Annotated in this window: 333 protein-coding genes, 3 tRNA genes, 4 pseudogenes and 1 riboswitch (1 of these 341 cut by a window edge); of the genes and pseudogenes, 140 read left to right on the plus strand and 200 right to left on the minus strand. The window is 72.6% G+C overall.

Going from position 1 to position 384,132, the window contains the following annotated elements; all coding sequences use genetic code 11:
* The 5 genes from ACZ3YO_RS08325 to ACZ3YO_RS08345 form a co-directional block, all read left to right on the plus strand.
* Nucleotides 1-641, plus strand: partial view of a DUF2127 domain-containing protein gene (locus ACZ3YO_RS08325; RefSeq protein ID WP_465566485.1) — the 3' portion only. 148 nt of this gene lie to the left of the window's left edge; 641 of the gene's 789 nt are visible here — the last part of the coding sequence; its start codon lies off the left edge, out of view; it ends in the stop codon at nucleotides 639-641.
* Nucleotides 642-721: 80 nt separating this feature from the next.
* Nucleotides 722-1,360, plus strand: coding sequence for an AIM24 family protein (locus ACZ3YO_RS08330; RefSeq protein ID WP_465566488.1), 639 nt, complete (start codon nucleotides 722-724; stop codon nucleotides 1,358-1,360).
* Entirely contained in the window at nucleotides 1,360-2,010 is a 651-nt protein-coding gene (locus ACZ3YO_RS08335; protein WP_396320870.1) for an AIM24 family protein, read from the plus strand. Before ACZ3YO_RS08330 ends, ACZ3YO_RS08335 begins: the two co-directional genes overlap by 1 nt.
* Nucleotides 2,011-2,267: 257 nt before the next feature.
* Nucleotides 2,268-3,080: an AIM24 family protein gene (locus ACZ3YO_RS08340; protein ID WP_396320961.1), complete on the plus strand. Its 813-nt coding sequence runs from the start codon at nucleotides 2,268-2,270 to the stop codon at nucleotides 3,078-3,080.
* Between the two features lie 39 nt (nucleotides 3,081-3,119).
* Nucleotides 3,120-3,635 (plus strand): MarR family winged helix-turn-helix transcriptional regulator, encoded by a 516-nt coding sequence (locus ACZ3YO_RS08345; RefSeq protein ID WP_465566492.1) that lies wholly within the window; start codon nucleotides 3,120-3,122, stop codon nucleotides 3,633-3,635.
* Nucleotides 3,636-3,718: 83 nt separating this feature from the next.
* Here ACZ3YO_RS08345 and meaB read toward each other — a convergent pair whose 3' ends face one another.
* Both meaB and ACZ3YO_RS08355 read right to left on the minus strand, forming a co-directional pair.
* A complete protein-coding gene (meaB, locus tag ACZ3YO_RS08350; RefSeq protein WP_396320867.1) occupies nucleotides 3,719-4,675 on the minus strand; it encodes a methylmalonyl Co-A mutase-associated GTPase MeaB in 957 nt (318 codons plus the stop codon).
* A gap of 71 nt (nucleotides 4,676-4,746) precedes the next feature.
* Nucleotides 4,747-5,940 (minus strand): acetyl-CoA C-acetyltransferase, encoded by a 1,194-nt coding sequence (locus ACZ3YO_RS08355; protein WP_396320866.1) that lies wholly within the window; start codon nucleotides 5,938-5,940, stop codon nucleotides 4,747-4,749.
* Nucleotides 5,941-6,207: 267 nt separating this feature from the next.
* Here ACZ3YO_RS08355 and mce point away from each other — a divergent pair, with 267 nt between their 5' ends.
* The 3 genes from mce (at nucleotide 6,208) to ACZ3YO_RS08370 (ending at nucleotide 12,657) form a co-directional block, all read left to right on the plus strand.
* Complete coding sequence (gene mce / locus ACZ3YO_RS08360) at nucleotides 6,208-6,651, plus strand: methylmalonyl-CoA epimerase (RefSeq protein WP_396320865.1); 444 nt, start codon at nucleotides 6,208-6,210, stop codon at nucleotides 6,649-6,651.
* Nucleotides 6,652-7,135: 484 nt separating this feature from the next.
* Nucleotides 7,136-11,620, plus strand: a complete 4,485-nt coding sequence (locus tag ACZ3YO_RS08365) for a hypothetical protein (RefSeq protein ID WP_465566497.1) — start codon at nucleotides 7,136-7,138, stop codon at nucleotides 11,618-11,620.
* Between the two features lie 107 nt (nucleotides 11,621-11,727).
* Nucleotides 11,728-12,657 carry a coiled-coil domain-containing protein gene (locus tag ACZ3YO_RS08370; RefSeq protein ID WP_218201876.1) on the plus strand — a complete coding sequence of 310 codons (930 nt, stop codon included), beginning with the start codon at nucleotides 11,728-11,730 and terminating at the stop codon, nucleotides 12,655-12,657.
* A 124-nt stretch (nucleotides 12,658-12,781) separates the two neighbouring features.
* On the opposite strand, the gene ACZ3YO_RS08375 is transcribed toward ACZ3YO_RS08370, so the two are convergent.
* Nucleotides 12,782-13,102, minus strand: coding sequence for a hypothetical protein (locus ACZ3YO_RS08375; protein WP_396320862.1), 321 nt, complete (start codon nucleotides 13,100-13,102; stop codon nucleotides 12,782-12,784).
* Entirely contained in the window at nucleotides 13,099-13,893 is a 795-nt protein-coding gene (locus ACZ3YO_RS08380) for an alpha/beta fold hydrolase (RefSeq protein WP_405361377.1), read from the minus strand. The genes ACZ3YO_RS08375 and ACZ3YO_RS08380 overlap by 4 nt, the downstream gene beginning before the upstream one ends.
* Nucleotides 13,894-13,986: 93 nt before the next feature.
* Between ACZ3YO_RS08380 and ACZ3YO_RS08385 the strand changes: the two genes are divergently transcribed.
* Together ACZ3YO_RS08385 and ACZ3YO_RS08390 are read left to right on the plus strand one after the other, a co-directional pair.
* On the plus strand, nucleotides 13,987-14,991 hold the full coding sequence (locus tag ACZ3YO_RS08385) for an ABC transporter ATP-binding protein (RefSeq protein ID WP_465566501.1): 1,005 nt from the start codon (nucleotides 13,987-13,989) through the stop codon (nucleotides 14,989-14,991).
* A 1-nt stretch (nucleotide 14,992) separates the two neighbouring features.
* On the plus strand, nucleotides 14,993-15,760 hold the full coding sequence (locus tag ACZ3YO_RS08390; protein WP_465566504.1) for an ABC transporter permease subunit: 768 nt from the start codon (nucleotides 14,993-14,995) through the stop codon (nucleotides 15,758-15,760).
* A gap of 27 nt (nucleotides 15,761-15,787) precedes the next feature.
* On the opposite strand, the gene ACZ3YO_RS08395 is transcribed toward ACZ3YO_RS08390, so the two are convergent.
* Nucleotides 15,788-16,111: an ATP/GTP-binding protein gene (locus ACZ3YO_RS08395; RefSeq protein ID WP_396320856.1), complete on the minus strand. Its 324-nt coding sequence runs from the start codon at nucleotides 16,109-16,111 to the stop codon at nucleotides 15,788-15,790.
* A gap of 228 nt (nucleotides 16,112-16,339) precedes the next feature.
* On the opposite strand from ACZ3YO_RS08395, the gene ACZ3YO_RS08400 reads away from it, so the two are divergent.
* Nucleotides 16,340-17,650, plus strand: a complete 1,311-nt coding sequence (locus ACZ3YO_RS08400; protein ID WP_465566507.1) for an LLM class flavin-dependent oxidoreductase — start codon at nucleotides 16,340-16,342, stop codon at nucleotides 17,648-17,650.
* Nucleotides 17,651-17,754: 104 nt separating this feature from the next.
* On the opposite strand, the gene ACZ3YO_RS08405 is transcribed toward ACZ3YO_RS08400, so the two are convergent.
* Nucleotides 17,755-18,147, minus strand: coding sequence for an SCO5389 family protein (locus ACZ3YO_RS08405; RefSeq protein WP_329489629.1), 393 nt, complete (start codon nucleotides 18,145-18,147; stop codon nucleotides 17,755-17,757).
* A gap of 486 nt (nucleotides 18,148-18,633) precedes the next feature.
* Here ACZ3YO_RS08405 and nucS point away from each other — a divergent pair, with 486 nt between their 5' ends.
* Entirely contained in the window at nucleotides 18,634-19,293 is a 660-nt protein-coding gene (gene nucS, locus ACZ3YO_RS08410; RefSeq protein WP_465566510.1) for an endonuclease NucS, read from the plus strand.
* A 21-nt stretch (nucleotides 19,294-19,314) separates the two neighbouring features.
* On the opposite strand, the gene ACZ3YO_RS08415 is transcribed toward nucS, so the two are convergent.
* The 5 genes from ACZ3YO_RS08415 to ACZ3YO_RS08435 form a co-directional block, all read right to left on the minus strand.
* Nucleotides 19,315-21,711 carry an ATP-binding protein gene (locus tag ACZ3YO_RS08415; protein ID WP_465566513.1) on the minus strand — a complete coding sequence of 799 codons (2,397 nt, stop codon included), beginning with the start codon at nucleotides 21,709-21,711 and terminating at the stop codon, nucleotides 19,315-19,317.
* 182 nt (nucleotides 21,712-21,893) lie between these two features.
* Nucleotides 21,894-22,238 (minus strand): STAS domain-containing protein, encoded by a 345-nt coding sequence (locus ACZ3YO_RS08420; RefSeq protein ID WP_396320852.1) that lies wholly within the window; start codon nucleotides 22,236-22,238, stop codon nucleotides 21,894-21,896.
* A gap of 368 nt (nucleotides 22,239-22,606) precedes the next feature.
* Nucleotides 22,607-23,476, minus strand: coding sequence for a 3-hydroxyacyl-CoA dehydrogenase family protein (locus ACZ3YO_RS08425; RefSeq protein WP_396320851.1), 870 nt, complete (start codon nucleotides 23,474-23,476; stop codon nucleotides 22,607-22,609).
* A gap of 284 nt (nucleotides 23,477-23,760) precedes the next feature.
* Nucleotides 23,761-24,411 (minus strand): response regulator, encoded by a 651-nt coding sequence (locus tag ACZ3YO_RS08430; RefSeq protein WP_465546452.1) that lies wholly within the window; start codon nucleotides 24,409-24,411, stop codon nucleotides 23,761-23,763.
* The gene (locus ACZ3YO_RS08435) at nucleotides 24,408-25,619 is read right to left on the minus strand and encodes a sensor histidine kinase (RefSeq protein ID WP_465566518.1); all 1,212 of its coding nucleotides are present in this window, start codon (nucleotides 25,617-25,619) and stop codon (nucleotides 24,408-24,410) included. Before ACZ3YO_RS08435 ends, ACZ3YO_RS08430 begins: the two co-directional genes overlap by 4 nt.
* 157 nt (nucleotides 25,620-25,776) lie before the next feature.
* Here ACZ3YO_RS08435 and ACZ3YO_RS08440 point away from each other — a divergent pair, with 157 nt between their 5' ends.
* The gene (locus ACZ3YO_RS08440) at nucleotides 25,777-26,367 is read left to right on the plus strand and encodes a hypothetical protein (protein ID WP_465566521.1); all 591 of its coding nucleotides are present in this window, start codon (nucleotides 25,777-25,779) and stop codon (nucleotides 26,365-26,367) included.
* Between the two features lie 31 nt (nucleotides 26,368-26,398).
* On the opposite strand, the gene ACZ3YO_RS08445 is transcribed toward ACZ3YO_RS08440, so the two are convergent.
* The 26 genes from ACZ3YO_RS08445 to ACZ3YO_RS08570 form a co-directional block, all read right to left on the minus strand.
* Nucleotides 26,399-26,971: a cob(I)yrinic acid a,c-diamide adenosyltransferase gene (locus ACZ3YO_RS08445; RefSeq protein WP_465546447.1), complete on the minus strand. Its 573-nt coding sequence runs from the start codon at nucleotides 26,969-26,971 to the stop codon at nucleotides 26,399-26,401.
* Between the two features lie 116 nt (nucleotides 26,972-27,087).
* On the minus strand, nucleotides 27,088-27,588 hold the full coding sequence (locus tag ACZ3YO_RS08450) for a DUF2550 domain-containing protein (protein WP_396320845.1): 501 nt from the start codon (nucleotides 27,586-27,588) through the stop codon (nucleotides 27,088-27,090).
* 145 nt (nucleotides 27,589-27,733) lie between these two features.
* Complete coding sequence (locus ACZ3YO_RS08455; RefSeq protein ID WP_148642910.1) at nucleotides 27,734-28,117, minus strand: F0F1 ATP synthase subunit epsilon; 384 nt, start codon at nucleotides 28,115-28,117, stop codon at nucleotides 27,734-27,736.
* A gap of 184 nt (nucleotides 28,118-28,301) precedes the next feature.
* A complete protein-coding gene (gene atpD / locus ACZ3YO_RS08460; RefSeq protein WP_396320844.1) occupies nucleotides 28,302-29,747 on the minus strand; it encodes a F0F1 ATP synthase subunit beta in 1,446 nt (481 codons plus the stop codon).
* Nucleotides 29,748-29,749: 2 nt separating this feature from the next.
* The gene (locus tag ACZ3YO_RS08465; protein WP_396320843.1) at nucleotides 29,750-30,664 is read right to left on the minus strand and encodes a F0F1 ATP synthase subunit gamma; all 915 of its coding nucleotides are present in this window, start codon (nucleotides 30,662-30,664) and stop codon (nucleotides 29,750-29,752) included.
* Between the two features lie 32 nt (nucleotides 30,665-30,696).
* The gene (gene atpA / locus ACZ3YO_RS08470) at nucleotides 30,697-32,271 is read right to left on the minus strand and encodes a F0F1 ATP synthase subunit alpha (RefSeq protein ID WP_465546442.1); all 1,575 of its coding nucleotides are present in this window, start codon (nucleotides 32,269-32,271) and stop codon (nucleotides 30,697-30,699) included.
* A gap of 151 nt (nucleotides 32,272-32,422) precedes the next feature.
* Nucleotides 32,423-33,238 carry a F0F1 ATP synthase subunit delta gene (locus tag ACZ3YO_RS08475; protein ID WP_465546440.1) on the minus strand — a complete coding sequence of 272 codons (816 nt, stop codon included), beginning with the start codon at nucleotides 33,236-33,238 and terminating at the stop codon, nucleotides 32,423-32,425.
* Nucleotides 33,235-33,795, minus strand: a complete 561-nt coding sequence (locus ACZ3YO_RS08480; protein ID WP_465566528.1) for a F0F1 ATP synthase subunit B — start codon at nucleotides 33,793-33,795, stop codon at nucleotides 33,235-33,237. Before ACZ3YO_RS08480 ends, ACZ3YO_RS08475 begins: the two co-directional genes overlap by 4 nt.
* 34 nt (nucleotides 33,796-33,829) lie before the next feature.
* On the minus strand, nucleotides 33,830-34,072 hold the full coding sequence (gene atpE / locus ACZ3YO_RS08485) for an ATP synthase F0 subunit C (RefSeq protein WP_030302757.1): 243 nt from the start codon (nucleotides 34,070-34,072) through the stop codon (nucleotides 33,830-33,832).
* 89 nt (nucleotides 34,073-34,161) lie between these two features.
* A complete protein-coding gene (gene atpB, locus ACZ3YO_RS08490) occupies nucleotides 34,162-34,977 on the minus strand; it encodes a F0F1 ATP synthase subunit A (protein ID WP_396320837.1) in 816 nt (271 codons plus the stop codon).
* A 285-nt stretch (nucleotides 34,978-35,262) separates the two neighbouring features.
* On the minus strand, nucleotides 35,263-35,706 hold the full coding sequence (locus ACZ3YO_RS08495; RefSeq protein WP_465566532.1) for a hypothetical protein: 444 nt from the start codon (nucleotides 35,704-35,706) through the stop codon (nucleotides 35,263-35,265).
* A 286-nt stretch (nucleotides 35,707-35,992) separates the two neighbouring features.
* Nucleotides 35,993-37,357: an MraY family glycosyltransferase gene (locus tag ACZ3YO_RS08500; RefSeq protein ID WP_465566535.1), complete on the minus strand. Its 1,365-nt coding sequence runs from the start codon at nucleotides 37,355-37,357 to the stop codon at nucleotides 35,993-35,995.
* A gap of 160 nt (nucleotides 37,358-37,517) precedes the next feature.
* A complete protein-coding gene (locus tag ACZ3YO_RS08505) occupies nucleotides 37,518-38,798 on the minus strand; it encodes a serine hydroxymethyltransferase (protein ID WP_465566538.1) in 1,281 nt (426 codons plus the stop codon).
* 290 nt (nucleotides 38,799-39,088) lie between these two features.
* Entirely contained in the window at nucleotides 39,089-39,736 is a 648-nt protein-coding gene (locus tag ACZ3YO_RS08510) for an arsenate reductase/protein-tyrosine-phosphatase family protein (protein WP_396320960.1), read from the minus strand.
* Between the two features lie 29 nt (nucleotides 39,737-39,765).
* A complete protein-coding gene (locus ACZ3YO_RS08515) occupies nucleotides 39,766-40,413 on the minus strand; it encodes an L-threonylcarbamoyladenylate synthase (RefSeq protein WP_396320833.1) in 648 nt (215 codons plus the stop codon).
* 129 nt (nucleotides 40,414-40,542) lie between these two features.
* On the minus strand, nucleotides 40,543-41,409 hold the full coding sequence (gene prmC / locus ACZ3YO_RS08520) for a peptide chain release factor N(5)-glutamine methyltransferase (RefSeq protein WP_465566542.1): 867 nt from the start codon (nucleotides 41,407-41,409) through the stop codon (nucleotides 40,543-40,545).
* Between the two features lie 61 nt (nucleotides 41,410-41,470).
* Nucleotides 41,471-42,562: a peptide chain release factor 1 gene (gene prfA / locus ACZ3YO_RS08525; protein WP_465566545.1), complete on the minus strand. Its 1,092-nt coding sequence runs from the start codon at nucleotides 42,560-42,562 to the stop codon at nucleotides 41,471-41,473.
* 133 nt (nucleotides 42,563-42,695) lie between these two features.
* The gene (gene rpmE, locus ACZ3YO_RS08530) at nucleotides 42,696-42,917 is read right to left on the minus strand and encodes a 50S ribosomal protein L31 (RefSeq protein ID WP_238865266.1); all 222 of its coding nucleotides are present in this window, start codon (nucleotides 42,915-42,917) and stop codon (nucleotides 42,696-42,698) included.
* A 138-nt stretch (nucleotides 42,918-43,055) separates the two neighbouring features.
* The gene (locus ACZ3YO_RS08535; protein WP_465566548.1) at nucleotides 43,056-44,201 is read right to left on the minus strand and encodes an LCP family protein; all 1,146 of its coding nucleotides are present in this window, start codon (nucleotides 44,199-44,201) and stop codon (nucleotides 43,056-43,058) included.
* Between the two features lie 127 nt (nucleotides 44,202-44,328).
* Nucleotides 44,329-46,434 (minus strand): transcription termination factor Rho, encoded by a 2,106-nt coding sequence (rho, locus tag ACZ3YO_RS08540; RefSeq protein WP_465566551.1) that lies wholly within the window; start codon nucleotides 46,432-46,434, stop codon nucleotides 44,329-44,331.
* 707 nt (nucleotides 46,435-47,141) lie between these two features.
* Nucleotides 47,142-48,077 carry a homoserine kinase gene (gene thrB, locus ACZ3YO_RS08545; protein ID WP_465566554.1) on the minus strand — a complete coding sequence of 312 codons (936 nt, stop codon included), beginning with the start codon at nucleotides 48,075-48,077 and terminating at the stop codon, nucleotides 47,142-47,144.
* Nucleotides 48,078-48,425: 348 nt separating this feature from the next.
* Nucleotides 48,426-49,514: a threonine synthase gene (thrC, locus tag ACZ3YO_RS08550; RefSeq protein WP_465566557.1), complete on the minus strand. Its 1,089-nt coding sequence runs from the start codon at nucleotides 49,512-49,514 to the stop codon at nucleotides 48,426-48,428.
* Between the two features lie 8 nt (nucleotides 49,515-49,522).
* Complete coding sequence (locus ACZ3YO_RS08555; RefSeq protein WP_465546423.1) at nucleotides 49,523-50,815, minus strand: homoserine dehydrogenase; 1,293 nt, start codon at nucleotides 50,813-50,815, stop codon at nucleotides 49,523-49,525.
* 137 nt (nucleotides 50,816-50,952) lie between these two features.
* Complete coding sequence (gene lysA / locus ACZ3YO_RS08560; RefSeq protein ID WP_465566560.1) at nucleotides 50,953-52,401, minus strand: diaminopimelate decarboxylase; 1,449 nt, start codon at nucleotides 52,399-52,401, stop codon at nucleotides 50,953-50,955.
* 85 nt (nucleotides 52,402-52,486) lie between these two features.
* On the minus strand, nucleotides 52,487-54,142 hold the full coding sequence (gene argS / locus ACZ3YO_RS08565; protein WP_465566563.1) for an arginine--tRNA ligase: 1,656 nt from the start codon (nucleotides 54,140-54,142) through the stop codon (nucleotides 52,487-52,489).
* Nucleotides 54,143-54,215: 73 nt separating this feature from the next.
* A complete protein-coding gene (locus ACZ3YO_RS08570) occupies nucleotides 54,216-54,635 on the minus strand; it encodes a response regulator (RefSeq protein ID WP_465567190.1) in 420 nt (139 codons plus the stop codon).
* A 167-nt stretch (nucleotides 54,636-54,802) separates the two neighbouring features.
* Here ACZ3YO_RS08570 and ACZ3YO_RS08575 point away from each other — a divergent pair.
* Nucleotides 54,803-54,874, plus strand: a tRNA-Arg gene (locus ACZ3YO_RS08575).
* Between the two features lie 112 nt (nucleotides 54,875-54,986).
* Here the strand turns inward: ACZ3YO_RS08575 and ACZ3YO_RS08580 are convergent.
* From ACZ3YO_RS08580 to ACZ3YO_RS08600, 5 genes are all read right to left on the minus strand, one after another.
* Nucleotides 54,987-55,973: a trypsin-like serine peptidase gene (locus ACZ3YO_RS08580; protein ID WP_465566565.1), complete on the minus strand. Its 987-nt coding sequence runs from the start codon at nucleotides 55,971-55,973 to the stop codon at nucleotides 54,987-54,989.
* Nucleotides 55,974-56,100: 127 nt separating this feature from the next.
* On the minus strand, nucleotides 56,101-57,027 hold the full coding sequence (locus ACZ3YO_RS08585) for a carbohydrate kinase family protein (RefSeq protein WP_465566568.1): 927 nt from the start codon (nucleotides 57,025-57,027) through the stop codon (nucleotides 56,101-56,103).
* A gap of 80 nt (nucleotides 57,028-57,107) precedes the next feature.
* Nucleotides 57,108-58,688: an MFS transporter gene (locus ACZ3YO_RS08590; RefSeq protein WP_465566571.1), complete on the minus strand. Its 1,581-nt coding sequence runs from the start codon at nucleotides 58,686-58,688 to the stop codon at nucleotides 57,108-57,110.
* Nucleotides 58,689-59,003: 315 nt separating this feature from the next.
* Nucleotides 59,004-60,761 carry a DUF885 domain-containing protein gene (locus ACZ3YO_RS08595; protein WP_465566575.1) on the minus strand — a complete coding sequence of 586 codons (1,758 nt, stop codon included), beginning with the start codon at nucleotides 60,759-60,761 and terminating at the stop codon, nucleotides 59,004-59,006.
* 64 nt (nucleotides 60,762-60,825) lie between these two features.
* Nucleotides 60,826-61,275 carry a rhomboid-like protein gene (locus ACZ3YO_RS08600; protein WP_465566578.1) on the minus strand — a complete coding sequence of 150 codons (450 nt, stop codon included), beginning with the start codon at nucleotides 61,273-61,275 and terminating at the stop codon, nucleotides 60,826-60,828.
* 45 nt (nucleotides 61,276-61,320) lie between these two features.
* Here ACZ3YO_RS08600 and ACZ3YO_RS08605 point away from each other — a divergent pair, with 45 nt between their 5' ends.
* Nucleotides 61,321-62,061, plus strand: a complete 741-nt coding sequence (locus ACZ3YO_RS08605) for a TetR/AcrR family transcriptional regulator (RefSeq protein ID WP_465546414.1) — start codon at nucleotides 61,321-61,323, stop codon at nucleotides 62,059-62,061.
* Nucleotides 62,062-62,131: 70 nt separating this feature from the next.
* Here ACZ3YO_RS08605 and ACZ3YO_RS08610 read toward each other — a convergent pair whose 3' ends face one another.
* Nucleotides 62,132-62,983 (minus strand): fumarylacetoacetate hydrolase family protein, encoded by an 852-nt coding sequence (locus ACZ3YO_RS08610; protein ID WP_465566581.1) that lies wholly within the window; start codon nucleotides 62,981-62,983, stop codon nucleotides 62,132-62,134.
* Between the two features lie 377 nt (nucleotides 62,984-63,360).
* Here ACZ3YO_RS08610 and ACZ3YO_RS08615 point away from each other — a divergent pair, with 377 nt between their 5' ends.
* Nucleotides 63,361-64,089, plus strand: a complete 729-nt coding sequence (locus ACZ3YO_RS08615) for an MBL fold metallo-hydrolase (RefSeq protein ID WP_465566583.1) — start codon at nucleotides 63,361-63,363, stop codon at nucleotides 64,087-64,089.
* On the opposite strand, the gene ACZ3YO_RS08620 is transcribed toward ACZ3YO_RS08615, so the two are convergent.
* The 3 genes from ACZ3YO_RS08620 to ACZ3YO_RS08630 all read right to left on the minus strand — a co-directional run bounded on the left by ACZ3YO_RS08620 (nucleotide 64,060) and on the right by ACZ3YO_RS08630 (nucleotide 67,223).
* Nucleotides 64,060-65,244: a serine/threonine-protein kinase gene (locus ACZ3YO_RS08620; protein ID WP_465566586.1), complete on the minus strand. Its 1,185-nt coding sequence runs from the start codon at nucleotides 65,242-65,244 to the stop codon at nucleotides 64,060-64,062. The genes ACZ3YO_RS08615 and ACZ3YO_RS08620 overlap by 30 nt on opposite strands.
* A 127-nt stretch (nucleotides 65,245-65,371) precedes the next feature.
* Nucleotides 65,372-66,124 carry an amino acid ABC transporter ATP-binding protein gene (locus ACZ3YO_RS08625; RefSeq protein WP_465567193.1) on the minus strand — a complete coding sequence of 251 codons (753 nt, stop codon included), beginning with the start codon at nucleotides 66,122-66,124 and terminating at the stop codon, nucleotides 65,372-65,374.
* 154 nt (nucleotides 66,125-66,278) lie between these two features.
* Entirely contained in the window at nucleotides 66,279-67,223 is a 945-nt protein-coding gene (locus ACZ3YO_RS08630) for an ABC transporter substrate-binding protein (RefSeq protein WP_465566589.1), read from the minus strand.
* An 828-nt stretch (nucleotides 67,224-68,051) separates the two neighbouring features.
* Between ACZ3YO_RS08630 and ACZ3YO_RS08635 the strand changes: the two genes are divergently transcribed.
* Together ACZ3YO_RS08635 and ACZ3YO_RS08640 are read left to right on the plus strand one after the other, a co-directional pair.
* Complete coding sequence (locus ACZ3YO_RS08635; RefSeq protein WP_465566592.1) at nucleotides 68,052-69,053, plus strand: amino acid ABC transporter permease; 1,002 nt, start codon at nucleotides 68,052-68,054, stop codon at nucleotides 69,051-69,053.
* Nucleotides 69,050-70,972, plus strand: coding sequence for an FAD/NAD(P)-binding protein (locus tag ACZ3YO_RS08640; protein ID WP_465566595.1), 1,923 nt, complete (start codon nucleotides 69,050-69,052; stop codon nucleotides 70,970-70,972). Before ACZ3YO_RS08635 ends, ACZ3YO_RS08640 begins: the two co-directional genes overlap by 4 nt.
* A gap of 12 nt (nucleotides 70,973-70,984) precedes the next feature.
* Here ACZ3YO_RS08640 and ACZ3YO_RS08645 read toward each other — a convergent pair whose 3' ends face one another.
* The gene (locus tag ACZ3YO_RS08645) at nucleotides 70,985-72,889 is read right to left on the minus strand and encodes a serine/threonine-protein kinase (protein ID WP_465566598.1); all 1,905 of its coding nucleotides are present in this window, start codon (nucleotides 72,887-72,889) and stop codon (nucleotides 70,985-70,987) included.
* A 154-nt stretch (nucleotides 72,890-73,043) separates the two neighbouring features.
* Between ACZ3YO_RS08645 and ACZ3YO_RS08650 the strand changes: the two genes are divergently transcribed.
* Complete coding sequence (locus ACZ3YO_RS08650; protein ID WP_465566601.1) at nucleotides 73,044-75,329, plus strand: FdhF/YdeP family oxidoreductase; 2,286 nt, start codon at nucleotides 73,044-73,046, stop codon at nucleotides 75,327-75,329.
* A gap of 63 nt (nucleotides 75,330-75,392) precedes the next feature.
* Here the strand turns inward: ACZ3YO_RS08650 and ACZ3YO_RS08655 are convergent, their stop codons facing one another.
* Entirely contained in the window at nucleotides 75,393-76,988 is a 1,596-nt protein-coding gene (locus tag ACZ3YO_RS08655; RefSeq protein ID WP_465566604.1) for a C40 family peptidase, read from the minus strand.
* A 335-nt stretch (nucleotides 76,989-77,323) separates the two neighbouring features.
* Here ACZ3YO_RS08655 and ACZ3YO_RS08660 point away from each other — a divergent pair, with 335 nt between their 5' ends.
* On the plus strand, nucleotides 77,324-78,514 hold the full coding sequence (locus ACZ3YO_RS08660; protein WP_465566607.1) for an inorganic phosphate transporter: 1,191 nt from the start codon (nucleotides 77,324-77,326) through the stop codon (nucleotides 78,512-78,514).
* A gap of 26 nt (nucleotides 78,515-78,540) precedes the next feature.
* Complete coding sequence (locus tag ACZ3YO_RS08665; protein WP_405361348.1) at nucleotides 78,541-78,792, plus strand: hypothetical protein; 252 nt, start codon at nucleotides 78,541-78,543, stop codon at nucleotides 78,790-78,792.
* Nucleotides 78,793-79,334: 542 nt separating this feature from the next.
* On the opposite strand, the gene ACZ3YO_RS08670 is transcribed toward ACZ3YO_RS08665, so the two are convergent.
* Both ACZ3YO_RS08670 and ACZ3YO_RS08675 read right to left on the minus strand, forming a co-directional pair.
* Nucleotides 79,335-80,831: an MDR family MFS transporter gene (locus ACZ3YO_RS08670; protein ID WP_465567196.1), complete on the minus strand. Its 1,497-nt coding sequence runs from the start codon at nucleotides 80,829-80,831 to the stop codon at nucleotides 79,335-79,337.
* A gap of 211 nt (nucleotides 80,832-81,042) precedes the next feature.
* The gene (locus ACZ3YO_RS08675) at nucleotides 81,043-81,501 is read right to left on the minus strand and encodes a MarR family winged helix-turn-helix transcriptional regulator (RefSeq protein WP_396320808.1); all 459 of its coding nucleotides are present in this window, start codon (nucleotides 81,499-81,501) and stop codon (nucleotides 81,043-81,045) included.
* Between the two features lie 120 nt (nucleotides 81,502-81,621).
* Here ACZ3YO_RS08675 and ACZ3YO_RS08680 point away from each other — a divergent pair, with 120 nt between their 5' ends.
* The gene (locus tag ACZ3YO_RS08680) at nucleotides 81,622-82,665 is read left to right on the plus strand and encodes an ABC-2 transporter permease (RefSeq protein WP_465566611.1); all 1,044 of its coding nucleotides are present in this window, start codon (nucleotides 81,622-81,624) and stop codon (nucleotides 82,663-82,665) included.
* A 1-nt stretch (nucleotide 82,666) separates the two neighbouring features.
* Here the strand turns inward: ACZ3YO_RS08680 and ACZ3YO_RS08685 are convergent, their stop codons facing one another.
* From ACZ3YO_RS08685 to ACZ3YO_RS08705, 5 genes are all read right to left on the minus strand, one after another.
* The gene (locus ACZ3YO_RS08685; protein WP_465566614.1) at nucleotides 82,667-83,881 is read right to left on the minus strand and encodes an ROK family protein; all 1,215 of its coding nucleotides are present in this window, start codon (nucleotides 83,879-83,881) and stop codon (nucleotides 82,667-82,669) included.
* 123 nt (nucleotides 83,882-84,004) lie between these two features.
* A complete protein-coding gene (locus tag ACZ3YO_RS08690) occupies nucleotides 84,005-84,526 on the minus strand; it encodes a GtrA family protein (RefSeq protein WP_465566616.1) in 522 nt (173 codons plus the stop codon).
* Between the two features lie 32 nt (nucleotides 84,527-84,558).
* The gene (locus ACZ3YO_RS08695) at nucleotides 84,559-84,762 is read right to left on the minus strand and encodes a hypothetical protein (protein ID WP_465566619.1); all 204 of its coding nucleotides are present in this window, start codon (nucleotides 84,760-84,762) and stop codon (nucleotides 84,559-84,561) included.
* Between the two features lie 71 nt (nucleotides 84,763-84,833).
* Nucleotides 84,834-87,242, minus strand: coding sequence for an endopeptidase La (gene lon / locus ACZ3YO_RS08700; RefSeq protein WP_465546379.1), 2,409 nt, complete (start codon nucleotides 87,240-87,242; stop codon nucleotides 84,834-84,836).
* A gap of 154 nt (nucleotides 87,243-87,396) precedes the next feature.
* Nucleotides 87,397-88,167: a rhomboid-like protein gene (locus tag ACZ3YO_RS08705; protein ID WP_465566623.1), complete on the minus strand. Its 771-nt coding sequence runs from the start codon at nucleotides 88,165-88,167 to the stop codon at nucleotides 87,397-87,399.
* Between the two features lie 559 nt (nucleotides 88,168-88,726).
* Here ACZ3YO_RS08705 and ACZ3YO_RS08710 point away from each other — a divergent pair.
* From ACZ3YO_RS08710 to ACZ3YO_RS08740, 7 genes are all read left to right on the plus strand, one after another.
* Nucleotides 88,727-89,464: a response regulator transcription factor gene (locus ACZ3YO_RS08710; protein WP_209411241.1), complete on the plus strand. Its 738-nt coding sequence runs from the start codon at nucleotides 88,727-88,729 to the stop codon at nucleotides 89,462-89,464.
* 96 nt (nucleotides 89,465-89,560) lie between these two features.
* The gene (locus ACZ3YO_RS08715) at nucleotides 89,561-90,691 is read left to right on the plus strand and encodes a sensor histidine kinase (protein WP_396320801.1); all 1,131 of its coding nucleotides are present in this window, start codon (nucleotides 89,561-89,563) and stop codon (nucleotides 90,689-90,691) included.
* A 279-nt stretch (nucleotides 90,692-90,970) separates the two neighbouring features.
* The gene (locus ACZ3YO_RS08720; protein WP_465546374.1) at nucleotides 90,971-94,717 is read left to right on the plus strand and encodes a multifunctional oxoglutarate decarboxylase/oxoglutarate dehydrogenase thiamine pyrophosphate-binding subunit/dihydrolipoyllysine-residue succinyltransferase subunit; all 3,747 of its coding nucleotides are present in this window, start codon (nucleotides 90,971-90,973) and stop codon (nucleotides 94,715-94,717) included.
* Between the two features lie 250 nt (nucleotides 94,718-94,967).
* The gene (locus ACZ3YO_RS08725; protein WP_465566628.1) at nucleotides 94,968-96,956 is read left to right on the plus strand and encodes a serine/threonine-protein kinase; all 1,989 of its coding nucleotides are present in this window, start codon (nucleotides 94,968-94,970) and stop codon (nucleotides 96,954-96,956) included.
* A gap of 59 nt (nucleotides 96,957-97,015) precedes the next feature.
* Complete coding sequence (locus ACZ3YO_RS08730; RefSeq protein ID WP_396320798.1) at nucleotides 97,016-97,195, plus strand: DUF6104 family protein; 180 nt, start codon at nucleotides 97,016-97,018, stop codon at nucleotides 97,193-97,195.
* Nucleotides 97,196-97,388: 193 nt separating this feature from the next.
* On the plus strand, nucleotides 97,389-98,336 hold the full coding sequence (locus tag ACZ3YO_RS08735; protein ID WP_465566666.1) for a DUF4097 family beta strand repeat-containing protein: 948 nt from the start codon (nucleotides 97,389-97,391) through the stop codon (nucleotides 98,334-98,336).
* Between the two features lies 1 nt (nucleotide 98,337).
* A complete protein-coding gene (locus tag ACZ3YO_RS08740; RefSeq protein WP_465566669.1) occupies nucleotides 98,338-99,375 on the plus strand; it encodes a PadR family transcriptional regulator in 1,038 nt (345 codons plus the stop codon).
* 91 nt (nucleotides 99,376-99,466) lie between these two features.
* On the opposite strand, the gene ACZ3YO_RS08745 is transcribed toward ACZ3YO_RS08740, so the two are convergent.
* Together ACZ3YO_RS08745 and ACZ3YO_RS08750 are read right to left on the minus strand one after the other, a co-directional pair.
* Nucleotides 99,467-100,429, minus strand: coding sequence for a zinc-binding dehydrogenase (locus tag ACZ3YO_RS08745; protein WP_465546366.1), 963 nt, complete (start codon nucleotides 100,427-100,429; stop codon nucleotides 99,467-99,469).
* 113 nt (nucleotides 100,430-100,542) lie between these two features.
* Entirely contained in the window at nucleotides 100,543-101,739 is a 1,197-nt protein-coding gene (locus tag ACZ3YO_RS08750; RefSeq protein WP_465546365.1) for an NAD(P)-dependent malic enzyme, read from the minus strand.
* A 586-nt stretch (nucleotides 101,740-102,325) separates the two neighbouring features.
* On the opposite strand from ACZ3YO_RS08750, the gene ACZ3YO_RS08755 reads away from it, so the two are divergent.
* The 5 genes from ACZ3YO_RS08755 to ACZ3YO_RS08775 all read left to right on the plus strand — a co-directional run bounded on the left by ACZ3YO_RS08755 (nucleotide 102,326) and on the right by ACZ3YO_RS08775 (nucleotide 107,171).
* Nucleotides 102,326-103,252 (plus strand): ABC transporter substrate-binding protein, encoded by a 927-nt coding sequence (locus ACZ3YO_RS08755; protein WP_465566673.1) that lies wholly within the window; start codon nucleotides 102,326-102,328, stop codon nucleotides 103,250-103,252.
* A 483-nt stretch (nucleotides 103,253-103,735) separates the two neighbouring features.
* Nucleotides 103,736-104,668, plus strand: a complete 933-nt coding sequence (locus ACZ3YO_RS08760; RefSeq protein ID WP_465566676.1) for an ABC transporter substrate-binding protein — start codon at nucleotides 103,736-103,738, stop codon at nucleotides 104,666-104,668.
* Between the two features lie 34 nt (nucleotides 104,669-104,702).
* Nucleotides 104,703-105,677 carry an amino acid ABC transporter permease gene (locus ACZ3YO_RS08765; RefSeq protein ID WP_465566679.1) on the plus strand — a complete coding sequence of 325 codons (975 nt, stop codon included), beginning with the start codon at nucleotides 104,703-104,705 and terminating at the stop codon, nucleotides 105,675-105,677.
* The gene (locus ACZ3YO_RS08770) at nucleotides 105,674-106,465 is read left to right on the plus strand and encodes an amino acid ABC transporter ATP-binding protein (protein WP_465566682.1); all 792 of its coding nucleotides are present in this window, start codon (nucleotides 105,674-105,676) and stop codon (nucleotides 106,463-106,465) included. The genes ACZ3YO_RS08765 and ACZ3YO_RS08770 overlap by 4 nt, the downstream gene beginning before the upstream one ends.
* Nucleotides 106,466-106,577: 112 nt before the next feature.
* A complete protein-coding gene (locus ACZ3YO_RS08775) occupies nucleotides 106,578-107,171 on the plus strand; it encodes a CGNR zinc finger domain-containing protein (protein WP_465566685.1) in 594 nt (197 codons plus the stop codon).
* Nucleotides 107,172-107,183: 12 nt separating this feature from the next.
* On the opposite strand, the gene sodX is transcribed toward ACZ3YO_RS08775, so the two are convergent.
* On the minus strand, nucleotides 107,184-107,621 hold the full coding sequence (gene sodX / locus ACZ3YO_RS08780; RefSeq protein WP_465566688.1) for a nickel-type superoxide dismutase maturation protease: 438 nt from the start codon (nucleotides 107,619-107,621) through the stop codon (nucleotides 107,184-107,186).
* A 185-nt stretch (nucleotides 107,622-107,806) separates the two neighbouring features.
* Between sodX and sodN the strand changes: the two genes are divergently transcribed.
* From sodN to ACZ3YO_RS08820, 8 genes are all read left to right on the plus strand, one after another.
* On the plus strand, nucleotides 107,807-108,202 hold the full coding sequence (gene sodN, locus ACZ3YO_RS08785) for a superoxide dismutase, Ni (protein WP_063347853.1): 396 nt from the start codon (nucleotides 107,807-107,809) through the stop codon (nucleotides 108,200-108,202).
* 393 nt (nucleotides 108,203-108,595) lie between these two features.
* A complete protein-coding gene (locus ACZ3YO_RS08790; protein ID WP_465566691.1) occupies nucleotides 108,596-109,660 on the plus strand; it encodes a FecCD family ABC transporter permease in 1,065 nt (354 codons plus the stop codon).
* A complete protein-coding gene (locus tag ACZ3YO_RS08795) occupies nucleotides 109,660-110,433 on the plus strand; it encodes an ABC transporter ATP-binding protein (protein WP_465566693.1) in 774 nt (257 codons plus the stop codon). The genes ACZ3YO_RS08790 and ACZ3YO_RS08795 overlap by 1 nt, the downstream gene beginning before the upstream one ends.
* Before the next feature lie 2 nt (nucleotides 110,434-110,435).
* Nucleotides 110,436-111,437, plus strand: a complete 1,002-nt coding sequence (locus ACZ3YO_RS08800) for an ABC transporter substrate-binding protein (protein ID WP_465567198.1) — start codon at nucleotides 110,436-110,438, stop codon at nucleotides 111,435-111,437.
* Nucleotides 111,438-111,537: 100 nt separating this feature from the next.
* Entirely contained in the window at nucleotides 111,538-111,921 is a 384-nt protein-coding gene (locus ACZ3YO_RS08805) for a nuclear transport factor 2 family protein (protein ID WP_465546347.1), read from the plus strand.
* A 9-nt stretch (nucleotides 111,922-111,930) separates the two neighbouring features.
* Nucleotides 111,931-112,407, plus strand: a complete 477-nt coding sequence (locus ACZ3YO_RS08810; protein ID WP_465546345.1) for a GNAT family N-acetyltransferase — start codon at nucleotides 111,931-111,933, stop codon at nucleotides 112,405-112,407.
* Nucleotides 112,408-112,701: 294 nt separating this feature from the next.
* Entirely contained in the window at nucleotides 112,702-113,112 is a 411-nt protein-coding gene (locus ACZ3YO_RS08815; protein ID WP_465546343.1) for an ATP-binding protein, read from the plus strand.
* Nucleotides 113,113-113,271: 159 nt separating this feature from the next.
* Nucleotides 113,272-114,273: an RNA polymerase sigma factor SigF gene (locus ACZ3YO_RS08820; RefSeq protein ID WP_465546341.1), complete on the plus strand. Its 1,002-nt coding sequence runs from the start codon at nucleotides 113,272-113,274 to the stop codon at nucleotides 114,271-114,273.
* Nucleotides 114,274-114,321: 48 nt separating this feature from the next.
* On the opposite strand, the gene ACZ3YO_RS08825 is transcribed toward ACZ3YO_RS08820, so the two are convergent.
* On the minus strand, nucleotides 114,322-114,750 hold the full coding sequence (locus ACZ3YO_RS08825) for a hypothetical protein (RefSeq protein WP_465566699.1): 429 nt from the start codon (nucleotides 114,748-114,750) through the stop codon (nucleotides 114,322-114,324).
* Nucleotides 114,751-114,800: 50 nt separating this feature from the next.
* Here ACZ3YO_RS08825 and ACZ3YO_RS08830 point away from each other — a divergent pair, with 50 nt between their 5' ends.
* Both ACZ3YO_RS08830 and ACZ3YO_RS08835 read left to right on the plus strand, forming a co-directional pair.
* Nucleotides 114,801-115,772, plus strand: coding sequence for a diacylglycerol/lipid kinase family protein (locus tag ACZ3YO_RS08830; protein WP_465566702.1), 972 nt, complete (start codon nucleotides 114,801-114,803; stop codon nucleotides 115,770-115,772).
* A 368-nt stretch (nucleotides 115,773-116,140) separates the two neighbouring features.
* Complete coding sequence (locus ACZ3YO_RS08835) at nucleotides 116,141-116,392, plus strand: WhiB family transcriptional regulator (protein WP_014138019.1); 252 nt, start codon at nucleotides 116,141-116,143, stop codon at nucleotides 116,390-116,392.
* A 415-nt stretch (nucleotides 116,393-116,807) separates the two neighbouring features.
* On the opposite strand, the gene ACZ3YO_RS08840 is transcribed toward ACZ3YO_RS08835, so the two are convergent.
* The 7 genes from ACZ3YO_RS08840 to ACZ3YO_RS08870 all read right to left on the minus strand — a co-directional run bounded on the left by ACZ3YO_RS08840 (nucleotide 116,808) and on the right by ACZ3YO_RS08870 (nucleotide 126,609).
* Nucleotides 116,808-118,319: a sensor histidine kinase gene (locus ACZ3YO_RS08840; RefSeq protein WP_465567201.1), complete on the minus strand. Its 1,512-nt coding sequence runs from the start codon at nucleotides 118,317-118,319 to the stop codon at nucleotides 116,808-116,810.
* Nucleotides 118,320-118,827: 508 nt separating this feature from the next.
* Nucleotides 118,828-119,886: an SIS domain-containing protein gene (locus ACZ3YO_RS08845; protein ID WP_465566705.1), complete on the minus strand. Its 1,059-nt coding sequence runs from the start codon at nucleotides 119,884-119,886 to the stop codon at nucleotides 118,828-118,830.
* A gap of 201 nt (nucleotides 119,887-120,087) precedes the next feature.
* The gene (locus tag ACZ3YO_RS08850; RefSeq protein ID WP_465567204.1) at nucleotides 120,088-121,386 is read right to left on the minus strand and encodes an extracellular solute-binding protein; all 1,299 of its coding nucleotides are present in this window, start codon (nucleotides 121,384-121,386) and stop codon (nucleotides 120,088-120,090) included.
* Nucleotides 121,387-121,821: 435 nt separating this feature from the next.
* The gene (locus ACZ3YO_RS08855) at nucleotides 121,822-123,375 is read right to left on the minus strand and encodes a glycoside hydrolase family 3 protein (RefSeq protein ID WP_465566708.1); all 1,554 of its coding nucleotides are present in this window, start codon (nucleotides 123,373-123,375) and stop codon (nucleotides 121,822-121,824) included.
* Nucleotides 123,376-123,381: 6 nt separating this feature from the next.
* Nucleotides 123,382-124,212 (minus strand): carbohydrate ABC transporter permease, encoded by an 831-nt coding sequence (locus tag ACZ3YO_RS08860; protein ID WP_465566711.1) that lies wholly within the window; start codon nucleotides 124,210-124,212, stop codon nucleotides 123,382-123,384.
* Entirely contained in the window at nucleotides 124,209-125,231 is a 1,023-nt protein-coding gene (locus tag ACZ3YO_RS08865; protein WP_465566714.1) for a carbohydrate ABC transporter permease, read from the minus strand. The genes ACZ3YO_RS08860 and ACZ3YO_RS08865 overlap by 4 nt, the downstream gene beginning before the upstream one ends.
* A gap of 91 nt (nucleotides 125,232-125,322) precedes the next feature.
* Complete coding sequence (locus ACZ3YO_RS08870) at nucleotides 125,323-126,609, minus strand: extracellular solute-binding protein (RefSeq protein WP_465566716.1); 1,287 nt, start codon at nucleotides 126,607-126,609, stop codon at nucleotides 125,323-125,325.
* A 335-nt stretch (nucleotides 126,610-126,944) separates the two neighbouring features.
* Between ACZ3YO_RS08870 and ACZ3YO_RS08875 the strand changes: the two genes are divergently transcribed.
* The 4 genes from ACZ3YO_RS08875 to ACZ3YO_RS08890 all read left to right on the plus strand — a co-directional run bounded on the left by ACZ3YO_RS08875 (nucleotide 126,945) and on the right by ACZ3YO_RS08890 (nucleotide 130,972).
* On the plus strand, nucleotides 126,945-127,736 hold the full coding sequence (locus ACZ3YO_RS08875) for a GntR family transcriptional regulator (protein ID WP_396320774.1): 792 nt from the start codon (nucleotides 126,945-126,947) through the stop codon (nucleotides 127,734-127,736).
* 348 nt (nucleotides 127,737-128,084) lie between these two features.
* Nucleotides 128,085-128,387, plus strand: coding sequence for a DUF3311 domain-containing protein (locus ACZ3YO_RS08880; RefSeq protein ID WP_396320773.1), 303 nt, complete (start codon nucleotides 128,085-128,087; stop codon nucleotides 128,385-128,387).
* Nucleotides 128,384-129,997 (plus strand): monocarboxylate uptake permease MctP, encoded by a 1,614-nt coding sequence (gene mctP, locus ACZ3YO_RS08885; protein ID WP_396320772.1) that lies wholly within the window; start codon nucleotides 128,384-128,386, stop codon nucleotides 129,995-129,997. The genes ACZ3YO_RS08880 and mctP overlap by 4 nt, the downstream gene beginning before the upstream one ends.
* Before the next feature lie 165 nt (nucleotides 129,998-130,162).
* Nucleotides 130,163-130,972, plus strand: coding sequence for a histidine phosphatase family protein (locus ACZ3YO_RS08890; protein WP_465566722.1), 810 nt, complete (start codon nucleotides 130,163-130,165; stop codon nucleotides 130,970-130,972).
* Nucleotides 130,973-130,993: 21 nt separating this feature from the next.
* Here the strand turns inward: ACZ3YO_RS08890 and ACZ3YO_RS08895 are convergent, their stop codons facing one another.
* Nucleotides 130,994-131,950: a helix-turn-helix domain-containing protein gene (locus ACZ3YO_RS08895; RefSeq protein ID WP_465566724.1), complete on the minus strand. Its 957-nt coding sequence runs from the start codon at nucleotides 131,948-131,950 to the stop codon at nucleotides 130,994-130,996.
* Between the two features lie 398 nt (nucleotides 131,951-132,348).
* Here ACZ3YO_RS08895 and ACZ3YO_RS08900 point away from each other — a divergent pair, with 398 nt between their 5' ends.
* Nucleotides 132,349-132,843: a GNAT family N-acetyltransferase gene (locus ACZ3YO_RS08900; protein WP_465566728.1), complete on the plus strand. Its 495-nt coding sequence runs from the start codon at nucleotides 132,349-132,351 to the stop codon at nucleotides 132,841-132,843.
* 37 nt (nucleotides 132,844-132,880) lie between these two features.
* Here ACZ3YO_RS08900 and ACZ3YO_RS08905 read toward each other — a convergent pair whose 3' ends face one another.
* From ACZ3YO_RS08905 to ACZ3YO_RS08915, 3 genes are all read right to left on the minus strand, one after another.
* Nucleotides 132,881-134,569, minus strand: coding sequence for a hypothetical protein (locus ACZ3YO_RS08905; protein WP_465566731.1), 1,689 nt, complete (start codon nucleotides 134,567-134,569; stop codon nucleotides 132,881-132,883).
* A gap of 140 nt (nucleotides 134,570-134,709) precedes the next feature.
* Nucleotides 134,710-135,771: a LamG domain-containing protein gene (locus ACZ3YO_RS08910; RefSeq protein ID WP_465566734.1), complete on the minus strand. Its 1,062-nt coding sequence runs from the start codon at nucleotides 135,769-135,771 to the stop codon at nucleotides 134,710-134,712.
* Nucleotides 135,772-136,162: 391 nt separating this feature from the next.
* On the minus strand, nucleotides 136,163-137,389 hold the full coding sequence (locus ACZ3YO_RS08915) for a ricin-type beta-trefoil lectin domain protein (RefSeq protein ID WP_465566736.1): 1,227 nt from the start codon (nucleotides 137,387-137,389) through the stop codon (nucleotides 136,163-136,165).
* 461 nt (nucleotides 137,390-137,850) lie between these two features.
* Between ACZ3YO_RS08915 and ACZ3YO_RS08920 the strand changes: the two genes are divergently transcribed.
* The 7 genes from ACZ3YO_RS08920 to ACZ3YO_RS08950 all read left to right on the plus strand — a co-directional run bounded on the left by ACZ3YO_RS08920 (nucleotide 137,851) and on the right by ACZ3YO_RS08950 (nucleotide 148,266).
* Nucleotides 137,851-139,269 (plus strand): glycosyltransferase family 2 protein, encoded by a 1,419-nt coding sequence (locus ACZ3YO_RS08920; protein WP_465567207.1) that lies wholly within the window; start codon nucleotides 137,851-137,853, stop codon nucleotides 139,267-139,269.
* Nucleotides 139,266-140,366 carry a glycoside hydrolase family 26 protein gene (locus tag ACZ3YO_RS08925; RefSeq protein ID WP_465566739.1) on the plus strand — a complete coding sequence of 367 codons (1,101 nt, stop codon included), beginning with the start codon at nucleotides 139,266-139,268 and terminating at the stop codon, nucleotides 140,364-140,366. The genes ACZ3YO_RS08920 and ACZ3YO_RS08925 overlap by 4 nt, the downstream gene beginning before the upstream one ends.
* Nucleotides 140,363-142,306, plus strand: a complete 1,944-nt coding sequence (locus ACZ3YO_RS08930) for an ArnT family glycosyltransferase (protein ID WP_465566742.1) — start codon at nucleotides 140,363-140,365, stop codon at nucleotides 142,304-142,306. The genes ACZ3YO_RS08925 and ACZ3YO_RS08930 overlap by 4 nt, the downstream gene beginning before the upstream one ends.
* 76 nt (nucleotides 142,307-142,382) lie before the next feature.
* Nucleotides 142,383-142,510: riboswitch (cobalamin riboswitch) on the plus strand.
* Between the two features lie 189 nt (nucleotides 142,511-142,699).
* Nucleotides 142,700-145,129 carry a ribonucleoside-diphosphate reductase subunit alpha gene (locus ACZ3YO_RS08935; protein WP_465567209.1) on the plus strand — a complete coding sequence of 810 codons (2,430 nt, stop codon included), beginning with the start codon at nucleotides 142,700-142,702 and terminating at the stop codon, nucleotides 145,127-145,129.
* Nucleotides 145,130-145,149: 20 nt separating this feature from the next.
* The gene (locus ACZ3YO_RS08940; RefSeq protein WP_465567212.1) at nucleotides 145,150-146,145 is read left to right on the plus strand and encodes a ribonucleotide-diphosphate reductase subunit beta; all 996 of its coding nucleotides are present in this window, start codon (nucleotides 145,150-145,152) and stop codon (nucleotides 146,143-146,145) included.
* A 96-nt stretch (nucleotides 146,146-146,241) separates the two neighbouring features.
* Nucleotides 146,242-146,763, plus strand: coding sequence for a hypothetical protein (locus ACZ3YO_RS08945; RefSeq protein ID WP_465566745.1), 522 nt, complete (start codon nucleotides 146,242-146,244; stop codon nucleotides 146,761-146,763).
* A gap of 444 nt (nucleotides 146,764-147,207) precedes the next feature.
* Entirely contained in the window at nucleotides 147,208-148,266 is a 1,059-nt protein-coding gene (locus tag ACZ3YO_RS08950) for a ferritin-like domain-containing protein (RefSeq protein ID WP_465566747.1), read from the plus strand.
* A gap of 50 nt (nucleotides 148,267-148,316) precedes the next feature.
* Here the strand turns inward: ACZ3YO_RS08950 and def are convergent, their stop codons facing one another.
* From def to ACZ3YO_RS08990, 8 genes are all read right to left on the minus strand, one after another.
* Complete coding sequence (def, locus tag ACZ3YO_RS08955) at nucleotides 148,317-148,952, minus strand: peptide deformylase (RefSeq protein WP_465566750.1); 636 nt, start codon at nucleotides 148,950-148,952, stop codon at nucleotides 148,317-148,319.
* Nucleotides 148,953-149,015: 63 nt separating this feature from the next.
* On the minus strand, nucleotides 149,016-150,005 hold the full coding sequence (locus tag ACZ3YO_RS08960) for a tetratricopeptide repeat protein (RefSeq protein ID WP_465566753.1): 990 nt from the start codon (nucleotides 150,003-150,005) through the stop codon (nucleotides 149,016-149,018).
* A gap of 260 nt (nucleotides 150,006-150,265) precedes the next feature.
* Complete coding sequence (locus tag ACZ3YO_RS08965; protein WP_465566755.1) at nucleotides 150,266-151,564, minus strand: HD-GYP domain-containing protein; 1,299 nt, start codon at nucleotides 151,562-151,564, stop codon at nucleotides 150,266-150,268.
* A 107-nt stretch (nucleotides 151,565-151,671) separates the two neighbouring features.
* Nucleotides 151,672-153,102, minus strand: coding sequence for an HD-GYP domain-containing protein (locus ACZ3YO_RS08970; RefSeq protein WP_465566758.1), 1,431 nt, complete (start codon nucleotides 153,100-153,102; stop codon nucleotides 151,672-151,674).
* Nucleotides 153,103-153,410: 308 nt separating this feature from the next.
* Nucleotides 153,411-153,815: a mycothiol system anti-sigma-R factor gene (rsrA, locus tag ACZ3YO_RS08975; RefSeq protein WP_405361299.1), complete on the minus strand. Its 405-nt coding sequence runs from the start codon at nucleotides 153,813-153,815 to the stop codon at nucleotides 153,411-153,413.
* A complete protein-coding gene (locus ACZ3YO_RS08980; RefSeq protein ID WP_374105976.1) occupies nucleotides 153,812-154,555 on the minus strand; it encodes a sigma-70 family RNA polymerase sigma factor in 744 nt (247 codons plus the stop codon). The genes rsrA and ACZ3YO_RS08980 overlap by 4 nt, the downstream gene beginning before the upstream one ends.
* Before the next feature lie 302 nt (nucleotides 154,556-154,857).
* Nucleotides 154,858-155,493, minus strand: a complete 636-nt coding sequence (locus tag ACZ3YO_RS08985) for an alpha/beta hydrolase family protein (protein WP_465566761.1) — start codon at nucleotides 155,491-155,493, stop codon at nucleotides 154,858-154,860.
* Between the two features lie 22 nt (nucleotides 155,494-155,515).
* The gene (locus ACZ3YO_RS08990; protein ID WP_465566764.1) at nucleotides 155,516-156,268 is read right to left on the minus strand and encodes an SOS response-associated peptidase; all 753 of its coding nucleotides are present in this window, start codon (nucleotides 156,266-156,268) and stop codon (nucleotides 155,516-155,518) included.
* 154 nt (nucleotides 156,269-156,422) lie between these two features.
* Between ACZ3YO_RS08990 and ACZ3YO_RS08995 the strand changes: the two genes are divergently transcribed.
* The 5 genes from ACZ3YO_RS08995 to hisN all read left to right on the plus strand — a co-directional run bounded on the left by ACZ3YO_RS08995 (nucleotide 156,423) and on the right by hisN (nucleotide 161,170).
* A complete protein-coding gene (locus ACZ3YO_RS08995) occupies nucleotides 156,423-157,139 on the plus strand; it encodes a M50 family metallopeptidase (RefSeq protein WP_465566767.1) in 717 nt (238 codons plus the stop codon).
* A 210-nt stretch (nucleotides 157,140-157,349) separates the two neighbouring features.
* The gene (gene aroA / locus ACZ3YO_RS09000) at nucleotides 157,350-158,681 is read left to right on the plus strand and encodes a 3-phosphoshikimate 1-carboxyvinyltransferase (protein WP_465546273.1); all 1,332 of its coding nucleotides are present in this window, start codon (nucleotides 157,350-157,352) and stop codon (nucleotides 158,679-158,681) included.
* Nucleotides 158,682-158,697: 16 nt separating this feature from the next.
* The gene (gene rsgA, locus ACZ3YO_RS09005) at nucleotides 158,698-159,750 is read left to right on the plus strand and encodes a ribosome small subunit-dependent GTPase A (RefSeq protein ID WP_465546271.1); all 1,053 of its coding nucleotides are present in this window, start codon (nucleotides 158,698-158,700) and stop codon (nucleotides 159,748-159,750) included.
* 119 nt (nucleotides 159,751-159,869) lie between these two features.
* Nucleotides 159,870-160,193 carry a DMT family transporter gene (locus ACZ3YO_RS09010; protein WP_465566771.1) on the plus strand — a complete coding sequence of 108 codons (324 nt, stop codon included), beginning with the start codon at nucleotides 159,870-159,872 and terminating at the stop codon, nucleotides 160,191-160,193.
* Nucleotides 160,194-160,372: 179 nt separating this feature from the next.
* Nucleotides 160,373-161,170 (plus strand): histidinol-phosphatase, encoded by a 798-nt coding sequence (hisN, locus tag ACZ3YO_RS09015; RefSeq protein ID WP_465546268.1) that lies wholly within the window; start codon nucleotides 160,373-160,375, stop codon nucleotides 161,168-161,170.
* Nucleotides 161,171-161,290: 120 nt separating this feature from the next.
* Here hisN and ACZ3YO_RS09020 read toward each other — a convergent pair whose 3' ends face one another.
* Nucleotides 161,291-162,769 (minus strand): catalase, encoded by a 1,479-nt coding sequence (locus ACZ3YO_RS09020; protein WP_465566774.1) that lies wholly within the window; start codon nucleotides 162,767-162,769, stop codon nucleotides 161,291-161,293.
* A gap of 107 nt (nucleotides 162,770-162,876) precedes the next feature.
* Between ACZ3YO_RS09020 and ACZ3YO_RS09025 the strand changes: the two genes are divergently transcribed.
* Nucleotides 162,877-163,296, plus strand: coding sequence for a Fur family transcriptional regulator (locus ACZ3YO_RS09025; protein ID WP_465566777.1), 420 nt, complete (start codon nucleotides 162,877-162,879; stop codon nucleotides 163,294-163,296).
* Between the two features lie 70 nt (nucleotides 163,297-163,366).
* On the opposite strand, the gene ACZ3YO_RS09030 is transcribed toward ACZ3YO_RS09025, so the two are convergent.
* From ACZ3YO_RS09030 to ACZ3YO_RS09040, 3 genes are all read right to left on the minus strand, one after another.
* The gene (locus tag ACZ3YO_RS09030) at nucleotides 163,367-165,355 is read right to left on the minus strand and encodes a tetratricopeptide repeat protein (RefSeq protein ID WP_465566780.1); all 1,989 of its coding nucleotides are present in this window, start codon (nucleotides 165,353-165,355) and stop codon (nucleotides 163,367-163,369) included.
* Between the two features lie 356 nt (nucleotides 165,356-165,711).
* A tRNA-Met gene (locus ACZ3YO_RS09035) sits at nucleotides 165,712-165,785 on the minus strand.
* 73 nt (nucleotides 165,786-165,858) lie between these two features.
* A complete protein-coding gene (locus ACZ3YO_RS09040; protein WP_465566783.1) occupies nucleotides 165,859-168,837 on the minus strand; it encodes a UPF0182 family membrane protein in 2,979 nt (992 codons plus the stop codon).
* Between the two features lie 211 nt (nucleotides 168,838-169,048).
* On the opposite strand from ACZ3YO_RS09040, the gene ACZ3YO_RS09045 reads away from it, so the two are divergent.
* Nucleotides 169,049-169,612 (plus strand): PPA1309 family protein, encoded by a 564-nt coding sequence (locus tag ACZ3YO_RS09045; RefSeq protein ID WP_465566786.1) that lies wholly within the window; start codon nucleotides 169,049-169,051, stop codon nucleotides 169,610-169,612.
* Nucleotides 169,613-169,652: 40 nt separating this feature from the next.
* Here the strand turns inward: ACZ3YO_RS09045 and ACZ3YO_RS09050 are convergent, their stop codons facing one another.
* From ACZ3YO_RS09050 to ACZ3YO_RS09065, 4 genes are all read right to left on the minus strand, one after another.
* Nucleotides 169,653-170,735, minus strand: a complete 1,083-nt coding sequence (locus ACZ3YO_RS09050) for a YlbL family protein (protein WP_465546259.1) — start codon at nucleotides 170,733-170,735, stop codon at nucleotides 169,653-169,655.
* A gap of 42 nt (nucleotides 170,736-170,777) precedes the next feature.
* A complete protein-coding gene (locus ACZ3YO_RS09055) occupies nucleotides 170,778-170,966 on the minus strand; it encodes a hypothetical protein (RefSeq protein ID WP_465566789.1) in 189 nt (62 codons plus the stop codon).
* Between the two features lie 183 nt (nucleotides 170,967-171,149).
* Complete coding sequence (locus ACZ3YO_RS09060) at nucleotides 171,150-171,590, minus strand: molybdenum cofactor biosynthesis protein MoaE (protein WP_241002573.1); 441 nt, start codon at nucleotides 171,588-171,590, stop codon at nucleotides 171,150-171,152.
* Between the two features lie 171 nt (nucleotides 171,591-171,761).
* Nucleotides 171,762-172,910 (minus strand): NAD-dependent epimerase/dehydratase family protein, encoded by a 1,149-nt coding sequence (locus ACZ3YO_RS09065; RefSeq protein ID WP_465566792.1) that lies wholly within the window; start codon nucleotides 172,908-172,910, stop codon nucleotides 171,762-171,764.
* Nucleotides 172,911-173,119: 209 nt separating this feature from the next.
* On the opposite strand from ACZ3YO_RS09065, the gene ACZ3YO_RS09070 reads away from it, so the two are divergent.
* Together ACZ3YO_RS09070 and ACZ3YO_RS09075 are read left to right on the plus strand one after the other, a co-directional pair.
* Nucleotides 173,120-174,709, plus strand: a complete 1,590-nt coding sequence (locus tag ACZ3YO_RS09070; RefSeq protein ID WP_465566795.1) for a zinc-dependent metalloprotease — start codon at nucleotides 173,120-173,122, stop codon at nucleotides 174,707-174,709.
* The gene (locus tag ACZ3YO_RS09075) at nucleotides 174,706-175,293 is read left to right on the plus strand and encodes an NUDIX hydrolase (RefSeq protein ID WP_465566798.1); all 588 of its coding nucleotides are present in this window, start codon (nucleotides 174,706-174,708) and stop codon (nucleotides 175,291-175,293) included. Before ACZ3YO_RS09070 ends, ACZ3YO_RS09075 begins: the two co-directional genes overlap by 4 nt.
* Nucleotides 175,294-175,364: 71 nt before the next feature.
* On the opposite strand, the gene ACZ3YO_RS09080 is transcribed toward ACZ3YO_RS09075, so the two are convergent.
* Nucleotides 175,365-175,970 (minus strand): M48 metallopeptidase family protein, encoded by a 606-nt coding sequence (locus tag ACZ3YO_RS09080; protein ID WP_465566801.1) that lies wholly within the window; start codon nucleotides 175,968-175,970, stop codon nucleotides 175,365-175,367.
* A gap of 399 nt (nucleotides 175,971-176,369) precedes the next feature.
* Here ACZ3YO_RS09080 and ACZ3YO_RS09085 point away from each other — a divergent pair, with 399 nt between their 5' ends.
* Nucleotides 176,370-177,458, plus strand: coding sequence for a ThiF family adenylyltransferase (locus tag ACZ3YO_RS09085; RefSeq protein WP_465566804.1), 1,089 nt, complete (start codon nucleotides 176,370-176,372; stop codon nucleotides 177,456-177,458).
* Between the two features lie 47 nt (nucleotides 177,459-177,505).
* Here the strand turns inward: ACZ3YO_RS09085 and ACZ3YO_RS09090 are convergent, their stop codons facing one another.
* Nucleotides 177,506-178,246 (minus strand): SDR family NAD(P)-dependent oxidoreductase, encoded by a 741-nt coding sequence (locus ACZ3YO_RS09090; protein ID WP_465567216.1) that lies wholly within the window; start codon nucleotides 178,244-178,246, stop codon nucleotides 177,506-177,508.
* A gap of 92 nt (nucleotides 178,247-178,338) precedes the next feature.
* Here ACZ3YO_RS09090 and ACZ3YO_RS09095 point away from each other — a divergent pair, with 92 nt between their 5' ends.
* On the plus strand, nucleotides 178,339-178,737 hold the full coding sequence (locus ACZ3YO_RS09095; RefSeq protein WP_465566807.1) for a MerR family transcriptional regulator: 399 nt from the start codon (nucleotides 178,339-178,341) through the stop codon (nucleotides 178,735-178,737).
* Nucleotides 178,738-178,870: 133 nt separating this feature from the next.
* Here the strand turns inward: ACZ3YO_RS09095 and ACZ3YO_RS09100 are convergent, their stop codons facing one another.
* Complete coding sequence (locus tag ACZ3YO_RS09100) at nucleotides 178,871-179,467, minus strand: dihydrofolate reductase family protein (RefSeq protein ID WP_465566810.1); 597 nt, start codon at nucleotides 179,465-179,467, stop codon at nucleotides 178,871-178,873.
* A gap of 90 nt (nucleotides 179,468-179,557) precedes the next feature.
* Between ACZ3YO_RS09100 and ACZ3YO_RS09105 the strand changes: the two genes are divergently transcribed.
* Both ACZ3YO_RS09105 and ACZ3YO_RS09110 read left to right on the plus strand, forming a co-directional pair.
* The gene (locus ACZ3YO_RS09105; RefSeq protein WP_465566813.1) at nucleotides 179,558-179,758 is read left to right on the plus strand and encodes a hypothetical protein; all 201 of its coding nucleotides are present in this window, start codon (nucleotides 179,558-179,560) and stop codon (nucleotides 179,756-179,758) included.
* 151 nt (nucleotides 179,759-179,909) lie between these two features.
* Nucleotides 179,910-181,316: an ABC1 kinase family protein gene (locus tag ACZ3YO_RS09110; protein ID WP_465566815.1), complete on the plus strand. Its 1,407-nt coding sequence runs from the start codon at nucleotides 179,910-179,912 to the stop codon at nucleotides 181,314-181,316.
* A gap of 84 nt (nucleotides 181,317-181,400) precedes the next feature.
* Here ACZ3YO_RS09110 and ACZ3YO_RS09115 read toward each other — a convergent pair whose 3' ends face one another.
* From ACZ3YO_RS09115 to ACZ3YO_RS09130, 4 genes are all read right to left on the minus strand, one after another.
* Nucleotides 181,401-181,799, minus strand: coding sequence for a hypothetical protein (locus tag ACZ3YO_RS09115; protein ID WP_396320733.1), 399 nt, complete (start codon nucleotides 181,797-181,799; stop codon nucleotides 181,401-181,403).
* Nucleotides 181,796-182,164 carry a WhiB family transcriptional regulator gene (locus ACZ3YO_RS09120; protein WP_465546237.1) on the minus strand — a complete coding sequence of 123 codons (369 nt, stop codon included), beginning with the start codon at nucleotides 182,162-182,164 and terminating at the stop codon, nucleotides 181,796-181,798. The genes ACZ3YO_RS09115 and ACZ3YO_RS09120 overlap by 4 nt, the downstream gene beginning before the upstream one ends.
* Before the next feature lie 168 nt (nucleotides 182,165-182,332).
* A complete protein-coding gene (locus ACZ3YO_RS09125) occupies nucleotides 182,333-182,812 on the minus strand; it encodes a hypothetical protein (protein WP_465566818.1) in 480 nt (159 codons plus the stop codon).
* A gap of 294 nt (nucleotides 182,813-183,106) precedes the next feature.
* Nucleotides 183,107-185,275, minus strand: a complete 2,169-nt coding sequence (locus ACZ3YO_RS09130; protein ID WP_465567219.1) for an ATP-dependent DNA helicase UvrD2 — start codon at nucleotides 185,273-185,275, stop codon at nucleotides 183,107-183,109.
* 321 nt (nucleotides 185,276-185,596) lie between these two features.
* Here ACZ3YO_RS09130 and ACZ3YO_RS09135 point away from each other — a divergent pair, with 321 nt between their 5' ends.
* Nucleotides 185,597-185,854: a mycoredoxin gene (locus tag ACZ3YO_RS09135; protein WP_396320730.1), complete on the plus strand. Its 258-nt coding sequence runs from the start codon at nucleotides 185,597-185,599 to the stop codon at nucleotides 185,852-185,854.
* 62 nt (nucleotides 185,855-185,916) lie between these two features.
* Here ACZ3YO_RS09135 and ACZ3YO_RS09140 read toward each other — a convergent pair whose 3' ends face one another.
* The 6 genes from ACZ3YO_RS09140 to ACZ3YO_RS09165 all read right to left on the minus strand — a co-directional run bounded on the left by ACZ3YO_RS09140 (nucleotide 185,917) and on the right by ACZ3YO_RS09165 (nucleotide 194,067).
* On the minus strand, nucleotides 185,917-186,777 hold the full coding sequence (locus tag ACZ3YO_RS09140; protein WP_465566820.1) for a GntR family transcriptional regulator: 861 nt from the start codon (nucleotides 186,775-186,777) through the stop codon (nucleotides 185,917-185,919).
* Between the two features lie 289 nt (nucleotides 186,778-187,066).
* Nucleotides 187,067-188,008 carry an NAD(+) diphosphatase gene (nudC, locus tag ACZ3YO_RS09145; protein WP_465546231.1) on the minus strand — a complete coding sequence of 314 codons (942 nt, stop codon included), beginning with the start codon at nucleotides 188,006-188,008 and terminating at the stop codon, nucleotides 187,067-187,069.
* Nucleotides 188,009-188,076: 68 nt separating this feature from the next.
* Complete coding sequence (locus tag ACZ3YO_RS09150; RefSeq protein ID WP_465566822.1) at nucleotides 188,077-189,501, minus strand: dipeptidase; 1,425 nt, start codon at nucleotides 189,499-189,501, stop codon at nucleotides 188,077-188,079.
* A gap of 186 nt (nucleotides 189,502-189,687) precedes the next feature.
* On the minus strand, nucleotides 189,688-192,570 hold the full coding sequence (locus ACZ3YO_RS09155) for an ABC transporter permease (RefSeq protein ID WP_465566824.1): 2,883 nt from the start codon (nucleotides 192,568-192,570) through the stop codon (nucleotides 189,688-189,690).
* Entirely contained in the window at nucleotides 192,567-193,340 is a 774-nt protein-coding gene (locus ACZ3YO_RS09160) for an ABC transporter ATP-binding protein (protein ID WP_396320725.1), read from the minus strand. Before ACZ3YO_RS09160 ends, ACZ3YO_RS09155 begins: the two co-directional genes overlap by 4 nt.
* 73 nt (nucleotides 193,341-193,413) lie before the next feature.
* Complete coding sequence (locus tag ACZ3YO_RS09165; RefSeq protein ID WP_465546225.1) at nucleotides 193,414-194,067, minus strand: PadR family transcriptional regulator; 654 nt, start codon at nucleotides 194,065-194,067, stop codon at nucleotides 193,414-193,416.
* A gap of 78 nt (nucleotides 194,068-194,145) precedes the next feature.
* Between ACZ3YO_RS09165 and ACZ3YO_RS09170 the strand changes: the two genes are divergently transcribed.
* Complete coding sequence (locus ACZ3YO_RS09170) at nucleotides 194,146-195,168, plus strand: endonuclease/exonuclease/phosphatase family protein (protein WP_465566827.1); 1,023 nt, start codon at nucleotides 194,146-194,148, stop codon at nucleotides 195,166-195,168.
* A 21-nt stretch (nucleotides 195,169-195,189) separates the two neighbouring features.
* On the opposite strand, the gene ACZ3YO_RS09175 is transcribed toward ACZ3YO_RS09170, so the two are convergent.
* The 4 genes from ACZ3YO_RS09175 to ACZ3YO_RS09190 all read right to left on the minus strand — a co-directional run bounded on the left by ACZ3YO_RS09175 (nucleotide 195,190) and on the right by ACZ3YO_RS09190 (nucleotide 203,809).
* Nucleotides 195,190-196,401, minus strand: a complete 1,212-nt coding sequence (locus tag ACZ3YO_RS09175) for a PP2C family protein-serine/threonine phosphatase (RefSeq protein ID WP_465566829.1) — start codon at nucleotides 196,399-196,401, stop codon at nucleotides 195,190-195,192.
* Nucleotides 196,402-196,591: 190 nt separating this feature from the next.
* The gene (locus tag ACZ3YO_RS09180; RefSeq protein WP_465566831.1) at nucleotides 196,592-199,837 is read right to left on the minus strand and encodes a UvrD-helicase domain-containing protein; all 3,246 of its coding nucleotides are present in this window, start codon (nucleotides 199,835-199,837) and stop codon (nucleotides 196,592-196,594) included.
* Nucleotides 199,838-199,991: 154 nt separating this feature from the next.
* Nucleotides 199,992-203,339, minus strand: coding sequence for an ATP-dependent helicase (locus ACZ3YO_RS09185; protein ID WP_465566834.1), 3,348 nt, complete (start codon nucleotides 203,337-203,339; stop codon nucleotides 199,992-199,994).
* Between the two features lie 113 nt (nucleotides 203,340-203,452).
* Nucleotides 203,453-203,809, minus strand: coding sequence for an MGMT family protein (locus ACZ3YO_RS09190; RefSeq protein WP_465566837.1), 357 nt, complete (start codon nucleotides 203,807-203,809; stop codon nucleotides 203,453-203,455).
* 134 nt (nucleotides 203,810-203,943) lie between these two features.
* Here ACZ3YO_RS09190 and ACZ3YO_RS09195 point away from each other — a divergent pair, with 134 nt between their 5' ends.
* On the plus strand, nucleotides 203,944-206,703 hold the full coding sequence (locus ACZ3YO_RS09195) for a flippase-like domain-containing protein (RefSeq protein WP_465566840.1): 2,760 nt from the start codon (nucleotides 203,944-203,946) through the stop codon (nucleotides 206,701-206,703).
* Between the two features lie 86 nt (nucleotides 206,704-206,789).
* Here ACZ3YO_RS09195 and moeZ read toward each other — a convergent pair whose 3' ends face one another.
* The 5 genes from moeZ to ACZ3YO_RS09220 all read right to left on the minus strand — a co-directional run bounded on the left by moeZ (nucleotide 206,790) and on the right by ACZ3YO_RS09220 (nucleotide 213,428).
* On the minus strand, nucleotides 206,790-207,968 hold the full coding sequence (gene moeZ, locus ACZ3YO_RS09200; RefSeq protein WP_465546214.1) for an adenylyltransferase/sulfurtransferase MoeZ: 1,179 nt from the start codon (nucleotides 207,966-207,968) through the stop codon (nucleotides 206,790-206,792).
* Nucleotides 207,969-208,221: 253 nt separating this feature from the next.
* Complete coding sequence (locus ACZ3YO_RS09205; protein ID WP_465566843.1) at nucleotides 208,222-209,223, minus strand: NAD-dependent epimerase/dehydratase family protein; 1,002 nt, start codon at nucleotides 209,221-209,223, stop codon at nucleotides 208,222-208,224.
* A gap of 82 nt (nucleotides 209,224-209,305) precedes the next feature.
* Nucleotides 209,306-210,409, minus strand: a complete 1,104-nt coding sequence (locus ACZ3YO_RS09210) for a hypothetical protein (RefSeq protein ID WP_465566846.1) — start codon at nucleotides 210,407-210,409, stop codon at nucleotides 209,306-209,308.
* Nucleotides 210,410-210,507: 98 nt separating this feature from the next.
* Complete coding sequence (locus ACZ3YO_RS09215; protein WP_465566849.1) at nucleotides 210,508-212,079, minus strand: glycosyltransferase; 1,572 nt, start codon at nucleotides 212,077-212,079, stop codon at nucleotides 210,508-210,510.
* A gap of 419 nt (nucleotides 212,080-212,498) precedes the next feature.
* Nucleotides 212,499-213,428: an alpha/beta fold hydrolase gene (locus ACZ3YO_RS09220; RefSeq protein ID WP_465566852.1), complete on the minus strand. Its 930-nt coding sequence runs from the start codon at nucleotides 213,426-213,428 to the stop codon at nucleotides 212,499-212,501.
* Between the two features lie 222 nt (nucleotides 213,429-213,650).
* Between ACZ3YO_RS09220 and ACZ3YO_RS09225 the strand changes: the two genes are divergently transcribed.
* The 3 genes from ACZ3YO_RS09225 to ACZ3YO_RS09235 all read left to right on the plus strand — a co-directional run bounded on the left by ACZ3YO_RS09225 (nucleotide 213,651) and on the right by ACZ3YO_RS09235 (nucleotide 215,082).
* On the plus strand, nucleotides 213,651-214,310 hold the full coding sequence (locus ACZ3YO_RS09225; protein ID WP_465546204.1) for a TetR/AcrR family transcriptional regulator: 660 nt from the start codon (nucleotides 213,651-213,653) through the stop codon (nucleotides 214,308-214,310).
* Nucleotides 214,311-214,441: 131 nt separating this feature from the next.
* Nucleotides 214,442-214,669, plus strand: a complete 228-nt coding sequence (locus ACZ3YO_RS09230) for a DUF3107 domain-containing protein (RefSeq protein WP_396320712.1) — start codon at nucleotides 214,442-214,444, stop codon at nucleotides 214,667-214,669.
* A gap of 95 nt (nucleotides 214,670-214,764) precedes the next feature.
* Nucleotides 214,765-215,082: a hypothetical protein gene (locus ACZ3YO_RS09235; RefSeq protein WP_396320711.1), complete on the plus strand. Its 318-nt coding sequence runs from the start codon at nucleotides 214,765-214,767 to the stop codon at nucleotides 215,080-215,082.
* 42 nt (nucleotides 215,083-215,124) lie between these two features.
* Here the strand turns inward: ACZ3YO_RS09235 and ACZ3YO_RS09240 are convergent, their stop codons facing one another.
* Complete coding sequence (locus ACZ3YO_RS09240) at nucleotides 215,125-215,853, minus strand: ferritin-like fold-containing protein (protein WP_396320710.1); 729 nt, start codon at nucleotides 215,851-215,853, stop codon at nucleotides 215,125-215,127.
* Nucleotides 215,854-216,582: 729 nt separating this feature from the next.
* Between ACZ3YO_RS09240 and ACZ3YO_RS09245 the strand changes: the two genes are divergently transcribed.
* The 5 genes from ACZ3YO_RS09245 to ACZ3YO_RS09265 all read left to right on the plus strand — a co-directional run bounded on the left by ACZ3YO_RS09245 (nucleotide 216,583) and on the right by ACZ3YO_RS09265 (nucleotide 221,737).
* Nucleotides 216,583-218,331, plus strand: coding sequence for a DEAD/DEAH box helicase (locus ACZ3YO_RS09245; protein ID WP_465566857.1), 1,749 nt, complete (start codon nucleotides 216,583-216,585; stop codon nucleotides 218,329-218,331).
* Nucleotides 218,332-218,506: 175 nt separating this feature from the next.
* A complete protein-coding gene (locus tag ACZ3YO_RS09250) occupies nucleotides 218,507-219,388 on the plus strand; it encodes an alpha/beta fold hydrolase (protein ID WP_465566860.1) in 882 nt (293 codons plus the stop codon).
* A 326-nt stretch (nucleotides 219,389-219,714) separates the two neighbouring features.
* The gene (locus ACZ3YO_RS09255) at nucleotides 219,715-219,861 is read left to right on the plus strand and encodes a hypothetical protein (protein ID WP_153882781.1); all 147 of its coding nucleotides are present in this window, start codon (nucleotides 219,715-219,717) and stop codon (nucleotides 219,859-219,861) included.
* A 315-nt stretch (nucleotides 219,862-220,176) separates the two neighbouring features.
* Nucleotides 220,177-220,815, plus strand: a complete 639-nt coding sequence (locus ACZ3YO_RS09260) for a DUF6758 family protein (protein ID WP_396320707.1) — start codon at nucleotides 220,177-220,179, stop codon at nucleotides 220,813-220,815.
* A gap of 61 nt (nucleotides 220,816-220,876) precedes the next feature.
* Nucleotides 220,877-221,737 (plus strand): PHP domain-containing protein, encoded by an 861-nt coding sequence (locus ACZ3YO_RS09265; protein WP_465566865.1) that lies wholly within the window; start codon nucleotides 220,877-220,879, stop codon nucleotides 221,735-221,737.
* Between the two features lie 69 nt (nucleotides 221,738-221,806).
* On the opposite strand, the gene ACZ3YO_RS09270 is transcribed toward ACZ3YO_RS09265, so the two are convergent.
* The gene (locus tag ACZ3YO_RS09270) at nucleotides 221,807-222,466 is read right to left on the minus strand and encodes a suppressor of fused domain protein (RefSeq protein ID WP_465566868.1); all 660 of its coding nucleotides are present in this window, start codon (nucleotides 222,464-222,466) and stop codon (nucleotides 221,807-221,809) included.
* Nucleotides 222,467-222,925: 459 nt separating this feature from the next.
* Between ACZ3YO_RS09270 and corA the strand changes: the two genes are divergently transcribed.
* Nucleotides 222,926-224,050: a magnesium/cobalt transporter CorA gene (corA, locus tag ACZ3YO_RS09275; protein ID WP_396320704.1), complete on the plus strand. Its 1,125-nt coding sequence runs from the start codon at nucleotides 222,926-222,928 to the stop codon at nucleotides 224,048-224,050.
* A gap of 25 nt (nucleotides 224,051-224,075) precedes the next feature.
* On the opposite strand, the gene ACZ3YO_RS09280 is transcribed toward corA, so the two are convergent.
* Nucleotides 224,076-225,020: a DMT family transporter gene (locus tag ACZ3YO_RS09280; protein ID WP_465566872.1), complete on the minus strand. Its 945-nt coding sequence runs from the start codon at nucleotides 225,018-225,020 to the stop codon at nucleotides 224,076-224,078.
* 187 nt (nucleotides 225,021-225,207) lie between these two features.
* On the opposite strand from ACZ3YO_RS09280, the gene ACZ3YO_RS09285 reads away from it, so the two are divergent.
* The 5 genes from ACZ3YO_RS09285 to ACZ3YO_RS09305 all read left to right on the plus strand — a co-directional run bounded on the left by ACZ3YO_RS09285 (nucleotide 225,208) and on the right by ACZ3YO_RS09305 (nucleotide 229,577).
* Nucleotides 225,208-225,756: a hypothetical protein gene (locus ACZ3YO_RS09285; RefSeq protein WP_465566875.1), complete on the plus strand. Its 549-nt coding sequence runs from the start codon at nucleotides 225,208-225,210 to the stop codon at nucleotides 225,754-225,756.
* Between the two features lie 248 nt (nucleotides 225,757-226,004).
* Nucleotides 226,005-227,288, plus strand: coding sequence for a magnesium transporter MgtE N-terminal domain-containing protein (locus ACZ3YO_RS09290; protein WP_465566878.1), 1,284 nt, complete (start codon nucleotides 226,005-226,007; stop codon nucleotides 227,286-227,288).
* Nucleotides 227,289-227,337: 49 nt separating this feature from the next.
* Entirely contained in the window at nucleotides 227,338-227,928 is a 591-nt protein-coding gene (locus tag ACZ3YO_RS09295; RefSeq protein ID WP_465546580.1) for a DUF1003 domain-containing protein, read from the plus strand.
* A 56-nt stretch (nucleotides 227,929-227,984) separates the two neighbouring features.
* Complete coding sequence (locus ACZ3YO_RS09300; protein WP_148643045.1) at nucleotides 227,985-229,145, plus strand: Mrp/NBP35 family ATP-binding protein; 1,161 nt, start codon at nucleotides 227,985-227,987, stop codon at nucleotides 229,143-229,145.
* A 306-nt stretch (nucleotides 229,146-229,451) separates the two neighbouring features.
* The gene (locus tag ACZ3YO_RS09305; RefSeq protein WP_465566881.1) at nucleotides 229,452-229,577 is read left to right on the plus strand and encodes a hypothetical protein; all 126 of its coding nucleotides are present in this window, start codon (nucleotides 229,452-229,454) and stop codon (nucleotides 229,575-229,577) included.
* Between the two features lie 891 nt (nucleotides 229,578-230,468).
* On the opposite strand, the gene ACZ3YO_RS09310 is transcribed toward ACZ3YO_RS09305, so the two are convergent.
* Both ACZ3YO_RS09310 and ACZ3YO_RS09315 read right to left on the minus strand, forming a co-directional pair.
* Nucleotides 230,469-231,299, minus strand: a complete 831-nt coding sequence (locus tag ACZ3YO_RS09310) for a hypothetical protein (RefSeq protein WP_465566884.1) — start codon at nucleotides 231,297-231,299, stop codon at nucleotides 230,469-230,471.
* A 1-nt stretch (nucleotide 231,300) separates the two neighbouring features.
* Nucleotides 231,301-232,137, minus strand: coding sequence for a sigma-70 family RNA polymerase sigma factor (locus ACZ3YO_RS09315; protein WP_465566887.1), 837 nt, complete (start codon nucleotides 232,135-232,137; stop codon nucleotides 231,301-231,303).
* A gap of 305 nt (nucleotides 232,138-232,442) precedes the next feature.
* Between ACZ3YO_RS09315 and ACZ3YO_RS09320 the strand changes: the two genes are divergently transcribed.
* The 4 genes from ACZ3YO_RS09320 to ACZ3YO_RS09335 are packed head-to-tail and all read left to right on the plus strand — an operon-like array spanning nucleotide 232,443 to nucleotide 235,721.
* Nucleotides 232,443-232,871, plus strand: a complete 429-nt coding sequence (locus ACZ3YO_RS09320) for a hypothetical protein (protein WP_465566889.1) — start codon at nucleotides 232,443-232,445, stop codon at nucleotides 232,869-232,871.
* The gene (repSA, locus tag ACZ3YO_RS09325; RefSeq protein ID WP_465566892.1) at nucleotides 232,868-234,292 is read left to right on the plus strand and encodes a replication initiator protein RepSA; all 1,425 of its coding nucleotides are present in this window, start codon (nucleotides 232,868-232,870) and stop codon (nucleotides 234,290-234,292) included. The genes ACZ3YO_RS09320 and repSA overlap by 4 nt, the downstream gene beginning before the upstream one ends.
* Nucleotides 234,283-234,483 (plus strand): helix-turn-helix transcriptional regulator, encoded by a 201-nt coding sequence (locus tag ACZ3YO_RS09330; RefSeq protein WP_465566895.1) that lies wholly within the window; start codon nucleotides 234,283-234,285, stop codon nucleotides 234,481-234,483. The genes repSA and ACZ3YO_RS09330 overlap by 10 nt, the downstream gene beginning before the upstream one ends.
* Entirely contained in the window at nucleotides 234,483-235,721 is a 1,239-nt protein-coding gene (locus tag ACZ3YO_RS09335) for a tyrosine-type recombinase/integrase (RefSeq protein WP_465566898.1), read from the plus strand. The genes ACZ3YO_RS09330 and ACZ3YO_RS09335 overlap by 1 nt, the downstream gene beginning before the upstream one ends.
* Nucleotides 235,722-235,844: 123 nt before the next feature.
* Here the strand turns inward: ACZ3YO_RS09335 and ACZ3YO_RS09340 are convergent, their stop codons facing one another.
* The 4 genes from ACZ3YO_RS09340 to sigE all read right to left on the minus strand — a co-directional run bounded on the left by ACZ3YO_RS09340 (nucleotide 235,845) and on the right by sigE (nucleotide 239,089).
* Nucleotides 235,845-236,525, minus strand: a complete 681-nt coding sequence (locus ACZ3YO_RS09340) for a hypothetical protein (protein WP_465566900.1) — start codon at nucleotides 236,523-236,525, stop codon at nucleotides 235,845-235,847.
* Nucleotides 236,526-236,736: 211 nt separating this feature from the next.
* Entirely contained in the window at nucleotides 236,737-237,186 is a 450-nt protein-coding gene (locus ACZ3YO_RS09345; protein WP_465566902.1) for a sec-independent translocase, read from the minus strand.
* A gap of 143 nt (nucleotides 237,187-237,329) precedes the next feature.
* A complete protein-coding gene (locus ACZ3YO_RS09350; protein ID WP_465566905.1) occupies nucleotides 237,330-238,358 on the minus strand; it encodes an anti-sigma factor family protein in 1,029 nt (342 codons plus the stop codon).
* On the minus strand, nucleotides 238,355-239,089 hold the full coding sequence (gene sigE, locus ACZ3YO_RS09355; protein WP_396320950.1) for an RNA polymerase sigma factor SigE: 735 nt from the start codon (nucleotides 239,087-239,089) through the stop codon (nucleotides 238,355-238,357). The genes ACZ3YO_RS09350 and sigE overlap by 4 nt, the downstream gene beginning before the upstream one ends.
* Before the next feature lie 356 nt (nucleotides 239,090-239,445).
* Here sigE and ACZ3YO_RS09360 point away from each other — a divergent pair, with 356 nt between their 5' ends.
* Entirely contained in the window at nucleotides 239,446-240,054 is a 609-nt protein-coding gene (locus ACZ3YO_RS09360) for an O-methyltransferase (protein ID WP_241002579.1), read from the plus strand.
* Between the two features lie 244 nt (nucleotides 240,055-240,298).
* Here the strand turns inward: ACZ3YO_RS09360 and ACZ3YO_RS09365 are convergent, their stop codons facing one another.
* A complete protein-coding gene (locus ACZ3YO_RS09365) occupies nucleotides 240,299-240,466 on the minus strand; it encodes a DUF3117 domain-containing protein (protein ID WP_014137929.1) in 168 nt (55 codons plus the stop codon).
* 297 nt (nucleotides 240,467-240,763) lie between these two features.
* Between ACZ3YO_RS09365 and ACZ3YO_RS09370 the strand changes: the two genes are divergently transcribed.
* Nucleotides 240,764-241,564, plus strand: a complete 801-nt coding sequence (locus ACZ3YO_RS09370; protein WP_396320696.1) for an enoyl-CoA hydratase-related protein — start codon at nucleotides 240,764-240,766, stop codon at nucleotides 241,562-241,564.
* A 50-nt stretch (nucleotides 241,565-241,614) separates the two neighbouring features.
* Here ACZ3YO_RS09370 and ACZ3YO_RS09375 read toward each other — a convergent pair whose 3' ends face one another.
* Together ACZ3YO_RS09375 and ACZ3YO_RS09380 are read right to left on the minus strand one after the other, a co-directional pair.
* A complete protein-coding gene (locus ACZ3YO_RS09375; protein WP_465566910.1) occupies nucleotides 241,615-242,205 on the minus strand; it encodes a DNA-3-methyladenine glycosylase I in 591 nt (196 codons plus the stop codon).
* Nucleotides 242,202-242,621, minus strand: coding sequence for a DivIVA domain-containing protein (locus ACZ3YO_RS09380; RefSeq protein WP_465566916.1), 420 nt, complete (start codon nucleotides 242,619-242,621; stop codon nucleotides 242,202-242,204). Before ACZ3YO_RS09380 ends, ACZ3YO_RS09375 begins: the two co-directional genes overlap by 4 nt.
* Before the next feature lie 157 nt (nucleotides 242,622-242,778).
* On the opposite strand from ACZ3YO_RS09380, the gene folP reads away from it, so the two are divergent.
* Entirely contained in the window at nucleotides 242,779-243,591 is an 813-nt protein-coding gene (gene folP / locus ACZ3YO_RS09385) for a dihydropteroate synthase (protein WP_465567222.1), read from the plus strand.
* 19 nt (nucleotides 243,592-243,610) lie between these two features.
* Here the strand turns inward: folP and ACZ3YO_RS09390 are convergent, their stop codons facing one another.
* Complete coding sequence (locus tag ACZ3YO_RS09390; RefSeq protein ID WP_465546162.1) at nucleotides 243,611-244,420, minus strand: LOG family protein; 810 nt, start codon at nucleotides 244,418-244,420, stop codon at nucleotides 243,611-243,613.
* Between the two features lie 111 nt (nucleotides 244,421-244,531).
* Nucleotides 244,532-245,605: a succinyl-diaminopimelate desuccinylase gene (gene dapE / locus ACZ3YO_RS09395; RefSeq protein WP_465566919.1), complete on the minus strand. Its 1,074-nt coding sequence runs from the start codon at nucleotides 245,603-245,605 to the stop codon at nucleotides 244,532-244,534.
* A 140-nt stretch (nucleotides 245,606-245,745) separates the two neighbouring features.
* On the opposite strand from dapE, the gene ACZ3YO_RS09400 reads away from it, so the two are divergent.
* Together ACZ3YO_RS09400 and ACZ3YO_RS09405 are read left to right on the plus strand one after the other, a co-directional pair.
* Nucleotides 245,746-246,777, plus strand: coding sequence for a VldE C-terminal domain-containing protein (locus ACZ3YO_RS09400; protein ID WP_465566922.1), 1,032 nt, complete (start codon nucleotides 245,746-245,748; stop codon nucleotides 246,775-246,777).
* Nucleotides 246,778-247,209: 432 nt separating this feature from the next.
* Nucleotides 247,210-247,986 carry a hypothetical protein gene (locus tag ACZ3YO_RS09405; protein WP_465566925.1) on the plus strand — a complete coding sequence of 259 codons (777 nt, stop codon included), beginning with the start codon at nucleotides 247,210-247,212 and terminating at the stop codon, nucleotides 247,984-247,986.
* Between the two features lie 70 nt (nucleotides 247,987-248,056).
* On the opposite strand, the gene dapC is transcribed toward ACZ3YO_RS09405, so the two are convergent.
* Together dapC and fdxA are read right to left on the minus strand one after the other, a co-directional pair.
* On the minus strand, nucleotides 248,057-249,217 hold the full coding sequence (gene dapC, locus ACZ3YO_RS09410) for a succinyldiaminopimelate transaminase (RefSeq protein WP_465566928.1): 1,161 nt from the start codon (nucleotides 249,215-249,217) through the stop codon (nucleotides 248,057-248,059).
* Between the two features lie 20 nt (nucleotides 249,218-249,237).
* Nucleotides 249,238-249,564: a ferredoxin gene (gene fdxA / locus ACZ3YO_RS09415; protein WP_030061559.1), complete on the minus strand. Its 327-nt coding sequence runs from the start codon at nucleotides 249,562-249,564 to the stop codon at nucleotides 249,238-249,240.
* 132 nt (nucleotides 249,565-249,696) lie between these two features.
* Between fdxA and ACZ3YO_RS09420 the strand changes: the two genes are divergently transcribed.
* A complete protein-coding gene (locus ACZ3YO_RS09420) occupies nucleotides 249,697-250,716 on the plus strand; it encodes a GNAT family N-acetyltransferase (protein WP_465566931.1) in 1,020 nt (339 codons plus the stop codon).
* 109 nt (nucleotides 250,717-250,825) lie between these two features.
* A complete protein-coding gene (locus tag ACZ3YO_RS09425) occupies nucleotides 250,826-251,698 on the plus strand; it encodes a transglutaminase family protein (protein WP_465566934.1) in 873 nt (290 codons plus the stop codon).
* 25 nt (nucleotides 251,699-251,723) lie between these two features.
* Here the strand turns inward: ACZ3YO_RS09425 and ACZ3YO_RS09430 are convergent, their stop codons facing one another.
* Nucleotides 251,724-252,359: a response regulator transcription factor gene (locus ACZ3YO_RS09430; RefSeq protein ID WP_465566937.1), complete on the minus strand. Its 636-nt coding sequence runs from the start codon at nucleotides 252,357-252,359 to the stop codon at nucleotides 251,724-251,726.
* 91 nt (nucleotides 252,360-252,450) lie between these two features.
* A complete protein-coding gene (locus ACZ3YO_RS09435; protein ID WP_465566940.1) occupies nucleotides 252,451-252,963 on the minus strand; it encodes a hypothetical protein in 513 nt (170 codons plus the stop codon).
* 282 nt (nucleotides 252,964-253,245) lie between these two features.
* Between ACZ3YO_RS09435 and ACZ3YO_RS09440 the strand changes: the two genes are divergently transcribed.
* Complete coding sequence (locus tag ACZ3YO_RS09440) at nucleotides 253,246-253,905, plus strand: HAD family hydrolase (protein ID WP_465566943.1); 660 nt, start codon at nucleotides 253,246-253,248, stop codon at nucleotides 253,903-253,905.
* Between the two features lie 38 nt (nucleotides 253,906-253,943).
* On the opposite strand, the gene ACZ3YO_RS09445 is transcribed toward ACZ3YO_RS09440, so the two are convergent.
* The 3 genes from ACZ3YO_RS09445 to ACZ3YO_RS09455 form a co-directional block, all read right to left on the minus strand.
* Nucleotides 253,944-254,294, minus strand: coding sequence for a hypothetical protein (locus tag ACZ3YO_RS09445; RefSeq protein ID WP_465566946.1), 351 nt, complete (start codon nucleotides 254,292-254,294; stop codon nucleotides 253,944-253,946).
* A 292-nt stretch (nucleotides 254,295-254,586) separates the two neighbouring features.
* Nucleotides 254,587-256,173 carry a murein biosynthesis integral membrane protein MurJ gene (gene murJ / locus ACZ3YO_RS09450; RefSeq protein WP_465566949.1) on the minus strand — a complete coding sequence of 529 codons (1,587 nt, stop codon included), beginning with the start codon at nucleotides 256,171-256,173 and terminating at the stop codon, nucleotides 254,587-254,589.
* A 62-nt stretch (nucleotides 256,174-256,235) separates the two neighbouring features.
* Nucleotides 256,236-257,393 carry a lipid II:glycine glycyltransferase FemX gene (locus tag ACZ3YO_RS09455; RefSeq protein WP_465566952.1) on the minus strand — a complete coding sequence of 386 codons (1,158 nt, stop codon included), beginning with the start codon at nucleotides 257,391-257,393 and terminating at the stop codon, nucleotides 256,236-256,238.
* Between the two features lie 140 nt (nucleotides 257,394-257,533).
* Between ACZ3YO_RS09455 and ACZ3YO_RS09460 the strand changes: the two genes are divergently transcribed.
* Together ACZ3YO_RS09460 and ACZ3YO_RS09465 are read left to right on the plus strand one after the other, a co-directional pair.
* Nucleotides 257,534-258,199: a response regulator transcription factor gene (locus ACZ3YO_RS09460; protein ID WP_465546134.1), complete on the plus strand. Its 666-nt coding sequence runs from the start codon at nucleotides 257,534-257,536 to the stop codon at nucleotides 258,197-258,199.
* A gap of 2 nt (nucleotides 258,200-258,201) precedes the next feature.
* Nucleotides 258,202-259,620 (plus strand): sensor histidine kinase, encoded by a 1,419-nt coding sequence (locus tag ACZ3YO_RS09465; RefSeq protein WP_465566955.1) that lies wholly within the window; start codon nucleotides 258,202-258,204, stop codon nucleotides 259,618-259,620.
* Here the strand turns inward: ACZ3YO_RS09465 and ACZ3YO_RS09470 are convergent.
* From ACZ3YO_RS09470 to ACZ3YO_RS09485, 4 genes are all read right to left on the minus strand, one after another.
* Complete coding sequence (locus ACZ3YO_RS09470; protein ID WP_465566958.1) at nucleotides 259,617-260,879, minus strand: sensor histidine kinase; 1,263 nt, start codon at nucleotides 260,877-260,879, stop codon at nucleotides 259,617-259,619. The genes ACZ3YO_RS09465 and ACZ3YO_RS09470 overlap by 4 nt on opposite strands.
* Nucleotides 260,880-260,887: 8 nt before the next feature.
* Nucleotides 260,888-261,610, minus strand: coding sequence for an ABC transporter permease (locus ACZ3YO_RS09475; RefSeq protein ID WP_465566961.1), 723 nt, complete (start codon nucleotides 261,608-261,610; stop codon nucleotides 260,888-260,890).
* Nucleotides 261,607-262,563: an ABC transporter ATP-binding protein gene (locus ACZ3YO_RS09480; protein ID WP_465566964.1), complete on the minus strand. Its 957-nt coding sequence runs from the start codon at nucleotides 262,561-262,563 to the stop codon at nucleotides 261,607-261,609. The genes ACZ3YO_RS09475 and ACZ3YO_RS09480 overlap by 4 nt, the downstream gene beginning before the upstream one ends.
* Before the next feature lie 190 nt (nucleotides 262,564-262,753).
* Nucleotides 262,754-264,907, minus strand: a complete 2,154-nt coding sequence (locus tag ACZ3YO_RS09485) for a S9 family peptidase (protein ID WP_465566967.1) — start codon at nucleotides 264,905-264,907, stop codon at nucleotides 262,754-262,756.
* A gap of 315 nt (nucleotides 264,908-265,222) precedes the next feature.
* On the opposite strand from ACZ3YO_RS09485, the gene ACZ3YO_RS09490 reads away from it, so the two are divergent.
* The 5 genes from ACZ3YO_RS09490 to ACZ3YO_RS09510 all read left to right on the plus strand — a co-directional run bounded on the left by ACZ3YO_RS09490 (nucleotide 265,223) and on the right by ACZ3YO_RS09510 (nucleotide 271,310).
* Nucleotides 265,223-265,417, plus strand: a complete 195-nt coding sequence (locus tag ACZ3YO_RS09490; RefSeq protein WP_465546123.1) for a DUF2304 domain-containing protein — start codon at nucleotides 265,223-265,225, stop codon at nucleotides 265,415-265,417.
* A 31-nt stretch (nucleotides 265,418-265,448) separates the two neighbouring features.
* Nucleotides 265,449-266,435 (plus strand): N-acetyl-1-D-myo-inositol-2-amino-2-deoxy-alpha-D-glucopyranoside deacetylase, encoded by a 987-nt coding sequence (gene mshB, locus ACZ3YO_RS09495; protein ID WP_465566971.1) that lies wholly within the window; start codon nucleotides 265,449-265,451, stop codon nucleotides 266,433-266,435.
* Nucleotides 266,432-266,893 (plus strand): DUF6113 family protein, encoded by a 462-nt coding sequence (locus ACZ3YO_RS09500; RefSeq protein ID WP_396320672.1) that lies wholly within the window; start codon nucleotides 266,432-266,434, stop codon nucleotides 266,891-266,893. Before mshB ends, ACZ3YO_RS09500 begins: the two co-directional genes overlap by 4 nt.
* A gap of 239 nt (nucleotides 266,894-267,132) precedes the next feature.
* Complete coding sequence (locus ACZ3YO_RS09505; protein WP_465566975.1) at nucleotides 267,133-269,433, plus strand: peptidoglycan binding domain-containing protein; 2,301 nt, start codon at nucleotides 267,133-267,135, stop codon at nucleotides 269,431-269,433.
* A 161-nt stretch (nucleotides 269,434-269,594) separates the two neighbouring features.
* A complete protein-coding gene (locus ACZ3YO_RS09510; protein WP_465566978.1) occupies nucleotides 269,595-271,310 on the plus strand; it encodes an ABC transporter family substrate-binding protein in 1,716 nt (571 codons plus the stop codon).
* A gap of 58 nt (nucleotides 271,311-271,368) precedes the next feature.
* Here the strand turns inward: ACZ3YO_RS09510 and ACZ3YO_RS09515 are convergent, their stop codons facing one another.
* From ACZ3YO_RS09515 to ACZ3YO_RS09625, 23 genes are all read right to left on the minus strand, one after another.
* On the minus strand, nucleotides 271,369-272,388 hold the full coding sequence (locus ACZ3YO_RS09515; protein ID WP_465566981.1) for an ABC transporter ATP-binding protein: 1,020 nt from the start codon (nucleotides 272,386-272,388) through the stop codon (nucleotides 271,369-271,371).
* Nucleotides 272,381-273,472 (minus strand): ABC transporter ATP-binding protein, encoded by a 1,092-nt coding sequence (locus ACZ3YO_RS09520; protein WP_465546112.1) that lies wholly within the window; start codon nucleotides 273,470-273,472, stop codon nucleotides 272,381-272,383. Before ACZ3YO_RS09520 ends, ACZ3YO_RS09515 begins: the two co-directional genes overlap by 8 nt.
* 14 nt (nucleotides 273,473-273,486) lie before the next feature.
* Nucleotides 273,487-274,476: an ABC transporter permease gene (locus tag ACZ3YO_RS09525; protein WP_465566984.1), complete on the minus strand. Its 990-nt coding sequence runs from the start codon at nucleotides 274,474-274,476 to the stop codon at nucleotides 273,487-273,489.
* Nucleotides 274,469-275,413, minus strand: coding sequence for an ABC transporter permease (locus tag ACZ3YO_RS09530; RefSeq protein ID WP_396320666.1), 945 nt, complete (start codon nucleotides 275,411-275,413; stop codon nucleotides 274,469-274,471). The genes ACZ3YO_RS09525 and ACZ3YO_RS09530 overlap by 8 nt, the downstream gene beginning before the upstream one ends.
* A 93-nt stretch (nucleotides 275,414-275,506) precedes the next feature.
* The gene (locus tag ACZ3YO_RS09535; protein ID WP_465566987.1) at nucleotides 275,507-277,150 is read right to left on the minus strand and encodes a peptide ABC transporter substrate-binding protein; all 1,644 of its coding nucleotides are present in this window, start codon (nucleotides 277,148-277,150) and stop codon (nucleotides 275,507-275,509) included.
* A gap of 413 nt (nucleotides 277,151-277,563) precedes the next feature.
* A complete protein-coding gene (locus ACZ3YO_RS09540; RefSeq protein ID WP_465566990.1) occupies nucleotides 277,564-278,886 on the minus strand; it encodes an ABC transporter ATP-binding protein in 1,323 nt (440 codons plus the stop codon).
* A complete protein-coding gene (locus tag ACZ3YO_RS09545; protein ID WP_465566993.1) occupies nucleotides 278,876-279,928 on the minus strand; it encodes an ABC transporter ATP-binding protein in 1,053 nt (350 codons plus the stop codon). Before ACZ3YO_RS09545 ends, ACZ3YO_RS09540 begins: the two co-directional genes overlap by 11 nt.
* Before the next feature lie 15 nt (nucleotides 279,929-279,943).
* Nucleotides 279,944-280,858, minus strand: coding sequence for an ABC transporter permease (locus tag ACZ3YO_RS09550; RefSeq protein ID WP_465567225.1), 915 nt, complete (start codon nucleotides 280,856-280,858; stop codon nucleotides 279,944-279,946).
* Between the two features lie 76 nt (nucleotides 280,859-280,934).
* Entirely contained in the window at nucleotides 280,935-281,861 is a 927-nt protein-coding gene (locus ACZ3YO_RS09555; RefSeq protein WP_396320661.1) for an ABC transporter permease, read from the minus strand.
* Between the two features lie 177 nt (nucleotides 281,862-282,038).
* The gene (locus ACZ3YO_RS09560; RefSeq protein ID WP_465566997.1) at nucleotides 282,039-283,661 is read right to left on the minus strand and encodes a peptide ABC transporter substrate-binding protein; all 1,623 of its coding nucleotides are present in this window, start codon (nucleotides 283,659-283,661) and stop codon (nucleotides 282,039-282,041) included.
* A gap of 173 nt (nucleotides 283,662-283,834) precedes the next feature.
* Entirely contained in the window at nucleotides 283,835-284,854 is a 1,020-nt protein-coding gene (locus ACZ3YO_RS09565; protein ID WP_465567000.1) for an ABC transporter ATP-binding protein, read from the minus strand.
* Entirely contained in the window at nucleotides 284,847-285,896 is a 1,050-nt protein-coding gene (locus tag ACZ3YO_RS09570) for an ABC transporter ATP-binding protein (RefSeq protein WP_396320658.1), read from the minus strand. Before ACZ3YO_RS09570 ends, ACZ3YO_RS09565 begins: the two co-directional genes overlap by 8 nt.
* A gap of 19 nt (nucleotides 285,897-285,915) precedes the next feature.
* The gene (locus tag ACZ3YO_RS09575) at nucleotides 285,916-286,857 is read right to left on the minus strand and encodes an ABC transporter permease (RefSeq protein ID WP_396320657.1); all 942 of its coding nucleotides are present in this window, start codon (nucleotides 286,855-286,857) and stop codon (nucleotides 285,916-285,918) included.
* Nucleotides 286,850-287,794 carry an ABC transporter permease gene (locus ACZ3YO_RS09580; protein WP_396320656.1) on the minus strand — a complete coding sequence of 315 codons (945 nt, stop codon included), beginning with the start codon at nucleotides 287,792-287,794 and terminating at the stop codon, nucleotides 286,850-286,852. Before ACZ3YO_RS09580 ends, ACZ3YO_RS09575 begins: the two co-directional genes overlap by 8 nt.
* A gap of 89 nt (nucleotides 287,795-287,883) precedes the next feature.
* Nucleotides 287,884-289,518 (minus strand): peptide ABC transporter substrate-binding protein, encoded by a 1,635-nt coding sequence (locus ACZ3YO_RS09585; protein ID WP_465567004.1) that lies wholly within the window; start codon nucleotides 289,516-289,518, stop codon nucleotides 287,884-287,886.
* A gap of 429 nt (nucleotides 289,519-289,947) precedes the next feature.
* Nucleotides 289,948-291,816 (minus strand): translational GTPase TypA, encoded by a 1,869-nt coding sequence (gene typA / locus ACZ3YO_RS09590; protein ID WP_148643081.1) that lies wholly within the window; start codon nucleotides 291,814-291,816, stop codon nucleotides 289,948-289,950.
* A gap of 263 nt (nucleotides 291,817-292,079) precedes the next feature.
* Nucleotides 292,080-293,861 carry an ABC transporter family substrate-binding protein gene (locus ACZ3YO_RS09595; protein ID WP_465567007.1) on the minus strand — a complete coding sequence of 594 codons (1,782 nt, stop codon included), beginning with the start codon at nucleotides 293,859-293,861 and terminating at the stop codon, nucleotides 292,080-292,082.
* A gap of 121 nt (nucleotides 293,862-293,982) precedes the next feature.
* Nucleotides 293,983-296,595 (minus strand): SpoIIE family protein phosphatase, encoded by a 2,613-nt coding sequence (locus ACZ3YO_RS09600; RefSeq protein ID WP_465567010.1) that lies wholly within the window; start codon nucleotides 296,593-296,595, stop codon nucleotides 293,983-293,985.
* 221 nt (nucleotides 296,596-296,816) lie between these two features.
* Nucleotides 296,817-299,486: a SpoIIE family protein phosphatase gene (locus tag ACZ3YO_RS09605; RefSeq protein WP_465567013.1), complete on the minus strand. Its 2,670-nt coding sequence runs from the start codon at nucleotides 299,484-299,486 to the stop codon at nucleotides 296,817-296,819.
* Nucleotides 299,487-299,884: 398 nt separating this feature from the next.
* On the minus strand, nucleotides 299,885-300,469 hold the full coding sequence (locus ACZ3YO_RS09610; protein WP_465567016.1) for an NUDIX domain-containing protein: 585 nt from the start codon (nucleotides 300,467-300,469) through the stop codon (nucleotides 299,885-299,887).
* A gap of 270 nt (nucleotides 300,470-300,739) precedes the next feature.
* Entirely contained in the window at nucleotides 300,740-302,116 is a 1,377-nt protein-coding gene (locus tag ACZ3YO_RS09615) for a DUF4190 domain-containing protein (protein ID WP_465567019.1), read from the minus strand.
* A gap of 374 nt (nucleotides 302,117-302,490) precedes the next feature.
* Nucleotides 302,491-303,306: a methyltransferase domain-containing protein gene (locus ACZ3YO_RS09620; protein ID WP_465567021.1), complete on the minus strand. Its 816-nt coding sequence runs from the start codon at nucleotides 303,304-303,306 to the stop codon at nucleotides 302,491-302,493.
* A gap of 154 nt (nucleotides 303,307-303,460) precedes the next feature.
* A complete protein-coding gene (locus ACZ3YO_RS09625) occupies nucleotides 303,461-304,843 on the minus strand; it encodes a hypothetical protein (RefSeq protein ID WP_465567024.1) in 1,383 nt (460 codons plus the stop codon).
* Nucleotides 304,844-305,014: 171 nt separating this feature from the next.
* Between ACZ3YO_RS09625 and ACZ3YO_RS09630 the strand changes: the two are divergent.
* Nucleotides 305,015-306,150: pseudogene (locus tag ACZ3YO_RS09630) on the plus strand (dihydrofolate reductase family protein).
* Between the two features lie 65 nt (nucleotides 306,151-306,215).
* On the plus strand, nucleotides 306,216-306,890 hold the full coding sequence (locus tag ACZ3YO_RS09635; protein WP_465567027.1) for an HAD-IA family hydrolase: 675 nt from the start codon (nucleotides 306,216-306,218) through the stop codon (nucleotides 306,888-306,890).
* 46 nt (nucleotides 306,891-306,936) lie between these two features.
* Here ACZ3YO_RS09635 and ACZ3YO_RS09640 read toward each other — a convergent pair whose 3' ends face one another.
* From ACZ3YO_RS09640 to ACZ3YO_RS09655, 4 genes are all read right to left on the minus strand, one after another.
* A complete protein-coding gene (locus ACZ3YO_RS09640) occupies nucleotides 306,937-308,253 on the minus strand; it encodes a M20 metallopeptidase family protein (protein ID WP_465567030.1) in 1,317 nt (438 codons plus the stop codon).
* 236 nt (nucleotides 308,254-308,489) lie between these two features.
* A complete protein-coding gene (locus ACZ3YO_RS09645; RefSeq protein WP_465567228.1) occupies nucleotides 308,490-308,963 on the minus strand; it encodes an SCO7613 C-terminal domain-containing membrane protein in 474 nt (157 codons plus the stop codon).
* Nucleotides 308,964-309,152: 189 nt separating this feature from the next.
* Nucleotides 309,153-310,226 (minus strand): redox-regulated ATPase YchF, encoded by a 1,074-nt coding sequence (ychF, locus tag ACZ3YO_RS09650; protein WP_396320643.1) that lies wholly within the window; start codon nucleotides 310,224-310,226, stop codon nucleotides 309,153-309,155.
* Nucleotides 310,227-310,301: 75 nt separating this feature from the next.
* Nucleotides 310,302-310,694, minus strand: a complete 393-nt coding sequence (locus tag ACZ3YO_RS09655) for a VOC family protein (RefSeq protein ID WP_465567033.1) — start codon at nucleotides 310,692-310,694, stop codon at nucleotides 310,302-310,304.
* A 115-nt stretch (nucleotides 310,695-310,809) separates the two neighbouring features.
* On the opposite strand from ACZ3YO_RS09655, the gene ACZ3YO_RS09660 reads away from it, so the two are divergent.
* Nucleotides 310,810-311,517: a DUF6542 domain-containing protein gene (locus ACZ3YO_RS09660; RefSeq protein WP_465567035.1), complete on the plus strand. Its 708-nt coding sequence runs from the start codon at nucleotides 310,810-310,812 to the stop codon at nucleotides 311,515-311,517.
* A 165-nt stretch (nucleotides 311,518-311,682) separates the two neighbouring features.
* On the opposite strand, the gene ppgK is transcribed toward ACZ3YO_RS09660, so the two are convergent.
* Nucleotides 311,683-312,429 (minus strand): polyphosphate--glucose phosphotransferase, encoded by a 747-nt coding sequence (gene ppgK / locus ACZ3YO_RS09665; RefSeq protein ID WP_465567038.1) that lies wholly within the window; start codon nucleotides 312,427-312,429, stop codon nucleotides 311,683-311,685.
* A gap of 176 nt (nucleotides 312,430-312,605) precedes the next feature.
* Nucleotides 312,606-313,580, minus strand: a complete 975-nt coding sequence (locus ACZ3YO_RS09670; protein WP_465567040.1) for a 4-hydroxy-3-methylbut-2-enyl diphosphate reductase — start codon at nucleotides 313,578-313,580, stop codon at nucleotides 312,606-312,608.
* A gap of 87 nt (nucleotides 313,581-313,667) precedes the next feature.
* Here ACZ3YO_RS09670 and ACZ3YO_RS09675 point away from each other — a divergent pair, with 87 nt between their 5' ends.
* The 4 genes from ACZ3YO_RS09675 (at nucleotide 313,668) to ACZ3YO_RS09690 (ending at nucleotide 317,293) form a co-directional block, all read left to right on the plus strand.
* Nucleotides 313,668-315,011 carry an APC family permease gene (locus ACZ3YO_RS09675; protein ID WP_465567043.1) on the plus strand — a complete coding sequence of 448 codons (1,344 nt, stop codon included), beginning with the start codon at nucleotides 313,668-313,670 and terminating at the stop codon, nucleotides 315,009-315,011.
* Nucleotides 315,012-315,051: 40 nt separating this feature from the next.
* Entirely contained in the window at nucleotides 315,052-316,266 is a 1,215-nt protein-coding gene (xseA, locus tag ACZ3YO_RS09680) for an exodeoxyribonuclease VII large subunit (protein ID WP_465546068.1), read from the plus strand.
* 37 nt (nucleotides 316,267-316,303) lie between these two features.
* Nucleotides 316,304-316,555, plus strand: coding sequence for an exodeoxyribonuclease VII small subunit (locus ACZ3YO_RS09685; protein WP_396320637.1), 252 nt, complete (start codon nucleotides 316,304-316,306; stop codon nucleotides 316,553-316,555).
* A 135-nt stretch (nucleotides 316,556-316,690) separates the two neighbouring features.
* Nucleotides 316,691-317,293: a malonic semialdehyde reductase gene (locus tag ACZ3YO_RS09690; RefSeq protein ID WP_396320636.1), complete on the plus strand. Its 603-nt coding sequence runs from the start codon at nucleotides 316,691-316,693 to the stop codon at nucleotides 317,291-317,293.
* A gap of 135 nt (nucleotides 317,294-317,428) precedes the next feature.
* Here the strand turns inward: ACZ3YO_RS09690 and ACZ3YO_RS09695 are convergent, their stop codons facing one another.
* The gene (locus tag ACZ3YO_RS09695) at nucleotides 317,429-317,944 is read right to left on the minus strand and encodes a DUF4245 domain-containing protein (RefSeq protein ID WP_465567048.1); all 516 of its coding nucleotides are present in this window, start codon (nucleotides 317,942-317,944) and stop codon (nucleotides 317,429-317,431) included.
* Between the two features lie 236 nt (nucleotides 317,945-318,180).
* On the opposite strand from ACZ3YO_RS09695, the gene glpX reads away from it, so the two are divergent.
* Nucleotides 318,181-319,221: a class II fructose-bisphosphatase gene (gene glpX / locus ACZ3YO_RS09700; protein WP_148643103.1), complete on the plus strand. Its 1,041-nt coding sequence runs from the start codon at nucleotides 318,181-318,183 to the stop codon at nucleotides 319,219-319,221.
* Between the two features lie 114 nt (nucleotides 319,222-319,335).
* Here the strand turns inward: glpX and ACZ3YO_RS09705 are convergent, their stop codons facing one another.
* Nucleotides 319,336-319,716, minus strand: coding sequence for a WhiB family transcriptional regulator (locus ACZ3YO_RS09705; RefSeq protein WP_465546064.1), 381 nt, complete (start codon nucleotides 319,714-319,716; stop codon nucleotides 319,336-319,338).
* Nucleotides 319,717-319,984: 268 nt separating this feature from the next.
* Nucleotides 319,985-320,674 carry a DUF1707 SHOCT-like domain-containing protein gene (locus tag ACZ3YO_RS09710; RefSeq protein ID WP_465567230.1) on the minus strand — a complete coding sequence of 230 codons (690 nt, stop codon included), beginning with the start codon at nucleotides 320,672-320,674 and terminating at the stop codon, nucleotides 319,985-319,987.
* 214 nt (nucleotides 320,675-320,888) lie between these two features.
* Here ACZ3YO_RS09710 and ACZ3YO_RS09715 point away from each other — a divergent pair, with 214 nt between their 5' ends.
* Nucleotides 320,889-322,580: a fumarate hydratase gene (locus ACZ3YO_RS09715; protein WP_465546062.1), complete on the plus strand. Its 1,692-nt coding sequence runs from the start codon at nucleotides 320,889-320,891 to the stop codon at nucleotides 322,578-322,580.
* 122 nt (nucleotides 322,581-322,702) lie between these two features.
* On the opposite strand, the gene ACZ3YO_RS09720 is transcribed toward ACZ3YO_RS09715, so the two are convergent.
* Nucleotides 322,703-323,461: a GntR family transcriptional regulator gene (locus tag ACZ3YO_RS09720; protein ID WP_465567052.1), complete on the minus strand. Its 759-nt coding sequence runs from the start codon at nucleotides 323,459-323,461 to the stop codon at nucleotides 322,703-322,705.
* A 210-nt stretch (nucleotides 323,462-323,671) separates the two neighbouring features.
* Here ACZ3YO_RS09720 and ACZ3YO_RS09725 point away from each other — a divergent pair, with 210 nt between their 5' ends.
* Entirely contained in the window at nucleotides 323,672-323,989 is a 318-nt protein-coding gene (locus ACZ3YO_RS09725) for a hypothetical protein (protein ID WP_465567054.1), read from the plus strand.
* A 21-nt stretch (nucleotides 323,990-324,010) separates the two neighbouring features.
* Entirely contained in the window at nucleotides 324,011-324,286 is a 276-nt protein-coding gene (locus ACZ3YO_RS09730) for a hypothetical protein (RefSeq protein ID WP_465567057.1), read from the plus strand.
* Nucleotides 324,287-324,455: 169 nt separating this feature from the next.
* Here ACZ3YO_RS09730 and ACZ3YO_RS09735 read toward each other — a convergent pair whose 3' ends face one another.
* Nucleotides 324,456-324,710 carry a hypothetical protein gene (locus tag ACZ3YO_RS09735; RefSeq protein ID WP_465567059.1) on the minus strand — a complete coding sequence of 85 codons (255 nt, stop codon included), beginning with the start codon at nucleotides 324,708-324,710 and terminating at the stop codon, nucleotides 324,456-324,458.
* A 220-nt stretch (nucleotides 324,711-324,930) separates the two neighbouring features.
* Between ACZ3YO_RS09735 and ACZ3YO_RS09740 the strand changes: the two genes are divergently transcribed.
* The 3 genes from ACZ3YO_RS09740 (at nucleotide 324,931) to ACZ3YO_RS09750 (ending at nucleotide 331,164) form a co-directional block, all read left to right on the plus strand.
* Complete coding sequence (locus tag ACZ3YO_RS09740) at nucleotides 324,931-327,909, plus strand: AfsR/SARP family transcriptional regulator (protein WP_465567062.1); 2,979 nt, start codon at nucleotides 324,931-324,933, stop codon at nucleotides 327,907-327,909.
* A gap of 583 nt (nucleotides 327,910-328,492) precedes the next feature.
* Nucleotides 328,493-329,269 (plus strand): class I SAM-dependent methyltransferase, encoded by a 777-nt coding sequence (locus tag ACZ3YO_RS09745; RefSeq protein ID WP_465567065.1) that lies wholly within the window; start codon nucleotides 328,493-328,495, stop codon nucleotides 329,267-329,269.
* 56 nt (nucleotides 329,270-329,325) lie between these two features.
* Entirely contained in the window at nucleotides 329,326-331,164 is a 1,839-nt protein-coding gene (locus tag ACZ3YO_RS09750) for a SpoIIE family protein phosphatase (RefSeq protein WP_465567068.1), read from the plus strand.
* A 189-nt stretch (nucleotides 331,165-331,353) separates the two neighbouring features.
* Here the strand turns inward: ACZ3YO_RS09750 and ACZ3YO_RS09755 are convergent, their stop codons facing one another.
* Nucleotides 331,354-333,540, minus strand: a complete 2,187-nt coding sequence (locus ACZ3YO_RS09755; RefSeq protein WP_465567070.1) for an MMPL family transporter — start codon at nucleotides 333,538-333,540, stop codon at nucleotides 331,354-331,356.
* 156 nt (nucleotides 333,541-333,696) lie between these two features.
* Between ACZ3YO_RS09755 and ACZ3YO_RS09760 the strand changes: the two genes are divergently transcribed.
* On the plus strand, nucleotides 333,697-334,323 hold the full coding sequence (locus tag ACZ3YO_RS09760) for a TetR/AcrR family transcriptional regulator (RefSeq protein WP_465567073.1): 627 nt from the start codon (nucleotides 333,697-333,699) through the stop codon (nucleotides 334,321-334,323).
* 9 nt (nucleotides 334,324-334,332) lie between these two features.
* Here ACZ3YO_RS09760 and ACZ3YO_RS09765 read toward each other — a convergent pair whose 3' ends face one another.
* Nucleotides 334,333-335,283 carry a LysR substrate-binding domain-containing protein gene (locus ACZ3YO_RS09765; protein WP_465567076.1) on the minus strand — a complete coding sequence of 317 codons (951 nt, stop codon included), beginning with the start codon at nucleotides 335,281-335,283 and terminating at the stop codon, nucleotides 334,333-334,335.
* A gap of 191 nt (nucleotides 335,284-335,474) precedes the next feature.
* On the opposite strand from ACZ3YO_RS09765, the gene ACZ3YO_RS09770 reads away from it, so the two are divergent.
* Together ACZ3YO_RS09770 and ACZ3YO_RS09775 are read left to right on the plus strand one after the other, a co-directional pair.
* Nucleotides 335,475-336,026 (plus strand): peroxiredoxin, encoded by a 552-nt coding sequence (locus ACZ3YO_RS09770; protein WP_148643114.1) that lies wholly within the window; start codon nucleotides 335,475-335,477, stop codon nucleotides 336,024-336,026.
* A gap of 5 nt (nucleotides 336,027-336,031) precedes the next feature.
* The gene (locus ACZ3YO_RS09775; RefSeq protein ID WP_396320620.1) at nucleotides 336,032-336,574 is read left to right on the plus strand and encodes an alkyl hydroperoxide reductase; all 543 of its coding nucleotides are present in this window, start codon (nucleotides 336,032-336,034) and stop codon (nucleotides 336,572-336,574) included.
* A 219-nt stretch (nucleotides 336,575-336,793) separates the two neighbouring features.
* On the opposite strand, the gene ACZ3YO_RS09780 is transcribed toward ACZ3YO_RS09775, so the two are convergent.
* The 4 genes from ACZ3YO_RS09780 to ACZ3YO_RS09795 form a co-directional block, all read right to left on the minus strand.
* On the minus strand, nucleotides 336,794-338,239 hold the full coding sequence (locus ACZ3YO_RS09780; protein WP_465567080.1) for an AI-2E family transporter: 1,446 nt from the start codon (nucleotides 338,237-338,239) through the stop codon (nucleotides 336,794-336,796).
* Between the two features lie 476 nt (nucleotides 338,240-338,715).
* Nucleotides 338,716-339,456, minus strand: coding sequence for an aggregation-promoting factor C-terminal-like domain-containing protein (locus ACZ3YO_RS09785; protein ID WP_465546039.1), 741 nt, complete (start codon nucleotides 339,454-339,456; stop codon nucleotides 338,716-338,718).
* Nucleotides 339,457-339,903: 447 nt separating this feature from the next.
* Entirely contained in the window at nucleotides 339,904-341,238 is a 1,335-nt protein-coding gene (locus tag ACZ3YO_RS09790; protein ID WP_465567084.1) for a PhoH family protein, read from the minus strand.
* A 289-nt stretch (nucleotides 341,239-341,527) separates the two neighbouring features.
* Complete coding sequence (locus ACZ3YO_RS09795) at nucleotides 341,528-342,322, minus strand: isoprenyl transferase (protein WP_209417189.1); 795 nt, start codon at nucleotides 342,320-342,322, stop codon at nucleotides 341,528-341,530.
* A gap of 405 nt (nucleotides 342,323-342,727) precedes the next feature.
* On the opposite strand from ACZ3YO_RS09795, the gene ACZ3YO_RS09800 reads away from it, so the two are divergent.
* Nucleotides 342,728-344,314 carry a chitinase gene (locus ACZ3YO_RS09800; protein ID WP_465567088.1) on the plus strand — a complete coding sequence of 529 codons (1,587 nt, stop codon included), beginning with the start codon at nucleotides 342,728-342,730 and terminating at the stop codon, nucleotides 344,312-344,314.
* 142 nt (nucleotides 344,315-344,456) lie between these two features.
* Here the strand turns inward: ACZ3YO_RS09800 and ACZ3YO_RS09805 are convergent, their stop codons facing one another.
* On the minus strand, nucleotides 344,457-345,170 hold the full coding sequence (locus ACZ3YO_RS09805; protein WP_465567091.1) for an A24 family peptidase: 714 nt from the start codon (nucleotides 345,168-345,170) through the stop codon (nucleotides 344,457-344,459).
* A 128-nt stretch (nucleotides 345,171-345,298) separates the two neighbouring features.
* Between ACZ3YO_RS09805 and ACZ3YO_RS09810 the strand changes: the two genes are divergently transcribed.
* A complete protein-coding gene (locus ACZ3YO_RS09810; RefSeq protein ID WP_465567094.1) occupies nucleotides 345,299-346,054 on the plus strand; it encodes a hypothetical protein in 756 nt (251 codons plus the stop codon).
* Between the two features lie 100 nt (nucleotides 346,055-346,154).
* Nucleotides 346,155-347,369 carry a pyridoxal phosphate-dependent aminotransferase gene (locus ACZ3YO_RS09815; protein WP_465567096.1) on the plus strand — a complete coding sequence of 405 codons (1,215 nt, stop codon included), beginning with the start codon at nucleotides 346,155-346,157 and terminating at the stop codon, nucleotides 347,367-347,369.
* A 168-nt stretch (nucleotides 347,370-347,537) separates the two neighbouring features.
* Here ACZ3YO_RS09815 and ACZ3YO_RS09820 read toward each other — a convergent pair whose 3' ends face one another.
* Entirely contained in the window at nucleotides 347,538-349,379 is a 1,842-nt protein-coding gene (locus tag ACZ3YO_RS09820) for a phosphoenolpyruvate carboxykinase (GTP) (protein WP_465567099.1), read from the minus strand.
* A gap of 276 nt (nucleotides 349,380-349,655) precedes the next feature.
* Between ACZ3YO_RS09820 and trhA the strand changes: the two genes are divergently transcribed.
* On the plus strand, nucleotides 349,656-350,339 hold the full coding sequence (gene trhA / locus ACZ3YO_RS09825) for a PAQR family membrane homeostasis protein TrhA (RefSeq protein WP_465567102.1): 684 nt from the start codon (nucleotides 349,656-349,658) through the stop codon (nucleotides 350,337-350,339).
* Here trhA and ACZ3YO_RS09830 read toward each other — a convergent pair.
* On the minus strand, nucleotides 350,310-350,798 hold the full coding sequence (locus ACZ3YO_RS09830) for a hypothetical protein (RefSeq protein ID WP_465567104.1): 489 nt from the start codon (nucleotides 350,796-350,798) through the stop codon (nucleotides 350,310-350,312). The genes trhA and ACZ3YO_RS09830 overlap by 30 nt on opposite strands.
* A 328-nt stretch (nucleotides 350,799-351,126) precedes the next feature.
* Here ACZ3YO_RS09830 and ACZ3YO_RS09835 point away from each other — a divergent pair, with 328 nt between their 5' ends.
* Nucleotides 351,127-352,770 (plus strand): MFS transporter, encoded by a 1,644-nt coding sequence (locus ACZ3YO_RS09835; protein ID WP_465567107.1) that lies wholly within the window; start codon nucleotides 351,127-351,129, stop codon nucleotides 352,768-352,770.
* An 8-nt stretch (nucleotides 352,771-352,778) separates the two neighbouring features.
* Nucleotides 352,779-353,438, plus strand: a complete 660-nt coding sequence (locus tag ACZ3YO_RS09840; RefSeq protein ID WP_396320608.1) for a TetR family transcriptional regulator — start codon at nucleotides 352,779-352,781, stop codon at nucleotides 353,436-353,438.
* 93 nt (nucleotides 353,439-353,531) lie between these two features.
* Here the strand turns inward: ACZ3YO_RS09840 and ACZ3YO_RS09845 are convergent, their stop codons facing one another.
* Complete coding sequence (locus ACZ3YO_RS09845) at nucleotides 353,532-354,377, minus strand: hypothetical protein (RefSeq protein WP_465567110.1); 846 nt, start codon at nucleotides 354,375-354,377, stop codon at nucleotides 353,532-353,534.
* A gap of 9 nt (nucleotides 354,378-354,386) precedes the next feature.
* Entirely contained in the window at nucleotides 354,387-355,058 is a 672-nt protein-coding gene (locus ACZ3YO_RS09850; protein WP_465567113.1) for a papain-like cysteine protease family protein, read from the minus strand.
* A 264-nt stretch (nucleotides 355,059-355,322) separates the two neighbouring features.
* Between ACZ3YO_RS09850 and ACZ3YO_RS09855 the strand changes: the two genes are divergently transcribed.
* Nucleotides 355,323-356,255: a hypothetical protein gene (locus ACZ3YO_RS09855; protein WP_465546015.1), complete on the plus strand. Its 933-nt coding sequence runs from the start codon at nucleotides 355,323-355,325 to the stop codon at nucleotides 356,253-356,255.
* An 8-nt stretch (nucleotides 356,256-356,263) separates the two neighbouring features.
* On the opposite strand, the gene ACZ3YO_RS09860 is transcribed toward ACZ3YO_RS09855, so the two are convergent.
* The 3 genes and pseudogenes from ACZ3YO_RS09860 to ACZ3YO_RS09870 all read right to left on the minus strand — a co-directional run.
* Nucleotides 356,264-356,887, minus strand: coding sequence for a hypothetical protein (locus ACZ3YO_RS09860; protein ID WP_465567116.1), 624 nt, complete (start codon nucleotides 356,885-356,887; stop codon nucleotides 356,264-356,266).
* Nucleotides 356,884-357,108 (minus strand): hypothetical protein, encoded by a 225-nt coding sequence (locus ACZ3YO_RS09865; protein WP_465567233.1) that lies wholly within the window; start codon nucleotides 357,106-357,108, stop codon nucleotides 356,884-356,886. Before ACZ3YO_RS09865 ends, ACZ3YO_RS09860 begins: the two co-directional genes overlap by 4 nt.
* A 114-nt stretch (nucleotides 357,109-357,222) precedes the next feature.
* Nucleotides 357,223-357,408, minus strand: a pseudogene (locus tag ACZ3YO_RS09870) (alpha/beta hydrolase); the annotation flags it as partial.
* Nucleotides 357,409-357,623: 215 nt separating this feature from the next.
* On the opposite strand from ACZ3YO_RS09870, the gene ACZ3YO_RS09875 reads away from it, so the two are divergent.
* Nucleotides 357,624-358,532, plus strand: a complete 909-nt coding sequence (locus tag ACZ3YO_RS09875) for a hypothetical protein (protein ID WP_465567119.1) — start codon at nucleotides 357,624-357,626, stop codon at nucleotides 358,530-358,532.
* A gap of 142 nt (nucleotides 358,533-358,674) precedes the next feature.
* Nucleotides 358,675-358,971: a hypothetical protein gene (locus tag ACZ3YO_RS09880; RefSeq protein ID WP_465567235.1), complete on the plus strand. Its 297-nt coding sequence runs from the start codon at nucleotides 358,675-358,677 to the stop codon at nucleotides 358,969-358,971.
* Here the strand turns inward: ACZ3YO_RS09880 and ACZ3YO_RS09885 are convergent.
* The 6 genes and pseudogenes from ACZ3YO_RS09885 to mca all read right to left on the minus strand — a co-directional run bounded on the left by ACZ3YO_RS09885 (nucleotide 358,941) and on the right by mca (nucleotide 363,996).
* Nucleotides 358,941-359,108 (minus strand): hypothetical protein, encoded by a 168-nt coding sequence (locus ACZ3YO_RS09885; protein WP_465567237.1) that lies wholly within the window; start codon nucleotides 359,106-359,108, stop codon nucleotides 358,941-358,943. The genes ACZ3YO_RS09880 and ACZ3YO_RS09885 overlap by 31 nt on opposite strands.
* 58 nt (nucleotides 359,109-359,166) lie before the next feature.
* Nucleotides 359,167-359,745: pseudogene (locus tag ACZ3YO_RS09890) on the minus strand (sterol desaturase family protein); the annotation flags it as partial.
* 35 nt (nucleotides 359,746-359,780) lie between these two features.
* Nucleotides 359,781-360,704, minus strand: a complete 924-nt coding sequence (locus ACZ3YO_RS09895) for a GNAT family N-acetyltransferase (protein WP_465567122.1) — start codon at nucleotides 360,702-360,704, stop codon at nucleotides 359,781-359,783.
* A 40-nt stretch (nucleotides 360,705-360,744) separates the two neighbouring features.
* The gene (locus ACZ3YO_RS09900) at nucleotides 360,745-362,808 is read right to left on the minus strand and encodes a thioredoxin domain-containing protein (protein ID WP_465567125.1); all 2,064 of its coding nucleotides are present in this window, start codon (nucleotides 362,806-362,808) and stop codon (nucleotides 360,745-360,747) included.
* Between the two features lie 42 nt (nucleotides 362,809-362,850).
* Entirely contained in the window at nucleotides 362,851-363,042 is a 192-nt protein-coding gene (locus tag ACZ3YO_RS09905) for a hypothetical protein (RefSeq protein ID WP_396320599.1), read from the minus strand.
* Nucleotides 363,043-363,090: 48 nt separating this feature from the next.
* Nucleotides 363,091-363,996, minus strand: coding sequence for a mycothiol conjugate amidase Mca (mca, locus tag ACZ3YO_RS09910; protein ID WP_465546003.1), 906 nt, complete (start codon nucleotides 363,994-363,996; stop codon nucleotides 363,091-363,093).
* A gap of 258 nt (nucleotides 363,997-364,254) precedes the next feature.
* Here mca and ACZ3YO_RS09915 point away from each other — a divergent pair, with 258 nt between their 5' ends.
* Both ACZ3YO_RS09915 and greA read left to right on the plus strand, forming a co-directional pair.
* On the plus strand, nucleotides 364,255-364,671 hold the full coding sequence (locus tag ACZ3YO_RS09915; RefSeq protein ID WP_396320597.1) for a DUF4307 domain-containing protein: 417 nt from the start codon (nucleotides 364,255-364,257) through the stop codon (nucleotides 364,669-364,671).
* A 289-nt stretch (nucleotides 364,672-364,960) separates the two neighbouring features.
* The gene (gene greA, locus ACZ3YO_RS09920) at nucleotides 364,961-365,461 is read left to right on the plus strand and encodes a transcription elongation factor GreA (RefSeq protein ID WP_465545999.1); all 501 of its coding nucleotides are present in this window, start codon (nucleotides 364,961-364,963) and stop codon (nucleotides 365,459-365,461) included.
* A gap of 67 nt (nucleotides 365,462-365,528) precedes the next feature.
* Here the strand turns inward: greA and ACZ3YO_RS09925 are convergent, their stop codons facing one another.
* The 3 genes from ACZ3YO_RS09925 to ilvA all read right to left on the minus strand — a co-directional run bounded on the left by ACZ3YO_RS09925 (nucleotide 365,529) and on the right by ilvA (nucleotide 368,912).
* A complete protein-coding gene (locus ACZ3YO_RS09925) occupies nucleotides 365,529-366,386 on the minus strand; it encodes an ABC transporter permease (RefSeq protein WP_465567130.1) in 858 nt (285 codons plus the stop codon).
* A 1-nt stretch (nucleotide 366,387) separates the two neighbouring features.
* Nucleotides 366,388-367,491 (minus strand): ATP-binding cassette domain-containing protein, encoded by a 1,104-nt coding sequence (locus tag ACZ3YO_RS09930; protein WP_465567133.1) that lies wholly within the window; start codon nucleotides 367,489-367,491, stop codon nucleotides 366,388-366,390.
* Nucleotides 367,492-367,700: 209 nt separating this feature from the next.
* Entirely contained in the window at nucleotides 367,701-368,912 is a 1,212-nt protein-coding gene (gene ilvA / locus ACZ3YO_RS09935; protein WP_465567136.1) for a threonine ammonia-lyase, read from the minus strand.
* 122 nt (nucleotides 368,913-369,034) lie between these two features.
* On the opposite strand from ilvA, the gene ACZ3YO_RS09940 reads away from it, so the two are divergent.
* A complete protein-coding gene (locus ACZ3YO_RS09940) occupies nucleotides 369,035-369,514 on the plus strand; it encodes a MarR family winged helix-turn-helix transcriptional regulator (RefSeq protein ID WP_465567139.1) in 480 nt (159 codons plus the stop codon).
* 56 nt (nucleotides 369,515-369,570) lie between these two features.
* On the opposite strand, the gene ACZ3YO_RS09945 is transcribed toward ACZ3YO_RS09940, so the two are convergent.
* Nucleotides 369,571-370,728, minus strand: a complete 1,158-nt coding sequence (locus ACZ3YO_RS09945) for a cystathionine gamma-synthase (RefSeq protein WP_396320591.1) — start codon at nucleotides 370,726-370,728, stop codon at nucleotides 369,571-369,573.
* Between the two features lie 132 nt (nucleotides 370,729-370,860).
* On the opposite strand from ACZ3YO_RS09945, the gene msrA reads away from it, so the two are divergent.
* On the plus strand, nucleotides 370,861-371,529 hold the full coding sequence (gene msrA / locus ACZ3YO_RS09950; RefSeq protein WP_465545987.1) for a peptide-methionine (S)-S-oxide reductase MsrA: 669 nt from the start codon (nucleotides 370,861-370,863) through the stop codon (nucleotides 371,527-371,529).
* 106 nt (nucleotides 371,530-371,635) lie between these two features.
* Nucleotides 371,636-372,001 (plus strand): cupin domain-containing protein, encoded by a 366-nt coding sequence (locus ACZ3YO_RS09955; protein WP_396320589.1) that lies wholly within the window; start codon nucleotides 371,636-371,638, stop codon nucleotides 371,999-372,001.
* A gap of 19 nt (nucleotides 372,002-372,020) precedes the next feature.
* Here the strand turns inward: ACZ3YO_RS09955 and ACZ3YO_RS09960 are convergent, their stop codons facing one another.
* From ACZ3YO_RS09960 to ACZ3YO_RS09985, 6 genes are all read right to left on the minus strand, one after another.
* Nucleotides 372,021-372,515: a DUF1203 domain-containing protein gene (locus tag ACZ3YO_RS09960; protein WP_465567145.1), complete on the minus strand. Its 495-nt coding sequence runs from the start codon at nucleotides 372,513-372,515 to the stop codon at nucleotides 372,021-372,023.
* A gap of 170 nt (nucleotides 372,516-372,685) precedes the next feature.
* A complete protein-coding gene (locus ACZ3YO_RS09965; protein WP_465567147.1) occupies nucleotides 372,686-373,474 on the minus strand; it encodes a hypothetical protein in 789 nt (262 codons plus the stop codon).
* The gene (locus ACZ3YO_RS09970) at nucleotides 373,471-374,025 is read right to left on the minus strand and encodes a SigE family RNA polymerase sigma factor (protein WP_396320586.1); all 555 of its coding nucleotides are present in this window, start codon (nucleotides 374,023-374,025) and stop codon (nucleotides 373,471-373,473) included. Before ACZ3YO_RS09970 ends, ACZ3YO_RS09965 begins: the two co-directional genes overlap by 4 nt.
* A gap of 207 nt (nucleotides 374,026-374,232) precedes the next feature.
* Complete coding sequence (locus tag ACZ3YO_RS09975) at nucleotides 374,233-375,540, minus strand: L,D-transpeptidase (RefSeq protein ID WP_465567150.1); 1,308 nt, start codon at nucleotides 375,538-375,540, stop codon at nucleotides 374,233-374,235.
* 196 nt (nucleotides 375,541-375,736) lie between these two features.
* Nucleotides 375,737-376,075, minus strand: a complete 339-nt coding sequence (locus ACZ3YO_RS09980) for a hypothetical protein (RefSeq protein WP_465567152.1) — start codon at nucleotides 376,073-376,075, stop codon at nucleotides 375,737-375,739.
* A 451-nt stretch (nucleotides 376,076-376,526) separates the two neighbouring features.
* The gene (locus ACZ3YO_RS09985) at nucleotides 376,527-377,927 is read right to left on the minus strand and encodes a cystathionine beta-synthase (protein ID WP_465567154.1); all 1,401 of its coding nucleotides are present in this window, start codon (nucleotides 377,925-377,927) and stop codon (nucleotides 376,527-376,529) included.
* A 224-nt stretch (nucleotides 377,928-378,151) separates the two neighbouring features.
* Between ACZ3YO_RS09985 and ACZ3YO_RS09990 the strand changes: the two genes are divergently transcribed.
* The 3 genes from ACZ3YO_RS09990 to ACZ3YO_RS10000 all read left to right on the plus strand — a co-directional run bounded on the left by ACZ3YO_RS09990 (nucleotide 378,152) and on the right by ACZ3YO_RS10000 (nucleotide 381,906).
* Nucleotides 378,152-379,291: an SGNH/GDSL hydrolase family protein gene (locus ACZ3YO_RS09990; protein WP_465567157.1), complete on the plus strand. Its 1,140-nt coding sequence runs from the start codon at nucleotides 378,152-378,154 to the stop codon at nucleotides 379,289-379,291.
* A 120-nt stretch (nucleotides 379,292-379,411) separates the two neighbouring features.
* Entirely contained in the window at nucleotides 379,412-380,632 is a 1,221-nt protein-coding gene (locus tag ACZ3YO_RS09995; protein ID WP_396320581.1) for an acetyl-CoA C-acetyltransferase, read from the plus strand.
* A 320-nt stretch (nucleotides 380,633-380,952) separates the two neighbouring features.
* Nucleotides 380,953-381,906, plus strand: coding sequence for a hypothetical protein (locus ACZ3YO_RS10000; RefSeq protein ID WP_465567161.1), 954 nt, complete (start codon nucleotides 380,953-380,955; stop codon nucleotides 381,904-381,906).
* Between the two features lie 102 nt (nucleotides 381,907-382,008).
* Here ACZ3YO_RS10000 and ACZ3YO_RS10005 read toward each other — a convergent pair whose 3' ends face one another.
* The 3 genes from ACZ3YO_RS10005 to ACZ3YO_RS10015 all read right to left on the minus strand — a co-directional run bounded on the left by ACZ3YO_RS10005 (nucleotide 382,009) and on the right by ACZ3YO_RS10015 (nucleotide 383,617).
* Complete coding sequence (locus tag ACZ3YO_RS10005; protein WP_465567164.1) at nucleotides 382,009-382,386, minus strand: hypothetical protein; 378 nt, start codon at nucleotides 382,384-382,386, stop codon at nucleotides 382,009-382,011.
* Between the two features lie 81 nt (nucleotides 382,387-382,467).
* Nucleotides 382,468-383,391 carry a Bax inhibitor-1/YccA family protein gene (locus tag ACZ3YO_RS10010; protein WP_465567167.1) on the minus strand — a complete coding sequence of 308 codons (924 nt, stop codon included), beginning with the start codon at nucleotides 383,389-383,391 and terminating at the stop codon, nucleotides 382,468-382,470.
* A 141-nt stretch (nucleotides 383,392-383,532) separates the two neighbouring features.
* Nucleotides 383,533-383,617 (minus strand) — tRNA-Leu (locus tag ACZ3YO_RS10015).
* A 404-nt stretch (nucleotides 383,618-384,021) separates the two neighbouring features.
* Between ACZ3YO_RS10015 and ACZ3YO_RS10020 the strand changes: the two are divergent.
* Nucleotides 384,022-384,132, plus strand: a pseudogene (locus ACZ3YO_RS10020) (ABC transporter ATP-binding protein); the annotation flags it as partial.

Genomic DNA, 384,132 nt, shown 5'->3' on the forward strand with positions numbered 1-384,132 from the left:
TCGGTGCCCCGCACGGCTCCGGACCGGCCGACGAGGCACCGCTGGTGCCGCGCGGCAAGGCCCTGCGGGACGTCTTCATCCTCCGCTTCCTGGCCGTCGAGCGGCTGCTGCGCGGGCTGCTGATCGTCGTGGTGGCCTGGGGCGTCTGGAAGTTCTCCAACAGCCAGGACGCCGTGCGCCGGGTCTTCGACGAGAACCTGACGGTGTTCCGGCCCGTGACCGAGCACTTCCACTGGGACCTCGAACACTCCCCGATCGCCGACACCATCCGCAAGACCTTCGACTACAAGCACAGCACCCTGCTGATCGTCGCGGGCGCACTCCTGGTCTACGCGCTGATCGAGATCGTCGAGGCGTACGGACTCTGGCTGGGCCGGCGCTGGGCCGAGTACCTGACGGTGGTGGCCACCGCGGCCTTCCTCCCGCTGGAGGTGTACGAGCTGACCGAGCACGTCAGCGCCCTGAAGATCTGCACGCTGGCGCTGAACATCGTCGCGGTGCTCTGGATCCTGCTCTCCAAGCGCCTCTTCGGGCTGCGCGGCGGCGTGGTGGCCTTCGAGGCCGAGCGCCACTCGGCCTCGCTGCTGGAGGTGGAGCAGGCCGCGGGCGCCGTCCCGCAGGGCGCGCAGACCCGGGTCTGATCCGGGCATTTGTCGCAGACCCGTACCAGAACGCCGACGCCCCCTCCCCCTCGCGCGCCCGATACGGCTACATTGCGCCCGTGGCACAGTTTCGACTCCAGGGGTCCAAGACGCTCGCCGTCGACATGACGGGCGACGCCGTGAAAGCCAGAAACGGCTCGATGGTCGCGTACAGCGGCCAGATGAGCTTCAAGAAACTCAGCGGCGGCGGTGACGGCCTGCGTGGCATGGTCACCCGCCGGCTGACCGGCGAGCAGATGACGGTCATGGAGGTGAAGGGGCAGGGCACCTGCTACTTCGCCGACAAGGCCACCGAGATCAACCTCGTCCGGTTGAACGGTGAGACGCTCTACGTCGAGTCCGACAACCTGCTCTGCACCGAGGGCACGCTGCGGACCGGCACCACCTTCACCGGTCTGAACGGCATCTCCTCCGGCAACGGCCTGTTCACCACCAAGGTCGAGGGCAGCGGCTGGGCCGCCGTCACCTCCAAGGGGCCGGCGATCATCCTGCGGGTCACCCAGGGCATGCCGCTGCGGGTGGACCCGGGGGCGTACGTGGCGCACACCGGCAACCTGAACCGCAGCCTGAAGTCCGGCGCCGGCTGGAGCACGTTCATCGGCGAGGGCGGTGGCGAGGCCGTCCAGGTGGAGTTCACCGGCGAGGGCCTGGTGTACGTGCAGCCGTCCGAGAAGCTGACCGTCGGGGGCGACGTCTGATGCCGTTCACCAGGATCAACAACAAGATGATCGAGGCCCGGGTCGTCCCCGGCCAGCGGCTGTTCAGCCAGCGCGGCGCGATGCTCGCGTACACCGGCGAGGTCCGGTTCACGCCGAACATCACCGGCGGGCAGGGCGGCGTCATGTCGATGATCGGCCGGCGGGTGGCCAACGAGGACACCCCGCTGATGACCGTCGAGGGCCAGGGCACCGTGATGTTCGGCCACGGCGGCCACCACGTGCACGTGATCGAGCTGGCCGGCGACACCCTGTACGTCGAGGCGGACCGGCTGCTCGCCTTCGAGGGCTCGCTGCAGCAGTCCACCATGTTCATGGGCTCGCAGGGCGGCGTGATGGGCATGGTCCGCGGCCAGGTGACCGGCCAGGGCCTGTTCACCACCAAGCTGGACGGCCACGGCGCGGTGGCGGTGATGGCGCACGGCGGTGTCTTCGAGCTGCCGATCACCCCGCACCAGCCGGTGCACGTCGACCCCCAGGCCTATGTCGCGCACCGCGGCCAGGTCCAGAACAAGCTGTCCACCGCGCTGGGTTGGCGCGACATGATCGGACGCGGCTCCGGCGAGGCCTTCCAGCTGGAGCTGTCCGGCAACGGCACCGTGTTCGTGCAGGCGAGCGAGGAGAAGCTCTGATGTCCTACCCGCCGCAGCCCCCCTACGGGCAGCCGAACGACCCGTACGGCCAGCAGCAGCCGTACGGCCAGCCGTCGCCGTACAACCAGCCCACCCAGCCCGGCTTCCCGGCCGCCCCGCCGCCGCCCGGCTACGGCCAGCAGCCCGGCCAGGGCTACCCGCCCCCGCCGCCGCAGGGCTACCCCCAGCAGGGCTACCCCGCGCAGCAGCCGCCGCAGCAGTACGCCCAGGAGCAGTTCGGCGGCGCCCAGGCCCCGCTGCCCAAGGCGCAGGACGGCTCCGGCCCGGTGGTGCACGACGCCCACAGCCTGCCGGTCAACGACAACGTCAACCCGTACGCCTTCTCGGTGGACCTGAACGGGTCGTACTTCCTGCAGAAGGGCAAGATGATCGCCTACTACGGCGACATCTCCTTCAAGGGCGTCGGCGCCGGCGCGATCGACCGGATGCTCGGCCAGCACTTCAACTCGCCGATGCACGCGGCGGACTGGGTGGTCGCCGAGGGCCGGGGCAAGCTGCTGCTGGCCGACCGGGCCTTCGACCTCAACTCCTACGACCTGGAGGAGGGGAACCTGACGGTCCGCTCGGGCAACCTGCTGGCGTACGAGCCGACGCTGCGGCTCAAGCAGTCGATCATCCCCGGGTTCCTCACCCTGATCGGCAGCGGCAAGTTCGTGGCGGCCTCCAACGGCCCGGTGCACTTCGTCGAGCCGCCGATCCGGGTGGACCCGCAGGCGCTGGTCGGCTGGGCGGACTGCCCCGCGCCGTGCCACCACTACGACCACGACTACATGCACGGGGTGATCGGCGGCATCCGCCGGCTGACCGGGCTGGGCGGGGCGTCCGGCGAGGAGCACCAGTTCGAGTTCATCGGCGCCGGCCAGGTGCTGCTGCAGTCGACCGAGGTGCTGATGGCCGAGCGCGCGGTGGGCCAGGTGCACGCCGAGGCGGGCGTGCCGATGGGCGGGGTGCCGTCGCAGCACGCGTCCGGCCACGGCAGCCAGCTGCCCAACGTCAACGTGCCGGGGCTCGGTAACCTGGGCGACCTCGGACGGCGCTTCGGACTCTGAACTTGTACAAGATTTAACTAAATACGGTATGCTGTCCGCATGGATACGCACACAGTCGACGCCGCGGACGTCTCCCCCTCGGGCCCGGAGGAGGGGACTCCCTGGCTGACCGCCCGGGAGCAGCGGCTGTGGCGTGCCCACCTGGAGGTCGCCAAGCTGCTGGACTACCAGCTCGGCCGTGAGCTCCAGCCGCACAACCTCGCGATCAACGACTACGAGATCCTGGTCGTCCTCTCGGAGGCTCCCGAGCGGCGGATGCGGATGACCGACCTGGCCACCGCCACCCTCCAGTCCAAGAGCCGGCTCTCGCACCAGATCACGCGGATGGAGACGGCCGGGCTGGTCCTGCGGCAGGAGTGTCCGGGCGACCGGCGCGGGCTCTACGCCCACCTCACCGAGCAGGGCTGGGCGACCATGCAGAAGGTCGCCCCGGACCACGTGCGCAGCGTCCGGGCACACTTCATCGACCGCTTCACGCCCGAGCAGCTCGACGCGATGTACGAGGCGCTGGCCCCCGTCGCCGAACACCTGCGCGGGCTGCGCGGCCGCTCCTGAGCGGGCCGTGACCGCAGACCTGCCCTGAACGCGCGGAGAGGGCCGGCCCCCGTCGGGTACGGGGACCGGCCCTCTCGTCGCGTTCAGCCCCGGGTGAGCCCGGCGACCAGCTCGTCGGCGGCACCGTACGGGTCCAGCTCGCCGGCCACCACCCGCTCGGCCAGCGTCGCCAGGTGACGGTCACCGTGCAGGTCGCCGATCCGGGACCGCAGCGCGGCCAGCGCGATCGCCTCGACCTCGTCCGCGGCACGGCGGCGACGGCGCGCGGCCAGCTCGCCGTGCTCCTCCAGCCAGGCGCGGTGCTTCTCCAGCGCCTCGACCACCTCGTCCACGCCCTCGCCGCGGGCCGCGACGGTCTTCACGATCGGCGGGCGCCAGTCCCCCGCCTCGCGGGCCTCGCCGAGGCCGAGCATGTGGTTCAGCTCCCGGGCGGTGGCGTCGGCACCGTCCCGGTCGGCCTTGTTGACCACGAAGACGTCGCCGATCTCCAGGATCCCGGCCTTGGCGGCCTGGATGCCGTCGCCCATCCCGGGGGCGAGCAGCACCACCGTGGTGTCCGCCTGGGCGGCGACCTCCACCTCGGACTGGCCGACGCCGACGGTCTCGACCAGGATCACGTCACAGCCGGCCGCGTCGAGCACCCGCAGCGCCTGCGGGGCCGCCCAGGAGAGGCCGCCGAGGTGGCCGCGGGTGGCCATCGAGCGGATGAAGACCTCCGGGTCGGTGGCGTGGTCCTGCATCCGGACCCGGTCGCCGAGCAGCGCACCACCGGAGAACGGCGAGGACGGGTCGACGGCCAGCACACCGACCCGCTTGCCGAGCCGGCGGTAGGCCGAGACCAGCGCGGAGGTGGAGGTCGACTTGCCCACGCCCGGGGACCCGGTCAGCCCGACGGTGTAGGCCCGGCCGGTGTACGGCGCGAGCGCCGCCATCGCCTCGCGCAGCTGCGGGGCGGCGTTCTCGACCAGTGAGATCAGCCGGGCGACGGCACGCGGACGGCCCTGCCGGGCCTGCTCGACCAGCGTCGCGACATCGATCATCGGGATCTCCTTGTGGATCGGGGCTGCGGACCGCCTGTGGCGGTCCGCAGCCCCGAAGATATGTCGGACGATCAGGCCTTCGGAACCCTGACGATCAGCGCGTCGCCCTGGCCGCCGCCGCCGCAGAGCGCGGCCGCACCGACGCCGCCGCCGCGCCGCTGGAGCTCCAGCGCCAGGTGCAGCACCACGCGGGCGCCGGACATCCCGATCGGGTGGCCGAGCGCGATCGCGCCGCCGTTCACGTTGACGATGTCGGAGGAGACGCCCAGGTCCTTGCCGGACTGGTAGGCGACGGCCGCGAACGCCTCGTTGATCTCGATCAGGTCGAGGTCGGCGACCTCCAGGCCCTCCTTGGCCAGCGCGTGCTTGATCGCGTTGGACGGCTGCGACTGCAGCGAGTTGTCCGGGCCCGCGACGTTGCCGTGCGCGCCGATCTCGGCGATCCAGGTCAGGCCCAGCTCCTCGGCCTTGGCCTTGCTCATCACGACCACCGCGGCGGCGCCGTCGGAGATCTGCGAGGAGGTGCCGGCGGTGATCGTGCCGTCCTTGGTGAAGGCCGGGCGCAGCTTGGCCAGGCCCTCGACGGTGGTGTCCGCGCGGATGCCCTCGTCCTGGCTGAAGACGACCGGCTCGCCCCTGCGCTGCGGGATCTCGACCGGGACGATCTCGGCCTCGAAGACGCCGTTCTGCTGCGCCTTGGCGGCGCGCTGGTGGGAGGCGGCGGCGATCTCGTCCTGGGCCTCGCGCGGGATGCCCAGGCGGGCGTTGTGCTTCTCGGTGGACTCGCCCATCGGGATGTTCTCGTAGGCGTCGGTCAGACCGTCGTACGCCATCGCGTCCAGCAGCTCGACCGCGCCGTACTTGTAGCCCTCGCGGGACTTCGGCAGCAGGTGCGGGGCGTTGGTCATGGACTCCTGACCGCCGGCCACCACGATGTCGAACTCGCCGGCGCGGATCAGCTGGTCGGCCAGCGCGATGGCGTCCAGGCCGGAGAGGCACACCTTGTTGATGGTGAGCGCCGGGACGTTCATCGGGATGCCGGCCTTGACGGCGGCCTGGCGGGCCGGGATCTGGCCGGCGCCGGCCTGCAGCACCTGGCCCATGATCACGTACTGGACCTGGTCACCCGTGATGCCGGCCCGCTCCACGGCGGCCTTGATCGCGAAGCCGCCGAGGTCGGCGCCGGAGAATCCCTTGAGCGAACCGAGCAGGCGACCCATCGGGGTCCGCGCACCGGCAACGATCACAGAGGTGGTGTTGGTCATGGGACGAGCCCCTTCGCACGTCGTGGCCAGGTGAGGATGCCGCTCAATGTACTGACCTGTAACCCGCCCGTCACCGGAGCGACGGTGTGATCGAGCGCACTGGCACTGTCCAGTCAACACCGTGTCAACCCGGTCCGGGTGAACCGCGCCGGGACCGTCCGGGCGCGGCGGCCGTGTGAGCAGGCTCGCACCGCCATCGCTGGCGCGCTCCGGCCGCATGCGCTGCACTGTTGCCGTCCCGTTGCCCGCCCAGACCCGGAGGCCACTGTGCTGACCCGCATCGACCACATCGGCATCGCCTGCCGCGACCTCGACAAGACGGTCGAGTTCTACCGCGCCACCTACGGCTTCGAGGTGTTCCACAGCGAGGTCAACGAGGAGCAGGGGGTGCGCGAGGCCATGCTCAAGATCAACGACACCGGCGACGGCGGCGCCTCCTACCTCCAGCTGCTGGAGCCCACCCGGCCCGACTCCACCGTCGCCAAGTGGCTGGAGAAGAACGGCGAGGGCGTCCACCACATCGCCTTCGGCACCGCCGACGTGGACGGCGACGCCGAGGAGATCCGCGCCAAGGGCGTCCGCGTCCTCTACGAGCAGCCGCGGATCGGCTCCATGGGATCGCGGATCACCTTCCTCCACCCGAAGGACTGCGGCGGCGTGCTGACCGAGCTCGTCACCTCCGCCGAGCCGGCCGATCACGAGGCCCACTGAGTCGCCGGCGGGTGCCGCCGACGGGCGGCACCCACTGGTGACCCGTCAGTAATGTCGCCCTCTGCCCGGAAAACCCCCACGCGGCCATTCCCCCGCAGGGCGCTCCCACTACAATGCCCAGGTGCGCGAAGACTCCGGGGGACGGGGACGACGGGCACGGCCGATGACAGGCCCGTCCGCCCTCCGGTGGTCGGCCCGTCGCAGGGGAGTCCATTACGCGGGCACGGCTGAACAGTCGCAGTTCGGATCTGTCACCATTCTCCACAGGCAAGAGTTCGCCCAGAAGTCCACCCGGACGGGGGAACGCGGAACGACCGCGCTCCCATCGGCCAGGGCTTCGACGACCGTGGCGGACGCCCCCAGCTGAACAAGGGGTCGTCCACCGGCTGCGGATGCAAGGACCAGTCGGACCAGGGCCCCGGACATCGGGTGCCCCGGAACGGCCGGGTCGAGGACGCGACCAGGAGATGGATGGGACCGCGGAGTGCGGGGCTACGACCGCTACGAGGCTGACGATCACCTCTCCCAGTTCGAGGCCGAGATGGATCGGACTCGGAAGGAGCGGGACAAGACGGCCGAGCATGCCGAAGACCTCGCCTACCAGGTGGAGGTGCTTCGGGCCAAGCTGCACGAGTCCCGTCGCATGCTCGCCCAGCCGCGCGCCTTCGACGCCGTCTCGGGCCAGGCCGAGCAGATGCTCCGCACCGCGGAGATGCAGGCCCAGCAGCTGCGCGCCGACGCCGAGCGGCACCTGCGCGACTCCCAGGCGGCCACCCAGCGCCTGATGGCCGAGGCCGCCGAGCGCACCGCCCGCCTGGAGGCCGAGCTCGCCGCGCGCCGCCGCCAGCTGGAGGACGAGCTCGCCGAGCTGCGGCGCAGCGCCGAGCAGCACGTCAACGAGAACGTCAACTGGGCCGAACAGACCCGGGCCGGCACCGAGCAGGAGGCCCAGCGCCTCCTCCAGGAGGCCCGCGCCGAGGCCGACCGGCTGATGGCCGGCGCCCGCGCCGAGGCCGCCGCGCTGTCCGACCAGGCCCGCGCGCAGACCGCCGCCGACGTCGACGCCGCCCGCGGCGAGGCCCAGGCCGCCGCCGAGGCCGCCCTCCAGCGCGCCCAGACCGACGCCGAGCGCCTGCTGCGCGCCGCCTCCGAGCAGGCCCAGCAGGCCGGCGCCCAGGCCGCCGCCGACGTCGACGCCGCCCGCGGCGAGGCCCAGCAGCAGCTGGCCGCCGCGCACGTCGCCGCCGAACAGCAGCTCGCCGCCGCGCAGGCCGAGATCGGCCGGCTCAAGGAGCACGCCGCCGCCGAGCAGCAGCGCGCCCAGGAGGCGCTCGCCCACGCCCAGGCCGAGATAGAGCGGCTGCGTGCCGAGGCGATCGCCGAGGCCGAGCGCACCCGGCGGGAGTCCGCCGAACTGCGCGCCCAGGCCGAGGCCGCCGCCGAGCAGCTCCAGGCCGACGCCGAGGCCGCCGCCGAGCGCAAGGTCGCCGACGGCGAGGCCGCCAGCGAGCAGCGCTCGCAGACCGCCCGGGCCGAGGTGGCCCGGATGGTCGCCCAGGCCACCAAGGAGGCCGAGGCCGTCAAGGCCGAGGCCGCCACCAAGCAGGCAGAGGCGGATGCCGCCAAGGCCGCCGCCGCCGAGGAGAGCGAGCGGCTGCGCGCCACCGCCGAGTCGGTGGCCGGCCAGCTGCGCGCCGAGGCCGAGGCCGCCATCGCCGAGATGCGGGCGCAGGCCGAGCGCGACGTCGCCGAACTGCGGGCGCAGGCCGAGGCCACCGCCGCACAGCTGCGCAGCGAGGCCGAGGAGGCCGGCCGCGCGGCCGGTGCCAAGGACGCCACCGTCCACCTCGCCAAGGCCGCCAAGACGGCCGAGGAGGTGCTCGCCCGGGCCAACCGGGACGCCGAGGCCGCCCGGACCGGCGCGTCCACGGAGGCCGAGCGGATCCGCACCGAGGCCGCCGCCGAGGCGCAGCGGCTGCGCGAGCAGGCCCAGGCCGCCGTCGAGCAGGCCCAGAACGCCGCCATGGACGACGCCGCCGCCGTCCGCGAGCGGATCCGGGAGATGCAGGACGAGGCCGCCCGGCTGCGGGCCGAGGCGGAGGAGCTGCGGGCCCAGGCCGCCGCCGAGGCCGACCGGGTCCGCGGCGAGGCCCGCCGCCAGGCCGTCGTCCAGATCGAGGAGTCGGCGAAGAACGCCGAGGAGCTGCTCACCAAGGCCAAGGCCGACGCCGACGAGCTGCGCCGGGGCGCGGCCGCCGAGATCGAGCGGCTGCGCGAGCACGCCAAGGAGCAGGCCGCCGAGACCCAGGGCCGCGCCGAGCAGACTCTGGGCCGGGCCCGCGCCGAGGCCGAGAAGACCATCGCCGCCGCCGAGCAGCAGGGCCAGGACGCGCTCGCCGCCGCCAAGGCCGCGGCCGCCGAGAACCGGGCCGCCGCCGAGCGGGAGACGGCCGAACTGCGCCGCGAGGCAAGCGAGTTCGACCAGCAGGTGCGCGCCGGGGCGACCTCCGCCGCGGAGGCGCTGCGGGCCGACGCGCAGGCCGAGGCCGACGCCGTCCGGGACGCCGCGGTCGCCGACGCCGAGCGGCTGCGGACCGAGACCGACACCGAGGTGGCCCGCTCCCGGGCCGAGGCCGAGGCCGCCGCCGACGCGCTGCGGGAGGAGAGCCGGCGCGAGCGCGAGGAGGCATCCGCCGCGCTGCGCCGCGAGCGCGAGGAGACCGCCGAGCAGCTGTCCGCCGCCCGGGCCGCCCGCGAACAGGCCGAGCAGACCGCCGCCGAGCTCACCGAGCGGACCGCCGCCGACACGGCCGCCCTCCGGCAGGCCGCCGAGGCGCACGCCGACCGCGTCCGGGCCGAGGCCGAGCAGACCGCCGCCGAGCTCACCGAGCACACCACCGCCGAGACCTCCCGCCTGCGCGCCGAGGCCGAGGAGGCGCTGGAGAGCGCCCGGACCGCCGCCGAGCAGCGGCTGGCCGAGGCCGAGGCGGCCGCCGAGGAGCTGCGCGAGCGGGCCGAGGCCGACCTCACGCTGGCCTCCGAGCAGGCCGAGACCGTCCGGGCCGAGGCCGGCCGGGAGCTGTCCGAGGCCCGCGCCACGGCCGACGCCGTCCGCGCCGAGGCGCAGGAGGTGCTGGAGCAGGCCCGCGTCCACGGCGAGGAGCTGGTCGCCGCCGCCAAGGCCGAGGGCGCCACGCTGGTCTCCGTCGCCGAGGACGAGGCCGCCGAGGTCCGCCAGTCGGTGGCCGGGATGCACGAGGCCGCCTCGCAGCAGATCGCCGAACTGCGGGCCACCGCCGAGGCCGAGGCCGCCGAGCTCCGCCGGGACGCCGGGCAGGCCGCCGCCGAGCTGCGCGACACCGCCGCCCGCGAGAGCGCCGAACTGCGGGCGCTGGCCGAGCGGGAGACGACCGAGCTGCGCGAGCGGACCGACCGCGCCGTCGCCGAGCTGCACGAGAGCGCCGACCGCGAGACCGCCGAGCAGCGGGCCCTCGCGGACCGGGAGACCGCCGACCTGCGGGCCCGGACCGCCGCCGAGACCGCCGCCCTGCGCGAGCAGACCGAGCTGGAGCTGGCCGCCGAACGCGAGGCCGCCGAGGCCGAGCTGGGCCGCCGGCGCGCCGAGGCGCAGGCCTACGACGAGCAGCTGCGGGCCGACGCCGAGGCCGAGCTGCGGACCGCCCAGGAGGTCGCCGAGCAGCAGCGCGCCGACGCCGAGGCCCAGGCCGCCCGGACGGTGGCCGCCGCCGACGCGCGGGCCGCCGCCACGGTCGCCGAGGCCGAGGAGTTCGCCGCCTCGCTGCGGGCCGAGGCCGAGGAGTACGCGCTGGCCACCCGCAGTCTCGCGGACGAGTACGACGCGGCGACCCACGCCCGCGCCGACGCCTTCGACGCCGACACCCGCGAGGCCGCCGAGCAGTTCGACAAGGCCACCCGCGAGCACGCCAAGTCGGTGCTGGAGAAGGCCTTCGCGGACGCCGAGGCGCTCGGCGAGGACGCCCAGACCACCGCGCTGGCCACCACCGCCGCCGCCGAGGAGCAGGCGGACGCGATGGTCGCGGCCGCCCGCAAGGAGGCCGACCGGCTGGTCGCCGCCGGCGAGGCCGCCGGTCAGGCCGAGGTCGAGAAGGGCCGGGCCGACGCCGACGCGCTGCTCTCCGAGGCCCGCCGGGACGCCACCGCGATCCGCGAGCGCGCCGAGGAGCTGCGCGAGCGCACCGACGCCGAGGTGGAGGCCCTGCACGAGCGCGCCCGCAAGGAGAACGCGCAGGCCATGAAGTCGGCCGGCGAGCGGGTGGACGCGCTGGTGACGGCCGCCCAGGAGCAGCTGACCGAGGCCGAGGAGCAGGCGGTGGCCGCCGTCACCGAGGCCGAGGAGCGGGCGGCGGCGCTGGTCGCGGCCGCCGAGGACCGCGCCAACGAGCTGACCTCGGAGGCGTCCGCCGAGGCCAGCAAGGTCCGGATCTCGGCCGTCCGCAAGGCGGAGGGCCTGCTGAAGGAGGCCGAGACCAAGCTCGCCGACTCGACCGACCGCGCCGAGGCCCTGATCGTCAAGGCCGAGGCCAAGCTGAAGTCCGCCCAGGACGAGGCCGAGCAGCGGCTCGAATCGGCGTCGGCCGAGGCGGAGAAGCGGGTGCGGACCGCCGACGAGTCCGCGGACGAGCAGATCGAGCTGGCCAAGGCGGAGTCCGAGCGGCTGCTCAGCGAGGCGCGGGCCGAGGCGAAGCGGATCACCGACGAGGGCCGGCGCGAGCTGGACGAACTGGTGCGCCGCCGCAAGGACATCAACACCGAGATCTCCAGGGTCCAGGACGTGCTGTCCGCGCTGGAGGCGTTCGAGGCACCGTCACCGGTCGCCCAGACCAACGGGGGAAGCACCACCAAGAAGGACGGGGGTGCCAAGGCCGGTGCCGGAGTTGGCGCCCCCCGGTCGGGTGGCAATCGCTCCAAGAGCGCACCACCCGATTGAGCGGACATTGTCCGCGAGACAACGGCGTTTCGCCGTAGACACTCCGGTACCGTGTCAGGATTCCCTCAACCACCTCAGCGGTTTGACGACAGGAAGCCCAGAACCCCATGAGCGACAGTCACTCCCCTCACGGCTTCGACCTGGTGCGCCGTGGGTACGAGCGCGCCCAGGTCGACGAGCGGATCACCAAGCTGGTGGCCGACCGTGACAGTGCCTTGACCCGGATCAGCGCGCTGGAGAAGCGCATCGAGGAGCTCCACCTCGAGACCCAGACCGCCCAGGCGGCGGTCACCGAGGCGGAGCCCTCCTACGCCGGTCTCGGCGCCCGCGTCGAGAAGATCCTGCGGCTGGCCGAGGAGGAGGCCAAGGACCTGCGCGACGAGGCGCACCGCGCCGCCGAGCAGCACCGCGAGCTCGCCGAGGCCGCCGCCCAGCAGGTCCGCACCGAGGCCGAGAACTACGCCAAGGACCGCAAGGCCAAGGCCGAGGACGAGGGTCTGCGGATCGTCGACAAGGCCAAGAGCGACAGCGCCCAGCTGCGCGCCGAGGCCAACAAGGACGCCCAGAACAAGCGCGAGGAGGCGGACGCCCTCTTCGAGGAGACCCGCACCAAGGCCGCCCAGGCCGCGCTGGAGTTCGAGACCAACCTCGCCAAGCGCCGTGAGCAGTCCGAGCGCGACCTGGCCGCCCGTCAGGCCAAGGCCGAGAAGCGCCTGGCCGAGATCGAGCACCGGGCCGAGCAGCTGCGCCTGGAGGCCGAGAAGCTGCGGACCGACGCCGAGCGCCGCGCCCGCCAGACCGTCGAGACGGCCCAGCGCCAGTCCGAGGACATCGTGGCGGACGCCAACGCCAAGGCCGACCGGATCCGCAGCGAATCCGAGCGCGAGCTGGCGGCGCTCACCAACCGCCGCGACAGCATCAACGCCCAGCTGACCAACGTCCGCGAGATGCTGGCGACGCTGACCGGCGCGGCCGTGGCCGCCGCGTCGCTGCCGAACGACGACACCATGGGCGTGCCCGCCCAGCAGTCGCGCTGACGCCGCAGCACGACGGGCCCTCACCCTCCGGGGTGGGGGCCCGTCGTGCTGTCCGGCCGGGCCGCGGGGCCGCCGCGGCGGCGGACCGGGAGGCCGGAACGCCGGCCTCCCGGTCCACGCGCCCTCACCGCGGGTAGGCCCCGTCCGGCCGCTGGTGGCCGCAGCTCAGCTGGTTGCCGTCGTCGTCCGAGACGGTGCCGAACCACGAGGTGCACCAGACCGACACCGAGTCCGGCCAGTACTGCACCTCGAAGGGGTGGCCGGGGCCGTAGTCCCCGTACGAGGTGACGATGAAGGTCTCCCCCGGCCGCAGCCAGTAGTCCTCGCCGAGCGGCTCCAGCGTCAGCTCGACCAGGCCCTCGCCCCGGTTGGTGACGGGCATCCGGCCGGTGACCTCCAGCGCCGAGAAGTCCCAGCTGCCCGGCTCCGCACTCCGCTCGCTCATCCGGCCACCCGCTCCAGCAGCCGGCGGACGACGGCGTCGAACTGCTCCGGCGCCTCCAGGGCGCTCAGATGGCCCACCCGCGGGAGCACGGTCAGCTCCGCGTCCGGACGTGCCCGCGCCATCAGCTCGGCCTCGGAGAGCGGCATCAGGCCGTCCTCCGCCCCCGCCACCACGGCGACCGGTACCCGCACCCCGGCGAGCACGTCCAGGGTCTCCGGCCGGGCCGCCATCGCCCGCTGCGCCCAGGCGACCGCCGCCGGCGGCGCCGCGGCGATCATCCCCTGCACCCGGTCGACCAGGTGCCCGGAGTCCGGCCCGAGCTGGCCGGCCGCCACGTTCTCGTCCAGCAGCAGCTGGACGCTGTCGCGGGCCAGCACCGCGGCGGCGATCCGCTCCCGGTTGGCCCGGGCGGCGTCGGTGTCGGCGGTGGCCTTGGTGTTGGCCAGCAGCAGCCCGGCCAGCCGGTGCGGGTGGCGGCGGGCGAAGGCCAGCGCGACGTATCCGCCCATCGAGAGGCCGCCGAGCACCACCCGCTCGATCCCGGCCGCGTCCAGCAGCAGGGCGACGTCGTCGGCGACCGCGTCCAGCGAGGGCTCGTCCGTGCCCAGCTCGGTGCCTCCGAAGCCGCGCTGGTCGGGGGCGAGCACCCGGGCCTCGTGGCCGGTGGTTCCGGGCAGGGCATCCAGTTGGGCGGACCACATCGAGGCGTTGAGCGGGAAGGCGTGCAACAGCACGAGGGGTGTTCCGGTACCGCTCTCGCGGACGGACACTGCGGAGGGGAGCTGGGTCATGCGCCCACCGTATTCCGGTGCGCCCGGCGGGCCCACTTCAGCGGGCCGCCCCGTCCGCTTTGTCATAGCCTGACGGAGAGTAAGGGAGCGCGAATGATCGAGTTGCACGACCTGACGAAACGCTACGGCAAGACACTCGCCGTGGACCGGCTGAGCTTCCAGGTGCCGCAGGGCGTGGTCACCGGCTTCCTCGGCCCCAACGGTGCCGGCAAGTCCACCACGATGCGCATGATCCTCGATCTGGACCGGCCCACCACCGGCCGCGTCACCATCGACGGCAAGAGATACGGACAGCTCAGCGAGCCGCTCAAGTACATCGGCGCGCTGCTGGAGGCCAAGGCCGTCCACCCCGGCCGCAGCGCCCGCGACCACCTGCTCTGGCTCGCCCAGAGCAACCGCATCCCCACCTCCCGGGTGGACGAGGTGCTCGGCCTGGTCGGCCTCACCCCGGTCGCCCGCAAGCGCGCGCGCGGCTTCTCGCTCGGCATGGGCCAGCGGCTCGGCATCGCCTCCGCCCTGCTCGGCGACCCCGAGATCGTGATGTTCGACGAGCCGGTCAACGGGCTCGACCCGGAGGGCATCCTCTGGATCCGCAATCTGATGAAGCGCCTCGCCGGCGAGGGCCGGACCGTCTTCGTCTCCTCCCACCTGATGAGCGAGATGGCCGTCACCGCCGACCACCTGGTCGTCATCGGCAAGGGCCGGCTGCTCGCCGACCTGCCGATGGCCGAGTTCATCCGGCGCAACTCGCGCTCCGCCGTCCGGCTGCGCACCCCGCACCCCGAGCGCCTGCTGGACGCGCTGGCCGGCGCCGGGCTCCGGCACGAACCCGGCCCGGACGGCTCGTACGAGGTGGTCGACGGCGACCTCGCCCGGCTCGGCGAACTGGCCGCCGGCCACGGGGTGGTGCTGCACGAGCTGAGCCCCCAACAGGCCTCGCTGGAAGAGGCGTTCATGCAGATGACGGCCGACTCGGTGGAGTACCACGCCGGGGACGGCGAGGGCCGCGACGCGGCCGGCGCACCCGGCACCTGGGGCGCCACCTGGCAGGGCGGCGCGGCGAAGCAGCCGGCGGCCAGCGGCACGGAGGAGAACTGAGATGGCGTCCTTCCCGGCGGTCCTGCGATCCGAGTGGACGAAGATCCGCAGCGTCCGGTCGACGGTCTGGACGCTCGCACTGGCCTTCGTCGTCACGCTCGGTGTCGGCGCTCTGCTCTCCCTACTCACCAACAACAACTTCGCCGAGTTCCGCGGCAACGACGACACCCCGTTCGACGCCACCGGGACGGCTTTCTCCGGCATCATGCTGGGCGAACTGGCCATCATCGTCTTCGGAGTGCTCGCGGTCGGCAACGAGTACAGCAGCGGGATGATCAGGGTCACCCTGGCCGCCGTCCCGCAGCGGGGCACCCTGCTGACCGGCAAGGCGGTGGTGCTCGGCGCCCTCGCCTTCGCAGTCTCCCTGGTCACCGCGTTCATCACGTTCTTCGTCGGCCAGGCACTGCTCGGCGACCACTCCACCAGCATCTCCGAACCGCACGTGCTGCGGGCGGTGTTCGGCGCGGCGCTCTACCTGACGATGCTCTGCCTGTTCTCGGCCGGCGTCACCGCGATGCTCCACAACCAGACGCTGGCGCTCGGCGTGCTGGTGCCGTTCTTCTTCCTGCTCTCGCCGATCCTCTCGGCGGTGCCGAAGGTCAAGACGCTGGCCCACTACTTCCCCGACTACGCGGGCTCGCGGATGCTCCTGGTGTACGAGCAGCACGACCAGCCGTACGGCCCCTGGGCCGGGTTCGCGATCTGCCTGGCCTGGACGCTGGCCGCGCTGGTCGGCGGCGCGCTGGTGCTGAAGAAGCGCGACGCCTGACCCGGGCCGGGTGGCACGCGGCGTCCCTCAGTACCGGGGGGCGCCGCGGCCGCGCTGGATGTTGGAGGCCCGGCGCTCGCGGGCGCCCCAGCAGGCGCGGTGCCAGTGCCGCCGGTCGTCCACCCCGGCGCCGTGCATCGGCCAGGCCACCACATGGCCGACACCCGGGGGGATCTCCTGGTCGCAGCCCGGGCAGCGGTAGAACCGGCCGGGCGTGCCCGCCACCGTCTGGACGACCCAGTCGTCGCCCTGGTAGCTGTCGGTGCGGCGCAGCGAGCCGCCGAGCGGGGCGGCCGGCTCCGCCGTCTCGCGATCGGCGGCGCTCTTGATCCGGTTGCGGCGGGGCGACACGTCGGGGCTACCTCTCTGCGGGGGCTCGGAACCATTCCAGCCTAGGGCGTGCGACTCGTCCCCAGGGCCCCTATCACGCCACCGTCCGGCACTTCGGCGTTTCCCGCGATATCCACCCGATCTTCCGCGAAATTCGTGGTTCGGCGTGCCATTGGCACATGACATCGGTTACTCACAAGGGGACAGGCGGGGCCCGCAGACCCTGCGCGCACCCGAGGAGGCCCAAGGATGACCAAGACCAGCGCCCGTGCCGAGACCCGCCGGCCCGTCGGAGTCCGGTCCCCGGCACCCGGCCAGGTGCTGGCGGCCGCCGCCCCGGTGACCGCCGCCCCCGGCACCCCGCTGCCCGCGCCGCAGCGCTCCGGCGCACTCCCGCCGGAGACCGCGCCGGTCCGGGTCGGCGCCTTCCTGCTCTCGGCGCAGTTCCCCGGGCAGACCCATGGCGAGGCCCTGGACCGGACCGTCCGGGCCGCCGTCGAGGCCGAACGGGCGGGCCTGGACAGCGTCTGGCTGGCCGAGCACCACTTCGTCCCGTACGGGGTCTGCCCGAACGCCGCCACCCTCGCCGCGATGCTGCTCGGCCGCACCCGCCGGATCGGCGTCGGCACGGCGGTCAGCGTGCTCTCCACCGCCCACCCGGTGGCCCTCGGCGAGCAGGCCGCGATGCTGCACCTCGTCTCGGGCGGGCGGTTCACGCTCGGGGTCGGCCGCGGCGGTCCCTGGATCGACCTGGACGTGTTCGGCAGCGGCGTGGACGCGTTCGAACAGGGCTTCCCCGAGCGGCTCGACCTGCTGCTGCGCTGGCTGCGCGGCTCCCGGGTCGGCGCGGACGGGCCGCAGTTCACCTTCCCTGAGGTGGCCGTGGTGCCGCGCGCGAGCGAGCCGCCGCGCACACCCGACCTCGGTACCTGGCTCGGCCTCGGCGACCAGTCCGGGCTGCTGCGCTTCCCCCGTCAGCGCAAGGACGCCGACGGCACCGGCGAGGAACTCACCACCACGGGGCGCCCGGCGGCCGGACCGCCGGTGGTGGTCGCCTGCACCTCGCCCGGCGGGGTACGGCTGGCCGCCGAACGCGGGCTGCCGATGCTGCTCGGGATGCACTCCGGCGACGAGGACAAGCTGCATATGCTGGAGCTGTACCGGACGGCCTGGCTGGCCGCCGGGCGCGGCGAGGAGCAGCTGCGCCGGGTGACCCGCCAGCACGTCGCGGCCGGCGTGGCCCAGGTCGACGACCGCACCTCGGCCGCCCGGGCCACCCTGCTGCGGGCGATGCCCGGCTGGTTCGAGTACGGGCTCGGCGCGCACCGCACGGTGGACGGCCGGGAGCGCAAGATGCGCGACCCGCACCAGTACACCGAACTCCTCTGCGACCTTCACGCGGTGGGCACGCCGAAGCAGTGCGCCGACCGGCTGCTGGCCACCGCCGAGCGCACCGGCATCCGCCGCTTCGCGCTGCTCGCCGAGGGCAGCGGCGACCGCGAGGCCACCCTGCACAACATCGCCCGGCTCGGCTCCGAGGTGCTGCCACAGCTGGGCTGAGGAGCCCGACGGGCCGGCGGACGGCCCGGGCCGCCCCTCCCCCTCGGCGGGGGCGGGGCGGCCCGGTGGCATGCCGGCGCCGGGGCCGTGCGTCCGACGACCGGTCAGCAGTCCCGGAGTTCCTCGGACTGGTTGAGCAGCTGCTCCCGGACGGACGTGAAACGATCGAACCGCGCCTCGTTGGAGTCCGACGGCAGGAACACCGCCACCCGGTGACAGTTCTGAAAGGCCAGCCGGACACCGAAGTGGCGCTGCAGCGCACCCCGGATAGCGTCGCTGGCGAGGGCCCGGAGGAGCTGGCCGCGGGCCTGCTCGCTGGGCGGCGGTACGTGGTTGTCGGCGAAGTCGGTGCCGTCGACCTTCGCCTGGGCGACCAGCGAACTGATCAGCTCCCAGGCGTACGGCAGGGAGACGCGGACGCAGTCGACGAATTCCCGCTCGTCGACCTCGCCCCGCTCGGCCTTCTCGAGCAGGGCCGGTGAGACGTCGAGCGACATGGATTCTCCTCTCGCGGTCCACCCGCGCGGCGCCCGGGTGGTGATGCGTAGTCCAAGCTGAGGGTGAGGGTGGGCGAATCGCGCGTGATGTCCGGAACGCCGTCGGACGGCTGTTTCCGGCACCGTGCGGAGGCGTCGGCGCCGAGGACGTGTCGAGGGACTTGTCGGGGGCGCCGGCCGCCCAGAACAGCGTGGCAGTCAACGGAGGGCCAGGCCGGTGATTCCTTCGGATTGCTCCGGAAATACGCCTTGGTGCACCAGATTGGCCGGATCACGTCGGATCGTTCATCTGAAGTCTCCATCCCCGTTGACAGCGCTCCTGCGAGCACCCCGTCACACACCGTAGCGGCCCGAGGGAATGGGCGCCAGGGTGCCGCCAGGCGTTCGCCGGATCGCCGAACCTCCATGTTCGCGGGGTTCGCGGATTCTTCACCCGGTCGTCGCGGAATCGCATCAACTGGCCCCAGTGGGCTAGCGTGGTCGACCGTGCGTCTCGTAATTGCCCGCTGCTCAGTCGACTATGCCGGTCGGCTCTCCGCCCATCTGCCCTCCGCCACCAGGCTCATCCTGGTCAAGGCCGACGGCAGCGTCAGCATCCACGCCGACGACCGCGCCTACAAGCCGCTCAACTGGATGTCCCCGCCGTGCGTCCTCAGGGAGGCCGACGGGGCCTGGACGGTGGAGAACAAGGCCGGCGAGAAGCTCATCATCACACTGGAGGAGGTTCTGCACGACTCGTCCCACGAGCTCGGGGTCGACCCGGGCCTGATCAAGGACGGCGTCGAGGCACACCTCCAGGAGCTGCTGGCGGACCGGATGGAGGTGCTCGGCGCCGGCTGGTCCCTGATCCGCCGCGAGTACCCGACCGCGATCGGCCCGGTCGACATCCTCTGCCGCGACTCCGACGGCGCGACGGTCGCCGTCGAGATCAAGCGCCGCGGCGAGATCGACGGCGTCGAACAGCTCACCCGTTACCTGGAGCTGCTCAACCGGGACCCGCTGCTCGCCCCGGTCAAGGGCATCTTCGCCGCGCAGGAGATCAAGCCCCAGGCCCGCGTCCTGGCCACCGACCGCGGTATCGGCTGCGTGGTGCTGGACTACGACGCGCTGCGCGGCATCGACGACGACAAGCTGAAGCTGTTCTGACCCGGACCGTTCCCTGACCCGTCAGGGAACGGACGGAGGCGCCGTCGGGCTCACCGAGCCCGACGGCGTCGTGCTAGGTGAGGCGCTGGTGGTCGGCGGAGTCGAGCTGGGCGTGGCGGTGGGCGGCGGCGAGCTGGTGCCCCCACCGGACTGGCCGCCCGCCGCGCCCCCGTTCGCGCCGCCCGAGCCCGAGCCGGAGCCCGCGCCGCCGGCCGAACCACCGGGCGGCGGCGGGTTCCCGCCCGCACCGCCGGCGCCAGCGCCACCGCCCGCTCCGCCCGCGCCGCCCGCGCCGCCCGCCGGGGGCTGCGACTGGCCCGGGGCCGGGGACTGCGAGGCGGACTCGCCGGCGCTCGGCGACCTGCTCGGCTTCTTCGACGCGGACGGCGAGCGCGACGCCCCACTGCTGCTCGCCGACGGCTCCGGGCCGCTCTCCTCCACCGCCGGGGAGCCGCCCGGGCTCTCCGAGCCGCCGGAGGCCGTCGCGCCGGGGCTGAGGCTCGGCCGGGGCGTGGTCCCGCCCGCGGGCAGGCCGGTGCCGTCGTCGGTGCTGCTGTGCGGGTCGGTGCCCCGGTGCTCCTCCGGGCCGGTGACGCTCATCGCGACCGCCGTGCCGAGCACGCCGAGCGCGAGCACCGCCGCCGAGGCCGCGATCGCCGTGCGGCGGGTACGGCCGGCCGTACCGGGGGTCGTCTTGAACCGCCACGGCACCTGCGCGATCGCCCGGATGACGGGCCGTCGCGCGGGCACCGGGCCGGCCTGGGCGGCGCCGGGCAGCTCCCGACCGTCGGCGCGCAGCAGGTCGAGCATCCGGCGGGCGCCGGCGGCCCCGCGCGGCTCGCCGAGCGCGGCCCGCAGCGTGAGCGCGGACTCCAGTTCGGCGGCCGCCCGGCCGGGCTCCCGGACGCAGATCGCGTAGACGCCCAACTCGTGGTGGAACCAGGCCTCGTCGGCCCGGGAGCCGGTCTGCCGGGCGGCCTCCAGGCCGAGCATCAGGGCACGCTCCCAGGCCCCCCAGCGCAGTGCCAGCGCCAGCGCCGGGGCGGCCGCCCGGGCCAGCCGGACGACGGCGGCGTGCCGGCCGGCCGTGCGGTCGGCCAGCAGGACCCCGATCACCACCTCGGCCTCGGCCGCGATCTGCTCGGTGGAGACCGAGCTGTGGCCGACCCACCAGGCGAAGTGCTGGGCGGCGCCGTCGATGCTGCCGCGGGCCGGCCAGTGCGGCGCGAGGAGTTCGAGCGCGCCCGCGGTGAGCCGGTGGTGGCCGCCGATGGACACCGCGAGCCCGGCGTCGGCGAGTTCGTGCAGGGCGCTCTCACCCTGGCCGACGTCGATCAGCGCCGGCAGGTGCGGGGCGGTCGGGCATTCGCCGCCGAGCGCCACGGAGAGCCGCAGCACGGCCTGGGCGGGCTCGGAGAGGCCCTCGGCGAGCCGGACGGCGGGCGAGGCGCTCTCGGCGACGGACGGCAGCGGGACGGTCCTGCGCAGCGCGCCCTCACGGACCGCCGGATCGGGGTCGTGGACGGGCTCCTGGACCGCGCCGAAGACGTCGAGGCGGTCCTCCTCGGCGGCCACCAGCGCGTCCACCGCGACGTCCCGCTGCCGCAGCAGCGCGGCGGCCTGGACGAAGCGCAGCGGCAGCCCCTCGGACTCGAACCAGAGGTCGACGGCCCACGCCTTCTCGGCCACGTCGAGCGGGCGGCCGGCCAGCCGGGCGGCGAGCGCGAGGCAGGCGGGGCGGGAGAGACCGGCGACGAGGTGGTCCCGGAGCCGGGAGTCGGCGGGCAGCGGCGGGCTGTCGGGGGCGACGGAGACCAGGAAGGCGCAGTCGGGGGCGGCGGCGAGCAGCTGTTCCAGCTCGGGGCCGGCCTGCTCGACCTCGTCGATCACGACGATCGCGCCGACCCGGCCGAGGTGTTCGGCGAGCTGTCCGGGGTCGGGGCGGAAGCCGGGGGCCTGGTGGGTGGCGGCGAAGAGGTCCTGGAGGAGGTCGGCGGCGGTGCGGCGGTGGCCGCAGAGCTGGACGACACCGCCGGGTGCGAGGTCGCCGGCCGCTTCGGCGACGGCCGACAGCAGGGCGCTGCGGCCGGAGCCGGCCTGGCCGACCAGGCGTATCGAACGGCCCTCGGCGAGCAGGCCCAGCAGCTGGGCGATGTCGGCCTCGCGGTCGAGGAGTGGGAGGTCGGCGGGCCCGGCGCCGAGGGCGAGCGGTCCGACCGCACGGCCGGGGCCGCCGACCGGGCCGCGGGCGGGTTCGGTGCGCTCGATCCGGCGGGGGCGGGGGCGCCACTCCTCGGGGCAGGGGCGTACCTCGGAGCCGTCCGGGGTGCCGACGGTCACCAGCAGGCCACCGGAGACCAGTTCACCGCCCCGGGTGCGTACGGCCTCCTGCCGGAACTCACCGGATGGCTGTCCCACGATCTGCTCCGCCCCTGTCGACCGACGACTTCGCACGGCCGTTTCCGGGCTGAGGGGTACCACCCGGCCGGAGGCTGGGAGGAGCCGGACCTCGGCCCGGCGGCCGTGTTCTGACGGCAGACTCTTGCACATCCGCCGCCGCGCGCGAAGCGCGGACCCACCCTGAACCGGGGAGCGGCGGCCTACAGCACCGGGCCGAGCACGGGCAGGGTGGCGCCACGGGGCTCGGCGACCACGCCCTCGACGGCGAGGATGCGGTGCAGCCGGGTGGCCACCAGCAGCCGCTGGAGCTGGGCCGGGACGGAGCGCAGCACCAGCCGGCGGCCGATCCGGCCGGCCCGCCGGTGGGTGCCCATGATCACGCCGAGGCCGGTGGCGTCCCAGAACTCCAGCCGGGCGAGGTCGAGGACGAGGTCGCCCAGCCCGCCGTCGACGGCCTGGTGCAGCCGGACCCGCGCGTCGGCGGCGGTGCGCACGTCGAGGCGGCCTTCGATGGCCAGCGCGGCGTGGTCGCCCTGGATGCGCATGGTCTCCTCCTCCGCCTGGCGGGTCACTGGTACGGGTCGTCCCACCCCGGCCGCGCCGGGCCCGGGAGCAGGTGTCCATCCGGGCGGGCCTGAGGCCCCGCGCCCGGACCCGACCGCGGCCATCGGCGCGGGCCGGGCTCCCCCTCATCTGACGGTGAACCAGGTCCGCAGGTTGCTGGTTCCGGCCAGATCTGAAGCAACTTCACTCGTCCGAGGGAATATACGCAGGAACTCTCCACACCTACGCTCGATTACCGCCCAAATCACCCGTCTGCGGCACCCGGCGTGAGGAAACTCACCCGCCCCCGGGCAGACGGGCCGTACGAAGCTCCGACCGTACGGCCCGCCTGGTCACGCGCCTTGGTGGGTCACTTGCCCGGGTACGGGTAGAAGCCCCGGCCACTCTTGCGGCCCAGGTCGCCGGCGGTGACCATGCGCGCCATGATCTCCGGCGCGGCGAACTTCTCGTCCTGGGTCTCGGCGTAGATGTTCCGGGCGGCGTGCAGCAGGATGTCGACGCCGGTCAGGTCGGCGGTCTCCAGCGGGCCCATCGGGTGGCCGAAACCGAGCCGGCAGGCGGTGTCGATGTCCTCGGCGGTGGCGACGCCCGACTCGTAGAGCTTGGCGGCCTCGACGACCAGCGCGGTGATCAGGCGGGTCGTGACGAAACCGGCCACGTCGCGGTTGACGACGACGACGTCCTTGCCGACGCCCTCGGCGAAGGCGCGGGCGGTGGCCAGCGTCTCGTCGCTGGTCTTGTAGCCGCGGACCAGCTCGACCAGCTTCATCAGCGGCACAGGCGAGAAGAAGTGCACGCCGACGACCGACTCGGGGCGCCCGGTGGCGGCCGCGATCCGGGTGATCGGGATCGCGGAGGTGTTGGAGGCCAGCACCGCGCCGTCCTTGGCGATCTTGTCGAGCTCCCGGAAGACGCCTTCCTTGACGTCCAGCTGCTCGAAGACCGCCTCGACCACGATGTCGGCCTCGGCGACCGCACCCAGGTCGGTGGTGGTGGTGATCCGGCCGAGCGCCGCCTCGGCGTCCTCGGCGGTCAGCCGGCCCTTGGAGACGAACTTGTCGTACGAGGCGCGGATGCCCGCGAGCCCGCGCTGCAGCGCCTCCTCGGTGACGTCCCGCAGCACCACCGGGTGGCCGGCCTGGGCGGAGACCTGGGCGATGCCGGCCCCCATGAGGCCGGCGCCGATCACGGCGATCTGCTGGCTGGACGCATTGCTCATGGCTTGGTCTCCCGGATGCCGTCGCCGCCCTGCGGGCGGGCCCTGAAGGCGGCTCAGGGCAGGGATCACCCGCAAGAGCCGCATCGCTCTGTTGTCCCGCCTCGCTGTCGCTCGGCGGTCGCCCGAGCGAAGCGCGCACCTCTTTCGGCTCACTTGCTTCGCTCACTACGCGCGGGACTCTAATACCCTTCACGCGCCCGTGGTGGCATCCGAGAGTGTGATCTGCGACAGACCCGGCCGGACGGGCCGGCCGGACCGATCCGCTGGACCGATCCGCCGGGCGCTCAGATGCCCAGGCCGAGGTCCTGGGCCAGGATCGCCGCCTGCACCCGGCTGCGCAGCCGCAGCTTGGCCAGGATCCGGCTGACGTGCGTCTTGGTGGTCGCCTCCGCCATCTCCAGCCGCCCGGCGATCTCCCCGTTGGAGAGCCCGGCACCGAGGCAGGCCAGCACCTCCCGCTCGCGCGGCGTGAGCCCGGCCACCGCCTCCCGGACGTCCGGCCCGACGGCCCGGTCCGGGCGGGCGAAGGAGCCGATCAGCCGCCTGGTCACCGAGGGCGCCAGCATGCCGTCCCCGCGCGCCACCGTGCGGATGCCCTCCACCAGGGTGTCCGCCTCCAGGTCCTTCAGCAGGAACCCGGCCGCGCCGGCCCGCAGCGCGCCGTAGACGTACTCGTCCAGGTCGAACGTGGTCAGCACCAGTACCTGGGCGGCCCCGGCGGCCACCACCTGGCGGGTCGCCGAGACGCCGTCCAGCCGGGGCATCTGCACGTCCATCAGGACGACGTCGGGCCGCAGCTCCAGCGCGAGCCGGACGGCCTCCTCGCCGTCCGCGGCCTGCCCGACCACCTCGATGTCCGGCTCGGCCCGCAGGATCATCACCAGCGCGGCGCGGACCGCCGCCTGGTCCTCCGCCACCAGCACCCGGATCGTCATGCCCGCCCCTCTCCGCCCTCGGTCACCAGCGCCCGCGGCAGCACCGCGCGTACGCTCCAGAAATCCCCCTCGGGCCCGGCCGTGAACCTGCCGCCGAGCAGTCCGGCCCGCTCCCGCATGCCCACCATGCCCGCCCGGGCACCGGGCAGCTCCCGGCCGGCGCCGCGGCGGAACGGGCTGTCCACCGCGATCCGCAGCTCCTCCGGCCGGTACTCCAGCAGCACCCGGACGTGCCCCGGCCCGGCGTGCTTGAGCGCGTTGGTCAGCGACTCCTGGACGATCCGGTACGCCGCCAGGTTGACCGGCACCGGCAGCTCCCCGCGGTCGCCGTGCTCGGTGAGCTCGAAGTCCAGACCGACGTCCTGCCCGGCCGCCCGGGCCTTGGCCAGCAGCGCGTCGACGGCCTCCAGGTCGGGCGCGGCGTACGACGCGTCGGCTTCTCCCCCGCCACTGTCCCGCAACAGGCCGATCATGCGGCGCATTTCGGCCAGTCCCTGGACGCTGTTCTCCCGGATCACCGCCAGCACCTCCACCAACGGGTCGTCCTCGGGCCGCCGCTGGCGGCGGGCCACCGACTGGGCCCCGGTGGCGTGGATCGCGATGGCCGACAGGTGGTTGGCCACCACATCGTGCAACTCCCTTGCCATCCGCGCCCGTTCTGCGACGACGGCCTCGCGCCGGTCCAGCTCGGAGAGCAGCGCGGTCTGTTCGGCCCGCAGCCGCTGGGTCTCCGCCTCCTGCCGGTGCTTGCGCACGATGTCACCGGTCCAGACCGGCGCCAGGTAGACCAGCGTGGTCAGCACCACGACGGCCACCGCGGTCGGGGCGTCGCTGTAGATCAGCACCAGCGTCGAGAGCCCCAGCACCGAGGCCGCACCGGTCAGGTGCAGCACCCGCGACATCTTCGGGTTGCCGTAGAGCACCGCGGCGTACAGCAGGTCGGTGTACATCAGGGTGGTCGCCAGGAGCGCCCCGTTGAAGATGCTCACCGCGAAGACGATCCCGCCGGCCGTCGCGATGAGGACCGGCCGGGTGCGCCGGAACGACTCCAGCGAGGCCATCAGCAGCAGCGGCGGGACGACCATCCAGCGGGGGATGTGCTCGGAGCCGTCGTAGACCCCGATGGCGATCAGGAACAGGCCCCCGAGCAGCCCGAAGAGCGCGATCGCCCGGTCTTGCTGCCGCGGGGTGAGGTTGGGTCTGCGCACGGCCCCATCAGATCATCTCCGGCCGGGTGGGCGGCTCCGGTCCGGGGAGGAGCCGCCGTACATCGAAAGGTGCAGACCGGGCTCGGCTCCGGCGACGACGACACGCGCACCCGCGTCGGAAAGGCTGGCAGCGTCACCGAGAGCCGCGGAGCCCACCATGATCGTCACCCTCATCCTCGCCGCCGAGGTCGCCTTCTGGATCCTCCTCGGGCTCGGCCTGGCCACCCGCTACCTCCTGCGGTGGCGCAGGACGAGCACCGTGCTGCTGGTCGGCCTGCCGGTGGTGGACCTCACGCTGTTCGTCCTCACCGTCCTCGACCTGCGCGGCGGCGCCGCCGCGAGCTGGACGCACGCGCTGGCCGCGGGCTACGCGGGCTTCTCCATCGGGTACGGGCCCTCGCTGGTCCGCTGGGCCGACCGGCACTTCCAGCACCGCTTCGCCGGCGGCCCCAAGCCGAAGCCCTCCCCCAAGTACGGCCCCGAGCGGACCCGCCACGAGTGGCAGATCTGCGGCCGCACCGTGGTCTCGGCCGCCATCACGCTGGGCCTGATCACCGCCCTGGTGCCGCTCTCGGCCGGTGCCGCGCACTTCTCCGCCTTCATCGGCTGGTACATCCGGCTGGGCCTGGCCGCCGTGATCAACGTGATCGTGGCCGCCTGCTACTCGCGGTGGCCCAAGGAGGCCCCGGCCGACGCGATCGTCGAGGACGGCCACGTGGTCGGCTGGAAGATCCCGCAGCAGCAGTAGGCCCCGGCGGCAGTAGCCCCCGCAGGGGAGATCAGCGGTTCTCGCCCGGTACCCAGAGCACGTCGCCCTGCTCCTTGTTGGCCGTCCGGGCCAGGATGAACAGCAGGTCGGAGAGCCGGTTGAGGTACTTGGCGGTCAGCGGGTTGACGCTCTCCCCGTGCTCCTCGATGGCGGCCCAGGTGGCCCGCTCGGCCCGGCGCACCACCGTGCAGGCCAGGTGCAGGTAGGCGGCGCCCGCGGTGCCCCCGGGGAGGATGAAGCTGCGCAGCTTCTCCAGCGACTCCAGGTAGTGGTCGCAGTCCTCCTCCAGCTTGTCGATGTAGGACTGCAGCACCCGCAGCGGCGGGTACTTCGGGTCCTCCACCACCGGGGTGGCCAGGTCGGCGCCCACGTCGAAGAGGTCGTTCTGCACCCGGGTGAGGACGGCGGCGACGTCCTCCGTCAGCCCGCCGGCGGCGATCGCCACACCGATCGCGGCGTTCGCCTCGTTGGTGTCGGCGTACGCGACCAGGCGCGGATCGGTCTTGGTGGTACGGCTCATGTCACCGAGCGCGGTGGTGCCGTCGTCGCCGGTACGGGTGTAGATGCGCGTCAGATTGACCATGGGGCCAAGAGTAGCCAAGCGGTTAGGCGGCGTTAACCCTCCCCCAGCCTCCGGCCGGGAGGTGCCCCCACCCCAGCCTCCGGCCGGGAGGTACCCCCGCCCCGAGGGTCTCGTCGCTACGCGACGTTGACCCTCTGCCCGGGGGGTGCGGCCTCGAGCCAGGCGAGGAAGCCGGTGAGCGCGTCCTCGCTCATCGCCAGCTCCAGCGGGGCGCCGTTGTGCAGGCACCGCAGGACGACCGAGCCGGAGAGCAGCGCCAGCTCCTCCTGGCCCTCGGGGTAGCGCCGGCCGAGCACCTCGATCTCCCGGCGGGGCAGCACCTTGCGCGGGCGCGGGGCGTACGAGAAAACCCGGAACCACTCGATCGAGTCACCGCTGTAGCGGCCGATACCAAAAACCCACCCCTTGCCGTCGGTCTGGGGGACCGGGGCCGAGGTGGGTTTGCCGTTCTCGTCGAGGTCGGGCTGCGTCGAGGCGTCGGCGGGCATTTTGAGCCGGTAGCTGCAGTCGAACGTGCCGCCGACCCGCTGGATCACCCGGCGTCGTACCGCGAACGCGACCAGGCCGATCACACCCGAGGCCACGACCGCCGCGCACACCACAAGGGCGAGGACCATGCTCACCTACCTCCTCGCTACCCGCGTTCCCCGTGTCGGTCGTATCAGGCGACCGCGTTGACCTACCAACTGAGACGACAGTCCCGGGGTCACGCTCACGCGTCCCCGGGACCGTCGGTCGACCCCGCTAGAGGGTCTGGCGCACTCAGGCGTGGGCCTTGAGACCGCGCGCCGCGAACAGACGCACCTCGGCGCGTCGCTCGGCGTGCTCGTCCAGGTCCGACTGCGCCTTCTCCAGTGCACGCTCGGCACGTGCGACGTCGATCTCGTCCGCCAGCTCGGCGATCTCCGCGAGCAGAGACAGCTTGTTGTCGGCGAAGGAGATGAAACCTCCGTGCACAGCGGCGATCACGGTGCCGCCGTCCACCGTGCGGATGGTGACCGGACCGGTCTCCAGCACGCTCAGCACCGGGGTGTGGCCCGGCATGATGCCGGTGTCACCGGAGGCCGTACGGGCGACGACGATGGTGGCCGCACCGGACCACACCTTGCGGTCGGCTGCGACCAGCTCGACGTGCAGCTCAGCCAACGTGGGCTCCTAGGCTCATGCAACCCCCGATTACTCGGGAGTTTCGGTAAGAATAACGGGCCCGCGCCCCCGGCATGAAACCGGCGGCACGGATTTGACCGGAATCACAGCCGATGCGACGCGAGGGGTGGGTCCCAGGGCTGGGGCCCACCCCTCACGGTCACTCAGCTGCTACCGGCCGCGATTACTTCTTCGCCAGCTCGGCGGCGTTCTTCTCGAGGTCCTCGATGCCACCGCACATGAAGAAGGCCTGCTCCGGAACGGCGTCGTACTTGCCGTCCGCGATCGAGTTGAAGGCCTCGATCGTCTCGGACAGCGGCACGGTCGAACCCTCGACACCGGTGAACTGCTTCGCCACGTAGGTGTTCTGCGAGAGGAAGCGCTCGATGCGACGGGCACGGTGGACCGTGACCTTGTCCTCCTCGGACAGCTCGTCGATACCGAGGATCGCGATGATGTCCTGGAGGTCCTTGTACTTCTGCAGGATCCCCTTGATACGGATGGCCGTGTCGTAGTGGGTCTGCGCGATGTACCGCGGGTCGAGGATGCGGGACGTGGAGTCCAGCGGGTCGACGGCCGGGTAGATGCCCTTCTCCGAGATCGGGCGCGACAGAACGGTCGTCGCGTCCAGGTGGGCGAAGGTGGTGGCCGGGGCCGGGTCGGTCAGGTCGTCCGCGGGGACGTAGATCGCCTGCATCGAGGTGATCGAGTGACCGCGGGTCGAGGTGATGCGCTCCTGCAGGAGGCCCATCTCGTCGGCCAGGTTCGGCTGGTAACCCACCGCGGAGGGCATACGGCCGAGCAGGGTCGACACCTCGGAACCGGCCTGGGTGAACCGGAAGATGTTGTCGATGAAGAGGAGCACGTCCTGCTTCTCGACGTCACGGAAGTACTCCGCCATGGTCAGCGCGGAGAGCGCGACGCGCAGACGGGTGCCCGGCGGCTCGTCCATCTGGCCGAAGACCAGCGCGGTCTTGTCCAGAACGCCCGAGTCGACCATCTCGTCGATGAGGTCGTTGCCCTCACGGGTGCGCTCGCCGACGCCGGCGAACACCGACACACCACCGAAGTTCTCGGCGACGCGGTAGATCATCTCCTGGATCAGAACGGTCTTGCCGACACCGGCACCACCGAACAGACCGATCTTGCCACCCGTGACGTACGGGGTGAGCAGGTCGATGACCTTGATGCCGGTCTCGAACATCTCGGTCTTGGACTCGAGGTCCTTGAACTCCGGGGCCTTGCGGTGGATCGGCCACCGGACCTTGACCTGCGACTCGAACTCGTCCTTGTCGACGTTCAGCACGTCACCGAGGGCGTTGAAGACCTTGCCCTTGGTGATCTGGCCGACCGGGACGGAGATGGCCGCGCCGGTGTCGCTGACCTGCGTGCCACGGACCAGGCCGTCGGTCGGCTGCATCGAGATGCCGCGGACCATGCCGTCGCCGAGGTGCTGGGCGACCTCGAGGGTCAGGGTCTTCTTGCCCGAGCCGTCGGGGTTGTCCACCTCGACGTGCAGGGCGTTGTACATGTCCGGAATCGCGTCGACGGGGAACTCCACGTCGACGACCGGGCCGATGACCCGCGCGACGCGGCCCGTCGCCGTGGTCGGCTCAACAGTGGTGGTCATTCTCATTCGCTCCCGCGGCTAGCGTCGGCGAGGGCGTTGGCACCGCCGACGATCTCGCTGATTTCCTGGGTGATCTCGGCCTGACGGGCCGAGTTGGCAAGCCGCGTGAGCGACTTGATGAGCTCGCCGGCATTGTCCGTCGCGCTCTTCATCGCACGCCGACGAGCGGCGTGCTCGGAGGCGGCCGACTGCAGCATCGCGTTGTAGATCCGGCTCTCGACGTACCGCGGCAGCAGCGCGTCGAGGACGCCCTCCGCCGACGGCTCGAAGTCGTACAGCGGGAAGATCTCCGCCTTGGCCGGCGTCTGGTCGCTGAGCTGGACCTCGTCCAGCTTCAGCGGCAGCAGCCGGGCGTCCACCGCGTTCTGCGTCAGCATCGACACGAACTCGGTCGAGACGAGGTGGAGCTCGTCCACGCCGCCCGTCTCGGCCGTGAAGGCCTCGATCAGGTCGGCCGCCACGGCCTTGGCGTCGCCGTAGGTCGGCTTGTCCGAGAATCCCGTCCACGAGCCCGCGACCGAGAAGTCGCGGAAGCCGTAGTACGAGACGCCCTTGCGGCCGACGATGTACGTCACCACGTCCTTGCCCTCGCCGCGGAGCCGCTCGGAGAGCGTGAGCGCCGCCTTGATGGCGTTGGTCGAGTAACCGCCCGCCAGACCACGGTCCGCCGTGATCAGCAGGACGGCGGCCCGGGTGGCGTCCGGGTTCTCGGTGGTGAGCGGGTGCTTGGCGTTGGACCGGGTGGCCACCGCCGTCACCGCCCGGGTGAGCTCATCGGCGTACGGAGTGGAGGCGGCCACCGCGCGCTGCGCCTTGACGATGCGCGACGCGGAGATCATCTCCATCGCCTTGGTGATCTTCTTCGTCGCGGTGACAGAGCGGATCCGGCGCTTGTAGACCCGAAGCTGTGCTCCCATGGGTCGTTACGTCCTTTCCCTCGCTACCGGACTCAGGCCTGCTCGCCGAGCAGCTTGCCGTCGGCGGTGGTGAAGCCCTGCTTGAAGGCGTCGATCGCGGTGGTCAGCGCGTCGACGGTGCCGTCGGCGAGCAGACCGGTCTCGACGATGCCGGCCAGCAGGTCCTTGTGCTGCAGGCGCACGTGGTCCAGGAACTCACGCTCGAAGCGGCGGATGTCCGCCACCGGGACGTCGTCCAGCTTGCCGGTGGTGCCGGCCCAGATGGAGACGACCTGCTCCTCGACCGGGAACGGCTGGTACTGGCCCTGCTTCAGCAGCTCGACCATGCGCGCACCGCGCTCCAGCTGGGCCTTGGAGGCCGCGTCCAGGTCGGAACCGAAGGCGGCGAACGCCTCCAGCTCACGGTACTGGGCGAGGTCCAGGCGCAGACGGCCGGCGACCGAGCGCATGGCCTTGATCTGGGCGGAGCCACCGACGCGGGAGACCGAGATACCGACGTTCACGGCCGGGCGGATGCCGGCGTTGAACAGGTCGGACTCCAGGAAGCACTGGCCGTCGGTGATGGAGATGACGTTGGTCGGGATGTACGCCGAGACGTCGTTGGCCTTGGTCTCGATGATCGGCAGGCCGGTCATCGAGCCGCCGCCCAGGGCGTCGTTCAGCTTGGCGCAGCGCTCCAGCAGACGGGAGTGCAGGTAGAACACGTCACCCGGGTAGGCCTCGCGGCCCGGCGGGCGGCGCAGCAGCAGGGAGACGGAGCGGTAGGCCTCGGCCTGCTTCGACAGGTCGTCGAAGATGATCAGGACGTGCTTGCCTTCGTACATCCACTCCTGGCCGATGGCCGAGCCGGTGTACGGGGCGAGGTACTTGAAGCCGGCCGGGTCGGAGGCGGGAGCAGCCACGATGGTGGTGTACTCCAGCGCGCCGGCCTCCTCCAGGGCGCCACGGACGGACGCGATGGTGGAGCCCTTCTGGCCCACGGCGACGTAGATGCAGCGGACCTGCTTCTCCGGGTCGCCCGAGCGCCAGTTGTCACGCTGGTTGATGATCGTGTCGACGGCCACCGCGGTCTTGCCGGTCTGGCGGTCACCGATGATCAGCTGGCGCTGGCCGCGGCCGATCGGGGTCATCGCGTCGATGGCCTTGATGCCGGTCTGCAGCGGCTGCTTGACCGACTTGCGGGCCATGACGCCGGGGGCCTGCAGCTCCAGGGCGCGGCGGCCGGTGGAGGCGATGTCGCCCAGACCGTCGATCGGGTTGCCCAGCGGGTCCACGACGCGGCCGAGGTAGCCGTCGCCGACCGGCACGGAGAGGACCTCGCCGGTGCGGCGCACCGTCTGGCCCTCCTCGATGCCGCTGAACTCACCGAGGATGACGACACCGATCTCGCGGGTGTCGAGGTTCAGCGCGAGGCCGAGCGTGCCGTCCTCGAACTTCAGCAGCTCGTTCGCCATGACCGAGGGCAGGCCCTCGACATGCGCGATACCGTCCGCCGCGTCAGTGACCGTGCCGACCTCTTCACGCGAGGCGGCGTCCGGCTGGTACGACTGGACAAAGTCGGCCAGCGCGTCCCGGATTTCCTCCGGACGGATCGTAAGCTCCGCCATCAGGCTTCCCTGCTCTCCTAGTTTGCGATCCTCGGCCCGCCATTGAGGGCCGCAAGTATTCGACTCTCGGCCGGGTCTCTCGAACCGGCCGTACGATTTGCCGGCTCCGGTGGAGCCGGTTCCCGACCGAGGGTCGGATGTGCTTCGGTACTCAGCCTTCGAGCGACTGGCGAGCGCCTTCGAGGCGGCTCGACACGGTGCCGTCGATGATCTCGTCGCCGATCTGGACCCGGACACCGCCGACGACCTCGGGGTCGACGTCGATGTTCAGGTGCACCTGGCGGCCGTAGAGCCGGCCCAGGGCGCCCGACAGGCGCTCCTTCTGGCCGTCCGACAGCGGCACCGCGGTGGTGACCAGGGCCACCACGCGCCCGCGCCGGGCGGCGGCGAGCTTCGAGTAGGACTCGAGGCCCTGCTCAAGGCTACGGCCACGCGGAGCGTTCACCAGGGCGGTGACCAGCCGGACGGTGCCGGCGTTGGCGCGGCCGCCGAGCAGCTTCTTGATCAGCGCCGCCTTGGGGGCGGCACCGGCCTTCGGCTCGGTCAGCGCGGAGCGCAGCTCGTTCGAGCCGCTCACCACCCGGCCGAACCGGAACAGCTCGTCCTCGACGTCGTCCAGGACACCGGCCTTCTCGGCCGCGATGACCTCGGCGTACGCGGCCAGCTCCTCGACGGCGTCGACCAGGTCACGCGCACCCGACCAGCGGGAGCGGACCAGGCCGGAGACCAGGTCGAGGGTCTCGCCGGAGACCTGACCGGTCAGCAGCGAGGAGACCAGCTGGGCCTTGTCCTGGCCCGACCGGGACGGGTCGGTCAGGACGCGGCGCAGCGACACCTCACGGTCCAGCAGGACCGTGACGGCGGTGAGCTCCTCGGCGAGCTTGGCCGCATCCACCGAGGTGGAGTCGGTCAGGCCTTCGAGGTTCTGCCGCCCGGCGGCGAGGGCCTCGCGGCTTGCGCCGATCACTTGGCCGCACCCTGAGCAACGGCGGCCTTGGCCTCCAGCTCGTCCAGGAAGCGGTCGATGACGCCGCTCTGCCGCGCGTGGTCCTCGAGGGACTCACCCACGATGCGGGAGGCCAGCTGCGAAGCGAGCGAACCCACGTCCTGGCGCAGGACGGCGGTCGCCTGCTTCTTGTCGGCCTCGATCTGCGCGTGGCCGGCGGCGACGATGGCCTCGCGCTGACGCTGGCCCTCCTCGCGCATCTCGGTGAGCTGGGCAGCGCCCTGCTCGCGAGCCTGCTCGACGATGCGGGCAGCCTCGTGACGCGCCTCGGCGAGCTCGGCGCGGTACTGCTCAAGCAGGGCCTGAGCCTCGGCCTGAGCGGCCTCGGCCCGCTCCATTCCGCCCTCGATGGCGTCCCGGCGCTCCGACAGCACCTTCTCGATGCTGGGGAGGAGCTTCTTGCCGAGCAGGCCGAAGACGATGAAGAAGCAGAGCAGGCCGATGATGATCTCGGGCCACGCGGGCAGGAGAGGATTCATGATCTCCTCCGTCTCCGCAAGCTGAGCCACGACGCTCATATCTGGACCTTCCTCGAAGGGTCTACGGCGGGGATTACTTGGGGCCCTGGCCGAAGACGAACGGCATGACGATGCCGATGAGGGCGAGCGCCTCGGTCAGCGCGAAGCCGATGAACATGTTGGAGCGGATGAGACCGGCGGCCTCGGGCTGGCGGGCCATGGCCTGCACGCCGTTACCGAAGATGAGACCGACACCGATGCCGGGGCCGATCGCGGCGAGGCCGTAACCGATCGAAGCGACGGAACCGTAGACGCCGACCTCAGCGAGCATGCTCATTGCAGTGTGTCCTTTGCGGGGATGGTGTACCGGTGGTGATTGGCCACCGGGCGTTCCGGGAGTGGTTCAGGAGGGCCGTGGCCCCTGGCTCAGTGCGCCTCTTCGAGGGCACCGGCGATGTAGCTGCTGGCCAGCATCACGAAGATGTAGGCCTGCAGGAACTGGACCAGCAGCTCGAAGGCGGTCAGGCCGACGGCGACGATGAACGAGGCCGAGCCGTAGAGCGCGCCCAGGGTCGGGCTGAGCAGGTACCAGGAGGCGATGGAGAACATCACGATCAGCAGGTGGCCGGCGAACATGTTCGCGAAGGCTCGGACCGCGAGCGTGAACGGGCGCACGAAGATGTTCGAGAAGAACTCGATCGGCACCAGGATGAACATGACCCAGCCGGGAATGCCCGAAGGCCAGCAGAGGTTCTTCAGACCGCCGACGAAGCCGTGCTTCTTGAAGGTCAGCGTCATGTAGGTGACCCAGACGACGGCCGCGAGGCCGGCCGGGAACGCGATCGCTGCCGTCACCGGGAACTGGGCGAACGGGATGACCGACATGATGTTCATCAACCAGACGAAGAAGAACATCGAGACGAGCATCGGGACGTACTTCTCGCCCTTCTTGCCGATCGTCTCCAGCACGATGGAGCGCTTGACGAAGTCGTAGCCGATCTCACCGACCAGCTGCAGCTTGCCCGGGACGAGGCGCGGCTTGGCGAACGAGGCCCAGAAGAAGACGACCACCAGGAAGGCGACGATCATCGACAGCAGCATCGGCTTGTTGAAGTCGACGCTGCCGATCGAGAAGATCGGCTCGAACTGGAACTCGTTCAGGCCCGGGGCCGGGAAGCCGCAGCCAGCGTCCCCGAAGTGGCAACTGCCTGAGGCGAGGAACGTGAGCTGATCAGCACTCACCACGGACTCCTTCGTCGTGACGCATGGTTACGGCAACCTCGGTGTGTCGGCGTGGCCTGCGGCCACGGTGCGGCACTGGAACTTGATGGGTTTCTCGCGGAGCCCGCTCGGCAGGTAGCTGCGCCACAGCGGGACCATCGAAGACTGCACGGGTCCGGGGGGCGATCCGTCCATCGATCGGACAGACCTGGCCGCTTCCCGTACTCCGTTGTTGCGACGGACGATAGCAGCCCGTCAGGACCGCATAAACACCGCCCCCCTCGTTGGGGGGACAGTCAGGCCTCGTCACTGTTGACGCCCCGAGTCGGAAGGCTTGTCGGCCTTGTTTTCGGAGGCGTCGGTGTCGACGTAGAAGGTCTTGGCCTTGAGTGCGCCGCGCACCTGGAAGCCCGTCCAGATCAGGGCGCAGCCCAGCAGCGTGAAGGCGAACGCCTGCCGGTTGAAGAGCTCGGTGTTCTTGAAGACCGCGAGGACGATACCGACCAGCAGGATCTGAGTGGTGTAGACCAGGAGTCCGGCAGCCATCATGATGTGCGGGTTCGACCTGGTCAGCCGGTCGAGTGCGACCTGGCCGAAGCTGAAGAAGGCCATCACCAGCAGCGTTCCGAACAGGGCGCCGAGCGCTCCCTTGCCGCCCGCGACGGCATAGGAGATCACCATGGCGATGACTCCGGCGACCGCAGTGGGGATCGCGGCGCCGCGGAGGATCCGCGCGTCGTTGGACGGCATGTCGGCAGCTCCGGCGGCATGTCGATGTGGCGGGGGGACGGGCACAGAACGTGGTGGGTGACACCGACCGAGGAAGCGCCGCAGGCCTCGCCGCTCCGCGGCGGGCCCGTCGAGGGAGACCGACCAGGGACGGAAGTCCTCCACCTGTCAGGTCTTTCGGCGTGTTCTCGGTACTCGTGAACGGTATCACAAACTATTTGATGAGAGCTTTACCATGAATGTGTGGTACCTGTCACACCGATGGCCCAACAGTGCCGCCGTGCGGGTGAACCATCTTGACGATACGTCAGTTCACCTGACGGCCACGGTTCGTACCGTTGCCGTTGCCGTTCCCGTTCCCGTTGCCGCCGACGGCGGACGAGCCCTTGGGCAGTTCGCCGAGCAGTTCCTTGTCCTTCGCGGACAGCTCGGCCATCGGCGCCGAGGTCGGGGCGGGCGGCACGGCGTCGCTCCCGACGGCCGCCGCGGCACTCGGGGCCGGGCTGCGGCGCCGGTAGCGCGGCGGGACGAAGCCCTGCACCGCGCGCGGGGCCCGCGGGCGGAACCGCGGGGTGAGCAGCACGACCAGGCCGACCAGGCAGAGCCCGGCCAGCGTCAGCACGACCGTGCGGCCGGTGTTGGTGACCGAGAAGGCGACGGTGCCGAAGGCGATCAGCGCGGCCCAGAAGTACATGATCAGGACGGCCCGGCTGTGCGAGTGGCCGACCTGGAGCAGCCGGTGGTGCAGGTGCCGCTTGTCGGCGGCGAACGGCGACTGCCCGGCCCAGGTGCGGCGGACCACGGCGAGCAGCAGGTCGGCGAGCGGCAGCGCGATGACGGTCAGCGGCAGCAGCAGCGGGATGTAGATCGGCACCAAGGCGTGCACGGTGGCGGTCTGCGAACCGGTCTCGCTGGTGATGAGGTCGGGGTCGACGCGGCCGGTGATGGAGATCGCGGCGACGGCCAGCATCAGGCCGAGCATCATCGAGCCGGAGTCGCCCATGAAGATCCGGGCCGGGTGCAGGTTGTGCACCAGGAAGCCCAGGCACATGCCGATCAGCAGCACGCTGAACAGCACGGCGGGGGCGGCGTCCGAGATCGTGTAGCCGTACCAGAGCCGGTACGAGTACAGGAAGAAGGCCATCGCGGCGATGCAGACCATGCCGCCGGCCAGGCCGTCCAGGCCGTCGATGAAGTTCACCGCGTTGACCATGACGACGACCAGGGTGACCGAGATGACCATGCCCTGGGTGGGACTGACCGCGACCGCGCCGACGCCTGGCACCGGCAGGGTGATCACGGTGACCCCCTGCCAGACCATCACGCCGGCGGCGATCATCTGGCCGCCCAGCTTGACCAGGGCGTCCACGCCCCACTTGTCGTCGAGCACGCCGAGCAGCCACATGATCCCGGCGCCGGAGAGCAGCGCGCGGATGTCGGTGCCCTGGGAGAAGACCTTGGAGAGGTTGTCCAGCTGCGAGGCGACCAGGATGCCCGCGCAGAGTCCGCCGAACATGGCGATGCCGCCCAGCCTCGGCGTGGGCTCGCGGTGCACGTCACGGGCGCGGACCGGCGGCATCGCGCCGGCCGCGATCGCGAACTTCCGGACCGGGCCGGTCAGCAGGTAGGTGACGGCCGCGGTGCAGAACAGCACCAGCAGATACTCACGCACCACTGGCCTCCTGCGTCACTGTCCGACGGGTGGGTACCGAAGGTACTCCCGTGCCTGCCCGGGTATCGAGGTGCGTCGCCACGGCACACACCTTATTGAGTCGGACGCCCGGGACGTGCATCGCGGTTCGCCCTACCGGGTAGGTGACCGCGATACCCGCTCACCGGCGGTCGGCGAAGGCCCCCGCGAGCTCCCGGACCCGGGCACCGATCCGTACGTCCGTGCCCTCGGAGAGCAGCCGTCCGATCAGGCCGGCGATCTCGGCCAGCTCCGCCTCGCCCATGCCCTGCGAGGTGACGGTCCCGGTACCGAGCCGGATCCCGGACGCCTCGGCGGGCGGCGCCGGGTCGTACGGCAGGGCGCACTTGCCGAGCATCAGTCCGGCGACGGCGCAGCGGCGCTCGGCCTCGGCGCCGCTGACCCCGAGCGGGCCGACGTCGGCGGTGACCAGGTGGGTGTCGGTGCCGCCGGTCAGTGGGCGCATGCCGGCCGCCGCGAGCCCTGCGGCCAGGACGCGCGCCCCCGCGACGGTGCGGTGGGCGTACGCGCGGTACCCGGGGGTGGCCGCCTCGGCGAACGCGACGGCCTTGCCGGCCACTTCGTTCATCGCCGCGCCACCCTGGCTGAACGGGAAGACCGCCCGGTCGATCCGCTCGGCCAGAGCGGCGGTGGAGAGCAGCAGGCCGCCGCGCGGACCGCGGAGCAGCTTGTGGGTGGCGGCCACGGTGACGTCGGCGTACGGCACCGGGGAGGGCGCCACACCCGCCGCGACCAGGCCGGTGGTCTGCGCGGCGGAGGCGATCAGATAGGCGTCCACCTCGTCGGCGATCTCCCGGAAGGCGGCCCAGTCCGGGTGCCGCGGGTAGGAGATGGAGCCGGCCACGATGGCCTTCGGGCGGTGCTTGCGCGCGAGCTCACGGACCTCGTCGAGGTCGATCAGACCGTCCTCCCGGCGCACCCCGTAACCGACGAAGTCGAACCAGCGGCCGGAGAAGTTGGCGCGCGAGCCGCAGCTGAGGTGGCCGCCGTGCTCCAGCGACATCGCCAGCACCACGTCACCCGGCCGCAGCAGTGCCGCGTACGTCGCCAGCATCGCCGAAGTGGCCGACCGGGGCTGGACGTTGGCGTGCGGGGCGGCGAAGAGTCCGCGGGCCCGGTCGATCGCCAGCAGCTCGGCGGCGTCCGCCAGCGTGCAGCCGGTGTGGTGGCGCCGGCCGGGGTAGCCCTCGGCGTACTTGTCGATCAGCGGGCCGGTGAGGGCGGCCAGCACGGCGGGGCTGGTGAGGTTCTCCCCCGCCAGTAGCTGGACGCTCTCGGCCCGCCGCTCGGCCTCGGCGGCCAGCAGGTCGGCCAGCTGCGGGTCGGCACGGCGCAGCGCCTCGGACGCCCACCGCCGCCCCGTCGTCTCGGAGGTTCCGGTCGCGGCATCGGTGACGGTCATGGCGGAGCTCCCGGGGCGCATCGGGTGGATTTCTCCAGCGTAGGTCCGGGGATCGCGGCCGTCCTGCCGACGCGGGGCCGGTGCACCCGGCCGGGCGGCAGGTCGGCACCGGGACCAGCGCCCGGAGCCGCCCATCAGGCACAGCGGCAGGAGGGCGCGCCGGTGCCGAAAGAGAGGAACGAGGAGACCCGAGGCACGAGGGGCATCCGAGCGACGACCGTCGGCACCGGGACCAGCGCCCGGAGCCGCCCATCAGGCACAGCGGCAGGAGGGCGCGCCGGTGCCGTCGATCAGACCGGGCGGCGGGCGGGGACGCCGGTGAGCGCGGTGACCACCGGGTCCACCGCGTGGAATATCTCCTCGCCGCAGTTGCGGAACATGCCGATCGGCGCGCCGTACGGGTCGTGCACCTCGTCCGACTCCGGGCTGGCGGCGAGCAGCCAGCCGCGCAGCGCCGCGGCGGCCCGGACCAGGGCGCGGGCACGCTCGGTGACGTCGGCGCCGCGGCGCGGGTCGGGCAGGGTGCCCGGGTCTATCGTCCGGACGAGGCGGGTGAACTCCTTCAGGGTGAAGGTCCGCAGCCCGGCCTCGTGGCCCATCGAGATCACCTGGGCGCGGTGGTCCAGGGTGGCGGTGAGCACCAGGTCGGCCTCGACCACGTGCTCGTCCAGCAGCTCGCGCCCGGCGAAGCCGCCGCTGTCGGCGCCGTACTCGTCCAGCACCGTGGCGGCGTGCTCCTCCATGGGCGCACCCACATGGCCCCAGGTGCCGGCGCTCTCCACGAGGATGCGCCCGGCGACCCGGGGGCTGAGCCGGGTGTCCAGCTCACGCCGGGTGAGCCGCTCGGCGATCGGCGAGCGGCAGATGTTCCCGGTGCAGACGAAGAGGATCCGGAAGTGGTCCAACGGCCTGGGGCCCACACTCAGGTACGGCGATATGCCGGGCCCGGCATGGAGGGAGGCGGCCGTCAACTGCCGGCCTCCAGGTCGGGGACGACCTCCCTCAGCTGCTCGGCGCTGATCGCGCCGGCCCGCAGCAGGACCGGGACCTTGCCCGTGACGTCGACGATGGAGGACGCGGTGGCGTGGTCGGCCGTGCCGCCGTCCAGGTAGACCGAGATGGCGTCGCCGAGCTGCTGCTCGGCCTCGTCGCAGGTGGACGGCGACGGGCCGCCGGTCTTGTTGGCGCTGGAGACGGCGAGCGGGCCGGTGGCGTTCAGCAGCTCGATCGCGACCGGGTGCAGCGGCATCCGGACGGCGACGGTGCCCCGGGTCTCGCCGAGGTCCCAGCGCAGCGAGGGCTGGTGCCGGGCGACCAGGGTGAGGCCTCCGGGCCAGAAGGCGTCGACGAGCTCCCAGGCCTGCTCGGAGAAGTCGGTGACCAGGCCGTGCAGGGTGGTCGGCGAGCCGACCAGGACCGGCGAGGGCATGTTGCGGCCGCGGCCCTTGGCGGCCAGCAGGGCGGCGACGGCCTCCGGCGAGAAGGCGTCCGCACCGACCCCGTACAGGGTGTCGGTGGGGAGCACGACGAGTTCGCCCCGGCGGATGGCCGAGGCGGCCTCGCGCAGACCGGTGGCGCGGTCCCCGGCGTCGGCACAGTCGTAGCGGCGGCTCATCGGTGCGGTCCCCTTCCGAGATGGCTCATCACGTGGGCGGGCGCGTTCACAGCGACGCCCCGCGGGCGGTGGTGCTGCGCTGAATGGTCACAACGAGACCCTTCCGGGCCGTCGTGCTGTGTTCAGTGGTCACAACGAGACCCTTCGGGCTGTTGTGAAACGCGGCCGGTTGTTCAGGTCGCGGTGGTCGGCGGTGTCCGTCCAGCCGCCTTCCTCGTTGAAGATCCACGGCACCTGGCCGCCCTGGGTGTCGGCGTGCTCGATCACCACGGCGCCGCCCGGGCGCAGCAGGCGGGCGGCGACGCGCTCGATGCCGCGGATGGTGTCCAGCCCGTCCTCGCCGGAGAACAGCGACATCTGCGGGTCGTGGTCGCGGGCCTCCGGAGCGACGTACTCCCACTCGGTGAGCGGGATGTACGGCGGGTTGGAGATGACCAGGTCGAAGCGGCCGTCCCAGGAGCGGTCGTCGGCGAAGGCCTTGGTGGCGTCGCCGGCGTGCAGGGTGACCCGGGCCCGGTCGGAGCTGGCCTCGATGTTGCGCCGGGTGTACCGCAGCGCGCCCTCGTCCAGCTCGAAGGCGTGCACGGTGGAGCGCGGCAGCTCCTGGGCGAGGGCCAGCGCGATGGCGCCGGAGCCGGAGCAGAGGTCGACCACCAGCGGCTCGGCGACGTCCATCTCGCGGACGGCGTCTATGGCCCATTCGACGACCGTCTCGGTCTCCGGGCGGGGCACGAACACCCCGGGGCCGACCTCCAGCTCCAGGTAGCGGAAGAACGCCCGGCCGGTGATGTGCTGGAGCGGCTCGCGCGCCTCGCGGCGGGAGACGGCCTCCCAGTAGCGGGCGTCGAAGTCGGCGTCCTTGACCGTGTGCAGCTGGCTGCGCTTGACGTTGTGGACGTGTGCGGCGAGCTCCTCCGCGTCGAAGCGCGGCGACGGCACACCGGCCGCGGCCAACCGCTGGGTGGCCTGGGCCACCTCGGCGAGCAGCAGGTTCACGTACGACCTCTTGTTTCTGCGCTGCGGCTTCTCTGGTGCGTCCGGGGCCCGGACGCCGGTCTCAGTTCTGCTGTGCCGCCGCGAGCTTTGCGGCCGCGTCCGCGTCCACGCAGGACTGGATCACCGCGTTCAGGTCGCCGTCCAGGACCTGGTCCAGGTTGTACGACTTGAAGCCCGTGCGGTGGTCCGAGATGCGGTTCTCGGGGTAGTTGTACGTGCGGATCCGCTCGGAGCGGTCCACGGTGCGGACCTGGCTGCGGCGCGCGTCCGAGGCCTCCCGCTCGGCCTCCTCCTGCGCGGCGGCCAGCAGCCGCGAACGCAGGATGCGCATCGCCTGCTCCTTGTTCTGCAGCTGGCTCTTCTCGTTCTGGCAGGACGCCACGATACCGGTCGGAAGGTGGGTGATCCGGACCGCCGAGTCGGTGGTGTTGACCGACTGGCCGCCGGGGCCGGACGAGCGGTAGACGTCGATCCGCAGGTCGTTGGCGACGATCTCGACCTCGACCTCCTCCGCCTCGGGGGTGACCAGCACGCCGGCCGCGGAGGTGTGGATGCGGCCCTGCGACTCGGTGGCGGGGACGCGCTGCACGCGGTGCACGCCGCCCTCGTACTTCAGCCGGGCCCAGACGCCCTGGGCGGGCGAGCCATCGGGGTTCGTCCGGGCGCCCTTGGTCTTGACGGCCACCGAGACGTCCTTGTAGCCGCCGAGGTCGGACTCGTTGGAGTCGATGATCTCGGTCTTCCAGCCGATCCGCTCGGCGAAGCGCAGGTACATCCGGAGCAGGTCGCCGGCGAACAGCGCGGACTCCTCGCCGCCCTCACCCGCCTTGATCTCCAGGATGACGTCCTTCTCGTCGCTCGGGTCGCGCGGGACGAGCAGCAGCCGCAGCTCCTCCGTCAGCTCCTCGCGGCGGGCCTCGGAGTCCTTCACCTCGGAGAGGAACTCCGGCTCCTCGGCGGCGAGTTCGCGCGCGGCCTCGATGTCCTCGCCGGCCTGCTTCCACGCCCGGTAGACCCGGGTGATCGGGGTCAGCTCGGCGTACCGCTTGGCCAGCTTCCGGGCGTTGGCCTGGTCGGCGTGGACGGACGGGTCGGCCAGCCTCGTTTCGAGGTCGGCGTGCTCGACGAGGAGCTCTTCGACTGCCTCGAACATGGGTGGCCTTCTTCCCGTGGGTTGCGGTGATGGGGGTCGCGGGGCGCTCGGGCGCCGGGGGACGCGAACGGCGCCGGTCCCCAGCGCCCCCGGAACGAGTACGGGGGCACCGAAAACCGGCGCCGAGGGAGCGCTAGGCCTTCGCGCTGTGCTGCTTGCCGAAGCGGGCCTCGAAGCGGGCGACGCGGCCACCGGTGTCGAGGATCTTCTGCTTGCCGGTGTAGAACGGGTGGCACTGCGAGCAGACCTCGGCGCGGATCTCGCCGCTGGTCTCGGTCGAGCGGGTGGTGAACTCGTTGCCGCAGGTGCAGGTCACACGGGTGACCACGTACTCGGGGTGAACGTTGGACTTCAAGGGGTTCTCCTAGTGTTCGGGAGGGCACCGGGTCGGCGGCTGGGACGCCGCACGTGAACCGGGACCGACGGACCAGTCTGCCAGGACCGGCCGCTTCTTCCCAAACCGGGTGGCGATCCGGGATATTCCGGGCCGGGCTCAGCGGGCCGCGGTCGCCCTCGGTGAGGGCTTCGCGTTCGCCGGGCCGCCCGCCGCCGGGGCCTTCGAGGGGGCCTTCGAGGGGGCCGTGGGGGTGGCCTGGGCGGGGTTCGAGGGCTGGGCCGCCACGACGCCCTGCGGGAGCGCCTGGTCGGCCTTCAGGGCCGCCCAGAGCTCGTCCGCCTGCGGCTGCTGCGCGACCACCCGGTTGGGGTCGCCGGGGGCCGTCACGACCGGCAGGGTCACCATCAACAGCTGGTCCGGGCCGATCCCCTTGAGCTCCTCGGCCAGGCCCACCAGGGAGTTCACCGAGGCCAGCGCCGAGTCGGTGGTGATGGAGCTGGTCAGGGTGTCGCCGACCGACCAGAGCTTGACCGGGTTGGAGAAGAGCCCCATCCCGCCGGCCTGCTGGAGCAGCGACCTCACCATCTGCTTCTGCAGCTCGATCCGGCCGAGGTCGCTGCCGTCGCCGACGCCGTGCCGGGTACGGACGAAGGCCAGGGCCTGCCTGCCGTCGAGGTGGTGCTCGCCGGCCGCCAGGTCCAGCCCGCTGTCCTGGTCGTGGATGGGCACCGTGGTGGTCACCGTGACCCCGCCCATCGCGTCCACGAGCCGGGCGAAGCCGGCGAAGTCGATCTCCACGTAGTGGTCCATCCGCAGCCCGGTGAGCGCCTCGGTGGCCTTGACCGCACACGCGGCGCCACCGGTCTCGTACGCGCTGTTGTACATCGCGCGCTTGGCCCCGGGGACGCTCCTGCCGCTCCTGTCGGTGCAGTCGGGCCGGGTGACCAGGGTGTCGCGGGGTATCGAGACCACCTCGGCCCGCGAGTGGTCCTGGTCGACGTGCACCACCATCGCGGTGTCCGAACGGGCGGTGTCGCCGGTGTCGCCGCCGGCCAGCGCGCCGTTCCCGCCGGCCCGCGAATCCGAGCCCAGCACCAGGATGTTGAACGAGCCGTCGGTGGCGGACGGCGGGCGGGCGGTGCCCAGCCGCGCGTTGATGTCGACGCTCTTGATGTTGCCGTTGAGCTTGAGGTACGCGTAGCCGGCCGCCCCGGACCCGAGGACGACGAGCGCGGCGAACGCGCAGGCGGCCACGCGCAGGACCTTGCGGCGGCGGCTCGGAACCCTCTTGTGCTCGGCCATACGTTCCAGAGTAAATCGGACAACATGATCGAAAGAGCTCAATCTGTCCCAACTCTGGAACAACGCACAGAACCCCGGTCCGCTCGCGCGAACCGGGGTTCTGTGCTGGTGAGTTACCCGTCTACGGTCAGTCGCCGGACCCGGGGGTCGTCTTGGCGATCTGCATCAGGAACTCGGCGTTGGACTTGGTCTGCTTCATCTTGTCCAGCAGCAGCTCGATCGCCTGCTGCGAGTCGAGCGCGTGCAGCACCCGGCGGAGCTTCCAGACGATGGCCAACTCCTCGCTGCCCAGCAGGATCTCCTCCTTGCGGGTGCTGGAGGCGTCGACGTCGACGGCCGGGAAGATGCGCTTGTCCGAGAGCTTCCGGTCGAGCTTGAGCTCCATGTTGCCGGTGCCCTTGAACTCCTCGAAGATCACCTCGTCCATGCGCGAGCCGGTCTCGACCAGCGCGGTGGCCAGGATGGTCAGCGAGCCGCCGTTCTCGATGTTGCGCGCGGCACCGAAGAACTTCTTCGGCGGGTACAGCGCGGTCGAGTCGACACCACCGGACAGGATGCGGCCGGAGGCCGGCGCCGCCAGGTTGTAGGCGCGGCCGAGGCGGGTGATCGAGTCCAGCAGGATCACCACGTCGTGGCCCAGCTCCACCAGGCGCTTGGCCCGCTCGATGGCCAGCTCCGCGACGGTGGTGTGGTCCTCCGCCGGGCGGTCGAAGGTCGAGGAGATGACCTCGCCCTTCACCGACCGCTGCATGTCGGTGACCTCCTCCGGACGCTCGTCGACCAGGACGACCATCAGGTGGCACTCGGGGTTGTTGTGGGTGATCGCGTTGGCGACCGCCTGCAGCACCATCGTCTTACCGGTCTTCGGCGGCGCGACGATCAGACCGCGCTGGCCCTTGCCGATCGGCGACACCAGGTCGATGATCCGGGTGGTCAGCACGCCCGGGTCGGTCTCCAGGCGGAGCCGCTCCTGCGGGTAGAGCGGGGTCAGCTTGTTGAACTCGGGACGGCCGCGGCCGCTCTCCGGGTCCATGCCGTTGACCGAGTCCAGCCGCACCATGGCGTTGAACTTCTCGCGGCGCTCGCCGTCACGCGGCTGGCGGACCGCACCGGTGATGGCGTCACCCTTGCGCAGGCCGTTCTTGCGGACCTGGGCGAGCGAGACGTAGACGTCGTTCTGGCCCGGCAGGTAGCCGGAGGTGCGCACGAACGCGTAGTTGTCGAGGATGTCGAGGATGCCCGCGACCGGGATCAGCACGTCGTCCTCGCCGACCTGCGGCTCGGCGACGCCCGCCTCGAAGCCCTCGCGGCGCCCACGGCCCCGGCGGTCGCGGTAACGGCCACGGCGGCCGCGGCGGCCGTCGCCGAACTCGTCGTCGTCGTAACCGCCCTGCTGCTGCGCCTGCGGCTGGGCCTGCTGGCCGCCCTGGCGGTTCTGCTGGCCCTCGCCCTGGCCGCCCTGCTGCTGGCCGCCCTGGCGGTCGGCACGCTCGGGGCGGTCGGTGCGGTCCCGGCGGTTGCGGCGGTCGCGGCGCGACTCGCGGCTCTCGCCGTCCTGGCCGGCCTGGGCCTCGCCGGCCTCCTGGCGGCCCTCGCGCTCGCCGCCCTCGCGGCGGTCGCGACGGTCCCGGCGGTCGCGGCGGGTCTCGGTACGACCCTCCTCGCGCCCCTCGAAGGCGCGGGTCTCGGCCGGGCGGGCCTCGGCCTGCTTGGCCTCGGTGGCGACCGCGGCGGGCGCCTCGGCGGCGGCCTCGGCGGTCGGGGCGCCGGCGGCCGAGGTGGCCCGGCGGCGGGTGCGCTCCGTACGGGCGGGCGCGGCGGTCTCGGCGGCGGCCTGGACCGGGATGTCGATCTGGGCCTGCGCCTCTGCGGCGGCCGGGGCCTCGGCCTGCGCGGCCTTGGTGCGGCGGGCGGGCTTCTCGGCCGGCTCCGCGGCGTCCGCCTTGGCGGCGGCACGCTTGGTGGCCGGGGCGGCCGTGGTGGCGCCGCCGGCGGCGAGCAGCGGGTCCCCGCCGCTCTTCTCCTTGATGGCCTCGATCAGCTGGCTCTTGCGCAGGCGTCCCGTGCCGCTGATCCCCAGCGTCGAGGCGAGCTTCTGCAGCTCGGCCAGGACGAGGCCGTCCAGGCCCGCGGCAGCGGTACGACGGCGCCGGGCCGGGGCCGCGGGGGCGGCGGCTGCGTCCGACGCCTCGGCGTCCGGGCGCGCGCCCATCAGATCGGTGGTGTCGCTCACTAAGGGTCCTTCCCTGGAGCGGACGTCGGCCTGTCTGGCTCGGCGACCGGTTGTGCTGTCCTGACCAACGCTCGACTGCGTCGGTCCGAGGCGGTGATCCCCCGAATGGCGGTCGCCAGTCGGGAGAGGGCTGCGAGGTGCGGTGCGTGAAGCACGGTGGTGCTGAGTGGCGCGATGGGACGGTCGCGTGCCGACCCTTCCCCCCAGCCTTCGGCCGGGAGGTACCCCCACCCCAGCTTCGGTAGGGGGTGTACCCCCACGCTGCCTGCGAATCCCGGGCCCCGTCGCGTGACGGTGGCCCGTGCTCCGCCCGTGCCGGCCTCAGGTGGAGGCTGCGGGTGGGAGTCAGGTGCCGTCACGGCTTCGGGATGCGGCCGCAAGTCGCGCAGGCAGGCTGCGTACGCGCTGCGGTGGGCTCCCGGAGAATCGTCGCCCCGTGCATCGCCGGGGCTCCGCGCGAGCGGAGCGCTGGGATCGGGACGCGGCGCACCGAGCCCCGGAGGGCACCTGGTGCAGCAATGAGGTTAACACTACCGACCCCCTCAGACATTCCCCAGCCTTGCGCTTGCCAATCGTGTCCGGACAACCCGGCTCCGGCCTGCGCCGGTCCGGGCTGCCGGACGTCCCGCTCGATGTCCTGCCGACGTGCTCGATGCCCTGCTCGACGGGCCCGTCGTACTGCTCCGCGTACCGCTCCGACCTGGTGCTCAGACGTCGAGCGGGAGCACCGAGGCCCCGGCCCGGTCGAGCTCCAGCCGGTGCGCGGCGAACACCGGACCGCCGTGACCGTGGTCGTCGGCGAAGGCCAGCACCTTCTCGGCACCCGCCTCGTCGGTGAGCGCCAGCACGGTCGGACCGGCCCCGGAGATCACCGCGGGGATGCCCTCCGCGCGCAACGCCCCCACCAGCGCGGCACTGTCCGGCATCGCCGAGGCACGGTAGTCCTGGTGCAGCCGGTCCTCGGTGGCGGCGAGCAGCAGCTCGGGCCGCCGGGTCAGGGCCTCCACCATCAGCGCGGCGCGGCCCGCGTTGACGGCGGCGTCGGCCAGCGGGACGGTCCTGGGCAGCAGGCCCCGGGCGGTCTCGGTGAGCACCTCGGTGGCCGGGATGAACACCACCGGGACGACCTGCGTGGACGGCTCCAGGGTGACGGCCTTGGCCGACTCCTCGTCGGTCCAGGCCACCGTGAAGTTGCCGCGCAGGCAGGCCGCGACGTTGTCCGGGTGCCCCTCCAGCTCCGAGGCGAGGGCCAGCAGCGCGTCGTCGTCCAGCGCGGACGGGCCGCCGATGGTGACGGCGCGGGCGGCCACGATGCCGGCGCAGATCGCGGCGGACGAGGAGCCCAGGCCGCGGCCGTGCGGTATCCGGTTGGCACAGACGACCTCGAGGCCGCGCGGCTGGCCGCCGAGACGGTCGAAGGCGGCCCGCATCGAGCGGACCACCAGGTGGCGCTCGTCGCGGGCCAGCGTGTCGGCACCCTCACCGGCGATGTCGACGGAGAGCCCGGAGTCGGCGACCCGGACGACCACGTCGTCGTACAGACCCAGGGCGAGTCCGAAGGCGTCGAAGCCGGGGCCGAGGTTGGCGCTGGTCGCGGGAACCCGGACCCGGACGGCGGCGGCACGGAACGCAGGACCGGCCATGCGGTGGACTCTCCTGGGGAAATCGGGCGGCGCGAAGCGCGTCGGTGCGAGGGTGGGGAGGGGCCGCGGGCCCCGGCCGGGGCGGGCGGTCACAGTCGTCGGCGCGGCCCGCAGACGGGCCGGACCCGGGGCATGTGCCACACGGCCGAACCCAGAGTATCGAAGAGAGGTTCCACAGTGGTACACCCCGTGGGCCTTCGATCTGGTGTGTTGCCGTTTCTGGCCGGAATGCATGCCGGAATGGCATCGGAATGCGCGGCTGAATTGACACAAAAGTGTCAGCCGAGAACGGCGTCGGGCCGACCCCCGAAAGGGTCGGCCCGGACACCGGTCACGGGGTGACGGGGCTCAGTCCAGCAGGCCGAGGCGCCGGGCGGCGGCCTCCGCGTCGATCGGGACCACCTGGGGCTGCGGCGCGCCGGCCACCGCCCAGTCCGGGTCCTTGAGGCCGTTGCCGGTCACGGTGCAGACGATCCGCTGGCCCGGGTCGACCAGGCCGGCCTCCGCCTTGGCCAGCAGACCGGCCACCGAGGCGGCCGAGGCGGGCTCCACGAAGACGCCCTCCTGCGCGGCCAACAGCCGGTAGGCGGACAGGATCTGACGGTCGGTCACCTTGTCGATGAGGCCGCCTGACTCGTCCCGCGCGGCCAGCGCGAAGTCCCAGGAGGCGGGGTTGCCGATCCGGATCGCGGTGGCGATGGTCTGCGGCTTGAGCACCGGGGCGCCGTCCACGATCGGAGCCGAACCGGACGCCTGGAAGCCCCACATCCGCGGGGTGCGGGCGGCCAGCCCGTCGGCGGCGTATTCGCGGTAACCCTTCCAGTACGCGGTGATGTTGCCCGCGTTGCCGACCGGGAGGACGTGGATGTCCGGCGCGTCGCCGAGCATGTCCACGATCTCGAAGGCGGCGGTCTTCTGGCCCTCGATGCGGACCGGGTTCACCGAGTTGACCAGCGCCACCGGGTACTTCTCGGACAGTTCACGCGCAAGAGTGAGGCAATCGTCGAAGTTCCCGTCCACCTGCAGGATCTTGGCGCCGTGGACCAGCGCCTGGCCCATCTTGCCGAGCGCGATCTTGCCCTGCGGCACCAGCACCGCCGACACCATCCCGGCGCGCACCGCGTAGGCGGCTGCGGAGGCCGAAGTGTTGCCGGTGGAGGCGCAGATGACGGCCTGGGCGCCGTCCTCCTTCGCCTTGGAGATGGCCATCGTCATGCCGCGGTCCTTGAAGGACCCGGTCGGGTTGGCGCCCTCGACCTTGAGGTAGACCTCGCAGCCGGTGCGCTCGGAGAGCACCTGGGCGGGGACGAGCGGCGTGCCGCCCTCCAGCAGGGTGACCACGGGAGTGGAGTCGCTGACCGGCAGGCGGTCGCGGTACTCCTCGATCAGGCCGCGCCACTGGTGGGTGTGCGCGCCTCTGGCGATCACGGCGTTCATGGCTGTTCCTACTCCCCTTCAACCCGCATGATGCTGGCCACGTCCCGCACGCTGTCCAGCGCACGGAGCTTGTCCACCGTCGCCGACAGGGCGGCGTCGGTGGCACGGTGGGTGACCACGACGAGCGAGGCGTCGCCGTCGCGGCCCTGCTGGCGCACGGTGTCGATGGAGACGCCGTGCTCGGCGAAGACGGACGCCACCTGGGCGAGCACGCCCGCGCGGTCGTCCACGTCCAGGCTGACGTGGTACCGGGTGACGACCTCGTCCATCGGCTTGGCCGGCAGCCGGGTGTAGAGCGAGTCGCCGGGGCCGGTGGCGCCGGCGAGCTTGTTGCGGCAGACCGCGACCAGGTCGCCGAGGACCGCGGAGGCGGTCGGCGAACCGCCCGCGCCCGGGCCGTAGAACATCAGCCGGCCGGCCGCCTCGGCCTCGACGAACACCGCGTTGTACGCCTCGCGGACGGACGCCAGCGGGTGCGACAGCGGGATCATCGCCGGGTGGACCCGCGCGGTGACCGACTCGCCGTCCGCCGCGCGCTCGCAGATCGCGAGCAGCTTGACCACGCAGCCCATCTCCTTGGCGGAGGCGATGTCGGCGGCGGTCACCTCGGTGATGCCCTCGCGGTAGACGTCCGCGGCGGTCACCTTGGTGTGGAAGGCGATCCCGGCCAGGATCGCGGCCTTGGCGGCGGCGTCGAAGCCCTCGACGTCGGCCGTCGGGTCGGCCTCGGCGTAACCGAGCGCGGTGGCCTCCTCCAGCGCCTCCGAGTAGCCGGCGCCGGTGCTGTCCATCTTGTCGAGGATGAAGTTGGTGGTGCCGTTGACGATGCCCAGCACCCGGTTCACCTTGTCCCCGGCGAGGGACTCGCGCAGCGGGCGCAGCAGCGGGATCGCGCCGGCCACCGCGGCCTCGTAGTAGAGGTCGACCCCGGCCTCGGCGGCCGCGGCGTGCAGCTCGGTGCCGTCCTGGGCGAGCAGCGCCTTGTTGGCGCTGACCACCGAGGCGCCCTGCTCGAACGCCGACAGGAGGAGGTGTTTGGACGGCTCGATGCCGCCCACCACCTCGATCACCACGTCGATGTCGCCCCGGTTGACCAGGGCCTCGGCGTCGGTGGTGACCAGGTGCTCGGGCACGCCCGGACGGGTCCGGCCCGCCCGGCGGACCGCGATACCGGCGAGCTCGACCGGCGCGCCGATGCGCGCGGCGAGGTCGGCGGCGTCCGTCGTCATGATGCGCGCCACCTCGGAGCCCACCACACCACAGCCCAGCAACGCCACCTTCAGCGGCCGCGTACGCATCATCCGACTCCGCTCTGCATTCATCGTGCTTCGGTATTCCGGCGGGATTTCGGGGGTCCGCCGGAACTTCGGTCTGTACCAGTCTCCGGGACTTTCCGTACGGATCTACGGTCGTTCCATGATCTGAGACGAGAATTTCGTCATCCGATATCGAGACGCAGGAGATCCTCCTCCGTCTCGCGCCGGACGATCACCCGGGCCGAACCGTCCCGGACGGCCAGCACCGGGGGCTTGAGGGCGTGGTTGTAGTTGCTCGCCATCGAGCGGCAGTAGGCGCCGGTGGCGGGCACCGCGAGCAGGTCGCCCGGGGCCAGGTCGGCCGGCAGGAAGGCGTCCCGGACGACGATGTCGCCGGACTCGCAGTGCTTGCCCACCACACGGACCAGCATCGGCTCGGCGTCGCTGCGGCGCGACACCAGGGCCACCGAGTACTCGGCGTCGTAGAGCGCGGTACGGATGTTGTCGGACATGCCGCCGTCCACGCTGACGTAGGTGCGCAGCCCCTCCAGCGGCTTCACCGTGCCCACCTCGTACAGCGTGAAGGTGGTCGGGCCGACGATTGCGCGGCCGGGCTCGACGCTCAGCCGGGGGGCGCTCAGGTTGGCTGCGGCGCACTCGCGGCGCACGATTTCGGCCAGCGCGGAGGCGATCTCGGCGGGCTCGCGCGGGTCGTCCTCGCTGGTGTAGGCGATGCCGAGGCCGCCGCCGAGGTCGATCTCGGGCAGCTCGACGCCGTGCTCGTCGCGGATCTCGGCCAGCAGGCCGACCACCCGGCGGGCGGCCACCTCGAAGCCCGCCGTGTCGAAGATCTGCGAGCCGATGTGCGAGTGGATGCCGCGCAGCTCCAGGCTCTCGCCGTGCGCGAGCACCCGGCGTACGGCCTCGGCCGCCGCGCCGCCGCCCTCCCGTCGCCCACCGTCGCCCTCGGCCTTGCCGCTTCGCGGCGCGGCCAGGTTGAGCGAGAGGCCGAACTTCTGGTCCTCGTGCGCGGTGGCGATGAACTCGTGGGTGTGCGCCTCGACGCCGACGGTGATCCGGATCAGCACCGGCTGCCGGACGCCCTGCCGGCCGGCGATCGCGGCCAGGCGCTCGATCTCCTCGTAGGAGTCGACCACGATGTGGCCGACTCCCGCCTTCACGGCCTGCTCCAGCTCGTGGACGGACTTGTTGTTGCCGTGCAGCGCGATCCGCTCGGCGGGCATCCCCGCGGCCAGCGCGACCTGGAGCTCGCCGCCGCTGCACACGTCGACGTTCAGGCCCTCCTCGTGCAGCCAGCGCACGACCGCCTTGGAGAGGAACGCCTTGCCCGCGTAGTACACGTCCGCGTCGGTGCCGAAGGCGTCCCGCCAGGCGCGGGCCCGGGAGCGGAAGTCGGCCTCGTCCATGACGTAGGCCGGGGTGCCGAACTCGGCGGCGAGCCGGTTGACGTCGAGACCGCCGACGGTGACGACGCCGTCGGCGCCGCGGGTGACCGTCCGGGACCAGACCTTGGGGTCGAGCGCGTTCAGGTCGGCCGGCGGGGCCTGGTAGTGGCCCTCGGGCAGCACGTCGCCGTGACGGGGGCCTGCGGGGTGTGCGGAGCGACTCATGAGCTCTTCCTAGACCTATGGCGAGGGGCGGCGACGGTCCCCGTTGACCGTCCGCCGCCCCCGCTCTGCGCTGTGGGGGGTGGTGCTACATCCGCTCGGGCGCCGTCACGCCCAGGAGCGTGAGGCCGTTGGCGATCACCGTGCGCGTCGCGTCGGCGAGCCAGAGCCGGGCGTGCGTGAGGTCGGTGACCTCCTCGTCGCCCTTGGGCAGGATCTGGCAGTTGTCGTAGAACCGGTGGTAGTCGCGCGCGACCTCCTCCAGGTACCGCGCGACGTGGTGCGGCTCCCGCAGCTCGCCGGCCTTGGCCAGCACCCGCGGGAACTCGCCGAGCTGGCCGAGCAGGTCGGACTCCCACTCGGTGGCGAGCAGCTCCGGTTTGAAGTCCTGGGCCTTGGTGATGCCGAGCCCGGCCGCCTTGCGCTGGACGGAGCTCATCCGGGCGTGCGCGTACTGGACGTAGAAGACCGGGTTCTCGTTGGTCTGGCTGGTCAGCACGTTGATGTCGAGCGTGATGGTGGAGTCCGTCGAGGACCGCGCCAGCGTGTAGCGGGCGGCGTCCACGCCGATCCACTCGACCACGTCGTCGATCGTGATGATGTTGCCGGCCCGCTTGGACATGCGGACCTCTTCGCCGTCGCGAAGCATCTTCACGAACTGGCCGATCTTGACCTCGATGTTGCGGTCCATGTCGTCGCCCGCGCAGGCCGCGATGGCCTTGAGCCGGTTGACGTAGCCGTGGTGGTCCGCGCCCAGCATGTAGACCGAGACCTCGGAGCCGCGGTCCCGCTTGGACAGGTAGTACGCGGCGTCGGCGGCGAAGTACGTCGTCTCGCCGTCGGCCTTGATCAGGACGCGGTCCTTGTCGTCACCGAAGTCGGTGGTGCGCAGCCAGATGGCGCCGTCCTGGTCGAAGACGTGGCCCTGCTCGCGCAGCCGGTCGATGGCCTTCTCGACGGCGCCGGAGTCGTGCAGCGACTTCTCCGAGAACCAGACGTCGAAGTGGGTGCCGAACTCCTCCATCGAGCGCTGGATCTCGGCCACCATGAGCTTGAGGCCCTCGGCGCGGAAGACCTGCAGCTGCTCGTCCTCGGGCAGGTCGAGCACGCCGGGGACGCCGTCGGTGATCGCCTTGGCGATGTCGGCGATGTACTCGCCGACGTAGCCGTCGGCGGGGACGGGCTGCCCGTTGGCGGCGGCCTTCAGCGAGCCGGCGAACTTGGAGATCTGCACGCCGGCGTCGTTGAGGTAGTACTCGGTGGTGACGTCGGCGCCGGAGGCCCGCAGCACGCGCGCCAGGGAGTCGCCGACGGCGGCCCAGCGGACGCCGCCGATGTGGATCGGGCCGGTCGGGTTGGCGGAGACGAACTCCAGGTTGATCTTCAGGCCCTCGAGCGCGTCGTTCCGGCCGTACTCGGCGCCCGCCTCGACGATGGTGCGCGCCAGTGCGCCCTGGGTGGCCGTGTCGAGGGTGATGTTCAGGAAGCCCGGACCGGCGATGTCGACCTTGGCGACCCCGGGCAGCTCGCGCAGACGGGCGGCCACCAGGTCGGCCACGGCTCGCGGCGGCTTACCGGCCGGCTTCGCGAGCTGGAGGGCCACGTTGGTCGCGTAGTCGCCGTGGTCCCTGTTCTTGGGCCGCTCGATCGTCACGTGCTCGGGCACGGCGACGGCCAGCTCGCCCGCCTCGACGGCGGCGCTCACTGCGGCCTGGACTGCCTGGGAAAGCTCTGCGGGGGTCACGACGCCAAGCGTAGGCGAGACGGGGCACCCGCCCGCCACTCGGTTTACCGGTTGAGACGCCCGGCCGCCGTGCTCAGCCCCGATCGATCCCGTCTGTTCGCTGAGGGCGAAATCCTTCCGCGTCGCCGCCCACTGTCATCAGACGCCACACCAGCGCGACCAGATCTGCCGGGTCGAAGGGCTTCCCGAGGTACCCGTCCACGCCGACCGCCTCGCCGAGATCCAGATCGGCCGGCGTGCAGGCACTCACGATCGCGATCGGCAGCCCGCTCGTCCCCGGCGCCGCCCGCAACCGGGCCGCCGTCCGCAGCCCGTCCAGCCGCGGCATCACCACATCCAGCGTCACGACGTCCGGCTTCACCCGGCGGACCACCTCCAGGCACTCGGCGCCGTCGGCGGCGGTCACCACCTCGAAGCCCTCCAGCTCGAGGTTGACCCTGATCAGCTGGCGGATCACCTCGCTGTCGTCCACCACGAGGACCCGCCCGGACACTCCCGACACCTCACCGAGGGTATCGGCGGCCCCGCCGCCCCGTCCGGCCTTTCCGGACTTCCGCTCCCCCGCCCCGGACCCCCGCTCCGGAAACCCGTGCACGGACCACGCCCCGGGCCTGGTAATGTTCTCCACGTCGGAGCGAACGCGACGACAACACCAAGCAGGCCCCCGTAGCTCAGGGGATAGAGCACCGCCCTCCGGAGGCGGGTGCGCAGGTTCGAATCCTGCCGGGGGCACTTCGCAAGAAGTGCAACACAGGCCCAGATCAGTGGAGTTCATCCACGGATCTGGGCCTTTGTCATTCCTGCGGGCGAGTTGAGGGAGCGTCCGCCCACCGGGCGGGGCGGCTCAGCCGGCCTCGGCGACCGCCTCGCCGTAGAGGGCCGCGATGGTGTGGTCGAAGTAGGCGCTGTAGGAGGTGTCGGAGGTGTCGCCGCCCTGCTGGTAGCCGCCGATCACGCCGATGACGTGGCCGGTGGAGGTGCTGATCCAGGGGCCGCCGCTGGTGCCGCCGGGGTAGTCGGGGCAGTCGATGACGCGCTGGTAGCTGCTCCGGCGGCCGGTGGTGTTGGTGCAGAGCAGGGGCGTCTCGGAGCCGCCGGCGTAGCCGTAGAGGCGGACGGTGGCGTCGAAGGGTTCGTCGGCGCCGAGTGGGTTGGCGCCGACCACGTCCTCGATCCGGCGGCCGCCGGCGGCGGCGGTCTCCAGGATGGCGAAGTCCTCGTCCTGGTCGCCGTTGCGGGACCAGCCGGTGGTGGTGTGGATGGCGGTGACCCGCCAGGTGCCGTACGGGGCGGTGCCGTTGCGGTAGCCGGGGGCGAAGGTGACACCGGCGGTGCTGTTCAGGCAGTGGGCGGCGGTGAGCAGCAGGTTGCCGGTGGGGCTGTGCAGGACGCTGGCGGTGCAGAAGTGGTCGCCGGCCGCGACCTCGCCGCTGAACAGGGCGCCCACGGTGGCCGATTCGGAGGTGGCCGGTGCGCGGGCGGCCGGGGCCTCGGCGGTGGTTCCGAGGGAGACCGTGGGGGCGTCGGTCGTCGTCGGGGTGTCGGTCGCCGTCGGGGCGGGGGCGGCCTGGACCTCCCGGGGGTCCGGCGACGCGGTGTCCGCCGGCGTGGCCGACGGTGCGGCCGGCGCGGTGATGTCCTGGGTGGCCGACGGGGTCGGGCCCGCCGGGGAGACCACCATCGCCGACGGGCCGCCCGCCGCCGTCGCCTCCGAGGTCAGGTCGTGCGTGCCCGCGACCACCGCGGCGAGGGTGAGCGCGGCGAGCACGCTCAGGAGGGTGGGGGTCAGGAGGCGGCGGCGTCGGGGCGCGCGGCGGCGGTGCTGGCCCATACCTGGTCTGCTCCTGCCCTGGGTGTCGGTGCGAAGACGGTCCGACTATGGCGGAAGGAGCTGGGAGGGTCGTTATGCCCGGCTGGGAGACCGATGAGAAAACCGCGCCGGGGGCGACGGGGCCCGGTCAGCCGGCCAGGGCGCGCGCCAGGCCGTCGGCGAGACCGTCCGCGGTGATGAACGCGGTGTGCGTCCCGGCGGTGGTGCAGGCGAACGCGCCGGCCACCGAGCCGGCGCGGGCGCACTCCGGCAGCGGGCGGCCGCGGAGCCAGCCGTGCAGGAAGCCGGTCACGAACGCGTCACCTGCGCCGTTGGTGTCGACGACCGGGCGGCCCGGGTCGACGGCGGGCAGGTGCAGCGGCGGGGTGTCGCGGGTGAGCAGGTGGCAGCCCTCGGCGCCGGCGGTGGCGATCACCGCGGTGGCCCGGCCCTCGGCGAGGATCGTCCGCATCAGCTCCTCGTGGCGGCCCCGGCAGCCGGCCACCGAGAGGAAGACCAGGTCGGAGTTGAGGGCGTAGTCGCGGTGGTGCGGGTTGACGCCGTCCCAGTCGTGCAGGTCGGTGGAGGTGGTGCGGCCGAGCCGGTGGAGGTCCGGGTACATGTCGCGGTTGGGGCCGGTGATGGAGAGGTGCACGTGCCGGCTGCGCTCGACGTACGGCAGGTAGACCTCGCGCGGGAGGCGGAGGTCGGCGGGGTGGCGGCCGTCGTAGAAGGAGAAGCGGCGGCCGGCCGCGTCGACCAGGTTGACCGCGCGCGGGGTGCCGTGCGGCGAGACCAGGTGGGCGAACGGGAGACCCTGGCGGGCGTACTCGGCGAGGATCAACCCGGCCTGCGGGTCGTCGCCGAGGTGGTCGAGGAAGGCGGTGCGCAGGCCGAGGTGGTGGGCGCCGAGGGCGACGCCGTTGCCGGTGTGGGCGACGTAGTCGCGGACCGGCGGCACGTACTGCGAGTCGCCGTCGGGCACTTCGAGCCGGTCGACCCGGACGATGGTGTCGACTCCGGCACCGCCGACCACCAGCAGGTCATGGGCGAACGAGGACTCGGACTCCGACACGACGGCGCCTCCTTGATCCCTGGGGTCGACCAGGAGTCAAGCAGGCGCCGGAGGTTGACTGCAAGACCTTGCGGCAAGTTTCAGGATGCCCGTTGTCTGTCGCTCGGCGTCACCGCCCCCGCCTTGGCACTCACGTCCGCGGCGCCCCCGGCGCCGGCCTCGGCGACGGCCACGGCCTCCCCGGGTTCGAGTCCGGCCGCCTCACCGGGCGCCGGACGGTGGGTGATCATCAGGAAGGCGACCAGCGCGGAGACGATCAGGATCCCCATCGCCACCCAGGTCGCGGTCACGTAGCCGTGCACCGCACCTTGCGCCTGCACCGCCGGGTCGGCCGCGACCCGGGTGGCGAGGTACGACGCGGTGGCGCTGGCCGCGATGGTGTTCAGCAGCGCCGTGCCGAAGGAGCCGCCCACCTGCTGGGCCGAGTTGATGGTGGCCGAGGCCGCGCCGGCCTCGTTCGGGGCGACGCCGAGGGTGGCCAGGCTCATCGACGGCATGAAGACCAGGCCCATGCCGAAGCCGAGCAGCAGCTCCGCGGGCAGCACCATGGCGGCCCACGGGCTGTCCACCTTCATCTGGGTCAGCCAGGCCATGCCCGCCGCGGCGAGCAGCAGACCGGGGGCGATCAGGTTGCGGGACGGCACCCTGGTCATCAGCCGGGCCGCGATGCCGGTCGAGCTGATGACGATGGCGGCGGTCATCGGCAGGAAGGAGACACCGGAGACCACCGGCGAGAAGTGCTTGATCACCTGGAGGTAGTAGGTGAGGAACAGGAACAGGCCGAACATGCCGACCATGGCCAGGCCCACCGAGAGCGCGCCACCGCCGCGGTTGCGTTCGCCGACGATGTGAAGCGGGAGCAGCGGGTGCCGGGTGTTCTTCTCGACCAGCACGAAGAGCGCGAGCAGCAGGACGCCGAGCCCCAGCGAGCCCAGCACCAGCCAGTCGCCCCAGCCCCGGGTCACGGCCTCGGAGGTGCCGAAGACGATGGCGAGCAGGCCGCCGCAGCCGAGCAGCGCACCGGGCAGGTCGAGTCTGACCCGGCGCCCCTTGGCGATGTGGTCACGGGTGAGCACGTAGTAGGCCGCGACGGCCGTGGCGATGGCGATCGGGGTGTTGACGAACAGGCACCAGCGCCAGTTCAGGTACTCGGTCAGCAGACCGCCCGCGATGAACCCGATCGCGGCACCGCCGCCGGCGATCGCGCCGAAGATGCCGAAGGCCGTGCTGCGTTCCTTGGGGTTGGTGAAGGTCGTGGACAGCAGCCCCAGCGCCGAGGGCGCGAGGATCGCGCCGAAGGCGCCCTGCAGGGCGCGGGCCCCGAAGAGCATGGCTGGTCCGACCGCCGCGCCGCCGATCGCCGAGGCGAGGGCGAAGCCGAGCAGGCCGATGGTGAAGACGCGCTTGCGGCCGAAGAGGTCGCCCAGCCGGCCGCCGAGGAGCAGCAGGCCGCCGAAGGCCAGCGTGTAGGCGGTGATCACCCACTGCCGGTTGGCGTCGGAGATGCCGAGGTCCTTCTGGGCCGACGGCAACGCGATGTTCACGATCGTGATGTCGAGGACGATCATCAGCTGGGCGATGGCGATGACCGCCAGGGCCCACCAGCGGCGGCTGTCCGCCGCCCCATGAGCTTCATGACCGGTGGCAGTTTGAGCAGACACTGGTTGAGCCTTCCGGAGGGGATCGGAGAGGTCACGCAGTCGCCTTCAAGCCAAACTCGCGGGGCGCCGAATCGCAAGGAAAAACCTCACCAAATACGGCGATTCAGGACCAAAGAACCAGGGTCCCGGGACCAGGGGACGAGGCCCCGGAGCACCGGACTGGCCCGGGTGCGGCGCGCCGGACGGGGACGCACGCGGGCGCCGGGGCAGCGCCGGACGGGGACGAACGCGGGCCCCGGGCAGCGCCGGACGAGGACGCACGCGGGCCCCGGGCGTCCATGACACCCGGGGCCCGGCGAAGTACCGCGACGGGGCTCAGAGCGCGGCCAGCTCCGCGACCAGGTCGTCCAGGCCGAGCGAACCCTGCGACAGCGCCGCCATGTGCCAGGCCTTGAGGTCGAACTCCTCGCCCCGCGCCTCGTGCGCCGCCCGCGCGGCCGCCCGGCCGCGCAGCCAGGCGCGCTCGCCCAGCTTGTAGCCGATCGCCTGCCCAGGCATGCCCAGGTAGCGGACCAGCTCGCTGTCCAGGAAGTCCGCCGAGAGCCCGCAGTACAGGCCGAAGAACTCCCGGGCGGCGTCCGGCAGCACCGGCTCTCCGGGCTTGTACGGGGAGTCCGCGGGGAAGTCCAGGCCGACGTGCATGCCGATGTCGACGATCACCCGCAGCGCCCGCATCATCTGGGCGTTGAGGTAGCCGAGCCGGTGGCCGGGGTCGGTGAGGTAGCCCAGCTCGTCCATCAGGCGCTCGGCGTACAGCGCCCAGCCCTCCAGGTTGGCGCTGACCCCGCCGAGGCTGACCTGGTAGGTGGAGAGCCGGTCGGCGACGTAGTTCCACTGCGCGAGCTGGAGGTGGTGGCCCGGGACGCCCTCGTGGTACCAGGTGGAGACGAGGTCCCAGACCGGGAAGCTGTCCCGGCCGATGGTCGGCAGCCAGGTCCGCCCGGGCCGGGTGAAGTCCAGCGAGGGCGCGGTGTAGTACGGCGCGGCGGCGCCGCCGGCCGGAGCGATCATCGACTCGACCCGGGTGACCGGCTCCGCCAGGTCGAAGTGGGTGCCCTGGAGGTCGTTGATCGCCTGGTCCATCAGGCCCTGGAGGTACTCGCGGGCGGACTCCGCGCCCTGGATGGCGGGGCCGTCGCTCTCCAGCCACTTCATCGCCGCCATCGGGCTGGCGCCGGGGAGCACCTTCTCGGCCTCGGCCTTCATCTGGGCGTGGAGGTCGTGGAACTCCTCCCAGGCCCAGGCGTACGCCTCGTCGAGGTCGAGGTCGGCGCCGGTCCAGTAGCGGACCCAGCGGCCGTAGCGCTCGCGCCCGGTGGTGTCGGGGGCGTCGGCGGCGGCCGGGCCGTAGACGTCGCGCATCCAGTCGCGCAGCTCGGCCAGCGCTTCGGCGGCGGCGACGGCGTGCTCGGCGAGGCCCGCACGCAGTCCCTCGGGGGCGTCCTTGACGAACTCGCCGAACCACCCCGCGCGTCGCCCGCCGTCACCGTTGTCCGGGCCGCTGCGCGGTGCGCCCGCCTCCTGGCTCCCCGCGTCCAGCCACTCCCCCAGCTGCTCGACCACGGTGGTCACCTGGCGGGGGCCGGAGAGCAGGCCGCGCCGAATGCCCTCGGCGAGGGTCTCGCGGTACTGCAGCAGTGCGGCGGGCACCCGGGCCATCCGGCGGCCGACGACCTCCCACTGCTGCTCGGTCCCGGTGGGCATCAGGGTGAAGACGTCACGGACGTTGTGCACCGGCGAGCCCAGGTTGCGGACCGCGCGGAAGCTCTCGCCCGCGGTGTGGACGGCGAGTTCGGCGGTGAGCCGCTCGCGGAGCAGCCGGGCGCACCGGCGCTCGGCCTCGTCCTCGGCGGCCCCGGCCTCCTCCGCCTCGGTGAGCCGCGCGAGGGTCTGCCGGGCCAGCTCGGCGACCGCCTCGACGCCGGCCGGGGAGAGGTCGGGGAGGCGGTCGTCCTCGGGGTTGAGCCCCAGATACACCGCGGTCAGCGGGTCCAGCAGAGCGAGCGCCTGGACGTAGGCGTCGGCGACACGGCGCGGGGTGGTGCCGTCGGAGCTGATCAGTTCTTCAACCATTCGGACATCATTTCGTGGCAGGGGCCGTTTGCAAGCCCCTATCCCATGGCATGGGCCTGCCAGTTCAGGCGCCGGCCCGCCGCTCCCGCCACCCCCGGAGCACCACGCCCGGGTCCCAGGTGGGCCGTCCGCGCGCGAAGCGGGAGAAGCAGAGGCCGATCAGGACGGCGCAGAAGTGTCCGAGGTCCGCGAAGGTGTGCGAGGTGACCAGCGGCACCAGGTAGAAGACCAGCACCCCGCCGCCGTACAGCCACCGCCAGCGCCCGGCGAAGCGGTAGGCGAGCACGGCGACGACGCCCGCCAGCGCGTACGAGACGCCGACGTCCACGGTGCCCGCGAGGTCCTCGTGCAGCCGGCCCTTCGCGATGCCCCGGGCGACCACGCCCTCGCTGACGAAGGTGGCCAGCACATGGGCGGTGGCGGCGACGCCTCCATCCTGGGCGAGGCGCCCTCGTTCCGCCCGCCCGCGGGAACGGGCAGGCAGCGGCGCGGACACCCGTTCGAGAAGTACCACGCAGGCCAGGAGCCGAACGCCCTGACGCCCATTACGCTGACCGCCATGGACGCCAGCTCAGCCCCCGCCCCCGCCACCCCCGAGGCACGCCCGCGACGCACCGGGTACCGGCGGCTGCCGGTGCAGCAGCGGCGGGAGCAGCTGATCGCGGTGGCGCTGGAGCTGTTCGCCGCCAGGGCGCCCGAGGACGTGGGCCTGGACGACGTGGCGGAGGCCGCGGGGGCGTCACGGCCGCTGGTGTACCGGTACTTCGCGGGTGGCAAGCAGCAGCTCTACGAGGCCGCGCTGCGCACCGCGGCCGAGGAGCTGACCAGCCGGTTCACGGTGCCGCTGACCGGCACCCCGACCGCGCAGCTGGCGGCCGTGCTGGACAGCTACTTCGCCTTCGTGGCCGAGCACGACGCGGGGTACGCCGCATTGCTGCGCGGCGGTTCGGTGGTGGAGACGGCGGGCACGTCGGCGATCGTCGACGAGGTCCGGCGGGCGGCGCTCAAGCGGACGCTGCGCCACCTGGGCGTCCGGGAGGCGGGGCCGCGGCTGACGCTGCTGGTCCGCTCGTGGATCGCGGTGGTCGAGGGTGCCTCGCTGACCTGGCTGGACGAGGGCCGGGCGGTGCCGGTGGCCGAGGTGCGGGACTGGCTGGTGGACCAGTTCGTGGCGATGGCGGCGGCGACGGCGCTGGGTGACCGGCAGACGGCGGACGTGCTGGCGGGGCTGCTGGCGCTGGAGGGCCCGGACGACACCCGGGTGGAGCGGCTGCGCGAACTGCTCGCGCGGCGGCCGTAGCGGCGCACCGCACCCGGCTCGCGGCAACCCCGACCCCCGTGCCCGGGGCAAGGGTCGCCAGTGGCGGGCGTTACGCCTTGCCGAACACCTGCCGCTGCCGGCCGAGCCCGTCGATCTCGATCTCGACGATGTCCCCGGGGATCAGGAACGGGGTGCCCGGGTGGCCCAGGGTGACGCCGGCCGGGGTGCCGGTGACGATCACGTCGCCCGGCTCCAGCACCATGAACTGGCTTGCGTACCGGACGATCTCCAGGACCGGGAAGACCATCTGCGAGGTGGAGCCGTCCTGCCGCAGGCCGCCGTTGACCCAGAGGCGCAGCGGCAGCCGCTGCGGGTCCGCCACCTCGTCGGCGGTGACCAGCCAGGGCCCGAGCGGGGTGAAGGTCTCCGCCGACTTGCCCTTGTCCCACTGGCCGCCGCGCTCGAACTGGAAGGCGCGCTCGGTGACGTCGTTGGCGATGGTGTACCCGGCGATGACCTGCGCGGCCTCCGCGTGGTCCGCCAGGTACCGGCCGGTCCGGCCGATCACGATGGCCAGCTCGGCCTCGTAGTCGGTCTTGTCGCCGCCGCGCGGCACCAGCACCTCGTCGTACGGGCCGACCACGGTGGAGCTGGGCTTGAGGAAGATCACCGGCTCGTCCGGGATCGGCGCCCCGGCCTCGGCCGCGTGGTCGCGGTAGTTGAGCCCGATCCCGACCACCTTGCCCGGCCGGGCGACCGGCGCGCCCACCCGCTGCCCGGCGAGGTCGGTCTCCGGCAGCAGGCCGGCGGCCACGTCGCGGGCCAGCGCGTCCGGGTCGAGCCCGGCGAGGAACGCGCCGTCGATGTCCGGGGCGCGCCCGGAGAGGTCGTACGCGGTGCCGTCCTGGCCCAGCACGACCGGACGCTCGGCGCCCGGAGGTCCGACACGGAGGAGCTTCATATGAGCGTCACCACCAGTTTCTTCGCAGCTGGCCGGGGCGGCCGCACACCGCTCCCGGACTCTTGCATGCGAGGTATATCAATGCCTCCCACCTGCGAACCAGACCGTCTCGATGGGCGAGTTCCTATCAATTCGCACAAGCCGTGCCGGTGCCGAATCAGGTGCCCGTACGGTTGACAGCCTTCCGGGCCGGCCGGCCGGCCGGCCGTGGCGGGCCGGGCGAGGGCCCCGGGAGTGCCCGGGAGGGCTGCAGGCGGGCTGCGGGAGGGCAGCGGGCCTGCGAGAGCGCTGCGGGAGAGCTCCGCCATGGGCGAACGGCGCCATGCCCAGGGCGAACAGGCGCACGGACGGCCGGGCGGGCGCACAGGATCGCGGGCATGGAGCTGATACGGGTACGCCCCGAGTTGTACATGATCACACTGGACTTCGGCACCGCCTACCTCTGGCGGGACGAGAACGGGGGCGGGGACGAGAACGGGGGCGGGGAGGCCCTCACCCTGGTCGACACCGGGATCGCCGGGTCGGCCGACGCCGTCGAGGCGGCGATCCTCCGGGCCGGGTCGGACCCGGCGGCGCTGCGCAGGATCGTGCTGACCCACCACCACGAGGACCACACCGGCTCGGCCGCCGAGCTGGCGGAGCGCTGGGGCGCCGAGGTGGTGGCGCACCGGCTGGAGGCCCCGGTGATCCGCGGCGAGCGGGAGCCGGTGCCGCCGGTGCTGAGCCCGTTCGAGCAGGAGCTGTGGGCCGGCCTGCCGCCGCTGCCCCCGGCCCCGCCATGCCCGGTCGACCGCGAGGTCGAGGACGGCGAGGTGCTCGGCTTCGGCGGGGGCGCGGTGGTGGTGCACGTGCCGGGGCACACCGACGGCAGCATCGCCCTGCACCTGCCCGGGCCCGGCGTGCTGTTCACGGGGGACGCGGTGGCCAACGTCGGCGGGCGGACCATGCTCGGCGTCTTCAACTCCGATCCGGTGCGGGCCGCCGACGCCCTGCGCCGGCTGGCCGCGCTGCCGGTGGGGACGGCGGTCTTCGGGCACGGCGACCCGGTCACCGACGGAGCCTCGGCGGCGCTGCGGTCAGCCGTCGAGCAGCTGCCGCAGGGATAGCGGCCGGTCCGGGCCCGGACCGCCGCGCTCGCACGCGCGCCGCCAGCGGTCCAGGTCGCGCAGCACGTCGGCGCGGGCGTCCGGCTCCCCGAGGGCCCCGGACAGCTCGGTCAGCAGCGCGACGGCGGCCCCCGGGCTGCCGTCGCGGGCCAGCCAGAGGGCCAGGTCGTGGCAGGTGCGCAGGGTGCGGACGTCGTCGTGGCCGCAGACCCGGGCGAGCTGCGGGATCAGCGGGGCGAGGATCCGGACGGCCTCCCCCGGCCGGCCCTCCGCCCCGTGCTGCCAGGCCTGGTCGGCCCGCCTGCGCAGCACCTCGGCGCTGGGCTCCTCCGGGCCGAGCCGGATCTCGCGCAGCCGGCGGCGGACCTCGGCGGCGTCGGCGGGCCGGTCGGCCGGGTCCTTGGCGAGCAGTTGGCGGACCAGCACGGCAAGCGCCGGATCGGGGGTGTGGACGGGCAGCGGCGGGTCGTTCAGGTGCTGGTACATCATGGTGACCGGCGAACCGGCGTTGAACGGCCTTTGCCCGGTGCAGAGTTGGAAGAGCACCACGCCGAGCGCATAGAGGTCGGCCCGGCCGTCGATGGGCGCGCCGGACCAGCACTCGGGCGCCAGGTAGGGCGGGGTGCCGATGACCACGCCGGTGGAGGTGAGCCCGCCGCCGGACTGGGTCAGCAGCCGGGCGATCCCGAAGTCCAGCACCTTGGCCTCGCCGCTGTCGGCGATCATGATGTTCTCGGGCTTGATGTCCCGGTGCACCACGCCCGAGCGGTGGGCGGCGTCCAGCCCCTTGCAGACCTGCCGGACCCACTTCAGCGACAGCGCGAGGTCGGGGGCGCCCTCCCTGAGGACCGCGGAGAGCGGCCGGCCGTTCACCAGCTCCATGACCAGGTAGTGGGTGGAGAGGGCGCCCCGCTGCACCCGGCCGTAGTCGTACAGGGTGACGATGTGCGGATTGGAGAGGCTGCCCGCGGTCCTGGCCTCCCGGATGAAGCGCTCGACGGCCTCCTCGTCGCTCGCCTTCTCTTCGGAGAGGACCTTGACCGCGACCGGCCGTCCGATGTTGCTGTCGTACGCCGTCCAGACCACCCCGAAGCCGCCCGCGCCGAGCTTGCGGTCCAACCGGTAGCGGCCGTCCAGCACCTCCCCAGCCCTCATGTCTCCCCCAACCCCCCAAGTCCACCGGATTCGAACGGTGTTCACCGTGACCGGGGCCACGATAGCGGTGGGGGAGAACAGGAGGGTGAACGGACTGCGGCCCGGCCCGGGCGGCCCCCGGGAACGGTCAGAGGACCTTGGCCAGGAAGGCCCGGGTGCGCTCGTGCCGTGGGTCGTCCAGGACGGCCTTCGGCGGGCCCTGCTCGACCACCACGCCGCCGTCCATGAAGACGACGGCGTCGGCGACCTCGCGGGCGAAGCCGATCTCGTGGGTGACCACGATCATGGTGGTGCCAGCCCGGGCGAGGTCCTTGATGACGTCCAGCACCTCGCCGACCAGCTCGGGATCGAGCGCCGAGGTGGGCTCGTCGAAGAGCAGCACCTTCGGCTCCAGCGCCAGCGCCCGGGCGATCCCCACCCGCTGCTGCTGGCCGCCGGACAACCGGCGGGGGTAGGCGTCCGCCTTGTCGGCCAGGCCGACCCGCTCCAGCAGCTCCAGCGCCGCCGCCCGGGCCTCGGCCCGGGGCCGGCGCAGCGCACCGACCGGCGCCTCGATGACGTTCTCCACCACGGTGAGGTGCGGGAACAGGTTGAAGTTCTGGAAGACGAAGCCGATGTCGGTGCGCTGGCGCAGGACTTCGCGCTCCTTGAGCTCGTGCAGCCGGCCGCCGGAGCGCCGGTAGCCGATCAGCTCGCCGTCGATCGCGACGAAGCCCCGGTCCGGCTTCTCCAGGTGGTTGACCGAGCGCAGCAGGGTGGACTTGCCGGAGCCGGACGGGCCGAGCACCACCGTCACCGAGCCGGCCGCCGCGTCGAGGTCGACCCCGCGCAGCACGGCGAGCCGCCCGAAGCTCTTGTACAGGCCCCTGACCTGCACCATGGGTGCTGCGGCGGCGGCGGTGGTGGCGGTCACGGGGTGTCCTCCGGTGGCGGGGGCGGCGGGGGGTGATGGTCGCGGCGATGGGTCGCGGTGAAGGTCATGGTGGTGGTCATGGTGGTGGGACGCCTCCAGGGCCCGGGCCCGGACAGAGGGGTCACGCGTGCTCGGGCGGGCTGATCAGGGACTCCTTGATCGCCGAGTCGGCGACTCCCCACTTCTGGAGGATCCTGTCGTACGTCCCGTCCTTGATCAGCTGGTTGACCGCCGCCTGGAACGCGGGGGTGAGCGGCGAGCCCTTCCTGAACGCGAACCCGACGTCCAGCCGGTGGAACTCACCGAGGAACCTCGTCCCGGACGCCTCCTGGGAGGCCTGGTAGCGCAGGCCGTTGATGGTGGACATGGTGATGTCCACCCGGCCCTGCTGGAGGCCGGTGAGGACGGCGCCGCTGTCACTGAACGCCTTCACCTCGTACGGCTTGCGCCCGGCGTCGGTGCAGACGTTCTTCCTGGCGTTGAGGGTGGTCTCGAACGTGGTGCCGGCGCCGGTGCCGATGGTCAGCCCGCAGAGCTGCGACAGATCGGTCACCGGCTGGATCGTGGTGTTGTCCTTCTTCACCGCGAAGCCCTGGCCGTCGTCGATGTAGGTGACGAAGTCGATGGTCTTCAGCCGGGCCGTGGTGACGCCGAAGTTGCCGGTGCCGACGTCGTACTTGCCGCTGCCGAGCGCGGGCAGGATGGTCTCGAAGGCGGCCTCCTCGCGCTGCACGGTCAGGCCCAGCACCTTGGCCACCGCGTCGGTGAAGTCGATGTCCACTCCGGCCGGCTTCCTGGTGGCCTGGTCGGCGTAGAAGGCGCTCGGCGGGTAGCCGAACGACGAGCCGAACCTCACCGTGCCGGACGTGCGGACGTCCTCGGGCAGCAGCGCGGCGGCGGCGTCCGACTTGGCGATGCCGGAGACGAGGTCCTGCCCGGCGGCGGTTGCCAACGGGCCCGCGGCGCCCGGCCGGGCGGTCTTCGGGTCCGAGCCGCAGGCGGCCACCGCGAGGAGCGGCAGCAGGGCGGTGACCGCGAGCAGGCGGCGGACGGTGGTGGCTCTCACGGGTCGGTGCCTTTCGGGGGTGGGTGTCAGGAGCCTTTGGCCGGACGGCGGTCGGCGGCCTGCGGGCGCTTGGCGGGCTTCGGATACCCGGCGGCCCGCGGGTGGGCCGGGGCCCGCCCCCGGTTTCGGGCGGAGGCCCCCGCCCGGCCGGAGTCCGGGCACGCCGGAGGAGGCCGTGACGGGACCGGGGCCGTGACGGGCCCGGGACCGCGGCGGGCGACGGGCGACGGGCGACGGGCGACGGGCGACGGGCGACGGGCGACGGGCGACGGGCGACGGGCGACGGTACGTGACGGTGGACGGGGAGACTGCCGGAGCGCAGTGGTGGGGAGGAGGGGAGGCGGCGGCAGCGTGCGCCTGATGAGCCGTCAGTCGGCGACGGCTCTCCCGGCCCGCGACGGGGCACCGAGGGAGGGCTCTCCGGGGGAGCGGCCCCGGTGCGGGGAGGCTCCTAGGAGGACAGGGCCGGCTGGACGGCCCGCTGCCGGGTCAGCCGCGACACGCCGCGGACCACACCCGACCGAAGTCGATGTGGTCGCGGGTGACCAGGGGCTGCTCGGCGTACATGGCCACCAGTTGAGCAGCCGAGCATGCATGGCGTCAACCACCCTCCATTACCGCTCTGTTGCGATCGTCTGTCGCCGTACGACCACACCGGACGGGCGACCGCCCCACCCTTGACAGGCCTCGATCGCGCATGCGTACGATCACAGCGGAGTGCAGTGCAGGGCCGGCCGCGTTGAGGGACGCGGACCGGCGAGAGGGCCGTACGTGACCGCATCCGTACCTCCCCGCCCCCGCCCGCACTCGCGCCGCCTGGAGCCCCTCATGGCCACCCCGCAGGACGTCCTCCCCGTGCCCGCCGCCCTCACGACGGCCGGCCGCAACCCCGCCCCACCGGACGCCGCCCCCGCCGACGCCGACGCCCGGCTCGTCGCCCGCCGCCGGCCCGGCCAGTGGATCTCCGCCGCCGTCGCCCTGCTGCTCTTCGCGATGGCGCTCAACTCGGTGATCCGCAACAAGGCCTTCCAGTGGGACGTGGTGGCCGACTGGTTCACCGCCGCCTCCGTCCTGAACGGCCTCACCCTCACCCTCTGGCTGACCGCCGTCACCCTCACCCTCGGCTTCGTCCTCGGCACCGTCCTCGCCACCATGCGGCTCTCCACCAACCCGGTGCTGCGCACGCTCAGCTGGATCTACGTCTGGATCTTCCGCTCCACCCCGGCGCTGGTGCAGCTGCTGCTCTTCTTCAACATCGGCGCGCTCTACCCGACCCTCGGCCTGGGCATCCCGTTCGGCCCGGAGTTCGTCACCGTCAGGACCGTCAACCTCGTCGGCCCCACCCTGACCGCCGTCATCGGCCTCACCCTGCTGGAGGCCGCGTACGCCGCCGAGGTGGTGCGCGGCGGCATCCTCTCCGTCGACCGCGGCCAGCTGGAGGCCGCCTCCGCGCTCGGGCTGGGCCGCTGGCGGGTGCTGCGCCGGATCGTCGTCCCGCAGGCGATGCGCTCGATCGTGCCGACCGCGGCCAACATGCTGATCAGCGCGCTCAAGGGCACCAGCATCGTCAGCGTGCTGGCCGTCTCCGACCTGCTCTACTCGGTCCAGCTGGTCTACCTGCAGTCGTACCAGGTCATCCCGATGCTGATGGTCGCCACCATCTGGTACATCGTGATCACCACGATCCTGTCGATCGGGCAGTACTACGTCGAACGGCACTACGCCAAGGGCGCCACCCGCGAGGGCCTGCCGCCCACCCCGCTGCAGAAGGCCCGGGCGGCCTACCGCCGGCTGCGCGCCGCCGCCGACGCCCCCGCGGTGAAGGCGTGACCAGCCTGGTGATCGTCGGCGCCGGACCGCGCGGCACCGGGCTGCTGGAGCGGATCGCCGCCAACGCGCCCGAACTCCTGCCCGGCGACCGGCCGTTGGCGATCCACCTGGTCGACCCGTACCCGCCTGGCGCGGGCCGGATCTGGCGCCACGAGCAGTCCCCCCTGCTGCGGATGAACTCGATGGCCGAGGACGTCACGATGTTCACCGACGAGCGGTCCACCATCGAGGGGCCGGTCCGCCCCGGCCCCTCGCTGGCCGAATGGGCCGCCCACAGCGAGGAGTTCGCCCCCTACCGGGAGCCGCCCGACCCGGCCGTCCGGGCGGAGCTGCGCGCCCTCGCGCCCACCGACTTCCCCACCCGCCGGGCCCAGAGCGCCTACCTGGACTGGGTGTTCCGCCGCGCCGTCGCCGACCTGCCGCCGCACGTCACCGTCACCGTGCACCGGGACACCGCCCGCCGGATCGAGGGCCCGGCCGACGGCCCGCAGCGCGTCCACCTCGGCGGCGGCGTCCTCACCGCCGACCACGTCGCCCTCACCCTCGGCCACCTCGACTCCGACCCCCACCCCCGGTACGCCGCCGACGCCGGGTTCGCCGCCCGGCACGGCCTCTTCCACCTGCCGCCCGCCTTCTCCGCCGACGCCGACCTCTCCGGCATCGCCCCCGGCGAGCAGCTCGTCCTGCGCGGATTCGGCCTCGCCTTCGTCGACCTGCTGGCGCTGCTCACCGAGGGCCGCGGCGGCCGCTTCGAGGAGACGCCCGCCGGCCTGGCCTACCGGCCGTCCGGCCGCGAGCCGGTGATCCACGTCGGATCCCGGCGCGGCGTGCCGTACCACTCCAAGACCGGCTACCGGCTCCAGGGGCCGCCCGCCCCGCTCCCCCGCTACTTCGACGCGGCCGCCGTCGACGCCGTCCTCGGACGACCCGGACCGCTCGAACTGCGCCGGGACTTCTGGCCGTTGATGGCCAAGGACATCGGCTTCGGGCACTACCACGAGCTGTTCCACGCCCACCCCGGGCGCACCACGCTGCCCTGGGAGGAGTTCCTGGCCGGCTACGACGCGTACGACTGGCACTCCCCGGGACTCGCCCGGCTGGTCGCCCTGGCCGTCCCCGACCCGGCCGACCGGCTGGACCTCGAACGGCTCGACGTCCCGCTGGCCGGCGTCGAACTCGGCTCCGAGGACGAACTCCAGCGCCACCTGCGCGACTACATCGCCGAGGACGCCGACCGCCGCGCCGACCCCGCCCACAGCGCCGACCTCGGCGCCTTCCTCGCCCTGCTCTCGCTCTTCGCCCAACTGCCCCGTGTCCTCGCCTCCGGCCGGCTCTCCGCCCGCTCGGTCGGCGAGGACCTCGACGAGTGGTTCTTCGGCTACTTCAGCCACCTCGCCTCCGGCCCGCCCGACTTCCGGCTGCGCCAACTGGTCGCGCTCTCCGAGGCCGGCGTGGTCCGCTTCCTCGGCGCCGGCATCCGGGTCGATCGGGACGAGGCCGGCGGCACCTGGCGGGCGTCCGGCACCACCGTGCCCGGGCACAGCGTCACCGCCACCGCACTGGTCGAGGCGTACCTGCCCAAGCACGCGCCGGCCCGCACCCGCGACCCGCTGCTGCGCGAACTGCACCGCGCCGGGCGGATCGTGGAGGAGGTGGTCACCGACGCCGAGCACACCCACCGGACCGGGCTGGTCACCGTCCGCCCCACCGACAGCCGCGTGCTGGATCCGGCCCTGGGTGGCGGGGCGCACCCGCGCCGCACCGCTCTCGGCCCGCACACCAGCCTCCGCGCGGCGGCGGCCTTCGCCCGGCCGCGTACCGACTCCCCCGGGTTCCGGCAGAACGACGCCGCCGCCCGCGCATTGCTGCGCGCGCTGGCCGGCGTGCCGGCGGAACCGGCGGTGAGCGGCTGCCGCTGACCGCGCGGGGCGCTACGGACCGAAGAGCTCCTCCACCAGGTCCTCGGCCGTGACGTGATCCGGAGCGGACAGGATCCAGTCCCCCACCCCCTTGATGCCCGTCCCGCGCTCCAGCGCGTTCAGGCAGGCGTTGGCCTCCTGGTCCGAGGCGAAGTCCCAGGCCAGGAGGCGTCGGACCAGCACCACGGCCTCGAGCGGACTGATCTTCATCCGCCGCGAGGCGCGGGGGCGGCGGGCCGGCTGCGCCAGCCGCTGCTGGTAGCCCGCGAGGTCGTGCCAGGCCTGGACGGTGGTCGGGTGCTGCTCGCCGAGTCCCCGGGCGAGGTCCGGCAGCAGCGTGCGCAGCTGGAGCACGGCGCCTTCCAGATCGCCCCGGTTGGCCGCGTACACCGCCAGGTCGTGCCGGGCCTTCAGGACGCGGGTGTCGTGGCCGCCCCAGATGGCGTGCATGTCCGGCAGCAGCTCGGAGAGCCGGCGGATCGCGGTGACCGTCTCACCGCTCTCGCCGATGCACCAGCTCAGGTGGTAGCGGGCGGCCAGGGTGTCCGGATCGGTCTGGCCCAGCGCGAGCCGCATGTCCTCGACCACGGTGGAGAGCAGCCGGATCGCCCCGTCGAGGTCGCCGGCCCGGCTCAGGTACCAGGTGAAGTCCCGCCAGGCGCAGAGCGTGTCCCGGTCGGTGGCGCCGAGCGCGACGACGGACTCCCGGGCCACCGCCTGGAGCTGGATGGCGGACTCCCCGGCGGTGGCCGCCCGGAAGGCCGCACTCCGGCGCTCGCGCAGCGCGGCCCGGACGGTGTCGTTCGCCGCGGCGGGCGGGGCGGTGACCGGTGGCGTGGTGAGCGGCGGCAGCACGGGCGGCACCTCGGCGCGCGGCTGCGCGACGGGCGGGGTGGGAGGCGGCGCGACGGGCGGAGCGAAAGGCAGCGCCACGGGCGGAACGGAGGCCGGCGCCACGGGCGGGACGGGAGGCGACGCTACCGGCGGAGCGGGAGGCGTCGACGGCGTCGACGGCGGGGGCGGCGCCGGACGGTCCAGCACCGTCGCGGTAGGGGCCGGGGACGCGGCCGCCCCCTCCGCCGTGCGCCGCTGTGCCAGGGCCGCGAGCCGCCGCTCCACCGACCGGGCATCGGCCGGGCGGTCCGCCGGGTCCTTGGCCAGCAGTTCGGTGACCAGCGCGGCCACCTCGCCCGGCAGCCCGAACTGCGCCGGATCCAGCGCCGGCGGCGGCTCGTTGAGGTGCTGGTACATCAGCACCGGCGTCGAGTCTCCACTGAACGGCCTTACCCCGGTGCAGAGTTCGACCAGCACGCAGCCGAACGCGTAGAGGTCCGCCCGTCCGTCCACCCGGCCGCCGGTCCAGCGCTCCGGCGCCATGTACGCCGGGCTGCCGATGACCGTCCCGGTGGTGGTCAGCCCGACCGCACCGACGTCCAGTTGGGCGATCCCGAAGTCCAGCACCTTCAGCGTGCCGGCCTCGGTGACCATGATGTTGTCGGGCTTGATGTCCCGGTGTACCATGCCGGCGTCGTGGGCGGCGGCCAGCGCGGAGCAGATCTGCCGCCCCCAGCGCAGGCTCTGCACCGGATCGGGCAGGCCGGCCCGGAGCACGGCGGTCAGGGTGCGGCCGGTGAGCAGCTCCATCACGAGGTAGGTCACCTGCCGGCCGCCGAGCTCGCCCTCCCCGAGGTCGTGGACGGTGACGATGTGCGGGTGCGAGAGGTTCCCGGCCGCGCAGGCCTCCCGGACGAACCGCAGCGCGGCCTTCTGCTGGTCCTCTCCGTGGTGGCCGATGACCTTGACCGCCACCTGCCGCCGCATCCGGGTGTCGAAGGCCCGCCACACCACGCCGAAGCCGCCCTGGCCGAGCCGTTCCAGCAGCTCGTACCGGCCGTCGAGGACATCCCCGACCGTCACCCGCCCCACCCCCACCTCTCGAAGCCGTCACACTCTACCGACGCCGCCGGGCCCGCCCGGGGGCCCTGCCCCCGCCCCGCTCCAGGTGGAAGGATGGGGGCAGGCGGCCGCAACGACGCGGCGGCCGGACGAGCAAGAGCCGAGGAGCGCAGTCATGGCCAAGCAGGCCCCGCAGAGCGACCCGGCGCAGGACGCCCCCCGGGTGTCGGCGCCCCAGCACGCGGCCGCCGGGCTGCCCGCGGTCGGCCACAGCCTCCGGATGGCCACCGAGCAGATGGGCGCCCGCCGCACCCTGGCCACCCTGCGCAAGGTGAACCAGCCCGACGGCTTCGACTGCCCCGGCTGCGCCTGGCCCGAGCCGGGCAGGACGCACACCGCCGAGTTCTGCGAGAACGGCGCCAAGGCCGTCGCCGAGGAGGCCACCGAGCGCCGGATCCTCGCCGAGTTCTTCGCCGCCCACCCGGTGGCCGAGCTCGCCGAACGGTCCGGCTACTGGCTCGGCCAGCAGGGCCGCCTCACCCAGCCGATGCTGCTGGACGAGGGCGCCACCCACTACACGCCGATCGGCTGGGACGAGGCCTTCGCGCTGATCGCCGAGGAGCTCCGGGCGCTGGACACCCCGGACGGCGCCGCGTTCTACACCTCCGGCCGGACCAGCAACGAGGCCGCCTTCGCCTACCAGCTGTTCGCCCGCCGGCTGGGCACCAACAACCTGCCGGACTGCTCCAACATGTGCCACGAGTCGTCCGGTTCGGCACTCACCGAGACGCTGGGCGTCGGCAAGGGCAGCGTCAGCCTGAAGGACCTCTACCAGGCGGACCTGATCATCGTGGCCGGCCAGAACCCGGGCACCAACCACCCGCGGATGCTCTCCGCCCTGGAGCGGGCCAAGCGCGCCGGCGCCACCATCGTCAGCGTGAACCCGCTGCCGGAGGCCGGCCTGGAGCGGTTCAAGAACCCGCAGAACGCGCGCGGCCTGGTCGGCCACGGCACCAAACTGACCGACCTCTTCCTGCAGATCCGGCTCGGCGGCGACCTCGCCCTGTTCCGCGCGCTCAACCAGATCGTCCTGGACGCCGACGGCGGCGTCGACGAGGCCTTCGTCGCGGAGCACTGCCACGGATTCGAGGAGTTCGCCGCCGAGGCCCGGCAGACCCGCCGCGAGGAGGTGCTGGCCGCCACCGGTCTGCCCTGGGAGCAGATCGAGGAGCTGGCCCGGCTGGTGCTCGGCTCGCGCAAGGTGATCGTCTGCTGGGCGATGGGCCTCACCCAGCACAAGCACGCCGTGCCGACCATCCGCGAGGTGGTCAACTTCCTGCTGCTGCGCGGCAACGTGGGGCGCCCGGGCGCCGGCGTCTGCCCGGTGCGCGGGCACAGCAACGTGCAGGGCGACCGGACGATGGGCATCTTCGAGCGCCCGTCCGACGCCTTCCTGGACGCGCTGGGCGGCGAGTTCGGCTTCGAGCCGCCGCGTGCGCACGGCTACGACTCGGTGGACACCATCCGCGCGATGCGCGACGGCAAGGTCAGGGTGTTCTTCGCGATGGGCGGCAACTTCGTCGCGGCCACCCCGGACACCGACGTCACCGAGGCGGCCGTGCGCCGCTGCCGGCTGACCGTGCACGTCTCCACCAAGCTCAACCGCTCGCACGTGGTGACCGGCGCCCGCGCGCTGATCCTGCCCACCCTGGGCCGCACCGACCGGGACGTCACCACCAAGGGTGCCCAGTTCGTCTCCGTCGAGGACTCGATGGGGCAGGTGCACTCCTCGCGCGGCGGCCTGCGCCCGCCCGCACCGGGGCTGCTCTCCGAGGTGGCGATCGTCTGCCGGCTGGCCCGCGCCGCGCTCGGCCCGCAGGACAACGTGCCGTGGGAGGAGTTCGCCGCCGACTACGACACCCTGCGGGAGCGGATCGCCCGGGTGGTGCCGGGCTTCGAGGACTTCAACGAGAAGGTCCGCCGGCCCGGCGGCTTCACCCTGCCGCACGGCCCGCGCGACTCCCGGACCTTCCCCACGGCGACCGGCAAGGCCAACTTCACGGTCAACCCGCTCACCGCGCCCGAGGTGCCGGCCGGCCGCCTGCTGCTGCAGACGCTCCGCTCGCACGACCAGTACAACACCACGATCTACGGCCTGGACGACCGCTACCGCGGCATCACCGGCGGCCGCCGGGTCGTCCTGGTCAACCCGGCCGACGCCGCCGAACTGGGCCTGGCCGACGGGGCGTACGTCGACCTGGTGAGCGAGTGGAAGGACGGCGTGAAGCGCCGCGCCCCGCACTTCCGGGTGGTGCACTACCCGGTGGCGCGCGGCGGCGCGGCCGCGTACTACCCGGAGACCAACGTGCTGGTGCCGCTGGACTCCACCGCCGACGTCAGCAACACCCCGACCTCCAAGGCCGTGGTGGTCCGTTTCGAGCCGGACAGCGGCGCGAGCTGAGCCCCGGAACGGCCGGGGGGCCTGCGGACCGCTGCGGTCCGCAGGCCCCCTCGGGCGTTCGCGTCAGTTCGGTCGGGCCGGCAGCGGCGTCGCGGAGGTCGTACCCGGGGCGGAGGCACTGGCCGAGCCGGTCCCGGTGGCCGAGGCGGACGAGGTCGGCGTGCCCGTCGGCGTCCCGGTGGGAGTTCCCGTGGGAGTCCCGGCGGGGGTGCCGGTGGGCGTACCGGTCGGCGTCCCCGTGGGAGTGCCGGTGGGCGTACCCGTCGGCGTCCCCGTGGGAGTCCCGGCGGGCGTACCCGTCGGCGTACCGGTCGGTGTCCCGGTCGGAGTGCCCGTGGGAGTCCCCGTCGGCGTGGTGGACGGTGTCTCCGGTGCGGGCGTGCCCGGGGCCGGCGTCCCCGGCGCAGGCGTGCCCGGCGCGGGCGTCTCCGGCACCTGGTTGGCCGGGCTCGGCGCGATCGGGGTGACGGTGTCCCAGCCGGCCGGGAGGTCCGGCACCTTCCAGGCGCCGCCCGCCTCGTCCGAGGCGGTCTCCGGGTCGGGCCGGACGGCGCCGAGGATCGGCATCGAGCCGATCGGCGACACCTTGATCACGGCGCCCGGCCGGGGCGCCTGGACGACCAGCCCGCCGCCGATGTAGAGCGCGACGTGCGTGGCGCCCTCGAAGTAGATGACGAGATCACCGGGGCGCAGCTGGTTCAGCGCGACGTGCTGGAGCTGGGCCCACTGCTCCTGGCTGGTGCGCGGGATCGGCTTGCCGGCGTGCAGCCAGGCCTGTGAGGTGAGGCCGGAGCAGTCGAAGGAGTCCGGACCGGCGCCGCCCCACAGGTACGGCTTGCCGAGCTGCGCCAGCGCGTACGCGACGGCGGCGCGGCCGGCCAGCGAGGGGGTGCGCTCACCCTTGCCGAGCGCGCCGGAGGCGAGGAAGGCGAGCTGGGCCTCGTCGGCCTTGACCTTCTCCAGCTTCTCCAGCTCGGTGCGCTGGGCGCCGGTGAGCGAGGAGACCGTCTGCTCGACGGAGGCCAGGTCGGTGGCGACCTTGGCCTTGGCGGCGTCCTGCTGGGCAACCAGCGCCTGCGAGCCCTTCAGCGCCTCCTCGTTCTGCTTCTGCAGCCCGCCGAGCGCCTCGCGGTCGGTCTTCAGCCGGTCCAGGAACTCGGACTGCGAGCGGCTGGCGGCGGCGAGCAGCTCGGCGACGGTGACCGCCTCGTACGGGTCCTTGGAGAGCAGCAGTTCGGCGTAGGCGGAGGCGGCGCCGTTGCGGTACTGGGCGGCGGCGAGCTGGGCGGCGATGTCGGTGCCGGCGTCGACCAGCTTCTGCTGGCGCTCCAGCCGGTCCTTGAGGTCGGCGAGCGTGGCCTGCTGCTCCGTCACCTTGGCGACGGCGGCGTTGTACTGCTCGGTTGCGGCCTCGGCACCCTTGTACAGCTCGTGCAGTTGGTCGAGCAGCGGGCCGAGGGTGGCCTTGGCGTCGGCGAGCGGGTCGGCACCGGGGGCGGCGGTCGGGGCGGTGACGCCGGGGCCGGGCGCGGCGTACGCGGCCTGGGTGGCCAGTGGCAGTGCGAGCGCGGCGGCCGCGAGCACGGCTCCGCAGCGCAGGGCGGCCCGCACCCACGGTCGCAGTCCGGCCGTTTCCGTCCGCTGTGCAGCCCCGCCCATGGGTGTGTCCTCCCCGACCCGACGGCTCCGGGGTCTCCGGGAGCCACGCCGATCCTGCCATGGGTTACTCGCCAGAAACAGACCGCACCCGCACGGGTCGGTGAATTCTCCGCTCCGGCTGTGAGGCGGGTCTCAGCAAACCGGACCGAACCGGGATGATCTGCGCCAATGCCCAGCTCAGCACGGCCGTGGACACCTTGGGGAAAGGTGCCGGACACCCGTCCGCCACCAGCGGAACCACGAATCCCGGCTCAGTTCACCTTCCGTTCACCGAACATCCCTACCGTCGCGAGCGACACCAACGTCAGTGCGACAACTACGACGATTGTTTGGGTATGGAACACATCTCGTTCCTGGTGGCCGTTGTGATCATCACGGCGCTCGCCTTCGACTTCACCAACGGGTTCCACGACACCGCCAACGCGATGGCCACCTCCATCGCCACGGGAGCCCTTCGGCCCAAGGTCGCGGTCACCATCGCGGCCGTCCTCAACTTCGCGGGCGCGTTCCTGTCCGTGAAGGTCGCCACCACCATCTCCGGCGGCATCGTCAACGAGAAGACCGGCATCCACCCGGAGATCATCTTCGCCGCACTGGTCGGCGCGATCCTGTGGAACCTGCTCACCTGGCTGAGAGGCCTGCCGTCGAGTTCCTCGCACGCGCTCTACGGCGGCCTGATCGGCGCCACCGTGGTCGGCGTCGGCGTCAACGGTGTCAACTTCGACACCGTCGTCACCAAGATCCTGATCCCCGCGATCGCCTCCCCGCTGGTCGCCGGCCTCGCCTCGTGGGGCGCCACCAAGCTGGCGTACGCGATCACCCGCAAGGGCAACGGCGAGACCGTCACCAAGGGCTTCAAGACCGGCCAGGTGTTCTCCTCCTCGCTGATCTCGCTGGCCCACGGCACCAACGACGCCCAGAAGACGATGGGCATCATCACCCTGACCCTGGTCTCGGTCGGCGCCCTGCCGAAGGGCGCGCTGCCCCCCACCTGGGTGATCGTCTCGGCCGGTGCGGCGATCGCGCTCGGCACCTACATGGGCGGCTGGCGGATCATCCGCTCGATGGGCAAGGGCCTCGCGGACATCCAGGCGCCGCAGGGCTTCGCCTCCGAGTCGGCCGCCGCCACCGTCATCCTGACCTCCTCGCACATGGGCTTCGGCCTCTCCACCACCCAGGTCTGCTCCGGCGGCATCATGGGCGCCGGCCTCGGCGGCCCGAAGGGCGAGCTGCGCTGGAGCCTGGTCCGCCGCATGGTCTACACCTGGGGCCTGACCCTGCCCGCCGCCGCCGTGGTCTCCGGCGCCGCGGCCTTCCTGGCCGAGCAGGGCGGCTGGGGCGTGGCCCTGGTCGGCGCCGCCCTGGTGGCCGGCTCCGGCGCGATGTGGATCCTCTCCCGCCGCCAGCCGGTCGGGGCGGACAACGTCAACGACGTCGCCCCGGTCGAGACCGTCACCCCGGTGGAGGTGGGCCCGGCCGGTACCCCGGTGACCCCCACCCCCGCCTCGACCACGGTCGCGGCCTGAGCGCCGCCGGCTGAGGAGCACACACCATGCACATCAAGTGGACCGCCCTGGCCCAGACCGCCGGCTTCAGCTTCGGCATCACCGTCGCCGTGGTCGCCGTCTTCGCGCTCGGCATCCTGGCCCTCTCCCGCCGCGAGGCCGCACTGACCGCGCAGCGCTCGGCGGCCGGCACCGGCGCCGCGACCGCCGGCCGGCTGGCCCTGGCCGGCGCGTACGCCTGCTTCGCGGTCTGCGGCGCGGCCGTCCTCTACGGCCTGTCGCTGATCGCCGGGCACTAGTTCAGCGGGCCGCGCTGATCCTGCGAGGATCCTGATCGCCCCGGCCGTCATGGCCGGGGCGATCATTGCCACACGGTGGAACGTCAGTTCTCGATCAGGACGACAACGAAGCCGGACAGTGCGGTGTCGACCTCTGCCAGGTCGAAGGCCGCAGGGTCGAACCGGCCGGCGGTGTCCAGGCCCGGGCCACTCGAAGCGTTCGTGTTCCTCGTGGCCGGGGTCGACGAGGATCCCGATGCGGTCCTCGTATCGCCGCAGCCCGCCGTGGCCACCGCGCCGAACCGGGGGTAGGCCGAGCCCGTGCGAACCCTGCCGGCCGGCACCCCCCGACCATGCGCGAGGCAGTGCCGGAGCAGGCGGATGCCCCGGGCGAGCCGGGCCGGGACCTCCTGGCGTGCCGCCCCGAGCCCCGCTGGATCGGGCACCGGGCACTGTCGCACACCTCGAAGGCCGGGGAGCATCGATGCTCCCCGGCCTTCGGCGTTCCCAAGCGAGGCGTTCCTGCGGGGTGTTCCCGCGAGGCGTTCCCGCGAGGTGCTCCGTCAGCCCTGCTGGGTGGTGCGCAGCGCGGTCTCGCGGATGAACAGCACCGTGATGAAGGCCAGCAGCGCGAACGGCGCCGCCATCAGGAAGACCACGCCCACGCCGTGCCCGAAGGCGTCCGTCACCAGCGGGACGACCGGGGCGGGCAGCTTGTGCAGGTCCGGGATGCCGCCGCCGGCCGCGGCGCCGGTGGCCGGGATGTGTGCGGCGGCCAGGTTCTCCGCCAGGTAGTGGCCGACCTTGTTGCTCATGAGGGCGCCGAGCGCGGAGACGCCCATCGCGCCGCCCATGGTGCGGAAGAAGGTGACGACCGAGCTGGCCGCGCCGAGCTCGCTCCGCGGCACCGTGTTCTGCACCGCGAGGACGAGGTTCTGCATGGTCAGGCCGAGGCCGATGCCGGTGATCGCCATGTAGACGCAGAGCAGCCCGTAGTCGGTGTCGGCCCGGGCGGTGCCGAGCAGGCCGAAGCCGATCGCCAGCATCAGGGTGCCGGAGACCAGGTACACCTTCCACTTGCCGTACTTGGTGATCAGCTTGCCGGCCACGGTGGAGGAGACGGCCAGACCGAGGATCATCGGGAGGGTCATCAGGCCGGCGATGGTCGGGGACTTCTCCCGGGCCAGCTGGAAGTACTGGCTGAGGAAGGTGGTCGCGCCGTACATCCCGATGCCGACCAGGACGCTGGCGAGCGCGGCGAGGGTGACGGTGCGGTGGCGGAAGAGCGCCGGCGGGATGATCGGCTCGGCGGCGCGCTTCTCGACCACGACGGCGAGGGCGCCGAGCAGCAGCCCGCCGCCGACCATGGCCACGGTCTGCCAGGAGAGCCAGGCGTAGTTCTTGCCGGCCAGGGTGATCCAGATCATCAGCAGGCTGACGGCGCCGGTGATGACCAGCGCGCCCAGGTAGTCGATCTTCACCTTGCGCTTGACCACCGGCAGCTTGAGCGTGCGCTGCAGCACCGCGATCGCGGCCAGCGCGAACGGGATGCCGACGTAGAAGCACCAGCGCCAGCCGAGCCAGGAGGTGTCGACGATGACGCCGCCGATCAGCGGACCGCCGATGGTGGCCAGGGCGAAGACGGCGCCGAAGTACCCGCTGTACCGGCCTCGCTCACGCGGCGGGACCATCGCGGCCAGGCAGATCTGGGCGAGCGCGGTGACACCGCCCGCGCCGATGCCCTGGAGGGCGCGGCAGGCGATCAGCTGGCCGGTGTTCTGGGAGAGGCCGGCCAGCGCCGAGGAGGCGATGTAGATGACCAGGGCTATCTGCAGCAGCAGCTTCTTGCTGGCGAGGTCGGAGAGCTTGCCCCAGATCGGGGTGGAGGCGGTGAGGGTGAGCAGGGTCGCGGTGATCACCCAGGTGTAGGCGGACTGGCCGCCGTGCAGGTCGGTGAGGATACGGGGCAGCGCATTGGAGACGACCGTCGACGAGAGCACGGCCACGAAGAGGCCGAGCAGCAGTCCGGACAGCGCCTCCATCACCTGCCGGTGCGTCATGGGTTGGTCGTCGGCGGTGGCGGCTCCGGTCGCGGCTGGGGTGGTGACGGTCATCTGGGTCCTTCGGCGGGGTGCGGAGGCGGAAGCGGGAGACGGCAGACGAAGGGCAGGAGATCGTTGCCTTAAGCAACCATAGGACGATTGGTTGACTAGGGCAACTTTCTTCAAGCCGAAGTAAAATCCGCTCCCGGCCCGCTCCGGACCTTGCGCCTCAGACCCCCATGCCCTCCCCGACCACGTCGTTGAAGCGGTGCAGCAGCTCGGCGAAGCGGACCACGTCCTCCTCGGGCCAGTCGGCCATCAGCGCGCGCACCCGCTCCATCCGGGCGTCCCGCGCCCCCAGGAAGCGCCGGCGGCCGTCCTCGGTCAGCGAGACCAGGGCCGCCCGGCGGTCCAGCGGGTCCGCCTCCCGGTCCACCAGGCCCAGCTCCTCCAGGGCCCGGATCTGCCGGCTCACCGTGGCCTTGCCCACCGCGAAGTGCACGCCGACGTCGGTCACCCGCACCCGCCCGGCCTGCTCGATGTAGGCGAGCATGCTGTACGCCATGCCCTCCAGCTGGGGATGCACCCGGCGGGACATCTCCGCCACCCGGGCCCGGCCGCGCCGGAAGAGCAGCGAGACCTCGCGCTCCACCGCCATCACGGACTCGTCGTCACTCGCCGCACTCACGGCGCCAGTATCCCGCAGCCCGCCGGGCCGGAACGCGGCGCGGGAGGGACACCGGGCCGACTAGTTGATGGTATGAAGTATCCGTTTGTCCTCTATCGGCCGATACCCAAGGAGATGTGCATGACCGCCCCAGGGAAGGTCCCGAGCCAAGGACTCGTCGCCGAACTGAAGGAAGCGGTCACCCCGCGCACGGCGCTGATGGTGATCGCCGTCCTCCTCCTCCAGCTCGGCTTCATCACCTCCTACGTCGGCGCCCTCCACCACCCGACCCCGCACGAGCTGTCGATCGCGGTGGTCGCCCCGCCGCAGGTCTCCCCCAAGCTGGTCGGGGCGCTGGAGTCGGTGCCGGACGACGCCGTGAAGGCCGTCACCGCGCCGGACGCGGCGACCGCCGCCGCCCGGATCAAGGACCAGAAGATCTACGCCGCGCTGGTCTACGACCCGGCCGGCACCGAGGACACCCTGCTGGTCGGCGGTGCCCGCGGCCCGTCCGCCGCCAGGGCCGCCGAGACCATCGTCACCGGGCTGGAGAAGTCCCAGGGCCGGACGGTGAGGACCGAGGACGTCGTGCCGCTGGCCAAGGGCGACCCCAACGGCCTCACCTCGTTCTACCTGGTGATCGGCTGGTGCGTCGGCGGCTACCTGGTCGCCTCGATCCTCGGCGTCAGCGCCGGCGCCAGGCCCGCCAACACCAACCGGGCGGTGATCCGGCTCGGCGCGCTGGCGCTGTACTCGGTCGCGGCCGGAATCGGCGGCGCGGTGATCGCCGGCCCGGCCCTGGACGCGCTGCCCGGCTCGTTCTGGGGTCTTTCGGGCGTCGGCGCCCTGGTGGTCTTCGCGGTCGGCGCCTTCACCATGGCCCTGCAAAGCTTGTTCGACATCGTCGGCATCGGCCTGGCGGTGCTGATCTTCGTGGTGCTCGGCAACCCGAGCGCGGGCGGGGTCTTCCCGCCACCGCTGATGCCGCCGTTCTGGCGGGCGATCGGCGCCTGGATCCCCAACGGCGCCGGGACGGACGCGACCCGCTCGATCGCCTACTTCGGCGCCACCAACCTCGGCATGCCGCTGCTGGTGCTGATGGTCTGGGCGCTGGTCGGGGTCGCGGTCACCTTCGCCGCCGTCATGCGCGGGCCGCGCGGCGGCCGCGAACTGGTCCGCCCGTAGGTCAGCCCTCCAGCCGGCCCGGGTCGGCGATGATCGCCCGGACCACGCCGACCGCGGCTCCGAGCAGCGGGCCGCGGCGGCCCAGCCGGGAGACCGTCAGCCGCTCGTCCGACCAGGGGCGGACGGTGACCCGGGCCGCCAGCTCGGCCCGCATCGCCGGCATCAGCCAGGGCGCCAGCTGGGCGTAGCCGCCGCCCAGCACCACCTCGGCCGGGTCGAGCAGGTTGACCGCCCCGGCCGAGGCGATGCCCAGCGCCGAGCCGGCCCCGGCCAGCGCGGTACGGACCTCCTCGTCGCCGGCCTGGGCCCGCTCGGCGAGCAGCGCCACCCAGTCGCCGCCGATCCCCTCCAGGCCGGCCGCCCGCAGCACCGCCGTCTCCCCCGCGTACTGCTCCAGGCAGCCGTGCGACCCGCACGCGCAGAGCGGCCCGTCCGGGCGGACCGGCACGTGGCCCAGCTCGCCGGCGTAGCCGCGGGCCCCGCGCAGCAGCCGGCCGCCGACCACGATCGCCCCGCCCACCCCGGCCTCGGCGGAGACGTGCAGGAAGTGGTCGGGCGCACCGCCCAGCCAGAGTTCGGCGAGCCCGCCCAGGTTGGCCTCGTTGTCGGCGTCGATCGGCAGCTCGGCCAGCTGCTCGGCGCCGGCCGCGCGCAGTGCGTGCCGCAGTTCGGCGGCGACCGGCACGTCCTGCCAGCCCAGGTTGGCGGCCCGCTGGAGCACCCCGCCGCCGTCGGCGACCAGCCCCGGCACGGCCAGCGCCAGCCCGGCCGGGCGCAGCCCCGCCTCCACGGTGGCCGCGCGCAGCAGCTCGGCCAGGTCGGCCAGGACGGCGGCGGGCCGCCGGCCCCGGTTGCGGATCTCCTGGCGGCGCCAGGCGCGGACCTCGCCGCGCAGGTCGACCACGCAGGCGCCGAGGTGTTCCACCCCGATCTCGGCGCCGAGGCCGCCCGGCCCCCGGGGGTTGAGGCCCAGCGCGGTGCCGGGCCGGCCGACCTTGCCGCTGGGTGCGGCCGGGCCCTCCTCGACCACCAGCCCCGCGGTGATCAGCTCCTCGGCGAGCGAGGAGACGGCCGCCCTGGTCAGCCCGGTGTCGGCGGCCACCTCGGCCCGGGAGCGCGGGGCGCGCGCGATCACGCCGAGCACCAGCGCCAGGTTGGCCCGGCGCATGCCCTGCTGGCTGGCGGGTCCGGCCCGGAGGCCGTCCGTCTCGCGCATCGCCCTCACCCCGCTCGGCTGCCGGACACCCGCTTCGGGGCCGGACGTTTGCAGCGTAACCGCGTTCGGCCGCCCGCTCCCGGCGGGCCGGAGGCGGGCGGCCGGACACGTGGGCGCGACCGGCTACGAGATGCGCTGCGGCTGCTCCACCGGGGTGGCGGCCGGTTCGGCGAGGCGGGTGAAGACCCAGCGCTGCATGGCCCAGTAGCGGAACAGCATCGCGACGAAGGTGCCCACGACCATCCCGCTGACGAAGTCGGCCACCCCCTCGGCGAAGGCCGTCACCCGGGGCTCGCGCAGGTCCAGCAGGTAGCGCGAGACGATCAGCGGGAGGACGTTGACGCCGATCGCCACCGCGCTGACCAGCAGGAACAACAGCACCTCGCGACGGCGGCCGACGGCCCGGAAGGACCACTGGCGATTGAGCACGTACGAGACCGCGGTGCCGACCACGGTCGCGACGGTGAGCGCCACCACCGGCTTGTGCTCCAGCACGGTGAACTTCAGCGCGAGGTTGAGCACCGTGGTCAGGCCGAAGCAGGCACTGCCGACCAGCAGGAACTTCACCAGCCGGCGGTGCCTGATCAGGAACGGGCGCAGCCCGGCCGGCACTCTGGCCAGGGCGCGCTGCGTGGGGGACGGCATCTTCGCAGTCTGACCACGGCAGCCGTCGGCCGCTACTCGTCCGCGGTGATCCGCAGCACCCCGGTGCTGGTGTCCTGGTGGGCCACGCCGCCCGGAGGCGGTCGAGCCGGCCGTCCGGAGCGAGCCGACGAGGAAGCCTCGGCGCCGGCGTACCGGGTGCGCACCACGGCGCCGGTGTGCGGACCGGTCTCCGCGCAGTGGATCTCCGCTCGGTAGGAGGGGTAAAGGTCCGGCACCGACGTGGCCGCACAGACCCTGACGGGGTGTGGGGCCCGCAGGCTCCCACACCCCGTCAGCCGGCCGCCCGTCAGGCGGCGACCAGCACCCCGGCCGGCTCCAGGGCCAGCTTCAGCACCTCCCGGACGTCCGCGACCGGGTGGACGGTGAGCCGCTCCAGCACCTCGGCCGGGACGTCGTCCAGGTCGGCCTCGTTCCGCTTGGGGATGATCACCGTGGTGACGCCGGCCCGGTCGGCGGCGAGCAGCTTCTGCTTCACCCCGCCGATCGGCAGCACCCGCCCGGTCAGCGACACCTCACCCGTCATCGCCACGTCGGTGCGCACCTTGCGGCCGGAGAGCAGCGAGGCCAGCGCGGTCGTCATGGTGATGCCGGCGCTCGGCCCGTCCTTGGGGACGGCCCCGGCGGGGACGTGCAGGTGCACGCCGCGGTCCCGCAGCGAGGTGACCGGCAGCTCCAGCTCGGCGCCGCGCGAGCGGAGGAAGGAGAGCGCGATGTGCGCGGACTCCTTCATCACGTCGCCCAGCTGCCCCGTCAGGGTGAGCCCGGTGCCGCCGGTCTCGGCGTCGGCGAGCGAGGCCTCGATGTAGAGGACGTCGCCGCCGGCGCCCGTCACCGCGAGGCCCGTCGCCACACCGGGGACGGCGGTGCGCCGCTCGGCCGGCTCCTGGGCCGCCTCGGGGACGTGGTGCGGCCGGCCGATCAGGGCGCGCAGGTCGTCGGCGCCGATCGCGGCGGGCAGCTCGCGCTCGCCCAGCTCGCTCTGCGCGGCGACCTTGCGCAGCACCCGCGCGATCGAGCGCTCCAGGTTCCGGACGCCCGCCTCACGGGTGTACTCGCCGGCCAGCCGGCGCAGCGCCTCCTCGTCGACCGCGACCTCCTCGCCCTTCAGGCCGGCCTTCTCCAGCTGGCGCGGGAGCAGGTGGTCGCGGGCGATGACGACCTTCTCGTCCTCGGTGTAGCCGTCCAGGCGGACCAGCTCCATCCGGTCGAGCAGCGGCTCGGGGATGGCCTCCAGCACGTTGGCGGTGGCGAGGAAGACCACGTCGGAGAGGTCCAGCTCGACCTCCAGGTAGTGGTCGCGGAAGGTGTGGTTCTGGGCCGGGTCCAGCACCTCCAGCAGGGCGGCCGCCGGGTCGCCCCGGTAGTCGGAGCCGACCTTGTCGATCTCGTCCAGCAGGACGACCGGGTTCATCGAGCCGGCCTCCTTGACGGCCCGGACCAGCCGGCCGGGGAGCGCGCCGACGTAGGTGCGCCGGTGGCCGCGGATCTCCGCTTCGTCCCGGACACCGCCGAGCGCCACCCGGACGAACTTGCGGCCCATGGCGCGGGCCACCGACTCTCCGAGCGAGGTCTTGCCGACGCCGGGCGGGCCGACCAGCGCCAGCACCGCACCTCCGCGCCGGCCTCCCACCAGGCCGAGCCCCTGCTCGGCCCGGCGCTTGCGCACGGCGAGGTACTCGACGATGCGGTCCTTGACGTCGGCCAGGCCGGAGTGGTCGGCGTCCAGGACGGCACGGGCGCCGGCGATGTCGTAGGCGTCCTCGGTCCGCTCGTTCCAGGGCAGCTCCAGGACGGTGTCCAGCCACGTCCGGATCCAGGAGCCCTCGGGCGACTGGTCGGACGCCCGCTCCAGCTTGTCGACCTCCTTGAGGGCCGCCTCGCGGACCTTCTCGGGGAGGTCGGCCGCCTCGACCCGGGCGCGGTAGTCGCCCTCCTCGTCGGCCGGGTCGCCGTTCAGCTCGGCCAGCTCCTTGCGGACGGCCTCCAGCTGCCGCCTGAGCAGGAACTCCTTCTGCTGCTTGGCCACGCCCTCCTCGACGTCCTTGCGGATGGTGTCGTTGACCTCCTCCTCGGCGAGGTGGTCGCGCAGCAGCGTCAGCGCGTACTCCAGGCGGGCCACCTGGTCGGCCTCCAGCAGCACCTTGAGCTTCTGCTCGGCGGTGGCGAAGGACGCGTAGCCGATGTTGTCGGCCAGCTCGCCGACGCCCTCGGTCTGGGCCACCCGGTCGACGATCTGCCAGGCGCCGCGCCTGCGCAGCCACTGGGTGGAGAGCGACTTGTACTCCTTGACCAGCTCGGCGGCGCGCCCGGCCACCGGGGTGCCGACCGAGGACTCCCGGAAGGGCGTGGTCTCCACCCAGAGGGCGGCGCCGGGCCCGGTGGTGCCGACGCCGATCCGGACCCGGCGCACGGCGCGCACCAGCGCCGCCGGCCCCCCGACGGAGTCGGGGCCGTCGGCCAGCCGGCCGACCTGCTCGACGGTGGCGAGGGTGCCGACCGCCGCGTACGAGCCGTCCACCCGCGGGACCAGGAGGACCTGGGGCTTACCGGTGCCGGTGGCCGCGGCCCGCGCGGCCTCGACCGCGGCCCGCACCTCGGTGTCCTTGAGGTCCAACGGGACGACCATGCCCGGGAGCACGACCTCGTCGTCGAGAGGCAGCACGGGCAGGGTGAGCGGTGTGGACGTCGATGCCATGATCTCTCCCCAGTCAGCGAAGTTGAGTTGACCTGACTAAGGTTTGGCGAGCGCCGGATGTTCCCGGCCCGTCGTTCGCCATGAGCGAACAAAGGCGCCGATCCGGAGCGGCGGGAAGGCATCGGGCGGGCCTGTCAAAAACGCCCGGGAGACGTCACATCCGGTCGAGCAGCGCGGCCCCGCGGGAGGGCGGGGCGGACGCCGGGACCGGCCCGGCCGTCTCGGGGCGGCGCGAGCGGCGGTCAGGAGTGCGTCGCAGCAGACGCCAGAGCGCCACCCCGGCCAGCAGCGCCGCCGGGTGACCGACCCCGGTCACCAGGTCCCGGTCACCGGCGATCTGCTCGACGATCAGCACACCCGCCACCCCGAGCGCCAGCAACCGCCCGCGCGGCGACAGCAGCCCGGCCAGCGCGCCGAGGCTGGCCAGCACGCCGTAGCTGACGCCGATGTCCAGGTTGTCCAGCGCCCCGGACTCCAGCCGCCCGGCGGCCACGGCGGCGATCACCACCGACTGGGAGAGCAGTGTGGCGGCGACGTGCCCGACGGCGAAGACGGCCGCCGCCCGGCCCGGCCCGACCCGCCGCTCCAGCGGCGCGACGGTGAAGGCGAAGGCCCAGAGGTACGGCATCCAGATCGTCCCGGCCACCCAGAAACCGCTGAAGAGCAGCGCGCGCAGCGGGTGGTGCATCAGGTTGTGCCCGTCCGAGCTGGACGCCTCCTGCAGCCGCAGCACGAGGTCCGGGTCGGCGAGCTTGGCGAAGGTGGTGGTGGCTCCGACCACCGCGAGGTAGCCGAGCGCGAAGGGGTTGCGCCGGGGCGTCGGCACCCGGGCCAGCAGCCAGCCGGCAACTCCGGCCCGCAGCCCGTACCGCAGCATCCCGTAGGGCGGTCCGGCCCGTCCGGCACCTTCCCGCAGCCCCGCCATGCCGCCTCCGCTCCGACCCGCAGCAACCGGCCCCGTCGATGCCCAACGTACCGGCGCGCGCCGGAAATCCCACCCCCGTGAATCTTGTCGTGACCACGGTACGTCGCGGTTCTGGGAGTCCGCTGGGAAAACCCCGTGAAGACCGGTGAACGGCCGGATGGCCGGAACCCGGGACTTTGGTCCAGACCTTCCCTCCGCTTACGCACGAGTAGCGGCTCTGACCGGCGGCTTGGCATCAACAAGTGTGCATACGTACCGTCACAGAGTGAAAAATCGCCGGGTAAGGTATCGGCCCGTGCCCACTCCCGAGTGGGTCCGAGGGCGGCCCGACAGCCGCTCCACGGGCCGGAAATGTCCGGTCCACCTGCCGGAAACCACCCGCGGTCCGTACGCTGCGAAGTGTGCGGAAACGGTGGGCAGTCCACACCTGCCCTCCGGTCCCCGCACGCACGAACGGGACGGCGGACCCGGCACAGTCCACGACGGAACAAGACTACGAGCGGAGCCCCGCCATCCCCACAGGTGGCCGGCCCGCAGCCCTGGGGGCGGTGGCGTGACCGTGACAGAAATTCAGCAGGACAACCAGAACAGCGGCGGCACGGTGAGCAGCCAGCGCAGAGTGCTGGTGGTGGAGGACGAGCCCACGATCGCCGAGTCGATCGCGGCCCGGCTGGGCGCGGAGGGCTTCAAGGTCGCCGTGGCCCACGACGGCCCCGGTGCCGTCGACGGGTTCCACACCTGGCAGCCCGACCTGGTCGTGCTCGACATCATGCTGCCCGGATTCGACGGCCTCGAGGTGTGCCGCCGGATCCAGGCCCAACGCCCGGTACCGGTCCTGATGCTGACCGCGCGCGACGACGAGACGGACCTCCTGGTCGGCCTCGGCGTCGGTGCCGACGACTACATGACCAAGCCCTTCTCCATGCGCGAGCTGGCGGCCCGGGTCAACGTGCTGCTGCGCCGCGTCGAGCGCGCCCAGCAGGCGGCCCGCACACCGGCGCTCGGCTCGCTGCGCTTCGGCGAGCTGGAGATCGACCACGTGCAGCGCCGGGTCCGGCTGGCCTCGGGCGACGTCCACCTGACGCCGACCGAGTTCGACCTGCTCGCCTGCCTGGCCGCCCAGCCGCGCGCGGTCCTCACCCGCGAGCAGCTGCTGGCCGAGGTGTGGGACTGGACGGACGCGTCCGGCACCCGCACCGTCGACAGCCACGTCAAGGCGCTGCGCCGGAAGATCGGCGCCAGCTGGATCCGCACCGTCCACGGCGTCGGATACGCGCTGGAAGCTCCGCTCTCGTAGCGGCGCCTCGGGCGACGGGCCTCCGGGGGGCCCGTGTCCCGAACCGCCCTGCGGCCACCTGAGGGATCACAGCACGCGGGGGATCACAGGGGACCAATGACCTTTCCACAGCAACGCAACGGGGACACCGACGGCACCCGGCGGCCCACACTGGCCGCCCGCGCCGCCCACCGTGTCTGGGCCGACATCCGGCCGCTCGACCCGGTCCGCTCGATCAAGGGCAAACTCGCCCTCCTGGTGATCGTCTCGGTCTTCCTGGCCACCGGCATGGTGGTCGTGGCGATCCGCTCCGAGACGCAGATCCGGATCATCATGATCTTCTCGATGATCGCGTCACTGCTCTTCATGCAGTTCCTCGCGCACGGGTTGACCGCCCCGCTGCGCGACATGACCGCCGCCGCCCGCGCGATGGCCTCCGGCGACTACAGCCGCCGGGTCGAGGTGAACTCGCGCGACGAGATCGGCGAGCTGGCGGCCACCTTCAACCACATGGCGGCCGATCTGGAGGCCGCCGACCGGCACCGCCGCGAGCTGGTCGCCAACGTCTCCCACGAGCTGCGCACGCCCATCGCCGCGCTGCGCGCCGTCCTGGAGAACGTGGTCGACGGCGTGGTCCAGCCGAACCCGGCGACCCTGGGTGCCGCACTGGAGCAGACCGAACGGCTCGGCCGGCTGGTCACCCACCTGCTCGACCTCTCCAAGATCGACGACGGCGTGGTCGACCTGGACGCCCGGCCCTTCGAGGTGCGCGAGTTCCTGGACGGCGTGCTGCGCGGGGTCACCGTGGACGGCGCGACGGCCGGCGGGGCGTTCTCCCGGCGCGGGGACGTCCGCCTCGCACTGGAGGTCAGCCCGGCCGGCCTGACCGGCGTGGCGGACCCCGAACGGCTCCACCAGGTCGTCGCCAACCTGGTCGACAACGCCTGCAAGCACTCCCCGCCCGGCGGCACCGTCACGGTCCGCGCCCGGCCCGGGGAAGGGCCCGGCGGGCTCCTGCTGGAGGTCGAGGACGAAGGTCCCGGCATCCCGCCGGCCGACCGCAACCGGGTCTTCGAGCGGTTCAGCCGCAGCGGCACCGCCACCGCCCAGGGGCCCGGCTCCGACGGCGGCACCGGCCTGGGGCTGGCCATCGCCCGCTGGGCGGTGGATCTGCACGGCGGGCGGATCGAGGTGGCCGAGGCCGCCCGGGGCTGCCGGATCGAGGTACGGCTGCCCGGCCCGCGCTGAGCGTGCTCCGGACCGTCATGTCACAGAAGCGACACAGACGTATACGGATCTTGGGAAGCGATTATGTCCGCTTTTGCCCCGAAATGGTGGGCGATCGGGCGTGATCGCTTCCCATCCCAACCGGCTTTCTAACGCACATTTTCAGCCAAACTGCAGGTCAGGACTGTGATCTGGGCGACGCCTGAGCCCTGGGGACTGCGCGATCACTGGTCAGGGGCGTAGCCTTAATCCCCGCTGTCCAAACATCCCAAAAGGAAGCGGAAGAGGGCGGTTGCCGCCGTGTCGCCACAGTCCCAAGAAACCCCCAACAGCTCGGCAAGCTCCACAGGCTTCGGCCCCAATGAGTGGCTCGTCGACGAGATCTACCAGCAGTACCTCCAGGACCCGAACTCGGTCGACCGAGCCTGGTGGGACTTTTTCGCCGACTACAAGCCCGGTACCGAGGTGACCCCAGTGACCCAGGCCGCGACCCAGGTCGGCCCCACGCCGACCACCGTTGCCGCCCCCGCGCCCGCCGCTGCCGCTCCGGCCGCGCCCGCCCCCGCCGCACCGGCCGCGCCAGCGGCCCCCGCGGCCCCGGCAGCCGCGCCGCTCGCCGCAGCCCCCGCCGCGCCCCCGGCGCCCAAGGCCGCCGCGGCGCCTGCCGCGCCCGCCGACGGGACCGGCCCCGAGCTGATCCAGCTCCGCGGCCCGGCCAAGGCCGTCGCCACCAACATGGACGCCTCGCTGGAGGTGCCGACCGCGACGTCCGTCCGCGCGGTGCCCGCCAAGCTGCTGATCGACAACCGCATTGTCATCAACAACCACCTGCAGCGCGCCCGCGGTGGCAAGGTCTCCTTCACGCACCTGATCGGGTACGCCCTGGTCCAGGCCATCAAGGCCGCGCCGGGCATGAACCACAGCTACCAGGTGAAGGACGGCAAGTCCTACCTGGTCAAGCCCGAGCACGTGAACCTGGGCCTGGCCATCGACCTGGTGAAGCCCAACGGCGACCGCCAGCTCGTCGTCGCGGCCATCAAGAAGGCCGAGACGCTCGACTTCTTCGGCTTCTGGCAGGCCTACGAGGACATCGTCCGCCGGGCCCGCGCCAACAAGCTGACCATGGACGACTTCACCGGCGTCACGGTCTCGCTGACCAACCCCGGCGGCATCGGCACCGTGCACTCCGTGCCGCGCCTGATGCAGAACCAGGGCACCATCGTCGGCGTCGGCGCCATGGAGTACCCGGCCGAGTTCCAGGGCTCCGCCCCGGAGACCCTCTCCCGCCTGGGCGTCTCCAAGATCATGACGCTGACCTCGACCTACGACCACCGCGTCATCCAGGGTGCGGCGTCCGGCGAGTTCCTGCGCGAGATCCACCGTCTGCTGCTCGGCGAGAACGGCTTCTACGACGAGATCTTCGAGTCCCTGCGGATCCCGTACGAGCCGGTCCGCTGGGCCACCGACGTCGCCACCACCCACGACGACGAGGTCAACAAGACCGCGCGCGTCATGGAGCTGATCCACTCCTACCGGGTCCGCGGCCACCTCATGGCCGACACCGACCCGCTGGAGTACAAGCAGCGCAAGCACCCCGACCTGGACGTCACCACGCACGGCCTCACCCTGTGGGACCTGGAGCGCGAGTTCGCGGTCGGCGGCTTCGGCGGCCAGAAGATGATGAAGCTCCGCGACATCCTCGGCCTGCTGCGCAACACGTACTGCCGCACCGTCGGCATCGAGTACATGCACATCCAGGACCCGACGCAGCGCAAGTGGCTGCAGGAGCGCCTGGAGAAGCCGTACACCAAGCCGGAGCGCGAGGAGCAGCTGCGCATCCTGCGCCGGCTGAACTCGGCCGAGGCCTTCGAGACCTTCCTGCAGACCAAGTACGTCGGGCAGAAGCGCTTCTCGCTGGAGGGCGGCGAGTCCCTCATCCCGCTGCTGGACGCCACCATCGACTCGGCGGCCGAGCACCGTCTGGACGAGGCCGTCATCGGCATGGCCCACCGCGGCCGCCTCAACGTGCTGGCCAACATCGTCGGCAAGCCGTACGGCAAGATCTTCGGCGAGTTCGAGGGCAACCTCGACCCGAAGTCGATGCACGGCTCCGGCGACGTGAAGTACCACCTCGGCTCCGAGGGCACCTTCACCGGCCTGGACGGCGAGACCATCAAGGTCTCGCTCGCCGCGAACCCCTCCCACCTGGAGGCCGTGGACCCGGTCGTCGAGGGCATCGCCCGCGCCAAGCAGGACATCCTGGACCAGGGCGGCACGACCTTCCCGGTGCTGCCGATCCAGATCCACGGTGACGCGGCCTTCGCCGGCCAGGGCGTCGTCGCGGAGACCCTGAACATGTCGCAGCTGCGCGGCTACCGCACCGGCGGCACCGTGCACGTCGTGGTGAACAACCAGGTCGGCTTCACCGCCGCCCCGGCCTCCTCGCGCTCCTCGATGTACTGCACCGACGTCGCCCGGATGATCGAGGCCCCGATCTTCCACGTGAACGGCGACGACCCGGAGGCCGTGGTCCGCGTCGCGCGGCTCGCCTTCGAGTTCCGCCAGGCGTTCCACAAGGACGTCGTGATCGACCTCATCTGCTACCGCCGCCGCGGTCACAACGAGGCCGACAACCCGTCGTTCACCCAGCCGCTGATGTACGACCTGATCGACAAGAAGCGCTCGGTGCGCAAGCTGTACACCGAGGGCCTGATCGGTCGCGGCGACATCACCATGGAAGAGGCGGAGCAGGCGCTCCAGGACTTCCAGGGCCAGCTGGAGAAGGTCTTCGCCGAGGTCCGCGACGCCGCCCAGACGCCGGCCCCGGCCGCCAACGGCAAGCCTCAGGCGGACTTCCCGGTCAACATCCAGACCGGCATCTCCCAGGAGATGGTCAAGCGGATCGCCGCCTCGCAGGTCAACCTGCCGGACTGGCTGACCGTCCACCCGCGACTGCTGCCGCAGCTGCAGCGCCGCGCGGCCTCGGTCGAGGACAACACCATCGACTGGGCCATGGGCGAGACCCTCGCCATCGGCTCGCTGCTGATGGAGGGCCACCCCGTCCGCCTGGCCGGCCAGGACAGCCGCCGCGGCACCTTCGGCCAGCGGCACGCGGTGCTGATCGACCGCAACAGCGGCGAGGACTACACCCCGCTGCTGTACCTGACCGAGGACCAGGCCCGCTACACCGTGTACGACAGCCTGCTGTCCGAGTACGCGGCGATGGGCTTCGAGTACGGCTACTCGCTGACCCGCCCGAACGCGCTGGTCATGTGGGAGGCGCAGTTCGGCGACTTCGTCAACGGCGCGCAGACCATGGTGGACGAGTACATCGCCTCCGCCGAGCAGAAGTGGGGCCAGCACTCCGGCGTCACCCTGCTGCTGCCGCACGGCTACGAGGGCCAGGGCCCGGACCACTCGTCCGCCCGCCCGGAGCGCTTCCTGCAGATGTGCGCGCAGGACAACATGACGGTCGCGATGCCGACCCTGCCGTCGAACTACTTCCACCTGCTGCGCTGGCAGGCGCACAACCCGCACCACAAGCCGCTGATCGTCTTCACCCCGAAGTCGATGCTGCGTCTGAAGGCCGCGGCGAGTGCGACCGAGGAGTTCCTCTCCGGCTCGTTCCGCCCGGTCATCGGTGACACCACCGTCGACCCGGCGAACGTCCGCAAGGTCGTCATCACCGCCGGCAAGTTCTACTACGACGTGGAGGCGGCCCGCACCGAGCGCGGCGTCACCGACACCGCGATCGTCCGGGTCGAGCGGCTCTACCCGCTGCCGGTGGCCGAGCTCCAGGAGGAGCTGGCCAAGTACGGCGACAACGTCCAGTTCGTCTGGGCGCAGGAGGAGCCGGCCAACCAGGGTGCCTGGCCGTTCATCGCGATGAACCTGGTCGACCACCTGCAGGTCGTCATCGGCCGCAGTGCCAACGGCTCGCGGCTGCGCCGCGTCGCCCGCACGGCCTCCTCGGCCCCGGCCGTCGGCTCGGCCAAGCGGCACGCCGCCGAGCAGCAGGCGCTGCTGGAGGAGATCTTCACGATCTGACGCCCCGGCGTCCTGCTCCCGGCCCCGGCCCCCGCGCACACCGCGCGGGGGCCGGGGCCGTTCCGCTGTCGTCACGAGCTCCACGATGCCGCCATGCCAAGGTCGCAGCTCTGCAACCAAACCGGCACGGAAATGCGCGTCCGGCTGACGGCTCGATAGGTTATGCCTCGCCAGACCGCCGCCCGGGCGCCCCTCATCGCACTCGCGGCCGGCCGATGACCTCACCGCTCTCCCAGGGGGATCACACCACATGACCGCCGACGCACCACGGGACGCCACCGCTGCACCGCTCCCGCCGGTCTTCCAGCCGCTCCACCCGGACGACCCTCGGGAGGTCGGCGGCTACCGGCTGTTCGCCCGGCTCGGCGCCGGCGGCATGGGCCGGGTCTACCTCTCGTACACGCCGGGCGGCCGCCCGGTGGCGCTCAAGGTCGTCCGCCCGGAGTTCGCCGAGGACGGCGAGTTCCGCCGCCGGTTCGCCCAGGAGGTCAGCAACGCCCAGCGGATCCACGGGCTCTACACCGCGCAGGTGATCGACTCCGGCGGCCTGGACTCGGACGCCCCCTGGCTGGTCACCGCGTACGTGCCGGGCCCGTCCCTCCAGCAGGTGGTGCGGGAGAACGGCGCGCTGCCGGTCCGCACCGTGCTGCTGCTGATGGGCGGCATCGCCGAGGCACTCCAGGCGATCCACAGCGTCGAGGTGGTGCACCGCGACCTCAAGCCGGCCAACGTGCTGGTGGCCGGCGACGGCCCGCGCGTGATCGACTTCGGCATCGCCCGGGCCGCCGACGCCACCGCGCTGACCGGCACCGGCTACCGGATCGGCTCGCCCGCCTTCATGTCCCCCGAGCAGGCGCAGGGCCGCCCGGTCACCCCGGCCACCGACGTCTTCGCGCTCGGCGCGCTGGCGGCGTACGTGGCCGGCGGCACGGCTCCGTTCGGCGACGGCCCGGACACCGCCGTCCTGTACCGGGTGGTGCACGAGCAGCCCGAGCTGGACGCCGTCCCCGCCGACCTGCGCGAGCTGGTGCTGCGCTGCCTGGCGAAGTCCCCCGAGGACCGGCCCAAGCCCGCCGAGATCATCGAGATCGCCCGCAACCACCCGTCGGTCGGCGGACAGCTGCGGTTCACCGAGGACTGGCTGCCCAAGCAGGTCAACACCGAGATCACCCGCCGCTCGGACCTGCCGAAGACCCCGCCCACCCCGCTGCCGGCGGCCCCGCCCACCGTGCCCACCGCTCCCCCGGTCCCGGCCGGCCCGCCCACCGCGCCCACCGCTCCCCCGCAGCCGACCCACCCGGCGACCGCCCTCTCGTACAACACCCCGCCGCCGGCCGGCCCGCCGGCCGGGTTCACCCCGCCGCCGCTCGGCGCGTACGGCGCCCCGCAGCCCGCCACCGAGGCCCCCACCGGGCCGCTGCTGCCCTCGCCGCCGACCGTGCAGCTGCGCCAGGAGCCGCCGTCCTACGACACCCCGCCGCCCGGCCCGGTGGTGACGGACACCCCGGCGCCCGCGCCGGAGCCGAAGCGCAAGGGCGTCTCCTGGAAGGTGCTGCTGACCGTCGCCCTGGTGATGGCGGTCGGCGGCACCGCCGGCGGCGTGGTGCTGATGAAGCAGATGGACAAGAACGACAAGAAGGGCAGCTCCGGCAACACCGCCCAGCAGACCCCGGGCAACCAGCCCCAGCCCGCGCCCTCCCAGAGCACGGACCCGGGGACCGGTGACACGCCCAGCCCGTCGCCGAGCAAGTCCACCGGGAAGGTGACGGCCGCACCGTCGGCCTCGGCCAGCAACGGCGTGACCGCGCCGGCCCGCCCGGTCGGGTACTCCCCGCTGCTCGACAAGAAGCCGCTGGCCATCCCCGGCACCGAGGCCTACTACGACTCCTACCGGATCGACCTGGACGGCGGGACGGTCGTGCCGCGCGGCAACGACCTCAAGTGGGGTCTGGGGCTGAACGCCACCGGCAGCAGCAGCAAGGCCAACTCGTTCGTCACCGCGGGGGACGACAAGTCGGACTTCGCGGTGATCACCGAGTCGAGCGTGACTCCGGACCAGTGCGCCGTCGCCATCGACTCCCGGCCCGACACCGACCTGTCCTTCAACCGGGTCTCGCCCGGCCGCCTGCTCTGCATCCGCGACCGGATCACCCGCAACATCGCCATCGCGGTGGTCGAGGTCGCCGACGGCACCACCGGTGCGGTCAAGCTGACCGTGAGCACCTGGCGCGCCAGCTGACCGGGCCCCGCCCCGGACTATCCTGACCAGGTCGAATCCCCACCGGACCGGAGCGAACCGTGTACTTCACCGACCGCGGCATCGAGGAGCTGCAGAACCGGCGCGGCGAAGAGGAGGTCACCTTCGAGTGGCTGGCCGAGCGCCTGCGCGAGTTCGTCGACCTCAACCCCGACTTCGAGGTCCCCGTCGAGCGGCTGGCCACCTGGCTGGCCCGGCTCGACGACGAGGACGACGAGTGACGCGGTAGAGCACCACCGAAGGGCCCGGGAGGCAGCCGCCTCCCGGGCCCTTCGCGTGCTCCCCGTAGGGGGCGGGTCAGGGGCGGCTCCGGGTCCGCCTCCGGGTAGGACTCCCTTGACTTCGCCGTCACGCGATATATCGTCTTCACGAGAGAACGCGATACATCGCGAGTCACTACGGGAGGCGGCAGAGATGAGCCAGTGGACGGTCGAGGGGCCCGACAGGATCACCATCGACGAGGAGGTCCGGACGCTCCAGGTGCGGATCATCGACGGCACGGTGAACGTCGTCGCCGCCGAGGGCCCGGCCCGCCTGGAGGTCACCGAGCTGAAGGGCGAGCCGCTCCACGTCACCCTGGTCGACGGCGTGCTGACGGTCACCTACCAGGACCTCAGCAGCTGGAACGACTTCGGCGACGTGCTCAAGTCGGTCGACTCGGTGAAGGGCTTCTTCTCCTCGTTCAAGCGCAAGCGGGTCGCCGCGGTCACCCTGACCGTGCCGGCCGCCACCGAGGTCAAGGTCGGCACCGTCTCGGCCGACACCACCATCTCCGGCTTCGCCGAGCACGTCTCGGCGCAGACGGCCAACGGCGACGTCACCCTGGTCGGCCTCGCCGGCCGGACGTCCGCCAACACCGTCACCGGCGACGTGGACGCCCAGTCGGTGGCCGGGCAGCTCAAGCTGAACACCGTCTCCGGCCGGCTCACCGTGGTCGCCGGCACCGCCGACAGGGTGCAGGCCAACGCCGTCACCGGCGCGGTCACCCTGGACCTCGACGTGGCCACCCCGACCGACATCAAGGTCACCACGGTCAGCGGCGCGGTCGGCGTCCGGATCCCCTCGCTGGCCGACACCAAGGTCCAGGCCGGCACCAACAGCGGCGACATCTCCAGCACCTTCGAGCAGCTCAAGGTCGGCGGCACCTGGGGCGCCAAGCGGCTCTCCGGCCAGCTCGGCGAGGGCAAGGGCAGCCTCGCGGTGACCACCGTCTCCGGCGCCGTCACCGTGCTGCGCCGCCCCGACGCCGAGGAAGACGGCCCGGTCGTCGTCAAGGGGCTCCCGGCCGGCCTGGACCTCGGCAAGGGCCCGGAGCAGGGGCCGGACCAGGGCAACGGCCCCGACCTCACCAAGGAGGCCTGACATGACCCCCGTCTTCGGCCACGGCCGGCTCCGTCTCTACCTGCTGAAGCTGCTCGACGAGGCCCCGCGGCACGGCTACGAGGTCATCCGCCTCCTGGAGGAGCGGTTCCAGGGCCTGTACGCGCCCTCGGCCGGCACCGTCTACCCGCGCCTCGCCAAGCTGGAGCAGGAGGGCCTCGTCACGCACAGCACCGAGGGCGGCCGCAAGGTCTACCGGCTCACCGACGCCGGCCGCGCCGAGCTGGAGGCCCGCCGGGGCGAGCTGGACGAGCTGGAGCTGGAGATCCACGACTCGGTGGCCCAGCTCGCCGGGGCGATCCGCGAGGACGTCCGGGACAGCGCCAAGGACCTCCGCGAGGAGCTCTGGGGCGCGGCGAAGCAGGCTCCCCGGCCCGGGACCGCCGAGAGCGGGGACCCCTGGGCCGGCCCGTGGGGGGACAAGGAGGCCTGGCAGCGCGCCAAGGAGGAGTTCACCCAGTTCAAGAAGCACGCCAAGGAGCAGGCCAAGCGCGCCAAGGAACAGGAGAAGGCGGCCAAGGCCAAGGCGAAGGCCGCCGAGGAGGAGGCCCGCCGGCTGCGCGAACAGTCCCGGGCGGCGCGGACGGCGGCCCAGCAGGAGGCGCTGCGGATCAAGCGCCGGGTCGAGCAGCAGGTGCGCGAGCACGCCGCCCGCGGGGACTGGCCCACCGGGCTGGCCGAGGGGCTCTCCGAGCTGACCAGGGGCCTGTCCGGGCTGGCCGACTCGGCCCGGTGGGGCCACTCGGCGGAGGACGCCCCGCCGCCCGCCGAGAAGGTCACCGTCACCCGGATCGACCTGGACAAGGACGAGCCGGCCGGCGCAGCCCCGGCCGACCTGCCGTCGTGGACGGCCACCGACCCGGCCGGCGACCCGGCGCGGGAGCTGGAGCGGCTGCTCGACCGCTTCCGCGACCAGGTCCGCGACGCGGCCCGGGACGGCGGGGTGACGGCCGGCCGGCTGGCCGAGGCCCGCTCGGTGCTGGGCACGGCCGGCGAGCGGCTGAAGCGCCTGCTGGGCTGAGCCCGCCGCGCGGCCACGGGCCCGGCACTCCTCCGGGGGAGGGAGTGCCGGGCCCCGCGCGTGCACGGCGCGGAACCAGCGGACCGCGGTCTCAGGGCGTGAGGACGATCTTCCCGAAGACGTCGCCCTTGGCGAGCCGGGCGAAGCCCTCCCGGGCCTCGGCCAGCGGCAGCACCGAGTCGATCACCGGACGGACCCCGGTGGTGGCGCAGAGCGAGAGCAGCCCTGCCAGCTCCTCCTTGCTGCCCATGGTCGAGCCGACCACCTTGAGCTCGAGGAAGAAGATCCGGTTCAGCTCGGCGGCCTTCGGGCTGGGGCCCGAGGTGGCCCCGGAGATGACGATGGTGCCGCCGGGGCGCAGCGACTTCACCGAGTGCGACCAGGTGGCGGCGCCGACCGTCTCCATGACCGAGTCCACCCGCTCGGGCAGCCGGGCACCGCTCTCGAAGGCGGCGTCGGCGCCGAGTTCGAGGGCCCGGGCACGCTTGGCCTCGTCCCGGCCCGTGACCCAGACCCGCAGGCCGGCGGCCTTGCCGAGGACGATCAGCGCCGTCGCCACACCACCGCCGGCGCCCTGCACCAGGACGGTGTCACCCGGCTTCACCCCGGCGTTGGTGAACAGCATCCGGTACGCCGTCAGCCAGGCGGTGGGCAGGCAGGCGGCCTGCTCGAAGGAGAGCCCGGCCGGCTTGGGCAGCAGGTTCCAGGTGGGGACGGCCACCCGCTGGGCGAAGGTGCCCTGGTAACGCTCGGTCAGGATCGAGCGCGGCTCGGCCGGCCCGACGCCGTGTCCGGTCTGGCCGATCACCGAGTGGACGACCACCTCGTTGCCGTCCTCGTCGATGCCCGCGGCGTCACAGCCGAGGATCATCGGCAGCCTCTCGGCGGGCAGGCCGACCCCGCGCAGCGACCAGAGGTCGTGGTGGTTGAGGCTGGCGGCCTTGACCGTGACCACGCTCCACCCGGGGCGCGCCTGCGGTTCGGGGAGTTCGCCCAACTCCAGCCCGCTCAGCGGGTCGTCGGCGTCGATTCGTGCGGCGTAGGCAGCAAACATGGTCCGGACGATAGCCGCGACAGCCGGAGCCCGGAACCACACGTCGGTGTGACGCGCGTCCCGGGCTCCGGCTCGGCTGTGCGATCTGCGGTCCGAACTGCTGCCGCTGGGTCCTAGCGGCGCGCCACGCCCTCGGCGCGGGCGGCCTCGGCGACGGCCTTGGTGACCGCCGGGGCGACCCGCTCGTCGAACGGCGAGGGGATCACCTTCTGCGGCGTCAGCTCGTCGGCGACCACGCCGGCCAGCGCCTTGGCGGCGGCCAGCTTCATGCCCTCGGTGATCCGGGTGGCCCGGACCTGCAGGGCGCCGGCGAAGATGCCGGGGAAGGCCAGCACGTTGTTGATCTGGTTCGGGAAGTCGCTGCGCCCGGTGGCGACGACCGCCGCGTACTTGTGCGCGACCTCCGGGTGGATCTCCGGGTTCGGGTTCGCCATCGCGAAGATGAACGCGCCCTCGGCCATGGTCGCCACGACCTCCTCCGGCACGGTGCCGCCGGAGACGCCGATGAAGACGTCGGCGCCGGCCAGCGCGTCGGCCAGCGAGCCCTTGATGCCGGTCCGGTTGGTCTGCGCGGCGATCTCGGCCTTGACGTCGGTGAGGTCGCCGCGGCCCTCGTGGACCACGCCGCGACGGTCACAGACCGAGACGTCGCCGATGCCGGCGGCCACCAGCATCTTGGCGATGGCGATGCCGGCCGCGCCGGCGCCGGAGATGACGGCACGCAGCGTGCCGATCTCGCGGCCGGTCACCCGGGCGGCGTTCCAGAGCGCCGCGGTGGTGACGATCGCGGTGCCGTGCTGGTCGTCGTGGAAGATCGGGATGTCCAGGGCGTCCTGGAGCCGGCGCTCGATCTCGAAGCAGCGCGGGGCGGAGATGTCCTCCAGGTTGACGCCGCCGAAGGAGGGCGCCAGCCGGACGACGGTCTCGACGATCTCGTCCACCTCGGTGCAGGCGAGCGCGATCGGGACGGCGTCGACCCCGCCGAACTGCTTGAACAGGATGGCCTTGCCCTCCATCACGGGCAGCGAGGCCTCCGGGCCGATGTCCCCGAGGCCCAGCACGGCGGTGCCGTCGGTGACGACGGCCACCGTGTTGGACTTCCAGGTGTAGTCGTTCACCAGCTCGGGCTGCTCGGCGATGGCCGTGCAGACCCGGGCGACACCGGGGGTGTAGGCGAGGGACAGGTCGTCCGCGTCGCGCACCGGCACGGTCGCCCGGATCTCCATCTTGCCGCCGCGGTGGAGCGCGAAAACGGCGTCGACCGGATCGTCGGTGTCCTGAGTGCTGCTGTGGATGATCTCCGCTGCCACGATGACCTCTTCGTCATTGATCAGCGAGGACGAGGCCGACGGGCGGACGACCCGGCGGAAACTCGAAACCGGGTACGCCGAAGCGAACCCGGGGAGAGCGGGGTCGGGGCGCTGCCGTCGGGGCCGCGCCCTCGGGATGAGGGATTTTTCTTTCCAGTTGTCTGCGTCGTGCTTCCAGGCTGAGCGTAGGTCGGACGACGACATCGCACCTATGCCGTTTCGTCCAACGTCATGTGCTTTTTTTCATTCGCTGTGTCGCCCCTTGACGGCACCCGGCGTCGGAAGCACCCGGTCCCGGTGGCGGCAGTCGCGTACGCACACACACCCGCAGGAGTGAACGCAGACACGGAGGGGAGCCGGTGCTTCGGATACGGAGTCCGCGTCGTGGACTTCCGTTCCTGCACACCCCGAGCCTGTCTCGACTCGGCGGTCTGGGTTCGATCGTCGGGGGTCACCCGGTAGCAGATTCTGACACACCCGCCGCCGGGCCCGGCAGGGAGGGATGGGAGGATCCCCTGGCCCGCCGTCTCGCGTACACCTCCGCGACACTGCGGCGCCACCTCGTCCCTCCCACAGGAGCACGCCCATGCACCACCGTCTCCACCCCCGACGACCGGCGATCGCCGCCCTCACCCTGGCCACAGCCGGAGCCCTGCTGCTGACCGGCTGCGGCGGCGACAACGAGCAGGCCACGAAGGACCCGGTGCAGGTGGTCCGCGGCATGGTCCCGAAGGCCCAGCGATCCGCCGGTGTGCTCCGGGTCGGCTCGGACCTCAACTACGCGCCGGTGGACTTCCGGGGCGCCGACGGCAAGCCGGACGGCCTCGACCCGGACATCGCCAACGCCCTCGGCAAGATCCTCGACCTGCGGATCGAGATCGTCGACACCCCGTTCGACAAGCTGATACCGAACCTGCACGCCAAGCAGTTCGACGTGGCGATGTCCGCGCTCAGCGACATCCGCCAGCGCCGCGAGGGCATCGACGACGGGGGTACCCAGACCAACCCGGGCGTCGACTTCGTGGACTACTTCATCGCCGGCTCCTCGATCACCGTCCCGAAGGGCAACCCCAAGGGCATCCACACCCTGGACGACCTCTGCGGCCGTACCGTCTCGGTGCAGCAGGGCACCACCCAGGACGAGATCGTGGCCCGTCAGGTGACGGCCTGCGCCCGGGCCGGCAAGCCGCTCACCGTGCACAAGTTCGAAAGCGACGCCAAGGCGCTGGCCGAGGTGGCCTCCGGCGCGGCCGCGGCCGGCCTGAACGACTTCCCGGTGGCGGCCTACGCGGCGAAGACCACCGACGGCGGCAACCGCTTCGAGGTCACCGGCGCGCAGTCCAAGTCCAACCCGTACGGCATCGCGCTGCGCAAGACCGACACCGAGCTGCGCGACGCCATCTCCAAGGCGGTGGACCAGCTGATCCGCAGCGGCGACTACGACAAGATCCTCGCCAAGTGGAACGTGAGCGCGGGCGCGGCCCAGAACGCGGTGGTGAACGGCGGGATCTGAGCCCCACACAACCGGGCGGGCCGGTCGGATCCGGGCGGGATCCGGCCGGCCCGCGCGGGCGGCCCAAATCGCCCCGACCCTCGGGCGGGCCTCCGGGCAGAGTGCAGGGAGATCTGCATACTTATACGCAGGGTGACAGGGGCACGGTATTCGTCCGGATAGCGGACAGCGTGACCCCTCGTTATCCGATTTTGATCTGAATGAGGGCCACCCGACCGTCATCAGATGGCAGGATTCCCCCCATCTCGGATCGAGCCGGCCACTGGTCGAGGCGGTTCGATCGGCGTCCACCTCGGCGGAGGGTGGCGGAAGCAGTACACGCACCACCCTGCGCGCCCCCTGCCCAGGCCATGCACGACCGGCTCTGCCCGTACGACGTACAGCGAAACTCCACCCGTACAGCGCCGTACGGCCCGCTGTCCCGGTGTGCCGCTCCCCCGCGGCGCGCTCCGCCCGACCTCTCCCTCAGGAGGAGATCCCCTCATGACCGCCCGTACCCAGCGCACCCGCCTCCTCGCGGCCGGCGCGGTAGTCGCGTCCGTCTCCCTCGTCCTGACCGGCTGCGGCAGCAGCAAGTCCTCGTCCGGCTCCTCCGGCAGCGGCGCCGCGTCCGTCTCCGTGCCCCCGGCCACCGCCGACCCGTCGCTCGCCGCGCTGGTGCCGGCCGACGCCAAGTCCGCCGGCAAGCTGGTCGTCGCCGCCGACGCCTCGTACGCGCCCAACGAGTTCCAGGACGCCTCGGGCAAGATCATCGGCATGGACGTGGACCTGGCCAACGCCATCGGCCAGAAGCTGGGTCTGGCCGTCGACGTCCAGAACTCGCCGTTCACCGCGATCATCCCCGGCATCGCGGCCAACAAGTTCCAGCTGGGCATGAGCTCCTTCACCGACACCAAGGAGCGCGAGGCCACCGTCGACATGGTGACCTACTTCCTCGCGGGCACCAGCGCGGCGGTCAAGAAGGGCAACCCGGACAAGATCGACATCAATAACCTGTGCGGCAAGAAGATCGCCGTCCAGACCGGCACCACCCAGGCCGACTCCATCAAGGACACCATCAACCCGGCCTGCGTCGCGGCCGGCAAGCCCCCGGTGCCGAACGACGGCGACAAGTTCGACCTGCAGACCGACGTGACCCAGGCCGTGGTCTCCGGCCGCGACCAGGTCATGCTGGCCGACTCCCCGGTCATCGACTACGCGATCAAGCAGACCAACGGCCAGCTGGAGCAGCTCGGCTCGGTCGAGGGCAAGGCCCCCTACGGCATCGTGCTGGCCAAGGGTGCCGCGCTCACCCCGGCCGTCCAGGGCGCCGTCCAGTCGCTGATGGACGACGGCACCTACAAGAAGATCCTGGAGAAGTGGGGCGTCCAGGCCGGCGCGATCGACAAGTCCGCCGTCAACGGCGCCACCAGCTGACCCCTCGCCAGTTCCCCACCCCCCTGAGGCCACTGTGAACCATTCCGATCAGGGGAAGGCGGGTCCGGGACGGCCCGAGTCCTTCAAGGCCGTCCCGGTCCGCCACCCCGGCCGGTGGGCGGGAGCCGTCGTCGTCGCGGTCGTCGCGGCGATGCTGCTCCACGCTCTGATCTTCAATCCCGCCTTCCAGTGGGATGTCGTCAACACCTACCTCTTCGATTCCAGCATCCTGCACGGCCTCGGCGTCACCCTGGAGCTCACCGCGCTCTCGATGGTGATGGGTGTGGTCGGCGGCATCATCCTCGCGGTGATGCGGCTGTCGCCGAACCCGCTGCTGTCCGGCACCGCGTGGTTCTACATCTGGGTCTTCCGCGGCACTCCCGTGCTGGTCCAGCTGGTGTTCTGGAACTTCCTGGGCGCGCTCTGGCCGAAGTTGTCGATCGGCATCCCGTTCGGGCCCGAGTTCTGGTCCGAGTCGACCAACAAGCTGATCCCCGTCTTCACCGCGGCCCTGCTCGGCCTCGGCCTCAACGAGGCCGCCTACATGGCGGAGATCGTCCGCGGCGGCATCCAGTCGGTGGACGAGGGGCAGTCCGAGGCGGCCCACGCGCTCGGCATGAGCCGTTTCGCGACCATGCGCCGGATCGTCCTGCCGCAGGCCATGCGGGTGATCATCCCGCCCACCGGCAACGAGACCATCTCGATGCTGAAGACCACCTCCCTGGTCAGCGTCATCGCCCTGGAGGAGCTCTTCCGGGCCGGGCAGAACATCTACTCCCGGACCTTCCAGACCATCCCGCTGCTGATCACCGTCAGCCTCTGGTACCTCTTCCTGACCTCCGTACTGACCATCGGCCAGTACTACGTCGAGCGGCACTACGCTCGTGGTACCACCCGGACGCTGCCGCCGACTCCGATCGAGCGACTGCGCCGGCTGTTCGCGGGCAAGCCCGTCCCCAAGGCCAAGAACGACGTGGTCCCGGGGATCGAGGGAGGCAGCCACCAATGACCGACCTGAGCAAGCCCCCGGTCTCCGGGCACCCGATGGTGCACGCCGAGGGCGTTCGCAAGTCGTACGGCCTCGTCGAGGTGCTCAAGGGCATCGACCTGGAGGTCAAGCAGAACGAGGTGTTCGTCCTCGTCGGGCCCTCCGGCTCCGGCAAGTCGACCTTCCTGCGGTGCATCAACCACCTGGAGAAGATCAACGGCGGACTGCTGTCCGTCGACGGCGAGCTGGTCGGCTACCGGCGCAAGGGCGACAAGCTCTACGAGCTCAAGGACAGCGAGGTCGCCCTCAAGCGCCGCGACATCGGCATGGTCTTCCAGCGCTTCAACCTGTTCCCGCACATGACCGCCATAGAGAACATCATCGAGGCGCCGGTGCAGGTCAAGGGCGAGAGCCGGTCGGCCGCCCGGGAGCGGGGCATGGCCCTGCTGGAGCGGGTGGGGCTCGCCGAGAAGGCGAAGAACTACCCGTCCCAGCTCTCCGGCGGCCAGCAGCAGCGCGTGGCGATCGCCCGCGCGCTGGCCATGAAGCCCAAGCTGATGCTCTTCGACGAGCCCACCTCGGCGCTCGACCCGGAGCTCGTCGGCGAGGTGCTGGACGTCATGCGCGGCCTCGCCGAGGACGGTATGACGATGATCGTGGTCACCCACGAGATGGGCTTCGCCCGCGAGGTCGGCGACGCGCTGGTGTTCATGGACGGCGGTGTGGTGGTCGAGTCCGGCAACCCGCGCGAGGTCCTCACCAACCCGCAGCACGAGCGCACCCGCGCTTTCCTCTCCAAGGTGCTCTGAGCGCACCTTCCCGCGGCGCCCGGCAGGCCGGTCCTGCCGGGCGCCGACGTTTTCCCCGCCCGGGTAATAGGCTGGAAGCTGTCAGCCCGTTACCGACTTTGGAAGGACCACCGTGGAGCTCGCCTCGTACGCCGATCTGGCCGTCCGGCTGGTGAACACCGAGGAGCCCGAGCGCGGCACCGACTCGCTGACCTCGGTGGACGCGGTACGCGCACTGTTCTCGGAGTCGTCGCGGGCCGCCGCGCTCGCCGACGAGTCGGACCTGCCGCGACTGCGGGCCGTCCGCACCCGGCTGCGCGGGGTGTTCGAGGCCGCCGCCGAGGGGGACGAGATCCGCGGCGTCGACCTGTTGAACAGCCTGCTGATGGAGTACCCCGTCAGCCCGTTGGTCTCCGGGCACGACTACCTCGACGACGCCGGGCGGCCGCGCTGGCACCTGCACCTCGCCGACAACTCACCGACCGCCACCGCGCACTTCAGCGCCGTCGCCTGCATGGGGCTGGCGGTCCACCTGACCGAGCTGGGCGCCGACCGGCTCGGCATCTGCCAGGCCGTGCCCTGCCGCAACGCCTACCTGGACACCTCCACCAACCGCTCCCGGCGGTACTGCTCCGACCGGTGCGCCACCCGCGCCAACGTCGCCGCGTACCGGGCCCGCAAGCGGCAGGAGGCCCAGGAGGCGGCGAGCCCCGCCGGCCAGGGCTAGCGGGGCCGGGGGCTAGAGGGTCGGGTCGGCCCAGACGCCGAGCCGGCGGGCCAGCCCCGGCACCCGGGCCAGCGGACTGGTGAGCAGCAGGCGCTCCAGCCGGCGGCCCGGGGCCAGCCAGGCCGGGCGGGGGCGCAGCCGCAGCAGCACCCGGCCGAGCACCAGCTCGTCCGGGACGGCACCGTAGCTGCGGCTGTCGCTGTCGACCGGCCGGTTGTCGGAGAGCAGCCACCAGCCCTTCGGGCGCCGCTCGGCAGCCCGCTTCACCACCAGCAGGTCCTGCTGGAAGGGGTGGCGGAAGACCACCACCGCCCCCGGCCGGATCCGCGCGCCGTAGCGGACCAGCAGCTGGTCGCCCTCGCGCAGGGTCGGCACCATCGAGGGCCCGGCCACGTCGATCAGCCCGAACGGGGCGCCACCCCCCGGGGTGCCGCCCTCCCGTTCCGCCATCCGCGCCACGACTCCTCCTCCCGGCCCGCCGAGTCCCAGTCTGCCGTACGGGCCGTCACCCGCCGATGTCCGTATTGGCCCGGTTCCGGCTCCACCTTTTGCCCTAGGCCCACCGCCCGATCGCGAAACCCGGTGGCCGGAAGGGTAATCTCAGCCGCGGGAAGACGATCTAAGGAAGGACTCCCATGTTCTCTCGTCTGTTTGCACCGCGCGCCACCGCCCACGCCCACTGCGACCTGCCCTGCGGCGTGTACGACCCCGCGCAGGCCCGGATCGAGGCCGAGTCGGTGAAGGGCACCCAGGAGAAGTACCAGGCCAACGAGGACCCGGCATTCCGCACCCGCGCCCTGATCATCAAGGAGCAGCGTGCCGAGGCCGTCAAGCACCACATCTCGGTGCTGTGGAGCGACTACTTCAAGGCCCCGCACTTCGAGAAGTACCCGCAGCTGCACCAGCTGATCAACGACACCCTGAAGGCCGCCTCGGCCGCCAAGGCGTCGACGGACCCGGCCACCGGCCAGGCCCTGCTCGACCTGATCGCCGAGGTCGACAAGATCTTCTGGGAGACCAAGCAGGCCTGACCCGGGGTCAGCCGCCGCCGAACCGCCCCCGTCCGGATCACCGGACGGGGGCGGTCGCGTCTCCCGGCCCGCCATCACCCTGTAAGGGTTGCCTGGCCTTACTGCCTGTTATGCTGCCAGGGCGTCCCGCGGGGGAAGCCGGTGCGACTCCGGCGCTGACCCGCAACGGTGGGCGGAGCCCTGTGCCCGCGAGCCCGATCGCCCCGGGGCGCTGACCTCCCGACAACTCGCCGCGGACTGCGAGGGGATGGCGCCCCCGGCACTCCCCGCGGCCCGGGCGCGCCGCCCCTGTGCCCGCCCGCGGCCCGAGGCGAAGGCGCACTCCGTGAGCCAGCGAACCATCGAGCGGTGCTCGTGGGCGAAGGCCCCCGACGTGCGACGTGAGGCGGGCGCATGAGCACCGCACCGGCTGCCGCGCCGGCCCGTCGAACACCCGCCGCCCCGCTGGCCGCAGGCCTGGCCGCGACACTGCTGCTCTCGCTGGTATGCGGGGTCGCCCTGGGCTCCTCCGGCCTCGGCTGGTCGCAGGTACTGCGGCTGCTCGGCGCCGGACTGACGGGCGGTCGGCTGGAGGCCGGCGAGGCCGCCGCCTACGCGATCGTCTGGGAGATCCGGCTGCCGCGCACCGTGCTGGCCGCCGTGGTCGGCGCCGGGCTCGCGGCCACCGGGGTCGCGGTGCAGGCGATGGTCCGCAACGCCCTGGCCGACCCGTTCGTCCTCGGCATCTCCTCCGGCGCGGCCGTCGGCGCCAACGCGGTGCTGCTGCTCGGCGCCCTCGCCTCGCTCGGGGTCTGGGCGATCTCGGTCTCCGCGTTCGGCGCGGCACTGCTGGCCATGGTGCTGGTGTACGCCACCGCCCGCACGGCCTTCGGGCTCACCCCGCTGCGGCTGGTGCTCACCGGCACCGCGATGTCCTACGGCTTCTCGGCGGTGACGGCGCTGATGGTGTTCGGCGCCGCCCGCGGCGAGGCGGCCCGCAGCGCCATGATGTGGCTGCTCGGCAGCCTCGGCGGGGCCACCTGGGGCTCGGTGCCGATCGCCGCCGCCACCGTGCTGGCCGGCCTGGCGTACCTGGCCTGCGCCGCCGGGCGGCTGGACGCGCTCGCCATGGGCGACGAGACGGCGGCCTCGCTCGGGGTGGACGGCGACCGGCTGCGCCGCGAGCTGTTCGTGGTGACGGCGGCCGTCACCGGCACCGTGGTCGCGGTCAGCGGCGCGATCGGCTTCGTCGGGCTGATGGTGCCGCACCTGACCCGGATGCTGGTCGGCGCCGGGCACCGCCGGGTGCTGCTGGTCGCCCCGCTCACCGGCGCGCTGCTGCTGGTCTGGGTGGACATCGTCTCGCGCACCCTGCTGGCCCCGGCCGAACTGCCGGTCGGGGTCGTCACCGCGGTGCTCGGGGTGCCCTGCTTCCTGCTGCTGATGCGCCGTCGCGGCTACACCTTCGGAGGCCGCTGATGGACCTCGCCCTCGACGGCGTCTCGGTCGACCTGGCCGGCACCCGGCTGGTCCACGACATCACGCTGCGCGCCGCCGCGGGGCAGGTGGTGGGCCTGGTCGGACCGAACGGCAGCGGCAAGTCCACCCTGCTGCGCTGCGTCTACCGGGCGCTGCGGCCGGCCGCCGGCGCCGTCCGGCTGGACGGCGCGGACCTGCACGCGCTGACCCCGAGGGAGGCCGCCCGGCGGGTGGCGGCGCTGCCGCAGGAGCACTCCGCCGAGTTCGACTTCACGGTGGCCGAGGTGGTCGGGATGGGCCGGCTGCCGCACCGCGGCGGCTTCGCCCGCCCCGCCGACGGCGACGGGGAGCGGTGCCGTGACGCGCTGCACCGGGTGGGCGCCGGGCACCTGGCCGGGCGCGGCTTCCTGAGCCTGTCCGGCGGCGAGAAGCAGCGGGTGCTGATCGCCCGCGCGCTGGTCCAGGAGCCCCGCGTGCTGGTGCTGGACGAGCCCACCAACCACCTCGACATCGCGCACCAGCTGGAGGTGCTGGCGCTGGTCCGGGAGGCCGGGCCGACGGTGCTCACGGCCCTGCACGACCTCAACCTGGCGGCCGGCCACTGCGACCTGCTCTACGTCATCGCGGCCGGCCGGATCGTCACCTCCGGACCGCCCGCCGCGGTGCTGCGGCCGGCCCTGCTGGCCGAGGTGTTCGGCGTCCGCGCGACCCCGGTGGCGCACCCGGACACCGGCGCCGTCCAGCTGCTCTTCGACCGACTCCCCCGATCCTAGGAATCCCCGTGCGTACCAAGGCCGTTGCCTCCGCCGCCCTGCTCACCCTCGGGCTGACCGCCTGCGGCGCCGAGATCGCCCCCGCCGGTGACGCCGCCATCGGCTCCGCCCACTACCCGGTGACCGTCGACAACTGCGGCGCCGAGGTCACCTACCGGACGAAGCCCGCCCGGACGGTGAGCAACGACGTCGGCATCACCGAGCTGCTGCTGGCCCTCGGCCTCGCCGACCGGATGGCCGGCTACGTGATGCCCGACGACAAGGGCCAGGTCGACAAGGTGGCCTGGAAGGACGGCTACCAGCGGACCACGTGGCTCTCCAAGCAGCAGATCACCAAGGAGATCGTGCTGGAGGCCAAGGCCGACCTGGTCTTCGCCGGCTGGCACTACGGCTTCAGCGAGGCCGACGGCTTCACCCCGCAGGCGCTGGCCGGCCTCGGCATCGGCTCCTACGTGCTCACCGAGTCCTGCCGCAGCGGAAAGGGCCAGGAACGCGGCGTGATGTCCCCGCTGGACGCGCTCTACACCGACCTGGCCAACCTGGGGGAGATCTTCGACGTCCGCGACCGGGCCGACGAGCTGATCGCCGAGTTCAAGGCGCAGGTCGCCGCCGTGCCGCAGCCCGAGCGCCGGCTGCGGGTCTTCCTCTACGACAGCGGCGAGGACAAGCCCTACACCTCGGGGAAGTTCGCGGCGCCGGAGGAGATCATCACCAAGGCCGGCGGCCGGAACGTGATGGGCGACGTCGCCGACTCCTGGACCACCGTCGGCTGGGAGAGCGTGGTCCGGCGCGACCCCGAGGTGATCGTCATCAACAACTACGGCTCCCCCGACGCCGAGGCCAAGCGGAAGTTCCTGAAGACCTTCCCGCCGCTCGCGGGCGTCTCCGCCGTCCGCAACGACCGGATCTTCGTCCTGGACTACGTCGACCTGGTGGAGAGCCCGCGCAACCCGGCCGCGATCACCGCCCTGGCGGCGTACCTGCGCAGCGTGACGACCGGCTGAGCCGGACCGCGGGGGCGGCCGGAGGGTGCGGCCGGGCGGCGGCACGGCGGGCGTACGCTCGGAGGTACGAGCCGACGGAACCGACCGGAGGAGCGAGAACATGACCACCTTGGCCGCGTCGTCCGCCTTCGACACCGCGGCGCTGCGCGAGGGCATCGAGCGCGCCGACGCCGACGCCCTGCTGGCGCTGTACGCGGACGACGCCGAACTGCGCATGGTCGACCGCAAGACGCAGCCCAGCCACCCCCTGGTGATGCACGGCCGGGACGAGATCGGCGCGATGCTGGACGACGTCTACGGCCGGGAGATGACCCACCGGCTGGAGCAGGTGGTGCTCCAGGACGACCGCGTGGCCTTCCTGGAGTCCTGCCAGTACCCCGACGGTGTCCGGGTGCTGGTCAGCTCGGTGGCCGGCCTGCGGGACGGCCGGATCGTCGACCAGACCTCGATCCAGGCCTGGGACGAGAACGAGCGGTCCCAGTAGGCTCGTCGCATGATCCGCACAGCCGTAGTCACCGATGTCCCGGTCATTCATTCCATGATCCGCGAACTCGCGGAGTACGAGAAGGCTCCGCACGAGGCGGTGGCCACCGAGGAGCAGCTGCGCGACGCGCTGTTCGGCGCCAACCCGGCGCTGTTCGGCCTGATCGCCGAGGACGACACCACCGGCGAGCCGGTCGGCTTCGCGGTCTGGTTCCTCAACTTCTCGACCTGGCGCGGGACTCACGGCGTCTACCTGGAGGACCTCTACGTCCGCCCGCAGGCCCGCGGCGGCGGCCACGGCAAGGCGCTGCTGCTGGAGCTGGCGCGGATCGCCGTCGAGCGCGGCTACTCGCGGATGGAGTGGTCGGTGCTGGACTGGAACGAGCCCTCGATCAACTTCTACAAGTCGCTCGGCGCGGTGCCGATGGACGGCTGGAGCGTCTACCGCCTCACCGGCGAGGCGCTCACCGCCGTCGGCACCCGCTGACCGTCCGGGAGCACGTCCTGGGGTCCGCCCGGGAGTTCCTCGGCGAATTCCGAGCGGCGTCGTCCGACCCCTGACACCCTGTGTCGCGAGGGCTTACCATGAGTGACTCCCGTACCGGGGACAAAAGCGGTAACGTCTCGTGCGGATGCGCGGCGTCCGGCCACCCTCGGAGGGGTATGACCGGTACGTACCGCACCACCCCTCTGGACAGTTGGGGCGAAGCAGTTGAGCCAAGCAACAGACAGTGCCGCGGCCACCGGCCCGGAAGCACAGCGCGTCACCCAGGAGGTGAGGGTGTCCCAGATCGACGGCGAGCCCGGAGTGCAGGACTTCGTGGAGGTCCGGCTGCCCGCGGCGGGGGCCTACCTCTCGGTCCTGCGAACAGCGACGGCGGGGCTGGCGGCCCGGCTGGACTTCACGCTGGACGAGATCGAGGACCTCCGGATCGCGGTGGACGAGGCCTGCGCCATCCTGCTCCAGCAGGCGGTGCCCGGCTCGGTCCTCTCCTGCGAGTTCCGGCTGGTGGGCGACTCGCTGAAGGTCATCGTCTCCGCCCCGACCACGGACGGCCGGGCCCCGGAGCGGGACACCTTCGCCTGGACGGTGCTCTCCGCACTGGCCGGCGAGGTGGAGTCCTCCGTCGGCGAGGACAACACCGTGTCGATCAGCCTGCACAAGAAGCGCGGCGGGTCCGCCGCCCATTAGAGCCGCCACAGCAGCAACCGAACAAGGGCCGTCCGCCCGGCACCCCACCCGGGCCGGCGGGCGGCTCCCGGTACCGCCCTACACGCGGTACGACCGACATGACGGATCCGGGACCGCCCCACGGTCCCGGTGCTCCCGGAACGGAACGGGGGAATGGCCGTGAGTGATCTGGACCGTACCGGCCTCGCAACGGCGGGCCCTGCCGTACCGACCCAGGCGAGCGTTCCCGGCCTCGCCTCCAACGACGAAGCGCACCCGAAGGACGCCCACCGGATGAGCCAGCCGACCGAGCCGACGTCCGACCCGTCGCAGACGCCCTCGCCCCCGCCGTCCGCCGAGGACCCGGCGGCAGCCGAGGCGCTGCGCGGTGCGGTGCCGGCCCAGCAGGCCCCGCACCGCTCGGGTGCGCCGGACCGGGAGGCGGCCCGGGCACTGTTCGTCCGGCTGTCCGCGCTGCCCGAGGGCTCCCCGGAGCGCGTCGAGCTGCGCAACCAGCTGGTGCGCATGCACATCCCGCTGGTCGAGCACCTCGCCCGGCGGTTCCGCAACCGCGGCGAGCCGCTCGACGACCTGACCCAGGTCGCCACCATCGGGCTGATCAAGTCGGTGGACCGGTTCGACCACGAGCGTGGTGTCGAGTTCTCCACCTACGCGACGCCGACCATCGTCGGCGAGATCAAGCGGCACTTCCGCGACAAGGGCTGGGCGGTCCGGGTGCCGCGCCGGCTCCAGGAGCTGCGGCTGTCGCTGACCACGGCGACCAGCGAGCTCTCCCAGCGGCACGGCCGCTCCCCCACGGTGCACGAGCTGGCGGAGCACCTGGGGATCTCCGAGGAGGACGTGCTGGAGGGCCTGGAGTCCGCCAACGCGTACTCCACGCTGTCGCTGGACGTGCCGGACAGCGACGACGAGTCGCCGGCCGTCGCGGACACCCTGGGCGCCACCGACGAGGCGCTGGAGGGCGTCGAGTACCGCGAGTCCCTCAAGCCGCTGCTGGCCCAACTGCCGCCCCGGGAGCAGAAGATCCTGGTGCTGCGGTTCTTCCGGAACATGACGCAGTCACAGATCGCCGCCGAGGTGGGCATCTCGCAGATGCACGTCTCCCGGCTGCTCGCCCGCACGCTGGCCCAGCTGCGGGAGAAGCTCCTGGTGGAGGAGTAGAACCGACGGCCGCCCGGCGCGGCCGGTGCGACCCGCGGCCCTCTGTGCTCAGCCCTCGTGCGGAGCGTAGAGGGCCGCGGTCGACTTCGGGCTCAGCAGCGCGCCGATGCCGGCCAGGCCGAACAGACCGACGGCGACCCCCACGGGGGCCATCGCGCCGCCGCTCTGCCACATGTAGTACGCCACCGGCAGGCAGATCGAGTTGGTCAGCACCGCCGGGCTGCGGCCCCAGCGCCGGCCCCGGAGCAGCGCCCGGGCGGCCAGCAGCGGCAGCACGCCGAGCAGCACGATCACCAGACCGCCGAACTCGTTCAGGGCGAGCTGCTTGGACTGGCCGGACAGCGCGGCCACCATGTCCCAGACGCCGACGACGGCCAGCGCGGCGCCCGCCAGGGCGGTGATGACGGCGCCCACGGTCAGGGACGCCGGCCGGTCGGAGCCGGGCGCGGGTACGGGTGCGGAGGATTCTGCGGTCACTCCAGCAGGGTAGCCGCCGGTTGGTCCGTACCGACCCGTAGGCTGAGCACATGCGCGCTCTCCTGGTCGTCAACCCGAAAGCGACCACCACCAGTGGCCGCACCAGGGATGTGCTGATCCACGCCCTGCGCAGCGACCTCAAGCTGGAGGTGGCGCAGACGGAGTACCGGGGCCATGCGCGTGACCTGGCCCGCGAGGCGGCGGAGGACGGCACGGTCGACCTGGTGGTGGCCCTGGGCGGCGACGGCACGGTCAACGAGGTCGTGAACGGACTGCTGGCGCACGGCCCGGCCGAGAAGCTCCCCCGGCTCGCCGTGGTGCCCGGCGGCTCGACCAATGTGTTCGCCCGCGCGCTGGGCCTGCCGAACGACCCCGTGGAGGCCACCGGGGCCCTGCTGGATGCCATGGAGCACCGCCGGGATCGGCCGATCGGCCTGGGCAAGGCGATGACCGAGGGACTGCCGGACCGTTGGTTCACCTTCACGGCAGGCCTGGGCTTCGACGCCGGCGTGGTCGGCCGGGTGGAGGAGCAGCGCAGAGCGGGGCGCAGGTCCACCCACGCGCTCTACGTCGGGCAGGCGCTCCGGCACTACATCACCCAGCGTGAGCAGCGCCGATCGGGCCCGGTCACCCTGCAACTGCCGGGCCGCGAGCCCGTGCCGGGCCTGGTGATGGCCATAGTCAGCAACACGTCCCCGTGGACGTTCCTGGGCAACCGCCCGGTCTACCCCTCGCCGCTCGCCTCCTTCGACACGGACCTCGATGTCTTCGGCATCACCCGGATGACGGCGTTCGGTACGGCTCGAACGGTCCGTCAGATCCTGCGGTCGCACAGCCCTTCGAGCGATGGCGCGACGCCTGTCGGCCCGTCCGGAAAGCACGTCGTCTCCTACCACGACGCCCGGCACTTCACCTTGGTTTCACAGGAACCGACCCCATTCCAGGTGGACGGGGACCACCTTGGAGACAGGAGTCGCGTCAGTTTCACAGGCGTACGGCGGGCACTGCGTGTGATTGTGTGACCGGAAGTGGGGTTCGCCCTTCTTCTCGAACGCACAAGCCCCCTTCACTCCATAGAAGTACTGGCTGTGAGCTAGGCGACACCGAAGAATCAAAAATTCCTCCCTGAAGGGGGTTGTATCCGGGCCCGAGGTTTGCGAACCTCTACATGGCGATCGGGACACATCGCAGCGACGGCAACCTCAGACCCTGACGGGTGCCGACCGCGGAGTGTCCCTCGAATCGCCGAATCCCTCCCCAGCACAGACCACCCGGGCCCGTCGGGCCTTTGGTCTCTTTTGCTGTTGCGGGATTCGTGAAAGCGTTCACATTCACAAGCCATCGATTGTGCCGACCGGGCAACCCCCGCGGCAGGAGGAGTTGGACGACCATGGACTGGCGCCACCGCGCTGTCTGCCGCGAAGAGGACCCGGAGCTGTTCTTCCCGATCGGGAACACCGGTCCTGCTCTGCTGCAGATCGAGGAAGCCAAGGCCGTGTGCCGCCGCTGTCCGGTCATGGAGCAGTGCCTGCAGTGGGCGCTCGAGACCGGCCAGGACGCCGGCGTCTGGGGCGGTATGAGCGAGGACGAGCGTCGCGCGATGAAGCGCCGTGCTGCCCGCAACCGCGCCCGCACCGCCTGATCACACGCCGTAGTACCAGCAGTGACCGTCACACCAGCAGTGACTGCAGTACCGATCAACACATGATCAAGGGCTTCCCTGCACTTCCTGGTGAAGCCTTCCGTACAAAGGACCTTGCTCGACACGGTCCCGCGACACCGAGCCGCCCAGGCACTTGATACTGTTCACTGAGAGCAATATTGTGGAGCTGAGGCGCTCACCGTGTGCAACGCACCGATGAGGTGTCGCACCACCCAGAGCCCCCGTTCCGGCCGACTCCCCCCGACGGCCGGAACGGGTTGAGAGGCCCTGTCGACCCACCCCCCCCGGTCGACAGGGCCTCGTTTCTGTTTCCCGGCCCGTTCATGACGGTCGTGCGAGGGTGCGGGACCGGCGCTTCCACCGGACGCACGCCCCCCGCGCACCTCGACGCACCTCAGCGGACCGGGATCTCCAGGACCACCTTGGTCCCGCCGTCCGGTCCCGCCACCATGTCGAAGGTGCCGCCCAGCTCGCCGGTGGCGAGCGTCCGGACGATCTGCAGCCCGAGGTTGCCCGCCTGCTGCGGGTCGAAGCCCTCCGGCATGCCCTTCCCGTCGTCCTGCACGGTGATCAGCAGGTACTCCTCGGGCTTTGCCCCGCCGTTCCAGCTGTCCGACCAGCCCATGCCGGTGGCCGGCGCCCGGCCGCGCAGCGCGGAGACCTCCAGGTTCCCGGAGGCGGACGGGCCGAAGGCGTGCTCCAGGGCGTTCTGCAGCAGCTCGGTCAGCACCATCGCCAGCGGGGTGGCCACCTCGGCGGAGAGGATGCCGAAGCTTCCGGTGCGGCGGGTCGCCACCCGGCCGTCCTGGGACAGCTCCATCACCATCGCCAGCACCCGGTCGGCGATCTCGTCGAAGGTGACCTTCTCGTCGAGCGCCTGCGAGAGCGTCTCGTGCACGATCGCGATCGAACCGACCCGGCGGACCGCCTCGTCCAGCGCGGCGCGGCCGGCGTCCGAGTCCATCCGGCGGGACTGCAGTCGCAGCAGCGCGGCCACCGTCTGCAGGTTGTTCTTCACCCGGTGGTGGATCTCCCGGATGGTGGCGTCCTTGGTCATCAGCTCGCGGTCGCGCCGGCGCAGCTCGGTGACGTCCCGGCAGAGCACCAGGGAGCCGGTCAGCGTGCCCTTGGGCTTGAGCGGGATGGCCCGCAGGGTCACCACCCCGCCCTGCACCTCGACCTCGGTCTGCCGGGGTGCCCAGCCGCTCGCCAGCTTCACCAGCGCCTCGTGCACGGCCGCGCGCGAGGGCGGGACGAGCTCGGCGGTGGCGCGGCCGAGGTGGCTGCCGACCAGGTCGGTGGTGAGGCCGAGGCGGTGGTAGGCGGAGAGCGCGTTGGGGCTGGCGTAGGTGACGATGCCGTCGGCGTCCACCCGGATCAGGCCGTCGCCGACCCGGGGGGCGGCGTCCATGTCGGTCTGCTCGACGCCGGGGTACGGGAAGGTGCCGGCGGCGATCATCTGGGCCAGGTCGGAGGCGCTCTGCAGGTAGGTGAGTTCGAGCCGGCTGGGAGTGCGGACGGTCAGCAGGTTGGTGTTGCGGGCGATCACGCCGAGCACCTTGCCCTCGCGGCGCACCGGGATCGACTCGACCCTGACCGGCACCTCCTCGCGCCACTCCGGGTCGCCCTCGCGCACGATCCGGCCCTCGTCGAAGGCGGCGTCCAGCAGGGGGCGGCGCCCGCGCGGGACGAGGTGGCCGACCATGTCGTCCTGGTAGGAGGTGGGGCCGGTGTTGGGCCGCATCTGGGCCACCGAGACGTACCGGATGCCGTCCCAGGTGGGGATCCAGAGGACCAGGTCGGCGAAGGAGAGGTCGGAGAGCAGCTGCCACTCCGAGACCAGCATGTGGAGCCACTCCACATCGGCACCGGTCAGGGTGGTGTGGCGGCGGACGAGTTCGTTCAGCGAGGGCACATGGCGAGGGTAGCTCCAGGCCCGGTGTCCGGGCCTGCCGCACCCGCCGGGCCGCCCGCCGGCACCGGCCGCCCGAGCCGCCCCCGCGTGCCGGCCGCGCCTCCCCAACCAAGTTGTCCAGACCAATTTTCGGAGCCCTCTGGACAACCCAGATTGGTCTAGTCCACAATGAAAGGGCACCAAGGAGAGGCCCCCCGCGCAACTGCCCTGACCCGCGCGAGGCCGCTCCTCGGTCGGACGCCGCCGAGCGAGGACCCCGCACAGTTCTCGCTCGTCCACGGCGCCCGACGACAGCTCCGGGCTGCGGTGCCGCATGGGTTGAGGGTCCCGTGTCGGCGCCGTGGCCCGTAGTGCTTTCCGGCCCCGGACGCAGGACGCCGCCGGATGCCGGTGCACCGGGACCCTTCTCCGCCGCTCACAACGCCGAACCCCCCGTCCACAGGCTGTGGACGGGGGGTTCGGCGTCGTACGGGCGGCGTCGGCGGGCCGACCGCGGCCGTCAGTGGGTCTCGGTGACCTTCGCCAGGGCGCGCGGGGCGTCGGGGTCCTGACCGCGGGCGATGGTGACCTCGTAGGCCAGCTGCTGCAGCGGCAGGATCTCCAGAATGGTCTGGACCTCCTCGGGCACGCCGGCCGGCAGCGCGAAGCCCGCCGAGGCGGCGTCCACCTGCGCCTGCTGGCCGATGACCACCAGGTCCGCACCGCGGCCGCGCAGGCGGTCCAGCACCGGCTGCAGGGCCTCGCCGCCCTTGCCCTCCGGGACGATCGCGATGACCGGGGAGACGTTGTCCACCATGGCCAGCGGGCCGTGCAGGAGGTCGGCGCCGGAGAACGGGGAGGCCGGGATGTAGGTGGTCTCCATGAGCTTCAGCGCCGCCTCGCGGGCGGTCGGGTAGCCGTAGCCGCGCGAGGTGATGACCAGGCGCTGGGCGAAGCGGTAACGCTCGGCCAGGGCCTTCACCTCGGCCTGGCGGGCCAGGATGCCGGCGGCCAGCGACGGCAGCTCCTTGGCGGCCGCTCCGTCGCCCCCGCGCAGGCCCTCCACCAGCAGGTAGAGCGCCAGCAGCTCGGCGGTGTAGGTCTTGGTGGCGGGCAGCGCCTTCTCCGGGCCGGCCAGCACGTCGATGTGGAACTCGGAGACCTCGGCCAGTGGCGAGGCGGCGTTGTTGGTGACCGCCAGGGTGATGGCACCGGCCTCGCGGGCGGCCTTGGTGGAGGCCACGAGGTCCGGCGAGCCGCCGGACTGGCTGACGGTGATCACCAGCACGTCGGTGAGGTCCGGCTTGGCGCCGTACGCGGTGGTGGTCGACATCGAGGTCAGGCCGGCCGGCTTGCCGAGCAGGATCTCGATCAGGTACTTGGCGTAGAGCGCCGCGTTGTCGGACGTACCGCGCGCGGTGAGCAGGACGAAGCGCGGGTTGCGGGCGGCGATCCCGGCCGCGATGTCGAAGATCTTCGGGGCACCCTCGTCGAGGATGCGCTGGAGGACGGCCGGCTGCTCGGCCATCTCCGCCGCCATGATCCGGCCGGGGACGGGGACAGTCTGCGTGTCGGACATCTGGATGTGCCTCCGATGAGATGGTTCGACCCCACGCGAGCGGGGATGCCCGGCGGGGACCTCTACGGCGGCGAGTCCGCACACTCGCTGCGGTGATTCCTGCGGCAATCCTACGGGGCCATCCCCGTGGAGCACATTCGAGAGCCCCTCCGCCGCTGCGGGCAGGGGCCCTCGCCGGCCGGCGGACCGGCCGGCCCCGGATCAGCCCTGCTTGTTGATCAGCTGGTCGATCGCGGCGTCCGCCTCCTTGGCGGCCTGGTCCACGGGCTTGTTGTTCTTGAGGATCGCGGTGAGCATGTCCGGCAGGATCTTCTGCTTCTCGATCGCGCCCCAGCCCGGTGCCAGCGGGGTGAACCAGGCATCCGGCACCGCGTTGGCCGCGGCGGCCGTGGCCGGCTTGCCCTTCAGCGGGTTCAGCTGGGTCAGGTTGTTCGGCAGGATGTCCTTGTCGGCCAGCGCCTGCTCGGACTTGTTGCTGGTGAACATCCGGATCCAGTCGGCGGCCAGCGGGGCCACCTGTGACTTGGCGGTGACGGCGAGGTCCGAGCCGCCGATGAAGGTCGGCAGCGGCTTGCCGCCCGGGCCGGGCATGGTGGCGACCCTGACGGCGTCCTTGAGGTTCGGGTCGCCGGTGACCGGTGCGGTCACGCTGGCCGCCTCGTAGCCGTTGCCGTAGAAGGCGCCCGCGTGCCCGCGGGCCATCGCCTCGTACTGGTTCAGCTCGTTCACCGCGAGGTCGCCCTTGTTGTACTTGCGCACCAGGTCGACGAAGTGGGTGAGCCCCTGCACGGACTTGGGGTCGCTGAGCGTGCCGTGCCAGTTGCCGCTGCTGTCGAATCGGGCGATGGCGCCGCCGTACGCGGAGACGTAGCTCATCGCGGCGTACCAGAACGGGCCGGGCAGGTAGAGCGCCGAGTACGTCCGGTCGGACTTGTTCCTGTCGGCCAGCTTGTCCAGCGCCGCCCGCAGCTCGTCCTCGGTCCTGGGGAAGTCCGCGCTGCCGGTGGCCGTCTGGAACGCCGCCGAGTTGTAGACGGCGACCCGGGCGCCCGCGTAGTACGGCACGCACCAGAGCTTGTCCTGGTAGGTGCAGGTGTTGGCGAGCGCCTTGATCCAGGCGTCGGAGTTCTCGAAGCTGCTCCGCTCCACCGGGGCGAGCGCGCCGGACAGCACGTACTTCATGGTCTCGGTGTTGCCGAGCTCCACCACGTCCGGGGCGGTGCCCTCGGCGATCGCCTTGTCCAGCTTGGTGACCTTGTCGGCCCAGCCCTGGTAGGCGAGCCTCAGGGTGACGTTCGGGTACTTGGCGGCGAACTCGTCGTTGACCCGCTGGACGAGGTCCGGCCAGTTCTTCTGGGCGTCCTCCATCAGCCAGACCGTGACTGTCCCGGTCGCCGACTTCGGGTCCGCCGTGCCGCTCCTGGCGTCCCCCGACGGCGAGCCGCCCGAAGAACAGGCCGTCAATCCGACGGCCAACGCCATGATCCCGAACGTCGCCATGAACTGACGCTGCTTCACGCCATCCTCCGAGGGTGTTAGAGCCTGAGTGCCCGCCGGCAGCGCTGGCACCCGTCGGAGAGCGGTCTCCGGGGAGGGGCGGCGATGTGCTTCGGAAAGGGCCGATACCACATCCGGCGAGGTTGAAGTTCGAACCGGATGGGTGGAGCCTGGCCTAGACCACTGGCGGTGTCAACGCCAAATGGCCCGGCCGCAAAGGACGTTGCAGACCCGTTGTACCGCGTGGCGATCAGTCGCAGCCCCATCACCCTCAGTGGAACTTAAGGCTGGCTTAAGACCGATTTGAGGGAACACCGACACCCGACGAATCCGCAGGTCAACGCGGGAAAAACGGAGCGGGCCCGTCATGCGACATGCGCATGACGGGCCCGCTCGGGGATGCCTTCCCGGCACCCTGGGTCACGGTCCGGCAGAACGTCAGCCGATCGCCCCCGACTGCCCGGTGAGCACCTCCACGGCCGCCAGACCGCAGACGCGGGCGGCACCGTGGGTGGCGATGTGCAGCGCACCGACCGGCTCGGACTGCGGCAGGCCCATCTCGACCACCGCGGCGTCCGGCCGGGCCGCCAGCAGGCGGGACAGCGCGGCGGCCATCCACGCGTGCCGGTGCGCGTCCCGGACCACCAGCACCAGCCGGCGGCCCTCGGCGTCGGCCAGCACCCCGGCGACCATCGCGTCCAGCTGCTCCGGGCCGGCGTCCTGCGGGCCCACCTCGCGGGTGCGGGTGCCGGGGAAGCGGTCGGCCAGCATGCCGGCCACGCCCCACGGGGTCACGTCGCCGACGGCGATGTTGGGCTCGTCGGAGAACGAGGCCACGTACGGGCGCTCGGTCACCGGCAGCACCTCGCGGCCCGGCGCCCGGACCACCCGCAGCGCGCGGCGGGCGGCCCGCAGGCCGACCGCGAGGTCCGGCTCCAGCCGCTCGCCCTGGGCCGCGATCCTGCCCCAGCTGCCCAGCGCGCGAACCCGGCCGGCGGCGTCGGCCAGCCGCTCCTCGGGCAGCTTGCCGGACCGCACGCCCGCCACGATGGCGTCGCGCAGCATCAGCACGGTCTCCTCGTCGGCCAGGCCGCCACCGACGCAGATCGCGTCCGCGCCGGCCGCCAGGGCCAGCACGGTGCCCTCGCCCATGCCGAAGGTGTCGGCGATGGCGCCCATCTCGATCGCGTCGCTGACGATCAGGCCCTGGTAGCCGAGGCCGCCGTCGGCCGGAGCGGCCCGCAGCAGGTCCCGCAGCACCCGGGGGCTGAGCGTGGCCGGCAGCTTGGGGTCGAGTGCCGGGATCATGATGTGGGCCGTCATCACGGCCTTGGTCCCGGCGGCGATCGCGGCCTCGAACGGGATGAGGTCACGGGCGCGCAGCACGTCCAGGTCGACGTCGATCACCGGCAGGCCGTGGTGCGAGTCGACGGCCGTGTCGCCGTGCCCGGGGAAGTGCTTGGAGCAGGCGGCCACGCCCGCCGACTGCAGGCCCTCCACCCAGGCGGCGGTGTGCCGGGCGCAGAGCTCCGGGTCGGCGCCGAACGAGCGGACGCCGATCACCGGGTTGCGGGGGTTGGAGTTGACGTCCGCGGTGGGCGCCCAGTTGTAGTTGACGCCGGCCGCGGCCAGCGCCCGGCCCAGCTCACGGGCGACGTCGCGGGTCAGCTCCGGGTCGTCGATCGCGCCGAGCGCGAAGTTGCCCGGCCAGGACGAGCCCGAGCCGGCCTCCAGGCGGGTGACGTCGCCGCTCTCCTCGTCGATCGCGATCAGGAGGTCCGGGTTCTCCTCGCGCAGCGCCTTGGTGAGCGCGGAGAGCTGGTCCAGGTCGGTGACGTTGCGGTCGAACAGCGCGACCGAGCCGAGCCCGGCCGCCAGGTGGCGGCGGACCCACTCCGGCGGCTCGGTGCCGACGAAGCCGGGCTGGAGGACGGTCAGCGCGTCGCGGTGCAGCTGGTCACTGGCGGGCAGAGTGGGGATGAGGATGCTCACGTGGGATCAGCCCTTCACTGCACCGTCGGTCAAGCCGCCGACGGCCTTGCGCTGGAGGAAGACGAACAGGACCAGGATCGGGACCGCGAAGAGGGTGGACGCGGCCATGGTGGCGCCCCAGTCGGTGCCGAAGTTGGTCTGGAAGGAGGAGAGCCAGAGCGGGAGGGTCTGGAACTCCTCCTTCTTGTTCAGGATGTTCACCAGCGGGAACTCGTTCCACGCGGTGATGAAGCCGAACAGCGAGGTCGACATCAGGCCGGGCGCGAGCAGCGGGAAGATCACCTTCAGGAAGGCCTGGGTACGGGTGCAGCCGTCCACCATCGCGGACTCCTCCAGCTCCTTCGGCACGGCGGCGATGAAGCCGCGCAGCGTCCAGATCGTGAAGGGCAGCACCATCATCATGTAGAGCGCGGTCAGCGGCACGAGGCTGTTCAGCATGTCGTTGTCGCGGACGAGGAGGTAGGCCGAGATGATCATGACCTCCCACGGCGCCATCTGCGCGGCCATGACGACCAGCACGAAGCTCTTGCGGCCGCGGAAGCGCATGCGCGCGATCGCGAAGGAGGCCAGGGTGGCGATCACCAGCGAGGCGAGCACCGCGCCGACCGTCACGATCAGGCTGTTCCCGACGTACGTCCAGAAGTTGGGGGCGTGGACGGCCTTGTCGAAGTGTTCGAGGGTCGCGTCCAGCGGCAGGAAGACCGGCGTCCGGCTGATGATGTCGTTGTTCTGCTTGAAGGCGGTGACGATCATCCAGTAGACGGGGAAGATGAAGAAGACGAAGAGGACGACCGCGATCACGTTCGGCCAGGTGCGTCCGATGAGCGAGCGCCTCACAGCTCGTCCTCCTGCTTCAGAATGATGCGGAAGTAGTACGCCATCAGCGCACCCAGCATCAGGATGGTGAGTACCGCGATGGCGGAGCCGACGCCGAATCGCTGGGATCCGAAGCCTTCGAGGAAGGCGTGGACCGGGAGGGTCTGGGTGAGTCCGTCCGGGCCGCCCTTGTTGATCAGGTAGACCTGGGTGAAGGCCTTGAAGACCCAGATGACCTCGAGGAAGGTCGTGGCCAGGAAGAACGGCTTCATGATCGGGAAGGTCACGGAGCCGAAGATCTTGAAGGCCGCGGCACCGTCCATCCGGGCGGCCTCGTAGAGCTCCTTGGGAATCGTGGTCAGGCCCGCGTACATGTTGAAGGCCACGAACGGGACCGACTGCCAGACGATCAGCAGGATGATCACGAAGAAGGTCGAGTACTGGCCGCTGGTCCAGTTGAAGTGGGCCATCGAGTGCCAGCCCAGCTTGTCCAGGAACCAGTTGACGACACCGAAGTTCTGGTCGAACAGCCACTGGTAGACCGTGGTCGCGGCGACCACCGGCATCGCCCAGGCCAGGATGAGCGCGATCGACAGCGCCAGCCGCATCTTCTTGCCGAGGCGGTCGAGCAGCAGGCCGACCAGGGTGCCGCACACCATGATCAGGACCACGTTGACGACGGTGAAGATCACCGTGCGGCCGGTGATCGACCAGAACTCCGAGTTGGTGAGCTGGTCGGTGTAGTTCTCGAAGCCGTTCCACTCGGTCAGGTGCTGGATCAGCTGACGCCTGTTGAGGTTCTGGAACGACACCACCACCGTCTTGAGCAACGGCCAGCCCAGCAGGACCAGAGTCGCCGCGATGGCCGGCAGCAGCAGCAGGTACGGCGTGAGAGCGGCCTTGTCCAGCGCCTTCGCCGGTCTGCCGCTCTTCTTCGGGGCGCTCCCGGCACCGCGGCCGGTGATCTCCTCGGTAATGGCCACGGCGGCCTTCCCTGACTCCGGGGACTGTGTCTGCACCCGCTCCGAATGCACAGCCATCGTTCTCTCTTCCTGACAACCTGACCGACGACGGATAGGCGCCGCCCACCGGCTCCCCGCCGGGAGTCGGTGGGCGACGCCGCTCGACTGCCTACTGCTTCTGGTTGAGACGCTTCGCGATCTCGTCGTCGGCCTTCTTGGCAGCGGCCGCGTAGTCACCCGTCAGGGCTCCGGTCAGGAACTCCTTGATCGGGTTCGGCTCGTTCTCCACGTTGGCCCAGGTCGGCGTGTTCGGGGTGATCGCGCCGACGGCGGCGGCCGGCTGGGCGGCCTTGGCGAAGTCGCCGGCGACCTGGCCGTTCAGCGAGGCCTTGTTCGGGATGTTGCCCGCGGCGGCGACCAGGCCCTCGTTCTTGTCGTTGAGGGCGATCTTCAGGAAGTCCTTGGCCATGTCGGAGTTCTTGCTGGCCTGGGCGATGGCCAGGTTGGAACCGCCGAGGAAGACGCCGGACGGCTTGTCGGCGGTCTTGCCCGGGAGCGGGAAGAAGCCGATCTTGTCCTTGGCCATGGTCTTCTCGTCCGGCAGCTCCCAGCCGAGGCCGATCATGGTGCCGACGTCACCCTTGCCGAAGACGTCCTTCTGCTGCGGGGTGGCCTCGTCCTTGTCCTTCGGACCGGTGGCGGAGTAGCCCTGCAGCTTCTTGTAGGTGTCGAAGGCCTTCTGCGCCTCGGGGGAGGACAGGCCGCCGGCCCACTTGTCGCCGTCCTTCTTGGCGATCTTGCCGCCCTCGCTGGTCAGCAGACCGAAGTAGACGTACCACTCCTGGCCGGGCATGTAGATCGGGTCGGTGACGCCCGCGGTCGCCTTCAGCTTGTCCAGGTCGGCGTAGAACTCGTCCAGGGTCTTCGGCGCGGCGCTCAGGCCGGCCTTCGCCCAGAGGTCCTTGTTGTAGGCGACGACGCGGTTGCTGACCCACCACGGGGCGGCGTACTGCTTGCCGTCCAGGATCGCGGCCTCGTTCTGGTTGGCGGCCCAGTCGGCACCGCCCAGGGCGGCCTTGTCCTTGGTGATGTCGAGCAGACCACCGGTGGCCGCGTAGCCCGCGGTCTGGGTGTTGCCGACCTCGAGGACATCGACCGAGCCCTCGGACAGCGCGGTGGTGACCTTCGCGCCGATGCCGTTCCACTTCTGGATCTGGAAGTCGACCTTGGAGCCCGGGTAGGCGGTCTCGAAGTCGGCCTTGACCGAGTCCGTCCAGCCCTTCGGGGCGGAGCCGTCCATCAGCCACACGGTCAGGGTCTTGCCGCTGTAGTTCTTGGCGGCGGACGAGGACGAACCGCCCTTGCCCTCGTCGCTCGACTTGGCGTCCGAACCACAAGCCGCCACACCGACGACCATTGCTGCGACGCCGACCGCCGCGATGAGCTGACGCTTCACGCCATCCTCCTGAGGGATGCCTGGGTTACCCCCGTCGGGTGGCAGCGGCAGACCCACGTAAAGCGGGAGGAATGGTGCCGCGGACCCCATCGGACGGGTGGGGGATTCATAGTGACCGGCCTAGTGGTGTAGACCAGATGCCTGGAGCTTGGCCTAGACCAATGGGCCTGTCAACGGCTGTTCAGGCGATCGGGACCACCCGTTATCAAGCCGACACCGCACATCGTTCATCGCGTGATGAGGTATTCGTTCCGTAGCCATACATGCAACGATGTGAGCTGTTAACGATGTGGCGCGACCCTCAAGGGCCGCGCGAGAAGCGGGAGACAGGTCCGATGAGCAGCGACGGGGGCAGCACGGCCCAGGTCAACGACCCCCAGGTGAAGAACCTCCCGACGCAGGCCGGCGCAGACCCGACCGCGCGGGTGCCCAAGTACTACGGCCTCAAGCGCCACCTGCTGCAGCTCACCGAGACCCAGCCCGCCGGGACGCCCGTCCCGCCCGAGAGGGCACTCGCCGCCCAGTTCGACACCTCGCGCACCACCGTCCGCCAGGCGCTCCAGGAGCTGGTGGTCGAGGGGCGGCTGGAGCGCATCCAGGGCAAGGGCACCTTCGTCGCCAAGCCCAAGGTCGCCCAGGCGCTCCAGCTGACCTCCTACACCGAGGACATGCGCGCCCAGGGCCTGGAGCCCACCTCCCGGCTGATCGAGATCGGCTACATCACCGCCGACGACCGGCTCGCCCCGCTGCTGGACATCAAGCCCGGCGGCCGGGTGCTGCGGATCGAGCGCCTCCGGCTGGCCAACGGCGACCCGATGGCCATCGAGGTCGCCCACCTCTCCGCCAAGCGCTTCCCCGCGCTGCGCCGCAACCTGGCCAAGCACAACTCCCTGTACACGGCCCTGCGCGAGGTCTACGGCGTCACGGTGGCCGAGGCCGAGGAGACCATCGAGACCACCCTCGCCACCCCGCGCGAGGCCGGCCTGCTGGGCTCCGACCTCGGGCTGCCGATGCTCCAGCTCGCCCGGCACTCCTTCGACGCCGACGGCAACCCGGTCGAGTGGGTCCGGTCCATCTACCGCGGCGACCGCTACAAGTTCATCACCCGGCTCAAGCGCCCCGAGTAGGGCGCCCACTCCCCTGCCGGCACCCGGGCACCGGCGTACGCACAGGCGTACGCCGGTGCCCGTTGCGTGGGGCGGCCGCGGGCGGTGCAGCGTGCACCGGCGCGTGGACTATCAAGGCGGCGCGCAGGCCGTGTACGGCGCTCCGGCGTACGCGCGGGCGCGCAAAGCGTCCGGATAGCGGGAAGTTCGGTCGTTCCTGGTGACACAGATCACGCCATGCTCTAGATTTCGCAGCCGTATTGACTGCCGATCACCAGTGGTGCTGCTCGGCGGGCCTCGGGGGGATCGTGCGGCCTCGTGGGGCTGCGGCGCCGACCGGGTGACCCTCCTCCGGAGCGGAGCCGAACCATGTCGTCAGACCTCGACGCCACCGAACCTGTCATGCCCGAGCCACCGGATCCCGGGGCCGTTCCGGCCGTGACGCCGGAGCGGGTGCTGGCCGGGCTCGCCCTGCTCGTGCCGATCGTCGCGATGCTCTGGGTGTCCTCCTACGACAAGACCGGCCCCGAGGCCGGCGGGGTGCCGTTCTTCTACTGGTACCAGCTGCTCTGGGTGCCGGTCTCGGCCGTCTTCACGGTGGCCGCGTACCTGCTGATCAACCGGGACGAGAAGGCCCGCAAGGCCGTCCGGAAGGCGGGTGGCGCGCGATGAACGGCGTCAACGTGCCGGCCCTGGCGGTGTTCGTGCTCTTCTTCGTCCTGGTCACCGTGATGGGCTTCCTCGCCTCGCGGTGGCGCCGGGCCGACGACGCCCAGCACCTGGACGAGTGGGGCCTCGGCGGCCGCAGCTTCGGGACCTGGATCACCTGGTTCCTGCTCGGCGGCGACCTCTACACGGCGTACACCTTCGTGGCCGTCCCGGCCGCCGTGTACGCGACCGGCGCGGCCGGGTTCTTCGCGGTGCCGTACACGATCATCGCGTACCCGCTGGTCTTCCTCTTCCTGCCCCGGCTCTGGTCGGTCTCCCGGGTGCACGGGTACGTCACCCCGGCCGACTTCGTGCGCGGGCGGTACGGCTCCAAGCCGCTCGCGCTGGTGGTCGCGCTGACCGGCATCCTGGCCACCATGCCGTACATCGCGCTGCAGCTGGTCGGCATCCAGGCGGTGCTGGACGTGCTGGGCGTCGGCGGCGGCGAGAACGCCAACTGGTTCGTCAAGGACCTGCCGCTGTTCATCGCCTTCGGCGTGCTGGCCGCGTACACGTACTCGTCCGGCCTGCGGGCCCCGGCGCTGATCGCGTTCGTCAAGGACACCCTGATCTACATCGTGATCATCGTCGCGGTGATCTACATCCCGATGCGGCTCGGCGGCTACGGGCACATCTTCGACGCGGTCGGCGAGAAGTTCAGCGCGCCCAAGGCGGCCGGCTCGCTGACCGTGCCGGAGAACAAGCAGTGGACGTACGCCACGCTGGCGCTCGGCTCGGCGATGGCGCTGTTCATGTACCCGCACTCGGTGACCGGCGTGCTGGCCTCGAAGTCCCGCAACACGGTGCGCCGCAACATGGCGATCATGCCCGCGTACTCGCTGATGCTGGGCCTGCTGGCGCTGCTCGGCTTCATGGCGATCGCGGCCGGCATCGGCAAGGGCGACAAGAAGTTCAACGCCCAGCTCTCGGTGCCGCAGCTGTTCGAGAACATGTTCCCGGACTGGTTCACCGGCGTGGCCTTCGCGGCGATCGGGATCGGCGCGCTGGTGCCCGCCGCCATCATGTCGATCGCGGCGGCCAACCTGTTCACCCGGAACGTCTACAAGGAGTTCCTGAAGCCGTCCGCCACCCCGGCGGACGAGACCAGGGTCGCCAAGATCGCCTCGCTGCTGGTGAAGGTCGGCGCACTGGTCTTCGTGCTCACCATGGACAAGCAGGCGGCGATCAACCTCCAGCTGCTCGGCGGCCTCTGGATCCTGCAGACCTTCGTCTCCATCGTCGGCGGCCTGTTCACCCGCTGGTTCCACCACTGGGCGCTGTTCGCCGGCTGGGCGGTCGGCATGATCTACGGCACCTGGGAGGCGTACGACATCGCCAGCCCCGCCACCAAGCACTTCGGCGGCAACTCGGCCGAGATCCCCGGCATCGGCGAGCTGGGCTACATCGGCCTGACCGCCTTCGTGCTCAACCTGGTGGTCTCGGTGGTGCTCACGCTCGCACTGAAGGCGATCAAGGCGCCGGAGAGCCCGGACGAGACCCGGCCCGGCGACTACAGCGCCGAAACCGGCGACGAAGAGCTGAAGAACGCGCCGGAGCCCGTGGCAGCGCACTGATTGCCCCGTCGCGCGCCCTGTGATCGCGCCGTCTCCTCCGTGAACACTGGAGGAGGCGGCGCGATCATATGTATGAACGGCCGCACGTGCAGGGAACCACCGGACCGGACCGGCAGCCGGCCGGCACCGACCGACCCACGGATCGACCCACGGGGAGCAGTCGCGATGGCAGAACTCGGCACCACACTCAACGGCCAGCACCAGTCCGTCCACGCGCCCGGCGCGGCGCTCGGCGCACCGCCCACGACCGCGGCGCCGGCCACCGCGGCGCCGGCCACCCGGCTGCCGTCCGTACTGATCGCCACCCGGCACGGCGAGTCCACCGCCAACGTGGAGTTCCAGCTGGCCGAGGCGGCCGGCGCGCTGAGCGTTCCGATCAGCTGCCGGGACGCCGACATCCCGCTCTCGATGCACGGCCAGCAGCAGGCCCAGGCCCTCGGCCGCTGGTGGGCCGGCCTGCCCAGCGCCGACCGGCCGCGCAGCGTCTGGTGCTCGCCGTACGTGCGCACCGCCGAGACCGCCCGGATCGCGCTCGCCCAGGCCGCCGGACTCGGCGCCGTACCGGTCTCGCTGGCCGTCCGCTACGACGAACGGCTGCGCGACCGCGAACTGGGCGTCCTGGAGATGCTGCCCCGGGCCGCGATCGAGGCCAAACACCCGGAGGAGGCCGCCAGACGGCGCAAGATGGGCGAGCTGTACTACCGCCCGCCCGGCGGCGAGTCCTGGGCGGACGTGGCGCTGCGGGTGCGCAGCCTGCTCCGCGACCTCTGCGCCGACGAGGCCGGCCGGCCCGTCCTGGTGGTCGCGCACGACTGCACGGTGCTGATGCTCCGCTACGCGCTGGACCGGCTCACCGAGGCGCAGCTGACCGCGCTGGAGCCGGTGCGCAACTGCTCCACCAGCCTCTGGCGCGCCGAGGGCGGGCGGCTGCGCCCGGCGCACTGGAACGAGACCGGGCACCTGACCACCGGCTGACGACCGGGCGCCCGCCGCCCGTCAGCTCGCGAGCGGCTCAGCGAAGCAGCGGCGGTAGGCCATCGGGGTCGTCCCCAGCCGGCGGCCGAAGTGGTGCCGCAGCGTCGCCGCGTTGCCGAAGCCGCAACGGGCGGCGATCGCGTCCACCGGCTCGGTGGTGGACTCCAGCAGCCGCTGGGCGAGCAGCAGCCGCTGCCCGACCAGCCAGCGGTGCGGCGTCGTGCCGGTCTCCTGCTGGAACCGGCGGGCGAAGGTGCGCGGCGACATGTGGGCCCGGGCCGCCAACTGCTCGACGGTGGACTCCTGGTCCAGGTGGTGGCGCATCCAGTCCAGCAGCGGGGCGAGCGACTCACCGTCCCCCTCCGGCAGCGGGCGGGCGACGAACTGCGCCTGCCCGCCCTCCCGGTGCGGGGCCACCACCATCCGGCGGGCGATCCCCCGGGCCGTCTCCACGCCCTGCACCTTGCGCACCAGGTGCAGGCAGGCGTCGATGCCGGCCGCCGTACCGGCCGAGGTGATCACCGGGTCGTCGTCCACGTAGAGCACGTCCGGCTCGACGGTGGTCCGCGGGAAGCGCGCGGCCAGCTCGTCGGTGTAGCGCCAGTGCGTGGTGGAGCGGCGGCCGTCCAGCAGCCCGGCGGCGCCGAGCACGAAGGCGCCGCTGCAGATGGAGAGCGCCCGGGCGCCGCCGTCCACGGCCGCCCGCACCGCGTCCAGCAGCGGCGCCGGGTAGTCCTGGTGCACCCCGACGGCCGTGACCAGCACCAGGTCGGCCTCGGCGAGGCGCTCCGGACCGTACGGGACGTCGACGGTGAAGCCGGCGTGCGTGCGGTGCGGGCCGGGGCGGGCACCGGCGAGGGCGAAGTCGTAGCCCGGCAGGCCGTCGGCGGTCCGGTCCAGGCCGAACACCTCACATGCCACCCCGAGTTCGAAGGGATGGACCTCCTCCAGCACCACCGCGACCACGTTCTTGAGCATGCCGACCAGGATGCCCCCGCGAGCGGCCCGGCGGGAAGGCCCGCGGTGGCAGTATTTCGATGCAATCGGTCATTGCTGCCACTCGTGGCCGCCCGGCGGCGCGGCGAGAGTGGAGCCATGGACTCCGACACTCTCGCAAGCGCACTCGCCCTGGCCGGAGCCGTCGGCGGCTTCGGACTGCTCGGCACCCTGATCGGGCGCGACGTGGCCCGGGGTGCCGCCAACGGCCGCGACAACTGGCACCGGCCCGGCGGCTACCCCGTCGACCCCGCCCTGCCAGACCGGCTCCACGGCACCATGCCGGCCGCCTCGCTCCGGCCGTCCGCCGACCCGGCCACGGCCGCACCGGCCCCGGCCCCCGCCCCGGCCGCCGACACCGCCTGCGGCACACTGACCGCATGGACATCGTCATCCGCCGGGCCGTCGAGGCCGACCTCGCCGCAGTCGGAGCCGTCACCCACGAGGCCTTCGTCGGCGACGGCCACAGCCCCGCCGACGGCCCCTACGCGGCCCAACTCCTCGACGCCCGTCCCCGTTTCGAGCAGGCCGAACTCCTCGTCGCGGCCGACCCGGCCGGTGGAGAGCTGCTCGGCTGCGTGACCTTCGCGGTCGGCGGCACGGCCTTCGCCGACATAGCGCGGCCGCACGAGGGCGAGATCCGGATGCTCGCGGTCGGCGGCGCGGCCCGGGGCCGGGGCGTGGGCGAGGCGCTGGTCCGGGCCTCGATCGCGCGCAGCCGGGAGCTGGGCCTGGACGGGATGGCGTTCTCCACCCGGCCGTCGATGACCTCCGCCCACCGGCTCTACGAACGGCTGGGCTTCCGGCGGACGCCGGAGCGCGACTGGGAGGTGCGCCCCGGTGTCCCGCTGCTGGTCTACGCGATGACGTTCTGATGGCGGGCCCCCGGCGGCGGATCACCGCCGGGGCCGGTCACTTCTTGTCGTAGCCCGGCGCCACGTAGATGGTGTACCGGCCGTGCTCGCCGCTCTTGACCACGGTGGCCACGCGGTACCCGGCGCTCTTCAGCGTCGGCTGGATCGCCTTGTCGGTGGCACCGGTCTGGGTGAAGTCCAGCACCACCACCTTCCACTCGTGCGCCTCGATGCCGGCCTGGATGGCGGGCACCCCGACCTGCTGCTTGCCGGTGTCCGGGTCCCGGCGGTAGACCGCCACCAGGTCGTGCCACTGCTGCCAGTTGCTCGACTCGCGCAGGTAGTACGCGGGCACGTTGTAGTTCTCGACCAGGTACCGGTCGTCGCCCTTGACGACGTACGGCCTCAGCGCGGCCACGAAGTCCTCGGTATCGGACCACTCGCCGAACATCTCCCGGCCCTGGGCCGCCCCCACCCAGCCGAGCGGGCCGACCACCAGGGCGGCGACCACCACCCCGGCCGTGACGTGCACCCGGTCCTTCAGCGCGACGACGACCCGGGCCAGCAGGGCGCCCACCACGATGCAGGCGAACCAGGCACCGAAGTCGACGTGCTTCTGCAGGGAGAGCCAGGTGTGGATGCGGATCTGGTTCGCCGGCGCGAGCATCCCGGCGACCAGCAGCACGGCGGCGAGGCAGGCCTCGGACCACGCGCTCCCGCCGCGCCTGCGCGCCGCCACCAGCTGCACCACCACGCCCACCAGGGCCAGCAGCAGCAGGGCGCCCACCCACTTGGCGGCCTCCTCGGCCACGTAGGAGTAGGCGTCGTGCCCGGGGGCGCGCTTGAGGGTGGTGTGGTTGAAGCCGTCGATGTAGCGCTTCCCCGCCACCAGGGCCGCCACGGCCACCGCCGCCACGAAGGCGAGGAGGAGCTGCAGCCCGCGCTTCCACCGCACCCACGCGCCGGGGGCGCCGCCGGAGCCGGCGAAGACCGCGACGCCGCAGACGACCGGGACCCAGAGCAGCGCGGCGTACTTGGTGCAGCCGGCCAGCGCCAGCAGCAGGGCGGCCAGGAGCATGCTCGGGTAGCCGCCGCCGGTGGTCAGCCGCACCGCGAGGTAGCCGGCCCAGGCGAGCAACGCCAACGCCATCGAGTCGTAGGTGGCCAGCCCGCCCAGGAACTGGGTCGGCCCGAGCGCGGCGAAGGCCGCAGCCGCACAGAACGCCGCGAGCGAGCCGTGCAGCCGCCGGGTGGCCAGGTGGACGGCCACGGTGGCGGAGAGCATGAAGACCATGCTCAGCAGCCGCGCGGTGGTCAGGCCGCCGAGCATGTCGGCCACCGCCACGACCACCGGGTAGATCAGCGGGGAGCCGGAGAAGAAGGTCTCGTACGTCGCGACCGGGGTGCCGTGCGCCAGGTTGGCGATCTCCTGGTAGCCCGCGTAGATGTAGGTGCCCTCGTCCACGAAGGCCGTGTTGCTCAGGAGGAGGTGGAACGAGAGCGCGCCCTGGACCAGCAGGACGGCGAACAGCGGCAGCAGGTCCGTCCGGAGCCCGGGCCGGGGCATCCGGGCCACCGGCTCCGCCGTCCGTCTCCGGCGCCCGCGCGACGACGGCCCGTCCTGGGAGCCCGCCGGGGGTTCACCGGGACCGGCCGTGCCGACGCCACCGGGCGGGACGGCACCGGCGGGCTTGAGTACGGGCCGCCGGGTGGATTCGGGCCGGATCCAACGGCCGTCCGCGCTCATCAGGTACTGCTCCTCAGCTTCGGGACATCGCGCCCGGTACGGCAGGTACCGGGGCTCGGTGCGCCAGAGGGCGCCGGGGCGGTGCTGCGCCCCGGCGCCGTGGGTGTCTTACGACGGGCGGCCTGCCCGTACGGACCGGCTCAGCCGGTGAGCCAGGCGGCCGTGGGCGGGATCGCCGGCGGCGAGCTGGGGCCGGCGACGATCTTCACGATGTCGGCCTCCGGCAGCACCTGGTCCCAGGCCTGGATGTCGGCGACGGCCCCGTGCCAGGGGTCGCTCCACTGCGAGTTCGAGCTCAGCCGGCCCAGCTGGAACGCGTTGGTGCCGCTGCTCTGCACGCCGGCCGCCTGGGCCGACGCCTGCGCCGCGCCGTTGACGTAGAGCGTGATCTGCTTGCTCGCCGCGTCGTAGACACCGGTCAGCAGGGCCCACTGGTTGACCGTCGCGTCGCCCTTGGAGTAGACCACCACGGAACCACCGCCGGGGAGCTGCACCTTGAAGTACCAGAGGTTGTGGCCGTTGTTGGTCGCCCGTCCGAGCGCGTAGGAGTAGTAGGCGCCGTCACCCTGGCTGACCGCGGCCCGGACACCCGCCGGCGCGTCGACGAACACCCGGACGGACACGGTGAAGCTCTTGTTCGTGTCGACGATCGGCTCGGCGCTCTGGGCGAAGGAGTTCTGCCCGCTGGGCAGCTTGAGGACCTGTCCGGCGAAGCCGGCCACCGAGCCCGTCTTCGCGTCGGAGCCCAGGCCCAGCGCGGCCGTTCCCTTGCTCGCCGGCAGCGAGCCGACGGTCGGCGGGCCCGCGATGGCCTTCGGCGGACCGCTCGGCGTCCCACTGGCCGTCCCGGCCGGCGACCCGCTCGACGACGCGCCCGGGGTCTTGGGCGCCTCGGCCGTCGGGCTGCCGTCGGCGACCGGCGTCTTGTCGGACTGACGCATCACCACGACGCCCGCGGCGGCGGCGCCGACGACCACGACGGCCACGGCGGCACCGATCAGCCGCAGACGGCGCTTCTTCTTGGCCTGCTCCTCGTTCCTGGCCGCCAGCGCCTCCCAGTCGGGCGTGCCGGAGCCCTGCGCCGGGAAGCCGCCGCCCTGCTGCCACTGCTGGGCGGGCGTCATGGGGACGGTGGACGCCAGGGGCGCGGCGGGTGCCATGGGGACGGTGGTCGCGGTGGACGAGGTTGGCGCAGTCGGCATGGCGGGCACGGTGGGTGGAACCGGTGCGGCGGGCGGCGGGCCGAACGCGCCGACCGGCGGCTGCTGCTGCTGTGGCGGCACACCGGCCACCGGAGGCACCGGGCCGGGCGGGGGCACCTGCCCCGGAGGCACCGGGCCGGGCGGAGGCACCTGCCCCGGAGGTATGGGGCCGGCGGGGGGCTGCGCGGAGACCGGCGGCTGCGCGGGGCCCGGGGCCGCGGGCGGCGGGCCGAACGCGCCGATCGGCGGCTGCTGCGGGGACCACCCCGGGTTCTGGTCCGGCTCGCCAGTCGGTACCGGTCGATCGCTCATGTGTCGGAATGGTAAGGCATGGTCCGCCCAACGCCCATGGAGGGTGCTTCGGCTGACGGATCCACCCCCGGGCCCGCTCCTACGGCAGTCCGTTGTACGGGAGCTTCCACCGCTGTGAGACCCCGCCCGAGCAGGGCTTCAGGTTCACCGCCGTCCCGTCCGCGAGGGAGCCCCCGGCGGTGCTCAGGCAGAGGCCGGACTCCAGGTGCACCAGGCTCTGGCCGGCTCCGGCGGCCCAGCGCTGCGGAGCCCCTCCGGTACAGCGGGCCAGCGCCACGGTGGTGCCGTCCCCGGAGAGCGCCAGGCACGCGGCGCCGCCCCGCAGCGAGCCGTCGTTGCCCACCGTCCAGCTCGTCGACACGGCCTGGTCGCCGCAGGAGCCGACCGTCACCGGCGTGCCGGCGAGGCCTCCGCCGCCGTGCCGCAGGCAGATCCCGGGGGCGCCGGCCGGCACCTCGCCGGCCGGCAGGCCGACCCGGTTGTGGAAGGCGAACGACCAGCTCTGCAGGCCCGTCCCGCCGCTCCAGATCTCGAAGCCCGCCTGCACCCGGCACAGGTACGACCCCGGCGGGACGTAACCGCGCATCAGGGCGTCGGCGGTGAACAGCCGCAGGTTCAGGCCGTGGGCGCTGTGGGTCGACGCCTTCCGCACGTAGCTGATCACGCTGTGCGGGCCGGTGATGGGCGCCTGGAAGACGTCGTACGTGGTGTCGCCCATGGTCTGGGCGTCCGTCACCTTCTTCCCGGCCGGCCGGACGCTGTCGGTGGCGTCCAGCCAGATCATCACCTCCGCGCTCTCCCCCGGGGCGCAGTTGTCGGGGCTGGGCCCGTACCAGAGGTCGTAGGAGAGGTTGTAGGAGCCGGTCGCCCGGGCCGAGGCGTCCCAGTCGCTGGTCGCGTCGCCCAGGGCGCTGACCGGGACGGGCAGTCCGCTCGCACCGGGGGCCGTGGAGATGTTGGGGTAGGCGCCCGGGGCGAGCGGGGTCTTGGCGACGAAGTCGCGCAGCTCCGTCACCGTGAAGCCGGTGTCCCCCGGGGCGTCCAGGCAGACCGTGCCGGCGGTGTTCCACGGGTTCGGCTCGATGATCTTGGTTCCGCCGTCGACCGGCTTCTTGGGGAAGGGGACCTCCGCCGTCGAGCAGAGCCCGCCGGAGGCGCCGGCCGCCGGACCGGCGGACGACGTCCCGTCCGGCCGCGCGGGGGCCGCGCCGGGCTCGCTCGTGCAGCCGATGAGCAGCACGGCCACGGTGCCGTGGGCGACCAGCGCCCGCACCCCCCGCGCCAACCGTGCGGCAGTGCCCTTCACGACGACCCTCCCTCTCCCATGAACCGGCCCGACGGCCGCCGGCAGCCCTGCCGGCCCGGCCTGCGGATGCGGCGAGCGCCCACCGTATACGCCTGCCTCCACATCACGATCGGAACTCAATCCCGGTTCCGGGCAGCCCGGCAGACGGGGGGGCAGGATTTCCCCGGAGCCCTTCCCGTACGATCCTGACGTCCCTGCGGCCGGGCTCAGCGCGGCCGCAGTCGTCTTTGGTCCACTTCGATACGGTTTCTGGGGGAGAGAGCCACGTGACTGTCACCGAGAGTACGCAGCTCACGGGCGGCAGGAGAGCAGCCACCTCACGCCGGAAAACCCGACAGGACGCCAGCTCCCGCGTACAGCGCGGCCTTCTCCCGCAGCCGCCCGACAACGTCGAGAAGTACTCCTACACGCGCAGTCACCTCTGGGTGCTGACCTGCTTCTCGCTCGCCAGCTTCGGCTGCATGGTGGCCAGCGAGGTGGGCCTGCTCAGCGCGACGCCGTGGTTCTGGCTCTTCGTCCCGTTCCTGGCGTTCACCGTGGTCTACTACCTGATCTCGCGTTGGGTGCACGGGTTCAACGAGACCTTCGACCTCAAGGGGCACCGCGCGCTGGTGCGCGCCTGGCGCCCCGAGCGGTACCCGACCGTCGACGTCTTCCTGCCCGTCGCGGGCGAGCCGATCGAGGTGCTGCACAACACCTGGACGCACGTCGCCAGGCTGCGCGACCAGTACCCGGGTGAAGTGACCCCCTACGTGCTGGACGACAGCGACAGCCCCGAACTCGCGCAGATGGCCGTGGACTTCGAGTTCGTCTACGGCACCCGCAACAACCGCGGCTGGTTCAAGAAGGCCGGCAACCTCCAGTTCGGGTTCCGCAACTCCGACAGCGACTACATCCTCATCCTCGACGCCGACTTCGCCCCGCGTTCCGATCTGCTCGACGAGCTCCTTCCCTACATGGAGAACGACCCGAAGCTCGGGATCGTTCAATCCCCGCAGTTCTTCCGCATCCTCGACTCCCAGAACTGGATCGAGCGCGGCGCCGGCGCCGTCCAGGAGCTCTTCTACCGGACGGTCCAGGTCTCCCGGCAGCGCAACGACGGCGCGATCTGCGTCGGCAGCTGCGCCGTCTACCGGCGGGCCGCGCTGGAGCAGAACGGCGGCACCACGCTGATCGAGCACTCCGAGGACGTGCACACCGGCTTCGACCTGCGCAGGCTGGGCTGGGACCTCCACTACGTGCCGATAGCCCTGGCGGCCGGGGTCTGCCCCGACAACGTGGGCGGGTTCTTCAACCAGCAGTACCGGTGGTGCACCGGCTCGATGAGCCTGCTGGGCAGCCGGAAGTTCTGGGGCACCAAGCTCCGTCTGATAACCCGGATGTGCTACATGTCCGGCTTCTTCTACTACATCCACACCGCGCTGTTCACCATCGTCTCCCCGCTCGTGCCCATCGTGCTGCTGCTCGTGCGGCCGGACCTCATCCGGTGGGAGAACACGATGCTGGTGATACCGGGCCTGGTGTACGCCACCCTCATCTTCCCGCTGTGGCACCGCAACCCGTACCGGCTGGAGGCCTGGGCCGCCCGCATGATGTACGGCTGGGCCCACGTCTTCGCCATCTGGGACATCCTGCGGAAGAACCGGATGGCCTGGCAGCCGACCGGATCCAGCGGCGCCAAGAAGAACAAGACCCGCCGGTTCTGGACGGGCATGATCCTCTGGGGTGGCGGGACCGCCGCCCTCTGGGTGGGCGCCGGCATCTGGCGCATGCTCACGATGGGCCCGCTGAACTTCGCGCTGGTCCTCGCGTCCGGCCTCTTCTACGCCGTGATCGTGGGCCGAGTCCTCGTCCAGCCGCGTCCCACGGAAGCTGTGTGATCCCCGTGCCCGCCGTGTCCGCCGTGCCCGCCCACCGCCGCCGGGCAGGTCTGCGCCGTCCGCTCGCCGTGCTCGCGCTCGTGACCACCGGTCTGCTGCTCGCCAGTGCCTGCGGCCCGGCGGACCCGGGCTTCGCGGTGCCCGAGGCCGCCGTCGCGCAGCCGGCCGGCACCGCCACCGGGGCCGCCGCCGCCGGCACCGCGGCCCCGGCCCGCAAGCCCGCGGCCCCGGCCGCCGACCTCCCCTACGACGTCACGCCGCTGCTCAAGCCGGGGCACAAGTACCTGGGGGCGGCACTGCCCGACGTCCCCACGAAGATGGACGCGCTGAGCGGCTACACCACCGCGATCGGCAAGCAGCCGAACGTCCTGGAGTACTACGCCGGCTGGGGCGACGGCTTCGACACCGCCGGGGTCCGCCGGATCTACGACGCCGGGGCGCTGCCCTACATGGCGTGGGAGCCGCACTCCCCCTCGATGGCGGCGATCGCGGCCGGCGAGACCGACGACTACGTGAAGGGCGTGGCCAAGGCCGCCGCCAAGCTCAACCTGCCCATCGCCATCAGCATCGCGCACGAGATGAACGGCGACTGGTACCCGTGGGGCCGGCAGGCCAGCAGCCCCGCCGACTTCGTCGCGGCCTGGCGCCGCGTCCACGACATCTTCGACCGGGCCGGCGCGACCAACGTGATCTGGGTCTGGAGCCCCAACATCACCGACCCCGCGCCCAACACCCGGCTCGCGCCGTACTACCCCGGCGACACCTACGTGGACTGGGCCGGCATGACCGGCTACTTCACCCTCACCGGCCCGAAGACCTTCGACTCGCTCTACGGGCCGACGATGGCCGAGATCCGCACCTTCAGCCAGAAGCCGTTCTTCATCAGCGAGACGGCCTCCCAGCAGGGCAAGCGCCAGCGCGCGGACATCGACCAGCTCTTCACCGGGCTCGAGACGCACGACGACGTCGTCGGCTTCGTCTGGTTCAACATCGTCAAGCGGGCGGACTGGCGCATCGAGGCCAGCCCGCCGTCGCTCGCGGACTACAAGCAGCGCGCGTCCGACCCTCGCTACGGCTTCGACATCCGGAACCCATGATGCCTTCAGAGACCGACTCCTGGTTCACCCCTCAGACCCCGGCCCGGACCCCGGACGGCGAAGGGTCCCGGGCCCGCCTCCCCCACCCCCGGGAGGACGGGCACGGCTGGACCGGGCACGGCGGGAACGCCCGGGCCGGGGAGACCGGGAAGGCCGACGGGCCCGAGCGGACCGGACACCCCCGGGGCACCGACGGCGACGGCGAGGCCCCGCGGCACGGCGGGTACGGCCCGGACGGCGTCCTTCCCCCGAACGACGAGTACGCCCCCGACGAGGCGTACGCGCCGGACGACGAGTACGCCCCCGACGACGTGCACGACCCGGACGACGGCTCCGACGCCCCCGAGGCCGACGCTCGCGACCGCGCCCGCCCCTCCGACGACAAGGAGGAGGACAGCCAGGCCGTCCAGCTCGCGCCGTACCGGATCCCGGCCGTCCCCGCGACCGGCTGGGACCCCGCACCCAGCCCCCGGCGCCGCTGGATCGGCCGCGGCCTGCTCTTCGGCGTGCTGGCCGTCCAGGCGGCGCTCTCCCTGCGCCTGCTGGGCGCCGCCCACCCCGACGAGGCCGTCGCCATGATCGTCGGCCGCCAGCAGCTGGACAACCTGCTCCACGGCACGGCGGTGACGACCGACCTGATCGGCCAGATCCCCGGCTCCCCCTGGCTCTACCCCCCGCTGGCCGGCGCCGCCGCCAACGCGAGCGGGGTGTTCGGGGCCCGGGTGGTCAGCCTGGTCCTCGCGCTGGCCACCACCGCGCTGCTCTACTCGCTGACCCGCCGGCTCTTCAACGAGCGCGTGGCCATCTGCAGTGCCGCCGCGTACGCCGTCCTGCAGTCCACCGTGGTCGTCGGCTTCTACGCCGCCCCGGACGCCCTCGCGGTGGCCCTGGTGGCGGCCGCCACCTGGATCGTCGTGCGGACCGCCCGCGCCCCGGTGGCCACCGTGCTGCTGGCCGTACCGGTGGCGGCGCTGGCGGCCGCCGTGGAGTACGCCGCGGTGGTCGCGCTGCCCGTGCTGGCCGCCCTCGCACTGATCACCGCCTGGCCCTACCGCGGCCGCGGCCCCGCCGCCGGGCGCGCGCTCCTCCTGGCGGCGGGCGCCCTCGGGGCGCTCCTGGCCTTCGGCCTGCTGGACGACGTCTGGGCCTGGTCGCCCGGGCACGGCCACCAGGCCCGCGGGGCCGGCTCGGTCCTCTCCTCCGCGCTCCAGTGGAGCGGCCTGTTCACCCTGCTCGCCTGCGCGGGCGGGATCGCCTACTCGCTCCGCGAGCGGCTGAACGAGTCGCCCGAGGACAGCGCCATCACGGCCTCCCGGCTGCGCCGCACGGCGCTGAGCCTGACCCTGTGCGCGTCGGCGCTGCTGATCCCGGCCGGGTACGCGTACCTGGGCACCTCCGGCGTGATGTTCCGCCACCTCGGCTTCGGCATGCTGTTCGCCGCGCCGCTGGCCGGCGTGGGCATCACCAGGCTGGTCGGCGCGCACTTCCGCAACCCGCAGCTCGGCATCCTGGTCTGGGTGGTGCTGCTCGCCCTCGGGCTGGAGCAGTCGGCGCTGCGGTACCAGGACGGGCCCGACTCCGGCCGGCTGCTCGGCGTGCTGCGCCTGCACGCCACCCCGCAGGGCCGCTACCTCACCGAGGTCGACGGGCTGCCGGAGTACTACCTGGGCAGCGTCAGCAAGCCCGAGCAGTGGGTCTCGGCCCGCAAGGGGACGGACTACCGGGACCCGGCCGGCGTGGTGCACCACGGGGACGACGGCACGGTCACCGCCGTCCGCAACGGCTGGTTCACCGTGGTCGTCCTCGACAGCACCGCGCCCACCGCCACGGACCGGGCCATCACCGAGGCCGTCAGGGCCGCCGGACGCTACCGACTGATCGCACAGTTCAGCTCCCCGACCGGTGATTCCGGCACGTACAGAGTGTTCCTCCTGCACTGAGAGCCCGGGGCGCCGGGCCACGCCCCGCGACACACCGGCTACTACATATGGTGCCGCGATACTCGACCGCCACTAGATGTATGCTCATCCCTGCTGTCGACGCAGGGGAACCCGGTGCGAATCCGGGACTGCCCCGCAGCGGTGTGCGGGCGGCTCCGACCAGAGCCCGCGAGTCCGAGTACCTGCCGACGGCGTGCCGCCCGGCCTCCCCGCAGAGGCCTCCAGCACACGAAGTACTTCCGGGCCTCGCGGGCGGGCCGGGGATGACACCGTCGCGCGACGCCGTCCGGCCGTCGCGCCGTGCTCCCCTGCCCCAACGGCCCGGTGCCCCCGATCAACAGCCGCCGATCGCCGCCAGGAGAGAGCGCCTTGACCACCGCTGCCTCAGTCACCCTGCCCGCCCAGGGGTCCAGCTCAGCCCCCGTCGACCCGACGGTCTCCGACCCCGGCGGTGCGCTGCTCCGGCTGCTGACCGACCGCAGCGTCGACCTTCCCCAGGTGGACCCCGGCCATGTCGCCGCCGCCGCGCTGCGCGGCCGCCACGCCGGCTCGGACTTCGCCGAGCTGCGCGGGCTGGCCGTGGACGCCGCAGCGTCGATGATCGCCGAGGACCCCCAGTACTCGAAGCTGGCGGCCCGCCTGCTCGCGCTGGAGATCGTCGACGAGGCGGTCTCCCAGGGCTCGGTCTCCTTCTCCGCCTCGATCGCCGTCGGCCACGCCGAGGGCCTGATCGGCGACGTCACCGCCGGCTTCGTCGCCAAGCACGCCAGCGCCCTCGACGCACTGATCGACGCCCGGGGCGACGACCGCTTCGAGTACTTCGGCCTGCGCACCGTGCAGTCCCGCTACCTGCTGCGCCACCCGATCACCCGCAAGGTCGTCGAGACCCCGCAGCACTTCCTGCTCCGCGTCGCCTGCGGCCTGGCGGTCGGCGACAACGAGCAGTCGGTGCGCGAGGTCGCGGAGCTGTACGGCCTGATGAGCCGGCTGGAGTACCTGACCTCCTCGCCGACCCTCTTCAACTCCGGCACCCGGCACCCGCAGATGTCGAGCTGCTACCTGCTCGACTCGCCGCTGGACAACCTGGACTCGATCTACTCCCGGTACGCGCAGATCGCCCGTCTCTCCAAGCACGCCGGCGGCATCGGCCTCTCCTACTCGCGGATCCGTTCGCGCGGCAGCCTGATCCGGGGCACCAACGGCAAGTCCAACGGCATCGTCCCGTTCCTGCGCACCCTCGACTCCTCGGTCGCCGCCGTCAACCAGGGCGGCCGCCGCAAGGGCGCGGCCTGCGTCTACCTGGAGACCTGGCACGCGGACATCGAGGAGTTCCTGGAGCTTCGCGACAACACTGGCGAGGAGGCGCGGCGCACCCACAACCTCAACCTGGCGCACTGGATCCCGGACGAGTTCATGCGCCGGGTCAACGCCAACGAGGACTGGTCGCTGTTCTCCCCGGCCGACGTGCCCGAGCTGGTCGACCTCTGGGGCGCCGACTTCGACGAGGCGTACCGCAAGGCCGAGCTGGCCGGCAAGGCCGTCCGCACCATCCCCGCGCAGACCCTCTACGCCCGGATGATGCGCACCCTGGCGCAGACCGGCAACGGCTGGATGACCTTCAAGGACGCCTCCAACCGCGCCGCCAACCAGACCGCGCTGCCCGGCCGCACCGTGCACTCCTCCAACCTCTGCACCGAGATCCTGGAGGTCACGGACGACTCCGAGACCGCCGTCTGCAACCTCGGCTCGGTCAACCTCGGCGCCCACGTCGCCCCCGGCGCCACCGCCGCCGACCTGCTGAACGCGATGGACTGGGACCGGCTGGACGCGACCGTCCGCACCGCCGTCACCTTCCTCGACCGCGTGGTGGACATCAACTTCTACCCGACCCCCGAGGCCGGTGCCTCCAACTCCCGCTGGCGCCCGGTCGGCCTCGGCGTGATGGGCCTGCAGGACGTCTTCTTCCAGCTCCGCCTGGACTTCGACTCGGCCGAGGCCAAGCAGCTCTCCACGCTGATCGCCGAGCGCATCATGCTCACCGCGTACGAGCGCTCCGCCGACCTGGCCGAGCAGCTGGGCCGCCACGAGGCGTACGGCGAGACCCGTGCCGCCCGCGGCGAGCTGCACATCGACCACTTCCCGTCGGCCGCGCCGCAGTGGGCCGGCCGCTGGGAGGCGCTGCGCACCCGCATCGCCACCACCGGCCTGCGCAACTCCCTGCTGCTCGCCATCGCGCCGACCGCCACGATCGCCTCGATCGCCGGCGTCTACGAGTGCATCGAGCCGCAGGTCTCCAACCTGTTCAAGCGCGAGACCCTCTCCGGTGAGTTCCTCCAGGTCAACCCGTACCTGGTGCGCGAGCTCAAGGAGCTCGGCGTCTGGGACCAGCAGACCCGGGACGCGCTGCGCGACGCCAACGGCTCGGTCCAGGAGCTCAACTGGCTGCCCGCCGAGGTCCGTTCGCTCTACCGCACGGCCTGGGAGCTCCCCCAGCGTGCGCTGATCGACCTGGCCGCGGCCCGCATGCCGTACCTCGACCAGAGCCAGTCGCTGAACCTCTTCATGGCCGCGCCCACCATCGGCAAGCTCAGCTCGATGTACGCGTACGCGTGGAAGGTCGGTCTGAAGACCACCTACTACCTGCGCTCGCGCCCGGCGACCCGGATCGCCCAGGCCGCCTCCGGCGCCGCCCGCGCCGCGGCCCCCGCATCGCCGATCAGCGGCCCTGCCGCGGGGGCGGCGTCCCCGACCCTCACCCCGGAGGAGGAGGCCGCGCTGGCCTGCTCCCTGGAGAACCCCGAGTCCTGCGAGGCCTGCCAGTGAGCACCACCGACCGCGAGAAGATGCTGCTCGACCCCGGGTTCGAGCTGACCCTGCGTCCGATGCGCTACCCGTCGTTCTACGACCGCTACCGCGACGCGATCAAGAACACCTGGACCGTCGAGGAGGTGGACCTGCACTCCGACGTCGCCGACCTCGCCAAGCTGAGCGAGGGCGAGCGGCACATGATCGGCCGGCTGGTCGCCTTCTTCGCCACCGGCGACTCGATCGTCGCGAACAACGTGGTGCTGAGCCTCTACAAGCACATCAACTCCCCGGAGGCGCGGCTGTACCTGTCGCGCCAGCTGTTCGAGGAGGCCGTGCACGTCCAGTTCTACCTGACGCTGCTCGACACCTACCTGCCCGACCCCGAGGACCGCAACGCGGCCTTCGCCGCGGTGGAGAACATCCCCTCCATCCACCAGAAGGCCCAGTTCTGCTTCAAGTACATGAACGCGGTCGACCACATCGACTCGCTGCAGACCAAGGAGGACCGCCGCGCGTTCCTCCTGAACCTGATCTGCTTCGCGGCCTGCGTCGAGGGCCTGTTCTTCTACGGCGCCTTCGCGTACGTGTACTGGTTCCGCTCGCGCGGCCTGCTGCACGGCCTGGCCACCGGCACCAACTGGGTGTTCCGTGACGAGTCCATGCACATGGACTTCGCCTTCTCGGTGGTGGACACCGTCCGCGAGGAGGAGCCCGACCTCTTCGACGACGAGATGGCCAAGCAGGTCACCGAGATGCTGGAGGAGGCCGTCGAGGCCGAGCTCCAGTTCGCCCGCGACCTCTGCGGCGAGGGCCTGCCCGGGATGAACACCGAGTCGATGCGCGAGTACCTCCAGGCCGTGGCCGACCAGCGCCTCGCCCGCCTCGGCCTGCCGATCCGCTACGGCTCGACGAACCCGTTCGGTTTCATGGAGCTCCAGAACGTCCAGGAGCTGACCAACTTCTTCGAGCGCCGCGTGTCGGCGTACCAGGTCGCCGTCGAGGGCTCGGTCGCCTTCGACGACGACTTCTAGAGCAACATCGTTCAGTGAGCAGCGGAGCTGCCGTGGGAGGAGTCCTCCCACGGCAGCTCCGCTGTCGGATCCCCGGTGTCCAGGAGTAGCCCAGGCATGGCCCGCAAGGTTTCACTGTCGCAACAGCGTGTGTCCGACGGCCCCTTCGGGCCGATACAGATCAACTACGACCGCTGGCCGTCCGTCATCGCGCGCGTGCACGGGGCGGGGATTCCGGCCGTCACCGTGGTGCCCGACCGCGACCACGGCAGCATGAACGTCAACGGGCACCACGTGCCGACGAGCCGGAACGGCGGCGGTGGCTGGGATCCCCGGCGCAAGTCACGCACCCGCACCGCTCTGGTGGGGGACCGCAGCTACGAGTTGAGGCCGACCGCACTGCGCCGGGCCGAGTTGCGGCGCAACGGGGTGCTCATCGCCCACGCACGCGGCACCCTGCGCTCGTACTCCCCCGGCCGTTCGATTCCCGGCCTGGACGCCCGGGTCACCTGGTCCCAGGGCGTCGATCCCACCGATGTCGCGATCGGCCAGGCCATGGTGGTCGGCTTCGGCGCCGGCGCCCCGGGCGCGCTGCTGGGGATCCTCCTCTTCTGGGTCGACAACTCCGGCCCCAACTGACGATCCGCCCGCCCCGCTTTCGCGGACGGGCCCGCGACTGAGCGGTGTTGCCTGGAGAGGTGCCCCGCGCTCACGTGGTCGAGGCCGACGGCACCGCCGCCTCGATCGCCAACTCGCTCACCGACAAGATCCTGCTGAGCCGGTGCATCGACGCCTTCTCAAGGCCGCCGCCGAGAAGAACCCGCCTACGCCGGCCCCGGTGGCGCCAACGGCACGCCGGTCGTCGTGGACGGCACCAAGCGCTGAGGCCGGACGGCGAACGTCGTGGCAGCGCTCGCACCGCCTGGAAACCCCGCCCCGCCCGGCGCTCACGCCGGGCGGGGCGGGCACACCTCCGCACGCCGCCCGTCCGGATGAACTCCCGGGCCACACCGGCGACATGCGTCCGCACACGATCCGTCCCCAAGTACGGTCCGGCCCACAGCCGAACGAAAGGGGCCCACCGTGACGACCGGAATCCTCGACTACCAGAGCGACGCCATCGTCCAGCTCATGAACATGGCGGAGGACGACTGGACCGAGCAGGAGCTCAAGGACGCCCTCCAGCGGGCCATCATGCTGGAGCTGTCCACGATCCCGCCGTACGCCACCGCGCTCTGGTCGATCACCGACCCGGACAACAGCAAGCCGGTCCGCCACACCATCCGCGAGATCGTCTTCGACGAGATGTCGCACTTCGGCCTGGTCTGCAACATGCTCACCAGCATCGGCGGCACCGTCGTCCTCACCGACCCGGCCACCGTCCCGAAGTACCCCGGCCAGCTGCCCGGCGGCGTCAACCCCGGCCTGGAGGTCTTCCTCAGCGGGCTGACCCGCGAGTCGGCCGGCCTCTTCTCCGACATCGAGAAGCCCGAGCACCCGCTCGCCTTCGCCGTCGACGGCAACACGATCGGCGCCTTCTACCAGCGGATCGCCAACGTCTTCCCCACGTTCGCCCACCTGCTGACCGGTCAGCGGCAGGTGACCTTCCCGCTCGGGTCGGGCCACGGCGCCGGCAACGACATCGTCGCGATGAACACCATCGACGACGTGCTGAGCGCCATCCACATCATCCAGACCCAGGGCGAGGGGACCGACGTCTCCCCGGACAACCCGTTCCCCGGCGCCTCGGGCGAACTCGCCCACTACTACGCCTTCAAGGAGATCGCCGTCGGCAAGAAGCTCGTCCTCGACGAGCAGACGCAGAAGTTCGACTTCACCGGCGCCGACGTCCCGCTGCCGGACACATCCCCGGTCGCCCGGGTCCCCGCGGGCGGGTGGGCCAACTCCCCCGGCAACGAGCCCGACGCGACCACCGCCGAGCTCCTCCGGACCTTCAACCAGCAGTACAGCGACATGCTGCGCGCCCTCGAAGACGCCTGGGGCCCCAGCGGGGCGGACATCTTCCCGGCCATCGGGCTGATGGGCTCCATGCGCCACACCGCCCAGCAGATCAACGCCGTCAAGCTGCCCCTCGACCCCCGCTTCACCTACGGCCCGGAGTGGCTGTTCATCCAGCAGTAGGCACCCACGCGAAAGGGCCGGTGCGCGCGCACCGGCCCTTTCGTCACACGTCAGGCGTTCGGCACCGTCGCGTAGCGCGGAGTGCCCTCGGCCATCTGCCGCAGCGCGTCCTTGCGGTCCCGCTTCGACAGCTTGTCGATGTAGAGGAACCCGTACAGGTGGTCCGTCTCGTGCTGGAGGCAGCGGGCGAAGAAGCCGGTGCCCTCGACCCGGATCGGGTTGCCGTCCTTGTCCTGGCCGGTCACCGCGGCGTAGTCCGGCCGGGGCAGCTCGGCGTACGCCGTCGGCACCGAGAGGCAGCCCTCGTTTCCGTCGTCCAGCACGCGCTTGCTGCCGGCCGGCAGCTCCTCCAGTACCGGGTTGATGACGTGGCCGATGTGGCGCACGCCATCGTCGTCCGGGCAGTCGTAGACGAACACCTTGAGGTCCACGCCGATCTGGTTCGCGGCCAGGCCCACGCCCTCGGCCGCGTACATCGACTGGAACATGTCGTCGATCAGCGCCGAGAGCTCACCGTCGAACGCGGTGACGTCCTTGACCTCCCGGTGCAGCACCGGGTTGCCGTACACGGTGATCGGACGCGCCGTGCCCTTCGAGAGGTCCGGCTGCTCACCGACCACCTTCACCGGCTGGGCCGCCTCCGCCTCGTGGTCGTGCTCGTGCTCGTGGTCGTGCTGCTCCGCCATCGCTGCTTATCTTCCGCTTCCGTGGACTGTCTGGCCGTACCGACCAAGGGTAAGCGGCCAGGCTCAGCAGACCTCTTCGAGATCCCGGTACGCCCGCGTTCCCGGCGCGGCCGCCACCCAGCGGTCCAGCAGCGTCCGCACCAGACCGGCCGGGGCCGCGATCCCGCACTCCCGCTCCACCAGCCAGGACATGCCGCCCGCGCCCTGGCTCAGATGGCTCAGGTGCCCCGGATGGGCCGCATCCCCGTCGTCGTGCGGATCGTGGTGGGCGGTGTGCCCGTCGTCCGAGGCCATCCGGCTCTCCGAACAGGCCCGGCAGAGCAGCCGCACCGAGGACGTCCAGTCCTCCGCCGCGTACCCCGCCTCCGCGACCAGCCGCTCCAGCGCGTCCCGGTCCGCCGCCGTGGCGGCCTGCAACAGCACCACGTACGTCGGCACCGGGGACGGCGCCCACAGCTCGATCTCGTCGAACACCGGGTACGCCACGCCGTCGGTCACCCGCTCACCGTGCGGGGCGCCGTCGTGCAGCACCACCTCGCCCCAGCGGCGTCCGGACGACGGCAGCGGGATCGACAGCACCTCGATCCGGGCCGGGTCCAGCCGGCGGCCCCAGACCACCTCGGACTCGCCGTCCGGCGACAGCCGCACCGGGGTCGTCCCCAGGTCCAGGCTCACCGGACCGTCCGGCTGCGCCCCGGGCCCGCCCGGCAGCCGCAGCCCGTACGCCTGCCAGGCCCGCCGGGCCAGCGGCCAGTCCTGCAGCGCCGTCGCGGTGATCCCCAGGTTCCACCAGTCGGGGGCGCCGTGCTCACGGTCCAGCAGCGCCACCGCGCGCAGCCCGGCAGCCCGCGCCTGCTCCCAGTCCCGCCGGAACTTGTGCAGCAGCGCCAGGTTGAACCACGAGTCGGACAGCCAGGGCTCCAGATCGGCCGCCATCACCAGCAGGGCACCCGCGTCCTCGTACCGGCCGTCGCCGATCAGCGTGAAAGCCCGGTCGGTCGTCTGCCGCCAGGTGGCGGACGGCCGGTGCCGTGCCCGGTGGAAGATCCTCACGTTCGTCCCTGCCGTCGTCGTCCGCTCAAGTCCCGCATCCGCTCCCGCGTCACGGGCCCGGTGTCCCGGGTCGGTGTTCCACGCTACGACCGCATCCAACCACGCCCGCCACCGCCCGCGCTCCCCACCGCCCGCGGTTGCCCCCGCCACCGGCCCGCCCCTACCCAGCCTGCCCGCCCCACCGCCCCGCCTCAACCCCAGCGGGCCGCACTCTCCCGCGCATTCCCCGCACACTGCTCCGCGCGGGCGCCCCCGGGGCCCTACCCCCGGACCCGGACCAACGCGTCGACCACCCGGGCGTCGTAGACCCGCCCCCGCCCCAGCCGCAGCACCTCCAGCACCTCCAGCCGCCCCACCGCCTCCCCCAGCCCGCGCCCCCGCGCCGCCGTCAGCAGGTCGTCGTGCGCGTTGGCCACCCGGATGATCCGCGCCGCCAGCGGCACCTCCTGCGCACCTCCGTCCGACCCGCCCTCCGGCCGCCCGCACCACGGATCCGCCAGCCGGGCGACCTGCTCGGCCACCTGCCGCGGCACCCCCGTCCGCCGGATCACCTCGCTCCCCAGCCGGGCGATCCGCTGCTGCTCCTCCTCCGGCAGCAGCGCCGTCGCCCCGTCCGGCACCGGCTCGACCAGCGACAGCTGGCCGACGTCGTGCATCAGCGCCGCGTACTCCAGCAGGGCGAGCTCACGGGTGCCCAGCCCCAGCTCGCGCCCGACGGCGCACGCCGTGTCGGCGACCCGCCGGGCGTGGCCGGGCGGGGTGTAGCCGGCCACCTCGGTGGCCCGGGCCAGGCTGGCGATGGTCTGCCCCGTGGTGGCCCGGACGGCGGCGGCCCGCCGGAACGAGACCTGGGCCAGCAGCAGCGGCGTGCAGAACAGCGGCAGCGCCCAGAGCCCGACCTCGCCCGCGGCCAGGCTGACCAGCAACCCGGTGGCGGTGATCGCGGTGCCGATCCCGAACAGCGACCGCAGCTCGTCCTCCAGCGCCGCCGGGAACCGCAGCCCGCTCCGGTCCCGCCGCAGCACCGCCGCCAGGGTGGCGTCCCAGAGCGCGGCCAGCGCGGCCACCAGGGTCAGGAACACCCCGTACGCGGGGCCGTCCGCCGAGATCCGGTCCACCAGTCCGCTGTTGTAGAGGGGCTGGAAGATCGCGGCCGCGAAGCCCGCGCCGAGCAGCCGCCGGGCGGCGCCGTCGCGCCGCGCCCGGTCCCGCCAGGGCGCGTGCCGGTGCCGCCGGGCTCCGTGCGGCAGGACGACGGCCGGCAGCAGCGCGAGCAGCAGTCCGACCCCGGTCACCGCGACCACCTGGAGCACACCGTGCGCGGTCGGCAGCCCGCGCAGCGGCCCGAGCAGCGCGTACGCGAGCGCGCCGGCCGCCCCGATCGGCGCCTGCTCGCGGTCGCCCGGAAGGGTGATCCGGACGCACTCGCCGAGCGCGATCAGCACCGTGAAGGCCACGGCCACCCCGGGCTCGGCGATCCCGCGCATCGCCACCGCCGCGAACGCCAGGGCCAGCAGCGCGAGCGCCCCGCCGTGCACCGCCAGCGTGCCCCCGTGCACCGCCCCCGCCCCCGGGCGGGGCCCGCCGGGCCGCAGCAGCCGGGGCCCGCCCGGCGCTCCTCTCCGGTGAGCCCGCCGGTGCGGCCGCGCGCCGCCGGTCGCCGCGATCACGACGGACCGGCCGTCGGCACGGTGCCGCCCTGGACGGGCACCCGCCGCGGGGCCGCCCGGGCCGGCTCGGGGACGCCGAGCGGGATGTCCGGCACCGCCCGGATGCAGTCGCCGGGCGGCGGCAGCACCGGCTGCCAGTCGTGCACCGAGAGCGCGTCGACCAGCGCCCGGACCATCACCGGGTCGAACTGGCTGCCCGAACAGCGCTCCAGCTCGGCCATCGCCTCGGCGACCGGCCGGCCGCGGCGGTAGGAGCGGGTGGAGGTCATCGAGTCGAAGGCGTCGGCGACGGAGATGATCCGGGCGAACTCGGGGATCTGCTCGCCCACCAGCCCGCTCGGGTAGCCCCGGCCGTCCATCCGCTCGTGGTGGTGCAGGATCCCCGCGTGCGCCTCCCCGAGGAAGGCGATCCCGCGGACCAGCTCGTACCCGTGCACCGGGTGCACCTCGACGGCCCGCCGCTCGACCTCGGTGAGGGGACCGTTTCTGCGCAGCAGTTCGGTGGCGACCCCGAGCTTGCCGACGTCGTGCAGGATGCCCGCGAACCGCAGGGTGCGCAGCCGCTCGGACTCCATGCCGAGCTGATCGGCGATCAGCACCGCGGCCCTGCCGACCCGTTCGCTGTGCCCGCGGGTGTAGGCGTCCTTGATCTCGACGGCCTGGACCAGCGCCTGGACGGTGGCCTGGTGGGCGTCCCGCTCGCGGTGGCCCTGGGCGAACACCCAGGCCGAGATGGAGAGCGGCAGCAGTGCCAGCAGCGCCGCGAAGGCCCCGTAGGGGCCCTGCCAGAGCACCGCGACCATCAGCCCGCCGGCCGCGTGCACCAGCACCGGCAGTCCGATCGCGGCGGCAGGGCCGCGCAGCAGCACGACCGGCTGCCGGCCCTCGGCCAGGACCAGCATGCCGCCCACCAGGACGCCGTTGACCAGGCAGAACACGGCGAGCGCGGCGAATCCGGGCAGCAGCGCGGCCGGGAACCGGGAGCCGAGCAGCAGTTGCGGCCCGGCGAGCAGGTGGAAGACCACCGAGGAGGCGAAGGCGGAGAGTGCGAGCTGGGAACCGTTCCAGAACTGCCGCCGCCGGCCGTCCGGTTCGACGGGGCCGAGCAGTGAGGGCGCCACCGCGACCAGCGCGGCGGCGGCCGGCGGCAGCATCAGCACCCCGGCGAACAGCACCGGGAAGAAGGCGTTGGCGCACGGCCGGGCCGGGGCCCGGTCGGGCAGCGGCCGGCGCAGCAGGGTGCGGACCAGCCTCAGGCAGGGCGTGGGCAGCCCCTGGGCGAGCGACTCCCAGCACCCGTGCAGGAAGGCCAGCAGCCCGACCTTGGGCCAGTCGACGGGTGCGCCGAGCCAGCGCGGAACCCCCAGCGGGAGCGGTGCGGCCAGCAGCGGCAACAGGCAGCAGAGCGCCGCCACGGGGACGGCCACCAGGTAGCGCGCCGCGCCCGGGGGCAGGTCCGCGTCTCCACTGTCGGTAGCGATCTCGACCTCCCCGCGTCCTGGCCCGCTCTGCGCTCAGCGCGCCGGGGCAACCGACGGTGAGTGTCCGTCAGGAGGATAGGCCGCCGTTCCGGCGCAGCGACGCATGATCGCGGAATGCCGCAGTTGGCGCACCGCCAACTCACTCGAACGAGTGACGGCGCACGCAAGCAGAAAGGGGGCGGCCCCCGGAGCACGTGCTCCGGGGGCCGTCTGGTCCTCAGGTGAACCGTCCGCCGTACGACGGGCGGGCCCGCTCACTCCGCCGGAGCGCCCGCCTCGACCGGGGTACCCGGCCGGGCCGCCGGCTCGGCGGTCTCCTCGGCCGGGGCCTTCCGGCCCTGACCGGCCTCGCCGTGCGCCTCGACCGTGGGGTCGACGGCGACGACCGCCTCTCCGGACCGCTGCCCGGCCCGGATCGAGTCGATCCTGGCCAGCACCTTGCCGCGAAGGTCGGCCGGGGTGTCGTCGCACCCGCAGCAGCGCTTGATCAGCGCCTTGATGGCCTGCTCGAGCCCGTACTTCTCCAGGCACGGCGAGCACTCCTCGAAGTGCACGCGCAACTTGGCGTAGTCACCCTCGGCCATCTCGTTGTCGAGGAATTCATAGAGGTGGTCGAGGACCTCGCCACACTCGGTGTCGTGCGGATCGCCGCAACTCATGAACCCGAGCCCTTCGCTTCCTGCCCTGCCCCGCTGCCGGCCGGAACCAGCCCGCGCTCACGGGCGTAGTCCTCCAACATGCCGCGCAGCTGCCGGCGGCCGCGGTGCAGTCGGGACATCACCGTACCGATGGGAGTACCCATGATGTCCGCGATCTCCTTGTACGCAAAGCCCTCTACGTCCGCGAGATAGACGGCGATACGGAATTCCTCCGGGATGGCCTGGAGGGCGTCCTTCACGTCGCTGTCCGGGAGGTGGTCGAGCGCCTGGGTCTCCGCCGAGCGCAGACCGGTCGACATGTGCGACTCGGCCCGGGCCAGCTGCCAGTCCTCGATCTCCTCGGCGGCGGTGCGCTGGGGCTCCCGCTGCTTCTTGCGGTACGAGTTGATGAACGTGTTGGTGAGGATGCGGTACAGCCAGGCCTTGAGGTTGGTGCCCTCGCGGAACTGGTGGAAGGACGCGTACGCCTTCGCGAACGCCTCCTGGAGGAGGTCCTCCGCATCGGCCGGGTTGCGGGTCATCCGCAGCGCCGCCGAGTACATCGGATCCAGGTAGCCCAGGGCGTCGCGCTCGAAGCGCTCCCGCCGGGCCTCCTCGCTCTCCTCCGCCGACACCCGGAAGGTGTCCTCACCGATCGCCTCGGCCAGCTCCTCACCGGTGAGCGCCTCCCCCGCGGGCAGGCTCTCCTCCGGGCCCCGGCCCGGCTCGGCCTCGTGCTCGGTCCCGACGACCGGACCCACCTCCTCGCCATGGCGGGCGCGACCCACCGCGGGCCGCCCCGAAATGGAGGATATCGGGCTGACGGGCTTCTCGCCCGCGACAATCCAGTCGGACCACGTAGGGGCGAAGGCCGCGGCGGCCTCGCGCTCCTCCGGCCGCTCGGGGCACGCGATCGAACCCATCTGTGCTGCCTTCCACCCGGACTCAAGCTGACAGGGGTGTCAACCACGGCGACGGCGCCCGCATTCCCGCCCTCCGGCGGCTTTTCACCCGCACGGGTGAGGGTGCGGCACCGGCCCGTCCGCGCTGCCCGGCGGTGCGGCTAGACCAGCCCGAGCACCCAGTCGCCGACCGCCCCGGTGATCAGATCCAGCACCTCGTCCTGCCCCACCGGCGCCCGCTTCGGCACCTCGAAGCCGTGGTTCCCGTACGGCAGCCGCACCAGCGTGTGCCCCGCCGGCAGCTCCGGGAACTCGTCCGGGCCGCCGAACGGATCCGCCGCGCCCTGCACCACCAGCGTCGGCAGCCCGGACTCCAGCAGCTCCTCCGCCCGGCTCTTCTCCGGCCTGCCCGGCGGATGCAGCGGGAAGGCCAGCGCCACCACCCCGGCCGCGCCGGTCGCCGCACCCGTCCGGCAGGCCACCCGGGCCCCGGCGCTGCGCCCGCCGACCACCAGCGGCACCCCCTGGCCGGCCAGCAGTCCGGCGACCGGGGTCCAGGCCGCGTCCAGCGTCTTCGGCGCGGGCCCGAGGCGCTTCCCGGCCACCCGCCAGGGCTGCTCGACCAGCGCCACGGTGATCCCCCGGGCCGGCAGCGCGGCGGCCAGCGCCACCAGGTCGCGCGCCCCGATCCCCCCGCCGGCGCCGTGCCCGAGCGCCACCACCGCCCTCGGGGCGGCCGCGCGGTGCCAGGTGATCCGGGCGTCCCCGGCGGGCGTCGGGACGAGTTCGGTGGTCATCGCGCAGGTGCTCCAGGGGAGTTCAGAACAGCGTGGTCTCGTACTCGGGCTCGTCCCACGGCCGGGTCAGCTCGGGGCCGTTGTTGCGGATGCTGCCGACCGCCGGTGAGACCGGAGTGGCCAGCAGGGCGCCGGGCCGCGGGGGTATCAGCAGCCGGCGCAGCTCGTCCGGGTCACTGAGCCCCGGGTCCAGCCAGTCGTCGAAGGACTCCCGGTCCAGGAAGAGCGGCATCCGCTCGTGGATCGGGGCGAGCAGTTCCTCGGCCTCGGTGGTGACGATCGTGAAGGTCACCAGCCAGGCCTCCGGGTGGCCGGCGGGCACCGTCCGGTTGCGCCAGAACTCGTACAGCCCGGCCAGCGCCAGCGGGGCGCCGTCCGCCCGGGAGACGAAGAACGGCTTCTTCTTCGGCTTGCCGCGCTCGCCGGGCAGCGTCTGCCACTCGTAGTAGCCGTCGACCGGCAGGATGCACCGCCGGGACGCGAAGGCCTGCCGGTACGAGGGCTTCTCGTGCACCGTGTCCGAGCGGGCGTTGATCATCTTCACCGCCGTCTCCGGCGACTTCGCCCAGGCCGGCACCAGGCCCCAGCGCAGCACCCGCAGCTGCCGCACCGGCGCCGCCTCCCCCTTGGGCGCCCGGTCCAGCACCACGAAGGCGCTCTCGGTGGGGGCGACGTTCCAGCTGGGGGCCAGCGTCTCGGCCGGGTCCCACTGCCGGACGCCGAAGAGCTCCAGAAGGTCCTCGGGCTTGCTGCTGGAGGCGAAGCGACCGCACATGCCGTCAGCTTGCCATGCCCCCGTTCTCACCACTTCCTCATCCCACGGAGCGAACCGCGGCCTCCCGCCCGGCCGTCCCCGCATGGGAGGCTGCCACCCCCGGAGACCGCGACGCGGCCGGCCCGGGCACGGCCGGACGGAGGCGGAGAGAGACATGGACGTACAGAACATCGGCGAGGTGTGGGACCGCGTCACCGGCACCCAGCCGGGCCCGCCCGGCTGGCTCGCCCTGGCCGCCGGCGCCGCAGCCCTGCTCCTGGTCGCCGTCCGCCCGCTCTGGCGGATCGCCCGCAACGCCGTGACCATCGCCCACGAGGGCGGACACGGCCTGGCCGCGCGCGCCACCCGCCGCAAGCTGGCCGGCATCCGGCTGCACTCCGACACCTCCGGCCTCACACTCTCGTACGGCCGCCCCACCGGCCCGGGCATGGTGCTCACCGCCGCCGCCGGCTACACCACCCCGGCCCTGCTCGGCCTCGGCTTCGCCGCACTGCTCGCCACCGGCCGGATCACCCTGCTGCTCTGGCTGGCCATCGCACTGCTGCTGGCCCTGCTGGTCCGGATCCGCAACGCCTTCGGCTTCCTCAGCGTCCTGCTGGCCGGCGCCGCGTTCTTCCTGGTCTCGTGGTTCGGCACCGCCGGGGTGCAGGCCGGCTTCGCCTACCTCGGCACCTGGTTCCTGCTGCTCGGCGCCGTCCGGCCGGTCCTGGAGCTGCAGTACCAGCGCCGGCGCGGCCAGGCCCGCGACTCCGACGCCGACCAGCTGGCCCGGCTCACCGGCGTCCCCGGCCTCGCCTGGATCACCCTCTTCCTGGTCACCGCCCTGGCCTGCCTGGCCCTCGGCGCGAGCTGGCTGCTGCCCACGGGCTAGCGCCCGGAGGCGGACGGGCGAGTCACCGTCCCGAGCCGAAGGGCGCGCCGGTGCCGAAAGTGATGAGCGACAAGCGACCGACGCAGGAGAGAGCGCCGGCGGGAAGAGCGTCGGCGCCGAGTCCGAGCGCCCGGAGGCGGGCGGGCGAGTCACCGTCCCGCCATCCGGCCGCCGCGCGGACAGTTCCCTTACGGCCCCTAAACTTGCCCCATGACCGAGACCCTGTGGCCCGCCCCCGTCGCGACCACCCCTGTTGACGCCACCGTCACCATCCCCGGCTCCAAGTCGGTCACCAACCGGGCCCTGGTGCTGGCGGCGCTCGCCGACGAGCCCGGCTGGGTGCGGCGCCCGCTGCGCAGCCGCGACTCCCAGCTGATGGCCGACGGCCTGCGGGCCCTCGGTGTCGGCATCGAGGAGCAGGTCAACAACGACGCCGGCGGCACCGGCGGCGGCGAGGCCTGGCGGGTCATCCCCGCGCCCGCGCTGCGCGGCCCGGCCTCGGTGGACGTCGGCAACGCCGGAACGGTCATGCGCTTCCTGCCTCCGCTGGCCGTCCTCGCCGACGGCCCGGTCCACTTCGACGGCGACCCGCGCAGCTACGAGCGCCCGCAGCACGGCGTGATCAACGCCCTGCGCGCGCTCGGCGCCCGGATCGACGACGGCGGCCGCGGCGCCTTCCCGCTCACCGTGCACGGCACCGGAGCGCTGGACGGCGGCCCGGTGGAGCTGGACGCCTCGTCCTCCTCCCAGTTCGTCTCCGCCCTGCTGCTCTCCGGGGCCCGCTACAACCAGGGTGTGGAGGTCCGCCACGTCGGCGGCCCGGTGCCCTCGCTGCCGCACATCCGGATGACGGTCGAGATGCTGCGGCTGGCCGGCGCCCAGGTCGACGCCCCCGAGGACGGCGGCGAGAAGGACGTCTGGCGGGTCACCCCCGGCGCCCTGATCGGCCGCGACATGGTGGTCGAGCCGGACCTCTCCAACGCTGCGCCGTTCTTCGCCGCCGCGCTGGTCACCGGCGGCCGGGTCACCGTCCGCGACTGGCCGAAGCACACCACCCAGCCCGGCGACCAGCTGCGCGACATCTACACGCAGATGGGCGGCGTCTGCGAGTTCACCGACGAGGGCCTGCAGTTCACCGGCACCGGCCGGATCCACGGCATCGAGGCCGACCTGCACGACGTCGGCGAGCTGACCCCGGTGATCGCGGCCGTCGCGGCCCTCGCCGACACCGAGTCCCACCTCTACGGCATCGCCCACCTGCGGCTGCACGAGACCGACCGGCTGGCCGCGCTCGCCAAGGAGATCAACGACCTCGGCGGCGACGTCACCGAGACCGAGGACGGCCTGCGGATCCGCCCCCGCAAGCTGCACGGCGGCATCTTCCACACCTACGAGGACCACCGCCTGGCCACCGCCGCCGCGGTGATCGGCCTCGCCGTCGAGGGCGTCCAGGTGGAGAACGTGGCCACCACGGCCAAGACCCTGCCGGACTTCCCGAAGATGTGGGACGAGCTGCTCACCGGGACAGTGGCGGGCGGCTGAGCGGGAGACTGGGCACATGCGCCGCTACGGCAAGGACGCCGACGAGGACGACATCCGCAACCGCCCCGCGCGCCGGGGATCCCGGCCGCGGACCCGGATCCGCCCCAAGCACGAGGACGCGGCCGAGGCGATGGTGCTCACCGTCGACCGCGGCCGGCTGACCTGCCTGCTGGACGCCGGGACGAAGCAGGAGCGCGAGATCGTCGCCATGAAGGCCCGTGAGCTGGGCCGCAAGGGCGTCGTCGTGGGTGACATCGTCAACATCGTCGGCGACCTCTCCGGGGACGCCGACACCCTGGCCCGGATCGTCCGGGTCGAGGAGCGCAGCTCCGTCCTGCGGCGCACCGCGGACGACGACGACCCGTACGAGCGGATCGTCGTCGCCAACGCCGAGCAGCTGGCCATCGTCACCGCGCTGGCCGACCCGGAGCCCCGGCCCCGGCTGATCGACCGCTGTCTGGTGGCCGCGTACGACGCCGGCATGGAGCCGCTGCTGGTGCTCACCAAGTCCGACCTCGCCCCGGCCGGGCCGCTGCTGGAGTCCTACGCCCCGCTCGGCATCAACTACGTCGTGACCCGGCGGGACGAGCTGGCCACCGAGGGCGCCGAGGCGGTCCGCACGCACCTGCGCGGACGCTCGACGGTCTTCATCGGGCACTCCGGGGTGGGCAAGACCACGCTGGTCAACGCGCTGGTGCCGCTGCACCAGCGGAGCACCGGGCACGTCAACGCGGTGACCGGCCGCGGCCGGCACACCACCGTCTCGGCGCTGGCGCTGCGGCTGCCGCCGCCCCCGGGCGCCAAGCCGGGCTCGAAGAAGGCGCTCGACCCGGGCTGGGTGATCGACACCCCGGGGTTCCGCTCCTTCGGCCTCTCGCACATCGACCCGGCCCGGGTCATCCACGCCTTCCCCGACCTGGAACCGGGCACCACCGAGTGCCCCCGCGCGTGCAGCCACGACGAGCAGGACTGCGCGCTGGACGCCTGGGTCGCGGACGGCCACGCCGATCCCGCCCGGCTCTACTCGCTGCGCCGCCTGCTCGCGAGCAAGGAGGGCGAGGGCGACTGACGGCGGGCGGCCCCGGCCGATTTCGCGCGTTCGAGGTGTCGGAGCGGGCCAGCCTGGTGATCATAGGAAAGTCGGGCCGGATCACCGCCCGACCCGTCGATCGACAGGGAGAGCAAGCGATGGCATGGGCCCTGGTGATCCTGGCCGGCCTCCTGGAGACCGGCTTCGCGATCAACCTCAAGCTCAGTGACGGTTTCACCAAGCTCTGGCCCACCATCAGCTTCTGCGTCTTCGCCCTCAGCAGCTTCGGTCTGCTCACCCTCTCCCTCAGGAGCCTGCCGGTCGGCCCCGCGTACGCGGTCTGGACCGGCATCGGTGCGGCCGGCACCGCGATCTACGGCATGGTCTTCCTGGACGAGACCACGTCGGTGCTCAAGCTGGTGTCGATCTCGCTGGTGATCGCCGGCGTGATCGGACTGCAGCTCAGCGGCTCGGCGCACTGAGTCCCGCCCGCCCGCCGGCGGACCGGGCTCGGGGGGCTCCGGGTGGCTCCGGGCGGGGCTTCGGCTCGGGGAGCGGGCGGGGCGGCTTCGGGGCGGCCCTCCGACTCGCGGCGGAACGTTTCCGTCCGCTCCGCGAGCCCGACTGGGCCGATCCGGGCGGGCTCGCTAGGGTCTTGGCCATGGCCGACTACCACGACGATCTCCGACTCGCCCATGTCCTCGCCGACTCGGCCGACTCGGTCACCCTGGAGCGCTTCCGCGCCCTCGACCTGAAGATCGAGACCAAGCCCGACCTCACCCCCGTCAGCGACGCCGACAAGGCCGCCGAGGAGCTGGTGCGCGGGGTGCTCCAGCGCGCCCGGCCGCGCGACGCGGTGCTCGGCGAGGAGTTCGGCCTGCAGGGTTCCGGCCCGCGCCGCTGGGTGATCGACCCGATCGACGGCACCAAGAACTACATCCGCGGCGTGCCGGTCTGGGCCACCCTGATCGCGCTGCTGGAGGACGGCCCGGACGGCGTCGAGCGCCCGGTGGTCGGCATCGTCTCCGCCCCCGCGCTGAACCGCCGCTGGTGGGCGGCCAAGGACCTCGGCGCCTTCGCCGGCCGCAGCCTGGCCAAGGCGAGCCGGATCCACGTCTCCGGGGTCTCCCGGATCGAGGACGCCTCGTTCTCCTACTCCTCGCTCTCCGGCTGGGAGGACCGCGGCCGGCTCGACCCGTTCCTGGACCTCACCCGGGCCTGCTGGCGCACCCGCGCCTACGGCGACTTCTGGTCGTACATGATGGTCGCCGAGGGCGCGGTGGACATCGCCGCCGAGCCCGAGCTCTCCCTGTGGGACATGGCCGCCAACTGCGTCATCGTCGAGGAGGCCGGCGGCCGTTTCACCGGCCTGGACGGCGTCCCGGGCCCGGGCGGCGCCGACGCGGTGGCCTCCAACGGCCTGCTGCACGACGAGGCGCTGCGCCGCCTCAGCGTCTGACGCTGCGCCTCGCCCTCCCGGCCCCGGCCGGAACGGGCGGCCCGGCGCCCCGGACATGGGTGCGGGCCCGTTCCGACCGGTCATCCGGCCGGGACGGGCCCGCTGCTCATCGGGGTGCCGCTACTGCTGCTTGCGCAGCTCCCGCACCGCGGCCTCCAGCCGCAGGCCGTAGTCGGCGTCGGCCTTGCGGAAGTTCTCGACCGCCCGCTCGACGATGTCGTCGCGGTCGGCCGAGACCTTGGCGATGAAGCCGGCCAGGTTGGTGATCAGGCGCTGCTTCTCGTCCTCGGAGAACAGCCGGTACAGGTTGCCGGCCTGCACGAAGTCGTTGTCCTCGCTGTGCGAGGGCGCCTCGTGGGTGCCGGTGGCGCCGGTGACGGCGGTCGGGGCCCAGAGCGGACGGCCGGTCTGGACCGGGCCGCCGAAGGTGTTGGGCTCGTAGTTCTTCTGACGGCCGTGACGGCCGTCGTACAGGTGGCCGTCGCGGCTGTTGGTGCGCGCCTCGGTGGCGTGCGGGCGGTTCACCGGCAGGTGGTCGGCGTTGATGCCGACGCGGTAGCGGTGGGCGTCCGCGTAGGCGAACAGGCGGCCCTGCAGCATCTTGTCCGGGGACGGGCCGATGCCGGGCACGAAGTGCGCCGGGGAGAAGATCGACTGCTCGACCTCGGCGAAGATGTTGTCGGGGTTGCGGTTCAGCTCCAGCTTGCCGATCTCGATCGGCGGGTAGTCCGCGTGCGGCCAGACCTTGGTCAGGTCGAACGGGTTGAAGCGGTACTGGGCCGCGTCCGCCGCCGGCATGATCTGGACCTGCACCGTCCAGCTCGGGAACTCGCCGCGCTCGATGGCCTCGCGCAGGTCGCGCTGGTGGCTGTCCGGGTCCTCGCCCGCGAGCTTCGCCGCCTCCTCGGCCGTCAGGTTCCTGATGCCCTGGTCGGTCTTGAAGTGGTACTTGACCCAGAAGTGCTCGCCGGCCTCGTTCTGCCACTGGTAGGTGTGCGAGCCGTAGCCGTTGAGGTGGCGGTAGGTGGCCGGAATGCCGCGGTCACCGAAGAGCCAGGTCACCTGGTGGGTCGACTCGGGCGAGAGGCCCCAGAAGTCCCAGACGTTGTCCGCCTCCTGCGAGCCGGTGTACGGGTCCCGCTTCTGGGTGTGGATGAAGTCGGGGAACTTGACGGCGTCCTTGATGAAGAACACCGGGGTGTTGTTGCCGACGAGGTCGTAGTTGCCCTCCTCGGTGTAGAACTTCAGCGCGAAACCGCGCGGGTCGCGGACGGCGTCGGCGGAGCCGAGGTTGCCGGCCACGGTGGAGAACCGCAGGAAGGTCTCGGTCTGCTTGCCGACCTCGGAGAGGAAGCCCGCCCGGGTGTAGGCGGTGACGTCGGCGGTCACCGTGAAGGTGCCGTACGCCGCCGCGCCGCGGGCGTGCACCACGCGCTCCGGGATGCGCTCGCGGTTGAAGTGCGCGAGCTTCTCGAACAGCTGCTGGTCCTGGATCAGCGCCGGACCGCCGAGGCCGGCGGTCTCGGTGTTCTGGTTGTCGGCGACGGGGGCACCCGCCTCCGTGGTGAGGGTGGGGCGCAGCTCGTCCTGGGTCGTCATAAGAGGGTGCCTCCGCGTGGTCCGGTCCGTGACGGACTCGATCCTAACTTGGACTTTGTCTAAGTCAACACTGGAACCAGACTCGGAGTGTCACTTACCCTGTCCCCATGAGTGACCTGCTGGAACGACTTCGCGGCCGCGGATGGCGGCTGACCTCGCAGCGCCGGGTCGTGGCCGAGGTCCTCGACGGGGAGCACGTCCACCTCACGGCGGACGAGGTGCACGCCCGCGCCGTGACGCGCCTGCCCGAGATCAGCCGCGCGACGGTCTACAACACGCTCGGCGAGCTGGTCGGCCTCGGCGAGATCCTGGAGGTCGCCACCGACGGCCGGGCCAAGCGCTACGACCCCAACGCGCACCACGCCCACCAGCACCTGGTCTGCTCCGGCTGCGGCGCGATCCGTGACGTCCACCCGCTGGGCGACCCGCTGGCCGCCCTGCCCGCCTCCGAGCGGTTCGGCTTCACGCTCTCCGGCGCCGAGATCACCTACCGGGGCCTCTGCCCGGACTGTACGAACAGGGGCTGACGCACCGCCCGGCCCCGCACGTCGCGCACCGTCCGTCGCGACACCCGGCCCCGCACGTCGCGCGCGTCCGTTACGCGCTCAACTCCGCGTGCAGCGCGCCCAGCAGCCGCCCGGCGCGCTCCGCGACCTCGGCCGGGCCGTAGTCCGCGGCCCGCCGGCACCAGTTCTCCGCCTGCACCGGCTCGCCCCGGCGCAGCGCCAACAGGGCCAGCCGCAGCGCCGCCCGGCCGTGGCCCGCGTCCGCGGCCCGCGTGTACCAGAGCATCGCCTCGGCCTCGCTGTCCTGCCGGGCCAGCAGCAGCCCCAGGTTGAACGCCGCACTGCGGCTGCCCGCCTCGGCCGCCCGCCGGTACCAGCTCTCCGCGATCTCCAGCGCACCGCGCTCCGCCGCCCGCACGCCCATCCGCACCTGCGCCCGCCGGTGGCCGGCGTCGGCCGCGACCGCGTACCAGTGCTCGGCCTCCTCGTCGGCGTCGCCGCGCCGGTCCAGCACCGAGGCCAGCCGGAACGCGCCCTCCGCCGAACCGCCCGCCGCCGCCTGCCGGTAGCGCTCCAGCGCTCCCGCCAGGTTGCCACGCTGCTCCTGGACCACGGCCAGCTGGAGCGCCGCCTCGCCGTGCCCCTCGGCGGCGGCGCGCGCGTACCACTCCTGCGCCTGCCGGTGCTCGCCGCGCCCGGCGTGCAGGACGCCCAGGTTGAAGGCGCCGTCCACGCTGCCGGCCTCGGCGGCCTTGGAGAACCACGGCTCGGCGCCGGACTCGTCGCCGCGCTGGAGCAGCACCACGGCCAGCGCGTTGCAGGCCTCCCGGTGCCCGGCGTACGCGGCGCGGCGGTACCACTGCTCGGCCTGCTGGTCGCGGCCGGCACCGGCGCAGAGCAGGCCGAGGTTGAAGGCGCCGTTCTGGTCGCCGGCGTCCAGCGCGCTGCGGTACCAGCGCTCGGCCTCGGCGGCCTCGCCGCGGGAGGCGTGCAACGCACCGAGGGCGTTGGCGGCGTTGCCGTCACCGGCCTCGGCTGCCTCCTGCCACCACTCGGCGGCGGCGGTGACGTCCCCGGAGTCGCGCAGCAGGAAGCCCAGCGCGCAGGCGGCACGCGGCTCGCCGTTCTGCGCCGACTGCCGGTACCAGCGGGCGGCCTCGTCGAGCAGCGACTGGTCGGTGCGGGCACGCTCCTCCAGCAGCACACCGAGCCGCAGCGCGGCACGGGCGTGGCTGCGGGCGGCGGCGGTGCGGTACCAGGTCTCGGCGGTCTCCTTGTCCCCGGCGGCCTCGCGCATCCGGGCCAGCCGGTAGGCGGCCTCCCGGTGCCCGGCGTCGGCGGAGACCTTGAACCAGCGCTCGGCGCGCACGTCGCGCCGGTGCTCCATCAGGTCGCCCAGCGCGTAGGCCCCGAGCGGGTGGCCGTGGTCGGCGGCGAAGTGCAGCCAGTATTCGGCGGCCTCCTCCTCGCCCTGGTCGCGCAGCTGGAGGCCGAGGGCGTGCGCGGCGGGCGCGCTGCCGGCGACCGCGGCCTGCCGCCACCACTGGGCGGCCTCCGCCCGGTGGCCCTGCTGGTGCAACAGCACGCCGAGGTTGTTGGCGGCGGCGCGCAGCCCGGCGGCGGCGGCGCTGCGCAGGTACGGTTCGGCGTCCTCCAGGTCGCCGCGGCGCAGCAGCAGGGTGCCGAGGCGGCCGGCGGCGTCCGGGTCGCCGTCGTCGGCGGCCTGACGGTGCCGGGACTCCAGGGCGGCCTGCTCGCGGGCGGCCAGCGCGGTCTCGAAGCTGGCGGAGTCGAATCCGGCCGCGTCGGGGGCGGCCGGGTCGCGGCCGTCCTCCCCGTCGGCGGCTTCGGTCATGGCACCGTACGGGCCGATGGCGGCGGCGAACTGACGGGCGGAGACGTGCACCAGACTGTCGGGGCCGTAGCCGCTTCCGGAGGGCCGACGCTCGGTCAGGCCGCTGGTGCGCTGGGCGGGCAGTGCGCCGGGGTGGTTCTCGGGGCTCTCCGCCCAGGCGTCGGTGTCCGCCTCGGTGGCCGCAGCGGGCTTGGCTCCTGGTCCGTTCCTGCCGATCAGCCTCATGCCGACTCCCGCTCCCCCAGAGTGCCGCGGCATTTGCCCCCGGCCTTCGGCCAGGGGGACCCCCAGGGGACGCGCCGGATCCGACGGCCGATCAGCAGCCGTGCACCGTCCCCCATGTGTCCCATCGTCGCATCACCCGCAACCCGCGTACACCTGCCCCGGCCGATTTCGGCGAGGCGGAACCGAAGCCGACGAAATTGCTTCGACGCTTTGTCGATTTCCCGACACTTCGGCCCCACAAACCCCGATGCCGGCGTCGTTGGCGACGGTCGATACTACCGGAGCGGACCCACACACCCCCGGGGAAAACGCCAGAGGCCCGGAGGGTGATCCTCCGGGCCTCTGCTGCTACTGAGTAGCGGGGACAGGATTTGAACCTGCGACCTCTGGGTTATGAGCCCAGCGAGCTACCGAGCTGCTCCACCCCGCGTCGGTAGTTGAACTGTAGCACGGTCGCGGGGTGGGGCAGAAATCGGCCATCGCAGCTCACAGGCCCGGGCGGCTCAGGGGCCGGCGGTCGGCGTGGCACTCGGCGAGCCGGTCGCCGCCGCCGACGGCGTGGCCGCCGGGGAGAGTCCGGCCTTCTGCTGGGCCACGGCCAGCGCCTTGGCCGCGTCGCTCGCCGCCTTCTGCGCCTGACCGAGGGCCACCAGGTCACCGGCCTTGAGGGCGTTGTCGACGTCGTTCTGCGCCTTCACCACGTCCGCGATCGCCTTCTGCAACTCGGGCGTGACGGTGGCCCCCGGCGCCGGGGTGGTCGGCGTCGTCGGATTGGTCGGCGTGGTCGGCGTGGTGGGCGTCGTCGGATTGGTCGGCGTGGTGCCGGGGGCGGTGGGCGTGACCGGCGCACCCGTCACCGCGCCGCCGAGGACCTTGGCCAGCGCCTTCTCCAGGTTGTCCTCCACGGCCACGACGGCGTTCTCGTTCCCGTACGTCGCCAGCACCTTCTTCAGCACCGGCACCTTGGCGCTGCGGCCGATCAGGTACACGGGCTCGACGTTGAGCAGGCCGCCGCCGACCGGCAGGGTCAGCAGGTTGCCGTACTCGACGTCGGAGTCGGTGCCGGTCTTCAGCAGCGTGAGCTGGTTGGCGACGGTCGGATCCGAGTTGAACTTCGCCTGGACCTGCTTCGGCCCGAGCGCGCCGGAGCCGGTCGGCATCTTGGCGATCCGGATCTTCCCGTAGTCCGGGCCGGGGTCGGCGCTGACGGACATGAAGGCGGCCAGGTTGTCCCGCCCGCTCGGCGCGAAGCTGGTGGTGAGCGAGAAGGTCGCCGCCTGCGCCGCGGGCATCCGGACCGTCAGGTAGTACGGCGGCTGGACCTCGTTGGTGTTGGTGGTCGGGTCCGCCGGCACCTGCCAGATGTCGGTGCCGTTGAAGAAGCCGCCGGCGTCGGTCATGTGGTACTCGGCGAGCAGGTCGCGCTGCACCTTGAACATGTCCTGCGGGTACCGCAGGTGCGGCATCAGCGTGGCCGGGATGTCGGCCTTCGCCTTGACGGTGTCCGGGAACGCCTTCATCCAGGTCTTCAGCACCGGGTCGCCCTCGTCCCACTGGTAGAGCGTCACCTCGCCGGTGTACGCGTCCACGGTGGCCTTGACCGAGTTGCGGATGTAGTTGACCTTGTTGGAGGCGGTCAGCAGCTCACCGCGCTGGTTGGTCAGCGAGTCCTTGGTGGCGTCGCCCAGGGTCGTCTTGGACGAGAAGGGGTAGCCGTCCGAGGTGGTGTAGCCGTCCAGCACCCAGACCAGCTTGTTGTCCTGCACCACCGGGTAGGGGTCGGCGTCGATCGACAGCCAGGGGGCGACCTTCTCCACCCGCTCCTTGGGGGTGCGGTCGTAGATGACCTTGGCGCCGCCCTTGATCGCGTCCGAGTAGAGGATCTGCGGCTCGGCGAACTTCACCGCGTACGCGGCCCGGGTGAGCGGGTTGGCCAGCGAGACACCGCTGCCACCGTCGTAGGAGAAGTGCACCGGGGTGCCGTCCTCCGCGGTGTAGTCGATGTCCTGGTACCCGCCGCCGACGATCGAGTACGTCGACGTCTTCTCGCCGTAGTAGACGCGCTGCTCGTACGGGCCGAACGCGCCCTTGGTCGGCAGCGCGGACTCGGTGTAGACCGGGTTGCCGTTGGCGTCGACCTGGTTGCCCTTGGCGGCGATGAGGCCGTAGCCGTGGGTGTAGTTGAAGTGGTCGTTGATCCAGTTCCGCTGGATGCCGTTGAGGTCCAGCTCACGCACGCCGAGCACGGTGTCCTGGGCGCCGTACCGGTCGACGTCCAGCGACTTGGGGAAGGCGTAGTACTTCCGCAGCGCCTGGTTCTGCTGGAAGGTCGGGCCGACCACGTTCGGGTCCAGCAGCCGGATGTCCGCGATGGTCTGGGCGTCCGGCTTCAACGCGTCCGCGTTGGTCGCGTTCCCCGGCTCGTACGTGGTGACCTCGCTGTCCGCGATCCCGTACGCCTTCCGCGTCGCGTCGATGTTCTTCTGGATGTACGGCGTCTCCTTGGCCTGCTCGTTCGGCTTGACCTGGAACTGCTGCACGATCGCCGGGTACACGCCGCCGATCAGCACCGCCGAGAGCACCATCAGCCCGAGGCCGATCAGGGCCGGGGCCCAGGTGCGGCGGACCGGGGTCAGGAAGAACAGCACCGCGCAGATGATCGCGACGAAGAACAGGATGGTCTTGGCCGGCAGGAACGCGTTGGCGTCCACGTAGCGCAGCCCGGTCCAGCCGGTGACGCCCTTGTACGAGCCGGTCTTCACCGCCAGCGCGTACCGGTCCAGCCAGTACGCGACCGCCTTCAGCAGCACGAACACGCCGAGCAGCACCGCCAGGTGGCCCTGCGCGCCGGCACTGGCCCGGCGGCCCGGTCCCTGCAGCCGCAGGCCCCCGTACAGGTAGTGCACCAGCACCGAGGCCAGCAGCGAGACGATCACCGCACTGAACGCGAAGCCCAGCAGGAACTCGTAGAACGGCAGCTCGAAGGCGTAGAACGAGACGTCCATGCCGAACTGGGCGTCCTTGACGCCGAAGGACGTCTCGTTGGTCCAGAGCAGCCACGTGCGCCACTGGCCGGACGCCGCGGCGCCCGCCACCAGGCCGATCACCAGCGAAACCCCGATGAGCGCCCAGCGCTTGAACGGCGCCAGCCCGGACCGGTAGCGGTCCAGGCTCTGCTGCTCCACCGACATCGCCGACAGCGGCGGCCGCAGCCGGTGCGCCAGCCAGACGTTGAAGCCGACGATCACCGCCATCAGCAGGCCGAAGACGGCGAACAGGCCGATCTTCGTCCACAGCTGGGTGGTGAACACCGAGGAGTAGTGGACCGACCTGAACCAGAGCCAGTCCGTCCAGAATCCGGCGAACATGACGAACAGCAGGAAGAGCACCGCGAGTACGCCCAGGGTCAGCAGGAGCACCCGCGCGCGCCGGGAGGGCGGGCCTACCCTGCGCCGGAATCCCGGCCCTGAGCGTTCCGGCATCTGGAATACCACGGGGCACCTCAGCTGTGTCGTCTGGAATCGGTCGGTCGTCAGTGCAACTTAACCAGGCTTTAGCCGAGTTCCCGCCGTTAGCAGACGGTTACGACAGCGTTAGGCGGGCGTCCCCGGCGGCGGCCGCCGCGACGGCGTCACCACCACCCCGAGCCGCCGGTGGCACCGCCCGGGGGGCCCGGCATGTGAGGATTGGGACATGTCCGATGCCACCAATTCCCCCGACGACGTCTCCAAGCTCCCGGCCGCGACCCCGCTGACCCGGGCCGCCCTGGAGATCGACGAGTACGCCGCCACCCTCGGCTGGGACCTCCCGGCCCGGCTGTTCGCCCTGGTGGACAGCACCGCGCTGCGCAAGGCCGACCCGCGGATCGCCGAACAGCTCGGCCTCGGCGACAGCGAGGAGCCCGGTCTCACCCCGGTCGAGCAGGACGAACTGCCGGCCGGCATGGAGCTGGACAAGTTCCTCGGCACCATCGCCTGGCCCGACGCCGTGGCCGGCTGCGCCCTGGTGGTCGAGCGGCTGATGCTGCCGCCGGGCTCCGAGCAGTCCCGCCCGCGCAACGCCTCCGACGCCCAGCTCGCCGAGTGGGTGGCCAACCACCCGAAGCGCGAGGAGGTGCGGATCACCGCCGCCGTGCTGCGCAACGGCAAGAGGGAGATCGCGCTGCGGCTGCGGTCCAAGGACGTCGCCCGCGAGGTGCTGACCGGCCCCGACCTGGTCCCGGGCCTGACCGAGGCCCTGCTGGCGACCTTCTCCTAGTCGCTCCTGCGCGCCGCCCCCGCTCGGTGCGGGGCGGCCGCTACTTGGCGCAGGACGGCAGCGCGGAGGTCTGCCCGGAGCGGATCTGCTCCAGCGACTTCATCGCGCCGTCCAGCGTCTCGGCCTTGACCAGGGTCAGCCCGGACGGGGTGTTCTTGCCCGCCTCCGCACAGTTGGCGGCCGGGGTGAAGAAGTACTCGGCGCCGGCGTCGCGGGCGGCGATCAGCTTCATCGATATCCCCCCGATCGGGCCGACCTTGCCGCTGTCGTCGATGGTGCCGGTGCCCGCGACGAACTTGCCGCCGGTGAGGTCCTCGGGCGTCAGCTTGTCGATGATGCCGAGCGAGAACATCAGCCCGGCGCTCGGCCCGCCGACGTCCTGCAGGCCGATGTCGATCTGGAACGGGTAGGTGTGCCGGATCCCGGGGCGGATGCCGACCATCGCGCCGCCGGTGTCCGGGGACTTCACGGTCGGCACGGTGATGTCGGTCCGGGCCGCCGCCGGGTCGGCCTTGCCGCCGTCCTTGACCATCGGCACCACGGTGAAGACCACCGACTCGCCCGGCTGGTGCTTGGTGACCGCCTTGGCGACGCCGTCCGCGTCGCTGACCGGGGTGCCGTCGACCGCGATGATCCGGTCGCCGGCGTGCAGCCTGCCCTCCGCCGGGGCGCCGGCGGTGACCGACTGGACGATCAGCTCGCTGCCGATCGGGATGCCGAGCTGGGTGAGCGCCGCCGTCCGCGCGTGGTCCTCGGAGAGCGCGAACTCCTCGGCGTTCTGCTTCTTGGCCTCCGCGTCGCTCTGCCCCTGGGGGTAGACGTTGTCGTGCGGCACCACCAGGACGTCGTCCCGGAGCCAGCCGACCACCGCGTTGACCAGGCTCGGCTCGTACCGCGCCCCGGTGACCTGGACGGTCGTCATGTTGAGGTGCCCGCTGACCGGGTACGACTCGTGGCCGGTGATGGTGATCACCGGCGTGCCCGTCTTCTCCTGCACGCCGAGCGTGTTGTACGTCGGGCCCGGGCTCATCTCCGTGTACGGCACCTTCATCAGCACCGAGGCGCAGAGCAGCGCTATGAGCAGCAGGGTGGCGGCGAGCATCGTCGCAGAGCGGCGTGGCATGCATCGACAGTACGGGACGCCGCTGACGCGGCGCCCGCCGGGCTACCGGCCGGAGCCCTCGCCCTGGCCGGCACCGGCGGTGCTGCGTTCCATCGCGGCCATGAAGCGCCGGTGCTCGGCGAGTGAGGCGGGGTCCCCGGTGGCCCTCGGGGCCCGCTGGGCCCAGCCCGCCCACACCGCGGCGAGCAGGGCGGCGACAACCGGAATGATCAACCAGGCGAGCGCAGCCATGTCAGTACTCCCAGCTCGTCGTGCCTATGAGCAGATTAACCACCCCGGCGGACAACGCGGGCGGCGCCATCCGGGTTACGGGACAGCCGATCGGCTCACTGCCAGGGAGTATTCGGCGTACCGGACCACACCCGTTCGAGTGAGGGCACGGCGCGCCTGCGTGTCAGCAGTGTTTGTAGCAGGTCAGCAGTTGCCCGCGCCGACCCACTCCTCCTCGCCGTCGGCGAAGACCTGGTGCTTCCAGATCGGCACCTCGTGCTTGAGGTCGTCGATCAGCCGGCGGGCGGCGGTGAACGCCTCACCGCGGTGGGCACAGGAGACGGCCACGATGACGGCCTTGTCGGTGATCTCCAGCCGGCCGATCCGGTGGACCGCGGCGAGCGCCCGGACCGGGAAGTCCGCGACGATCTTCTCGGCGATCCGGCGCATCTCCGCCTCGGCCGTGGGGTGGCAGCTGTACTCCAGCGCGGCGACCGACTTGCCGCCGTCGTGGTCACGGACCGTCCCGACGAAGACGGTCGTACCGCCGGCCGCGTCGTCGCCGACCGCCTCGTACACCTCGTCGAGCGAGAGCGGGGTGTCGCGGATGGCAAGCAGGCGGATGGGGTCGTGGTTCTCGGACATGACCCCATGATTCCCCATCCCGAGTGGTTTCGGGCAAGGGGCTTCCGTATCACGATTGCGAAATTTCGCATCGTGAGAAAGCGGCGTTGGTCAGCCCATGGCTCCAGTGGCCAGAGGCGTGCGGGCAGGCCCGGACGCCAGGCTCCCGGGATTCCCGCCGCCCCGGCGCTCTCAGAAGCGGCGCCGCTTGCGCGCCCGGCGGACCAGCGCCGCCGTACCGACCAGCGCCACGGTCGCCCCGGCCGCGCCCAGGCTGGTGGCGGCCTCCTTGCCGCCCAGCCGCCGCCCGGCCACCGCGTGCTTGCCGGAGACCTGCGCCAGCAGCTCGGCCAGCACCTGCTCGTTGGTGTAGGCCGGCCGCCAGCCCGCCTCGTGCAGCCGGCTGCCGGAGACCACCCACGGGTACATGGTGTACGCGAGGTCCCCCGCCGGGGCCGGGGTCAGGCCGAGGCGGTGAAGCCGGGCCGCGGTGCCCAGCGCAAGCGAGGCCGGCAGCTCCATCCGCCGGATTCCCGACAGCCGCTCCACGTCCTCCTGCTCCAGCCAGCCGTCGCAGCCGACCGTCACCTCGCCCTCGACCAGGCCCAGCGTCGCGTACTCCAGCGCCGCCGCCAGGTCGTCCACGTGGCAGAACTGCCAGCACGGCCGGGAGCCGGCCACCACCAGCAGCCGCGGCGCCTCGAAGTGCCGGGTCAGTACGGTGTCGACGCCCGGCCCGACCACCACGGCAGGACGCAGAACCGTCACCTGGAGTCCCGGGTGGGCGCGCGGGGCCCGCCGGGCCAGGCGCTCGATCTCCAGCAGGTCCCCGACCAGCGAGGCCTCCTCGGTGGCCCGCAGCTCCGAGTCCTCGGCCAGCGGCACCTCGTTGTCGGCCAGCGCGCCGTAGACCATCGCCGAGGTGCAGAGCACCACCCGGTGCACGCCGGCCGCCGCGGCCGCGGTCAGCACGGTCTGCGCGCCGCGCACGTTGTAGGCGCTGCGGGCGCGCGGGTCGGACTCCATGCCGAGGTCCATCGCCAGGTGGACGACCACGTCCACCCCGGCGAGCCGCTCGGCCACCGCCGGGTCGCGGACATCCAGGACGCGCCACTGCACGCCCGGAACCTCGCCCCGGCGGTCGTCGAGCGCGAGGACCTTCTTCACCCCCGGCGAGGCCACCAGGCGGGCCGCGACCCGCTCACCCAGGACGCCGGCGGCGCCCGTCACTGCCACGGTCAGCGGCTTGCCGCCGTAGGCTGGAGGCGGCGACGCCGTGATGTCCGGGGCGTCCTCTCCTCCGGTCAGCCCAGAGCGAACGTCCGAAGGCGGGGAACTCACCGGCCATCCTCCACGGTTAGCTTATGTGCGTACGTACGTGTGTCACGTACGTCCATCCTGCCCGAGGCGAAGGCCCGGCGGTGCACCCGGCGCGGACCAGCCTCGCGGGAGCCGCCCACCGGCCGGGAGTCCCGCACTCCGCCGACCGCCCCGGGCGTGCAGACTTTCCCGCCACCACCCGCATGACGGCCGACCGGATCGAGGACCCCGTGAGCGACCTTCCCTTCGGATTCGGCGTTCCGCCAGAGGAGCCCGAGGACGGCAAGGCCAAGCCCGAGGACGCCAAGGGCAAGCCCGGCGAGGAGCCGGCGAAGAAGGACCAGGGCGGGGAGCAGGGCGGCCCGCAGTCCTTCGGCTTCGCCGGAAACCCGTTCGGCGCGCTGTTCGGCATGGGAATGCCCGGTGTCCCCGGTGTCCCCGGCGCGCCCGGTGGTGCCGACAACCCGTTCGCCGCGATGTTCGGCGGGCTCAACCCCAACGACCTCGGCGCCGCCTTCCAGCAGCTCGGGCAGATGCTCTCCTTCGAGGGCGGCCCGGTGAACTGGGACCTCGCCAAGGACATCGCCCGCCAGACCGTCGTCGCCGAACCCGCCGAGGGCAAGTCCAAGGACCGGTCGGTCGGCGCCGCCGAGCGCTCGGCCGTCGCCGAGGCCGTCCGGCTCGCCGACCTCTGGCTGGACGGCGCCACCGAGTTCCCCTCCGGCGCCGGCACCGCCGTCGCCTGGAGCCGGGCCGAGTGGATCGAGGCCACCCTCCCGGTCTGGAAGGACCTGGTCGACCCGGTCGCCGAGCGGGTCGGCAACGCCATGGGCGGCGTGCTGCCCGAGGAGATGCAGTCCATGGCCGGCCCGCTGATGGGCATGATGCGCTCGATGGGCGGCGCCATGTTCGGCACCCAGATCGGCCAGGCGCTCGGCGCGCTCGCCGCCGAGGTGGTCGGCTCCACCGACATCGGCCTGCCGCTCGCCCCGGCCGGCAAGGCCGCGCTGCTGCCCCAGAACATCGCCGAGTTCGGCGAGGGCCTGAACGTGCCCGCCGACGAGGTCCGGCTCTACCTGGCCCTGCGCGAGGCCGCCCACCAGCGCCTCTTCGCCCACGTGCCGTGGCTGCGCGCCCACCTGTTCGGCGCCGTCGAGGCCTATGCGCGCGGCATCAAGGTCGACACCTCCCGGATGGAGGAGCTGGCCGGCCAGCTCGACCCGAGCAACCCCGAGGCGCTCCAGGAGGCGCTGGCCGGCGGCCTGCTCCAGCCCGAGGACACCCCCGAGCAGAAGGCCGCGCTCGCCCGCCTGGAGACGGCGCTCGCGCTGGTCGAGGGCTGGGTCGACGCCGTCGTGCACACCGCCGCCGAGCCGCACCTGCCGCAGGCCGGCGCGCTGCGCGAGACCGTCCGCCGCCGCCGCGCGGCCGGCGGGCCCGCCGAGCAGACCTTCGCCACCCTGGTCGGCCTGGAGCTGCGCCCGCGCCGGCTGCGCGACGCGGCCCGGCTCTGGGCGCTGCTCGCCGACGCCCGCGGCGTCGAGGGCCGCGACGACCTCTGGCAGCACCCCGACATGCTCCCCACCGCCGCCGACCTGGACGACCCGGACGCCTTCGTGCACCGGGACACGGCCGGCGGCCTGGAGGGCGGCATCGACTTCGACGCGATCGACAAGCTGCTCGGCGAGGCGGCCGCGGGCGGGGCCGCAGGTGGCGCCGGCGGCTCGAAGCCGGACCTCGCGAAGCCCGGCCCGGAGCAGAAGCCCGGCCCGGAGCAGAAGAACGACGACGAGAACGGGAAGGGCGAGCCCACCGCATGACGCTCACCGAGACGGGCGCGTCCGCCCTGCACGCGGACGCCGTCCGCACCCTGAGCCACTGGCACCCCGGCGACGCGGACCAGGAGCAGTTGCGCCGCGACTACCTGAACCACCTGGCCGAACAGCCCGAAGGCCTGTTCCGGTCCTGCCTGCCCGCCCACATCACCGCCAGCGCGGCCGTGGTCGACCCGGCCGCCGGGCGGGTGCTGCTGACCCTGCACCCCAAGGTCGGCATGTGGCTGCAGATGGGCGGCCACTGCGAGCCCGGCGACCGGGACCTCGCCGCCGCCGCGCTGCGCGAGGCCACCGAGGAGTCCGGCATCCCGGACCTCGCCCTGCTGACCGTCGACGGTCTGCCGGCGCCGGCCAAGCTCGACCGGCACCAGGTCCGCTGCACCGGCAAGGACCGCCCGGAGAACACCCACCTGGACGTCCAGTACATCGCGGTGGCCCCGCCGGGAGCACAGGAGCTGATCAGCGAGGAGTCGCTGGACCTGCGCTGGTTCGACTACGACCGCCTGCCCGAGCTGACCGATCACTCGGTGCGCGACCTGGTCGCGCGGGCGCGGAAGCTGACCGCCTGAGCTTGGTGTGAAGGCATGACGAGGGGGCGCGGACCGTCAGGTCCGCGCCCCCTTCTCGTTGCTGTGGGCGTTCAGCCGCAGGAGCCGGCCGGGTCGGGCTCCGGCGGGCCGCCCGCGTGCCGGGCCCCGGGGATGTGCGGCAGCCGGGCCGCCGAGACCACGCCCTCCAGGTAGCCGCGGGCCCGCTCCGTCCGCGGATAGGCCTCCAGCAGCGCCCAGAACGACGGGCCGTGGTCCGGCACCAGCAGATGGGCCAGCTCGTGCAGCAGCACGTAGTCGACGACGTACTCGGGCATGCCCTGGAGGCGGTGCGAGAGCCGGATGGTCCGCTCGCTGGGGGTGCAGGAGCCCCAGCGCGAGTTCTGGTTGGTGACCCAGCGGACCTGGACGGGCTTGGCCCGGCTGCCGAGATAGGCGGCGGACAGCTCGCGCGCCCGCGCCGCCAGCGCGTCGTCGCCCAGCACCCGCCGGCTCTCCTGGGCGGCCAGCTTCTCCAGCATCTGGGCCACCCAGCGCTGCTCCTCCGCATGCGACATCCGGGCCGGGATCAGCACGATGGTGCGGTCGCCCTCGCGGTACGCGGAGACCGTCCGGCTGCGGCGGGCGCTGCGGCGGACCTCGACCCGCGAGCGGTCGAGGTGCGGCTTCTCGCCACGGCTCTCCGCAGCCCCCTCCACCCGCGGAGGGGGCTGCGGTGGTTCCGAGGACGTCGGCCGCTGGTCCGGGCGCCCGCGCGTGCTCGGCGCCGCCACCTGCGACCCGGACGCTGCACGGGCACGCCGACGCGACGCCGGGGGATGGGAGTCCCGTTCGGCTGCCATGGCACACGACGTTACCCGGTAGCACTGACAGAAGTCCGCTGCCATGGCCGAAATCTTTCGTGGAGTGATCGGGAACGAAAGGCCGACAGAAGGTGTCCGGAATCCGACCCCGGCCCGGACGGAAAGTTATCCACAGGGGGTGCGAACAGATCATCCGATCATGGGGCTGCGCCTGTGGACAACGCACCGCACGATGTCCGGCCGATCGGGCATGCTGCCGTCGGCCGTCCGGAAACGATCGGAAGGGAAACTGCCGTGCGCCTTCTGCTGAAGCCCGCCCTCTCCCGCAGCTGGCGGGACTCCGAGACCTTGCAGTTCGGTACCGTCCAGCGCTTCGCCGGGGTGCTCGAACACGCCGACAAGACCCTCTGCGACTTCCTCGGGCTGCTCGACGGGACGCACGACCGGCCCTCGCTGCTGGAGGCCGGCGAACGGGTCGGCCTCGGGCGCGAGCCCGCCGAGACGCTGCTCGACACGCTGGAGCGGACCGGGCTGCTCGACGACGCCGACGCCACCGGCGCCGCACTGGCCCGCTTCCCCCAGCCACTGCGCGAGTTGCTCGGGCCCGACCTCGCCTCGCTCTCCCTGGTCCACTCCGGGCCCGGCGCCGGGCCCGCCGTCCTCGCCCGGCGGGCCGACCGGCGGATCGAGGTCCGCGGCGCCGGCCGGGTCGGGGCCGCGATCGCCGCCGTCCTCGCGGCGGGCGGCACGGGCACGGTCAGGGTCACGGACAGCGGCCGGGTCAGCCCCGGCGACTGCTCCCCCGCCGGGCTCCCGCCCTCCGACGTAGGGCGGCTGCGAACCACCGCCGCCGGTGAGGCCGTCCACCGGGCCTCCGGCCGTCGGCTCGTGCCGAACGCGCGCCGCTGCCGGGAGCAGCGGCCGCCCGACCTCGTGGTGCTGGCACCCCGGGACGGCAGCGGCGCCTTCGCCGGCGGCACGTACGCGGCCAAGGAGCTGCTGCGCTCCGGGATCCCGCACCTGTACGTCGGGGTGGTGGAGGAGATCGGTGTGGTCGGCCCGCTGGTGCTCCCCGGCGCCTCGGCCTGCGGCCACTGCCTGGTGCTGGCGCGGGAGGACGAGGACGCCGCCTGGCCCCGGGTGCTCGCCCAGCTCGCGGACGACGGCCCCGGCCGGGCCCGCACCCCGGCCGGCGACACCGCCCTCGCCACCACCGTCGCCGGCCTCGCCGCCCTCCACGTCCAGCTCCACCTCGACGGCATCCGGCCCCCGAGTGTGGACGGCTGGTGCGAGGTCTCGGCCGCGGACGGGATGAGCCGCCGTCTGCGGCTGAAGGGGCACCCCGACTGCGGCTGCCTCTGGCAGCCGCTGCCACCCGGGTGAGGCGGAGCCAGCCGGCCGACCGCGTGGATCGGTTGGGGGCCTTGCCGTCAGGTGGTGTACCCGCCGTCCACCGCGAGGGCGGTGCCGGTGACGTAGCGGCCGCCGCGCCCCGCCAGGTAGGCCACCGCGGCGGCGACGTCCTCGGCCTCGCCGTACCGCCCCAGGGCGGTGAGGGAGCGCTGGAAGCCGGCGCTCTCGCCGTCGGCCGGGTTCATGTCGGTGTCGATCGGGCCCGGGTCCACGATGGTGGCGGTGATCCCGAGCGGCCCCAACTCCCGGGCAAGTCCCCTGGTCAGCCCGACGAGCGCGGATTTGGCCATCGCCTGCAGGACGAAGTTCGAGCCGGGGACACGCCCGTTGAAGCACGAGCCGATGCTGATGATCCGCCCGCCGTCGCCCATGTGCCGGGCGGCGGCCTGGGCCGCCAGGAACACGGACCGGACGTCCACGGCGAGCACCCGGTCCAGTTCCGCGGCGGACACCTCGGCGAGCGGGCCGTAGGTGAGGAAGCCCGCGTTGTTCACCAGGATGTCGATGCGGCCCAGCTCCCGTACCGTCTGCTCCACCGCCTGCGCCGCGGCGTCAGGATGGGCCAGGTCGGCCTGGACGACCGCGGCCCTCCCCCCGCCGGCCTCGATCCGCCCGGCGACCTCGCGCGCCTGGTCCGCCGCCCGGACGTAGGTCAGCGCGACCGCCGCCCCCTCCTCGGCCAGCCGCTTTGCTATCGCCGCACCGATCCCGCGGCTGCCCCCGGTCACCAATGCCACCTTGCCGGTCAGGTCGCTCATCGCCTTCTCCTTCATAGCCGGTGTGCTCGTCATGCCGGCATGGTAGAAGTTGACATCAGCGTCAGATTCAAGTCGTCATACGGGGGCGAGGAATGCGGATCGGTGAGCTGGCTCGGCGCAGCGGGGTGAGCGAGCGTTCCCTGCGCTACTACGAGACGCAGGGACTGCTGCGTGCGGAGCGCACCCCCGGTGGCCACCGGGACTACGGCGACTGGGCGGTCGACCGCGTCGTACGCATCCAGACGCTCTACGCCGCAGGCCTGAACAGCAGGAAGATCGCCCAACTGCTGCCCTGCATGAGGGATGCGGACGGCCGGCCGAACGAGATCGCCACTCCGGAGCTGGTCGACGAGCTCACCGCGGAGCGCGACCGCATCAACCGCATGATCACCGATCTGGTGCGCTCCCGCGACGTCCTGGACGAAGTGATCGACACGGCGTCGGAGATCACGACCACCGGCCGCCCGGCCCCGCTCGCCCGTCAGGGCTGAGGGCCCCGACGGGGAGGAGCGGCCCGACCGCTCAACCGGCGGGCGGGCGCCCCTTGGTGTTGCCCGGTCAACCGTGCGGGCGACACCGGCACGCCGGGGGCACGGCCCCCGGCCCCCGGCCCCCGGCCAGAACCTAGGAGTTCGCCACCGGCCGGTAGGTGCAGATGTTGACGCCGGTCTTGCTGGTGATGGTGGAGACCAGTTCGAGGGTGCGGAGCGTGCCGTCGGCCGGGAAGATCGTCTTTCCGCCGCCGAGGACGACCGGCATGATCATGAGGCGCAGCTCGTCGAACAGGCCCTCGCTCAGCAGGGTGCGCACGAGGGTGGGGCTGCCCATGACCGACAGGTCACCGCCGGCGGTCGCACGCAGCTCGCGGATCCGCTCGACGGCCTCGTCGCCGGCGATGCGGGTGGTGTTGCTCCAGCTCAGCTCGGAGTCGGCGAGCGTTCCGGTCACCACGTACTTGCGGATGGCGTTCATCTGGTCGGCGAACGGGTCGCCGGCCCGCTCGGGCCAGGCGCCGGCCATGGTCTGCCAGGTGCGGCGGCCGAACAGCAGGGCCTCGGTGCCGGCCATCGCCTCGCCGATGGCACCGCCCATCACCTCCGGGTCGAAGAACTGGTGGGTCCAACCGCCGTGGGCGAAGCCGCCGTCGGTGTCCTCCTGCGGGCCGCCGGGCGCCTGCACGACGCCGTCGAGGCTGATGAACTCGCTGATCACGATGCGCATGGGGGGCTCGCTTCTCTCTCGCTTCGGACTTACGGCAATGAAGACCGCCGCGCCGCCCGGAAATCATCGCTCCCGCAGGACTTCTTTCTGGTGACCTGGATCACATGGCGGCGCATTGGGCGGACCGCCCGCGGCAACGGCCTGGTCGGGGCTGCGCCGGCCACCCGGGACGGGGTGAACCGGGCTGCCACCGGGGCCGTCGGCGACGCCTTCGACGGCGGGGCGCTCACGGCGGTGTGGGACGCGGCCCCGACCGGGCTCGGCCGGGAGGAGGCCGGCCCCGGCCGATGACGGGCACCGACGCCGGGCCGCCCGGGCCGGCGGGCCGCGCCGAACGGGTCAGGAAATGCGGCCGGGACCGGCGTGACGAACGGGCACAATGGCGTAGTGACGGTCGGCCCCCGACGGCGGGGTGCCGACGGCGTGTGAATTGGAGACCCGGGTGAGCGATCTTCCGCGCAAGGCAGTGACCCGCACGGCACGACTCGCCGCCCTGCCGCTGGGGATCGCCGGCCGGGCCACGCTCGGGCTGGGCAGGCGGATCGGGGGGCGCTCGGCGGACGTGGTGACGGCCGAGCTCCAGCAGGCCACCGCGGACCAGCTGTTCAAGGTCCTGGGCGAGCTCAAGGGCGGGGCGATGAAGTTCGGGCAGGTGCTGTCCGTCTTCGAGGCCGCGCTGCCGGAGGAGGTCGCCGGGCCGTACCGGGCCGCGCTGACCAAGCTGCAGGACGCCGCTCCCCCGATGCCCGCGGCCAAGGTGCACACGGCGCTCACCCAGCGGCTGGGCGAGAACTGGCGCGAGCTGTTCAGGGAGTTCGACGACCGGCCGGCCGCCGCCGCGTCGATCGGCCAGGTGCACCGGGCGATCTGGCACGACGGCCGCGAGGTGGCGGTCAAGGTCCAGTACCCGGGCGCGGGCGACGCGCTGCTGGCGGACCTCTCCCAGCTGAGCCGGGTGGCCTGGCTGCTCGGCCCGCTCATCCCGGGTCTGGACATCAAGCCGCTGATCATCGAGCTGCGCGAGCGCGTCTCGGAGGAGCTGGACTACGAGCTGGAGGCGCAGGCCCAGCGCCGGCACGCCGAGGAGTTCGCGGGCGATCCGGACATCGCGGTGCCCGGAGTGGTGGCGCAGGCCGACCAGGTGCTGGTCACGGAGTGGATGGACGGCACCCCGCTGGCCGAGGTGATCGCGGACGGCACCCAGGAGGAGCGCGACCGGGCCGGGCAGCTGCTGGCCCGCTTCCTCTTCGCGGGCCCGTCGCGGACCGGCCTGCTCCACGCCGACCCGCACCCGGGCAACTTCCGCCTGCTGAAGGACGACGGACCGGCGTCCGGCTGGCGGCTCGGCGTGCTGGACTTCGGCACCGTCGACCGGCTGCCGGGCGGGCTGCCCGCGCCGATCGGGGCCTCACTGCGGATGGCGCTGGCCGGTGACGCGGCGGGCGTGCTGGAGATGCTGCGCGAGGAGGGCTTCGTCAAGCCCTCGATCGAGCTGGACCCGGACGCGGTGCTGGACTACCTGGTGCCGATCATCGAGCCGGCCGCGGTGGACACCTTCCACTTCACCCGGACGTGGATGCGGGCCCAGGCGGCCCGGATCGCCGATCCGCGCTCGCCCGCCTACAACCTGGGCAAGCAGCTCAACCTGCCCCCGGCGTACCTGCTGATCCACCGGGTCACCCTGAGCACCATCGGGGTGCTCTGCCAGCTCGGCGCCAACGCACCCTTCCGGGCGGAGATGCTGCGCTGGCTCCCTGAGTTCGCGGAGCAGCCCGCCGGGCAGGCGCAGCCCGCGTCGCCGAGGAAGCGCGGCACGACCAGGAAGAGCGAGCCGGCGAAGAAGGGCTGAGCCGGGCCCCAACGGCCGCAGGCCGCTCCCCGGATGGGGGGCGGCCTGCGGCACGACGGGGGTGAAGCGGTACTGCGCCGGCGCCTACATCAGCGCGACGGCGATGGCCTTGCGGGCCCGCAGCGAGGCCCGCTCGGCCTTCTGCCTGAGCCGCTGGGCCTTGGCGACCCGGGAGACGAGCCGTTCGTGCTCGGCCTCCTGGAGGCGCTCTTGCATATGCGCCCGGGCCAGGGATTCGTGGAGAAGTTGCATTTCGAGGGTCCTGTTCTGGATCTGAAGTTCGTTGGTCTGCTCGGCGCGGACGGTCGGGTCGATGGCGGCGGCGGTCATGTGGTGGTCCTGCTCGTGGTGCGACGTGGGGAAGTGGACGGTGCGGGCTGCGTCAGCCTTGGCGGCGGCGGTTCGCACGGAGCGGCGAAGGACGCTGTCCAGCGGGGGCTGCTCTCCCCGGCGGACGGCCTTGGCTCCGAGCGCGGGGTTCACGCCGCGACCTCGGTCTTGCGCGGACGGCCCCGCGGCCGCTTGCGGGCCACGACGACGCCCTGGACGAAGAGCTCGCCACCCCAGACGCCCCACGGCTCGCGCCGCTCCAGCGCGCCGGCCAGGCAGGCCTCCTTGACCGGGCAGGTGCCGCAGAGGGACTTCGCGTACTCGACGTCGGCGGGCGTCTCGGCGAAGAAGACCTCCGGGTCGAAGGCGCGGCACGGGATGGGAAGACCGAGCGCCTCGGCCTGGTCGATCGAGGTGAGCTGCATCAGGGATACCTCCGGGGGGTCGGCCTGGTCGGCCTTGGTGGTCTGGTCTGTCGGCGGTACGGACGGGATGGGCGGCGTGATGACCGTGGACACTGTGGGCGTCTTCCTCGTCTTCTCAGTGGGTCCGGCTCAGCTGACTGGTGGGGCTGGGCCGGAGGCCCCGGGGGGCCTGGGTGGTCTTGCGTACCGGACAAAACAGAAGGGCCGCGGATCCCGGTGTGACGGGTTCCGCGGCCCTGGAGGTGCCGACCTGAGGCTGACTCAGGTTCGTTCTCTCCAGGGTTCAGGCCCGCGGAAGGCCCGCATCCGGATGGCCGTGGCGCCGGTAAAGGCGGCCATGGCCTGCTTGTTGATCTGCTGCTCGTTCTGCTTCTGGGCGTTTCCGGCACCGATGACCTGCGCATAGCCGCCATGAATGGCGGCGGCTACGGCCGCCTTCGGTGCCTGGGTCGGTCGCTCATCACGCAGGGAGCGCGACGTGCCGACCGACGCCCAGTCACGGGACAGACCGGTCTCGACAGAGGTGCCGTCGATACCGCCCCTGAGGCCCGTGCTGCAGAGATCAGTGTGTCCAAGACCACTGACAGCGGAGCCGAGGGAAGCGGGGACGACGGAGACACCGGTGGCGTCGAGACCCAGACCGGTTCCGCCCAGTTCGGCGAGAGCCCGCAGGCGGGCGGCACGCAGGGAGGCAGCGACGACGGTCTGGCCAGTCAGTTTGGTGATCATGATGGTTTCCACTGTCTTCGCCTCCTCTCGGCGTCTCGCGGAGCCTGGTCTCCCGGGCTCCGAACTGTTCGGATGTCTGTCTCGGTGGTGCAGGTGAAGCGTGGTGCAGATGAAGCTGAATGGTGCGGTGCACGCTGTTGGGCGCAGGAGAACACGGCACAGGCGTCACCCCGTGCGATCGCGTCCCCTTGACCGCTCCGGCAGGCTATTGCGCTCCCGGTACAGCGCGCAAACTATTTTTCCGGCGAGTTCCCCGACGAGTTCCGAAGCGCCTCGAAGCGCCTGCTCCCAACGCCCCGGACCGGCTCAGGCCGGTTCGCCCGGATCGCCGTCCTCGACGTCGACCGGATCCTCCTCGGGCTCCTCCCCCGCACACAACGACAGCACGGCGGCCCCGTACTTGTCCAGCTTCATGGCGCCGACCCCCGAGATCACCGCCAGCTCCTGCCGGGTCGAGGGGACGTCCTCGGCGATCGCCATGAGCGTCGCGTCGGTGAAGACGACGTAGGCCGGCGCGCCCTGCTTCTTCGCCTGCCCGGCCCGCCACTCGCGCAGCCGCTCGTACAGCGCCTCGTCCATCGAGGAAGGGCAGCTCTCGCAGCGCCGCAGCTTGCGCTCGACCGCCTCGGTGAGCACCCGCTCGCAGACGCGGCACTTGACCGGCCCGCGGGCCCGTCGCCCGGCGGAGCGCTCGCCCGGCTCGACGCCGCCGCGCCCGCCCCGGCTCCCGCCGCGTGCCCCCGGCGCGCCGGAGCCCGGCCGCAGGCCGTCCAGGAAGCGGGTGGGCTTGCGGCTGGCCCGGCCGCCCGGGGAGCGGGAGAGCGCCCAGGAGAGCGAGAGGTGCTTGCGGGCGCGGGTGACGCCGACGTACAGCAGCCGGCGCTCCTCCTCGACCTGCTCGTCGGTCTTGGCGTAGATGATCGGCATGGTGCCCTCGGTGAGGCCGACCAGGAAGACGGCGTCCCACTCCAGGCCCTTGGCGGCGTGCAGCGAGGCCAGCGTGACGCCCTCGACGGCGGGGGCGTGCTGGGCGGCGGCGCGGGCGTCCAGCTCGGCGACGTACGCGGCGAGGTCGGCGCTCTCCCCGGCCGCGGTCCGGGTGCGCTCGAACTCCTCGGCGAGCCGGACCAGCGCGGCCAGCGACTCCCAGCGCTCGCGCACCGCGCCGGAGCCGGCCGGCGGCTCGGGGGTGAAGCCCCGGGTGGCGAGCACCGCGCGGACCTGCGCGGCGAGGCCGGGCGCGCCGTCGGTGAGCGGGTCGGAGCCGGCCCGGGCGGCGCCCCGCAGCAGCACCCCGGCATCGCGCACCTCGGGCCGCTCGAAGAACCGCTCGGCGCCCTTGAGCTGGTAGGAGACGCCGACGTCGGCGAGCGCCTGCTCGTAGACCTCGGACTGGCCATTGGTGCGGAACAGCACGGCGACCTCGCTGGCCCGCACGCCGGCCGCGAGCAGCTCCTGGATCCGGCGGGCGGTGGTCTCGGCCTCGGTCGGCTCGTCCTCGTACTCGGCGTAGACCGGCTCGGGACCGGCCTCGCGCTGGGAGATCAGCTCGAGCCGGTGCCGGGCGGCCTCGCCGCGGGCCTGGGCGAGCAGCCCGTTGGCGAGGTGGACGACCTGCGGGGTGGAGCGGTAGTCGCGGACCAGCTTGACGACCGTCGCCTCGGGGTGGCGGCTGCGGAAGTTCAGCAGGTAGTCGGGGGTGGCGCCGGTGAACGAGTAGATCGTCTGGCTGGCGTCGCCGACCACGCAGAGGCTGGCGCCGCCGCCGGGGCCGGTCCACCGGTCGAGCAGCCGCTGCTGGAGCGGCGAGACGTCCTGGTACTCGTCGACGGTGAAGTGCCGGTACTGGGCGCGGACCTGGTCGGCGATGTCCGGCCGGTCCTCCAGGATGGCGGCGGTCAGCAGCAGGACGTCCTCGAAGTCGATGACGCCGCGGCGGCTCTTGGTCTCCTCGTAGACGCGGTAGACCTGGGCGGTCTCGGCAGGGTCCCGCGGGGCCTCGCGGCCGGACTTCTGGACCGCGGCGGGGTAGTCGTCGGGGCCGATCTGGGTGACCTTGGCCCACTCGATCTCGGCGGTGAGGTCGCGCAGCTCGGTGCGCTGGACCCGCAGGCCGCAGCGGCCGGCGGACTCGGCGACCAGCTGGACCTTGCGCTCCACCAGCTGCGGCACCGGCCCGCCGACGGCGCGCGGCCAGAAGTACTGGAGCTGGCGCAGGGCGGCGGAGTGGAAGGTGCGGGCCTGGACGCCCTCGGCACCGAGTTCGCGCAGCCGGCCGCGCATCTCGCCGGCGGCACGGGCGGTGAAGGTGACGGCGAGGACCTGGGCGGGCTGGTAGACGCCGCTGCGCACGCCGTAGGCGATCCGGTGGGTGATGGCGCGCGTCTTGCCCGTGCCGGCGCCGGCGAGGACGCAGACGGGCCCCTGCAGGGCGGTGGCGACGGCCCGCTGCTCGGGGTCGAGCCCGGCGAGCACCGCGTCGGGGCCCGACGCGGCCGGGTGGCCCGCCTGGTAGCTGTCGAACGGGCTGCCGCTCAAGAGGTCTTCCTGCATGCGTTCCATCTTCTCAGCCCGGTGCGACAACCCGGGCAAAGTTGTCCACAGGTGCGGTGTGATCGCAGGATGATCGCTGCGCGGCCGGGCGTACGACGTCGCTCCTCACGCCGGGCGTACGACGTCGCTCCTCACGCCGGGCGTACGACGTCGCTCCTCACGCCGGGCGGCCGCGGAATGACCGATGCACGGCGGGCGTTCTCCCCGGAGACCGCACGCCCCCTTCCCTAAGGAGCCCCCTCGATGTCCGGCAGCGTCACGATGTACAGCACGACCTGGTGCGGCTACTGCAACCGACTCAAGAGCCAGCTGGACCGTGAGGGCATCGGCTACACCGAGATCAACATCGAGGAGGACCCGTCGTCGGCGTCCTTCGTCGAGTCGGTCAACAACGGCAACCAGACGGTGCCGACGGTGCTGGTGAAGCCGGAGGGCGGCGGCGAGCAGGTCGTGATGACCAACCCGAGCCTGATGCAGGTCAAGAAGGCCCTGGCGGCCTGACCCACGGCTGCCGCCGGGCCCCGGCGCACGCCCGGGCCCGCACGCGGGCCCGGGCCGGCGCGTCACGGCGCGTCGGCCCGGGCCGGGTCGACGGGTGCCGCGGGGGCGGGCAGCAGCGCACGGGCGGCGAGGTCGCCGACCCCGTAGACCAGCCGGCTGCGGTCGGCGGAGTAGCGGGTCTCGATCACCCGGACCGGCCCGCGCCGGTCGTACGTCACCCGGGTCTGGACCATCAGCGGCACCCCGGGGCCGCCCTGGAACCACTGCGCCTCCTCGGGGCCGGGCATCCGGGCCACCAGGTGGTCGACGGCGCCGACCTCGGTGCGGCCGAGCGCGGCGAGCACCGCCTCGTCGCCGCCGTCGATCTGGTCCGGCTCCATCAGCGGGGTGCCGGCGGCGAGGCCGGCCCGGTAGTGACTCTCCTCGATCGAGTAGGGCTCGCGGTCGAGCAGCCGCAGCTGGCGGCGGACCACGATGGCCTCACCGGGCCGCAGTCCGAGCCGCTCGGCGATGTCGACCCGGGCCCGGACGATCATCATCTCGAAGTCGACGGTGAGCTCCCGGCCGGCCTCGGCGGCCTCGCCGAGGTAGACGGTGGTGGGTGCGGCCAGGCAGTCCCGCGGCCCGCCGTGCGGGTCGCGCGGCACCGGCCGCAGGGTGGGGCCGTAGGCGCGGTGGTCCAGGACGGGGTGCTCCCGCAGGTAGGTGCCCTTGCCCTGGAGCCGGACCAGCCGGCCCTCGTTGACCAGGACGTCGACGGCCAGCCGGACGGTGTTGCGGGCCACTCCGTACTGGCGCTCCAGTTCGCTCTCGACGGGCAGCGCGGCCTGCGCGGTGAACTCGCCCTCGGCGATCCGGCGGCGCAGGTCGGCGGCGAGGCGCTGGTATTTGGGGGATTGGGCGGTGCCCCGTGGGATTGTCACCCGAGTGAATGTAGCGAGCACGGTGACACCGTTTCAGCCGATTCGGTCAATGTCGGCGCGCATAGGCCGCGGCCGCCCCCGGGTCGCCGACGGCGGACCGGGCCCGGGCGGGGGAGAAGCGCCGGGACAGGGCCCCTCCGGATACGAACATCAGAGCGCCCGGCCTGCGGGAAATCGGGAGTGGCCACCCGTTCAGCCGAGGAGGACCCTCCTGAAGTCGAAGTGAAAGAGGGCATGAAAGAGAAATGGGGGCGCACGGCAATATGCCGCACGCCCCCATTGGACGGAATTACCAGCGCGCCGCCGACGGCAGCGGACCGCCGTACCAGAGTTCGACCAGATGACGGGCGATCGAAATCCCCGACGGCGGCAGGATCTCGCCCGCCGCCATCCCGGCCTTCAGCTCCTCCCGGGAGAACCAGCGGGCCTCCGCCAGCTCCTCGCCGTCCACCGTGATCGCCGTGCCGTCCGGGTGGGCCTTGCCCATGAAGCCGAGCATCAGGCTGGACGGGAAGGGCCACGGCTGGCTGGCCACGTAGGACACCTCGGCGACCCGCACGCCGGCCTCCTCGAACACCTCGCGGACCACCGCCTGCTCGATCGACTCACCCGGCTCGACGAAGCCGGCCAGGGTCGACCAGCGCCCCTCGGGCCAGAGCGCCTGGCGCCCGAGCAGGCAGCGGTCCTGCTCGTCGGTGATCATCATGATCACCGCCGGGTCGGTGCGCGGGTAGTGCTCGGCCGCGCAGGAGGTGCAGCGCCGCACGTGGCCGGCCCCGGCCTTCTCGGTCGGGTGCCCGCAGCGCGAGCAGAAGCTGTGCAGCCGGTGCCAGTGCTCCAGCGCGACGGCGTGCACCAGCAGCCCGGCGTCCCGGTCGGAGAGCAGTGCTCCGACCTCGCGCAGCCCGGCCGGACGGGCGTCGCCGTCCAGCCGCCCGGGCAGGCTCTCGCCGGCCAGCGCGAAGTACGAGACGCCGTCCTCGTCGGTGCCCAGGAAGTAGCGGTCCCCGGTCTGCGGCGCCTCGAAGGAGGGCAGCAGGACCAGCTCGGTGCCGCTCCCGGTGTCCACCACGAACGCCTCGCCGCCGGCGATCGGCAGCACCTGGGTGCTCGGGTGGCTCCAGGCGGCCGCCAGCCACGGCTCGTCGAACCGGTGCTGGGCCGCCCGGTCGACCCCGGCCCGGGCCAGTGCCAGGTTGCTCGGGCGTTCGGTCTCAGGCACGGTGCTCACTTCGTTCCATCCCCACGTGATGAGTCGTCTGGATCGGTGGTCTGCCCGCCGGGACGGGCGGGGCGCCCTCAGGCACCTTCGCCGGCATCCTCGCCGCCCGGCCGCCAGTTCTCTGCCAGGTCGGCCCAGAGGTAGGCGGCCGTCTCCACGCCCTTGGCCAGGAGGTCCAGCTCCACCTTCTCGTTGACCGAGTGCCAGCCGTCCGAGGGCACCGAGATGCCGAGGAAGAGCACCGGAGCGCCGAGGACGTCCTGCAGGTCGGCGGCCGGGCCGGAACCGCCCTCACGGGTGAACAGGATCTTCTGCTCGAACGCCCGCCCCATCGCCCGGACGGTGGACTGCAGCGCCGGGTGGTCCAGCGGGGTCAGGCAGGGCCGGGTCGCGCCCGGGAACACCAGCTCGTACCGGATGCCCTCGGGCACCCGCGCGGCCACCCACTCCCGGACGGCCTCCCGGACCTTCTCCACCTCCTGGCCGGCGACCAGCCGGAAGGAGAGCTTGAGGTGCGCGGAGGACGGCACGATGGTCTTGCCGCCGGGGCCGGTGTAACCGCCCCAGATGCCGTTGACCTCGGCGGTCGGCCGGGCCCAGATCCGCTCCAGGGTGGAGTAGCCGGCCTCGCCCAGGGTGCCGTACGACTTGGCGACCTTCAGCCACTGCGCCTCGTCGAAGGGCAGCTCGGCGAAGAGTTCGCGCTCGCGCTCGGTCAGCTCGATCACACCGTCGTAGAAGCCCGGGACCGCCACCCGGCGGTCGGCGTCGTGCAGCCCGGCCGCCAGGTCGGCCGCGACCGCCGCCGGGTTGGGGACGGCGCCGCCGAAGGAGCCGGAGTGGATGTCGGTGTCCGGACCGTAGAGGTCGATCTGGGCGTCGGCCAGGCCGCGCATGCCGGTGCAGACGGTCGGCGTGGTCTCGGACCACATGCCGGTGTCCGAGATGATCACCACGTCGGCGGCCAGCCGCCCGGCCTCCCGGCGGACCAGGTCGGCGAAGTGCGGCGAGCCGGACTCCTCCTCGCCCTCGATCAGCAGCTTGAGGTTGACGGCCGGCGCCGTCCGCCCGGTGGCGGCCAGGTGGGCGCGGACCCCGAGGGTGTGGAAGAACACCTGGCCCTTGTCGTCGGCGGCGCCGCGAGCGAACAGCTGCTTGCCGACCACCGTCGGCTCGAACGGCTCGGTCGCCCAGCCGTCCTCCTTCGCGGCGGGCTGCACGTCGTGGTGCCCGTACACCAGCACGGTCGGCGCGGACGAGTCCCCGGACGGCCACTCGGCGAACACCGCCGGCAGGCCGTCCGTCTCCCAGACCTCCGCCACCGGGAAGCCGGTCTCGCGCAGCTTCGCGGCCAGCCACTCGGCGGAGCGGCGGACGTCGCCGGCCCGGCCGGGGTCGGCGGAGACCGAGGGGATGCCGAGCCAGTCGGAGAGGTCGGCCAGGAACGTGGCCTGGTGCTGGTCGATGAAGGAGCGGACGACGCTGTCCGGGGTTCTCGTCATACGGACGACTTTAGTTCGCCCATGCGGGTGCCCGCCCCGGTGGTCCGTCCACCGGTCACCGACAGGCCTGTAACGTCCGTCACCATTCGGTCAGCCGATCAGGAGTGGGTCCCGTCCCCTGTGCTGACAGGCGTCACCCCCGGCCGCACCAGGGGGCGGCCGGGGGTGACGGGACGGAGCGGTGCGTCAGCCGGAGCGGCGCAGCAGCGAGATCCGCGAGCGGGTGAGCACGGTCGCCAACGCCACCGCGAGCAGCGGCAGGACGACGACGGTGACCCCGACGTTCAGCCACGGGAAGACGATGACGCTCCGGTCGGCCAACTGCTCGGGGGACATCCCCGGGTAGGAGACCGCCACGCCCTCCACCTTGCGCAGGGCCACCGCCGGCACGACCCCGGCGACGACGCCGAGCACGGCGCCCATCGCCGCGATCACCCCGCACTGGAAGCCGGAGAGGGTTCGGCGGATCCGCGGCGCCGCCCCGACCGCCGCGAGGGTGGTCAGGTCGCGCTGCGAGTCGGCGGCGGCGAGGCCGGTGGCGATGCCGGCCGCGCCGAGCGCGACCAGGGCGGCGAAGCCGGTCAGGCCGAGGCTGACCAGGTCGTTGTTGGAGTGGTAGCCGCGCTCGACGTTGAACCGGGTGCCGTCGGCGAGCTTGTCGATCGCACCCGCCGCCTTCTGCTCGGCGCTGTCGGACGGCGCCCCGGCGGGCAGCCAGACCGAGCCGGCGTCCCTGGTACCCAGCCCGAGCCGGCGGGCGGTGTCCGGACTCATCACCGCCTGGCCGCCGGCCGGGGCCGCCGCGGTGGCCAGCACGGCGTCGACGCCGATCTCGTGGCTGGGCGCCTCGTGGTTCTCCCCCGGCTTCATGGCGGCCGGGTCGGTCGGCTCGGTCACGCGCACGATGAGCTTGCCGTCCTTGATGTACCGGGGGTCGAACACGACCGCCTTGCCCGCGGCCAGCGCCTGGCCGACGGCCGGGTCGGTCACCCCGTACAGGTTGCGCAGCAGGGTGGCGTCCCCCGCGATCGCGGCGCTGAACGGGTTGACCCAGTAGGAGAGGTCCTCCTTGCAGCGCGCGTCCTCCTTGCGGAGCCGGACGGCCTCCTCGAAGGGGATGGAGTCGCTGCCCTTCTCGTACAGCGGGCAGCGCAGCTCCTTCGGCATCGCGGTGCTGACGTAGCCGCAGCTGGCGCTCGTGCTGTCGCAGTCGCCCGGGAGGTCGACCCGCTGCACGTCGGCGCGGGGGCCGAGGTCGGGGATGCTGGTCTCGACGGCGCCGCGCAGCTGGGGCAACAGCTTGCCGTCGGAGGCCGAGCCCCAGCCGCTGCTGAGCGTGACCGCGTTGGCCGGGCCGGCGGCGACGTACTCCCGCCGGTTCTGCTCGTCGTCGCTCGCCGTGTAGATGCCGACGGCGACGGAGCCGGCGACGGCGGCCATCACGGCGGCCACGGCGGGGGCGGTGCGCCCGCGGTGACGGACCGAGTCGCGCAGGGCGAGGCGCGGGCCGAGCGGCAGCCAGCGGCCGATCCGGCCGAACAGGCCGACCAGGTAGGGCGTCAGGGCGACCATGCCGAGTTCGGCGATCACCGAGCCGCCGAGCACGGCCATGCTGCGGTTGCCGAAGCCGCTGGTCGCGCCGAGCAGCGCGAGCGCGGCGCCGCCGGCCAGCATCACCAGGCCGAGCAGGGCGAGCTTGCGGCTCGGCGGCTTGAGCGAGTCGCGGCCGGTGAGCGCGGCGACGACGTCCTGGCGGGAGGCCTGGACGGCGGGGACGACGGCCGCGAGCAGGCCGGTGACCAGGCCGATCGCCAGGACACCGAGCAGGTCGAGCGGCTGCAGGTCGAAGTGGCCGAACCGCTGTCCGGAGTAGTTCTCGGCCCGGGTGCGCAGCAGCGCGACCAGGCCGACGCCGACGGCCAGGCCGACGGCGGCGCCGGTCACCCCGAGGACGATGCCGCCGCCGAGCACGACGGCGCGGACGTTGGCGCGGTCACCGCCGCCGGCGGCCAGCAGGCCGAGCTGCCGCCGGGAGCGCCGGGCCCCGACGGCGAAGGCGGGGCCCGCGAGGAGCACGATCTCCAGCAGCGCCATGCCGACGACGGTGGCGAGGATGACGACGGAGGTCTTGTCGAGGTAGCGGGTTCCGCCGGTCTCCTGGTCCTCGTGGGCGTAGAGCGGCACCTCGGAGCGGGCCGGCGGGTCGAGCAGGACGCTGCGGGAGGCGACGGTGAAGCCGTACTTGTTGAGCTCGGTCACCTTGGGCCAGTCGATCGCGGCCCCGGACGGGAGCTTGACCATCCAGCGGCTGTCCTCACCCAGGTTGGACCGGCCCATGCCCTTGCCCGCGCCGGGCAGCTTCATCAGCTGGTCGACCAGCGTGCCGGGGCGGGCTATCAGCCCGGTGGCCTTCAGCTCGCCGGGGTACTCGGCGACGGCGGTGATGGTGAAGGGGGTGGCCTCCAGGCCGCGCGGGGAGGTGCGGTCGCCGAGCTTGAGACCGGAGCGTTCGAGGAAGTCCCGGGTGACGGCGGCCTCGTGGCCGGCGCTCGGGGCGCGGCCCTCGACGACGTTGATCCGGCCCTTCCAGACCGGGTCGTTGAGGTCGGCCTCGACGGTCTGCACGCTGAGCAGGCCCTCGGCGGTGCTGGTGGCGCTGTACGGGCCCTGGCGCACCGGGACGAGCGTGGAGCCGGCCGGGAGCAGCTGCTTGACGAGCTCGACGGGCTCGGTGTCGAGGCTGCGGCGCTGCTCGGGCGTGTACGTGGGCCGGCCGTTCCCCTTCTGGGCGTCGTCGGCGCTGGTGTGCTTGAAGGAGTCGTCCGGGTCCGGTGCCTGCAGGATGACCGAGCCGCGTTCGATCATCCGGATCTCGGCGTCGGACCGGCCCATGGTGCGGACGATCCGCTCGCCGGGGTCGAGTTCGGCGCTGCGGAAGACCACGTCGGCGCCGGTGACACCGAGGACGGGCAGCGCGACCATGGCGACGACGAGGGCGCTGCGGCCCTTGGCGCGCAGGGCGTCACGGCGGGCGATACGCAGGGCGACCCGCCAGGCGCTGAGCCTCACTCCGCCACCGGGCCCATCGCGTTGGTGGCCGCGGAGACGAGCAGGCTGCCCGCGTCCTGGCTGACGCTCTCGTCGACCATGCGGCCGTCGCGCAGGAAGACGACGCGGTCGGCCCAGGCGGCGTGGCGGGGTTCGTGGGTGACCATCATGGCGGCGGCGCCGGCGTCGCATCGGGCGCGCAGGACGGCGAGGACGGCCTCGCCGGTGGTGGAGTCGAGGGCGCCGGTGGGCTCGTCGGCGAGGACGAGGCGGCGATCGCCGATCAGGGCGCGGGCGATGGCGACGCGCTGCTGCTGGCCGCCGGACATGTCGTCCGGGAAGCGGTCCGCGAGCTCGGGGATGCCGAGCTCCTCCAGGGCGGTGAGGGCCTCGCGGCGGGCGGCGCGGCCGGAGAGGCCGTCGAGCTCACGGGGCAGCGAGATGTTCTCGGCGGCGGTGAGCGCCGGGATGAGGTTGTAGTCCTGGAAGACGTAGCCGACCGAGCGGCGGCGGACCTCGGCGAGCTTCTTGCGGTTGAGGCCGCCGAGGGCGACGCCCTCGACCAGGACCTGGCCCTCGGTCGGGCTGTCCAGGCCGCCCGCGAGGGTCAGCAGGGTGGACTTGCCGGAGCCGGAGGGGCCCATCACGGCGACGAACTCACCGGGGTGGACCTTGAGGTCGACCCCGCGCAGCGCCTGCACCTCGGCCGCTCCCTGGCCGTGGACCCGGGTGACGTGGTCCAGGTGCAGCACCGGTTGGGTGGCGCTCCTGGTCGGATCGGTGTGGGACACGCTTCCCCCTGCTGTTCTGGGCCCGGGGCGGGTTGACCGCCGGGGCCGGTGGTTCGTGAGGTCGGGACGGGGTTCAGGCCTTGGAGCGGCGGCGCCCGATCCGGGCGGTGGGCCCGGACCGGGGCTCGGGCTCCGCCTTGCGGGCCTCGGCGGCCCTGGCCTGCTCGATCTCGGCCTGCTGGGCGAGCCTGGTCTCGCAGTGGTCGAGCCAGCGGATCTCGGCCTCGGTCTGGAAGATGAGCTGTTCGAGGACGAGCAGCCAGGCGAGGTCGGCGCCGGGGCCGGCCGGCTGGCCGGGGCCGCCGGGGCGGGTCTCGCCGGCCAGCGCCCGGCCCTTGAGCCGGGTGTAGTCCTGGAGCGCCTTGACGCTGTGGCGGCGCTGGCCCTGGACGACGGCGGGGACGTCCACTCCGGGGACGGTCACCGCCATGGCCAGCTTGATCGCCAGCTCGTCACGCGGCGGGCTGGTCCGGGGCACCGGGGTGTCGAACCAGGCCCGCAACTCGGCGCGGCCGGCGTCGGTGACGGCGTAGAACTGGTGGCCCTCGTCGTCCTCCCCGGCGGGCTCGACCAGGCCGTCGCGCTCCAGCCGGGACAGCGTCGTGTAGACCTGGCCGACGTTGAGCGGCCAGGTGGCGCCCGTGCGCGCCTCGAACTCGGTTCTCAGCTGGTAGCCGTAGCGGGGGCCCTGGTCGAGCAGGGCGAGCAGACCGTGGCGGATCGACATACCGAGTATGTATACCCGGTATGCCCGTCGGGCTCAAGCGGCGCCCCGTCCCCCGGCGAGCGGGTACCGTCGTGCGGTGTGAGCCAGTTGCGCATCGCCACCTTCAATCTGTTGCACGGTCAGCCGCTCGCCCCGGACGGCGCCCCACGGCCCTACCCGGCCGACGCCGGCGGGCCGCTGGCCGAGGCGGTGGCCGCGCTGGACGCCGACGTCCTGGCACTCCAGGAGGTGGACCGGTACCAGCCGCGCTCCGGCACCACCGACCAGACGGCCGTCGCCGCCAAGGCGATGGGCGCCGCGGACTGGCGGTTCGCGGCCGCCCTGCACGGCCGGCCGGCGCCGGTGGCCGGCTGGGTGCGGGAGCCGTCGGAGCCCGCCGGGATCCAGGTGTACGGGCCGGGCGAGCTCGGCGACGACGCCTTGCCCGCGTACGGGACCGCGCTGCTGACCCGGCTGCCGGTGCGGCACTGGCGGGCCCGCCGGTTCGCCCCGGCGCCGTTCGGGCTGCCGCTGCGGGTGGCCGGGCGGCGCGGGCTGACGCCCGTCCCGGACGAGCCCCGGGCCGCCCTGGCAGCGGTACTGGAGGGCGAGCGCGGACCGTTCACGGTGGTGGCGGCACACCTGTCGTTCGTGCCGGGCTGGAACATGGCGCAGCTGGCCGGGATCCGGCGGTGGATCGCCGACCTGCCGCAGCCGTACCTGGTCCTGGGGGACTTCAACCTGATCGGCGCGGTGCCCCGGACGGTGCTCGGCGGGGCGACCGCGCTGGACCGGACGGCGCCGCGGGCACGGGTCCGCGAGCTGCGGGCCGCACGGCGCGCCCGGCCGGTCCTGGTGGAGCCGCGCCGGCGGCGGGTGCGGGAGCCGCGCGCCCGGCCGGTCCTGGTGGAGCCGCGCCGGCGGCGGGTGCGGGAGCCGCGCGCCCGGCTCCAGGGCTGGTACGACCTGGCGCGCACCCCCACCTACCCCTCGCACCGGCCGGCCGTGCAGTTCGACCACGTGCTGGCGGTGGGCGTGCCGCGGACCGCCGTCGGCCCGGCGGCCGCCCCGCGGACGGCGGTCTCGGACCACCGCCCGCTGGTGGTGCGGGTGTCGCTGTAGGGCGGCCTCGGGAGCGAGCCGTCAGTGCCGGGTCAGCAGGCTGTTCTGGTGCGGCAGCTGGGCCCCGGCCGCCTGCGGGTCCCCCCGGCCGAAGGCAGGGGGAGGGTCGTACTGGAGCAGCAGCATGGCCGCGTCGTCGCCGAGCTGGCGGCCGACGTGGCGGACCACGTCCTCGTGCAGGCGCTGGAGGACGTCCGCCGGGCGGCCCTCCGCGCAGTGCGGCAGCCGTTCGGCGAGCGGGTAGAAGGCGCCGGCCCGGTTGCGGGCCTCGATGACGCCGTCGGTGAAGAGCAGCACGCGGTCCCCGTTCCGCAGCGGGATCCGGTACACCGGCGGCCGGACGTCGGCCGGGTCGAGGACGCCGAGCGGCGGCACCGTCTCGGCGAGCTCCAACGGCCGGACCGGCTCGTCGCCGCGCAGCAGCAGCGGCGAGGGGTGCCCGCAGTTGACGATCTCGGCGGTGCCGTCGGGCCGGACCCCGATCAGCACCAGGGTGACGAACTCCTCCTCCACTCCGGGGTGGTCGTTCTCGTGCAGGGCCCGGTCGAGGCTGACGGCGAGCCAGCCGGCCACCCGCTCCAGCGCGGGCTCCTGGTGGGCGGCCTCGCGGAAGGCGCCGAGCACGGCGGCGGCCGTCTCCACCGCGCCCAGCCCCTTGCCGCGGACGTCGCCGACCACGGCCCGGACCCCGTGCCGGGTGTTCACCACCTCGTAGAGGTCGCCCCCGATCCGGGCGTGCGCGGCGGCGGCCTCGTAGTGGACGGCGGCCCGCACGGTGCCGACCCGGTCGGGGACCGGCCGCAGCAGCACCCGGCGGGCGATCGAGGCGACCAGCTGGGCGTCGGCGAGCGCCTTCTCCTGGCGCAGCCGCAGGGTGGCGCTGACCCAGCCGATCGCGGCGACCAGCACGATCGCGAAGACGGTGGCGCTGTGCACGGACTCGCCGAGCACGTCGTTGTGGAAGGCCATCAGGAAGGCGGCGGCCTCGGTGCAGAGGCCGATCGCGAGGGGGTACCAGGTTCGGCGGCTGACCACGGCGGCCAGCGCGGGGACGGCGGTGAGGGCCGGTTCGACCGTCACCGCGGCGTCAGTGAAGTAGTCGAGGACGACGACCAGCGCCATGCCGATGAACGGCAGCGACAGCGCCGTCCTCGGCCAGGTGCCGGTCGCGCCCGGAGCGGCCCCCGGGGTCGGCCCGGCGAACCGCTCTCTGATCCATCCGGTCGCGCTCAACTTCGGTCTCTCCAGCAGAAGACGCCGATGCCCGTGGGCACCTGCGGTGATGACTGAGGGTTAGGGAATGCGGGCCTCGCTGGCGGCCGGAGTACGGGGTTGACCGGTTACCGACCCCACAATAGGCACGAAACGTGCACTACGCACAGGTTTCGCCCGTTGCCGTGATGACTTGAATGCTCTCCGTGACTCATTCTTCACTGTTCCCGATCAGGAGCCGTTCCAACTCTTTTCGGCCGGGAAGTCCTGCGGGTTGTTCGATCCGACCACTGCGGACGTACAGGAACGACGCCGTGACCTGCTCCACCGGGACGCCCAACTGTTCGGCCCAGGCCACCCGGTAGACCGCGAGCTGGAGCGGATCGGCGGTCTCCTCGCGGTGCGTCTTCCAGTCCACCACTTCATAGCGTGACGCGCCGCCCGATTCTGACCGGCCGTCACCCTCGCGGTAGACCGCGTCGATCCGGCCGCGCACCACCCGGCCCGCCAGCACCAGCTGGAACGGCGCCTCGACCTTGTACGGTTCCCGGTTCGCATACGGAGTGCGCAGGAACGCCTCCTTGAGCCGCTCCAGGTCCTGCTCGTCCTCGATGCCGTCGTCGTCCGCGCCGGGCAGGGCGCCCGGCTCGATCAGCAGCAGAGGTTCGATCCGGGACTGCACCCAGGCGTGGAACCGGGTGCCCCGGCGGGCGGCGGGCTGCGGCGGGCGCGGCATCGGGCGGGCCAGGTCGTGCGCGAAGCCGTCCGGGTCGGCGGCGAGCCGCAGCAGCTGGGTCGCGGAGAGCGCGGCTGGCAGCGGCACCTCCCGCACACTGCGCCGGGACCGCTCCAACTCGCCCACCAGCGCGGTGAGATCACGGTCCCAGGACTCCACCTGGCGGCGGTCCTCGGCGGCCATCGGCTCCGGCTCGGGGGCGGGCTGGCCAGCCAGCCGCCGGTACACCACCTCGGCGACCCGGCGGCGGGCGTGCTGCGCGGCCGGGTCCAGCGGCAGCGGCCAGGGGCGCTCGACCGGTGCGGCCAGCGCCGGGTTCTCAGCCCCCTTGGGCGGCTGCTCGGCCCAGTGCTCGATCTCGCCGGCGCCGGGCTGCTCGCAGTGCTCGCGCAGCTGCTCCAGGAAGGCGGACGGGCCGCGCGGCGTCTTCTGGCTGGGCCCCCACCAGTGCCCGGAGGCCAGCAGCAGCGAGCGCGGCCGGGTGAAGGCGACGTAGCCCAGGCGCAGCTCCTCGGTGCCGGAGTGCTCGGCCAGTGCCTGCTTGAAGGCGGTCATCGACCTGCTGTTCCAGCCTCCCCGCACGTCGGGCAGGGTGGCCGTGTCGCCGCGCAGGGCGTGCGGGAGCACACGCTTGGTGCTGGTCCAGCGCTCGCGCGCGGTGGACGACGGGAATGCGCCCTTCACCAGGCCGGGAACGGCGACGACGTCCCACTCAAGGCCCTTGGACTTGTGCGCGGTGAGCACCTTCACGGTGTCCTCGCCGCCGGGCAGGCTGCTGTCGAGGCCGCGCTCGTACTCCTGGGCCGCGCGCAGGAACCCGAGGAAGGCCGGCAGGCCCGGGTCGCCGTCCAGGTCGGAGAAGCCGGCCGCGACGTCCAGGAAGGCGTGCAGGGTCTCCCGGCGCCGGGCGGCCAACGCCTGCGGGGAGGCGGCGAGTTCGACCTCCAGGCCGGTAACGGCGAGCACCCGGTGCAGCACGTCCATCAGCGGGTCGGCGAGCGAGCGGCGCAGCTCGCGCAGCTCCCGGGCGAGCCGGGCGAAGCGCAGCCTGGCCTCGGCGGAGAAAGCCAGCTCGTCGGGCTGGTCAGGGTCGAGGAAGGTCTCCAGTGCGTCGGCCAGCGAGACGACCTCGGTCGGGTCGGTCTCGGCGACGGCGGCGGCCAGTGCCTCGACGCCCTCGGGCCGGGCGGTGCGGACCAGATCGGCGGCGCGCCGGCCGAGCAGGGCCAGGTCACGCGGGCCGATCCGCCAGCGCGGGCCGATCAGCAGCCGCACCAGCGCGGCGTTGGCGGTCGGATCCTGGAGCACCTCGCAGACCGCCACCAGGTCGGCCACCTCGGGCAGTTGGAGCAGCCCGCCGAGGCCGACCACCTCGACCGGCACCTCGCGGGCGACCAGCGCCGCGTGGATGTCGGGGAAGGCCGCGCCGCCCCGGCAGAGCACGGCGATCCGGCCGGGCGCGGTACCGGTGCGGACGAGGTGGGCGACCGAGTCGGCCAGCCAGTCGATCTCCTCGGCGTGGGTGGGCAGCAGTGCGGCGCGGACGAAGCCGTCCAGCTCGGCGCCGGGGGCCGGGCGCAGCGCCTCGACGCCCTCGTGCATGGCGCGCAGCGGGGCGGCCAGCTCGTTGGCGAAGGCGAGCAGCCGCCCGCCGCTGCGGCGGTTCTCGCTCAGCGCGTACCGGGCGGCCGGGGTGCCCGCGGCCCTCGGGAAGTGCCGGGGGAACTCGTCCAGGTTGGCCACCGAGGCGCCGCGCCAGCCGTAGATCGCCTGGCAGGGGTCGCCGACGGCGGTGACCGCGTGGCCGGTGGCCCGCCCGTCCGGGCCGGCGCCGAAGAGACCGGCCAGCATCAGCCGCTGGGCGACGGAGGTGTCCTGGTACTCGTCCAGCAGGACGACCCGGAACTGGCCGCGCAGCAGCTCGCCGACCTCGGGACGCTGCTGCGCGAGCCGGGCGGCGGCCGCTATCTGGTCGCCGAAGTCCATCAGCCCGGCGGCTGCCTTGCGGCGCCGGTAGTCCTCGACCAGGCGGAGCAGCTCCAGCCGGGCCCGGGCGGCGCCGGGGACGGCCCGCAGGTCGTCGTTGGTGAGTTTGGCCGTGGCGAGGGTGTCGAGCAGCTCCTCGTCGAAGGCGCGCAGGGTGTCCGGCTCGACCAGGTGCTCGGCGAGTTCGCCGTCGAGCGCGATCAGGTCGGCGACCAGGTTGGCGAAGGTGCCGGTGAGGGCCGGAAAGGGCCCGCGGGCGGTGCGCAGCACCTTGGCGGCGAGCTGGAACCGGGTGGCGTCGGCGAGCAGCCGGACGTCCGGCTCGATGCCGATCCGCAGGCCGTGCTCCTTGAGCAGCCGGCCGGCGAAGGCGTGGTAGGTGGAGATCTCCGGCTCGCCGAGCGGCTCCTCGTCCGGTTCGGCGGCTCTCCCCCAGCCTTCGGCCGGGGGTACCCCCGGCCTGCCGAGACGACGCAGGGCGGAGCGGACCCGCTCGGCGAGCTCGCCGGCGGCCTTGTTGGTGAAGGTGAGGCCGAGCACCTGCTCGGGCCGGACCGCGCCGGAGCCGACCAGCCAGACGACCCGGGCGGCCATCACGGTGGTCTTGCCGGAGCCGGCGCCGGCCACGATCACGGCCGGCTCCAGCGGGGCGCCGATGGCCGCCATCTGCTCCCGGTTGAAGGGGATGCCGAGCAGCTCCTTGAGCTGGTCGGGGTGGTCGAGCACGGCGGTCACCCCGCAACGTTAACGGGGGGTACCGACAGGTCGGGCGCCCGACCGGGGTGACCCTCACTACTCGGCCCGCACTCCTCGGACCGCACTCCTCGGCCCGAGGAGCCGGCCGGCCCGGCAGACCACCCGGTCCGGCGGACCACCCTGCCCGGGCCGGCTACTCCACGAGCTGGGCGCCGTCCCGCTGGGCCGAGCAGCTCCGGCGGAACGAGCAGCGGTCACAGCCAACGCCGGTCTGCGGCACGAACCGCTCGGCGAGCACCCGCCCGGCCGCGTCGGCCAGCAGGTTCTCGATCCACGGCTCGCCCTCCGGAGGGTCCTGCCGCTGCACCTTGGGCGCGTCCGGGGCGCCCTTGTCGGGCTTGCGCAGCTGGACCAGCTCGGCGCCGCCGGACTCGGGGGCGCGGCCGTCGAACCCGGGCAGCTCGTTGAGCGCGCCCGCGCGGACGGCGAGCTGGTAGACGGCCAGCTGCTTGTGCTCGGGCAGCGACTTGTCGGTCGGCGCCTCCTTGCCGGTCTTGAAGTCGACCACGTAGGCGCGCCCGGCCTCGTCCTTCTCGACCCGGTCCATCGAGCCGCGGATCCGCACGGCGACGCCGCCCGCGTCCAGGGTGACGTCGAAGCCGTGCTCGGTGGCGACCACGTCGCGGCCGCGCTGGAGCACGTGCCAGTGCAGGAACCGCTCCAGGGCGGCCCGTGCCTCGGTCTTCTCCTGGTGGGACTTCCACGGTGCGTCGAAGGCCAGCGCGTCCCAGACGGTGTCCAGCCGTTCCATCAGGACGGCGAGGTCGGCGGGGGTGCGGCCGGAGCCGACCTCGTCGGCGAGGGCGTGCACCACGTTGCCGAAGCCCTGGGCGGCCGACGAGGAACCGCGCGCCTTGACCTCCTTGTCCAGGAACCACTGCAGCGAGCAGTTCTCCAGTTGCTCCAGGCCGCTGCCGGAGAGCCGGACCGGCAGGTCGGCGCTGCGCAACGGGGCGGGGGCGGCGGTGGCGTCGTCCAGGCCCCACCAGCGGTCCGGGTGGGCGGCCGGCACCAGCGGCAGGCCGTCCTCGTCGGCGGCCAGCGCCAGCGTGGCGAGGCGTTCGGCGGCGGCGCGGCGCAGCTTGGGCGCGCGGGCCGGGTCGACGGTGACCGCGCGCAGCTCGGCGACCAGCGCGGGGACGGAGAGCGGCCGGCGCGGCCGGTGGGTGACGTCCTCGACGGTGGCCGGCGGGGTGCGGCGCAGCACCCGGCCGGTGCGCGGGTCGACGTCCTCGCGGTAGAGCTCGCGCAGGAAGCGGGAGGGCTCGTCGCCGTCGTCGGCGGGCGCCTTGACGGCGGTGACGATCAGCCGCTCCTTGGCCCGGGTGGCGGCGACGTAGAAGAGCCGGCGCTCCTCGCCGAGCAGCGCCGCCGGGGAGAGCGGTTCGGCGATCCCGTCGCGGCCGATCCGGTCGGCCTCCAGCAGCGAGCCGCGGCGGCGGAGGTCCGGCCAGAGGCCCTCCTGGACGCCGGCGACGACGACCAGGCGCCACTCCAGGCCCTTGGAGCGGTGCGCGGTCATCAGCCGGACTGCCTCCGGGCGGACGGCCCGCACGGTGAGGGTGTCGGCCGCGATGTCCTGGGCCTCCAGCTCGGCCAGCAGGTCGAGGGCGCTGCGGTGGCCGGTGACCTGCTCCTCGGCGCGGGCGGCGGTCTCGAACAGGGCGCAGAGCGCGTCGAGGTCCCGGTCGGCGTTGCGGCCGGCGGCGCCGCCGCGCAGTGCGGCCCGCTCCAGGCGCTCGCGCCAGCGGCGGCTGCCGTCCCAGAGCTCCCAGAGCGCGTCCTCGGCGGTGCAGCCGCCGGCGAGGCGCTCGCGGACCTTGCGCAGCAGGGTGCCGAGGTCGCGGGCGCGCCGGGCGTGGGCGGGGTCGAGGGCGATCAGCCGCTCGGGTTCGGCGAGGGCCTCGCGGATCAGCTCGCCGGCCGGGCGCGGTACGGCGGCGGGCCGGCCGTCGGCGCGCAGCGCGGCCCGCTCCTCCTCGCGCAGGACGCGGCCGAGGCGGCGCAGGTCGGAGCCGTCCATGCCGCCGAGCGGGCCGGTGAGCAGGGTGTGGGCCAGGTCGGTGGTGAGCGGGTCCGGCACGTCGGGCGCGTGCCTGTCGCGGTGGGCCTGCTCGGCGCAGACCCGCAGCGCGAGCAGCAGCTGGGCGACGGCCGGCTCCTCGCGCAGCGGCAGGTCGTCGCCGTCGATCTCCAGCGGGACGCCGGCCGCGCCGAGCGCCCGCCGCACGCCCGGGATGGAGCGGGCGCCGGCCCGGACCAGGACGGCCATCTCACCCCACGGCACGCCGTCCTCCAGGTGGGCGCGACGCAGCAGGTCGGCGATCGAGTCCAGCTCGGTGCCGGGGGTGGGGTAGGTGTAGACCTCGACCCGGCCGCCCTCGCGGGAGGGCAGCAGGGCGCGGTGCTGGGCGAGTTTCTCGGCGGGCAGCCGGCCCATCGGCATCCGCCGGGCCAGCTCCCGGGAGGCGGCGAGCAGGACGGCGCCGGAGCGGCGGGAGACCCGGAGCACCTTGACGTCGGCGGGGCTGCCGTCGGCCTGCCGGAAGGTGTGCGGGAACTCCAGGATGCCGTTGATGTCGGCGCCGCGGAACGCGTAGATCGACTGGTCCGGGTCGCCGACCGCGATCAGCTCGCGTCCTTCGCCGGCCAGCCGGCGCAGCAGCCGGACCTGGGACGGGTCGGTGTCCTGGTACTCGTCGACGAAGACCACGTCGTACCGCTGCCGCAGCTCCTGGCCGACCTCGGGGCGCTCCGCGAGGAGGACGGCGCGGTGCACCAGCTCCGCGTAGTCGAGGACGCCGCGCAGGTCGAGCACGTCCAGGTAGTCGGCGAGGAAGTGGGCGGCGGCGGCCCAGTCGGGGCGCTGGACGCCCTCGGCGAAGCGCTCCAGCTCGGCCTCGCCCAGGCCCAGCTCGCGGCTGCGGGCGAGCACGGCGCGGACCTCGTCGGCGAAGCCCCGGGTGGTCAGGCAGGCGCGCAGGTCGAGCGGCCAGGCGATCCTGCCGCCCGCGGCCGTGCCGGCGGCTGCCGCGAGGCGCGCGTCCTCGGCGCCGCCGGCCAGCAGCTCGCGGACCATGACGTCCTGCTCGGGGCCGGAGAGCAGCCGCAGCGGCTCGGCGTAGTCCCGCGGGTCCTGGTGGGCGCGGAGCAGGGCGTAGCTGAACGAGTGGAAGGTGGTGGCCTGCGGGGCGCTCGCCCGGTGCCCGGAGGCGGCGCCGAGGCGGGCGGACATCCGGTCCCGCAGCTCCATCGCGGCCTTGCGGCTGAAGGTGAGCACCAGGATCCGCTCGGGGTCGGTGCCGTGCTCGATCCGCCGGGCGACGGCCTCCACCAGCGTCGTGGTCTTGCCCGTCCCCGGCCCGGCGAGCACCAGCAGCGGGCCGCCCGCGTGCTCCACCACGGCGCGCTGGTACTCGTCCAGCACGGGCGGGGCGGGCTGTGCGAGAGGGCTGCGCACCAGACGGTAGGGGGAGCTCACGAATGTCCTGGGGGGTTGTGCTGCGGGCCACGGAAAGGCGGGCCCGCTCGGGACCCGTCGGTATCGAGCCTACGATCCTGCCCCGTCATTCCCGCCCGCGCACCGGGTTCGGCTCAATCCCCCGCGGACCCGCCGTCCCAGCGGGCCCGTCGGAGGTCGACCCGGGGCGGGTCGGCGAGCTCGCGCAGCGGGGTGCCCTCCTCGCCGTAGTGGGCGAGTGCGCGGTGCTCGTGCCCGGGCAGGAACCGGCCGTCCGCGCGGATCACCCGCCACCACGGCACGGCGCCGCCGTAGAGGGCCATCACCCGCCCGACCTGCCGGGGGCCGCCCTGGCCGAGGTACTCGGCAACGTCCCCGTACGTCATCACCCGGCCGGGTGGAATCCGCTCGGTCAGGTCGAGCACCAGTTCGGCGAAGGGCGGGAGTGCGCCCCGGTCGCCGTCGTCGTCAGCGTCCGTCACCTGGGGCATTCTTCCTTATAGGAGCGGACGCGCGGACCCGTGCGAACGATCCGCCGCGCCCGATCCGCCCCCTGTCCAGCACGGGGCGCCGCGGCATGCCACCATCTTCGGGGCGGTGAGTGGTGATACGAGGACAAGACCAGATGACCGGGATGGCCGACGTGGGCGTGGACGAGGACTCCGACGAGTCCTCCGACGCCATGCCCGCAGGTGCCGGCGGTATGCCCGCCGCCGAGCCGTCCCCGGAAGTCTCCCTGATCAAGGACCAAACGATCAAGACCCCGCAGCCGACCGACGCCGAGGCGCCCGAACACGCTCCGGCCCCCGCGGCCGAGCCTACGCCGACCGGCGTCCCGGCCCAGCAGCCCACGCCGCTCGACGGGCAAGAAGCCGCCGGGGACGCCGAGGACGCCGACGCCCACGACGACACCCCGCACCTGGACGTCGACGAGCCGCTGCTCGCCGCCCGCGCGCACCGCCCCTCCGACCTGATCCGCTTCCTGGCCGGCGTCTTCGGCATAGTCGCCGTGTTCGTCCTGGCCGGTGTGGCGACCTCGACCACCACCGGCATCGAGCTGGACATCGCCTCCAACGCGCCCCGCTTCTCCCCGGTGCTCTCCACCATCACCGGCCTGGTCTCCAGCGTCGCGGTGCTCGCCGTCCCGCTCGCCTTCGCGGTCGAGCGGCTGATCAAACGCGACGGCCTGCGGGTCGCCGACGGCGTGCTCGCCTCGGTGCTCGCCTACGGCGTCTCGCTGGGCATCGACTGGTGGGTCGCCGAGGGCGCCTCCGAGCACATCCGGGACGCCCTCACCCGGCTCCCGCTGGACAGCAACGGCACCCTCACCGACCCGGTGCACGGCTACCTGGCCCCGGTGATCGCCTACATGACGGCGGTCGGCATGTCGAGCCGGCCGCGCTGGCGGGTCGCCCTCTGGGTGGTGGTGGTCTTCAGCGGGATCACCGAGCTGCTCGGCGGCTACACCACGCCGCTCTCGCTGCTGCTCACCGTCCTCATCGGCTGGTCCGTCGCCTACGGCACGCTGTACGCGATCGGCTCGCCGAACATCCGGCCCACCGGCCAGCACCTGATGATCGGGCTGCGCAAGGTCGGATTCACCCCGGCCAGTGCCCACCGCGCCGCGGACGCGCCCGGCGGCACCCGCCGCTACTTCGTCGCCCAGCAGAGCGGCCCGCCGCTGGACGTCCACATCATCGACCGCGAACAGCAGGCCTCCGGCTTCTTCTACCGGGCCTGGAGACGCCTGCGACTGCGCTCGGTGGCCGTCCGCCGCAGCCCCCAGTCACTGCGCCAGGCGCTGGAGCAGGAGGCGCTGATCGCCTACGCGGCCGCCGCCTCGGGCGCCCGCGCCCCGCAACTGGTCGCCACCTCCGAGCTGGGCCCGGACGCCGCGATCCTGGTGTACGAGAACGTCGAGGGCCGCCCCCTGGACGACCTCGCCGACGAGGAGGTCACCGACCAGGTGATGGCCTCGCTCTGGGAGTCCGTCGGCGCCCTGCACGAGCGCCGGATCGCCCACCGCCGGCTCACCGGCGAGTCGCTGCTGGTCGTCGACGAGAAGACGGCCTGCCTGGTCAACCTCTCCGGCGGCGACATCGCCGCCACCGACCTGACCCTGCGCATCGACGTCGCCCAGCTGCTCACCACCTTCGCGCTGCGGATCGGCCCGGAGCGGGCGGTCGCCGTCGCCAACGCCGTGCTCGGCGCCGACCGGGTCGCCCAGGCGCTGCCGCTGCTCCAGCCGGTCGGGATGAGCCGCTCCACCCGCGTCGACCTGAGGAAGCTCACCAAGGAGCGCAAGACCGCCGCCCGGGCCCGGGCGCTGGAGCAGGTCGCCGCCGGCGAGCGCACCCAGCAGCAGGCCGAGGAGGACATCGCGACCGCGGGCGAGGACCTGCTCAGCCGGATCCGCGGCCAGATCCTCCAGATCGCCCCGGAGGCGCCGACCGAGACGGCCAAGCTGGAGCGGCTGAAGCCGAAGACCCTGATCATGGTCGTCGCGCTCACCTTCGCCGCCTACCTGGCGCTGACCACCATCAAGCCGGCCCAGCTCAAGCTGTCCCAGATGAACTGGGCCTGGGCCGCGGTGGCCCTCGCCGCGGCCGCCTTCAGCTACGTGGCCGCGTCGATGAGCCTGACCGGCTTCGTCCCGGAGAAGCTGCCGTTCCGGCGCACCGTCGCCGCCCAGCTGGCCGGGTCCTTCGTCAAGCTGGTCGCACCGGCCGCGATCGGCGGCATCGCGCTGAACACCCGCTACCTGCAGAAGGCCGGTATCCGCTCCGGGCAGGCGGTCGCCTCGGTCGGCGCCTCCCAGCTGGCCGGCCTGGCCGGGCACCTGCTGCTGCTGTTCAGCTTCGGCCTGATCACCGGCAGCCAGACCAACGGGGACCTCTCCGCCTCCCGCGCGGTGATCATCGGTGTGCTGACCGCCGCCGTGCTCGCCCTGGTGGTCGCGGCCGTCGCCCCGCTGCGGCGGTTCGTGCTGAACCGGCTGCGCTCGCTGTTCTTCGGCGTGGTGCCGCGGATGCTCGACCTGATGCAGACGCCCAGCAAACTGGTCACCGGCTTCGGCGGCATCCTGCTGCTGACTCTCTCCTTCACCGCCTGCCTGGACGCCTCGGTGCAGGCCTTCGGCGGCTCGATCAGCTTCTCGGCGGTCGCGGTGGTCTTCCTGACCGCCAACGCGGCCGGCTCCGCCATCCCCACCCCCGGCGGCATCGGCCCGGTCGAGGTCGCCCTGATCGGTGCGCTCACCGTCGCCGACGTGCCCCCGGCGGTCGCCACCCCGGCGGTCTTCCTCTACCGTGCGCTCACCTTCTGGCTGCCGGTCCTGCCCGGCTGGATCTCCTACAACGTGCTCCAGCGCAGGGGCGCGCTCTAGCCGGCCGGCCGCGAACGCGAGGAAGGGCCCGCCGGAGCGGGCCCTTCCCGGGTGGTACCGCGGTCTTGGCAGACCGGCCGGGTCCTCTAGTAGACCGGCTTGTGCGGCTCGATCTGGTTGACCCAGCCGAGCACGCCGCCGCCCAGGTGGACGGCGTTGGCGAAGCCGGCCGACTTCACCACGGCCAGCACCTCGGCCGAGCGCACGCCCGACTTGCAGTGCAGCACGATCTTCTTGTCCTGCGGCAGCGACTCCAGGGCGTCGCCCATCAGGAACTCGTTCTTCGGGATCAGCACCGCGCCCGGGATGTTGACGATCTCGTACTCGCCGGGCTCGCGGACGTCGACCAGGAAGATGTCCTCCTTGTCGTCCTGCCACTGCTTGAGCTGCTTCGAGGTGATCGTCGAACCGGCGGCGGCGGCCTGCGCCTCGTCCGACACGACGCCGCAGAAGGCCTCGTAGTCGATCAGCTCGGTGACCGTCGGGTTCTCGCCGCAGAGCGCGCAGTTCGGGTCCTTGCGGACCTTCACCTGGCGGTAGTTCATCTCCAGGGCGTCGTAGATCATCAGCCGGCCGACCAGCGGCTCGCCGACACCGGCCAGCAGCTTGATCGCCTCGGTGACCTGGATCGAACCGATGGACGCGCAGAGCACGCCCAGCACGCCGCCCTCGGCGCAGGACGGGACCATGCCCGCCGGCGGGGCCTCCGGGTAGAGGCAGCGGTAGCAGGGGCCGTGCTCGGCCCAGAAGACGCTGGCCTGGCCGTCGAAGCGGTAGATCGAGCCCCACACGTACGGCTTGCCGAGCAGCACCGCGGCGTCGTTCACCAGGTAGCGGGTGGCGAAGTTGTCGGTGCCGTCCACGATCAGGTCGTAGCCGGAGAAGATCTCCATGACGTTGGAGTTGTCGAGGCGCTCCTCGTGGAGGATCACGTCGACGTAGGGGTTGATCTCCTTGACGGAGTCCCGCGCCGACTCGCCCTTGGAGCGGCCGATGTCGGACTGGCCGTGGATGATCTGCCGCTGCAGGTTGGACTCGTCCACCACGTCGAACTCGACGATGCCGAGCGTGCCGACGCCCGCCGCAGCCAGGTACATCAGCGCGGGCGAACCGAGGCCGCCGGCGCCGACGCACAGCACCTTGGCGTTCTTCAGCCGCTTCTGCCCGGCCATGCCCACGTCGGGGATGATCAGGTGGCGGGAGTACCTGCGGACCTCGTCGACGGTGAGCTCGGCGGCCGGCTCGACCAGGGGTGGCAGCGACACGGGGACTCCGATGGTCGTCAGTTCAGGTGGCCAGGGCCAACCTCTTGTGGCTTGTTGCGACGCCACCGAGGTGGCTCTGCTACGCCAACAGTGTCATGCCGCCCCGGTATTCCGAGACAGCCCGTCCGACTGGCGAGACGGGCTGCGTCGGATGCTGGGACCGGCCGGTCACACCGTTCCCGGGCCGGTCGGAGGCGCTGCGGCCCGCCACCACTGGGCTGTTGGCGCCTCCTGCCGCGCCGGCCGCCGGGGGTCAGACCCGGCAGGCCGTCTCCAGCCAGACGTCCCCCAACGACTCCTCCAGCGGCACCTGTGTCCGCCAGCCGAGACGGTCCCGGGCGGTCCGCACGTCCGCCTGCCGCCACGGCACCGGCTCGCCCGACGGGCCGCGCCCCTCGGCCTGCCGGGGCTCCGGCGAGCGGTGCCCCGGCAGGTGGTGCTGCCCCAGGTGCGGGACGCCGTGCTCGACCGGCCCGCCCGCCTGCGCGGGCAGCAGGACCTGCCGGTTCTCCTCCACGATCGCCCCCTCGAAGCCGGACGCCCGGACCAGCAGCTGGGCCGCCTCCCGGGCCCGGACGGCGTGCCCGCTGCCGATGTTGATCACCCCGGTGGCCGCCGAGACCGCCGCCGCCTGGATCGCCCGCGCGACGTCCCGGACGTCCACGAAATCCCGGTATCCGGACAGGTCCGGCATCCGCACCTGCGGCTCGCCCCGCTCCAGCGCCCGCCGCAGCCCCTCGGCGAGCCGCCCGAACAGCGAGGCCGTCGGCGCCCCCGGCCCCACCACGTCGAACACCCGCAGCACCGTCGCGTCCAGCCCCGAGGCCAGCACCAGCTCCGTCCCGGCGAGCTTGGACACCCCGTACGGGCCGACCGGCCGCGGCTCGGCGCTCTCCGACACCGGCACCCCGCCCGGCACCGGCCCGTACTCCGCCGCCGACCCGACGTGCACCAGCCGGGCCGGCTCCCGGCTGCGCCGGATCGCCTCGCAGACGGTGGCGACGGCCAGCGTGTTGGCCCGGATCAGGGTGCGGGAGCTGCCGTAGGTGGCGCCCGCACAGTTGATCACCACCTGGGGCGCGACCGCGTCCAGGAACCGGGCCAGCGCGCCCGGACTGCCGGCGGTCAGGTCGAAGCGGATGTCGGCCGAGTCACGCCGACCGAGCACCGTCACCTGCAACTCCTGGTCCACGAGCAGACGATCGGTGACCCGGCGGCCGATGAAGCCGTCGGCACCCAGCAGCAGCACCCTCATCGGGGGTGTCCTTCCACGAAGCGAGGTCGGGGACGACCTGGCGGACAGAGTTGACGGACAGAGCGTTGACGAGCAGGAAGAGTCAGCGGTGCGCCCCGGCCCGGCCGAGCACCGGCCACGCGTACGCCAGCAGCGCCAGCGCGACGGCCCCGCCGCCGAGCAGCCCGGCCGCCGCCGCGGACCGGCCCAGCGCGAGCGGGACGCCGGCGGCCACCGCCCCGGCGAGCGCGCCCAGCGCGGCCAGGCCGCCGCGGCCGCAGTGCGCCAGCACCGCGGGCAGCACCAGCAGCAGGCCCAGCACGCCCTGCGCCGCCCACTGGACGGGACCGGCGCGCTCGGCCACCAGGTGCAGCAGCCCGCCGTCGTGGCCCGGCCCGGGACGCGGGGCGACGGCGGTCAGCACGGCGAGCGCGGCGAAGCTGAGCACCGCCAGCACGGCCAGGTGCAGGACCACGGCCACCGGCAGCACCGGCCGCATCCGGGCGCGGAACTCGGCGAGCGTGCCCGCCGTCCGCAGATGGCCGCGGCCGATGTGCCGGAACCAGCGCCCGGCCCACTCGGCCGACCCGGCCGACAGCGCCGCCGCCAGCACCAGCGCGGCCGTCACCCGGCCGTCACCGGCCCCGCCGGTCGCCCCGGCGAGCGGGAGCAGCAGCAGCCCGGCCACCCCGGCCCCGTGGCCCAGGGCGTCCGGCCGCCACCGCCGCGGCCCGGCCGGGTGCGGCGCGCCCTGCCAGGAGGCGGCGGACGGGCCGGGTCCGAGGTCGACGGCGGTGGCGGGGCCGGGTGCAGAGAGTCTCGCCTCCGACGCTTCCGACGCCGCCGGTCCCGCCGCCGACGCCGGTCCCGCCCGCAGCAGCGTGAGCGCGGCGGCCGCCGGGAGCAGCACCGGCCACCGGCCACCGAGTGCGGCCGCCGCCGCGACCGGCAGCCCCGCGCACACCGACGCCCGCAACGCCACGCCGTAGCGCCTCGGCCGGCCCTCCTCCCCCGCCTCCTCCTCGTCGGCCGCCGGGGCCGCGGCCGGTCGGCGCGGCACCCGCGCGTACAGCTCCTCGGCGAGCCCGAACAGGTCCGCGTGCCGGCAGCGCGCCGCCGCCTCCTGGCCCAGACCGGCCTCCTCCAGCCGGACGGCGAGGTCCAGCGGGTCGACGGCCGGCTCGCAGAGCTCCCGGTGCTCCGCCATCACCTCCCGGACCGGATCACCGCAGAGCCCCGGCGCCGCGGGTGCCCCGGGCACCGCTGAAGCCCCGGTGGCCCCGGCCGCCAGACCGCCGCCCGCCATCAGACCGCCTCCGCGAGGGCGCCCGGCCGGTCGGCCGCCGCCTCCGGAGCGTCCCCGCCCGCCCCCGTACCCTCCGCGCCCTCAAGGCCCTCGCCCCGGCGGTCCGCCAGCCAGTACTCGGCGGGCCGGGCGAACGGGCGCGGCTGCGCGCCCGCCCCACCGCCGGCCGCGGCCGGGAAGGCCGGCCACTGCGAGACCAGCTCCAGGTAGATCTCCCGGAACGCCGCGATCACCGGCTCGACGGCGAAGCGTTCCTGCGCCCGCAGCCGCCCCGCCAGGCCGAGCCGCGCCCGCCGCTCCTCGTCCTGCAGCAGCGCCAGGCAGGCACCGGCCAGCGCCTGCGGGTCACGCGGCGGGACGAGCAGCCCGGTCGGCCCGACCACCTCCCGGACCACCCCGACATCGGTCGAGACCACCGCCCGGCCGCTCAGCATCGCGTCGGCCAGCAGCCGGGGGCTGCGCTGGGAGAGCGCCGAGAAGACCACCACGGTGGCGCCCTCCCAGGCCCGTGCGGTCGACTCCGGCCGCCCGGCGAACTCCACCGCACCGGCCACCCCCAGCCGCCCGGCGACCGCCTCGCAGTGTGCCCGGTAGCCGCGGACGGCCTCCTCGCCGTGGACCACCAGCCGCGCCGCGGGCAGCGCGGCCCGGACCCGCGCGAAGGCGTGCAGCATCAGCTCGGTGTCCCGGCCCGGCTCCAGTGCGCCCGCCCAGACCAGGGTCGGCTCGACGGGCTCCGGGCCGGCCGCCGCCCGGGCCACCGCCGGGGTGCCCTCGTGGACCACCCTGGTCCGCGCCGGGTCGGCCCCGCAGCGCCGCTGCCACTGCTGGTCGTGGGCGCTGCCTGGGGTCAGTATCGCGGCCTGCCGGTACGTCTCCTCGGTGAGCGCCCGGAAGAACGAGAGCAGCAGCGCCCGGACCGGCCACCGGTACGGCGCCTCGCGGTACCCGAGGTACTGCTCGCGCAGGTGCAGACCGTGCTCGGTGACGACGAACGGCACCCCGTGCATCTGCTTGGCCACCAGCGCGGGCAGTGCGGCCGGGCCGCCGCCGACCACGTGGCAGAGATCGGCACCACCGAGGCCGCCCGGTCCGGCGCCGTACCAGGGCGCGGAGAGCGGCCGCAGGCACTGCTCCAGCAGGTCCGCCGCGACCAGCACGTCGCAGACCAGCGGCTGCCCGGCCGAGGTGTCGGCGCCCGGGGAGCGCCACACCCGCTCCAGCGTGCGCCGCGCGTGCGCCGAGGCGAGGAACGCCGGCAGCGCGCCGTCCTCCCTGGCGAGCGCCGCCAGCTGGTACAGCCCGGCGCCGAAGGCGGTCCGCTCCCCCGGCATGACCAGTGCCCGGACCAGCTCCTCGTACGCCCGCCCGTACTGCCGTCTGCGCAGGGCTCCCGGCAGCCGGCCACCCGGCCGGTGCCCCCAGAGGGCCAGTTCGTGCACCCCGAGCCAGCGGCCCCGGGCGCCGGCCCCGACCCCCCGGCCCGCCAGCACGTACAACTCGAAGTCGTGCTCCCGCAGGCCTTCGGCCAGCCGGTCGAACCAGGTGCCGGTGCCACGCTCCGGACTCATGCGGACACCTTCGGTGAGCAGGGCAACGCGCACGGGAGACCTCCTTTGCTACCCCTTGCCGGGGCTTGCCCCCTCGGCAGGGGCGGTGCAGGCAAGGGCTTGCTACTCGAATGGGCATGAGGACCGCGGAGCCGCACGCCGGTACCCCTGCTTGCGGCCGCCTTCCGGATGCTCGGCGGCCGCGACTCCCCCACATGTGTTCGGTCCGACAGCAGAAAGGTAGGACCGGCCTCCGGCGATCCATCGGTCACATGCCTGGCTGCCACCTGAACGAGTGAACCGGCGTGACCTTGCCCCGGGCCGGGGCGTTACGGCGCACCAAAAAAACCGGGCGCGGACCGCTGTGCCCGGTCCGCGCCCTCACCCACGCCCTGGTCGCCCGCCTTCCCGGGTCCGCCCCGAGGCGCCCCCGCCCGCCCTCAGGCCCGCACGAGCAGCTCCCGCACCGCCCGGGCCACCTGCTCCGGGTGCTCCATCATCGCCACGTGCCCCGACTCCGGCAGCACCAGCAGCCGGGCGTCCGCGAAGGCGTTGCAGGCCCGCCGCGCCGAGCGGTAGGAGACCAGCTTGTCCCGCAGGCCGTACACCAGCAGCGTCGGCGCCGTCACCCGCCCGGCCTGCCGCCAGAGCGCCTGGTCCCCGCGCTCGGTGTAGGCGGAGACGATCCCGCGCGCCGAGCCGATGAGCGCCTCCATCGCGTGCGGCACCTCGCTGCGCCGGCGGTACTCCGCCACCGCCTCGGCCCGGGTGGCCGGGGACAGGCCCTGCGGGTCGCCGTAGATCAGCCGCAGCAGCCCCTCGGTGGCGTCCTCGGCGCTCCGCCCGTTCGCCGGCAGCCGGCGCAGCAGCGTGGGGACGCCGGGGACCGCGAGCAGGCCGGTCGGCCAGGCGGTGCGCTGCGGCGGCAGCTCGGGCAGCGCCGGCGAGATCAGGGTGAGGCTGCGCACGAGGTCCGGCCGGAGCGCGGCGAGCCGCACGGAGACGGCGCCGCCGAGCGAGTTGCCGAAGAGGTGCACCGGGCCGCGCCCGGCCGCCTCCAGGTAGCCGATCACCGCCCGGACATGCCCGGAGACGGTGAGGTTGCCGTCGGCGGGCGGCGCGGAGTGGCCGAAGCCGGGCAGGTCCACGGCCTCGCCGTCGACCAGGCCGGAGAGTGCGGCCATCAGCGCCGTCCAGTTGCCGGCCGAGCCGCCGAGCCCGTGGACGAAGAGGGCCGGTTCCCGCCCCTCGGCCGTGCCGGCGTCCGCGGCGGGCCGGTGGACCGCCAGCGCCGCACCGGGCACCTCGACCGTACGGAACGGTGCGGGCTCCCCCGCCTCTGTGCGTATCTGCTGCTCAGCGCTGCTCATGGTGGACGATGGTAGTGAGCCCCCGGCGGCGGGGCCCCGGGCGGGACCGACCGTCTCAGCTCATGTCACACCACTGCCGTTGCCCATGGTCAGCGCCGTATTGTGGGCTCCTGACAAGGGGGCTCCGTGCTTTTCTTCCGCTCGCCAAGCGCGAACGCGGTTACCGAAAAGTAGAATCGGTCATCTTGCCAGCCCCGAACAACCCGTGAAGTGAGGAGCGCCGTGACGGCCATCCAGGAGGCGCAGGAGCGCCCGCGCGGTGCCCGCCTGCCGCGAAGCGCCCGCCGTGAACAACTGCTCGGTGCCGCCCAGGAGGTGTTCGTCGCGCAGGGTTACCACGCGGCCGCCATGGACGACATCGCCGATCGCGCCGGGGTCAGCAAGCCGGTGCTGTACCAGCACTTCCCCGGAAAGCTGGAGCTCTACCTGGCGCTGCTGGACAAGCACTGCGACGCCCTGGTCGAGTCCACCCGCGACGCCCTGTCGACGACCACCGACAACAAGCTGCGGGTCGCCGCGACGATGGAGGCGTACTTCAACTACGTCTCCAGCGAGTCCGGCGCCTTCCGGCTGGTCTTCGAGTCGGACCTGACCAACGAGCCGGCCGTGCGCGAGCGCGTCGAGCGGGCCTCGGAGGCCAGCGCGACGCTGGTCAGCAAGGTCATCCAGGAGGACACCGACCTCCCCGAGGCCGAGTCCAAGCTGCTCGCCGCCGGCGTCTGCGGCCTGGCCCAGATCACCGCCCGCTACTGGCTCTCCCAGGGCCTGGAGATCCCGCGCGACGAGGCCGTCCGGCTGGTCGCCAGCCTGGCCTGGCGCGGCCTGAAGGGCTTCCCGATGCACCCCGGCTCCGAGCAGGCCGAGGGCTCCGCCGAGCAGTGATCCACCGACGTTCGCCTCGGCCTTGATCCGGTGCTCTATGGTGAAGCCGTACGGCGCGGTCGCCGCGATCGCCTGTCCCAGGCGGTCCGGAACCGCGCGTGGATGGCTGCAACCCCGGAGGGACGGAAGCCGTGGAGGTCAAGATCGGCGTGCAGAACGCGCCGCGCGAGATCGTGATCGAGAGCTCGCAGACTGCCGATGAGGTCGAGAGCGCGATCGCCAAGGCGCTGGAGGGCCCCTCGAAGCTCTTCGCGCTGACCGACGAGCACGGCCGCCGCGTCATCGTCCCGGCCGAGCGCCTGGCGTACGTGGAGATCGGCGAGCCGGCCGCCCGCAAGGTCGGGTTCGGCACGCTCTGAGCTGTTCCGCGGCACGGCGTGTACGGCCGGGAGGACCGGGGTACGGCGACAGTGCGGCCGCCCGAGCGCCGCACACCCGCCCCGGGGAGGCACCCTTGCTAGTCGAGACGCTCGCCTTCGCCCTCGTCGGCTTGATCGTCGGCGCTGCCGCGCTGCTTTCACTGCCCGCGTACTTCCCGGCCGGCCGGGGGCTGACGATGGGGACGGCACTGGTCTCGGCGCTGCTCGCCGGGGTGATCGCGCACTTCACGATGGACGGCGGGTTCCCGGCGGTCAGCATCGCGGTCTCGGCGGTCGCCTCGGCCCTGCTCACCTCGGTGCTGGCCCGACCCGACCTCGCCGCCGGGCGCCAGCCCGCCCACCGGCACCACCCGCACCGGGCCGGGGCCCACCGCCGGCACCGGCCCGCCTGACGGCCGCAGGCCCGCTCCCGCCGGGCGCGCGATCCACCAGGTCTAGGACGCGAGGCCCAGCGCGGCCATCCGCTTGGTGTGCGCCTCGGTGATCCGGTTGAACATCTTGCCAACCTCGACCAGGTCGAAGCCCTGTACGTGCATGCCGCCGACCAGCAGGTTGGAGAGCGCGTCCCGCTCGGCGACCACCCGCTGCGCCTGGCTCAGCGCCTCGCCCATCAGCCGCCGACCCCAGAGCGCCAGCCGGCCGCCGGCCCGCGGGTCGGCCTCGATGGCCTGCCGCACCTTGTCGACGGCGAACTGCGCGTGCCCGGTGTCCGACATCACGCCGAGGACCAGGTCGCGGGTGTCGTCGTCCAGGCGGACGGCCACCTCGCGGTAGAAGTCGGTGGCGATCGCGTCGCCCACGTAGGCCTTGACCAGGCCCTCCAGCCAGTCCGACGGCGCGGTCATCCGGTGGAACAGCTCCAGCGGTTCGACGAACGGCCGCATCGCCTCCTGCGGGTCGGCGCCCACCTCGTCGAGCCGGTCGTGCAGCCGCTGGTAGTGCTGGAACTCGGCGGAGGCCATCCGGGCCAGCGCGGCCTTGTCGGCGAGGTCCGGCGCGAGCTTGGCGTCCTCGGCGAGCCGCTCGAAGGCGCTCAGCTCGCCGTAGGCGAGGGCGCCGAGCAGATCCAGCACGGCCGCCCGGTAGCCGGGGTCGGCCGAGCAGCTCGCCCAGTCCCCGATCGAACCGGCCCCGTCGTCCTGCGTCTCACCATGGGTCTCCATGACCTGCCACCTTAGTGCCGACCGCCCTCCCGCACACGCATGGTGCGCCACCCGCCGCCCCGGCCCCGGGCCCGGCCGCCGCGCACCGCGCGAGCAGGCCTCCCGCCGCCCCGCAGGCCCTCCGAGCAGCGATGTCATGCGCGTCACGTGTTCGAGTCGGCCCGTCACGGTATGGTGGTAGGGAGGCCCGTAGTGCTCGCACGGTGTCACCGACGTCTCGGTGCGCCGGGCAAGCCCGCTCCGTAGCGGGACCGTCCCTCAGGACGTGTCCGTACCGGAAGCCGGGTACTCACGTACGCGGATGCCCGGTCGGAGAGCCGATCGGCTCCGACCATGGCTTGGACTTCAAGCCTTGGCACCGCATCAGTGGCCGAGCGAGGGCCGCCGCGGACCGCGCCGCCCGGCGCAAGGTCCCGCGCAGGTCCCTCACGGGAAATCCTCCCCGACGCCGCCGGAGACGCGCCCCTTGACCGGGCCGCGCGCACCGGCCGGCCGCAGGGACCGGCGCGGTTGTGCGTCCGCGCAGCTGTATTCAGGGCCCCCGGCCCGTACGCAGCCGCGCGGCTGCCCGCCGCTCTCTCGCTCTCGGCCCCACCACACGGAAGAGGCAGCACCCTGTCCACCACCGCTGAACCCACCAAGACCACTTTCCGGGACCTGGGGATCCTCCCGGAGACCGCCGAGGCCCTGGAGGCCGTCGGCATCATCCACCCCTTCCCCATCCAGGAGATGACCCTCCCGGTCGCGCTGACCGGCCACGACGTCATCGGCCAGGCCAAGACCGGCACCGGCAAGACCCTCGGTTTCGGCCTCCCGCTGATCGAGCGCGTCGTCGTCCGCGCCGACATCGACGCCGGCCGCGCCACCGAGGACCAGCTCTCCGACGGCCCGCAGGCGCTGATCGTCGTCCCGACCCGTGAGCTGTGCACCCAGGTCACCAACGACCTGCAGACGGCCGGCAAGGTCCGCGACGTCCGCGTGCTCGCGATCTACGGCGGCCGCGCCTACGAGCCGCAGGTCGAGGCGCTCAAGAAGGGCGTCGACATCATCGTCGGCACCCCGGGTCGCCTGCTCGACCTCGCGGGGCAGCGCAAGCTGGACCTGTCGAAGGTCCGCGCGCTGGTCCTCGACGAGGCCGACGAGATGCTCGACCTGGGCTTCCTGCCCGACGTCGAGAAGATCATCACCATGCTGCCCGCCAAGCGGCAGACCCTGCTGTTCTCGGCGACCATGCCGGGCCAGGTCATCAGCCTCGCCCGCCGGTACATGAGCCAGCCGACCCACATCCGGGCCGCCGCGCCGGACGACACCGGCCACACCGTGGCCAACACCACCCAGCACATCTTCCGGGCGCACTCGCTCGACAAGGTGGAGATGGTCTCGCGCATCCTGCAGTCCGACGGCCGCGGCCTGGCGATGATCTTCTGCCGGACCAAGCGCACCGCCGCCGACGTCTCCGACCAGCTGACCCAGCGCGGCTTCGCGGCCGGCGCGGTCCACGGGGACCTCGGCCAGGGCGCCCGCGAGCAGGCGCTGCGGGCCTTCCGCAGCGGCAAGGTCGACGTGCTGGTCTGCACCGACGTCGCGGCCCGCGGCATCGATGTCGAGGGCGTCACGCACGTCATCAACTACCAGTGCCCCGAGGACGAGAAGACCTACCTGCACCGGATCGGCCGCACCGGCCGGGCCGGCGCCTCCGGCACCGCCGTCACCCTGGTCGACTGGGACGACATCCCGCGCTGGCAGCTGATCAACAAGGCGCTGGACCTCAAGTTCAACGAGCCGGAGGAGACCTACTCCACCTCGCCGCACCTGTACGAGCTGCTGAAGATCGCCAAGGGCACCACCGGTGTCCTGCCGCGGTCGGAGCGGACCCGGGCCGGGCTCGGCGCGGAGGAGGTCGAGGACCTCGGCGAGACCGGCGGACGCGGTTCGCGTTCGGCCGGCGGCCGTGGCCGGGCCGCCGCGAAGGGCGGCTCCGGCAAGCCCGCCGCCGCCGTCGAGACCCCCGAGGAGAAGCCGGCCCGCCGGACCCGTGAGCGCCGCCGCACCCGTGCCGGCAGCGCGCTCGCGGCCGACGCGGTGACGGGCGCGCCCGTCGAGGGCGCCGCTGTGGTCGATGCCCCGGCGGCCCCTGCGGCTCCGGCCGTCGAGGGTGCCGAGGGCGAGGCCGCGGCTCCGCGCCGCCGCCGGCGCCGTCCGCGCAGCGCCGCCGCCGGCGAGAGCGCCGTCGCCACGGTGGCCGAGGCTCCGGCCGCGGTCGCCGAGACGGCCACGGCCACGGCCGCGACCGCCTCCGAGGAGAAGCCGGCCCGCCGCACCCGCAGCCGGGCCAAGGCGAAGGCCGAGCCGGCCGCCGAGGGCGCTGCGGCGCCCGAGGCCGCCGCGGACGCCCCGGCCGAGGCCCCGGCCCCGCGCCGCCGGACCAGGGCCCGCCGCCCGGCCGCCGAGGCCACCGAGGCGACGCCGGAGAGCTGACGCACCTGAGGCACCGCCCGGAGGGGGCGGCCCGGTCCCGCACGTCGGGGCGGGCCACCCCCTCCGGCGTTTCACGCCCCGGGGTGCGTCACGCCCACCCCCTAGGCTCAGGGTTACCGGCCGGTCAGTCCGTCCGGGCCACAGGAGAGCTGCAGGAGATCCAGGAGATCCGCCCATGAGCACGCCGCCGTTCCTCACCCTCCCCCGTTGTGCGCGTGCGCTGCGAGTGGCCACCGCCCGCGGGGAGTTCGCCGCCCTGCTGGCCGAACCGGCCGGCGCGGTACGCGGGTCGGCGCTGCTGGTGCCCGGGTTCACCGGCAGCAAGGAGGACTTCATCGCGCTGCTGGAGCCGCTCGCGGCGGCCGGCTACCGGGTGACCGCGGTCGACCAGCGCGGCCAGTTCGAGACCGGCGGCCCCGACGACCCCGCCGCCTACGCCGTCGACGCCCTGGGCGCGGACGTCCGGGCGCTCTCCGCCGTGCTGGCCGCCGACGGCGGCCCGCTGCACCTGCTGGGCCACTCCTTCGGCGGCCAGGTGGTCCGGGAGGCCGTGCTGGCGGCCGCCGCCGAGGGGCCGCTGCCCTGGCGGTCGCTGACCCTGATGTCCACCGGGCCGGGGGCGATCGAGCCGGGCGAGGCGGAGCGCACCAAGCTGCTGATCTCGGTACTGCCGACGATGAGCCTGGAGGAGATCTGGCAGGTGCTCCAGCAGATGGAGGAGGGCTCGGGCGACCCGGCCCGCCACCGGACCCCCGAGGTCACCGGGTTCCTGCACCGCCGCTGGCTGGCCAACGTGCCGCAGGCGCTCATGACCACCGGCAGCCACCTGGTCGACGCGCCGGACCGGGTGGACGAGCTGGCCGCGGCGGCCGGGGCGCTGCCCTCCCTGGTGCTCTCCGGCGTCCGGGACTACGCCTGGCCGGTCCCGGAGCAGACGAAGATGGCCGAACGGCTGGGCGCCCGCCGGGTGGTGGTCGAGGACGCCGGCCACTCCCCCAACGCCGAGCAGCCGGCCGCCACCGCCGAGGCGCTGGCCGGCTTCTGGAGCCGGGCCTAGCAGGTTCCGGTGCTTCCCACCGGCCCGGCCGGCGTCAGCACGGGACAAAATTCGTTAGTTACGGTAATATTTGATTCTGTCCGGGAATCATCGTCGACCCCGACGTCGGCGCGAATCAGCCGAAACCAGGACTTTACGGGCGAGCAACGACCCGGTAGCAGCACCACGACACCGTGGTTCACGCGGGACCAGAGGTCCTGGGCAAGCAGGGGGGAGCCCTTTTGCCACAGCAGACCGTCGACCGTTCGACGCGACAGACCCCGAAAGGGCTGATACCGACTCAGCCGCAACCGCCCCGCACCGCGGGGCCAGGAAAGGAGACGCCCATGCGCTTCGAGATCCTCCGACTGGACGACGCCAACGGCACCGCCACCGACCGACTGATCGCCGACGCCGAGACCGTCCGCGAGTTCGTCCAGGCCGCCGCCCGCACCGGCGAGCGCCTGCTCATCCGTCCGTGCCCGACCGTCTGACCCAGCGCGGCGCCTCCGACCGGGAGCCCTCACCCGCCGCCGAAGACCCGGGAACGTCCGATACCGACGTTCCGATACCCGACTGACGCCCCGTCGCCGCGATCGCCGATGACGGGGCGTCAGTGCGTCCGGGTCTCCCCGGCCCGCGGGACGGACGTTTGCCGCCGCCCGCCGCTGGACATTCCCTACCGGGAGCCGCCCGCACCGCGCCCACCCGGCGCCGGACGGACGCCCGCCACCGACAGGTGCCGCCGCGCCCTCCGTACGGGTGATCGTCCTTGACGCGGCGGTCCGGAGGGAGGAGCGTTGTCGGCTATGAGGGGCGAGCCAAGCTGCCCGAGGTGCGCCGGTCGGGTCCGCGCCCCCGGTCTGTTCTCAGACACCTGGCAGTGTGACCGGCACGGGGACGTGCACCCGATGCAGCCGGTGCTGCCCCCGAGCGTGGAAGCGCTCGGCGTCGCCGTCGCCCGTTCACAGGTCCCCGTCTGGCTGCCCTGGCCGCTCCCGGTCGGCTGGCTCTACACCGGCATCGCGCACGTCGGTGACGACGTCTCGGGCGCCCGGGCCACCGCCGTCGCCTGCTCCGGCCCGGCGCCGCTCGGCGGCTTCGGGGAGCTGGTGCTGGTCGCCGAGGAGCTGGGCGTCGGGCTCGGCGCCCGCTACGCGGGGCTGGCCGGCCCGGACCCGGGCGAGTCCGTCGCCCTCTACAAGCCCGCCGACGCCAAGCTGATGGCGGCCGGACGGCCCACCCCGATGTTCCACGTCCCGGACGCACCGGCCGACCGCGCGGTCTTCGTCGGCGAGGCCCGCGGGCTCTGGCTCTGGGCAGTGGCCTGGCCCGAGCAGTCGGCGCTGGTGATGTACGACGAGCTGGTCATCACCGACCTGCGCGAGGCCGGCGCCGAGCTGGACCTGCTCCCCTGCGGGGCCCTCTCCCCCCGCCTGCTCGGCTGAGCCCCGCGGGGGCCGCACTATCCTGGGCGGCACCCCGCCGCCCACCCCAGGAGCCGACTCCGTGCGCATCGACCTGCACGCCCACAGCAACGCCTCCGACGGCACCGACAGCCCGGCCGAGCTGGTCGCGGCGGCGGTCGCCGCGGGTCTGGACGTGGTGGCGCTGACCGACCACGACACGGTGGGGGGCCATGCCGAGGCCGCCGAGGCGGTGCACGCGCTGCCGGCCGGCACGCGGCTGACCCTCGTCCCGGGCGCCGAGCTGTCCTGCGTCGTGGACGGCATCAGCATGCACCTGCTGGCCTACCTGTTCGACCCGGCCGAGCCGGCGTTCGCGCAGGAGCGCGAGCTGGTGCGCACCGACCGGTTCCGGCGCGGACGGGCGATCGTCGAGCGGTGCCGCGCCCTGGGTGCGGACATCAGCTGGGAGCAGGTCGAGCGGATCGCGGGCGCCGGTTCGGTGGGCCGGCCGCACATCGCCAGCGCGCTGGTCGAGGCCGGCGTGGTGGCCACGGTCTCGGACGCGTTCACGCCGCAGTGGCTGGCCAACGGCGGGCGGGCAGACGTCCGCAAGCACGAGACCGACCCGGTCGAGGCGGTCCGGCTGGTCCGGGCGGCCGGCGGGGTGCCGGTCTTCGCGCACCCGGGCGCGGTCAAGCGCGGGCGGACCGTCTCCGACCGGGTGATCGCGGACCTCGCGGCGGCCGGGCTGGCCGCGCTGGAGGTCGACCACGTCGACCACGACGAGCCGGCCCGGGAGCACCTGCGCGGGCTGGCCGCCGAGCTCGGCCTGCTGACCACCGGGTCCAGCGACTACCACGGCAGCCGCAAGACCGTCCGGCTCGGCGAGCACACCACCGATCCCGCCGTCTACGAGGCGCTGGTGGCGCAGGCCACCGGCGCGAAGCCGATCGGGGGGTAGGCCCTCCCCGGCGCGCGAGCCGGGGTGCGGAAGCGCCCGGACGCTCGCCGATCCCGGCCTGAGCCGGTGTCAGTCCAGCGGTACCGCGCCGCGGTCGGGGTCGCGCAGGTCGGCGCCGTGCCGGAGCCAGCGCTCCTCCAGGGCGGCCGCGCCGTGCACGCGCTTCCAGCCGGCCTCGTTGGGCGTCATCGGCAGCAGCGGCAGGAACCGCACCGGGTCGGCCGGCTCGTCCAGCTCCAGATCGGGCACCAGGCCGCCCGGCTCGGCGGCCAGCACCGAGGTGAACGGCGCGCCGTCCCAGAGCGGGGAGCCGAGGTCCAGCGAGCCGCCGGGGGCCACCACCAGGCCCTCCACCTGCGGGGTCGCGGCGAAGGTGGCCAAGGTCCTGAGCACGCTGTCGCGCGCCCCACGGACCGTCAGGACCAGTTCGGCGCGCGGGCCGCGGACCTGGTCGGCGACGGTCGCGGTGGGGTCGGCCATCGGTGCGGCGGCCATCCCGAGCGTGGCGTAGCGGACCAGGCCGTCGGCGTCCGGGCCGAAGCGCAGCACCTCGATCCGGTCCGCGCCGAGGAAGGTGACCGCCGCGCGGCCGCTCGGTTCGCCGAAGGCGGTCAGCAGCCGGGCCTCGACGGCGGCCAGCACCGCCTCACGGGAGAGTCCGGAGGGGTCGTGGGAACCGCCGCCGGAGGCCGAGGAGGGGTCGCCGAAGAGCGGGAAGTCGTGCGCCATGCCGTGAGCGTAACCCGGGGCATCCGCCCGGTTGTCACGAGCGTCACGGGAACGCCGCAGCGGCAATGCCCGGTCAGATGTTAGTGTGAGCGACTGGCCACCGGGGATGCTTACCTCCTCCGGGGCAGCGGCGTGAAGGAGGTGGTTGCGGTGGATACCAGCCGACCATGCAGTACCGGCAGCTCTACCCGGCCCGGACGCCTTCCCCGTACCCCTCGTCACGCAGGCTGAAACAGCCCCAGCAGTAGCTGGGCCCGCCGCGTCCGTCGAGACGACCGAGGCAGTGTCAGGCCGGCCCGGGAGAGCACCCTCACCGGCGTCCGGTCGTTCCAGCGCGTGCCCCAGCAAGGCCGAGGACCGACCGCAGGCGCCCTTCCACCGGTGTTCCTTCGCCGTCGCACCACGGCCACTTCTGTCACCGCGCCGCCGTGCGGCGGCTCCTGCCCCAGGGAGCCTGCCATGTCGATGATCAACAGCCTGCGCGCCGCCGTCCGCACCAACCGCCGCCGCTCGGCGGCCGGCCTGTTCGACTCGATCCACCCGGGCGCGTCCACCTCGGCGGTGGTGGACTGCGCCGTCTACCAGCACGGCCGGCGACAGGGCGAGAGCTGCAGCCCGCGCGAGGCGGCCCGCCTCGTCAAGGCCTCGCAGCAAGTGCCGGACGGTGCAGGATCGTTCAGCTGGATCGGGCTGCACGAGCCGACCGAGGCCGAGTTCGAGGGCATCGCCCAGCGCTTCGGCCTGCACCCGCTGGCGGTCGAGGACGCCGTCCACGCGCACCAGCGGCCCAAGGTCGAGCGGTACGACGACGTCCTGTTCGCCGTCTTCAAGACGATCCGCTACGTCGAGCACGACCAGCTCACCCCGACCAGCGAGGTGGTCGAGACCGGCGAGCTGATGGTCTTCGCCGGGCGGGACTTCGTGATCACCGTCCGGCACGGCGGGCACAGCTCGCTGCAGGAGCTGCGGCACCGGCTGGAGGCCGACGCGGACGGCTCCGGGCTGCTCGCCAAGGGCCCGTCCGCGGTCCTGCACGCGATCGCCGACCAGGTGGTGGACAACTACCTGCTGGTCGCCGACCGGCTGCAGACCGACGTGGACGAGATCGAGTTCGACGTCTTCTCCAACAAGGGCGGCCGGGGCACCGACGTCGGCCGGGTCTACCAGCTCAAGCGCGAAGTGCTGGAGTTCAAGCGGGCGGTGGCGCCGTTGCTGCGGCCCATGCAGCAGCTCTCCGAGCCGTTGCAGCGGCTGGTCGACCCGGACATCCAGAAGTACTTCCGGGACGTCGCCGACCACCTCGCCCGGGTCACCGAGCAGGTGCACGGCTTCGACGAACTGCTCAACTCGCTGCTCCAGGCCAACCTGGCACAGGTCTCGGTGGCGCAGAACGAGGACATGCGCAAGATCACCGCCTGGGCGGCGATCTTCGCCGTGCCCACCATGATCACCGGTGTCTACGGCATGAACTTCGACTACATGCCGGAGCTGCACCACAAGTACGGGTACCCGATGGTGCTCGGCAGCGTCGTGCTGATCTGCATCGGCATGTACCGCGGCTTCCGCCGCAACGGCTGGCTGTAGAGCCCCGCCCGGGGCCGCCGGAGCGCTACTTGCGGCCCCCGCGGGCGACCAGGACCAGGCCGAGCAGGATCAGCACCACCGCCGGGTAGGCGGCCACCGGGGGCCACTGGCCGAGCCAGAGCGCGGCGATCAGCGCGGCCCCCGGGGTCTCCAGCAGGATCGCGGTGGAGGTGACGGACGGGCCCAGGGTGCGCACCACCCGGTTGCTCAGCGAGTGGCCGAGCAGCTGGGCGGTGACCATCAGCAGCACGATCTGCCACCAGGCCCCGGCCGGCCAGCCGCTCATCGTGGTCCCGGCGACCAGGCAGATCACCAGCAGCACCACCGCCGTGGTGGCGTAGCAGACCAGGGTGTACGCGGTGGTGCTGACGGTCCTGCGGACCTCGGCGCCCAGCAGCATGTACCCGGCCGCCGCGAGGCCGGCGCCGAGCGCCAGCGCGTCGCCGAGCATGGCGCGCGGGGACAGCGACATGTCGACGCCGGTGAGCACCAGCACGCCGGCGAAGGCCACCGACATGCCGGTCCAGACCAGCCTGGGCGCCCGCACCCCGAGCAGCCGCATCAGCAGGATGGTCCAGAGCGGGGTGGTGGTCACCAGCGCGGTCGCCGAAGCCACCGAGGTCATCCGCAGGCTGGGCATCCAGAGCGCGAAGTGCACCGCGAGCAGCGCACCGGCCGCCACCGCCAGCAGCAGCGCCCGTCCGCCGATCCCGCGCAGCTCGGCGCGGTGCCGCAGCAGCGCGTACGGGCCCAGCACGCCGACCGACATGACGTTGCGCCAGAACGCGATCGCCAGGGCGGGGGCGGCGGTGGCGCTGATCAGCGGCCCGGAGAGCGAGATGCCGGAGACGGAGACGGCGAGCAGCAGCAGGTCGAGCTTGGGGAGCGGGTGCGAGGGCACCCGGCCGGCCGCGGTGGCGGTGCGGCCGGAATCGGCGGGGGCGGCGGTCTCGGGCCGGGCGGCGGGCACGGCGCTCCTCTGGCTCGTCGTGAGGGTGCGGGCGGATCCTAAGGTAAGGCCCATGGGGCCGTCATGGCACTGTCGCCCGACGAGTGAGACGTCTCGTGGGCGTCCTGCGGGCGCGTCGCCGGGGCAGCGGTGTCCGCCAGGCAGGCAGTACTCCGACGACACGCCCCCAGGCCTTACGCTGTCCGCCATGGACCGTACGCCTGCCGCAGCCGCGACCGCCGACGACTTCCTCGACCGGGCTCTGCTGGAGGAGGCTGCCAAGAAGTCCGGCCTGCTCTGGGTGCGCGCGGACGGCCAGGAACAGAGCCGGGCGCTCTGGCACGCCTGGTACGACGGCGCGGTTGTGGTGGTCGGCGACGGCGGCGAGCAGCCGCTGCACGGACTCGCCGCCGGAGTCGGCGCGGTGGTCACCGTGCGCAGCAAGGACAAGGGCGGCCGGCTGACCGGCTGGCCGGCCCGGGTCACCGAGCTGACGCCGGGCGGCGAGGCCTGGCTCGGCGCCGTGGAGGAGCTCAAGGGCAAGCGGCTGAACGCGCCCGACACCGACACCATCGCCGACCGCTGGGCCCGCGAGTGCCGGGTGCTGCGGCTGGAGCCGGCCGGCGCGCTGGCCGAGCACCCCGGGGCCATGCCGGACACCTCGCACGCCGCCGCCCCGATGCCCACCCCCGCGACCACCCGGATGCCCATCCCGGCCGGGCTGCCCAAGCTGCTCCTCAAGCGCCGCAAGGGCTGAGCCCCACCCCGGGATCCTCCCGGATTCCCCTGGAGCCCCCTGGATCCCCCCCGGACCTCCCCGCAGCAGGAAGCCGGCCGGGCGGGCTTCCTGTGCGGCCGCGGAGCCGGCTCCCCCCCAGGTCACGCGCCCCGGCCGCGGGCCGTGCCTCGCCGGGCCGGGCCCGGAGTGCCCGGGTAGCCTTGGCCGCGGGGCGCTCCCCCGCGCCCGTGCGGGCGTCGAGCAGGTCGAACGAGGCGAGGGAGTCCATGGCAGGGGCAGGCAGCCGGGTCTTCATCTCGCACCTCTCCGGCATCGCCGTCTTCGACCCGAACGGCGACCAGGTCGGCCGGGTCCGTGACGTGGTGGTCTCGCTCCGCCTCGGCGGCCGCCCGCCCCGGGTGCTCGGGCTGGTGGTCGAGGTGATCGGCCGGCGCCGGATCTTCCTGCCGATGACCAGGGTGACCAGCCTGGAGTCCGGCCAGGTGCTCACCACCGGCGTCATCAACATGCGCCGCTTCGAGCAGCGCCCGTCCGAGACCCTCGTCCTCGGCGAGCTGCTGGACCGCACCGTCACCTGGAACAAGACCGGCCAGGAGGTCACCGTCCTGGACGTCGCGATGGTGCAGTCCCGGCTGCGCGAGTGGGAGATCAGCAAGGTCTTCGTCCAGGTCGGCCGGGTCGGCCGGCTGCGCAAGGCCAAGGGCGAGACGATCACCGTGGACTGGAAGGACGTCACCGGTTTCGCCCTCCCCGAGGAGAACCAGGGCGCCGCCAACCTGCTCGCCACCTTCGACCAGCTGCGCGCCGCCGACCTCGCCAACGTCATGCACCACCTCTCCTCCAAGCGCCGCGCCGAGGTGGCCGCCGCGCTGGACGACGAGCGGCTCGCCGACGTCCTGGAGGAGCTGCCCGAGGACGACCAGGTCGAGATCATCGGCAAGCTGAAGGACGAGCGCGCCGCCGACGTCCTGGAGGCGATGGACCCGGACGACGCCGCCGACCTGCTCTCCGAACTGCCCGGCGACGAGGCCGAGCGGCTGCTCCAGCTGATGGAGCCGGAGGAGGCCGAGCCGGTCCGGCGCCTGCTGAAGTACGAGGAGAACACCGCCGGCGGTCTGATGACCACCGAACCCATCGTGCTGGAGCCGGACGCCACCGTGGCCGAGGCGCTCGCCCGGGTGCGGGTCTCCGACAACAAGCCGGCCCTGGCCGCGCAGGTCTTCGTCTGCCGCCCGCCGAACGAGACCCCGACCGGCAAGTACCTGGGCACCGTGCACTTCCAGCGGCTGCTCCGCGAGCCCCCGTACACCCTGGTCGGCTCGCTGGTGGACGACGACCTCGACCCGCTTCCGCCGGACACCCCGCTGACGCTGGTCACCAGCTACCTCGCGACGTACAACATGGTCGCCGCCCCCGTGGTCGACGAGGCCGACCACCTCGTCGGTGCGGTGACCGTCGACGACGTGCTCGACCACCTGCTGCCCGAGGACTGGCGCGAGGCCACCCTGCACGGGCCGGCCGACGAGAGGGAGGTCACCGGTGGACGCTGACCGCAAGGGCCGGCGGGACGACAGTCCCCGCCAGCGCCTGCAGGGCGAGCTGCGGCAACTGCGCCAGCTGCGCGAACTGCGCGCCCGGGAGGGCGCCCGCGAACGGCGCGAGCCCTCGGCCGGCGGCCCCGCCCGCTCCCGGCTCGACCAGCCGCGGACGACCCGCCCCGGCCTGATCACCCTGCCGACGTACGACCCGGAGGCCTTCGGCAAGCTCTCGGAGCGGATCGCCCGCTTCCTCGGTACCGGGCGGTTCATCGTCTGGATGACGATCGTGGTGGTCATCTGGGTGGGCTGGAACACCGTGCTGCCGGACCAGGTCCACTTCGACGACTACCCCTTCATCTTCCTCACCCTGATGCTCTCGCTCCAGGCCTCGTACGCCGCGCCGCTGATCCTGCTCGCGCAGAACCGCCAGGACGACCGGGACCGCGTCAACATGGAGCAGGACCGCGCCCGCAGCGACCGCAACATCGCCGACACCGAGTACCTGACCCGCGAGGTGGCCGCGTTGCGCCAAGGCCTCGGCGAGGTCGCCACCCGGGCCTTCATCGCCTCGGAGCTGGGGAGCATCCGCTCCGAACTGCAGTCCCTGCTCAAGGAGATCGACGAGCGCCGGGAGACGTCCGAGGTGCTGTGACCGGCGGCACGCTACCGCCGGGTTAACCGGTACGCCCGGAGCCGTACCATCAAGGCATGGCCAACGAGACAGAGGTCGCGGCCGGCGTCACGGAGGAGTCCGTACGCCAGGCGCTGGCGACCGTCAACGACCCGGAGATCAACCGCCCGATCACCGAGATCGGCATGGTGAAATCGGTCGAGATCGCCGAGGGCGGCGCGGTGCGCGTCGCGGTCTACCTGACGGTCTCCGGCTGCCCGATGCGCGACACCATCGTCACCCGCGTCCGCGAGGCGGTCGGGAGGGTCCCCGGTGTGACCGGGGTCGAGGTGGAGCTCGACGTGATGAGCGACGAGCAGCGCAAGGAGCTCTCCCAGCTGCTGCGCGGCGGGGCCCCCGAGAGGGAGATCCCGTTCGCCAAGCCCGGCACGCTGACCCGCGTCTACGCGGTCGCCTCCGGCAAGGGCGGCGTCGGCAAGTCCTCGGTGACGGTGAACCTGGCGGCCGCGATGGCCGCGGACGGCCTCAAGGTCGCCGTGGTGGACGCCGACATCTACGGCCACAGCGTGCCGCGGATGCTGGGCGTCGAGGGCCGGCCCACCCAGGTCCAGGACATGATCATGCCGCCGCAGGCGAACGGCGTGAAGGTCATCTCGATCGGCATGTTCACCCCGGGCAACGCCCCCGTGGTCTGGCGCGGCCCGATGCTGCACCGCGCGCTGCAGCAGTTCCTGGCCGACGTCTACTGGGGCGACCTCGACGTCCTGCTGCTCGACCTGCCGCCCGGCACCGGCGACATCGCGATCTCGGTGGCGCAGCTGGTCCCCAACGCGGAGATCCTGATCGTCACCACCCCGCAGATGGCCGCCGCCGAGGTGGCCGAGCGGGCCGGCACCATCGCGGTGCAGACCCACCAGAAGATCGTCGGCGTGATCGAGAACATGTCCGGCATGCCGTGCCCGCACTGCGACGAGATGATCGACGTGTTCGGCACCGGCGGCGGCCAGACCGTCGCCGACGCGCTCACCCGGACCGTCGGTGCCACCGTCCCGGTGCTCGGCTCGATCCCGATCGACGTCCGCCTGCGCGAGGGCGGCGACGACGGCCGCCCGGTCGTGCTCGCCGCCCCCGACTCCCCGGCCGGCGCCGCCCTGCGCGCCGTCGCCGGCAAGCTCGGCGGCCGCCAGCGCGGCCTCTCCGGCCTCTCCCTGGGGCTCACCCCGAAGAACAAGTTCTGATCAACCACCGGGCTGGTCAGCGGCTGGGCACCTGCCCAACCTGCTGACCAGCCCGTTTGCCGTCACCAACTGTCAACGTTGGTCGCCCCTGGTAGACCTCGCACGGCCCAGCGACGGCCCCGGGACCCACCGCCCGGGACCGCCTTCCGCTCTAGCAGCCGATGGGGCGCCACCGATACACCCGGATGGCCTTGTCGAGCAGGTATGCTGAGACCTGTTCAGATCCCTCGCTGGTCGCAGTCGCCTCGGCACTCGGCCGGGGCTCCCGGTTCGCCGGGATTTTCTCACACAGCGAGGAGATCGAGCATGAGGAAGCGGACGACTGGCGGTACCAAGGAGAGCAAGATCAACCCGGCGGTAGTCGTGGTGGTGATCAAGCTCCTGGAGGCCGTTACGGCGATCGCGATCTGCGTGGAGCGGTTCAAGCGCTAGGCAGCGCCCTCATGATCGAGATGGACACCGGACGGAAGGCCCAGGTAAACGCAAGTGAGCCCGGCCGTTAGCTGATCGGCCGGACCCAACTCGGTTACTCCACACATGAGCCCGGTCTCTGCGCCAACAGAGATCGGGCTCCTCTGTTGGGAGCCTCTATGTCTTGCGTGACTCGAAGAGTCGAGAGAGCAAGGACTCATCTTGCTCATGAGCAAGATGACCTTGCACGTGCGCAAGTAGCGTGACTTGTTCACTATAACCCAGGCTATAGAGAGCAACTGAGAGGTTCGAAGAGCATCTACGAGGAACTGAGACGTTCTAACGAGGTTCCGAGATCCACAGACAGGTACGGCACAGAAACCTTCAGATCCGCTTACATCAAGCGTAGGTGCCGTTCGATGGACTGACACCTCCACCAACCAACAAGCTGGTCTCGCACCACTAGCTGCAGTCACGCGGGCGTTGGCGCGATCTTTGGCCGGTGTCCTGTCTGGTCTGGGGTCGAGCATGATCGGGGGGCCGTAAGCTGTTGCGACTCGGTCAGGGCTTCTGGGCCTGACCGCAATTTGGCCGAGTGGCCCCCCGTTCTTGCTCGACGCGGGTCCCGGGCCAGGGAGGTGGGTAAAGATCGCGTCGGCGCCCGCCCCCGGCCCCGGCGGGTTTGTCCTTACGTCGTCCGTCCGCCCTGGCGCGGCCGGCCGCCGCCGTCGCGGGGCGCAGACAGGAGCGGAGGCGAGCGGCGGGCCAGCGCCGCGAGCGAAGCTCGCCTTGACTCAGTAGCGAAACTCATAACACCCACTCCCACCCCACCCCTCTCTCTTCCTTCCCTACCCCTCTCCACCCGCCGGGCTTCGGGCAGGGGTCGCACGCGCACCGGCTACCGGCCTAACCTCAACCTCTCCCGGCACCCGAGTCAGGTCGCATGAGTACGGCGGTGGCATCGTCGTGGCACTTGCTGCGGGGCCAGCGACGCCCGTGCGGATCGGAGCGTTCAAGATCTCGCGTGTACTCGATGAGGCCGTGCGGCCCGTCGACATCGAGCTTGCGGAGAAGGTCCGGCCAGCCCAAGACACCGAAGTCATCCACTGCGCGGGCGGCTCCGTCGGTGAGGATCGCTGCCGTGTGAAGCTCGGACAGTGACACAGCTCCCGTCAGGCTCTGCTCGGCAGCTCCGGGCTCTGTGGAAGCAACCCAGTACCCATCGACGGTGTTCATGACCTCTCGCTGAGCCCACGCCAGGGCTACACGCCTCTCCCCCTCCTGCAAGTGCGCCAACTCTGGTTGCAGAGCGACGCGTTGCCGATCGGTAACCCCGGAGACGCGATGATCCGCGTGTACCTCTATCCCCGTTGAAAGACTGAGGGCGACGGTCGAGTCCGCGAGCGCGAGCCACTCGAAGGCTCCCCCCCGTACTCGGGCAACGGCCACCGTGGCCGAGGGCGTCATGGGGTTCGCCAAGTCGCATGTGTCCGCATGGAGTCGAGCTGTTGAAGCGATCGCGTCGGCCAGGCACTCGGTCAGGCTCGCCGGCCGCTCCGCGGCTTGCATGAAAATGGCCGCCCCGAGGTTCCTGACGAACCAGGGCACCCCGTGCACGCAGCCGGTCTCGACGGCACTTGGCAGGCCTGCTCCGTCGAGCACGACGACGGTCTCCGCACCGGCTATGACGAAGTCCTCGTTCGCCCGGCCCGGGTTCGGGGCCGACGCCGTCGCTATCAGCAACTCAGGCCGCCTCGTGGCGGAGCACACCCGTCAGGGCCTGGGTCGCAAGCACGCGCTTGGTACCTGCCTCGTAGTCACAGCCGATGACCATGGAGAACGGCTCGCTCCCGACTTCGCCGTACAGCTCGGCGACGTTCTCGGACAGGTAGCGAGCCACGCCCAGCGATCCGACCGCGTGAACACCGGCAACGAGTAGGAAGGTCCCGACACCGTCCGGTCGGGGCAGTCGCCCGAGGTAGGCCACGTCCGCCGGTCGGGGCGTCTCTGGATCGTCAGTCGGCGACGTGATGGCCTGGCCGCTTTCCCGGTCGATCAATGCCCACCGGCCGTCCGCCAGGGTCTCGAAGGACAGGCGGGGGTCGCCTGCGAGAGCTGTTGCGGTGACGGGCGAGGTCTTCGGTCCGCAGACGACCACCAGCCCATCGCGGTTCAGGTCGATCGCCCCGGTGGTGGGGATGTACTCAAGCTCGCCGTCGAGCTGAAGCCGGTGGGCCAGGTTGATCAGTTGCTGCCCCGTGGCGCTGTCCTCAACGGCAACGTAATCGCGCTCTCCCGGTCGCTGAGGCACTGCGACTGCCACACGATCGACGCCGAGGAAGGCACGCTCCGCCGGCGGGCCCGCATCCTTGAGTTGAGCAACCCTCGCGCGGCTGACGCCCATCAGCTTCGCCACCTCGGCCATGGAGAGGCCGTTCTGCCGGAGCCAGGCGATGCTTTCCTTCCGCATCCGGGACGTCTCGACCACCGCCGCTTGCAGCTCTTCCATGAGCTGAACAGCTTCTTTGACGCGGACTCGGTGGTCCTTGATGGCCGCGACGCGGCTGACTTCACTGATCACGGCCAGGTGCCTCCCATTCCACGTGAGGGATCCATGGACCCAATGCTAAGGGGGGCTTGACACCCTGACCAGTCGGGTGCACTCTACTGGTAAGCCCCCCTTAGCAAGCGGGAGGCCCGCACCCCAGGTGGTAAGTCCCCCTTAACGGGGAGGAGCCGCCGAACACGCCGCCTGCTCGATCCCCGGTCGCCCCGGTCTCCTCGGGCTGCCGAACACGCCGCCAGCAAATGCAGCGGGGACGGCGCGCTCATGCCGCCAAGCCGACGCGCCGTCCCCTTCGCCCCTCGTTCAAGGGAGCCTCCATCATGCCTGCTGCCACCATCGCCGGTCTCGCCGTCGCGCTCGTCCAGTGCTTGTGCGGCGGGACCGGCCGCATTCCGGTCCCTGCGAAGTACCGGGCCGCGCTGGGCGCCGTCGTCTCCTGCTCGCTCCACTCCGCCCCCGCACCGGCCGCCGACGTATGCCCGGCCTGCTCGGGAACGCTGCGGGTCGTGGACTCGGACGGCGCCCTGTCCGGCACGGTCGGTGTCCTGGTCCCGTGCGACTGCATCAGCACCCACCTCTACGGTCAGTACGGCGCCTGCCCGTGCCACGTCGATGTCTGGGACGAGAACGACGGTCACACCGGCTGGGAGCCCATCCCGCTCGCGGAGTTCACCGACGGCGGCCCGTTCTTCCGCCCCTGCGCCGAGCACGCCCCCGGCGTTCGGCCTGTCCTGGCGGTGGCCGCGTGACCCACGCCTCCGCCCTCCCCGGTGAGGCGTCCCGGCTCGCGGTCGCGGACCTGGCCCGGCTCGCCTCCCGGGGAGACCTCCCCCGACTCCAGGACCAGTTACGCCGCACCGGCGGCTGCGCCAACCCGATCCACCTCAAGGGCTTCCGCACCCTGGTCCACGCCCCGACCGGCGCGGTGTGGAACCGCTACTCCACCGACCACGAACCCGGTGGACGCCTGAAGGTCGCGTGCGGCAACCGGCGGGCCTCCCGCTGCCCCTCCTGCGCCCGCACCTACTCCGCCGACACCTTCCACCTGATCCGCGCCGGACTCGCCGGCGACGACTCGAAGGGCGTCCCGGACACGGTCCGCTCCCACCCCCGCGTCTTCGCCACCCTCACCGCCCCCAGCTTCGGCCCGGTCCACAACCGCCCCGACACCGGCACCTGCCGCTGCGGCCACGCCCACCCCAAGGACTCACCCCTCCTCGGCACCCCGCTGGATCCGGAGCGCTACGACTACGCGCACGCCGTGCTCTGGAACAACCACGCCCCCGACCTGTGGCGCCGCTTCACCATCTACCTGTTCCGCACCATGGCGAAGATGGCCGGGCTGTTCCAGTGGCAGTTCAAGGAGCAGGCGAAGATCTCGTTCGGCAAGGTCGCCGAGTACCAGCGACGCGGCGCGGTCCACTTCCACGCCGTCATCCGCATCGATGGCCCCGGCGGACCCGACACACCTCCGCCCCCGTGGGCCACCCTCGCCCTGCTCGACGCCGCGATCCGCGCCGCCGCCCGCCGCGCTGGTGTCCCGGTGGCTGCCGCCGGCGACCACCCGGCCAGGGTCCTCCAGTGGGGTGACCAGGTGGACGTCCGCCCGATCGGCGCCTTCGCCACCGGCGAGATCTCGGAACAGGCCGTCGCCTCGTACGTCGCCAAGTACGCCACCAAGTCGGCCGAGACCACCGAGACCGTGGACCGGCGCATCCTGGAGCGCCACGAGCTCGACCGCCACGACCTGCCCGCCCACACGCGGCGGCTGATCGAAGCCTGCTGGGACCTCGACAAGCTCTACCCCGGTCGGCTGCTGGCGCACTGGTCCCACATGCTCGGCTTCCGGGGCCACTTCTCCTCCAAGTCCCCGACCTACTCGACCACGCTCGGCGCCCTGCGCCAGGTCCGCGCCGACTACCGCGCCGAACAAGCCCACGCCGACCTGCGGGACCGGCTCCTCGCCAAGGGCCTGCCCGATCTGAACGACCTGCCCGACGCCGAAACCCTGGTCCTCGCCCACTGGGCGTTCGCCGGCGCCGGGAATAGCCCCGGCGAATCCATGCTCGCCGCCACCATCGCCGCCGATCTACACGCACGCCGAACCACCGACCGACAGGAACTCAAAGAACAACTCGACTCAGAGGAAAGGGACTTCGCATGGCTGTGAGGGGGGCACTGCCCGACCGCTACCTGACACCGATCGACCTGGCCGCACTGCTTGGCATCCCGGTCGAGACCGTCTACCAGTGGCGCCGCAAGCGCACCGGACCGCCCGGCTTCCGCATCGGCCGACACCTGCGCTTCGACCCCGCCAAGGTCCACGCCTGGATCGAGACCCTGAGCCAGGAGGCAGCCTGATGGCCGGACACGTCCAAGACCGCTGGTACAAAAGCGAGTTGGGACCCGACGGCAAGTCGCGCAGGGTCAAGACCGACCGGTACGGCATCGGCATGCGCTACCGCGCCCGCTACGTCGGCCCCGACGGCACCGAGAAGTCCAAGAGCTTCCCCGACCGCCAGAAGCGCAAGGCCGACCAGTGGCTGACCGACATCGAGGCCGACATGTCGCGCGGCCAGTACATCGACCCGAACGCTGGACGGGTGACCGTCAAGCAGCACGCCGAGAAGTGGCTTGCCTCGCTCAGCATGGACCCTCAGTCCTATGTCAGCACCGAGCAACGCATCCGGCTGCACGTGGTGCCGCACCTCGGGACGCGCCCGCTCAGCTCGCTGCGGCCGTCCGACATCCGCGAGTGGCTGGTGAAGCTCACCGATCAGGGGCTCTCCCCCGCGTCACAGCGGGTCATCTTCGCGAACCTCGGCACCATGCTCACTGCGGCAGTGGAAGACCGGCTGATCCCGAACAACCCCTGCCGGTCGACCTCGGTCCGGGCTCCGAAGCTGGCCGCTCGCCGCATCGTCCCGTGGCTGGTGGCCCGGGTGCTGGCCGTGCGTGCGACGTTCCCCGACGACTACCGACCGATGGTGGACTTAGCTGGCGGCTGCGGTCTGCGACAGGGGGAGATCTTCGGCCTGGCCGTGGAAGACCTGGACTTCACCGAGGGCGTGGTCCACGTGAGCCGTCAGGTCCGGCTGATCAGGAACCGCCCGGTGTTCTCCCTGCCCAAGGGCAACAAGACCCGTAAGGTCCCGCTGCCGGACTCGATGGCGAAGTCCCTCCGGACCCACCTGGCATCACACCCGCCGGTCCGCGTCACCCTCCCCTGGCGGGGCGTGGACGGGCCGCCAACCAGCGCGAACCTGCTGTTCGTGGATGCCAAAGGGCAGAGCCTGAACCGCAACGGCTTCAACCGCACGGTCTGGCGCCCGGCCCTCACCGCCGCCGGCGCACCGCTCGGCCGGGAGAACGGCATGCACGCCCTGCGGCACTTCTACGCCTCCGTGCTCCTGGACGCGGGAGAGAGCATCAAGGCCCTGAGCGAGTATCTCGGCCACCACGATCCGGGCTTCACGCTCCGGACCTACACGCACCTCATGCCGAGCAGCGAGAGGCGGACCAAGGAAGCCGTCGATCTGGCCTTGGGGAACGGCCCCGATCCGGCCGACGGCCCGGACACGGCCCAGCGGCCCGAATGAGCACATAAAGCAGCAGGTCAGACGCCTGCCAGCCTGAGTTGAACAAGTTCTGATCGGACACACCTCGAAGGGCCGGGCCCGCGCCCGGCCCTTCGTGCTGTCCGGCCCCTCGTGCCGTCCGGGCTACGGGCGGGTGTAGGCGGTCAGGTCGGGGACGGTGGAGAAGCCGGCGCCGTAGGCGCTGACGCCGCGGCCGTAGGCGCCGAGCAGGACGCCGGGGGCCTCGCCCGCGAGCACCCAGCCGTACTCGGACTCGCGGTAGCGGAAGGGCTGCGGCAGGCCGTTCACCGGGAGGCTGAGGGTGGACCAGCCGGGGCCGGCCAGGTCGTCGGCGAGGTCCCAGGCGAGGGCGGACTGCTGGTCCAGCCAGTCCTGGCGCAGGGTGCGGTCCAGCTGGCCCGGCCAGGTCGAGGCGAGCAGGCCGGAGCCGGCCAGCCAGGCGGCGGAGGAGGCGGAGGTCGCCTCCAGGGTGCCGGTGTTGTCGGCGCTGCGGCGGCTGTCCCGGCGGGCGACGGTGACCACGACCGCGAACTTGCGCATGTCGCGCGGCTCGTACTGCCGGGCCGGCTCCTCGCCGTGACCGAGGGAGCCGTAGTCGACGCTGCCGGCCGATCCGGTGCGCGGGCCGCCCGCGCCGGCCTGCATCAGGTAGCGGCGGCCGGTCCAGCCGTCGTCCAGGCCGTACCAGGGGAAGTCCGCCGACAGGTAGGGCACCAGCGGGTCCGCCGGGCCGGCCTGGCCGCCGACCACCCGGCCACCGGCCGTGGCCGTGGCCGTCCCCACCGCATGACTCGTCGCGTCCATCCCCGGGCCTCCTCAAACGCACGTATTCCTGCCGCAGCGCGCTCCCATGGTGGCGCACCGCGGCGTCTCCGCCGTGCGTCTTCGGTCCGAAGGGGACCGGAAGTGACCGACGGCACAGCGGGAACAATCAGCACAATAGCGGCGCGGACGCCGCCGCCCCGCTCAGCCGTGCGGCCGGGCGGGGCGGCGGTGTCGTGGTGCGGACGCGCGATCAGGTGGCGTCGGGGTCGAACGGGGGGCGCTCGCCGGGCTCGAGCGGAGTGCCCGCCGAGGCGGCCGCCGGGACGGCGGCGGAGGACTTGTCCATGCTGACCGTGCCGGTGCGGCCGTGGCCGTTCACCGCGGCCTCGGGCTTGTCGTCCAGCACCGAGCGGATGTCGAGGGAGTCCCGCATCTCCTTGAGGCCCAGCGGGTCCGGGTTGTCGCCCATGAGCTGCTTGCGGACGAAGGTCTTGGGGTGGAGGTCCTCGAACTCGAAGTCCTTGAACTCGGGGCCGAGCTCGCTGCGGATGTCCTCCTTCGCGCTGTCGGCGAAGGACCGGACCTTGCGGATGAAGCCCATGGTGTCCTGGATCAGCTTCGGCAGCTTGTCCGGGCCGAAGATCACGATGGCCATGATGACCAGGGTCAGGATCTCCAGTCCGCCTACGTCGCTGAACACCTAAGCTCCCTCAGCTCGTCGGACAACGGTTCCTAACAGCGTAATGGCCACCGGCGGTTCCACGGCCCACGATGTGATGAAGCCGTGGTGAAGACCCGCCGATGGCCGTGGCCGGTGACCGAGGCCGAGGTGACCCGGTGTGCCTAACGAGTCTCGTGGTGGAGACCGGCCAGGCCGGAGCTGGGGGTGCGGTCCGGAGCGTCGAACGGCGGGGTCGCGCCGCGGGTGGCCGCCACCGGGCGGACCGGGAAGTCCACCGGGACCTGCGCGGTCATCGGGACCAGCCCGCCGCTGCGGCCGGTGCCGCCGACCGCCGGGCTGACCGAGGTGCCGTGCTGATCCTCGCTCTGCGCGGTGAAACCGCCGACGCCGCCGAGCGTCACCGCGGCGACCGAGAAGGCCCCGGCGGCGGCGAAGACGAACCGGCGCCCGCGCGGCGGGGCCTGCCGGACGCCGGCGGGGCTCGCGGCGGCCGCGGCCGGCTCGGGACGGGCGGAGGCCTCGGGGCGGCCGCTGCGCCGGCCCATCAGCGGGCGCAGCACCGAACCGCCGCGGCCGAACGCCCGGGGGTCGATCCCCGGCACCGGCGCGTCGGCACCGAGCGCGCCCGCGCCGAAGGAGGCGCCGGCGCCGCGGCCGAAGGAGCCGCCGTTCAGCCGGCTGCCACCGAGCGTGCCGCCGGCCGCGGGGAGGCCGCCGCCGGGCAGGTCGTCGTCGTCCCGGCGCGACCGGTCGGCGGCGGGCGGCCGCTCGTCCGGGACGTCGTCCGGGAGGGCGCCGACGGCCATCAGCCGGGCCATCAGCCCCGAGGACGGGCCGGGTGTGTCGGTACGGGTCAGCAGGTGCTTGACGGCGCGGCCCTCGTCGGCCTCGGCGAGGCACTGCGGGCAGGTCGCCAGGTGGGCCTGGACGCGGTCGCGCGAGTCGTGGCCGAGTTCGCCGTCGACGAAGGCGGAGAGCCGCTCCCCGAGGTGGTGCTCCTCGGCGTGCTCGGTGGGCCGGACGGCGACCGCGCGCAGCGCGGGATCACCCGGCAGGGCGGCGGCCGGCGGCACGGGCACGTCGGTGCCGTCCTGGCCGCGGCGGCCCAGCTGGGGCCAGCCGCCCCGGCGGTTGGCGGCCTTGCCGGTCGCGTCCGACCGGCCCGGCCCAGACCGGCCGGTTCCGCTCACGATCGCCTCCGTCCGCGCCCGCCCGGCGCTCCGGGGGCCTCGCCGGCGGCGACGCCGACCGGCACCGGCTCCTCGGAGCCGCCCCGGCGCTCGCGGCCGGGGGCCGCGCCGGGAGCGCGGTGCTTGAGCGCGGCGCGCAGGTGCGAGCGACCGCGGTGGATCCGGCTGCGGACGGTACCGAGCTTGACGCCGAGCGTGGCCGCGATCTCCTCGTAGGAGAGGCCCTCGATGTCGCAGAGCACCACGGCGGCACGGAACTCGGGGGCCAGCGTGTCCAGCGCCTGCTGGATGTCGGCGTCGAAGTGGGTGTCGCTGAAGTGCTGGGCCGGGCTGGGCTCGCGGGAGGCCAGCCGCTCGGCCGCGTCCTCGCCGAGCGCGTCGAAGCGGATGCGCTGGCGGCGGCGGACCATGTCCAGGAAGAGATTGGTGGTGATCCGGTGCAGCCAGCCCTCGAACGTGCCGGGGGTGTAGGTCGACAACGAACGGAACACCCGGACGAAGACCTCCTGGGTGAGGTCCTCGGCGTCGTGCTGGTTGCCCGTCAGACGGTAGGCGAGGCGGTAGACGCGGGCACTGTGGGCCTCGACGATCTCCTCCCACGTGGGCGGAGTCCAGGTCTGCGCGTCGGGACCCTCGGCGAAGCTCGCGAGGGCGGCGGGGGCCTCGGTGGTACCGGCGGCCGGCGTCGCGGCGGCCGGCTGGTCCAGGGGGGAGTGCGCAGGCTGGTTCATCACGGGCTTCGGCGTACGGGCCGACGTGGTGCTGCGGATGTGCCGCCGCACAGGGACGTCGCCCTCGGCCACACCTCCTCGGTCGGCTCTTCTGCCCAGCAGGGCCACCACCATATCCACCTCACCCGTCAAGCCCGGATAAAAGTGCCCGGGGCCGTCAAGCCCGGATTGCGGGCCCGGGGATGTCGGCTCACCCGGTCCCTGCTCCACCCAACGGCCCGCCGCCGTACGCGGTTCCCGCCCGGCCAGTAATCTGTGGCAGGAAATATCGACATCCGCTTCGACATCCGCTCCGCGCCGGGCCACCACCCGGGGCTCCGAAAGAGGCAGCCATCAGCGAGTTCGGGCCCGCCCGCGTGGCCCTCGCCGACACCTATGTCGGCGAGGATGCGGTGCTGACGTACGCCCGGGCACAGTCCGCGCGGACCGGCATCAAGGCGATCGGACCGAGCGGCGGGGCCTGTCTGCGCCTGCTGGCGGCGGCGCTCGACGCCAAGGCGGTGGCCGAGATCGGCACCGGGACGGGCGTCTCCGGGGTCTACCTGCTGCGCGGGATGCGGCCGGACGGCGTGCTCACCACGGTGGACTCCGAGCCGGTGCGCCAGCAGCTGGCCCGGGAGGCCTACCAGGCGGCCGGATTCGCGGCCAACCGGTCGCGGTTCATACCGGGCCGGGCACTGGAGGTCCTGCCCCGGCTCGCGGACGGCCAGTACGACCTGGTGTTCTGCGACGGGGACCCGGCGGAGTCCCGGGAGTACCTGTCGGAGTCGATGCGGCTGCTGCGGCCGGGCGGGATGGTCTGCTTCGAGGGCGTCTTCCAGGAGGGCCGGCTGGCCGAGCCGGAGCTCCAGGACCCGCAGACCCACGCGGTGCGCGACCTGGTCCGGGACGTCCGGGAGAGCGAGTCGCTGCTGCCGGCGCTGCTGCCGGTCTCGGACGGGCTGCTCTGCGCCGTGAAGCGCTGAGCACCCCCGGTCGGGCCGGGAGCGGCTGAGCGCTCCGGGCCGGCCGCGGGGCGGCTGAGGGCCCCGGTCCGGCCGCGGGGCGGCTGAGGGCCCCGGTCCGGCCGGGGGCGGCTGAGCGCTCCGGGCCGGCCGGGGGCGGCTGAGCGCCCCGGTCGGCCCCGGGAACCACAGAGCCCGGGCAGACGAATTCGTCGTACCCGGGCCCGGCAGCACATCTCAAGGAGATGGCGAGCACCCGCTGCGGTCAGCCGCAGGCCTTCTTCAGGGCCTCGCCGAGGGCGTCGGCCTCGTCAGGCGTGAGCTCCACCACAAGGCGTCCGCCGCCTTCGAGCGGAACGCGCATGATGATGCCCCGCCCCTCTTTGGTGACTTCGAGCGGGCCGTCACCCGTCCGCGGCTTCATGGCCGCCATGCTCGTTCCCCTTCCTGCAACCGCTCAGCTACGCACCGGCAGTCCGTCCACCGCCGGTATCGAACGCATTGATCGGAAGCCATTATCCCGCATGCCACGGCCTGATGACCAACATCACTCTCGGTGCAACCAGGGCCGGACCGGCCTCAAGCGGCACATTTCCAGCCATAAGCCCCGGCGCGGCGCCGGTCCGTACGCCACCGAAAGGTGCGATACCTCACACTCCCCACCCGGCCGTGTGCTCCGGCATCCTGACACACGACCGACCCGTGACGATCACAAGGGAGCCCCTCGCCCATGTCCGATTCCGTGCTGTACGAGCTGGACGGCGGCCTGGCCGTCATCACCATCAACCGCCCGGAGGCGATGAACGCCCTGGACGTCGCGACCAAGGTGGCGCTGCGGGACACCGTGGCCGCCGCCGCCGAGGACCGGGCGGTGCGGGCGGTGCTGCTGACCGGCGCCGGCGAGCGGGCCTTCTGCGTCGGGCAGGACCTCAAGGAGCACCTGGGCCTGCTGAAGCGGGCCGAGGAGACCGGCGAGGGCGCGCTCAAGACCGTCGCCGAGCACTACAACCCGCTGGTGCGGGCGCTGGCCGGGATGCGCAAGCCGACCGTGGCGGCCGTCGGCGGCGTGGCGGCGGGCGCGGGCGCCTCGCTGGCCTTCGCCTGCGACTTCCGGATCATCGCGGACACGGCCGGCTTCAACACCGCCTTCGCCGGGATCGCGCTGACCGCCGACTCGGGCGCCTCCTGGACGCTGCCCCGGCTGGTGGGGCACGCCAAGGCGACCGAGCTGCTGATGCTGCCGCGCACGGTGAAGGCCACCGAGGCGATGGAGCTGGGCCTGGCCACCAAGGTCGTGCCGGCCGCCGAGCTGGCCGCCACCGCGCGGGTCTTCGCCAAGGAGCTGGCCGAGGGCCCGACAGTGGCGCTCGGCGCGCTCAAGGAGTCGCTGGCGTACGGCGCCTCGCACTCCCTGGACGAGCTGCTCGACAAGGAGGACGAGCTGCAGACCCTGGCGGGCGAGAGCGAGGACCACCGGATCGCGGTCCGCGCCTTCATCGCCAAGGAGAAGCCGAAGTACCTGGGCCGCTAGGGCCGGGCACGTCCGACGTTTCGCGCCCGGCGCTGGACGCCGGGCGCGTCCTAAGGACTGCGGAGCGCCTGGCGGACGTGGCAGTCCGCCAGGTGGTCGTCGACCAGGCCGCAGGCCTGCATCAGGGCGTACGCGGTGGTCGGGCCGACGAAGCGGAAGCCCGCCTTCTTGAGCGCCTTCGCCAGCGCCGTCGACTCGGGTGTGACGGCCGGCACCTCGGCCAGGCTGCGGGGGGCCGGCCGGTCCGGGTCGCCGGCGTACTGCCAGATCAACGTGTCCAGGCCGCCGTCGAGTTCTCGGGCGACCCTGGCGTTGGCGATGGACGCCTCGATCTTGGCGCGGTTGCGGATGATCCCGGTGTCGCCGAGCAGCCGCTCGACGTCCGCCGGGCCGAACTCGGCGACCTTGCCGATCTCGAAGCCGGCGAACGCGGACCGGAAGCCCTCGCGGCGGCGGAGGATGGTGATCCAGGACAGGCCGGACTGGAAGGCCTCCAGGCAGACCCGCTCGAACAGCGCGTCGTCACCGTGCACCGGGCGGCCCCACTCGGTGTCGTGGTACACCCGGTAGTCGTCCGTCGAGTCGCCCCAGGCGCAGCGGCGCAGGCCGTCCGGGCCGATCACGGCGCCGTCCGCGCTCACTGGTCGGCCGCCGGACCGCTGCCCTCCGGGTGCTTGGTGAGGCTCGCCGGCTCGACCACCTTGGCGAACTCCTCCAGGCCCGGCAGCGGTTCGGCGCCGGCGTCCGGGCCGGCGGTCGCCTCGACGGCGCCGCGCACCGTGGCGACGGCCTCCAGCTCGGCGATCCGGGCATCCCGGTAGGCGAGTTCGGCGCCCAGGCGGTCGAGGACGTCGTCCACCTCGTCCATCCGGTAGCCGCGGACGGCCATCGGCAGCCGGATGCCGTCCACATCGTCCCGGCTCAGCGGACGGTCCTGCGGCAACCGGGCGGCGATCCGGTCCTGCACCGCCTCCGGCAGCGAGCCGCCCCCTCCGAGCGCCACCAGCGCGGCGCCGCCGACCACCACGGCCATGGCCACCACGATCACCCAGAACACGTGCTGTCCTCCCGACTTCCCGGCCGGCCCCCGTACTGGTGGGATCATGGTTCCCGAGAGGCCGGGGGCCATCATCGCACCCGCAGCAGCTGTGGAGGAGACATCGGTGGCACTGCGCCTGGGACCACGGGAATTCGGTGACGACGAGCTGGTGATCATGGCGATCGTCAACCGCACCCCGGATTCGTTCTTCGACAAGGGCGCGACCTTCGCCGACGAGGCCGCGTTCGCCGCGGCCGACCGCGCGATGGCCGAGGGCGCCGCGATCCTGGACATCGGCGGGGTGAAGGCCGGGCCGGGCGACGAGGTCACGGTCGAGGAGGAGCTGCGCCGCACCGTGCCGTTCGTGGCGGAGCTGCGCAAGCGCCACCCGGAGGCCGTGATCAGCGTGGACACCTGGCGGCACGAGGTCGGCGAGGCGGTCTGCGAGGCCGGCGCGGACCTGCTGAACGACGCCTGGGGCGGGGTGGACCCGAAGCTCGCCGAGGTGGCCGCCCGGCACGACGTCGGCCTGGTCTGCACCCACGCGGGCGGCGCCGAGCCGCGCACCCGGCCGCACCGGGTCGGCTACGAGGACGTGATGGCGGACATCCTGCGGGTGACCGTCGGGCTGGCCGAGCGGGCGGTGGGGCTGGGCGTGCGGCGGGACGCGGTGATCATCGACCCGGGGCACGACTTCGGCAAGAACACCCGGCACTCGCTGGAGGCGACGCGGCGGCTGCCGGAGATGACCGCGACCGGGTTCCCGGTACTGGTCTCGCTCTCCAACAAGGACTTCGTCGGCGAGACGCTGGACAAGCCGGTGGACGAGCGGCTGCTCGGCACGCTGGCCACCACCGCCGTCTCGGCCTGGCTGGGCGCGCAGGTCTACCGGGCGCACCAGGTGGCGCAGACCCGGCAGGTACTGGACATGGTCGCCTCGATCCGGGGCACCCGCCCCCCGGCGGTGGCCCGCCGGGGGCTGGCGTGAACCGCTGGACCTCGTTCGCCTAGATCTCGTTCACCGGCCGGCGGGCGTCGGCGAGGATCTTCATGACCTCGTCGATGTCGTCGGTGATGTGGAACAGCTCCAGGTCGTGCGGGGCCGCCTTGCCCTGCGCGACCAGGGTGTTCTTCAGCCAGTCGACGAGGCCGCCCCAGTACTCGCTGCCGAACAGGATCACCGGGAACCGGGTGACCTTCTTCGTCTGGACCAGGGTCAGCGCCTCGAACAGCTCGTCCAGCGTGCCGAGGCCGCCGGGCAGCACCACGAAGCCCTGCGCGTACTTCACGAACATCGTCTTGCGGACGAAGAAGTAACGGAAGTTCAGCCCGAGGTCGACGAACTCGTTGAGCCCCTGCTCGAAGGGCAGCTCGATGCCGAGGCCGACGCTCAGGCCGCCGGCGTCCGAGGCGCCGCGGTTGGCCGCCTCCATCGCGCCCGGGCCACCACCGGTGATCACCGCGTAGCCGGCCTCGGCCAGCGCCCGGCCGATGGCCACGCCGGCCGCGTACTCGGGCGAGTCGACCGACGTCCGGGCGGAGCCGAAGACGCTGATCGCGGGCGGGAGTTCGGCGAGCGCGCCGAATCCCTCGACGAACTCGGAGGTGATCCGCAGCACCCGCCACGGGTCGGTGTGGAGCCAGTCGGTCGGGCCGGTGGTGTCCAGCAGGCGCTGGTCCGTCGTGCTTTCGCCGACCTGGTCCCGGCGCACCAGCACCGGGCCCTTCTGCTTCTCGGGCCATGCCTTCTTCGGGCGCGGACCGCCCACCTGCTCGGGACCGTGACCGTAGTGCTTTTCGTCTCCAGTGCCTGTCATGACGAAACCCTACGCCCGTTGATCCCCGTTTTCAGGCAACGGTGGAAGGTCGGTTGGGCGACCGGAAGATGGCGTTCGGCTGCTGATCCTCCGGTCCGCCCATCGGACCGGTCAGCCGGTCAGCCAGGCGCGGAGCCGGTTCTCGGTCTCGGCGATGGCGGCGAGCGAGCAGTGCTCGTCCCGCTTGTGCGCGAGGTTCGGGTCGCCGGGGCCGTAGTTGACCGCGGGGACGCCGAGCGCGCTGAAGCGGGCGACGTCGGTCCAGCCGAACTTGGCCCGGGCGACGCCGCCGGTCGCGGCCAGGAAGGCCTGCGCGGCGGGCTGGGAGAGCCCGGGCAGCGCGCCCGGGGAGGAGTCGGTGACGGTCACCTCGAAGCCGTCGAAGACCTCCCGGACGTGCTTCTCGGCGTCCGCCTCGCTGCGGTCCGGCGCGTAGCGGAAGTTGACCGTCACCACGCACTCGTCAGGGATGACGTTGCCGGCCACGCCGCCGTCGATGCGCACGGCGTTCAGGCCCTCGCGGTACTCCAGGCCGTCGATCTCCACCCGGCGCGGCCGGTACGCGGTGAGCCGGCCGAGCACCTCGGCGGCGTGGTGGATGGCGTTGTCGCCGAGCCAGCTGCGGGCCGCGTGGGCGCGCACACCGGTCAGCCGGATCTGCACCCGCAGGGTGCCCTGGCAGCCGCCCTCGACGGTGGCGCCGCTGGGCTCCATCAGCACGGCGAAGTCGGCGGCCAGCCAGTCCGGGTGCTGCGCGGCGAGGTGGCCGAGGCCGTTGCGGTGGGCCTCCACCTCCTCGCAGTCGTAGAAGACGTAGGTGAGGTCGCGGTTGGGCTCGGTCAGGGTGGCGGCCAGCCGGAGCTGGACGGCCACACCGGACTTCATGTCGGAGGTGCCGCAGCCGTAGAGCAGGTCGCCCTCGACGTAGGACGGCAGGTTGTCGGCGATCGGCACGGTGTCCAGGTGGCCGGCGAGCAGGACGCGCTCGGCGCGGCCCAGGGTGGTCCGGGCGACCACGTTGTTGCCGTAGCGGTCGACGGTGAGGTGCGGGTAGGCGCGCAGGGCGGCCTCCACGGCGTCGGCGAGCGCCTGCTCGTCGCCGCTGACCGACGGGAAGTCGACGAGCCGGGCGGTCAGCGCACCGCCGTCGAGGGTGAGGTCCAGGGGCGTCTTCGGGCTGCTCATGGTCGTCCAGCCTAGTCCTGCGGGCTCGTCCGGCCGTGGACCGCGGGCGGGTGCGGGCGCGAATCGGAGAACCGCGGGCGCCGCACATCCGTCCGAGTGGGTACGGTAACGGATCAGAAGCACGGTGGAGAGGGGCGGCGGTGGCCAGGAAGAAGAGCGGCGAGCAGGGCGGCGACGCGACGCCCGGGCGGCGCCGCAGGCCGTTGCGCGCGGTGCTGATCGGACTGCTGGTGCTCGCGGTCGTCGCGGTGGGCCTGTTCTGGCTGCGCGACCAGAAGTTGCTGACCCCCGAGGGCTGCGCGGTGAAGACGCCGGCCGGCGAGGGCACGCTGGAGGTGCCGCAGGCGGCCAACGCGGCCACGATCGCCGCCGTCGCGCACGCACGCGGCCTCCCGGACCGCGCGGTGACCATCTCGCTGGCGACGGCGATGCAGGAGTCCAAGATCCGCAACCTGTCCGGCGGCGACCGGGACTCGGTCGGCCTGTTCCAGCAGCGGCCCTCGCAGGGCTGGGGCACGGCGCAGCAGATCATGGACCCGGTCTACGCGACCAACAAGTTCCTCGACGGCCTGGTCAAGGTCCCCGGCTACACCCGGCTGCCGCTGACCGACGCGGCCCAGCAGGTGCAGAAGAGCGGCTACCCGCAGGCCTACGCCAAGCACGAGACCAAGGCGACCCTGCTGGCCTCCGCACTGACCGGCCGCGAGCCGGCCGCGCTCAACTGCGTGGTGCACGACTTCGCCGCGCCCGAGGCGGCGGACGACACCGCCTCGCCGGCCGCCTCGGCCGTCCCCGCCGCCGCGGCCTCCGCCACCCCGGCCCTGCGGCCGGACCGGGCGCAGGTGCTGAGCGACCGGGTGCGCCGCGAGTTCGGCCGGACGGTGACGCCGGCCACCGGCTACAGCTCCTCCATCAAGGGCGCCGAGAGCGCCGTCTCGCTCACCCCGGACCCGGCCGCCAGCACCGATGCCGGCCCGGAGGCCGAGCGGCAGAACGGCTGGGCGGTGGCGCACTGGGCGGTGACGCAGGCCCAGCAGCTGGGCATCGAGACGGTCGCGTACGACGGGAAGATCTGGCGCAAGGCCAAGTCCGAGGACGGCTGGAAGCCGCAGCCGACCGGCACCTCGACCAAGCTGGTGCTGGTCTCGCTGGCTGCGCCGGCGAAGGCGTAGCGGCGCGCGGGGGCTCAGCGGCGGTGCGCCCAGGCGTAACGGCCCGATGCAGGCGTATCGGCCCGCGCGGGCTCGGGAGCCGGGGCGGCGGTGGCCCGGCGGACGGTGGTGCGGTGGGTGGTGGCGCGGCGGACGGCGCTCCCCGGGCGTTGACGCACTGGTGTCCGGGTTGCCGCTGAACGGGTGATTGCGGTCAACTTCGGTGGACGACCGGTCCGTTGCGGCAGGCCGGGGTGCAGAACCGTCTCTGCCCTTGGCCCGCACCGTCTTCACCTCGTCGGCAGGCCGGCCGTCGCACCCCGGCGTCGCACATACGATCCGATCGTCGGCCGGTCCTTTTCCTTGCTCCGGCCGAAACCTTCTGGCTTCTCAAGCGGTAATAACCTCGTCCGCCCGGCGGACGGGACGGACCCAGACCCTTCGAGGAGCCCCATGTCTCACCCCCTCACGCGTCGGATCGCCCAGGCCGCGCTGCTCGTGGCGGCCGGCGCGACCCCGCTGGTCGCGGCCGGCTCCGCGTCCGCCGCCGACGCCCTGCTGCCCAAGTCGGACCTGGCCGCCCCGCTGGGCCAGCTGACCAACACCGACGCGGGGTCCACTCTGCAGCACACCACCCACGAGCTCGGCCAGGCCGCCGGTGACACCGGCGCCGCCACCGTCGCCGCGGGCGTCCCGGCCACCGCCGACGCCACCGGCAACATCGTCGCCCACCAGCTCCCCGAGGCGAACGAGAAGGCCGGCTCGCTGACCGCTCCGGTCGACAAGACCGCCGCCACCACCGGCCAGCTCTCCGCCATCACCCCGAAGGTCGCGTCCACGCTGGCCGGCAAGCTCGGTGAGGCCGTCACCGGCGGCCACGGCGCGGCCGGCCGCAGCGCCGGGGCCGGCGCCAACCCCGTCGGCGGGCTCTCCCAGACCGCCGGCCTGACCCAGGGGCTGCCCGGCACGGGGGCGCTCACCGGTGCCGTCCCCGGCGCCAACGTCGTCACCGACGCGCTGCCGCTCGGCGCGCTCGGCCGTGCGCTGCCGGCCGAGGCCACCTCCGCCCTGCCCGGCGCCGACGTGCTGGGCCTGGCCGAGCACGGCTCGGCCAACCGCCTCGGCGGCGCCGACCTCGGCCCGAACTCCCCGCTGTCCGGCCTCTCCCCGATCACCGGCCTGCTCGGCGCCATCGGCGGCGGCGGCCTCGGCGGCCTGCCGATCGGCTGATCCTCCCGCCCCGACGTGAAGGGGGCCGGCGTCCCGTTCCGGACACCGGCCCCCTTCACTGTGCGGGTGCTCAGCCGCGCAGCCGCTCCACGGCCTCCGCGACCCGCTCGTCGGTCGCGGTGAACGCGACCCGGACGAACCGCTCGCCGGCCGGCCCGTAGAAGTCACCGGGCGCCACCAGGATGCCCAGCCCGGCCAGTTCGGCCACCGTCTCCCAGCAGGGCCGGTCCTGGGTCGCCCACAGGTACAGGCTCGCCTCCGAGTGCTCCACCCGGAATCCGTACGCCTCCAGCGCCGCCCGCAGCGCCGAGCGCCGCGCCGCGTACCGCTCACGCTGCTCGGCCACGTGCGCGTCGTCCGCGAGCGCCGCGATCGTCGCCGCCTGGACCGGCGCCGGGACGATCATGCCGCCGTGCTTGCGGACCTCCAGCAGCTCCCTGACCACCACCGGGTCGCCCGCCACGAAGGAGGCGCGGTAGCCGGCCAGGTTGGAGCGCTTGGAGAGGGAGTGGACGGCCAGCAGGCCCTCGTGCTGCTTTCCGTCGTCGGGGCCGCCGCAGACGTCCGGGTGCAGGACGGAGACCGGGTCGGCCTCCCAGCCCAGCTCCAGGTAGCACTCGTCGCTGACCAGGAGCGCCCGGTGCTCCCGGGCCCACTCCACCGCGCGGCGCAGCTCGTCCTTGCCGAGCACCCGGCCGGTCGGGTTGGAGGGCGAGTTGACCCAGAGCAGGCGCACCCTCGAGCCGTCCAGCTCGTCCACCGAGTCGTACTCGACCGGCTCGGCGCCGCAGAGCCGCGCGCCCACCTCGTAGGTCGGGTAGGCGAGACGCGGGTACGCGACCTGGTCGCCGGGGCCGAGGCCGAGCTGGGTCGGCAGCCAGGCCACCAGCTCCTTGGAGCCGACGGTCGGCAGGACGGCCTGGGGGCCGATCTCGGCACCGACCCGGCGGCGCAGCCAGCCGGCGATCGCCTCGCGCAGCTCCACCGGGCCCCAGACCGTCGGGTACCCGGGGGTGTCGGTGGCGGCGGCCAGCGCCTTCTGGATCACCTCGGGGACCGGGTCCACCGGGGTGCCCACGGAGAAGTCGCAGAGCCCGCCGGGGTGGGCGAGCGCGGTCCGCTTGTACGGCTCCAGCTTGTCCCAGGGGAAGACCGGCAGGAGGTCGGAAACGCGGCGCGCCGCCCCCGGGTGACCCGGGAACGGCGCGTGCGTGCTGTCGTTGGTGCTCACAGCTCAGTTGCCACCGATCGTCAGTGGTCGGCGTTCTGCGGCGGCAGAGCGGCGATGAACGGGTGGTCGCGCTCGATCAGGCCGAGCTTCGAGGCACCACCGGGCGAACCGAGGTCGTCGAAGAACTCGACGTTCGCCTTGTAGTAGTCCTTCCACTCCTCCGGAGTGTCATCCTCGTAGAAGATCGCCTCGACCGGGCAGACCGGCTCGCAAGCGCCACAGTCGACACACTCATCCGGGTGGATGTAGAGCGATCGCTCGCCCTCGTAGATGCAGTCAACCGGGCACTCTTCGATGCACGCCTTGTCCTTGACGTCGACACAAGGCTGCGCGATGACGTAGGTCACGCTGTCGTTCCTCCTCGGAAGGGCCCTGGCGGCCCATTCTGTTCTGCTCGCGTGCGCGGGTGAGCGCGGCGTCGTCGATGCCCGCCCCTAGTATCGCGGGTCGGAGACGGCAAATGCACAGGAGGTGCCCAGATGGCGGCTGGAGGACCGGTCCAGGATCGCCCGGAGGTCCGGATAGATCGCTCTGACGTGGGACGACGCGTGTCCGTCCGGCGTGTCGCGGAGTTCGTGGACGGCCGGCCGATGTTCCGGGATGCGATCGGCGTGCTCACATCGTGGGACGATCATGGGTTGACGATCGCCCCGCGCAGCGGCGGTCCGGTCTCCTTCGACGAGAAACTACTGGTCGCGGGCAAGGTGGTGCCGCTCTTCCCGGCCCGGCGCGCCCCGCTGCCGCCCACCACCCCGGTCGAGCTCCAGCGCATCGCCGCCCGCGGCTGGCCGGCCGTCGAGCAGGAGCCGCTCGGCGCGTGGACGCTGCGCGCCTCGTCCGGGTTCACCCGGCGGGCCAACTCCGTCCAGGCGCTCGGCGACCCCGGGATGCCGCTCGGCGTGGCGCTCGCCGCGGTGCAGGAGTGGTACGCGGCGCGCGGGCTGCCGGCCTGGGTCGAGGTCTCCACGCCCGGCTCGCCCGAGGCGCTGCGGGCCGAGCTGGACCGGCGGGGCGCGGCGTACTCACCGACCCTGGTGCGGGTCGCCGGACTGGCACCGCTGGCCCGGCTGGGGGCCTCCTCCGCGGTGGAGCGGGTCCGGCTCGCGCGCACGGCCGGCGCCGAGTGGATGTCGCTGTACCGGCGGGTGACGGACGACCCCGCGGTGGAGGAGGCGGCGCGCCGGGTGATCCACGGCGGCCCGTCGGTCTGGTTCGCCACCGTACCGGGCGCCCCCGGGCAGCCGCCGCTGGCGATCGGACGCTGCGTCATCGACGGGCCCTGGGCCTGCTTCGGCGCGATCGAGGTCGCCCCGTACGCCCGCCGCGCGGGCCTGGCCACCGCGCTGATGGCCGTGCTCGCCGCCCGGGCCGCGGAGGAGGGCGCCACCGGCGCGTACCTCCAGGTCGAGGCCGAGAACGACGGTGCGAACGCGCTCTATGACGGACTTGGCTTCACGACCAGTCACACTTACCACTACGCCCGCCTTCCCCAGGGGTAGGACTCCCCCCGGGGGGTTCCGTCCACCCGTCCGTCCGATTGCCTTTTCCGTCCGCCCGTTGTCCGCCCGTCTGTTGTCCGCCCGTCGTACGAAAGCCGTCGCAGCCACCGTGACCGAGCAGAGCAGAGCACGCTTCCGGACCGAGGCCCGGGCCGAGCACCCCGATCCGGTGCTGCTCTGCCTGCTCGCCGCCGCCGAACACACCCCCGCCCCGGACCCCGACGACCCGCAGGACCCTCCCACCCTGGAGGCCCTGCTGGCCGCCTGCGAGGCCGCGCTGGAGCGGCACGCCGCCGCCGTCCGGCTGGCCGTCGCCGAACGCGCGCCGGCCGGGCCGGAGGAGACCGCCGCGCTGCTGGCCGCCGTCCTGGGCGGGCGCGAGCGGTTCCACGGGCGGCAGTCCGACTACCGGCGGCTGGAGTCCTCGCTGCTGCCGGAGGTGCTGCGGCGGCGGCGCGGGCTGCCGATCATGCTCTCGCTGGTGTGGACGGCCGTCGCCCGGCGGGCCGGGCTGACCGTCCACGGCGTCGCCCTGCCCGGCCACTTCATCGTCGCGGTCGGCGGCCCGGGCGGCGGCGACGACTACGTCCTCGCCGACCCGTTCCACGGCGGGCGGCTGCTCGACCCGGAGGACGCGGCCGCCCTGGCCGGCCGGACCGGCCACCCGTTCACGCCCGAAATGCTCACCCCCGCACAGCCCCTGGACATCGTCCACCGGGTGCTGGGCAACATCCGGGCCTGGGCCGCCGAGCGCCCCGAACACGCCCGCACCCAGCTCTGGGCCACCGAACTCGCCCTGCTCCTCCCCCGCCACCCGGCCCAGCTCCGGCTGGAGCGGGCCGAGCTGCTGGTCCGCACCGGCGACTTCCTCGCCGGCTCGGCCGAGATGGACGCGTACGCGGAGATCCTGGACGCCTTCGACCCGGACACCGCGGCCCGGGTCCGCCTCGACGCCCGGGCGGCCCGGCACCGGCTGAACTAGGGCTTGGCCCGTCCGCCCCGGGCTCCTACAGCCAGCCCTTCTCGCGGGCGATCCGGACCGCCTCGGTGCGGTTGCGGGCCTCGGTCTTCTGGATCGCCATCGACAGGTAGTTGCGCACCGTCCCCTCGGACAGGTGCAGCCGCCGGGCGATGTCCGCGTTCACCGCGCCGTCCGAGGCGGCCGCCAGCACGTCCCGCTCGCGGGCGGTCAGCGGGTTGGCCCCCTCGGCGAGCGCCGCGGCGGCCAGCGCCGGATCGATCACCCGCTCGCCGCGCAGCACCCGGCGAATCGCCTGGGCCAGCTCGGACGCCGGGGCGTCCTTCACCAGGAAGGCGTCCGCGCCGGACTCCATCGCCCGCCGCAGGTAGCCGGGCCGCCCGAAGGTGGTCGCGATCACCACCTTGGTCTGCGGCCGCTCCTTCTTCAGCAGCGCCGCCGCCTCGATGCCGGTCATCCCGGGCATCTCGATGTCCAGCACCGCGACCTGCACGTCGTTGGCGACCGCCGCCGCCGCCACCTCGTCGCCCCGGCCCACCTGTGCGACGACGTCGATGTCCCCCTCCAGCCCGAGCAGCGCGGCCAGCGCCTCCCGGACCATGCCCTGGTCCTCCGCCAGCAGCACGCGGACGGAGGGAGCGGCATCGTTCTGAATCTCAGTCATGGGATCCGACCCTAGTAGTGCCCGGTCGGACCGGAGCCGGGCCGGCGCTCCGGCGGCGGCCCGCAGCCGCGTGCCCCTCCCGCAGGGCCGGTCACAGCTTGAAGACCGCTCCGCGCCACGTCCACCCCGCGCCGAGAACCGCAGCCCGCAAGGGGTCCTTCATCTCCGCGGAGTCGAAGCGGAACACCTCGGTCGTCCGCGGACGGCCGTCAGCCCCGCGCTCGACCTTCCACTCCCGGGAAACCGCGGTGACCTGCCCACGGGAGTACTCGCGCGACGGCGCCAGTCTCGGTGTGTCCCCGACCCACGTGACCTCCAGCTGCTCGTCGAGCGCGCGGACTTCGTGGCGCGCCGGGACCAGACGCATCCGGGTCCGGACGACCCGGTCCGGCTGGGTCCGGGCGAAGAACGTACGCCAGGCAGGATCCCTGATCCGCCATTCCGCCACCAGGTCGGCACCCTCGGCAGCAGTGCCGCTCCGCACGACGTACGGCACGTCGGGCCCGTTCAGACCGAGCAGCGCCGCCCGGACGTCCTCGGCGGAACGCGGTGCGACACCGCCGCCGGGGTGCTTGGTGCCGGTCAATGCGTCGAAGAGGCCCATCGGGTCAGCCTAGGGACGTCCGGCCGCCGGAGACAAGATCGGTTGCGGGGCCGGCGCCGTCACCAGGGTGTCCGGGCCCGTCCTCACCGACCGGCCGGCGGGCACTCTCCGCCGTGGTCGCCGCCCGCCCGAACATCGGACTCGTTCGCCCGGCGGATCCGCTTGAGTCTCCCGTGGGGGGAGACGCGAAGGTGGAGCCATGGACGACCGCACGTTGCAATGTTCGAGTGGTTCACCCGGGCGCTGCGAGCCCACGGAGTCCGGGCGTTCTAGGCTGCGGGGATGATCAAGCCGATAGAACTCGTGATATTCGACTGCGACGGTGTGCTCGTCGACAGCGAGCGCATCGCCGCCCGCGTCCAGGTCGCGCTGGGCGCCGAGTTGGGGTGGCCGCTCACCGAGGCGGAGGTCGTCGCACGGTTCATCGGGCGGTCCCAGGCGTCGATCGGCGCGCAGATCGCGGAGCGGCTCGGCGCGGAGACGGCGGCGCTCTGGTGCGAGCGGTTCGAGCAACGCCACCAGGAAGAGGTGGACACCCGGCTGGAGGCTGTCGAGGGACTGCCCGAGGCCCTGGACGCGATCGACCTGCCGACCTGCGTCGCGTCGAGCGGCTCGCACGAGAAGATGCGCCACACCCTGGGCCGCACCGGCCTCTACGAGCGGTTCGCCGGCCGCATCTACAGCGCCACCGAAGTGACCCACGGCAAGCCCGCCCCGGACCTCTTCCTGCACGCCGCCCGGCAGATGGGCGCCGACCCGGCCGCCTGCGCGGTGGTCGAGGACAGCCGCCCCGGCGTCCAGGCCGCCCGCGCCGCCGGCATGCGCGCCTTCGGATACGCGGGTGGCCTGACGGCGGCCGAGCTGCTGGAGGGCCCGGGGACTGTGGTGTTCCACGACATGCGCAAGCTGCCGGAGCTGCTCGCGGGAGGGGGAGCGGCGTAGGAAGTCGGACTGGCCGACTTCCTACGCCGCCGGCACCGCTAGAGCCAGCGCTTGGCGGCCTCGACGCTGGTGCCCCCGTTGGTGTTGAAGGCGATCGCGGCACTCGGAGCATGGCGGCGGGTCAGGTTGACGACCTGCTCGAAGAGCGGGAGGAGTTGTTCGGTCTTGCGGATGCCGCCGCCGATGACCACGACGTCCCACTCGCGCGAGGTCAGGGCCGCGATCACCGTGGCTTCGGCGGACTCGTCCAGGGCGATCAGTGTCATGGCGGCGTCGATGCCGTGGTCACCGAAGCGGGCGAGCTCGGCGTCGAGGGCTGCGCGAAGGGCGTCGCCGTCCGTGCCTGGGACGGCGTGCGGGTCGATTCCAAGAACGAGAGTAGTGGACATGATCGGTACACGCCTCGTCCAGCCGTATGGTTCCGGGGGCATTGCTGCCTCCGACACAGTCCACCGAAGGCCGCACACCCACCCTCGCGGATGCCGGCACCGCTCGACGGGAGCCCCGACTGGCTCGCCGCGGGCGGTTCCGATGACGCCATCCGCTGGACTGTCGAGACCGTGAGCAACGCCGGCGTCGCCCACGTCTTGAGCGCGCCCGTGATCGAGCCCTGAGCCGCGACTGGGGCACGACGGCGCCGGGGCCGCCTGGGCGGCCCCGGCCGGGTCGAGCGGCCCGGCCCTACCGGCGGCGCAGGCGCGCAGTCAGCACGGCCACCTCCTCCACTCGCAGCAGCCGGCCGAGGAGGAGGAACACCGCGGCCAGCGCCAGACCTCCCACCGCCAGACCCGCCCACGCCGGCCCGACCGCCCGCGACGCCGCCCACGCGGCCGCGCCCGCAGGCAGGGCGGCCACGAGCAGCCGGGCGTGCGTGCCGAGGATCCTCGCGGAGCCCAGGGCACCCAGTCGCCGGCGGAGGAGGAGCGCCGCCCCGCCCACCGCCAGCAGGAACGATGCCCCGTAGCAGGCCGCCATGCCCGTCATCGCCCAGCGCAGCGGCAGGTACGCGTAGCAGAGCAGTGAGCCGGCGGCCGCCGCCGCGACGGGCAGCAGGTTGAGCAGGAACGGCGTCCGGCTGTCCCGCATCGCGTAGAGGACGCGAGTGAGCGCGTAGGCCGCCGAGTACAGCACCAGCCCGGGCGCGAAGGCCGTCAGCATCCATCCGATGGCCCGCACGTCCGCCTCCCCGGCCTTCCCGTGCCCGAATGCGACCTTCGCCAACTGCGGTGCCAGTACGGCGAGTCCGCACGCGGCGGGCACCGTCACCACGGCCACCGTCCGCAGTGCCCGCGAGGCCAGGTCACGCACCTCCGACAGCGAGCCCCGGGCCGCCGCCGCGCTCATGCCCGGCAGGACGGCCGTCACCAGCGACACCGTCATCACGCCGTGCGGCACGATCCAGAGCAGGTACGCGCTGCTGTAGGCGGTGTAGCCGACGCCCCCGGCCACGCCCGCCGCCTCGGCGTGTGCGCCGACCGCCGTGGAGAGCCGCGTCACCACCCAGTAGCCCGCCTGGTCGGTCAGGACGAGCAGCAGCGTCCACCCGGCGGCGCGCAGCGGGTCGGCGAGGCCGGCCTCGCGCCAGTCCCAGCGCGGGCGCAGCCGCACCCCGGCGGCGCGCAGGCAGGGCAGCAGCGCCGCGCTCTGGACGACCACGCCGAGCGTCGTCCCCGCGCCCAGGAACGCCAGCTGCGCCCGCGTGGGCGAGCCGGTCCCCAGCAGCGAGCCGAAGACGGCGATCACCACGAGGTTGTTGAGCACCGGCGCCCACGCCATCGGCGCGAACCGCTGCCGGGCGTTGAGCACCTGGCCGAGCACGGTGAACAGGCCGTAGCAGAACACCTGCGGCAGGCAGAGGTAGGCCAGCAGGACGGTGCGGTCCAACTGTTCGCCGCCGTACGAGGTGTAGGCGCGGACGATCAGCGGCGCGGCCGGCACGACCACCGCCGTGATGACGACCAGCACCGTCACCAGCAGGCTGACCAGCCGGTTGACGTGGGCCGCCCCGCCGTCCTCGGACTCCCGTGCCGCCTTGACCAGGTGCGGCACCAGGGCGGTGTTCAGCGCACCGCCGATGAGCAGCACGAAGAGGATGTTGGGCACGGTGTTGGCGACGTTGTAGCCGTCCGCCGGCAGGCCGGAGCCGAGGACCGCGACGACGAGCGCCGCACGGACGAAGCCGGTGGCCCGGGAGACGATGGTGCCGGCGGCCATCACCAGGCTGGGCGGTATCCGACGGCGCGGCTTGCGGTGGCGCAGACGCTGCACGGGCGGCCTCCCCCCGTCGGCCCCAACTACGGTGTGCTCGGCCAGAGTTGCACTCAAACGACTCACCCCTGCCGCCGTGCCAGGTAGCGCCGGAACGCCGCGTGCAGCGGCCGGTTCAGCGGCAGCTCCCACTCTCCGAGGCCCTCCACGACCTGTCCGCCGGTGCCGAGCTTCCAGCGCAGCAGGCCGTAGTCGGGCCCGGAGGGGTCCAGTGAGGGCTGGACGCCGCGCAGGTCGTACACGTCGGCACCGAGCCCGTGGGCGGCCTGGATCATCGACCACTGCAGGGCGTTGCTGGGCCGCACCTGCCGCCCCTGCGTGGCCGATCCGCCGGTCAGGTACCAGGCCCGCCGGCCGACCGTGACGAGGGTGTGCGCGGCCAGCACCTCCCCGCGGTGGCGGGCCAGCAACAGTCGCATCCGGCCAGGCAGTTCGGCGTTGAGCTCAGTGAACTGCCGCTGGTAGTACGCGAGTCCGCGGCCGAGGTCGAAGCAGCCGCGCCGCTCGGTCTCCCGCACCAGTGCGTAGAAGCACTCCAGATCCTCGAACGCGCCCTCGGCGACCGACACGCCCGCCGCCCGCGCCCGGCGGACGTTGCGCCGCCACTCCGGGCTCAACCCCTCCCAGACGGAGCCGAGTTCACGCCCGGCGAGGGGCAGTCGGAAAGTGAACCGGGGCTGGGTGTCCCGTCCGGCCGGCTGCCAGCCGAGCGCCCGCAGCCGCTCGCCGGTCGTCGCACCGACCGGGTCGACGGCGTCCGGCAGCACCTCGGAGAGCCGGGAGATCGAGCCGCCCCGCACCGCCGCCCGGACCGTCGCCGCCTCCCAGATCCGGTGGGCCGGCGACGGGCCGATCCGTACCGTGAAGACGCCGCGCGAGCGCAGCAGGTCGACGAGCGGATCCAGCCGGCGGCCGAGGTCCGGCCCGGCCCAGTCGATCGCCGGGCCCTCCGGCAGGTAGGCGAAGCTGCGCCCCAGCCCGCGCACATCCCGGTACAGCACCAGCGCCACGGCGACCGTCCGTCCCTCGGCGCCGGTCCAGGCCAGGCTCTCGGCCCGCCAGCCCGCTTTCACCCGGGCCCAGGACGGGCACTCCAGAAAGGTCGTGCCGCCGTGGGCGGCGATCCAGGCGGCGTGCTCCGCCGCCGGTATCGGCACCACCCGCAGCGGACCGGTGTCCGCCGGACAGGCGGCAGCGGCCTCCGGGACGACGACGGTCATCGGCGATCCCCTCTCGCTCAGGGCGCCGGCGGGGAGCGCCGGCGGACGGCGAGAGCATGCGCCGGGGCGCCTGAAGCGAGGCTGAGAAAGCTGAAGACCGCTTAAGGAACGCTTCGCGGCCGGGTGGCATCCTGATCCGCATGGAGATTCTGGTGGTGGAGGACGACGCCCAGGTCGCCGCCGCGGTCCGCCGCGGCCTGGAGGCGGAGGGCTACACCGTCGACCTCGCCCCGGACGGCCTGACCGGCCTCCGGCTGGCACAGCGGCACGCCTACCGGGCGATCGTCCTCGACATCATGCTGCCCGGCCTGAACGGCTACAAGGTCTGCGAGGCGCTGCGCGAAGGCGGCGACACCACCCCGATCCTGATGCTCACCGCCAAGGACGGCGAGTACGACGAGGCCGAGGGCCTGGACACCGGCGCGGACGACTACCTCGTCAAGCCGTTCTCCTACCTGGTCTTCCTGGCCCGCCTGCGCGCCCTGCTCCGCCGCAGCCAGACGCCCGGCGCGCTGCTGCGGGTCGGCGACCTCTGGCTGGACCCGGCGGCCCGCCGCTGCGGCCGAGGAAACGCCGAAGTCACGCTCACCGAACGCGAGTTCGCCGTCCTGCGGTTCCTGGCCCAGCACCCCGGCGAGGTGCTGTCCAAGCGCCGGATCGTCGACGAGGTCTGGGACATCGCCTTCGACGGCGAGGAGTCCATCGTCGAGGTGTACATCAGCATGCTGCGCCGCAAGGTGGACGCGCCCTTCGGCCGGCACTCGATCGGCACCGTCCGCGGCGCCGGCTACCGGCTGGAGGCCTGACGGTGCTGGGCCGGCTCTCCACCCGGGTCCGCACCTCGCTCGCGGCCGGCCTGGCCGCGCTGCTGCTGCTCGGCGTCGGCGCCTGGTGGCTGCGCGACCACATGTACGACGCCCAGCTGGCCGCCGCCGAGTCGGAGGCTCAGTACCAGGCGCGGGAGATCGGCCGCGCCTTCACGCTCGGCCAGCAGCTGCCGGACAGCGACCTGATGCCCTACCTCGTGCTCGACAAGGACGGCCGGCTGCTCACCCTGGGCGGGCCGCTCACCACCCAGCGCCTGGCCGCCCCGCTGCCGCCGGTGGCCCCGGCGCTCGCCCCCACCGACTGGCAGCCGGAGGGCGAGCGGATCACCGTCGGCCCGGCCAGCCCGGCCGCCGCCAACCGGTACTCGGGGCGTACCTTCGCCGCGATGGGCAGCTGGGGCATGTACTACCGGGTGACCGACACCACCGGCCCCACCACGCCCCCGCTCGGCCCGGTCACCGTGTACGTGCTGGCCACCCCGTTCGCCGCCGAGGCGGCCCTGCACACCATCGACCCGGTGCTCCGGGCGGGCGTGCCGGCCGCCGCGCTGCTGGTGGCCCTGATCGCCTGGGTGGCGACCAGCCGCGCGCTGCGGCCGGTGGAGGCGATCCGCGCCGAGCTGGCCGAGATCGGCGAGCTCCGGCTGGACCGCCGGGTGCCGGTGCCGAGGTCCGGGGACGAGATCGCCCGGATGGCGACCACCACCAACGCCACCCTGGACCGGCTGGAGCGCTCGTCCGTCCAGCAGCAGCGGTTCGTCGCGGACGCCTCGCACGAGCTGCGCAGCCCGATCGCGGCGCTGCGCACCAACCTGGAGGTCTCGCTGGCCCACCCCGAGCGCACCGACTGGCCGGCCGCCACCCAGGAGGCGCTGACCTCGGTCGAGCGGCTCCAGCAGCTCACCGAGGACCTGCTCTTCCTGGCCCGCGGCGCCCACCCGGCCGCGGCCGGCCCGGACACCACCGTCGACCTCTCCGCCGTGCTGCGCGAACTCGCCGACCAGTACCGCCCGGTGATCGGCGGCCGGCCGGTGCTGGTGGTGGACGCGCCCGACCCGCTGCCGGTGCGCGGCAGCCGCCTCCGGCTGCACCGGCTGGTCCGCAACCTGCTCGACAACGCCCGCCGGCACGCCACGTCCGAGATCGTGCTGGCCACCCGCCGGACGGCGCACGGCTGCGTCCTGGAGGTCCGCGACGACGGGCCGGGCGTGCCGCCGCAGGACCGCGAGCGGATCTTCGAACCGTTCACCCGGCTCGACGAGGCGCGCAGCCGGGACGCCGGCGGCAGCGGCCTCGGGCTGGCCATCGCGGCCGACATCGCCACCCGGCACGGCGGCACCCTGCGGGTCGCGCCCTCCCCGCGCGGCGCCCGCTTCCTCCTCGAACTCCCCGACCCCTAGGAGATGTTGGTCGCCTGCCCCACGGTGGGGGCCGACACCGTGCGCAGCGGCACCAGCGCCCGCAGCCGGAAGCCCCTCCCCCGCTCGCCCGGCCCGGTCTCCAGCCGGCCGCCGACCAGCGCCAACCGCTCGTCCAGGCCGGAAAGCCCGTTCCCCGGCGCCGACTTGCCCGGCCCTGCCCCGTTGTCGGTGATCTCCAGGACGGCGTACCGCTCTCCGCCGCCCTCCCACGCCTCGTCCCCCCGCACGGTGCAGAGCGTCGCGCCCTCGCCGTGCCGGACGATGTTGGTGACCGCCTCGCGCAGCGCCCAGGCCAGCGCGCCCGCCTCCTCGGTGGCCAGCCCCGGCCAGGCGTCCACCAGCTCGGGCGCCGCCTCCAGCCGGACCTGCGCGGCCGCCAACGCCGTGCGGGCGGCGGCGAGTTCGACCGGCAGGGTGGGCCGGCGGAACCCGGTCACGGCCTCCCGGACGTCGATCAGCGACTGCCGGGCGACCTTCTCGATGTCGGCGACCTGCGCCCGCGCCGCCTCGTCCTTGCCGCCGTCCATGAACCTCCCGGCCAGCTCGCTCTTCAGCGTGATCAGCGAGAGCGAGTGCCCGAGCAGGTCGTGCAGGTCCCGGGCGAGCCGCAGCCGCTCCTCGGACGCGGCGAGGTGGGCGACGGCGGCCCGCGCCTCGCGCAGCTCCCGCATGGTGGTGACCAGCCGCTGCAGCCCGGTCATGGCGGCGCCGGAGAGGAAGGCGGTGAGCGCGATGGTGGGGATCGCCCCGGGGTCGGCGTGGCTGAGCAGCCCGACCGCCACGGTGAGCCCGGCCATCCCGCCCACCCCGGCGATCCCGTACCGCGGCGGCGCGATGATCGCGACCGCCACCGAGGCGTAGGTGAACAGGGTCAGCCAGGAGGTGCCGAGGCCGAAGGCGGTGACCACCGCGATGACGGCCATCATCGCCACCACCGCCTGGGCGGCGCGCGGCGGCGAGCCGGGGCGGGAGCGGAAGACCACCAGGCTGACGTAGGCGGCGACGAAGGCGGCCAGGGCGATCCAGCCGGCCACGGTGGCGGCCGTCCCGTGCTTGTGCTGGAGCAGGTCGCCCACCGGGTAGGCCAGGTAGACCATCCAGAGCAGCATCCAGCTGACCTTGACCAGCAGCTGCCGCCCGGTCTCCACCGGAGCGCCGGGGACGTTCATGAACGACACGCGCCCCGCCCCCGCCTCCGGCTGCTCGTCGGTTCGGTGGGTACGGGGCGTGTCGGGCATGAGGGTCATCATGCCTGCCGGGTGTCACGGCGGTACAGCCCGGCCGCGGCGGCGACGAAGACCACCAGGAAGGCCGCCAGCCCGGCGACCGCGACCAGGTCGAGCGAGTGCCCGGGCTGGGTGAAGGTGGCGAGCCTGTTGTACAGGTACACCGGGTCGAACCGCGCGAACCTCTCCAGCGTGCCGGTCACCGGGAACCACGTCCCGCCGAACAGCGCCATCGCCATGTAGGCGATCATCACGATGGTCTGCACCGAGTCCGGCGCCGCCGCGTAGCCGAACGCCACCCCGAGCGCCGCGAAGACGAAGCTGCCCAGCCAGAGCGCGGCCGCCAGGCCGGCCCACTGTCCCGCGCTCAGCCGCACGCCCTGGGTCGCGCCGACCGCGAACACCACCAGGATCGCGGGCAGGGTGGTCACCGCGCTGGAGGCGATCTTCGCCACGGTGTACGCCCGGCCGGGGAGCGCGGTCAGCCGCAGCTGCCTGGTCCACCCGCTCTTGCGCTCCAGCGAGATTCGCTGCGCGCTGCCGGTCAGCACCGAGCCGACCGCGCCGAAGGTGGCCATCGACACCATGAAGTAGGTCTTCACCGGCAGGCCGCCGGCGACCTTGCCGGTGCCGTAGGCGTTGATGAAGAAGAAGTACATCAGCGCCGGGTAGAGGATCGTGAAGAGCAGGTACTTCTTGTTGCGCAGGGTGCGCATGATCTCCAGCTGGATCAGGGTGGTCATCGCACGGCCTCCGTCGCGAACCGGTTGGTGCCGGCGGCGTCCTGCTCGCCGGTGATGGTCAGGAAGGCCTGCTCCAGGCCCAGGCCGGTGACCTCCAGGCCGCGCGGGTACAGGCCCGCGCGGTAGAGCCCGGCGACGCCCGCGTCGGCGTCCGCGGTCCGGATCCGGACCGTCCGCACCCCCGGCACCCGGGCGCTGACGTCCAGCGCCAGCGTGCCCGGCAGGGTGCGCAGCAGCGACTCCTCGAACGGGCCGTCCACGTCGTGCAGTTCGAAGGTGATCCGGCGGGCGCCGGCCTTCGCCTTGATCTCGGCGGAGGTGCCGTCGGCGATCAGCCGTCCCCGGTGGAGGACGAGGACGCGGTCGGCGATCGAGTCCGCCTCCTCCAGGTAGTGGGTGGCGAACAGCACGGTGCGCCCGGCGTCGGCCTGCGCCCGCATGCTCGCCCAGAACGCCTGCCGGACGGAGACGTCCATGCCGGTGGTGGGCTCGTCCAGGACGATCAGGTCGTTGGCGCCGGCGATCGCCAGGGCGAAGCGCACCCGCTGCTCCTGGCCGCCGGAGAGCTTGTCGGCCCGGCGCTCGGCCAGCTCGGTGATCCCGGCGTCGGCCAGCACCTCCTTGACGGCCCGGCCGCGGGGGTGGACGTCACAGGCCAGCTTCACCAGCTCGCGGACCTTGACGTCGGCCATCAGCCCGCCGCTCTGCAGCATCGCGCCGACCCGGCCGGCCGTGATCGCGTCGCGCGGGGCGCCGCCGAACAGCGCGACGGTGCCGTGGTCCGGCTCGCGGAGGCCGAGCAGCAGGTCGAGGCTGCTGGACTTGCCGGCGCCGTTCGGGCCGAGCAGGGCGACGGTCTCTCCCGGCCTCAGCACCAGGTCCAGGCCGTCGACGGCCCGCACCCGCCCGTAGTTCTTGCTGACGCCCCGGAAGGCAGCCACGTCTGTGCCCATCGCCCCGGTCCTCTCCCCTGCTGGTGTCGTTCGCACCACCTCAGCGTCCCGCGCCGGCCCGGTACGGCGGCAGTGCCCGCCGTCGTGGCTTCCGCATGACGGATGTCATGCCGGCGGCCGGTACCCGGGTCACGGGCACCGGCCGCCGAAGCCGCAGGTCAGCAGGGTTGGGGCCAGCAGGGCCGGGGGGTCAGATCCCCAGCGACTTCTTCACGAAGTCGACCTGGAGCAGCAGCAGGTTCTCCGCGACCTCCTCCTGCGGGGTCATGTGCGTCACGCCGGAGAGCGGCAGCACGGTGTGCGGCCGGCCGGCCGCCAGCAGGGCCGAGGAGAGCCGCAGGGTGTGCGCGGCCACCACGTTGTCGTCCGCCAGGCCGTGAATGATCATCAGCGGGCGCTCCAGCCCGGCCGCGTACCCGCTGAGCGAGTTGGCGGCGTACACCTCGGGCCGCTCGGCGGGGTGGCCGAGGTAGCGCTCGGTGTAGTGGGTGTCGTACAGCTCCCAGTCGGTCACCGGGGCGCCGGCGACGGCCGCGTGGAAGACGTCCGGACGGCGCAGCACGGCCAGCGCGGAGAGGTAACCGCCGTACGACCAGCCGCGGATGGCGACCCGGTCGAGGTCCAGCGGGAACTCCTCGGCGAGCGCGTGCAGCGCGTCCACCTGGTCGTCGAGGGTGGCACCGGCGAAGTCGAAGGCGATCGACTTCTCCCAGGCCGGCCCGCGGCCGGGGGTGCCGCGCCCGTCGGCGACGATCACCGCGAAGCCCTGGTCGGCGAACCACTGCGAGTTGAGGTGCGGGTTGTGCGCCTGGACGACGCGCTGGCCGTGCGGGCCGCCGTACGGGTCCATCAGGACGGGCAGCAGGCCGTCCCGCTCCCGGTCGTAGCTGGTGGGCAGGAAGACGGCGGCGGGGATGCGGCGCTCGCCGGCGTAGCGGAAGACCGGACGGGCGGTGATCACCGGGGTCTCGGCGTAGGACTCGATGGTCGCGACGTCGTCGACCACCACGCCCTCCGGCAGGTCGCGGGCGACCTGGACCAGCGTGCCGGGCAGGTCGGGCTCGGCGGTGGCCCGGACGGTGATCCCGCCCGCGTGCACGGCGGTGGTGACGGACGTGAACGGCCGGCCGTTGGAAGCCTCCCAGCCGAGCCGCTTGCCGTCGTGGCCGATCCGGCCGGCGGCGATCCAGCCCGGCTCGGGGTCGGTCTCCTCGGCGCCGCCGGAGGCGGTGAAGAAGACCTCCTCGGCGGTCACGGCGAGCACCGAGCGCAGGTGCAGGTCGGCCCCGGTGACGGCGTGGTCGCCGATCACCAGCGCGCGCACCCCGCCCTCGTCGCCGATCCGGACCAGCTTGCCGTCCGGCGTCCAGGCCGGGACGCCCTGGAACAGCTCCAGCCAGGCTTCGTCGTGCTCCTCGTGCAGCACCTCGGTGGCGCCGGTCTCCACGTCCACGCCGAGGATCTGCTGGCTGCGCTGGTCGCGGGCCTGGACGAGCAGCAGCGGCACGCCGCCCGTCGACCAGTGCACCCGGGCCAGGTAGGGGAAGGCCGCGCGGTCCCAGTCGACCTCGACCCGGGTGCCGTCCAGGCCGAGGGACCAGAGCCCGACCTCGGCGTCGGCGGTGCCGGCGGCCGGGTAGGCGATCTCGGCGGGCTCGCTGCCGGGGTTGGCCGGGTCCGCGATCCACCAGCGGCGCACCGGGCTGTCGTCGGCCCGCTCGACCAGCAGCCGGTCGCTGTCGGGGGACCACCAGAAGCCGCGGTCGCGGCCCATCTCCTCCTGGGCGATGAACTCCGCCTGGCCCCAGCTCACGTTCGCGCCGTCGGGCTCGGCGAAGGCCCAGTCGGCGGTGCCGTCGGTGCGGGTGAGCCGCAACTCGCCGGCGGTGTTGGCGTACGCGACGAAGGTGCCGTCCGGGGAGAGCCGCGGGTCCAGCAGCGGGCCCTCGGCGGGCAGCTCGGTGCTGGTGCCGGCGACCAGGTCGGCGGTGAACAGCCGGCCGGACAGGGCGAAGGCGGCCAGCGCGCCGGCACCGTCCAGGGCGTAGCCGACGATGCCGGCCGAGCCCTCGCGGCTGCGCTCGCGGCGGGCCTTCTCGGCCGGCGAGAGGTCCTCCTCGCCGCCGCCGAGCAGGACGGCCGGGTCGGCGGCGATGCGCTCCTCGCCGGTGGCGGTGTCGAGGGTCCAGAGCAGGTTGGCGCGGTCGCTGCCGGAGCGCGAACGAAGGAAGACGACCCGGGAACCGTCGGATGCGACGGAGAACGACCGGGGCGCGCCGACGGTGTAGCGCAGGGTGCGCGCGTACTGCCTCGGGAAGGTGTCCGCAGGGGTGTGGGAGGTCATGGCACCAGACCTTATGACGTTCCGGTGCCACCGCCCGGCGGATTGTGATCACTCGTTCGGAGCATCGCCCGGAAGTGTGCACCGAACGGGCCCGCACCCCTTCCGACCGGCCCGTACGCCCCCGCCGTACAACAATGCCCCGGCGCGTGCGGACTCACTGAACGTAATGCGCCCCTCACTCATCGGGTATGACTGGTCCAACGAGTGATCGTCAAGCCCCGTCCCGGGCCGCGGTCACCCGACCGCAGGTCCCCACGGTCCCGACCGCCGCCCTCCCCGAGGGGGTGGCGCACCCGAGAAGGGGTGTGAACCGACATGGCTTTGTCCATCTCCGCAGCCATGCTGATGCTGGTCATCGTGGTGGTGCTGATCCGCCGCTCCGGCCTGAAGCTCTCGCACGCGATCGTCTGCGCACTACTGGGCTTCTACCTGGCGTCCAGCTCCATCGCCCCCTCGATCAGCCAGGTCACCAGCAACCTCGCCGGGATGATCAACGGCCTGAAGCTCTAGCTCCCTGCCGCCGGTCGTTAGGCTTCCTCCCATGACCGTGACTACCGGCCGCCGCCTCCTCCTGGTCCACGCCCACCCCGACGACGAGTCGATCGGCAACGGCGCCACGATGGCCAGGTACGCCGCCGAGGGCGCGCACGTCACCCTGGTGACCTGCACCCTCGGCGAGGGCGGCGAGGTGATCCCGCCGGAGCTGGCCCACCTCACGGCGGACCGGGACGACACCCTCGGCCCGCACCGGATCGGCGAGCTGACCGACGCCATGCGCGCGGTCGGCGTCGCCGATTTCCGCTTCCTCGGCGGCCCGGGCCGCTACCGCGACTCCGGCATGATGGGCGTCCCCGACAACGAGGCGCCCGGCTGCTTCTGGCAGGCCGATGTGGACGAGGCCGCCGGCCACCTGGTCGCGGTGGTCCGCGAGGTGCGGCCGCAGGTGCTGGTCACCTACGACGAGAACGGCGGCTACGGGCACCCGGACCACATCCAGGCGCACCGGGTCGCGATGCGCGCGTACGAGCTGGCCGCCGACCCGGCGTACCGGCCCGGGCTGGGCCCGGCCTGGCGGATCGCCAAGGTGTACTGGAACCGGATGCCCCGCTCGGTGATCGAGCAGGGCCTCGCCAAGACCGCCGCCGAGGCGCGCCACCCCGGCGTCGCGCAGCAGGCCGACGTCCCCGGCGTGGTGGACGACGCCGTGGTCACCACCGTGCTGGACGGCTCCGCGTACGCCGCCCCCAAGGCGGCGGCGATGGCCGCGCACGCCACCCAGATCACCGTGCACGGCGCGTCGTTCGCGCTCTCCAACAACCTCGGCCAGCCGCTGATCGCCACCGAGTACTACCAGCTGGTACGCGGCCAGGCCGGGCCGGAGCAGCCCGAGGACGACCTCTTCGCCGGCCTGGACACCGCCGCCGGCGGCAGCAGCGCGGACGGGACCGCCACGGACCACGGCACCGCGGCCCGTGGCACCACGAACGACAGCACCGCAGCCCACACCGTCGAGGAGAGCGCCCGATGACCGAGCCGACCGAGACGAAGGCGCCCCGCCGCTCGATCACGGTGACCGTCCTCGGCACGCGGGCGGAGCGCCTGAAGGAGCCCCAGCCCCCTCGGGCCGGTCGGATCGCGGCTTATGTCCTGTTCTTTCTGCTGGGCATCGCGGTGTCGGTCTGCGGAGCATTTGTGCAGGCCTTGTGGCCGCCCGTGGGAGTCCTGCTGGCGCTCGCCGCGACCGCCGCGACCTTCTACGCGGGCCTGCGGGTGACCGGCACCCGGCTCGGCGCGGCAGCGCCGGCGGCCGGCTGGTTCCTCGCCCTGCTGCTCCTGATGGTCCCTCGCCCGGAAGGGGACAATGTGCTCTGGACCAATGCCACGTCGCTCGCCTGGCTGTTCGTCGGATCGATCCTGGGCGTGATCTGTGCCACCCTGCCGACCCGGAGCAGCTGGTTCCCCGGGGTGCCCGGCCCCCCGCGCTGACCGCCCCGCGGGGCCGCGTACGGTACCGCGTACGACGAGCAGTCAGGACCACACGGCCGTACTCTCATACCGGAGGAACCGGACGTATCAGGTTCTATCCGAACCGGTTCACCGCTCAGTTCTTCCCAGTATGGTGGTGCGGCAGAACGCCGTACCCGACCGCCGATCCCGCCAGGCCCGGCGCCCACGAACCGCGGTCGCGCCGCACGGCCCGCCCGCGAACCCGGAGCAGAGCAGCATTGAGCAGCCGCGAATCTGAGAACGCCCACCCGACGCCTCGGCGCACGGGCCCGGACGCCTACCCGTCGGGCACCCCGCCCTACGGCACACCGGGATTCCCCGGCGGCGACCGTGCTGGTGCCGGTGCCGGTGCCGTCGAGGGTTCGGCGCCGGGTGACGAGGACGAGGCCCCGAAGACCGAGACCACGCTCACCACGCGGGTCCGGATCAACATCCCCGGCTCGCGTCCGATCCCGCCGGTGGTGGTCCGCTCCACCGTCAAGAACGAGGACGGCCCCGGCGAGGAGAACCCGCCGGCCGCCCCCGAGCCGGCCGGTCCCCGGCACCGCTCGGCCGCACCGGCCTCCCCCGTGCTCGGGGTGATGGACGGCAGCGCCCGGACGGCGACCCCGCCGAACCTGCCGCCCGAGTGGGAGATCCCGCCGGCCACCTCGGAGTCCGAGTCCACCGGCGCCTGGTTCCGGCCGCGCCAGAAGAAGGGCTCCGCCGCCGAGACCGCCCCCGCCGCGGTCCCGGCCGGTGCCCCGGGCGCCCCCGCCGCCGGACTGGCCACGCCCGCCGCCGGCACCGAGGCCCGCCCGAACGGCGCGCGCCCCAAGAACGCCGGCCGTGGCCAGCAGCAGGGCCCCGGCGCGGCCCGCCAGGGCGGCCGCCCGCTGCCCGCCCAGGCCGCCGCCCCCGCCCCGCGCCCCACCGGTGCGCCCGCCTCGCCGTTCGGCGCCGGCGGCGACGCCCCGGCCGACGACGCCGGTGTGTACGAGGACGCCTCGTTCGCCCCCGGTGCGCCCGCCGACCCCTTCGCCCCCAGCCGCGACCTGCCGCGCCGCAACCCCCAGGGTGGCGGCCGTCCGCAGCCCCAGGGCCAGGGCCGGCCGGCCGGCGGTGCGCCGGCCGCGGCGAACCCGGAGGACACCTCGGTCGACGGGTTCGAGCCGATCCGCGAGGACACCCCGCCGCCCGGCGCCATATCCGGCCTGCCCCAGAACGGCCTGCCCCCGCACGGCGCCCCGCAGAACGGCCGCCCGCAGCAGGGCCTGTTCGCCTCGGCCCCGGCCGGCACCGACCCGTTCGCGGTCCAGCGGCCCCCGGCCGGCGCCGAGCCGTACGGCAGCGCCGCCCCCGGCGGCCTCTTCCCCGGCGCCCCCGGCCGCCAGGGCGAGCCCGCAGCCCCGGCCGACCCCTTCAACACCTCCCCCGCCCAGCCGCGCCCGGGCGCGCACGGCGGCCCGGACGGCGAAGCCCCCGCCGGCCCCACCGCGGTGCCGGTCCCCGCGCCCGGCCCCCGGCCGGACGCGCCCGCCAAGCCGGCGGCCCCCAAGACCGGGGCGGCCAAGGCCAAGCGGGGCGGCACCGGCAAGAAGCTCGTCAAGCTCGGCGTCTACGGCGTCGGCGGTGTGCTCTTCCTGGGCGCCGCCGCGTACGGCACCGGCCTGATGCTGAACCAGTCCGACATCCCCAAGGGCACCGTGGTGCTCGGCACGGACATCGGCGGCAGCAACCGCGACCAGGCGATCCACCAGCTCGACGACAGCGTCGGCAAGGCCGGCCAGCAGCCGGTCAAGCTGAAGGTCGGCGACCAGACCCTGGACCTCGACCCGGCCGTCGCCGGGTTGGGCTTCGACACCACGGCCACCGTGGACAAGCTCACCCAGCACTCGTACAGCCCGGTCGACGTGATCACCTCGCTGAAGGGCGACGAGAAGGCCGTACCGCCGGAGGTCAAGGTGGACCGGGCCAAGCTCAAGGCCGCCCTGGAGGCGCTGGCCGCCGGCTCGGGACAGGGCCTGACCGAGGGCTACGTCAAGTTCGGCGACAACGGCGAGCCGATCGTGGTGCCCGGCAAGGCCGGCCAGGCGGTGGACTCCGCCTCCGCCGTCGACCAGGTCGAGCAGGCCTACCGCGACCGCGCCGCCGGCAAGCCCGAGCAGCCCGTCACGCTCACCGTCACGGCCGCCCAGCCGAAGATCTCCCCGCAGGCCCTCCAGGCCGCCGCGGACAGCCTCGGCAAGTCCGCGGTGAACGGCAGGATCCACATCGTGGCCGGCGTCAAGACCTGGGACTTCGGCCCGAAGACCGCCCCCAAGACGCTCACCCTGGTGCCCGACGCCTCCGGCAAGATCGTGCCCAAGTGGGACCTCGACGCGCTGGGCGGCCAGCTGGGCACCGTGTTCGACAAGGTGAAGATCAAGAAGAACGGCCAGACCGCCGCGATCACCCCGCAGGACGTCGCCGACGCCATCACCTCGGTGCTGGACAAGAGCGGCGACAAGGACCGCACCTTCAAGTTCACCGTCGCCTGAGCGGTCCCGCCACCGCCTGAACAGGCACCGCCGAGGGGCGGGGCCGGCCCGTGGAGTCACCGGGGGCCGGTCCCGCCCCTCGACAACTCTGCTCTCCGGTCAGCAAGATGTGACGCCACACCACCCTCACCGCCTGTCACACCTGCACCGGGAGAACCGCCATGGGCCGCCGCCCCCTCTCACGCCGCACGGCCCTGCTCGCCTGCCTCACCGCCGTCTCGCTGACGCTCTGCGGCTGCGGCTCCGGAGCCGACAGCGGTGACGCCTCCCGGGTACTGCCGACCACGCTGGAGACGCCCAAGCTCACCACCGTCGACGTCAACCCGCACGACCGCGGGGAGCTGCGCCAGGGCGGCACCCTGAACGTCGCGATCGCCCAGCTCTCCAGCCAGTGGTCGCCGGTCCAGGCCGACGGCAGCGAGTCCTCCACCATCACCGTCACCAAGCCGCTGATGCCGACCTTCTTCCGCTCCGACGCGGCCGGCACCCAGACCGTCAACCCGGCCTATCTGCAGGACGCCCGCTCCGAGGTCCGGGACGGCCGCCAGGTCGTCACCTGGACGCTCAACCCGAAGGCCCGGTGGTCCGACGGCACCCCGATCACCTGGCGCGACATCGAGGCCAACTGGCGGGCGCTGAACGGCACCGACCCGGCCTACAAGGCGTCCAGCAGCACCGGCTTCGAGCTGGTCGCGGCGGTCGACAGGGGCAAGGACGACTTCCAGGCCGTGATGACCTTCGCGAGGCCGTTCTCCGAGTGGCAGTCGATGTTCAACGGCGCCGCCAACGCCCCGCTGATGCCGGCGAGCCGGCTCGCCACCCCGGAGCTGTTCAACACCGCCTACCTGGACGCGATCCCGGTCACCGCAGGCCCGTTCAAGGTCGAGAAGCTGGACAAGGCCGCGCAGACCGTCACCCTGGTCGCCGACCCGGCCTGGTGGGGCGAAAAGCCGCTGCTGGACCGGATCGTCTTCCACGCCGTGCTCCCCAACGCGATGGCCGCGGCCTTCGCCAAGGGGCAGATCGACCTCTTCAACAACGGCCCGGACGTGGCCGGCTACCAGCTGATCAAGAGCACCAAGGGCGCCGCCGTCCGCCGCGCCGGCGGGCCGGACTTCCGCCAGTTCACGCTGAACAGCAGGAGCCCCCTGCTGACCGACCCGGCCGTCCGCCAGGCCGTCTTCCAGGCGATCAACCGGGACGCGATCACCCGCTCCGACCTCAACGGGCTGGACTGGCCCACCGTCACCCTCAACAACCACCTGCTGGTCGCCAACCAGAACGCCTACCGGGACAACTCCCTCGGCCTCAGCCGCTACGACCCGGCCGAGGCCGTCCGGAAGCTGGACGCGGCCGGGTGGAAGCTCGACGGCGACGTCCGGAAGAAGGACGGCAAGGAGCTCAACCTGCGGATGGTCATCCCGGCCGGCGTCACCCAGGCCCAGACCGAGGCCGAGGTCACCACCAGGATGCTCAAGGACGTCGGGGTCAAGCTCACCACGGTGACCGCCAACCCCAACGAGTTCTTCGACAAGTACGTCAACCGGCACGACTTCGACCTCGCCGCCTACTCGCTGCTCGGCACGCCGTTCCCGGCCAGCGGCAACCGGGCCAACTTCGCCCAGAACGGCGGCACCAACCAGTCCCAGGCCGGCAGCCCGGCCGTCGACGCCGCCCTCGACCGGGCCTCCGGCGCGACCGACGCCGCCACCGCCTTCGAGGCCATCAACCAGGCCGACGGCGAGTTGTGGAAGGTGGCCGGCGTCCTGCCGCTCTACCAGCGCCCGCAGCTGTACGGCGCCCGCGCCGACCTCGCCAACATCGGCGCGCAGGGCCTGTCCGACATCGTCTGGGAGAACGTCGGCTTCACCAAGTGACGAGCCGGGCACCGGAGTCGGTACGACCCCGGTGCCCGGCCCGGCCACCGGACGGCGCTCAGCCCGCGCCGATCACGTCCCGCACCTCGGCGAAGTGGCACGCCGACTCGTGCGCGGCCGGCCCGGTCAGCAGGGACGGCACCGCCAGCAGCGGGACCTCGGTGGAGCAGCGCTCCTCCGCCTTCCAGCAGCGGGTGCGGAACCGGCAGCCGGACGGCGGGTTGGCCGGCGACGGCAGGTCCCCGCTGAGCAGGATGCGCTCACGCTGTTCGCGCCCGGTCGGGTCCGGCACCGGCACCGCGGAGAGCAGCGCCTGGGTGTACGGATGGGTCGGGTGGGCGTAGATCTGGTCCTCCGTCCCGATCTCGACCAGCTTGCCGAGGTACATCACGCCGACCCGGTCCGAGATGTGCCGGACGATCGAGAGGTCGTGCGCGATGAACATGTACGACAGCTCGAACTCGCTCTGCAGCTGCTCCAGCAGGTTGATCACCTGCGCCTGCACGGAGACGTCCAGCGCGGAGACCGGCTCGTCACAGATGATCACCTCCGGCTTGAGCGCCAACCCCCGGGCGATGCCGATGCGCTGGCGCTGGCCGCCGGAGAACTGGTGCGGATACCGGTTGATGTACTCGGGGTTGAGGCCCACCACGTCCAGCAGGTCCTGGACGGCCTTGCGGCGGTCCCCCTTCGGCGCCACCTCCGGGTGGATCTCGAACGGCTCCCCGATGATGTCGCCGACCGTCATGCGCGGGTTGAGCGAGGTGTACGGGTCCTGGAACACCATCTGGATGTTGCGGCGCACCGCCTTCAGCGCGGCACCGGAGAGCCGGGTGATGTCCTCGCCCTTGAACCGGACCTCGCCGGAGGTGGCCCGCTCCAGGTTCATCAGCACCTTGGCCAGCGTGGACTTGCCACAGCCGGACTCGCCGACGATCCCCAGCGTCTCCCCCTTCTTCAGCTCGAAGGAGACCCCGTCCACCGCCTTCACCGCGCCGACCTGCTTCTTGAAGACGATCCCCTGGGTCAGCGGGTAGTACTTGACCAGATCCCGGACCTCCAGGATGGGCTCAGCCATGGAGGGTCTCCTTCCAGAGGTGGCAGGCACTGCGGCGGCCCGGCAGGTCGGCCCCGTCTGCGTCCAGCACCGGTACCAGCCGCGGGAGTTCGGTGCGGCAGCGGTCCACCGCCCGGTCGCAGCGGGGGTTGAAGGCGCAGCCCTCGGGGATCCGCAGCAGGCTCGGCGGCAGGCCCTGGATGGCGTAGAGGTTCTGGCCCTTCTGGTCCAGCCGGGGGATCGAGTTGAGCAGGCCGCGGGTGTACGGGTGGGCCGGCCGCGCGTACAGCTCGTGCACGGGCGCCGTCTCGACGATCCGCCCCGCGTACATCACCGCGATCTTGTCCGCGACGTCGGCCACCACACCGAGGTCGTGGGTGATCAGGATCAGCCCCATGTTGAACTCGGCCTGCAGCTCGGCCAGCAGGTCCATCACCTGCGCCTGGACGGTCACGTCGAGCGCGGTGGTGGGCTCGTCGGCGATGATCAGGTCCGGTTCCAGGGCCAGCGCCATCGCGATCATGATGCGCTGGCGCATGCCCCCGGAGAACTGGTGCGGGTAGTCGTTCACCCGCTGCCTGGCCGCGGGGATTCGCACCCGCTCCATCAGCTCGACGGCCTTCTCCCGGGCCTCCTTGCGCGAGGCCCCCTGGTGCACCCGGAACATCTCACCGAGCTGGTAGCCCACGCTGAGCACCGGGTTCAGCGAGGAGAGCGCGTCCTGGAAGATCATCGCGATCTTCCGGCCACGCACCGCCCGGCGCGCCTTGGGGCTCATGGTGAGCAGTTCCTCGCCCCGGAAACGGATCGACCCGGAGGTGATCTTCCCCGGCGGCATGTCCAGGATGCCCATGATCGCCTGCGCGGTCACCGACTTGCCCGAACCGGACTCGCCGAGCACCGCCAGGGTCTCCCCCGCCGACACCGCGTAGCTCACCCCGTTGACGGCCTTGGCCACGCCGTCCCGGGTGTGGAACTCGATGTGCAGGTCCTCGACCTCCAGCAGCGGAGTGCCGGGCACCAGGCTCTCCCGGCCGCCACCGACCACCTCCACCGCGTTCTGGCGGGGTACCGCACCCTTCGACAGCTTCGTCGCGTCACTCATCTCCGCGGCCCTCCTCAGCGCAGCTTCGGGTCGAGGGCGTCGCGGACCGCGTCGCCGAGCATGATGAACGCCAGCACGGTGATGCTCAGCACGACGGCCGGGAAGAGCAGCACATGGGGCGCGGTCAGGAAGCGGGACTGCGCGTCGCTGATCATCAGACCCCAGGAGATCGCCGGGGACTGGATGCCGATGCCGAGGTACGAGAGCGCGGCCTCGGCACCGATGTAGACGCCCAGGTTGATGGTCGAGACCACGATCACCGGGGCGACCGCGTTCGGCAGGATGTGCCGCGTGACGATCCGTCCGGTGCCGGCGCCGAGCGCCTTGGCCGCGACCACGTAGTCGTTGTGCTTGTTGGAGAGCACCGCCGAACGCATCAGCCGGTAGATCTGCGGCCAGCCGAGCACGGCCATCACCGCCGAGACCGTCCAGGCGTTGCCCTTGCCCCAGGTGGACATGATCAGCATGCCGCCGAGCAGCAGCGGGATGGCGAAGAAGATCTCGGTGACCCGGGAGAGCGCGTTGTCCCAGAGACCGCCGATCCAGCCGGCCCAGAGGCCGAGCAGACCGCCGACCGCGACCACCAGGGTGGTGGTCAGGATGCCGACGATGATCGAGTTGCGGGCGCCCCAGATCGTCCGGGTGTAGATGTCGCACCCCTGGACGTCGAAGCCGAACCAGTGGTCCGCGCTGGGCCGCTTCAGCGAGTCGGCCAGGTTGCAGAAGCCGCCGGCCCTCGGGTCCCCGTCGGTGAACAGCTGCGGGGCGACGGCCAGCGCCACCATGAACAGCACCAGGAACCCGCCGATCAGGAACAGCGGGTTGCGCCGCAGGTCGTACCAGGCGTCGGTCCAGAGGCTGGCGACCCGTTCGCCGCCCTTGCCGCCCTTCCCGTCCTTGGTGAGCGTGGCGGCCTCCGCCGCGGGCCCGCTCGCGGCGGACCCGGAGCCGGGCTGCCCCGGGACCGACACCCTCGTGTCCTCGCTCTTCGTCGGCTCACTCATAGCGGATCCTCGGGTCCAGGACGGCGTACATCAGGTCGACCACCAGGTTGGCGAACAGGTAGACGAGCACCAGGGCGCTCACGATGCCCACCACGATGGTGCGTTCGCGCAGGTAGACGGACTGGAAGAGCTGGTGCCCGACCCCGGGGATGTTGAAGATGCCCTCGGTGATCACCGCACCGCCCATCAGCCCGCCGAGGTCCATGCCCAGGAAGGTGACGATCGGGATCAGCGCGTTGCGCAGTCCGTGCCTGACCACCACCCGCATCGGGCTGAGCCCCTTGGCGACCGCCGTCCGGACGTAGTCCGCCCGCATCACCTCGATCAGGCTGGTCCGGGTGAGGCGGGCGACGTACGCCAGCGAGGTGGAGGCGAGGACGTAGGCCGGCAACAGATAGGACCGGAAGCCCGCCTCCTCGTTGAACGAGACCGGGAAGAAGTCGATGCCGTAGTCGGTGTTGAGCTTCACCCCGAGGATCAGCTGGAGCACGAAGCCGATCACGAAGACCGGGATCGAGATGACCATCAGGGTCGAGATCAGCACCACGTTGTCGATGAACCTGCCACGCCGCAGAGCGGCGACCACGCCCGCGGTGATGCCCACCACCATCTCGATGACCAGCGCGGTCACCGCCAGGTTGATGGTGTAGGGGAAGGCGGTCTTCATGACGTCCACGACCTGGTTGCCGCGGTAGTCCTCGCCGAAGTCGCCCTTGAACAGGCCGACCAGGTAGTCCCAGTACTGGACGAAGAACGGGTCGTCCAGGTGGTAGCGGTCGCGCAGCACCGCCACGACGGCAGGGTCCTGCCGCTTCTCACCGGCCAGTGCCGTGATGGGATCGCCGGGCAGCAGGAAGACCAGTGCGTAGATCAGGAACGTCGCGCCGAGAATCACCGGTATGGCCTGGATGATCCGGCGGACCACATAGCGGCCCATGCGGCCTCCTCGTGGCTCGGGGCACGCCGCTGGCGGGCGGCGCGGGGATCACCCGCGCCGCCCGTCAGCTCGTGCCGGTCAGCTGGGTCGCGGTCAGGCCAGTTCGACGTTGGCGAGGTCGATGCGGTTCTGGGCGTCGATGACGACGTTCTTGACGGCCTTGGTGTAGGCACCCGAGGTCATGTACGTGTAGACCGGGATGTACGGCAGTTCCTTGATCAGGATGTCGTCGGCCTGCTGGTAGAGCTTGATGCCCTCGGTGTCGGTCTTCGCGCTGTCGGCCCGGGCCAGCAGGGCCTCGAAGTCCTCGTTGACGTAGCCGCCGTAGTTGGACCCGTTGTCGATCGCGATCTTGGAGAAGATCGGCCGCAGGTAGTTCTCGATCGACGGGTAGTCCATCTGCCAGGCCATCCGGAAGGCCCCGGAGTACTTGTGGTCGCCCAGTGCGGTGAGGATCGCGCCGAACTTCTCGAACGGCTTGAAGGTGACGTCGACGCCGAGGTTGTTCTTCAGCTGGTTGCCGACGGCCTCGATCCACTCCTTGTGGCCGCCGTCCGCGTTGTAGCCGATCTCCAGCGTGTTCCCGGGCAGGCCGCCGGCCTGGGTGAAGAGCTCCTTCGCCTTCGCCGGGTTGTACTTGGCGGCGTCGCCGAGTGCGCCCTGCCGGTAACCCGGAATGATCGGGCTGATGAAGTCGTCGGCGGGCTTGCGGGTGCCCGAGAAGATGGTCTTCGTGATCGCCTCGCGGTCGATCGCCATCGAGATCGCCTTGCGGATCTCCGGCTTCCCGAACGCCGGATTGGTCGAGATCGGGAATCCGAGGTAGCCGACCCCGGATTCCGGCTTGTAGATGTAGCGGTCACCGAACTCCTGCGCGACGGTCGACATCGCCGAGATCGGGAGCTTGTTGGTGATCTGGATGTTGTCCGCGCGCAGGTCGTTGTACGAGGTCTCCAGCTTGTCGTAAATCTTGAAGGTGACGGAATCCAGCTTTGCCTTTCCGTCGGCCGCCGGGAAGTTCTCGTACCGCTTCACCTTGATCTGCTTGTTGTGCTCCCACTTGCCGTCCATCTGGAACGGGCCGTTTCCGATCGGCGCGTCCTCGAAGGCCTTCGGGTCGGCGAAGAACGCCTTCGGCAGCGGGTAGAACGCGGTGTAGCCGAGCATGGTCTTGAACTGGGAGAACGGGGCCTTGAGAGTGACCGTGAAGGTCTTGTCGTCGACGACCTTGAGGCCCTTGAGCTTGTCCGCGGCGGGCTTCTTGTCCTTGCCCGGGGCCAGCTCGTCCGAACCGAGGATCTTGTCGAAGAACGGCAGCCCCTCCTGCGCGTTGTCCTGGTTCGCCCCGTAGTTCCAGGCGTCGACGAAGTTCTGCGCGATGACCTTCTCACCGTTGTGGAAGGTGTAGCCGTCCTTGAGCTTGATCGTCCAGGTGGTGGCGTCGCTGCTCTCGATCGACTCGGCGGCCCGCAGCTTCGGCGAGTTGTCCTTGTGGTCGTAGTCGACCAGGCCGGCGAAGAGCCCCGCGAGAACCTGGGCCCCCTCGGACTCGGCCGTGTTCTGCGGCACCAGGCCGTGCTGCGGCTCACCCGACTCGATGCTGATCGAGCCGCCCTTCTTGCCGGACCCGTTCGCCTGGTCCGAGGACTTCTTGTCGCCGCCGGTGCTGCACGCGGAGATCGCGAGCGCGGTGCAGGCCGCCAGCGCGGTCCAACGCATCGTCTTGGTGAGCCTCATTCAACTGCTCCTCGATTTAGGGGCTTACGAACGAACGGCGCCCCGCCAGTCGGTGTGCCGGGCATGGCGAAGGTCGACATCTCAGGGCCGATCCGCACAGTTGGCGAGGTGACCACTGATACGCGCAGAGCAACTATCGATCACCGGACCCCTCCGACGGAATCCACGTCACATCTCTTTTCAATTACATGCTCAGACCAAGTCGTGACATTGCTCGCCAAATTCCTGCATATCGCGCACGGAGTCCCGCACTCCGCCTTCCGGATAACGAACAATATTCTCCGGTATTCGATGCTTTACGGAGCGTAATGATCAAATCCGGCCGGGGGAATTCCGGTGTTTCCGCAGGACAACGCAAGGGCGCGCCCTCCGCTGGGAGGGCGCGCCCTTGGTTCGGGATCTGGACGGTGGTGTCAACCGGTTTCCGGCGCCGGCGGGGTCGGGCCCCCGCCGTCCTCGCTCCGGCCGGCCCCGGGCTCGGCCGCGCTGGGCCCCGCCTCGGGCTCCTTCGCGCTGGACCCGGTCCCGGGCTCCGCCGCGCTGGGCCGCCCGGTCTCGCGCTCCGCCGCGCCGTGCTCGATGTCGCGCTCCGCCGCGGCGTGCTCGATGTCGCGCTCCGCCGCGGCGTGCTCGATGTCGCGCTCCGCCGCGCCGTGCTCGATGTCGCGCTCCGCCGCGAAGTGACACGCCGAGTCGTGCCGGGCCAGCCCCTCCAGCCACACCGGCGCGGCCAGCAGCGGCACCTCCACCGTGCACCGCTCCTGCGCCTTCCAGCAGCGGGTGCGGAACCGGCAGCCGGACGGCGGGTTGGCCGGCGAGGGCACGTCCCCGGTGAGCACGATCCGGTCCCGCGACTGACGCGCCGTCGGGTCCGGCACCGGCACCGCGGAGAGCAGCGCCTGGGTGTACGGATGGGTCGCGTGGTCGTAGATCTCCAGGTCGGAGCCGATCTCGACCAGCCTGCCGAGGTACATCACACCGACGCGGTCGGAGATGTGCCGGACGATCGAGAGGTCGTGCGCGATGAACATGTACGAGAGGTTGAACTCCCCCTGGAGCTGCTCCAGCAGGTTGATCACCTGCGCCTGGACGGAGACGTCCAGCGCGGAGACCGGCTCGTCACAGATGATCACCTCCGGCTTGAGCGCGAGGCCGCGGGCGATGCCGATGCGCTGGCGCTGGCCGCCGGAGAACTGGTGCGGATACCGGTTGATGTACTCCGGGTTCAGGCCCACGACGTCCAGCAGGTCCTGGACGGCCTTGCGGCGGTCCCCCTTCGGCGCCACCTCGGAGTGGATCTCGTAGGGTTCGCCGATGATGTCGCCGACCGTCATGCGCGGGTTGAGCGAGGTGTACGGGTCCTGGAACACCATCTGGATGTTGCGGCGCACCGCCTTCAGCCCGGCACCGGAGAGCCGGGAGATCTCCTCCCCCTTGTAACGCACCGACCCGCCGGTGGCCGGCTCCAGGTTCATCAGCACCTTGGCCAGCGTGGACTTGCCACAGCCGGACTCCCCCACGATGCCGAGCGTCTCCCCCTGGACCAGGTCGAAGGAGACCCCGTCCACCGCCTTCACCGCGCCGACCTGCTTCTTGAAGACGACGCCCCTGGTGAGCGGGAAGTGCTTGATCAGGTCCCGGACTTGGAGGATCGGCTCGCCGGGCGGCACCTCCCGTGCGAACGCGACGTCCTCCGGCACCGCCGGCCCCAGTGCGCTGGCCCCGTTAGCGGTCATGGAGGGTCTCCTTCCAGAAGAAGCAGGCGCTGCCCCGGCCGGCCATCTCCCGGCCGTCGTCCTCGGTGACCGGGAACAGCTCCGGCACCTGGCCCCGGCAGATGTCCTGGGCCCGCGGGCAGCGCGGGTTGAACGCGCAACCCGGCGGAATCCGCAGCAGGTTGGGCGGCAGGCCCTTGATCGCGTACAGCTCCTGGCCCTTCTGGTCCAGGCGCGGGATGGAGTCCAGCAGGCCGCGGGTGTACGGGTGGGCCGGCCGCGCGTACAGCTCGTGCACGGGCGCCGTCTCGACGATCCGCCCCGCGTACATCACCGCGATCTTGTCCGCGACGTCGGCCACCACGCCGAGGTCGTGGGTGATCAGGATCAGGCCCATGTGGAACTCGGCCTGCAGCTCGGCCAGCAGGTCCATCACCTGCGCCTGGACGGTGACGTCCAGGGCGGTGGTGGGCTCGTCGGCGATGATCAGGTCCGGTTCCAGGGCCAGCGCCATCGCGATCATGATGCGCTGGCGCATACCGCCGGAGAACTGGTGCGGGTAGTCGTTCACCCGCTGCCTGGCCGCGGGGATTCGCACCCGCTCCATCAGCTCGACGGCCTTCTCCCGGGCCTCCTTGCGCGACGTCCCCTGGTGGGCCCGGAACATCTCACCGAGCTGGAACCCCACGGTGAGTACGGGGTTGAGCGAGGAGAGCGCGTCCTGGAAGATCATCGCGATCTTCTGCCCGCGGATCTGCCGCCGCTCCTCCTTGCCCATCTTGAGCATGTCCTGGCCCCGGAACCTGATCTCGCCCCGGGGGATCCGGGCCGGCGGCATGTCCAGGATGCCCATGATCGCCTGCGCGGTCACCGACTTGCCCGAACCGGACTCGCCGAGCACCGCGAGCGTCTCCCCCGCCCGGACGCTGTAGTTGACCCCGTTGACCGCCTTGGCCACCCCGTCCCGGGTGACGAACTCGACGTGCAGGTCGCGGACGTCCAGCAGCGGCCCCTCGTAGGGCGCCTCCCGCTTCGGCTTGCCGGTGTCGACAGCTGTGGTCACGATGAGTCCCCTCGCTCAGCGAAGCTTCGGGTCGAGGGCGTCGCGGACCGCGTCGCCCAGCATGATGAAGGCCAGCACCGTGATGGAGAGCGCCGCGGCCGGGAAGAAGAGCACGTACGGGGCCGTCCGGATCACCTTCTGGGCGGAGGCGATGTCGATGCCCCAGGAGATGGTCGGGTCCTGCAGGCCGATGCCCAGGAAGCTCAGGGTGGCCTCGGTCGCGATGTAGCCGCCCAGGGCGATGGTGGCGACGACGATCACCGGCGCGAGCGCGTTCGGCAGGATGTGCCGGAGCATCAGCCGCCCGGTGCCCGCGCCCAGCGCTCGGCCGGCCATCACGTAGTCGGCCTGTTTGACGGTCAGGACGGCGCCGCGCATGACGCGCGCGATCTGCGTCCAGCCGAGGACCGCCAGCGCGATCACCACGCTCCACACCGTGCGGGCGGAGAAGGCGCCCAGCAGGACCAGCGCGCCGAGCAGCAGCGGGATGCCGAAGAAGATGTCGACGACGCGGGAGATCACGGCATCCACCGCACCGCCGAAGTACCCGGCGACCATGCCGGTCAGCCCGCCGAGCAGGGTGACCCCGAGGGTCACGAAGATGCCGACGGTGATCGAGGCCCGGGCCCCGTAGATCACCCGGGCGTAGATCGACCGGCCCTGGCCGTCGTAGCCGAACCAGCCGGCGCCGAAGAAGTCCGTCCAGTCCGGGCGCTTGAGGAAGTCGTGGATCAGGTCGGCCTTGCGCGGGTTGGCGTCCGTGAACGCCCAGGGGAAGATCGACATCACGATCAGCAGCAGGATCAGCAGCGCCGAGATCAGGAAGACCGGCCGCCGGCGGAGGTCCCGCCAGGCGTCGCCCCAGAGGCTGCGGGCCTCCTCCCGTTTGGCCGGGTCGCCCTCGACCAAGGTCTCCTGCTCGACCGCCATGCCCTGCTCGCCGGCGTAGTCGAGGTGGTCGACACCGGGCACCGAATGCGGCCTGAACTCGCCCTCGTCATGCAGGTCAGGCATAGCGGATCCTCGGGTCCAGGACCGCGTAGAGCAGGTCGACGATCAGGGAGGCGACCAGGTAGACGATCACCAGGACGGTCACGATGCCGACCACGGTGGGGCCCTCCTTCTGGTTGATCGCCCGGTACAGGACGTTGCCGATGCCCTGCACGTTGAAGATCCCCTCGGTCACGATCGCGCCGCCCATCAGCGCGCCGAGGTCGGTGCCGAGGAAGGTGACCACCGGGATCAGCGAGTTGCGCAGCAGGTGCCGGGAGATGATGGTCCGCCGCGGCAGGCCCTTGGCGACCGCGGTGCGCATGTAGTCGGCCCGCAGGTTCTCCCCGATCGACGTCCGGGTGAGCCGGGCGACGAACGCGAGGGAGAGCGAACCCAGCACGATCGCGGGCAGGATCAGCTGGGAGAGGTCCGTGGAGTCCTGCACCGTCGGGGTGACCCAGCCCAGGTTGGTGGCGAAGATCGTCTGGGCGATGTAGGCGAGCACGAACACCGGGATCGAGATCACCACCAGGGTCAGGGCCAGCACCAGGGTGTCCTCGATGCTGCCCCGCCTGAGGCCGGAGATCAGACCGAGTGCCAGCCCGACGACCAGCTCGAAGGCGAAGGCCATCAGGGCCAGCCGGATGGTGACCGGGAAGGCGTCCGCCATGATGTCGGTGACCGAGCGGCCGGTGAAGCTCGTCCCGAAGTCACCCTGGAACAGGTTCCCCATGTAGTGCAGGTACTGCTTCCACAGCGGCTGGTCGAGGTAGTACCGGTGCTTCAGGTTGGCCACCACCGCCGGGTCGGCGGCCTTGTCCCCGAACAGCGCCGCGACCGGGTCGCCCGGCAGCGTGTAGACCATCAGGAAGATCAGGAATGTGGAGCCGAAGAACACCGGGATCATCTGCAGCACCCGCCGCAGCACGTAACTTCCCATCCGAGCCTCCTTCCTAGGTGACGGGTCGGCCCGTGACCGGGTGCGGCGGGCCGTTGGACCGAGTGCCCGGGCCCCGCCCCCCGTGCGGGGAGGGCGGGGCCGCGCGGGGCCGGGCCCCTCGCCCCCGGCCTGGCGGCCGGGAGGTGCCGCAGCCCGGTGACGGGCGGGGAGGGGGGATCAGCCCTTGACCTCGACCTGGGTCCAGGCCGGGTTGCCGAAGGAGTCGAACGTCACGTTCTGGACGTTGTTGGAGTAGCCCGAGTTGGTGCGGTAGTACCAGAGCGGGATGGCCGGCATGTCGGTCGCCAGCACCGCCTCTGCCTGCTGGTAGCCCGTCACCGAGCCCTGGACGCTGTCCGCCTGGTCCGCCTGGGTGGACAGCTTGTCGAACTGCGGGCTGCTGTAGCCGAAGTCGTTGGACGCCGCGCCGGTGCGGTAGACGTCGGCGAGGAAGTTGGCGTTCAGCGGGTAGTCCTGCACCCAGCCCGTCCGGAACATGCCGTCGATCTGGTGGCCGGTGATCGCCGCCCGGGCGGTCTTGAAGTCGGGCTTCGGGTCACCGGTGCAGTCCGCCCCGGTGCTCTGTCGGACCGAGTTGCAGACGGCGTCGACCCACTCCTTGTGGCCGCCGTCCGCGTTGTAGGTGATGGTCAGCTTGTTGCCCGGGATGCCGCCGCCCTGGGCGATCAGCTGCTTGGCCTTGTCCGGGTTGAACGTGCAGAACTCACCGCACTGACCCGCCTTGTACCCCTCGACCCCCTCGGCGACCCAGGCGCTGGCGGGCGCGCGCGACCCCTGGAGCACCGTCTTGGTGATGGTGTCGCGGTCGATCGCCATCGAGATGCCCTGGCGGACCTGGGCCTTCTCGGGCGCGGCCCAGTCCGCCTGGTACAGCGTGAAGCCGACGTTCTGGATGGCACCCTGCGGGGAGTCGATCGCCCGGTCGCCCAGGTCGCTCTTGTAGGTGGCCAGCGCGGACGGCGGCACCTGGTCCATCACGTCCAGGTTGTTGGACTGCAGGTCGGCGTAGGCGGCCTCGGCGGTGCTGTACATCTTGAAGACGACGCCGCCGTTCTTCGGCTTGTCCACGCCCTGATAGTTCGGGTAGGCCTTGGTGACCACCTGCTGGTTGTGGTCCCAGCTGACGAACTGGTACGGGCCGTTGCCCACCGGCTTCTGCCCGTACCCGGTCGGGTCGCTGAAGAAGGCGGACGGCAGCGGCGAGAAGGCGATGTACCCGAGCTTGTACTCGAAGTACGAGACCTTGCCCCGCAGCTTGATGGTGAAGTGCGTGTCGTCCACCACGGTCAGCCCGGACATCTTGGTCGCGGTCGGCTGGCCGCTGGCGGGGTGGACGTCCTGATAGCCCTCGATGTCGGAGAACCAGGAGCTGTTGATCTGGTTGTTGGTGGTGGTCGCGCCCCAGTTCCAGGCGTCGACGAAGTTGGCCGACGTGACCGGCGTGCCGTCGTGGAACGTCCAGCCGCTCTTCAGCGTGACGTTGAAGGTCTGCGAGTCGCTGGTGTCGATCGAGTCCGCGACCTGCATCCGGATCTTGGCGTTGCTGGGGTCGTAGTCGACCAGGCCCTTGAAGAGGTTCTGCAGGATGCGCCCGCCGCCGGTCTCGTTGGCGTTCGCCGGCTGCAGCGGGTTCTGCGGCTCACTGCTCTGGTAGCTGAAGGTCTTGCTGCTGTCCGACGAGCTGCTTCCGCCTCCGCCGCTGCTGCTGCACCCGCTGGCCACCAGGGCCACGGATGTCGCACCGGCGAGGACCCATCGAGCACGGGGGGCTGCGGGCATGGAGGTCCCTCCTCAAGGTGTGTGTCGCATCACACCCCATGAGAAGCGCGCCCGCGCGGCGGCGCGAGCCGGGTACCCCCGGATGGGTGCAGCAGGCCCTGCGTGGAGTTGACGGAACGCCGGAAGGGCCCGCAGCACGACGGCTGCGGGCCCTTCCGGGAAACGCCTCGGGATCAGACGGCGGCGGCCGTCTCCCGGACCTCGGCGAAGTGACACGCCGACTGGTGCTTGGCCGGGCCGCTCAGCACCTCCGGCACCGCCAGCAGCGGGACCTCGGTGGAGCAGCGCTCCTCCGCCTTCCAGCAGCGGGTGCGGAACCGGCAGCCGGACGGCGGGTTGGCCGGCGAGGGGATGTCGCCGGTCAGGATGATCCGGTCACGGCTCTCGCGCGCCGTCGGGTCCGGCACCGGCACCGCGGAGAGCAGCGCCTGGGTGTACGGGTGCGTCGCGTTGTCGTAGATCTCCTCGTCGGTACCGATCTCGACCATCTTGCCCAGGTACATCACGCCGACGCGGTCGGAGATGTGCCGGACGATGGAGAGGTCGTGCGCGATGAACATGTACGACAGCTCGAACTCGCTCTGCAGCTGCTCCAGCAGGTTGATCACCTGCGCCTGCACGGAGACGTCCAGGGCGGAGACCGGCTCGTCGCAGATGATGATCTCGGGCTTGAGCGCGAGGCCGCGGGCGATGCCGATGCGCTGGCGCTGGCCGCCGGAGAACTGGTGCGGGTACCGGTTGATGTACTCCGGGTTCAGGCCGACGACGTCCAGCAGGTCCTGGACGGCCTTGCGGCGGTCGCCCTTCGGAGCCACCTCGGGGTGGATCTCGAACGGCTCGCCGATGATGTCGCCGACCGTCATGCGCGGGTTGAGCGAGGTGTACGGGTCCTGGAACACCATCTGGATGTTGCGGCGGACGGCCTTGAGGGCCGCGCCGGACAGCTTGGAGATGTCCTCGCCCTTGAACAGGACCTCGCCGGAGGTGGCCCGCTCCAGGTTCATCAGCACCTTGGCCAGCGTGGACTTGCCACAGCCGGACTCGCCGACGATGCCGAGGGTCTCGCCCTTCGCCAGCTCGAAGGAGATGCCGTCGACCGCCTTGACCGCGCCGACCTGCTTCTTGAAGAGGATGCCCTGGGTCAGCGGGTAGTGCTTGACCAGGTCCTTGACCTCCAGGATGGGCTCAGCCATGGAGGGTCTCCTTCCAGAGGTGGCACGCGCTGCGGCGGCCGGTGAGCTCCTTGCCGTCCTTGTCGGTCACCTGGTGCAGCTTCGGGATCTCCGTGCGGCACAGGTCGGTGGCGACGTCACAGCGGGGGTTGAACGCGCAGCCGGCCGGGACCTTCAGCAGGTTCGGGGGCAGGCCCTTGATCGCGTACAGCTCCTGGCCCTTCTGGTCCAGGCGCGGGATGGAACGGAGCAGGCCCTTGGTGTAGGGGTGCGCCGGGTTGGCGTACAGGTCACGCACCGGGGCGGTCTCGACGATCCGGCCGGCGTACATGACGGCGATCTTGTCCGCGACGTCGGCGACCACGCCGAGGTCGTGGGTGATCAGGATCAGGCCCATGTTGTACTCGTCCTGCAGCTCGGCGAGCAGGTCCATCACCTGGGCCTGGACGGTGACGTCCAGGGCGGTGGTGGGCTCGTCGGCGATGATCAGGTCGGGCTCCATGGAGAGCGCCATGGCGATCATGATGCGCTGGCGCATGCCGCCGGAGAACTGGTGCGGGTAGTCGCCCACGCGCTGCCTGGCGGCGGGGATGCGCACCCGCTCCATCAGCTCGATGGCCTTCTCCCGGGCCTCCTTCTTGGAAGCGCCGCGGTGCACCCGGAACATCTCGCCGAGCTGGGCGCCGACGGTCATCACCGGGTTCAGCGAGGAGAGCGCGTCCTGGAAGATCATCGCGATCTTCTGGCCGCGGATCAGCCGGCGCTCCTCCTCCTTCATCGCGAGCATGTCCTGCCCGCGGAAGAGGATCTGTCCCTGGCTGATCTTGCCGGGCGGCATGTCGAGGATGCCCATGATGGTCTGGGCGGTCACCGACTTGCCGGAGCCGGACTCGCCGAGCACCGCCAGGGTCTCACCGGCGGCGACGGAGTAGTTGACGCCGTTCACGGCCTTGGCGACGCCGTCCCGAGTGTGGAACTCCACGTGGAGGTCGCGGACCTCCAGCAGCGGGGTGCCAACTTCGAGCCGGCCGCTCTTCTGGTTCTTCTCGATCACGGTGGTCATCGGGTCGTCACCTCTTCTCTCAGCGGAGCTTCGGGTCGAGGGCGTCGCGGACCGCGTCGCCGAGCATGATGAAGGCCAGCACGGTGATGCTCAGCGCGGCCGACGGGAAGAGCAGGACGTGCGGGGCCGCCAGGAAGCGGACCGAGGCATCGCTGATCATCAGGCCCCAGGAGATCTCCGGGGACTGCACGCCGATGCCGAGGTAGGACAGCGCCGCCTCGGCACCGATGTAGACGCCCAGGCTGATCGCCGAGACCACGATGACCGGCGCGATGGCGTTCGGCAGGATGTGCCGGAAGGTGATCCGGCCGCTGCTGGCGCCCAGCGCGCGGGCCGCCATCACGTAGTCGTTGTGCTTGTTGGAGATCACCGAGGCGCGCATGATGCGGAAGATCTGCGGCCAGCCGAGGACGGCCATGACCAGCGACACGGTGTAGGCGTTGCCCTTGCCGAGCATCGACATGATCAGCATGCCGCCGAGCAGCAGCGGGATCGAGAAGAAGATCTCGGTGAAGCGCGACAGGATCGAGTCGGTGATCCCGCCCTTCCAACCGGCCAGCAGGCCGAGGAGCGAGCCGACCACGGTGACCAGCAGCGTGGTCAGGACACCGACGATGATCGAGTTGCGGGCGCCCCACACCGTGCGGGTGTAGACGTCGCAGCCCTGCACGTCGAAGCCGAACCAGTGCTCGGCGCTCGGGCGCTTCAGGGAGTCGGCCAGGTCGCAGGCACCGTTCGCGGTCGGGCTGCCGTCGGTGAACAGCTGCGGAACGGCCGCCATGACCAGCAGGAACAGCACCAGAGCGGCACCGATGATGAAGACCGGGTTGCGGCGCAGGTCGCGCAGCGCGTCCGTCCAGAGGCTGGCCACCCGCTCCGGCTTCTGCTTCTTCTCCGGGGAGGTCTTCGGGCTGTTGTCCTCGGACGGGGCCTCGCTGCCCACGGTGATGGTGTCACTCATAGCGGATCCTCGGGTCGAGCACGGCGTACAGCAGGTCCACGAGCAGGGTGGTGATGAGGTAGATCATCACCAGCAGGGTGACCATGCCGACGATCACCGTGCCCTGCTTCTGGTACACGGACTGGGCGAGCAGGCCGCCGATGCCGTGCATGTTGAAGATCTTCTCGGTGATGACCGCGCCACCCATCAGGCCGCCCAGGTCGGCACCGAGGAAGGTGACGATCGGGATCAGCGCGTTGCGCAGGGCGTGACGGCCGATCACCCGACGGCGCTTCAGGCCCTTGGCGACCGCGGTGCGGACGTAGTCCGCGCGCATGGTCTCCATCAGACTGGTGCGGGTCAGTCGGGCGACGTACGCGAGCGAGGTGGACGCCAGCACGAAGGCCGGCAGCAGGTACGCCCGCAGTCCGTCCTCCTCGTTGAAGGAGACCGGGAAGAAGTCGAAGCCGTAGTCGTTCTTCAGCTTCACGCCCAGCAGCAGCTGGAGGACGAAGCCGGTGACGAAGACCGGGATCGAGATCACGAACAGCGTGCTGATGAGGACCAGCTGGTCGATGAACTTGCCCTTGCGAAGGGCCGCCATGACACCCGCCAGCACGCCCATGACCGCTTCGATGATGAAGGCGACGAAGGCGAGGTTGACGGTGTACGGGAACGCCTCACTGATCATGTCGGTCACGGAGCGACCGGTCAGGCTTTCACCGAGGTTCCCCTGGAAGACCCCCGAGATGTAGTTCCAGTACTGGAGCAGGAAGGGGTCGTTCAGGTGGTACTTCTGGCGGATCATCTCCGCCACGATCGGGTCGGCTCGCTTCTCGCCGGCCAGTGCCTGCACCGGGTCACCGGGCAGGTAGTGAACCAGCGCGTAGATCAGCAGCGTCGCGCCGAGCAGGACAGGGATTGCCTGTATCAGTCGGCGGATGACATAGCGGCCCATCAGACCTCCATACTTTCGGACAAGGAAGGGAGGCGGGAGGACTCGGACTGTAGTCCGGTCCACCCGCCCCCGATCGTCTGACTACCGGATCAGCCGGCGAGCTCGACCTTGGCCAGGTTCATGCGACCCTGGGCGTCGGTGTCGAAGTTCTTGATCTTCTTGGTGTAGGCCGCGGAGGACATGTAGGTGTACACCGGGATGTACGGCAGGTCCTGGACGAGGATGTCGTCGGCCTGCTGGTACAGCTTGATGGCCTCGTCGTCCGTCTTCGCCTGGTCGGCCTGGTCCAGCAGGGTCTCGAACTTGTCGTTGACGTAACCGCCGTAGTTCGAGCCGTTCTCGATCGCGACCTTGGAGAAGATCGGGCGCAGGTAGTCCTCGATCGACGGGTAGTCCATCGACCACGCCATGCGGAAGGCGCCCGAGTACTCCTTCGCGCCCAGCGCGTCCAGGATCTTGCCGAACTTCTCGAACGGCTTGAAGGTGACCTCGACGCCCAGGTTCTTCTTCAGCTGGTTGCCGACGGCCTCGATCCACTCCTTGTGGCCACCGTCGGCGTTGTAGCCCAGCTCGATGGTGTTGTTCGGGACACCGCCGGCCGTGGTGAAGAGCTCCTTGGCCTTGGCCGGGTCGTACTTGGCCGCGTCGCCCATGGCGCCCTTGCGGTAGCCCGGGATCAGCGGGTTGACGAAGTCGTCGGCCGGGACGCGGGTGCCCGAGAAGATGGTCTTGGTGATCGCCTCGCGGTCGATCGCCATCGAGATCGCCTTGCGGATCTCCGGCTTGCCGTACGCGGCCGGGTTGGTCGAGATCGGGAGGCCGATGTAACCGACGCCGGACTCCGGCTTGTAGATGTAGCGGTCGCCGAACTCGCTCTTGACGGTCGACATGGCCGAGATCGGCAGCTTGTCGGTGGCCTGGATGTTGTCGGCGCGCAGGTCGTTGTACGCGGTGTCCAGGTTGTCGTAGATCTTGAAGGTGACGCCCTGGAGCTTCGCCTTGCCGTCCGAGGCCGGGAAGTTCTCGTAGCGCTTGACCTTGATCTGCTTGTTGTGCTCCCAGCTGCCGTCCATCTCGAACGGGCCGTTGCCGATCGGCTTGTCGCCGAAGGCCTTCGGGTCGGCGAAGAACGCCGACGGCAGCGGGTAGAACGGGTTGTACCCGAGCATCGTCTTGAACTGCGAGAACGGCGCCGACAGGGTGACGGTGAAGGTCTTGTCGTCGACGACCTTCAGGCCCTTGAGCTCCTTGGCGGTGGGCTTCTTGTCCTTGCCCGGAGCCAGCTCCTCGGAGCCCTCGATCTTCGCGTAGAACGGGAGGCCCTCGGCGGCGTTGTCCTGGTTGGCGCCCCAGTTCCAGGCGTCGACGAAGGACTTGGCGGTGACCTTCTCGCCGTTGTGGAAGGTGTAGCCGTCCTTCAGCTTGATCGTCCAGACCTTGCTGTCGGGGGACTCGATCGACTCGGCCACGCGCAGGGTCGGGGCGTTGGTCTTGAAGTCGTAGTCGACCAGGCCGGCGAAGAGGGCGTTCTCGACCTCGGTGCCCTCGGACTCCGCGGTGTTCTGCGGCACCAGACCGTGCTGCGGCTCACCGAGCTGGACGGCGATGGAGCCGCCGCCGGAAGCAGCCTTGTCATTGCTCTTCGAGCTGGTGCTGCAAGCGGTCGCCGCAAGGGCGATCGCGGTCGCCGCAACGAGCCACTTGGTCTGGGTTGCACCGCGCATGGGGGATGCCTCCTGAAATCGACTTTCCAACGAGGAGAGCACCGCGGGCGGCTGACGCCGCTTCCGTTGTGCCGTCCGCGCTCGTGGTTTCGGCGCGCACCCCTGCGCGTTAACCCTTGACCCGAGCCTGACTGCACCCACTATGTGTCACGCACGGACACGAAAGTGACCAATGCCGATCTCAATTAGGTCACATGAACGGTCGGTAAGTTTCGAAAATCGGACATATAAGACATACTCAGACAGGCATTAAACGGACAGTCGTCATGAATGACGGACTGTCACGTTCGCTCAGCGGACACCTTGCCGTGGTAAGCGCTATTCCGTTTATACGCGCGTCGACAACTTGGAGTAGTTGAAAACGATCGCCCCCCTCTCCACTGGAAAGGGGGGCGATCGATTCAGGCCAAAGGTTGTTTAAACCCGGGATCAGGCCTTCTTGGCGCGCGAAGCCGAACGGCCACGCTCCTTCTGGTCGAGGACGACCTTACGGATGCGCACCGTCTCCGGGGTCACCTCGATGCACTCGTCCTCGCGGCAGAACTCCAGCGACTGCTCCAGCGAGAGCTTGCGCGGCGGCACCAGGTTCTCGGTGGTGTCGGAGGAAGCGGCACGCATGTTGGTGAGCTTCTTCTCCTTGGTGATGTTGATGTCCATGTCGTCCTGGCGCGAGTTCTCGCCGACGATCATGCCCTCGTACACCTCGGTGGTGGGCTCGACGAAGAGCGTGCCGCGCTCCTGGATGCCCATCATCGCGAACGGCGTCACGACGCCCGCGCGGTCCGCCACCAGCGAACCGTTGTTGCGCATCCGCAGCTCGCCGAACCACGGCTCGTGGCCCTCGAAGATGCTGTGCGCGATGCCGGTGCCGCGGGTGTCGGTCAGGAACTGGGTCCGGAAGCCGATCAGGCCGCGCGACGGGACGATGAACTCCATGCGGACCCAGCCGGAGCCGTGGTTCGTCATGGTCTCCATGCGGCCCTTGCGGGTCGCCATCAGCTGGGTGATCGCGCCGAGGTACTCCTCGGGGCTGTCGATGGTCATCCGCTCGACCGGCTCGTGGGTCTTGCCGTTGATGACCTTGGTGACGACCTGCGGCTTGCCGACGGTCAGCTCGAACAGCTCCCGGCGCATGGTCTCGACCAGGATGGCCAGCGCCAGCTCGCCACGGCCCTGGACCTCCCAGGCGTCCGGACGCTCGGTCGGCAGCACGCGGAGCGAGACGTTACCGATCAGCTCGCGGTCCAGGCGGTCCTTCACCATGCGGGCGGTGACCTTGTGGCCCTTGCCGCCCTTGCCGACCAGCGGCGAGGTGTTGGTGCCGATGACCATCGAGATGGCCGGCTCGTCCACCGTGATGAGCGGCAGCGCGACGGGGTTCTCCAGGTCGGCCAGGGTCTCGCCGATCATGATCTCCGGGATGCCCGCGACGGCGCAGATGTCGCCGGGGCCGGCCACCTCGGCCGGCTTGCGGGTGAGCGCCTCGGTCATCAGCAGCTCGGTGATCTTGACCTGCTGGACCGAGCCGTCCCGCTTCATCCACGCGACCTGCTGGCCCTTGCGCAGCTCGCCCTGCTCGACCCGGCAGAGCGCGATGCGGCCGAGGAAGTTGTCGGCGTCCAGGTTGGTGACGTGGGCCTGGAGCGGCGCGTCCTCGTCGTAGGTCGGGGCCGGGACGTGCTCCAGGATGGTGGAGAAGAACGGCTCCAGCGAGTCGCTGTCGGCCGGCACGGTGCCGTTCTCCGGCTTGGTCATCGAGGCGACGCCGTCACGCGCACAGGCGTAGACGATCGGGAACTCGATCTGGTCCTCGGTGGCGTCGAGGTCCAGGAAGAGGTCGTAGGTCTCGTTGATGACCTCGTCGATCCGGGAGTCCGGGCGGTCGGTCTTGTTGATGCAGAGGATGACCGGCAGCTTGGCCGTCAGCGCCTTGCGGAGCACGAAGCGGGTCTGCGGCAGCGGGCCCTCGGAGGCGTCGACCAGCAGCACGACCGCGTCGACCATCGACAGACCGCGCTCGACCTCGCCACCGAAGTCGGCGTGGCCCGGGGTGTCGATGATGTTGATCGTGATCGGCGCGCCACCCTCCTTGGGGTGGTACTTGACGGCGGTGTTCTTCGCGAGAATGGTGATGCCCTTCTCGCGCTCCAGGTCGTTGGAGTCCATCATCCGGTCGTCGAGGTGCTGGTGGGCGGCGAAGGCGCCGGCCTGCTTCAGCATGGCGTCGACCAGCGTGGTCTTGCCGTGGTCGACGTGGGCGACGATGGCAACGTTGCGGATGTCATTGCGCGTGGGCATGCGGAGCGGATTCTCCCGGAATCGTGGGTTACGGCGCCCGGCCGCGAGACGCCGACCGGCGATCCCTGTCGATCGCCGCCGCCCGTTCCGCCTGCTACTACCGGTCCACCCGCCGGGCAGGACATGCCACGGCTTCCTCCTATCGTACGGGGAACCGCCCAGGTGGGCAGAAACGAGCAGGTCGGTCGGGATCAAGATCACAGGTGGATCACACGCCGCTCACCCGGCGGACGCCGTGCGCGTGCCCGGATCGGGCGCCCCGGTCAGCCGGTGAGGAGGCCCACGTCCTGGAAGCGGGGCCAGCCGAAACCCCACACCCCGGCGCCCGCCACACCCTCCCGGACGGCGACCAGCTCCGGGCGCTGGAACAACGGCACCGAGTGGCCCAGCTGCCAGATCCGGGTGTCGGCCTCCTGGAGCAGGGCGAGGTGGGCGGCGGGGTCGAGTTCCCCGGCGGCGCGGTCGAAGAGGCGGTCGATCTCCTCCGTCCCGGTGCGGCCGTAGTTGGTGCCGGTCTCCAGGGCGCCGTCGGCTCCGGGCCGGGGCTTGGCGTAGACGGGGCGCTGGTCGACCGCCGGGTTGGGGCCGGCCGGCCAGGAGAAGAGGGCGAGGTCGTAGTCGCCGGCGGCCAGGCCGGTGCGGACGAGGGCCTCGGCGGGGAGCGCCACCGGGCGGACGGCGATGCCCGTCCCGGCGAGGTCGGCGGCCAGCGCGTCGGCGGCGCGCCGGGAGGTGGCGGAGCCCGAGGGGATCAGCAGGGAGAGCGAGAGCTCGTGCCCGTTCCTGGTCCGGGTGCCGCCGCCCTTCGGGCGCTTCCAGCCGGCCGCGTCCAGCAGCCGGCCCGGGTCCGCGGTGCCGAGGGCGCTGCTGTTGTCCCGGTAACCGTCCTGGTCGCCGGCGAGCAGGTGGCTGCCGAGCGGGGCGGCGGGTAGCCCGAGCGGGGTGAGCGCCGCGTCGGCGATCCGCCGCCGGTCGACGGCCCGGGCGAGGGCCTGCCGGACGGCCGGGTCGGTGAGCGGCTCCCGGCCTGCGTTGAGGGTGAGCTGGGTGAGCGAGGCGGCGGCGGCCCGGTGGACGGTGATCCCGGGTAGTGCCTCGGCCCGGCGCAGCGCCTGGTCGGCGGCCTCGGCGCGGTCGGCCGAGGTGCCGGGCGCCGGGGCCCGGTCAACCGCCGCCGTGAGCGGGGCGATGTCGAGCAGGTCCTGGCCGAGCGCGTCCAGCCGCCGTTCGGCCGGGGTGGCGAGGAAGTCGATCCGGTCGGCCTTGGGCGGGTCGCCCCACCAGAGCGGGTTGCGCACCAGGGTGACCCGCCCGCCCGCCGCGTCGTACCCGCCCGGCCCGGAGATCACGAAAGGACCCGCCGTCGCCCGCGGACCGCCCGCCAGCGGCCGGCTGAAGGCGGCCGGGGAGGAGGTCACGGCGGCGGGGTAGAGCGGGCCGAAGAGGGACCGCCACTCGGCGTACGGCCGCCGGAAGACGATCCTGATCTCGGACGGGTCCGCGCCCGGGGTGATCGAGTCGATCGCGTCGTACCCGGCGGGGCGGGTGCCGGTGTAGGCGGGGTCGAGGCCGGAGAGGGCGGCTCGCTGGGCGGTGAAGTCGGCGGCCGAGAGCGGGGTGCCGTCGCTCCAGACGGCGTGCGGGTTGAGCCGGTAGGTGACGACCTGTGGCCGCTGCCCGGGCGGGGTGGACTCGGCGGCGGCGAGGTAGTCCGGGTCGGGGACGAGCCGGCCGTGCTCGTCCGGCCGGAACAGCGCGGGGTAGAGGGCGTGCGCGAGCAGCGCCGAGTCTGCGGTCGCCGCCGGCTGGTAGAGGTTCAGCGTGGCGGGGACGCCGTCCAGCGCCCAGCGCAGCGTGCCACCGTCCCCGACGGCGCTGCGGTCGGGCGGGCTGACGTCGCCGGTGACGGCCGTGGGGGCGGCGGACACCGGGACGGGCGCCGGGGTGCGGGCCGGGGCAGGGGCGCCGGAGCAGCCGGCCAGGGCCCCGGCGGCGAGCACCAGCGCGGCGACGGCGGCTGGGGCGGTGAGCTGGCGGACGCGCATGGCGGCCATGGAACGCCGCCGGGGCGCGGCCCGGCCCGCCGACACGGCGGCCGCCGGTCGACTGCACCCGGACAGCCGAACTGTGACCCGCCCGCGCGCCTCCGGGGCGTGGGGCTGCCGCCTACAGGGCCAGCTCGAACCAGACGATCTTGCCCTTGGGCGTGCGCCTGCTGCCCCAGCGCTCGGCCAGCAGGCTGACCAGCTGGAGCCCGCGCCCGCCCTCGTCGGTCTCCTGGGCGCGCCGCTGCCGCGGCTGGGCGTAGCCGTCGTCCCAGACCTCGCAGACCATGGAGCGGTCGCGCAGCAGCCGGAGCCGGATCTCGCCGCGGCCGTGCCGGAGCGCGTTGGTGACCAGCTCGCTGACCAGCAGCTCGGTGGTGTCCACCAGCTCGTCCAGGCCGCGCGCCAGCAGCCAGCTGCAGGCCAGCTCGCGGGCCTTGGCCACCGAGGTGGGCTCGGGCGGCAGGAACCAGTTGCCGACGGCGTCGTCGGGGAAGGCGTGCACCTTGGCCATCAGCAGGGCGATGTCGTCCTCGCCGTGGTGCGGGTTGAGCTCACCGAGGACGTGGTCGCAGAGGTCCTCCAGGCCCTTGCCCTCGGCGGACAGCGCGGTGCGGAAGGCGCGCAGGCCCTCGTCCAGCTGGTGCTTGCGGCTCTCCACCAGACCGTCGGTGTAGAGGCCGAGCACGGCGCCGTCCGGCAGGGTCAGCTCGACCTCCTCGAACGGCTCGCCGCCGACGCCGAGCGGCAGGCCGGGCGGCACGTCGAGCATCCGGGCGGGCTCGCCGGGGCTGAGCAGGACGGGCGGCAGGTGGCCGGCGTTGGCGAAGACGCAGCGGCGGGTGACGGCGTCGTAGACCGCGTAGACGCAGGTCGCGAGGTAGACCTCGCGGGCCTCCTCGTCGGCGGTCGAGGTGAGCCGCCCGTACGGGGTGGGTGAGCTCGCGGGCGCGGAGTCGTCGCCGAGGCCGCGGGCGATCTCGTCGAGGGCGGTGAGCACCTCCGCGGGGTCGAGGTCGAGCATGGCCAGGGTGCGGACGGCGGTCCGCAGCTGGCCCATCGCGACGGCGGCGCGCAGGCCGCGGCCCATCACGTCGCCGATGACCAGGGCGGTGCGGTTGCCGGGCAGCTGGATGACGTCGAACCAGTCGCCGCCGACCTCGGTGTTGTTGTTGCTGGGCAGGTAGCGGCAGGCGATCTCCAGGCCGCTGGCGGCCGGGTTGCCCGGGGGCAGCAGGCTGCGCTGGAGGATCAGGGCGCGCTCGTGCTCGCGGCGGTAGAGCCGGGCGTTGTCGATGCAGACGGCGGCCCGGGCGACCAGCTCCTCGGCGATGGCGACGTCGCGGGCGTCGAAGGGCTCGCTGCCGATCGCCCGGGAGAGCTGGACGAGCCCGAGCACCTGGTCGCGGGCGACCAGCGGGACGATCAGGGTGGAGCGCAGCAGCGGGTCCGGCCCGGGCTCGGGGACGACACTGCGGCCGGTGCGCAGCGCCCGGGCGTGCGGGGAGCGGCGCGGGTAGCAGAGGGTGCCGCCGGCCTCGGCGATGGGCAGGCCGGTGACCGAGCCGAGCACCGAGGAGGCGCCGCCGACCACGCTGGAGACGGCGACCCGGCGCAGTTCGCCGCTGCCGTCGGTGAGCACGCCGTCGCCGTACCGGCCGGCGCTGGGGACGGTCTCGCCGGAGAGCAGCGCGGTGTAGAGGTCGACGGTGGCGAGGTCGCAGAACGGCGGGACGACGACGTCCAGCAGCTCCTTGGCGGTGGTCTCCAGGTCGAGCGTGGAGCCGATGTGGGCGCTGGCCTCGTTGAGCAGGGCGAGGTTGCGGCGGACGCCGTCGGCCTCGCGCTCGGCGACGTGCCGGCTGGTGACGTCGGCGACCTGGCCGGCGACGCCCATCGGCTGGCCGGCCGAGCCGTTCAGCCGGTACAGCGAGACGGCCCAGAGCCGGTTGCCCTCGCGGGTGGGGACGGCCGAGTGGAAGCGCAGGTCGAAGACGGGCTGGCCGGTGGCGACGACCTTGCGCAGCGCGGCGGTCAGCCGGTCGGCCTCGGACTGGGGGAAGAGGTCGTGCGCGGTGAGGCCTTCGAGGTCGGTGGGGGCGAGGCCCATCCCGGAGGCGAAGGCGTCGTTGACGCGCTGGAGCCGGAGCCGGTCGTCGAAGAGGATGAAGCCGGTGGGGGTCTGCCCGAAGACGGCCTCGGAGGCGGCGAGGTCGGTCTCGATCCGCCGCAGCCGGCCGAGGTCGACGGCGAGACAGGTGGCGCCGGCGGTGGGCAGCGCGCTGTCGGGCATCAGGTAGAGCTCGGCGAGCCCCTCCCCGCCGGTGGCGTCGCGGTAGGGCGCCGTGCCCACCCACTCCTCGCCGGCCAGGGTGCGCTCCAGCCGGGCGCGGCCGCGCTGCCAGAGCTCGCGTGGCACGAAGGTGGTGATCGGGTCGGAGCCGACCGCCTCGGCGGCGGGCAGGCCGAAGAACTCGGCGGCCCGGTCGCTCCACTGGCTGATCCGGCCGTCGGGGCCGATCGCGAAGGTGGCGACCCGGATGTAGTCGTAGATCGAGCCTGGGTCCCCGGCGCCCCACTGGTCGGCGCCGACCCCGGGGCGGGCGGCACGGCCCTGCCCGGCGGGTGCGGCCTGGGGGGCCGCGGGGGCGGGCAGGTGTGGGGAACCGGCCTGCCCGGGCACAGCGGCATGACCGCTGCTGCTCGGCGCATTACGCGCCGGGGTGCTGTTCAACGGACCGACCCCTCCAAACCCGCGACCGTCCGGATGCCGAGAAGACCGAGTATTCATCATCGAGGGGTACGTTCACACGCCCTCAACATCACAACATCAGATCGGGCGAAGGTTTTTGTCCTACCGCCCGCGCAACCACAATGCCACGCTCGCGCCCCCTGCCGGAGTACGCGCTCCCCCCGGCGTCCCGATGGCATATGCAGCCCCGTTCTACTCGCGTCCTACTCGTCTCCCGGCTCCTCGGGCTCATTACCCGGCAGCGGCTGCTCGAACCAGACGACCTTGCCCATGCCCTCCGCCCGGGCGCCCCAGCGGAGCGCGAGCCGGCGGACGAGTTCCAGGCCCCGGCCGCCCTCGTCGGCCTCGGCCGCGTGGCGCTCGCGGGGCGGGTCGGGCAGCGGGTCGGAGATCTCGACCAGCAGCGTCTCGCCCAGCGTCAACCGTACGCCGATGGGTGCGCTCGCATAGCGGACGGAGTTGGTGACCAGCTCGCTGACCAGCAGCTCCGCGGTGTCGGTCAGCTCCTCGACGCTCCACTCGGCGAGCGTCGCGCGGACCAGCCGGCGGGCCCGGGAGACGGCGGTCGGTTCGGCGGGCAGCGTCCAGCCGGCCGTCGGGGTGCCGGCCTGGCCGTGGCCGAGACGGGCCAGCAGCAGCGCCACGTCGTCCGGCTCGCGGCCCTGCTCCATGGTGTCCAGCACCGCTTCGCAGGCCGCCTGGATCGAGGCCTGGGGCTGCTGGAGGACGGTGATCAGCCGGCCGAGGCCGACATCGAGGTCCTTGTCCCGGGACTCCACCAGGCCGTCCGTGCAGAGGGCGAGCAGGCTGCCCTCGGGAATCTTCAGTTCGACCGCCTCGAACGGGACGCCGCCGACCCCGAGCGGGGCGCCCGAGGGCAGGTCGAGAATCCGGCCGGCGCCACCGGGCAGCGGACCCCCGGTCCGGGTCGGCTCGTCGGCCCCCTCCCCCGGCACGATCAGCACCGGCGGGATGTGGCCGGCCTTGGCGACCGTCAGCCGGGCGGTGGCCGGGTCGAACACGGCGTAGATGCAGGTCGCCAGCAGCGCCTCGTCCGGCCCCTGCGCGAGGTCGTCGGCCAGCTCGTGGACGTGGCGCAGCAGCACGTCCGGCGGCAGGTCGAGGGCGGCCAGGACGCGGACGGCGGTGCGCAGCCGGCCCATCGTGGCGGCGGCCCGCAGGCCGTGGCCCATCACGTCGCCGACCACCAGCGCCGTGCGGTCCCCGGGCAGCGGGATGACGTCGAACCAGTCGCCGCCGACCTCGGTGCCGCTGCTGCCGGGCACGTACCGGTAGGCGACCTCGACGCCGGTGGGCTGCGGGACCTGCTGCGGCAGCAGGGTGCGCTGCAGGGTCAGCGCGGCGGTGCGCTCGCGGGCGTAGAGCCGGGCGTTGTCGAGCGAGCTGCCGGCCCGGTCGGCCAGCTCGACGGTGAAGGCGAGGTCGTCGCGGTCGAAGCCCTCGCGGTAGCCGGCCCGGCTGACCAGCAGCAGCCCGATCACGATGCCGCGGGCACGCAGCGGCACCACCAGCATCGAGTGCACGCCCAGGTCGTGGGCGGCCTGCATCTTCGGGTCGCCGGGGTAGGTCACGTCGTCCAGCTGGTCGGCGCCGGAGAGCAGCTCCGGGACGCCGGTGCGCAGCACCCGGCCGCAGGCGGAGTCCTCCGCGAAGGTGATCCGGGCGCCGCGGCGCAGCATCACCTCCACTTCGGGGCCGTCCTGGACGGAGGCGGTGCCCAGCTGCAGCAGCGAGGTGCGACGGTCGTGGCCGTGCCGGGGCAGGTCGTCGCCGTGGGCGACGGCCTGGAGCAGGATCACCGCGGAGTGGTCGGTGAGCCGGGGGACGACGGCGCCGGCCAGCTCCTGGGCGATCCGGGAGGCGTCCAGCAGGTCGCCGACGCGGGAGCCGAACTCGTTGAGCAGCGAGAGCCGGCGCCGGGCGTGCTCGACCTTGGCCACCGCCCGGTACCGCTCGGTCACGTCCATCACGGTGCCGGAGATGCCGAGCACCCGGCCGGCCCGGTCGGTCATCCGGCTGTAGGAGATCGAGCGGTAGCCGGAGCGGGCGGTGACGGGGGAGGCGAGGGTGACGTCGATGACCGGCTCGCCGGTGGCCAGCACCTGCCGCTGGATCGCGGTGATCTCGTCGGCGGCCCGCTCCGGCAGGGTCTCGCCGGTGGTGCGGCCGACGTGGTCCTCGGTGCTCATGCCGTTCATCGCGGCCAGGGTCTGGTTCACGGCGGTGTAGCGCAGCTCGGTGTCGAGGACGGCGATGCCCAACGGGGACTGTTCGAACAGCGCGTCGCGGACGGCGAGGTCGCGCTCCACGGCCCGGACGGCGGCCGCCTCGGCCAGGTTGACCTGGAGGAACGGGGTGCCGTCGCCATCCACCAGCAGGGAGATCCGGGCATCCAGGGCGACGGGGGCGCCGTCGCGGTCGCGCAGCTCGGCGGGGCCGGCCCAGCGTCCGTGCCGCAGGGTGTCCTGGATCGCCGCGCGGATCCGGGCGACCTGCTCCTCGTCCGGGATCAGCTCGTCGATCCGGCGCCCCACCAGCAGCTCGTTCGGCCAGCCGAGCAGTTCCTCGGCGGCCGGGCTCCAGAGGACCACCCGGCCGGCGGTGTCGAGGATCGCGATGGCTACCTTGACCACGTCGAGCAGGGTGCCCTCGGTGCGGTCGTCGGGGCCGCCCGGCTCCACGCCGGGGCCGCCGGGGAAGGGCCGCCCGGGGCGGCTCCGGATTCCCGCCGGAGGGGACGCGTCGGCGACCACCAGGGACGGCGCGGGCTGGTCCGGCGGCGGGGCGTCGGGGGCCGCGTTCTCCCCGCCGCGGCGGCGGCCGACCGGCGGCTGCGGCGGCGCTGGGCGCACGCCACGACGCAGCCGGGCGCGCGCGGCTGCGCTCCCCCCGGTGCCCGTGCGCCGCGCTCCCCCGCCGCCGTTACCGGTATTCGACACCGACGGGGCCTCCGGCTCTGGTCGGGATCGGCGGCGCCGGCTGGGGCGGCTCACCGATGGTGACGAATAGTGCCGAAAAGTGACATACCCAGCAGAACCCAGGCTATCCCGGCTTCCGGGTCGGCTTTTCCGATTGACCTACCTGGCGTATTGCGCGTCGCGGCGCCGGCTGCTCGGGCTCCCGTCCGGGCGTTCGCGTGGGCGGGCGGGCGGCGTGTGGCGGGCGGGCGACGGGCGGCAGGCGTGCGTCGGGCGGCAGGCGTGCGGCGGCGGCCGGGGGCCGTGCGCGGTCAGGGGGCGGCCGTGCGCGGTCAGGGGGCCGTGTGCGCCGCTTCGAGCAGCCGGACGATGTCCGGGAGGACGGCCCGGTCGTGGTCCAGCCAGTCGACGCCGTCCAGTTGCTCCGGGCCGAGCCAGCGCAGCTCGTCGTGGTCCTCCAGCGGCCGCGGGTCGCCCGCCAGCAGCTCGGCCACCCAGAGGTGCAGCTCCAGGCCCGGCCGGACCAGCCACGCACCGGGCAGCCGCTCCACGGCCCTCGCCCGGACGCCCAGCTCCTCCAGCAGCTCCCGCTCCAGCGCCTGCACCTCGGTCTCGCCGGGCTCGGCCTTGCCGCCCGGGAACTCCCAGCGCCCGGCCACCTCGGCCGGTGCGCTGCGGCGGGCGGCCAGCACCCGGCCGCGGTGGATGAGCGCGCCGCCGACGACGATCCGGTTCTCCATGGCCCCGACCTTAGGACCTGCGCCCGTCGGGCCCGCGCTCTCCACCCAGTACAGCTGCTTGTGACCGCGCGCCTCGAACTCCGCCGCCATCCGCTCCGCCTCGGCCCGGTCCAGGCCCGTGGCGACCAGGAAGCGGTTGCCGTTGTCGTCCTGCCGCATCACCCGAAAGGTGTCCATGCCGGTGAGCGTAGGGGGTACTCCCCGGGGCGCTCGCAAGCGCGGGTCGAGGGAGTGGCCCCGGCCCGCGTCGCGGGAACGGCCCCGGCCCGCGTGGGGGTCGGGTCGGGGGCCGCGTCCACCGGACGCTACGCCCGGCCCGCTACCGGCAGGTACGGTCCCTGTTAACGGCGGGTAAGGAAGCACGGCCGGTGAGAGCCGCCCGCTCCGGCACGTCGGGGCCACCGGTGGGCGGCACTCCCGGCCGGGCGGGGCGCGAGCGGCGCGGGGTCAGACCTGGATGTCGCCGACCTGCTCGCCCGTCGACAGGCCCAGCTCGCGGCGGATGTCCAAGGTCAGCTTGGCCGACTTGGTCACCACCGCCTTCGCCCGCCGCACCTCGCGTTCGAGCGCGGCTCCGTCGGCCGTCTTGGCCGCGGTGTCCCAGGTGGTGGCGGCCTCCCGCTGGGCGGCGGCCAACTCGGCCACCTTCGCCTTGGCGCCCTCCGGCCAGGCCGTCGAACGCTTGGAGAGCTCGTCGGCCTCCTTGCGGGAGGCGTCCGCCATCTGCCGGGCCCACGCCAGGTACTCGGAGCGCGACCCGGCGACCTCGCCGTCCGGCTCGTTCCAGTACGCGGCGTTGAAGGCGCGGGCGGCCTCCAGGTAGGCGAGCTGGGCCGGGCTCAGGCCGGCGCGGTCGGTCCGGACGCTGCCGCGGTGCTGGGCGTAACGGTCCTCGTAGGTGCAGGTGACGTCGTGCTCGCCGGACTTCCAGTTGCCGCGGCTGGGGTAGAGGTAGACCTCTTCCATGCCGTCCGGCACGGCCCAGTAGTCGAGGGCGTAGTCGTCGAGCACCGGGCCGCAGAGGTCGGCGGCGAGGTCGCGGACGCGGGTCTCGCCCGGATAGGCCGGGCCGTCGCCGTCCGGGATCCGGGCGGTGCCGGCCACCTCGCCGTGGTGCGGAACCGCACAGGGCACCTTCAGCACCCAGAAGACCGTCTGGTCCCTGTCCTCGGGGGCCGAGCCGGCGGCGTTCCCGGGCGGGTTGTAGCAGTCTCCGGCCTTGAGCGAGGACCAGAGCACGGACCCCGGCGGGGCCTTCGGGGCGCGGGCCGGGCGGTCGGCGCGGTCGGACGCGTCGACGCCGGCGGCCAGCACCCCCAGGAAGGCGAGCAGGGTGGCCAGCACCCCGAGGACGCCGAAGATCACGCCGGCCACGGCCATGCCGCGGCCGCGCTCGTTTCGCTTGGGGATCTGGACCAGCGCGACGATGCCGAGGACGAGCGCGATCGGCCACATGCAGAACAGGCCGGTGACCAGCGCGGCGACGGCGAAGCCGTTGGTGGCCCCGGGGGCCTGCGGGTAGGCGTAGCCGGGCTGGAAGCCGGACATCGAGCCGGGCGGGACGGCGGCCCAGCCGGAGGCGGCCGGCGGCGGGCCCGGGAACGGCGGCGGCGGCGGGGCGCCGGCGGGGGCGACTGCCATGGCGGAGGCGGGGGCGGCCCAAGGGTCCGCGGGCGCGGCGAATCCGGTGGGGGCGGTGGGGGCCCCGGGTGCGGTGGGCGCCAGGGGTGCGTCCGGGGCCGGGGGTTCCGCGTCCGCCGTGCCCGGCTTGGTCAGCTCCACCCGGTCGGCCGGCGCCGGAGCATCCGCGGCGGGGGCGTCCATGGCGGGGGCGTCCGTCGCCGGAACGGGCTGGGGAGGATCGGCAGGAGCCGCTGCAACGTCCTGCCCCGTGCCTTCGGCCGCGGGAGCGTCCGGCGCGGGAACGGAAGGCGCAGGGACGTCCGGCACAGGGACGGGAGCGTCGGGATCGGCCTCCACGGGAACGTCCTCCACGGGAACGTCCGGCACAGGGACGGGAGCGTCGGGATCGGGCTTGGACACGTGGACTCCCCCGCCCGGCGGTCACGGGCATCAGCTCGGCAGTTCGACTCGAACGTTCCGCCGGCGGAGCACACCCCTGCGATGGGAACGGACGCGCGACTTTACCCGATCTTGCCGAACGCCTTCCCGCCCTTTTCCCTGGCCGCCCGGCCCGGCTACCCGCGCGCCAGCACCTCCCCGTGCAGCATCGCGAACCAGCCGTCCTCGGCCGTCGCCCACCCCCGCCAGCCGGCCGCGATCCGCTCCAGCTCCGCCCGGTCCGCGAACCCCTCGGCCACCGCCGTCCCGGCCGTGCTGGAGGCCACCGTCCGGTCGGCCCACATGCCGCCCCACCACTCCCGCCGCTCCGGCGACGCGAAGGTCCAGGTGCTGGACGAGGCGGTGACCTCGGCGAAGCCCGCCGCCCGGGCCCAGTACAGCAGCCGCCGCCCGGCATCCGGCTCGCCGCCGTTGCTCCGGGCGATCCGCCGGTACAGCTCCAGCCAGCGGTCCAGTTCGGGCACCTGCGGGTACCAGGTCATGCTCTCGTAGTCGACGTCCCGGGCCGCGACCAGGCCGCCCTCCGCGGTCACCCGGCGCATCTCCCGCAGCGCGGCCACCGGGTCGGTCACGTGCTGCAGCACCTGGTGGGCGTGCACCACGTCGAACTTCCCCTCCGCGTACGGCAGTCCGTGCACGTCGGCGACCTCGAACCGCACGTTGGACAGACCCCGCCCGGCGACGTGCCGGGCCGCCGCCTCCAGCACCTCGGCCGAGGTGTCCACGGCCACCACCCGCCCGGCGGGGCCGACCAGTTCGGCCAGGTCGGCGGTGATCGTGCCCGGACCGCAGCCGACGTCCAGCACGGCCTGACCGGGCCGCAGGTGGGGTACCAGGTAGGCGGCCGAGTCGGCGGCGGAACGGGAGCGGTGCGAGCGCAGCACGGACTCCTGGTGGCCGTGCGTGTAGGCGGCGGGCTGCGGTCCGGTCATGACGTCCCCCTGAGAAGATCTCGGTTCTCCGACGCCTCCGACGCTACTACCCGTCCCGCATGACGAGAAGATTCGTCTCATATGACGGTCACCCTAGGATGCACGAGAGCCCCCGGCCGGCCTGCGGTCGGAGGCTCTCGCCCTGCCGGTACGCCTAGTTGAGGGTGAACCAGGTGCTGCGGGACTTCTTCCACTCCGGGTGGGTGAGGTCCTTGGCCTCGGTGCCGTCGCCGTACAGGTCGGCGGAGCCGTCGTCAGTGATCAGCTGCACCCGGGCGCCGGGGGCGGTGAGGTCCGGGAAGTCCGGCACGGCCTCCCAGCCGCCCGCGTCGGCGGTCGGCAGGTCCAGCACCTTGACCGGCTGCGAACCGGGCTGCCCGTCCCAGCGGTAGAGCGCGTACGGGTCGGAGTTGTCGTCCGCCGCCCAGGAGCCCGCCACGATCAGGTACTGGCCGAGCGCGTTGCGCCGCAGGTCGCGGACGGAGAGCCCGCCGAGGTCCAGCTCGATCGGGGTGCCGAACGTGGCGTGCGCCGAACCGCCGGGCAGGGAGGAGAAGTTGGTGACCGGCACGATCAGCGCCCGGCCCCCGGTGACCGCCGGGGCGAGCGGCGCACGGAAGCCCACGTACGCGGTGGTGGAGCTGCCCGGGGCGAACTCCAGGCCCTCGACGTTGAATCCGTCGATCTGCTTGGGCGCCTGGCCGGCCGCCGCGCCCGCCGCGAAGCCGTAGCGGTTGCCGTTGGCGCGGTCCCAGCCGATCAGGTCATCGCGCAGGCCGGTGTACTTGCCCGCCAGGGTGAGCTGCGTGCCCGCGCCCGAGCCGGTGACGGTGGTGGCGAAGACGGTGCGCCGGTCGGCCTTGATCTCGCCGTCCTTGTTGTTGCCCAGCGAGCCGGTCCAGTAGACGGTGTTGCCGACCCGCGTGGCGCCCTCGATGTCGATCTCCTTGGAGACGCCGAGTGCCGAGCTGAAGTCCCAGGTGCGGACGGGCGCGCCCGAGGCGTTGCGGTCGTACAGCCGCAGCACGTTGGACTCGTCGTCGGCCACCACGACGTAGCCGCCGCCCGCGTCCACCGCCGCCGAGGCGTCGCTGGAGCCGGTCAGGTACCGGCTCGCGGCGGAGAACTGGACCGCGGGCGAGGCCGCGTAGTGCAGCGTCTTCGTCGCGGTCTTGCCGCCGAGGCCGGTGACCTTGACGGTCAGGTCGGTGTAGCCGACGCCCTGCGCGGCGACCGCGAGGGTGCGGGTGCCGGTGGTGCCCGTGACGGTGACGTCGCCGGTGCGGGCGACCGAGCTGCGGCTGCTCGCCGAGGCGGCCACCGACAGCGCGGAGGCGGACGCTCCGCTCTGCGCGACGGTGACGGTGACCGTCGGGTCGCCGGTGGCGCCGACCGCGCCGGAGAGGTAGCCGGCCGAGAGGGTGATCGTGGGGGTTCCGTACGTCACGGCGGCGGCGGAACCGGCGGGCAGCGCGAGCACCGGCAGTGCGGCGACGGCGACGGCCAGCGGCAGCAGGCCGCGGGAGAGACGGGACACGGGGACAGCCCTTCGACGTGGGGGCGGTGCGAGGTCCGGACCAGGGTGGAGCCCCTCGGCGAACGCCGCCCCTCCGGCAGCGGGCCGCCGGACGAACAGCAGCCCTCGACGGACCACCGGCCGTGCCCGGGCCGTACGGTGGACGGGCCCCCGAGAGAACGGTCTCCCCCCATGCCCGGCCGCCCCTTCGTCCTGCTGAGCGCCGCGATGTCGCTCGACGGGCATCTCGACGACACCTCCCCCGAGCGGCTGCTGCTCTCCAATCCGGCCGACTTCGACCGGGTGGACGAGGAGCGCGCCGCCAGTGACGCGATCCTGGTGGGCGGCAACACGCTGCGCGCGGACAACCCCCGGCTGCTGGTCAACGACCCCGCCCGGCGGGCCGCCCGGCTCGCCGCCGGCCGGCCCGAGTACCCGCTGAAGGTCACCCTCAGCGCGAGCGGCGGGCTCGACCGGTCGCTGCGCTTCTGGCACACCGGTGGCGACCGCCTCGCCTACACCACCGACGCGGGCGCCGCGGTGCTGCGCCCGGAACTGGACGGCCTGGCCGAGGTGGTGGCGCTGGGCGGCGCGGTCGCGCTGGGCGCGGTGCTGGACGACCTCGGCGCCCGCGGGGTGCGCCGGCTGATGGTCGAGGGCGGTGGCAGCGTGCACACCCAGTTCCTGGCGCAGGGCCTGGCCGACGAGCTCCAGCTGGCCGTCGCCCCGCTGCTGGTCGGACAGGCGGACGCGCCCCGCTTCGTCCACCCCGCCGCGTTCCCCGGTGGCCCGGCCCGCCGGATGCGGCTGCTGGAGGCACGTACGGTGGGCGACGTCGTCCTGCTCAGGTACGCCCCGAAGGAGCCCGCCCCGTGACCACCGACCCGACCGACCTCCGGTTCCTGCGGCGGGCCGTCGAGCTCTCCCGCCGCTGCCCGCCCTCCGAGACCGCGTTCTCGGTCGGCGCGGTGATCGTCGGCGCGGACGGCGAGGTGCTGGCCGAGGGCTGGAGCCGGGAGTCCGACCCGCACGATCACGCCGAGGAGGCGGCCCTGGCCAAGCTCCCGGCCGGCGACCCGCGACTGCGCGGCGCGACCGTCTACAGCTCCCTGGAGCCCTGCGGACAGCGCGCCTCCCGGCCGCACCCCTGCGCGCGGCTGCTGCTGGCGGCGGGCGTCCCGCGGGTGGTGGTCGCCTGGAGCGAGCCGGACACCTTCGTCGCCGAGACCCAGGGGACGGCGCTGCTGGAGGCGGCCGGGGTCGAGGTGGTGGAGCTGCCGGAGCTGGCCGAGGAGGCCCGCGCGGTCAACGCCCACCTGCTGGGCTGATATTTTGTATCTGGATTGAACAATTGACTCGCACTCTCTGGGCCCCGCCCGCGAGGAGCCGCCCCATGCCCGCCGCCGCCACCGTCGCCCCCATCGTGCTGACCACCCGCGCCCTCCTGCTGGACATGGACGGCACCCTGGTCAACTCCGACGCCGTCGTCGAACGCTGCTGGCGCCGCTGGGCCCAGGAGCACGACCTCGACCCGGACGAGGTGCTCCGGATCGCCCACGGCCGCCAGGGTCACGCGACCATGGCCGTCCTGCTGCCCGAGCGCCCGGCCGCCGTCAACCTCGCCGACAACCGGCGCATGCTCGCCGAGGAGAAGGCCGACACCGAGGGCGTCGTCCCGGTCCCCGGTGCGCCCGCCTTCCTCGCCGGCCTGGCCGGCCTCGCGCATGCCCTGGTCACCTCGGCCGACCAGCCGCTCGCCCGGGTCCGGATGGCCGCCGCCGGCCTGCCGCTCCCGTCCGTCCTGATCACCGCCGAGTCGGTCGGCGCGAGCAAGCCCGACCCGGAGGGCTTCCTCAAGGGCGCCGCCGCGCTCGGCTTCGCCCCCGCCGACTGCCTCGCGTTCGAGGACTCCGAGGCCGGCATCGCCGCAGCCCGGGCCGCCGGCATCCCGGTGGTCGGCGTCGGCCCACGCGCCGCCGCCCACCGCCCGACCGCGCACGCCGCCACCCTGGAGGGCGTGACCGTCACGGCGTCCGGCGACGGCACCCTGACCGTTCGCATCGCCTGACGGCCCCACCGCGGGGCCGTCACCGGTGCGCCGGCCCCGCGACCGCCTACCGGCGGGTGCGGGTGGCGAGCCAGCCGGCCATCGCCCGGACGCCGACGCCGATGGCCCGCTCGTCCGGCGTGAAGGTCTCGTAGTGCGGGTAGCTGGTCGTGATCGCGGCGCCGGGAGTGCGGACCCCGAGGAACGTGTAGGTGCCCGGGACGCGGTCCAGGAACAGTGCGTAGTCCTCCCCGTTGAACGGGAACGCGGCACGGTTCACCGTCACCGAGCCGGCGCCGAGCTCACAGCGCAGGTGCCGGGCCAGCGCGTTGGCGTCGTCCGCGGGGCAGACCAGGGCCGGGAACGGCGGCTTGGGGAAGGTCACCGCCCCGCCGTACGGCTGCGCCAGCCGGCGGATCTCCTCCCGGATCTCGGTGTTGCGCTGCTCGGGCCAGCAGCGGAACGTCACGTCGACCGCGACCCGGCCCTCGGCGTCCGGCTTGTCCGCCGCCCTGCCGCGGATCACCACGAACCGGGCCAGCGGCCCGTCCGGCGTCTGCACGTCCGCGACCATCTGCTCCAGATAGGCGTCCGACGAAGCCGGCGGCAGCGGCGGCGGGGCCACCGTGGAGAGCCCGCCGATCTCGGCCTTCAGCCGGCCCGCCGCGGCGACCGCGTCCGGCCCGGTCAGGGTGACCGTGGCCCAGTCCTGGCCCGGCAGCCCGCTGCCCGGCGTCACGGCGAACTGCCCCACCGGGTACGGCCCGCAGTGCAGGGCGTGGATCTCCTCGGCGCCCTTCCGCTCCAGCACCCCGGCGTCGATCATCGCCTGGGCGCCCTTCAGGGACTCCTCGCCGGGCTGGAAGAGGAAGACCACCGTGCCGCTCAGCCGCGGCTGGAGCCTCGCCAGCGCCTGGGCGACGCCGACCCCCACCGTGGTGTGGATGTCGTGGCCGCAGACGTGCGCCGCCGGGCGGTCCCGGAGCGGGGGCGTGATGCCGTCCCCGGGCACCGCGTCCATGTCGGCCCGGTAGGCCACCGTCCGCCCCGGGCGCGCGCCCTTCAGCACCGCGACCACCCCGGTCCCGGCCACCGACTCGACGCTCAGGCCCGCCGCCCGGAGCCGGTCGGCCACCGCCCCTGCGGCGAACTTCTCCTCCCCCGACGTCTGGGGGTTGCGGTGCAACTCGCGCCGCAGTGCGATCAGGTCGGCGTCGAGCCGGGCGGCGACGGCGTCGACCGCGGCCTGGTCGATCGGGTTGCGCCGGCGGTCCGAGTCCGCCACGGCGTCGGTGCCGGACGCCAGGACGGCGCCGACCCCGGCGGCCGCGGTGCCGCCCAGCAACGTGCGGCGGCTCAGGGCAGGCTTGTTCGAACGAGTCATGACTTCCCCCTGTGATCGTGCGGAGTAGCTGCCCGCGCGTCGTGACGACGAGCGGTGAGGGCACGGACGGCAACCCGCCCGGGGTGACGACGCCGGTGCGGTCACGGCCGGACGCCCGCCCCCGAGATGCCGGTCAGCAGCCACTCAAATGATCACATGAAATGGTCAACTCGCCTGCGGTGGAGGCAAAGTGAGAGACAGTGTTCCACTTTGACCCTCCCCCGGCACCCGGCCCGTCAGCCCAGCCGGCCGAGCCTCGCCCCCAGGCGGCGGGCATCCCGCAGCCGCTGCCCGTACGTCGCCCCCAGGGCGAGCAGCAGCAGCCCCACGACGGCCAGCGGCACCCAGCGCGGCAGCAGGCCCAGCCCCTGGACGACGGTCGGCGCCAGCTCGTGCACGCCGACCAGCAGCAGCGCCGCACCACCCAGCAGCAGCGGGCCCAGCAACCGGTACCTGACCCCCAGCACGGTCACCACCGCCGCGGCGGCACCCAGCAGCAGCGGACGCAGCCAGTGCCCGTCGGCCCACACCGCGACCACCCTGGGCGCCAGCCCGAGCACCAGCCCGAGCACCAGCCCCTGACCGTACGCCGCCCAGGAACCGGCCTCCGCATCACACCGCCGCCGGAGGACGCCGAGCACCAGCGCGGCCGCCGACACCGACAGGCTGTAGGCCTCCGGCGCCCGCACGACCCAGAGCGCCAGCCGCAGCCGGGTGGTCTGGGTCGTTCACGTGGGACACCGGTCCACTGTCTACGAGACCTGATTGCCGCCGGCCGCACGTCAGAACATCCAGCACCCGTCCAGCACGGTGACGACGAAGAGGTCGGACTCGACTGAGCCCGACCCCTTCTGACCTGCGCGTTTGCCACGTCAGCGACGTGGTGTCATTTCATCCGCTCAGACGTTGAAGCGGAACTCCACCACGTCGCCATCCTGCATGACGTAGTCCTTGCCCTCGATGCGGGCCTTGCCCTTGGAGCGGGCCTCGGCGATGGAGCCGGTCTCGACCAGGTCGTCGAAGGAGATGACCTCGGCCTTGATGAAGCCCTTCTGGAAGTCGGTGTGGATCACACCGGCGGCCTCGGGGGCGGTGGCGCCCTTCTTGATGGTCCAGGCGCGGGTTTCCTTGGGACCGGCGGTGAGGTAGCTCTGCAGGCCGAGGGTCTCGTAGCCGACCCGGCCGAGGGTGGCCATGCCGGTCTCCTCCTGGCCCATGGACTGGAGGAGCTCCAGTGCCTCGTCCTCGTCCATGCCGATCAGCTCGGACTCGATCTTGGCGTTCAGGAAGATCGCCTCGGCGGGGGCGACCAGGGCGCGCTGGGCCTCCTTGAACTCCTCGTCGACCAGCTCGTCCTCGTCGACGTTGAAGACGTAGAGGAAGGGCTTGGTGGTGAGCAGGTGCAGCTCGCGCACCGAGGAGGCGTCGAAGCCCGCCTCGAAGAGGGTCTTGCCGGTCTCCAGGATCTTCTGGGCGGCCTCGGCGGCGGCCAGCGTGGCGGCCGACTCCTTCTTCAGGCGGGCCTCCTTCTGGAGCCGGGGCAGCACCTTCTCGATCGACTGGAGGTCGGCGAGGATCAGCTCGGTGTTGATGGTCTCGATGTCGTCCTTCGGCGAGACCTTGCCGTCGACGTGCACCACGTCCGGGTCGACGAAGGCCCGGATGACCTGGCAGATCGCGTCCGACTCACGGATGTTCGCCAGGAACTTGTTGCCCAGGCCCTCACCGACCGAGGCGCCGCGCACGATGCCGGCGATGTCCACGAAGTCCACGGTCGCCGGGAGGATCCGCTGCGAGCCGAAGATCTCGGCGAGCTTGGCCAGTCGGGCGTCGGGGACGCCGACGACGCCGACGTTCGGCTCGATGGTGGCGAACGGGTAGTTGGCCGCCAGCACGTCGTTCTTGGTCAGGGCGTTGAACAGGGTCGACTTGCCGACGTTCGGCAGGCCGACGATTCCGATCGTGAGCGACATGAAGCGCAGTCCCGTGGGCTTGGAGGAGTTGGGTCGGCACCGTGCGGGCCGATCCCCCAGTCTACGGGCAGCGAATCAGGCGTCGGCAGCCGCCGGCAGCGGCTCCAGGAACTCCAGGCGGTTGCCGAGGCGGTCGCTGGAGTGGAAGCGGCGGTGCCCGGGCAGGTTGTCGTCCCAGACGACCTCATGACCATGTGCGGCCAGCCGCTCGGCGAGCGCGTCCAGCGCCCGCACCTGGATGCCCGGGTGTCCCTTGCGGGCCGGCCGGAACTCCGGCACCACCCCCAGGTGCACCTCGACCCCGCCGCCCCGGAACCAGCAGCCGCCGCGCGCGGCCAGCACCGGAGGCTTGGCCAGCTCGGTCATGCCGAGCACGCCGTGCCAGAAGGCCCGGCACTCGTCCTCCGCGCCGGCCGGGATGTCCAGCTGCACGTGGTGCAGCCGTTCGAAGGCGAACTCGCTGGTCATACGTCCCCCCGGTGGAGTTGAGCGACGATCACATCAGTACTCCGTTCGAAGACACGGAGCAAGGTCCCGACGCCCATTACACAGTGTGGCGATGATCGGACCGTACGTTGGGTGGGTGGAGCAGAGCATCCGAACCCAGCCGCCAGGGCCCAGACGCCGTCCGCCGAACGGCGCGGCCGGGGCCGCCGTCCCCGGGCCCGGGCGGGCCCCCGAGACCGCCGAGCCGGCCGGGGCCGCCGCCTCCCCCACCTCCCGGCTACGCCCCGTGGCCGGCGCGCCCGACCGGGTCCGCCCCGGTGGCGCCCGGCCCCGGCTGCGTCTGCCGTTCGGCACGCGCCCCGGGGAACGGACCGGCGAGCGCGCGGACGGGCAGACCTCCGAACGCACCGGCGAACGCGGTGGCGGCCGCCCGAACGGCCGCCTCTACGGGCGCCGGCGCACCGGGCGGCCGACCCGGCTGACCGCGGTCGGCACCGGCGTGGCCGCGCTGGTCGCGACCGTCGCGGTGGCCGGCCTGGACCGGCTGGTCTTCGGCGGGCTCGGGGTGCTGTTCGGCATCGGCTACCTGGTGGTCTGCTTCCAGCTGGCCGTCCGGGTGCGCTTCGCCGACCTGCTGGCCGCGCCGATCAGCGGGCCGATCGCCTTCGCCGTCTCGCTGCTGCTGCTCGGCCCGGTCGCCTCCTCGGGGGTGACCGCGCAGGTGGTGGCGCTGGCGACGGGCCTGGCGCTGCGGGCCGGCTGGCTCTTCTCCGGCACCGGTCTGGCGGCGGTGATCGTCCTCGCCCGGTTCATGGCGCAGCGGCGGCTCCACCGGGTGCGCTGAGGGGGTGGCCACCCGGCCACCCCCTCGGCGCACGGCACCGGCACGCGGCGCCCGGCACCAGCGCTCGCCGCACCGCAGCCACCCTCGCCGCACCACAGCCACCCTCTGCGCACAGCACCGGCCCTCACGCAGGACCGGCTCCGCGCGAGGACCCCGGCAACCGGGTCAGGCGGACGCGCGGGCCGCCGCCATGGCCGCCCCGACGATCCCGGCGTCGTTGCGCAGCTCCGCCGGGACGATCCGGGCCTCGCGCCCGCGCAGCAACGGCAGGAACTTCTCGTGCTTGCGGCTCACCCCGCCGCCGATCACGATCAGCTGCGGTGAGAACAGCATCTCCACCAGGTCGAGGTACTCGTCGACCCGGCCCGCCCACTGCTCCCACGTCAGCCCGTGCCGCTCCTTGGCCGCCGATGAGGCGCGCCGCTCGGCGTCCTTGCCGCGCAGTTCCAGGTGGCCAAGCTCGGTGTTGGGCACCAGGGTGCCGTCCACGAAGAGGGCGCTGCCGATACCGGTGCCGAAGGTGAGGACCAGCACCACGCCCGCCTGACCGCGCCCGGCGCCGTGGCTGAGCTCGGCGAAACCGGCGGCGTCGGCGTCGTTGAGGACGGTGGCCGGCAGGTCGAGCGCCTCGCGGAAGAGCCCCTCGGCGTCGAGGCCGATCCAGCCCTTGTCGACGTTGGCCGCGGTTCTGGTCTGGCCGTTCACCACCACTCCGGGGAAGGTCAGCCCGACCGGGCCCCGGTGGCCGAAGTGTCGGACCACCTCGCGGACGGCGGCGACCACGGCCTCCGGGGCGGAGGGCTGCGGGGTGAGGACCTTGTGCCGCTCCTGGGCGAGCACGCCCCGGCCGAGGTCGACGGGGGCGCCCTTGATGCCCGAACCGCCGATGTCCACACCGAATACCGCCGTCATGACGACCGCCCTCCGCCGTAACCCGAGACCGTCGCGCACGGGCCGGGCCGGGCGCCACGGTCGGCGTTGTCCACAGGCCTGTGCACACCTGGGCACAAAACTACGAGAGCACACCCGGCCGCGCACAGCAGAAAACCCGGTCCCCCGCAGGGGGCCGGGTTTTCCGGAGGCCGCGGTTACAGCTTGCCCGCGGCCTCGGAGCGCAGGTCGCGGCGGAGCTCCTTGGGCAGCGAGAAGGTCAGGTGCTCCTCGGCCGTCTTGACGGTCGACACGTCGCCGTAGCCGCGCGCGGCCAGCCAGTCCAGGACGCCCCCGACCAGGATCTCCGGCACCGAGGCGCCGCTGGTCAGGCCGACCGTGGTGACGCCCTCCAGCCAGGCCTCCTGGATCTCGTCGGCGAAGTCCACCAGGTGGGCGGCCTTGGCGCCGTACTCCAGGCCGACCTCGACCAGGCGGACGGAGTTGGAGGAGTTCTTGGAGCCGACCACGATCAGCAGGTCCGTCTCGGGCGCCATCTGCTTGACGGCGACCTGCCGGTTCTGGGTGGCGTAGCAGATGTCGTCGCTGGGCGGGCTGACCAGGAGCGGGAAGCGCTTCTTCAGCTCGCCGACGGTGGCCATGGTCTCGTCCACCGAGAGCGTGGTCTGGGAGAGCCAGACGACCTTGGACTCGTCGCGGACCTCGACGTTGGCGACGTCCTCGGCGCCGTCCACCAGGTGGATCCGGTCCGGTGCCTCGCCCATGGTGCCGACGACCTCCTCGTGGCCCTCGTGGCCCACCAACAGGATGTCGAAGCCCTCGTCGGCGAAGCGGACGGCCTCCTTGTGCACCTTGGTGACCAGCGGGCAGGTGGCGTCGATGGTGGCGAGCTTGCCGGCCTTGGCCTCGTCGTGGACGGACGGCGCGACGCCATGCGCGGAGAACACCACGATCGAACCCTCGGGCACCTCCTCCGTCTCGTCGACGAAGATCGCGCCCTGCTTCTCCAGGGTCTGCACCACGTACTTGTTGTGGACGATCTGCTTGCGGACGTAGATCGGCGCCCCGTACTGCTCCAGGGCCTTCTCCACGGCGATCACGGCGCGGTCGACGCCCGCGCAGTAGCCCCGGGGGGCGGCGAGCAGGACACGGCGCTGCGCGGTGTTGGACATGGCTCCATCGTACGGGCGGAGGCGAGCCGCGCCGACGGGAGGCGCTTTCGGACCGGAACCGGCCGCCGATGCTCAAATGTGGAATCTATGAGCGAGCGAGTCGACGCCGGCGGTCTGCGGCGCAGCCTGAGTGTCCGCGATCTGATGGTGTACGGGCTGCTGTTCATCGCCCCGATGGCGCCGGTCGGCGTGTTCGGCGTGCTGGACGCCAAGAGCCACGGCGCGGTGGCCTCGGTCTACCTGGCGGCGACGGTCGCGATGGGTTTCACCGCCTTCTCGTACGCCCAGATGGTGCGCGCGGTGCCGCAGACCGGCTCGGTCTTCGCCTACGCGAGGGCCGGTCTGGGCGAGGGGCCGGGGTTCATCGCCGGCTGGATGGCGATGCTCGACTACCTGCTGATCCCCGCGGTGGCGTACCTGTTCTCCGGCATCGCGCTGCACTCGCTGGTGCCGGACGTGTCGCGCTGGGTGTGGACGGCGCTGGCCGTGGTGGTGACCACCGCGCTCAACCTGACCGGCGTGCGGACGGCGGCGGCGGTCGGCCTCGCGGTGCTGGCGATGGAGATCGCGGTGCTGGCGGTGTTCCTGGTGGCGGCCGTGGTGGTGCTGGTGCGGGACGGCGCGCAGCGCGGCTGGGACACCCCCTTCACCGCGGTCGGCGGCTTCTCGCTGACCGCGGTGATCTCGGCGGTCTCGGTGGCGGTGCTCTCCTACCTGGGCTTCGACGCGATCGCGACCTTCGTGGAGGAGGCGGTCGGCGCGTCGGCGGCGGTGGCCAGGGCCGTGCTCTGGTGCCTGCTGCTGGCCGGGGCCCTGTTCATGGCGCAGACCTACCTGGCGGCGCTGCTGGAGCCGACGACCCCGCAGCAGCTGGCCGCCGACCCGGCCGCCCAGGGTTCGGCCTTCTACGACACCGTGGAGAGCGGCATCGGGCACTGGCTGCACGTGCTGGTAGCGGCCGCCAAGGCGATCGGCGCGGCGTTCGCGGCGCTGGCCGGGCAGGCGGCGGCCGGGCGGCTGGTCTACGCGATGGCCCGGGACGGCCGGCTGCCCCGGGCCCTGGGCGCCGTGGACCCGGCCAGCGCGGTGCCGCGCCGGGCGCTGCTGGTGGCGGCGGTGATCACGATGGGCGCGGCGGTCTGGGCGGCCGACCGGGACGACGGCCTGGACCGGCTCACCTCGGTGGTGAACATCGGCGCGCTGACCGCCTTCGCGCTGCTGCACGCCTCGGTGATCGGCTGGTACGTGGTGAAACACGGCTCGCGGGACTGGCTGCGGCACGTGGTGGTACCGGTGCTGGGCATCGCGGTGATCGGGGCGGTGGTCTACGAGGCCTCGCCCACAGCGCAGATCGCGGGGGCGGTCTGGCTGGGGGTGGGGCTCCTGGTGCTCGTCGTCCAGGGAGCCTCCGCGGTCGGCATCCGCCGCTGAACCGACCGCGCTGTCGGCCTGCGCCGCTAGCCTCGTACGCATGGCCAACACCAGCTCTCCCGAAGCCCCGCTCCCGGTCGGCAAGGTCTCCGCGCTGATCGGCGGCTGGATCGACCGGCTCGGCGCGGTCTGGGTGGAGGGGCAGATCACCCAGCTGAGCCGACGGCCGGGCGCGGGCGTGGTCTTCCTGACGCTGCGCGACCCGCAGGCGGACGTCTCGCTCACCGTGACCTGCTTCCGCTCGGTCTTCGAGCAGGTCGCGGACGTGGTGCAGGAGGGCTCGCGGGTCGTCGTGCACGCCAAGCCGGAGTGGTACGCGGCGCGCGGCCAGCTCTCGCTGCGGGCGGCGGAGATCCGGCTGGTCGGGCTGGGCGAGCTGCTGGCCCGGCTGGAGCAGCTGAAGCGGCGGCTCGCCGGGGAGGGCCTGTTCGCGGCCGACCGGAAGCGGCCGCTGCCGTTCCTGCCGCAGTGCGTCGGGCTGGTCACCGGGCGCGGCTCGGCGGCCGAGCGGGACGTCCTGGAGAACGCCCGGCGGCGCTGGCCGGCCGTCCGTTTCGAGGTGCGCAACGTCCCCGTGCAGGGCGTCAGCGCGGTGGAGCGGGTGAGCGCGGCGGTGCGGGAGCTGGACGAGCACCCCGAGGTGGACGTGATCATCGTGGCCCGCGGCGGCGGCAGCGTCGAGGACCTGCTGCCGTTCTCGGACGAGGGGCTGGTGCGGCTGGTCGCGGCGGCCCGGACGCCGGTGGTCAGTGCGATCGGCCACGAGCCGGACCAGCCGCTGCTGGACTTCGTCGCCGACCTGCGCGCGTCCACCCCGACCGATGCCGCCAAACGGGTGGTCCCGGACGTCGGCGAGGAGCTGGCCAAGGTCCGCAACCTGCGCGACCGGGCCCGGCGGCACGTGCTCGGCCGGGTCGACCGGGAGCAGCACGGGCTGGACGGCGTCCGCAGCCGCCCGGCGCTGGCCGCGCCGCACCGGATGCTGGACGGGCGCGGCCAGGACGTGGCGGCCCTGGTGGAGCGCGCCCGGCGCACCCTCGGGCACCGGCTGGACCACGCGCAGAGCGACCTCGGGCACACCCTGGCCCGCGTGGTCGCGCTCTCCCCGTCGGCCACCCTGGAGCGCGGCTACGCGGTGCTCCAGCGGGAGGACGGCTCGGTGGTGACCGACCCGGCGCAGGTCGCGGCCGGCGACGCGCTGCACGCCCGGGTGGCGGGCGGCGGCTTCGGCGTGACGGCCGATCCCCGGCCGTAGCGGCCCGCTGTCGGCCCCAGCCCCTACGCTGGCTCCCATGGCAGATCAGCAGGAGGCACAGGCCGCACCGGGGACGCCGGACGACGCGCTGGGGTACGAGCACGCCCGGGACGCGCTGCTGGAGGTGGTCCGGCAGCTGGAGAACGGCGGCACGTCGCTGGAGGAGTCGCTGGCGCTCTGGGAGCGCGGGGAGCAGCTGGCGAAGGTGTGCCAGCGCTGGCTGGACGGCGCCCGGGCCCGGCTGGACGCCGCGCTGGCCGCCGAGGAGGGCGAGCCGGCCGGGGAGTAGGCGGCCGGAAGGGTGACGGAGATCACGTCGATGGGGGGAACAGTTGAATGTTCACACATGTTGGGAACAGGTGATCGGCCACGGTCGGTCGTCCACACGAACCTGTCCCGTATGACGCATGAGGTGCAGACAAGCATGACCACCGACGCCCTGGTACTCGACGCCGCCGCTCAGGACCTGCTGTTCCGCGACGCCCGCACCGCCAACACCTTCACCGACGAGCCGGTCTCCGAGGAGCAGATCCAGGCCATCTACGAGCTGGTCAAGTTCGGCCCGACCGCCTTCAACCAGCAGCCGCTGCGCGTCGTCCTGGTCCGCTCGGCCGAGGGTCGCGAGCGCCTCGTCCAGCACATGGCGGACGGCAACAAGGCCAAGACCGCCGCCGCCCCGCTGGTCGCCATCCTGGCCGTGGACAACGAGTTCCACGAGGAGCTGCCGACCCAGCTGCCGCACTTCCCCCAGGCCAAGGACATGTTCTTCAGCGAGCGCCCGGCCCGCGAGGCCTCGGCCGCGATGAACGGCGCCCTCCAGGCCGGCTACTTCATCATCGGCGTCCGCGCCGCCGGCCTGGCCGCCGGCCCGATGACCGGCTACAACGCCGAGGGCATCGACAAGGAGTTCTTCGGCGACGGCGAGCACTCGGTGCTGGCCGTGGTCAACATCGGCAAGCCGGGCGAGGACGCCTGGTTCCCGCGTTCGCCGCGCCTGGCCTACGACGAGGTCGTCACCACCGTCTGATCGCGATGCGATGACGCGGGAGCGGCACAGGAGAAGGGCCCCGCACCGGTTCCACCGGTGCGGGGCCCTTCCCGTCCGCTCGCGCTCGCTGCGGTGCCCCGGGTGCCGTCCCACTCCCCCCGGGGCCCCGGGGGCCTACTTGAGGGCCTGCGCCAGCTCGGCGAGCTCCTCGTAGGAGGCGGTGCCGGTGACCAGCGTGGTGGCGTCGCCGCTCTGGACGGCGAGGGCGCGCGCCTTGGGACCGGCGACGCGCTCCCAGGACTGCCCGGCCACCTCCGACGTGCCGTCCGGCTTGCCGCCGGCCACCGCCGAGTCGAGCAGGACGGCGCGGTCGACGTCGCTCTGCTCGATCGCCGCGTACTGGCCGGACGGGGTGACGAAGCCCAGGTGCCAGGCGTTGCCCTTGCCCTTGCCCAGCGACGCCGGGTCGTAGCTCACCGAGGTGGCCCGCCACCGGTCGGAGAGACCCTCCGGGGTGAGCAGCGGGTACGGCGCGGCGCGCTTCGCCGAGGCGGCGGCCACCCGGTACTCCTTGGTGTGGACACCGTCGCCGCTCGCGTCGTGCGGCAGGAACAGGTACCCGATCCAGACCACGGCGCCGACCGCCAGCATCGACAGGACCATGTCCCGTACCGTCTGCCGGCCCTTCATGCCTCTGCTCTCTCCAGCCACCCCCACATGGTGACTCATCCGGTCGGGACCACCCGCACCCGGGGTGGCCCCGGACGGGTGAACAGGGGCAAACCCGCTGTTTCCGACCGGGGGTGGCGACCCGCGCCACAGACAGTCATCTCGTGGGCAGATACGATCGCAGAACCCTCACCACGGCGTTCGACCTGGCAGTAGTCGGGCGCTCACTGGCCGTCGCGTACAGAGAGGTAACGACGATGACCACGCAGTACCCGCACAACCTCCCCAGTGCCCTGGAGGTCGCGCCCGAGGCTCCCGACCGGAACCTCGCGCTCGAACTCGTCCGGGTCACCGAGGCGGCCGCCATGGCCGCCGGCCGTTGGGTCGGCCGCGGCGACAAGAACGGCGCCGACGGCGCCGCCGTCAAGGCCATGCGTACGCTCGTCTCCACCGTCTCCATGAACGGTGTCGTCGTCATCGGCGAGGGCGAGAAGGACGAAGCCCCGATGCTCTACAACGGCGAGCGGGTCGGCGACGGCACGGGCGCCGAGTGCGACGTCGCGGTGGACCCGGTCGACGGGACCACGCTGACCGCCAAGGGCATGAACAACGCCGTCGCGGTGCTGGCCGTGGCCGACCGCGGCACGATGTTCGACCCCAGCGCGGTGTTCTACATGGACAAGCTCGTCGCCGGGCCCGAGGCCGCCGAGTTCGTCGACATCACCGCCCCGGCGGCCGTCAACATCCGCCGGGTCGCCAAGGCCAAGGGCAGCGCCGTGGAGGACGTCACCGTCGTCATCCTGGACCGCCCGCGCCACGAGGGCCTGGTCAAGGAGATCCGCGAGGCCGGCGCCCGGATCAAGTTCATCTCCGACGGCGACGTCGCCGGCGCCATCATGGCCGCCCGCGAGGGCACCGGCGTCGACCTGCTCATGGGCGTCGGCGGCACCCCCGAGGGCATCATCGCCGCCTGCGCGATGAAGTGCATGGGCGGCGTCATCCAGGGCCGGCTCTGGCCCAAGGACGAGGCCGAGCGCCAGAAGGCCCTCGACGCCGGCCACGACCTGGACCGCGTGCTCACCACCGACGACCTGGTCAGCGGCGAGAACGTGTTCTTCGTCGCCACCGGCATCACCGACGGCGAGCTGCTGCGCGGCGTCCACTACCGCCAGGAGACCGCCACCACCAGCTCGCTGGTCATGCGCTCCAAGAGCGGCACCATCCGGGAGATCCACTCCACCCACAAGCTGTCCAAGCTGCGGGCCTACAGCGCGATCGACTTCGACCGCGCCAACTGATCCCGGACGCACCCGCGTCGGCCACGCCCGCGGCCTCGGCGAAATCCCCCTTCGCCGAGGCCGCGGGCGTTCGCGTGTGCGTGCGTCGCCGGCGGCCCGGCCGTCGCGCCCCGCTCAGCCCGCTATCCGGCTGGGGCGGGCCGCCTCGCGCAGCTCCGTCTCCCGGCGCCGGCGGCGGGCCAGCACCACCCGGCGCTCGGCCGCCGTAAGCCCGCCCCAGACGCCGTACGGCTCCGGCTGCGCCAGCGCGTGCTCCCGGCACTCCAGCAGCACCGGGCAGCGCGCACAGACCTGCTTCGCCTGCTCCTCCCGCGAAAGCCGGGCCGCCGTGGGCTCCTTGGAGGGTGCGAAGAACAGCCCCACCTCGTCCCTGCGGCACGCCGCGCCGGTGTGCCAGGGGTCGTCGTCACCCTGCGGCTGGGCACCGGGCCGGCGCTCCAGCACCTGGGCGGCGGCAACGGACGATGTGGGGCGGGACTCGATCGGATGCAGCACGGCCGTACTCCTGACGAGGCTCTCGGACACGGGGAAGCTCGCACCCCTGCCCGGCTGCGAGCCCCCGCGAACACCCCCCGGGCCGGCCTCAGGCCGCCTCCGGTGCGCAGCCGTACAAGAAGCGATGTGCGTGAGGAACTACCCCGCCGCACCGTGATTCATGCACACTGCACGCAATCGACTACAGAGTGCACCCGACGCAACGACGAGTGCCCGGGCGGGAGTTGCTCCCACCCGGGCACCCTTCCGGCCGCTGGGCCGGCCCGGTCTACTCCGTGCCGAGCTGCTTGCGCACCCACTCCTTGAGCTTCTTGCCCTTGCGCGGCCGCGCCTCGCAACCGCCGAACACCGCCACGCCCTTGACCCGGACGACCGGCGCGTACGGGTCGGCGGCGGTCTGCTCCTTGACGTCGAAACCGCCGAAGATGCCGACGCCGTGGCCGACCAGGCTGACGTTCTCGGGCACCTTGATCTCCACCCCGCCGAAGATCGACACCACGTCGATGACCACCTCCGGCGACTCGAAGACGGCATCCGTCAGGTCGATCTCGACCCCGCCGAACGCGGCCACCGCGCGCAGCTGCGAACCCACCCGCCAGCGGCCCTTGCGGGAGGCGGCGCCGAAGATCGCCACCATGGTCGGCGCCTCCTGCCGCGCGGGCAGCCGCACCGGGCCGTCCGGGCGCCGGCCCGGCTCGCCCAGCGGGGTCTTGTCGAAGGAGATCGACCGGTGCACCGGCAGATCCCTGGTCAGCGGCGCGAGGTCACCCAGGGTCTTGGCCCCGTACGCGGCCTCGATCCGCTCGGAGTGCTCCTCCGCGTCCAGCCGGCCCTCGGCATAGGCGTCGCGCAGCAGCTCCGCCACCCGCTCACGGTCGGCGTCCGAGGCCCGCATCTCGGCCTCCGCCACCGGAGCGTGGTCGGCCCGGGCGGGCTGCGCCGGCTCCGGCTTGGTCATCGGTACGGGCGCCTGCCCCTGGTCGTCCTGGTCGTCCCTCGACGGCGAGTTGTCCACGGGTCAAGACTAGCCATCGGGGCAAGCCCCGTACGCATGTCCGAGTGACCCTGGTCACGCAGGCGGACCTGTCCGCGTGCGACGTTTCGCCGGGTCCTACCCTTGAGGGTGCTTCGCCGACGCAGCCGGACACACTGGAACACTAAGGACCGCCCCCATGGCTCCCACGCCGGATTTCGAGTACAGCGACCTCCTCCCCCTGGGCGCTGACCCGACCCCGTACCGCAAGCTGACCTCCGAGGGTGTCTCCACCTTCGAGGCCGGCGGTCGCACCTTCCTCCAGGTCGAGCCCGAGGCCCTGCGACTGCTCACCGCCGAGGCGATGCACGACATCTCGCACTACCTCCGCCCGGCCCACCTCGCCCAGCTGCGCCGCATCCTGGACGACCCGGAGGCCAGCCCCAACGACCGCTTCGTCGCGCTGGACCTGCTGAAGAACGTCAACATCTCGGCCGGCGGCATCCTGCCGATGTGCCAGGACACCGGCACCGCGATCGTCATGGGCAAGCGCGGCCAGAACGTGCTGACGCAGGGCGGCGACGAGGCCGCCGTCGCGCGGGGCGTGTACGACGCGTACACCAAGCTGAACCTGCGCTACTCCCAGATGGCCCCGGTCACCATGTGGGACGAGAAGAACACCGGCAACAACCTTCCGGCGCAGATCGAGCTGTACGCGACCGACGGCGACGCCTACAAGTTCCTCTTCATGGCCAAGGGCGGCGGCTCGGCCAACAAGTCGTACCTGTACCAGGAGACCAAGGCCATCCTGAACGAGGCGAGCATGCTCTCGTTCCTGGAGCAGAAGATCCGCTCCCTCGGCACCGCCGCCTGCCCGCCGTACCACCTGGCGATCGTGATCGGCGGCACCAGCGCCGAGTTCGCGCTGAAGACCGCCAAGTACGCCTCCGCGCACTACCTGGACAACCTGCCGACCGAGGGCAACGCGAAGACCGGGCACGGCTTCCGGGACCTCGAGCTGGAGGCCAAGGTCACCGAGCTCACCCAGAAGATCGGCATCGGCGCGCAGTTCGGCGGCAAGTACTTCTGCCACGACGTGCGCGTCGTCCGCCTGCCGCGCCACGGGGCCTCGCTGCCGGTCGCGATGGCCGTCTCCTGCTCCGCCGACCGCCAGGCCCTGGGCAAGATCACCGCCGAGGGCGTCTTCCTGGAGCAGCTGGAGACCGACCCGGCGAAGTACCTGCCGGACACCACGGACGAGCATCTGCTGGTCAGCGGCTCCGCCGGGGGCGCCGACGACGCGGTCCGCATCGACCTCGACCAGCCGATGTCCTCGATCCGCGCCGAGCTGTCCAAGTACCCGGTGAAGACCCGCCTTTCGCTCACCGGCACCCTGGTCGTCGCCCGCGACATCGCGCACGCCAAGATCAAGGAGCGCCTGGACGCCGGCGAGGGCATGCCCAAGTACCTCCAGGACCACCCGGTCTACTACGCCGGCCCCGCCAAGACCCCCGAGGGCTACGCCTCCGGCTCCTTCGGCCCCACCACCGCCGGCCGGATGGACTCCTACGTCGACCAGTTCCAGGCCGCCGGCGGCTCCATGGTCATGCTCGCCAAGGGCAACCGCAGCAAGCAGGTCACCGACGCCTGCGCCGCGCACGGCGGCTTCTACCTCGGCTCCATCGGCGGCCCCGCGGCCCGCCTCGCCCAGGACTGCATCAAGAAGGTCGAGGTCCTGGAGTACGCCGAGCTCGGCATGGAGGCCGTCTGGCGCATCGAGGTCGAGGACTTCCCGGCCTTCATCGTGGTCGACGACAAGGGCAACGACTTCTTCCGCGAGACCACGGAGGGCCCGCTCATCACCAGCCTGCGGGTGCGGTCCAAGGAGTAGTCCCCGCTCCGTTCCGACACCTGCCGCCCCGGTCGCCCGCCCGCGACCGGGGCGGTTCCGCCGGGCCGGCCGATTCGGCCGGCCACTGGCACCCGTACCCGGCCAGACGCCGGCCGTCGGTCTCACGCGTCGAAGTCGTACTCCAGGACGTAGGAGGCGGCGTCGAGGGTCATCTCGTTCAGCTCGACGACCTGGCCCTCGTCGGCGAAGGCCGTCCGGCAGATGAGGATGACCGGCGTGCCCGCCGAGAGCTCCAGCCGGGTGCTCTCCTCGGCACTGGGCATCCGGGAGCGGACCTCCTCACGGAAGTGCACCGGCTTGGCGCCGATCTCCGCCAGACGCGCGTAGGTACCGCCCGGGCCGGTGTCCTCGCGGGTGATGGCCGTCCCCGCGACCAGGCCGGCCGGCAGGTAGGACGTCGACAGCAGCACCGGCTTGCCGTCCAGCACGAACCGTCGGTGGCGCACGCACATCGGCGCGCCCGGGTCGACCCCCAGCACCCGTGCCACGTGGTCCGGCGCGCCCTGCTCGGTGACCGAGACCTGGTCCACGAGCAGCGACCGGTTGTCGATGTCCGCCGACCATATCGACCGGCCGGACCCCCACTGCCCCTGCGCGAGCCGCTGGATCCCGCGCCGCCGCAGCGGCCGGAAGTCCCGGACGAACACCCCGGCGCCCCGGCGCGCCTCCGCGATGCCCTCGCTCTGCAGGACGCCGAGCGCCTGACGAGCGGTCATGCGGGCGACGCCGTACGCGTCCATGAGGTCGTTCTCACCGGGCAGGCGGTCGCCGGCGCGGTACTCGCCGGCGTCGATGGCCGCCTTGAGCGTGTCGGCGATCCGCTGGTACTTGGGCTGTTTCTCGCCACTGCTGCCGACCATCGCTCTCTCCCTCTTCCTCGCCAGAAATCGTAGGCGCGCCAGCGGCCGCCAGTCAGCCGATAGGCCGGTATGACCGGAGCCCGTTGACATCTCTAGAGATATTAGCTTCTCTAGAGATGCTGGGTAGTCGCCGAGCAGAACACACGCACCGACAGCGACCAGGGCCGGCGCCACCACCGCCGCGCCCGTGCCAGAGCAAGGAGCACTGCGGTGAGCACCCGTAAGCGCAACGCCGCGGCCTACCGGCCGCATACAGGTGAACTCGTCCTCGACGCCAGGACCGGCCGCACCGGCATCTACATGGACACCCTCGGCGGCGAGCTCTACCTGCGCCCCCCGGACGGCGGCCGCGAGTGGACCACCCGGCCCGACCAGGTCTCCCCGGCGCCCGCCGAGCCCCCCGCAGACCCCGCCGACCCCGACCCGGCCCCCGCCCGGGCCCCGGCTGCGGACGACCACGCCCGCCTGCACGCCCGGCTCGCCGCCCGCAACCGGGACTCCCGCCTCAACGAGAGCCAGGTGGCGTGACGCGGGGGCGGCTGTGGCGCCATGCCCGACGACCGCCGCTCCGCCCGCCAAGGGCAGAACCGGCAGGGACGACGACTCGGCCTGACCACCAGCCTTCCGACCCCCGAGGCCATTGGTGATCATTCGCCAGAATCCGGTCAACCGGATATCTCTGGGGATGAAGTCGATGTTTCTGACGAATCACGCCCGATTGACCGCGACCGCAAGCGGGAACTTCCCAGAACCGCGGCCACCCACGCGTACCGCCTGGAGCATACGAATTCCGGCGCCCGTCATCCGCGTATTGCGCGCGTGTGAGCCGTCTGAGGCGTGCCCGATCCATGGCGGCCCGAACAAGCACGAGGCCGTCCGGCCCGTCCCCGGACGAGCCGATGAGTCTCCCGCCCCAGCGGAGGTGCGGGGACAGCAGCCCGCCCCCCACCCCGCGTGGAGCGGGGGTGAGGGGCGGGCGCCGGTGTGGCCGGGACTACGGGTGGGCGTTGATCGCGCCGAGCGGGACGGTCTCGCCCGGCTTGCCGTCCGCGTGCTCGGGCTCGGTGACCTCGCCGCCGAAAAGCTCCTGCGGGTCCTCGTGCTTCTCGTCCGCGGGGACGATGTACCCGGCCACCTCACCCGCGGCCTCGGCGACAACCTGGGCGTCGGCCGTCTTCGTCGCCGCAGCCTCGGCGGTCTTCGTGTCGGCCGACGGGGTCGCGGCGTTGGTGGGCTCAATCTCGGCCATGGCTGGCTGCCTTTCAGGTCATCGGGATCTACTCGCGCCCGACCGACTCGACCTAGGCGCCGGGACAGTATCGTAGGAGCCGTTAAATGTCCTATAAACACCGCGACGCTGGTCCTGATCTCCGGCGTTTGCAGCCGTCCGCCTAAGCTGATGCGACCGCAGCGGGACCGCCGAACGCCTTGTACGTGCAAGGCACCGCCACAGGTCATCGGGGGAATTCATGGAGCCTCAGGAAACGCCGCACAGTTCAGCGCTGCGCTTCCGGGTGCTCGGTCCGGTGCAGGCATGGCGCGGCTCGCAGCCGCTCGCGCTGGGCTCCCCGCAGCAGCAAGCGGTGCTCACCTCGCTCCTGCTCCAGCAGGGCCGTCCGGTCGCGACACAGGATCTGGTCGACGGCCTCTGGGGGGACCGCCCCCCGCCACAGGCCATCGCCGCATTGCGCACCTACGTGTCCCGTCTCCGGGCGGTCATCGAACCGCATCGTGAGGTTCGCGCACCTGCGGAGATCCTCATTTCGGTGACAGACGGCTACGCCCTGCGAATCCCGCCCGAAGCGCTCGACCTCTCGGTCTTCGAGAACACGGTTTCGCAGGCCGCCACGGCCAGGACCGACGGCGAGCTGTTCGAGGCCCACCGTCTGTTGGTGTCCGCGCTGGACCTGTGGAGCGGCCGGGCCCTCGCCGGAATGCCGGGGCCCTATGCCGACACCCAGCGGGTCCGCCTGGCCGAGCGTCACGTCTCGGTGTGGGAGGAGTGCTGCGCCTCCGCCCTGGAGATCGGCCTGCACACCGAGGTCGTCTCCGAGCTGAGCTCGCTCACCGCCGAACATCCGCTCCGGGAGCGGCTTCGCGAACTGCTGATGCTCGCGCTCTACCGCTGTGGCCGCCAGGCCGAGGCGCTCGGCGTCTACACGGACACACGGAAGCTCCTGATCGATGAGCTCGGTGTCGAGCCCGGCGCCGGCCTCTCGGCCATGCACGCCCGGATCCTCGCCGGGGACCCCGCGCTGACGCCGCCCCTTCCCAAGCGGCCGCAGGCCCGGCACCAGGACGACGCCGCCGTGTCCGTCCCGGCCCCGGCACAGCTCCCGGCCGACGTCTCGGACTTCAGCGGACGAGCCGCGCTCGTCCATGAGTTGCGCGCCACCCTGTGCAGCGGGACAGGCCAGGCCGTCGTGGTCACCTCGCTGGCCGGCATCGGTGGCGTGGGCAAGACCACCCTGGCCGTGCACGTGGCACACAGCGTGCGGTCCGACTACCCGGATGGCCAGCTGTACGTCGACCTGCGGGGCGCCGGCGCGTCGCCTGCGGACCCCGCTGTCGTGCTCGGCGACTTCCTGCACGCCATGGGCGCGACCGAACTGCCTGATTCGCTGGAGCAGCGTGCCGCGCTCTACCGGTCCCTGCTGGCCGGCCGACGCATGCTGATCCTGCTGGACAACGCGCAGGACGCGGAGCAGCTGATGCCGCTGATCCCGGGCGTCTCCGGCTGCGCCGTGCTCGCCACCAGCCGCTCCCGGCTCGCCGGAATCCCGGGTGCCCACCTGGTCGACGTCGAGGAGATGACTCCGCGGGAGGCCCTGGCGCTCTTCTCCGCCATCGTGGGCGAACAGCGTGTTGCCGCCGAACCGGAAGCGGCACTGGCCGTCGTCACGTCCTGCGGCTTCCTTCCGCTCGCGGTCCGCATCGCAGCGGCACGACTCGCCAGCCGACCGAGATGGAGCGTCTCCGACCTCGCCCGGCGGTTAGCGGACCAACGGCGCCGGCTCGACGAGCTGCAGCTGGGCAATCTCGCGGTCGAGACGACCATCGGCCTCGGCTACGGCCAGCTCCGGCCCGACGAGGCCCGCGCGTTCCGTCTGCTCTCCGTCGTGGACACCCCGGATCTCCCGCTCGACGCGGTGGCCGCGCTCCTCGGGGAGGACCAGACGTACGCCGAGCACCTGGCGGAGTCGCTGGTCGAAGCGAACATGCTCGAATGCTTCACCCCTGGCCGCTACCGGTATCACGACCTGCTGCGGCTCTACGCCCAGCGGCAGAACGAGAAGTCGGCCGACGTGGCCGAGCAGGAGCGGGCCGTGCTCCGGCTGCTGGAGCACGTCCTGCCGACCATGCGCAATGCGGCCCAGGCCATCGAGCCGGACGACCAGTTGCCCGAGCCGCTCGACGGTCTGAAGACGCCCGGTCTCGCCCTGGCGACCGGCGCGACGGCTCAGCAGTGGCTGCGCACCGAGGTCGGCATGATGCTCAGCACGGTGGAGGCCGCCGTCAACGGGCCGTCCAGGCTTCTGCGGCCCGCTCTCGACCTGCTGATTGCGCTCAACAGCATCGTCGAGGACCCGACGCACGGCCCGCGCACGCGCCGCCTGCTGGAGACCGCCAACTCCAACGCCAGGTCGCACGGCGACACCCAGGCCCTGGCCCGGGTCCATTTCGCCCTGGGGACGCTGGAGTACTTCGCCAACAACTTCCAGGGCGCCGAGCACTCTCTGCGGGCGAGTCTGGATCTGCAGGGTGCGAACGACGTCTCCGTGCTGCGTTCGATGGTGGCCAACATCCTCGGAATCGTCCTCAGCGTCTCCAACCGCGCGTCCGAGGCCTTGCCGTTCTTCGAACAGGCCCTCGCGATCAGCCGGGTCATCGGCTTCCCCATCGGCGAGGCCAGGCTGCTCGGCAACATCGCCCGTGCCCAGCTCAACGCCGGTCAGAGTGAGGCCGCGGTCAGATCGGTGGAGGAAGCAGCGGTCACCGCCCGGCGTTCCGCCAACGGTCCCTGTCTCGCGGACACCCTCTACCAGCTTGGCGTGGTCCTGTCCTCGACCGGGTCACCGGCCGAGGCGGTGGAGCATCTGCGCGAGGCACACGCCCTCTACCAGTCCCAGCAGAACCGGCTGCGCGAGGGCTATGCGCTCGCCCGGCTGTCGGTGAGTCTGCTGGCGAGCGAGCGGATCGCCGAGGCGGCGGAGGCGGCAGGTGTGTCGCTGGCCATCGCCCAGGAAATCGACGGGGCCTACTGCCAGGGCCTCGCCAATGCCGCGCTGGGCGAGGCGTTGCTCGGCCTCGCCCAGCCGGCCCGTGGCCTCGCGTGTCTGCAGGAGGCCCACGCGATCTTCACGCGGCTCGGTGTGCCGGAGGCCTCCCCCGTGGCGGACCTCATCTCCCAGCAGCACACCGAGCCCCTCTCTCCCCCCGCGCCGTAGACCTCCGCCACTCCCCCGTGTCCCCCGCGGAGTCTCCCCCGTCAGCGTTGGTGCCCCCGCAGCCCCCCGGCTGCGGGAGCACCCTCAACGCTTCCCCGGCGCTGGATTCCACTGTGCACCGGACCGATTGACGTTCGATAAACGTCGGCTTGTCGGCGCCGGGAGGCGGAAAACCCCAGGTCAGACGCATGGAGCCGACGCGCCGTGCGGCGCGCGGACGCCGGCCGCACCACCCCGGGCCGCGACCCCGTGCTTCCGCAACCCGGGTCACAGCGCCCAACTGTCACGAGTTGGCCGGAAACGGACCCCACGGCGGAGTGATCACGCATATTCTCAGATGCCAGTACACACGAGTGCACTTGTCCGGTCGAGCATCCGGAAACGGCAGCGCGGCGGCGCTCCCACGGTGCAGAGTGTCTCTGTGCAGCGTGTCTGAGTGCAGTCAGTGTGACGCGGGGAGCGTGACGTACCGCCACCGGCAGCGGGCCGGCGAGGCAGCACGGGCGCCGGGACGAACGGCGGCCCGGCCTCGTACGCCGAGTACAGCCGACCGGAGGCCCGGGTGGAAAGGTGCCTCTCAATCGTGACGACCGGACAGATATCCGACCCGTTCCCCCTCGACGAGGACGCGGACGGCGGGGACGAGCCCGACGTCCTTCGCCGCCGTGCCGAGCGCGCCCTGCAGGCCGTCGCCTTCGACACCATCGGCGCCGGGTACGGCGAGGCGTTCCCGGCCAAGGGCGGGCAGCTCGCCTGCGGGCGCCGGCTGCTGGCGCAGCTCGAACCGGGTGCCGCCGTGCTGGACGTCGGCTGCGGCACCGGTGACCCGACCGTCCGGCAGCTGACCACCGCCGGGATGCGCGTCACCGGCGTGGACCTCTCGGACGTGATGCTGACACTGGCCCGCGAGGGGGCCCGCCGCGGGCCGCTCGCGCCGTACGCCCCCGTCTTCCACCGCATCGACATGTACGACCTGGCCACCGACCGGGCGGGCCAGGCCTGGAACCTCCCCGCGCTCGGCCCCGGCGGGCGGGGCGGTTTCGCCGCCGTCACCGCCTTCTTCTCCCTCATCCTGCTCCCCCAGGACGAGATCCCCGTCGTGCTCGCCCGGCTGCGCGAGCTCCTGCGGCCCGACGGGCTGCTGGCGCTCGGCATGGTCGAGGCCGACCTGGATCACGTTCCACTCCCGTTCCTCGGACGGGAGCTGCGGATCAGCGGGTATCTGAGGGAGGATCTGGAACGGGTTCTGGTGGAGGCCGGGTTCGCCGTCGAGGATCGGTCGGGGTACTCCTACGCTCCGGCCAGCACCTCGCTGCCGCCGGAGGAGCAACTGTTCCTGTGCTGTCGACGCGTCGGCTGAGACCAGTTCACCCCGGAAAGACCAGCTCCCCACACCACTCCCCAGGACAGGCAGCCGTGCGCGACCAGCTCAAACCCGAGGCCGGACAGCCGCCTGCCCTTCCGGGCCAGCGCCGTCCGCCGCCTCTTCCGGCCGGCGAGGTCGCCGAGCGCCTCACCTACATCGACTCCGCCACCCGACGGATCAACAGCGCCCTCGACCTGGCCGCGACGCTGCGCAACATCTGCCGGGTGCTGGTACCGACCCTCGCCGACGCCGCCGTCGTCCACCTGCGCGACCCACTGCCCAACGTCGAGCGCGAGCCCGGGTTCCCCGACGAGCTGCGGATCCACCACAGCCTGGGCACGCGGCTGGGCCGCCGCGGCCGGCCCACCACCGGCGACGACCACCGCGGCTCGCGGCACGGCACCCGGTACGGGTCGCGCTCCACGGCCGACACCGGGCCGGCCACCCCGGTCACCCGCGGCGGCGCGCTCGCACACATCCTGCTCAGCCGGCGCCCCGCCGAGGCCGCCGTCCTCGGCGCGGAGCGCGGGCCCGACGGGCCCGCCGACCGCGCCACCGAGCGGACCACCGAGCTGCTGCGCGAGCTGTACGGCGCCCGCGGGCTGGCCCGCCTCGGCGCGGGAAGCTCCGTACTCGCCCTGCCGCTGCGCGGGCGCAAGGCCGTCCTGGGCCTGCTGGTGCTGATCCGGCGGCCGCCCGAGAAGACCGGCCGCCCCGGCTTCGACCCCGCCGACACCGCGACCGCCGCCCACCTCGCCACCCAGGCCGGCCTGGCCGTCGACACCGCCCTGCGGTACGCCCGCGAGTGGGAGATAGCCAACGAACTCCAGCGCAGCATGCTGCCGTTGCGCCTCCCCCAGTCGCACGGCGTCCGGCTCTCCCAGCGCTACCTGCCCGGCGAGCGCGGCGCCCAGGTCGGCGGCGACTGGTACGACGCGGTACCGCTGCCCGGCAACCGGGTGGCGCTGATCGTCGGCGACGTGATGGGCCACTCGCTCACCTCGGCCGCCATCATGGGCCAACTCCGCACCAGCGCCCAGACCCTGGCCGCCCTCGACCTGCCGCCGCACGAGGTGCTGTACCACCTGGACGAGCAGGCCCAGCGGCTCGGCCGCGAACAGCACCTGGCCACCTGCGTGTACGCGGTCTACGACCCGATCGCCAACCGGGTGGTGCTCGCCAACGCCGGGCACGTGCCGCCGGTGCTGGTCCGGCCGGACGGCACCGCCGAGCTGCTGGAACTGGACTCGGGCGCGCCGATCGGCGTCGGCGGGGTCGACTTCTCCTCCGTCGAGCTTCCCGCGCCGCCCGGCTCCGCGCTGCTGCTCTTCACCGACGGCCTGGTGGAGACCCGCAGCCGCCCGCTCAGCGACGGGCTGGAACTGCTCCGCGCCCGGCTCGCCAGCGCGCACCCGCAGGCCCCCGAGCAGCTCTGCCAGGAGGCGCTGCGGATCCTGCCGCCGGGCGACCGCGGCGACGACATCGCGCTGCTCGCCGCCTGCTTCGACGACATCCCGGCCGGGGACGTCGCGCACTGGTACCTCCAGCCGCGCAACGAGACCCCGGGGCGGGCGCGCCGGCTGGCCGCCCACACGCTGCGCCGCTGGGGGCTCGAAGAGCTCAGCGAGGCAACCGAGTTGATGGTCAGCGAGCTGGTCACCAACGCCGTCCAGCACGCCACCCGGCCGGTCACCCTGAGCCTGGTCCGCACCACCCGGCTGCGCTGCGAGGTCGGGGACGACAGCCCGCTGCTGCCGCGGCCGCGCCGGACCGGGCCGGAGGACGAACGCGGGCGCGGGCTGCAGATAGTGGCCCGCTGCGCCGAGCGCTGGGGCGCCACCCGGCTGGGCACGGGCAAGGTGGTGTGGTTCGAGCAACGGCTGCCCTGAGGGCGGCGGGTGCCGTGGCCGGCGCGGGTGCCGTGAGTACAGCGGCCGTCGTGACGGGCGCGGCCGCCGTGGCTTGGTTTGGCGTGGCGTGGCGTCGCATGGAACAACCGCCGAGGCGCGACGCGACCACGGCTCCCGGCGAGGCCGCCGGGAGCCGTGGTCGTGAGGTGAGGCGGTGGCGCGCCGGGGTCAGACCCGCTCGGGCACCTTCGTGGGGTCGGCGGGCTCCGACAGCCGGGCCATCAGCTGCTCGCCCTCCATGTCCACCCGCGGCACCACCTTCTCCAGGCTCTTCGGGAACCACCAGGCCGCCCGGCCGAACAGCGCCATCGCGGCAGGCACCAGCGCCATCCGCACCACGAAGGCGTCGACCAGTACGCCCACCGCCAGCGCGAAGCCGATGGGCTGCACGATCGGGTCGTGGCCGAAGACGAAGCTGCCGAACACCGACACCATGATCAGCGCCGCCGCCGTGACCACCCGCGCGCCGTTCTTCACCCCGGCGACCACCGCGTCCCGCGGCGCCATGCCGTGCGCGTGGTGCTCCTTCATCCCGGAGACCAGGAAGAGCTCGTAGTCCATCGCCAGCCCGAACAGCACCCCGATCAGCAGGATCGGCACGAAGCTCACCACCGGGCCGACCTTGGGCACGTCGATCACCCCGTCCAGCCAGCCCCACTGGTAGACGGCGACCACGGCGCCGAGCGAGGCGGTGATGCTGAGCAGGAAGCCGGCCACGGCCTTCAGCGGCACCAGGATCGAGCGGAAGGCCAGCGCCAGCAGCACCACCGCGATGCCGACGATCACCGCGACGAACGGCGGCAGCGCGTCGCCGAGCTTGGCGGAGACGTCGATGTTGGCGGCCGTGGTGCCGGTGACGTCGATCCGCGCGCCGGTCGCAGCCTGCAGTCCGTCGCGCTGGTCGCGGATCTCGTTGACCAGCCGCTCGGTGTCGGCGTGGTCCGGGCCGGTCTGCGGGATGACGGTCAGCAGCGTCGTCCGGCTGGGCTGGTCGACGGCCGGGGGCAGCAGCGTCTGCACGCCCTTCAGCGCGGACAGCCTCTCCGCCACACCCTGCACCGCCTGCTCCGGCCGCTCGGCGCCCTTCGCGTCGACGACCACCACCAGCGGCGCGTTGAAGCCGGGGCCGAAGCCGCCGCTGATCAGGTCGTACGCCTTGCGGGCGTCGGTGCCGGCGGCCTGCGAGCCGCCGCCGGGCAGTCCCAGGCTGAGGCTCGCCGCGGGCACCGCGAGGGCGATCAGTGCGGTCAGGCCGGCGAGCAGCACGGCCAGCGGGCGGCGCACCACGAAGGTCGCCCAGCGCTCGCCCAGGGTCGGCCGGTCGGAGGGCTTGGGCGCCCGTCGCCGGACCGGCAGCCGGTCGATGGCGCGGCCGGCGAAGCCGAGCAGTGCGGGCAGCAGGGTGACCGCGACGAGCACCGCCACCACGACGGCGCCCGAGGCGGCCAGGCCCATCACGGTCAGGAACGGCACGTCGGCGACGGCGAGCCCGGCCAGGGCGACCACCACGGTCAGGCCGGCGAAGACCACCGCGCTGCCGGCCGTCGCGTTGGCGCGGGCGGCGGCCTCGCCCGGCTCCAGCCCCTCGGCGAGGTGGCGGCGGTGGCGGGAGAGGATGAACAGCGCGTAGTCGATTCCGACGGCCAGGCCGACCATCAGCGCCAGCACCGGCGCGGTGCTGATGATCTCGAACGAGCCGGAGAGCGCCAGCAGCCCGGCCATCGCCACGCCGATGCCGACCAGGGCGGTCAGCAGCGGCAGCCCGGCGGCGACCAGCGAGCCCAGGGTGATCACCAGCACCACCCCGGCCACCGCGAGCCCGACCGCCTCGCCGCCGTCGACCTGCGCCATCTTGTTGTACGCGTCGCCGCCGAAGGCCACCGTCAGCCCGGCCGCGCGGGCCGGTTCGGCGGCCGCCTTCACCGCGTCGCGCTGCTGCTCGGTGATGTCGCCGAGCTTGCGGTCGAAGGAGACCAGCGCGATCGCGACCTTGCCGTCCGGTGAGACCGCTCCGGTGGCGTAGGGGTCGGGCGCGGCGGAGACACCGGGGGCGGTGGCGATCCGGCCGACCGCCTCGGTGACGGCCTTGGCCGCCTCCGGTGCGGCGACGCCGCCGGGGCCGGGGGCCGCGAACACCACCTGAGCGGAGCCGTGGCCCTGCGCGGGGAAGGTGTCCTTGATCCGGTCCAGGGTGCTCTGCGCCTCGGTGCCCGGCACCTTGAACTCGTCGCTGGTCTTGCCGGCGAACGCCCCGGCGGCTCCGCCGACCGCGATCAGCACCGCGATCCAGACGGCCAGCACGGCCCGCCTTCGCCGGAAGCAGTAGCGGCCCAGTCGGTAGAGGTATGTGGCCATGGGTGACCCCTCGGTCTGATCGGTCGGGCAGGCAGGTGCCTGAACAGGTCCCGGCCCACGGTACGCGCAAGTTGTTCACCTGACAAAGTCGACCGACAGGAGCGAGCGACCAATTCGGCCGACCAGGTTGCTTGACCATGGCGATACCCTGGCTCAATGGCCCATGTCCCCGCCTCCGAACGACGCCCGCAGCTGATCCGGGCCGCGATCGACCTCATGACCCGCGAGGGCGTCGCCGCCGGCAGCACCCGGGCCATCGCGGCCGAGCTGGGCGTCGCGCAGGCGACGGTGCACTACACCTTCGGCACCAAGAAGGACCTCTACCGGGCCGTGGTCGAGCAGCTGATGGCCGACTTCATCGACCAGGTGCACGCCGCCTCCCCGGGCGGCGGACCGTTCGGGGAACAGGTGCGGACGCTGGTGCACGCGCTCTGGACCAGCACCGTCGCCGAACCGGGCCGGTGCATCCTGCTGGCCGAGGTCGAGACGCTGGCGATGCGCGACCCGGAGCTGAGGGAGATCATCCGCGGACTCCAGGCCGAGACCGAGCGGATCGCGGCGGACATGCTCACCGCCCTCGCCGATGCGCACGGCCTGACGCTGGCCCTGCCCGCGCACGACATCGCCATCCAGTTCCTGGCGGGCTTCGACGGCCTGTGCGGCCGCCATCTGGTCTTCCGGCCCGACCACGCGGAGCCCGACGAGGAGGCGCTGCGGGCCCTGGACCTGCTGGTCGCCGGTACGGTCGGCCTCTGCCTGGGCGCGCCGGCCCGGACCGGCTGACGCCGCCGGCTACTCGACGATGCGGACCGGCAGCTCCGCCAGCACCTCGCGCAGCGAGGCGGCGAACCGGTCGTACTCGGCGCTGCGGGCCGAGCCCGGCCGGGTGGCGAGCCCGATCCGGCGGCCGGGCGCGGGCGCGGCGAAGCGGACGGCGGCCAGCCGGTCGGTGCGGCCCGCCTCGACGTCCAGCGCGGTGGCGGGCAGCAGGGTGACGCCGAGACCCCCGGCGACCAGCTGGACCAGGGTGGAGAGGCCGGCCGCCCGGGTGGTGGAGCCGCCCGCGTCGGCGCCGACCTCGCGGCAGATGTCGAGGGCCTGGTCACGCAGGCAGTGGCCCTCCTCCAGCAGCAGCACGTCCAGGTCGAGCAGCACGTCCCGCGGGACGCCGGTCCGCCCGGCGAGCGGGTGGTCGGGCGCGGTGACCAGGACGAAGTCCTCGTCGAACAGCGGGATGTCCCGGGTCGGCGAGCCCCCGCCGGCCGGCAGCGCGAGCAGCAGGACGTCGAGCCGCCCGCCGGCCAGCCCCTCCAGCAGCGAGGGCGTGCGCTCCTCGTGGACGTGCAGCTCCAGATCCGGATACCGGTCGCGGACCAGCCGCAGTACGTCGGGCAGCAGGTACGGGGCGACGGTCGGGATGACGCCCAGGTGCAGCGGCCCGGTGAACGGCCGGCGGGCGGCCTCGACCTCCTCGGTGAGCGCCTGCACGGAGGCGAGCACCCGGCGCGCATGGTCGAGCACGCGCTCCCCCAGCGGGGTGATAATCACCTTCCGCGTCGTACGCTCGACCAGCTGCGCGCCCAACGACTCCTCCAGCGCCGCGACCGCACCCGACAGGGCGGGCTGACTGGTCCCGCTGGCCGCCGCCGCCTCCCGGAAGTGCCTGTGCTCGGCCACCGCGACGAAAGCCCTGAGCTGGGCGACCGTCGGCGGCCGGGGGCTGCGGACTGTGGCGCTTGCCACAGGCGTCTCGGGTTTGCGGGCGGCGGGCCTGCGGTTCGTGGGGCGAGAGGGAGGCATGGGGGTATTGATAGGTCTCTCCGATCAGACACATCGAGTCTAGCTATTTCCCTGATCAGTCCACGATGTGGAATCGTGGGACGTGTCCGCAATCCGGACAAACTCCCCTCAGTCTCACTTCAGGAGAAGCGAACGTGCTCACGATCGGTGACAAGTTCCCCGAGTTCGAACTCAACGCCTGCGTCGACCTGGACGCCGCGAACGCCTTCGCCGAGATCAACCACAAGTCCTACGAGGGCAAGTGGAAGATCGTCTTCTTCTGGCCGATGGACTTCACCTTCGTCTGCCCGACCGAGATCGCCGCGTTCGGCAAGCTGAACGAGGAGTTCGCCGACCGCGACGCCCAGATCCTCGGCGTCTCCGGCGACTCCGAGTTCGTGCACCACGCCTGGCGCAAGGACCACAAGGACCTGCGCGACCTGCCGTTCCCGATGCTGGCCGACGTCAAGCACGACCTGATGCGCGCCTGCGGCGTCGAGGCCGCCGACGGCACCGCCCAGCGCGCGGTGTTCATCGTCGACCCGAACAACGAGATCCAGTTCGTCATGGTGACCGCCGGCTCCGTCGGCCGTAACCCCAAGGAGGTCCTGCGGGTGCTCGACGCCCTGCAGACCGACGAGCTGTGCCCGTGCAACTGGACCAAGGGCGAGGACACCCTCGACGCCCAGGCCCTGCTGGCGGGCTGACCATCATGGCTCTCGACGACCTGAAGTCCGCCCTCCCGGACTACGCCAAGGACCTCAAGCTCAACCTGAGCGCGGTCATCGGCAACTCCGACCTCCCCGCCCAGCAGCTCTGGGGCACCGTGCTCTCCTGCGCGATGGCCACCCGCAGCGCCGCCGTGCTGCGCGAGCTGGAGCCCGAGGCCAAGGCCAACCTCTCCCCGGAGGCGTACAACGCCGCCAAGGGCGCGGCCGCGATCATGGGGATGAACAACGTCTACTACCGGACCACGCACCTGCTCTCCGACAAGGAGTACAGCAGCATGCGGGCCGGCCTGCGGATGAACATCATCGGCACTCCGGGCGTCGAGAAGATCGACTTCGAGCTCTGGTGCTTCGCGGTCTCCGCCATCAACGGCTGCGGCCAGTGCCTCGACTCGCACGAGGCCGTGCTCCGCAAGGCCGGCGTCGAGCGCGAGGTCATCCAGACCTCGATCAAGATCGCCGCCGTCCTCCAGGCCGTCGCCGGCGTCCTCGACTCCGAGGCCGCCCTGGCCGCCGTCACCGTCTGACGGCCAACGCCGCACCCAGCGGGCCCCTGCCGGACCGACCGTCCGGCGGGGGCCCGTCGGCGTTTCGCGCCGGAACCGCACCGGCGCCGACCGGCGGACGGGCGTGCCCGCCCGCCGCTGGGCCCGGGCCGTGAAGGCCTCCCCGGCCGGTCAGGCGGCGCTGGTGGGCGCCGTCGTCGCGCCGCCCTTCGCCGGCCTCTTCACCGCCGGCACCTTCCGCTAGGGCTTGCCGGCGGCGGCCTGGGCCGGCGCCTCCGGGTGGCCCGCCCGGGCGACGGCGGCTTCGCGGGCGGCTTCGAGAGCGGTGAAGACGGCCTGGCCGGCCTCGTTGCGGCGGCGCAGGTGGGTGACCACGGTGTTGGTGACCGCGATCAGCGGGACGGCCACGATGGCGCCGCCGATGCCGCCGATGATCGAGCCGGCGGCCACGCCGAGGACCACGCCCAGCGGGTGGACGCGGACGGCCCGGCCGAGGATGAGCGGCTGGAGGATGTGGCCCTCGAGCTGCTGGACGGCGACCAGCACCACCAGCACCATCAGCGCGGTCCACGGCGAGGTGGTGACCAGCGCGATCAGCACCGCGACCGTCCCGGTGACCAGCGCGCCGACCAGCGGGACGAAGGCCCCCAGGAAGATGATCACCGCGAGCGGCAGCGCCATCGGCACGCCGAGCAGCTGGATGCCGATGCCGATGCAGACCGCGTCGATGAAGGCCACGCAGACGGTGCCCCGGACGTACGCGGTGAGGGTCGCCCAGGCCTTCGGTCCGGCGCCGGCCATCGCGTAGCGGGAGTGCCGGGGCAGACCGCGCAGCGCCCAGCTCCAGATCCGCTCGCCGTCGTAGAGGAGGAAGAAGGTGGTGAAGAAGGCGAGCAGGACGGTGGTGAGCACCTCGACCGCGATCTGCGCGCCGGTGAGGCCGACCGAGGTGATCTGATCGGTGTTGGTGCTGATCGCCTTGGTGATCTGGTCGGCGAAGTCCTTGATCTGCTGCTCGGTCAGGTGCAGCGGACCGGTGATCAGCCAGTCCCGGAGGGTGGCGACACCGTCCTGGACCTTGCTGGTCACGTCGGACAGGTTGGTGGTCACCTGCCAGACCACGAACCAGCCGACCAGCCCGATCCCGGCCAGGCCGCTCATGAACACGCCGCCGGCGGCCAGCGAGCGCGGTACGCCGTGCCGGCGCAGCCAGGAGACGCTGGGCTCCAGCAGCGCGGAGATCAGCAGCGAGGCCAGAGCGGCGAACGCGACCAGCCGCAGCATGTCGACGACCATGAAGACGACGTAGAGCGCGGCGCCGAGCAGCAGCAGCCGCCAGGTCGACTCGGCGGCCACCCGCAAGCCCCACGGCACGGCCTCGGCGGGAGTGGCGGGACGTCCGGGGTGGAGTTCGCGCCCGAACGCGCCGTGGGTGGGCACCGGTGCGGGGGTGGGTGCGGCCGGCGCCGCGGGGGCGGCCTGGGCCGAGGGCGCGGCCTCCTCGCGGGGTGCCGGCCGAGCGGCCGGAACCGCGGCCGGTGCCGGCAGCGGCACCACCTCGACCGGCGGCTCGTGGAAGTCGGCCGCGATCGCGGCACGCCGGCGCCGTTCGATCACGGCGACCGCGCTCGCCACCACGGCCGCGCCCTTGGCCATGGCCTTGAAGGCCTTCCCGCCCCGCGCCATTCTCGCTACCACCGCTCCCCCGCTGGGCCGCCGTGCCCGGCGGTACGCCGTGTACCGCCACGGCCGTCAGGAATGAAACTACCCGCCCGGTGCCCGGCGAGTCCGGCGGGCGGGTGGGTTGGCCGCGATCGGTACCGGGGCGAACGGCCGGACGGGCCGCGTACCTCGGCGCCATACCAGGACAAAACCTCCTAATCCGGGGTGTTTCAGGCGCCGGGCAGCGGGGAGGACTCCGGACGAGAACCGGAGCCATCCGTCAGCGGACCGGCAGGTGCAGGAAGCAACCAGGACCCCTTCCCGCGCCCCGCGTCCGCACCCAGGACCGCACCGCCCGCGAGCGCACTGGTCAGCGCAGCCCGGGCGGCGCGGCCCGCCCCCCGGGCCGGTCCGGCCGGCATGGGAACGCGACGCAGCCCCCGGCCGCGAGTCGAGCGGTCGGGGGCTGCGTCGGACAGCGGTTTCGGTACCGGCTCTTCTTAGTACCAGTGGTGCGACTGCCAGAACGACCAGGCGCCACAGGGGCTGCCGTAGCGGCTGTTCATGTAGTCCAGGCCCCACTTGATCTGCGTCGCCGGGTTGGTGCGCCAGTCGGCGCCCGCCGAGGACATCTTGGAGCCGGGCAGCGCCTGGACGAGGCCGTAGGCGCCGGAGCTCTTGTTGGTGGCGGTGTAGTCCCAGCCGCTCTCGCGCTTCACGATCTGGCTGAAGCACTGGAACTGCGCGTCACTGCCGACGATCTGCTGGGCGAGCGCCTGGACCGAACCGGGGCTGACCGAGACCGGCGGAGCCGACGTGTCGGTGGCGGCCATCGCCGAGCGGGCCTTGGAGCGGTTGGCGGCGGCCTCGTCGGCCTTCCGCTTCTCCTCGGCCGCCTTGGCGGCCTTGTCCGCGTCGGCCTTGGCCTGCGCGTCGGCCTTGGCCTGGGCGTCGGCGGCGGCCTTCTGGCGCGCGGCTTCCTCGGCGGCCTTCTGCTCCGCAGCGGCCTTGGCGGCGGCGTCGGCAGCGGCCTGCTGGGCGGAGGCCTGGGTGCCGATGTTGTCGCTGATGGTCTGCGCCTGGGCGCCAGAGGGGACTTCGGCAAGCAGGGTCGCGCCGGCGACATCGACCGTCTGCGTCGTCTTGCCCTCGCTGCCCGAGGCCATACCCACGACGGCACCGACAGCGGTGACGGCGGTGGCGGAGGCCACAGCAACTCCCCGGACCGAGATCCGAGTCACATGGTTTCCTTCCAGCATCGCCCACGCGTGACCGTGCGGACGCAACATGCCCCTTGGCACTGCCCTCCGTACGGTGATGGTCACGGGAGGTACTGACCCGGCGCCGGCCGACGTGAGGCGACCAGGCGTTGAGATCGGGCGGCGTACGACTCATCGGTGTTCAATTGTGCGTCCACCCACCGGAGTTGGCGGACCGTCCGGACGGGGCCACCGGTTGCCCGGAAGCCCTGTCATGCCGTACGCGGGGCCTGACAGAACCCTCACCATGCCGCACCGGGCACTGTCGACGCAATTCCCTGTTGCGTGGCGCATCTCACATTCACCGCACCGGAGTTCTCCGGACAGAAAGCACTCGATGTGATGAAAGGGGCGGGGGCCCGCCCCATCAGGAGCGGGCCCCACGCCCGGAATTGACCGTATTGTCCGACTATGACCCTGCGAGGGGGATCACGGGTGGATGTCCTCCAGCATCTCCGTGACCAGCGCCGCGATCGGCGAACGCTCGGAACGCGTGAGCGTGATGTGCGCGAACAGCGGATGCCCCTTCAGCTTCTCCACCACCGCCACCACACCGTCGTACCGGCCGACCCGGAGGTTGTCCCGCTGCGCCACGTCGTGGGTGAGCACCACCCGCGAGCCCTGGCCGATCCGGGACAGCACCGTCAGCAGGACGTTGCGCTCCAGCGACTGCGCCTCGTCCACGATCACGAAGGCGTCGTGCAGCGAACGCCCGCGGATGTGGGTCAGCGGCAGGACCTCCAGCATGCCCCGGGAGATGACCTCCTCGATCACGTCCGGGGTGGTGACGGCGGAGAGGGTGTCGAAGACCGCCTGCGCCCAGGGGCTCATCTTCTCCGACTCGGAGCCCGGCAGATAGCCGAGCTCCTGGCCGCCGACCGCGTACAGCGGCCGGAAGACCATCACCTTGCGATGCTGCCTCCGCTCCAGCACCGCCTCCAGCCCGGCACAGAGGGCGAGCGCGGACTTGCCGGTGCCGGCCCGGCCGCCCATCGAGACGATGCCCACCTCCGGATCGAGCAGGAGGTCCAGCGCGACCCGCTGCTCGGCGCTGCGCCCGCGCAGGCCGAACGCCTCGCGCTCCCCGCGCACCAGCCGGACCCTGCCGTCGCCGGTCACCCGGCCCAACGCGCGGCCGCGCTCGGAGCTGAGCATCAGTCCGGTGTGGACGGGCAGCTCGGCGGCCCCCTCGATGTCCACCGCGGCGTCATGGCCGGCCGCGAACAGCGCGTCCACGTCGTCGGCCGGGACGTGCAGCTCGGACATGCCCGTCCACCCCGAGGTGACCGCCAGCTCGGCCCGGTACTCCTCGGCGAGCAGGCCGACCGAACTGGCCTTGATCCGCAGCGGGAGGTCCTTGGAGACGACGGTGACGTCGTACCCCTCGGCCTGCAGGTTGCGGGCGACCGCCAGGATCCGGGCGTCCGCCTCGCCGCCGCCGGCCCGGTAGCCGACCGGCAGTATCGACAGGTCGGAGTGGTTGAGCTCGACCCGGATGGTGCCGCCGAGCTCGCCGACCGGGATCGGCTCGTCGAGCCGGCCGAAGCGGATCCGGTAGTCGTCGAGCAGTCGCAGCGCCTGGCGGGCGAAGTAGCCCAGCTCCGGGTGGTGCCGCTTGGCCTCCAGCTCGGTGACCACGACCACCGGCAGGACGACCTCGTGCTCCTCGAAGCGGGTCATGGCGAGCGGGTCCGCCAGGAGCACGCTGGTGTCGAGAACGTACGTGCGCCGGTCTGGTGTCCGGCGGCTCTTGGAACTGACCACTAGGCCTCCAGGGCGGATGACCCTGCGTCATCCGCGGCAAGCCGGCCCCCGCTGCCCCGGTGGCCTCGGGGCCGGTCTGACGGGAGTATTCCCAGGCGAGGGGCGGTGCATTCGCGTCCCCGGCGAACTGACGGATCATTGCCGGTGAACGTTTGGCCTCGCCCCGGGCCCGGGTAGGCCAGCTCCTACGGGGCGGTCGCCCGCGGCTCGGTCCGGTGACTCCCCACGGCGCCCCGCAGCTCGGCCCGGCGGCGCCCCGCCCGCGACTCCCCCCGGGAGTCCCGCAGGGTCAGAGCCCCATCCGCCGGTGCCGTTCCTCGTACGCGCGCAGCGCCCGCAGGAAGTCGACCTTGCGGAAGGCCGGCCAGTACGCCTCGCAGAAGTAGAACTCGCTGTGCGCGCTCTGCCAGAGCAGGAAGCCCGACAGCCGCTGCTCGCCCGAGGTGCGGATGACGAGGTCCGGGTCGGGCTGGCCCTTGGTGTAGAGGTGCTCGGCGATGTGCTCGACGTCGAGGATCTCGGCCAGCTCCTCGATCGAGGTGCCGCGCCCGGCGTGCTCCTGGAGCAGCGAGCGGACGGCGTCGGCGATCTCGTGCCGGCCGCCGTAGCCGACCGCCACGTTGACGGTGATCCCCTCGATCCCGGCGGTCTCCTCGGCGGCCCTCTTGAGCACGTCCGCGGTGTGCTGGGGCAGCAGGTCCAGCGCGCCGACCGGGTTGACCTTCCAGCGGCGGGCGGCGGCCAGGCCGGTGACGGCGTCCTCGATGATGCCGAGCAGCGGGACCAGTTCGTCGGCGGGCCGGGAGAGGTTGTCGGTGGAGAGCATCCAGAGCGTGACGACCTTGACGTGCGTCTCGTCGCACCAGCCGAGGAACTCGCTGATCTTGTCGGCGCCGCGCTGGTGGCCGTAGGCGGTGGAGCCGCCGGTCGCCTTGGCCCAGCGGCGGTTGCCGTCGAGGATCACGCCGATGTGGTGCGGGGTGCGGGCGAGGTGGACCTCGACCCGGCGCCCGTAGAGGCCGTACATACCGTCCAGCAGGGTGCGCAGACCCGGCGTGCGTTCGACGACATCGCGCAGACCCATGGCTTTCGGCCCCTCCGTAACTCTTCACCGGGGTACGTCACAACCCCCGGCGCAGCCTACTCCCGCGCGGACGCGGTGGGTAAAGCCGCAGGTAGCGGTCCGGTCACGGTCCTGTGCGGAGTCTGTTGCGACCGGTGTGGCGGGGGTGGCCGGAAGGCGCCCACCGGCACACCGCACAGCCGCCGGGGCGACGGCTACGGAACGGTATCCGATTCCTTAAGGAATCCGTAAGCCGACGATCGATGCTTGACGACCAGCAATGGTCTAGTCCAGCTTTTGACCCAGGGCGGAACAGGCACCGAATCCCCGCCCCACCCGAGGCAGTACTGCGGACCTCCCCTCCCCCACACGCGGCCGCCGCGCCCCCCACCGCGGCGGCCGCTCCTCCCCCAGGAGCACACCTCCATGGCCCGTACGCTGAACCAGCCCGCGCACAAGCGCCGGCGCAGCACCCTTCCGGCCCTCGCCGCCGGCGCCACCGCCCTCGCCCTGGCCGGCAGCGGCCTGGCCCTCTTCGCCGGCGGCGCCAGCGCGGCCGCCGGGAACCTGGTCGCCAACGGCGGCTTCGACTCCGGCTCGCTGAGCGGCTGGTCGTGCACCGGCGCCGCGACCACCGTCTCCACCCCGGTCCACTCCGGCACCGGCGCGCTCCAGGCCACTCCGGGCGCCGCGGACACCGCCGAGTGCACCCAGACCGTCAGCGTGCTGCCCAACACCGGCTACAGCCTGAGCGCCTGGGTCCAGGGCCCGTACGTCTACCTCGGTGCGCGCGGCACCGGCGGCACCGACCCGAGCAGCTGGTCCAACCAGAACAGCTGGAACCAGCTCTCCTCCACCTTCACCACCGGTGCCAACGTCACCAGCATCACGCTGTACGTGCACGGCTGGTACGGCCAGAGCGCCTACCTCGCGGACGACGTCGTGCTGAACGGCCCGGGCGGCACCTCCACCCCGAGCCCGACTGCGACGCCCACCGCGACCGCCACCGCCTCGGCGACCGCGACCGCCACCCCCACGGCGACCGCCACCCCGACCCAGACCGCGACGCCCACCCCCACGGCCACCGCGACCAGCACCCCGCCGCCGGCCACCGGTCTGCCCAAGCATGTGGTCACCGGCTACTGGCACAACTTCGACAACGGCGCGACCGTCCAGAAGCTCGGCGACGTCCAGAGCGCGTACGACATCATCGCGGTCTCCTTCGCCGACGCCGTGCCCACCAAGGCCGGCGCGATCAGCTTCACCCTCGACCCGGCGCTCTCCAAGGCCCTCGGCGGCTACACCGACGCGCAGTTCCGCGCCGACGTGAACGCCAAGCGGGCGGCCGGCAAGAAGGTCATCCTCTCCATCGGCGGCCAGAACGGCGCGATCACCGTCAACGACGCCACCGCCGCGGCCGCGTTCGTGGACAGCGCCTACGGGATCATCAAGGACTACGGCTTCGACGGCATCGACGTCGACCTGGAGAACGGCGTCAACGCGACCTACCTCGCCAACGCGCTGCACAGCCTGCAGGCCAAGGTCGGCCCGGACTTCATCCTGACGATGGCCCCGGAGACCATCGGGATGTACAGCACCGCCGGCGCCTACTTCCAGCTGGCGCTCAACACCAAGGACATCCTGACCGTCGTCAACACCCAGTTCTACAACTCGGGCGGCATGAACGGCTGCGACGGCAAGGTCTACAACCAGGGCACGATCGACTTCATCACCTCGCAGGTCTGCACCCACATCCAGGGCGGTCTGCGGCCCGACCAGGTCGGCATCGGCGTCCCGGCCTCCAGCAAGGCGGCGGGCGGCGGCTACGTCTCGCCGACCGTGGTGAACAACGCGCTGGACTGCCTGGCCACCGGCAAGAACTGCGGCAGCTTCGTCCCGCCGGCCAAGTGGCCCACCATCCGCGGCGCGATGACCTGGTCCACCAACTGGGACGCCAACAACGGGAACGCGTTCTCCAACGCGGTCGGCCCGTTCGTCCACCAGATGCCGTAACCGGCGGGGTCCGTCGCTGACGGACCCACGGCGCGCCGCTCCTTGAGGGTGGGGCCCGCGCGCCGCCGACGGGCCCGTCGTACCTGACCGGTACGGCGGGCCCGTCCGCTTCCCCGCACGCTTCCTGCCGGTCCTACCGGTCCTACCGGAGAAGTACTGCGGCCAGCGTGCCGAGCAGCAGGAAGGGCCCCATCGGCAGGTCCAGGCCGCGCACCGGCCGCCGCCGGACCAGGGCGGCCACGGCCCGGGCGATCGCCCAGAGCCCGGCCAGGAACGCGGCCGAGAACAGCCCGGTGAAGGCCGCTGACCAGCCGTACCGGCCGAGCAGCGCGCCGAGACCGAGTGCCAGGACGGTGTCCCCGGCGCCCATCAGGCCGAACCAGCCGGGCAGTTCGAAGAGTGCGGCGGCGGCCAGCCCCACCAGCAGGCAGCGCAGCAGCACGCCGGGGCGGCCGTCCACGAGCTCCAGCACCACCAGCAGCAACGTCAGTCCGGCCGCCAGCGTCCAGCTCAGCGGGTACGGCAGCCGGCGCACCCGGGCGTCGGTGAAGCCGAGCACCACACCGGGCCCGGCCGCCCAGAGCAGCAGCAGGGCGTCGCCCGGGTGGGCCGCACTCAACGCGGCCGCGGCCGACGCCGCGGTCACCGCCTCGACCAGCCAGGACTGCGGGCCCAGCCGCTCCCGGCAGCCCGGGCAGCGCCCGGTCGGCGGCAGGCCGCGCAGCTCCCGGGCGCAGAACGGGCAGGCGGTGCACCACGGTTGGCCCTCGGGCACGGCGTACCGCACCACCAGCCCGCGCAGCGCCGGTGCCACCAGCAGACCGGCCAGCACCGCACCGAGTACCGTGACGGCCACGGTGCCCCCTCTCGCTCACCGCCGGGACCGGCCCTCCGGGAACCGGTCCGCGCTCATCGGCGTCGGACCCCTGCGGTGCCATCGGAGTCCGGGCACCGCACCGACCACATCATCCACGGGGAAACACTGTGACCAACACTCAGAACACGCTGCGCGCGGCCGTCCCGCTCGCGGCCCTGGCCCTGCTGCTCACGGCCTGCGGGCCGGACAACGCGGACCCGGCCGACCCGGGCGCGGCGGGCACCGGCGGCGCGACCGCGGCCGTCACCGGCACCCCGGCCGCCACCGGGGCGCCGTCGGCCACCGGCGGGGACCCGGCCGGCACCGCGGGCGGCGGCGCCGGCGCGGGCGGCGGCGGTTCGACCCCGAACCCCGTCCCCTCGGCCGCCACCAGCGGCAACCCGATCGGCGGGGCCGGGGGCGGCAGCGGCAGCAAGATCAGCTACGACAACCCGCTGGCACCCACCGCCACCGGCAGCTACCTCGGCAAGACCAAGGCCGACGTCACCCCGGTCTCCGTGGTCAAGGGCACCGCCGCCGAGATCGCGTCGTTCAACTTCAAGCCGGCCGACGTGGAGGGCAAGACGCCGTACTACGTGACCGTCTCCTTCACCAACCGCACCGGCGCCCCGCTCACCGACGAGTACTTCATGATGCGGTTCAAGGTGAAGTCCGACGCGTCGGGCACCGGCGGCGCCCTGCCGGCCCCGACCATCCTGAAGTCGATCCCGCAGTGCGACTCCGGCAAGAAGCCCGGCACCCTGGCGGACGGCCAGACCCAGCAGCAGTGTGCCGTCTATCTCGTCCCGACCAATACCCCGCCGAAGTTCCTCGTCTTCGGCAGCGTTCTGGACACCGAGCCCCTGATCTGGAAGGTCGGCTGACAGCTCCGCCTCTCGATCGAAGGGGCTCCTCCCGGGCGGTCCGGCGCGTCTCCCCGCACGCGCGCCGGACCGCCCCGCGGTGCCCCTAAAGTAGGCAGACATGCAGGTCATCCAGTCCAGCAAGCTCGCCAACGTCTGCTACGACATCCGCGGCCCGGTGCTCGACGAGGCGATGCGGCTGGAGGAACAGGGCCACCGCATCCTGAAGCTCAACACCGGCAACCCCGCCGTGTTCGGCTTCGACGCGCCCCCGGAGATCCTCCAGGACATCCTGCGCAACCTCGCGTCCGCGCACGGGTACGGCGACTCGAAGGGCCTGCTCGCGGCCCGCCGCGCCGTGGTGATGCACTACGAGGACCGCGGCCTGCACGGCCTCACCGTCGAGGACGTCTTCCTCGGCAACGGCGTCTCCGAGCTGATCCAGCTGGCCATGACGGCGCTGCTGGACGACGGCGACGAGGTGCTCGTCCCGGCGCCGGACTACCCGCTCTGGACCGCCTCGGTCTCGCTGGCCGGCGGCACCGCCGTGCACTACCGCTGCGACGAGCAGTCCGAGTGGTACCCGGACCTCGCCGACGTCGAGGCCAAGGTCACCGACCGGACCAGGGCGATCGTGGTGATCAACCCGAACAACCCGACCGGCGCGGTCTACCCGCGCGAGGTCCTGGAGGGCCTGGTCGAGATCGCCCGCCGACACAAACTGGTGGTCTACGCGGACGAGATCTACGACAAGATCCTCTACGACGACGCCGAGCACATCCCGCTGGCCACCCTGGCCCCGGACCTCTTCTGCGTCACCTTCAACGGTCTCTCCAAGGCGTACCGGGTCGCGGGGTTCCGCTCCGGCTGGATGGTGCTCTCCGGCGACCGGCACCGCGCCCGCAGCTACATCGAGGGCCTGACGGTGCTCGCCTCGATGCGGCTCTGCGCCAACATGCCGGCCCAGCACGCCGTCGCGGCGGCGCTCGGCGGGCGGCAGTCGATCAAGGACCTCGTCCTCCCCGGCGGCCGGCTGCTGGAGTCCCGGGACGCCGCGTGGCGGCTGCTCAACGAGATCCCCGGGGTCAGCTGCGTGAAGCCGAAGGGCGCGCTCTACGCCTTCCCCCGGCTGGACCCGAAGGTCTACAAGATCAAGGACGACGCCCAGATGGTGCTGGACCTGCTGCGTGCCGAGCGGATCCTGCTGGTCCAGGGCACCGGCTTCAACTGGCCCGAGCCGGACCACTTCCGGGTGGTCACCCTCCCCCGCGCCGAGGAGATCACCGACGCCGTCACCCGCATCGGCGACTTCCTCGGCAGCTACACCCAGCCCTGACGGCGCCGCTGCGGCACTCCTCGGTGAAAACGCTACGGCCGGAGTCCCGGTCCGGACGATCTCCTTGGTCGGGGAAAGATCGTCCGGCGGGGCTCCGGCCGTCCTGTCGCTCGGTCGGTGCGCGATTCGTGCCACGCACCGCCGATTGCTCTCGGCTGAGGCTCAGGCTCAGCCGAGGCGCGCGACCAGGTCTCGGTACTCGTCCCACAGCTCGGTGGGCGTGTGGTCGCCGAACAGCTCCAGGTGGGCCGGGACGAGCGCGGCCTCCTGGCGCCAGATGTCGGCGTCGACGGTGAAGAGCAGGTCGAGGTCCTCCTTCGACAGCTCCAGGCCGTCCAGGTCGAAGCCCTCGACGGTCGGCAGCACGCCGATCGGGGTCTCGACACCCTCGCCGGCGCCCTGCAGGCGCTCGACGATCCACTTGAGCACGCGGCTGTTCTCGCCGTAGCCGGGCCAGACGAACTTGCCCTCGCTGTTCTTGCGGAACCAGTTCACGTAGTAGATCTTCGGCAGCTTGGCGGCGTCCGCCTGGGCGCCGACCTTCAGCCAGTGGGCGAAGTAGTCACCCATGTTGTAGCCGCAGAAAGGCAGCATCGCGAACGGGTCGCGGCGCAGCTCGCCGACGGTGCCCTCGGCGGCGGCGGTCTTCTCGGAGGCGATGTTGGCACCCAGGAAGACGCCGTGCTGCCAGTCGAAGGACTCGGTCACCAGCGGGACGGCGGTGGCGCGGCGGCCGCCGAAGAGGATGGCCGAGATCGGCACACCCGCCTGGTCCTCCCACTCGGGGGCGATGGTCGGGCACTGCGCGGCCGGGACCGCGAAGCGGGCGTTCGGGTGGGCCGCCGGGGTGCCGGACTCCGGCGTCCAGTCGTTGCCGCGCCAGTCGGTCAGGTGGGCCGGCGGCTCGTCGGTGAGGCCCTCCCACCACACGTCGCCGTCGTCGGTCAGGGCGACGTTGGTGAAGACGGTGTTGCCCCAGAGCGTCTCGATGGCGTTGGCGTTGGTGTCCACGCCGGTGCCGGGGGCGACGCCGAAGAAACCGGCCTCGGGGTTGATGGCGTACAGGCGGCCGTCGGCGCCGAAGCGCATCCAGGCGATGTCGTCGCCGATCGTCTCGACCTTCCAGCCCGGGATGGTCGGCTGGAGCATGGCGAGGTTGGTCTTGCCACAGGCCGACGGGAAGGCGGCCGCGACGTACTTGGGCTCTGCCTGGCCCTTGTCGTCGGCGGGCGGGGTGAGCTTGAGGATGAGCATGTGCTCGGCCAGCCAGCCCTCGTCGCGGGCCATGGTCGAGGCGATGCGCAGCGCGTAGCACTTCTTGCCGAGCAGGGCGTTGCCGCCGTAGCCGGAGCCGAAGGACCAGATCTCCCTGGTCTCCGGGAAGTGCGAGATGTACTTGGTGCTGTTGCACGGCCACGGCACGTCCGCCTGACCCTCGGCGAGCGGGGCACCGACGGTGTGCACGGCCTTGACGAAGTCGCCGTCCTCGCCGAGCTGGTCCAGCACGGCCTGGCCCATGCGGGTCATCACGCGCATCGACACGGCGACGTAGGCGGAGTCGGTGATCTCGACGCCGTACGCGGCCAGCGGGGAGCCCACCGGGCCCATCGAGAAGGGCACCACGTACATGGTGCGACCCTTCATCGAGCCGCGGAACAGACCGTTCTCCCCCTGGAAGACGGCCCGCATCTCGGCGGGGGCCTTCCAGTTGTTGGTCGGACCGGCGTCCTTCTCCTGCTCGGAGCAGATGTAGGTGCGGTCCTCGACGCGCGCCACGTCCGTGGGGTCCGAGGCGGCGTAGTAGGAGTTGGGGCGCTTTTCCTCGTTGAGCTTCTTGAAGGTGCCCTGGGCCACCAGCAGGTCCGCGAGGCGGTGGTACTCGTCCTCGGAACCGTCGCACCACTCGATGCGGTCCGGCTGGGTGAGCTCCGCGATCTCGCTCACCCAAGCCAGCAGACGCTTGTGGCGGGTGGGCGCGGATGCGCTGAGAGCGAGGTTCTCGTACGACACGATCGCTCCGTTTCACGCCATCTCGGCAGGGAGGCGGCGTAGCGGGGGTTTGAGGGTGCTTGCAGCGTAGCTCCGGCCTCAAGGCTCGAATACGGCACAGCGGTGAAATTGACGCATCTTTTACTACATTCAGTCTGGTTACTGGCGGGTAAGGCATCGGCTTCGGCCCAGTCGGGGCACTCGCACCCTGGAGTCGAACACTCCAAAACGTCCAAGTAGTGATGAGCACCACTTCCTACGCGGCAGTAACCTACGGCTCCGTAGGTAGCAGGTAGCATGCTGCCCATGACTGCTGAGCTCGTGGAGATCACGGAGCGTACGGAGAGCAAGCCGACATGGCGCGGCTGGCTGCACGCCGCGATGTTCCCCGCCACGGTGGCCGCCGGGATCGTGCTGATCTGCCAGGCCGGCTCCACGTCCGCCAAGGCCGCCTGCGCGATCTACTCGGTCAGCGCCTGGATGCTGTTCGGGGTCAGCGCGGTCTACCACCGCTTCACCTGGGGCCCGCGCGGCGACGCCGTCCTGCGCCGGCTCGACCACGCGAACATCTTCCTGATCATCGCGGGCACCTACACCCCGTTCACCATCCTGCTGCTGGACGGTGCCGCGAAGCAGGTGCTGCTCTGGGTGGCCTGGGGCGGGGCGCTGGCCGGGATCGCGTTCCGGGTCTTCTGGGTCGGCGCACCGCGCTGGCTGTACACACCGGTGTACATAGCGCTGGGCTGGGCCGCCGTGTTCTTCCTGCCGGAGTTCCTGCACAGCGGCGGGGTCGCCGTGGTGGTGCTGATGGTCGTCGGCGGGGTGCTCTACAGCGTCGGCGGGGTCGTGTACGGGCTCAAGCGGCCCAACCCGTCACCGCGCTGGTTCGGCTTCCACGAGGTGTTCCACGCCTTCACCCTCGGCGCCTTCATCGTGCAGTACGTCGGGGTCTCACTGGTGGCGTACAGCGCGGCCGGCTGAGCCGGGAACGCCATGACGGGCGGCCGGCCGGTCCGATGACCGGGTGGCCGCCCGTTCCGCCGTCCACTCCGAGGCGGGGCGCGGCGGGTGGCCGTGGTCGGGGCGGTCGGCGCCGGAGCGGTCGACGTACGGGCCGTCGACGTACGAGCCGTCGACGTACGGGCGGGAGCGGGCCTGCCGGGCCTGCCGGGCGTCCAGCGCCTCGCGGGCCCGGCGGCAGCGCTCGCAGTGAGCCGCGTCCGGGGCCCCACCGGCCGACTGGTGGCCACGCGGCGCGACGGGCTGGCGCAGCAACCGCCAGCGGCGGCCGACGTACGCCATCAGCAGCAGCACCTCGATCCCGGCGACCGCCAGCACCAGCGGGGCGCCGTTGATCAGATAGGCGGCGACCACGGCCAGCGCCGATCCCACCACCACCGCCGCGCCCCAGATCTGGGCGGTCGACTCCCTGTCTGCCATTCGGACTCCCCTTTCCCGCGCCGGTTCCTGCGCCGGGCCAGTGGTCGGCTCCTGCCGCCCCACCCCTTCTCCGCTCTCGGCACGCGTCGGCCTGCACTGACCGATTGCCACATCGTATCTACCGACAGTCACCCGCAGGCGCCCCGAAGCGGCGAACGACAGATCAACGTTGCGTCAATTCCATGTGCGGAACCAGCACTTCCAGGAGACATGACGGAGAGTGACAATGTGAACACATGCCGGCGTCTTGACGGTCGCCATCTTTTGGGAGTTACTGTCATTTGAGAGAACCTTTCACTCCCTTCCGATCGGCTTCCGGAGGTTGCCCGTGTCCGCCGCTCCCGCCCCCGCCCCGCCCGGGCCGCACCCGCGGCGCTGGCTGGCGCTGGTCGCCGTCGCGCTGAGCGTCCTGGTGATCAGCTTCGACATGACGATCCTCAACGTGGCCCTGCCCACCCTGGCCTCCCAACTGCAGGCCGGCACCGGGCAGCAGCAGTGGATCGTCGACTCGTACACCGTGGTCTTCGCCGCCGCGATGCTCCCGGCCGGACTGATCGGCGACCGGTTCGGCCGCCGCCGGACCCTCACCGTGGGCCTCGCCCTGTTCGGCCTCTCCTCCGCGGTCGGCATGCTCGCCGACAGCCCCGGCACCCTGATCGCCGCCCGCGCGGCGATGGGCATGGCCGGCGCGCTGGTCATGCCGATGTCCATGGCGGTGATCCCCGGGCTCTTCCCGTCCGGCGAGCAGCGCCGCGCCACGGCGATCCTGGCCGCCTCGCTGGCGGCCGGGGCCCCGCTCGGCCCCCTGATCGGCGGCTTCCTCCTCCAGCACTTCTGGTGGGGCTCGGTCTTCCTGATCAACATCCCGCTGACCGCCATCGGCATCGTCGCCTGCGTCCTGCTGCTCCCGGAGACCCGCAACCCCGCCGCGCCCCGGATCGACCTGTTCGGCACCGTGCTCGGCGCGGGCGGCCTGGCCGCACTCACCTTCGGCATCATCGAGGGCCCCGACCGCGGCTGGGCCGACCCACTGGTGCTCGGCATGCTCGGCGGCTCGCTGGTCGCGCTCACCGCCCTGGTACGGCGCAGCCGCCGCCAGCGGGACCCGATGCTCGACCTCACCCTGCTCGCCGACCCGACCTTCCGCTGGTCGGCGGTGGCCGCGACGCTGGTCTCGCTGGTCCTGTTCGGCGCCTTCTTCGTCCTGCCGCTCTACTTCCAGAGCGTGCTCGGCGCCGACGCCTTCGGCACCGGCCTGCGGCTGATGCCGATGATGCTCGGGCTGATGGTGGCCGCCAAGCTCAGCGACCGGCTGGTCACCCGGATCGGCGCCCGCGCGGTGATCTCCGTCGGGCTGTCCGTACTGGCCGCCGCCCTGCTGCTCGGCAGCCGCACCGCGATCTCCGACGGCTACGGTCTGGCCGCGCTCTGGCTCACCCTGCTGGGCCTGGGCATGGGCCTGTCGCTGATCACCGCCCAGGCCTCCGCCCTGCTCACCCTGCCGCCCGCCCGGGCCGGCGTCGGCTCCGGGCTGATCCAGACCCTGCGCCAGGTCGGCGGGGCGATCGGGGTGGCCGTCTTCGGCAGCCTGCTGGCCGGCTCGTACCGCGGCTCGCTGGACACCGCGGCGCTCCCCGCCGAGGCCGCGCACAAGGCCGAACAGTCGGTGGTCGCCGCCGACGCCGTGGCCGCCGCCACCGGGGACCGGGCGCTGGCCGCCTCCGCGCACGCCGCGTACGTCCACGGCATGACGGTGGTGCTGCTGGCCTCCGGGGCCATCGCGGTGCTGTCGGCGGTGCTGGTCGCGCTGAGGATGCCGAGCGCCGAGCCGCGCGCGGCGGCGGAGGCGCAGGAGGCGGCCGAGGCCGCGGCCCAGGCGGCCGAGGTGCGGGAGGCGGCCGCCGCCGATGCGGGGTCGCAGCCGGGGTCACCGTCCGGGACGGCCTCCGTGCCGGCCTCCGATCACGGATAATCGAAGGTATGAACGCAACGCGGCCGACAACGGCACCCCCGGCGGCAGGACCGGCCAACCCGGTCCAGGCGATGCTGGAGGCGCCGCTGTCGCTGCGCGAGCGGAAGAAGCTGAAGACCCGCCAGGCGATCCGCCGCGAGGCGTACCGGCTGATCGCCGAACAGGGCTACGAGAACACCACCGTGGAGCAGATCGCAGCGGCGGCCGAGGTCTCGCAGTCCACCTTCTTCCGGTACTTCGGCACCAAGGAGGACCTCGTCCTCACCGACGAGTACGACCCGGCGATGGTCACCGCGCTGCTGGCCCGCCCCTCCGACGAACCGTTCCTGCACTCCTGCCGGGAGTCCCTCATCGGGCTGATCCGCGAACTGTCGCAGCACGAGCGGGACGAACTGCTCATCCGGATGCGGCTGGTCAAGGACGTGCCCGCGCTGCGCGCCCGGATGCACGAGGACGCCAACAACCCGCAGCTGCTCTACCTGGACGTGCTGACCCGCCGGACCGGCGTCGAGGAGCCGACCTTCGAGATGCGGATCACCGCGGCCGCCATCGGCGCGGCCACCACCGAGGCGGCGCTGCGATGGGCCGAGAGCGAGGGGACGCTGGACCTCGCGGACCTCGTCGACGACACCTTCGCCTTCCTGGAACGCGGGTTCGCCGGGCTGTAGCCGGCGCGGGCGTCCGGGCGGGCCGCGCGGCTGGGCGTGCGACGGCGGGGCCCGGCTGCCGTGCCGGACCCCGCCGCCCCTCACCCGGTGGCGCTACCCGCGCCGGGCACCCGCCCGCCGCCGCAGCGCGACACCCGCGCCCGCGAGCACGGTGACGCCCAGGGCCGCGGCCGCCGTGACGGTGGGCAGCGCGGTACCGCCGCCCTCCGCAGCCGCCTCCCGCACGGTGGCGTCCGGCTGGTAGCCGCCGCCCTTCCCGGCCCGGTCGTACGCCGAACCGGGCAGCTTGTCCCCGTACCGCTGCTGGACCAGCTTCTGGTACGCCGCCAGGCTCACCCCGGCCGCGCCCACCGAGCGCCGCGCCTCGTCGTCCAACGGCAGGACCCGGTCGTCCCGCAGCACGTACCAGGCGTTGAGCTGCGGCTCGCGGAACGCCGTCCCGCCGCCGCTGCCGGCCGCCTGCGCCGCGTAGTCGGTCTCGTCGCCGCCCGAGGCGATGTTGACGACCCGCCAGGTGTCGCCCTGCTTCGCCGTCCAGACCGAGGCCACCTGGCCGTCCGCCGAGACGGCCTTGCTGGCGGTGAACTCGGCCCTGGCCACCGGCGCACCCGGGGTCCCGGCCACGAAGGCCGCGTCCAGGGTGTAGACCGGCACGGTGTCGCCGGACAGCCTCGGCGCGGCGGCGCTCGCCGCCTGCGCCTCCTCGGCCGCGCCGATGGTCAGCTGCTTGGTCGGCGGCACGCCCTTGCGGGCGAAGAAGTGGCCCAACTGGTCCAGGACGGCGGGGTTCTGGGCCGCGCCCCGGGCCTGCGCCAGGTCGGCACCGGCGAGCGGTGCGGGAGAACCGGCCCCGCTCCCGGCGTACGCCGCCGGGGTGACGGCCAGACCGAGGCCGGCGGCGATCAGGACGGCCACGGCCGCGTTACGGATGCTGGTCATGGTCGCCCCTCACGCGCCGATCCGGTACAGGGAGTGGGTCCAGGAGAACGTGCCGTTGGACACGTAGTAGTTGTAGTCCGCCCAGTTGTAGCGGTAGTTGGACGGCCACGGGTCACCCCAGTAGACCCAGTTGTTCGAGGTGTCGTACCCGTACACCACGTGCATGTGACCGCCGCCGGAGCTCCACTGGATCCGGGTCTCGACCGGGCGGTCGGCGTTCACCTCCGTCTGCACGGTGCTGTACCGCAGGTACCCGGTGACGTACGAACCGGGGTTGATGCCGACCCAGCTCAGGCCGTTCTGCACATCTCCCAGCGTGGCCTGGCTGTTGGGGCAGCTGGAGCTGGTCGACCGGCCGAACGCGGCGTTGCAGAACTGGTTCTGGCTGTAGCTGTAACCGAACCAGGTGGCGATGGTGTTGCCGCTCGCCGCCCAGCACCAGTTGGTCTGCTGTTGCTGCTGCATGGTGATGTTGAGCTTCTTGTACGTGCCGGCCAGGTCGGCCGTACTGCCCGAGGCACCTGCCGGGCGGACGTGCGCGGTGGGGGCCGGGGCGCCGTTGGGGGCGCCGTTGGGGGCGGCGGAGGCCGGGGCGGTGGCCGCGACGGTGAGCGCCGGGCCGAGCACGCCGAGCGCGAGCACCGAGACCGCACGGCGCAGGCGTATCCGTGGAACTGACATGGGGGCGTTCCTCCTTGCACAGGCAGAGGAGTGGAGAAGTGTGGGGGTGCGGTCCGGATCGCGTCACCGAGCATCCCGCCGTTGACAGAGCCTGGTCAACGGCCCTCGCGACCCCCGTCCACAGGTGTGAACGACCCCGCCCAGGTGTGAACGCCACCCCCGGAACCACCGCGCGGCATGCCACCACCGGTGACAAACCGCCCTCCGCATGTGAATATTCACGACCAACCGGAACCTGCCCGGCCCGCCCCCGAGGAGGCCGCCATGCAACGCAGCGAACAGGCGGACCTCGCCACCGCCCTGCGCACCGGCCCGTTCCACCTCGCCCTGCGCACCGCCATCGCCGCCCGCGGCCTCGCCCTGCACCGCGTCCGCGAACACCTCGCCCAACGCGGCGTCCAGGTCGGCATCACCAGCCTCAGCTACTGGCAGCAGGGCCGCCGCCGCCCCGAACGCGCCGAATCCCTCCGCGCGGTGAGGGCGTTGGAAGACGTCCTCGACCTCCCCGCACACTCCCTCACCCGGCTCCTCGGCCCCCGCCGCGCCACCCCCGCCGACCCGGCCGGCCCACCCGTCCGCCCCTACCGCGACCTCATCACCCCGGCCACCGCCGTCGACGACCTGCTCGCCACCATCGCGAGCCCGCGCGACACCGGCCTGCACACCATCACCCACATCGAACGCATCCGCATCGGCCCCGACCGCCACCTCGTCCGCCGCGACTCCCAGCACGCCCTGCGCGCCCACCGCGACGGCATCGACCGCTACCTCGCCATCTACCAGGGCGACCCCGGCTGCGACATCGACCGCGTCGGCGTCCGCGCCGAGGAGAACTGCCGCCCCGGCCGCATCCGCCGCGACCCCGCCCACGATCTGCTCGTCGCCGAACTCCTCCTCGACCGCCGCCTCCGCGCCGGCGACACCCACCTCCTCGGCTACGGCTTCGACGACGCCCCGACCCCCACCCCCAGCAGCGAGTACGTCCGCGGCTTCAACTCCGGCGCCGGCCAGTACGTCCTCCAGGTCACCTTCCACCCCGCCGCCCTCCCCGTCCGCTGCCACCGCTTCGCGCTGCACTCACCCGGCGAGAAGCCGTACGAGACGGAGGAGCTGACACTCGACGGCCACCGGTGCGTGCACCTGGTGGCCTCCGCCCTGCAGCCGTGCCTGCTGGGCGTCCGGTGGGACTGGGAGTAGCGGAGGGGTCAGTGGGACCAGTAGGGGTCGTCCAGGTCACCGCCGCGCTCGCCTGTCGACCCCCGGGGCAGTGACGGCATCGGCCCGTACTCACGAGCGGGCCGGTACCGCACGAAGTCGAGTTCCGCACTGAAGGAGACACTGTTGTACGACCCGTCAGAGGACGCGCTGAGCCCCACGAACAGGTCGTCGAAGGTCGCGCAGCCGAGGGAGGCCAGCCCCGGGCTGTACTGCCCGGTCTCCGTCCGGTCCACCGGGCCACATCCCAGGCTCTCCCAGTTCCGGCTGATCTGGTCGAGCAAGCCCGGGAGCTTCACCTGCGATATCCGGGTACGGATGGCGACTGCTCCGAAGAGCCGCGACTTCAGGCTCGGCTCGCCGTCCCAGTGGTCCTCCTCGCGCGTCACCTGGTAGTCGCCGCCGAGGAAGGCCACCTGCGGCGAGATTCCGGCCATGGTGGCGCGCAGGAACTCGTCGATCCGGTCCTTCGCCACCGCCGGGTCCTTCAGGTGCAGGACACGCTTGTCCCGCAATGCCATGGGCCCGTATCCGTTGTAGAACAATCCCACTCCGGTGATCAGCACGGAGACCACCACCACGAGCGGGACGACCACCTTCCAGCGGAACCTCATCGACCCTCCACCCGCACGACGTCGCAGCCGCGGGTCACGATGGAGGCGATGTTCCCCAGCGAGGGGCCGCCGCCCTCCGGGGTCAGGTACTTGGTGTGCGCCCCGATGATGTCCGTCGTCTGGCCGAAGTCGTCCACGCCGAAGCGCTGGGCGCCGAACGACGCGCTGGCCGGGTCCCTCCCGTACCAGCCCTCGTCCGGGTTGAGCAGGTCGTGCTTCACGACTGCCAGGGCCGGGCCGAGCGGACCGCCCACGGCCACCAACGCGTCACCCTTCGTCGGGGTGTGGGTGACGACGTCGTTGGCGGCCGCGCCCGCCCAGACGTGGCCGGGCATCCCCAGGTCGGCGGCCTTGTCCACACCGATGCCCGGGCTGCCGATGAAGACCACGTCGTCCGGTCGCTGGTACGACGAACCCGGCTGGGCGGTGAGCTTGGTGGCCTGGCCGACCACGTACGAGCCGTAGCTGTGGCCGATCGACGTGATATGGGGCGGTTCGCCGCCCTGATGGCTCGCCCGCACGCCACTGAGGAACTTCGCGTAGGCCGGAGCTCGGCCTCGTTGGTCCCAGGTTGCCAGTTGTCCTTCGGCCCCAAGGACGCGGGAACAGTCGTGATGCCGGGAACATAGGCGGAGATGTCGGTGGCCGTGTCCGGGTTTCCGAAGGAGATCGCCGCACGCCCGTTGCCCTCCTGGCCGAGAACCAGCAGGTAGTCCACCGGACGACCGTCGTCCGCATGCCTCTGGTCCTCGTCGAGCCGCCGCCGGATCGGATTCAGCTTTGCGAACTGTTCCTTCTCGACGTCGGTCAGTGGCACCGGCGGCTTCGCCCGGTTCTTGGCGTCGATCGAGTCAAGCATCTTCGCGAGGTACGCCCGGTTCACCTGGTCCCGTACCGACGCCGGGATGCCGTCCAGGTTGCCGATCGCCTCCGGGTGGTGGTCGATGAACCACTGTTGGCCCGCCGGGTCGAGGCCCTTCCACCAGGAGTTGACCTCCGTCGGGGTGGCGTCCTTCCCGGGCAGGTCCTTCTTGTAGCCCGGGTTGTTGAGGTCGCCGAACTGCTGGAGGTACCCGTCCGCGTTGGCCGTCTTGAGGTCCAGGCCGGACTTGTCGGTGGCGCGGCCGGTGAAGCGCTTGAGGTCGGCGGCGAGGCCCTGGTCGGCCTGGGTGGCCTCGGTGAGGGCGGCGGTGATCCGCTTGCTGATCTCCTCGGCGGCCGCCTTCTGCTTGTCCGCCCAGTCGGCCGCCTGGTAGAGGTTGGTCGAAGCGTTCCAACTGACGGTGCCGTCGTCCGCGACCTTGAGGTTCTTGGCGGCGGCGTCGGTGAGCGCCTGCCGCAGCTTGGACTGCGCGAGGGTGAAGGTGTCGGCGTGGCCGCGCAAGGTGCCCTCGATGCAGGACAGTTCGATGTCTGCGGCCTGCAGCTCGGCCGTGGTCGCGTCCAGGGACTTGGTGGCCGCGTCGGCCGCGTCACCCGTCCAGCCGGAGCCGTGCACCCGGTCGGCGGTGCCGCCCTTCCAGTCCGTGGCGTGCTGGACGTACGCCTTGTACAACTGCCCGTACGCCTCGGCCGCGGCGTACAGCTCCTCCGGTCTGGCGTTCCTCAGGCCTGCCAGATCCACTTCCCAGCCCCCCAGCTGTGACTCACGGATGCTCACCCCTGCACTCGCCGCTACCATAGCGCGCACAGCCGACAGCACAGCCGAGGGGGAGACGGTGGCCGGAGGAGCGGGATTCACTGTGCGGCCGGACGAGTTGTCCGCCGCCGGTACCAATGCACAGACGGTGGCCGGGAAGGTCCCCGAGGAGACGGCGAAGCTGGCCGCACCGAGCGACCGGGCGGCGGCGGCCCTGCCGGGGTGGCAGAGCGGGGCGGCGCTGCACGACTGCTCGGCCGCCTGGAAGACGCTGCTCGACGGGCTGGCCGAGGACATGAAGACAGCCGGCGGCAATCTGCTCGCCACCGCCCACAACTACCGCAACAGCGACCGGTCGATGGGCGGGAGCCCGGTGGCTGCGGGCGGCAGCGACCCGTTCAACACCAGGGTCCGTCAGTCGCCCGGGGTCCACGCGATCGACTGACGGCCGGCGGGCGCCGGCCATTCGGTGGTGCGGCGGGTGTCGTAGGCGGGGTCGATGGTGCCGAACAGCCGGTCCCACAGGGTGGTGTAGAAGCCCAGGTTGGCGGCCGGGTCGGCGTGGTGGCCGGCGTGGAACATCGGCAGGGCGACCCAGCGGAAGACCGCGCCGCCGGATCCGGGCGGGGAACGGTTCGACGCCGAGGTGCCCCAGCAGGCCGAAGACCAGGTTGACGCCGATGTACCCGAGCAGGGCGACGGCGGACATCTCCCGAACGCAGAGCACCGCGAGCCAGGTGCCGCCGAAGCCGAGCACCTCCAGCGGGTGCAGCACGAAGAGGGTGGCGGGGCGCGGGTCGGGGTAGCCGTGGTGGAGTTCGTGGGCCAGCCGGTAGAGCCGGCGGCGGTGGGCCAGCCAGTGACCGCCGTACATCAGGCCGTCCATCACCAGGGTGAACACCACCAGGTCGGCCGCGGCGCGGAGTCCGGTGTCCGCGGAGAGCCGGCTCCAGCCGGCCCGCCAGAGCGCCCAGCCGGCCACGCCGACGGCGGAGTTGAGCAGGACGGCGGTGGCCGCGAACAGCACCTCGCGCCGGGCGGGCGGCGGGGGCGGCGGTGTCACCCGCCGCTCGCCGTACCGCCGGACGAGCAGCCCGGCCGCGACCAGTGAGACCACCAGCAGTCCCAGGTTGGCGGCGAGCGCGCCGGCCACCACCTCCCCCGGGCCCAGCCTGCCTGCCCGGACGAGTAGCCCGTCCCCATCGCGGTCACCCCCCACCCGGCTTACCCGGCCCCACCGGCCCGCAGACCCGATCAGCCCACGAAGTCCGCGACGTCCGGCACATCCGCGACATCCGGGATGTCCGGGACGTCCGGGACGTCCGCGAAGTCCAGCGTCAGGCAGTCTTCCACCGGCCGGTACCCGATCTTCTGGTAGATCGAGTTGCTGGTCGGGTTGGCGAGGTCGGTGTAGAGCAGCACCTCGGCCGCGCCCCGGGCGAGGGCGGCTGCCGAGGCGGCCGCCGTGACGCCGCTGGCGTAGCCGTGCCCGCGTGCCTCGACGGGCGTGTAGACCGGGCCGACCCGGGTCATGCCGGCGACCACGGGGCTGTTCCCGGCCATCGCGACGGGGCGGCCGTCGTCCTCCCAGAGGTGGAGCAGGCCGTCGGCGATGCGCTCGTCCACCGTGCCCGGGATGTTGGGGAGTTCGACGGTGGCCTCGACCGCGAACGCCTCGTACCACTCGATCAGCACCTCGCGGTCGGCCGGCGTGGCGACCCGGTGGCGGCCGGCGGGCGGGCGCGGCGGGTCGGTCAACTCGCCCAGCCGGTACAGCCGTTGCTTGAACCGGAGGGACGCGGTGGCGCCGGTGGCGGCCTGCCAGGCGGCGGTGAACGCCCGGACCGCCGACTCGCCGCCGGAAACCCCGGGGACCTCGGTGAACCCGGGCCCGGCCGCGGCCAGTTCACCGGCGAGCGCGGCGGCCGCCGCGTCCGGCATCACGCCGAGGCGCGGCTCGAACGGCGGCGTCCGCAGAAAGGCGCCCTCGACCGGGCCGCCCGGCTCGCGGCTCCACCAGCCGAAGACCGGCGCGCTCTCCCCGAAGACGTGCAGCCCACGCCTGACCAGCCGGTCGACCACGGTGAGCAGCACGGTGTTCTCGGCCGGGCGGGCGTCGAGGAAGTCGCCGGCCCGGGCGCGGAACTCGTCGAGGGAGGTCGTCAAGATCCAGGTCATGCCCGATTCTGGCCCGCCCGCCGGACCGGGACCAACCGAATTACCCGACCGGGCCGCTCAGCTCCGGCAGCGCCCCGAGCCCCTCGGCCAGCGCCGCCGGATCGGTGGTCGGCGCGTCGCAGGCGAAGTGCCGGCAGACGTACGCGGCGGGCTCCCCGCCCACCAGCGGCCGGCCGGCCAGCAGCGGCACCCCGTCCTCCCCGGACGGCTCGCCGAGTGCGACCACCGCGCCCGGCGCCGTCCCCAGCAGTGCCGCCCGGTGCAGTGCGGCCGTCGCCGTCGCCCCTGCCGGGCCGACCACGGCGACTTCGCGCGGGCCGTCCGTCAGCGCCTCGGCGACGGCCAGGCCCCAGCCGATGAACCGCGGAGCCCGGGTGGCCAGTGCCCCGACGATGCCGAGCGCCCGCTCGGCGGCGGTGCGGTGGCGCGCCGAACCGGTGTACGCGGCGTAGGTGAGCAGCGCGCCCGCGGCGGCCGTCCAGCCGGACGGGGTGGCGTTGTCGGTCGGGTCCTGGGGCCGCCGGATCAGCTCCTCGGCGTCGTCGGCGGTGTCGTACAGCGCGCCGGACGCCTCGTCGGCGAAGTGCTTGAGCACGGTGTCCAGCAGGCCGCCGGCCAGCTCCAGCCACTCCGCCTCGCCGGTGACGGCGTACAGCGCGAGGAAGCCCTCGGCGGTGTCGGCGTAGTCCTCCAGGACGCCGGCGTTGGCACCGGCCCGGCCGTCCCGGGAGGTGCGCAGCAGCCGGCCCTCGGGGGTGAGGTGGACGGCGAGCAGCAGGTCGGCGGCGCGCTCGGCGGCCTCGACCAGGTCGGGGCGGTCCAGCAGGGCGCCGGTTTCGGCGAGTGCGGCGATGGCGAGGCCGTTCCAGGCGGCGACCACCTTGTCGTCCCGGGCGGGGGCGGGCCGCCCTGCGCGGGCCTCGAACAGCTTTGCCCGGATCCGCTCGGCGGCCTCCTCGTCCTGGGGGTCGGCGAGCAGTTGCAGCACCGAGGCGCCGTGCTCGAACGTCCCCTCCGCCGTCACCTCGTACAGCTCTGTCGCGAGCGCGGCGTCGGCCTCCCCCAGCACCTCGGCCAACTGCCCGGGCGTCCAGGCGTAGTACGCCCCCTCGGCCGGCTTCCCGGTGGCCGGGTCGAGGCTGTCGGCGTCCAGTGCCGAGGCGAACGCGCCTTCCGGGGTCCGCAGTTCGCGCAGCAGGAAGTCGGCGGTGGAGAGCGCCACCCGCCGGGCGAGCGGTGCGCCGGTGGCCCGCCAGAGGTGCAGGTAGGCGCGGAGCAGCAGCGCGTTGTCGTAGAGCATCTTCTCGAAGTGCGGGACCACCCAGCCGGCGTCCACCGAGTACCGGGCGAAGCCGCCGCCGAGCTGGTCGTGGATGCCGCCGCGGGCCATCGCCTCGCCGGTGCGGACGGCCATCTCCAGGGCCGCCTCGGAGCCGGTGCGGGCGTGGTGGCGGAGCAGGAACTCGATCACCATGGACGGCGGGAACTTGGGCGCGCCGCCGAAGCCGCCGCGCCGGGCGTCGAAGTCCCGGCTGAGCGTGACCAGCGCCTGGTGCAGGTCCGCCTCGGCCGGCGGGTGGTGGGCGCCGGCCGAGTAGACCGAGGCCCGCTCGGCCAGGTCGGCCCGGATGCGGGTGGCGACCTCGCCGACCTCGTCGCGGCGGTCGCGCCAGGCGGCGTCGACTCCTTCGAGCACCTGGCGGAAGGACGGCATCCCGTGCCGGGGCTCCGGCGGGAAGTACGTCCCGAAGTAGAACGGGTCCTTGTCGGGCGTGAGGAAGACCGTCATCGGCCAGCCGCCCTGCCCGGTCGCCGCCTGCACCGCCTCCATGTAGACGGCGTCGACGTCCGGGCGCTCCTCGCGGTCGACCTTCACCGCGACGAACCGCTCGTTGGCGTACCCGGCCAGCGCCTCGTCCTCGAAGGACTCGTGCGCCATCACGTGGCACCAGTGGCAGGCGGCGTAGCCGACGGACAGCAGCACCGGCACGCCGCGCCGCTCCGCCTCCTCGAACGCCTCGGGGCCCCACGGCCACCAGTCCACCGGGTTCTCGGCGTGCTGGAGCAGGTAGGGCGAGGTCGCGTCCGCGAGACGGTTCGGCATGCCCCCATCCTTGCGCATCGGCGCGCGGACGGGGGCCCCGTCTCACTCCTTCGGCGTCTCCGGCTCCTCGACGAAGTCGACGCGCTTGAACTGCTTGTTCATCGACTTGACCAGGAACCAGGTGGCCACGCCGAGGGCGGCGAAGACCACGAAGCCCAGCAGGCCGGGGGTCACCTTGGTCTCGTCGAGGGCGAGCTCGGCGGCGATGTGGGTGAGGTTCACGGGGGCGCTCATATCTCTATGGTGGCCCGGCTCACGGGGAGCCGGGCCATCGGGGGTGGGTCAGTCGCGCGTGTCGGCGGCCTCGACCGCCAGGGTGGGGGTGCGCAGGCCGGCGAACAGGTCGTCCTCCGGCAGGTCGGCGTCGATCAGGGTGCGGGCGAGCTCGTAGTCCTCGGTCGGCCAGACCTCGCGCTGGACCTCGAGCGGCACGCGGAACCAGGGGCCGTCGGGGTCGATCTGGGTGGCGTGCGCGATCAGCGCCCGGTCCCGGGTCTCGAACCAGTCGTCACAGCGGACCCGGGTGGTGATCTCGCGCTCCTTGCGGCCGCTCTTCTCCCACCCCTCGATCCACTCGCCGTACGGCGACTCGTGGCCGTGCTCGGTGAGGTACGCGTGCAGCGCGCGGATCCGGCCCATCGGGAAGCCGTGGTTGTAGTAGAGCTTCAGCGGCTGCCAGGGCTCGCCGGCGTCCGGGTAGGCGTCCGGGTCACCGGCGGCGTCGAAGGCCAGCATGGTGATCTTGTGGGTCATGATGTGGTCCGGGTGCGGGTACCCGCCGTTCTCGTCGTAGGTCGTGATGACCTGCGGCTTGAACTCGCGGATCAGCCGGACCAGCGGCTCGGCCGCCTCCTTGACGTCCTGCAGGGCGAAGCAGCCGTCGGGCAGCGGGGGCAGCGGATCGCCCTCCGGCAGGCCCGAGTCGACGAAGCCCAGCCAGGCCTGCTTGATCCCGAGGATCGCGCGGGCCTCGTCCATCTCCTTGCGCCGGACCTCGTGGATGTTCTCCTCGATCTCCGGCTTCCCCTGAAGCTTCGGGTTGAGGACCGACCCGCGTTCCCCCCCGGTGCAGGTGGCCACGAGCACGTCCACCCCCTGGTCGACGTACATGGCCATGGTGGCCGCGCCCTTGCTGGACTCGTCGTCCGGGTGGGCGTGCACCGCCATGAGTCGCAACTGCTCAGTCAACGCCTGCGTTCCTTCCACAATGTCTGGGCTCCCGCGAAGTCCGGTCTGCCCACCGTCCGAGCCGTTCGGTTCGGGACCGCGTCACCGCGGGACCGGCCGCCCGGTGCGCCGCGGCGCCACATCGCCACGCCGCCGACACGGCCGAGCCCCGCCCCCGCCGGACCGGCCGCGGGCGTGCCCCTCCTATAGTGACGGACTGGAGGAGCGTCGCATTCCCCGCACCACCCAGGCGGGCCTCCCACGAGAGGACTGAGTTCGATGAGCTCTGGCACCACCACCGCTGCACAGCTGCCCGAGGGGCGCTACGGACGGCGCGGCGACCGCGAGGCCGACCGCCGTCTCAAGGTGGTGGGCGCGGTCTGCGGCGTCCTGGCACTGGGCCTGCTCGCCTGGCTGGGCGGCTCCTACCTGATCCGCGAGACCACCATCAACGGCACCGTCCCCTCCTTCGAGGCGGTCTCGGACGGCGAGATGAAGCTGCACCTGGCCGTGCGCAAGAGCGACGGCACGGCGGGCAGCTGTACCGTCCGCTCGCAGGGCGAGGACGGCGCGGTGGTCGGCATGGCCGACTTCCCCGTCCCGAAGGACGGCGGCAGCTACGACGCCACCGTGAGCCTGCGGACCACCGCCCGCGGCACCACCGCCGAGCTGCTGGGATGCACGCCGGCGAAGTAATGACTGGCGATCGCGGCACGCCCGGGCGCATATTCGATCTGGAGAGCGGGAATCCGTAGAGGAGTCCTGCCACACCGGTCCTGTACACCTCGGCGCAATGCTGTCGTCAATGACGCGCCAACGACTCTCCCGCTTGTCGGCGGGAGTTGTTAGGCTCGTGGTTTCGCCCCTTCCGCACCAAGAGGTACGGGAGCGGGCGTTGCTTTGTAGTTACGACCGATATCTCCACCACCACCCCTGCTGACGACTCACACCCTCAGCACAGCCCCAGCACCTACGAGGAGCACCTGTGACCCAGACCAGCGACCACGTGACCTGGCTCACTCAGTCCGGCTACGACCAGCTCAAGGCCGAGCTGGACCACCTGACCGGCCCCTGGCGCATCGAGATCGCCCAGAAGATCGAGGCGGCGCGCGAAGAGGGTGACCTCAAGGAGAACGCCGGCTACCACGCGGCCAAGGAGGAGCAGGGCAAGCAGGAGCTGCGGATCCGCCAGCTCACCCAGCTCCTGGAGCGCGCCAAGGTCGGCGAGGCCCCGGCGGACTCGGGCGTGGTGGCCCCGGGCATGGTCGTCACGGTCGCCTTCGACGGCGACGAGGACGACACCATGACCTTCCTGCTCGGCTCGCGCGAGATGGCCGGCAGCGACGACCTGGACGTCTACTCCCCGCAGTCGCCGCTGGGCCGCGCCATCGACACCAAGAAGGTCGGCGAAGAGGCGACGTACGAGCTGCCGAACGGCAAGCAGGCCTCGGTGACGATCACCGAGGTGAAGCCGCACAACGGCTGACCCGCCGACGCACCGAGGGCGGCCGTGGAGGGACTCCACGGCCGCCCTCGCACGTGCACGCCGGGTGTCAGCCCACGGCGGAGCGGTACTTGCGCACCGACAGCCAGGAGAACACCGCGGTGATCAGCAGCGACCAGAGCACCGACACCAGCGCGGCGTGCTGCATCGGCCAGGCGCTGTCCACCGGGCCGACCTGGTTGCCGAAGAGGTCGCGGCAGGCCTGCACGGTGGCGCTGAACGGGTTCCAGTAGGCGATCCCCTGGAGCCATCCCGGCATCGAGCTGATCGGCACGAACGCGTTGGAGATGAAGGTCAGCGGGAAGAGCCAGATCAGCCCGGCCGAGGTGGCCGCCTCGGGACTGCGCACCGAGAGGCCGATCAGCGCGCCGATCCAGGAGAAGGCGTAGCCGAGCAGGAGCAGCAGCCCGAACGCGCCGAGCGCGCTGAGCACCCCGTTGTGGATGCGCCAGCCGACCGCCAGCGCCACCAGGGCCAGCACGACCAGCGTGAACGCGGTCTGGACGAGGTCCGCCAGGGTGCGGCCGACCAGGACGGCCGAGCGGGCCATCGGCAGCGAGCGGAACCGGTCCACCAGGCCCTTGGTCATGTCCTCCGCGATGCCGGCGGAGGCGCCGGCGGTGGCGAAGGTGACGGTCTGGGCGAAGATGCCGGCCATCAGGAACTGGATGTACGTGGACGAGCTGGCCTGCGTCCCGGGGATCTGGATGGCCCCGCCCATGACGTACGAGAACAGCAGCACGAACATCACCGGCTGCATGAGCCCGAACACCACGATCTCGGGTATCCGGGTCATCCGGCGCAGGTTGCGCTTGGCGACCACCCAGGAGTCGTGCAGGGTGGCGGCCGCGCCCCGGCGCTGCTTGGGGATCGCCCCGCCGATGGCGTGCTCGGTGGCGGCCGTCATCTCACAGCTCCTTGCCGGCCGGGACGGCCTGCTGGTCGGGGCCCCGGCCGTCCTCGCCGGCGGCGCTGCCCTCGTCGTCCTTCCCGGCCTGGCCCCTGCCGTGGCCGCCGTGGCCCCGGCCGCCCTTGCCGCCCTTGTCTGCGGCACCCTTCTCCTCCTCGTCGGCCTCGGTGACGTGGCCGGTGAGCGAGAGGAAGACGTCGTCCAGGGTCGGCCGGCGCAGGCCGATGTCGTCGATCTCGATCGAGCGGGCGTCCAGCTCGCGGATGGCGTCCGCGAGCACCCGGGCGCCGCCGCTGACCGGGACGGTGATCTTCCGGGTGTTCTTCTCGACGGCCGGCTCGCCCAGGGCGAACTCCGAGAGCGCGGCCACCGCGTCGCCGACCAGGTCGGCGCCGTGCACCACGACCTCGATCCGCTCGCCGCCGATCTGCGCCTTGAGGTGGTCGGCGGTGCCGCGGGCGATCACCCGGCCGTGGTCGACCACGGCGATGTCGTGGGCGAGGCGGTCGGCCTCCTCCAGGTACTGGGTGGTGAGCAGCAGCGTGGTGCCCTGCTCGACCAGGGTCTCGATGACCTCCCAGAGCGCGAGCCGGTTGCGCGGGTCGAGACCGGTGGTCGGCTCGTCCAGGAACATCACCGGCGGGCGGACGACCAGGGCGGCGGCGAGGTCGAGGCGGCGGCGCATGCCGCCGGAGTAGGTCTTGGCGGTGCGGTCCTTGGCCTCGGTGAGGTTGAACCACTCCAGCAGTTCCAGTGCCCGTGCCTTCGCCTCGCGGGCGCTCATCTGGTAGAGCTCGCCGACCATCTGCAGGTTCTCGAAGCCGGTGAGGTACTCGTCGACGGCGGCGTACTGGCCGGAGAGCCCGATCATGCTGCGGACCTGGTTGGGGTGCTGGAGAACGTCGACGCCGGCAACCACCGCGCGGCCGGAGTCGGGGCGGAGCAGGGTGGTGAGGACGCGCACGGTGGTGGTCTTGCCGGCGCCGTTCGGGCCGAGCAGCCCGAGCACGGTGCCCTCGGGGACGTCGAGGCTGACGCCGTCCAGGGCTCGTACGTCGCCGAAGGTCTTCACCAGGTTCTCGGCTTGGATGGCTGGCGCCATGGCCTGCCTCATCTCCTCGGACGATATGAGCGATCTGTCCCACTCTGCCCCGGATTCAGGCGCGCGGGCGACTCGATTTCCGGCCACACGGCGACAGAACGCGATGTATCGCAAGTCTGGCGGCACGCGATATATCGCGTCAAGGGACATGGCTCCGCCATGGTGACGGAGGTCACTGACGGTTCCCCGGCCCGCGCGAGCCGCGGGACCTACCGGGAGACGACGTACCCCGCATCCCGCAGCTCACCGAGCACCGCCGCGCAGTGCTCCGGCCCCTTGGTCTCCAGGTGGAGGTCCACCTCGACCTCGGTCAGCCCCAGCTGCGGGTCGATCCGCACGTGCGCCACGTCCAGCACGTTGGCGTCCACCCGGGTCAGCACCCCGAGGAGGTCCGCCAGCGATCCCGGCTTGTCCGCCAGCCGCACCCGCAGCGACAGGTAGCGGCCGGCCGCCGCCAGGCCGTGCCGCAGCACCCGCTGCATCAGCTGCGGGTCGATGTTGCCGCCGGAGAGCACCGCCACCACCGGGCCCTCGAAGGATTCCGGCTGCTCCAGCAGCGCCGCCACCGGGCTCGCCCCGGCCGGCTCCACCACCAGCTTCAGCCGCTCCAGGCCCAGCAGCAGGGCGCGCGAGAGCGAGTCCTCAGAGACCGTACGGACGCCGTCCGCCAGGGTGTTGACCACCTCGAACGGGATGTCCCCGGGCCGGCCGACCATGATCCCGTCCGCCATGGTGGCGAAGTGCTCCAGCGTCACCGGCCGCCCGGCCGCCAGCGAGGGCGGGTACGCGGCCGCGCCCGCCGCCTGCACCCCGATCACCCGCACGTCCGGGCGGAGCGGCTTCACCGCCGCCGCGATCCCGGCCAGCAGCCCGCCGCCGCCCACGCCGACCAGGATGGTGCGCACCTCCGGGCACTGCTCCAGGATCTCCAGGCCGACGGTGGCCTGGCCGGTGACCACGTCCCAGTGGTCGAAGGGGTGGATGAACACCGCCCCGGTCGCCTCCGAGTACCGCTGCGCGGCCTGCAGGGCCTCGTCCACGTTGGCGCCGTGCAGCCGGACCTCGGCGCCGTACTCGCGGGTCGCCGCGACCTTGGGCAGCGGCGCGGCCACCGGCATGAAGACCGTCGAACGGACCCCGAGCAGCGACGCCGCCAGCGCCACCCCCTGGGCGTGGTTGCCGGCGCTCGCCGCGACCACCCCGCCGGCCCGCTGCACCGGCGAGAGTCCCGCGATCCGCACGTACGCCCCGCGCAGCTTGAACGAGCCGGTGCGCTGCAGGTTCTCGCACTTCAGGTGGACCGGCGCACCGATCATCGCGGACAGGTGCCGGCTCCCCTCCATCGGCGTCACCCGGGCGACCCCGGCGAGCATCTTCTGGGCGCCGCGGACATCGTCGATGGTGATCGGCCAGCTGTGCATACCGCCAGCCTACGGTGGGTGACGCCGCCAACCCGGGATGTCGGGCCTGTTCCCGGGCCCGCCCGGCCCGCGTACGCTGCTGGTCCTGAGCCTCCCTCACCGCACGACGATCGTGAGCCGCGATGACGACGACCTCGCCCCAGGCCACCGACCGCACCGACCCCGTGCACACCCAACTCCAGTACCAGCTGGCGGTGTTCGCCCGGCGAATGGAACAGGTCCGCAGCTCCGACGCGGTGGGCGCGCTGGACCGGGCCGCCTATCTGCTGCTCGACCGGCTGGAACGGCACGGGCCCGTCAACGTCAAGGCCCTGGCCGACGCGCTCGGCGTCGACTCCTCCACCGTCACCCGGCAGGTCGCCCCGCTGGTCGCGGCCGGACTGGTGGGCCGGGTCCAGGACCCGGCCGACCGCCGCGCCGTCCGGCTCGCACTGACCCCGGTCGGCACCCGACGGCTGGCCGAAGTCAGCGCCGGGCGAGCCGAGTTGGCCCGCCGGCTGATGGCCGACTGGCCACCCGAGGAGCAGCGCGCGTTCTGCGCCCTGCTGGCCCGCTTCAACCACTCCATGGAGTCGTACACGGCGGGCCGGCAGGGCGATTAGGTCCTGTCCGGCCGATCTCGGCGGATCGGCGCGACCGGCCGGACAGAACCCGGCCGCTACTTGCCGAGCGCCTGCGTGAGGTCGGCCAGCAGGTCGTCGATCGACTCGATGCCGACCGAGACGCGCACCAGGTCGGCGGGCACCTCCAGGGCGGAGCCGGCCACCGAGGCGTGGGTCATCCGGCCGGGGTGCTCGATCAGCGACTCGACGCCGCCCAGCGACTCACCGAGGGTGAACAGCTGCGCCCGGTTGCAGACCTCGACCGCCGCCTCCTCGCCGCCGTTGACCCGGAACGAGACCATGCCGCCGAACGCCTTCATCTGCTTGGCGGCGATGTCGTGGCCGGGGTGCTCGGGCAGGCCCGGGTAGAGGACCTGGCTCACCTTGGGGTGGCCCGCCAGCAGCTCGGCGACCTTCTCCGCATTCGAGCTGTGCCGGTCCATCCGGACACCCAGGGTCTTGATGCCGCGCAGCACCAGCCAGGCGTCGAACGGGCCGGACACCGCGCCCATCGCGTTCTGGTGGTACGCGACCTCCTCGCCGAGGGCGGCGTCGGCCAGCACCAGGGCGCCGCCGACGACGTCCGAGTGGCCGCCCATGTACTTGGTGGTCGAGTGCACGACCGCGTCCGCGCCCAGCGAGATCGGCTGCTGCAGGTAGGGGCTGGCGAAGGTGTTGTCCACCACCAGCAGCGCGCCGGCGCCGTGCGCGATCTCGGCGAGCGCGGCCAGGTCGGTGATGCCCAGCAGCGGGTTGGACGGCGTCTCCACCCAGACCGCGCGGGTGTTCGGGCGCAGCGCCTCGCGGACGGTCGAGAGGTCCTGGGTGTTGGCGACGGAGAACTCGACGCCCCAGCGGGTCAGCACCTTGGCGAAGAGCCGGAAGGTGCCGCCGTAGGCGTCGTTGGGGATCACGATGTGGTCGCCCGGCTTGAGGATGGTGCGCAGCAGGGTGTCCTCCGCGGCCAGGCCGGAGGCGAAGGCGAGCCCGCGCGCGCCGCCTTCGAGCGCCGCGAGGCACTCCTCCAGCGCGGTGCGGGTCGGGTTGGCGCTGCGGCTGTACTCGTAGCCGCCCCGCAGGCCGCCCACCCCGTCCTGCTTGTAGGTGGACACCTGGTAGATCGGCGTGACGACGGCCCCGGTCTGGGGGTCTGCTTCCTGACCCGCGTGGATGGCGAGAGTCTCGAAGCCCTGGGGAAGCTGGTGCTCGGTCATGCCTCCGAGCGTAGTGGGCGAACGGCGGGGTGCCTTCCGGAATCCCCGACGCCCGCGGAATCCGGGGGCCGCCGTCCGCGTTGCACCCTGCGCCACCCTTGCCACCTTTTTTTCCGACCGTTGGAGCAGGCCGTGCTGTTCAACCGCCACAAGACTTCACTCGTCCCGGCCGGCCAGGCGCTGCCCGGCCGGGAGACGCCGGCCTTCGCCCTGAGCGAGCCGCACACCGTGCTCGGCCACCCGCTCACCGGGCCGTACCCGGAGGGGCTGGAGGTGGCCGACTTCGGGCTGGGCTGCTTCTGGGGCGCGGAGCGGACGTTCTGGCGCCTGCCCGGCGTCTGGACGACACTGGTCGGCTACCAGGGCGGGTACACCCCCAACCCGACGTACGACGAGGTGTGCAGCGGGCTGACCGGGCACACCGAGGCGGTCCGGGTGGTCTTCGACCCGGCGGTGATCCCGTACGAGCGGCTGCTGAAGACCTTCTGGGAGGCGCACGACCCGACCCAGGGCAACCGGCAGGGCAACGACGTCGGCACCCAGTACCGCTCCGCCGTCTACACCCACTCGCCCGCCCAGGCGGCGGCCGCGGTCGCCACCCGCGACGCCTTCCAGCCGGCCCTGACCGCGCTCGGCCTGGGCGCGGTCACCACCGAGATCGCCCCGGCCGGGCCCTTCTACCCGGCCGAGCCGTACCACCAGCAGTACCTGTCCGACGCCAAGAACCCGAACGGCTACTGCGGTCTCGGCGGCACCGGCGCCAGCTGCCCGATCGGCGTGGCCCGCACCCCGCAGGACTGATCGCTGCGCGGCTGCTCCCGGCCGGGCGCAGACTGGAAGGACCAGCGGGCCGGCCCCCGTCACCGGGCCCCGGTGACGGGGGCCGGCCGTGTCCCGAGGAGTACCGATGGCCGGCCTCATCCGCAGGAACTTCGACGACCAGGCCGAGGAGGTCCGCCCCTTCGAGGCGGGCACGGGCGAACTTCGCCTGGTCAACCTGGAGGGCGGCGCCGTCGGGCGGGCGGTCTTCCAGCCCGGCTGGCGGTGGTCCCAGCACATCAAGCCGATCGCCGGCACCGACAGCTGCCAGGCCTCCCACCTGGGGTACGTGATCTCCGGCCGGATGAAGATCGTGATGGACGACGGCGAGGAGGCCGAGTACGGCCCCGGCGACTTCATGATCTGCCCGCCCGGCCACGACGCCTGGGTGGTGGGCGACGAGCCCTGCGTCGCCCTCGACTGGCAGGGCTTCGTCGACTACGCCAAGCGCTGAGCCCCGGGCCGGACCGGCCTCACCGTGCCCGCCGGACCTCGTGCATGAAGCAGCCGAACTGCAGTGCGCGGACGTGCACCACGGCCACCTCCGGGTCGGCGAGCAGGGCGGCGGCGCCCGCCTCGGCGGTCTCGGGGGAGACGGGCACGCCACCCAGGATGTGGCCCCGCCGGTCGTACGCGCGCAGCACCCGGTCACCGGTGTGGAACGCGGCCGGCCAGGCCGGGCCCGCGCCGGCACACGGGCCGTCGTGCACGAAGACCGGGCCGACCTCGTCGTACGGGCCCGGGTCGGCCCCGGACTCGGCGGCCCAGCGCCGGAGCGGGGCGTAGGCGACGAGGGCGATCCGGTCGCCGGGCAGCGCCCGGGTGAGGCAGCAGCGCAGCGGGGCGCCGCCGGTGTCGTCGGTCGAGCGGACGGGTGGGCGCCCCGCGTCGTCGCGCACCAGCAGGGAGCGGTGGACGGCCGGGTCGACCGGGCGGACGGCCGGGGCGGGCGTGGTGGTTGTCGTCATACGGCCCACCCTGCCGCCGTGGCCGCGCCGAGTCCGGCGGGTTTCGGCCGTCGCGTTCGTCCGTCTTCCGGGCGGTCGCGTTCGGCCGTCGCGTTCCCGACGGGCGTCGGACCGTCACCGCCGCCCGCCGGGAGCCCGCCGACGCCACCCGCTCCGGCGGGCCCCGGGTGCTACAGCCGGGCCGGGGCCTTCTCCTGTACGCCGTCCGGGCCACGGCCCGGCAGCTCGGCCAGCAGCCTGCCCTCGGCGTCGTAGGCGGCGACGGCCGGGCTGCTGGAGCGGCCGTCGGCGAGCGCGGGAGCGCCCGGCAGCACCACGTAGTAGGCCCTCCAACCCTCCATGCCGGTGGTGGTGACCACGGTGGCGACCGTCGGCTTCCCGCCCGTGAAGGCCACGACCCGGGTGGGCGCCGGGCCGAGGTAGAGGCCGGTCAGGACGACACGGTCCTGACCGAGCGAGCCCTGGTAACCGATGGTGGGCTTCTCGTGGTCCAGGTTGTCGCTGGTGGAGTCCCGGCACCCCGTGCCCGAGCTCCAGACGCCGTCCACGCCCCGGGACTCCTCGCACTTCTCTGTCGCCGTGACCCAGATCCGCTCGCCGTCGGTGTACTCGAACTTCTCGCCCGGGGCCAGCTGCCGGACCGGGGACCGCGGCAACGCCGTCGAGGTCGGCGTGGGTGTGGGCATGGGTGCCGAGGCGGCGGCCGCCCCGGCCGACGGCGTCAGCGCCGCGCCCGCGGCCCCCGCCACCTGCCCGGTCTGCCGGGCGCCGCCGGCCGTGACCGCCGTGACGCCGCAGACCAGCGCCACGGCCATGGCCGCCGCACCCGCCGCCGCCGTCCGCCGGGCCCGGCGGCGGCGCGCCCGCGCGATGATCGGCCCGGGCGCCAGCCCGGCCGCCTCCCGGTACTCCCGGTTCTCGTCCTTGAGCAGCTCGCCGAGCCGCTTGTCGAAGCTCACACCTTCACCTCGATGTTCCTCGGGTTCAGACCCGCCGCACCACCGTCGCGGTCGGCGAGTTCGGGTCGTGCGCGCAGCTTCGACAGCGCCCGGTGGAGCGTGCTCTTGACCGTGCCGGGGGCGATGCCCAGTTCGGCGGCGGTCTCGGCCTCGCTGAGGTCGCCGTAGTAGCGCAGCACCACGACCGACCGCTCCCGCCGGGTGAGGGTGGCCAGCGCCTGCTGCAGCAGGGCCTGTTGGGCCTGCCGTTCGGCGAGGTCCTCGCGGCCGGGCCGCTCGGGCGTACGGTCGGTCGGCAGCTCGCGGTTGCGCAGCCGCCGCCACCAGTCGCGGTGCTGGTTGACCACGATCCGCCGGACGTACGCGGTCGGGTCGTCGGCGGTGATCCGGTGCCAGTGCAGGTAGGCGCGTTCCAGCGCGGACTGCACGATGTCCCGGGCCCGGTGCGGGTCGCCGGTCAACAGCTCGGCCAGCCTGATGAGTTGACGGCTGTTGCCGGCGACGAACGCGCTGAATTCGGCATCCTGGCGCTGTCTCTGCTCGCGTTTCACACCCACCCGACTCCTCGGGCGCCCGATGAGGTTCGGTCCGCCGGGGAGAATTTTCGGTGAAACGGCTCAGGGCGCCCGGCGGGCCCCGCACAGGCAGGGGCTCAGGGCGCCCGGCGGGCCCCGCACAGGCAGGGGCTCAGGGCGCCCGGCGGGCCCCGCACAGGCAGGGGCTCAGGGCGTTCGACGGGCCCCGGACACTCAGCAGGCTCAGAGCGCGCTGCCAGCCTTCCACGCGGCCCAGCCCAGGTTCCAGCCGTTCAGGCCGTTGGACGGTTCGACGGTCTTGTCGCCGGAGTTCACGACCTCGACCACGTCGCCGATCATCGAGCTCTTGTAGAACCTGTAGCCGTCCACGCTCTGGTCCTGTCCGCCCTTGGCGTCCTTCAGGCCGACGCAGCCGTGGCTGGTGTTCTGGCCGCCGAAGATCGACGCCGGGGACCAGTAGTTGCCGTGGATGAACGTGCCGGAGGTGGTGAGCCGCTGGGCGTGCGGCACGTCGGCGATGTCGTACTCGCTGCCGAGGCCGACGGTCTGCGAGTTCATCCGAGTCTGCTGGTACTGCTCGGAGATGACCATCCTGCCGCCCCAGGTGCGGTAGTCCGGTGCGCCGCCGGAGATCGCGTAGACGGCGCTGACCTGGCCGTCGGTGGTGACGGTGAGCTTCTTGGTGGCGAGGTCGGCGACGCTGGTCTGCGCGCGGCCGATGGTGAAGCGGACGTCCTTGGACTGGGTGCCGTACACGCCCTTCGCCCCCTGGACGTCCTTGAGCCGGAGCTTGACGGTGACCCTGGTGCCCTTGGCCCAGTACTCCTGCGGCCGGAAGTCGAGACGGGTGCTGGAGAACCAGTGCCCGACGATCTCGACGCCCGGCTCGGCTATGACGGTGATCGCCTGCTGGACGGCCTTGCGGTCGGTGACCGGCTTGCTGAAGTTGATCGAGACCGGCATGCCGACGCCGACGGTGGAGCCGTCCTCCGGGGTGAAGTAGCCGACGAAGGTGTTGGCGGGGGTCGCCGTGGTGAAGGTGGCGTTGGCGGCCGCCTCCAGCTTGTCCTTGTCGGTGGCCGAGGCGGTGACGGTGTACTTGGTGCCGCTGGCCGGTGCGGCGGCGGAGGCCCAGCTGGCGCCGTCCGGGGAGAGCTCGCCGGCCAGTGCCCGGCCGGTGGAGTCGGTGACCTTGACCGAGCCGAGCGTGCCGCCGGCGACGGTGACCTTGACCGGGTCACTGAAGCTTGCGGCGGTGGCGCCGTCGGCGGGGGTCACGGTGATGACGGCCACGGAGGTCTTCGGCGAGCTGCTCGCGCTCACGGCGTTCCCGCCGCCGGAGTCGCTCCCAGCGCCCGCGCCCGCGCCCGCGCCCGGCGAGGCCCCGCCCCCGGCATTGCCGCTCTCGCCGCTCTTGGCGTCGTTGCAGGCCGCCAGCAGCAGGACCGGCGCACCGATCAGGCCGGCCAGCACGCCACGCCGGCTCCAGCTGTTTCCGCCCGTCCGCCCCTGCGCGTCCCGTGCCGTCACGTCGCGTTCTCCCTGCTGATCATCCCGGGCATTACGGATACAGAAACGCAAACTACCCCTTCACGGTTCCATCACCGACGGAAATCGATCGTATGAGATGACCCAACTTCCCACCAAATATGGACAAAACGCCCGGCCTGCAGACAGCAGACCGGGCGGTCACCAACCGTGACGGAGGTGGGCGGCAGAGCGGTGACTACTCGGCGGACTCTTCCACCGTGTACTCGTCCCAGCCCTCGCCCTCGGGGTCGAACTCGGTCTGCGCGGACTCCCAGGTCGCCGAGGCGAGCTCCACGCCCGGGACGTCGCCGAGCAGGGCGACCGGGTCGATGAAGTGGGCGAGCGAACCCGACGGGTCCACCTCGATGGCCTCGACGGACTGGGTGCGCTCCTCGTCGTCGAGGTACTCGTCGTCGGCCACCTGCTTCAGGGCAGCCGCCTTGAGCGCCCCCTCGTCGGTGATCTCGGCGATGAGCTCGATGCTGAGCCGGACGTAGCGCGGGGCGTCCTGGCCGGTCGTTTCAGTGCTGGTCATGCGTGCGAGCGTACGGGAAACGGGCCCCGGGAACGGACACGGGAAGCGGACACGGGAAGGGCCGGCCCCTCCGGGGAGGGGCCGGCCCGCCGTCTCCGCCGGGGCTCCCCCACCCGGGAGCCGCGGAGACGCGCCAAGCGGCGCGGTGGTGACCGCAGGAGCCGCCGCACCCTGTCGACCGGCCGGAGCCGGACAGGGGCGGGACGACGGCGCCCCCTACGGAGAGGACACGGCCGGCCGGGTCAGGGCCGACCGACGTGTCCGGAGACGACCACGGTCGCCGGGGAGCCGCTCCCGGACGGTTGTCGTCGCCTCGCTCGGCGTCTTGCCGTTGACCACCACGATGCCCCGGCGTTGTTAAGCGCGTGCTGCGCGCAGGTGACGTCGGTGTACCACTTCGCCCGTGGACGAAGTCTCAGCCGCCACGGCAGTCACGAGGGCTGAGCGGGCGTCAGTGCGCGCTGCGGCCGGCCAGGAAGCCCAGCAGGTCCTGGCGGGTGACGATGCCCTGCGGCTTGCCCTCCACCAGCACCACCGCGGCGTCGGCCTTCTCCAGCACGCTCATCAGGTTGGTGACCGTCTCGCCCGAGCCGACCACCGGCAGCGGCTTGGACATCACCTTGTCCAGCGTGTCGGTCAGCTGGATCTCGTCGGCGAAGACGCCCTCCAGCAGCAGCTTCTCCGCGACCGAGCCGATCACCTCGCCGGCCATGATGTCGGGGTGCCCGGCACCCGGGGAGACCACCGGCATCTGCGAGACGCCGTACTCGCGCAGCACCCGGACCGCCTCGGCGACCGTCTCGTTCGGGTGCATGTGGACGAACTGCGGGATGCCCTCGTGCTCGATGGCGTCCTTGCGGGCCAGCACCTCGCCGATGTGCGCCTCGTCGGTGGCCGAGGGCAGGAAGCCGTAGTCGGCCATCCAGTCGTCGTTGAAGATCTTGGACAGGTAACCGCGGCCACCGTCCGGCAGCAGCACGACCACGACGTCGTCCGGGCCGAGCCGCTTGGCGACCTCCAGCGCGGCCACCACGGCCATCCCGCAGGAGCCGCCGACCAGCAGGCCCTCCTCCTTGGCGAGGCGGCGGGTCATCTGGAACGAGTCCTTGTCGGAGACGGCGACGATCTCGTCCGCGACGGTGCGGTCGTAGGCGGTCGGCCAGAAGTCCTCACCGACACCCTCGACCAGGTACGGCCGGCCGGTGCCGCCCGAGTAGACCGAGCCCTCCGGGTCGGCGCCGACCACCTGGACCTTGCCGCCGGAGATCTCCTTCAGGTAGTTGCCGGTGCCGGAGATGGTGCCGCCGGTGCCGACGCCCGCCACGAAGTGGGTGATCCTCCCCTCCGTCTGCTCCCACAGCTCCGGGCCGGTGGAGTGATAGTGCGAGGCCGGGTTGTCCGGGTTGGAGTACTGGTCCGGCTTCCAGGCGTTGGGGGTCTCACGGACCAGGCGGTCGGAGACGTTGTAGTACGAGTCCGGGTGCTCCGGGGCGACGGCGGTCGGGCAGACGACCACCTCGGCGCCGTAGGCGCGCAGCGTGTTGATCTTGTCGGTCGACACCTTGTCCGGACAGACGAAGATGCACTTGTAGCCCTTCTGCTGGGCCACGATCGCCAGGCCGACGCCGGTGTTGCCGGAGGTCGGCTCGACGATGGTGCCGCCGGGCTTCAGCGCGCCCGAGGCCTCGGCGGCCTCGATCATGCGCATCGCGATCCGGTCCTTGACCGAGCCGCCGGGGTTGAAGTACTCGACCTTCGCCAGCACTGTCGCGCTGATGCCCTCGGTGACCTTGTTCAGCTTGACCAGCGGCGTGTTGCCGACGAGGTCGATGATCGAGTTGCTGTACCGCACGGGGGTCCTCCCGGGATGTGGGCATGCGAGTGCTTTCGGTACTGCAAAGCCTAGGGCGTGCCACCGGCCCCAGCCCGCCCTCGCGCCACTCACCTCCCGCCCGCCCCTCCGCCACGGATGGCCCACCCCCGTCGTAGCGCGCCGCCAACGCGGGTAGGAGGGGTGTACAGGTGCGCTGGAGAGGCCCCGCCGGGGGCGGCACGAGGACGCGAAGGGGGCACCGGATGCCAGGGGCACAGGAGTCGCGGGCCCGGGTGGCCCGCCGGATCGCCACGGCGGCGGCGTACGGCGGCGGAGGGCTCGGCCTGCTGGGGGTCGGCCTGGTGGGCCTGCTGGTGACCGAGAGCAGGCTCGCCGTCCAGGCCATCGGCATTCTGGACGGCGACCCGCCCAAGGCCGACGCCGTCTACGGGGAGGCCTTCGCCGACGGCGCCGACCCGCAGCCGCCCCTCGTGCTGGCCTTCCTCGGCGACTCGACCGCCGCCGGCCTCGGCGTGCTGCGGGCCCGCGAGACCCCGGGCGCGCTGCTGGCGGCGGGCCTGGCCTCGGTGGCCGAGCGGCCGGTGCAGCTGGTCAACGTGGCCCGCTCCGGCGGGCGCTCCGGCGATCTCTCCGGCCAGCTGGAGCTGGCCCTGCCGCACCGCCCGGACATCGCCGTGATCATGGTCGGCGCCAATGACGTCACCCGGCACAGCCCGGCACAGCTCGCGGTGCGCCAGCTCGGTGAGGCGGTCGCGGCGCTGCGCGCCAACGGCTGCGAGGTGGTGGTCGGCACCTGCCCGGATCTCGGCACGATCAAGCCGGTGCGCCCGCCGCTGCGCTGGGTGGCCCGCCGGCTGAGCCGGCAGCTGGCGGCCGCGCAGACCATCGCCGTGGTGGAGGCGGGCGGCCGGACGGTGTCGCTGGGCTCGCTGCTCGGGCCGGAGTTCGCGGCGCGCCCGGAGATGTTCGCCGCCGACCGCTACCACCCCTCGGCCCAGGGCTACGCGACGGCGGCGATGGCGGTGCTGCCCTCGCTCTGCGCCGTGCTGGGCCTCTGGCCGGAGGAGGAGCGCCCGGCCGGCCCGGTGCCGGGCGAGGCGGTGCTCCCGGTGGCGGTGGCCGCGGCGGCCGCGGCCGGCCAGGCCGGCAGCGAGGTGACGGCGGTCGGCACCGGAGGCGCCGCCGGGCGCTGGGCGCTGTTGCGGCACCGGCTGCGGGTCGGCTTGCCGGGCACGTGGGCGATGGAGGAACCCACCGGAGCCCCGGTGGCGACGCCACCGGTGGAGCCACCGGTACAACCGCTGGCGACGGCGGCAGCAGAACCTGTGGCAGAGGACGGGAATACGTCGGCCAGCTCACACGCTGGGGCGGGTGACGCCTGAACTACCAGGCGGTAACTTTCCTCCCGGACGTCCGCGTCCGACCGGGCCCCACGGCCGGCCGGCCGCCCGGGCGCCCCAGTCCGAAGGACAGTACGAAGGTCACTCAGCGAGGAGCCCGCCATGCCCGAAGCCGTCATCGTCAGCGCCACCCGTTCGCCGATCGGCCGGGCGTTCAAGGGCTCGCTCAAGGACGTCCGCCCGGACGACCTGACCGCGCACATCATCGGCGCCGCGCTGGCCAAGGTGCCCCAGCTCGACCCTCGCGAGATCGACGACCTGATGCTGGGCTGCGGCCTGCCCGGCGGCGAGCAGGGCCACAACCTGGCCCGCATCGTGGCCGTCCAGATGGGCATGGACTACCTGCCCGGCACCACCATCACCCGCTACTGCTCCTCCTCGCTGCAGACCACGCGGATGGCGCTGCACGCGATCAAGGCGGGCGAGGGCGACGTCTTCGTCTCGGCCGGTGTGGAGACCGTCTCGCGCAGCGTCAACGGCACTTCGGACGGCATGCCGGGCACCATGAACCCGCTCTTCGACGAGGCCCAGGCCCGTACCGCCAAGCGCGCCGAGGAGGGCGGCGGCGAGTGGCACGACCCGCGCGAGGACGGCCTGGTGCCGGACGCCTACATCGCGATGGGCCAGACCGCGGAGAACCTCGCCGCGCTCAAGGGCATCACCCGCGCCGACCAGGACGAGTTCGGCGTCCGCTCGCAGAACCTCGCCGAGGCGGCCATCAAGGCCGGCTTCTGGGAGCGCGAGATCACCCCGGTCACGCTGCCGGACGGCACCGTGGTCAGCACCGACGACGGCCCGCGGGCCGGCGTCACCCTGGAGGGCGTCTCCGGCCTCAAGCCGGTGTTCCGCCCGGACGGCACGGTGACCGCCGGTAACTGCTGCCCGCTGAACGACGGCGCCGCCGCGCTGGTCATCATGTCCGACACCAAGGCCCGCGAGCTGGGCATCACCCCGCTCGCCCGGGTGGTCTCCACCGGGGTCAGCGCCCTCTCCCCCGAGATCATGGGCTACGGCCCGGTCGAGGCCTCGAAGCAGGCGCTCAAGCGCGCCGGGCTGTCGATCGGCGACATCGACCTGGTCGAGATCAACGAGGCCTTCGCCGCGCAGGTCATCCCCTCCTACCGTGACCTGGGCATCGACCTGGACCGGCTGAACGTCAACGGCGGTGCGATCGCGGTCGGCCACCCCTTCGGCATGACGGGCGCCCGGATCACCACCACCCTGATCAACTCCCTGCAGTGGCACGACAAGCAGTTCGGCCTGGAGACGATGTGCGTCGGCGGCGGCCAGGGCATGGCGATGGTCATCGAGCGGCTCAGCTGAACCGCGGACGCCGGCCGTCCTGCGGTCGGCACCGGAGCGCCGGTCCCGAAGGGTCCGGAGCACCCATTTGGAGTGACAGTGCGTAATTGAGGGCCGGATCACACCGAGAGGTCGATCCGGCCCTCTTTTCTTCCGAATCCGGACCGGAAATCGACAGTGCGGAGCGGATCAACTCCGCAGCGTAGAACGGTGTTACCTAACAATTTGGGGACAAGAGCGAAAGTCTCGGACAAATTAGACATTCGCCACTGCGGTAACAGCCCCGCATGCGGCAGTGTGGAGAGGTAACCCCGTTCCGCTCCTCCCTAGGAGTACGTTCCGTGAGCGCCGTCTACACCATCCTGCTGCTGATCCTGATCACCGTGTCGACCGCCGTCCTGCTCCGCCTCCGGGGGCTCTCCCGCCGGCTGGACGCGCAGGCCGCGGCTTCCGCCGCGCCCGCACCGGTCGACGAAGCCGCGATACGCCGGGCCGTCACCGACGCGCTCGCCGCCGACCGCGAGCGGGAGATCACCGAGGCCCGGGCCTTCTGGGCCGAGCAGGAGGCCCGCGCGGCCGAGGACGCGCCACTGTTCGACTCCCCGTTCGCCGGCGTGCTCGGCACCACCGACGAGTGGCCGCTCTTCTTCCCCCGGCCGACCGGGCCGCAGGACGCCGCCGACAACGCGGGCATCATGGACCCGGAGTTCGGCGAGGCGCTGCGCTCCGCGCTGGAGGACCTGATCAACGACGGCGGCACCGGCCCGGCCGGGCCCGGCCCCGAGGGCGGCGCCCCGCTGCGCCCCGGCCACCCGGCCGGCGCCCCGTCCGCCGAGGCCGGCGGCGACGCCCGGGCCCGGCGCGAGGCCGACCTGCTGGCCACCGGCCTGGAGGCCGGGCTGCTGGACGCCGAGCCGGCCGTCGAGGAGGCGCCGGCGGCCGCGCCCGACCCGCGCCGCCACCCCTCGCACCCCGACTTCGTGCCGAGCCAGGCGCCGTCCCGGGACTGGACCGACACCCGGCTGACGGCCCTCGCCGAGGAGTGCGTGGCCCTGGTGGACGTGCGCCCCGGCCCGCTCGGCACCCTGGACGTGTACGCCTTCGCCGACGGCACCACGCTCTGCGTCGCCCCCGGCGACCGTGAGGCCGCCTACCGGCTGATCGACGCCGTCCGGGCCGGCGAGGACGTCCGGCTGCTCGGCGGTTCGCGGTTCTCCGGCTCGTACTCGCTGACCTTCTCCACCGACGAGGACGCCGTCTACGTGCTCGCCGACCGGGTCGTCGCCAGCATCTGACGCCGCCCGCGGGCACCGCCGGCGGCTGACCGCACGCCAGAAGGCCGACCGGATCAAGGGGTTACCGATCCGGTCGGCCTTCGGCGTTCCCCGCCGAGGAGTTCAGGCGCAGAGCGCGGCCGTGGCGGCCACCTCGGCCAGCGCCCCGGCGAGCACCACCGCGGCCGGCGAGGGCCCGCCCAGTGCCTGCGGGAGCGCCACCACCGCCGTGTCCGGCAGCGCCGCCAGCGCGGCCGCCAGGTCGTGCCCGGCCACCGCCAGCTGGTCGCCGGCCGCGAAGGCCCCGGCATCCGGGAACTCCCGCACCGGCCCTCCCTCGGCGCCCTGCGCCGTCGCGGCCAGCCGAGCGGCCAGGGCCAGCGCGGCCGCCGCCCGCGAGGGGTGGCCGGGCACGGCGCCCAGCAGGCGGCTCTGCGGCATGGAGCGGAAACGGTCCGCCAGGGAGTCGACGGCTTCGACCAGGGGCTGTGCATCGGGCATGCGACGAGCCTAGCCAAAAGCCGCCGGGCCCCGGAGCGAACGGCTCCGGGGCCCGGCGGCAGCGCTTCGGCGGTGCGGTGATCAGTCGTCGCCGCGCAGGATCGCGATCAGCCGCAGCATCTCGATGTAGATCCAGACCAGCGAGAGGGTGAGCCCGAAGGCGGCCCGCCAGGACTCCTTCTGCGGAGCGCCCTGCGCGATGGCCTCCTCGATGGCCGCGAAGTCCAGCGAGAGGAAGAACGCGCCCAGGCCGATGCCGACCAGGCCGACCACGATGCCCAGCGGACCGGAGCGCAGCCCCATGTCCGCGCCGAACATGGACGCGACCAGGTTGATCATCATCAGCATCACGAAGCCCATGGCGATCGCGATGCCGATCCGGGTGTACCGCGGGGTGACCCTGATCCGGCCGGTCTTGTAGGCGATCAGCATCGCCGCGAAGACCGCCGCCGTGCCCAGCACCGCCTGGATCGCGATGCCCGGCAGGAGGATGTCGAAGACGTGCGTCACAGCGCCGAGCGCGAAGCCCTCCAGCGCCGCGTAGAGCAGGATCAGCGGCGGGCTGACGCTCCGCTTGAGGGAGACCGCCATGGCGACGAAGAAGGCCACCAGGCTGGCGCCCAGCGCGAAGCCGTACTTCTCGGCCGGCAGCGCGAACCAGGCCAGCGCGCCGAAGGCGACCAGGGTGAGCAGCGTCATGGCCGTCCGCGCGACCACGTCGTCGAGCGTCATCCGGCCCATCGCCGCCGGAGCGGCCGACGGCGCGCGGTACATCTCCACCAGCTGGTCGTCCGTCAGCTGCTGCTGCCCCGGCGCCTGCTGGGCGTACGGGTTGTTGCCGTACGGGTTGTTGCCGTACGGGTTGTTGCCGTACGGGCTGCTGCCGTAGGGGTTGGCCGCGTACGGGCTCCCGGCCGGCGGGGCCTGCGTGGTGCCGAAACCCGCGTAGCCGGGCTCGCGGGTGAACGACCCCTCCCGCGAGAAGACCGGGTTGCTGCTTCTCATTGCTCATTCCCTCCGTGGCGGTGCTGCACCGCCCGAACCACAAGGGTAATGGCTTGGCAAAGAAATAGGGATACGCCGCGAGGAGGATGCGGTGAACGACACCCGGCGGGGACGCCGGATCGGCGCCCCCGACGGGTCGATTGGTGCCCGGAGCCGGACTCGAACCGGCACGGCCTCGCGGCCAAGCAGTTTTAAGCTGCCCGTGTCTGCGTTCCACCATCCGGGCGTCCCGTGGACCGGCTCCGGCGGTGACGGGTGGTGCTGTTCCGACTCCGTCCGGGCCGACCCTGAGCCTAGTCGCCCGCATCGCCCTTTCGCATGTTCCCAGCCAGGGAAGTTGTCATGTTTCCTTGCCATCTGACGAACAGTTCGTGATTTGGCCATGCGAAGCGCGCAATCCGGCCACGGAGATCCGATCAGGGTCGGTGTCATACCGGAGGATGAGGGCTTTACCCGGGTGTACGCCCAGCGGTGGTCAGGCCAACCGTCCGGCGGAGCGACGAATATCCGTGATCACGTGGCCGAGCATGGAGGTACGGCCGGAATCCCCCCGGGGCCCGGCCGTCCGACGACCTCCCGCCGCCCGCCGGCGCCGTCCGCAGCCCCCTCCCCGCGACCCCAAGGAGCACCCCCGTGACCACGCCGACCGCAACCGCCGTCCGTACCGGCCGGGCGGCCGCCCGCGCCACCGGCCTGAACAAGGTCTACGGGGAGGGGGAGACCCGCGTCGTCGCCCTCGAC

The organism is Kitasatospora sp. NPDC022785 (assembly GCF_055561295.1).

Excerpts from the sequence above, each read along its gene's own strand:
- ACZ3YO_RS08335 (WP_396320870.1), top strand. The coding sequence starts at position 1,360 with ATGCCGTTCACCAGGATCAACAACAAGATGATCGAGGCCCGGGTCGTC.
- ACZ3YO_RS08345 (WP_465566492.1), top strand. The coding sequence starts at position 3,120 with ATGGATACGCACACAGTCGACGCCGCGGACGTCTCCCCCTCGGGCCCG.
- meaB (WP_396320867.1), bottom strand. The coding sequence starts at position 4,675 with ATGATCGATGTCGCGACGCTGGTCGAGCAGGCCCGGCAGGGCCGTCCG.
- ACZ3YO_RS08355 (WP_396320866.1), bottom strand. The coding sequence starts at position 5,940 with ATGACCAACACCACCTCTGTGATCGTTGCCGGTGCGCGGACCCCGATG.
- ACZ3YO_RS08370 (WP_218201876.1), top strand. The coding sequence starts at position 11,728 with ATGAGCGACAGTCACTCCCCTCACGGCTTCGACCTGGTGCGCCGTGGG.
- ACZ3YO_RS08375 (WP_396320862.1), bottom strand. The coding sequence starts at position 13,102 with ATGAGCGAGCGGAGTGCGGAGCCGGGCAGCTGGGACTTCTCGGCGCTG.
- ACZ3YO_RS08380 (WP_405361377.1), bottom strand. The coding sequence starts at position 13,893 with ATGACCCAGCTCCCCTCCGCAGTGTCCGTCCGCGAGAGCGGTACCGGA.
- ACZ3YO_RS08385 (WP_465566501.1), top strand. The coding sequence starts at position 13,987 with ATGATCGAGTTGCACGACCTGACGAAACGCTACGGCAAGACACTCGCC.
- ACZ3YO_RS08390 (WP_465566504.1), top strand. The coding sequence starts at position 14,993 with ATGGCGTCCTTCCCGGCGGTCCTGCGATCCGAGTGGACGAAGATCCGC.
- ACZ3YO_RS08400 (WP_465566507.1), top strand. The coding sequence starts at position 16,340 with ATGACCAAGACCAGCGCCCGTGCCGAGACCCGCCGGCCCGTCGGAGTC.
- ACZ3YO_RS08405 (WP_329489629.1), bottom strand. The coding sequence starts at position 18,147 with ATGTCGCTCGACGTCTCACCGGCCCTGCTCGAGAAGGCCGAGCGGGGC.
- ACZ3YO_RS08420 (WP_396320852.1), bottom strand. The coding sequence starts at position 22,238 with ATGCGCATCCAGGGCGACCACGCCGCGCTGGCCATCGAAGGCCGCCTC.
- ACZ3YO_RS08425 (WP_396320851.1), bottom strand. The coding sequence starts at position 23,476 with ATGAGCAATGCGTCCAGCCAGCAGATCGCCGTGATCGGCGCCGGCCTC.
- ACZ3YO_RS08430 (WP_465546452.1), bottom strand. The coding sequence starts at position 24,411 with ATGACGATCCGGGTGCTGGTGGCGGAGGACCAGGCGGCGGTCCGCGCC.
- ACZ3YO_RS08440 (WP_465566521.1), top strand. The coding sequence starts at position 25,777 with ATGATCGTCACCCTCATCCTCGCCGCCGAGGTCGCCTTCTGGATCCTC.
- ACZ3YO_RS08445 (WP_465546447.1), bottom strand. The coding sequence starts at position 26,971 with ATGGTCAATCTGACGCGCATCTACACCCGTACCGGCGACGACGGCACC.
- ACZ3YO_RS08450 (WP_396320845.1), bottom strand. The coding sequence starts at position 27,588 with ATGGTCCTCGCCCTTGTGGTGTGCGCGGCGGTCGTGGCCTCGGGTGTG.
- atpD (WP_396320844.1), bottom strand. The coding sequence starts at position 29,747 with ATGACCACCACTGTTGAGCCGACCACGGCGACGGGCCGCGTCGCGCGG.
- ACZ3YO_RS08465 (WP_396320843.1), bottom strand. The coding sequence starts at position 30,664 with ATGGGAGCACAGCTTCGGGTCTACAAGCGCCGGATCCGCTCTGTCACC.
- atpA (WP_465546442.1), bottom strand. The coding sequence starts at position 32,271 with ATGGCGGAGCTTACGATCCGTCCGGAGGAAATCCGGGACGCGCTGGCC.
- ACZ3YO_RS08480 (WP_465566528.1), bottom strand. The coding sequence starts at position 33,795 with ATGAGCGTCGTGGCTCAGCTTGCGGAGACGGAGGAGATCATGAATCCT.
- atpE (WP_030302757.1), bottom strand. The coding sequence starts at position 34,072 with ATGAGCATGCTCGCTGAGGTCGGCGTCTACGGTTCCGTCGCTTCGATC.
- ACZ3YO_RS08495 (WP_465566532.1), bottom strand. The coding sequence starts at position 35,706 with ATGCCGTCCAACGACGCGCGGATCCTCCGCGGCGCCGCGATCCCCACT.
- ACZ3YO_RS08505 (WP_465566538.1), bottom strand. The coding sequence starts at position 38,798 with ATGACCGTCACCGATGCCGCGACCGGAACCTCCGAGACGACGGGGCGG.
- ACZ3YO_RS08515 (WP_396320833.1), bottom strand. The coding sequence starts at position 40,413 with ATGAGCCGCCGCTACGACTGTGCCGACGCCGGGGACCGCGCCACCGGT.
- prfA (WP_465566545.1), bottom strand. The coding sequence starts at position 42,562 with ATGTTCGAGGCAGTCGAAGAGCTCCTCGTCGAGCACGCCGACCTCGAA.
- ACZ3YO_RS08535 (WP_465566548.1), bottom strand. The coding sequence starts at position 44,201 with ATGGCCGAGCACAAGAGGGTTCCGAGCCGCCGCCGCAAGGTCCTGCGC.
- thrB (WP_465566554.1), bottom strand. The coding sequence starts at position 48,077 with ATGGCCGGTCCTGCGTTCCGTGCCGCCGCCGTCCGGGTCCGGGTTCCC.
- thrC (WP_465566557.1), bottom strand. The coding sequence starts at position 49,514 with ATGAACGCCGTGATCGCCAGAGGCGCGCACACCCACCAGTGGCGCGGC.
- ACZ3YO_RS08555 (WP_465546423.1), bottom strand. The coding sequence starts at position 50,815 with ATGATGCGTACGCGGCCGCTGAAGGTGGCGTTGCTGGGCTGTGGTGTG.
- lysA (WP_465566560.1), bottom strand. The coding sequence starts at position 52,401 with ATGAGTCGCTCCGCACACCCCGCAGGCCCCCGTCACGGCGACGTGCTG.
- ACZ3YO_RS08580 (WP_465566565.1), bottom strand. The coding sequence starts at position 55,973 with ATGGGCCAGCACCGCCGCCGCGCGCCCCGACGCCGCCGCCTCCTGACC.
- ACZ3YO_RS08595 (WP_465566575.1), bottom strand. The coding sequence starts at position 60,761 with ATGGTTGAAGAACTGATCAGCTCCGACGGCACCACCCCGCGCCGTGTC.
- ACZ3YO_RS08605 (WP_465546414.1), top strand. The coding sequence starts at position 61,321 with ATGGACGCCAGCTCAGCCCCCGCCCCCGCCACCCCCGAGGCACGCCCG.
- ACZ3YO_RS08610 (WP_465566581.1), bottom strand. The coding sequence starts at position 62,983 with ATGAAGCTCCTCCGTGTCGGACCTCCGGGCGCCGAGCGTCCGGTCGTG.
- ACZ3YO_RS08615 (WP_465566583.1), top strand. The coding sequence starts at position 63,361 with ATGGAGCTGATACGGGTACGCCCCGAGTTGTACATGATCACACTGGAC.
- ACZ3YO_RS08620 (WP_465566586.1), bottom strand. The coding sequence starts at position 65,244 with ATGAGGGCTGGGGAGGTGCTGGACGGCCGCTACCGGTTGGACCGCAAG.
- ACZ3YO_RS08625 (WP_465567193.1), bottom strand. The coding sequence starts at position 66,124 with ATGGTGCAGGTCAGGGGCCTGTACAAGAGCTTCGGGCGGCTCGCCGTG.
- ACZ3YO_RS08635 (WP_465566592.1), top strand. The coding sequence starts at position 68,052 with ATGGCCACCCCGCAGGACGTCCTCCCCGTGCCCGCCGCCCTCACGACG.
- ACZ3YO_RS08650 (WP_465566601.1), top strand. The coding sequence starts at position 73,044 with ATGGCCAAGCAGGCCCCGCAGAGCGACCCGGCGCAGGACGCCCCCCGG.
- ACZ3YO_RS08655 (WP_465566604.1), bottom strand. The coding sequence starts at position 76,988 with ATGGGCGGGGCTGCACAGCGGACGGAAACGGCCGGACTGCGACCGTGG.
- ACZ3YO_RS08660 (WP_465566607.1), top strand. The coding sequence starts at position 77,324 with ATGGAACACATCTCGTTCCTGGTGGCCGTTGTGATCATCACGGCGCTC.
- ACZ3YO_RS08665 (WP_405361348.1), top strand. The coding sequence starts at position 78,541 with ATGCACATCAAGTGGACCGCCCTGGCCCAGACCGCCGGCTTCAGCTTC.
- ACZ3YO_RS08670 (WP_465567196.1), bottom strand. The coding sequence starts at position 80,831 with ATGACGCACCGGCAGGTGATGGAGGCGCTGTCCGGACTGCTGCTCGGC.
- ACZ3YO_RS08680 (WP_465566611.1), top strand. The coding sequence starts at position 81,622 with ATGACCGCCCCAGGGAAGGTCCCGAGCCAAGGACTCGTCGCCGAACTG.
- ACZ3YO_RS08685 (WP_465566614.1), bottom strand. The coding sequence starts at position 83,881 with ATGCGCGAGACGGACGGCCTCCGGGCCGGACCCGCCAGCCAGCAGGGC.
- ACZ3YO_RS08690 (WP_465566616.1), bottom strand. The coding sequence starts at position 84,526 with ATGCCGTCCCCCACGCAGCGCGCCCTGGCCAGAGTGCCGGCCGGGCTG.
- lon (WP_465546379.1), bottom strand. The coding sequence starts at position 87,242 with ATGGCATCGACGTCCACACCGCTCACCCTGCCCGTGCTGCCTCTCGAC.
- ACZ3YO_RS08705 (WP_465566623.1), bottom strand. The coding sequence starts at position 88,167 with ATGGCGGGGCTGCGGGAAGGTGCCGGACGGGCCGGACCGCCCTACGGG.
- ACZ3YO_RS08715 (WP_396320801.1), top strand. The coding sequence starts at position 89,561 with ATGACCTTTCCACAGCAACGCAACGGGGACACCGACGGCACCCGGCGG.
- ACZ3YO_RS08725 (WP_465566628.1), top strand. The coding sequence starts at position 94,968 with ATGACCGCCGACGCACCACGGGACGCCACCGCTGCACCGCTCCCGCCG.
- ACZ3YO_RS08735 (WP_465566666.1), top strand. The coding sequence starts at position 97,389 with ATGAGCCAGTGGACGGTCGAGGGGCCCGACAGGATCACCATCGACGAG.
- ACZ3YO_RS08740 (WP_465566669.1), top strand. The coding sequence starts at position 98,338 with ATGACCCCCGTCTTCGGCCACGGCCGGCTCCGTCTCTACCTGCTGAAG.
- ACZ3YO_RS08745 (WP_465546366.1), bottom strand. The coding sequence starts at position 100,429 with ATGTTTGCTGCCTACGCCGCACGAATCGACGCCGACGACCCGCTGAGC.
- ACZ3YO_RS08755 (WP_465566673.1), top strand. The coding sequence starts at position 102,326 with ATGCACCACCGTCTCCACCCCCGACGACCGGCGATCGCCGCCCTCACC.
- ACZ3YO_RS08760 (WP_465566676.1), top strand. The coding sequence starts at position 103,736 with ATGACCGCCCGTACCCAGCGCACCCGCCTCCTCGCGGCCGGCGCGGTA.
- ACZ3YO_RS08770 (WP_465566682.1), top strand. The coding sequence starts at position 105,674 with ATGACCGACCTGAGCAAGCCCCCGGTCTCCGGGCACCCGATGGTGCAC.
- sodX (WP_465566688.1), bottom strand. The coding sequence starts at position 107,621 with ATGGCGGAACGGGAGGGCGGCACCCCGGGGGGTGGCGCCCCGTTCGGG.
- sodN (WP_063347853.1), top strand. The coding sequence starts at position 107,807 with ATGTTCTCTCGTCTGTTTGCACCGCGCGCCACCGCCCACGCCCACTGC.
- ACZ3YO_RS08790 (WP_465566691.1), top strand. The coding sequence starts at position 108,596 with ATGAGCACCGCACCGGCTGCCGCGCCGGCCCGTCGAACACCCGCCGCC.
- ACZ3YO_RS08795 (WP_465566693.1), top strand. The coding sequence starts at position 109,660 with ATGGACCTCGCCCTCGACGGCGTCTCGGTCGACCTGGCCGGCACCCGG.
- ACZ3YO_RS08805 (WP_465546347.1), top strand. The coding sequence starts at position 111,538 with ATGACCACCTTGGCCGCGTCGTCCGCCTTCGACACCGCGGCGCTGCGC.
- ACZ3YO_RS08810 (WP_465546345.1), top strand. The coding sequence starts at position 111,931 with ATGATCCGCACAGCCGTAGTCACCGATGTCCCGGTCATTCATTCCATG.
- ACZ3YO_RS08830 (WP_465566702.1), top strand. The coding sequence starts at position 114,801 with ATGCGCGCTCTCCTGGTCGTCAACCCGAAAGCGACCACCACCAGTGGC.
- ACZ3YO_RS08835 (WP_014138019.1), top strand. The coding sequence starts at position 116,141 with ATGGACTGGCGCCACCGCGCTGTCTGCCGCGAAGAGGACCCGGAGCTG.
- ACZ3YO_RS08845 (WP_465566705.1), bottom strand. The coding sequence starts at position 119,886 with ATGTCCGACACGCAGACTGTCCCCGTCCCCGGCCGGATCATGGCGGCG.
- ACZ3YO_RS08850 (WP_465567204.1), bottom strand. The coding sequence starts at position 121,386 with ATGGCGACGTTCGGGATCATGGCGTTGGCCGTCGGATTGACGGCCTGT.
- ACZ3YO_RS08865 (WP_465566714.1), bottom strand. The coding sequence starts at position 125,231 with ATGGCTGTGCATTCGGAGCGGGTGCAGACACAGTCCCCGGAGTCAGGG.
- ACZ3YO_RS08875 (WP_396320774.1), top strand. The coding sequence starts at position 126,945 with ATGAGCAGCGACGGGGGCAGCACGGCCCAGGTCAACGACCCCCAGGTG.
- ACZ3YO_RS08880 (WP_396320773.1), top strand. The coding sequence starts at position 128,085 with ATGTCGTCAGACCTCGACGCCACCGAACCTGTCATGCCCGAGCCACCG.
- mctP (WP_396320772.1), top strand. The coding sequence starts at position 128,384 with ATGAACGGCGTCAACGTGCCGGCCCTGGCGGTGTTCGTGCTCTTCTTC.
- ACZ3YO_RS08890 (WP_465566722.1), top strand. The coding sequence starts at position 130,163 with ATGGCAGAACTCGGCACCACACTCAACGGCCAGCACCAGTCCGTCCAC.
- ACZ3YO_RS08895 (WP_465566724.1), bottom strand. The coding sequence starts at position 131,950 with ATGCTCAAGAACGTGGTCGCGGTGGTGCTGGAGGAGGTCCATCCCTTC.
- ACZ3YO_RS08900 (WP_465566728.1), top strand. The coding sequence starts at position 132,349 with ATGGACATCGTCATCCGCCGGGCCGTCGAGGCCGACCTCGCCGCAGTC.
- ACZ3YO_RS08905 (WP_465566731.1), bottom strand. The coding sequence starts at position 134,569 with ATGAGCGCGGACGGCCGTTGGATCCGGCCCGAATCCACCCGGCGGCCC.
- ACZ3YO_RS08910 (WP_465566734.1), bottom strand. The coding sequence starts at position 135,771 with ATGCCGACTGCGCCAACCTCGTCCACCGCGACCACCGTCCCCATGGCA.
- ACZ3YO_RS08920 (WP_465567207.1), top strand. The coding sequence starts at position 137,851 with ATGGTGGCCAGCGAGGTGGGCCTGCTCAGCGCGACGCCGTGGTTCTGG.
- ACZ3YO_RS08930 (WP_465566742.1), top strand. The coding sequence starts at position 140,363 with ATGATGCCTTCAGAGACCGACTCCTGGTTCACCCCTCAGACCCCGGCC.
- ACZ3YO_RS08940 (WP_465567212.1), top strand. The coding sequence starts at position 145,150 with ATGCTGCTCGACCCCGGGTTCGAGCTGACCCTGCGTCCGATGCGCTAC.
- ACZ3YO_RS08945 (WP_465566745.1), top strand. The coding sequence starts at position 146,242 with ATGGCCCGCAAGGTTTCACTGTCGCAACAGCGTGTGTCCGACGGCCCC.
- def (WP_465566750.1), bottom strand. The coding sequence starts at position 148,952 with ATGGCGGAGCAGCACGACCACGAGCACGAGCACGACCACGAGGCGGAG.
- rsrA (WP_405361299.1), bottom strand. The coding sequence starts at position 153,815 with ATGAGTTGCGGCGATCCGCACGACACCGAGTGTGGCGAGGTCCTCGAC.
- ACZ3YO_RS08985 (WP_465566761.1), bottom strand. The coding sequence starts at position 155,493 with ATGACCACCGAACTCGTCCCGACGCCCGCCGGGGACGCCCGGATCACC.
- ACZ3YO_RS08990 (WP_465566764.1), bottom strand. The coding sequence starts at position 156,268 with ATGTGCGGTCGCTTCGCCTCCAGCAGCAAGCCCGAGGACCTTCTGGAG.
- ACZ3YO_RS08995 (WP_465566767.1), top strand. The coding sequence starts at position 156,423 with ATGGACGTACAGAACATCGGCGAGGTGTGGGACCGCGTCACCGGCACC.
- aroA (WP_465546273.1), top strand. The coding sequence starts at position 157,350 with ATGACCGAGACCCTGTGGCCCGCCCCCGTCGCGACCACCCCTGTTGAC.
- rsgA (WP_465546271.1), top strand. The coding sequence starts at position 158,698 with ATGCGCCGCTACGGCAAGGACGCCGACGAGGACGACATCCGCAACCGC.
- ACZ3YO_RS09010 (WP_465566771.1), top strand. The coding sequence starts at position 159,870 with ATGGCATGGGCCCTGGTGATCCTGGCCGGCCTCCTGGAGACCGGCTTC.
- hisN (WP_465546268.1), top strand. The coding sequence starts at position 160,373 with ATGGCCGACTACCACGACGATCTCCGACTCGCCCATGTCCTCGCCGAC.
- ACZ3YO_RS09020 (WP_465566774.1), bottom strand. The coding sequence starts at position 162,769 with ATGACGACCCAGGACGAGCTGCGCCCCACCCTCACCACGGAGGCGGGT.
- ACZ3YO_RS09025 (WP_465566777.1), top strand. The coding sequence starts at position 162,877 with ATGAGTGACCTGCTGGAACGACTTCGCGGCCGCGGATGGCGGCTGACC.
- ACZ3YO_RS09030 (WP_465566780.1), bottom strand. The coding sequence starts at position 165,355 with ATGAGGCTGATCGGCAGGAACGGACCAGGAGCCAAGCCCGCTGCGGCC.
- ACZ3YO_RS09040 (WP_465566783.1), bottom strand. The coding sequence starts at position 168,837 with ATGCCGGAACGCTCAGGGCCGGGATTCCGGCGCAGGGTAGGCCCGCCC.
- ACZ3YO_RS09045 (WP_465566786.1), top strand. The coding sequence starts at position 169,049 with ATGTCCGATGCCACCAATTCCCCCGACGACGTCTCCAAGCTCCCGGCC.
- ACZ3YO_RS09050 (WP_465546259.1), bottom strand. The coding sequence starts at position 170,735 with ATGCCACGCCGCTCTGCGACGATGCTCGCCGCCACCCTGCTGCTCATA.
- ACZ3YO_RS09055 (WP_465566789.1), bottom strand. The coding sequence starts at position 170,966 with ATGGCTGCGCTCGCCTGGTTGATCATTCCGGTTGTCGCCGCCCTGCTC.
- ACZ3YO_RS09060 (WP_241002573.1), bottom strand. The coding sequence starts at position 171,590 with ATGTCCGAGAACCACGACCCCATCCGCCTGCTTGCCATCCGCGACACC.
- ACZ3YO_RS09075 (WP_465566798.1), top strand. The coding sequence starts at position 174,706 with ATGACGCTCACCGAGACGGGCGCGTCCGCCCTGCACGCGGACGCCGTC.
- ACZ3YO_RS09090 (WP_465567216.1), bottom strand. The coding sequence starts at position 178,246 with ATGAGCGACCTGACCGGCAAGGTGGCATTGGTGACCGGGGGCAGCCGC.
- ACZ3YO_RS09095 (WP_465566807.1), top strand. The coding sequence starts at position 178,339 with ATGCGGATCGGTGAGCTGGCTCGGCGCAGCGGGGTGAGCGAGCGTTCC.
- ACZ3YO_RS09100 (WP_465566810.1), bottom strand. The coding sequence starts at position 179,467 with ATGCGCATCGTGATCAGCGAGTTCATCAGCCTCGACGGCGTCGTGCAG.
- ACZ3YO_RS09135 (WP_396320730.1), top strand. The coding sequence starts at position 185,597 with ATGTCCGGCAGCGTCACGATGTACAGCACGACCTGGTGCGGCTACTGC.
- ACZ3YO_RS09150 (WP_465566822.1), bottom strand. The coding sequence starts at position 189,501 with ATGACGAGAACCCCGGACAGCGTCGTCCGCTCCTTCATCGACCAGCAC.
- ACZ3YO_RS09165 (WP_465546225.1), bottom strand. The coding sequence starts at position 194,067 with ATGTCGATCCGCCACGGTCTGCTCGCCCTGCTCGACCAGGGCCCCCGC.
- ACZ3YO_RS09190 (WP_465566837.1), bottom strand. The coding sequence starts at position 203,809 with ATGCCCCAGGTGACGGACGCTGACGACGACGGCGACCGGGGCGCACTC.
- ACZ3YO_RS09195 (WP_465566840.1), top strand. The coding sequence starts at position 203,944 with ATGACCGGGATGGCCGACGTGGGCGTGGACGAGGACTCCGACGAGTCC.
- ACZ3YO_RS09205 (WP_465566843.1), bottom strand. The coding sequence starts at position 209,223 with ATGAGGGTGCTGCTGCTGGGTGCCGACGGCTTCATCGGCCGCCGGGTC.
- ACZ3YO_RS09210 (WP_465566846.1), bottom strand. The coding sequence starts at position 210,409 with ATGGCGGAGCACCGGGAGCTCTGCGAGCCGGCCGTCGACCCGCTGGAC.
- ACZ3YO_RS09215 (WP_465566849.1), bottom strand. The coding sequence starts at position 212,079 with ATGAGTCCGGAGCGTGGCACCGGCACCTGGTTCGACCGGCTGGCCGAA.
- ACZ3YO_RS09220 (WP_465566852.1), bottom strand. The coding sequence starts at position 213,428 with ATGAGCAGCGCTGAGCAGCAGATACGCACAGAGGCGGGGGAGCCCGCA.
- ACZ3YO_RS09240 (WP_396320710.1), bottom strand. The coding sequence starts at position 215,853 with ATGGAGACCCATGGTGAGACGCAGGACGACGGGGCCGGTTCGATCGGG.
- ACZ3YO_RS09245 (WP_465566857.1), top strand. The coding sequence starts at position 216,583 with ATGACCCTCCCGGTCGCGCTGACCGGCCACGACGTCATCGGCCAGGCC.
- ACZ3YO_RS09250 (WP_465566860.1), top strand. The coding sequence starts at position 218,507 with ATGAGCACGCCGCCGTTCCTCACCCTCCCCCGTTGTGCGCGTGCGCTG.
- ACZ3YO_RS09255 (WP_153882781.1), top strand. The coding sequence starts at position 219,715 with ATGCGCTTCGAGATCCTCCGACTGGACGACGCCAACGGCACCGCCACC.
- ACZ3YO_RS09260 (WP_396320707.1), top strand. The coding sequence starts at position 220,177 with ATGAGGGGCGAGCCAAGCTGCCCGAGGTGCGCCGGTCGGGTCCGCGCC.
- ACZ3YO_RS09270 (WP_465566868.1), bottom strand. The coding sequence starts at position 222,466 with ATGGCGCACGACTTCCCGCTCTTCGGCGACCCCTCCTCGGCCTCCGGC.
- corA (WP_396320704.1), top strand. The coding sequence starts at position 222,926 with ATGTCGATGATCAACAGCCTGCGCGCCGCCGTCCGCACCAACCGCCGC.
- ACZ3YO_RS09285 (WP_465566875.1), top strand. The coding sequence starts at position 225,208 with ATGGACCGTACGCCTGCCGCAGCCGCGACCGCCGACGACTTCCTCGAC.
- ACZ3YO_RS09290 (WP_465566878.1), top strand. The coding sequence starts at position 226,005 with ATGGCAGGGGCAGGCAGCCGGGTCTTCATCTCGCACCTCTCCGGCATC.
- ACZ3YO_RS09300 (WP_148643045.1), top strand. The coding sequence starts at position 227,985 with ATGGCCAACGAGACAGAGGTCGCGGCCGGCGTCACGGAGGAGTCCGTA.
- ACZ3YO_RS09305 (WP_465566881.1), top strand. The coding sequence starts at position 229,452 with ATGAGGAAGCGGACGACTGGCGGTACCAAGGAGAGCAAGATCAACCCG.
- ACZ3YO_RS09320 (WP_465566889.1), top strand. The coding sequence starts at position 232,443 with ATGCCTGCTGCCACCATCGCCGGTCTCGCCGTCGCGCTCGTCCAGTGC.
- ACZ3YO_RS09330 (WP_465566895.1), top strand. The coding sequence starts at position 234,283 with ATGGCTGTGAGGGGGGCACTGCCCGACCGCTACCTGACACCGATCGAC.
- ACZ3YO_RS09335 (WP_465566898.1), top strand. The coding sequence starts at position 234,483 with ATGGCCGGACACGTCCAAGACCGCTGGTACAAAAGCGAGTTGGGACCC.
- ACZ3YO_RS09340 (WP_465566900.1), bottom strand. The coding sequence starts at position 236,525 with ATGGACGCGACGAGTCATGCGGTGGGGACGGCCACGGCCACGGCCGGT.
- sigE (WP_396320950.1), bottom strand. The coding sequence starts at position 239,089 with ATGAACCAGCCTGCGCACTCCCCCCTGGACCAGCCGGCCGCCGCGACG.
- ACZ3YO_RS09365 (WP_014137929.1), bottom strand. The coding sequence starts at position 240,466 with ATGGCGGCCATGAAGCCGCGGACGGGTGACGGCCCGCTCGAAGTCACC.
- ACZ3YO_RS09370 (WP_396320696.1), top strand. The coding sequence starts at position 240,764 with ATGTCCGATTCCGTGCTGTACGAGCTGGACGGCGGCCTGGCCGTCATC.
- folP (WP_465567222.1), top strand. The coding sequence starts at position 242,779 with ATGGCGATCGTCAACCGCACCCCGGATTCGTTCTTCGACAAGGGCGCG.
- ACZ3YO_RS09390 (WP_465546162.1), bottom strand. The coding sequence starts at position 244,420 with ATGACAGGCACTGGAGACGAAAAGCACTACGGTCACGGTCCCGAGCAG.
- dapE (WP_465566919.1), bottom strand. The coding sequence starts at position 245,605 with ATGAGCAGCCCGAAGACGCCCCTGGACCTCACCCTCGACGGCGGTGCG.
- ACZ3YO_RS09405 (WP_465566925.1), top strand. The coding sequence starts at position 247,210 with ATGTCTCACCCCCTCACGCGTCGGATCGCCCAGGCCGCGCTGCTCGTG.
- ACZ3YO_RS09420 (WP_465566931.1), top strand. The coding sequence starts at position 249,697 with ATGGCGGCTGGAGGACCGGTCCAGGATCGCCCGGAGGTCCGGATAGAT.
- ACZ3YO_RS09430 (WP_465566937.1), bottom strand. The coding sequence starts at position 252,359 with ATGACTGAGATTCAGAACGATGCCGCTCCCTCCGTCCGCGTGCTGCTG.
- ACZ3YO_RS09435 (WP_465566940.1), bottom strand. The coding sequence starts at position 252,963 with ATGGGCCTCTTCGACGCATTGACCGGCACCAAGCACCCCGGCGGCGGT.
- ACZ3YO_RS09440 (WP_465566943.1), top strand. The coding sequence starts at position 253,246 with ATGATCAAGCCGATAGAACTCGTGATATTCGACTGCGACGGTGTGCTC.
- ACZ3YO_RS09445 (WP_465566946.1), bottom strand. The coding sequence starts at position 254,294 with ATGTCCACTACTCTCGTTCTTGGAATCGACCCGCACGCCGTCCCAGGC.
- ACZ3YO_RS09455 (WP_465566952.1), bottom strand. The coding sequence starts at position 257,393 with ATGACCGTCGTCGTCCCGGAGGCCGCTGCCGCCTGTCCGGCGGACACC.
- ACZ3YO_RS09460 (WP_465546134.1), top strand. The coding sequence starts at position 257,534 with ATGGAGATTCTGGTGGTGGAGGACGACGCCCAGGTCGCCGCCGCGGTC.
- ACZ3YO_RS09470 (WP_465566958.1), bottom strand. The coding sequence starts at position 260,879 with ATGCCCGACACGCCCCGTACCCACCGAACCGACGAGCAGCCGGAGGCG.
- ACZ3YO_RS09475 (WP_465566961.1), bottom strand. The coding sequence starts at position 261,610 with ATGACCACCCTGATCCAGCTGGAGATCATGCGCACCCTGCGCAACAAG.
- ACZ3YO_RS09480 (WP_465566964.1), bottom strand. The coding sequence starts at position 262,563 with ATGGGCACAGACGTGGCTGCCTTCCGGGGCGTCAGCAAGAACTACGGG.
- ACZ3YO_RS09485 (WP_465566967.1), bottom strand. The coding sequence starts at position 264,907 with ATGACCTCCCACACCCCTGCGGACACCTTCCCGAGGCAGTACGCGCGC.
- ACZ3YO_RS09490 (WP_465546123.1), top strand. The coding sequence starts at position 265,223 with ATGGCTTTGTCCATCTCCGCAGCCATGCTGATGCTGGTCATCGTGGTG.
- mshB (WP_465566971.1), top strand. The coding sequence starts at position 265,449 with ATGACCGTGACTACCGGCCGCCGCCTCCTCCTGGTCCACGCCCACCCC.
- ACZ3YO_RS09500 (WP_396320672.1), top strand. The coding sequence starts at position 266,432 with ATGACCGAGCCGACCGAGACGAAGGCGCCCCGCCGCTCGATCACGGTG.
- ACZ3YO_RS09510 (WP_465566978.1), top strand. The coding sequence starts at position 269,595 with ATGGGCCGCCGCCCCCTCTCACGCCGCACGGCCCTGCTCGCCTGCCTC.
- ACZ3YO_RS09515 (WP_465566981.1), bottom strand. The coding sequence starts at position 272,388 with ATGGCTGAGCCCATCCTGGAGGTCCGGGATCTGGTCAAGTACTACCCG.
- ACZ3YO_RS09520 (WP_465546112.1), bottom strand. The coding sequence starts at position 273,472 with ATGAGTGACGCGACGAAGCTGTCGAAGGGTGCGGTACCCCGCCAGAAC.
- ACZ3YO_RS09525 (WP_465566984.1), bottom strand. The coding sequence starts at position 274,476 with ATGAGTGAGCCGACGAAGAGCGAGGACACGAGGGTGTCGGTCCCGGGG.
- ACZ3YO_RS09530 (WP_396320666.1), bottom strand. The coding sequence starts at position 275,413 with ATGGGCCGCTATGTGGTCCGCCGGATCATCCAGGCCATACCGGTGATT.
- ACZ3YO_RS09535 (WP_465566987.1), bottom strand. The coding sequence starts at position 277,150 with ATGAGGCTCACCAAGACGATGCGTTGGACCGCGCTGGCGGCCTGCACC.
- ACZ3YO_RS09540 (WP_465566990.1), bottom strand. The coding sequence starts at position 278,886 with ATGACCGCTAACGGGGCCAGCGCACTGGGGCCGGCGGTGCCGGAGGAC.
- ACZ3YO_RS09550 (WP_465567225.1), bottom strand. The coding sequence starts at position 280,858 with ATGGCGGTCGAGCAGGAGACCTTGGTCGAGGGCGACCCGGCCAAACGG.
- ACZ3YO_RS09555 (WP_396320661.1), bottom strand. The coding sequence starts at position 281,861 with ATGGGAAGTTACGTGCTGCGGCGGGTGCTGCAGATGATCCCGGTGTTC.
- ACZ3YO_RS09560 (WP_465566997.1), bottom strand. The coding sequence starts at position 283,661 with ATGCCCGCAGCCCCCCGTGCTCGATGGGTCCTCGCCGGTGCGACATCC.
- ACZ3YO_RS09565 (WP_465567000.1), bottom strand. The coding sequence starts at position 284,854 with ATGGCTGAGCCCATCCTGGAGGTCAAGGACCTGGTCAAGCACTACCCG.
- ACZ3YO_RS09570 (WP_396320658.1), bottom strand. The coding sequence starts at position 285,896 with ATGACCACCGTGATCGAGAAGAACCAGAAGAGCGGCCGGCTCGAAGTT.
- ACZ3YO_RS09575 (WP_396320657.1), bottom strand. The coding sequence starts at position 286,857 with ATGAGTGACACCATCACCGTGGGCAGCGAGGCCCCGTCCGAGGACAAC.
- ACZ3YO_RS09580 (WP_396320656.1), bottom strand. The coding sequence starts at position 287,794 with ATGGGCCGCTATGTCATCCGCCGACTGATACAGGCAATCCCTGTCCTG.
- ACZ3YO_RS09585 (WP_465567004.1), bottom strand. The coding sequence starts at position 289,518 with ATGCGCGGTGCAACCCAGACCAAGTGGCTCGTTGCGGCGACCGCGATC.
- typA (WP_148643081.1), bottom strand. The coding sequence starts at position 291,816 with ATGCCCACGCGCAATGACATCCGCAACGTTGCCATCGTCGCCCACGTC.
- ACZ3YO_RS09595 (WP_465567007.1), bottom strand. The coding sequence starts at position 293,861 with ATGCGCGTCCGCCAGCTCACCGCCCCAGCCGCCGTCGCCGCGCTGGTG.
- ACZ3YO_RS09610 (WP_465567016.1), bottom strand. The coding sequence starts at position 300,469 with ATGGACACCTTTCGGGTGATGCGGCAGGACGACAACGGCAACCGCTTC.
- ACZ3YO_RS09615 (WP_465567019.1), bottom strand. The coding sequence starts at position 302,116 with ATGGACGCCCCCGCCGCGGATGCTCCGGCGCCGGCCGACCGGGTGGAG.
- ACZ3YO_RS09620 (WP_465567021.1), bottom strand. The coding sequence starts at position 303,306 with ATGACCGGACCGCAGCCCGCCGCCTACACGCACGGCCACCAGGAGTCC.
- ACZ3YO_RS09635 (WP_465567027.1), top strand. The coding sequence starts at position 306,216 with ATGCCCGCCGCCGCCACCGTCGCCCCCATCGTGCTGACCACCCGCGCC.
- ACZ3YO_RS09640 (WP_465567030.1), bottom strand. The coding sequence starts at position 308,253 with ATGACTCGTTCGAACAAGCCTGCCCTGAGCCGCCGCACGTTGCTGGGC.
- ychF (WP_396320643.1), bottom strand. The coding sequence starts at position 310,226 with ATGTCGCTCACGATCGGAATCGTCGGCCTGCCGAACGTCGGCAAGTCG.
- ACZ3YO_RS09655 (WP_465567033.1), bottom strand. The coding sequence starts at position 310,694 with ATGACCAGCGAGTTCGCCTTCGAACGGCTGCACCACGTGCAGCTGGAC.
- ppgK (WP_465567038.1), bottom strand. The coding sequence starts at position 312,429 with ATGACGGCGGTATTCGGTGTGGACATCGGCGGTTCGGGCATCAAGGGC.
- ACZ3YO_RS09670 (WP_465567040.1), bottom strand. The coding sequence starts at position 313,580 with ATGTCCAACACCGCGCAGCGCCGTGTCCTGCTCGCCGCCCCCCGGGGC.
- ACZ3YO_RS09675 (WP_465567043.1), top strand. The coding sequence starts at position 313,668 with ATGAGCGAGCGAGTCGACGCCGGCGGTCTGCGGCGCAGCCTGAGTGTC.
- xseA (WP_465546068.1), top strand. The coding sequence starts at position 315,052 with ATGGCCAACACCAGCTCTCCCGAAGCCCCGCTCCCGGTCGGCAAGGTC.
- ACZ3YO_RS09685 (WP_396320637.1), top strand. The coding sequence starts at position 316,304 with ATGGCAGATCAGCAGGAGGCACAGGCCGCACCGGGGACGCCGGACGAC.
- ACZ3YO_RS09690 (WP_396320636.1), top strand. The coding sequence starts at position 316,691 with ATGACCACCGACGCCCTGGTACTCGACGCCGCCGCTCAGGACCTGCTG.
- ACZ3YO_RS09695 (WP_465567048.1), bottom strand. The coding sequence starts at position 317,944 with ATGAAGGGCCGGCAGACGGTACGGGACATGGTCCTGTCGATGCTGGCG.
- glpX (WP_148643103.1), top strand. The coding sequence starts at position 318,181 with ATGACCACGCAGTACCCGCACAACCTCCCCAGTGCCCTGGAGGTCGCG.
- ACZ3YO_RS09710 (WP_465567230.1), bottom strand. The coding sequence starts at position 320,674 with ATGACCAAGCCGGAGCCGGCGCAGCCCGCCCGGGCCGACCACGCTCCG.
- ACZ3YO_RS09715 (WP_465546062.1), top strand. The coding sequence starts at position 320,889 with ATGGCTCCCACGCCGGATTTCGAGTACAGCGACCTCCTCCCCCTGGGC.
- ACZ3YO_RS09720 (WP_465567052.1), bottom strand. The coding sequence starts at position 323,461 with ATGGTCGGCAGCAGTGGCGAGAAACAGCCCAAGTACCAGCGGATCGCC.
- ACZ3YO_RS09730 (WP_465567057.1), top strand. The coding sequence starts at position 324,011 with ATGCCCGACGACCGCCGCTCCGCCCGCCAAGGGCAGAACCGGCAGGGA.
- ACZ3YO_RS09735 (WP_465567059.1), bottom strand. The coding sequence starts at position 324,710 with ATGGCCGAGATTGAGCCCACCAACGCCGCGACCCCGTCGGCCGACACG.
- ACZ3YO_RS09740 (WP_465567062.1), top strand. The coding sequence starts at position 324,931 with ATGGAGCCTCAGGAAACGCCGCACAGTTCAGCGCTGCGCTTCCGGGTG.
- ACZ3YO_RS09755 (WP_465567070.1), bottom strand. The coding sequence starts at position 333,540 with ATGGCCACATACCTCTACCGACTGGGCCGCTACTGCTTCCGGCGAAGG.
- ACZ3YO_RS09760 (WP_465567073.1), top strand. The coding sequence starts at position 333,697 with ATGGCCCATGTCCCCGCCTCCGAACGACGCCCGCAGCTGATCCGGGCC.
- ACZ3YO_RS09775 (WP_396320620.1), top strand. The coding sequence starts at position 336,032 with ATGGCTCTCGACGACCTGAAGTCCGCCCTCCCGGACTACGCCAAGGAC.
- ACZ3YO_RS09780 (WP_465567080.1), bottom strand. The coding sequence starts at position 338,239 with ATGGCGCGGGGCGGGAAGGCCTTCAAGGCCATGGCCAAGGGCGCGGCC.
- ACZ3YO_RS09795 (WP_209417189.1), bottom strand. The coding sequence starts at position 342,322 with ATGGGTCTGCGCGATGTCGTCGAACGCACGCCGGGTCTGCGCACCCTG.
- ACZ3YO_RS09800 (WP_465567088.1), top strand. The coding sequence starts at position 342,728 with ATGGCCCGTACGCTGAACCAGCCCGCGCACAAGCGCCGGCGCAGCACC.
- ACZ3YO_RS09815 (WP_465567096.1), top strand. The coding sequence starts at position 346,155 with ATGCAGGTCATCCAGTCCAGCAAGCTCGCCAACGTCTGCTACGACATC.
- trhA (WP_465567102.1), top strand. The coding sequence starts at position 349,656 with ATGCTGCCCATGACTGCTGAGCTCGTGGAGATCACGGAGCGTACGGAG.
- ACZ3YO_RS09830 (WP_465567104.1), bottom strand. The coding sequence starts at position 350,798 with ATGGCAGACAGGGAGTCGACCGCCCAGATCTGGGGCGCGGCGGTGGTG.
- ACZ3YO_RS09840 (WP_396320608.1), top strand. The coding sequence starts at position 352,779 with ATGAACGCAACGCGGCCGACAACGGCACCCCCGGCGGCAGGACCGGCC.
- ACZ3YO_RS09845 (WP_465567110.1), bottom strand. The coding sequence starts at position 354,377 with ATGACCAGCATCCGTAACGCGGCCGTGGCCGTCCTGATCGCCGCCGGC.
- ACZ3YO_RS09850 (WP_465567113.1), bottom strand. The coding sequence starts at position 355,058 with ATGTCAGTTCCACGGATACGCCTGCGCCGTGCGGTCTCGGTGCTCGCG.
- ACZ3YO_RS09855 (WP_465546015.1), top strand. The coding sequence starts at position 355,323 with ATGCAACGCAGCGAACAGGCGGACCTCGCCACCGCCCTGCGCACCGGC.
- ACZ3YO_RS09860 (WP_465567116.1), bottom strand. The coding sequence starts at position 356,887 with ATGAGGTTCCGCTGGAAGGTGGTCGTCCCGCTCGTGGTGGTGGTCTCC.
- ACZ3YO_RS09875 (WP_465567119.1), top strand. The coding sequence starts at position 357,624 with ATGCCTCTGGTCCTCGTCGAGCCGCCGCCGGATCGGATTCAGCTTTGC.
- ACZ3YO_RS09885 (WP_465567237.1), bottom strand. The coding sequence starts at position 359,108 with ATGTTCCACGCCGGCCACCACGCCGACCCGGCCGCCAACCTGGGCTTC.
- ACZ3YO_RS09895 (WP_465567122.1), bottom strand. The coding sequence starts at position 360,704 with ATGACCTGGATCTTGACGACCTCCCTCGACGAGTTCCGCGCCCGGGCC.
- ACZ3YO_RS09900 (WP_465567125.1), bottom strand. The coding sequence starts at position 362,808 with ATGCCGAACCGTCTCGCGGACGCGACCTCGCCCTACCTGCTCCAGCAC.
- ACZ3YO_RS09905 (WP_396320599.1), bottom strand. The coding sequence starts at position 363,042 with ATGAGCGCCCCCGTGAACCTCACCCACATCGCCGCCGAGCTCGCCCTC.
- ACZ3YO_RS09915 (WP_396320597.1), top strand. The coding sequence starts at position 364,255 with ATGAGCTCTGGCACCACCACCGCTGCACAGCTGCCCGAGGGGCGCTAC.
- ACZ3YO_RS09925 (WP_465567130.1), bottom strand. The coding sequence starts at position 366,386 with ATGACGGCCGCCACCGAGCACGCCATCGGCGGGGCGATCCCCAAGCAG.
- ACZ3YO_RS09930 (WP_465567133.1), bottom strand. The coding sequence starts at position 367,491 with ATGGCGCCAGCCATCCAAGCCGAGAACCTGGTGAAGACCTTCGGCGAC.
- ilvA (WP_465567136.1), bottom strand. The coding sequence starts at position 368,912 with ATGCACAGCTGGCCGATCACCATCGACGATGTCCGCGGCGCCCAGAAG.
- ACZ3YO_RS09940 (WP_465567139.1), top strand. The coding sequence starts at position 369,035 with ATGACGACGACCTCGCCCCAGGCCACCGACCGCACCGACCCCGTGCAC.
- ACZ3YO_RS09945 (WP_396320591.1), bottom strand. The coding sequence starts at position 370,728 with ATGACCGAGCACCAGCTTCCCCAGGGCTTCGAGACTCTCGCCATCCAC.
- ACZ3YO_RS09955 (WP_396320589.1), top strand. The coding sequence starts at position 371,636 with ATGGCCGGCCTCATCCGCAGGAACTTCGACGACCAGGCCGAGGAGGTC.
- ACZ3YO_RS09960 (WP_465567145.1), bottom strand. The coding sequence starts at position 372,515 with ATGACGACAACCACCACGCCCGCCCCGGCCGTCCGCCCGGTCGACCCG.
- ACZ3YO_RS09980 (WP_465567152.1), bottom strand. The coding sequence starts at position 376,075 with ATGACCAGCACTGAAACGACCGGCCAGGACGCCCCGCGCTACGTCCGG.
- ACZ3YO_RS09990 (WP_465567157.1), top strand. The coding sequence starts at position 378,152 with ATGCCAGGGGCACAGGAGTCGCGGGCCCGGGTGGCCCGCCGGATCGCC.
- ACZ3YO_RS09995 (WP_396320581.1), top strand. The coding sequence starts at position 379,412 with ATGCCCGAAGCCGTCATCGTCAGCGCCACCCGTTCGCCGATCGGCCGG.
- ACZ3YO_RS10005 (WP_465567164.1), bottom strand. The coding sequence starts at position 382,386 with ATGCCCGATGCACAGCCCCTGGTCGAAGCCGTCGACTCCCTGGCGGAC.
- ACZ3YO_RS10010 (WP_465567167.1), bottom strand. The coding sequence starts at position 383,391 with ATGAGAAGCAGCAACCCGGTCTTCTCGCGGGAGGGGTCGTTCACCCGC.